General features: G+C 36.7%; 418 protein-coding genes, 2 tRNA genes and 1 pseudogene. 168 read left to right on the top strand and 253 right to left on the bottom strand.

The genetic code is table 11. The features are described from left to right. The first annotated feature begins 294 nt into the window (after positions 1–294). The 7 genes and pseudogenes from HCX49_RS07155 to HCX49_RS07130 all read left to right on the top strand — a co-directional run bounded on the left by HCX49_RS07155 (position 295) and on the right by HCX49_RS07130 (position 4,850). The gene (locus HCX49_RS07155) at positions 295–846 is read left to right on the top strand and encodes a sigma-70 family RNA polymerase sigma factor (protein WP_132768323.1); all 552 of its coding nucleotides are present in this window, start codon (positions 295–297) and stop codon (positions 844–846) included. Between the two features lie 9 nt (positions 847–855). Further along, a complete protein-coding gene (locus HCX49_RS07150; RefSeq protein ID WP_031288290.1) occupies positions 856–1,128 on the top strand; it encodes a hypothetical protein in 273 nt (90 codons plus the stop codon). A 76-nt stretch (positions 1,129–1,204) separates the two neighbouring features. After that, a complete protein-coding gene (locus HCX49_RS07145; RefSeq protein WP_132839737.1) occupies positions 1,205–1,654 on the top strand; it encodes a DUF417 family protein in 450 nt (149 codons plus the stop codon). Positions 1,655–1,665: 11 nt separating this feature from the next. After that, a pseudogene (gene msrA, locus HCX49_RS25805) lies at positions 1,666–2,241 on the top strand (peptide-methionine (S)-S-oxide reductase MsrA); the annotation flags it as partial. A gap of 60 nt (positions 2,242–2,301) precedes the next feature. Then, positions 2,302–2,772: a peptide-methionine (R)-S-oxide reductase MsrB gene (gene msrB, locus HCX49_RS25800; RefSeq protein ID WP_262708415.1), complete on the top strand. Its 471-nt coding sequence runs from the start codon at positions 2,302–2,304 to the stop codon at positions 2,770–2,772. Positions 2,773–3,260: 488 nt separating this feature from the next. After that, entirely contained in the window at positions 3,261–3,698 is a 438-nt protein-coding gene (locus HCX49_RS07135; RefSeq protein WP_168126623.1) for a nuclear transport factor 2 family protein, read from the top strand. Between the two features lie 207 nt (positions 3,699–3,905). Beyond that, positions 3,906–4,850, top strand: coding sequence for an aldo/keto reductase (locus tag HCX49_RS07130; RefSeq protein ID WP_132839742.1), 945 nt, complete (start codon positions 3,906–3,908; stop codon positions 4,848–4,850). Positions 4,851–5,184: 334 nt separating this feature from the next. On the opposite strand, the gene HCX49_RS07125 is transcribed toward HCX49_RS07130, so the two are convergent. Beyond that, positions 5,185–5,949 carry a response regulator transcription factor gene (locus tag HCX49_RS07125; RefSeq protein ID WP_168126622.1) on the bottom strand — a complete coding sequence of 255 codons (765 nt, stop codon included), beginning with the start codon at positions 5,947–5,949 and terminating at the stop codon, positions 5,185–5,187. A 95-nt stretch (positions 5,950–6,044) separates the two neighbouring features. Between HCX49_RS07125 and HCX49_RS07120 the strand changes: the two genes are divergently transcribed. From HCX49_RS07120 to HCX49_RS07065, 12 genes are all read left to right on the top strand, one after another. Beyond that, positions 6,045–6,695 carry a DUF1349 domain-containing protein gene (locus tag HCX49_RS07120; protein ID WP_132839746.1) on the top strand — a complete coding sequence of 217 codons (651 nt, stop codon included), beginning with the start codon at positions 6,045–6,047 and terminating at the stop codon, positions 6,693–6,695. A 573-nt stretch (positions 6,696–7,268) separates the two neighbouring features. Next, on the top strand, positions 7,269–10,325 hold the full coding sequence (locus tag HCX49_RS07115; protein ID WP_168126621.1) for a SusC/RagA family TonB-linked outer membrane protein: 3,057 nt from the start codon (positions 7,269–7,271) through the stop codon (positions 10,323–10,325). Positions 10,326–10,336: 11 nt separating this feature from the next. Beyond that, positions 10,337–11,803 (top strand): RagB/SusD family nutrient uptake outer membrane protein, encoded by a 1,467-nt coding sequence (locus HCX49_RS07110; protein ID WP_168126620.1) that lies wholly within the window; start codon positions 10,337–10,339, stop codon positions 11,801–11,803. Positions 11,804–11,835: 32 nt separating this feature from the next. Further along, a complete protein-coding gene (locus HCX49_RS07105) occupies positions 11,836–13,428 on the top strand; it encodes an arylsulfatase (RefSeq protein WP_168126619.1) in 1,593 nt (530 codons plus the stop codon). Between the two features lie 21 nt (positions 13,429–13,449). Continuing rightward, positions 13,450–15,075: an arylsulfatase gene (locus HCX49_RS07100; RefSeq protein WP_168126618.1), complete on the top strand. Its 1,626-nt coding sequence runs from the start codon at positions 13,450–13,452 to the stop codon at positions 15,073–15,075. A gap of 71 nt (positions 15,076–15,146) precedes the next feature. Beyond that, a complete protein-coding gene (locus HCX49_RS07095) occupies positions 15,147–15,887 on the top strand; it encodes a thioredoxin domain-containing protein (RefSeq protein ID WP_168126616.1) in 741 nt (246 codons plus the stop codon). Between the two features lie 456 nt (positions 15,888–16,343). Then, the gene (locus tag HCX49_RS07090) at positions 16,344–16,946 is read left to right on the top strand and encodes an RNA polymerase sigma factor (RefSeq protein ID WP_132768299.1); all 603 of its coding nucleotides are present in this window, start codon (positions 16,344–16,346) and stop codon (positions 16,944–16,946) included. 370 nt (positions 16,947–17,316) lie between these two features. After that, positions 17,317–18,372 (top strand): FecR family protein, encoded by a 1,056-nt coding sequence (locus HCX49_RS07085; protein WP_168126614.1) that lies wholly within the window; start codon positions 17,317–17,319, stop codon positions 18,370–18,372. A gap of 73 nt (positions 18,373–18,445) precedes the next feature. Then, on the top strand, positions 18,446–21,538 hold the full coding sequence (locus HCX49_RS07080) for a SusC/RagA family TonB-linked outer membrane protein (RefSeq protein ID WP_206368287.1): 3,093 nt from the start codon (positions 18,446–18,448) through the stop codon (positions 21,536–21,538). 11 nt (positions 21,539–21,549) lie between these two features. Then, positions 21,550–23,127, top strand: a complete 1,578-nt coding sequence (locus tag HCX49_RS07075) for a RagB/SusD family nutrient uptake outer membrane protein (protein ID WP_168126613.1) — start codon at positions 21,550–21,552, stop codon at positions 23,125–23,127. Between the two features lie 93 nt (positions 23,128–23,220). After that, positions 23,221–25,146 (top strand): alkaline phosphatase, encoded by a 1,926-nt coding sequence (locus tag HCX49_RS07070; RefSeq protein WP_206368285.1) that lies wholly within the window; start codon positions 23,221–23,223, stop codon positions 25,144–25,146. A gap of 510 nt (positions 25,147–25,656) precedes the next feature. Further along, positions 25,657–25,803, top strand: a complete 147-nt coding sequence (locus HCX49_RS07065) for a hypothetical protein (protein WP_168126611.1) — start codon at positions 25,657–25,659, stop codon at positions 25,801–25,803. 198 nt (positions 25,804–26,001) lie between these two features. Here HCX49_RS07065 and lon read toward each other — a convergent pair whose 3' ends face one another. Continuing rightward, positions 26,002–28,470, bottom strand: coding sequence for an endopeptidase La (gene lon, locus HCX49_RS07060; protein WP_021190219.1), 2,469 nt, complete (start codon positions 28,468–28,470; stop codon positions 26,002–26,004). Positions 28,471–28,820: 350 nt separating this feature from the next. On the opposite strand from lon, the gene HCX49_RS07055 reads away from it, so the two are divergent. Next, positions 28,821–29,477 carry a tetratricopeptide repeat protein gene (locus HCX49_RS07055; RefSeq protein ID WP_232789279.1) on the top strand — a complete coding sequence of 219 codons (657 nt, stop codon included), beginning with the start codon at positions 28,821–28,823 and terminating at the stop codon, positions 29,475–29,477. 83 nt (positions 29,478–29,560) lie between these two features. Here the strand turns inward: HCX49_RS07055 and HCX49_RS07050 are convergent, their stop codons facing one another. Together HCX49_RS07050 and gpmI are read right to left on the bottom strand one after the other, a co-directional pair. Then, positions 29,561–30,121, bottom strand: coding sequence for a hypothetical protein (locus HCX49_RS07050; protein ID WP_132839758.1), 561 nt, complete (start codon positions 30,119–30,121; stop codon positions 29,561–29,563). 1 nt (position 30,122) lies between these two features. Next, the gene (gene gpmI, locus HCX49_RS07045; protein ID WP_132768288.1) at positions 30,123–31,655 is read right to left on the bottom strand and encodes a 2,3-bisphosphoglycerate-independent phosphoglycerate mutase; all 1,533 of its coding nucleotides are present in this window, start codon (positions 31,653–31,655) and stop codon (positions 30,123–30,125) included. Between the two features lie 246 nt (positions 31,656–31,901). Between gpmI and HCX49_RS07040 the strand changes: the two genes are divergently transcribed. The 6 genes from HCX49_RS07040 (at position 31,902) to HCX49_RS07015 (ending at position 35,891) form a co-directional block, all read left to right on the top strand. After that, on the top strand, positions 31,902–32,303 hold the full coding sequence (locus HCX49_RS07040; protein WP_168126609.1) for a DUF4783 domain-containing protein: 402 nt from the start codon (positions 31,902–31,904) through the stop codon (positions 32,301–32,303). A 67-nt stretch (positions 32,304–32,370) separates the two neighbouring features. Further along, positions 32,371–33,225: a carboxylating nicotinate-nucleotide diphosphorylase gene (gene nadC, locus HCX49_RS07035; RefSeq protein WP_168126608.1), complete on the top strand. Its 855-nt coding sequence runs from the start codon at positions 32,371–32,373 to the stop codon at positions 33,223–33,225. Positions 33,226–33,241: 16 nt separating this feature from the next. After that, entirely contained in the window at positions 33,242–33,889 is a 648-nt protein-coding gene (gene plsY, locus HCX49_RS07030; RefSeq protein WP_132768282.1) for a glycerol-3-phosphate 1-O-acyltransferase PlsY, read from the top strand. A 51-nt stretch (positions 33,890–33,940) separates the two neighbouring features. After that, the gene (locus HCX49_RS07025) at positions 33,941–34,735 is read left to right on the top strand and encodes a M48 family metallopeptidase (RefSeq protein WP_132839761.1); all 795 of its coding nucleotides are present in this window, start codon (positions 33,941–33,943) and stop codon (positions 34,733–34,735) included. A 135-nt stretch (positions 34,736–34,870) separates the two neighbouring features. Beyond that, positions 34,871–35,521: a DUF937 domain-containing protein gene (locus HCX49_RS07020; RefSeq protein WP_237682734.1), complete on the top strand. Its 651-nt coding sequence runs from the start codon at positions 34,871–34,873 to the stop codon at positions 35,519–35,521. Positions 35,522–35,585: 64 nt separating this feature from the next. Then, the gene (locus HCX49_RS07015; RefSeq protein WP_021190213.1) at positions 35,586–35,891 is read left to right on the top strand and encodes a hypothetical protein; all 306 of its coding nucleotides are present in this window, start codon (positions 35,586–35,588) and stop codon (positions 35,889–35,891) included. Between the two features lie 90 nt (positions 35,892–35,981). Here the strand turns inward: HCX49_RS07015 and HCX49_RS07010 are convergent, their stop codons facing one another. Both HCX49_RS07010 and HCX49_RS07005 read right to left on the bottom strand, forming a co-directional pair. Then, positions 35,982–39,020 carry an AAA family ATPase gene (locus HCX49_RS07010; protein ID WP_168126606.1) on the bottom strand — a complete coding sequence of 1,013 codons (3,039 nt, stop codon included), beginning with the start codon at positions 39,018–39,020 and terminating at the stop codon, positions 35,982–35,984. A gap of 5 nt (positions 39,021–39,025) precedes the next feature. Then, on the bottom strand, positions 39,026–40,255 hold the full coding sequence (locus tag HCX49_RS07005; protein ID WP_168126604.1) for an exonuclease SbcCD subunit D: 1,230 nt from the start codon (positions 40,253–40,255) through the stop codon (positions 39,026–39,028). Positions 40,256–40,420: 165 nt separating this feature from the next. On the opposite strand from HCX49_RS07005, the gene HCX49_RS07000 reads away from it, so the two are divergent. Both HCX49_RS07000 and HCX49_RS06995 read left to right on the top strand, forming a co-directional pair. After that, on the top strand, positions 40,421–41,101 hold the full coding sequence (locus tag HCX49_RS07000) for a prolyl oligopeptidase family serine peptidase (RefSeq protein WP_168126603.1): 681 nt from the start codon (positions 40,421–40,423) through the stop codon (positions 41,099–41,101). 323 nt (positions 41,102–41,424) lie between these two features. Then, positions 41,425–44,676: a carboxypeptidase regulatory-like domain-containing protein gene (locus HCX49_RS06995; RefSeq protein WP_168126602.1), complete on the top strand. Its 3,252-nt coding sequence runs from the start codon at positions 41,425–41,427 to the stop codon at positions 44,674–44,676. Positions 44,677–45,154: 478 nt separating this feature from the next. On the opposite strand, the gene lgt is transcribed toward HCX49_RS06995, so the two are convergent. Next, positions 45,155–45,979 carry a prolipoprotein diacylglyceryl transferase gene (gene lgt, locus HCX49_RS06990; protein ID WP_168126601.1) on the bottom strand — a complete coding sequence of 275 codons (825 nt, stop codon included), beginning with the start codon at positions 45,977–45,979 and terminating at the stop codon, positions 45,155–45,157. Positions 45,980–46,168: 189 nt separating this feature from the next. Between lgt and HCX49_RS06985 the strand changes: the two genes are divergently transcribed. The 3 genes from HCX49_RS06985 to HCX49_RS06975 all read left to right on the top strand — a co-directional run bounded on the left by HCX49_RS06985 (position 46,169) and on the right by HCX49_RS06975 (position 49,302). Beyond that, positions 46,169–47,284, top strand: coding sequence for a M42 family metallopeptidase (locus HCX49_RS06985; protein WP_021188226.1), 1,116 nt, complete (start codon positions 46,169–46,171; stop codon positions 47,282–47,284). Positions 47,285–47,321: 37 nt separating this feature from the next. After that, complete coding sequence (locus HCX49_RS06980; protein ID WP_021188225.1) at positions 47,322–47,651, top strand: DUF3467 domain-containing protein; 330 nt, start codon at positions 47,322–47,324, stop codon at positions 47,649–47,651. A 142-nt stretch (positions 47,652–47,793) separates the two neighbouring features. After that, positions 47,794–49,302 carry a carbon-nitrogen hydrolase family protein gene (locus HCX49_RS06975; RefSeq protein WP_168126599.1) on the top strand — a complete coding sequence of 503 codons (1,509 nt, stop codon included), beginning with the start codon at positions 47,794–47,796 and terminating at the stop codon, positions 49,300–49,302. A gap of 61 nt (positions 49,303–49,363) precedes the next feature. On the opposite strand, the gene HCX49_RS06970 is transcribed toward HCX49_RS06975, so the two are convergent. Further along, positions 49,364–49,813, bottom strand: a complete 450-nt coding sequence (locus HCX49_RS06970) for a cold-shock protein (RefSeq protein ID WP_021188224.1) — start codon at positions 49,811–49,813, stop codon at positions 49,364–49,366. Positions 49,814–50,027: 214 nt separating this feature from the next. After that, positions 50,028–50,594: a YqgE/AlgH family protein gene (locus tag HCX49_RS06965; protein ID WP_021188223.1), complete on the bottom strand. Its 567-nt coding sequence runs from the start codon at positions 50,592–50,594 to the stop codon at positions 50,028–50,030. A gap of 129 nt (positions 50,595–50,723) precedes the next feature. Here HCX49_RS06965 and pdxH point away from each other — a divergent pair, with 129 nt between their 5' ends. From pdxH to ruvB, 5 genes are all read left to right on the top strand, one after another. Next, positions 50,724–51,377, top strand: a complete 654-nt coding sequence (gene pdxH, locus HCX49_RS06960) for a pyridoxamine 5'-phosphate oxidase (protein WP_021188222.1) — start codon at positions 50,724–50,726, stop codon at positions 51,375–51,377. Positions 51,378–51,380: 3 nt separating this feature from the next. Beyond that, positions 51,381–51,872: an NADH-quinone oxidoreductase subunit C gene (locus HCX49_RS06955; RefSeq protein ID WP_168126598.1), complete on the top strand. Its 492-nt coding sequence runs from the start codon at positions 51,381–51,383 to the stop codon at positions 51,870–51,872. A 24-nt stretch (positions 51,873–51,896) separates the two neighbouring features. Next, entirely contained in the window at positions 51,897–53,093 is a 1,197-nt protein-coding gene (locus HCX49_RS06950) for an NADH-quinone oxidoreductase subunit D (RefSeq protein WP_132768242.1), read from the top strand. Between the two features lie 239 nt (positions 53,094–53,332). Next, complete coding sequence (locus HCX49_RS06945; RefSeq protein WP_132768240.1) at positions 53,333–54,058, top strand: polyprenol monophosphomannose synthase; 726 nt, start codon at positions 53,333–53,335, stop codon at positions 54,056–54,058. Positions 54,059–54,079: 21 nt separating this feature from the next. Next, positions 54,080–55,102, top strand: coding sequence for a Holliday junction branch migration DNA helicase RuvB (gene ruvB, locus HCX49_RS06940; protein ID WP_021188218.1), 1,023 nt, complete (start codon positions 54,080–54,082; stop codon positions 55,100–55,102). Between the two features lie 107 nt (positions 55,103–55,209). Here the strand turns inward: ruvB and HCX49_RS06935 are convergent, their stop codons facing one another. From HCX49_RS06935 to HCX49_RS06925, 3 genes are all read right to left on the bottom strand, one after another. Further along, entirely contained in the window at positions 55,210–55,761 is a 552-nt protein-coding gene (locus HCX49_RS06935) for a hypothetical protein (protein ID WP_132839775.1), read from the bottom strand. Positions 55,762–55,764: 3 nt separating this feature from the next. After that, entirely contained in the window at positions 55,765–58,251 is a 2,487-nt protein-coding gene (locus HCX49_RS06930) for a S9 family peptidase (protein ID WP_168126597.1), read from the bottom strand. Positions 58,252–58,341: 90 nt separating this feature from the next. Then, positions 58,342–59,760: an ATP-dependent RecD-like DNA helicase gene (locus HCX49_RS06925; protein WP_168127054.1), complete on the bottom strand. Its 1,419-nt coding sequence runs from the start codon at positions 59,758–59,760 to the stop codon at positions 58,342–58,344. Positions 59,761–59,853: 93 nt separating this feature from the next. Here HCX49_RS06925 and HCX49_RS06920 point away from each other — a divergent pair, with 93 nt between their 5' ends. Genes HCX49_RS06920 through coaD form a run of 3 tightly spaced genes read left to right on the top strand, consistent with a single transcriptional unit; the run spans position 59,854 to position 61,649 of the window. Continuing rightward, positions 59,854–60,651: a DUF3822 family protein gene (locus HCX49_RS06920; protein ID WP_021188213.1), complete on the top strand. Its 798-nt coding sequence runs from the start codon at positions 59,854–59,856 to the stop codon at positions 60,649–60,651. Further along, positions 60,642–61,175 carry a 16S rRNA (guanine(966)-N(2))-methyltransferase RsmD gene (gene rsmD, locus HCX49_RS06915; RefSeq protein WP_021188212.1) on the top strand — a complete coding sequence of 178 codons (534 nt, stop codon included), beginning with the start codon at positions 60,642–60,644 and terminating at the stop codon, positions 61,173–61,175. Before HCX49_RS06920 ends, rsmD begins: the two co-directional genes overlap by 10 nt. A 3-nt stretch (positions 61,176–61,178) precedes the next feature. Beyond that, entirely contained in the window at positions 61,179–61,649 is a 471-nt protein-coding gene (coaD, locus tag HCX49_RS06910) for a pantetheine-phosphate adenylyltransferase (protein ID WP_132768230.1), read from the top strand. Positions 61,650–61,918: 269 nt separating this feature from the next. Here coaD and HCX49_RS06905 read toward each other — a convergent pair whose 3' ends face one another. Continuing rightward, complete coding sequence (locus HCX49_RS06905; protein ID WP_021188210.1) at positions 61,919–62,167, bottom strand: hypothetical protein; 249 nt, start codon at positions 62,165–62,167, stop codon at positions 61,919–61,921. 85 nt (positions 62,168–62,252) lie between these two features. Then, positions 62,253–63,584 (bottom strand): NADP-specific glutamate dehydrogenase, encoded by a 1,332-nt coding sequence (gene gdhA / locus HCX49_RS06900; RefSeq protein ID WP_021188209.1) that lies wholly within the window; start codon positions 63,582–63,584, stop codon positions 62,253–62,255. 168 nt (positions 63,585–63,752) lie between these two features. Here gdhA and HCX49_RS25795 point away from each other — a divergent pair, with 168 nt between their 5' ends. From HCX49_RS25795 to HCX49_RS06890, 3 genes are all read left to right on the top strand, one after another. Further along, positions 63,753–64,064 (top strand): DUF6660 family protein, encoded by a 312-nt coding sequence (locus tag HCX49_RS25795; RefSeq protein ID WP_410528498.1) that lies wholly within the window; start codon positions 63,753–63,755, stop codon positions 64,062–64,064. An 85-nt stretch (positions 64,065–64,149) separates the two neighbouring features. After that, positions 64,150–68,472, top strand: coding sequence for a CusA/CzcA family heavy metal efflux RND transporter (locus HCX49_RS06895; RefSeq protein ID WP_132768228.1), 4,323 nt, complete (start codon positions 64,150–64,152; stop codon positions 68,470–68,472). 5 nt (positions 68,473–68,477) lie between these two features. Next, positions 68,478–69,716, top strand: coding sequence for an efflux RND transporter periplasmic adaptor subunit (locus HCX49_RS06890; RefSeq protein ID WP_168126596.1), 1,239 nt, complete (start codon positions 68,478–68,480; stop codon positions 69,714–69,716). Between the two features lie 66 nt (positions 69,717–69,782). Here the strand turns inward: HCX49_RS06890 and HCX49_RS06885 are convergent, their stop codons facing one another. Together HCX49_RS06885 and HCX49_RS06880 are read right to left on the bottom strand one after the other, a co-directional pair. Next, the gene (locus HCX49_RS06885; RefSeq protein WP_168126595.1) at positions 69,783–70,124 is read right to left on the bottom strand and encodes a HopJ type III effector protein; all 342 of its coding nucleotides are present in this window, start codon (positions 70,122–70,124) and stop codon (positions 69,783–69,785) included. Between the two features lie 40 nt (positions 70,125–70,164). Next, on the bottom strand, positions 70,165–70,695 hold the full coding sequence (locus HCX49_RS06880; protein ID WP_168126594.1) for a YceI family protein: 531 nt from the start codon (positions 70,693–70,695) through the stop codon (positions 70,165–70,167). 916 nt (positions 70,696–71,611) lie between these two features. Between HCX49_RS06880 and HCX49_RS06875 the strand changes: the two genes are divergently transcribed. The 3 genes from HCX49_RS06875 (at position 71,612) to HCX49_RS06865 (ending at position 77,792) form a co-directional block, all read left to right on the top strand. After that, positions 71,612–71,989, top strand: coding sequence for a hypothetical protein (locus tag HCX49_RS06875; protein WP_132839778.1), 378 nt, complete (start codon positions 71,612–71,614; stop codon positions 71,987–71,989). A gap of 125 nt (positions 71,990–72,114) precedes the next feature. Next, positions 72,115–73,209, top strand: a complete 1,095-nt coding sequence (locus tag HCX49_RS06870) for an efflux RND transporter periplasmic adaptor subunit (protein ID WP_237682733.1) — start codon at positions 72,115–72,117, stop codon at positions 73,207–73,209. 23 nt (positions 73,210–73,232) lie between these two features. Further along, entirely contained in the window at positions 73,233–77,792 is a 4,560-nt protein-coding gene (locus HCX49_RS06865) for an efflux RND transporter permease subunit (RefSeq protein WP_168126593.1), read from the top strand. A 99-nt stretch (positions 77,793–77,891) separates the two neighbouring features. Here the strand turns inward: HCX49_RS06865 and HCX49_RS06860 are convergent, their stop codons facing one another. The 6 genes from HCX49_RS06860 to HCX49_RS06835 are packed head-to-tail and all read right to left on the bottom strand — an operon-like array spanning position 77,892 to position 84,232. After that, entirely contained in the window at positions 77,892–79,136 is a 1,245-nt protein-coding gene (locus HCX49_RS06860; protein ID WP_168126592.1) for a sulfate adenylyltransferase subunit 1, read from the bottom strand. 44 nt (positions 79,137–79,180) lie between these two features. Then, positions 79,181–80,071, bottom strand: coding sequence for a sulfate adenylyltransferase subunit CysD (gene cysD / locus HCX49_RS06855; RefSeq protein ID WP_132768218.1), 891 nt, complete (start codon positions 80,069–80,071; stop codon positions 79,181–79,183). Between the two features lie 11 nt (positions 80,072–80,082). Next, positions 80,083–80,784, bottom strand: coding sequence for a phosphoadenylyl-sulfate reductase (locus HCX49_RS06850; protein WP_021188202.1), 702 nt, complete (start codon positions 80,782–80,784; stop codon positions 80,083–80,085). Continuing rightward, the gene (locus HCX49_RS06845) at positions 80,774–81,355 is read right to left on the bottom strand and encodes a bifunctional precorrin-2 dehydrogenase/sirohydrochlorin ferrochelatase (RefSeq protein WP_132768216.1); all 582 of its coding nucleotides are present in this window, start codon (positions 81,353–81,355) and stop codon (positions 80,774–80,776) included. The genes HCX49_RS06850 and HCX49_RS06845 overlap by 11 nt, the downstream gene beginning before the upstream one ends. After that, complete coding sequence (gene cobA / locus HCX49_RS06840; protein ID WP_168126591.1) at positions 81,356–82,114, bottom strand: uroporphyrinogen-III C-methyltransferase; 759 nt, start codon at positions 82,112–82,114, stop codon at positions 81,356–81,358. A 15-nt stretch (positions 82,115–82,129) separates the two neighbouring features. Next, the gene (locus HCX49_RS06835) at positions 82,130–84,232 is read right to left on the bottom strand and encodes a HEPN domain-containing protein (RefSeq protein WP_168126590.1); all 2,103 of its coding nucleotides are present in this window, start codon (positions 84,230–84,232) and stop codon (positions 82,130–82,132) included. Positions 84,233–84,377: 145 nt separating this feature from the next. Here HCX49_RS06835 and HCX49_RS06830 point away from each other — a divergent pair, with 145 nt between their 5' ends. The 6 genes from HCX49_RS06830 (at position 84,378) to HCX49_RS06805 (ending at position 89,540) form a co-directional block, all read left to right on the top strand. After that, on the top strand, positions 84,378–85,349 hold the full coding sequence (locus tag HCX49_RS06830) for a PstS family phosphate ABC transporter substrate-binding protein (protein WP_168126589.1): 972 nt from the start codon (positions 84,378–84,380) through the stop codon (positions 85,347–85,349). A 1-nt stretch (position 85,350) separates the two neighbouring features. Next, complete coding sequence (gene pstC, locus HCX49_RS06825; RefSeq protein WP_021188200.1) at positions 85,351–86,247, top strand: phosphate ABC transporter permease subunit PstC; 897 nt, start codon at positions 85,351–85,353, stop codon at positions 86,245–86,247. Continuing rightward, positions 86,240–87,094, top strand: coding sequence for a PstA family ABC transporter permease (locus HCX49_RS06820; protein ID WP_132768208.1), 855 nt, complete (start codon positions 86,240–86,242; stop codon positions 87,092–87,094). Before pstC ends, HCX49_RS06820 begins: the two co-directional genes overlap by 8 nt. After that, positions 87,049–87,858: a phosphate ABC transporter ATP-binding protein gene (locus HCX49_RS06815; protein WP_132768206.1), complete on the top strand. Its 810-nt coding sequence runs from the start codon at positions 87,049–87,051 to the stop codon at positions 87,856–87,858. Before HCX49_RS06820 ends, HCX49_RS06815 begins: the two co-directional genes overlap by 46 nt. Positions 87,859–87,931: 73 nt before the next feature. Beyond that, positions 87,932–89,167, top strand: coding sequence for a PQQ-dependent sugar dehydrogenase (locus HCX49_RS06810; protein WP_168126588.1), 1,236 nt, complete (start codon positions 87,932–87,934; stop codon positions 89,165–89,167). 82 nt (positions 89,168–89,249) lie between these two features. Next, positions 89,250–89,540 (top strand): hypothetical protein, encoded by a 291-nt coding sequence (locus tag HCX49_RS06805; protein WP_132768202.1) that lies wholly within the window; start codon positions 89,250–89,252, stop codon positions 89,538–89,540. Here HCX49_RS06805 and HCX49_RS06800 read toward each other — a convergent pair. The 5 genes from HCX49_RS06800 to HCX49_RS06780 form a co-directional block, all read right to left on the bottom strand. Next, a complete protein-coding gene (locus tag HCX49_RS06800) occupies positions 89,537–89,980 on the bottom strand; it encodes a GNAT family N-acetyltransferase (RefSeq protein WP_021188195.1) in 444 nt (147 codons plus the stop codon). The genes HCX49_RS06805 and HCX49_RS06800 overlap by 4 nt on opposite strands. After that, entirely contained in the window at positions 89,971–90,351 is a 381-nt protein-coding gene (locus tag HCX49_RS06795) for a diacylglycerol kinase family protein (RefSeq protein WP_021188194.1), read from the bottom strand. The genes HCX49_RS06800 and HCX49_RS06795 overlap by 10 nt, the downstream gene beginning before the upstream one ends. A gap of 73 nt (positions 90,352–90,424) precedes the next feature. Then, positions 90,425–91,150, bottom strand: coding sequence for a bacillithiol biosynthesis deacetylase BshB1 (bshB1, locus tag HCX49_RS06790; RefSeq protein WP_168127053.1), 726 nt, complete (start codon positions 91,148–91,150; stop codon positions 90,425–90,427). A 67-nt stretch (positions 91,151–91,217) separates the two neighbouring features. Continuing rightward, positions 91,218–91,712, bottom strand: a complete 495-nt coding sequence (locus HCX49_RS06785; RefSeq protein ID WP_021188193.1) for a glutathione peroxidase — start codon at positions 91,710–91,712, stop codon at positions 91,218–91,220. A 13-nt stretch (positions 91,713–91,725) separates the two neighbouring features. Beyond that, on the bottom strand, positions 91,726–92,364 hold the full coding sequence (locus tag HCX49_RS06780) for a DUF4294 domain-containing protein (protein WP_231576973.1): 639 nt from the start codon (positions 92,362–92,364) through the stop codon (positions 91,726–91,728). A 149-nt stretch (positions 92,365–92,513) separates the two neighbouring features. Here HCX49_RS06780 and HCX49_RS06775 point away from each other — a divergent pair, with 149 nt between their 5' ends. From HCX49_RS06775 to HCX49_RS06745, 7 genes are all read left to right on the top strand, one after another. Then, complete coding sequence (locus HCX49_RS06775; RefSeq protein ID WP_132768198.1) at positions 92,514–94,730, top strand: RelA/SpoT family protein; 2,217 nt, start codon at positions 92,514–92,516, stop codon at positions 94,728–94,730. An 83-nt stretch (positions 94,731–94,813) separates the two neighbouring features. Next, the gene (locus HCX49_RS06770) at positions 94,814–95,302 is read left to right on the top strand and encodes a Fur family transcriptional regulator (protein WP_021190674.1); all 489 of its coding nucleotides are present in this window, start codon (positions 94,814–94,816) and stop codon (positions 95,300–95,302) included. A gap of 126 nt (positions 95,303–95,428) precedes the next feature. Continuing rightward, positions 95,429–96,706 carry an adenylosuccinate synthase gene (locus HCX49_RS06765; protein WP_132768196.1) on the top strand — a complete coding sequence of 426 codons (1,278 nt, stop codon included), beginning with the start codon at positions 95,429–95,431 and terminating at the stop codon, positions 96,704–96,706. A 3-nt stretch (positions 96,707–96,709) separates the two neighbouring features. After that, on the top strand, positions 96,710–97,996 hold the full coding sequence (locus HCX49_RS06760) for an anthranilate synthase component I family protein (protein ID WP_168126587.1): 1,287 nt from the start codon (positions 96,710–96,712) through the stop codon (positions 97,994–97,996). Between the two features lie 66 nt (positions 97,997–98,062). Further along, entirely contained in the window at positions 98,063–98,719 is a 657-nt protein-coding gene (locus HCX49_RS06755; RefSeq protein ID WP_132768192.1) for a TatD family hydrolase, read from the top strand. Between the two features lie 3 nt (positions 98,720–98,722). Then, entirely contained in the window at positions 98,723–99,448 is a 726-nt protein-coding gene (locus HCX49_RS06750) for a ThiF family adenylyltransferase (RefSeq protein WP_132768190.1), read from the top strand. 54 nt (positions 99,449–99,502) lie between these two features. After that, positions 99,503–99,742, top strand: coding sequence for a hypothetical protein (locus HCX49_RS06745; protein ID WP_168126586.1), 240 nt, complete (start codon positions 99,503–99,505; stop codon positions 99,740–99,742). Between the two features lie 943 nt (positions 99,743–100,685). On the opposite strand, the gene HCX49_RS25535 is transcribed toward HCX49_RS06745, so the two are convergent. Next, on the bottom strand, positions 100,686–100,895 hold the full coding sequence (locus HCX49_RS25535; protein WP_231577848.1) for a hypothetical protein: 210 nt from the start codon (positions 100,893–100,895) through the stop codon (positions 100,686–100,688). A 293-nt stretch (positions 100,896–101,188) separates the two neighbouring features. Between HCX49_RS25535 and HCX49_RS06735 the strand changes: the two genes are divergently transcribed. Then, a complete protein-coding gene (locus tag HCX49_RS06735; protein WP_168126585.1) occupies positions 101,189–104,308 on the top strand; it encodes a heavy metal translocating P-type ATPase in 3,120 nt (1,039 codons plus the stop codon). An 84-nt stretch (positions 104,309–104,392) separates the two neighbouring features. Next, positions 104,393–104,692: a hypothetical protein gene (locus tag HCX49_RS06730; protein ID WP_168126584.1), complete on the top strand. Its 300-nt coding sequence runs from the start codon at positions 104,393–104,395 to the stop codon at positions 104,690–104,692. A 166-nt stretch (positions 104,693–104,858) separates the two neighbouring features. Here the strand turns inward: HCX49_RS06730 and HCX49_RS06725 are convergent, their stop codons facing one another. Next, positions 104,859–106,217 carry a hypothetical protein gene (locus HCX49_RS06725; RefSeq protein WP_168126583.1) on the bottom strand — a complete coding sequence of 453 codons (1,359 nt, stop codon included), beginning with the start codon at positions 106,215–106,217 and terminating at the stop codon, positions 104,859–104,861. Positions 106,218–106,386: 169 nt separating this feature from the next. Here HCX49_RS06725 and HCX49_RS06720 point away from each other — a divergent pair, with 169 nt between their 5' ends. Then, complete coding sequence (locus tag HCX49_RS06720; RefSeq protein ID WP_021192051.1) at positions 106,387–106,677, top strand: DUF1049 domain-containing protein; 291 nt, start codon at positions 106,387–106,389, stop codon at positions 106,675–106,677. 139 nt (positions 106,678–106,816) lie between these two features. Further along, positions 106,817–106,889, top strand: a tRNA-Lys gene (locus HCX49_RS06715). A gap of 98 nt (positions 106,890–106,987) precedes the next feature. Here HCX49_RS06715 and HCX49_RS06710 read toward each other — a convergent pair. The 8 genes from HCX49_RS06710 to HCX49_RS06675 all read right to left on the bottom strand — a co-directional run bounded on the left by HCX49_RS06710 (position 106,988) and on the right by HCX49_RS06675 (position 115,125). Continuing rightward, a complete protein-coding gene (locus tag HCX49_RS06710; protein WP_237682732.1) occupies positions 106,988–107,737 on the bottom strand; it encodes a LytR/AlgR family response regulator transcription factor in 750 nt (249 codons plus the stop codon). A gap of 1 nt (position 107,738) precedes the next feature. After that, positions 107,739–109,334, bottom strand: a complete 1,596-nt coding sequence (locus tag HCX49_RS06705; protein ID WP_168126582.1) for a sensor histidine kinase — start codon at positions 109,332–109,334, stop codon at positions 107,739–107,741. Positions 109,335–109,687: 353 nt separating this feature from the next. After that, complete coding sequence (locus HCX49_RS06700) at positions 109,688–110,746, bottom strand: ankyrin repeat domain-containing protein (RefSeq protein WP_168126581.1); 1,059 nt, start codon at positions 110,744–110,746, stop codon at positions 109,688–109,690. A 326-nt stretch (positions 110,747–111,072) separates the two neighbouring features. Next, on the bottom strand, positions 111,073–111,981 hold the full coding sequence (locus HCX49_RS06695) for an NAD(P)/FAD-dependent oxidoreductase (RefSeq protein ID WP_237682731.1): 909 nt from the start codon (positions 111,979–111,981) through the stop codon (positions 111,073–111,075). 320 nt (positions 111,982–112,301) lie between these two features. Beyond that, entirely contained in the window at positions 112,302–112,898 is a 597-nt protein-coding gene (locus tag HCX49_RS06690; protein WP_168126579.1) for a short chain dehydrogenase, read from the bottom strand. Between the two features lie 83 nt (positions 112,899–112,981). Beyond that, positions 112,982–113,833, bottom strand: coding sequence for an AraC family transcriptional regulator (locus HCX49_RS06685; RefSeq protein WP_168126578.1), 852 nt, complete (start codon positions 113,831–113,833; stop codon positions 112,982–112,984). A gap of 190 nt (positions 113,834–114,023) precedes the next feature. Then, the gene (locus tag HCX49_RS06680; protein WP_168126577.1) at positions 114,024–114,551 is read right to left on the bottom strand and encodes a hypothetical protein; all 528 of its coding nucleotides are present in this window, start codon (positions 114,549–114,551) and stop codon (positions 114,024–114,026) included. Between the two features lie 121 nt (positions 114,552–114,672). Then, a complete protein-coding gene (locus HCX49_RS06675) occupies positions 114,673–115,125 on the bottom strand; it encodes a hypothetical protein (RefSeq protein ID WP_168126576.1) in 453 nt (150 codons plus the stop codon). A 413-nt stretch (positions 115,126–115,538) separates the two neighbouring features. Here HCX49_RS06675 and HCX49_RS06670 point away from each other — a divergent pair, with 413 nt between their 5' ends. Next, positions 115,539–116,042, top strand: a complete 504-nt coding sequence (locus HCX49_RS06670) for a hypothetical protein (RefSeq protein ID WP_168126575.1) — start codon at positions 115,539–115,541, stop codon at positions 116,040–116,042. Positions 116,043–116,277: 235 nt separating this feature from the next. Here HCX49_RS06670 and mgtA read toward each other — a convergent pair whose 3' ends face one another. The 8 genes from mgtA to HCX49_RS06630 form a co-directional block, all read right to left on the bottom strand. Then, positions 116,278–118,989 (bottom strand): magnesium-translocating P-type ATPase, encoded by a 2,712-nt coding sequence (gene mgtA / locus HCX49_RS06665; protein ID WP_168126574.1) that lies wholly within the window; start codon positions 118,987–118,989, stop codon positions 116,278–116,280. Positions 118,990–119,120: 131 nt separating this feature from the next. Next, positions 119,121–119,822 (bottom strand): MgtC/SapB family protein, encoded by a 702-nt coding sequence (locus HCX49_RS06660; RefSeq protein ID WP_132839825.1) that lies wholly within the window; start codon positions 119,820–119,822, stop codon positions 119,121–119,123. 741 nt (positions 119,823–120,563) lie between these two features. Then, positions 120,564–120,878 carry a hypothetical protein gene (locus HCX49_RS06655; RefSeq protein WP_168126573.1) on the bottom strand — a complete coding sequence of 105 codons (315 nt, stop codon included), beginning with the start codon at positions 120,876–120,878 and terminating at the stop codon, positions 120,564–120,566. A 323-nt stretch (positions 120,879–121,201) separates the two neighbouring features. Further along, positions 121,202–121,630, bottom strand: a complete 429-nt coding sequence (locus HCX49_RS06650; protein WP_168126572.1) for a putative quinol monooxygenase — start codon at positions 121,628–121,630, stop codon at positions 121,202–121,204. Continuing rightward, positions 121,627–122,046 carry a cupin domain-containing protein gene (locus tag HCX49_RS06645; protein ID WP_168126571.1) on the bottom strand — a complete coding sequence of 140 codons (420 nt, stop codon included), beginning with the start codon at positions 122,044–122,046 and terminating at the stop codon, positions 121,627–121,629. The genes HCX49_RS06650 and HCX49_RS06645 overlap by 4 nt, the downstream gene beginning before the upstream one ends. 282 nt (positions 122,047–122,328) lie before the next feature. After that, a complete protein-coding gene (locus HCX49_RS06640) occupies positions 122,329–122,802 on the bottom strand; it encodes a hypothetical protein (RefSeq protein ID WP_168126570.1) in 474 nt (157 codons plus the stop codon). Positions 122,803–122,919: 117 nt separating this feature from the next. After that, positions 122,920–123,366: a GNAT family N-acetyltransferase gene (locus tag HCX49_RS06635; RefSeq protein ID WP_132839832.1), complete on the bottom strand. Its 447-nt coding sequence runs from the start codon at positions 123,364–123,366 to the stop codon at positions 122,920–122,922. A gap of 58 nt (positions 123,367–123,424) precedes the next feature. Continuing rightward, entirely contained in the window at positions 123,425–123,862 is a 438-nt protein-coding gene (locus HCX49_RS06630; RefSeq protein WP_132839833.1) for a GNAT family N-acetyltransferase, read from the bottom strand. 184 nt (positions 123,863–124,046) lie between these two features. On the opposite strand from HCX49_RS06630, the gene HCX49_RS06625 reads away from it, so the two are divergent. After that, a complete protein-coding gene (locus HCX49_RS06625) occupies positions 124,047–124,847 on the top strand; it encodes a helix-turn-helix domain-containing protein (RefSeq protein ID WP_168126569.1) in 801 nt (266 codons plus the stop codon). 187 nt (positions 124,848–125,034) lie between these two features. Beyond that, a complete protein-coding gene (locus HCX49_RS06620) occupies positions 125,035–125,436 on the top strand; it encodes a RidA family protein (protein ID WP_206368277.1) in 402 nt (133 codons plus the stop codon). A gap of 285 nt (positions 125,437–125,721) precedes the next feature. Here the strand turns inward: HCX49_RS06620 and HCX49_RS06615 are convergent, their stop codons facing one another. Beyond that, the gene (locus HCX49_RS06615) at positions 125,722–126,615 is read right to left on the bottom strand and encodes a hypothetical protein (RefSeq protein ID WP_168126567.1); all 894 of its coding nucleotides are present in this window, start codon (positions 126,613–126,615) and stop codon (positions 125,722–125,724) included. A gap of 509 nt (positions 126,616–127,124) precedes the next feature. On the opposite strand from HCX49_RS06615, the gene HCX49_RS06610 reads away from it, so the two are divergent. From HCX49_RS06610 to HCX49_RS06600, 3 genes are all read left to right on the top strand, one after another. Further along, positions 127,125–127,748, top strand: a complete 624-nt coding sequence (locus HCX49_RS06610; RefSeq protein ID WP_168126566.1) for a zinc-ribbon domain-containing protein — start codon at positions 127,125–127,127, stop codon at positions 127,746–127,748. 95 nt (positions 127,749–127,843) lie between these two features. Next, the gene (locus HCX49_RS06605) at positions 127,844–128,617 is read left to right on the top strand and encodes a hypothetical protein (protein WP_168126565.1); all 774 of its coding nucleotides are present in this window, start codon (positions 127,844–127,846) and stop codon (positions 128,615–128,617) included. 390 nt (positions 128,618–129,007) lie between these two features. Continuing rightward, the gene (locus HCX49_RS06600; RefSeq protein ID WP_021188532.1) at positions 129,008–130,066 is read left to right on the top strand and encodes a class I fructose-bisphosphate aldolase; all 1,059 of its coding nucleotides are present in this window, start codon (positions 129,008–129,010) and stop codon (positions 130,064–130,066) included. 85 nt (positions 130,067–130,151) lie between these two features. Here the strand turns inward: HCX49_RS06600 and HCX49_RS06595 are convergent, their stop codons facing one another. Beyond that, on the bottom strand, positions 130,152–130,781 hold the full coding sequence (locus HCX49_RS06595; protein ID WP_168126564.1) for an NAD(P)-dependent oxidoreductase: 630 nt from the start codon (positions 130,779–130,781) through the stop codon (positions 130,152–130,154). Between the two features lie 293 nt (positions 130,782–131,074). Here HCX49_RS06595 and HCX49_RS06590 point away from each other — a divergent pair, with 293 nt between their 5' ends. Beyond that, a complete protein-coding gene (locus HCX49_RS06590) occupies positions 131,075–132,652 on the top strand; it encodes a Na+/H+ antiporter (protein WP_132839844.1) in 1,578 nt (525 codons plus the stop codon). Between the two features lie 114 nt (positions 132,653–132,766). On the opposite strand, the gene HCX49_RS06585 is transcribed toward HCX49_RS06590, so the two are convergent. Further along, positions 132,767–133,357: a hypothetical protein gene (locus HCX49_RS06585; protein WP_168126563.1), complete on the bottom strand. Its 591-nt coding sequence runs from the start codon at positions 133,355–133,357 to the stop codon at positions 132,767–132,769. Positions 133,358–133,872: 515 nt separating this feature from the next. On the opposite strand from HCX49_RS06585, the gene HCX49_RS06580 reads away from it, so the two are divergent. Beyond that, entirely contained in the window at positions 133,873–134,385 is a 513-nt protein-coding gene (locus HCX49_RS06580; protein ID WP_410528502.1) for a DUF6896 domain-containing protein, read from the top strand. A 157-nt stretch (positions 134,386–134,542) separates the two neighbouring features. Here HCX49_RS06580 and HCX49_RS06575 read toward each other — a convergent pair whose 3' ends face one another. Both HCX49_RS06575 and HCX49_RS06570 read right to left on the bottom strand, forming a co-directional pair. Beyond that, positions 134,543–135,232 (bottom strand): hypothetical protein, encoded by a 690-nt coding sequence (locus HCX49_RS06575; protein ID WP_168126561.1) that lies wholly within the window; start codon positions 135,230–135,232, stop codon positions 134,543–134,545. Between the two features lie 22 nt (positions 135,233–135,254). After that, entirely contained in the window at positions 135,255–136,046 is a 792-nt protein-coding gene (locus tag HCX49_RS06570) for a ZIP family metal transporter (protein ID WP_132768145.1), read from the bottom strand. Positions 136,047–136,200: 154 nt separating this feature from the next. Here HCX49_RS06570 and folE point away from each other — a divergent pair, with 154 nt between their 5' ends. Next, positions 136,201–136,875 (top strand): GTP cyclohydrolase I FolE, encoded by a 675-nt coding sequence (folE, locus tag HCX49_RS06565; protein WP_206368275.1) that lies wholly within the window; start codon positions 136,201–136,203, stop codon positions 136,873–136,875. 170 nt (positions 136,876–137,045) lie between these two features. Then, positions 137,046–137,321, top strand: coding sequence for a hypothetical protein (locus tag HCX49_RS06560; protein ID WP_132768144.1), 276 nt, complete (start codon positions 137,046–137,048; stop codon positions 137,319–137,321). A gap of 1,015 nt (positions 137,322–138,336) precedes the next feature. On the opposite strand, the gene HCX49_RS06550 is transcribed toward HCX49_RS06560, so the two are convergent. Both HCX49_RS06550 and HCX49_RS06545 read right to left on the bottom strand, forming a co-directional pair. Continuing rightward, a complete protein-coding gene (locus tag HCX49_RS06550) occupies positions 138,337–139,101 on the bottom strand; it encodes an NADAR family protein (RefSeq protein ID WP_021188541.1) in 765 nt (254 codons plus the stop codon). Between the two features lie 568 nt (positions 139,102–139,669). Next, entirely contained in the window at positions 139,670–139,855 is a 186-nt protein-coding gene (locus HCX49_RS06545) for a hypothetical protein (RefSeq protein ID WP_021188542.1), read from the bottom strand. A gap of 53 nt (positions 139,856–139,908) precedes the next feature. Here HCX49_RS06545 and HCX49_RS06540 point away from each other — a divergent pair, with 53 nt between their 5' ends. Next, entirely contained in the window at positions 139,909–140,502 is a 594-nt protein-coding gene (locus HCX49_RS06540; RefSeq protein WP_168126560.1) for a TetR/AcrR family transcriptional regulator, read from the top strand. 45 nt (positions 140,503–140,547) lie between these two features. Then, the gene (ubiE, locus tag HCX49_RS06535; RefSeq protein WP_168126559.1) at positions 140,548–141,279 is read left to right on the top strand and encodes a bifunctional demethylmenaquinone methyltransferase/2-methoxy-6-polyprenyl-1,4-benzoquinol methylase UbiE; all 732 of its coding nucleotides are present in this window, start codon (positions 140,548–140,550) and stop codon (positions 141,277–141,279) included. 104 nt (positions 141,280–141,383) lie between these two features. On the opposite strand, the gene HCX49_RS06530 is transcribed toward ubiE, so the two are convergent. Continuing rightward, positions 141,384–142,484 carry a hypothetical protein gene (locus tag HCX49_RS06530; protein ID WP_168126558.1) on the bottom strand — a complete coding sequence of 367 codons (1,101 nt, stop codon included), beginning with the start codon at positions 142,482–142,484 and terminating at the stop codon, positions 141,384–141,386. A gap of 57 nt (positions 142,485–142,541) precedes the next feature. Next, on the bottom strand, positions 142,542–143,183 hold the full coding sequence (locus HCX49_RS06525; RefSeq protein ID WP_168126557.1) for a DUF4272 domain-containing protein: 642 nt from the start codon (positions 143,181–143,183) through the stop codon (positions 142,542–142,544). Between the two features lie 212 nt (positions 143,184–143,395). Between HCX49_RS06525 and HCX49_RS06520 the strand changes: the two genes are divergently transcribed. After that, positions 143,396–143,731, top strand: a complete 336-nt coding sequence (locus tag HCX49_RS06520; RefSeq protein ID WP_021188547.1) for a hypothetical protein — start codon at positions 143,396–143,398, stop codon at positions 143,729–143,731. Between the two features lie 264 nt (positions 143,732–143,995). Then, positions 143,996–144,682 carry a hypothetical protein gene (locus tag HCX49_RS06515; protein ID WP_168126556.1) on the top strand — a complete coding sequence of 229 codons (687 nt, stop codon included), beginning with the start codon at positions 143,996–143,998 and terminating at the stop codon, positions 144,680–144,682. A gap of 48 nt (positions 144,683–144,730) precedes the next feature. On the opposite strand, the gene HCX49_RS06510 is transcribed toward HCX49_RS06515, so the two are convergent. The 6 genes from HCX49_RS06510 to HCX49_RS06485 all read right to left on the bottom strand — a co-directional run bounded on the left by HCX49_RS06510 (position 144,731) and on the right by HCX49_RS06485 (position 152,099). After that, the gene (locus HCX49_RS06510; protein WP_168126555.1) at positions 144,731–145,282 is read right to left on the bottom strand and encodes a dihydrofolate reductase family protein; all 552 of its coding nucleotides are present in this window, start codon (positions 145,280–145,282) and stop codon (positions 144,731–144,733) included. Between the two features lie 187 nt (positions 145,283–145,469). Then, the gene (locus HCX49_RS06505) at positions 145,470–145,913 is read right to left on the bottom strand and encodes a hypothetical protein (RefSeq protein ID WP_237682730.1); all 444 of its coding nucleotides are present in this window, start codon (positions 145,911–145,913) and stop codon (positions 145,470–145,472) included. Positions 145,914–145,926: 13 nt separating this feature from the next. After that, positions 145,927–147,024, bottom strand: a complete 1,098-nt coding sequence (locus HCX49_RS06500; RefSeq protein ID WP_168126554.1) for an efflux RND transporter periplasmic adaptor subunit — start codon at positions 147,022–147,024, stop codon at positions 145,927–145,929. Between the two features lie 13 nt (positions 147,025–147,037). Continuing rightward, on the bottom strand, positions 147,038–150,181 hold the full coding sequence (locus HCX49_RS06495; RefSeq protein WP_168126553.1) for an efflux RND transporter permease subunit: 3,144 nt from the start codon (positions 150,179–150,181) through the stop codon (positions 147,038–147,040). A gap of 13 nt (positions 150,182–150,194) precedes the next feature. After that, positions 150,195–151,589 (bottom strand): TolC family protein, encoded by a 1,395-nt coding sequence (locus tag HCX49_RS06490; protein WP_168126552.1) that lies wholly within the window; start codon positions 151,587–151,589, stop codon positions 150,195–150,197. An 87-nt stretch (positions 151,590–151,676) separates the two neighbouring features. After that, positions 151,677–152,099, bottom strand: coding sequence for an HYC_CC_PP family protein (locus tag HCX49_RS06485; RefSeq protein WP_132839901.1), 423 nt, complete (start codon positions 152,097–152,099; stop codon positions 151,677–151,679). A gap of 479 nt (positions 152,100–152,578) precedes the next feature. Here HCX49_RS06485 and HCX49_RS06480 point away from each other — a divergent pair, with 479 nt between their 5' ends. The 5 genes from HCX49_RS06480 to HCX49_RS06460 all read left to right on the top strand — a co-directional run bounded on the left by HCX49_RS06480 (position 152,579) and on the right by HCX49_RS06460 (position 157,216). Next, complete coding sequence (locus tag HCX49_RS06480) at positions 152,579–154,165, top strand: ABC-F family ATP-binding cassette domain-containing protein (RefSeq protein WP_168126551.1); 1,587 nt, start codon at positions 152,579–152,581, stop codon at positions 154,163–154,165. A gap of 385 nt (positions 154,166–154,550) precedes the next feature. Beyond that, positions 154,551–155,438: a pirin family protein gene (locus HCX49_RS06475; RefSeq protein ID WP_021188553.1), complete on the top strand. Its 888-nt coding sequence runs from the start codon at positions 154,551–154,553 to the stop codon at positions 155,436–155,438. Between the two features lie 5 nt (positions 155,439–155,443). Then, positions 155,444–155,839, top strand: a complete 396-nt coding sequence (locus tag HCX49_RS06470) for an OsmC family protein (protein WP_021188554.1) — start codon at positions 155,444–155,446, stop codon at positions 155,837–155,839. A gap of 108 nt (positions 155,840–155,947) precedes the next feature. Next, positions 155,948–156,799: a TraB/GumN family protein gene (locus tag HCX49_RS06465; protein ID WP_168126550.1), complete on the top strand. Its 852-nt coding sequence runs from the start codon at positions 155,948–155,950 to the stop codon at positions 156,797–156,799. 3 nt (positions 156,800–156,802) lie between these two features. Next, positions 156,803–157,216 carry a DUF1801 domain-containing protein gene (locus HCX49_RS06460; protein ID WP_168126549.1) on the top strand — a complete coding sequence of 138 codons (414 nt, stop codon included), beginning with the start codon at positions 156,803–156,805 and terminating at the stop codon, positions 157,214–157,216. 171 nt (positions 157,217–157,387) lie between these two features. On the opposite strand, the gene HCX49_RS06455 is transcribed toward HCX49_RS06460, so the two are convergent. Together HCX49_RS06455 and HCX49_RS06450 are read right to left on the bottom strand one after the other, a co-directional pair. Then, on the bottom strand, positions 157,388–159,007 hold the full coding sequence (locus tag HCX49_RS06455; RefSeq protein ID WP_021188556.1) for an NADP-dependent glyceraldehyde-3-phosphate dehydrogenase: 1,620 nt from the start codon (positions 159,005–159,007) through the stop codon (positions 157,388–157,390). 239 nt (positions 159,008–159,246) lie between these two features. Continuing rightward, complete coding sequence (locus tag HCX49_RS06450; protein ID WP_168126548.1) at positions 159,247–160,035, bottom strand: carbon-nitrogen hydrolase family protein; 789 nt, start codon at positions 160,033–160,035, stop codon at positions 159,247–159,249. Between the two features lie 245 nt (positions 160,036–160,280). On the opposite strand from HCX49_RS06450, the gene HCX49_RS06445 reads away from it, so the two are divergent. Both HCX49_RS06445 and HCX49_RS06440 read left to right on the top strand, forming a co-directional pair. Further along, entirely contained in the window at positions 160,281–162,032 is a 1,752-nt protein-coding gene (locus HCX49_RS06445) for an ABC transporter ATP-binding protein (RefSeq protein WP_206368273.1), read from the top strand. 103 nt (positions 162,033–162,135) lie between these two features. Next, positions 162,136–163,866 (top strand): ABC transporter ATP-binding protein, encoded by a 1,731-nt coding sequence (locus HCX49_RS06440; protein ID WP_168126547.1) that lies wholly within the window; start codon positions 162,136–162,138, stop codon positions 163,864–163,866. Positions 163,867–163,934: 68 nt separating this feature from the next. Here HCX49_RS06440 and HCX49_RS06435 read toward each other — a convergent pair whose 3' ends face one another. The 8 genes from HCX49_RS06435 to HCX49_RS06400 all read right to left on the bottom strand — a co-directional run bounded on the left by HCX49_RS06435 (position 163,935) and on the right by HCX49_RS06400 (position 177,510). Continuing rightward, on the bottom strand, positions 163,935–164,603 hold the full coding sequence (locus HCX49_RS06435; protein WP_132839912.1) for a DUF3823 domain-containing protein: 669 nt from the start codon (positions 164,601–164,603) through the stop codon (positions 163,935–163,937). 16 nt (positions 164,604–164,619) lie between these two features. Then, positions 164,620–166,449 carry a RagB/SusD family nutrient uptake outer membrane protein gene (locus tag HCX49_RS06430; protein ID WP_168126546.1) on the bottom strand — a complete coding sequence of 610 codons (1,830 nt, stop codon included), beginning with the start codon at positions 166,447–166,449 and terminating at the stop codon, positions 164,620–164,622. A gap of 28 nt (positions 166,450–166,477) precedes the next feature. Continuing rightward, complete coding sequence (locus HCX49_RS06425; protein ID WP_168126545.1) at positions 166,478–169,642, bottom strand: SusC/RagA family TonB-linked outer membrane protein; 3,165 nt, start codon at positions 169,640–169,642, stop codon at positions 166,478–166,480. A 100-nt stretch (positions 169,643–169,742) separates the two neighbouring features. Further along, a complete protein-coding gene (locus HCX49_RS06420) occupies positions 169,743–171,266 on the bottom strand; it encodes an MFS transporter (RefSeq protein ID WP_168126544.1) in 1,524 nt (507 codons plus the stop codon). Then, a complete protein-coding gene (locus tag HCX49_RS06415) occupies positions 171,263–172,126 on the bottom strand; it encodes a sugar phosphate isomerase/epimerase family protein (RefSeq protein ID WP_021190339.1) in 864 nt (287 codons plus the stop codon). The genes HCX49_RS06420 and HCX49_RS06415 overlap by 4 nt, the downstream gene beginning before the upstream one ends. 10 nt (positions 172,127–172,136) lie before the next feature. Continuing rightward, complete coding sequence (locus HCX49_RS06410; protein ID WP_206368270.1) at positions 172,137–173,246, bottom strand: Gfo/Idh/MocA family protein; 1,110 nt, start codon at positions 173,244–173,246, stop codon at positions 172,137–172,139. A gap of 20 nt (positions 173,247–173,266) precedes the next feature. After that, entirely contained in the window at positions 173,267–174,004 is a 738-nt protein-coding gene (locus HCX49_RS06405) for a ThuA domain-containing protein (RefSeq protein WP_168126543.1), read from the bottom strand. A 14-nt stretch (positions 174,005–174,018) separates the two neighbouring features. Further along, a complete protein-coding gene (locus HCX49_RS06400) occupies positions 174,019–177,510 on the bottom strand; it encodes a PVC-type heme-binding CxxCH protein (RefSeq protein WP_168126542.1) in 3,492 nt (1,163 codons plus the stop codon). Positions 177,511–177,653: 143 nt separating this feature from the next. On the opposite strand from HCX49_RS06400, the gene HCX49_RS06395 reads away from it, so the two are divergent. Beyond that, entirely contained in the window at positions 177,654–178,532 is an 879-nt protein-coding gene (locus tag HCX49_RS06395) for an AraC family transcriptional regulator (RefSeq protein ID WP_132768095.1), read from the top strand. Between the two features lie 218 nt (positions 178,533–178,750). On the opposite strand, the gene HCX49_RS06390 is transcribed toward HCX49_RS06395, so the two are convergent. Further along, entirely contained in the window at positions 178,751–179,677 is a 927-nt protein-coding gene (locus HCX49_RS06390) for a DsbA family protein (protein ID WP_132768093.1), read from the bottom strand. Between the two features lie 159 nt (positions 179,678–179,836). Further along, positions 179,837–180,514 (bottom strand): YceI family protein, encoded by a 678-nt coding sequence (locus tag HCX49_RS06385; RefSeq protein ID WP_021190332.1) that lies wholly within the window; start codon positions 180,512–180,514, stop codon positions 179,837–179,839. A 153-nt stretch (positions 180,515–180,667) separates the two neighbouring features. On the opposite strand from HCX49_RS06385, the gene HCX49_RS06380 reads away from it, so the two are divergent. Next, positions 180,668–181,057, top strand: a complete 390-nt coding sequence (locus HCX49_RS06380) for a winged helix-turn-helix transcriptional regulator (RefSeq protein ID WP_168126541.1) — start codon at positions 180,668–180,670, stop codon at positions 181,055–181,057. On the opposite strand, the gene HCX49_RS06375 is transcribed toward HCX49_RS06380, so the two are convergent. The 3 genes from HCX49_RS06375 to HCX49_RS06365 form a co-directional block, all read right to left on the bottom strand. Next, positions 181,054–181,986 (bottom strand): hypothetical protein, encoded by a 933-nt coding sequence (locus HCX49_RS06375; RefSeq protein WP_168126540.1) that lies wholly within the window; start codon positions 181,984–181,986, stop codon positions 181,054–181,056. The two genes, HCX49_RS06380 and HCX49_RS06375, sit on opposite strands and share 4 nt — an antisense overlap. A gap of 504 nt (positions 181,987–182,490) precedes the next feature. Beyond that, positions 182,491–182,871, bottom strand: a complete 381-nt coding sequence (locus HCX49_RS06370; RefSeq protein WP_021190329.1) for a DUF1634 domain-containing protein — start codon at positions 182,869–182,871, stop codon at positions 182,491–182,493. Next, positions 182,871–183,707, bottom strand: a complete 837-nt coding sequence (locus tag HCX49_RS06365; protein ID WP_031288480.1) for a sulfite exporter TauE/SafE family protein — start codon at positions 183,705–183,707, stop codon at positions 182,871–182,873. The genes HCX49_RS06370 and HCX49_RS06365 overlap by 1 nt, the downstream gene beginning before the upstream one ends. A gap of 273 nt (positions 183,708–183,980) precedes the next feature. Between HCX49_RS06365 and HCX49_RS06360 the strand changes: the two genes are divergently transcribed. After that, positions 183,981–184,790, top strand: coding sequence for a GNAT family N-acetyltransferase (locus tag HCX49_RS06360; protein ID WP_168126539.1), 810 nt, complete (start codon positions 183,981–183,983; stop codon positions 184,788–184,790). Between the two features lie 77 nt (positions 184,791–184,867). On the opposite strand, the gene HCX49_RS06355 is transcribed toward HCX49_RS06360, so the two are convergent. Continuing rightward, the gene (locus HCX49_RS06355; RefSeq protein ID WP_021190325.1) at positions 184,868–185,248 is read right to left on the bottom strand and encodes a DoxX family membrane protein; all 381 of its coding nucleotides are present in this window, start codon (positions 185,246–185,248) and stop codon (positions 184,868–184,870) included. Positions 185,249–185,538: 290 nt separating this feature from the next. Between HCX49_RS06355 and HCX49_RS06350 the strand changes: the two genes are divergently transcribed. Then, complete coding sequence (locus tag HCX49_RS06350) at positions 185,539–185,913, top strand: DUF6713 family protein (protein WP_168126538.1); 375 nt, start codon at positions 185,539–185,541, stop codon at positions 185,911–185,913. A gap of 505 nt (positions 185,914–186,418) precedes the next feature. Here the strand turns inward: HCX49_RS06350 and HCX49_RS06345 are convergent. Further along, the gene (locus tag HCX49_RS06345) at positions 186,419–187,585 is read right to left on the bottom strand and encodes an MFS transporter (RefSeq protein WP_168126537.1); all 1,167 of its coding nucleotides are present in this window, start codon (positions 187,583–187,585) and stop codon (positions 186,419–186,421) included. 214 nt (positions 187,586–187,799) lie between these two features. On the opposite strand from HCX49_RS06345, the gene HCX49_RS06340 reads away from it, so the two are divergent. Further along, positions 187,800–189,179: an arginine decarboxylase gene (locus tag HCX49_RS06340; protein WP_168126536.1), complete on the top strand. Its 1,380-nt coding sequence runs from the start codon at positions 187,800–187,802 to the stop codon at positions 189,177–189,179. Between the two features lie 106 nt (positions 189,180–189,285). Here the strand turns inward: HCX49_RS06340 and HCX49_RS06335 are convergent, their stop codons facing one another. Beyond that, complete coding sequence (locus HCX49_RS06335; RefSeq protein ID WP_132768082.1) at positions 189,286–189,798, bottom strand: GNAT family N-acetyltransferase; 513 nt, start codon at positions 189,796–189,798, stop codon at positions 189,286–189,288. 228 nt (positions 189,799–190,026) lie between these two features. On the opposite strand from HCX49_RS06335, the gene HCX49_RS06330 reads away from it, so the two are divergent. The 3 genes from HCX49_RS06330 (at position 190,027) to HCX49_RS06320 (ending at position 192,037) form a co-directional block, all read left to right on the top strand. Further along, positions 190,027–190,272, top strand: coding sequence for a hypothetical protein (locus tag HCX49_RS06330; protein WP_168126535.1), 246 nt, complete (start codon positions 190,027–190,029; stop codon positions 190,270–190,272). Between the two features lie 200 nt (positions 190,273–190,472). Continuing rightward, positions 190,473–191,057 (top strand): hypothetical protein, encoded by a 585-nt coding sequence (locus HCX49_RS06325; protein WP_168126534.1) that lies wholly within the window; start codon positions 190,473–190,475, stop codon positions 191,055–191,057. A gap of 479 nt (positions 191,058–191,536) precedes the next feature. Continuing rightward, a complete protein-coding gene (locus HCX49_RS06320; protein ID WP_168126533.1) occupies positions 191,537–192,037 on the top strand; it encodes an RNA polymerase sigma factor in 501 nt (166 codons plus the stop codon). Positions 192,038–192,156: 119 nt separating this feature from the next. Here HCX49_RS06320 and HCX49_RS06315 read toward each other — a convergent pair whose 3' ends face one another. Then, a complete protein-coding gene (locus HCX49_RS06315; RefSeq protein ID WP_168126532.1) occupies positions 192,157–192,702 on the bottom strand; it encodes a DUF4142 domain-containing protein in 546 nt (181 codons plus the stop codon). Positions 192,703–192,753: 51 nt separating this feature from the next. Beyond that, positions 192,754–193,014 (bottom strand): hypothetical protein, encoded by a 261-nt coding sequence (locus HCX49_RS06310; RefSeq protein WP_021190315.1) that lies wholly within the window; start codon positions 193,012–193,014, stop codon positions 192,754–192,756. Between the two features lie 391 nt (positions 193,015–193,405). Between HCX49_RS06310 and HCX49_RS06305 the strand changes: the two genes are divergently transcribed. From HCX49_RS06305 to HCX49_RS06285, 5 genes are all read left to right on the top strand, one after another. Further along, positions 193,406–193,918 carry an RNA polymerase sigma factor gene (locus tag HCX49_RS06305; protein WP_021190313.1) on the top strand — a complete coding sequence of 171 codons (513 nt, stop codon included), beginning with the start codon at positions 193,406–193,408 and terminating at the stop codon, positions 193,916–193,918. Between the two features lie 119 nt (positions 193,919–194,037). Then, positions 194,038–194,268, top strand: coding sequence for a hypothetical protein (locus HCX49_RS06300; RefSeq protein ID WP_021190312.1), 231 nt, complete (start codon positions 194,038–194,040; stop codon positions 194,266–194,268). A 143-nt stretch (positions 194,269–194,411) separates the two neighbouring features. Further along, positions 194,412–194,672, top strand: coding sequence for a hypothetical protein (locus HCX49_RS06295; RefSeq protein WP_168126531.1), 261 nt, complete (start codon positions 194,412–194,414; stop codon positions 194,670–194,672). Between the two features lie 95 nt (positions 194,673–194,767). Further along, positions 194,768–195,274, top strand: a complete 507-nt coding sequence (locus HCX49_RS06290; RefSeq protein ID WP_021190311.1) for a pyridoxamine 5'-phosphate oxidase family protein — start codon at positions 194,768–194,770, stop codon at positions 195,272–195,274. 44 nt (positions 195,275–195,318) lie between these two features. Beyond that, positions 195,319–195,783 carry a hypothetical protein gene (locus tag HCX49_RS06285; protein WP_021190310.1) on the top strand — a complete coding sequence of 155 codons (465 nt, stop codon included), beginning with the start codon at positions 195,319–195,321 and terminating at the stop codon, positions 195,781–195,783. A gap of 72 nt (positions 195,784–195,855) precedes the next feature. Here HCX49_RS06285 and HCX49_RS06280 read toward each other — a convergent pair whose 3' ends face one another. The 5 genes from HCX49_RS06280 to HCX49_RS06260 all read right to left on the bottom strand — a co-directional run bounded on the left by HCX49_RS06280 (position 195,856) and on the right by HCX49_RS06260 (position 198,774). Then, the gene (locus tag HCX49_RS06280) at positions 195,856–196,740 is read right to left on the bottom strand and encodes an SDR family oxidoreductase (protein ID WP_168126530.1); all 885 of its coding nucleotides are present in this window, start codon (positions 196,738–196,740) and stop codon (positions 195,856–195,858) included. A gap of 212 nt (positions 196,741–196,952) precedes the next feature. After that, entirely contained in the window at positions 196,953–197,117 is a 165-nt protein-coding gene (locus HCX49_RS06275; protein WP_165905828.1) for a hypothetical protein, read from the bottom strand. 11 nt (positions 197,118–197,128) lie between these two features. Beyond that, entirely contained in the window at positions 197,129–197,350 is a 222-nt protein-coding gene (locus HCX49_RS06270; protein ID WP_132768062.1) for a hypothetical protein, read from the bottom strand. A 150-nt stretch (positions 197,351–197,500) separates the two neighbouring features. After that, positions 197,501–198,157: a response regulator gene (locus tag HCX49_RS06265; protein WP_021190107.1), complete on the bottom strand. Its 657-nt coding sequence runs from the start codon at positions 198,155–198,157 to the stop codon at positions 197,501–197,503. A 2-nt stretch (positions 198,158–198,159) separates the two neighbouring features. Next, complete coding sequence (locus tag HCX49_RS06260) at positions 198,160–198,774, bottom strand: hypothetical protein (protein WP_021190108.1); 615 nt, start codon at positions 198,772–198,774, stop codon at positions 198,160–198,162. A gap of 368 nt (positions 198,775–199,142) precedes the next feature. On the opposite strand from HCX49_RS06260, the gene HCX49_RS06255 reads away from it, so the two are divergent. Next, positions 199,143–201,323 (top strand): ATP-binding protein, encoded by a 2,181-nt coding sequence (locus tag HCX49_RS06255; RefSeq protein WP_132768060.1) that lies wholly within the window; start codon positions 199,143–199,145, stop codon positions 201,321–201,323. Positions 201,324–201,331: 8 nt separating this feature from the next. Here HCX49_RS06255 and HCX49_RS06250 read toward each other — a convergent pair whose 3' ends face one another. Then, positions 201,332–201,835 carry a CinA family protein gene (locus HCX49_RS06250; protein WP_132768058.1) on the bottom strand — a complete coding sequence of 168 codons (504 nt, stop codon included), beginning with the start codon at positions 201,833–201,835 and terminating at the stop codon, positions 201,332–201,334. A gap of 671 nt (positions 201,836–202,506) precedes the next feature. Between HCX49_RS06250 and HCX49_RS06245 the strand changes: the two genes are divergently transcribed. Then, the gene (locus HCX49_RS06245; protein WP_168126529.1) at positions 202,507–204,771 is read left to right on the top strand and encodes a bifunctional alpha,alpha-trehalose-phosphate synthase (UDP-forming)/trehalose-phosphatase; all 2,265 of its coding nucleotides are present in this window, start codon (positions 202,507–202,509) and stop codon (positions 204,769–204,771) included. Next, on the top strand, positions 204,749–206,542 hold the full coding sequence (locus HCX49_RS06240) for a glycoside hydrolase family 15 protein (RefSeq protein WP_168126528.1): 1,794 nt from the start codon (positions 204,749–204,751) through the stop codon (positions 206,540–206,542). Before HCX49_RS06245 ends, HCX49_RS06240 begins: the two co-directional genes overlap by 23 nt. A gap of 114 nt (positions 206,543–206,656) precedes the next feature. Here the strand turns inward: HCX49_RS06240 and HCX49_RS06235 are convergent, their stop codons facing one another. From HCX49_RS06235 to HCX49_RS06220, 4 genes are all read right to left on the bottom strand, one after another. Further along, a complete protein-coding gene (locus tag HCX49_RS06235; protein ID WP_021191769.1) occupies positions 206,657–207,109 on the bottom strand; it encodes a nuclear transport factor 2 family protein in 453 nt (150 codons plus the stop codon). Between the two features lie 87 nt (positions 207,110–207,196). Continuing rightward, on the bottom strand, positions 207,197–209,419 hold the full coding sequence (locus HCX49_RS06230; protein WP_168126527.1) for a xanthine dehydrogenase family protein molybdopterin-binding subunit: 2,223 nt from the start codon (positions 209,417–209,419) through the stop codon (positions 207,197–207,199). A gap of 31 nt (positions 209,420–209,450) precedes the next feature. Continuing rightward, on the bottom strand, positions 209,451–210,092 hold the full coding sequence (locus tag HCX49_RS06225) for a hypothetical protein (protein WP_237682729.1): 642 nt from the start codon (positions 210,090–210,092) through the stop codon (positions 209,451–209,453). A 40-nt stretch (positions 210,093–210,132) separates the two neighbouring features. Beyond that, a complete protein-coding gene (locus HCX49_RS06220) occupies positions 210,133–210,591 on the bottom strand; it encodes a (2Fe-2S)-binding protein (RefSeq protein ID WP_132768046.1) in 459 nt (152 codons plus the stop codon). Between the two features lie 268 nt (positions 210,592–210,859). On the opposite strand from HCX49_RS06220, the gene HCX49_RS06215 reads away from it, so the two are divergent. Next, on the top strand, positions 210,860–211,996 hold the full coding sequence (locus HCX49_RS06215) for a cysteine desulfurase family protein (protein ID WP_168126526.1): 1,137 nt from the start codon (positions 210,860–210,862) through the stop codon (positions 211,994–211,996). A 10-nt stretch (positions 211,997–212,006) separates the two neighbouring features. On the opposite strand, the gene moaCB is transcribed toward HCX49_RS06215, so the two are convergent. From moaCB to xth, 13 genes are all read right to left on the bottom strand, one after another. Beyond that, positions 212,007–212,921, bottom strand: coding sequence for a bifunctional molybdenum cofactor biosynthesis protein MoaC/MoaB (gene moaCB / locus HCX49_RS06210; protein WP_237682728.1), 915 nt, complete (start codon positions 212,919–212,921; stop codon positions 212,007–212,009). Position 212,922: 1 nt separating this feature from the next. Beyond that, on the bottom strand, positions 212,923–213,351 hold the full coding sequence (locus HCX49_RS06205) for a molybdenum cofactor biosynthesis protein MoaE (RefSeq protein WP_168126525.1): 429 nt from the start codon (positions 213,349–213,351) through the stop codon (positions 212,923–212,925). After that, positions 213,352–214,449 carry a HesA/MoeB/ThiF family protein gene (locus HCX49_RS06200; protein ID WP_168126524.1) on the bottom strand — a complete coding sequence of 366 codons (1,098 nt, stop codon included), beginning with the start codon at positions 214,447–214,449 and terminating at the stop codon, positions 213,352–213,354. Between the two features lies 1 nt (position 214,450). Continuing rightward, a complete protein-coding gene (locus HCX49_RS06195) occupies positions 214,451–214,681 on the bottom strand; it encodes a MoaD/ThiS family protein (RefSeq protein WP_168126523.1) in 231 nt (76 codons plus the stop codon). Positions 214,682–214,798: 117 nt separating this feature from the next. After that, positions 214,799–215,533: a sulfite exporter TauE/SafE family protein gene (locus tag HCX49_RS06190; protein WP_168126522.1), complete on the bottom strand. Its 735-nt coding sequence runs from the start codon at positions 215,531–215,533 to the stop codon at positions 214,799–214,801. Positions 215,534–215,539: 6 nt separating this feature from the next. Next, a complete protein-coding gene (glp, locus tag HCX49_RS06185) occupies positions 215,540–217,303 on the bottom strand; it encodes a gephyrin-like molybdotransferase Glp (RefSeq protein WP_206368268.1) in 1,764 nt (587 codons plus the stop codon). Continuing rightward, complete coding sequence (gene moaA / locus HCX49_RS06175) at positions 217,303–218,283, bottom strand: GTP 3',8-cyclase MoaA (RefSeq protein ID WP_168126521.1); 981 nt, start codon at positions 218,281–218,283, stop codon at positions 217,303–217,305. Before moaA ends, glp begins: the two co-directional genes overlap by 1 nt. Before the next feature lie 8 nt (positions 218,284–218,291). Continuing rightward, positions 218,292–219,422: an XdhC family protein gene (locus tag HCX49_RS06170; protein WP_168126520.1), complete on the bottom strand. Its 1,131-nt coding sequence runs from the start codon at positions 219,420–219,422 to the stop codon at positions 218,292–218,294. Between the two features lie 71 nt (positions 219,423–219,493). After that, a complete protein-coding gene (locus HCX49_RS06165) occupies positions 219,494–221,701 on the bottom strand; it encodes a xanthine dehydrogenase family protein molybdopterin-binding subunit (protein ID WP_168126519.1) in 2,208 nt (735 codons plus the stop codon). Between the two features lie 61 nt (positions 221,702–221,762). Further along, complete coding sequence (locus HCX49_RS06160) at positions 221,763–222,740, bottom strand: FAD binding domain-containing protein (RefSeq protein WP_168126518.1); 978 nt, start codon at positions 222,738–222,740, stop codon at positions 221,763–221,765. Further along, positions 222,737–223,330 carry a (2Fe-2S)-binding protein gene (locus HCX49_RS06155; RefSeq protein WP_168126517.1) on the bottom strand — a complete coding sequence of 198 codons (594 nt, stop codon included), beginning with the start codon at positions 223,328–223,330 and terminating at the stop codon, positions 222,737–222,739. Before HCX49_RS06155 ends, HCX49_RS06160 begins: the two co-directional genes overlap by 4 nt. Positions 223,331–223,619: 289 nt before the next feature. Next, on the bottom strand, positions 223,620–224,054 hold the full coding sequence (locus HCX49_RS06150; RefSeq protein ID WP_168126516.1) for a tetratricopeptide repeat protein: 435 nt from the start codon (positions 224,052–224,054) through the stop codon (positions 223,620–223,622). Position 224,055: 1 nt separating this feature from the next. After that, positions 224,056–224,832, bottom strand: a complete 777-nt coding sequence (xth, locus tag HCX49_RS06145) for an exodeoxyribonuclease III (RefSeq protein WP_206368266.1) — start codon at positions 224,830–224,832, stop codon at positions 224,056–224,058. A 253-nt stretch (positions 224,833–225,085) separates the two neighbouring features. Here xth and HCX49_RS06140 point away from each other — a divergent pair, with 253 nt between their 5' ends. Continuing rightward, positions 225,086–225,595 carry a DinB family protein gene (locus HCX49_RS06140; protein ID WP_132768021.1) on the top strand — a complete coding sequence of 170 codons (510 nt, stop codon included), beginning with the start codon at positions 225,086–225,088 and terminating at the stop codon, positions 225,593–225,595. 111 nt (positions 225,596–225,706) lie between these two features. Next, entirely contained in the window at positions 225,707–226,183 is a 477-nt protein-coding gene (locus HCX49_RS06135) for a PA2169 family four-helix-bundle protein (RefSeq protein ID WP_021191750.1), read from the top strand. A 171-nt stretch (positions 226,184–226,354) separates the two neighbouring features. On the opposite strand, the gene HCX49_RS06130 is transcribed toward HCX49_RS06135, so the two are convergent. Beyond that, positions 226,355–227,212, bottom strand: a complete 858-nt coding sequence (locus tag HCX49_RS06130; protein ID WP_237682727.1) for a bestrophin family protein — start codon at positions 227,210–227,212, stop codon at positions 226,355–226,357. A 410-nt stretch (positions 227,213–227,622) separates the two neighbouring features. Here HCX49_RS06130 and HCX49_RS06125 point away from each other — a divergent pair, with 410 nt between their 5' ends. Then, positions 227,623–227,853, top strand: a complete 231-nt coding sequence (locus tag HCX49_RS06125) for a hypothetical protein (protein ID WP_132768020.1) — start codon at positions 227,623–227,625, stop codon at positions 227,851–227,853. A gap of 247 nt (positions 227,854–228,100) precedes the next feature. On the opposite strand, the gene HCX49_RS06120 is transcribed toward HCX49_RS06125, so the two are convergent. The 3 genes from HCX49_RS06120 to HCX49_RS06110 all read right to left on the bottom strand — a co-directional run bounded on the left by HCX49_RS06120 (position 228,101) and on the right by HCX49_RS06110 (position 230,660). Continuing rightward, positions 228,101–228,568 (bottom strand): PA2169 family four-helix-bundle protein, encoded by a 468-nt coding sequence (locus tag HCX49_RS06120; protein ID WP_132768018.1) that lies wholly within the window; start codon positions 228,566–228,568, stop codon positions 228,101–228,103. 168 nt (positions 228,569–228,736) lie between these two features. After that, positions 228,737–230,356, bottom strand: a complete 1,620-nt coding sequence (locus HCX49_RS06115; protein ID WP_168126515.1) for a fimbrillin family protein — start codon at positions 230,354–230,356, stop codon at positions 228,737–228,739. Positions 230,357–230,495: 139 nt separating this feature from the next. Then, positions 230,496–230,660 carry a hypothetical protein gene (locus HCX49_RS06110; RefSeq protein ID WP_165905827.1) on the bottom strand — a complete coding sequence of 55 codons (165 nt, stop codon included), beginning with the start codon at positions 230,658–230,660 and terminating at the stop codon, positions 230,496–230,498. 457 nt (positions 230,661–231,117) lie between these two features. Here HCX49_RS06110 and HCX49_RS06105 point away from each other — a divergent pair, with 457 nt between their 5' ends. Continuing rightward, positions 231,118–231,591, top strand: coding sequence for an ankyrin repeat domain-containing protein (locus HCX49_RS06105; RefSeq protein ID WP_168126514.1), 474 nt, complete (start codon positions 231,118–231,120; stop codon positions 231,589–231,591). An 80-nt stretch (positions 231,592–231,671) separates the two neighbouring features. Here the strand turns inward: HCX49_RS06105 and HCX49_RS06100 are convergent, their stop codons facing one another. The 7 genes from HCX49_RS06100 to HCX49_RS06070 form a co-directional block, all read right to left on the bottom strand. Next, a complete protein-coding gene (locus tag HCX49_RS06100) occupies positions 231,672–233,861 on the bottom strand; it encodes a catalase (protein ID WP_410528501.1) in 2,190 nt (729 codons plus the stop codon). A gap of 22 nt (positions 233,862–233,883) precedes the next feature. Continuing rightward, positions 233,884–234,432: a ferritin-like domain-containing protein gene (locus HCX49_RS06095; RefSeq protein ID WP_021191746.1), complete on the bottom strand. Its 549-nt coding sequence runs from the start codon at positions 234,430–234,432 to the stop codon at positions 233,884–233,886. Between the two features lie 10 nt (positions 234,433–234,442). Beyond that, entirely contained in the window at positions 234,443–234,910 is a 468-nt protein-coding gene (locus HCX49_RS06090) for a ferritin-like domain-containing protein (RefSeq protein WP_021191745.1), read from the bottom strand. Positions 234,911–235,163: 253 nt separating this feature from the next. Next, positions 235,164–236,699, bottom strand: coding sequence for an FAD-dependent oxidoreductase (locus HCX49_RS06085; RefSeq protein WP_168126512.1), 1,536 nt, complete (start codon positions 236,697–236,699; stop codon positions 235,164–235,166). 74 nt (positions 236,700–236,773) lie between these two features. Further along, positions 236,774–239,473 carry a DNA ligase D gene (gene ligD, locus HCX49_RS06080; RefSeq protein ID WP_168126511.1) on the bottom strand — a complete coding sequence of 900 codons (2,700 nt, stop codon included), beginning with the start codon at positions 239,471–239,473 and terminating at the stop codon, positions 236,774–236,776. A 32-nt stretch (positions 239,474–239,505) separates the two neighbouring features. Then, on the bottom strand, positions 239,506–239,835 hold the full coding sequence (locus HCX49_RS06075; protein WP_237682726.1) for a hypothetical protein: 330 nt from the start codon (positions 239,833–239,835) through the stop codon (positions 239,506–239,508). A 108-nt stretch (positions 239,836–239,943) separates the two neighbouring features. Continuing rightward, positions 239,944–242,448 (bottom strand): cation-translocating P-type ATPase, encoded by a 2,505-nt coding sequence (locus tag HCX49_RS06070; protein ID WP_168126510.1) that lies wholly within the window; start codon positions 242,446–242,448, stop codon positions 239,944–239,946. A 141-nt stretch (positions 242,449–242,589) separates the two neighbouring features. Here HCX49_RS06070 and HCX49_RS06065 point away from each other — a divergent pair, with 141 nt between their 5' ends. After that, on the top strand, positions 242,590–243,360 hold the full coding sequence (locus tag HCX49_RS06065; protein WP_237682725.1) for a phosphatase PAP2 family protein: 771 nt from the start codon (positions 242,590–242,592) through the stop codon (positions 243,358–243,360). A gap of 83 nt (positions 243,361–243,443) precedes the next feature. Here the strand turns inward: HCX49_RS06065 and HCX49_RS06060 are convergent, their stop codons facing one another. The 27 genes from HCX49_RS06060 to HCX49_RS25665 all read right to left on the bottom strand — a co-directional run bounded on the left by HCX49_RS06060 (position 243,444) and on the right by HCX49_RS25665 (position 266,350). Continuing rightward, positions 243,444–246,683, bottom strand: a complete 3,240-nt coding sequence (locus HCX49_RS06060; RefSeq protein WP_168126509.1) for a response regulator — start codon at positions 246,681–246,683, stop codon at positions 243,444–243,446. Between the two features lie 631 nt (positions 246,684–247,314). Beyond that, positions 247,315–247,635: a MazG-like protein gene (locus tag HCX49_RS06055; protein ID WP_021191740.1), complete on the bottom strand. Its 321-nt coding sequence runs from the start codon at positions 247,633–247,635 to the stop codon at positions 247,315–247,317. A 2-nt stretch (positions 247,636–247,637) separates the two neighbouring features. Beyond that, positions 247,638–247,988, bottom strand: a complete 351-nt coding sequence (locus HCX49_RS06050) for a hypothetical protein (RefSeq protein ID WP_021191739.1) — start codon at positions 247,986–247,988, stop codon at positions 247,638–247,640. Between the two features lie 4 nt (positions 247,989–247,992). Beyond that, on the bottom strand, positions 247,993–248,541 hold the full coding sequence (locus HCX49_RS06045) for a DNA-3-methyladenine glycosylase I (RefSeq protein WP_031289291.1): 549 nt from the start codon (positions 248,539–248,541) through the stop codon (positions 247,993–247,995). Between the two features lie 108 nt (positions 248,542–248,649). Continuing rightward, positions 248,650–249,648 carry a saccharopine dehydrogenase family protein gene (locus tag HCX49_RS06040; protein WP_168126508.1) on the bottom strand — a complete coding sequence of 333 codons (999 nt, stop codon included), beginning with the start codon at positions 249,646–249,648 and terminating at the stop codon, positions 248,650–248,652. Between the two features lie 92 nt (positions 249,649–249,740). Next, the gene (locus HCX49_RS06035; protein WP_168126507.1) at positions 249,741–250,520 is read right to left on the bottom strand and encodes an SDR family oxidoreductase; all 780 of its coding nucleotides are present in this window, start codon (positions 250,518–250,520) and stop codon (positions 249,741–249,743) included. 53 nt (positions 250,521–250,573) lie between these two features. Further along, a complete protein-coding gene (locus HCX49_RS06030; RefSeq protein ID WP_021191734.1) occupies positions 250,574–251,191 on the bottom strand; it encodes a hypothetical protein in 618 nt (205 codons plus the stop codon). A gap of 38 nt (positions 251,192–251,229) precedes the next feature. Further along, positions 251,230–251,808, bottom strand: a complete 579-nt coding sequence (locus HCX49_RS06025) for a TetR/AcrR family transcriptional regulator (protein ID WP_021191733.1) — start codon at positions 251,806–251,808, stop codon at positions 251,230–251,232. 123 nt (positions 251,809–251,931) lie between these two features. Next, complete coding sequence (locus HCX49_RS06020; RefSeq protein WP_021191732.1) at positions 251,932–252,843, bottom strand: helix-turn-helix domain-containing protein; 912 nt, start codon at positions 252,841–252,843, stop codon at positions 251,932–251,934. 80 nt (positions 252,844–252,923) lie between these two features. After that, positions 252,924–253,730 carry an SDR family oxidoreductase gene (locus HCX49_RS06015; protein WP_168126506.1) on the bottom strand — a complete coding sequence of 269 codons (807 nt, stop codon included), beginning with the start codon at positions 253,728–253,730 and terminating at the stop codon, positions 252,924–252,926. 127 nt (positions 253,731–253,857) lie between these two features. Continuing rightward, the gene (locus HCX49_RS06010; protein WP_206368262.1) at positions 253,858–254,574 is read right to left on the bottom strand and encodes a hypothetical protein; all 717 of its coding nucleotides are present in this window, start codon (positions 254,572–254,574) and stop codon (positions 253,858–253,860) included. Positions 254,575–254,701: 127 nt separating this feature from the next. Further along, positions 254,702–255,304, bottom strand: a complete 603-nt coding sequence (locus HCX49_RS06005; protein WP_237682724.1) for a Crp/Fnr family transcriptional regulator — start codon at positions 255,302–255,304, stop codon at positions 254,702–254,704. A 168-nt stretch (positions 255,305–255,472) separates the two neighbouring features. Continuing rightward, complete coding sequence (locus HCX49_RS06000; protein ID WP_132767989.1) at positions 255,473–256,354, bottom strand: alpha/beta fold hydrolase; 882 nt, start codon at positions 256,352–256,354, stop codon at positions 255,473–255,475. A 73-nt stretch (positions 256,355–256,427) separates the two neighbouring features. Beyond that, complete coding sequence (egtB, locus tag HCX49_RS05995) at positions 256,428–257,606, bottom strand: ergothioneine biosynthesis protein EgtB (RefSeq protein WP_168126505.1); 1,179 nt, start codon at positions 257,604–257,606, stop codon at positions 256,428–256,430. 19 nt (positions 257,607–257,625) lie between these two features. Next, positions 257,626–258,618: an L-histidine N(alpha)-methyltransferase gene (gene egtD, locus HCX49_RS05990; RefSeq protein ID WP_132767985.1), complete on the bottom strand. Its 993-nt coding sequence runs from the start codon at positions 258,616–258,618 to the stop codon at positions 257,626–257,628. 20 nt (positions 258,619–258,638) lie between these two features. Then, the gene (locus HCX49_RS05985) at positions 258,639–259,601 is read right to left on the bottom strand and encodes a zinc-binding alcohol dehydrogenase family protein (protein WP_168126504.1); all 963 of its coding nucleotides are present in this window, start codon (positions 259,599–259,601) and stop codon (positions 258,639–258,641) included. A gap of 10 nt (positions 259,602–259,611) precedes the next feature. Further along, positions 259,612–260,010 carry a YybH family protein gene (locus HCX49_RS05980; protein WP_168126503.1) on the bottom strand — a complete coding sequence of 133 codons (399 nt, stop codon included), beginning with the start codon at positions 260,008–260,010 and terminating at the stop codon, positions 259,612–259,614. A 43-nt stretch (positions 260,011–260,053) separates the two neighbouring features. After that, positions 260,054–260,275, bottom strand: coding sequence for a tautomerase family protein (locus HCX49_RS05975; protein ID WP_168126502.1), 222 nt, complete (start codon positions 260,273–260,275; stop codon positions 260,054–260,056). 385 nt (positions 260,276–260,660) lie between these two features. Continuing rightward, complete coding sequence (locus tag HCX49_RS05970; protein ID WP_168126501.1) at positions 260,661–260,885, bottom strand: hypothetical protein; 225 nt, start codon at positions 260,883–260,885, stop codon at positions 260,661–260,663. A 113-nt stretch (positions 260,886–260,998) separates the two neighbouring features. Beyond that, complete coding sequence (locus tag HCX49_RS05965; protein ID WP_168126500.1) at positions 260,999–261,403, bottom strand: DUF5675 family protein; 405 nt, start codon at positions 261,401–261,403, stop codon at positions 260,999–261,001. Then, entirely contained in the window at positions 261,400–261,933 is a 534-nt protein-coding gene (locus HCX49_RS05960) for a DUF6266 family protein (protein WP_168126499.1), read from the bottom strand. The genes HCX49_RS05965 and HCX49_RS05960 overlap by 4 nt, the downstream gene beginning before the upstream one ends. Positions 261,934–261,991: 58 nt before the next feature. Then, a complete protein-coding gene (locus HCX49_RS05955) occupies positions 261,992–262,636 on the bottom strand; it encodes a DUF6266 family protein (protein WP_168126498.1) in 645 nt (214 codons plus the stop codon). 467 nt (positions 262,637–263,103) lie between these two features. After that, entirely contained in the window at positions 263,104–263,421 is a 318-nt protein-coding gene (locus tag HCX49_RS05950) for a hypothetical protein (protein ID WP_168126497.1), read from the bottom strand. A gap of 33 nt (positions 263,422–263,454) precedes the next feature. Continuing rightward, positions 263,455–264,168 (bottom strand): LytR/AlgR family response regulator transcription factor, encoded by a 714-nt coding sequence (locus HCX49_RS05945; protein WP_168126496.1) that lies wholly within the window; start codon positions 264,166–264,168, stop codon positions 263,455–263,457. 4 nt (positions 264,169–264,172) lie between these two features. Then, a complete protein-coding gene (locus tag HCX49_RS05940) occupies positions 264,173–265,180 on the bottom strand; it encodes a hypothetical protein (RefSeq protein ID WP_168126495.1) in 1,008 nt (335 codons plus the stop codon). Between the two features lie 30 nt (positions 265,181–265,210). Beyond that, a complete protein-coding gene (locus HCX49_RS05935; RefSeq protein WP_168126494.1) occupies positions 265,211–266,140 on the bottom strand; it encodes a hypothetical protein in 930 nt (309 codons plus the stop codon). A gap of 84 nt (positions 266,141–266,224) precedes the next feature. Next, a complete protein-coding gene (locus HCX49_RS25665) occupies positions 266,225–266,350 on the bottom strand; it encodes a hypothetical protein (RefSeq protein WP_262887324.1) in 126 nt (41 codons plus the stop codon). A 322-nt stretch (positions 266,351–266,672) separates the two neighbouring features. Here HCX49_RS25665 and HCX49_RS05930 point away from each other — a divergent pair, with 322 nt between their 5' ends. From HCX49_RS05930 to HCX49_RS05920, 3 genes are all read left to right on the top strand, one after another. After that, positions 266,673–267,215: a hypothetical protein gene (locus tag HCX49_RS05930; RefSeq protein ID WP_168126493.1), complete on the top strand. Its 543-nt coding sequence runs from the start codon at positions 266,673–266,675 to the stop codon at positions 267,213–267,215. A gap of 332 nt (positions 267,216–267,547) precedes the next feature. Next, positions 267,548–268,054 carry a MauE/DoxX family redox-associated membrane protein gene (locus HCX49_RS05925; protein WP_168126492.1) on the top strand — a complete coding sequence of 169 codons (507 nt, stop codon included), beginning with the start codon at positions 267,548–267,550 and terminating at the stop codon, positions 268,052–268,054. 10 nt (positions 268,055–268,064) lie between these two features. After that, positions 268,065–268,361 carry a hypothetical protein gene (locus HCX49_RS05920; protein WP_168126491.1) on the top strand — a complete coding sequence of 99 codons (297 nt, stop codon included), beginning with the start codon at positions 268,065–268,067 and terminating at the stop codon, positions 268,359–268,361. Positions 268,362–268,414: 53 nt separating this feature from the next. Here HCX49_RS05920 and HCX49_RS05915 read toward each other — a convergent pair whose 3' ends face one another. The 3 genes from HCX49_RS05915 to HCX49_RS05905 are packed head-to-tail and all read right to left on the bottom strand — an operon-like array spanning position 268,415 to position 274,783. Beyond that, a complete protein-coding gene (locus HCX49_RS05915; protein ID WP_168126490.1) occupies positions 268,415–269,881 on the bottom strand; it encodes a TlpA family protein disulfide reductase in 1,467 nt (488 codons plus the stop codon). 5 nt (positions 269,882–269,886) lie between these two features. Further along, positions 269,887–271,230 carry a RagB/SusD family nutrient uptake outer membrane protein gene (locus HCX49_RS05910; protein WP_168126489.1) on the bottom strand — a complete coding sequence of 448 codons (1,344 nt, stop codon included), beginning with the start codon at positions 271,228–271,230 and terminating at the stop codon, positions 269,887–269,889. 16 nt (positions 271,231–271,246) lie between these two features. Next, complete coding sequence (locus HCX49_RS05905) at positions 271,247–274,783, bottom strand: SusC/RagA family TonB-linked outer membrane protein (RefSeq protein ID WP_168126488.1); 3,537 nt, start codon at positions 274,781–274,783, stop codon at positions 271,247–271,249. 969 nt (positions 274,784–275,752) lie between these two features. On the opposite strand from HCX49_RS05905, the gene HCX49_RS05900 reads away from it, so the two are divergent. The 6 genes from HCX49_RS05900 (at position 275,753) to HCX49_RS05875 (ending at position 279,230) form a co-directional block, all read left to right on the top strand. After that, entirely contained in the window at positions 275,753–276,154 is a 402-nt protein-coding gene (locus tag HCX49_RS05900) for an XRE family transcriptional regulator (protein WP_168126487.1), read from the top strand. A 215-nt stretch (positions 276,155–276,369) separates the two neighbouring features. Further along, positions 276,370–277,188 carry a hypothetical protein gene (locus HCX49_RS05895; protein WP_168126486.1) on the top strand — a complete coding sequence of 273 codons (819 nt, stop codon included), beginning with the start codon at positions 276,370–276,372 and terminating at the stop codon, positions 277,186–277,188. A gap of 199 nt (positions 277,189–277,387) precedes the next feature. Continuing rightward, on the top strand, positions 277,388–277,795 hold the full coding sequence (locus tag HCX49_RS25360) for a recombinase family protein (protein WP_206368260.1): 408 nt from the start codon (positions 277,388–277,390) through the stop codon (positions 277,793–277,795). Positions 277,796–277,906: 111 nt separating this feature from the next. Further along, positions 277,907–278,146: a hypothetical protein gene (locus tag HCX49_RS05885; RefSeq protein WP_168126485.1), complete on the top strand. Its 240-nt coding sequence runs from the start codon at positions 277,907–277,909 to the stop codon at positions 278,144–278,146. A 13-nt stretch (positions 278,147–278,159) separates the two neighbouring features. Then, positions 278,160–278,756: a hypothetical protein gene (locus HCX49_RS05880; RefSeq protein WP_168126484.1), complete on the top strand. Its 597-nt coding sequence runs from the start codon at positions 278,160–278,162 to the stop codon at positions 278,754–278,756. Between the two features lie 315 nt (positions 278,757–279,071). Next, entirely contained in the window at positions 279,072–279,230 is a 159-nt protein-coding gene (locus HCX49_RS05875) for a hypothetical protein (RefSeq protein WP_168126483.1), read from the top strand. 354 nt (positions 279,231–279,584) lie between these two features. On the opposite strand, the gene HCX49_RS05870 is transcribed toward HCX49_RS05875, so the two are convergent. The 6 genes from HCX49_RS05870 to HCX49_RS05845 all read right to left on the bottom strand — a co-directional run bounded on the left by HCX49_RS05870 (position 279,585) and on the right by HCX49_RS05845 (position 292,821). After that, positions 279,585–282,680 carry a S41 family peptidase gene (locus HCX49_RS05870; protein WP_168126482.1) on the bottom strand — a complete coding sequence of 1,032 codons (3,096 nt, stop codon included), beginning with the start codon at positions 282,678–282,680 and terminating at the stop codon, positions 279,585–279,587. Between the two features lie 20 nt (positions 282,681–282,700). Beyond that, complete coding sequence (locus tag HCX49_RS05865) at positions 282,701–284,101, bottom strand: T9SS type A sorting domain-containing protein (protein WP_168126481.1); 1,401 nt, start codon at positions 284,099–284,101, stop codon at positions 282,701–282,703. Positions 284,102–284,442: 341 nt separating this feature from the next. Next, entirely contained in the window at positions 284,443–285,327 is an 885-nt protein-coding gene (locus HCX49_RS05860; RefSeq protein ID WP_168126480.1) for a hypothetical protein, read from the bottom strand. Then, positions 285,324–288,005: an N-6 DNA methylase gene (locus tag HCX49_RS05855; protein WP_168126479.1), complete on the bottom strand. Its 2,682-nt coding sequence runs from the start codon at positions 288,003–288,005 to the stop codon at positions 285,324–285,326. The genes HCX49_RS05860 and HCX49_RS05855 overlap by 4 nt, the downstream gene beginning before the upstream one ends. Positions 288,006–288,151: 146 nt before the next feature. Continuing rightward, on the bottom strand, positions 288,152–288,982 hold the full coding sequence (locus HCX49_RS05850) for a hypothetical protein (RefSeq protein WP_168126478.1): 831 nt from the start codon (positions 288,980–288,982) through the stop codon (positions 288,152–288,154). Next, positions 288,976–292,821: an ATP-binding protein gene (locus tag HCX49_RS05845; RefSeq protein WP_168126477.1), complete on the bottom strand. Its 3,846-nt coding sequence runs from the start codon at positions 292,819–292,821 to the stop codon at positions 288,976–288,978. The genes HCX49_RS05850 and HCX49_RS05845 overlap by 7 nt, the downstream gene beginning before the upstream one ends. A gap of 494 nt (positions 292,822–293,315) precedes the next feature. Between HCX49_RS05845 and HCX49_RS05840 the strand changes: the two genes are divergently transcribed. Next, entirely contained in the window at positions 293,316–294,329 is a 1,014-nt protein-coding gene (locus HCX49_RS05840; RefSeq protein ID WP_021190536.1) for a phosphotransferase, read from the top strand. Positions 294,330–294,544: 215 nt separating this feature from the next. On the opposite strand, the gene HCX49_RS05835 is transcribed toward HCX49_RS05840, so the two are convergent. The 4 genes from HCX49_RS05835 to HCX49_RS05820 form a co-directional block, all read right to left on the bottom strand. Further along, complete coding sequence (locus tag HCX49_RS05835; protein WP_168126476.1) at positions 294,545–294,952, bottom strand: Mov34/MPN/PAD-1 family protein; 408 nt, start codon at positions 294,950–294,952, stop codon at positions 294,545–294,547. A 389-nt stretch (positions 294,953–295,341) separates the two neighbouring features. Next, the gene (locus HCX49_RS05830) at positions 295,342–296,067 is read right to left on the bottom strand and encodes a hypothetical protein (RefSeq protein WP_168126475.1); all 726 of its coding nucleotides are present in this window, start codon (positions 296,065–296,067) and stop codon (positions 295,342–295,344) included. 18 nt (positions 296,068–296,085) lie between these two features. Further along, entirely contained in the window at positions 296,086–296,886 is an 801-nt protein-coding gene (locus HCX49_RS05825) for an SOS response-associated peptidase (RefSeq protein WP_168126474.1), read from the bottom strand. A gap of 69 nt (positions 296,887–296,955) precedes the next feature. Then, on the bottom strand, positions 296,956–297,429 hold the full coding sequence (locus HCX49_RS05820; RefSeq protein WP_168126473.1) for a hypothetical protein: 474 nt from the start codon (positions 297,427–297,429) through the stop codon (positions 296,956–296,958). A gap of 707 nt (positions 297,430–298,136) precedes the next feature. Between HCX49_RS05820 and HCX49_RS05815 the strand changes: the two genes are divergently transcribed. Continuing rightward, positions 298,137–298,706: a DUF6088 family protein gene (locus HCX49_RS05815; protein ID WP_132767928.1), complete on the top strand. Its 570-nt coding sequence runs from the start codon at positions 298,137–298,139 to the stop codon at positions 298,704–298,706. A gap of 4 nt (positions 298,707–298,710) precedes the next feature. Then, the gene (locus tag HCX49_RS05810; RefSeq protein ID WP_168126472.1) at positions 298,711–299,655 is read left to right on the top strand and encodes a nucleotidyl transferase AbiEii/AbiGii toxin family protein; all 945 of its coding nucleotides are present in this window, start codon (positions 298,711–298,713) and stop codon (positions 299,653–299,655) included. 160 nt (positions 299,656–299,815) lie between these two features. Here the strand turns inward: HCX49_RS05810 and HCX49_RS05805 are convergent, their stop codons facing one another. Then, positions 299,816–302,752: a DNA polymerase III subunit alpha gene (locus HCX49_RS05805; protein WP_168126471.1), complete on the bottom strand. Its 2,937-nt coding sequence runs from the start codon at positions 302,750–302,752 to the stop codon at positions 299,816–299,818. After that, entirely contained in the window at positions 302,742–303,920 is a 1,179-nt protein-coding gene (gene dinB, locus HCX49_RS05800) for a DNA polymerase IV (protein WP_037526430.1), read from the bottom strand. Before dinB ends, HCX49_RS05805 begins: the two co-directional genes overlap by 11 nt. 416 nt (positions 303,921–304,336) lie before the next feature. On the opposite strand from dinB, the gene HCX49_RS05795 reads away from it, so the two are divergent. Together HCX49_RS05795 and HCX49_RS05790 are read left to right on the top strand one after the other, a co-directional pair. After that, entirely contained in the window at positions 304,337–305,800 is a 1,464-nt protein-coding gene (locus HCX49_RS05795) for an FAD-binding oxidoreductase (protein WP_168126470.1), read from the top strand. 477 nt (positions 305,801–306,277) lie between these two features. Next, entirely contained in the window at positions 306,278–306,736 is a 459-nt protein-coding gene (locus HCX49_RS05790; RefSeq protein WP_021191454.1) for a DinB family protein, read from the top strand. Between the two features lie 80 nt (positions 306,737–306,816). Here the strand turns inward: HCX49_RS05790 and HCX49_RS05785 are convergent, their stop codons facing one another. The 8 genes from HCX49_RS05785 to HCX49_RS05760 form a co-directional block, all read right to left on the bottom strand. Next, positions 306,817–307,161, bottom strand: a complete 345-nt coding sequence (locus tag HCX49_RS05785; protein WP_168126469.1) for a hypothetical protein — start codon at positions 307,159–307,161, stop codon at positions 306,817–306,819. After that, positions 307,085–307,303 (bottom strand): heavy metal-binding domain-containing protein, encoded by a 219-nt coding sequence (locus HCX49_RS25790; RefSeq protein WP_168127041.1) that lies wholly within the window; start codon positions 307,301–307,303, stop codon positions 307,085–307,087. The genes HCX49_RS05785 and HCX49_RS25790 overlap by 77 nt, the downstream gene beginning before the upstream one ends. Beyond that, complete coding sequence (locus tag HCX49_RS05775; RefSeq protein ID WP_132767916.1) at positions 307,231–307,440, bottom strand: hypothetical protein; 210 nt, start codon at positions 307,438–307,440, stop codon at positions 307,231–307,233. Before HCX49_RS05775 ends, HCX49_RS25790 begins: the two co-directional genes overlap by 73 nt. Positions 307,441–307,483: 43 nt before the next feature. Beyond that, positions 307,484–308,248, bottom strand: coding sequence for an Rpn family recombination-promoting nuclease/putative transposase (locus HCX49_RS05770; RefSeq protein WP_317166825.1), 765 nt, complete (start codon positions 308,246–308,248; stop codon positions 307,484–307,486). A gap of 13 nt (positions 308,249–308,261) precedes the next feature. Next, on the bottom strand, positions 308,262–308,387 hold the full coding sequence (locus HCX49_RS25530; protein ID WP_021187954.1) for a hypothetical protein: 126 nt from the start codon (positions 308,385–308,387) through the stop codon (positions 308,262–308,264). A gap of 525 nt (positions 308,388–308,912) precedes the next feature. Continuing rightward, positions 308,913–309,182: an amino acid--tRNA ligase-related protein gene (locus tag HCX49_RS25710; RefSeq protein ID WP_317166824.1), complete on the bottom strand. Its 270-nt coding sequence runs from the start codon at positions 309,180–309,182 to the stop codon at positions 308,913–308,915. 17 nt (positions 309,183–309,199) lie between these two features. Further along, positions 309,200–310,408, bottom strand: a complete 1,209-nt coding sequence (gene lysS, locus HCX49_RS05765; RefSeq protein WP_317166812.1) for a lysine--tRNA ligase — start codon at positions 310,406–310,408, stop codon at positions 309,200–309,202. Positions 310,409–310,554: 146 nt separating this feature from the next. Continuing rightward, complete coding sequence (locus HCX49_RS05760; protein WP_168126467.1) at positions 310,555–311,445, bottom strand: helix-turn-helix domain-containing protein; 891 nt, start codon at positions 311,443–311,445, stop codon at positions 310,555–310,557. 835 nt (positions 311,446–312,280) lie between these two features. Between HCX49_RS05760 and HCX49_RS05755 the strand changes: the two genes are divergently transcribed. Both HCX49_RS05755 and HCX49_RS05750 read left to right on the top strand, forming a co-directional pair. Then, on the top strand, positions 312,281–313,138 hold the full coding sequence (locus tag HCX49_RS05755; protein WP_168126466.1) for a hypothetical protein: 858 nt from the start codon (positions 312,281–312,283) through the stop codon (positions 313,136–313,138). 186 nt (positions 313,139–313,324) lie between these two features. Next, complete coding sequence (locus tag HCX49_RS05750; RefSeq protein WP_168126465.1) at positions 313,325–314,932, top strand: TlpA family protein disulfide reductase; 1,608 nt, start codon at positions 313,325–313,327, stop codon at positions 314,930–314,932. Positions 314,933–315,104: 172 nt separating this feature from the next. Here HCX49_RS05750 and HCX49_RS05745 read toward each other — a convergent pair whose 3' ends face one another. Together HCX49_RS05745 and HCX49_RS05740 are read right to left on the bottom strand one after the other, a co-directional pair. Beyond that, positions 315,105–315,344 (bottom strand): hypothetical protein, encoded by a 240-nt coding sequence (locus tag HCX49_RS05745; RefSeq protein WP_168126464.1) that lies wholly within the window; start codon positions 315,342–315,344, stop codon positions 315,105–315,107. 29 nt (positions 315,345–315,373) lie between these two features. Further along, positions 315,374–315,607, bottom strand: a complete 234-nt coding sequence (locus HCX49_RS05740) for a hypothetical protein (RefSeq protein ID WP_168126463.1) — start codon at positions 315,605–315,607, stop codon at positions 315,374–315,376. 343 nt (positions 315,608–315,950) lie between these two features. On the opposite strand from HCX49_RS05740, the gene HCX49_RS05735 reads away from it, so the two are divergent. Continuing rightward, on the top strand, positions 315,951–316,451 hold the full coding sequence (locus tag HCX49_RS05735; protein WP_168126462.1) for a GNAT family N-acetyltransferase: 501 nt from the start codon (positions 315,951–315,953) through the stop codon (positions 316,449–316,451). A gap of 35 nt (positions 316,452–316,486) precedes the next feature. Here the strand turns inward: HCX49_RS05735 and HCX49_RS05730 are convergent, their stop codons facing one another. The 4 genes from HCX49_RS05730 to HCX49_RS05720 all read right to left on the bottom strand — a co-directional run bounded on the left by HCX49_RS05730 (position 316,487) and on the right by HCX49_RS05720 (position 320,983). After that, positions 316,487–316,936, bottom strand: a complete 450-nt coding sequence (locus HCX49_RS05730) for a heavy metal-binding domain-containing protein (protein ID WP_168126461.1) — start codon at positions 316,934–316,936, stop codon at positions 316,487–316,489. Positions 316,937–317,239: 303 nt separating this feature from the next. Further along, positions 317,240–318,829 carry a hypothetical protein gene (locus HCX49_RS05725; protein WP_168126460.1) on the bottom strand — a complete coding sequence of 530 codons (1,590 nt, stop codon included), beginning with the start codon at positions 318,827–318,829 and terminating at the stop codon, positions 317,240–317,242. 47 nt (positions 318,830–318,876) lie between these two features. Then, the gene (locus HCX49_RS25660) at positions 318,877–319,002 is read right to left on the bottom strand and encodes a hypothetical protein (protein WP_262887323.1); all 126 of its coding nucleotides are present in this window, start codon (positions 319,000–319,002) and stop codon (positions 318,877–318,879) included. 199 nt (positions 319,003–319,201) lie between these two features. Beyond that, positions 319,202–320,983 (bottom strand): hypothetical protein, encoded by a 1,782-nt coding sequence (locus HCX49_RS05720; protein WP_168126459.1) that lies wholly within the window; start codon positions 320,981–320,983, stop codon positions 319,202–319,204. Between the two features lie 560 nt (positions 320,984–321,543). On the opposite strand from HCX49_RS05720, the gene HCX49_RS05715 reads away from it, so the two are divergent. Then, positions 321,544–322,398, top strand: a complete 855-nt coding sequence (locus HCX49_RS05715) for a TraB/GumN family protein (RefSeq protein ID WP_168126458.1) — start codon at positions 321,544–321,546, stop codon at positions 322,396–322,398. A 366-nt stretch (positions 322,399–322,764) separates the two neighbouring features. Here HCX49_RS05715 and HCX49_RS05710 read toward each other — a convergent pair whose 3' ends face one another. The 6 genes from HCX49_RS05710 to HCX49_RS05680 all read right to left on the bottom strand — a co-directional run bounded on the left by HCX49_RS05710 (position 322,765) and on the right by HCX49_RS05680 (position 327,033). Continuing rightward, the gene (locus HCX49_RS05710; RefSeq protein ID WP_168126457.1) at positions 322,765–323,400 is read right to left on the bottom strand and encodes a hypothetical protein; all 636 of its coding nucleotides are present in this window, start codon (positions 323,398–323,400) and stop codon (positions 322,765–322,767) included. Between the two features lie 206 nt (positions 323,401–323,606). Further along, positions 323,607–323,816, bottom strand: coding sequence for a hypothetical protein (locus HCX49_RS05700; RefSeq protein ID WP_168126456.1), 210 nt, complete (start codon positions 323,814–323,816; stop codon positions 323,607–323,609). Positions 323,817–324,181: 365 nt separating this feature from the next. After that, positions 324,182–324,364 carry a hypothetical protein gene (locus HCX49_RS05695; protein WP_168126455.1) on the bottom strand — a complete coding sequence of 61 codons (183 nt, stop codon included), beginning with the start codon at positions 324,362–324,364 and terminating at the stop codon, positions 324,182–324,184. A 52-nt stretch (positions 324,365–324,416) separates the two neighbouring features. After that, on the bottom strand, positions 324,417–324,929 hold the full coding sequence (locus tag HCX49_RS05690) for a hypothetical protein (RefSeq protein ID WP_168126454.1): 513 nt from the start codon (positions 324,927–324,929) through the stop codon (positions 324,417–324,419). 421 nt (positions 324,930–325,350) lie between these two features. Continuing rightward, a complete protein-coding gene (locus HCX49_RS05685) occupies positions 325,351–326,007 on the bottom strand; it encodes a response regulator transcription factor (RefSeq protein ID WP_168126453.1) in 657 nt (218 codons plus the stop codon). A gap of 342 nt (positions 326,008–326,349) precedes the next feature. Further along, entirely contained in the window at positions 326,350–327,033 is a 684-nt protein-coding gene (locus HCX49_RS05680) for a DUF6766 family protein (protein ID WP_132767886.1), read from the bottom strand. Positions 327,034–327,448: 415 nt separating this feature from the next. Here HCX49_RS05680 and HCX49_RS05675 point away from each other — a divergent pair, with 415 nt between their 5' ends. Together HCX49_RS05675 and HCX49_RS05670 are read left to right on the top strand one after the other, a co-directional pair. Next, on the top strand, positions 327,449–327,949 hold the full coding sequence (locus HCX49_RS05675; RefSeq protein WP_168126452.1) for an RNA polymerase sigma factor: 501 nt from the start codon (positions 327,449–327,451) through the stop codon (positions 327,947–327,949). A 96-nt stretch (positions 327,950–328,045) separates the two neighbouring features. Next, entirely contained in the window at positions 328,046–328,267 is a 222-nt protein-coding gene (locus tag HCX49_RS05670; RefSeq protein ID WP_132767882.1) for a hypothetical protein, read from the top strand. A gap of 259 nt (positions 328,268–328,526) precedes the next feature. Here HCX49_RS05670 and HCX49_RS05665 read toward each other — a convergent pair whose 3' ends face one another. Together HCX49_RS05665 and HCX49_RS05660 are read right to left on the bottom strand one after the other, a co-directional pair. Beyond that, on the bottom strand, positions 328,527–329,048 hold the full coding sequence (locus HCX49_RS05665; protein WP_132767880.1) for a ferritin-like domain-containing protein: 522 nt from the start codon (positions 329,046–329,048) through the stop codon (positions 328,527–328,529). A 305-nt stretch (positions 329,049–329,353) separates the two neighbouring features. After that, positions 329,354–329,731, bottom strand: coding sequence for a hypothetical protein (locus HCX49_RS05660; RefSeq protein ID WP_168126451.1), 378 nt, complete (start codon positions 329,729–329,731; stop codon positions 329,354–329,356). 443 nt (positions 329,732–330,174) lie between these two features. Here HCX49_RS05660 and HCX49_RS05655 point away from each other — a divergent pair, with 443 nt between their 5' ends. Next, positions 330,175–331,359 carry a glycosyltransferase gene (locus HCX49_RS05655; RefSeq protein ID WP_168126450.1) on the top strand — a complete coding sequence of 395 codons (1,185 nt, stop codon included), beginning with the start codon at positions 330,175–330,177 and terminating at the stop codon, positions 331,357–331,359. Here HCX49_RS05655 and HCX49_RS05650 read toward each other — a convergent pair. From HCX49_RS05650 to HCX49_RS05625, 6 genes are all read right to left on the bottom strand, one after another. Continuing rightward, the gene (locus tag HCX49_RS05650; protein WP_168126449.1) at positions 331,329–331,913 is read right to left on the bottom strand and encodes a class I SAM-dependent DNA methyltransferase; all 585 of its coding nucleotides are present in this window, start codon (positions 331,911–331,913) and stop codon (positions 331,329–331,331) included. The genes HCX49_RS05655 and HCX49_RS05650 overlap by 31 nt on opposite strands. Beyond that, positions 331,910–332,638: a PIG-L deacetylase family protein gene (locus tag HCX49_RS05645; RefSeq protein ID WP_168126448.1), complete on the bottom strand. Its 729-nt coding sequence runs from the start codon at positions 332,636–332,638 to the stop codon at positions 331,910–331,912. Before HCX49_RS05645 ends, HCX49_RS05650 begins: the two co-directional genes overlap by 4 nt. Continuing rightward, positions 332,638–333,804, bottom strand: a complete 1,167-nt coding sequence (locus HCX49_RS05640; protein WP_168126447.1) for an acyl-CoA dehydrogenase family protein — start codon at positions 333,802–333,804, stop codon at positions 332,638–332,640. The genes HCX49_RS05645 and HCX49_RS05640 overlap by 1 nt, the downstream gene beginning before the upstream one ends. 83 nt (positions 333,805–333,887) lie before the next feature. Next, positions 333,888–335,105: an amine oxidase gene (locus HCX49_RS05635; RefSeq protein WP_168126446.1), complete on the bottom strand. Its 1,218-nt coding sequence runs from the start codon at positions 335,103–335,105 to the stop codon at positions 333,888–333,890. Continuing rightward, positions 335,095–336,198 (bottom strand): UDP-galactopyranose mutase, encoded by a 1,104-nt coding sequence (gene glf, locus HCX49_RS05630; RefSeq protein WP_168126445.1) that lies wholly within the window; start codon positions 336,196–336,198, stop codon positions 335,095–335,097. Before glf ends, HCX49_RS05635 begins: the two co-directional genes overlap by 11 nt. Beyond that, positions 336,191–337,318 carry a glycosyltransferase family 1 protein gene (locus HCX49_RS05625; RefSeq protein WP_168126444.1) on the bottom strand — a complete coding sequence of 376 codons (1,128 nt, stop codon included), beginning with the start codon at positions 337,316–337,318 and terminating at the stop codon, positions 336,191–336,193. The genes glf and HCX49_RS05625 overlap by 8 nt, the downstream gene beginning before the upstream one ends. An 874-nt stretch (positions 337,319–338,192) precedes the next feature. Between HCX49_RS05625 and HCX49_RS05620 the strand changes: the two genes are divergently transcribed. Next, the gene (locus HCX49_RS05620; protein WP_168127040.1) at positions 338,193–339,197 is read left to right on the top strand and encodes an SDR family oxidoreductase; all 1,005 of its coding nucleotides are present in this window, start codon (positions 338,193–338,195) and stop codon (positions 339,195–339,197) included. Between the two features lie 87 nt (positions 339,198–339,284). After that, on the top strand, positions 339,285–340,442 hold the full coding sequence (locus HCX49_RS05615; RefSeq protein ID WP_021189592.1) for a zinc-dependent alcohol dehydrogenase: 1,158 nt from the start codon (positions 339,285–339,287) through the stop codon (positions 340,440–340,442). Between the two features lie 247 nt (positions 340,443–340,689). Here HCX49_RS05615 and HCX49_RS05610 read toward each other — a convergent pair whose 3' ends face one another. The 5 genes from HCX49_RS05610 to HCX49_RS05590 form a co-directional block, all read right to left on the bottom strand. Next, entirely contained in the window at positions 340,690–341,415 is a 726-nt protein-coding gene (locus HCX49_RS05610; RefSeq protein WP_021189593.1) for a hypothetical protein, read from the bottom strand. A 133-nt stretch (positions 341,416–341,548) separates the two neighbouring features. Further along, positions 341,549–342,634: an ATP-binding protein gene (locus HCX49_RS05605; protein ID WP_021189594.1), complete on the bottom strand. Its 1,086-nt coding sequence runs from the start codon at positions 342,632–342,634 to the stop codon at positions 341,549–341,551. Positions 342,635–343,063: 429 nt separating this feature from the next. Then, complete coding sequence (locus tag HCX49_RS05600; protein WP_206368258.1) at positions 343,064–343,363, bottom strand: hypothetical protein; 300 nt, start codon at positions 343,361–343,363, stop codon at positions 343,064–343,066. A gap of 160 nt (positions 343,364–343,523) precedes the next feature. Further along, positions 343,524–343,820 carry a hypothetical protein gene (locus HCX49_RS05595; protein WP_021189596.1) on the bottom strand — a complete coding sequence of 99 codons (297 nt, stop codon included), beginning with the start codon at positions 343,818–343,820 and terminating at the stop codon, positions 343,524–343,526. 257 nt (positions 343,821–344,077) lie between these two features. Beyond that, on the bottom strand, positions 344,078–344,260 hold the full coding sequence (locus HCX49_RS05590) for a hypothetical protein (RefSeq protein ID WP_156169766.1): 183 nt from the start codon (positions 344,258–344,260) through the stop codon (positions 344,078–344,080). Between the two features lie 90 nt (positions 344,261–344,350). Between HCX49_RS05590 and HCX49_RS05585 the strand changes: the two genes are divergently transcribed. Next, positions 344,351–346,327, top strand: coding sequence for an ATP-binding protein (locus HCX49_RS05585; protein ID WP_168126442.1), 1,977 nt, complete (start codon positions 344,351–344,353; stop codon positions 346,325–346,327). Positions 346,328–346,408: 81 nt separating this feature from the next. Here the strand turns inward: HCX49_RS05585 and HCX49_RS25785 are convergent, their stop codons facing one another. Together HCX49_RS25785 and HCX49_RS05575 are read right to left on the bottom strand one after the other, a co-directional pair. Continuing rightward, the gene (locus HCX49_RS25785) at positions 346,409–346,564 is read right to left on the bottom strand and encodes a heavy metal-binding domain-containing protein (protein WP_021189598.1); all 156 of its coding nucleotides are present in this window, start codon (positions 346,562–346,564) and stop codon (positions 346,409–346,411) included. Positions 346,565–346,681: 117 nt separating this feature from the next. Beyond that, a complete protein-coding gene (locus HCX49_RS05575; protein WP_168126441.1) occupies positions 346,682–348,943 on the bottom strand; it encodes an inorganic phosphate transporter in 2,262 nt (753 codons plus the stop codon). Between the two features lie 602 nt (positions 348,944–349,545). Here HCX49_RS05575 and HCX49_RS05570 point away from each other — a divergent pair. The 3 genes from HCX49_RS05570 to HCX49_RS05555 all read left to right on the top strand — a co-directional run bounded on the left by HCX49_RS05570 (position 349,546) and on the right by HCX49_RS05555 (position 354,353). Next, the gene (locus HCX49_RS05570; protein WP_168126440.1) at positions 349,546–350,880 is read left to right on the top strand and encodes a mechanosensitive ion channel family protein; all 1,335 of its coding nucleotides are present in this window, start codon (positions 349,546–349,548) and stop codon (positions 350,878–350,880) included. Positions 350,881–351,145: 265 nt separating this feature from the next. Beyond that, positions 351,146–353,167: a BCCT family transporter gene (locus HCX49_RS05565; RefSeq protein ID WP_168126439.1), complete on the top strand. Its 2,022-nt coding sequence runs from the start codon at positions 351,146–351,148 to the stop codon at positions 353,165–353,167. Between the two features lie 550 nt (positions 353,168–353,717). Then, positions 353,718–354,353, top strand: a complete 636-nt coding sequence (locus HCX49_RS05555; RefSeq protein WP_021189199.1) for an MgtC/SapB family protein — start codon at positions 353,718–353,720, stop codon at positions 354,351–354,353. 303 nt (positions 354,354–354,656) lie between these two features. On the opposite strand, the gene HCX49_RS05550 is transcribed toward HCX49_RS05555, so the two are convergent. Together HCX49_RS05550 and HCX49_RS05545 are read right to left on the bottom strand one after the other, a co-directional pair. Then, complete coding sequence (locus tag HCX49_RS05550) at positions 354,657–355,172, bottom strand: GNAT family N-acetyltransferase (protein ID WP_237682722.1); 516 nt, start codon at positions 355,170–355,172, stop codon at positions 354,657–354,659. Continuing rightward, complete coding sequence (locus HCX49_RS05545; protein ID WP_168126438.1) at positions 355,165–356,376, bottom strand: MFS transporter; 1,212 nt, start codon at positions 356,374–356,376, stop codon at positions 355,165–355,167. The genes HCX49_RS05550 and HCX49_RS05545 overlap by 8 nt, the downstream gene beginning before the upstream one ends. A gap of 125 nt (positions 356,377–356,501) precedes the next feature. On the opposite strand from HCX49_RS05545, the gene HCX49_RS05540 reads away from it, so the two are divergent. Further along, a complete protein-coding gene (locus HCX49_RS05540) occupies positions 356,502–357,389 on the top strand; it encodes a LysR family transcriptional regulator (protein ID WP_168126437.1) in 888 nt (295 codons plus the stop codon). A 98-nt stretch (positions 357,390–357,487) separates the two neighbouring features. On the opposite strand, the gene HCX49_RS05535 is transcribed toward HCX49_RS05540, so the two are convergent. Further along, entirely contained in the window at positions 357,488–358,093 is a 606-nt protein-coding gene (locus HCX49_RS05535; RefSeq protein ID WP_237682721.1) for a nitroreductase family protein, read from the bottom strand. A gap of 140 nt (positions 358,094–358,233) precedes the next feature. On the opposite strand from HCX49_RS05535, the gene HCX49_RS05530 reads away from it, so the two are divergent. Continuing rightward, a complete protein-coding gene (locus HCX49_RS05530) occupies positions 358,234–358,539 on the top strand; it encodes a winged helix-turn-helix transcriptional regulator (protein ID WP_206368256.1) in 306 nt (101 codons plus the stop codon). 120 nt (positions 358,540–358,659) lie between these two features. On the opposite strand, the gene HCX49_RS05525 is transcribed toward HCX49_RS05530, so the two are convergent. After that, positions 358,660–359,748: a glutaminyl-peptide cyclotransferase gene (locus HCX49_RS05525; RefSeq protein ID WP_168126435.1), complete on the bottom strand. Its 1,089-nt coding sequence runs from the start codon at positions 359,746–359,748 to the stop codon at positions 358,660–358,662. A gap of 198 nt (positions 359,749–359,946) precedes the next feature. Further along, positions 359,947–360,672 carry a hypothetical protein gene (locus tag HCX49_RS05520; RefSeq protein ID WP_168126434.1) on the bottom strand — a complete coding sequence of 242 codons (726 nt, stop codon included), beginning with the start codon at positions 360,670–360,672 and terminating at the stop codon, positions 359,947–359,949. Positions 360,673–361,178: 506 nt separating this feature from the next. On the opposite strand from HCX49_RS05520, the gene HCX49_RS05515 reads away from it, so the two are divergent. The 4 genes from HCX49_RS05515 to HCX49_RS05500 all read left to right on the top strand — a co-directional run bounded on the left by HCX49_RS05515 (position 361,179) and on the right by HCX49_RS05500 (position 366,425). Then, positions 361,179–363,542: a TonB-dependent receptor gene (locus HCX49_RS05515; protein ID WP_168126433.1), complete on the top strand. Its 2,364-nt coding sequence runs from the start codon at positions 361,179–361,181 to the stop codon at positions 363,540–363,542. Between the two features lie 71 nt (positions 363,543–363,613). After that, positions 363,614–364,651 carry a histidine kinase gene (locus HCX49_RS05510; protein ID WP_168126432.1) on the top strand — a complete coding sequence of 346 codons (1,038 nt, stop codon included), beginning with the start codon at positions 363,614–363,616 and terminating at the stop codon, positions 364,649–364,651. Then, positions 364,651–365,712 carry a sensor histidine kinase gene (locus HCX49_RS05505; protein ID WP_168126431.1) on the top strand — a complete coding sequence of 354 codons (1,062 nt, stop codon included), beginning with the start codon at positions 364,651–364,653 and terminating at the stop codon, positions 365,710–365,712. The genes HCX49_RS05510 and HCX49_RS05505 overlap by 1 nt, the downstream gene beginning before the upstream one ends. Continuing rightward, the gene (locus HCX49_RS05500; RefSeq protein ID WP_168126430.1) at positions 365,709–366,425 is read left to right on the top strand and encodes a LytR/AlgR family response regulator transcription factor; all 717 of its coding nucleotides are present in this window, start codon (positions 365,709–365,711) and stop codon (positions 366,423–366,425) included. The genes HCX49_RS05505 and HCX49_RS05500 overlap by 4 nt, the downstream gene beginning before the upstream one ends. An 11-nt stretch (positions 366,426–366,436) precedes the next feature. Here HCX49_RS05500 and HCX49_RS05495 read toward each other — a convergent pair whose 3' ends face one another. The 10 genes from HCX49_RS05495 to HCX49_RS05450 all read right to left on the bottom strand — a co-directional run bounded on the left by HCX49_RS05495 (position 366,437) and on the right by HCX49_RS05450 (position 373,687). After that, the gene (locus HCX49_RS05495) at positions 366,437–366,922 is read right to left on the bottom strand and encodes a GNAT family N-acetyltransferase (RefSeq protein WP_168126429.1); all 486 of its coding nucleotides are present in this window, start codon (positions 366,920–366,922) and stop codon (positions 366,437–366,439) included. Positions 366,923–366,936: 14 nt separating this feature from the next. Further along, positions 366,937–367,344 carry a GNAT family N-acetyltransferase gene (locus tag HCX49_RS05490; RefSeq protein ID WP_168126428.1) on the bottom strand — a complete coding sequence of 136 codons (408 nt, stop codon included), beginning with the start codon at positions 367,342–367,344 and terminating at the stop codon, positions 366,937–366,939. A 23-nt stretch (positions 367,345–367,367) separates the two neighbouring features. Beyond that, positions 367,368–367,703 carry an antibiotic biosynthesis monooxygenase family protein gene (locus HCX49_RS05485; RefSeq protein ID WP_168126427.1) on the bottom strand — a complete coding sequence of 112 codons (336 nt, stop codon included), beginning with the start codon at positions 367,701–367,703 and terminating at the stop codon, positions 367,368–367,370. Between the two features lie 371 nt (positions 367,704–368,074). Next, positions 368,075–368,788 (bottom strand): DUF4397 domain-containing protein, encoded by a 714-nt coding sequence (locus HCX49_RS05480; protein WP_168126426.1) that lies wholly within the window; start codon positions 368,786–368,788, stop codon positions 368,075–368,077. 125 nt (positions 368,789–368,913) lie between these two features. Then, a complete protein-coding gene (locus HCX49_RS05475; protein ID WP_168126425.1) occupies positions 368,914–369,141 on the bottom strand; it encodes a hypothetical protein in 228 nt (75 codons plus the stop codon). Positions 369,142–369,255: 114 nt separating this feature from the next. Then, positions 369,256–370,629, bottom strand: coding sequence for a sensor histidine kinase (locus HCX49_RS05470; protein WP_168126424.1), 1,374 nt, complete (start codon positions 370,627–370,629; stop codon positions 369,256–369,258). After that, the gene (locus tag HCX49_RS05465) at positions 370,626–371,312 is read right to left on the bottom strand and encodes a response regulator transcription factor (protein WP_168126423.1); all 687 of its coding nucleotides are present in this window, start codon (positions 371,310–371,312) and stop codon (positions 370,626–370,628) included. The genes HCX49_RS05470 and HCX49_RS05465 overlap by 4 nt, the downstream gene beginning before the upstream one ends. Positions 371,313–371,435: 123 nt before the next feature. After that, positions 371,436–371,912 (bottom strand): hypothetical protein, encoded by a 477-nt coding sequence (locus tag HCX49_RS05460; protein WP_237682720.1) that lies wholly within the window; start codon positions 371,910–371,912, stop codon positions 371,436–371,438. Positions 371,913–371,941: 29 nt separating this feature from the next. Continuing rightward, positions 371,942–372,352: a Dabb family protein gene (locus HCX49_RS05455; RefSeq protein WP_132767836.1), complete on the bottom strand. Its 411-nt coding sequence runs from the start codon at positions 372,350–372,352 to the stop codon at positions 371,942–371,944. Positions 372,353–372,361: 9 nt separating this feature from the next. Continuing rightward, entirely contained in the window at positions 372,362–373,687 is a 1,326-nt protein-coding gene (locus HCX49_RS05450; protein ID WP_168126422.1) for a hypothetical protein, read from the bottom strand. A gap of 595 nt (positions 373,688–374,282) precedes the next feature. Here HCX49_RS05450 and HCX49_RS05445 point away from each other — a divergent pair. Beyond that, complete coding sequence (locus HCX49_RS05445; RefSeq protein ID WP_168126421.1) at positions 374,283–375,020, top strand: hypothetical protein; 738 nt, start codon at positions 374,283–374,285, stop codon at positions 375,018–375,020. Between the two features lie 161 nt (positions 375,021–375,181). Here the strand turns inward: HCX49_RS05445 and HCX49_RS05440 are convergent, their stop codons facing one another. The 7 genes from HCX49_RS05440 to HCX49_RS05410 all read right to left on the bottom strand — a co-directional run bounded on the left by HCX49_RS05440 (position 375,182) and on the right by HCX49_RS05410 (position 382,401). Continuing rightward, on the bottom strand, positions 375,182–376,288 hold the full coding sequence (locus HCX49_RS05440) for a serine hydrolase domain-containing protein (protein ID WP_132767830.1): 1,107 nt from the start codon (positions 376,286–376,288) through the stop codon (positions 375,182–375,184). A gap of 195 nt (positions 376,289–376,483) precedes the next feature. Further along, positions 376,484–376,927, bottom strand: a complete 444-nt coding sequence (locus tag HCX49_RS05435) for a hypothetical protein (protein ID WP_132767828.1) — start codon at positions 376,925–376,927, stop codon at positions 376,484–376,486. An 843-nt stretch (positions 376,928–377,770) separates the two neighbouring features. After that, on the bottom strand, positions 377,771–378,670 hold the full coding sequence (gene bla / locus HCX49_RS05430; RefSeq protein ID WP_168126420.1) for a class A beta-lactamase, subclass A2: 900 nt from the start codon (positions 378,668–378,670) through the stop codon (positions 377,771–377,773). Between the two features lie 53 nt (positions 378,671–378,723). Then, positions 378,724–379,218 (bottom strand): GNAT family N-acetyltransferase, encoded by a 495-nt coding sequence (locus tag HCX49_RS05425; RefSeq protein WP_132767824.1) that lies wholly within the window; start codon positions 379,216–379,218, stop codon positions 378,724–378,726. Positions 379,219–379,395: 177 nt separating this feature from the next. Beyond that, on the bottom strand, positions 379,396–380,334 hold the full coding sequence (locus tag HCX49_RS05420) for a ketopantoate reductase family protein (protein WP_168126419.1): 939 nt from the start codon (positions 380,332–380,334) through the stop codon (positions 379,396–379,398). A 162-nt stretch (positions 380,335–380,496) separates the two neighbouring features. Continuing rightward, positions 380,497–380,895 carry a hypothetical protein gene (locus HCX49_RS05415; protein WP_132767820.1) on the bottom strand — a complete coding sequence of 133 codons (399 nt, stop codon included), beginning with the start codon at positions 380,893–380,895 and terminating at the stop codon, positions 380,497–380,499. Between the two features lie 276 nt (positions 380,896–381,171). Beyond that, positions 381,172–382,401 (bottom strand): hypothetical protein, encoded by a 1,230-nt coding sequence (locus HCX49_RS05410; protein ID WP_168126418.1) that lies wholly within the window; start codon positions 382,399–382,401, stop codon positions 381,172–381,174. 328 nt (positions 382,402–382,729) lie between these two features. Here HCX49_RS05410 and HCX49_RS05405 point away from each other — a divergent pair, with 328 nt between their 5' ends. Further along, on the top strand, positions 382,730–383,569 hold the full coding sequence (locus tag HCX49_RS05405; RefSeq protein WP_206368254.1) for a dienelactone hydrolase family protein: 840 nt from the start codon (positions 382,730–382,732) through the stop codon (positions 383,567–383,569). 137 nt (positions 383,570–383,706) lie between these two features. Here the strand turns inward: HCX49_RS05405 and HCX49_RS05400 are convergent, their stop codons facing one another. Beyond that, positions 383,707–386,391: a PAS domain-containing protein gene (locus tag HCX49_RS05400; protein WP_168126417.1), complete on the bottom strand. Its 2,685-nt coding sequence runs from the start codon at positions 386,389–386,391 to the stop codon at positions 383,707–383,709. 429 nt (positions 386,392–386,820) lie between these two features. On the opposite strand from HCX49_RS05400, the gene HCX49_RS05395 reads away from it, so the two are divergent. After that, on the top strand, positions 386,821–388,986 hold the full coding sequence (locus tag HCX49_RS05395; protein WP_168126416.1) for an ATP-binding protein: 2,166 nt from the start codon (positions 386,821–386,823) through the stop codon (positions 388,984–388,986). Positions 388,987–389,037: 51 nt separating this feature from the next. On the opposite strand, the gene HCX49_RS05390 is transcribed toward HCX49_RS05395, so the two are convergent. Further along, positions 389,038–390,120 (bottom strand): NAD(P)H-dependent flavin oxidoreductase, encoded by a 1,083-nt coding sequence (locus HCX49_RS05390; RefSeq protein WP_168126415.1) that lies wholly within the window; start codon positions 390,118–390,120, stop codon positions 389,038–389,040. 69 nt (positions 390,121–390,189) lie between these two features. Next, on the bottom strand, positions 390,190–391,629 hold the full coding sequence (locus HCX49_RS05385) for an SDR family oxidoreductase (protein WP_168126414.1): 1,440 nt from the start codon (positions 391,627–391,629) through the stop codon (positions 390,190–390,192). Positions 391,630–392,221: 592 nt separating this feature from the next. Between HCX49_RS05385 and HCX49_RS05380 the strand changes: the two genes are divergently transcribed. After that, positions 392,222–392,416, top strand: a complete 195-nt coding sequence (locus HCX49_RS05380; RefSeq protein ID WP_021188372.1) for a cold-shock protein — start codon at positions 392,222–392,224, stop codon at positions 392,414–392,416. A gap of 246 nt (positions 392,417–392,662) precedes the next feature. Here HCX49_RS05380 and HCX49_RS05375 read toward each other — a convergent pair whose 3' ends face one another. The 3 genes from HCX49_RS05375 to HCX49_RS05365 all read right to left on the bottom strand — a co-directional run bounded on the left by HCX49_RS05375 (position 392,663) and on the right by HCX49_RS05365 (position 393,639). Next, entirely contained in the window at positions 392,663–392,863 is a 201-nt protein-coding gene (locus HCX49_RS05375) for a hypothetical protein (protein WP_132767806.1), read from the bottom strand. A gap of 36 nt (positions 392,864–392,899) precedes the next feature. Continuing rightward, positions 392,900–393,052: a lmo0937 family membrane protein gene (locus HCX49_RS05370; RefSeq protein WP_021188375.1), complete on the bottom strand. Its 153-nt coding sequence runs from the start codon at positions 393,050–393,052 to the stop codon at positions 392,900–392,902. A gap of 65 nt (positions 393,053–393,117) precedes the next feature. Then, positions 393,118–393,639: a ferritin-like domain-containing protein gene (locus HCX49_RS05365; protein WP_206368252.1), complete on the bottom strand. Its 522-nt coding sequence runs from the start codon at positions 393,637–393,639 to the stop codon at positions 393,118–393,120. Positions 393,640–393,896: 257 nt separating this feature from the next. Between HCX49_RS05365 and HCX49_RS05360 the strand changes: the two genes are divergently transcribed. Both HCX49_RS05360 and HCX49_RS05355 read left to right on the top strand, forming a co-directional pair. Next, positions 393,897–394,376, top strand: a complete 480-nt coding sequence (locus HCX49_RS05360; RefSeq protein WP_132840216.1) for a hypothetical protein — start codon at positions 393,897–393,899, stop codon at positions 394,374–394,376. Between the two features lie 57 nt (positions 394,377–394,433). Next, positions 394,434–394,649, top strand: coding sequence for a hypothetical protein (locus HCX49_RS05355; RefSeq protein WP_168126413.1), 216 nt, complete (start codon positions 394,434–394,436; stop codon positions 394,647–394,649). Positions 394,650–394,754: 105 nt separating this feature from the next. Here the strand turns inward: HCX49_RS05355 and HCX49_RS05350 are convergent, their stop codons facing one another. After that, positions 394,755–395,624 (bottom strand): DMT family transporter, encoded by an 870-nt coding sequence (locus HCX49_RS05350; protein WP_168126412.1) that lies wholly within the window; start codon positions 395,622–395,624, stop codon positions 394,755–394,757. Positions 395,625–395,862: 238 nt separating this feature from the next. On the opposite strand from HCX49_RS05350, the gene HCX49_RS05345 reads away from it, so the two are divergent. Beyond that, positions 395,863–396,585 (top strand): MBL fold metallo-hydrolase, encoded by a 723-nt coding sequence (locus HCX49_RS05345; RefSeq protein ID WP_132767800.1) that lies wholly within the window; start codon positions 395,863–395,865, stop codon positions 396,583–396,585. A gap of 29 nt (positions 396,586–396,614) precedes the next feature. Here the strand turns inward: HCX49_RS05345 and HCX49_RS05340 are convergent, their stop codons facing one another. Then, positions 396,615–397,391 carry a tryptophan-rich sensory protein gene (locus HCX49_RS05340; protein ID WP_168126411.1) on the bottom strand — a complete coding sequence of 259 codons (777 nt, stop codon included), beginning with the start codon at positions 397,389–397,391 and terminating at the stop codon, positions 396,615–396,617. Between the two features lie 589 nt (positions 397,392–397,980). On the opposite strand from HCX49_RS05340, the gene HCX49_RS05335 reads away from it, so the two are divergent. From HCX49_RS05335 to HCX49_RS05325, 3 genes are all read left to right on the top strand, one after another. Continuing rightward, the gene (locus tag HCX49_RS05335) at positions 397,981–398,241 is read left to right on the top strand and encodes a SemiSWEET transporter (protein WP_206368250.1); all 261 of its coding nucleotides are present in this window, start codon (positions 397,981–397,983) and stop codon (positions 398,239–398,241) included. A gap of 259 nt (positions 398,242–398,500) precedes the next feature. Beyond that, positions 398,501–398,686: a hypothetical protein gene (locus HCX49_RS05330; RefSeq protein WP_021188383.1), complete on the top strand. Its 186-nt coding sequence runs from the start codon at positions 398,501–398,503 to the stop codon at positions 398,684–398,686. A 99-nt stretch (positions 398,687–398,785) separates the two neighbouring features. Continuing rightward, the gene (locus tag HCX49_RS05325; protein ID WP_132767796.1) at positions 398,786–400,672 is read left to right on the top strand and encodes a PAS domain S-box protein; all 1,887 of its coding nucleotides are present in this window, start codon (positions 398,786–398,788) and stop codon (positions 400,670–400,672) included. A gap of 33 nt (positions 400,673–400,705) precedes the next feature. On the opposite strand, the gene HCX49_RS05320 is transcribed toward HCX49_RS05325, so the two are convergent. Beyond that, the gene (locus HCX49_RS05320) at positions 400,706–401,284 is read right to left on the bottom strand and encodes a hypothetical protein (protein WP_168126410.1); all 579 of its coding nucleotides are present in this window, start codon (positions 401,282–401,284) and stop codon (positions 400,706–400,708) included. Positions 401,285–401,697: 413 nt separating this feature from the next. On the opposite strand from HCX49_RS05320, the gene HCX49_RS05315 reads away from it, so the two are divergent. Next, on the top strand, positions 401,698–401,910 hold the full coding sequence (locus HCX49_RS05315; protein WP_021188388.1) for a hypothetical protein: 213 nt from the start codon (positions 401,698–401,700) through the stop codon (positions 401,908–401,910). Positions 401,911–402,016: 106 nt separating this feature from the next. Here HCX49_RS05315 and HCX49_RS05310 read toward each other — a convergent pair whose 3' ends face one another. Then, positions 402,017–402,214 (bottom strand): hypothetical protein, encoded by a 198-nt coding sequence (locus HCX49_RS05310; protein WP_168126409.1) that lies wholly within the window; start codon positions 402,212–402,214, stop codon positions 402,017–402,019. A 296-nt stretch (positions 402,215–402,510) separates the two neighbouring features. Between HCX49_RS05310 and HCX49_RS05305 the strand changes: the two genes are divergently transcribed. Continuing rightward, positions 402,511–402,759 carry a Rho termination factor N-terminal domain-containing protein gene (locus HCX49_RS05305; RefSeq protein WP_132767791.1) on the top strand — a complete coding sequence of 83 codons (249 nt, stop codon included), beginning with the start codon at positions 402,511–402,513 and terminating at the stop codon, positions 402,757–402,759. A 94-nt stretch (positions 402,760–402,853) separates the two neighbouring features. Next, a complete protein-coding gene (locus HCX49_RS05300; protein ID WP_132767789.1) occupies positions 402,854–403,897 on the top strand; it encodes a DNA topoisomerase IB in 1,044 nt (347 codons plus the stop codon). Between the two features lie 108 nt (positions 403,898–404,005). Here the strand turns inward: HCX49_RS05300 and HCX49_RS05295 are convergent, their stop codons facing one another. The 3 genes from HCX49_RS05295 to HCX49_RS05285 all read right to left on the bottom strand — a co-directional run bounded on the left by HCX49_RS05295 (position 404,006) and on the right by HCX49_RS05285 (position 405,542). Then, the gene (locus HCX49_RS05295) at positions 404,006–404,479 is read right to left on the bottom strand and encodes a ferritin-like domain-containing protein (RefSeq protein ID WP_021188392.1); all 474 of its coding nucleotides are present in this window, start codon (positions 404,477–404,479) and stop codon (positions 404,006–404,008) included. Positions 404,480–404,648: 169 nt separating this feature from the next. Further along, on the bottom strand, positions 404,649–405,317 hold the full coding sequence (locus tag HCX49_RS05290) for a DUF421 domain-containing protein (RefSeq protein ID WP_232789261.1): 669 nt from the start codon (positions 405,315–405,317) through the stop codon (positions 404,649–404,651). A gap of 21 nt (positions 405,318–405,338) precedes the next feature. Further along, the gene (locus HCX49_RS05285; protein ID WP_031287256.1) at positions 405,339–405,542 is read right to left on the bottom strand and encodes a hypothetical protein; all 204 of its coding nucleotides are present in this window, start codon (positions 405,540–405,542) and stop codon (positions 405,339–405,341) included. A 250-nt stretch (positions 405,543–405,792) separates the two neighbouring features. Between HCX49_RS05285 and HCX49_RS05280 the strand changes: the two genes are divergently transcribed. Together HCX49_RS05280 and HCX49_RS05275 are read left to right on the top strand one after the other, a co-directional pair. Continuing rightward, positions 405,793–406,287 (top strand): hypothetical protein, encoded by a 495-nt coding sequence (locus HCX49_RS05280; protein ID WP_132767783.1) that lies wholly within the window; start codon positions 405,793–405,795, stop codon positions 406,285–406,287. A 96-nt stretch (positions 406,288–406,383) separates the two neighbouring features. Continuing rightward, positions 406,384–406,995, top strand: coding sequence for a hypothetical protein (locus tag HCX49_RS05275; protein WP_021188397.1), 612 nt, complete (start codon positions 406,384–406,386; stop codon positions 406,993–406,995). 172 nt (positions 406,996–407,167) lie between these two features. Here the strand turns inward: HCX49_RS05275 and HCX49_RS05270 are convergent, their stop codons facing one another. After that, positions 407,168–407,881, bottom strand: a complete 714-nt coding sequence (locus HCX49_RS05270; protein WP_132767781.1) for an HAD family hydrolase — start codon at positions 407,879–407,881, stop codon at positions 407,168–407,170. A gap of 621 nt (positions 407,882–408,502) precedes the next feature. Here HCX49_RS05270 and HCX49_RS05265 point away from each other — a divergent pair. The 5 genes from HCX49_RS05265 (at position 408,503) to bglX (ending at position 420,063) form a co-directional block, all read left to right on the top strand. Then, positions 408,503–411,388 carry a transcriptional regulator gene (locus HCX49_RS05265; RefSeq protein ID WP_168126408.1) on the top strand — a complete coding sequence of 962 codons (2,886 nt, stop codon included), beginning with the start codon at positions 408,503–408,505 and terminating at the stop codon, positions 411,386–411,388. Between the two features lie 359 nt (positions 411,389–411,747). After that, positions 411,748–414,861 carry a SusC/RagA family TonB-linked outer membrane protein gene (locus HCX49_RS05260; RefSeq protein ID WP_132767777.1) on the top strand — a complete coding sequence of 1,038 codons (3,114 nt, stop codon included), beginning with the start codon at positions 411,748–411,750 and terminating at the stop codon, positions 414,859–414,861. A gap of 19 nt (positions 414,862–414,880) precedes the next feature. Further along, a complete protein-coding gene (locus HCX49_RS05255) occupies positions 414,881–416,308 on the top strand; it encodes a RagB/SusD family nutrient uptake outer membrane protein (protein ID WP_021188399.1) in 1,428 nt (475 codons plus the stop codon). An 86-nt stretch (positions 416,309–416,394) separates the two neighbouring features. Further along, positions 416,395–417,741 (top strand): glucoamylase family protein, encoded by a 1,347-nt coding sequence (locus tag HCX49_RS05250; RefSeq protein WP_021188400.1) that lies wholly within the window; start codon positions 416,395–416,397, stop codon positions 417,739–417,741. A 33-nt stretch (positions 417,742–417,774) separates the two neighbouring features. Then, a complete protein-coding gene (gene bglX / locus HCX49_RS05245) occupies positions 417,775–420,063 on the top strand; it encodes a beta-glucosidase BglX (RefSeq protein ID WP_132767773.1) in 2,289 nt (762 codons plus the stop codon). Between the two features lie 139 nt (positions 420,064–420,202). On the opposite strand, the gene HCX49_RS05240 is transcribed toward bglX, so the two are convergent. The 10 genes from HCX49_RS05240 to HCX49_RS05195 form a co-directional block, all read right to left on the bottom strand. Next, positions 420,203–420,889: a hypothetical protein gene (locus HCX49_RS05240; RefSeq protein ID WP_132767771.1), complete on the bottom strand. Its 687-nt coding sequence runs from the start codon at positions 420,887–420,889 to the stop codon at positions 420,203–420,205. Positions 420,890–421,132: 243 nt separating this feature from the next. Further along, a tRNA-His gene (locus HCX49_RS05235) sits at positions 421,133–421,206 on the bottom strand. 115 nt (positions 421,207–421,321) lie between these two features. Beyond that, positions 421,322–423,211 carry a molecular chaperone HtpG gene (gene htpG, locus HCX49_RS05230; protein WP_132767769.1) on the bottom strand — a complete coding sequence of 630 codons (1,890 nt, stop codon included), beginning with the start codon at positions 423,209–423,211 and terminating at the stop codon, positions 421,322–421,324. Between the two features lie 129 nt (positions 423,212–423,340). Next, positions 423,341–424,201: an energy transducer TonB gene (locus tag HCX49_RS05225; RefSeq protein WP_165905818.1), complete on the bottom strand. Its 861-nt coding sequence runs from the start codon at positions 424,199–424,201 to the stop codon at positions 423,341–423,343. Between the two features lie 4 nt (positions 424,202–424,205). Next, complete coding sequence (locus HCX49_RS05220; RefSeq protein ID WP_132767765.1) at positions 424,206–425,330, bottom strand: DUF2891 domain-containing protein; 1,125 nt, start codon at positions 425,328–425,330, stop codon at positions 424,206–424,208. 86 nt (positions 425,331–425,416) lie between these two features. Beyond that, on the bottom strand, positions 425,417–426,919 hold the full coding sequence (locus tag HCX49_RS05215; RefSeq protein ID WP_168126407.1) for an alpha-L-fucosidase: 1,503 nt from the start codon (positions 426,917–426,919) through the stop codon (positions 425,417–425,419). Positions 426,920–426,929: 10 nt separating this feature from the next. After that, complete coding sequence (locus HCX49_RS05210; RefSeq protein WP_168126406.1) at positions 426,930–428,555, bottom strand: beta-N-acetylhexosaminidase; 1,626 nt, start codon at positions 428,553–428,555, stop codon at positions 426,930–426,932. Positions 428,556–428,732: 177 nt separating this feature from the next. Continuing rightward, positions 428,733–429,434 (bottom strand): SIR2 family NAD-dependent protein deacylase, encoded by a 702-nt coding sequence (locus HCX49_RS05205; protein ID WP_168126405.1) that lies wholly within the window; start codon positions 429,432–429,434, stop codon positions 428,733–428,735. Positions 429,435–429,448: 14 nt separating this feature from the next. Next, positions 429,449–429,895 (bottom strand): hypothetical protein, encoded by a 447-nt coding sequence (locus HCX49_RS05200; RefSeq protein WP_156169724.1) that lies wholly within the window; start codon positions 429,893–429,895, stop codon positions 429,449–429,451. 42 nt (positions 429,896–429,937) lie between these two features. Continuing rightward, positions 429,938–431,779: an alpha-L-fucosidase gene (locus tag HCX49_RS05195; RefSeq protein WP_168126404.1), complete on the bottom strand. Its 1,842-nt coding sequence runs from the start codon at positions 431,777–431,779 to the stop codon at positions 429,938–429,940. Between the two features lie 107 nt (positions 431,780–431,886). Here HCX49_RS05195 and rnhA point away from each other — a divergent pair, with 107 nt between their 5' ends. Next, a complete protein-coding gene (gene rnhA, locus HCX49_RS05190) occupies positions 431,887–432,390 on the top strand; it encodes a ribonuclease HI (protein ID WP_021190302.1) in 504 nt (167 codons plus the stop codon). Positions 432,391–432,461: 71 nt separating this feature from the next. Here the strand turns inward: rnhA and trxB are convergent, their stop codons facing one another. From trxB to HCX49_RS05160, 6 genes are all read right to left on the bottom strand, one after another. Continuing rightward, a complete protein-coding gene (gene trxB / locus HCX49_RS05185; RefSeq protein ID WP_021190301.1) occupies positions 432,462–433,412 on the bottom strand; it encodes a thioredoxin-disulfide reductase in 951 nt (316 codons plus the stop codon). Positions 433,413–433,459: 47 nt separating this feature from the next. Continuing rightward, the gene (locus tag HCX49_RS05180) at positions 433,460–434,410 is read right to left on the bottom strand and encodes a 3'-5' exonuclease (protein WP_021190300.1); all 951 of its coding nucleotides are present in this window, start codon (positions 434,408–434,410) and stop codon (positions 433,460–433,462) included. Between the two features lie 92 nt (positions 434,411–434,502). Beyond that, positions 434,503–435,807 (bottom strand): M16 family metallopeptidase, encoded by a 1,305-nt coding sequence (locus HCX49_RS05175; RefSeq protein ID WP_168126403.1) that lies wholly within the window; start codon positions 435,805–435,807, stop codon positions 434,503–434,505. Further along, positions 435,797–437,050 (bottom strand): M16 family metallopeptidase, encoded by a 1,254-nt coding sequence (locus HCX49_RS05170; RefSeq protein WP_153197844.1) that lies wholly within the window; start codon positions 437,048–437,050, stop codon positions 435,797–435,799. The genes HCX49_RS05175 and HCX49_RS05170 overlap by 11 nt, the downstream gene beginning before the upstream one ends. A 19-nt stretch (positions 437,051–437,069) precedes the next feature. Beyond that, the gene (gene hemF, locus HCX49_RS05165) at positions 437,070–437,969 is read right to left on the bottom strand and encodes an oxygen-dependent coproporphyrinogen oxidase (protein WP_168126402.1); all 900 of its coding nucleotides are present in this window, start codon (positions 437,967–437,969) and stop codon (positions 437,070–437,072) included. A gap of 6 nt (positions 437,970–437,975) precedes the next feature. After that, positions 437,976–438,980: an NAD(P)H-dependent glycerol-3-phosphate dehydrogenase gene (locus HCX49_RS05160; RefSeq protein WP_168126401.1), complete on the bottom strand. Its 1,005-nt coding sequence runs from the start codon at positions 438,978–438,980 to the stop codon at positions 437,976–437,978. Positions 438,981–439,294: 314 nt separating this feature from the next. On the opposite strand from HCX49_RS05160, the gene HCX49_RS05155 reads away from it, so the two are divergent. Further along, positions 439,295–439,612: a hypothetical protein gene (locus tag HCX49_RS05155; RefSeq protein ID WP_156169723.1), complete on the top strand. Its 318-nt coding sequence runs from the start codon at positions 439,295–439,297 to the stop codon at positions 439,610–439,612. A gap of 331 nt (positions 439,613–439,943) precedes the next feature. Next, positions 439,944–440,168, top strand: a complete 225-nt coding sequence (locus HCX49_RS05150) for a DUF1456 family protein (RefSeq protein WP_232789260.1) — start codon at positions 439,944–439,946, stop codon at positions 440,166–440,168. Between the two features lie 81 nt (positions 440,169–440,249). On the opposite strand, the gene HCX49_RS05145 is transcribed toward HCX49_RS05150, so the two are convergent. Beyond that, positions 440,250–440,738, bottom strand: coding sequence for a hypothetical protein (locus tag HCX49_RS05145; protein WP_168126400.1), 489 nt, complete (start codon positions 440,736–440,738; stop codon positions 440,250–440,252). A gap of 404 nt (positions 440,739–441,142) precedes the next feature. On the opposite strand from HCX49_RS05145, the gene HCX49_RS05140 reads away from it, so the two are divergent. The 3 genes from HCX49_RS05140 to HCX49_RS05130 all read left to right on the top strand — a co-directional run bounded on the left by HCX49_RS05140 (position 441,143) and on the right by HCX49_RS05130 (position 443,750). Beyond that, positions 441,143–442,123: a helix-turn-helix transcriptional regulator gene (locus HCX49_RS05140; protein WP_021190293.1), complete on the top strand. Its 981-nt coding sequence runs from the start codon at positions 441,143–441,145 to the stop codon at positions 442,121–442,123. After that, on the top strand, positions 442,123–443,151 hold the full coding sequence (locus HCX49_RS05135; protein WP_168126399.1) for a helix-turn-helix transcriptional regulator: 1,029 nt from the start codon (positions 442,123–442,125) through the stop codon (positions 443,149–443,151). The genes HCX49_RS05140 and HCX49_RS05135 overlap by 1 nt, the downstream gene beginning before the upstream one ends. A gap of 365 nt (positions 443,152–443,516) precedes the next feature. Next, complete coding sequence (locus HCX49_RS05130; protein ID WP_021189922.1) at positions 443,517–443,750, top strand: TIGR04139 family peptide modification target; 234 nt, start codon at positions 443,517–443,519, stop codon at positions 443,748–443,750. Positions 443,751–444,034: 284 nt separating this feature from the next. Here the strand turns inward: HCX49_RS05130 and HCX49_RS05125 are convergent, their stop codons facing one another. From HCX49_RS05125 to HCX49_RS05105, 5 genes are all read right to left on the bottom strand, one after another. After that, complete coding sequence (locus tag HCX49_RS05125; RefSeq protein ID WP_168126398.1) at positions 444,035–444,586, bottom strand: hypothetical protein; 552 nt, start codon at positions 444,584–444,586, stop codon at positions 444,035–444,037. 156 nt (positions 444,587–444,742) lie between these two features. Beyond that, positions 444,743–445,267 (bottom strand): hypothetical protein, encoded by a 525-nt coding sequence (locus HCX49_RS05120; protein ID WP_132767736.1) that lies wholly within the window; start codon positions 445,265–445,267, stop codon positions 444,743–444,745. Between the two features lie 279 nt (positions 445,268–445,546). After that, entirely contained in the window at positions 445,547–447,013 is a 1,467-nt protein-coding gene (locus HCX49_RS05115) for a sigma 54-interacting transcriptional regulator (protein ID WP_168126397.1), read from the bottom strand. A gap of 59 nt (positions 447,014–447,072) precedes the next feature. Further along, positions 447,073–448,194, bottom strand: coding sequence for a vWA domain-containing protein (locus HCX49_RS05110; protein ID WP_168126396.1), 1,122 nt, complete (start codon positions 448,192–448,194; stop codon positions 447,073–447,075). 952 nt (positions 448,195–449,146) lie between these two features. Then, the gene (locus HCX49_RS05105; protein ID WP_168126395.1) at positions 449,147–449,641 is read right to left on the bottom strand and encodes a hypothetical protein; all 495 of its coding nucleotides are present in this window, start codon (positions 449,639–449,641) and stop codon (positions 449,147–449,149) included. Positions 449,642–449,861: 220 nt separating this feature from the next. On the opposite strand from HCX49_RS05105, the gene HCX49_RS05100 reads away from it, so the two are divergent. The 4 genes from HCX49_RS05100 (at position 449,862) to HCX49_RS05085 (ending at position 453,551) form a co-directional block, all read left to right on the top strand. Continuing rightward, positions 449,862–450,476: an MCP four helix bundle domain-containing protein gene (locus HCX49_RS05100; protein ID WP_168126394.1), complete on the top strand. Its 615-nt coding sequence runs from the start codon at positions 449,862–449,864 to the stop codon at positions 450,474–450,476. 72 nt (positions 450,477–450,548) lie between these two features. Beyond that, the gene (locus tag HCX49_RS05095; RefSeq protein WP_168126393.1) at positions 450,549–451,571 is read left to right on the top strand and encodes a hypothetical protein; all 1,023 of its coding nucleotides are present in this window, start codon (positions 450,549–450,551) and stop codon (positions 451,569–451,571) included. A 138-nt stretch (positions 451,572–451,709) separates the two neighbouring features. Then, on the top strand, positions 451,710–452,402 hold the full coding sequence (locus HCX49_RS05090) for a DUF1080 domain-containing protein (protein ID WP_168126392.1): 693 nt from the start codon (positions 451,710–451,712) through the stop codon (positions 452,400–452,402). A gap of 309 nt (positions 452,403–452,711) precedes the next feature. Continuing rightward, a complete protein-coding gene (locus HCX49_RS05085; RefSeq protein WP_168126391.1) occupies positions 452,712–453,551 on the top strand; it encodes a DUF5694 domain-containing protein in 840 nt (279 codons plus the stop codon). A 443-nt stretch (positions 453,552–453,994) separates the two neighbouring features. Here HCX49_RS05085 and HCX49_RS05080 read toward each other — a convergent pair whose 3' ends face one another. From HCX49_RS05080 to HCX49_RS05065, 4 genes are read right to left on the bottom strand one after another with little or no spacing between them, the layout of a single operon-like run. Next, a complete protein-coding gene (locus HCX49_RS05080) occupies positions 453,995–455,524 on the bottom strand; it encodes a sulfatase (protein WP_168126390.1) in 1,530 nt (509 codons plus the stop codon). Then, on the bottom strand, positions 455,521–455,904 hold the full coding sequence (locus HCX49_RS05075) for a BACON domain-containing protein (RefSeq protein ID WP_168126389.1): 384 nt from the start codon (positions 455,902–455,904) through the stop codon (positions 455,521–455,523). Before HCX49_RS05075 ends, HCX49_RS05080 begins: the two co-directional genes overlap by 4 nt. A 10-nt stretch (positions 455,905–455,914) precedes the next feature. Next, positions 455,915–457,741, bottom strand: coding sequence for a RagB/SusD family nutrient uptake outer membrane protein (locus HCX49_RS05070; RefSeq protein ID WP_168126388.1), 1,827 nt, complete (start codon positions 457,739–457,741; stop codon positions 455,915–455,917). A 10-nt stretch (positions 457,742–457,751) separates the two neighbouring features. Next, positions 457,752–461,246: a SusC/RagA family TonB-linked outer membrane protein gene (locus HCX49_RS05065; protein WP_168126387.1), complete on the bottom strand. Its 3,495-nt coding sequence runs from the start codon at positions 461,244–461,246 to the stop codon at positions 457,752–457,754. Positions 461,247–461,373: the final 127 nt, after the last annotated feature.

Here is a 461,373-nt window from a genome sequence, read left to right as displayed (position 1 = left end):
GCTATACACGATTTCTCATTCTTTTTAATTAGCATAAGTTTCAATATATTAGATCTTTTTTTTAATGTTAGGTTAGTCCTATCTGTAAATATAATATATTATTTGTTGATAATCAATTCGTTCTATATCTTTTTTTCTAACAAGATAAATTGTCTGAACTAAAATGAAAAGTATATTTAAACATCCTTTTATCTAGCATTAACCTACCCAATCTGCTTACATCGTCCGGTTAATGTTGATAGAAGTCAGAAGTTTATTCTTTAACTTTATAAACCAGTATATTTGAATTGCAGCATGAATGAAAAGATAGAGACAATTAATAGGTGGATTGACCAATACAGTCTGCCCTTATTAAAAAGAGCAATGTATTTAGTGTCTGATAAAGAAGATGCCGAGGATTTGGTACAAGATGTTTTTATAAATGCCTTTGAGTCATATACTAACTTCAAGGGTAATAGTAGTCCCTTAACTTGGCTCATGCGTATCTTAAAGAATAAAGTTGCTGATTTCTATCGTAAAAAGTACCGTCATAACGATCAGATCAGTTTGGATTATTTTTTTGATGAATCAGGATCATGGAAAAGTGATGATATACTATATGAGTGGAACGAAGAACAAAATCTGCTGGATGACAAAGAGTTCCATATTGCTTTGGAGGAGTGTTTAGAAGGTCTTCCTTTAAAGTGGAAAATCCCTGTAAAGCTTTATTATCTCGAAGAAAAAAAGGCAGCTATAGTTTGTCAGGAAACCGGAATTACAACGACTAACCTTTGGAAAATACTTCAGAGAAGTCGTTTACAATTACGGGCCTGTTTGGAAAATAATTGGTTTAATACTCAAAATTAAAACATTACTATGTTAAAAAGAACCATACACTTTTTACTGCTCTCTTGTTCTGAGACGACTTTGTTAATTGAACTGCAAAATGCTGACGAATTATCATTAATTCAAAGACTAAGATTAAAGGGACATCTTTCTATTTGTAAATGGTGCCGCGCTTATGAGAGAAAGTTTATTTTTATGGATACACTTTTGCGCAACAATCTGAATAAAGGGCATAATCAGGTTATTCATGAAAATGATATACAGGAGTTTAAAAGTAAAATAAAAAGTAAAATTAAAACTTAATCTTTTTTGTCAGGATTTGAAAGTATCAGCGACTATTGATGTAAAGAAACATCACTGAACTTTAAAATCAATCAAAATGCATGCAAAAAACAAAAATAATGATCCAAATATAGGGTCTTCGTTAGGTTACTATATTTCGTTTGGAGGAGCAGTTCTTATTTTACTTTGGATAGGAATATTTAAGTTTACACCTACGGAGGCAAATGCGATTAAACCACTGATAGAAAATCATCCACTATCGGCTTGGATGTATACCATATTGAGTGTGCAAACCGTATCGAATATAGTTGGTGTAGTGGAAATTTTGGTAGCAATTTTACTGATTCTGACATTAAAATTTGACGAACTGAAAAAATATGCAGGATTTGCAATGTGCGTCATATTCCTGATGACATTGAGTTACTTATTCACCACACCAAATATGTGGAAGATTATAGATGGCGTACCCTATACAGATTTTTTTATACTTAAAGATCTGATGTATCTAGGATTTGGTATGCATTTGGTAAGTTATAAGACAGTTTAAAACATAAAACAATGAAAAATACATTAATAATATTGATATGTTCTATTGGAGTTGTCACATTGATGGCAATGGGTTTTGCTTTAAAGAAAAAGACAATAGAGCCACTAAATAAAATACCAACCGACATGAATCGTAAAACAAAAGAAATTTATTTTGCAGGAGGATGCTTTTGGGGTACAGAGCATTTTTTTAAACAAGTAAGAGGTGTTACTGCTACAGAAGTAGGATATGCGAATGGAACAGTTGTAAAACCAACTTATGAGGCAGTTTCTAAAGGTGTAACAGGAGCTGCAGAAACCGTTAAAGTTGTCTATGACCCCGAAGAAATTGATTTAGAACTGTTAATTGACTTGTTTTTCAAAACGATCGATCCAACACTTTTAAATCAACAAGGGAATGATATAGGAACCCAATACCGGACAGGTATTTTTTTCTCCAATAAAGAAGATGAAAGTTTAGTACATCAAAAAATTGAGGAATTAGGAAGGGCTTATCCGCAAAAGAAAATAGTGGTAGAATTTGGACCTGTAAAGAGTTTTTATGATGCAGAAACATATCATCAAGATTATTTGGACAAGAATCCTGGAGGCTATTGTCATATAGGGGCAGATTTATTTGAATTAGCAAAGAAGGCAAACCCTGTCAAAGTGGGGGAATATAAAAAAAAGGATAAAGAAACCTTAAAAAAAGAACTTACGGATATCCAGTACAATGTAACGCAAAAAAACGCTACCGAAAGAGCTTTTGATAATGAGTACTGGAATGAATTTAGAGAAGGGATCTATGTTGATGTGACTACAGGCGAACCATTGTTTATATCTTCAGATAAGTTTGAGTCGGATTGTGGATGGCCAAGTTTTTCAAAACCGATTAGTGAGAAAATAGTGAAGGAACTATCGGATAATTCATACGGAATGGAACGTACTGAGGTGCGCAGTAAGACAGGCGATGCACATTTAGGACATATTTTTAATGATGGTCCAGCAGATAAAGGAGGTTTAAGATATTGTATCAATAGTGCATCTATCAAATTTATTCCTAAAGATGAAATGGCTACGAAAGGTTATGCTAAGTATATCGCATTGTTAGAGAAAAAAGATCAGAAGTCAATTAAATAACATGTTGTTAGGTAGTTCTTTATTTTATAATCATTTTCGAATTATCAGGATGGAAATTTATACATAAGATAATCCGTACATGATAAAGTTATTTATATAAGTGTTATCATTAAATAGGCGATGTGTTAAAATTATTATAGACAATCTCAGAGAGAGTAAGATATTTTAAAGATGAACTTACTCTCTTTTTTTATCTATTTATTTTTCCCTCGAACCGCTTAAAATATCTATTCATATACATTTAACAGGGCCGTAATTTATAACATGCATTCACGCGACGTCATTTACTTTAATAATGATGGATTGTCTATTCACCTTCAGTATACTGTTTTTTAGCGAGTTTAATATATTGTTAATCTAAATGTAATAAACAATATACGTTGTTTGTCTTAATTTTGAATCAGAAAGTTAAAGGAAATTATTAAGGGAAAAATTATCCAAAAATCTACTCATTTAAAGCACAACAAACGAGTACTAAAAAATAAAACATGATGACAACGTTAGTAAAAACATTCGCAGCGGTAGCATTAGTAACTTTAGGTAGCATTACTATGGCGGCAGATAAACCAGAAAAAAGTATGATTAATCTTTCTACAGCTAACTTAGCAATTGGTCAATATATAGAAATCATTACCGAAGGACAATCAATAGGATTAGAGCAGTTGTTTGCAAGCGATTTTAATCAGAAAGTCCAAGGGACACATGCAAAAACAAATAGTCGATCAGAACTTATTAACTTCTTTAAAAAGCAAAAAGGAGAGCGATTAAACTGTAAGACTACCGCACAGATTTTAGAAACCTCCAAAGACTACGCTATTGCCAAAGTGATCATGCAATTCGATAGCTTTACCAAGATTGACATTGTAACTTTAATCAATGATAAGGGGACTTGGAAAATAACGGACTCCGTCACCTCATATAAATAGAAAATTTCACTGAAAAATATAGGTTTTATATCAGGCCATATCGTTAGATATGGCTTTTTCTATTAGACATACATTTCTATAATATTACTCTTTTTGTTCTAAGATATTATAACTTTATTAGAACTAAAGAGTCAACATCTTGACAAACTGATGAATTTATTAAAATGTGAATAAGTTATTTTTACTGAAATATTTATTTGAATAAACATGAAAAAAGTAACAATTAAAAATACAGATTTAGAAATTGCTCCGATCAATTTTGGAGGTAATGTTTTTGGATGGACTTTAGATGAAAAAGAATCATTTGATATTTTAGACGCGTTTGTAGATGAAGGTTTTAATTTTGTGGATACTGCAGATACATATTCTTGGTGGGTGAATGGAGTAGGAGGCCAGTCTGAGACTATCATTGGAAAATGGATGAAGCTACGTAATAACAGAGAAAATATTGTCATTGCAACAAAAGTGGGATCTGAAACAAAAGAACATCCTGTTGATATCAGTAAAAAACATATCTTGAAATCCGTTGATGAATCTTTACAGCGTTTAGGTACAGACCATATCGATCTGTATTATACGCATTTTGATGATCAAATAACACCAATTGAGGAAACATTATCTGCGTATGACGAAATTATTAAGGCTGGTAAAGTTCGTTATATTGCAGCTTCTAATCTATCCCCTAAGCGATTGATAGAATCTTTTGATGTTGCTGAGAAGAACAATTTTCCGAAATATGTAGCGCTTCAACCACATTATAATTTGATGGAACGCACTACTTTTGAAAAGGATTACGCACCTTTAGTTGAAAAATATGATTTAAGTACTTTTTCATACTGGTCATTAGCCGCCGGATTTCTAACAGGAAAATATAGAAATGAATCAGATCTTAACAAGAGTGCGCGTGGTGAAGGAGTGCGGAAATATTTAAATGCTGAGGGATTAAATGTGCTGTCAGCTCTTGATAAAATAGCATTGAAATATCATACACAACCAGCAACAATAGCCTTAGCGTGGCTACTGGCCAATCCATTAATTACAGCACCAATAGTAAGCGCAACGAGTAATAATCAATTGAAAACGCTATTTGATGCTCCTAAAATCACTTTAGATCAGGAAGATTTAGCATTATTGAATGAGGTCAGTAAATAATTGAGATTTTGGTACTAATGGTAAGAATATTATTTATAATGGTATAAATTACGGATGTTTAAAAAGTAAAGGATCTGTCTAATTATTTTTTAAGTAGCTTTATGATAATACACTGTGCTGCTCAATACATAAATATGAAGACCATACTACTTATACTGCTCATTATAGTCGCTTTATTGATGATTTACTTTGGAATTAGAGGAAATCTATTACCCCCCATATTAACTGGATTAGGATTTATTATTATAGCAATCTTATTTAAAATCGGCGTCAAGAAATAATTTGACGCCGATTTTAAATTATATCGATTGGGAAAATAGGTGATCTATATCAACTATTTAAACAAGTTTAAAGAAGATGCGATCCGGCATGCTTCAATTGAATTCGTAACTCGAAGTTTTTCAAGAATATTTTGTCGGTGTCGATTGACAGTATTAATACTGATGGAGAGGTCATCAGCAATTTCTTTACTGCGTCTGCCAATTTTTATTAAACTAAGAATTTCTATCTCTCGCTTGGATAATAAATTGCTATTTTCCTGTTTTTCAGGTTGAATAATTTGCCCTGTAACACTGTTCACAATAAAGCCCTCGTAAGACTCTGTGTTATCGGACAAATGAGCAAAATTGTATAAACATAGGGCTAACCAAATACTGCCATTAGGTGAATTCTGAACATAATACATGCGATGGGATATCCATATATACTGACCTTCCTGATTGTACATCCTGATCTTACTAATGACATGAAAATTGTGACGGTCAGTAAGAGGTATATGTTTTATAAAATGAAAATATTGCAATTCAAGGATATGCTTCCGTAGTAGATCATCAGGGTGAATAAGCTTGAAAATTGCATCTTCCCATATGGAATCAATCTCTGAATCATGATCTGATAATCCTAGTGTTTGGGCAAGCCCCCCGTTGTAGATATAGCTTTTGTCATTTTTAAGATCACTCAAAACCGCTATCGCATTTTCAATATGAGCATAAAATTGTGCAATATATTGACATTGCTGAAGCAGTTTGTGAGGATTTGGCTCTTGCTCAAATACTTGCTCTAAAAGCTTTTCGTTAAGAACTCCTGCAATGTTATTCATATCTTAAAAAATGGTTATTTATCAGTATTGATAATCTTTAAACACTCGTATACCTTTGCTAAAGTAAAAAATTATAAGATTATTTGAATACAGAGATGAAGAAATTAATACTACTTATGATGACTGTCCTTTGCCAACAGTTGACAATGGCACAAAATCTAACGAAAATGCAGTGGTTTAATGAACCGGCAAAGTGGGAGGTAAAAGACCAAACGCTGAGTATGTTCGTAACACCCCAGAGTGATTATTGGCGTATATCGCATTATGGATTTACTGTTGACGATGCTCCATTTTATTATGGAACTTATGGTGGTGAGTTTGAGACAAAAGTAAAAATTTCTGCTGACTATAAAGCGAGATTTGATCAGATGGGATTGATGCTTCGTATTGATAAAGAAAATTATATTAAAGCAGGAATCGAGTTTGTTGATGGAAAATACAATTTAAGTACTGTCGTGACACACCGCACCAGTGATTGGAGTATCATCAGTCTAGAAAAAGCCATTCCATACGTATGGATAAAAGCTGTAAGGAGGTTGGATGCTGTAGAGATATTTTACTCTTTTGATGATAAAAATTATACTTTAATGCGTAATGCCTATTTACAAGATAATACACCTGTTATGGTGGGCTTAATGGCGGCATGTCCTGATGGTAATGGTTTTAATGCAACATTTGAGCATTTCGAAGTGAAACATCTTGCTGATCAAAGACGCTTAGAATGGTTAAAAAATCATGCAAACTAAATGGTACATGTTCATGCACCAATAAAAAAAATAGAAGTACCCCTGTATTTTTAGTGAAAATTTAATAACTGAATCGGATAATAGCTACAGATTAGCTTTATCCGATTTTTCATTTCCTTTTTTGATGTTAATGCATTGGTATTGTTGCCAATATAAAAATTTGTTTGACAGATAATATGATTAATAAACGATGCTATATGGTGCTTTAGTTCAGGTTTTAAAAATAATTACATTAAATCTACTTAGTTAGTAGACTTTATTAAATTTATTTTTATATTTGCCTTATCGTTACTCAATTGGCGTTGGCAAACGAAACCGAAATTAATATTCATTATTTAACAAAGTTTATGAAAAACAACCTTACTAACCCATCTGCAAGAGCAGTCTCCGTGACTGATTATGTTTCCTTTAATTTACCTTCCTACTGGATGCAAATGTGCATCTAATTTCAAAAAATCTTCTTTAAAAAAATAGGGGAAGCTTTAACGCTCCCCCAAGTTTGGATATAATGAACCACAAGTCTTCAATTGGCGTTGGCACTTGTAAGTATTCACTATTAAACACCGTAAAACTATGAAAAAATTAGGAGTACTTCGGTATTCTATACTTATTTTGTTCTTAATACACAGCCTGAATTCGCTGTATGCTCAAATAGAACCTAAACCGATAATAAATGCCTCCTTAGTTGGTACAGTTATCGATGCTTCCAGTAAAGAACCCATTGAAGGTGTCACTGTGCAATTGGAAGCAGTAACACATAGTGTAAAAACAGATGGAAATGGGCGGTTTCAATTTGTCACAGGTCAAAAACTCCCTTTTACGCTGATTGTATCTTTTGTCGGGTATGAAAAGAAAAAGATTGTTATCAATACATCACCTACTGTAATTGAATTAAGCCCTACTACGGAAGATCTTGATGAAGTCGTAGTGGTAGGCTATGGTACGCAGAAACGCCGCGATTTGACGGGATCAGTTGCTTCCTTAAATGAGTCTTTATTGAAACAGAATGTATCATCGCTAGATCAGACTTTGAAAGGTGGTATATCAGGGGTGCAGGTTACGCAAACTTCTGGGCAGCCGGGCGGTGGTGTCAGTATCCGTATTCGTGGAGGCGCATCTATTCAGGGGGGAAATGAACCCTTATATGTTATTGATGGTTTTCCCATATATAATCAAACAGAGAGTACTGGAGTAGGTAGTGGAACTCCTGTCAATCCCATGTCGAGCATCAATCCAAGTGATGTCGAAAGTATTGAAGTTTTAAAAGATGCTGCTGCAACAGCAATCTACGGTTCTCGTGGTGCTAACGGCGTAATATTGGTGACAACTAAGAAAGGTAAAGCAGGTCGTGTACAACTGAGCTATGATGGTAGTATAGGACAACAGCAGGTGTTAAAAAAAATAGATGTCCTAACAGCTCCAGATTTTGCTATTCTTCGCAATGAGGCCTTATATGATGCCTATCCGAATCTGGGAAAATTTCAGTACCTCACACAAGACAAAATCGATCAATTAGGTTCAGGAACAAATTGGCAAAAAGAAGCTTTCCAAAATGCACAGATAACGAATCATCAATTATCTTTATCAGGTGGAGCTGAACAGGTGCAATATTTTATTGGAGCCAATTATTTTGACCAAGATGGAGTAATTAAAAATACAGATTTTAAGCGTTTAGGTTTCCGTTCCAATATCAATGCTAATCCTTTTAAGCGCTTAAATGTTGGCGCTAATTTTTCAATTAACAGAACAACATCTCAAATTGCACCATCAGGAATTGTCAATGCATTATTGATAATGCCTCCAACCGCAACCATATATGATGCCGATGGATCTTACACATTAAGAAATCCGTTTGAAAACATTTTTGCAAATCCTATTGCAACATTAAAAGAAACCACCAATACATCAAACGCATTACGCATTTTGGGAACTTCATTTGCTCAATATGATATTATAGAAGGGCTTCAAGCGAAAGTGCTATTAGGTGTAGATTTAAACAATAGGACCGATAAATTTTATTTGCCTTCTTACATCTACGAGGGGGCAGGTAACAATGGAAAAGCAAATTTAGGTAATCTAGATTCATATTCATGGCTGAATGAAAATACGTTAAACTATACCACTTCTTTTCAAGATCATCATTTAAATGCTTTAGTTGGATTTACGCAACAGGAAGCGAAGAATGAGACCTTCAACGCGGGAGCTGAAAATTTCGTAACGGATGATCTTTTGTATAACAGTCTGCAAAGTGGATCAACCCTTGTCCGTCCAAATTCCGATGCTTATTCTTGGATACTGCATTCTTATCTGGCTCGTGTAAATTATAATTATGCCAATAAATATTATTTATCAGCCAGTATCAGGCGCGACGGTAGCTCTAGATTTGGAGCTGATAATAAATGGGGAAATTTTCCTTCATTAGCTTTTTCATGGAGAGCTAGCAACGAAAGCTTTTTTAAAGAAACGTTCAGTGCGGTCAATGATTTAAAAATCCGAGCTAGTTTTGGAACTACGGGCAACCAGGAGATCGGTCAGTATCAGTCGCTTTCGACATTATATAACTTAAATTATTTATTTGGCAATAAAATAGTAACCGGTTTTGCTTCGCAACGTATACCAAATAAAAATTTAGGTTGGGAAACGACCTATCAGTATGATGGAGGATTTGATATTGCGCTATTTAACAGCAAACTACAGTTTACCTTAGACTACTACTACAAAAAAACCACCGATTTATTACTTAATGTTGAAATTCCATGGACATCAGGTTATGCATCTTCTTTACAGAATTTTGGTTCAGTTTCCAACAAAGGATTTGAATTTGGCTTGAAAACCAGGAACCTAAATGGAAAATTTGTCTGGAATACAGATGTGAACTTTTCATTCAATCGAAATCAAGTATTAACCATTGGTACAGGAGCACAATCTTATATTTCTGGAAATTATATCATTAAAGTTGGTGAACCTCTCGGAACTTTTTATGGCACACAGATCGATGGAATTTTACAAAAAGGAGAGGAATCAACTAAAGGTTTATTTACTGGAAATGCCATACCAAAAGCTGGGGATCGTCTTTACAAAGATATCGACGGTGACGGTAAATTTACAACAGCAAATGACCGTGGCATCATTGGAAATGCACAACCAGATTTTATTTTTGGACTAACCAATACGCTTTCTTATCGCGGCTTTGATCTTACTTTTTTAATACAAGGAACAGTTGGCAATGAGTTACTTAATATCAATCGTCAAAACTTGGAAATGTTTACGGGACAACAAAATGCATCAACAGATGCTTTAGACAGATGGACTGAAACAAATGCCAGTCAAAGCTATCCTAGAGCGAAATTAGATCCTGCTCCAATTTTTTCAGATCAGTTTGTTGAGAATGGTTCATTTGTCAGATTAAAGTCTTTTCAATTTGGCTATACCATTCCTAAACATGTATTAAATGCTACTCGAATATCCAATGTGAACGTATACCTATCTGGACAAAATTTACTTACCTGGAGTAAGTACAAAGGTTTTGATCCTGAAGTGACATCAGGTAGTAACGTACAGATAGGGACAGATTCTGGAATTTATCCAGCTTCACGCTCCCTCACAGTAGGTCTTTCTTTAACATTTTAATCCAGAGGTACATGAAAATTACAAATATATTATTCGCATCCACATTATTGATTGGAATCGTATCATGCTCAAAATTAGATGAGAAACCGGAAAGTCTACTGGTTTCTGAGCAATTTTATCTGAATGAAAATCAAGCTGTTTCTGCTGTTAACGGAACATATCGCAAACTATATGAAAGCGGACAGTCCATCTATAATAGTCTTTTTCAAATTGGAGTAGAAATGGCTACTGATGATTATGAAGCTGGACCAAGAGCGCGGAATGCACATGTACGTGCGATCAGTAACTTGACACACGATGCATCGAATGACCGTATGGAACAATTGTGGAAACAAAGTTACGACGCTATAAATGCTTCAAATCAAAATATTGAATACATCGCTTTGATATCACCTGAAAAGATTAATGACGCAATCCGTAAGCGTTTAATTAATGAAGCCAAGTTTTTAAGAGCACTGCATTATTTTAATTTAGTTCGTTGGTTTGGTCCCGTTCCTTTAGTTCTAAAACCTGTAACATCACTTAGCACGGAAGAGCTTTATGTGACCAAGGCTTCTGAAAAAGAAGTCTATAACCAAATTATTGCAGATCTTAAAGATGCAGAAAATCTACCCAATTATAAATCTTACGGTGACAACGATAAAGGAAGAGCTTCATCAGGAGCTGCCAAAAGTATACTGGCAAAGGTATATTTAACACAACAAGATTGGTCAAATGCAAAATTAAAAGCACAGGATGTAATTGATAAAGAGGGATATGATTTGTTTCCCGAATTTACGGATGTATTCAATATCGATAAGAAAAACGGTATTGAACATATTTTCTCTGCACAATTCAAAGGGAACAGTGGATATCAGGGAAATTCGCTTGCTAGTAGATCTGCACCTGCGGATATTCCGGGTATTAATGGTGACTATGCGGATGCTTGGCATGCTGAAGGTGGTTTATATGGTACTTTTTCTAAACAGGATAAACGTTTAAATACCACATTTACTACAGGGATGATTTCTCCGGTCGATGGTAAGTATTATGCACTTGCAAAACCTCAATTTAATAAATATTATGATGAGAGTGTAGTAGGCAACCAAAGTCAATCTTCTAAAAATTTACCCATTATTCGTTATGCTGAAGTATTGCTCATATTGGCAGAAGCTGAAAATGAGCTCAATGGATCAACTTCACTAGCACAGACTTTTCTAAATAAAGTTAGAGTGCGTGCAGCAACAGGTGATATCGAAAAAAATTTTAGTAAAGATGATTTTAGAGAAGCAGTATTTGAAGAGAGAAGGAAGGAGTTAACTTTTGAATATCAAAGGTGGTTTGACTTAGCGCGCAGAGGGGCAACCTATTATGTTGCAAAACTAAAGGCCGCAGGTAAAACCAATGCGGCTCCAAGACATATTCATTTTCCCACGCCACAACGCGAACTGAATTTAAATCCAAATCTTAAACAGCATCCAGATTGGGTTAATAATTAAAATCAATTCACATTCATTAAAAATTTCACATAATGAAAAGAAACTATTATTTATTGACGCTCTTAATGACTTTAAGCAGCCTCGCTGGATGGTCCCAGGACAAACGTCCAAATGTGATCTTGATCTTGGTCGATGATCTCGGTTTTTCAGATATTGAACCATATGGTGCATCTGATATCCATACGCCAAATCTAACAGAATTGGCATCTCAAGGAACTCGTTTTCAAGAATTTTATAACAACTCGATCTGTGCTCCAACAAGAGCATCTTTATTGACAGGGCAATATGCCCATAAGGCAGGACTAGGTTATTTCAATGTAAACCTTGGACTTCCTGCATATCAAGGTTTCTTGAATAAAGAATCGCCAACGTTGGCAGAAGTCTTAAAAAAGGCAGGTTATTCCACTATTATATCAGGCAAATGGCATGTTGGGGACGATTACGATCAGTGGCCGGCACAACGAGGATTTGAAAGGTCGTTCAATTTTGTAGGAGGGGCGTCTAATTTTTATGAAATCAGCGATTCTACTCAAGCGACAGTGCCTTTGTACAAGAATAATAAACCCTTCTATTTACCTAAAGATCGATATCTGACCGATGAAATTACCGATCAGGCAATTGGATTTTTGAAAGAGCAACATCAAGATAAAAAGCCATTCTTTCTATACCTAGCCTTTAATGCACCACACTGGCCTCTACAGGCACCAGAAGAAGAAACGCAAAAGTATCAGGAGACTTATACTATTGGCTGGGACAGTTTACGCACAAAACGATATGAAAACGCTATTAAACAAGGCGTATTCCCTGCGAAGCAGAAAATAAGTGCTAAAGATACATTAACGCAAGAATGGAATAAATTAACCTATGATGAAAAACAATACTGGAAAAGAAGACAACAAGTATTTGCAGGTATGATTGATCGTGTGGATCAAAGTATCGGTAAGATTCGTCAGACCCTAAAAGAGTTAAAAGTTGATGACAATACAATCATTATATTTTTGTCTGACAATGGTGCACAAGGTGGTGATCGAGCCCGTATTTATACAAGCAGAAACACGGGTACTGTTGGTTCTGCAGGATCTTATGATGTGCAAAATAGCAATTGGTCACAAACGGGAAATTCACCATTAAGAAGTTACAAGGATAACCCATACGAGGGCGGTATTGGCGCTCCTTTTATTGTTTGGTACCCTAAGGAAGTAAAAGCCAACACCATTAAAAGAGGAACTGGACATCTAATTGATATTGCTCCAACATTATATGATTATGCCCAAGCAAAGTACCCAAATACGAATTATGGGACCGCTACCAATACACTTCCCGGAGTCAGCCTTAGAAAACTGTTAAATACTGATCTGGCACAGGTGGAGCGTAATCAAGCTTTATTTTGGGAACGTGCCGGCAATCGAGCTGTCCGTTTCGGAAAATGGAAACTGGTGTCTACCTATCGTAACGGGAATAATGTAGAGTTATATGACATCGATACAGATAGAGGAGAGAATCATAATGTCGCGTCTCAGAATCCTCAAGTTGTAAAACAGCTTGAAGAACTGTATCGAAAATGGGCAAAGGAAAACGACGTTGTCAATTATGACCGAATCAAAGGACAATCCTCATTTCGCTAACATTTAAAATCAAACATTACCATGAAAAAAATATTTTCCATATTATATTTAACTGCAAGCCTAACGACACTTGGTGTAGCACAGCAAAAAAAGCCTAACATCGTGCTAATCTTAGCCGATGATTTGGGTTATTCAGATCTTGGTGCATACGGAGGTGAGATTGAAACCCCCAACTTAGATCGGCTTGCATCAGAAGGATTGCGGTTACGCGAGTTCTATAATAATTCCATTTGTGCACCCACTCGTGCGTCTTTATTGACAGGGCAGTATCAGCATAAAGCTGGAGTAGGCTATTTTTCTAATGACCTCGGATTACCTGCTTATCAAGGATATATTAATCAAGAATCACTAACCCTTGCTGAAGTATTGAAGGAAAACGGTTATAACACCATCACATCCGGCAAATGGCATGTATCTGGCAAAGGGACGAGCCTTCCTTGGCAGCGTGGTTTTGATCTCGTATTTCCAAAGGATGAAAAGAGTTCTGATTCAGGTGCGCCGGGTTTTAAAGGTGAAACAGATGCACAAGGATATCCACTTCCTGAAAACTATGCTACCAATGTAATCAATCAACATGCTTTATCATTTTTGGATCAAGTAAAAGATGATAAAAAACCCTTTTTCCTCTATTTAGCTCATACAGCTCCACACTGGCCTTTAATAGCGCTACCTCAGGATATTGCAAAATATAAGGGGAAATACGATAAAGGCTGGGAAGCAATTCGTCAAGAAAGATTTAAACGTCAGAAGGAGTTAGGTTTAATTACACCTGATACCAAATTATCAATACGTGATGAAGATATTTACGATTGGGACCGACTATCTTTTGATCAACGTCAATTGTGGGCAAAGAAAATGGAAATTTATGCCGCTATGGTCGACCGCTTAGATCAGAGTATTGGTCACCTTATCCAGAAATTGAAAGACAATAATCAACTGGATAATACACTCATTGTTTTTTTATCCGACAATGGAGCTCCGGCTGAAGATTTAGTGAAGTGGCATCATGGTGCAAGAATAAACTCAGGGCCTGTAGGCACTACAGGTTCGTATGAATCACAGAGTAAAAACTGGTCATATGCTTCCAACACACCTTATAAAGCATTTAAAGATTACACATATGAAGGTGGTATTAATACACCATTTATAGCTTGGTTTCCTAATCGAATACAGGCAAATACCATTAAAAATGGGACGGGACATATTATTGATTTAGCACCAACATTCTACGCTTTAGCAGGAGCGACATATCCAAAAATATACAAGGGTTTAAAAACCAATGATTTAAAAGGTAAAAATCTGTTGCCTGTTATTTTTGATGATAAGAATAAAATTGACAGACCTGAAGGACTTTTCTGGGAACGTGCCGGTAATCGCGCGGCTCGAATAGGCAAATGGAAGTTGATCTCAACTTGGCCCTCTTATAAATGGGAATTGTATAATTTAGAAAACGACCCTACTGAAATAAATGATGTTGCTAGCCAAAATCATGATGTGGTATCCCAATTATCTCAAGCATATTTCAAATGGGCTAAAAATAACGGTGTTGTTGATTTCGCCGAACTTGAGGATCGTGAACCGGTATCTATGAAAGAATTTAGAAAAAGTAAGACACAAGAAATAGCAGCACCCGCTTTCCGTTTCTAGTGAATTATCTTTTCTAAAAAATGAACTCGTAACAATTTAAGAAAATTCGACATTTATATCGTGTTTAACAAATGAAAAAACAGATTACATTAATCCTAATTTTATTGGTCATCACAGTGTTTGATGGCAAAGGACAAAACCAATCATCTCCGATAGAGAAGGAGAAGATAGAACAAAAAGATTTTCGCGTAAAAGCGGCGTTATTTCATGAAAAAATAAGCGAACAGGATAAGCCTCAGATTTTAGATGCTCGCAGTGCTGAAGAATATGAACAGGCACATTTACCACAAGCTCGTCAGATCGATCCTGCCGTTAAAGGTTATGAACAGCAATTGGGTAGATTAATCAAAAGTCAACCAGTCTTTATCTATTCTATCCAAACCGGGCGATCTACAAAAATCGCTAATTTACTCGCAGAACGTGGATTTACAAAGATCTATGTTTTGGCACCTGGTATTTCAGCTTGGATCGGAGCAGGATATCCAGTAGAGGTAGCAACTGTAAATAAAAATAGAATTTTATTGGCTGATTTTAAAACAGCATTGAAATCTCAGGAATATGTTCTCGTTGACTTCGGATCAAACTATTGCCCGCCTTGTAAAAAAGTAATACCAGTATTAGATTCAATCAACAGCAAGGCGGAAAATAATATCAAAACAATTTTAGTAGAAATCGATGCAAATCCTGAAATAATTAAAGATTTTAAAATAACTTCCATACCAACATTAATTCTTTATAAGAATGGTGAACCTATATGGAAAAAAACAGGTATTCCCTCCGTTGCAGAAATTGTAGCTGCAAGTGTCAAGTAGTGGTCTTGACCTGCTATAAGCATTATGATTTTAATAGCTAATCTGTATAGTACAGGTTAGCTATTTTTGTATACTAGTTCTGTCTTGTTTTCCAAAATCAGGTTTTAGTGACTTAAATTCCCATGTATTCATAGTATATGTAAATTTCCCTTTCTCCATCTGCCTTACACCTATTGCAATTCGCTTCTCTCAGATAGTGATGAAATATAATTTCAGAATGATAGCATTACCCTTGTTCAAGTCATCCATTTAACTGCATAAATCTTATTTTGTAATGTAGATCATTTTTGTATATTTACGATAAGTAACCAATTATTTAATTACCAGAAACAACCTATATTCTTAACAATTTGATAACCTCCTAAAAGGATTAAGCTGTTTGTTTTTTAAATAAATTTGCCCGTGGTTTTCAAACCACAAAACCACAGATGTAGAAGATAAAACATATCAATTAACATGAATAAAACGGTAACAGAAATTGAAGAAATCGTAGCAATGTCGAGGGGAGACGTAAAGGCTTTCAATGCATTGTATGCGCGGTATCATAAACCTGTACATGCAAATATTCTAAAATTAATCGATAATCGTGAATTAGCGACCGAAGTGTTGCAAGATGTTTTTTTATCGCTTTGGCAGAATCGATTTAAGATACAGGTAGATCGTCCTGTTGGAGGCTGGTTATTTGTTGTTAGTTATAATAAATCGCTGAATGTTCTACGCAGTAAGTTGAAAGAATCAGTTGCGTATATTGCCAATTATCCCGAAGAAATTTATGCCGAGGAAGATAGCAGTATTCAAGAAGAAATTTTCAATAAGCAAATGGAAATCTTGGAAGAAGCCGTTGCCGTATTACCAAAAAGAAAACGGGAAGTATTTAAATTGTGTCGTTATGAGGGGCGCACAAAAGAAGATGTAGCTGATCTTTTAGGACTTAGCCCACAATCGGTAGCAGATTATCTCAAACAATCGAACAAAGCCATTAGAGAATATGTCGCTAAGCAATACCCTGCCTATGCAGAAAGATCATTACTCATCGTCTTTCTTCTCGCGAATCTTTAATTTTTTTTATCCACTCCTTATTGCCTTATCTCCGGAACATTCTGATCAGAATCATAGTAGACCGCTTCATAACTTTACAAAAGGCTTTTTTACAAAAAAAAATAATCCTTTGTACCTCCGTAAAATTCGAATTATTATTTCTTTTTAAATACGTTGGGTGATTCATCTCTCCCAAAGATTATTTGTCTTTTTTTGATAAGTATAAAAGGAAGAGTATTGCGTTTACATTAAGGCTCAAATATAATCTTTCTCATATGTGATCATGTCTTTAGTATTAAGCGATGTATCCACATGTTTAATTGATGTTTTATTAATAATTTCTTAACAACAAAAGCATCCCCTTTGGAAATTTCCTGTGTATTTACTATTGATGAAGCAACAGATTCTTAATTTAATTACTCGTTTTTGGGAAGGAAAACTTTCTAAAAAGGATCAGCATAAACTATTGTCCGACTTAGAAGATTCCAAAAACCCTCTAATGGAGGAACTTCGGAATGATTTTGCAACAGTACATGAAAACGAAAAATTGGCAACAGAAGAAGAGTATCAACAGATGTTATTCGGTATTCATGAAAAAATGGGAGTGATCAAAGCATTACCTAATCGACGTCGTTTAAAAATAGGCTGGTCTATTGCCGCTTCCATTTTATTGGCTATGGGAATATTTGGGTATCACTTTGTCCAAACAAATTTGCCTGTTCCCAGTACAACAGTACAAATACCAGAACCACTCATATATGAACTTGCCAACAGCAGTACAGATACGCTTACCTATAAAATGAAAGATGGATCTCGGATTATTTTATCCCCTAATAGTAATATTTATTACACAAAAGAATATGGAAACATCGATAGAAAACTGACACTAATTGGAGAAGCGAGATTTAATGTCGCCCATGATGCGCAACGACCATTTATTGTATCCGCCAACGGTTATACAACAACGGCACTTGGTACTGAATTTACAGTCGATAGTTATACTAAAAGTAAATTATCGGTTAGGTTAATATCTGGAAAAATAGTTGTGAAATCAACGAATCGCAGTCCATTTGAAATGAAAGATCAGGTGCTCAAGCCTGGACAACAGTTATTGATTGATGATCATTTTAAAACAGCTTTATTAGTTGATCGACAAGAAAAAGCGAACAATCTAAAATTAGCGGACAACGTGAAATCAGACGAACATAAACAAGAGGGTGGCCTGCAGTTTGATCAGACGCCACTTCCACAGGTGTTTTCAAAGATTGAAAAACTAAAGGGTGTAATCATTAATCTAGAAGAGGTATCTCTTGAAGGACTATCCTTTACTGGGAAATTTGAAGAACATTATCCACTGGATGTTATGCTATCCATTATTTGTCAGATGAATGAACTTACCTATACCCATAGCAATAACAGTATAATCATTAAAAATAAAAAGCAATAAAAGAAGTAAATAATACCGTTTAAATTTTAGTTCATGCGGTACAAACCACCTACAAATTAAAAGACTAAATGAAATGAAAAGAAACCCGATGAAGTTAAGAGCATTATTGACAATGCTATCGATCTCCGTTGCTCTGCAATCTTATGCCCAGTCCAATGGGCAAATAAGAGGTACCATTATGGATAATAATGGTGTTGTCAAAACAGGAGCGACGGTTGTACTTTTAGATACGAAAGGACAAGTTGTCACGAGTATATCGACAGATCAAAAAGGTGTATTTGTATTTAAAGAATTAAATGAAGATGCGAAGTATAAGATCAAGGTTTCCATGATTGGGTACGAATCTTACCTTGAAGATCTTAAAGGTATAAAGAGTGGTGATAGTAACTCAATTTTGATTACATTGAAAGAGCAACTTTCAGCTCTTGATGAGGTGGTTGTCATTGGTTACGGTCAGCAAAAAAGAGGAGATTTAACAACTGCTGTAAGCTCTTTACCTAATGTCGCAGAAAATGTTGCTCGTCCATTAACTAACGTGGCAGATCTGATGCAAGGAAATGTTGCAGGAGTAACGGTGATGTCTGCAGGTGGCGATCCTTCGGCAATGCCTAAAGTGATGATTAGAGGAATGGGGACACTAAACGCCGAATCGCCACTTTATGTAGTCGATGGAGCACCCTATTATGGCGGACCTATCAATCCAAATGATATTGAAAGCATGGATATCTTGAAAGATGCAGCTTCTGCAGCTATCTATGGAGCTCAGGCATCATCTGGAGTTATCGTGATCACAACTAAAAGCGGTAAAGCTGGAGCGCCCAAACTAAGTGTCGATCTGTATCGAGGTTGGCAAAATGCGAGTAATCTACCGACTGCTTTGAACGCGACACAATACGCCCAGGCCTATAATGATGCAGCGAAAAGAGATGGAGTGAATCCTGCCGATGGTCATAATGCGACATTAAATCCTTGGGGACAGGAAACCCGTACCAATTGGATGAATGAAATCTTCAGAACGGGGAATATTTTAAATGCAAATGCGCAGGTGTCTGGTGGATCAGAACGATCCAGGTATAATTCTTCATTTGGTTATCACGATAAGGAAGGTTTATTGCTGAATACAGGTTACAAACGTTTTGCTTATCGTTTGAAATCCGAATTTGATTTTTTTGATCGATTGACATTAGGACAAAATTTTTATGTCAACCATACTACCGCTCGAGGTACAAATACATCTAGCAGTTATAGCGGATCGATCATCAATGCAATTTATATGAATCCTGCAGCACCTGTATATGATGAGAAAGGATTATTTCACGGTACTGTTCCCTTTAATTTATCGCAATTTTCATCTGCATATGGTGATACTTATAATCCAGTAGCTTTACTTCTACGTCCAACAGTTAACAATCCGACACTTAACCTCAATGGTAATGTTTTTGCCAAAGTGGATTTATGGGATGGTCTAACCTTCAAATCTAATTTTGTTTTGGATATAAATCGGTATTCTTTAAAAAGATTTGATCCCAAAATACCAGAAATTGGAAGATCAAATGGCAACAATTATTTGACGCAAGAAGAAGCTCGTACAGATCGTTGGATTTGGGATCAGCAATTGAATTATACGAAACGTTTTGGTGATCACCAGATTGACGCTGTAGCAGTATACTCTGCTCAGAAAACAAAGTATGAACAATACTACATTCAGGGAATGGGATTTGAACGGGAAGACGATTGGTATCAATATATCGAGAATGCACAATCTATACCAGGAATTCCAACAAGTGATGTCTGGGAAGATGCACTAACATCTGCTATTGCTCGTGTTAATTACAATTATGCAGGACGGTATTATTTAGGAGCAAGTATCCGGCAGGATCGCAGTTCACGCTTACCAATAAATAATCGATCGGATGTATTTACATCAATTTCGGGAGCCTGGAAAATTTCTTCAGAATCATTTTTTAAAAGTGACTTTATTAATGATTTAAAAATACGCGCTTCTTGGGGTCAGATCGGGAACATTCAAACTGTTGATAAATACGCATATAACTTACCTTTGAATAGCGGTACTGTCACACCTTTAGGGTCGGAAGGTATTTTGGTACGCCATTTTGCAATGATCAAACAAGGTAATCCTAATCTCATCTGGGAGACTTCCGAATCATGGGATATCGGTCTGGATATGACTTTATTTCATCAGTTAAGTTTTACAGCAGATTATTATCGGAAAAAGACCATCGGAATGATCAATGAAATTCTTCCAGATCCACACTCAGGTATGCAGAGAGGCCCTACAATTAATACAGGTGACGTGATGAACAAGGGATTTGAATTTAGCGGAAAATATAATCATCAATTTGGAGATTGGAGACTTGGTTTAAATGCTAATATTGCCTTCAATCGTAATGAGGTATTACATCTGAATGGAGTTAATAGCGAATTTATTGAAAATCCAGGAGAAGTTAGGGGTATATTGTCTCCATATCGGTCCACGCCAGGACAAGCCTTATATTCTTACTATTTGATTCCGAATACCGGAATATTTAATTCCGAAGCAGAAGTACAGGCGCATAGCCTAAATGGTAAGCTTATTCAACCCTTTGCACGTCCTGGTGATTTAAAATTCGAAGATACAAATGGTGACGGTAAAATCAGTTTTGATGATCGTGTATATATGGGTAGTGCGATTCCTAAGTTCACCTATGGTTTTGCCCTTAATTTAGATTATAAAAACTTTGATCTAAATGTATTAACCTATGGAATTTCAGGAGCAAAAATTTTTAACGGATATAAATTCACAGCCTATAACGCGGGCTTACAGGGTTATAATCTGGATAATCGTGTCCTAAATGCCTGGACGCCGGATAATCTAAATAGTAATATTCCAGCACTTTCTTCTAAAGATCCAAATGCTAATTACGGAACGATATCAGATTGGTACCTTGAAAGTGGCGATTATTTTCGTATAAAAAACATTACTGTTGGCTATAACTTACCTAAGTTTTTGAATAAACTGCAATCTAGGATTTATTTTTCTGCGGAAAACCCGTTCACCTTTACTTCTTATTCTGGTATAGATCCAGAGGTCGGCAGTATTGGATTAGATGTAGCAAATTATCCTTTAGCCAAGACATACACGATAGGATTAAATGTTAATTTTTAAGAATGAAAATCATGAAAACACCATCCATAAAAAAATACAAATACATTACAATAGCATTACTAGGATTGAGCATAGGTATACAGGGCTGTAGTAAGAGTTTTACTGATCTGACTCCAAAAGGATCAATTACCAATGAAAACTTCTGGAAGACAGAAGCAGATGCGATATTTGCCAGTAATGGTCTTTATGAACATTTCAATGACGATAATATGTTCGGAAGAGGTTTGTTTTGGTTTATCAACGCATCGGACGATATGGTCACTGGACGTACAGATGCAGGATCAGCAGCAGTGCGTAATTTTACTGCTACAGGTGCTGAAAGCCGCATTAATAGTATGTACAAGAAATTTTATCAGATCATACAACGTGCAAATACCATTATCACTAAAGTGCCAGCTATGAGTATTAGCGATAACGTAAAAAAGCATGTGTTAGGACAAGCGTATTTCATGCGAGGTTATGCCTATTTTTATTTGTCACAATATTATGGAGATCAACGTGCCGGTGTTCCGATCGTTACAGATGCAAATATGAATGAAATTAAATTTGTACGACCGACGCATGTAAAAGAGAATTTAGCGCAGATTGAAGGGGATCTTTTAAAGGCAGCAGAGCTATTGCCACTTGTCAACACATATGGAGCAGGTGATTTAGGAAGAGCGCATAAGGACGCTGCTTATGCCTATTTAGCCAAAACAAATTTGCAATGGGCAAGATATGACGAGAGTAAATGGACGCAAGTTGTTAAGTACTGCGATATGGTGACCAACTCAGGATCAGGTCGTAAATTAATTAATACAGGAAAACCAGAAACAGATTTTGCAAGCGTCTTTTACATCGAAAACAATTTTTCATCTGAATATATCTTTTCTGTAGTTTCTAATAAAATTCAGGGTTCCATATTGCCGGCTGTATTATTTGAAAATACAGGTTATGGACTTTATAATGGTTGGGGATATTTTCACCCCACTTTAGAATTGTATAACGCTTTCGAATCAGGTGACAATCGTAAAAAGGCAACCATACTTGAATTTAACGATACATTTACGTTATTCGGATTGGATCGGAAATATTATTCGTCTAATTCTCAAACTGGTTTTCAGTTCAAAAAGTATATGCAACCTTTCCGTTTTCCAAAGGATCAACATTTAAATCCAAGTGGAGATTATCCGACTTCTGATCTAAATATTCCTTTAATCCGTTATGCAGATATTCTTTTGATGAAAGCCGAAGCGCAGATTAAACAAGGGAAATCTGGAGATGTGGAGATTAATTTGGTACGTAACCGCGCAGGGCTCCCTGCAATAAGTGGCGCAACAATGGTTAATTTAAAAAGAGAGCGTCGTTCAGAGTTTGCTGCAGAATATACCGATAGGCATAGTGACTTGGTTCGTTGGGGTGATGCCCAAGCGGCCTATGCACGACCAGCAACCGGAAGGCAACATATTGCTAAAACTGATCCAACTTCTAGCTACACCATAGTACAAGTTTGGCCTGCCCGAACTTTTAATCCTACTATTCATCATGTATGGCCAATTCCGCCATCAGATTTGAGTAATTCTGGGATCAGTCAAAATGAGGGATGGTAAAATTATCCTACAAATAACTTAAATCACAAAGACGGCAGGCTAGAAAGATGCGAAAGAGCGATCAGGTTTGTCGTTTTTTGTCCAATAGAAAGAATGAAAATGAAATTTGCTAAGTTATTATTAATACTGCCATTAGTTGGGATAATGGTCAGACTTGATGCGCAGGAAACACCTACAGCTGTTAATCGTTTTGATAAACTCATGTATAGTACGCATCAACAGCACCATGCACTTCGGGTCCGTGGCCATAGTCATAATGATTATGAACAGGATATTCCCATGTTACGTGCTTATTATGCGGGAATGGAATCCATTGAAGCAGACCTATTTCTACGAGATGATACCTTATATGTTGCGCATGAGGCTAAAGATATCAAAGCAGGACGAACCTTGGAAAATCTATATATAAAGCCTTTGGCAAACTTATTTAAACAAAATAAGCAACATCCCTTTGCTGACAGCAGTAAAAACTTACAGCTGGTTTTAGATCTGAAAGAAGATTTTCAGATTATGATGCCAAAATTAGTAAACCTGTTAGCACCTTATCGTTACCTAGTAGATCCCAAACAAAATAAATATGCTATTCAAATTGTCATCAGTGGCAATATGCCGTCACCTGCTCTCTTTAAAAACTATCCAGACTACATATCCTTTGACGGTAGATTTGAAAACACATACACCAGCCAGCAACTGCAACGGGTAGCTATGATGAGCGATAATTTACGAACCTATACACAATGGAACGGGAAGGGGGTGCCAACGAAGCAAGAGCAAATGAAAATTGAACAGCAAGGAGCAAAGGCACGAAAATGGGGTAAACCATTTCGTCTCTGGGGTGCACCTGAGAGTGTCAATACGTGGATAGTATTAGAAAAAATGGGCGTTACCTGGTTAAATACAGATCATCCTGATGTGCTAAAAGCTTATTTAAATGATTTGGAGAGTTCACGTTTTACGGCAAATAAACCATCCGCTGTTTATCAACCTAATTTTGCAAAAGATGGGAGTAAGGGTACAGTTAGAAATGTGATTCTGTTAATAGGAGACGGTATGGGATTAGGTCATATTCAAGCTGCTATGGTTGCCAACCGTGGTCAGTTGTATATGGCTCAGATGAAACATGTAGGGTTCTCTTTAACAGCATCAGCCAGTCCAGGTAATACAGATTCAGGAGCTGGGGGATCAGCAATTGCTACCGGGCATAAATCATATAACGGTTCGATAAGCGTAGACACATCTGGTAATAGGTTACTGCGATTACCTGAACTATTAGCAAGAGTTGGAAAGGTTAGCGGAATACTATCCACAGGGGATGCCTCGGATGCGACTCCCGCAGCATTTTATGCGTCAAATATAGACCGAAATGCATCCATTGCAATTACAGAAGCGCTCATCGAAAATAAGGATGTTAAAATATTGGCAGGTGAACTACCTGGACCTTATCGGGAGAAAGAAAGAAAAGATGAATTGGAAAAAAAATTAAATCAAGCCGGATATCAAGTTGTTGATAACCTAACCGGATTAAAAAACGCCAAATCAGAGAAAACAGTAGCTTATTTTAATGAACAAGATATGGTAGCTGTCAAAGATGGTAGAGGTACTATTTTAAAAGAATTGCTCGCAACGAGCATCAGTAAACTTCATGGAATGGGAAGTGGATTCTTTATTATGGCCGAGGGGGCTCAGATTGATTATGGTGGCCATGCGCGAGATTTAAACTATGTGGTAACAGAAACTTTGGATTTTGATCAGGCAGTCGGCGAAGCACTTCGTTATGCTGATCAGAATGGTGAGACACTTGTGGTGGTAACAGCAGACCATGAAACTGGCGCATTATCTTTATTAGATGCTGATGTAAAAACAGGCAGTATACAAGCCAGCTTTGCGTCTAATGATCACAGTGCGATGATGGTGCCTGTAATGGCATATGGCCCCGGAGCTCAAAACTTTTTGGGGTATTATCAGAATACCGAACTTTTCAAAAAAATTGCTCAAGTCTTAGGCGCAATACAGCAGTAGTTGAATTATCAAAAATAAGCTTGTATATAATAAACTGGGCATTTCATTCTTATTAAATGCCCGGTTTATTATCTAACAAAATCTGATACTAGTGTAAATTTTTTAAAAATTATCTCTTCATTATGATACCTTCACCATAAGCGTATATTCTTGAGCATTTATCTACATCTTCTGATGATTGTAGAAATAAGATTCCCCCTAAAGAATACAATTTTGCACATCCACCTTCATGTATAGGTGCTGTAAATCATTAAAAATCATATTATATAATAGCTGTTTTTAGTTGTCAATTAAACTTTTGGGTATTAAAGAAGTCAAAACTAATATTTAACAGCACTTATTATAGCCTTGAAAATAAGTGGTATCATTTCGAGTATTTACAATTTGTAAGTGTTAAGTGTAATCCTTACAAAAGAACAGCAGGAACACTCATAATTACTAATAAACAGTATTAAGGATAGTTTGGCTCGATATTTGAATGATATGAAGTAATCAAAACAATATATATATATGATAAAAAGAGAAAGAACAAGAAAATCAAAAATTGAACAAAACCCATACATGTATTACATGACTAACTGGGGTTTTATGGAAACGGAAATCAAAGAAGATCGTCCCGTAACATTGAAAAAAGAAAATGACAAGCTTGAGAAATAATTCTCAACGCTTTTAAAATCACAAATTAGACACTTGCTTTTCCTAACGGGAAGCATTTTGTGTTTATAGACCTTTCCAATCTTTTATTTAATTATTTCAGGTATGTCGACGTCTAGTCAGAGTTGCTCATGTGTCTACATGTAAAAGCCGCTATAAAAATTTATTTATAGCGGCTTTTAATTTTTAGAAAAATTTTGACTATTTCTTTGGCTCTAATCCTTTAGTCAGATCTTTTGCGTGCTTGACTTTTTTATCCAATAATCCGAGCGCAATGACATCAGCCATTTCCGTCACATAGTGAAACTTCATATCTTTGATATAACTCTCTTTGATCTCTTCAATATCTTTTTGATTAGATTTACATAAAATAATCTCTTTGATATTCGCTCGCTTAGCTGCCAAAATCTTCTCCTTAATACCGCCAACAGGAAGAACTTTTCCACGTAAAGTAATCTCACCTGTCATTGCTAAGTTTTCTTTAACCTTACGCTGTGTAAATAGGGAAGTTAATGCCGTCAACATGGTTACACCTGCCGAAGGCCCGTCTTTTGGTGTAGCTCCTGCTGGAACGTGAATATGTACATCCCAATGATCGAAAACGCGGTAATCAATGTCAAATTCTTCAGCATGCGAACGTAGATAAGCCATTGCAATGGAAGCTGATTCCTTCATCACGTCGCCCAAGTTACCTGTTAAGCTCATTTTTCCTTTACCTGGGCTCAAACTTGACTCTATAAACAATATATCGCCACCGACAGAAGTCCAGGCTAACCCTGTAACAACACCAGCAACTTCATTATTTTCATAACTATCTTTATCAAAAATAGGAGCACCTAAAATCTCTACAAGATCCTTATCATTAATATTGACATTGTATTCTTTTTCCATAACAATGCGAGTTGCAATACCACGGACAGTAGAACCTATTTTTTTCTCTAAACCACGTACACCAGATTCGCGCGTATATTCTTCAATTATTTTCTCAATAATTTTAGATTTCAACGAAATATCCTTTGCTGTTAATCCATGTGCTTCACGCTGTTTCGGAATAAGGTGTTTCTTGGCAATTTCAATTTTTTCTTCGATCGTATAACCATTAACTTCAATAATCTCCATACGATCCAAGAGAGCTGGTTGTATATTATTTAAGGAGTTAGCTGTAGCGATAAACATGACCTTAGATAAATCGTACTCCATCTCAACATAATGATCATAGAAACTCGTATTTTGCTCCGGATCTAAAACTTCTAATAGGGCAGAAGATGGATCTCCTTTAAAGTCAGCACTCATCTTATCAATTTCATCCAATACAAATACAGGGTTCGCTGCACCTGCTTTTTTCAAAGATTGAATGATACGACCTGGCATTGCACCAATATACGTCTTTCGGTGACCCCTGATTTCTGCTTCATCACGCACACCACCTAAGGCCATTCTAGTATACTTACGGCCTAATGCTTTTGCAATAGATTTCCCTAATGATGTTTTACCGACTCCCGGAGGGCCTACTAAACATAAAATAGGAGCCTTCATATTGTTTTTCAATTTCAATACGGCCAAATACTCAATAATACGCTGCTTAACTTTATCCAACCCATAATGGTCTTTATCCAGTACTTTTTGTGCTCTATTCAGGTCAAAATTATCTTTTGTAAACTCATTCCAAGGAAGGTCAAGTAATAATTCTAAATAATTGATCTGAACAGAATAATCTGCGGCAGCAGGATTGATCCGTGCTAATTTTTCAATTTCTTTATCGAAATGCTTAGCAACAACTTCATTCCATTTTTTCTTTGATGCTCTTTTTTTCAATTCGATAATCTCTAAATCGGGAGTGTTTCCGCCCAATTCTTCTTGAATCGTCTTTAACTGTTGATTTAAGAAATAATCGCGTTGTTGTTTATCTAAATCTATTCTTACTTTATTTTGAATCTGGTTTTTAAGTTCTAAAATTTGAATTTCAGAAGTTAATAACTCTAATAATAGGCGAGCTTTCTCATCAGCATTTAATAATTCCAATAACTGTTGTTTCTGAATTAAATCAACATTGATATTAGAAGAAATAAAGTTAATAAGGAAAGTCGGACTCTCGATATTCTTAATGGCAATACCTGCCTCGCTTGGTAGGTTCGGCGATAGTTGAATAATTTGAAGAGCCATCTCTTTTAAAGTCGCTATTAAGGCTTTAAATTCCTTAGTCGACTTCGGTTTCTCTTCCTTATATTTCTCAACGTTAGCTTTTAGATAAGGTTCGGTCTGAACAGCTTCAAGCAATTTAAAACGTTGCTTACCTTGTAAAATCACCGTTGTATTACCATCAGGCATCTGTAAAACTTTGATGATATGTGCTACAGTTCCGACTTGATAAAGCTCATCAATAGTAGGATCTTCCATAGACATATCCTTTTGAGCTACAACACCTATTGTTTTATCTCCTTGGTAAGCGTCTTTAACTAATTTGATGGATTTATCCCGACCCACAGTAATTGGAATAACTACTCCAGGAAATAAAACTGTATTGCGTAAAGACAAAATCGATAGTGACTCCGGAATCTCTGCATTGCGCATGTCATCTTCATCTTGTTGACTTAATAATGGAAAGAATTCGGTATCTTCAGATATAATGGGAATCGCCTGATTGAAATCAAATGTTTCGAATTTGCTCATATTATGTTAAGGTATATTAATATTTTTATGTCAGTTTATGACAACATGTCGTAATTCTGATAAAAAGTTATTTTAAATTTGTGAATGTAGGGTATTGCAAGTAAGATGCCAACCTATTATTTGAAAACGAATGGTCCATTAATGCAGTGCTTTAAGAAAAAAAGACAGTCTGACATGTGAATTTTGTCACATTATTCAATTTATTATTGTGTAAATAGGCATAATAATTGTAATATTGAATACGCATTTAGCGTTGTATGTTGAAGTCAAGTAAAACGAAATTTCAACAATACAAACTAAGCGGTTGAATATGAATTAAATACTTTAAATTGAAACGTAATTAAATAAATATGACTCTTAAATCGATTAAATTAGGCTTATTTACTGGTGCATTTGCCTTGATGTCACTTTCATCTTTTGCACAGACAGCAAAACAGGAAGAGCATTCGAATCCAAATGTTCGTTTAGGTCAAAAAGCACTATTGGATGGTGACTTCAAAAAAGCAGCAATTTACTTAGAAAAGTCTTTGCCAGTGGAAAGTAAAGATCCAGATGTATTATATATGTTAGGTTACTCTCAATTTCAGAATGGCGAATTTAAAAAGGCAGCAGAGTCTTTCGGAAAAGTAGTTGCTTTGGACAGTAAAAATGCAAACGGTTACTATTTTAAAGGAAAAGCAAATAATAATTTAGCGACTCAAACATCTACAAAATTGAGCAGTTCTGCTCGTGAAGCATTATTAAAATCTGCGATCGAAGATTATTCTAAAGCGATTGCATTAAATGCAAGTGATGTAAAGCTTTATCAAAATAGAGCGCTAGCTTTCCGTGACTATGGTATTTTAGTTGGAACTTCCGGAGTTGCGAATTACAATAAAGCAGTTGCAACTGATGCTTATAACAACGCAGTAAAAGATTTTGAAAAAGTTTTAACTTTTGATGCTTCTCGTAAAGACATTCAAACAGAAATCAAAAAAGCTAAAATTTACAGAGATAACTTGAAGTAATCTTTCAAAAACAAAAAAACACCATATCTCGATATGGTGTTTTTTTTTGTAATTACTTGAGATGTAGGAGAGGTTTCTAAATTTTAGTGATTCAGAAACTTTCCTATAATTTTATAATGACTTTTTCCCAATATCAGAATATCCTGATTTTTTTCAATTTGATAAATAGAGTCAACATCATACGTCAGTTTTTCTTCACTTGAATATAAGCTATTGTCTACTTTTCTTTCAATGACAACCTGTCTAATCTTACCTTTTAAATCATGCTCCACAGCGAGATACTGAATCGCTAATCCGGGATCTTTGGCCTGATAAATTGTTTTACAATCTTCTTCTCTAAAATTATACAAACTGGCATCAGCATTTTTTGTAATATCAGCAGCTATAAATCCACTGAGTTCATTTTGCCAGTTTGGGATCTTCAAAGATTTCACTTCCTCATCGGAGTCTTTAATGACCGTTTTTTCAACCGTTGGATTCAATTTTGTTAACTTTTCAATTTCAGAATTAAAAAATGAATCCAGAGAAAGAGTTGATCCTTTTACTTGCTTTTGCACCGTTTTGTCGTTTTGACAGGACGATAGTAGGAGCGCACCCCCTATAATTAATAAAGAGAGTGCGTTACCTATACGTTTATTTTTCATATTAGTCTTGAATCAATACCTCGCCATCCATTTCGGCAGGGATCTCAACTTTTAGTAATTTCAATACAGTAGGCGCTATATCACCCAATTTACCATCCTTAATGCTTTTATAATCCTTATCGATCAAAATACATGGAACAAGGTTTGTTGTATGAGCAGTGTTAACTGATCCATCAGCATTGACCATAAATTCGGAATTACCATGATCTGCAATGATGATAAATGAATATCCGTATTGTAAACCCTTTTCAACAACTTGTTTAGTACAATTGTCTACTGTTTCAACCGCTTTTACTACCGCGTCAAATACACCCGTATGTCCGACCATATCTGGGTTTGCAAAATTCAGACAGATAAAATCTGGTTGCGCTTCTTCAATATCTTTTATAATAGCATCAGTAATGCCTTGTGCAGACATTTCTGGCTGTAAATCGTAAGTCGCAACTTTAGGAGAGGGTACCAACAAACGGTGTTCTCCATCAAACTCCTGTTCACGGCCTCCAGAAAAGAAAAATGTGACATGTGGATATTTTTCAGTTTCTGCGATACGTACCTGTGTTTTATGATGAGCCGCTAAAACTTCACCTAAAGTATTATTTAAATTGTCTTTATGGAAGATGACTTTAACATTTTTAAATGTCTCGTCATATGACGTCATCGTAATATAATAAAGATCCAATGGTTTTAGGTCGTACTCTGGAAACGCCTTTTGCGTTAAAGCAATAGTAATCTCGCGTCCTCGGTCTGTTCGGAAATTAAAACAGATTACGACATCTCCATCTTGAATTGTGGCAACAGGTTGATTTGCAGCATTAGTCAAAACAAGCGGTTGCACAAATTCATCTGTAATGTTTTGATTATATGATTCTTGTATAGCGTGTTGTAAATCTTTAGTTTCAGTCCCACTACCATGTACCATCAAATCATACGCAAGTTTTACACGCTCCCATCGGTTGTCGCGGTCCATTGCATAATAACGACCGATTGCTGACGCAAGAGTACCGACAGACTGAGGTAGGAAATCTTGCAATTCTTTCACATAGTTTAATCCAGAATTTGGATCTGTATCGCGTCCGTCAAGAAAAGCATGTATAAATACCTGATCTGAAGTTAAACCAGCATGTTTTGCAGCATCACATAGACCACGTAAATGACTTGTATGTGCATGAACGCCACCGTCGGACAATAAACCGATAAAATGAACCTTCTTATTATTTGCTAAAGCATATTTAAAGGAGTCTTGAATAGTGATGTCCGTATTAAAAATACCATCACGAACAGCTTTATGAATGCGGCCTAATTCTTGATAAACCACACGTCCTGCGCCCAAATTCATATGTCCAACTTCAGAGTTACCCATTTGACCTTCAGGTAAACCAACAGCTTCACCAGAAGCTACTAGTTTTGAATTGGGGTAGTTCGCCTTCAAATAATCCAAGTAAGGAGTATTTGCCGCAAATGCTGCGTCAGATTGATCTTCTTTTCCGTATCCTAATCCGTCTAGGATTAATAGTGCTACTTTTTTTTCCATAATTATATAAGCAAATATAATTTAAAACAACTGATAATTCAAGATTATGAGGAATGTAATGAAGAATTAAAGTTTGTTTAATGTAAAATTTATATAAATTTGGCATTGTTTATGTGAATCATCTACCAAATCACAAAGCTAGTCTTTAACACAATAACTATTGGGTAAGTTCTTGAACTACACAGAGTTTAATTTCTATAATTAATGAAAAAGATCCTATTTTTTATAAGTCTTTTTATGTGTATAACTATGCGCATATCAGCGAATAATATTGACAAGAACAACTTACCAATGAATGAATCTTCTTTATTTATTTCTGATATTAACGATGCTTTAATGCTGCAATTGAAAGCAGGGAATGCCAAAAATATAGCACGGTATTTTGCGACAAATGTAACGTTATCAATCTTAAGTGAGGATGGTCAATATTCTAAATTTCAGGCTGAAATGTTGTTAGAGTCATTTTTCTCTAAAAACAAACCAGGTGCAGTAAAATTAATACAGAAAATTACAAATAAAACCAATTACAGTTATTACGTATATCAACTTACCAGTAATAAAAATCTGTTTCGAGTTTTTGTGAAGATAAGTTCGGCAAAATCTACACAAACTATAGAAGAATTTAGAGTTGAAAAACAGGCTTCTAAATAATAATTCCAAATTATTTTCTTGAATAAAATTTAAATTTCCATCTTCGCTACATATTTTGTGAGGACTCATGATGGAAAAAAAAGAATATATTAAAAAATTCGTTCAACAGGCAATTTTAGAAGATGTCGGAGATGGTGATCATACAACACTTTCAACGATTCCTAAAGACAAAGCTGGAGAGGCTAAATTAATTGTTAAAGAAGAAGGTATACTTGCTGGGGTAGAGATTGCATTAGAAATTATCAATCAAATAGATCCTACACTTGCTCATGAAGTGCTAATTCATGATGGAGCGAGTGTAAAAATTGGTGATATAGCCTTAATCCTGAAAGGAAAAATCCATAGTATCCTAATTGCCGAACGCTTGATCTTAAACGTGATGCAACGCATGAGCGGGATTGCGACAACCACAAGCCGATATGCGAAATTATTAGCCGGAACAAAAACGAAAATATTAGATACGCGCAAAACAACTCCCTTGTTACGTTTGTTAGAGAAAGAAGCGGTAAAGATCGGAGGGGGAACCAATCATCGTTTTGGCTTGTATGACATGATTTTAATTAAAGATAATCATGTTGATTACAGTGGAGGTGTCACGCAGGCTTTAACTCGCGCAAATGCCTACAGAGACACCTTAAATAAGCATATTGAGATTGAAATTGAGGTTAGAAATTTTGAGGAGCTAGCTGAAGTTATTACCTTTGGCAAGGTCGACCGCATCATGTTAGACAATTTTAGTCCCTCAGATGTGAAGAAAGCTGTCGATATTATTGCAGAAAGATTTGTCACTGAGGCTTCTGGAGGAATTACAGAAGACACACTTCAAGCATATGCAGCAGCCGGAGTAGATTTTATCTCGGTTGGAGCATTGACGCATTCTGTAAAAAGTTTGGATTTAAGCTTAAAGGCCAAATTAGTTTAGGATTTAACAATAATTAATGATTTCTATTTATTTAGTAAGTGCAGTAGTACTAGCTTATTTATTTGGTTCAATCCCAACTGCGGTATGGTTTGGACAGGCATTTTATGGCGTTGACGTTAGAGAGTATGGAAGTGGTAATGCCGGTGCAACCAACACCTTTCGCGTTTTGGGCCCAAAAGCAGGTGCTGTGGTGATGTTCGTCGATATCTTTAAAGGGTTCACGTCTACAAATCTAGCTTATTTAATAGAAGCGGGGCAAAGTACCAGTAATGTCCAATTTGTTAACTATCAATTGGCACTTGGTGTTATTGCTGTTTTAGGACATCTATTTCCTGTCTTTGCTGGCTTTAGAGGAGGCAAGGGAGTGGCAACACTCTTTGGCATGATCCTCGCAATTCATGCTCCCGCCGCATTACTTTGCGTTACGGTCTTTATTGTAATCTTGTTGACAACACATTATGTATCATTAAGTTCAATAATGGCAGGTTTTACCTTTCCTTTTAGCATAGCCTTCTTATTTAAAACATCTATTCCTTCAGTTCTATTATATGGCATCGCGATCTGCGCATTGATATTGATTACCCATCAAAAGAATATCGAACGCCTCTTAAAGGGACACGAATCTAAAGTTTATCTTTTCAAGAATAAAAAGAAGAAAATTTAGGCATAGGAATTGCGTTGGGTACAATCTAATGCAGTGTTTAACATTTAAAATATGAAAAAGGTTTTTAAATATACAAGTATGTTCCTGATTGGAGCTACTTTAGCATCCTGCTCGACTGTGCCGATTACTGGACGTAAGCAGTTGAGTTTGGTGAGTGATAGTGAAATTCAGGAACAAGCGGCGTCTTCTTACAAACAATTTTTAAATTCCTCAAAAACAAAAGTAATTACAGGTACAAGTCAGGCAACTTTAGTTAAAAAAGTTGGTAATAAACTGGCGATAGCCGTTAATCAATACCTTACGCAGCAAGGTATAGCAAATCAATTTAATTTCAGTTGGGAGTTTAATTTGGTGCAAAGCGATGAAGTCAATGCATGGTGTATGCCCGGTGGAAAAGTAGCTATATACACAGGTATTCTTCCAGTTACGCAGAATGAAACTGGATTAGCGACAGTAATGGGACATGAAATTGCCCATGCAATAGCACGTCACTCTATGGAGCAGATGTCTCGTCAATATGCTACACAAGCAATTGGTAGTGTTATTGGGGTTGCAACTGCAGGGAGTAGTTATGCCGGGATTATCAATAACGCATACGGTATCGGCGGTCAATTAACGTCATTGAAATACTCGCGTGGGAATGAATCTGAAGCAGATCGTATGGGTTTAGTGATTATGGCAATGGCGGGCTACAATCCTGCTGAAGCTGTTAAATTTTGGGAACGCATGGCAAGTGGCGGGTCTAAAGGGAATCCTGAATTTTTAAGTACTCACCCTAGTGATGCAAGACGTATCAGCGATATTCAAAAATTGCTTCCAGAAGCTTTAAAGTATTATAAAAGATAGTTTCTATATTATATAGAAAAAAAGAGGTTTAATAACCTCTTTTTTTGTGGCTAATCAGCTCGGGTTAATCCAATTCATTGGCTTAATTATTGTTTTGAATTTCTAAACGCAATTAAAACAGATGAAATTATGGGAATGACAGATTTAATCACAGGTGGCCTTGGTAATCAAATGGCTGCAGGATTGTCCAAAAAGCTGGGAATTGACAGCACCAAAGCAACTTGGATATTAGCAATAGCGGTTCCTTTGATCGCGGGAGCAATTAAATATAATCAAAGTAAGGACGACACCAGTCAGGCTAAAGGTTTTGCTGATGCATTAGATACAAAACATAACGGTGAAATATTGGATCATGTCGATGAGGTAATCGAACAGGGACCTACAGAAGACGGCAACAAGATCGTGCAGCACATCTTTGGCAGTAAGACTGAATATGTTGCTTCTGGATTAGCGGAGAAAAGTGGATTTAGTTCGGCTCAGGTTACAGGAGTACTGGCTACCCTGGCACCTATTGTTATGGGTTATTTGGGTAAGGAAAAAGCAAATGCAGCGCAAAATGGAACGAGTAATCCTTTAGGTGATCTTCTGGGAGGCTTTTTAGGTGGCAATACGGGTTCTGGAGGAGGATTAGGGAGTATAATCGGGAATATATTCGGTGCTGATAAAAATGAACCAACAGTCGCAACTACTTCAGGAGGATTGACAGACAAGATCTCCGACTTTTTTGATAAGAATAAAGATGGTAGTGCCATAGATGATATTGTTGGTATGTTTACCAAAAAATAACCAGATGATAAAAAACACTTTGCTGTTCCAATTGTTATTTTATTAAAGATCAAGATACAAGATTATGGAAGATAGAAATAAATATGACTCAGCTACTGTTGCCCTAGAGAAGTTGAAAGAAGCGGGGTATACAATAGATTATAACATTGAATTGGATTCTTTGATTGCAAATCCATCTAATTATAAGATTGATTATATTTATCGATATGAAGGAGATTCGAATCCGGATGACGAAAACACAGTTTATGGAATCACGGAGAAAAACGGTTCAAATAAAGGTGTTTTTGTCATTGGAAATTTATCCTTTGTGGAAGGTGATATAAGAGATGTGATAATAAACCTCGAAATTGCCCATAAAGAGAGCATTTAATGCTGTAAAATAGAAAGAGAGGTGTTGACCTCTCTTTCTATTTATAAAGTATCACAGCGCTTTACAAGTAATGTGTTCTTGTTCTAGCGCTCAAAAGTCATGTAGAATCAGGCTTCCTAAATCCTCATCTTTCACAATTTTAACTGAAACAGGGATGCGCTCCTGTAATTCATCAACATGAGAGATAATTCCTACAATACGATTTTCTTTATGAAGGGCATTTAAAGTTTCAAAAATTAAATTGACAGATTCAGTATCTTGAGTTCCAAATCCTTCATCAATGAAAAAGAAATTCTTTTCATTCTGATTGAGACTACGCGTGCTCTCCGCTAGTGCTAGAGCCAAACATAAAGATGCCTGAAAAAATTGCCCGCCCGATAAAGTCCTTACAGATCGTGATTTACCACCATTTAAATGATCCATTACTTCAAAATCATTTTCACTATTGATGATTAGTTTCAGATGACCTCGAGTTAGTCTTTCAAAACGATGATTGGCGATATGACATAGGTCCTCTAAGTATTGAGTTGAAATGTAATCAACAAAACCATTTCCCTTAAAGAGATTTGATAAAATACTTAAATTCTTATTCCGAAGTGCCAATTTATCGAAAGCAATTTGCAATTCTACTTTCTCAGCGTATCGCTTTTTTGAAATTAGAATTTGATCTTTGAGAGATTGCAATTGACCTATCAGCATTTCTTTGGCTTCTTTTGCCAATTGCAGATCTTGGCTGATTTTTGTAATCTGGGAAATATCAACAGCTTCCTGATTTATTTTCTGCTCTAACTGTACCAGATTGGCCTTAACAATAGCAAAATGCTCTTCAAATCGTTTGATACGTAATTCTTCTTTTTCAAGATCATATTGCTGTTTTAATATTTCTTTTACAGCGTCAAGAGACACGAAATCATGCTGCTGCAACAGTTCTTCAAGCAGCTTCTGCTGCAATGTTATCTTAGATTGCTTATTCTTTAATTGCGTCTCTAACGTATTGCTTGTTGTAGAAAGTGATGCTATAGAAATATTGAATTGATTAATTTCATTTAGCAACCTGCTGTATTCCTGCTCTATATGGTCTATTGATTGAAGTGATTGTGTAATCAATATTTCAATTTCAGATATTTCAAACTGTTCGAATTCCGATAATTTTAATCGTTTAATCAGTTGTTCATGAATACTTGATCGTCCTTCAAGTGTTGATTTAGTAAGAGCAATACTATTCAAACCATTACTGTATTTTTCCTTTTTAATCTTTAGATCATCTAATTCCTTTTGAATTGCTGCTAAAGTCGATTCTGCTAGTGTACAGGCCTGTTCAATGGATTCAGCCTGCAATTTCCATTGATCGAAACTTGTACGATCATTGTGCTGAAAGTTAGTCCACGTGAATTGAGTCAGGTGATGATTAAATTCTATCGTTAGCGTATTCAACTTTTCGACACTTTTATCTATATCCCTTTGCAATGTTATCAGGTTTGCATCTAGTTGGATGAATCGTTGTTGACGCTGTTGAATTTGCAGTATTGTTTCTTGCAGATGAGTTTTCTCAGATTTAAGTTTAACCAATTGCTCAGAAACATCCTCTGTTTGCATAATATGTGGATGGTGCTCTGAACCACATAAAGGACAGGCTTCTCCAGCAGTCAAAGCATGAGAAAAGTTAGCTAACTGCTGTTTTACCTGAATTTTATTTTCATCCGACTGAATTCTTTCCAGTAAAATAGATGCACTCTTCTCATCTTGAGTAAGTTTCTCTCGCCAGGATGTAGGAGTGAGGCTTTCCTTTTCGAATTGAAGTATGATATCCTGATAATCCTTTTGCTTAATTTTTAAATCTGCTTCTAAATCATGTTGCGTTTTAATATATTGCTCTTGTTTTGAATACCAATCATTTATAGTCATTAATAAACTACTTGCAACACGGCTTGCTTTAAGATTGGTAATTTCTTGCTGTTTTTCCTGAACTAACGTTTGTTTATTTAAAATCTGCTGGTCAACACCTTGCAGCACAATCTGTCCATTAGCTAATCGTTCAGCTTCTTTTTTGATATCAACTTGCAGTTTTAAAATATGAACAATATTTCTCATATCCTCAACAGCAATTCTTTTATTATCGAGTTGATTAAAATCCTGCTCTACTATTTTATAGGCACTATTTGCTGTTAACAGTGCTGTATGGACTGCATTTAATTGATGTTTCGTTCGAGCAAAATCTTGTGTTAGCTGGAACTCCTCTGTCTGTAGATCTGCGAGATTATCAAGCGCATGCTTAAAAATACGATCAACTTTTTGAAATAACAGAATCTGTTTCTTTAAATTTTCAATTGTACCTTGTTCGGCACTTAATTGAGTAAAAGCTTGTTTCTGTATAGCTATTTCTTTATGGATCTGTTGAACTTCCAATAATTTTTGATGTTGTTGATCTAATTGTTGATGTGTATTTGTGACTTCTTGGAGCTTCAATTGTTCATTCTCCAATTGTAAAAGCAATTCAGCTATACTTTCCTCTGTGTAATCCTCTAAAGTTTGTACTGCGCCAGAAATATTTTGGAGTTTCAGTTCTGTTTCCTTACTTAGAGAAGCGACTTTATAAAATAGGTCATAATGATCTAAATTAAAAAGTTCCTTCATCATGCCCGAGCGTTCAGCTCCCTTAAGCTCAAGAAACTCTTTAAATTGCCCCTGAGGTACAATAACTGTACGGTTGAAGTTTTTGTAAGATATGCCTAATATAGTTTCAGCATCGGTACTTTCAAGTGGTATTTTTTCATCACTTTCAAAAACATAAGCTTTTCGTACAGGTGTCGTAACTTTTTCAAACTGCTTGCTATTTCTTCGCCAAGATGCTTCAAACGCATACTTTTTGTTTTCTTTTCCAATAAAATGAAACTCAATCCGCAACTGATTGGAATTTAAGTTCATCATATTGTAGGCTCTATTGTTGCTGTTTAAGCGGTTTGTGTTTGCAAATAAGGCAAAAGTAATGGCTTCCAGAATCGTTGATTTTCCAGAACCAACTTTTCCAAAAATCCCGAAAAGACCGGCCGCTGTCAAAGCAGTAAAATCTATTTCTTGTTTTGATTGATAGGAATATAACCCTTCTATGGATAGATATAATGGCAACATAATCGTTAATTCTCCTTTTCAGTTTGAGTACCCAGAACTTCGTTAAATAGCGCTATCAATTCCTCCGATGGAGATTGGTCATTATTTCGATATCGGAAGTAATCAGAGAAATTTTCGTTAATACTTTTACTTCTTCTGGATATGGGTTCGTTTTGATAGGTAGCACTACTGTTTACTTCAGGAATGATATAGATAATACCCGGGTGGCTATCTTCAATACGTTTCTTTTCACCTTGTGTTAAAGATGTTTCTGAAACAAGTGTTAGTTCAACTAAACAATCTTGATTCACTGTAAGCCAATCAATAGCATCTGTAACAGAATGGAATTTTTTTCGTATTAATTTTTTTCCAGATTGGATGTTGATCGCTTTATAGACCGCCTCTTTGTGTGGCTCCAGCGTTACAATCACCACTTTTTTATCTTGCCTTGCTTCGGAAAAAGAATAGCAAAGTGGACTACTCGAATAGATAACTGGTGCACGATGTCCCCCCACTTCTTGGTAGCGATGCAGGTGACCTAAAGCTGTATATTGAATTTGAGGAGGAATACATTCCGTATAAACAGTATCTGCAAAACCAATACGCAAAGGTTTTTCGCCGTCTGGCTCCTCTAATACAGGACCTCCCTTTTTATTCATGTATAAATGTGAAACCAAAATATTAGCGCCTCGATCATCGCAGTATAAATCGGCCAGCGAACTCCATTTTTTACTTAAAACTTCATTGAGCCCGATCTGTTCATCTTCACCAAGATATTCTTTGAGTCGATGTTCGTTAGCAAAGGCAGTTATAATGAGACGAATTGGGAAATCATGACCTGGAAGCTTGATTTCAAGAAAACCGATATCTCCTTTAGTGATTTCAAATCCGCCCTCAACCTGATAAGGATTAAATTTCATGTTGGGTTTACCCGCGAAAATAATTCCGCAATCTCTCGCAAGGCTATCAGGAGCATCTACACGATCCGGTGAATCGTGATTCCCGGCAATGGCAATGACAGGTCTGGAACCATTTTTCGTTAAGCGTTTAAGTGTTTTATAAAGGAGCTCAATAGCTTCGACAGGTGGATTGAACGCATCGAACAGATCTCCAGCGACAATAACAAGATCAACTTGTTCTTGATCTGCTATCTGAACAATTTCATCCAGTACTTCTTTTTGTTCATCAAATCTGGAGAAATAATCCAATCGTTTACCCAAATGCCAATCGGCTGTATGTAAAATTTTTAGCGACATGTTTTACTTGTGAAAACTTAAAATTACCTCGAATTTTCTATAAAAAAGAAGTTAATTAATATTAATATCTATTTTGCTGATTCAGAATAAAATGTATTTTTGTTTCTTATGCATACGATAAACAATTCTCATAAACGTAATTTTTGGCTTTTAGGTATTATTTTCATGCTAATCTGTAGCATCTGGAATAATGAAGTATATGCCCAACTACAGGCGATTAAAGGGGAGACGACCTATCCTTTTTTATTGAATTTACCAGAAGAAGAACAGATCGATAATCTACCAGGCGATAAACAGCCCGTTTTGATATTTCTCCACGGAAGGAGTCTGTCGGGTACAAATCTTGATCGTGTTAAACGATATGGCGTACTTTATGCGATGAATAAAGGTCAGGAAGTTCCTGGTATCGTAATCGCTCCACAGTCACGAGGCGGATGGGATCCTGATAAAGTTATTGAGATTGTGGATTATGCTATCGAACATTATAACGCCGACCCGGATCGGGTATATATCTGCGGAATGAGTATGGGCGGATACGGCACAATGGATGTAGCAGGTAAATATCCAGATCGTATCGCAGCGGCAGTAGCTATATGTGGAGGTGGAAGTGTTAAGTATGCCGACAACCTAAGTCAGGTACCACTTTGGGTACAACATGGAAATCGTGATCGTGCTGTACCCATGTCAGAATCAAAAAAAATAGTCAATGCAATTAAGAAAGCAGATCCTGAAGCTGATGTAACGTTGACTATAATTCCAGGTGGTACACATGGGAGTGTGGAACGTCTTTTTCATCAAGATGAAATTTACGAATGGCTGTTCAAGCATACGAGGAAGGGATCCTAAACACCTAACTTGTTTTTTTGTTTTATTTAGAGATTAATATTACAAAACAGGTAAACTTTCAAAATTATTTTGCTCCAAAATGATCCATTATGACAATCGATTGCATTGTCTTTTTTGCAATTATTGAATGCATCAATTATAATAATTATAAAAACGAATGTTAATTTTTGTTAAAATTCTCAATTTATCAATTATTACTTATTTAAATAAAAAAGCATCCAATTGAAGACTCTTGTTATGAGTAGGTTAAGTTTTTGTTAAGTGCTTTCAATGTTAAATTCTCTTTATACTTTTGAGGCATATTTATAACAAAAATTTTCTTTATGAAAAGACCTTTACTCTTTTTTGCACTTGTATTAGCAAGTTATGGCACTATTCACGCTCAAGTAACAACAAGTAGCATGACTGGTTTAGTAACACAATCTGGTGGTCAAATTACTTCTGGAGCCACCATTAAAGCAGTCCATGTACCATCAGGAACAGCGTACACTGGATCTTCAAATTCAGCCGGTCGTTTTAATCTTCCTGCAATGCGTGTAGGAGGTCCTTACAAGGTAGAAATTACCTATGTAGGACAACAACCGATCGTTTATAATGATGTTTATATTCAATTGGGACAACCGTACATTATTAACGGTAAATTTGGTTCAGGCGAAACTATGCTTGATGAAGTTGCTGTTACAAGGACTAAAGGATCAAAAAACTTAAAAACTGGTGCCGAAACGTCTATTTCTAGAAAACAGTTAGAAAATTTACCTACTGTTTCACGCTCAATTGAAGATTTTACAAGATTGACACCACAAGCTGATGTAAAAGGACAATCGGTATCCATTGGTGGTATGAATAATAGGTTCAATCAGTTCACTATCGATGGAGCAGTTACGAATGATGTTTTTGGACTTAACTCAAATGGATTAAATGGAGGAGGAAGTGGTACCAATCCGATCTCTTTAGATGCCATTGAGCAGATGTCTGTTCAGGTGGCACCATTTGATGTTCGCTCAAGCGGATTTGCAGGGGGAGGAATTTCAGCGGTTACTAAGTCTGGAACCAATCAATTTCAAGGTTCAGTTTACCATTATTTTAGAAATCAAAGCTTAACAGGGAAAACTCCAAATGCTTTGCTAAAAGATAATGAAAAGGGGACAAGATTAGCTGATTTTTCTGAGAAAACTTATGGAGTACGTCTTGGAGGACCAATAGTTAGAGACAAATTATTCTTCTTTGTGAACTACGAGCATACAAAAAGCAAAACTCCAGAAAATTTTCAAGTTGGTTCAACCGGATCGAATTTACTAGAAGCCGATGCGCAACGTATTTATGATATTGCTCGGAATAAATATGGTTATGATGCAGGTTCTTTTACAGACCTAGTAGATGAAAATAAGTCCAATAAAATAATGACACGTTTGGACTGGAATATTGATGAAAAAAACAAACTTTCATTAAGATACAACTACGTAGACGGTACAGATGTTGGCAATACTCGAACAGCTACATCATTGACATTTGGTAATGGTGCTATATTAAAAGATTTTAAATCTAATGCCCTTACTTTAGAGTTAAGTAGCCGCATCAGTAATTCTTTAGCAAATAGTTTTATTGCAGGTTATTCACGAGTGAGAGATGCGAGAAGTTATAAGAATCCCTTATTTCCGAATGTTCGCATAAATGTCCCTAGACAAATTGATGTAAATGGAAAACCTACAACAGTAACAGGTAATTACTATTTGGGTACAGATCCATTTAGTAATATCAACCAATTGGATCAGGATGTCTACACATTATCTAATAATTTGACTTGGTATAAAGGACTTCACACTTTTACATTTGGTACACATAATGAATTCTACAAGATGTATAATGCTTATACAGGAAATTCGAATGGAGCATTTGTTTTCAGTGATTCTAAAGTAGGAGATGTAAATCCTGCAACAGGAAAACCTTATACAGCAATTGAGAATTTTGAACGTGGCATGGCCAATAGCATGCAATTCAGCTATAGTAATACTGATGATCCTCGCCAGGGTGCCAAATTCAATGCAGTTCAATTGGGATTCTATGTTCAAGATGAATTTCAAATGCAGGATAATTTAAAAATTACTGCAGGTGTACGTGTAGATATTCCAATTTATTTGGATAAACCATTGGAAAATACCGATTTTAACAACTCTATCCTAGCTAAGCAGTACGATGTTCAAACCAACCGCATGCCACGTCCTGCCTTGATGTTTTCTCCTAGAATAGGTTTTAACTGGGATGTGAATAGAGATCGCTCTACCATAGTACGTGGAGGAATGGGAATATTTACCTCTCGCGTTCCATTTGTATGGGCAGCAGGTGCCTTTACGCAAAGTGGAGCATTACTAGGTGGTAATAATCTTGGTAACGGTACCGATGCTAATGTTCCGTTTATTAGCGATGTCAATAAATTGCCTAAATATCAAGGAACTGTTACTCCATCCGGAAATATCACGGTACTTGACCGTAATTTAAAATTACCGCAGATTGCCCGCTTCTCAGGAGGAATAGATCAGGTGTTACCATATGGAATTAAGGGAACATTAGAATTTATATACTCGAAGAATTTAAGTGCATTTAATTTTAGGGATTTAAATTTAGAGAGACCAATTGGAACATTAGAAGGAGCGGATAACCGCCTCGTGTATGATGCCAATAATAATAACCGTCGTGTATTAGATAACTACAGTGAAGTTATCTATGTGAATAATGTCAATAAGGGCTATTCTTGGTCTACTACTGCGTCATTATCGAAAAGTTTCTTGTTCGGCTTAGATGCATCAGTAGCATATACCTATACAGCAGCGAAGGATTTAATTTCCGGAACTTCCTCTCAGAATCAATCAAATTGGTACCGGGTTGCTTCAGTAAATGGTTCAAATAATGTGACTCTTGCACACAATCCATTCAGTACAGGAAGTCGCGTGATAGGCTTTTTATCGTTCTCGAAAGAATATCTAAAACATCTAGGAACATCAGTATCTTTGGTTTATACAGGACAGTCAGGAGCTAGATTTTCTTATTTAGCAGGGGGTAATTTAACAGGTTACGCATCTTCTACAAGTAATCAGTTTAACTTAATGTATATCCCTAAAAATCAATCTGAGATCACGTTTGTTCAAAATGGAGATCAAACTCCACAGCAACAATGGGATGCGTTCAATGGCTTTATTGAATCAAATGATTATTTAAAATCCAGGAGAGGTCAATATGCCGAGAGAAATGCAGCTAGAACACCTTTCTCGCATAAATTTGATTTAAAGATCGTTCAAGACTTATTTACCAATATTGGTAATACAAAAAATAAATTACAGCTATCAGTTGATATCATGAATGTTGGGAACTTATTAAATAATGATTGGGGACAACAGTATACTGGATCTACCAGCTTCTGGGATAATAGCTTTGTACCAATTACATTCGCTGGATATGAGGGGACCACTAAGAAACCTACGTATAGATTAGCGAACGTTAATGGTAATGTACCTTATTATGTTCAAGATCTTTCTTCTAGATGGTCTGCTCAAGTTGGTATTCGTTATATCTTTAACTAATATAGGATCAAATTCTAAATAGCTTGAACTATATTTAACCATAAAAATCCTTATCTGTTTACTCAGATGGGGATTTTTTTTAGTATTATAACAATATTATTAAAACAGGTTGATTTCATTCTAGCCGATCTTTTGTTTGCTTTTAAATGTAAATTACAGCCCCTGTTATTATTAAATTAAAGTCTCCTTTTGGTTTTATTAAAGCATTTAAATCAGTAATGACATATTTTAGCCAGAAAATAGAGGGGATAGATCGTGTTTTACCTCGATGATGTCTCTAAAATGTAACAAGCATTTGTCAACGAATATAGTAGTAGAACAGTTTAACGCACTAGTACTATCAAACGATGGCTATAGTATATTTTAGACACGTTAAATTTTAGAAAAGAAGCAATCACAAAAGGTATACCATTCACATAAAAAAAGCTTAGCACATCCTATGCTAAGCTTTTTTATATCAATCTTAAAGATCCTCTAATTAACGTTTTACTTCTTTAGGCTTTCTAAACATAAAATAAAGTCCACCTAATATAAAAGGAATACTTAGAAGCTGTCCCATATTCAAAGCCATTCCTTGTTCAAATGCTTCCTGGTCAATTTTGAAACTTTCGAGGTAAAGTCGAGCAGAAAAAAGTAAGACAAAAAAGAGTCCCATTAATGCACCAGGTTTTTGCAACTTTTTATTTTTGAATAAATAAACAATAATAAAGAAGATGATGATATAGGCAATAGCTTCATAAAGTTGTCCTGGGTGACGAGGCACTTGATCTACATGATCAAAAACAATCGCCCATGGCTTATCGGTAGGCGTACCAATAATCTCCGAATTGAAAAAGTTACCCAAACGGATGAAGGCTCCTGCAATTGGTACAACCACTACCAGGCGGTCTGCCAGCCAAAGAAAGTTTGTTTTCGTTTTTCTGCAGAATAAGTATAATGCGACCAATATACCAATTGCGCCACCATGACTCGCTAAACCTGCAAATCCGGTCATTTGAAATTGACCATTTACAAATTTAAATGGTAACACCATTTCCCATAAATGATCTTTATAATAATCAAATTCATAAAATAGACAATGTCCTAATCTGGCGCCAATTAAAGTTCCTAGAAAGATATAAATACTCAATTGATCCAATAATTCTTGACTCTTATTTTCATTTCTGAATATTTTAAGCATGATCATATACGATACCGCAAATGCCGCTAACCAGCATAAAGCATAGTAACGAAGACCAAAAGTGCCAATTTTAAATATTTCAGGATCTAAATTCCAATGTATGACGCTGAATAAATTCTCCATATTGTCTATTAATTTTTTTACAAGCGTAAATATAATGTTTAAAATCATTTTCAGCTCATGATTGCATCGGAATAAAGCTAAAAAAGCAAGAAAAGTGCCCAATATGTGCACAGATGAAATAAATTCAATTTTTACTTTTGTGGTTACTATAATTTTTCATAATTTGACATCGGAAATAAAATTAGGAGCATGGCAGACAAGAAGAAGAAAGAAAATAAACATATTTCAATAGTAACAAAGGACTCGATTTCTTTTTTTGAAAAATATATTAATAATCCTTCACCAACTGGATTTGAATGGGAGGGACAGCGCTTATGGTTAGATTATTTAAAGCCATATGTGGACGAAACATTCACAGATAACTATGGTACTGCTGTAGGAGTTATCAACCCAGAAGCTGACTATAAAGTTGTTATAGAAGCACATGCTGATGAGATCTCCTGGTTCGTTAACTATATCACGAAGGATGGTTTAATTTATGTGATTCGCAATGGTGGTTCCGACCACCAGATCGCACCATCTAAAAAAGTGAATATCCATACTGATAAAGGTATTGTAAAGGCGGTATTCGGTTGGCCAGCAATTCATACACGTTCCGGAGAGAAAGAAGAAGCACCTACATTAAAAAATATCTTTTTAGATTGTGGTTGTATTTCCAAAGACGAAGTAGAAGCTTTAGGTATTCATGTAGGTTGTGTTATTACTTATGAAGATGAGTTCAGCATCCTCAACGATCGCTATTATGTAGGTCGTGCTATGGACAACCGTGCTGGTGGTTTTATGATAGCTGAAGTAGCGCGTTTACTCAAAGAAAATAAAAAGAAATTACCATTTGGTTTATATATCGTAAACTCTGTTCAAGAGGAAATCGGTCTACGTGGAGCTGAAATGATTGCACAGCGTATCAAACCAAATGTTGCGATCGTTACAGATGTGACACATGATACTCAGACTCCAATGATTAACAAGATTACACAGGGTGATTTATCATCTGGAGGAGGACCTGTATTATCTTATGCTCCGGCAGTTCAGATTAATTTAAACAAATTATTGGTTCAGGTAGCAGAAAAAAATGCAATTCCTTTCCAACGTCAAGCATCATCACGTTCTACAGGTACCGATACCGATGCATTTGCATACAGTAATGGAGGTGTGCCATCTGCATTGATTTCATTACCTTTACGCTACATGCATACTACTGTAGAGATGGTGCACAAAGAAGATGTCGACAATGTCATCCGCCTGATCTATGAAACATTATTGAATATTGAAGCAGGACAGGACTTTAGAACTTTTAGCAAATAATAAGAATAACATATATTAAATACTTATAATAAATTTTATGGAAAATAATCAAAATCAAAACGAATTGAGTATCGAGTTGACAGAAGAAGTAGCAGAAGGAATCTACTCAAATCTAGCGATCATTACACATTCAAACACAGAGTTTGTGATTGACTTCGTACGTGTAATGCCAGGTGTGCCGAAAGCTAAAGTGAAATCTAGAATCGTTTTGACACCAGAACATGCTAAACGTTTGTTAGGTGCATTACAAGATAATGTTATTCGCTTTGACGCTATTGCTGCTGGAAACCAAACTGCTGATGCGGAAGTAATCGGTGGTGATCCAACTGTTGCGTTCCCATTTGGTGGAACAACTGGTCAAGCGTAATTTTTCGCATTGTAAAATGCAATAAATAAGCTTCTACAAAAGAGCTAAAGCCGTAGGTTTTAGCTCTTTTTCTTTTATATCGCATGAACTGTGCTTTTAGGCTTGAATTTTGTTTAAATTTAGATAACTAAAATTATATTATATGGATATTCAAGTCAGGAACTTGACGAAGAAAGATTATGTTGATTTGAGAAGGTCAATGACCGAAGCTTACCAAGGAGTAGGAGATGTCTGGACAAGAGAAAATATTGTCGATTTAATTGATATGTTTCCTGAAGGACAATTATGTGTAGAAATCGACGGTCATGTTGTAGCTTGCGCACTTTCCATCATTTTAAACTCAAAAAAAAGTAATATATACGATAGTTATTATGAAATTATTGATGACGGAAAATTTTCAAAACATACCAGCGATGGCGACACACTCTATGGTATAGAAGTCTTTGTACATCCAGATCATCGTGCATTAAGATTAGGAAGGCGCTTATATGATGCACGTAAAGAACTGTGTGAGCAGATGAATTTAAAATCTATCGTAGCAGGAGGAAGGATCCCCAATTATCACAATTATTCAGATAAAATGAGTCCAAGGACATATATTGAAAAAGTGAAACGTAAAGAAATTTTCGATCCAACGTTAACCTTTCAATTGTCCAATGATTTTCATGTCAAAAAGATATTGAAGCATTACCTTCCCGAAGATTCAGAATCGATGGAGTTTGCAACCCTATTGGAGTGGAATAATATCTATTACGAATCAGAAACACGTTCTATTTCTACCACCAAACAAACCATTCGATTAGGTTTAGTACAGTGGCAAATGCGTTTATTTGACAATATTGATGCCTTTTTTGATCAAATTGAATTCTTTGTTGATACCGTGAGCGATTATGGAACAGATTTTATTATGTTTCCAGAATTTTTCAATTCACCATTAATGAGTCCGTATAATGAATTGCCTGAAAGGTTGGCAATGGAAAAACTAGCAGAGAAGACATCAGAAATTATTGATAAAATCCAACAATTTGCTGTTTCCTATAATGTCAATATCATTGCTGGCTCCATGCCCATTATGGAAAATAAGAAACTATATAATATATCTTACCTCTGTCACCGGAACGGTAAACTGGATTCATTTAAAAAGATTCACATTACTTCCAATGAAAGTAAATATTATGGAATGACCGGAGGTAATGAAGTGAAAGTATTTGATACAGATTGTGGGAAAGTAGGTTTACTGATTTGTTATGATGTTGAGTTTCCAGAATTGAGCCGTATTCTAGCCGATCAAGGAATGCAGATCTTATTTGTACCCTTTATGACAGACACACAGAATGGCTACATCCGTGTTAGAACCTGTGCACAGGCTCGCGCAATTGAGAATGAATGTTATGTGGCTATTGCCGGATCTGTAGGAAATTTACCTCGGGTCAATAATATGGATATACAATATTCACAATCGGCCGTATTTACACCTTCGGATTTTGCCTTTCCAAATAATGCGATAAAAGCAGAGGCTACGCCAAACACCGAGATGGTGCTAATTGCAGATGTCGATTTATATGCACTTCGTGACCTGCATGAATATGGAACCGTCAAGGTGATGAAGGATCGACGAAAGGATCTTTATGAAGTAAAATTGTTAAAATAACGATATTAAAAAAGGGATTTAATGAATTAAATCCCTTTTTTAATATCGTTAACCTTGAATGTTATTTTTGCAATTTAACATTTACGGCATTCATACCTTTCAATCCTTTTTCAGTTTCAAAAGTTACTTTGTCGTTTTCTTTAACAGCATCAATCAGACCATTAACGTGGAAAAATATTTTATCCTGAGTCTTGAGATCACGAATGAAACCAAAACCTTTGTCTGTATTGTAAAAATTCACAATACCAGATTTGATTAAATCCTCAGGGTTTGCTTCATATTTAGCAGTTGATATCGCGATATCTTCTACGTTAATTTTTGTTTTTTTTGTTGGATCAGGAGGAGTAGAAGTTATATTTCCATATTCATCGACATAAACAAACATTTCTTCTAAACTTTTACCTTTATCGGTATTGTTTTTTCGTTCTTCTTTCTTTTGTTCCTTATCTTGTTTCTTTTTTAACTTTTTCTTCTCTTTTTCTTTTTTGCTAAAACTTTCTGAACTACTCATTTATTTATTTAAAATTAATATTAAACCATATTAAACTACTCAATTTATAGCAGTTTAAGTAAACAAAAGTCAGCGCATTAAATAAATTCAAAGGTGAAAGCCATATCTCGAATTAAGATAAAATTGATATGTTTTAAAACGTAAGGACTCTGCTTAATGACACAAATATACTAAAAAATAGTGAATATTATATATTATTCATAAAAATTACAATTTAATTTAGACTAGGAGACTGTGGAAAATTAACCACATGAGCATACTTGGGCCCCAGGCTCATAACAGACTGTTTCCAAAGTAGTTCTGTGTCTTTTTCAAACACCAATCCCGTTGAAAACTTGTTCTGTACAGCCCAGCTATTTTCCTTAATTTCTTTATCTAACTGCTCTGGTTGCCAGCCCGAATACCCTAAGAAAAACTTGACTTCATCTTCTTTTATCTTATGATCATTAATAAGTGAAAATAGCAATTCTGGATCTCCGCCGAAATAGATATTTTCACGAATTTCGTCACCACTTAACAATAAGTCAAATCTTGAGTGGATAAAAAATACCTCGTTTTGTGCTACAGGTCCACCAATATGTAGTGGAAATGTGCAATTCGCTATTTTTTCAACCAAATCACCAATACAGCCAACAACCTTATGATTTAGAATAAATCCTAAAGTACCTTCTTTTTCATTATGATTACACAATAAAATCACAGATCTTTCGAAGTGCGGGTCGAGCATAAAAGGTTCAGATATTAATAAACAGCCAGCCTTTGGGTCAAGTTCGTTAAACATTGCGATACATATTAGACTTATTATACAATAAAATTAATGCCAAAGTCATTTTGCAGATTAATTTATACTAGATTAGTCGATAAAAATAAGTGAATTTAGTATGTTTGTGACATACAAAAAATCAAAGTCATGGCAATCGAACATAAAGATATTGCCGCTATTCGACAAGATTATGCATTAGGTAATCTGTGTGAAAGCGAAGTAAGCAATGATCCTTTAGTGCAATTTGAAAGATGGTTTAACGAAGCTGTTCATAGTGAGGTTCTTGAACCCAATGCAATGGTCTTATCAACCGTAGGAGAGTTTTCCCTACCTTCTTCCAGAATTGTTTTGCTTAAAGATCTTAAAGAGAACGGTTTTAGTTTTTTTACAAATTTTAATAGCCGTAAAGGAACAGAAATGGATGCTAATCCTCATGTTGCCGTACTATTTTTCTGGCCAGAATTGCAACGTCAGGTACGCATTGAAGGATTGATAGAAAAATTACCAGTAGAAGACTCTGATGAATATTTTCAGTCAAGACCAAAAGGAAGCCGTATTGGCGCTATTGCTTCACCTCAAAGTGATACCATTCCAAACCGTACTTTTTTAGAAGAAAGAGTGGCAGGTCTAACAGAAGAATTTAAAGACCAGGAGCAAGTACCTCGTCCCGAATTTTGGGGAGGATACTTAATTAAACCACTATATATGGAGTTCTGGCAAGGGCGTTCAAGCCGCCTGCATGATCGGATTGCTTTTCAGAAAGTTTCAGATTCATGGAAAATAACCCGTTTAGCACCATAGTATATGAATATACAGGAAATTTCAAAATCAATAATTGCGCAGTTCGGGGAAGAGGCTATCGAAAAGATTGAGGAATCGGGTTTGCAGTCTGCTTTATTTGTTAATATATCATTTCTAGAACAAATCTGTTACTACCTGAGGGATCAAGAAGGCTTCTATTTTGATTTTTTAAATAATATTGCGGCAGTTGATTTAGGTGATGCTGGATTTTTGGTAACTTATCATATGACCTCTATACCATACCAACATACTTTGGTGTTAAAAGTTGCCGTTGCTAATGATCGTGATTTACAGCAATTACCCGAAGTACCATCATTAGCCGCAGTGTGGAAAACTGCAGATTGGCATGAAAGGGAAGCTTTTGATCTCATGGGTATATTTTTCACGAATCATCCTGATCTTAGACGTATTCTACTCCCTGATGACTGGGAAGGATACCCCTTAAGAAAGGATTATCAAGACCCTGAAAGTTATCATGGCATAGCAATTAAATAAAATAAGAACTGGATAACCAAAAATATGTCGCATACGAAGTATACTGCAGCTTTAGAAAAATACCAACAACATTTAGATAGCATTGGCTCTCAAGAAATGATTATTAATATGGGCCCGCAACATCCATCTACCCATGGCGTGCTTCGGCTTCAATTGATTACAGATGGAGAGCTTGTAAAAGAAGTCATTCCACATTTAGGCTATTTGCATCGCTGTTTTGATAAACATGCGGAATCAATGAATTATGGTAAAAGTATTCCATTTACAGATCGTCTGGATTATTTATCATCGATGAATAATAGCCATGCATTTGTAATGGGGGTAGAGCGCATGCTCGGTATCGACGATAAAATACCAAAAAGAGTTGAATATATACGTGTTCTGGTCTGCGAATTAAATAGAATAGCATCGCACTTAATTGGTATCGGTACCTATGGAATTGATATAGGTGCATTTACGCCGTTTATGTGGTGTTTTAGAGATCGGGAGCATATCATGAATATGCTTGAATGGGTATCCGGTTCACGCATGCTCTATAATTACATTTGGGTTGGAGGCTTATTTTACGATTTACCGGTAGGTTTTGAAGAAAGGTGTGCTGAATTTGTAACTTATTTTAAACCAAAATTGGTCGAACTCGATGAACTGTTGACCGAGAACCAGATTTTCATATCCCGAACAGCAAATATTGGTGTGTTGCCTGCAGATGTCGCGATCAATTATGGTGTTTCTGGTCCGATGTTAAGAGCTTCAGGAATCAAATGGGATCTGAGAAGAATTGACGGTTATTCTGTTTATCCAGAAATTGATTTCGAAATCCCTGTTGGAAAAGGAGAGATGGGAGCGCTCGGAGATTGCTGGGACCGATACAAAATCCGGGTCGATGAAGTAAAAGAATCTGTTAAGATTATCGAACAATGTTTGGAAAGACTATTAAAAGAATTTCCGCGTACAGATACATTTGACCCACGAGCACTTGTACCTAAAAAGGTGAATTTAAAAGCACAGGACTATTATGTAAGAGCAGAAAATCCGAAAGGTGAATTAGGATTTTACTTTGTAACACAAGAAAAGACAGACATTCCTAAGCGTGTGAAAGCAAGAGGTCCGAGTTTTAACAATCTTTCCGTTTTACCTGAATTAGGAAAAGGAACCTTAATTGCGGATCTGATCGCTATATTGGGTTCTATGGACATCGTATTAGGCGAAGTCGATCGCTAATCGCTGTATTTGTAATTTTTGTGTTATCAAGACGCATCAACCCGCAAATTAGTTTGGTTTACCATTCCTTTATCCTATATTTGTAGTCTCATAATTTAAGTTTATAATTGGTTAATAAAAGTCTGCTATTGCAAAATAGTGGACTTTTTTATTTTGCAGAACACCTCATTATACCAATTAAACGCACGTCAAAATCCCAATAAAATTAGTAACTTTACCACACACAAAATGTTTTTAAAGTGGCCGATAGTTTAGTTATCATACCTACATATAACGAGAAAGAGAATATTGAAAAAATAATTCGCAAAGTATGCTCACTCTCAGTACCTTTTCATATTTTAATCGTTGATGATGGTTCTCCAGATGGGACTGCACAAATCGTAAAATCGCTTGAAGCGGAATTCAGAGGACGTTTGTTCATTGAGGAACGCAAAGGGAAATTAGGACTTGGCACTGCTTATATCCATGGTTTTAAATGGGCATTAGCACGAGAATATGAGTTTATTTTTGAAATGGACGCAGATTTTAGCCATAATCCAGAAGATCTAATTCGTTTAAGACAAAGTTGCTTAGATGGTGCAGATATGAGTATCGGATCTCGTTATATCAAAGGGGTCAATGTCGTTAATTGGCCGATGAATAGGGTTTTGATGTCCTATTTCGCATCTGTTTATGTACGGTTTATCACCGGAATCAATATCCAAGATGCTACAGCCGGTTTTGTGTGTTTTAGACGGAAAGTTCTTGAGCGTATACCGCTTGATAAAATTCGATTTGTGGGCTATGCCTTTCAGATAGAAATGAAATTTACGGCGATACAATATAAGTTTAATGTGGTCGAAGTACCGATTATTTTTACAGACCGGACAGAAGGTACTTCAAAAATGAGTACCAGTATTTTTAAAGAAGCTTTTTTTGGTGTTATTCAACTAAAGATTTCAAGTTGGACGCGAAAGTATAATTAAATTGAAGAAAGGAAAGCGTAAATGAATGAACACTTAGATCCAAATGCGGAAAACTTAAGTCATACAGACAGAGACATTGAACGTGTATTGCGACCTCAGGCTTTTGAGGACTTTACGGGACAGGAGAAAATTTTAGAGAATCTTAATATTTTTGTTAAGGCTGCAAAATTAAGAGGCGAGTCTTTGGATCATGTATTACTTCATGGCCCCCCAGGATTGGGTAAAACGACACTTTCCAATATTATCGCCAATGAGATGGGCGTAGGTATTAAAATTACTTCAGGACCCGTTCTGGATAAACCCGGTGACCTGGCGGGATTACTGACCAATCTGGAAGAGGGTGACGTCTTGTTTATAGATGAAATCCACCGGTTAAGCCCGATTGTTGAAGAATACCTCTATTCAGCAATGGAAGACTTCAAGATCGATATCATGTTGGAGACCGGACCAAATGCACGATCTGTGCAAATATCGCTTAACCCATTCACCTTAATTGGAGCAACAACACGTTCAGGACTATTAACATCTCCATTACGTGCGCGATTTGGGATTAATGCGCGATTACAATATTACGACGTTAAGTTATTGACCACCATAGTACTGAGATCTGCAGATATCCTAAAAACACCCATTACAGATGAAGGTGCCTATGAAATTGCAAGAAGAAGCAGAGGAACACCGCGTATAGCCAATGCCCTGTTGAGAAGAACACGGGATTTTGCACAAATAAAAGGAACAGGTTCTATTGAGCGAGAGATAGCAAAATATGCACTTAATGCCCTAAACGTGGATGAAAATGGTTTGGATGAAATGGATAATCGTATTCTGACCACCATCATAGATAAATTCAAAGGAGGTCCTGTTGGTTTAAAAACCATTGCTACTGCCGTAGGAGAAGATGAAGGTACAATTGAAGAAGTTTATGAACCTTTTCTTATTCAAGAAGGTTATTTAATGCGAACTTCGAGAGGGAGAGAATGTACTGAAGCTGCTTTTAGACACCTAGGGCGAGCATATTCACATAAAGGTAATACACTATTTTAGTGCTAGAGTTATCTGAAAAATAGTAATTAAATGCTATGATGATGGTGGACATCTCTTAAATCTTGAAGATAAGAGAGCGAAAGCAAGTCATAGCATTTTAGTTTAACCTATTTGATGTACTTTTTCAAAATTTTCAAACTCCTGCTTTTAATCGCTGGAGTAGGGTTTATTCTCAATAAATATTCGACCTGTGCATAAAGTTCTTCTTTAACCCACGCATATTTTTTACTCATTTGATCTAAAATATCCATGCAATTTGCAGCTACAGCAACCGGACAACTTGGATCAGTTAACCATTTGAAAGAGACGTCAATTATGCAATCATATTCTTCATCAGACAAGCGGATATGATTTACTTTTGGAGAGGTGATGTATATTAATACTTTGCTATAACTTCTAGCGCAGCTCCAATTATTTAAATCTGTCAGATTTTTAATCAGCATTTGGTAGTTACTCTTGTCAAGCAAGGCTTTATCTTTTAAAACAATGGTCTCGAACATCCAGGCGCTTCTAAAGGCAAGTTGCTTATCCGCTTCATATGTAGACAGCGCCAAAAGATCAAGTAAAGATAATCCTTGTAAAATATCCAAAGAAAAATCCGCTACCTGATACTGAGTATAGATAGCGGAAAAAATTTCTAATTTTTGTTTTGTAATCATTGATTATCTACTCAACGGTATTTCTCTATTCATTTCAGTCATATTGACTTCTTCAATTTTTGAATCACCGATTAGGTATTCTGCAAAATAGTCACCCATTTTCCAGAAAAAATATTCTGTCATATCACCAAATCCGTGACGTTGACCAGGTAAAAGCAAGAAGTCAAAACGCTTATTTGCTTTGATTAAAGCGTTCACCATTCTAATAGAATTAGCCGGGTGTACATTATTATCAATATCACCAGTTGCAATCAGAAGCTTACCTTTAAGATTTTTTGCTAAGTCTGTATTTTTATCGATCTGATAAGCAAATGTAGTATCGCCTTTGGCACTAATTTTCTCCGTTACACCATGATGTCTTTCACTCCACCATCTGTTGTAGATGTTATTTTCATGATTTCCAGCACCAGAAACAGCTACTTTGAAGAAATCAGGATATACCAACATTGCTGCAGTTGACATAAATCCACCACCCGAATGTCCTGTAATTCCAACACGGTTGATATCAATAAACTTGTAGCGGTCTGCCAATTGTTCAGCAGCGGCCTTTTTATCTTCCAATCCATAATCCCTTAAGTTACCATAGCCAAATGTATGGTACCATTGTGATCGAGCAGGATGACCACCACGGTTACCCACTGTAATGACAATCATGCCAAATTGTGCTAATCGGTCAATTCTATCCATGCTTCTACCAAAAGACTGATTTACAGCCTCCATTTGTGGTCCAGGATAGATATATTCCACAATGGGATAAGTTCTGGTGCTATCAAAATCAAATGGTTTATACATAACACCATATAGATCAGTAATACCGTCACCAGCTTTTACTTTAAATGGTTGCGGAAACTTATAACCAGCAGCAAAAAGTAAAGATAGATCCGCCTTTTCTAAGGTCATTAATTTCTTACCATTTGTATGGTATAAAGCGATTTCTGGAATCGTATTTACCCTAGAAAAATTATTAACAAAGTAACGAGAACTTTCACTGACATCAACCTGATGATCAAAGTTTCCTGGGTTTAATAATTTTAGATTTCCACCATTAAAGCCCACACTGTAGTGATGTAAATAATACGGATCTTCATTTTTTTCTCGACCATTAGCCGTGAAATACAACGTTCTTGTTGCCATATCAGATCCTGTAATTTCTTCACAATTGAAAGATCCACTTGTCAACTGCTGTTTCAAATTACCTTGATTATCATACAGGTAAAAATGTCCCCAGCCATCACGTTGTGACCAATGGATAAACTCAGCACCATTATTAATTAATAAAGGCTTTTTGATATCCTGATAAACGTTAGATCTCTCTTCAACTAACACTTTAATTGAGCCGTCTATATTAACCTTAACCAAATCGATACGTTTCAAATCACGGCTAGAACGTGCGATGTAAAATGCCTCATTTGACCCTAACCAGTAATTGATAAAATAATCACCCTTGTAGCTATTTTTATCTGTGGTTTTAGACCAATTACTTATCGTTTGATTTTTAAAAGCATCAACTTTTATCTGTTTGTAAGTTTTATCAGAAGCCTTGAAGATGAACATTTGAGTTTCCGTAGAATCTACTTCACCTGGCATCTGGTATTTATAGGTCTCTAAAGTAGGACGTTTACTTCCTACGTTATTAATCACCCATAACGGGTTTAAACTTCTGTTATCTTTACGTGTAATAACAAAATGCTTACCATCAGGAGACCAGTTCATCCATACACGCTTGCGCTTCACAAGATCTTCATCTTTCTTATCGTCGCCTGTAGTGGTGCTATATTCATCACCCGCCCAAGCATAATATTGTACGCCATCTTTAGTGATCTGATGTTCTACAATTGTTGAATCTTTTTCATTCTTAACCGCTTTTTCATAATTGGCGCGATCCATCCAGTACAAATTAAAGTCCTTAGCAAAGTAGACGGTATTGGTATCAGGAGAGAAGGTTGCCCATGATAGAGGCTGTTTCTCTTTTGATTTATCGCTTAGCTCAATGACTTTCTGTGTTGCCAGATCATATTCCAGATAGAAAAGCTTCTTTTTTATCGTGTCAGTTTTCACTTTCAGCTTCTCAATCTCTTCTTTGGACTTTACTGTATCTTTCGTACTGGCAACCTCAAATCTGATTTTCTTCTCATCTTTTGTAAATCTTAAATTCTGAAGAGACAGATGTTGAGCATCAAATGGATTTTTCACAATCTTAGTAATTTGTGCCGCTAATTTTTCATTATCGAAAAGTGTTTCTTTTTTATTGGCAGCAGGATCCACTAGGTACCAGTTTTTTCCTTGAGGTGTAGTGAAATCGTACCAGAAGCGATCAGAAAAGTTTATCCAATTTGGTTTAACCGTAGTAGAAAAAATCATTTTCTTAAGCCTATCTGGCGAAAATTTTGACGCTAACAGGTAGTTTGCTTTAGGTGGTGAGGTTGATTCTTGGGCTGTAGCATAAAAACATGATAGCAACAGTCCTAAGAATAAGTAAATCTTATTCATTCTTTAGTTTTATGTGAAATTTATAAATCAAAAGTATTAAGTAATCACATGAGAAAGAAGCAAGTCTTGTAAAATTTTAGTTAAAGAGCCCTAAGAGTAGAACTTTTCATTAAAATTGACTAAAAAGAGCTCTTCTGTAGCCCGGGTAATTCCAGTATATAGCCACCTTAAAAACTCGGTAGTCAACATTTCATCTGTCAAATAGCCTTGGTCGACAAAAACAGCTGGCCATTGTCCACCCTGAGCCTTGTGACAGGTAATCGCAAAAGCAAATTTTATCTGTAACGCATTATAATAGGGATCTTTCTTAATCGCTTCCAGTCGATCCTGTTTTAAGAAAATATCTTCGTAATCCAGCGCCACTGCCTCGTACAGTTTTTTCTGTTCCTCATAAGGAAGATTAGGGCTGTCTGTATAGAGACTATCCAGAATAACACGGCAGGTTATTGGTTCTTGATTTTGAGTATCCATAAATTCAAGAGTAATATCCGCAAACCGAAATCCATGTTGCTCATGCACGTTGCTTACTTTTCTTATTTTCGCCATATCACCATTAGCAATAAAGCCATTTTCAATCCCATTATCTTGAAGCCAAAAATAATTATTGCGTACGACCATGATATGATCCCCACCTGTAATCTCCTCGTTTCGAAATAGAATCTGGTTACGGATATGCTGATTGTATAAGTTAGCAGACTTATTGGAACGACAGATTATCATTGTATTTTCGATTCCGAACTTATCATATGCATAATTAATTCCCTCAATTAAACGTTCACCTGTCATTCGGTAAATATCTTTAAATCCATTTGTTATGAATTTAGGGAAAGGGTAGGTGCCTTCCAGCTCTTCAAGATTTATTTCCTGACGGATCTTTGTCGCATTAAAAAGAATTCCAGAACTTTTCTGTTGCCGAACAACATCTGTCAATTCGAAGGTATAAGGGTGAAAATAAAATTCATGCTCTAAATAAGCCGGATTAAGAGCAGGGCTTTCCCACAGACCCACCGGCGGTAGCTGGGCGGTATCACCCACAAACATGATCGAACAGTTTTTACCGCTTCGTACATATTTCACAAGATCGTCCAATAAGCTTTTCGAAAACATGTTGACGCTTTCATTCGATATCATGGAAGATTCATCGATAATAAATAATGTATCTTCATGCAGGTTTTCAGCTAAAGTGAAATCCAGCTGAAAAGAAACCGCATTTTTCTTACGGTATATTTTCTTGTGGATGGTCAGTGCAGGTCTACCCGAATAGAAACTCATTACTTTTGCTGCTCGACCCGTAGGAGCAAGCAAGACCGCTTTCTTCTTGATATAAGGAAGGGTTTTCACGAGAGCGGAAATGATCGTTGTTTTACCTGTTCCGGCATAGCCCTTTAATACAAAACAATCTTGCGTATGAAAAGAACTCAGAAATTGAGCTAACAGTTCAAAAACAGAATTTTGTTGCGGAGTCGCTGTCCAAGGAAAGCGTTGGATCAATAAATCTTTAATAAGCACCATCAAAGTTATCTAAAAGGTTTGTCTTATCGTTTAGAAAAGTTAATTTTGTTAGGTTGTACAATTTAATAATTGAATTTGGAAAGCATAAATATGAATTATATATCGGAGAAGTTTAATATCCATTTTTTGCCAGAATACACCTTATCTGCGAAAGCGGGTTTTAGCAAAGATGTAATTGCAGTTACAGACAAGCAGTTAAATCTGAATCTGTTGCTAGAATATGACGCCGAAAACCCAAAATTGGATGCTACTCAAATCCTAAGTTTACCTTTTCGATATGTTAAGGTGGTCATTCCTCATCAAAGTTTAACATTCATTCCTAAGGAGGTTTTTCAAGAAGATCGATTAAGCGAATATGCACCATACTTGGTAGAACATGTTCCCAATCATATTCACACCTATGAAATGAAAAATTTGGGAATTGTTGCCGTGTTTGAATACGATCTCATCTTATATAATAGATGGAAAGCGCTTTTCCCTGATGCAGAAATTTTCCCTGAGTTCTGCATTATATTAGATCAGGCGCAAGATCTTGTTCCAATTAGAGGTTCCGTTTTAGGTGTACATTTTGTATCCGATCATTTGGTAGATTTATACTTGTTTCAAAATGGGCAATTCATGTTGTATAATTCTTTTGATGTGCATTTTGCAGATGATTTAAATTACTACATTTTAAATATTATACAACAATTTTCACTAACTGATCAAGTTTCTAAAGTATTGGTATCAGGCGAAATACCTAATGATACCTATCGTAAATGTTTAGAAAGATATTCGACAACCATAGCGCACTTAGAATCTAAAAGTAAGGCTCATATCAATAAGGATATCGAAGGAATCAATTTTAAAAAATATAATACATTATTTGACGCGATACTATGCGAATAATAGGAGGGCAATATGGTGGTATACGTCTTAATCCACCCACAAACTTACCAGTAAGACCAACTACAGACATCGCAAAAGAGGCTTTGTTTAATATTCTACAAAACCGACTGGATTTTGATGAACTGAATTGTTTAGATTTATTTGCAGGTACTGGTAATATCAGTTTTGAATTAGCTTCTCGATACGCAGCTTCAGTTGAATCAGTAGACCTGCATTTTAAATGCGTTCAATATATTACGGATACAGCAAAGAAAATGAACATATCCACTATAAAAGCTAAAAAAGCAGATGTATTCAAGTATATTCAAACAGCCAAAGGTAAGTTTGATTTTATCTTTGCTGATCCACCATATGATATTCCAAAACTGCCGCAGCTGGCACACCTTATTTTAGATAGCGGACTTTTGGATAAAGAAGGCTTATTGATTATTGAACATCCTTCCACCCGGGAAATGGATCCACATCCAAATTTTATTGAAAAACGGAAGTATGGATATTCATCATTTTCATTTTATACTATTTAAATTATGAAGATTGCTGTTTTTGCAGGATCCTTTGATCCTTTTACATTAGCACATCAAGACTTAGTGGAGCGTGCTTTACCTCTTTTTGATAAGATTTATATCGCAGTTGGAGTAAATAGTGCCAAACAGGGCTTATTAACTGTAGAAGACAAGTTATATACGATTCAGGCTGTTTTCAAAGATCATCCGGCAATTGAAATCGTTTCATTTGAAGGGTTAACGATTAATTTCTGTAAAAAGGTCGGCGCTAATTTCTTGCTAAGAGGACTTCGCAATACTGCTGACTTTGAATTTGAAAATAGCATTGCACAAAACAATTTATTGTTAGCTCCGCAGATCGAAACCTATTTCTTGATGAGCAGGAGTGGACTTGCCCATATCTCTTCGACTATCGTTCGGGATGTCTGGAAAAATAAGGGCTCCATTGCTCAAATGGTTCCGCCCGAAATAGATGATTTTTTGAAAAATAAATAGCTAACGTACAAAAAAAGGATATCCAGTCGGATATCCTTTTTTTTTGTTAAAAGCACTTATTTATTAAACCAAATTATATTTTGTATACTTATGTAGCTCTTTGTTTTACAATGCTTTACACAGCTTACATATACTCGAGGTACAACTAAATTAGCTATGTTGTAGAAAATACAGAAATACGCATACCTTATGACCAAATTTAATTTTGTTTTAGATGTTATCAATTTCTAATGAATTGATAATAAGTATTTTGTATCAAATTTATTAACCTATGAATCATATCGATCAAAGGCAACAATAAAGGATTTTCGCATGATACTGAAGTGGTTTAACACTTCCGCGATAAAGGTTTCATCCAGTAATTCGAAGACACCATTCACACCGCCTACGATATCGGTTTCTGCAATCTTATATGACTGTTCCAATGTCCCTTGTTCAAACTTAATGATGAACTTTTGATTCATACCAAAGATGGATATCTTACAATCAGGATGTGGTAATTCTGCTAATATTCTCATGTTGCTATTTTTTACAAAGTAAATAAAAAAACGGTTAATCCCACTTAGGGATTAACCGTTTATATGGAAAAAATACAACGTTAAATTAAACGATGCCTTGTTCAGTCATTGCTCGGGCAACTTTCAGGAATCCCCCAATATTTGCACCTTTTAAATAATTGATGTAATTTTTGTCATGACCATATTTAACACAAGTTTTGTGAATATTAACCATGATATCTTTTAGTTTACAATCGACTTCTTCTTTAGTCCATTGTTGGCGAATAGAATTTTGCGACATTTCTAAGCCAGATACAGCTACACCGCCTGCATTAGCAGCTTTCCCTGGTGCAAAACTAATTTTCGCATCGTGGAAGACTTTGATAGCTTCTGCTGTTGAAGGCATATTAGCACCTTCAGCTACACATTGACAGCCATTAGCAATTAATGTTAACGCATCCTCTTTTGTTAGCTCATTTTGAGTAGCACAAGGTAGCGCAATATCACATTTAAACGCCCAAGGCTTTTTGTCTGTAAAATACTTTGCATTCGGATATTTAACCACATATTGATCTAAATCACGTCCGATAGTTCCGATGTACGCTAATTTTTCAGAAGTAATTCCTTCTTCATCATAGATTGTTCCTTGACTATTTGATAGCGTAATTACCGTAGCACCTAATTGGATTGATTTCTCAGCAGCGTAATACGCTACATTTCCAGCACCTGAAATAGCAACGATTTTGTCTTTTAAATCCTGATTATTGAAATCATAGATGCATTCAACAAAATAAAGTAAACCATAACCAGTAGCCTCCGGTCTCGTGTAAGATCCACCCCAAGAACTTCCTTTGCCTGTTAATACGCCTGTAAATGCATTTTGCAATCTTTTATACTGGCCAAATAAATAACCAATTTCTCGTGTTCCAACGCCGATATCTCCAGCTGGTACATCTGTATCCGGACCGATATGTCTAAACAGCTCGGTCATAAAGCTTTGACAGAAACGCATGATTTCAGCATCTGACTTTCCTTTCGGATTAAAATCTGCACCGCCTTTACCGCCACCTATAGGTAAACCTGTTAAACTATTTTTGAACACCTGTTCAAAAGCTAAAAATTTTAAGATACTTAAGTTGACAGAAGGAGCAAAACGTAATCCACCTTTATATGGACCTATAGAACTACTCATCTGCACGCGGTAACCTCTATTGATTTCAACCTCGTTCTTGTCATTTAACCAAGCAACGCGAAAAGAAATAACGCGCTCAGGTTCAACTAATCTTTCTAAAATTTTCAGCTTAAGTAATTCTGGATGACTTTTAGAAATAAATGGAATTAAATCCTCTGTAACTTCTTGTACAGCTTGTAGAAATTCTGGTTCATTCGGATTGCGTTTCTCAACGTAATTTATGAATTCGTTAAAAGTGTTTGACATGTATTATAGTAAATTTTCCCTTTTGAATTGCTAATATATAAAAATTAATCTTATTTCATTACATTTTTTTTATAAAAACTTACAGTTATGTGTGAAAATTAAAAATAGCCGTTTAATTTCATATTCTTGATTAATTTATTATTTTTGTAGTAGATTCAATCGATAAATTTGAAGATATTCGTCTATATATTATGCTTATACTTCATCGGGTTAACGATGGTTCCTTGTGCAGACCAAGTGCAGGAGGCCGCGGCTATACACATAACCGGAACGCAAGATAAGGGTCATTCTGATGAACATCAGGACTATTGCTCACCTTTTTGCATCTGCTCTTGTTGTTCTACTGTATTGAATATCGAACAAACAAATACCATTTCCTTTATTATAGTATTACTAGAATCAAAACGAAAAATTGCGTACGAAACCAATTTATATTCGTTTGATTACTCTAGTATTTGGCAACCGCCCCAGCTCGCATAATTTTACGATAAAGTCTTAGTTGACTACTTTTCATTCGCTTATCTTCATGATGAGCATTTTGTATAGCTATTTTAAGTAAAATATTATGTTGAACGCAATCATCAGGTTCAGTATCCGTAATAAAATTATTATCGGACTCTTTACACTGATATGGATCATCTGGGGACTATGGAGTGCATTGCACATTCCCATAGATGCTAACCCAGATATTACCAATAATCAAGTACAAATAATCACAAGCTCTCCGGCCTTAGCAACGCAAGAGGTGGAGCAATTCGTCACATATCCGATCGAACAAAAATTAACAAATCTACCGGATCTGGTAGAATTACGTTCGATATCCAGATTTGGACTTTCAGTTGTTACCGCAGTTTTTGACGATGATGTCAATATTTATTTTGCAAGGCAATTGATCAGCGAAAAACTGCAGGAAGCAAAGGAAAATATACCGGAAGGTCTCGGAAGTCCAGAATTAGCGCCGATTAGTACGGGGCTTGGTGAAATTTATCAGTATGTTATTCATCCTGCAAAAGGGGCTGAATCAAAGTATACTGCCACAGATCTCAGAACAATGCAAGACTGGATTATCGCCAGACAACTATATGGAACGCCCGGTGTTGCTGAAGTCAATAGTTTTGGTGGAAAACTAAAACAGTATGAAGTTGCTGTTAATCCTTATAAATTAAAAGCTACCGGTGTCGGAATCAATGAAATATTTGCGGCCCTGGAAGAAAATAATCAAAACACAGGTGGCGCATATATAGATAAAAAACCCAGTGCTTATTTTATACGGGGTATTGGTCTTTTGACATCCATGGAAGATATCGGCAATGTTGCCGTAAAAAATAAAAATGGCTTCCCTATTTATATTAGGGATGTCGCAGAAGTGCGTGAAGGTGCTGCAGTACGCTATGGTGCACTGACTTATAATGGAGAAAAAGAAGCCGTAGGCGGCATTGTTATGATGCTAAAAGGCCAGAACTCCGCAGAAGTAGTCGCAGCAGTAAAGGAAAAACTCGAAAGAATTAAACAATCTCTACCTCAAGATGTTGTAGTTGAAGCTTTTTCAGACCGAACAGATCTGGTTAATCGTGCTATTGGAACGGTTGAGAAAAATTTGATTGAAGGTGCCCTGATCGTCATTTTTGTTTTAGTCATTTTTCTAGGAAACCTGAGAGCAGGCTTAATTGTAGCTTCGGCAATTCCATTATCAATGTTGTTTGCATTAGGAATGATGCGTTTATTTGGTGTAAGTGCCAACCTCATGAGTCTGGGCGCTATCGATTTCGGTTTAATTGTCGATGGCTCCTTAATTGTCGTGGAGGCAACTATGCATCATCTGGGGCTTAGAAAAAGTAAGCATGTCCTGAATCAGGCTGAGATGGATGAGGAAGTATACCAATCATCTTCAAAAATCAGAAATAGTGCCGCATTTGGTGAAATTATTATCCTCATTGTCTATATACCCATATTAACACTGGTAGGGGTCGAAGGGAAAATGTTTGGCCCTATGGCGCAAACCGTTAGCTTTGCCATTATAGGAGCGCTATTATTATCACTCACCTATATACCGATGATGAGTGCACTGTTTTTATCCAAAAAGCCTCACCACAAAATTACTTTCGCCGATAAGATGATGGCCAAATTGCAACAATGGTATGCACCATTAGTTCAAAAGGCTGTCCGCATAAGAAGAACACTATTATTATTAACAGTAGCACTCTTAGGTTTTTCCGGCTTCCTATTTAGTAAAATGGGTAGTGAATTTATACCGCAATTACAAGAAGGAGATTATGCATTTCATTGTATTTTACCACAAGGATCTTCACTCTCACAGAGTATAGAAACATCCATGCAGGCTGCGAAAATTATTAAAAAATTTCCCGAAGTAAAAATTGTTGTAGGCAAAACAGGTAGTGCCGAAATCCCGACAGATCCAATGCCACCCGAGGCAACAGATATGATTATCACCTTGAAACCAATGTCAGAATGGAAATCCGGGGATACATATACGGGACTAGCAGAGCGCATGCTTGATTCACTTTCCGTCATTCCAGGTGTATTCTTTGAAGCATCGCAGCCTATTCAGATGCGATTTAATGAATTGATGACAGGTGTGAGACAGGACGTTGCCATAAAAATATTTGGTGAAAATATAGACTCACTTGCAACGATTGCAAGTCGTGTAGGTCAAGTTGTACAAAGTGTTGAAGGAGCTTCAGCACCACAGATTGAACGTACAACAGGGCTACCACAGATCTCGATTGTTTACAACAGAACACAGTTAGCCCTGCACAACGTAACAGTCAAGGACTTAAATAAAGTTATTGCTATGTCTTTCGCTGGCACAAGCACAGGATCGATATATGAGAATGAAAGGAAATTCGACCTTGTTGTTCGTTTAGATAGCGCATATAAAACGTCAATGGCCGATGTTGAAAACCTACCAGTCTTAACTGGGGATGGAGATCAGATTCCATTGAGCCAACTGGCAACCATTAGTATAAAAGATGGCCCTGCACAGATCAGCAGAGAATCAGGGAAGAGACTTGTCGTGATCGGATTTAATATAAAAGAACGCGATGTTACTTCAGTAGTAAATGAGATTCAGGAAAAACTAACAAAGATGGATGTGATGCCAACAGGTTACTACTATACTTTCGGCGGGACATTTGAAAATCTAAATGCAGCTTCTAAAAGATTAGCACTGGCAGTCCCGGGCGCATTGTTGCTTATCTTTATATTACTTTACCTGACTTTTAGGTCAATTAAAGAATCCTTACTAATTTTCACAGCCATACCTATGAGTGCAATAGGTGGAGTATTTGCACTATTAATCCGCGATATGCCTTTTAGTATTTCCGCAGGTGTAGGGTTTATAGCATTATTTGGAGTAGCTGTACTGAATGGTATTGTTTTAATTTCCACATTTAATCAATTGGAGAAGGAAGGAATTTCCGATGTATTTGAGCGGGTATGGGAAGGGACAAAAATTCGACTCAGACCAGTGTTGATGACGGCGACAGTGGCTTCATTAGGGTTTTTACCAATGGCTCTAAGTACGGGAGCTGGAGCAGAAGTACAAAAACCGTTGGCAACAGTTGTCATAGGAGGTTTGTTGTCTGCAACATTTTTGACACTTTTTGTATTACCTTGTTTATATGTCTTATTTTTTAATACTAAGAAAATGAAAATAGGGAAATCGACAATCATAACATCATTAGTGCTGGCTTTCTTATCACTTTCTACAATAAGTTTAGCGCAAGAAAATCCAAAAAGGATTCAATTGGAAGAAGCTATAGCACAAGCTTTGGACGCCAATCTCAATTTTAAAAACACGGCATTAGAACTTGAAAAATCACAGATTGACCAACAGAAATCTTTCGATGGCAAAACAGGAATTTTTGTAGAGAATGAAGATTTCTCCCCTTTAGAGCCAAATGGATTATGGAAAGTTGGGTTAAGTCAAGATTTCGCCTGGCCAGGGTTTTATAAGGCTAGAAAAGAATTTTTAAAAAAGAATGCCCAAATGGTTTTGGAGCAAAGAGAAGATGCGAAAAAACAACTGATAAGGGATGTATCTTTAAATTACTATCAGCTTATTTATCTAGAAGCTAGACAAGCTTTCTTTCTACAGCTGGACAGTACCCATCAAAAATTATTTGAATCCGCAAAACTTCGGGTAAAAACAGGGGAAGCCGCCGGTTTGGAGCAGATGGCGGCAGAAACAAAATGGCAAGAAAATAAAACCATTATGCTACAAAATGAGCAGGATTTAGCCATTGCCGCGCAAAACTTCAGCGTTTTATTAAATAACAACAACTTGATTTTACCGATCAAGAGTGCGCTGCAAAAAATAAGTGCTTTTCAATTGCCAGATTCAATAGGTGATCATCCTTTGCTTAAAATACAGCAGAAATCAATAGAGATGGCTGAAGCAAATACCAAAATGGAGCAAAAAACCAAGTTGCCAGATTTTTCTGGTAGAGCTTTCTCCCAAAAACTTTGGGGACAACGGAATCCTGTTACCGGTATATCATTAACGATGAATATGCCTTTATTCTCTAATAAATATTACCATAATAAAGTTAAAATAGCTGAATTGGAGACGGCAATAGAAAGACAAGAATTGGAGCAGCTGAAAATAAGCCTTACAGCGCAACAAGGTAATGCAAAGAAGGAAATCACCAAAAATGAGAAGCAATTGCAGTTTTATGAACAATCAGGATTAAAGCAATCCGAGGGCATTATGAAAGCTGCCAATTTAGCCTATCAAAGTGGTGAAATCAGTTACGCAGATCTTATCCAATTTCTATCACAGTCCATTGATATAAAAATAAATTACCTAACAGCTTTGAATGCGTACAATCAAAGTGTGATTCAATATCAATATTACCATTCAAATTAAGTATCATGAAACTAAAGTTTTTAATTCGATATAGTTTATTTTTTGCTAGTAGCGTAGTCGCTCTAGGATGTCAAACCAATACTTCAACTGAAAAACAGCAAACAGAAGAGAAAGGGGAGCAAGAGCATGAGGAAGAGGTGCTTACATTGACAGCAGCCCAAGAAAAGCAGGTAGGATTAACCTATACAAATTTATCCTATCAGATGCTAAGTAATGGCTTAGTACTCAATGGTGTGCTTGATGTGCCGAATGATAAAAAAGCCTACGTGACATCTGTATATGGTGGAGTCTTGGAAGAACTTTACGCTAGACCAGGAGATTTTGTTAAGAAAGGACAGATTTTAGGAAAAGTGCTCAATCCAGATCTGATTAAAATGCAAGAGCAATTACAACTGATTAACAATCAGATTTCATTAACTCAGATTGAAGTCAACCGTCAGAAGGAATTGGTAGAAGGAAACGCCGCACCTTTAAAAAAGCTACAGCAAGTTGAGGTCGAACTGGCCAATTTGAAAGCTCAAAAGAACAGTTTGTCACGACAGCTGTCATCCGGAGGAGGGTCTTTGCACATTTCTTCACAAATTACGATTAAGGCGCCAATCTCGGGAGTGGTGGCTTCGATTCAAGGATTGATTGGAACGCGTATCGAGGCGTCTTCGCCAATTTTAGAAATTGTCAATAATGATGCATTGCATGTGGATATGTATGTATATGAAAAAGATTTCTCAAAAGTGAAAAAAGGGCAAAAAATTCTATTTTCTCCTGTTAATAACGCTAATGCTTCATATGAAGCAAAAATAGATCAGCTCGGACAGGCTTTTGAAAAAGAGACCAATGCAATCGCAGTTCATGCCCAGGTTTTAGGCAACAAAGAAGGACTTATTAATGGCATGCAGGTTCAAGGTACAGTTGTTATTGGAGATGAAAAATCACTTGCTGTTCCCACAGATTGTATTGTAAGTGCCGAAGGTAAAGATTACATTTTCATATTAAAGGAAGACCATAAAGCACATGGATCAGAACCAAAAGAAGCTGATACCCATAGTCACGAAGATCATGCGGACCACAACCATGGAGAAGTAGGTAACGAATATGAAAGAGTTCCGGTTGTTAAAGGAGTTTCCTCAAGAGGATATACCGCAATTACTCCTATAAAAGAATTAGATGAACATACGAAGATTGTTCAAAAAGGGGCATTCTTTTTATTAGCCAAAATGACTAATTCCGGAGAACATTCGCATTAATCAATGACAAGTTCCAAGTTTTATTGCTTAAAAAAAGCCGTTATGAAAATAACGGCTTTTTTATTATCAGGCCTCTAATTTCAGTGTTAAAACAACACCGCTAAACGATACGCCATCCCAGCCACTAATCATAAATTGACGTATGTTTTGATGATTATCACCATCAGGATCATTTAAAACAGCCTCATAATGTTCCGCAAATAGGGCAAGAGTCTGATCTTTATCTAAATTGTTTAAATTAGCAAAAGCAAGAATCTTTGCACTGCCTTGATTTTCCGTCTCTTGATTTACTTGATTTCCATTCGTAAATGCAGTAGGGGTGTGCTCATAACGAGCTGCTATGTAGTTCAAAACATCTGAAAAAATAATTTCTTTATTCGCCAGTTTTGCCAAAAGTTCGTGTGCCATTTTGATACAGTATTTAATTTACACACGCAAAATAATAAATTTATTGCTCTTTATTGAGTAACAATTGAATTGAAATATCAATATCTTCATCAATCAAGAGACTATTGGCCTCTAAAACTGAATTATATTTCATATCAAATTCCCATCGGCTCACTTTTCCGGCCACCTCAAATGAAATTTTTTCCTGACCTTGTGGATCAATTATTTTACCATTATATTCCACTTGTAGCTCCACCAATTTTGTATGACCATGCATGGTTAAATGGCCTTCCAATCTAAATTTCTCACCCTTAATCTTTTTAAAACTAGTGGATTTAAATGAAATTGTCGGGTATTGTGCTGTATCAAAGAAATCAGCACTTTTCAAATGTTTATCTCTTTCTTCCACATTTGTATTGATACTGTTTGCATCAATATTAAATTGTATAGAGGCTTCTTTAAAATGCTCACCCCATTCAGCGAAACCGTTAAAAGTGTTAAAACTTCCTCTAATAGAGGCTATTACCAAATAAGTAATACGAAATTGTACCGAGGAGTGGGCAGAGTCTATAATCCATTTTGATTTTTTCATACGATTTACACATTTACAGATACATTGATGATCTAATTTACAAAATAAAAGCATGATATTCAATAGCATATAACGGTATTATGAATCGAAAAGAATCAATCTGATAGCAGTAGAGAAATGAAATTTAAAACAATCGACATCGATATACCTAGCTGTCATAGATGAATCAAAATCCCGTATAAAACCATTCTTCAAAAGATTCTGAAGATTATAAATTGTACTGTAGTAGCTTGATATAGCGCAGTAATAATTTGTTAAAAAACACCTAGATGAACTTAAATACGATGTTGCGAAATAGTCATTTTTGGTAAACAAATTTTAGATATAAATGTATGCAGGGGATGATCATATAATTTCTATTTAACATAATATAAATTATATGACTTAATAATATGCTCATTTACAAGGGCTCCATATAATGGCGGTAGTTTCATTTATACGTGGAAATATTTTATTTACAAGACCCTTATTCATGTGATATAACCACCAAAGGCTTATTGTGCTAAAGAATCAATCAATATTGATCTATATGACTTAATCAAAATACCACCTGCATATTACTGTTCATCTTATGTGGCTAACTTCAATACAATTCAAACAAGATGAACTCTAAATAAAACTGTTCACAAATTTCCTGTCGAAATGGATCGATCAATAATCGAAATGAAAAATGTGAATTTCATTAAATTTTTAAATTCGGACATTTTACAAAAAACAGCGAAATTATATTCTAAAAAACCATCTCTGAGATTTTGATTATCTGGACAATTGTCCGTTCATTTTTTTTTATTAAAATCTCAGCGATTAGGAATTTTGATAAAATACAGCTACATCAAATATTAAGACAATGTTTTTCTTTTGTAATATTTATGTGGTTGTTCCAGCATAACTATTTGATTTTATATATTTGTTTTTTATGTGGATTAAAATATTTCACTTCTTGGCATTATTTGGTTACTTGAACATCCTTTTTTATCAGGCTGGCGTCAATACCAATACGCGTGCATCAAATATTTCCACACAATATTTTACCGGAGATTCATTACTTGAATTTGTTCTTGACGATGTGTTGGATATTCCCATTGAAGTTCCTGAAAAAGATTCTGAAGTTCAGTTTGACGATTATCGTATTTTCAATTTTAATCCTCAGATTTTATCCGTTTTTATTTTCGTTCTGGGACTTGTTTATTCTGCATTATCAATTTTAAAACAGAAAAAGCACCCGCTTTACAGTAAGAAAAATGCCTGCTTATCAGGTTACTATCAGTATCTCTACCGATACAGTTTATTCTAGTTTACCCCCTGCCCTATTTTTTAATTTTAAATTAGATTTTAAGAGTCTAATTTTCTAATAATCAATATTTTATATTGATTTATTCTATTCGTTAACATTTTATTTTTTATATGAAAACACGTTCCATGTCTTGGTATGCATTGTCATGCCTAGCGATTTTATCTGCCTGCACAGCCAAAAGCAATGATAAACAGGTAAGTACAGCTCCTAAAAAAGTACCTGTATCCAATTTAGTTGTTATGGATACCACAATTTACAAAGACTATATTGCTGATATCCAATCAGTCAAAAATATTGAACTTCGATCACGTTTAAGTGGCTTTTTAGAACACATCTATGTGGATGAAGGTGCTGCAGTAAAGAAAGGTCAAGTATTGTTCAGACTCAGTGATGAAGAATATAAAGCCGATTATGCGCGCGCAAAAGCCAACTTTAATGCAGCACTTACAGATGTCAAAAAAGTGGTTCTTGAGTTAGAACGTACAAAAGATCTAGCCGCGAAAAACATCGTAAGTAAAACAGAAGTCGAATTACTTAAATTACAATATACAGCTGCGGAGTCAAAGGTCGAAGAAGCAAGATCGATCATGCAACAAGCTAAAACGCAGTTGAATTTCACATTAGTACGGGCTCCTTTTGATGGTAAGATTGATCGTATTCCCCTAAAAGAAGGATCACTCTTAGAGCAAGGTTCTTTACTAACGACCGTTTCCTCACTTAACGAAGTAAATGTATACTTTGACATTTCTGAAAATGAGTACTTAAGTATTGTATCTGACTCATCGTTTAACAAAGACTCTTTTAACAAAGATGTAAAACTGATCCTCGCTGACGGTAATCCGTACCCATATCCTGGAAAGGCATCCATTGTTGAGAGTGAATTTGAGAAGAATACAGGATCAATATCTTTACGGGCTAGGTTTTCAAATCCGCAGGGCATGTTAAAGCATGGTGCTTCAGGTAAAATCTCTGTTCCAATACAGACCGGCGATACCAAATTTGTACATCAAAAATCTGTTTTTGAAATTCAGGATAAAACTTACGTCTATATCTTAAATAAAGATAAAACTGTTTCGATGAAATCTTTTGAAGCTGGCCAACGTGTCGGGCATTACTATATCGTGAATGGAGGTTTGTCTGATACAGATCAGATCGTATACGAAGGTGTACAATCCTTGAAGGATGGTATGAAGGTGGAAGTAATCCCTGTTAAGTTATAAAAACTTTGTTTTAAAAATATTTTATGTTTGATGTTTATATAAAAAGGCCTATCCTATCGTTGGTAATTTCATTATTTATAACGTTACTAGGATTATTGGCCTTATTTACACTACCTGTTACCCAGTTTCCAGATATTGTACCTCCGTCGGTCGTTGTTACCGCAAATTACACAGGAGCAAATGCGGAAGTCAGTACCAATGCTGTTGCCATTCCGCTGGAACGTGCGATCAATGGTGTTGCAGGTATGACCTCGATGAATACCGTTTCCACTAACAATGGAACAACACTCATTCAAGTCGTTTTTAAAGTTGGAATTGATCCCGATATTGCCGCAGTAAATGTGCAGAATCGGGTAACAACAGTATTAGATGAGCTTCCCGAGGAAGTGACACGCGCAGGTGTTACCACAGAAAAAGAGGTAAACAGTATGTTGATGTATCTCAATCTGTATACTGAAGATGAAACTGCTGATGAACGCTTTATTTACAATTTTACAGATATCAATGTTTTAAAGGAACTCAAGCGTATTGAAGGCGTTGGTTTTGCTCAGATTATGGGTATGCGTGATTACGCGATGCGTGTTTGGGTTAAACCTGATCGGTTAGCGGCTTACAACATCTCAACCGACGAACTAATTGCTTCCCTTCGTAAACAAAATATCGAAGCTGCCCCTGGTCAAACGGGTATAAGCTCGGATAAAATGGTCAATATGCAACAGTATGTACTTCGTTATCCGGGAAAATTCTCGGAACCGGAAGAATATGCCAATGTACCTATTCGGGCAAATGCAGATGGTTCTATTATCCGTATAAAAGACGTTGCTGAGATCGAATTCGGCTCATTAGATTACGAAATGGTTTCTAAAACTGACGGTAGACCTTCGGCTTCCATCATGTTAAAGCAATTGCCGGGATCCAATGCACAAGATGTTATCAAACGTGTTAAAGATAGAATGGCGGAATTACAAAAAGCCACATTCCCGGCAGGTATGAAATATACAATGGGTTATGATGTTTCCCGCTTTTTAGATGCATCGATATCCAGTGTTATCAAAACCCTGCTTGAAGCATTCTTATTGGTGTTTATTGTCGTATTTATATTCTTACAGAATTTTAGAGCGACATTGATCCCGATCTTAGCTGTTCCGGTGAGTTTGATCGGTTCACTATTCTGTATGCAGATGCTCGGATTCTCCATCAACTTATTGACACTATTTGCACTCGTATTAGCGATCGGAATTGTAATTGACAATGGTATTGTCGTCGTCGAGGCCGTATTTGCCAAAATGGAAGAGGAAAATCTTCCACCTATGGAAGCTACGTTAGCGGCAATGAAAGAAGTGGGTACTGCTGTAATTGCGATCACTTTGGTCATGTCAGCCGTATTTATACCCGTGGCCTTCCTTGATGGACCCGTCGGTATTTTTTATCGGCAGTTTTCGCTCACATTGGCCTCAGCTATTATTATCTCCGGCATCAATGCCCTGACATTAACACCCGCACTTTGTGCGATCATGTTAAAAAATCCACACGATCAGAAAGAGAAAAATAACTGGATGACACGTTTCTTTAAAAAATTCAATCAAGCTTACGATAAATTAGCTGGAAAATACCGTGGATTTTTATCGAAAACCGTAAGCCGTCGCGGACTTACAGTACTTGTTCTGGTATTATCTTTTGTAGCAACTTGGGGAACAAGTGCGATCCTACCATCCGGTTTTATTCCCACAGAAGATCAAGGTATGGTCTATGTCAGTGTCACAACACCTCCAGGAGCCACAGTTGATAGAACAGAGAAAGCGTTAGATGAAGTAGATCGTATATCAAGAAGTTTAGAGTCCGTAGAAACGGTATCAACACTTGCCGGATATAGTATTTTGACAGAAGTATCAGGTTCATCATACGGTATGGGAATGATCAATTTAAAAGCTTGGGAAGACCGTGTGCAGACAGTTGATGATGTGATGAATGAACTCAAAGAAAAAACAGCACATATCGCAGATGCACAGATCGAGTTCTTCCCTCCGCCTACCGTTCCCGGTTTTGGTAATGCCGCAGGTTTTGAGGTTCGTTTACTGGATAAAACAGGAACTGAAGATCTCAATAAAACGGCTGTTGTATTGGAAGAATTCATGAATAAACTAAACGCTAGCGAAGCTATAGAAAGCGTTTCTTCAGGATTTGACGTTAACTTTCCGCAGTATATGTTGGAAATTGACTACGATTTAGCGGCCAAGAAAGGAATATCTGTTGATAATGCAATGAATACATTGCAAACACTTATGGGTAGCTTCTACGCCACCAATTTCATTCGTTATGGACAGATGTATAAAGTAATGGTGCAAGCAGACGCACATTATCGGAAACAGCCCGAAGATGTTTTAAATCTTTTTGTGAAAACCGATAATGGCGAAATGGTTCCTTACTCAGCCTTTATTACCATGAAGCGCGTATTTGGACCGGAACAGATTACACGCTATAACATGTTTACAAGCGCCATGATCAATGGGCAGCCGGCATCTGGATTCAGTACCGGACAAGCAATTGAAACCATCCAGGAGATTGCGAAGAGCTTACCGCAAGGCTATAGTATTGAATGGTCAGGTATGACTAAAGAGCAGATTGCTTCTGGCGATCAGACTATTTACATTTTCGCCTTAGTACTATTGTTTGTTTACTTACTATTGGCTGCGCAGTATGAAAGTTTCTTCTTGCCCTTACCTGTTATCTTATGTATTCCCGCCGGTATGTTCGGAGCGTTTCTATTCTTAAAGTTATTGGGATTAGAAAACAACATTTATGCACAGGTGGCACTCGTCATGCTGATTGGGCTTTTAGGAAAAAATGCCATTTTGATTGTCGAATATGCAGTACTCAAAAACAAACAGGGTATGTCCATTGTGGAGGCCGCGATCGACGGTGCGATAGCACGTCTAAGACCAATTTTAATGACATCATTTGCCTTTGTGGCGGGACTTATTCCATTGATGTTCTCCTCTGGAGCAAGTGCTATCGGTAACAGAACAATTGGTACCGCTTCCGTTGGAGGTATGTTGATCGGAACCATAATCGGTGTTTTGATTATACCTGCACTTTATGTTCTCTGTTCAAAAAAAACAACAAAAGTTAAGAAGAAGAAATTAGCAACAGTAGTTTCTGTTGTGCTTGCTGTTATTTTAATATCGAGCTGTTCTGTTCCTAAAAAGCTGACACCGATGCAAGCGACAGCATTGCCCGAAAAATTTTCACCGGCAAATGTGCAAACCGATAGTTCGATAGGTCAGATTTCTTGGAGAAAAGTATTTGAAGATAAAAAACTGATTGCCCTTGTGGATTCAGCATTACTGTATAACTATGATTTACAGATGGCGATAAAGCGTATAGAGATTGCTCAAGCAAGCTTCAAACAGAAAAAAGCTGCGCTATTTCCAAAAGTAAATGCTGAAGTTGGCGCAGGTTTGACAAAGTATGGCTTTTATACAGAAGAAGGCATTGGTAACTACGATAGTAACTTTTCAGAAAACTTAAAATCAGACGAAAAGATTCCATCACCAGCTATTCCAGATTATTTTGTAGGACTGCGCAGTTCTTGGGAAATCGATGTATGGGGCAAATTAAAAAATCTGAGACAGTCATCGTACGAGAATTATCTATCACAGCTTGAAGCAAAGCAATTGATTGCGACCGAATTGGTGACCAATATTGGTTCTGCCTACTATCAGCTCATCAGTCTGGATAATCAGTTAGCAGTCTTTGAAAGAAATCTAAAACTGCAGGAAAAAGCCTTAGCTATTATTGAAGTACAAAAAGAAGCGGGTCGAGCGACCGAATTAGCTGTTCAGCAGTTTAAAGCTATTCTAGCAAACTCCAAGTCAGATCGTGCTAAGACAAAGCAAGAAATCAGTATTCTCGAAAATCACATCAATTTCCTTATTGGACGTGTGAATCAGCCTATTGAACGTACTGCAATTCAGCTGGAAGAAGTACATCTGTTTGATAAATTGGCTTCTGGAGATCCCGCATTAATGCTTGCATTGAGACCAGATATCCGCGAAGCCTCTCATCAGATGGTTTCGGCCATGCATGAAGTTCATGCTGCGAAAGCTGCTTTTTTACCCGCAGTAGTCTTATCTCCTTTTATCGGCTTAAATTCATTTAGCTTCGATAAACTGATTGACATCAATAAATCGGCAACTTACGGTTTATTCGGTGGCATTACAGCTCCGATTTTTAATCAAAGAGAATTAAAGACGCAGTATGAACAGTACAAAGGAAATTATGGTATTTCATTCTTGAATTACGAGAAGATTGTTTTACAGGCTTATAACGAAGTATCCAATGCCTTGCTGACAGAAGATCATATTATTGAACGCTTTCAGCACAAAAATGAACAAGTCGTTGCTTTAGAATCATCCGTAAATTCCGCTCATGATTTATTTTTGGCAGGCCGTATCAATTATTTAGAGATCATCACCAGTCAAAGAGAATCCCTTGCTGCTCAAATTGAGCAGGTCAATATTCTAGAAGAAAAGATCTTAAATCAATTAGTGTTATACAAAGCCTTAGGTGGAGGTTGGAAATAAGAATAAAAAAATGTTAATGATAAAAGGGTGGCCTTATTGGCCACCCTTTTTCATGTTAATTAAAAAGTAATTTACTTGACTTTCTATCCCCCTCGCCTGCTAAGCAACGCTTTCAATCATAACAGCCGCAACTGTTAAGTTAGTGCGCGGGTCAATGATAATACCCCTGCCGGTTGCCTGGTGATCCTGGTAAAGATCAAACGAGATATCTTCAGCGGCCTTAATCTGTACACGGCCTATATCATTAAGAGCTATCCCTTCACCATACTTATATTCCTGGTTGTTGATATCCACTTTATGAATGATTTCATTTATTTTCACTTTTGTCGTTCTACCGAAATTCTGAAACAAATAAATTTGATTCGTATCCAGAGCCTTGTTGTCAAACCAGCAGATATTCGCTTCAAAATTACGTTCCACCAGACCCAAATTTTGAGCCGTTACAATGGTATCACCACGGCTGATATCAACATGATCTGCAAGATGGACAATAACCGACTGGCCATCTTCCGCTTCCTGCAGATCTACTCCAGCCAGTTCAATACTTTTGATGCTACTTTTAATAGAAGAAGGTAAAATTAGCACATCATCTCCTACTTTTAGACCATGACCAACAACACGTCCAGCATATCCCCTGTAGTCATGTAACTCCTCAGTCTGTGGCCTTACCACCCATTGTACCGGTAAACGCCAAGCTTGCTGATCTGCCTCTTTAAATTCTATCGTCTCAAGATAAGACAATAAAGAAGGTCCCTCATACCAAGTCAAATGTTCCGAAGGATGCACAATATTGTCACCTTTTAGTGCAGAAACCGGCATAAAATCAACATCAGTCAATTTTAAACGTTCCGCTAAGGTCTGATAATCAGCTTTAATGTTTTCAAACACTTCCTGGCTATAATCCACCATATCCATTTTATTGATACACACTAAAACTTTTTTAAGTTCAAGTAGTTTTGCTAAAAAAGAATGACGTTTTGTTTGCTCAATAACCCCTTTACGCGCATCGACCAATATAATGATGAGATCAGAGTTAGAAGCCCCTGTTATCATATTGCGTGTGTACTGTATGTGTCCCGGTGCATCAGCAATGATAAATTTGCGGTGCTCTGTTTGAAAGTATTTATAAGCAACATCGATCGTAATTCCCTGTTCACGTTCAGCTTTCAATCCGTCGGTCAAAATTGCTAGATCCACAGTCCCATCATTATTTTTTCGGTTAGCCTTTTTTATCGCTTCCAGTTGATCGTCCAGTATCGAATCTGTATCATATAATAAACGGCCGATCAATGTGCTTTTACCATCATCAACAGAACCAGCCGTTATAAATTTTAAAATTTTCATTTTCTAGATTTTTGTATTAGTCACCAAAACTTATTGCATTGCCCTTAGAAGTATCCCTGTTTTTTTCGGTCTTCCATTGCCGCTTCAGAAACTTTATCATCCATACGGGCACCACGCTCACTTACTGTAGAGGCTTTTATTTCTGCAATGATATCATCTAAGGCAGTAGCCTGCGAGTCCACAGCTGCAGTACAGGTCATATCACCGACTGTTCTAAATCGGACCGATTTTGTTTCCACAACATCCTCTTCATCGATGTTTAAGAAAGACGCAGCTGCCATTAATTGGCCATTCCGGGTGATCACTTCACGCTCGTGACTGAAGTAAATACTTGGAAGTTTAATATTCTCCCGTTTGATGTAATTCCAAACATCCAGTTCCGTCCAGTTTGATATTGGAAATACGCGGACATTTTCGCCCTTATTGATTTTTCCGTTAAAGATATTCCATAATTCAGGACGTTGGCGCTTCGGATCCCACTGTCCAAATTCATCACGAACAGAGAATACACGTTCTTTAGCCCTTGCTTTCTCCTCATCACGACGTGCCCCGCCAATACAGGCGTCAAAACCATTTTCAGCAATTGTATCCAGTAAAGTCACCGTCTGTAAAGCATTTCTGCTGGCATTTTTCCCCTTTTGCTCAACAACTTTACCAGCATCGATACTATCTTGCACATGTCCTACGATCAGTTTTTCACCGATCTGTTCTACTAACCAATCGCGGTATGCAATGGTTTCCGGAAAATTGTGACCTGTATCAATATGCACCAGTGGAAAAGGAAATTTACCCGGTCTAAATGCTTTTAATGCCAAATGAACCAAAGTAATAGAATCTTTTCCACCAGAAAATAAGAGCGCAGGATTTTCAAATTGCCCGGCCACTTCACGTAATATATAGATTGATTCTGCTTCTAGTTGATCTAAATAATCCATTTAATCTTGCTTTATTTTGTTGTCACATGTAATCCACACTCTTTTTTACTCTGATCTTCCCACCACCATCGGCCGGCGCGAAAATCTTCACCCTCCTGAACAGCCCGGGTACAGGGCTCACATCCGATGCTCGGAAAGCCCTTATCGTGCAGTATATTGTAAGGTATACGCTCGCTTTTAATATAATTGGTAACCATCTCAAAAGTCCAGTCAAATAGCGGATGAATTTTGATAATATTATTCCCCTCATCATACTCAATATACTCCATATCGTGACGATTCGCCGATTGCTCCGCTCTAATTCCTGTTATCCAAATTTTGGCACCTCGCAAAGCCCGCTGTAAAGGCTCTATTTTGCGTATGTAGCAACAAGATTTTCTATTTTCAACAGACTCATAAAATGAGTTCGGCCCCTTTTCAGAAACAAATTCCTGAACCTTTTCGGTATTCGGGTAGTACGTATCAATTTTTAGCGCATAGCGCTCAGCAGTTCTGCTCCATAACGAATAAGTCTCCTTAAAAAGTCTTCCCGTATCCAAAGTAAAAACCCTGATATTCACTTTGCTCTTTCCTATCCAATCTGTAATAATCTGATCTTCGATACCGAAAGATGTCGAAAATACAACCTGATCAGGATATTGTTCAGTAATAACCTGAAGCAGATCCGCTCCCTGTTTTCCTGATAAAAGTTCTTTAATTCCACTAATTTCCATCTCTCTCAATTAATGATTTTGTATGTTTATTCAGCGCCGTGACTTTTGACTGAAAATCACCTTTTAATTGATTCCGCAATTGGCTCATCAATTCCAATGTTTCATCAATCTCCTCAGGAAGCATTTCCTGTAAAAACTCCTTTACTCTTTTTGCAATTGTCGGGGATTTACCGTTCGTTGAAATCGCAATTTTCAAATTACCTTTTTTAACGATCGATCCAAGATAGAAGTCACATAGTTCCGGTTTATCTGCCGCATTTAGCAAAATATGTTTTGAACTCGCTAACGCTCTTATTTGATCATTAAGTTCATGATTGTTTGTTGCCAGCATCACGAGATGTTTTTCATCAAGATCCGATTCCACAAAATCACGCTCTTCAAAAACGATATGCTTATATTGCGTCATGATGATTTTAAATTCATGACATATTTTAGTCGCAATTACTGTTATATGCGCTTTATCATTATTCTGAATGATTGCTTGAAATTTCTCTAACCCGATCGGTCCACCTCCCACTAATAAAATGTGAATCTGATCTGGCTTGACAAAAATTGGAAATAGCGTATTCATTTAAACAGTTGCGTATTTTTCAATAATATGTTTAAAATTCGGATGCTTAGAAACAACTTCGCCCAAAACAATAATAGCCGGTACACCAATGCGTTTTTCCTGAGTTTCGTCCAGTATATCTTCAATCGTACCGATAATAATTTTTTCATTTGGCATAGAGCCATTTTGAATCAATGCAATAGGCAGATTTTCTTTACCATGCTGTTTGTATAATGCGACTATTTCTGTTAGCTTACCAAATCCCATCAGCACGATTACTGTTGCATTTGTTTTAACAGCTGCATACAAGTCCTCTGAGAGTTTCCCTTCAGTTGTAGATCCAGTTATCACCCAAAAACTTTCACTGATACCGCGATAAGTTAAAGGAATCTTTTGGAGGCCCGTTAATCCGATACTAGAGGAAATACCCGGAATAACCGCTGTTTCGATATCATATTGATTAATAAAATCAAGTTCTTCACCACCACGTCCAAATACAAATGGATCTCCGCCTTTTAATCGCACCACATGACCATGAGTCAGCGCATAATCGACCAGTAACTGGTTGATCTGATCCTGTGAAGTAGAAAGCTGTTCCGCTCTTTTCCCAACATATACCTTCGTGCAGTTTGCACTGGCAAAATCCAATAAACTCTCATCCACTAAAGCATCGTATAAAATTACATCCGCTGCCTTTATCGCTTTTATACCTTTTAAGCTGATCAATTCAGGATCACCAGGACCCGCTCCGACCAAAGTTACTTTTGGTTTAATATTCATCTTCTATCCTCCTCATTAATTAACTTTCACCGCATTTCTATACTCATACACAGCGTTAAAGAATGTATTCAAGCTCTCAAGGTAGTTTTCAGCAAACTCTGGAGTAGGCTCATTCTTATTTATTTGCAAAACCAGTTCTGGGAACGTAGTTTCCAATTCAAAAATATGTTGTTCCACAAATTGCGCTTGGAACTCCTGGATCACAGCATGCTGTGAACTCACATTAACACCTTTATCCAATAATAATGCTTTAGCACAACCTATAAAAGTACTGTAGGTATGATAAATAGCATCCGCATACTTTTTCTCCTCAAGAGCAGAAACCGCCCAAGCTCTTTTTTCTTCAGCTTCAAAGATCAAAGTAGCAACAAGGTCAATCATGACACCCGCACACTCACCCACACCGATCGCTGTTTCAAAAGTCTCCTGATGACCCCAATCAATATATTCATCATCAGATAGTGTTGTTAGATCAGCAAGAGGTTTCAATAAGGTGTAGAAATAGTTTTTAGTCTGACGGTCATAGTAAGCATGAAAATTTTCACCTTCCTGAACATTCTTTTTATAATCCGTTAAAACCAGGTCAACCACGTGCAGCACTCTTTTGGTAGGTACTTTGATAATTCTTTCGGCCACACGACCTACACCATCACCAACAGTACCACCACCGATCATGACCTGTGCAGCAGGAACGACTTTACCGTTTGCTTTTACAGAACTTCCATGAAAACCCAGATGCGCCAATCCATGCTGTCCACAAGAGTTCATACAGCCTGAAATTTTGATCTTCAGTTCACGGTTGTAAACAAAATCTGCGTAAAAATCACGAATGTATGACTCAATAACCCGTGCCATCTCTGTACTGTTTGAAATGCCCAGATTACATGTATCCGTACCTGGGCAGGTCGTCACATCAGACGTGCTTTCAAATCCAGGAGAAGCCAACTCAAGCTTCGTCAATAATTTAAAAATATGAGGAAGCGTTTTCTCGGTAGCATACTTAAGCAACAATCCCTGATTCTGAGTGAAACGAATTTCGTCGGCAACCAGACCTTCCAGTCCAGCAACCAAAACTCGTGCTTTTTCAGTTGGAAGATCGCCCGTAGATATTTTAGCAAATACACCATAAAAACCTTGCTGCTTTTGCTCAAAAGTATTTGTTGACTTCCAGATCAGGTAATCCGGATCTAAATCCAAAGATAAACTTTCCACGACATCCGTATTCGGTGGAGTCGGTTGCGTGATCGTATCGCGGTTGATCTGAAAAGATTTTACATGATTAGCAACGCGTTCTTCAGCAATTAATCTTAACACTTCATCAATACCCAATTTTTGGATCAGGTATTTAAAGCGTGCTTTATTTCTATTATTACGCTCGCCATAGCGGTCAAATACACGTAAAGAAGATTCAACAAACGGAATCAACTGATCTTCATGTAAAAATTCATGTACCAAGTGCGCTAGAAAAGGTTGAGAACCCAATCCACCACCTAACAGAACTTTAAAACCACGTTCTTCTTTACCATCAATAAGCTGTATTTTAGGAATAAAGCCAAGATCATGGATATATGAAAAAGCAGTATCATCATCTGATGAAGAAAATGACATCTTAAATTTACGACCCATTTCCGCACAGATCGGGTTTCTTAAGCAAAATTCGAAAACGGCCTGCGCATACGGAGAAACATCAAAAGGTTCTTGTGGATCTATTCCGGCTGTAGGTGATGCCGTTACGTTACGCACAGTATTACCACAGGCTTCACGTAAAGTAATATCATCCTCTGCCAATTTGGCCCATAACTCTGGTGTGCGATCTAAACTAACAAAGTGTATCTGAATATCCTGACGGGTCGTGATATGCAGATTGCGAATCGCATATTCATCCGATACATCAGATATTTTAATCACTTGTTTGAAAGTTGCTTTTCCGAAAGGTAATTTAATACGCACCATTTGCACTCCAGGTTGACGTTGACCGTAAACCCCTCTTGCAAGGCGCAATGAACGAAATTTTTCATCCGTAATTTTCCCTTCCTGAAAAAGTCTAATTTTCTTTTCTAAATCAATAATCTCTTGCTCAACCACAGGGTTTTCAAGCTCTGTACGGAAACTTTGCATATGCTGAAATTCTATTTATTGGTCTGTATTCTCTTCTATTTGGTTCAAAAGTAGAAAAAAAAACTATATAATCTATAAAATCTATTAAATTAATATATATTTGTCAAAAATATTATTGTAGACCAATCCTATAGAGATAGATAAAATGAAAAAAAACAACCGTAATATACTTATATTAAGCTTATTGTTGTTGCTTACGAATAACGCGTGTGCTCCTAAAATAGAGAATGGCTATACAAAAGAAAGAGGATTTGAAGGTAATATTTCCTTATCTGGAGCGTTTGCACTCTATCCTTTAGTAGTCTTATGGAGTGAAGAGTTTAAAAAGGAACATCCACATGTGCGTTTTAATATTTCAGCTGGCGGAGCAGGCAAAGGAATTGCAGATGCATTGACCGGTATGGTCGACATCGGACTTATTTCCCGCGATCTTCATCCACAGGAAATAGCAAAAGGCGCCTTTCCTATCCATGTTGCTAAAGATGCTGTGATCTGTACCATTAATGCTGAAAATCCAAATTATACCTTACTTAAAGAACGTGGTTTGACCCATGCGGAACTCAAAAATATCTTTATCAATAAAAAATATAAAACCTGGAACGAGATCGACGCGCGATTTTCAAAAGATCCGGTGATCGTGTACACTCGTGCTGATGCCGCCGGTGCCGCCGAAACTTGGGCCAATTTCTTTAAAAGTAAGCAGGAGGATTTAAAAGGCGTAGGAATCTTTGGTGATCCAGGAATTGCACAGGCAATTAAAGACGATAAAAATGCCATAGGATTTAACAACATCAATTACGTCTATGACTTAAAAACAAAAAAAGTAATGGATAAAATTGATGTCTTGCCAATCGATCTAAATGCAGATGGGCAGATCAGTGAAAACGAAGATTTTTATAGTACCATAGATGATTTAACGGATGCTGTCAGTAACAACCATTACCCTAGCCCACCAGCCAGAGATCTTTCGTTTATCACAAAAGGGAAGCCTGATAATTTGCTCGTTAAAGAATTCATTTCATTTGTGCTAAAGAAAAAATCGCAGAGTTATTTATTGGAAAATGGATATGTACCATTAACAGAGTCGTTAATTAATAAAGAACTGATTAAACTGTAATATGCTAAAAACAAGGTTATTAAAAAATGCAATCGCAAAACAGGTCAGTTTTGTTTTGTTGCTCATTTCACTTTCAGTGGTCATTATAATCGGTATCGGACTGACTTTTAAATCAGTACCCTTATTTGAATCGTTTAACATTCTTGAACTATTGACAAATCATGTGTGGGCACCTATGAAAGGAAGTTTTGGTTTCCTACCCTTTATTATGGGCACACTCAGTGTCACATTGGTTGCGCTATTGATTTCATGCCCACTTTGTATCTTAACCTCTATTTACTTAACAGAGTATGCGTCAGACACCTTGAAAAATGTCATATTACCGCTTATCAATGTTCTGGCAGCCATTCCTCCTGTGTTATACGGGGTTTGGGGTGTATTATTTATCGTACCTGCAATACAATCTTATATTGCGCCCATTTTTGCGGTTTCTACTTCGGGTTACACTGTTTTGGCTGGAGGAATCGTACTCGCAGTGATGATTTTCCCGATCATGATCAGTATTATGGTCGAGGTTTTAAAAACGGTGCCGGCAGAACTTAAAGCAGCATCACTGTCTTTGGGCGCTACCAAATGGGAAACTGCCCAAAAAGTCATACTTAGAAGAGCAAAACCTGGTATAATAGCCGCAATTGTATTGGCGATCTCCAGAGCATTCGGCGAAACAATTGCAGTTTTGATGGTCTGCGGTAATGTTCCTAAAATACCGACATCCATATTTGATGCTGGTTATCCTATTCCCGCACTCATTGCAAACAATTTTGGGGAAATGATGTCAATACCATTATACGATTCGGCACTGATGTTTTCAGCCTTACTCCTTTTCGTTATTATTTTCGGATTCAATCTCATTTCACGCATCATATTAAACAGATTGGAGGGCAAGCATAATGGATAATCTTAAAACAAGACTTTTTAAAGAGAAAGTTGCAAAAGGTTTTATGCATCTTTCCGGAATGTTGGTCACCGGTTCACTTTTTTTTATAATCGGCACCATCCTATATAAAGGGTTACCTTATCTATCTTGGGAAATGGTGAGTCAATTACCAAAGGGTGGCTTTTACATGGGTAAAGAAGGTGGTATTTTAAATGCGATATTAGGATCTCTTTACCTTGCAGGTGTAGCAACTATATTGGCAACCTTAATCGGTGTGCCGATCGCCTTATATTTAAATATATACATCAAAACATCATCGAGACTAGCGCAGTACTCGAAATTAATGTTTGATATCCTGTACGGAATTCCTTCTATCGTATACGGAGCTGTAGGATTTACCATCATGGTTTATTTTGGCATCCGCGCATCCCTTTTAGGTGGAATTATTACCATTACACTGCTAACAATACCAATTGTGGTGCGAACAGTCGATGAAATCATCAAAACAGTTCCCACAGACTTAAAACATGTTACTTTATCTTTAGGTGCGACCAAATGGGAAGTCGCAAAAGTTTTTATTTTACACATTAAACAAGGAATATTTACAGCAATCTTACTTGCATTTGGAAGATCTATCGGAGATGTTGCCGGAGTTTTGTTAACAACAGGATTTAGCGACAATTTACCCCGTTATATTGACGAACCCGCCGCAACATTGCCATTAGCGATCTTCTTCCAGTTGAGCAGTCCTATTCCAGAAGTTCAAGGCCGTGCTTACGCATCAGCACTTATCTTAACTTTTATTATTCTAATTATTGTCATATGCACGCACATCCTATCATCGAAACAGAACAAACACAAATTGTAAGACCGGCTATTCAACCGCATATTCAGATACAGGATTTGAATATTCATATTGACGGTCATCATATTTTGAAAAACATCAATCTGTCGTTGCCTAATAACAGCATTACCTCGATCATCGGTCCTTCTGGTTGTGGGAAAACGACGTTACTGAAAACCTTAAACCGACTTATTGATGATACGAAAGGAGTTCAGGTTTCAGGCTCTGTATTTGTCAATGGCGAAGATATATATGCCCCAAATGCCGAAGTAACACATATTCGAAAAAAAATGGGCTTACTTTCTCAAAAACCATTTCCGTTGCCGATGTCGATATATGACAATGTCGCTTATGGCCCTCGCATCCATGGGACAAGAGGAAAAAAGGAATTAAATGAGATCGTAGAAACACAGTTGAAGAATGTCGGACTTTGGGAAGAAGTGAAAGATCGGCTGGATCAATCCGCGACACGACTTTCCATTGGGCAGCAGCAGCGCCTATGCCTGGCACGTGGGCTGGCCGTCAAGCCTGAGATTATATTAGGCGATGAATCAACCTCTGCATTAGATCCAATATCGACGCAGACGATCGAAAATCTACTTATTGAACTCAAGAAAGATTATACCATTGTGTTGGTTACGCATATTCTGAGACAAGCACGCCGTGTTTCTGATTATATCATTTTTGTTTATGGCGGCGAAATTCTTGAATTTGGAAAAACAGAAGAAGTACTGTTAAATCCCAAACATGAAATTACACGTCAGTATGTAAAAGGCTTTATTTCATGATAAAACGCTTTGCATGTAATTTTTAAATAAATTATTTATATTTTTATATGATATGAAACAATTCAATTTGTCTATGAAAAGTAAATTAGCCACAATCCTGATTAGTTCTTTCGCATTATATTCTTGTTCTAACGGTACTACAGGTGCTGAAACGAACAATAATACAGTAGATAGTATATATCCTGCTGTAGAAACGAATGCGGCAAATACAAAATATAAACCTGCCTTTGAAGGCCAGACCCGTATCGCCGGTGTAAAAACCACTACACCATTTGAAGGAGTTGTACTCAATACAACATTGAAGTCTCCTTGGGGAATTGCGTCTTTGCCGGACGGACGTTTACTCATTACCGAAAAAGAAGGAACCTTTAGAATAGCAACTGCTGACGGTAAAGTTTCTGAACCGATAACAGGTCTACCTAAAGTGGATACAAATGGTCAAGGTGGTTTATTGGGACTAACGATAGATCCTAATTTTGAAACAAACCGAATGATCTATTTTGTTTTTTCTGAGCCAAGTGCTGAAGGAAACCTAACAGCCGTCGGTAAAGGAAAATTAGCCGCAGATGAGAAGACAGTTGAAAATGTCGCAGTTATTTACCGCGCTACACCAAAGTACAAAGGTAAACTACATTATGGTGGGCGTATCCTATTTGATAAATCAGGCAATTTAATTGTAAGTACGGGTGAACGTTCAGATTTAGCCACCAGACCTCAGGCACAAGATCTAAAATCAGGATTAGGCAAGATTGTTAGAATAACAACAGATGGCGCTCCAGCAGCGGGTAATCCGTTTGCAGGGAAAGCAGATGTAAGACCAGAAATTTACAGTTATGGACATAGAAATGTTCAAGGATTGGCACTTCATCCTGAAACGGGCGATTTATGGGAGACAGAATTTGGTCCTCGCGGTGGAGATGAACTAAACCGTATCGAGCCTGGCAAAAACTACGGCTGGCCAATCATTACTTACGGTTTAGAATACAGTGGTGAAAAAATTGGAGAACCTATCCAACAAAAAGAAGGATTAGAGCAACCGGTTTATTACTGGGATCCCGTATTATCACCTAGCGGTATTACATTCTATACAGGAGATGCCATTCCTGAATGGAAAAACAATCTATTCATCAGTGGACTAAGCAGTACGCATATTGCCCGTCTAGTTATTAAAGATAATAAAGTCGTAGGCGAAGAAAGGTTATTAGCAAAAGAAGGACAACGCTTCAGAGATATCACACAAGGTAAAGATGGAGCGCTTTATGCCATTACAGATTTAGGACGTCTTTACAAAATTGACAAAAAGAAATAACAATTTCGATTGTAAAAAACAGCTAAAGGTAACCAGAAAGGTTACCTTTTTTTATGTATGTGTATTAATAAAAAAAGATTGTATGACAAAACACGTTCTAATCAGAATAGTCGCATTGATCATTCTTTTATTTATGGCCATTCCCATCGGTTTGTCCCAGTTAGATCCAAATAGACGTTGCGGTACAGCCGATAGCTTAGCTATAATTTTTTATATGGGAATCTTTTTGCTGCTATGGATTATCTATTTAATAGTAGAATCTGTTTTCTTATACCGTAAAAACGAAATTCCAAAATTCAGATTCAATATTATTGCCGCTCTAATTATCCCTCTTTTTATATTGATCTCTTTTTTATTTAATTTACTTGATTAAGAGAGCAATTCCATACTGTATAAGTCAAAATCTTTCGCCCAATAATCTTTTACAATCTGGTTTAAAACAAAGCCATTTTTCTGATAAAATAGATAAGTACGTTGCGAAGTACGGACAATGATGCGGTCGATCGTTTTCAGCTCTTTTAAAATTGCTATACGGTGTTCCAGCAACTTTTTGCCATATCCCTTACCCTGTTCTGCAGGAAGGACCATATCCCAACAGATTACAGCCCTATGCTCTTCCAGCTCAACGGTAATGCCACTGCATGCCACCACTCTATTGTCTACTTCAAGAACAAAAAACTGCTGCATCTCGAAATCCAGATAATACTTCAAATCCTCTTTTTCATCCTGAGCAAAGTAAGCTGGAATATTTTCTTGCATAATATTGAGTACGACATCCCGATCCCGTAGCTCGTAAGCCCTAATTAAAACCATATCGCCATTATTTTTGGAACAAAAATGAACATTGCTATAACCACAGAAACGATCGCTGCTGTTAATACTGCGGCAGCTGCTAGATCTTTCGCTTTTTTTACAAAATCATTCTTTTCCTGACAAACCAGATCCGCAAGATTTTCAATAGCGGAATTAATTATTTCAAGCGCAAAAACAGCACCAATACAGAGTAAGATGATCATCCATTCAATCGCAGCGATATCAAAGTAAATTCCAGCAACAATGGTCACAATAGTTGCCGCTACATGAATACGCGCATTATGTTCTTCTATCAACAGTATTTTGAAACCATTGAATGCATATGCAAAACTTTTTATTCGATCCTGTAGCGAGAATTGTTGATTTTTCATGTAATATATGCTGTAAAAGCAAAAGCCGTTTCTTAATATAATAAAGAAACGGCTTTTATTTGATTATTTTAAATTAAATCAGATGAAATATATCATCAACACCTAATATTTTCTTTGCCGTAAACCCTTCAGCATATTTTACCTGTATCGATCTACCAAATTCTCGCGCCCTTGCAGCTGTAGATTCCATAAAATCGGGATTCGAAATATAGGTCTGCGGTTCGTCGAGATTCGTTTCTTCGCCTGTATAAAACTGTGTTTTATACGCTAATATTGATTTTTCCTTAATCGTATAATAATCCGTAATATCCAGTACAATATCAGGTTTAATATAATAATCCTGAATCATCTGCAGCACCAATCTAGGACGGTGAGCTTCTTGTAAAATTCCGTCTGCTATCGTTTCTATTTTCCTTAGACCTGCCAAAAAGCATGCTTCATTCACCATGTGACCTGCTCTACCATGATCAGGATGGCGGTCAGTAATGGCATTTGTGATTATAATTTCTGGTTGATATTTACGGATCGCCTGAATGACAGCAAGCTTATCTTCTTCACTATTATTGAAAAAACCATCACGTAGCGCTAAGTTATCTCTTACCGTTAAGCCCAATATTGCAGCTGCATCGTTTGCTTCACGATCTCTGGTTTCAGCAGTACCGCGAGTACCAAGTTCCCCTCTCGTAAGATCTACAATACCTACTTTTTTACCCGCAGCAACATATTTTGCTATTGTACCTCCGGCCCCTAATTCTGCATCATCCGGATGCACAGTAATTACTAATAAATCAAGTTTTATCATGCGAGTCTATTTTCAATGTTTAACCAACTAAATATAGACAAAAGTAGTAAACATTTCGTTCTTTCTACCCTTCAGATAATAATTGCTCAACACGTTTTTTGATTCTAGACGCCGTTGGTGAGGTTGTTGAGTAAAAATAGTCGACTACCTCTCCATTTTTATTGATCAGATATTTGTGAAAATTCCATAGTGGTTTACTCGAAACATGTCCATTTTCCTCCTTTTGAGCCAGATAACGATACAAGGGCGAGGCATATTCGCCAATCACATGCGTACGTTTAAAAACAGAAAAATGAACTTGTTGGTTAATTTTACAAAAAGTCTCTAACGTATAACCAGTTAGTGGTTCCTGTTTTCCAAAATTATTAGATGGGAAAGCAAGAATTTCAAAACCATCATTTTTATAGGTCTGGTAAAGTTTTTCTAAGGATTTAAATTGGCTCGTAAACAGGCATTGGCTGGCCGTATTTACAATGAGCAATACTTTTCCCTTATAGTCAGCTAATGATTTTTCTTGACCATTGAACTGTAGGGCTTTAAAATCATAAACTGTCTTCATAAATTAATAATTTTTAAAAATACTGTGGATCTCTTCTCGTTTTTTGAAATTCTCTAATGATATTTTCTATTTCAAAATCTTCTCTCGGATCGTAAGTACTTTTTAGGTTATGTCCAAATATTTTAGCTACCCCTTGGTATAAAAAAGCAGATAACCCACCTTTCATCTGTTTCACCATTTCATAGCTCGAATGTCCTGTTTGTCGGTCTATAAGTTTAATGAGAATTTTCCCCTGTGTAATACTCATATTTTTAATTTCCCTATTAAACATCGACTTCACTTCATTCTCACATGTTTCAATCAGCTTTTTCTGTTCTTTTTTATCAGAAACCAATGCAAGTTCCCGGTCTAACTGATCATATCTTTTTTGAGCAAAAATAGCATAAGGCAATACCCTTAACACATTTCGTCTTAGCCTTAGGTACTGTTTTTTAGCATCTTCCGAAGTCCATATTCTTGGTTTTGATATTTTGACCTCTGGAATTAAGAACCAAGGAAGCCGCTCGCCACTCTCTAATGTGGTCATATTATACTCTTCAATTACTTGTTGCTGCCCCTCCCCGTAGAGCGGTACTGTCAGTGCTTGAGACATCCCCAAAAAAGGGATAAAAGCAAGTAAAGATAGTATCCAGCGTAAGTTTATTCTGATCATTACAATTTAAAAATTGTCTTTTTTTGTCAATAGTATTAAAAAATTATTACATTTAATAAAAATAAATCGGGTTTACTATTTATTCCTTTAAATTAACAATAACTAATTTAAGAAATGTATTTTTAAAATCATAATGCAACTGCAAGTTTATGAAAGATTATGTGATTGATATAGAAGCAGAAAATAAAGAAATACGTAAAAGATACCGAGCATTACTACGCGCATGTAAACCAACGATGCAACGAGGTGACAAGCAGATGATCAGAAAAGCATTTGATCTCGCATTAGAAAGTCACAAAGAAATGCGTCGAAAATCTGGCGAACCTTATATTTTCCACCCGATTGCCGTAGCTCAGATTGCTGCAGAAGAAATTGGTTTAGGTACAACTTCAATAGTTTGTGCCCTCTTACACGATGTGGTTGAAGATACCAACATTACACTCGATGAGATCGAGCAGATGTTTGGTAAAAAAGTGCGTCGTATTATTGATGGACTGACAAAAATTTCAGGAATTTTTGATCCGAACAGTTCCATGCAGGCAGAAAATTTCCGTAAGATGTTATTAACATTGGCAGATGATGTCCGTGTTATTTTGATCAAACTAGCGGATCGCCTGCATAACATGCGTACCATGGAATTTATGGCACGTGATAAGCAATTGAAAATCGCTTCAGAAACCAGTTATTTATATGCGCCATTGGCACATAGACTGGGTTTATATGCGATCAAGTCTGAACTGGAAGACTTATCCATGAAGTTCACAGATCCCGACACCTACAAGTTTATCGCTCGAAAACTTAACGAAAAAAAGGCGGAAAGAGAGAAATTTATCTCCGACTTTATTCAGCCTGTGCAAGAAATATTACAGGAACAAGGTATAACGGCGCAAATTTTCGGCAGACCCAAATCCATTCATTCCATCTGGACCAAGATGCGTAAAAAATCGATTCCTTTCGAAGAGGTTTACGATTTATTTGCGATCCGTATTGTCATCGATACCGATGATGAGCGTGAAAAAACAGAGTGTTGGAAAGTGTATTCTATTGTAACCGACCTGTACCGACCAAACCCCGACCGTCTAAGAGATTGGGTATCATCACCTAAAGGTAATGGTTATGAATCTCTGCATACCACGGTTATGGGACCTCGCGGTCAATGGGTTGAAGTTCAGATCAGAACCAGCCGCATGAATGAAATTGCGGAGAAAGGTTTTGCGGCACACTGGAAATATAAAGAATCCAATTCGGACAGTGGATTAGACCAGTGGATCAAAAAAATTAGAGATGTATTGAGCAATCCGGAACAGAATGCACTGGACTTTGTGGACGACTTTAAAATGAATTTGTTCTCCGATGAGATCTTTATTTTCACGCCAAAAGGAGCCCTTATTCAACTGCCACATGAAGCCACTGCATTAGATTTTGCCTTTGAAATCCACTCGGATATCGGAGCAACCTGTATCGGTGCAAAAGTCAACCATAAATTAGTGCCTTTAAGTCATGTTTTGCAAAATGGTGATCAAGTAGAGATCATAACATCGAGCAAACAAACACCAAAAGAAGACTGGTTGAATTTTGTCGTGACAGCAAAAGCAAAATCCAAAATCCGTTCTTCACTGAAAGAAGAAAGACGTCGTGTGGCGGAAGATGGTAAAGAAATTCTGGAGCGTAAGCTGAAAACGTTAAAGATTACCTATAACACTGATAATATTAATAAAATTGCGAATTTCCTTAAATTTCCAAGTTCGCAGGATCTGTTTTATAATGTAGCCAAAGGACTCGTTGATATTAAACAATTGCGGGAATTTGTGGCGCACGAAAAAAACAACGATGCGACACTGAGTACCCAAAACACCCAATTTAATACACATATTGGTGGTTTAGTAGAGAAATTCAGTAAAAAAGATCAGGATACCCTCTTGTTAGGCGATGATTTGCAGAAAATCGATTACACCCTTGCTCCTTGTTGTAACCCAATACCTGGAGATGATGTATTTGGATTTTTAACTGTAAACGATGGTATAAAAATACACCGTACCAGCTGTCCAAATGCATCCAAATTAATGGCGAACTACGGTTACCGCATTATGAAGGCTAAATGGACATCCCAAACAGATGTATCTTTCTTGACCGGATTACGTATTGTCGGTATCGATGATGTTGGTTTGGTCAATAAGATCACCACCGTCATATCTCAGGAGTTTAAAGTTAATATTCGCTCCTTAAGTATTACCAGTAACGAAGGAATTTTTGAAGGGCATATTATGGTCTTTGTAAATGATACAGAACAATTGGAAAATCTAATGAAAACGCTTAAACAAGTGCGCGGCATTACCACTGTTTCACGATATGAATCTGAGAGTTAAACATCAGCTGAATATCACATTTTTTTAATACTACAATAATTGAATCAAAATTGGTAAATTTGTAAAGAATCTTATTGATTAATATGAACGCAGCTGAAAATTACGCAACAGTAAAAAAGATCTTTGAAGCTTACTTAGAAAATAAAAATCTAAGAAAAACTCCAGAGCGTTATGCTATTTTAGAAGAAATTTATTCCCGTACAGATCACTTTGATGTAGAATCATTGTACATCCATATGAAGAATAAAAAATACCGAGTTAGCCGTGCCACTGTATACAACACGTTAGAATTGTTGGTATCCTGTGACTTAGTTACTAAACATCAATTTGGGCGCAATATGGCTCAATTTGAAAAATCCTATGGCTTTAAACAACACGATCACGTCATTTGTATTGAATGTAATATCGTGGTGGAATTTTGTGACCCACGTATCAACCAGATTCAAAGCTTAATGGGTGATTTATTAAAATTCGATATCAAACATCACTCGTTAAATCTGTATGGTGTTTGTAATGATTGCCAACAAAAAATCGCTGCCTCAAAAGCAAAAGAAGAGGTTATTTCAAATTAATCTCAGGATTGGCGAAATATAATAGTACATTTGTTCAGAAAATGATTTGCTCATTTTTCTGAACATTTTGTTTTTAGATAATTCAAAAAATTAACATAAATTCTTAATCACAATACTTTAAAAGCTATGCAAGTTGATGTGCTTTTGGGCTTACAATGGGGAGACGAAGGTAAAGGTAAAATCGTTGATGTATTTTGTCCACAATACGATTTAATTGCTCGTTTCCAAGGCGGCCCTAACGCCGGACACACATTGGAGTTTGATAACAAAAAATTCGTTTTAAACACGATCCCTTCGGGTATCTTCAATGAAGGAACTCTTAACCTAATCGGAAATGGTGTTGTTATCGACCCGATTATCTTAAAGAGAGAACTAGACAATTTGAAAACTGCTGGATTTGATCCAGTAGGTAAAGGAAATTTAGTGTTAGCTCGTAAAGCGCATTTAATCCTTCCTACTCACCAGTTACTAGATGCTGCTTCAGAATCTAAAATGGGTGACGGTAAAATTGGTTCTACCTTAAAAGGTATTGGTCCTACCTATATGGATAAAACAGGTCGTAATGGCCTACGTGTGGGTGATACTACATTGCCAGATTTCAAAGAGCGTTACGAAAAATTGAGAGAAAAACACCTTTCTATTTTATCACACTACGGTGAAATCCCTGATTTCTCTGAAAAAGAAGAAGCTTTCTTAGCTGCTATCGAATTCATTAAAACTATTCCACATGTTGATTCAGAACATTTAGTGAATCAATATTTAAAGGATGGTAAAAAAGTATTGGCGGAAGGTGCTCAAGGTACTTTGTTAGATGTTGACTTTGGTTCTTATCCATTTGTTACATCTTCAAATACAACTACAGCGGGCGCATGTACCGGTTTAGGTATTGCTCCAAATAAAATTGGTGCAGTATATGGTATCTTCAAAGCTTATGCTACTCGCGTAGGTGGAGGCCCATTCCCCACTGAATTACATGATGAAGTAGGTGAAAACTTACGTAAATTAGGTCATGAATTTGGAGCAACAACAGGTCGCGCACGTCGTACTGGTTGGATTGATATTCCTGCTTTAAAATATGCCATCATGTTAAACGGTGTTACCGAATTGATCATGATGAAAGCTGATGTGTTGGATACTTTCGAAAAAATCAAAGTTTGTACACATTACAAACATGAAGGAAAAGTAATCGATTACATGCCATATGAGATTATCACGAACGAGGCTGAGCCTATTCTTGAAGAAATCGACGGCTGGAATCAAGATCTGACTGGTATCACGCAACAAAGTGAAATCCCTGCAGCATTACAAAATTACATTACGTATCTAGAGAAAGCATTAGAAGTGCCTATCACGTTCCTATCTGTTGGTCCAGATCGTAAACAAACATTAAAATTGACTAAATAGTTAATGCGGGTCGAAGACAATTTTGTTATAGATTCAACGAATAATTTTCATCAAAAAGCGCTGCAATGGGCAGCGCAATTTGATGAAGTAGCTTATCTCCATTCCAATGGACATAGCGATCAGTGGAGTGCATTTTACTGCTTAATTGCAGTAAAAGCAACTTCCTCTTATACCTCGACTTCCGGTAATACACTTCAGGATGTTCAAAAATTTATAGACACATATCCAGATACTTATATTCCTGGTTTTTTTTCGTACGATCTGAAAAATGAAATCGAAGAACTGGAAACACATCATGATGATCCTTTAGGATTTCCATTAGCCTATTTCTTTGTTCCTGCAGTTACGATCAAAACAATTGGAAATACCGTTTGGATAACAGCTGAAAATCCTGCTCAAATCTATCAAACCATTTTAGATTTTACATGGCAGACCGCTTCTGTGGGTTTTGATGGCCAGATACAGACCAGATGGTCTAAGGCTGAATACATGCTTGCATTTAATAAAATGCAAGATCATATCCAAAGAGGAGATATTTACGAAGTCAACCTCTGCCAGGAGTTTTATGCTGACCAGGTCAACTTAAATCCCGTAGCGGCATTTGAAAAATTGAACAGCATCTCCCCTACGCCGTTTGCGGCATTTTTTAAATTCAACAAGAATTACATCCTTTCCGCATCTCCAGAAAGATTTCTGGCGAAAAGGAATCAACAGCTCATTTCCCAACCTATAAAAGGAACTGCAAAGCGAGGAAAAACTGCTGAAGAAGATCAAAAGATCGTCCAAGGCATGTTAAACTCTACGAAAGAAATTGCTGAAAATGTGATGATTGTAGATTTAGTTCGCAATGATCTCACGAAAAGCGCAGTACCAAAATCTGTCAAAGCAGATCGTCTATTCGAAATTCAGACATTTAAACTCGTTCATCAGATGATTTCGACCATTACCTGTGAAATCGATGAAAAAGTAGCGGATGTTGAAGTTATTAAAAATACCTTCCCTGCTGGTTCAATGACCGGCGCTCCTAAAATTGCTGCCATGCAGATCTGTGATCAAGTTGAAGCAACAAGACGCTCGTTATATGCAGGATCCATCGGTTATTTCGGTCCTGAAGGTGATTTTGATTTCAATGTTGTGATCCGGACCATTTTATACAATGCACAAAGTAAATACCTGTCCTTTCAGACAGGCGGTGCTATTACCGTTCAGGCAAATGCTGAAGACGAATATCAAGAATGCTTGTTAAAAGCAAATGGTATGTTGCAAGTTCTTGATACACATATTCAATAAATATCTATATCTTTAGTAGATAAAATTCTCAAACATCATTTTTTTTTCTGAAATTTGCGCCTGATTATGACACAGATATACATTGATATCCATACCCATCAGCATCACTCGTCAGAGACTGAACGCTTTGACGTATTTAATCTTATACTGAATGCTGATCCAGATGATCATTATTTACCGCCAGTAACTGCGGGGTTACACCCATGGCACATCAGTGAAAGTGACCCTTTTAAAGGCATATCGATCCTGCAAGAATTGCTTCGTGATCATGAAATTCTAGCTGTCGGGGAATGTGGTATGGATAAAGTAATATCTGTGCCCCTAAATGTGCAGCAAGACGTTTTTCAAAAACAAGTTAGCTTAGCAAAAGAATACGGTAAGCCATTGATCATTCATTGCGTCCGTGCTTTTGACGAAGTACAGCAAGTTTTAAAAAGTGAAAATTTCACAGGTCACATCATTTTTCATGGATTTAATAAGAATCGAGAACTTGCTGAGCAATTGCTTAAAAAAGGATATTACCTTTCGTTTGGTTCATCAATTCTCACGGGAAAGTTAGATGAAACGCTTGTAGCGACTCCTCTTGAACAGCTTTTTTTGGAAACGGATGATGCGCATGCCGATATCAGAGAATTGTACGCTTATGCAGCACAATTGAAAAAGATATCGATAAATGAATTAAAAGAAAACATAATAAGAAACTATCAACTTGTATTTGAGTAAAATATGAAAGACTTAACTTGGCTATCGCGTACAGAGGCATTAGTGGGGCGTGAAGCTTTAGAAAAATTGGCAAATTCTCATGTCATGGTTTTGGGATTGGGAGGCGTAGGATCGTTTGCAGCGGAATTTATCTGCCGTGGCGGTGTTGGCAAAATGACCATCATTGATGGCGACACTGTAGATCCTTCTAATAGAAACAGACAGCTACCAGCATTGGCAACCAACCATGGTCAATCTAAAGCACAGATTATGCGCGATCGGTTGTTATCTATAAATCCTGAACTGGATTTGACTATTGTTGAAGATTTCGTTCTTCCTGAAAAGATTTCCGATCTATTGGATCTTAATCCTGACTATGCAGTGGAAGCAATTGATAGTATCACGCCAAAATTATTTTTTATCCGTCAGGCTCTAGAGCGTAAAGTTCGTTTTGTAAGTTCTATGGGAGCTGGAGGAAAAATGGATCCTACAAAAATAGAAATTGCAGATATCGGAGAAACCTATAATTGTAAACTTGCTCATCATATCCGTAAAAAGTTATATAAACATGGGATAAGAAGTGGTTTTAAAGCAGTATTTTCTACAGAATTGCCAGATAAAGCATCCCTGTTGTATACCGATGGCAGTAACTATAAGAAATCTGCATACGGAACGATGTCTTATCTGCCAGCTGCATTTGGAGGAGCAATTGCTTCCGTTGCATTAAGAGATTTAATCGCTAAAAATTAATGATATTCTCGTCAATATATCGCATTATATTGACGAGAATATGTAGTTTTGGCTATGGAAAAACTTATAAAATTAGTTGAAAAGAATAAGCTTGCTAATCAACCGGTTGATGAATTTTCAATGGTTATCGATGATAAGCAGGTGGTACACGGTGCAATTTTTGTTATAAAAATTGAAAAGAAAACCTTTAAACTTTTCATTCCAGAACCGCACTACAAAACCATTATTGAGGGAGAAACAAAACCTTTGATCAAAACGGTCCTCAAACATCCTGAGGTTATGCTGTTTATGTAATTTTCTAACAATCCTATTATTTTCAAAGGCATTTAAACATTACTTTTTTCTGCAATAAGATTCTGAGGCATATATCCTTCAAATTACTGTTGCAATCTATTGATCAATATATCAATAGAACAGCACATTCTGAAAATTAACCGCTTTATATTGAAGCTAATTTTAAGCGATTTAAAGAGTTCTGTTAGACCAATCTAGCAAAGATTTGTGCTGGTGGATTAAATTGCTTAAATCTCTTGTTTTCAACTAATCTGATCTATTGTAAAGACATAGTGATGGCGATCTGTTGTATGTTTTAATAATAGATTAGGAATGATCGACTTTTTTTTGAGAGATGTTCGGGATTTCTTTGAGATTGCGAGCAGACTGGTTCGTATTTTGTTCGCCATTTGTTCGACTTGTTTTCGTCTTATGGCCGAAGCCGAGTCGAAGAACAGTCGAAGCGCACCCGAATCAATCCCGAAGTTGTTCCCTATCATTATCGAGCCGTTGTGCAAGCATTCTCGAGAAGACTAAGGACTTTTACGGACTTCTTTGGACTTTTAGCTTATACATTCTTCGTAATAAAGCATAAAATTTATACATCACTAAAAAAAAGATCAAGTTATCTACGGCAAGAACTTTTCTCCGCAAATTCGAGTTTTATTTGACTGCCCTTCGGGTCTGCTTCGCCCCTTCCTCGGGTAGTTTATACTAATCCTCTACTATGCCTATACTCCGCCTCTACTGTTTATGTAGAGGAAAGGTAGACAAACAGTATACAAACAGTAGAGGCACAATAGACAATTCCCGAAGCCTTTCCGAAGAAAGGGCGAATAAGTTACGAAACATTACCTAACGATACCGGAAGAAATTTCGCATTCTATTACCCTTATAAATGGTGGCTGCAGTGCAATAATTTACGGTTAAAAACCGAATTAGCATTGACTGTCATGTCATACCGCTATATCAGATTAAACACAAGTAATATAGAAGCAGCAAACAGAACAAATAAGCCTGTTAAGAAGATGATATCGGCAATATTTTCCAGTCTTTTAACTTCCCTTAGATCACCTCTTTTCATCGCAATAAAGGAAATAATACAGCTGGACATAAATATGAAAATAGCAATAGCGGCACATTCATCAATTAAACTTCCCTCTGTGAGTTTCATCGTTTTTATTGTCGTTAAGACCAGAAAACAAATTCCCAGTAAATTGGCTGAAGTATTTAAAATATGAGAAGTCCGACCCGAGCTGTCTCTTTTATCTCTGTTATGATTTGAATCCATGGTCTATTTTCATTTACAAACAAAGTAATAATTTCTTTGTTCTTTTACTGATAGCTAAATATCCATTTAAAGGATATTTCTTGCTTAATTAAAATCTTATAATTTAAACCTCAAATGTTACAGCATTAATTTTTGTCTAAAGAGGGATATTTGTATAGGTTAATTTAAAGCAGATTATGAATCAAAAATATCAAATATCCGGCATGACTTGCAATGGATGTCGCACAAATGTCGAAGATAAGCTAAATGAGATACCAGGTGTAAAAGCTACTGTTACATTAGCTCCACCTGAAGTCATTATTGATAGTGAAGATCGTGTTGATGTAGATGAATGCAATAAAGCACTTTCAGAAATTGGTGATTACCACATTGTGCAAAACAATAGTCATCACAACGGAAAGACCTCAGTCTATCATAAAGCAGATGATCAATCGAAAAAAAGTGCAGTAGCTGTTTCAGGCAAATACATTTGCCCCATGTTCTGTGAGGGTCAGGATAAAACGTACGATTTACCGGGCTCCTGTCCTGTCTGTGGTATGCATTTAGTACCCGCAGAATCATTATCGGAAAATAAACATACACAGGATGAAAGTGCAAACGCCTCTTGCTGTTCATCAAAAAATAACGGAGAACAGATAAACCAAACGGTGGACAAGTCATCAGGTAAATATATCTGTCCTATGTTCTGTGAAGGTCATGATAAAACGTACGAGCAAGAAGGTTCCTGCCCCATATGTGGGATGCATTTAGTACCTGTTGAGTCATTATTGGAAAATAAACACACACAGGATGAAAGTGCGAACGCCTCTTGCTGTTCATCAAAAAATAAAGATGAACAGACAGTCCAAACTGCAGGCGCACCATCAGGTAAATATATCTGTCCTATGTTTTGTGAAGGTCATGATAAAACTTACGACCAAAAAGGTTCCTGCCCTGTTTGTGGTATGTTTCTCGTTCCAGTTGAATCTTTAGCTGATAAAGCAGATAAGCATCACCATGATATTAAATCCACAGGCTTTTCTTCGCATGAAAAAGTGGGCACTCCAAAGGTCACGGCCAGTTCAACGGGTAAATATTATTGTCCTATGATGTGTGAGGGCGAGAAACTGTATGATAAACCAGGATCCTGTCCAGTCTGTGGTATGAACTTAGAGAAAATGCCAGAAAAGAAAGCAGCTTTAACTTACAGCTGTCCGATGCATCCAGAAGTTCAAAGTGACAAACCGGGTTCTTGTCCCATCTGTGGTATGGATTTAGTAGCAAATGCCAACACAGAGGAAGATGATCACACATATCAAACACTGAAAAAGAAATTTTGGGTAGCGCTGTTATTCACCGTTCCCTTATTTATATTATCAATGGGTGAAATGATTCCTGGCAACCCGATCGGGCAAGTCATCACACCAAAGATGTCAGGCTGGATCCAGTTATTTTTAACCATTCCAGTTGTTTTTTATGCCACTTGGATGTTTTTTGAGCGTGCTTGGACCTCTTTCAAAACTTGGAACTTAAATATGTTCAGCTTGATAGGTCTAGGTGCCGGAGCAGGATTTTTATACAGCGTAGTGGCTTTATTCTTTCCATCCCTATTTCCGGATGCATTATTAGGTCATCATGGTCAGGTTGCACTATATTTTGAGTCTGTTGCCGTTATCTTAACGCTGGTACTATTGGGACAACTAATGGAAGCGAAAGCACATTCAAGAACGAATTCAGCTATTAAAGAACTTATAAAACTTTCTCCTGCAGAAGCTAATCTAGTTGAAAATGGAGTGGAAAAGAAAATTTCGGTCGCAGACATCCAGTTAGAACAAATTTTACGCGTTAAACCAGGAGAAAAGATTCCTGTAGACGGAGAAATAACTTCTGGACATAGCTCGATTGACGAATCCATGCTAACGGGGGAACCGGTTCCTGTCGATAAAAATGAAGGTGATAAAGTGAGTGCTGGAACGATTAACGGTAATCAGTCATTCTTAATGAAAGCCAACCGTGTCGGTGATGATACACTATTGGCACAAATTATAGAAATGGTCAATAGTGCAAGCCGAAGTAAAGCACCAATACAGAAGTTAACCGATCGTGTATCCCGCATATTCGTTCCTATAGTAATTGCCATCGCTATTTTAACATTTGTCGTCTGGATGATCTATGGAGTAGAATCTAAACTGGCCTTTGCCTTAGCCAATGCTTTGGCGGTTCTTATCGTAGCCTGTCCATGTGCTCTGGGGCTTGCAACACCGATGTCGGTCATGGTGGGAATCGGTAAAGGTGCAAAAAATGGTATCTTGATAAAGAATGCGGAAGCGCTCGAAAAGCTAGATAAAGTGAATGTACTGGTGACAGATAAAACCGGAACCATAACCGAAGGAAGGCCGAGTTTGGAAGTGGTATTCAGTACATCAGACAGTACCGTTGATGAATTGTTGATCTTGGCAGCTTCAGTGAATGCCAATAGCTCCCACCCTTTAGCCGAAGCGGTAGTGAAGAAAGCAAAGGAGTCAAAACTAACATTAAAAGAGACAGATCGTTTTGATACCATAAACGGTAAAGGTGTTATTGGTTATATTGCCAATGATAAAGTGCTTCTTGGAAATGAATCGTTGTTATTGGACGATGGTATTGCGATCAGCGAAAGCGTTAAAGAACAAGTTGCTGTAGAACAGGAAAAAGGCCGTACAGTATCTTACTTAGCTAAAGGAACAACACTGTTAGGTTATCTCGTTATTGCCGATAAAATAAAAGATACGGCAAAACAGGCTATCCATTACCTGATGGATCATGGTGTTGATGTGATTATGTTAACAGGTGACAATGCCAAAACAGCCAAAGCTGTAGCGGATGAACTGGGTATTAAACACTTTAAAGCACAAGCGCTACCAGAAGATAAGTTGATGGAGATTAAAAAGCTGCAACAGGAAAATAAAGTAGTCGCAATGACTGGTGACGGTATCAATGATGCTCCAGCATTAGCACAGGCAGATATAGGTATTGCAATGGGTACAGGTACTGATGTGGCTATCGAGAGTGCTGAAGTAACCTTATTGAAAGGCGACTTAATGGGTGTTGCCAAAGCTAAAATACTGAGTCATAAACTAGTGCGCAATATTAAACAGAACCTACTCTTTGCCTTCCTTTATAATGTTTTAGGCATTCCGATTGCAGCAGGTATTTTATACCCTACTTTTGGTATCTTGTTATCGCCAATGCTTGCTGCCGCAGCAATGAGCCTAAGCTCAGTATCCGTTATCCTCAATTCATTACGATTGAATGCGGTCAATATCGATGCGAAATAAATTTTAATAAAAACATATAGCTGTCCATCACAGCTGAAAAAATAGCCTCTTAAAAAAGAGGCTATTTTTCTAAATTAAATGATCATGTACGAAGAACCTCATAGTAACTATAAAAAAGTATTGGCCTATCTGTTAGCTACGCTACTGATCTTCGCTTTACTGAGTTGGCTTTCTTATCACAATGGTATGGCCTATGATGGTTTAACTACAATAGGATTTCCGTTAACGTACTACAGTGAAGGTGCAGGACAAAGTCTGCTTACAGGTCAAATGCAGCATTTCAGTAACTATTCCTTAATGGCGTTTGCCATAGATCTGGCTTTCTCCTTGCTCACTTACGCAGCAGTTCGCTTCCTATTTAAGAAATTAAAAAAAAGATTATAAATAGTAGCATTTAAGTTCTATCGGATCTTTTTTGGTACATTATGGAGAGGTTCAAAATTTCCGGATAAATTTCTGTTGATACTATAGTCTCTGCTTTAATCCCCATTCAGAATTTCCATTTTTTTAATCCGATAAGAGCATTATCATCGTCAAATTTTGACAAAAACTAATTATACAAAGCTATTAGTGTACCACATGAAGTCCATATGCTACATAAAAGTCCAAATATTAGGCAGTATAACAGGATATCCATTTCCTTCCGTAATTTGATCCAAAATACAACAACAAACATAAGCGGGCACACAACTATAGAAATAAATAAAAATGATGCTAATATCACAAAAATATCTTCATTGAAATCCATGAGCAAAATCCTTATTCCAATGTAGGATAGCCAGACAAATATTGGCGATATAAGACATATTAACCATTTCCAAACTAATTTTAGTTCAAGTTCTTGAGGAAATGTATTACGGTAATTCTTGATTAAAAATCGGATCATGAAAATGATAATCAAAATCATAATACTGATCTGAACATATGTATTTCGGATAGTATCTGCTCTGGTATTAATATGAGTCTTAGCAACCAATTTACCATGATCAAACTGCTTGACACTTGTCCGTTCTCCATTTACAAATGTTTGTACGACGACGTTATCGCTATCGCCGGAAGTAAAAGTCCAAGTTGAGTCTTCTACCCCCATTTTGTAAAATCCTTCAATGATTAATTTATCATTTACTTTTCTACTAAATTTACCATCGAGGCGACCTCCATTAAATCTTAAAAAATCCTCACCCTCCGCTGTATTAATAATCAGAGTAGTTATTTTTCCGTAAGGAATTACAGTGGTGCTATCTGCTAGCCTAGCTACAACATTTTTATCTAGATCTTCAAGTGAATGATTCTTGTTATAATCATCGTTTCTAATGGGCCGATTAATATACCAATGATTGACCTTAACGACAAGTAGAGAATCCTTTGGGTAAAATTCAAATTCATGATATAAATTTAAATCGGGAACTGTAGCTGATTTTAAGAGAACATATTGTGGCTGATCAAAAGATTGGACATACCTTTGCTGACTGGTTGCGCAGAAAGCGAAAATTGTAATACCTGCGACAATCAAAGTGCTTAATCTTGCTATTAAGGAATCAGCAATCAATATGATAGAATCATTTTTTATGTAAAACCAGGCTACAAACAGCATTGGCAACGCAATTAGATCGCTCAGGTCGACCGTTCGTTGGATGTTAAATAAGATATTCAACAGTTCTATAAATCCTGAGGCAAGTTCACTTTTCCAAAAGACAAACAATATTCCGGTAAAGATAAAGATCCATAATTTATGACGGGGAAAGATCGTTGACCAAAAAATAGGAAAAATAAATAACCCACAGAAATCAGAAAGTTTTCCGGTAAACGTATTGTGGAAAGTTGCTTTCATATAAAAATCATTGGCGATCAATAGTACGAGGCAGAAGATAAAAAGCGGTGACAATAACTTTTTTAGACGGTCATACATGCTTATAGAAGTTTATTTATATATTAATACAAGTTAATTAATTTAGTAACCGTGTGCAATATTCATTCTAGTCTTCAGAACGTTATCAAGACGAATAATAGATCCTGCACCTTTAAGAATATAAAGTATCAATGACAATGATTATTTTTGGTAAATAAAAACGCGAAAAATGAATTTCAAAACGATCATACTTTTAATTTTAGTCGTCATTATTACGATTTTTTTTATGCAGAACACTGCTCCGGTAGAATTTTGGTTTTTTGGTAAGCACATCTTCGCATTATCATCAATTATAGCGATCACTCTTTTTATCGGGATCATCATTGGGGGTATTTTGTTGAGACCTAAGAAAAGAAAGACAGAAGTGATTCAAGTAAATCCAGCTAACCCATCAGAAATTGAACAATCTTCAGTTCCAAATTCAACTTTAAGTAATGAAGATAGGGATTATATTTCTTAATTTTAAAAAATTAATTCCCTATAAATGAAAGGACAAGAAAGGACTTTGTAATTAAATAGTCGTTTTATTTGCACTGTATGCTAGTTTTTTCTACCTTTGCATCAATCCAAACAACGAAGGAAACTTCAAAAAAGAGTAAGATTCCGTAGCTCAGCTGGTAGAGCAATACACTTTTAATGTATGGGTCCTGGGTTCGAATCCCAGCGGGATCACAAAGGAAAAGCTAATCGCAAGATTAGCTTTTCTTGTTTAAAAATATTAGGATTCGAACATCAGCATTGGTATGGGTTCGGGGATAGCTATCTAACATTTAAAACTGTTGCAAGGCTTGTTTTACAATATCCTTGTTGGGCTTAGAAATAGGTATTTTATCTCCAGATATTAAGAGTAGAATACCTCCATCTTCTTTTAGCCAACTTTTTACATATTTCGGGTTTACTAAATGGCTTTGGTGAGTTCTCAAAAAACCGTTGGGTCGTAACAAATCTGAATACTCTTTAAGTGATTTAGAAACCAATATCTTTTCACCATTCGAAAGGAAGAAGTGGGTATATGTGTTATCTGCTTCGCAACGTATAATTTCTGATAGTGAAACATACCTTATTTCGCTTTGCATCGGTAAGGCAATTTTGCTTATGGTCGGTTCTGGCTTTTTAAGCTGTTGCAATAAAAAATCGAGTTGCGAGGTTTGTATTTGCCTTGTAAATTTGCGCTCGGCTTTTTTTACCGCATGCATTAACTCTTCAATATCAATCGGTTTTAAAAGATAGTCCAAGGCAGCAAATTTTATCGCTTCTATTCCATATTGGTCATAAGCAGTAACAAAAATAACATCGAAATTACGCATTGGAAGTAGTTTTAGCACATCAAAACCTGTCTTATCACCCATTTGAATATCCAAAAACACTAAGTCTGGCACATATTTTTCAATAACATCAACTGCATCACGTACACTTTGTGCTGTTGCAATTATGGTTATCTGCGGACAATGCTTTTCTAGCAAAATCCTTAGGTTTTCTAGGTTAGAATTTTCATCATCTATTAAAATTGCTCTCATCATATTATAGCCAATCAGTTAATGTTAAGCTTATTTTAGTACCGTTAGAATTTGATTGTATAGCTAAGGTAAAGTGATTTTCTTTATAAACACTATTCAATAGTGTTATTCGACGATTAGTCAACAGCAACCCTAATCCATTATTCTTATTTTTTGTGTCAAAACCATTCCCATTATCAGTAATATGTAACACCAAATTGTTCGCTTGCTTAATAAATTCAATCACAATTTTTCCTTCGCTAGCTTTTTGCGATATGCCATGCTTCACCGCATTTTCGACAAAAGGTTGTAGCAACATACTGGGAATTTCAGTGTTATCTAAATCCAAGTCTTCGGAGTGATTAATTTCGTACTTAAAGCCGAATCGCAATTGCTCCATTTGTAAGTAATCATCTAATAATTTTTTTTCTTGAGATAAACTAATCAGTTCTTTATCATCAAGTACATTACGAGTTAACCGAGCAAATTTAGATAGATATTTATTGGCATTGTCGATATCGTTTTTGTTCATTAAATTTTGAATACCAGAAAGTGCATTAAATAGAAAATGAGGATTTAATTGAGACCGAATTAAGCTAATTTGAAGCTTCGCCTTATCTTTTTGCTGTTCATTTTCAGCCAGCATTTTCTTATTTCTTTTTTTGTTAAAGTAAAGGATAATAAGAACTGCTAATCCAATAGAAAATAAAACGACTAACGTATATGTTAAAAGTTCTTTTTTGCTATAGTTCTCTTGATCTAATGTTATGGAAAGAGTATATCTACTTGTGTATTTGTCGATATCTTTTGATGCTGAAGTACCCCACTTGATCAATGGTTGAATACTAATTTCGTAATCTCCAGATTTTTTGAAAATGTTTTTGTTCATCTTAACATAAGGTGAAAGTTTATGTTCATCGACATAGCCCCCATATTGCCATGAAACTGACTCAAAGATTGTTTTATTTGTTTGCTTATCTTTTATGGAGATAGAGTAAACATAATCAATATCAGATCTGTCTTTAACAATAGTAAGTTCATCGTCTTTCTCTGTAAAAACAATAACTGTTGTTTGTTTTGGATCGACTATATAACTGTAGTCAACTCCTTGATCAATTTCGAACCGCTTTGCAATAACCTTTATTTTAGCTTTTGGAATAGGCTTTCCGTAAAAAACAGACTTGTCTATATCTAGAGGCTTTTCGATGCTGTAGACTAAGGTTGTAATGGTTTTTCCGTTAATAGGAAAAACACCAAGTGTTGTCGATCTGAATGATTCGTCTGCCCTATCGATATCTCTAAGTTGCGGTAGGTCTATTGGCTTATTTACAACTATTGGTTTATCATCGGCTAAAATGCTATACCGATAATTCTGTACATGGTCTTTTTTTCTGAAATAGATTTGGATACTTACATTGCTGATTTCAGGTAAATAATTAAAGTAAGTGTTAGGTTGATTCGCGAAGGTATTATCATAATAGAAATTTTCTGCAGTACTATCAAGACACATAAGAAGCTTGCCTCCAGCAGCGTAGGTGTGTGAAAAATTAATGCCTTTTTGTGCATTTACTGTAGATAGCGTAATAATAAGGCTGAGAAGTGTGAAGATGATCCGTTTCATAATATTAAGTTTAATTTGTCTCAAACTTATTGCAATAGTAATAAAACTAAAACCATAAAACAGCAAAGGCAGTGTTTGAAATAGTAAATGTAGTATTCTATACAGAATTTAAAACTTTTATCTTTAAAAAACAAGTATTATTAAAAGTTAAATTTTTAATATTTCACCATAAATCGCTATTACTACAATATTCAGGTTGTTAATTATTTCGCAATTTATTCCCCATTTCAATTTGATTCTATCGCAATAAAACTTGCATTAGATAGTAAATAAGAAAAGCTAATCTTTCGATTGGCCTCTCTTATTTAAATAGAATGAAATGTCGTAAGAAACGTCGACTATAGTGATTTAATTTATCTCTTGTAATTTGGCTTATTAAGCAAAATTGGTGTCGGATTTAGACGTACCCAGTTCGTTGCAAGTTCACATAGGCAATTAAGATCATCAGCAAATCCAGTATTACGAATATCTTTGATATAAGTCTTTGCCTCTTCAAGTTCAGCAACAGATAAAGCGTGCTCAGAAGTTAAGTGCAGGTAAAATGCATCCAACATTTTTTTGAAATCAATGTTCCAGTTTCCACCCCCATTTCGGTATATTTCATCACGTACTTTTCCTGCAATTCGGACAACCTCCCCTTGTACTGTATCAGCATTTCCCTTTGATGGCACCAATAAGTTCCACAATTGTTCAAATTGTTTTTCCCAGCTTGTTCCATTTACAATTATTGGTGATACACCATCATGCATAATACGTTTCTTGACAGGTATAACTTGATATATTTCATAAAGATTACTTAGTGCATGGTCTGTCTCATGTAGATAGTCTTTATTAAAATTTTTCCGATGAAATTCAAAACCTTCTCCTATTCGAATAATTTCATCCTTCATTTTTTGAGTGATTTCGGATTCACTTTGCAGTAATATTCGCGATATTTCCACCAAATGTATAATGTCAATGTTGTTTGCACTACTTAAAGCTCGCTCGAGGGGTGTTTGTTTATATGAATTTAGCGCTTTGGTATCTGCACCATAGGCTACAAGTTGTTTTACAGATGAAACATTAAAACTACTTCCAGCTGCAAAATGTAGGGGTGTGTCCCCATAGCTATCCACTGCCTTGATATTTGCACCCAATTCTAAGAAGACAGCTAACTTGCCACTTCGCATCATCGCATGTTGATGCAGTGCCGTACGTCCATAACTATCGATAGCTTCGATGTCCGCTCCGCTTTGCAACAACCAGCGAACAAGTTCATCCGGAACATTAAAAAAACTAAGAGCTGTTGCTTTTCCATAACCACCTCTTGCATCGAATTCACACGTATCAAATACTTTTTTAAGATTGTCTATATTATTTTCAGTAATTAATTCACTGAAGTTTTTTGGAAGTGTTTTTTTCTTTTTTGCCATTATTTATCGGTTTCGGATTCAATAAAAATTATTGCCAATGTTTTGGACCCTTACGAAATTCGGTATTACAATTTCATTAATCCAAATTTAATACAAAAGTTTCATAGTGTTAGTCTCATTCAATGACTTTGATCTAACGCCAGTATCACAAATTCTAATGTGAGCAGCTTCACATATCCTTGATGCCGACAAAATATGTTGATCTCAATAAACGCAGAAAGATTAGTATTTCAGATTCAGTAAAAAACGGTCATTAGATATGAAGCGTCTTGGTAATCCATTCAGTCCATACTACTGACTAGCAAAGCAAAAGCTCGTATTATTATTTAAATACGTTCTTCGATAAGCTCTTTATTTGCAGTCATTCCTGTCAATGTTCCCATTGCTACTGCGTTAGCGACTGTTCGCATTCGTGTCGCTGTATCGCCACAAGCATACACACCGTTTATGGTAGTTTTTTGAAAAGAATCAATTTTCAGGTAACCGTCTTCGGTTAATTCACATCCCAGTTGTTCAGCAATGCTACAATTTTGCTCAAAAGGCAGTTTTGTATAAATTGCATTTACCATTTGCTTTGAACCATCTTTAAAGATGATGGTTTTGACTTTTCCGTTTTGGTGCTCAAATTTCTCGATTTCTATTTCTACTATTTCAATAGCATGCTTTTCAAGTAGATTTTTTTGTTCGTCAGTCAGTGTTGCTATTCCATTGGTAAAAAGGGTTAACTTTTTTGTCCAATTTGATATCAGTTTTGAAAAATCTAAGCCAAAATCACCATTCCCAAGTATACCAGTTGTTTCATTTCTCACTTCGTAACCATGACAATAAGGACAATGCAGGACAGAAATTCCCCAGCATTCGGAAAAGCCAGGGATTTCGGGCATTATATCTTTTATTCCTGCAGCAAAAACTAAATTAGATGTTGTGAATTTGTTGCCAGATTCGGTTTCAATTTCAAACCCTTTTTCGATTTTCATACCTTTTGTGGCAAAACCACTATAGAATGTAATGGTATCGTACATCAATACCTGTTGTTTTGCTATTAAAGAAATTTCTAATGGGGTTTTTCCGTCTTGTGTTAAAAAGTTGTGCGAATACGGTGTCTGCCTATTACAAGGCTCACCACTGTCGATTATCAATACATTTCTTAAAGCTCTTCCAAGCGCCATTGCCGCGGCAAGTCCAGAATAGCTGCCTCCTATAATAATTACATCAAATTGATTTTCGTTTTTCATTATTTTTCTATCTACAAAAGAGTTAAAAGTAAGAGGCAGGAGAAATACGGACGTCAAAACCCCACCTTGCTTCATAAAAGTTCTCCGGTTAAAATTTGTCATTGTTATTTATACTCTTCAATACATAATGTATAAAAGGCAAACCCAAAAAGACCATCCAAGGAACCAATATTACGGTTAAGATGAGTGTCCTCACATACAATGGGAGCTCCGCTAAAAAGCTTCCAAATAATACGTAGAAAAGCGTTATCGAAGGATAAATTACTAACCATATTTTAATCGATTGGATCATCTTACTTTTGTTATTCATTTCAATTATTTTAAGGTTTGATAATGTTTCCTGTTCCAGCGCCAAATAAACTTTTTCTGAAAAGATATTCTAACTGTTTCATCGTTGTTGGAATTTCTCCTGGGAAATAAGGAAAATAATGGGGTGAATTTTCAATGACTGAAGGACTGACTGCATTGATACGAATGCCATTTTGCAACTCAATAGCTGCGGCTTTCACAAAACTTTCTACAGCTCCGTTTACTGCTGACGCATTTGCAAAATTAATTTGAGGTTCGTGTGTTAGCGCACCTGTGATCAAGGTAAACGAACCTTTAGGATTAATGTAATGCTGGCCGATTAGTACCAAATTGATTTGTCCCATCATTTTACCTTCAATTCCTTTTTTGAAATTTTGGTCGTTCAAATTTTTCCATGGACCGACAAATGTCTCTCCAGCGGTAGTAACCAACGCATCAAAGGGGCCTATCTTTTCAAACATTGCTTCGATAGACTGGGTGGATGTCGTATCGACTTGGATCTCTTTAGCTGATCGACTGGTTCTTATTAATTCATGGCCTTCACCTTCTAGCACATCAGCTAAATAAGTACCCATAGTACCTGAAGCACCTACAATTACAATTCTCATATTTCATCTTGTTTTTAAATTCTTTTCAAAATTACTTGATGATAAAGCTTGTTTTGTAGGACAAACGTGTAATCCAGTGGTACTTATTTAAAGTTTTTGCGAAATGCTTCTGGCGAATAGTTGGTATTCTTTTTAAAAAAACGGATAAAATAAGAAGGATCTTCAAAACCTAAATCGAATGCAATTTGATTTATCTGATTAGTGGTCGCTAATAAATTTCTTTTTGCCTCAAGCACAATTTGTTCATTAATGAGTTGTGAGCACGATTTACCAATAGTTTCCTTGGTTATTTTATTGAGTTGGAATGTGGTAAGATGCATCAATTCTGCATATTTCGTTACTTGCTTATAGTTTACAATGTTCTTCTGTAATAATTCCAAAAACTCTTCTAACTGGTTTTGAGAATATTCATTACCATTCTTTGTAATTTCTTTAGGACTACTACTCTGTCTGACAAGTTCAATAAAAAGTATTTCAAGACTTGCTTTTATAACATCCTTGTAATGCTCCCGTTTACCTATATACTCTTCAGAAATAAAAGCTAGTTGTGCTAAAATTCGACCAAATCTCTCGACAGAAAGTGGGCAGTAATTTTTATGACTTACTTTTCGTAAAACAAAATTAATCGGTTCTTCTTTTGGTGTATAAAAATCACGGTTAAATTGCATCAAATAGCCTTTACTACCTTTTTTTAAAATGAGTTCATGCACCTGCCCAGGTCGCATGAAAAAAACAGCATAATTGTCAACAGGATAGTTTGTAAAATCAATACGATGTTCACCCGTTCCCTTTTCTAAAAATAAAACAAAAAAGAAATCGTGCCTATGAAGATCTTGTACCAAATCTTTTTCAGAAAGCATACCTTCAATCTCCCGAATAGCAAATCCCTCTGAAAAATCGGGTTCTGTAATTTGTCTTATGCTTATTTCTTTCATTTATTATATATTCAATAATTTTGCTCTAATGATAATGCCAATTACGGCCAACTAACGTTTGTGAAAGACTATTTTTGTTCTTCGGTATTACTTTCTGGAGTTGATTCACCCCGTTTTTTGAAATCTTTTCTTTCTTAATGTCAGTTTAGATAACTGATATTACTTCTTGATCTGTTATGGTATCAAAACTCTATTTCTGAACTACCGTCTCTGTAGAACCAAAAAAGGAATATAAGAGAAGGGAAGCCGCTCTTTTTGCTTTACTGTTTACAGGAACAATTTTTAGACTCAATTCCATATTTTTTAATATACCATCCGGTCCCCAAGTGATATCCTTACCAGAACCATTTGAAATTGTACCGTCTTCTTTAATGACGAGTGAAACTTTCCCGTCATTGGACAGTAACTCATTACCTTTTAAATGGACCAATGGCTCTCCTGTGTCGGACTTCAATTCTCCTGCTGCCGTAATAGTACCGATAAACTCTTTACCCACATAGCACTTTCCATCCTTATCCATACTTAATACAGCTTCAGCAGAACCGCCATCGCTATCCAGTATCTGAAATGCCTCTAAAATTATGACCGGTTTATTTTCTTGTTTTTGTTCGACTTGAACGGTAACGACTGAATCTGCATATGGATACTTAGCAAGGTTATTTTGGCCTGTCCAAGATAATAAGTAGAGAAACGTTCCGCTTAACAATAGTGTTCCCATGACGAATAATTTATAATTAATAAGTTAGTATTCCTTAGTTTATTGTAGTGTTCACGTCGTGAACTTTATATTCATTTGGCCTGATCATGTTTTACTCTATCTATCTAGATGTACAGTTTTTTCAATCTAATTCCACTTTTAAGATTGATTTGATCTTTTGCTTCTCAAAAGTAAGCTCATAAAAGAACTTCTTCTCCTCATTCAGGCTTTGAAAAAAATCTTCGGAAGATTGCATCGATTCCGTATAATATTTAAAATCATCAGACAGTTCCTGACTTTGTTCTATTGCAGAGATACAATCCAAGTCATAGATAAATTTTTCACGTTCATTCTTACCATCGGCATCACTAATAGATGCAATGCCAGTATGAACAGTAGCACAATTAAACAGCAATACCCTCCTATTTTTCTCATTTTTCAACCGAATGTTCGTGGCAAATAAAACACGGTCTATTCCGACCGTCTTTTCACAGTCGCAATTGTGGTCCTTTGCAATATAAGTAGCCTCTATTTTAGCACTATGACTACAAGAGAAAAGTACATATACTGTCATCAAAAGCATTATTGGTTTCATGCTATCCTTTTAAATAATTATTAAGGTATATCAACTGAAAATTCTGATTGTGCATGTTTAATGCATTAAATGTAAAATACTACTTTCTATTATTTAAGTCATGATGTAAAAACAAACTTCTAAAATGAACTTAGTCGAATATTTGTGTATTTACAAAAGACGATCGTATAATAAATAGTTTATTTACTATTTACTGATGAAATCATTGCCAAAGCTATGCCAAATAATCAAGGAATTGTAGGTATTGTCAATTCTATCAATCACAGTAAGTTAAAAAACGGTGAAATGTGAGAAGTCCTATCAGCTGCATTCAAGAGATTGATCCATCCCTATCGTGAACATAAATCAACGAATATATTTATTTGAAAAATTACCACAAGCGGGATAATTCAGTGTCTTTATCTATTTTAATCTTGAATATAAAGTTAATTACACCAATTTTAATCCTAGTTGCAACTTTTTGCTTAATAGCAAGCTGTAAAAAAAACCGTAATTGTGATAATATCTTAAACCAAGCACCTCCTCGACGTATTGACTTTACCTTCACAGATAAGGAAAGTGGTTCCAACCTCATCTTGACAGATGCTTTTGGCGAAAAGAATATAAGTGTCAGTGTTGGAGAAACTGGCATACCATTTTATGACTGGCGTATCATTAAAGGTTCAGAAAATTCCCCAATGAATGGATTTATGGAGATTATATTCTTCAACGATACCCCTGGAGACCATAGTTTTAAGATCCAGATTCAAGGAAAAGAAACGATCATCCTCTCATACACCATTTTAAAGGAAAAAAGTGAAGAATCCTGTCGCCTTTTTTCTTATCCTATAACAGGACTTAAAATTTTAAATTATAGCTGGGATATATATAAGCAGAATGGAAGTATAGTACCACTTGTTTTAGTTGTAAAAATGTGATCATTTTAAAAAGATCTTCTATTTATTTTTTACGATAATGCTAAAGCGAAACAATTGAAGTGGAAATGAGGAATAATATCGCTTCTTTAAAACGCTAAGACGTATGTATACATGACGTCTTAGCGACTAGCTTTTCAAATGATCCCTGAGTCCGATTAAGTCCCATAGATAGGAAGCAATACAACATTGATAAATAAATTCTTAAACGGATTAAGTTCATTTGGCTATTTCGTTATCATAGCCATTGATTGAATTTTTTGATATACCATGTTTTAACAAATTGTGTAAGTGTGCAGTAAGAAGCTAGTATGGCTATAAGCCAAGGAAAATAACTCAGTGGCAATTGTTGCATATATAATGCACCTGCAAAAGGTGAAAACGGAATTAATACCCCGATAACCATAATCAGAGAAGTTAACGCCACTACAGGCGCAGTAGCCCAACTTTGGATAAATGGAATTTTTCGGGTGCGAATCATGTGAACAATCAATGTCTGTGAAAGTAGTCCTTCAATAAACCAGCCGCTCTGAAATAGACTTTGGTGTTCTGGACTATTCGCTTTAAAAACAAAGAACATAACTGCAAATAGCGCATAATCGAAGATGGAGCTAATTGGGCCAATATAAAGCATAAATCTTTTAATGCCTGAAGCATCCCATTTTTTAGGTTTCTCAATGAAATCTTCATCCATTCTATCCCATGGAATAGATACCTGTGATACATCATATAGTAAATTTTGCACTAATATTTGCACCGGTAGCATCGGTAGAAATGGCAGAAAAGCACTGGCGCCCAACATGCTGAACATATTTCCGAAATTGCTACTCGCAGTCATTTTGATATATTTGATGATGTTTCCAAAAGTTCTCCTCCCATAAATTACTCCTTTTCTCAAAACCATCAAGTCTTTTTCGAGCAAAATTATATCAGCACTTTCTTTAGCAATATCCACAGCTGTATCGACACTGATTCCTACATCGGCATCTCTAAGTGCGGCTGCGTCATTAATACCATCACCCATAAAACCAACTGTATGACCTTTTTCTTTAAGTATTTTAACAACCCGAGATTTTTGAACCGGGCTTAATTTTGCCAGAATAGAAACCTCTCCAATCTGTTCCTTTAATTCCATATCAGTCATTTTTTCAACTTCAGCCCCCAAAAGTACCTGATCAAAAGGAATACCTACATCTTGGCATATCTTCTTGGTGACAATCTCGTTATCACCTGTCAATACTTTAATATTCACACCTAACTTCTGTAATGCTTCAATTGCTGCTTTAGCGGAAGGTTTAGCAGGATCAAGAAAACCGATAAATCCAGTGAGCGTCATATTTTGCTCATCTTCTAAGGAATAATTCAGTGCTCTGTCATCAAATTCACGTATAGCAACCAGTAAAACTCGCAACCCTGCTTCATTTAGTTTATTTGAAGTTCTTAAAATCATCTTCCGCATCGCTTCATCCATAGGCATTACCTGATCTGATTGAATATGTAGCTGTTTATCATCTCCCGGATCAAAGGCGTGACTGCACAAATTAAGCATTTCTTCTACCGCTCCTTTACAGATGAGCAGATGTTTACCATTTCGTTGTTTTAACACAACAGACATTCTACGTCTTTGGAAATCAAAAGGAATTTCATCGACTTTTAAAAAATGCTCTTCCACTTTCAGGTAGTCATGTAATTCCACATGTTCGAGGACAGCAACATCGAGCAGGTTTTTAAGGCCTGTTTGATGAAAACTATTCAGATAAGCCCATTTGAGTACCTCTTCATCTTCCTGTCCGAAAATATTCAAGTGTCTTTCCAAAACGATTTTGTCCATAGTCAGCGTACCCGTTTTATCTGTACACAGCACATCCATCGCTCCTATATTCTGGATGGCATTGAGCCTTTTGATAATCACTTTGTGCTTACTCATATTCACTGCCCCTTTTGCAAGATTTGCAGTTACGATCATGGGTAGCATTTCTGGGGTCAGACCTACGGCAACGGCAATTGCAAAAAGCAGTGCATCCCACCAGTTTCCTTTAACGAATCCATTGATCATGAAGATCAAGGGCACCATGACGACCATAAAACTGATCAAAAGGTAGCTCACTTTATTAACCCCGATATCAAAATTTGTTTCGGCACGTTTACCCACAATAACTTTACTGAGTGTGCCAAAATAAGTTTGATTTCCTGTATTGACGACAACTGCTGTCGCGTAACCACTTACCACATTGGTTCCCATAAAGCAGATGTTATCCAGCTCTACCAGTGGTTTCTCTTCAGCGTCCCGAACAGCCAAACTTCTCTTTTCTACGGGCAGAGACTCTCCTGTCAGCATAGATTGACTTACAAAGAGATCTTTAGATTTTACGATACGGCAGTCTGCTGGAATCATATCTCCCGCAGAGAGCAAAATAACATCGCCAGGCACTAATTTCTTAATATCAAGCTCTTCCTTTTCAGTCATATTCCTTAAAACTGTCGCGGTAGTTTTTACCATACTTTTAAGTTGCTCAGCGGCCCGATTACTCCTGTATTCTTGAAAGAACCTGAGTAGAGAGCTTACCATCACCATAATACCGACCATTACAACCGTTTTATAATCGGTCTCCCCGGGACTGGCCAACCATACATCCAATATAAAGGAGATCGTGGCAATAATAAGAAGTATGCCAATAAAGGGGTTGATAAATGCCTGAAATAGTTGCTTTATCCATGTAGGCGCTTGTTCATGGTGCAACTCGTTAAAGCCAAATCTACTTAACCTCTCTTTGGCTTGTATAGAAGATAAACCGCCGATATGGCTTTCCAGCATGGCGAAATAAAAATCCTGATCCGATCTTGAAACATTTTGCAGCTTGGTCGCAGCAGCCTCATCACTACCTTTTGACATAATTTTTCTTCTGTCAGTAATCGTTTTATCTTTTAAGCGCTCTTTTACGTTAATCATGATATTAAATAGATATTGTTAGTTATACAATTGGAAATGAAGCGATATCACCCCAATCATTATCAGATATTTTAAATAATTATTAGTTTTTGGATATTGGTCCTTGGGTTATTAATCTATCTACGATGGGGCTAAAGATCATTCTCCATACCAGCTTTATTCCAGCTAACTTCAGAAACTTCATGTTCAATCGTTAATCGTCCCGCAATCCGCTCCATAATCGCATCTTCATTGCTATTTGCCAGTATTTCAGCCATTATTATTGCTCTGCTTGCGTCTCCATCATCAGTACTTTTTAGCGATCTTAACAACAGTTTTTCATCACTTCCAGTGAACTGAAGTAACAATACCCTCAAATGATTCTCCACATCTTGTCTGCATTTTATAATTAAGAGATACGCGACTGGATTATCAGCACTATTTACAGGTATACGGCTTAACTTTGTACCTAAAGGACGCATCAGCACGTGCGTAATGATCAGAAAGACGGTAAAGATGGTGGCTTCAGAAAGAAATCCCAATCCGCAGGATGCTCCTATGGAAGCTGAGCACCACAGGGTAGCTGCTGTATTTAGTCCCCTTACGTTCACACCGTCTTTCATTATTACTCCTGCACCAAGAAATCCGATGCCACTTACGACGTAAGATATTACTCTACCAGAAGCATCTCCGCCAACTTTCACCCCAAGTGAAACGAACATGCAGGCGCCAAGACATACCAACATATTGGTTCTTAGTCCGGCCATCCGCTGTCTCCATTGACGTTCAGTGCCGATCGCTGCACCAAGTGCAAATGCGATAGATAATCTTAAAATAAATTCAAATAGTGTCATTGGCCCTCCTATTTTTAGTGTGTGTGAGGCTATACCTGACCGTATATAACAGTGAGGATGATAATCTTAAAAAGAGGTACCTGAAAGGGTAATTTTGCTTGTCACAGATGCGATCCACTATAGCGACCACCATCATTGGTCTTATAACTGAAGCGATTGAGCAGTCATACACGACAAGATCGTGTGTATATTTTTTAAATAGTTTTGAAAAATGAAACATAACGTTGTTTTTGGCCTGCAATCGGCATAAAACAAGGTTATGATGATTCGCGGGCAATTAAATAATTATCTCTTGTCTCTTTGAATGGGGGCCTGAGTCCATATTGTTTTTGTTTAAATGTGTTGCAAATATAAAATGCATACCGCTAACACGCCATTAGAGGATCAACAGAAATTTATTAGAAATTTATTAGAATTTGGAGAGAAGATAAATGTGAAATTTCACTGATCAGCGTAGGACCACTATGTACAGCACGGGTTATCGAGTCACGATTTAGTACAACGATTTTTGAGCAGGCGATAAAATTTCCGTTCTAGGTTTAAAATCTTTTATAGTCATGCCTATGATAGGGAGTCATCGCATTAGGAATATCTACTTCAATAATACCTATTAATCATGAAGTGAAAACAAGATGGTGAATAGCTTAGATTTAAATTTGACAAGCTTTTTTAAGTTCCCAAAAATAGAAATTACTCATCCATATTGTAAATTTTTGCAAATGGGCTAAATGCACAAAGGTATCACTTCCGGGAAAATACCTGTTTATCCCAGATTGATATTTTCTGTATACCGGTAGACTTGGTCCGGTATATCAGTTTATTGTTTTCTATCGTAATTTCACTGTAAGGTGCATGGTGATCCTTATCCTCGGGCATGACCAATGTGTCTTTCTTGATATATGCCTTATAGACATCGCCATGCTCTCGGCTTTGGTATTTACGGGTCCAGTCGATGATCGTTACAAATTGGTCATTATCAAAAGTTATCTGCAGGCATCTAGTCGTTTTTCTGTCAATCCATGTTCCACCATATTGTTTTTGGAGCTGTGTTATCATGACAGATTTTTGGCTATAGCCGTTTGATGGGTATAAAAACCAAATGATTAGAAAAAGAAAGATCTTGTTAAAGGCTAGCATAACGTTAAATATAAGAATTTCCGTTTAAACCTTTAGAAAGTAGGATGACAGAACCTGACTGCGGCGCCGACATCGATCTAAAAGTATCATGCTCACCGCTGTCATGTTCCGATTATAGTGTTTTACACTAATCACGCAGAACTAAATTCATTAAGTATTAAGCTGTCAATTCAAATCTTCAGCTATCTTAAAGTTTGATCATAAAAATACAAAGTTGATGTCATTCCACAGTTTGCTACTCTCTATTTTTTGAATATATCAGACATTGTTTCCTTGTCTAATACAGACATGTCAAGTAGTTTCAATGATTTTACCATGGTAAGCGTAGTCGTTTTATACTTTTGAAAATGTGGCGTTTTCAGATGTTGCTGGTAAGCCTCGTCGTTGGCGTAAATTTCCAAAATACGGATCTGTGATCGATCAGCTTTAATGTACATCGGAAAAATGGCTATTACACCTGGTTCTAATTTTACAGAGGCAGCTGCTTCTTCTTTTAAAATAGCACAGTATGCATCAAAATCTTTCGGATACACTTCAATTTCTGAAATTCGCACCAATTGTTTATTGCTATTAATCGTAGTATCCTGAACTGAGCTTTGTGCAAATATGATTTGACTACTTATTAGCATCACCAGGATTGTCAAAAATGGTAATTTGAATATATTTTTCATCTTTGTATTTGTTTGTTGGCAATAGCATATTCTTCCTCTGAAACAGCCTGTAACCAGGTCACATTTTCTTCATCTTTATAATTGGTGATCGCAATGTGGATCATGCCACTTACTGCAGATGCGCCATGCCAATGCTCCACATCTTCAGGAATATTGATGATATCCCCTTTTTTAATCAACTGGGCGACTTGACCTTTTTCTTGATAAATGCCTGTACCATCGGTGATAATCAATACCTGACCTCTTGGATGTGTATGCCAGTTTGTCCTTGCTCCTGATTCAAAAGTAACATTGCCGAGGGCAAAATCATTATTTTCATCTTTTTCTTGCAACAGATTTAGAAATGCATTTCCTGTAAAATATCCATTGGTTATTTGATTTCCCTTTTCAAATATTTCATTTTTTATTTGTTCCATATCCTTCTATTTATTGGTGTTACATGAAAATTGCATTCGGTAGTCATGACTACAGGTATAACCTTCTCTAAGAGTAATTGTTTTTAACTCAGGTCTTTGACAATCTATTTATTTACATCCAGTACAAAAATCCTCATTTAATAGAAAATATATGGTATATAAATCACGGAATCTCTTACCAATTTTACTGATTTATCATTAAGACTATGTCAAATTAGCCCTATTCAATCCAGTATTAATTAAGTATCAATTGAAATAAAATTACTTGATCAGTTACAGACATTAAATAACGAGACAAGCATAAAAAAAAATAAAAACTAAAAATATAGATCCTACCGTCAAGCAGTTATACTTACGTCTATCGTTCTTTGTACACTTTTCTAATTTAGCAAAATGTGCTAAATATTTATTGCCCCTAAAAACTAACAGATAACAAGCTGTAATTGATGCAATTACAGGTCCGAACATCACAAATATTGATACTTGAACTCTAAATAACATTAATAAAGAAAAGAAAAATAGCCCTAAGACACCGCATAAAAAACCGCCAGCAGCTTGAATACTTAGTCCAGATTGCTTATCTCCCCATATGCGATTAATTTGATCATAAATATCTATTCCCAATTCTTGATAACGCCTCTTTTGAAAAGGAAGTTTATGAATAAGATTTATAGGATTAAATCTTTCCGTAACTAAATGTAGTTTATAAATCATTCTGTACAAAACAAAATGCACAATATTAAAATAATTCTCCATATTATCTACCACATTCTATTTTAAATTTCTATTTACCAACACTTCAACTTTTTTTTTAAGAAGTCACCCTATTATGTCAAAAATTACAAATCAGCTAATTAAATATAGACCATATTACTAATCAGAATTTAAGGTTTTCCAAGCTTCAAATGTCATTTCGAATTTGATCTCACCTTTTCCATGCATACCCACCTCCTTCCAACCCGCAGTTTTGTAAAATATTGAAGCTCTTGTACCGGGTGCAGTTCCCAGCCAAACAGTTTGCTTTGTTTTATCGAAATACCAATTCAGCATAACATCGTGCAGTTGTTTTCCAATGCCCTGTTTTTCATAGTCTGGATGTACAAACAATGCCCAAATATTATAGTCAACTAGATCAACAATTGAAAAGCCAACGATCCTCTGATCAATTTCACATATCCAGCCTCTCCCTCTTCTTATTAAAAAATCTTCACAGTCCTCATCACTTACCAGATTAGGATCTGAAAGCATATTTTCCTTGACGGCATTTCTCACAACTTGTATCTGCGGGATATCTCCGACTCTTGCTACTCTAAATTTCATTTTAATTTTTAATGAGTGGTTATTATTGCATTTCTCTAGGAATTGTGTTCAAGTTAGCTTATTTGTATATCGTAAATTTATTATGAGACAGGTTAAATCCAAGATTTTCATATATGGCAATATTCTCAATTCGCTTTTTGTTTGTGGTTACTTCAATACTTTTCAGGTTATTTTGATCAGCAATCTCCATAATTTCATGAATCAATTTTCGCCCTATACCTTTGTTTCTGAAATTCTGTGTTACGTAGAATTCTTGAATTTCGCCGACCAGTCCACTATGATGTAACAGATACTGCGTATGGAAAGTTATAAATCCCATTTTCCCATCTAAATTTTCAGCAATCAAATAATAATAATTTGGGTTTTTAATATTGTTATTGAATATCTCTTCAATAATTTCTTTATCTAAGATTTCATTTGCAAGTGCACACAAGCAATCGTAAACAAAGTTAAAATCTGTGCTTTTGATTCTTCTAATAAGTGTAGATAATTCCATAAATTTTTATTGCAAAAAGTATAATTCAATTTATTTGATTAAAAATGATAATTATAAACGAAAACTCCTAAATAAACTGGAACATAAGACTCTATAGAAGCTTTGAAAAGATGCTGGATCATAAGAAAAGGATCTCCGTATTTTTCAGCATTTTTTGTATTTTTAACTTTTAAAAGTAAAACAAATGCATTATCAAGAGTTCCTTCCAGAAACGTCTTTACAAGACTACATCCGATATTTTTGGGTATTGGAAGACGACACAGATAATTTTAGCATTAAGTCATTTAAGATCATCCCAGATGGCATACCTACATTGATCTTTCAAGAAAAGCCAAACCTATTTTTTGATATGAATGCTCAGGCAGCACCCCAGTTGTATATACAGGGGCAGTCAACTAAGTTTACAGAGCATCGGGTTATAGGTAATTTTAGGATTATTGGAGTTTATTTACAACCAACAGCTTTAAAGACTATTTTTAATGTAGATGCTTTCGAATTTAATGATCAAAAAGTTCCTCTAGAAGATATTTTAACAGAACCAATTCTTGAACAACTTATTAATGCAGTCTGTTTAAAGCAAAAGATTACAATTATCTCAAACTTTTTATTAAAACAAATAAGCAAAGTAGAGCGCAATACTGAGAAATCTACAATCGCATCCTTATTTCTTCAAAAAGGAAAAACGCTTAAAGAAACCCAAAAAGAAATGAATTTGTCGGAACGCTCGCTCGAGAGGTTAATAAAACAATATGTGGGTATGCCTCCAAAAATGTTTTCAAGAATTATGCGTTTTCAATCTGGTCTAAACATCTTACGACAAGCTGATTTTAACAATCTTACAGAAATCGCATATCAAAACGAGTACTTTGATCAATCTCATTATATTAGAGAGTTCAAAGGATTTACTGGAACCACCCCTGAAAGATTCATGCTTAATGCAAACGAAAAATTGCTAAATTTTCCTTTATGGGATGCTTCTAAATGATCAAATCCATCCTCTAATATGCTTTCTTTACCAATCTGAATCATTTTTATGTAGAACTGTCGGTTTTATCCAATTCTACAATAAATATCACCTATACTTTTGTACTCGAAATAGCTAAGATCTTCCATAACATAGATTTGCATCACTATTTTACAAAATTTATAGTTTTTATTTAAAAAAAATGAGCATGAACAACACGCAAAAAGTAGCTAGGTTAAACCCTAAAAATGTTCCGGCACCTGTCGGGAACTATTCACATGTTACGATCATTCCTAAAAATTCCAATCTATATACTTTTTCTGGTCAGATAGGTATTGATAGTAATGGATCCATTCCTTCTTCTATAAATGAACAAGTGGCATATACATTTCTAAATATAGGCCAGCTCCTAGATAGCCAAAATTTATCTTCTGATGACGTTATAAAAGTCAACATCTGGGCTACGGAAGACATTGATTGGAATTTTCTAAATGCAAAATGGGAAGAGTTATTCGGGAAAGTCTATCCCTCGATGACTATTGCTTATGTAAAGGGACTAGGACTCGAGGAACTTAAAATTGAAATTGAAATCTGGGCTGCTCAACAATAACAATTCGAAGCTGAGGTTATTCTTACTACTTAAATTAAAGAACTTCTGATATTTTTTAAGCTGGAGGTTCTTTAATTTATTTAAGAGTCCCACAAATCTGTTGATTGCGATAAGAATACCACAGAAAGTCTGTTTTATAGTCACATGAGCGATCCATATTTTCAAAACCAGATATTTGCCAATGTAATTTAACAAGATTTCGATTGACATACGTTGGATTCGATCGTTTAATAGTAAATATTGAAACTCTCGCTGAAAATAACCATTCTGTTTTTAAGGAAATTTCTACTTATAATATATTTTTCTGATCAGCTTCTCTTTGATTTCAGGTTCGCAATTGTAATCAATATTTTCGAGGAGTTTTGGTTCCTCTGTTTTAACTAGACTTTTTTTGTTATCCACTTTTTTACTTGTTGCGACTTTCTTCTTTGCGGGACAATAGGTTTGTTTAATGCGTTCTATCCAATTGCCATTTTGATCATACTGATACAAATACTCATATTCGCCACCGATTTCAAAATATTCTCCTTTTTGCACATAATCCCATTCTTTACGTTTTTCGTATATAAGCAGATCTTTGTTATTATACTTATATTGATAATTTGATAAACGGTTTGCTTGATCATACGAGCTTATTTGTCTTTCATTTTTAGAAATTTCCAGAATGACTTTTTTACGGAGGAAAGTGTTGTTCTCATTCAGTACTTCATTAATTTTCTGACCTTTTTCATTATAGCTGTAATAAAAATCGAGAAAATTACTTGAACATGAACGACTAACTTGTTTATGAGCCACTAGATTTAAACTGTCCGTATATTGATACTGAATAACGCAGGTGTCGTTTTTAAATTCGTCAATTTCAAGTGTTTTTTCTAATCGGTTCTTGCTGTCATAGAAATTTTGATTCGTGTGATATAATGCACCTATTTTATTGTAGTATTTTTCCGCTGTAATATTGTTATTGTCATCATAAAATTCAACAAAACTATTTCGTAAACTTTCTTTAATCTCTTTCTTATAATTTACTGGGATCGGCCCTCCCATCAAAGAAAGATTTCTTTCGGACATATAATCATTAGTAACAATGAAGTCTATTTTCGTATGTTCTTGAGTTTGTCCCAAACACAAGGTCTGGAACAACAAAACAACTACAACCAGTAATACGTTTTTACTTTTCATAAGCCTAAATAAATCATTGATAACGATGTCTATATACAATAAGTATTGATGTAATTTACTGTAAAATTGCACTTTCCATTTTTTTCTTTCGCATCCATACTCTTACAGCGCATATATTTTGCCAAAGTATACAACCTGATCAGTACATACAAGTAGACTTTGGTTCGTAAAACGCAATTTTCGAAGTAGCTTCTATTTACTAAAATACTGTTATTAAGTTAGTTTAAGGGAATAAACTGACTTATTACACGAATTGTAAAACATGTTTCGCGAATTGTAAATCTACTATTTGGTTTTGATTATTACATGTATTTTTATTACTGCTAACAGCAAAGATGCACTTTAGATAACTGCTTTAAAACTTATTACTAGTATAACTATGCCCAAATGCAGAAAATATCAACAATAATGCACTAGTGGACTATATAATAAAAACTAAAAGTCGTACGAAACTGTTAAAAGAACTAAAGAATAGAATCCTGAAAAATTAAACCTAATAAAATCAAGCTATGATCATATTTGGAACAAGAGCAAAGATCTTAAATTCAAAAGAAATGCTGTCTTACGACTGTGAGAACTGTAATAGCAAAGGGACTGTTACTTTTTTATTTTTAGCCCGCTATTTTCATATTTTTTGGATTCCTATTTTTCCAACTTCAAAAAAAGGAATGAGCCAATGCAGTCATTGCAAACAAGTTCTATATGCAAATGAAATGAGTCCAAAAATGAAGCAAGACTATTTCATGGCATCTGCCAAAGCAAAAAGACCGATTACACATTATTTTGGATTATTTGTTATAGGATTGTTATGCTGCATGATCATCTTTACTGTTTATCAAAATTCGGTTAATGAAACTGAATATTTGGCAAATTCAAAAGTTGATGATTTATACAAAATAGAAAAAAATGATACCTATACGCTGTATAAGGTTTATGAAGTAAAAGGCGATACTTTGATTTTTAAAACACATAGTATGTCAACGAAAAAGTATTCTGGACTTTCCGACTTGCTAAAGAAATATAAAAATGATTATGCAGACGCAACAATAAAATTTACTAAAGATCAAATAAAGTCAATGCAACATGATACAAATAGTGAATTTGGTAAGATTTATAGTATCAAGAGGGATTAAATAACGGCTAAATAAAATTATCGTTAACTCACGATCGATCTCTAAGCATAACTAAATGAAGCAATGACAGTATTTTAATGATTCCCAAAGTATAAATGAAAAATCTCACAACTCTTTTAGTTTTAATGATTCCTATTTGTCTTTATTCACAAGAAAAAGTAATACTATCTCACACCATTAAGATGTACAATGAAATTGAGATAAGTTTAGAACTTGAAAATAAGCCCAACGACAGATTTCACCTGATTAAAATAGATACGCTTACTGCGACCTATAATAAGGGACAAATATTGCACAATAATATATTTGAAAATTCTTTCAGACGAGCTAATGTTGTAGCAAGGTTCGAACTTGAGGAAAATAAAAAATATCATAAAATTGATATTAAAGGCACGATCATATACTTCAAGCCATCAGAAAATAAAAAATCGTATTTCAGTTTGGGTAAACTGAAAGGTTTAGAAAAAAACATCAATTTAATAGATAAAAGTGTATTAAAAGCAAATCCAACTGTTTATTTTTCAATTGTAGATTCTGCCAACATACAAAAAGCATTTCCAGATTTTAGGTATAAAACCAATAATGGGGAAGATTATAAAAGCATTGATTTCAAGTCTTATGACTTAATGTATGCGTATCGATCTACTAAAAATCAAGATTTAATAATAGCTGTTAATGAAGACTTAGACCACGGTTACAATAACCTCACTTTGACAGATAAGCGGACAAATATGAAATATAAGCTGATTAAATTGAAAAAAAATATGTCAACAACCGAAAAAGAGGAAATAAAAATTGAACTGATGATCGAAAATGAAAATTCGATTGAGCGGATACCATTTGATTTCAAAAATGCGGATTTGAAATAGAAAACCGATCAGCCGATTTTAAATAGCTAGAAGTGCTTGGCTTGAGCTATACCTCTACTTTCTTTTAACCTGAGATCTCAAGCAACTATCTTATATATATTCATCATGTCATTTGTAATGTATTGGAAAGCATGATGATGTTCGATTTCCCCAATCGTCCTCCATACCCTTTGAATCAAAAACTTCTGCACTGAATTTTTTTATAAGAATTCTTATTCCGAATGCAATCCTGCACAAGATGTCTTTTTAATTAAGACTGTAAATTAACCTTCAAATAATATGTTAAAAACTAGGGACTATCGAAATCATTAGTTAACTTTAATTGTAATAACAGTTTAAATCACTGCATATTATCACAATGTACTTTATTTATAATAATATCATCACGTTATGAATTATAAAAATATTTTATTAGAATTAGGTGCCGAAGGCGAAAATCTACTAGGCTTTAATACACCAAAAATTTTGAAGGAACAACTTCACCTTCCCTCCCCAAAATTTATCGATGAGATTTTCCTGCAAAGCAACCGCAATCCTCAGGTACTTAGAAATCTTGCGGCACTCTACAAACATGGACATCTGGCTAATACCGGATATTTATCAATATTGCCAATTGATCAAGGGATAGAACATACTGCTGGTGCTTCCTTTTCTCCGAACCCTTTGTATTTTGATCCAGAAAATATCATCAAGCTTGCTATCGAAGGAGGTTGTAATGCTGTTGCAACAACTTTTGGGAATCTTGCTATAATGGCTAGAAAATATGCACATAAAATTCCATTTATCGTTAAAATAAATCATAATGAATTGCTTACTTATCCTACAAAGTATGATCAAATTATGTTTGGGAGTATAAAAGATGCTTGGAACTTAGGAGCAACTGCAATAGGTGCTACGATTTACTTTGGTTCAGAAAATTCAAACAGGCAAATTGTAGAAGTTGCCGAAGCCTTTGAAAGAGCTCATGAGTTAGGAATGCCCTGCATTTTATGGTGCTATACCCGTAATAATAGTTTTACTAAGGATAACGTTAATTATGAAGTTGCGGCAGATATTACAGGTCAAGCCAATCATTTAGGTGTAACCATACAGGCTGATATCATTAAGCAAAAACTTCCGGAAAATAACGGCGGATTCACTACCATTAATTTTGCCAAAAGCAATCCTAAAATGTACACGGATTTATCATCCATGCATCCTATTGACCTTTGCCGTTATCAAGTAGCAAATTGCTATATGGGCAGAATTGGTCTTATTAATTCAGGAGGTGAGTCAAAAGGTGAACGCGATCTTCCTGAGGCTATTAGAACAGCGATTATAAACAAACGAGCCGGAGGCACAGGGCTAATATTGGGTAGAAAAGCTTTTCAACGTCCGCTCAAAGATGGCATAGAAATTCTTAGAGCGATACAAGATATTTACCTGGATGAAACCATTTCAATCGCATAATGTATATCAGATAGGAAACAGTGCTGTTATGATACATTACAGCTTTGTTTCCTATTTAATATATATACCTAAAATTATTCCAAGCTTAATAAGCAAGCGTAAAACGTTGTTTGATATGTGCGGGTCTTTCCAGCTCATCGAGCAAAGCTACTGCGAAATCGGCTGTAGAAATCTTACTTTCTCCTTTATCATTAAATAACACTTGATCTTTCCCTAAGCGAAAAACACCTGTACGCGGGCCGGGCTCGATCACCATGGCTGGGCTCAAGACGGACCAATCCAGGTCGGTCACCTGCTTGATAACATCAAATGCGTCACGTGTAGCAGTAGCACCGCCCTTCCATTCAGCGGGAAATTCTGGGGTATCTAACAATTGTACTCCGGGTTTTACTTCGAGGCTTCCGGCACCGCTAACAGCTAATAATCGCGTAATACCTGCTTTTTTCGTAGCATTAATAATAGCTGTGATAGCCTTTACATAGGTCGATGAGTCATTTGCGCTGTAAGCACTGATAACAGCTTCGTTTCCTTTCAAAAGGCTGATCAACTCCTCTTCTTTTATAACATCTCCTTTTTTGATGTTAAGACGTGGTTCGGAAACCGTTACTTTTTCTGGATTTCGGACAATAGCGGTTATGTCATGACCTCTACTCAGTGCTTCATTTAAAATAGCTGATCCGATAAATCCGGATGCTCCGATGATGGCAACTTTCATAATGATATTTTTTTGTCGTGAAATAAGTAATACAGCTCGACCTTACTGTTTGTTTTAATTGTTTAAAAATACCATAGTTGGTAATGAAGGCCGGAACTGCTTAATCTGTACGGAATAAAAATTATAGTAACAACCTTTTTCACCGCAAACTATTAGATGCTGGATACATATGGAAATTGGTAAATCGCATCACACATTATTTCTATGATAACATTTACAACTCATTTAAATTGTAAATAGGTTGTAAATGTTGCTAAAAATTTAATATATATTTATGTAACTAAAATTTACACATGCTAGAAAATTTCGAATTTTATCTTTTTTTGGTGCTACTTATCACCATGCTGATCATGTTGGCGAAAAAGATTCAGGTCGCGTATCCTGTTTTGCTTGTATTAGCTGGTCTTTCCATAAGTTTTATTCCGGGAGTACCCCCAATAAAAATAGAACCAGAGTTAATATTTATCATTTTTTTACCGCCGTTGCTGTATGAAGCCGCTTGGTCAACCTCATGGAAAGAGCTATGGCGATGGCGCAGAATTATTTTCAGTTTCGCTTTCGTAGTCGTTTTTTTTACGGCATTATCGGTAGCGGTCTTCGCTAATTATTTCATCCCCGGATTTTCTTTAGCTTTAGGTTTTTTATTGGGCGGAATCGTTTCACCACCTGATGCAGTAAGTGCTGGAGCAATTTTAAAATTTGTAAAGGTGCCTAAAAGATTGGCGTCAATCCTCGAAGGCGAAAGTTTGCTGAATGATGCTTCTTCTTTAATCATTTTCAGGTTTGCGATGATTGCTGCCGCAACCGGGCAATTTGTATGGTACGAAGCGGCGGGAAGTTTTGTATGGATGTGCATTGGTGGCGTAGGCATCGGGCTTGCACTTGCGTACATCTTTCTGAAAATGCATAAAATACTTCCGACAGATTCTAATACTGATATTTTGCTCACTTTTATCGCCCCTTTCTCGATGTATTTGGCGGCGGAAGAACTGCATGCGTCGGGAGTTTTGGCGGTGGTAAGTGGCGGATTATTCCTATCTTATCGTAGTCATGATTTTTTGAGCAGTGCATCTAGAATACGTACTGTAACAGTTTGGGAAAGTTTTTGCTTTTTGTTAAATGGAATTGTTTTCATGCTCATTGGTTTAGATTTACCTGAAATTGTTTCTGGTTTGGGAGATACTGATATTTATACAGCAATCGGTTATGGAATAGCTGTTACTGTAGTGCTGGTTCTTGTTAGAATTTTCTCCGGTTATGCGGCGGTGATAACGACTTTAATTATGAGAAATTACATTACCGTTGCTGATGCCAAATCTCCTGGCTGGAAAACTCCTTTAATCATTGGCTGGACCGGAATGAGAGGTGTTGTTTCATTGGCCGCGGCACTTTCAATTCCCCTGACTTTAGCGGACGGAACTCCTTTCCCTCAAAGAAATCTCATACTTTTCATCACATTTGTCGTCATTCTTTTAACATTACTTGTCCAGGGACTTACACTTCCTTTCTTATTAAGGAAATTCCCTCAAATAGACCAAGATTTTACTCGAAGTGAAAAGGAAGTCGATTATGAAATTCAGAACAACCTCGCTCAAGTGGCAGTGGATAAAATTCGTAAAGATTATGCTCACAAAATAGACAGTTTTCCAACATTGAAAGATCAATTGCAAAAATATGAAAATCAATTGAGCAGTTCTGAAATCATCATTAATTTTGCTGAATATCGAAGTATTTATATTGACATAATCGAAACGCAAAGAACATGGCTTATCAATAAAAACCGCGAGGAGCTTCTGTTAGATGAAGAAATTATCAGAAAACATCTGCGATTACTCGATCTTCAAGAAGAAAGATTGAATATGAAAAGTTAGTTATTTGACCATAATTCCAGTGTCGAAACAACATGATTAATCATAACGTTTTTGATTCATAAGCTTAGCATGTGTTATCTTGCATATGCTAAGCTACTGATGTAAAGCTAAATATTAAAAAGATTTTACCGTGCGATAAGTCTTAAATGCTGTATAAATCCGTGTTTCTTTTAACTTCTTGTTTTTATAAATTTCAATCTTTTCTTTTTCGCCTGTTTTCTTATTGAAATAGGTTATTTTAGTAAGTTGCCAGTCCTTAGCAAATTGTTCTAATTTGAAATTTCTGCCGTCTTCCTGATAATGTACACTATTCAGACGTCCATTCTTTTTATAAAAATATCTTTTTGTGTTATAGAAATTCCCATCGTATGTTATTCCTTCATAAATATACTGTGCTGTATATTTTCCCTCCTGCACTAACTGTTGTTTATCGTTATAAATGAAATAATACATTTCATCTTGAGGATTACGCAATTCATAACGTAGCCCTAATCGAGCGTTTCGATCAGGATATCGCTGTATTAATTCTTCCGACCTAAAAACTGCTGTGTCATTTTGCGAAACCCAAAGTGTATCAATTTCCTGCAAACCGCTTCTGCGGTGTATTTTGTTGATGATTTTATTATCAGAGTCCGAATACTTGTGCCACCCGTTACATCCGGTACCCCCCATACCCATAACTAAAAGAAAGAATATCGTTTTCATAAATTGCCCGTTTAGATTTTCACCTGTTTTAATGCTTTAAAACTGTTCGTAGAAAAAGTTGTCTTAACTTTTCCATTCTAGTATGATCATTGATTCTGACACCAGCGTAAGCGATAAAGTTTCCTTGTACAATTCTAATCAAATTATAACAGTTTCTAAAAAAGGAATTTTACTAGATCTTCTTTAAACTGTCATTGCTGATGTAAAATTTTAAAATAGATACCCTCCTATCTTTCTTCCAGCTTAAGGTATTTCTGTCATAACTTTACTACTTTTATACTTAACAAATAATGTTAGATAAACTTCTATTACATACCAATTTAAAATCGTTACCAATGAATAGATTAATAGATATAATTACGATAAATTCGCTTGCCGAAATTCCTGATCTTGAAACAATTCGTGCCATTCCCAGAGAAAGAAAACTAATGCTTATCTTCGGGTAAAGTGTTCAAAATGAAAGAGAAACCACAGGGCACGACCTAAAAAAAGAACTTCAAGGTTTTCAGGTTGGAATACACATTTCTGAACCTAAGATAAATATTGCGAAACTTATCGCTGATAAGGATATTGAAGACCATCAAGATTTCTTTGAGCAATGTGCAAAGGATTACAGGAAGTTGGGTGAAGAGTTGATACTCAAACTAGTGGGTAAACTCAAGGTGAAATTAAATCGAGATTTTCCATTGGATACTTTTGATGAATATAAATGGGATGAAAGGCAAATAGGAAAACTTGACGATTGGAGATACGACATTCATGGGATTCATTGTGGATTTGAAAACAGCAAAACAGGTCAAATTATAGAAGTTTCTCTTAACGTCCCGAATGAATTTGGTGGCTTAGACCCCTACTTCTTTTCACAATTTATTAGAACAACAGTAAAGTACAGACCACTGCCTATTGATATTTTTGAGAATTTCGCTGATGGTTCAAGAATAATCGACAAAATGCTTTTACTTGGAAAATTTGAAAAAATAAGTCTAAATATGGATAATTGCTATGCCATTGTCTTGACTGATCGCTAATATATTGCAGTCAATATAAAGATTTAAACAAACTTTTCTATTGACTACAAATTTCACAGCTTAAGACTTTAGCCATTACAAACTATCTTAGGGCATTGGTAAATATTACTAAATCAAGTAACCTCCTAAAAATGAGTATGAAAAATTATGAGCGTTGTTATTTTATAAAATCTCCTTTTGTTTCAAATAGTCTCCCCTCTTGATCTTCTACGATGAAGATAACATCATATTTCCCATTTTTAAAGTCTTTTAGGTCCAAATGCTCATGAAAGGTATGTTGTAGAGCGCCGATCATCGCTCCTGTATTATAAGTATAGGTTTTGGAAGATGAACCCCATTTAAGCTGAACCTTTACGCTTTTAATCTTTTTGGAGGCAGTAATTTCTGATTCTAGATGCAAATTATCTTTCTTTGCATTAAGACCGACATCAATTTTCGACGCAAATGGCATCGAACTATCTACCTTTAGATTGATCTCAGCTTCTTCCTCCGCAATTTCTCCTACTTCCGAAACTGCTTTGATATATAATTTATAAATTCCGACTGCTAAATACACTGGAATAGGTATAACCCCGCTTAAATGATATTGATTATGTTGTTTGACATCGGTAGTATAATCCTTCACATAGGACCAATCTGTCTTTTTTATTGGTTCAAATGTCACTGTCAGCAATTTAATTCCTTCAGGAAAGTAAATATTTGTTTTAAAATGGAGATCTTGGCCTATAAACGCATTAACCTCATTACCTGTTTTTCCGACTTTAATCGTACTTATGCCAGTTTGAGAATTATTGCATCCAATTAGGAAGATGAGGATCATCAAGAGAATAGATAATTTGTAATTCATTGTATTCATTCTTTAGTTTTTTTTAATGTTCGTGATGTGATTCATGATTATGGTGATCATGTTCAGAATGGCTATGATCATGTCCGCCAATGATTAAACTGCTCAGTGATAATACTATTCCCAACAATACTGCAATCATCTTCTTTTTATTGAAAACATGGTGGTCTGCAGATCCGGACTCAAAAAGAATTGTAGTGGAAACATGAAGGAATATACCGATCACTACAGCCATAATTTTATCAAAATATTGTGCAAGATCACCCACAGCATGCTGACTGATAAACTGACTGGTCAAAAAACCTGCTGGAGTCATCATAGCAAATACGAAAATAGCAATCAGTAATGTTCTTTTTGAAACTTGAGAGGCCAGAAGTAAAGATCCCAATGCAAATGCTGCTGGAATATGATGGATCGCGATACCAAAAACAAGATGTTGACGCTGTGCACTAACCAAAGGCATACCTTCTAAAAAAGCATGGACACATAAACTCAACATAATAGCTATTGGAAAAGAATTGATATTTTCCTTCTTCATATGTATATGTCCATGCTCCACTCCTTGGGAGAAATGTTCTAACAAAAGCTGGAACAGGAAACCGCCAAGTATATACAGTCCAATGGTTTCCATATGCTCCGACGCATCTGCATACACGTGCGGAATAAGATGAAGTATCGTCAGTCCAAAAAGATAGGCACCACTGAAGGAAAGAATCAATTTTAAAAATGTTGAACGATCCCGTTTGACTGATAAAACAGAAATTCCACTTATAAATGGAGATAAAAAAAGTATAGAAACAATAAGTATAGCATTCATTTATTATAATAATTAAAAATGTCAATTGGATTATCAATGTTCAAATATAGATAAGATAATTCACAAAAGCAATTTAGTTGCATTTGAAGAATTTAGATTTATATTTGTTAAATATTTAATAGCACTTCGAATTATTATAACAACAGTATAAATCATGATGAATTCATTATCACAAACAGAAACAATCTCCAATACAGAGGATATCGGAGATCAACATGCCATGACTTCTATCGAAACGCCTTTACGACCGGATGCATTTCTCAGAACTGATGAAGAGAAAATGAATCGCATTTCCGAGCTTTTTCAACAAATATTATGGGAACTTGGATTAGATCTACATGATGACAGTTTAAGTGGCACGCCCTACAGGTTCGCCAAAATGTACATAAAGGAATTGTTCTATGGTCTCAATCCTTTAAATAAGCCAAAGCTTTCTACATTCGTCAATAAATATGATTATAATAAAATATTGATTGAAAAGAATATCCGAGTAAATTCAACCTGTGAACACCATTTTTTGCCCATTGTAGGACTTGCACACATCGGTTACCTTGCAAAGAATAAGGTAATCGGTCTCTCTAAAATTAATCGTGTGGTCGATTATTATGCACACAGACCTCAGGTGCAGGAAAGATTAACCTTGCAGATATATAATGAATTGAAATCTGCTTTACAGACCGATGATATCATTGTGGTGATCCATGCCGAGCATCTTTGTGTATCTGCCCGCGGTATTAAGGACAGTACAAGTAGTACAACTTCCATTGAATATGGTGGCATTTTCTCTTCAGAGACAAAGAGAAATGAGTTTTTAAACCTATTAAAATAGATCATAACATCTATTATGTTTAAATACTAAAGAGCTATATAGTTATTCTTACTGACCGCTAAAAAATAATGGTTTACCGATTTTCTTCCTTCATCCACCTATTTCCACTAAGCTTTGAAACGCAATAGCGCTACTTTTGAATCATAAACAAATACATAAACAGATTTATCATGAAAACTAAAACAATCTTCGACATCAATAGCAAAACAATCACAAATGGTTTTCAAAAAGCATTTGATTCGCTAAAAAATTCTAAATTAAAAGTTTCTTCTAGTACTGGAAAAGTGTACTTGAGCATTTCATTGCTCTTTGCAATAATTATCGGAATTATATTTCCGGTTGCACTTATCGTACTATTAGCATTTACGATATTTTCGAAACTTACGATTTCGATTGAACAAGAGGTTAAAGAAGCGGATAATAATAAAATCATTGAATTGAAATAATTTATAGACTAACAGTTATGCTTGACTGCCTATAGTTTGCTCACGATATCAGGAAGCATATTTAATGTGACCTGTTCATTCAAAGAAAGGACAATGAAATATGCTTTTAAAGCGAAAAAATCCATGTAATGTACATGGATTTTTTTTCTTCATACGTAGTATGTTACTTATCCATTTATTTTCGAATAAATGACAGTAGCCAAAAATTGTCCGTTGTAGAACTCATTTTCCTTAAAATATCCTTCTTTAATAAAATTACATTTCTCTAATACTTTGGCAGGCCACATTTTCGGGATCTATTACTGCTTCAATTGAATGTAGTTTCATTTCGCTAAAACCATAGTTAACTATTGTAGTCTTAAACAATCAATGTGGTTGAGAGCTGAACTTTATTTGATGAAAGTAATAGTCTAGAATTGCCAACATCAGAAAATACATTCCTCCGTAAGCATAAAGATAATTGGTCGAATCCATATTAAAAAAGAAGGATACAAAAAAGAGCAAGCAAAAGCTGATCACCATCAGAACAATGTTTTTCTGCAATAAAACTTTGATAGATTGGCCAAATAAGTACTTGACTTTAATGGGCTCTACAAGGGTTGATAGGAACGGTAGTGCAAGTTCGTATCCCCTTCTATGATGTAGGAACGAAACTGGGAAAATCAAAAAACCAAGTATAACAATCAATAAAATAACTGCAGTAATATGCTGATTTTTAACTATTTTTTTATCTAGAAAAAGACAGGTTACGATTCCTAATACTGTGTAAAATAATAAAAATGGTGTCAGTAATATTTCTTTCGTTTTAAGTAGCGGAAGCAGATTTCCGCTATATAAAATCTGTTTAAAATACAAAGCACTTATCATTAAATTAATGAAGATAGTAATCCAGATTTTATATTTACTCATTTCTAAATTGATTTTTAATTACCGCAGCTATCTTCTCCTTGAATCCTAGTTCCTTTATTAACTTAATTATCTATTTTCCTTAAAGTGGAATTCGCATCATAATTACTTAATCATAAAAGCTTTGCCATTCATATGGGCATGTGTTCGTCATTTTAAAAATCATTTTCTCTCTGTCATCAAGTCCATTATAATATTCTGAAAATTGGGTTAGATAGTCCTCTCCTTTTCCCATACTCCAAAACATATCATTACTGTCCATATTAGGGAATTTCTTCCACGGTGGTTGAATGGAATTCTCAAGTGGCTTGAAATGTCCAAATTGTTTAAAAAAATCACGCACATACATTAATGCAAAACCTAAGAGATTTTCTCCACGCCAATTATAAATATTTTCAATATCATCGTTATCTACAGCAATACCAATTCCCCAAATTACATCAACCGGACTTGCTTCTACCAAAATTCTATTTTCTGTTTGCAAAAGATAATTTGCTAATCTGGGATGTTGATTGAATTTATGTATATTTCCCAGTTTTACAATTTCAAATTTATGCTCATTCCAGATTTGTTGATCATAGCCTAGGATTTGTCTGCCTAGTTCTTTTGCTTCTCCAGGTTTTTCACAATTTATGATCTTATCAAAAAGATTATCATCACCGAACAGTAGAGCTTTGTGAGCCATCATCCAGTGTTCAGAAGTTTTATAATTAACACTGTCAACCTTAAAAGGGCAATCAAACCATTGGCTAAAACAAGATTTACTTACCACATCTTTATGTCTATTTTCATGTCCCCAAAAGAAAATATATTTCAAGGTCTCACCACTTTCAAATCTTTCAATTAACCAATCTATATCGTATTTTATCTTCATTTTGATGCTATCTAGTCTATCCAATTGATATTGAGATTTTTAAATTTTATTATGCCGTATCTTAGAGTGTGTTCAATTTAGATAATATCTAACATTAATTCCCAAAAAACATTTATTTTTTCTGTTTCAAGAAAGGGTGAAATATTCCAAATTAGATTATGTCCTTTCGTGTTAATCAAGAATCTTATGGATAATCGTTAGCTAAATTTACTTTTCAAATAATTTTGATGACAGAAATAATAAAAGCATCCACCTGCGAAGTAACACAGGGTATCTATTGGATCACTGACATTGTAATTGGTGTATTGAGGCATGATATATTCAAATACAATGGAAACGAAAAACGCTAATACGAGTATCTGATATATTGGATAATAATGGGGTGCGCTGTATAAAGTTAAAAGGAGATTGCCAATGCAAAATGCGATATATGCGATTAATGGAACAAAGACAAAATCTGTCAACCAGTTATTTAAAACCGGGATTGGCTGTCCTGTCTGCCTGCAATATCGAATAAGAATCCACGATAGACCATAAAACAGCAAGAATGGGTCAGATAAGTATTGCTTTAATGTGCAAAAGAAATTGCGATCAAGGTAGCGACTATTCCACATGTCATCAAGGTTAAAAACATATACCATCCCATAACTTTACTGGCTCTTTTCAAAGTACTATCTGTGGTATTAAAACCAAAAATAGTTTCTCGAATATCTTTAAGATTTCTTATGAACCAGTTCTCTTTTTGCGTTTTCATACACAAAAGTAAAAAATATATTCAAAATTAGAACAAAAGTTCTAATTTTGAATATGAATACAAAAGAACGCATTCTTGAAATTTCATTACAGGTCTTTAATACCAGAGGTCTTCGTAATACCAGTACCCGCCACATCGCCACAGAAATAGGTATCAGTGCAGGGAATTTACATTATCACTTCAAACATACGGAGGATATCATACAAGCCTTATTTGACCGTCTGATTAAAGAATCAGATGTGCTAATGGCATCTCTTGAAAACTATGTAGAAGGTGTTGACATGGAATTAGTATTTACTATTTTCAAAGATTTTTATAATCTGCTCACTCGTTATCAGTTTATATTCATAAACTTTGTTGAAATCTCCTTATGGATTCCTTCAATCCGCGAATCATATGCCGCAATAGTGATTAAACGAAAAAAGGAAACCAAACGTTTCTTTAACCTGATGGTTCAAAAGAAAGTGTTAAGAAATGATATTCCTGAAGAAGTGTGGGATTATCTGATCAACAATATTTTTATTGTGGTTGACTTTTGGCCCTCACATAACTTGATTAATGAAAAACTTGAAGGTCTCCAAGCGTATGAATCCTATGTCAGTTCCATCAAGGCTTTAATGTATCCCTATTTCACACATCCACAGTAACTAATAATAATTCAACTTAAATTGGATCGGCATCATTTAAAAAATATGAACGCGAAAATTACACCTTATTTAGACTCGACAGAAGGAAAAAGTAAACAGGTTGAACACATGTTTGATACCATCTCCGAAAAGTATGATCTCCTAAACAATATTATCACCTTTAGGATGGATAAAAGTTGGCGACGTAAAGTTTTTAAAATAGTTTCAGAATGTCATCCCCGTCACATACTTGACGTCGCAACCGGGACCGGCGATATGGCAATTCTTTTAGGAAGGACGCAAGCTGAAAATATAATCGGTGTTGATATCTCTAAAGGAATGCTTAAGATCGCAAATGAAAAAATTAGTGCCAATAAATTAGACGGACGCATTCACACTGAAGTGCAGCATGCTGAATCTCTATCTTTTGCTGATTGTTCTTTTGATATAGTCAATATCAGCTACGGTGTAAGGAATTTTGAAAACCTTGAAAAAGGACTTGGAGAAATGTACAGAGTAATGCAGTCTGACGGAACGATTGTTATTTTAGAAACTTCGGTTCCCTCAAATAAATTAATAAAATTTGGATACCTCCTGTATACGGAACACCTCATGCCAAGGATAGCCCGAATCTTTTCCAAAGATAAAAATGCATATGCTTACCTATCCAAATCGGCTATAAACTTCCCTTCTGGAGATAAATTCTTGAGCATACTGGAAGAATCCGGCTTTGTTAAAGTAAAAGCCTATCCACAACTTTTTGGTGCTGCCACCATTTATGTTGGTAAAAAGCAATAATAAAAAGCGGGCTTCCTGCTGAAATGAAGATCAGGTGCACAATTCAACAGGAAGCCCACTTATGGGATTATATTTCGCGACTGGAACAAAAACTAATATTTCACTTACGTTTGTTGGTGAAAAGCTACGACAAGAGAACAATCTGTACAAATTTCAACATAAAGTGTTCCTTCTGAACCGTTCATGATTTGATCCCAAGAAAGAGCCGCTAGTAATTTCATTTTCTTTTGACAGTCAGGACAGTTTTCATATTGCCAATCCTGCACCCATTCTGCGTTCCCTCCTATTATTGATACATCATCATTTCCGCATGCGAAATATACAGGTTTTTTTGAAATTGATAGAGCCAGTTTGTTTGTTGTCAATTCTTTAAAATCTGCTAACGACAAATAGTTTTCTTCTGTATACGGTTCTACGATCTCAAAAGTGCTCGCTCCATCAATTTGGTAACGAACTATTGTCTTTTCACACATACTTGCACAATTCGGACATATTGGAATTTTTACAAGCCCTGGTAATCCAAGAAATGATAGCCGTTCTTCGTTTCCATTTAGGGTTAAAATATCGACCGTTTGACAATTACAGATCTGACAATTCTCATTTTTTGGCACAGCTACTTTGACTGCATTATCTTCATGTTGTTCACCTTCTAAAAGTGAATAACACGTTTCATAATTAAGTTGAACCTTGTTTCCTGCTTGATCAAAAGTCCATCCGCCCAATGCGGCATAAAATGAAGGATCTACATACAGATTTTTACGCCAAGGCAGTGGATTTTTCTCCAGTTCATGGAAAGTCTTTCTTACTTTTTCACCACCTACCACGGCAAGACAACTTAATATATGGCCTGCATATGCACAATCAGGTGTACAGATTAATGCGATTAATTGATCTTGGATTTCATCTGATGCATTTCTATATAAGGTTGGCGGATAAAAGATCTTTTTTTGAAATGCTGCGTCAGCAATTTTACTTGTATCAATATCCTGATAAGCCAGTAATCCAGAGAAATCTTTATAGACTTCTTCCCATTTGTCAATGGTTTCAATTTTTGCAATAATATTTTCAACCGTTTCAAGAATCTGGCCCCTGCTCATCGATTCATAATGTTCTCGCAACTTTTTGTTTTTGCAAGAATAGCACAGTCCCTCAAAATATTTTTCTCTGTCACATTCAGGACATGGTATAGCTGCTCTCTGTGTCATTTATTTCAATCTTATTTTTAAAGTGATTTGGAAAAAGCCGGAACTAAATATTGGATTTTACGTTCCCATTTCAACATTTTCCCAGTCATTTTCACGGTTGAATGCCCATTCCAAAGATTTCCGTCGCTCATAAATCAGTCCTTCATTTAACTTAGCTTGACGGCCGTTTAGTCTTTCATCTACACAATACCAATGCAATCTATAATAGTAATCCAGCATCGTATATAGCTCGATCTCTGTACGTACTTTTGACAAACGCTCAAGCTTAAAATTCGTTTCACCATGTTGTAAATTAGGTAACAGGGAGACCATATGATCACCGACATAGTCCTCTGCTTCTAGACGCTCAATCATACCAGTTGCCCACATTAAAGCCCATAAACTTTCTAAATACCAATTCAGGCTATTAATTTCGATATCCGTTAGCTCATCATTATCTTTTTCTAAGATTTCTTTTTCAGCATCTGAAAGAAATACTAGAAGATTTTGGTTTTCAAGCCATTCCTTAATAACATAAACTGGAGCCTCAAAAGCAATGTTTATGAGCGCATTCATAACCGACATTCTGCCTTTTATTTCATCCAATGTCCGAAAAGAAGATGTCTCTAAAATGGGAAGCCAATCATTAACACGATAACCTTTATCTTTAATTATTTTATCGTTTTCTAATTTTATCTGATGTTTTTTTTCTTCTGTCATTTTATATTGTCAATTATAATAGTAAATATAGTTTGATAATGATCAAGGCATGGAAGTCATTTCTCTTCTCAAACGAAAATACAGATTAAGATAGTATCTGCAAACACGATAAAGAAGAGAATATGCGTTAAATTATGATTGTAATTAATTACATATTGCTTTCATGAGCGCTTATTGGTAGCTTTATAAGGAAAACAAAACAATCATTATCAATGAAGCAGATGCCACTAACAATTGATATACTAAACTACGGTCTAGAACTTTCAATGGATTTTGGTGAAAACTGGTTACAACCGATCAATGAAAGATTGTCAACTGTATTTCCGAATTTAAGTGCACAAAAACTGGAAGAGTGTCATTTAATTTGTAAGGCCGTGAATAAAATGGGAAATCGCTATGTACAAGAAAACCCAGTTCATTCAGGGACAGAGATTACATTTATTGCTTTTGAAGCTTTTGAAAAGTTTATGTTAAATAAGTATCATTGGGTATCTGCAAAAAATTTAAAACGCCTTTACAGTCAAAGTTGTTATTACGCTTATAAATAAAAACATCATGTAATAATGCAAACACCCTTTACGAATCGAATATTAGCATTAATGATGAGACCCCTATTTATTATGATGAGCAGTATGGCTTTACCTCAGTAAATTATCATAGTTAATGATGTTTTCTATTCATTAGGGTAACATTCTTCTTATTTCGAGTTATTCTATTTGGATAATGTAAAGAAGTTTAGAGAATACTAAATGCTATTATACAAGTTAAAAAGTTTTAAAATAAAAAAGATAAATAAATTTACAACAGCATTGATGGAAAATAAAACCAAGTTTGAAACTTTTGATCAATTGGTCTTTTTAACCGAATTATATCAAAATGATGATAGCTTTAATAAAACAGCATCCTTATTGATCAATGCATTAAATGATTGGCCTAATGCTCACTCATTAAAAATCTCGGAATTTATACAAGAGTTTGAAAGTTATTTTGGTAAGCCTATTACAATAGATAAAATCCGAAAGAATGCTATCGGTTCCACATCTCTCGATGCTTGGAGATGTGAAGCTGGAAGTTCATTAATAGAAATGATTGAACATGCAGAAGTACTTTATAATCGATCTGATTTTTCTTATATCATCGAACAAATAATCATTTATTACCAAAATAAAATTAAAATGATTGATTTTGTTGCTGAATTAACTTATAGAACTCTGGAAGAAGGAGGTCGATCAACTCCAGCTTTTTCAAAATATAGACCACAAGTAAAATTTGATTTTGACGACATGCAAACATCCGGAGAACAGACTTTTATTAATAAGACAGTTGTATATCCTGGGGAGGAAGTTAAAGCTACCCTTAGAATTATTGGACAAGAATATTTCAGTGGCAGGTTGGAAGAAGGAATGTTTTTTGAATTTCGTGAAGGAAGCAGGATAATTGGTACGGGAAAAATTGTAAAAATAATGAATGATAAATTGAGGAAAACTATAAATTTCTGATCGATTCAAATAGAGAAATATTGAATAATACGAATTAATAAAATACAATTACCCCCTTAGCGGTTCATAGTAAAGGATGATCGCACCGCTACTAAAAATCTTCGTTTTGTAGAGCTTCAATAAAGTTCGATCATGCATTTCCTCAAACAGTGACAAGCCCTTACCTGCGATAAGCGGATGCACACAAAACTGGTATTCATCAATCAGATCCCATTTCATGAGTTGATTAATCATACTCCTGCTGCCCAGTAAAATATCTTTCTCAGAATTTTCTTTCAGTGCTAAAACTTCCTTTTCAATATCCTGAGTTGCTAATCTTGCGGTATCCCAATCCGTATCTTTCAGTTTATTCGAAAAGACTATTTTTGGAATCTGATCTATTGCTATGGCAAAGTCATTCATCGATTTTTCTTCTGAAGGATCTTTTAAAAACGTCTGCCAATATTTCATAAGCTCAAATGTAATTCTACCATATAGAATGACCTCTGAATCCTTTAATAAATCCGTATAATGCTGATGAACTTCTTCGTCCGGTTGTATGGCCGTATGATCAAAAACACCATCAAGTGTCATATTGATCGCTGCAATTACTTTCTTCATTACCGCTCTTATTTTATATAAATGCCCGTTTTCTGAAATACCAGTATGAAAATACAAATTTTGAATGGTAAAATCTCACTTTGTCCATAAGTAAGATAGCTTTTCACATAAAATCGTCCAAAATACAGATCTAAAAAAGGTGCTCTTCAAGTCAATGAAAAGCACCTTTTATCCTTCTTTCTACTTCCTATTGCGAAGCTTTTAGAAACGCATCGTAGTTATCTTTGCTTTCGAAGTATGCGACTTCATCCTGATCTCCGATCAACACGATGTAGGCCGTTGCTTTATCTACCTTCTTTAAAGTGTGAGGATCGACCGCTATTCTGACCTTGGCATCATTTGGAATACGCTCTTTACACATCTCGCAACAACCGTAATATAGCTTACCCTCGAACGGAACTTCCAGTTGCTGTTTGCCCATATAGGCATCATTAACCATACAGACCAGATTATTGGGTACCTGATCTCCCTTTTTAGGAGTTGAAGTTCCTGCAGGAGCTAGAACCGGAACATGCTTTTGAGCCGGTGTACCACTAATCGCAGCCGCTTCTTTCGGTGCTTCATTCGTGCAGGATACCAGTACGATGGCGGCTATTGCCACCATCGCTATTGTGTTGAATTGTTTTATCATGATTTTAAATATTTTATTTATTTGGAATTGCTGAACCATCTTGAATCTCTTCATTGCCCATCTTAAGGATCACCGTATCTTCTGCCAATTCGCCCAATACTTCGACCATCTCAGGCATCACACGTCCTTTGCTTACCGCAATCTTTCTTGCTTTCCCACCTTCAACGGCAATGACATACATCCCCATATTACTGTCTACAACGGCAGATTTTGGGACAAAGAAAGTCGCTTCACTATTTTGTAAAGGAATTTGTGTTTCGGCTATCATAAAAGGTTTCAAAGCATTATTGGTATTGATAAAATCTGCCTCAACTTTCTCCGATCGCAAGTTTAAATCAAGACTACCCGATTTACGGCTTATCTTCGCAAAATATTTATGTTGCGGTTGCGATCTCACATAAAACTGAATGGTATCCCCCAGTTTTATAAAAGGAGTATTTGCTTCTGGTATGGAAAGATTCAAACGCAATTTCTGATTATTCTGAACCACTAAAAACGGTGATTTACCCATTGGTCCCACATAAGCACCCAAATCAACACTTCTATCCGTTATGATACCACTGAAAGGTGCGCGGATCACTAAATAATCGTCAATATTTTTGATTTCATGATACGCTGATTCTGCGGCGGCCAATTGTGCCTGATCCGATAATTTCCGGGCAGTGATCTGATCCATTGCATCGCGCGCGATAGCGCCCGCAGTCTGATTGGCTCTAACCATGCGATCATAAGTAGCCAGCGTTGATACATAAACAGCTTGCTGGGCCTTAAATTTCGCTTTAGCAGTTGCTACCTGCGACTGGATCTCAGTAGCCTCTAACGTCATCAAGATCTGTCCTTCAGAAACGCGATCACCGATGTCTACATGGATATTTTTAACGTAACTGTTTACTTTAGCAAACAATTCTGTGCTCTGATCAGGTTGCAATTCACCCGCTAGTTTCAGGATAACCAAAGGATTAATTTTCTTCACAGGAACGGTTTCGAAAGGATTCATCATCATCATACCCCCCATTTCCTTTTTCTGCTCTTCTTTATTTTCTTTTTTAGATTCAGCGCAGCCCGTGAAAATAAATGCCGATACAAGTGTTATATAAATTAAGTTTTTCATTTTTTTCTGTTTTCTAATTGTTAAAATGTACACTGTTTTCATCTTCAGGATCTAGAGAAGGTGATTGAACTTTAGTTTTACCCAATACCCAAGCAAAAACCAAGGGTAAAATGATGAGTACGGAAAAAGTAGAAGCTACCAGTCCACCGATAATCGCTCTACCTAAGGGTGACACTTGATCTCCACCTTCGCCAAATCCAATTGCCATCGGCAACATACCGGCTGTCATCGCCAAAGTGGTCATAATGATCGGACGGATACGCAGTCCCGTTGCTGTAATAGCAGATAGCATGGCATTTTTATTTTCTAACCGCAATGTCTCCGCATTACTGATCAATAGTACAGCGTTGGCAATTGAAACACCTACTGCCATAATAATCCCCATATAAGATTGCATATTGATAGTCGATCCGGTCAATTTCAGTAAAACCAAAGAACCAAATACCACGAAAGGGACTGTGGTTAAAATGGTCAGTGAAACCTTGAAGGATTGAAAATTAGCTGTCAGCATCAAAAAGATAACCACGATTGCAATCAATAATCCGCTCGCTAAGCTATTCATGGTATCGTCTAAAACTGGAGCCATACCCGCTACTTGTATATTCACACCTTTTGGCAGTTCTCCTAAAGAATCAATTGCAGCCTGTACATCTTTTTTAGCTCGGCCAAGATCAGTCTGATGTACATTGGCTGTTACAGTTGTGTAACCCATTGTTCCCAAATTATAACTTTCGCCCAATGTTTTAACAGGTGTTATGGTTGCGACATCGCCAAGTACAGGTCTGTCCGCATTTTTAGATAATGGAATGTTCGCCAGTTCATCTTGGCTGTTTAAAATATTTTGAGGCATTTGTACCTGCACGTCATAAGCAATCCCCATCATACCGCCTACCCACATATTTTTACTTGTATAACGTGAAGAAGCAGTACTGGCGACCAAAGACTTCGAAATATCCTGCGCATCTAAGCCTAACTGTGCGGCTCTATTTCTGTCAATATTAATTTCCAGAGCTGGGTAATTCATGGATTGTGGTATTTTGACATCACGTAAGTAATCCAATTCTTTAAGCTTCTCCATCAATTTATTGGCAGACATCGCATTCATCTTCTTCATCATACCCGAAATACGGATCTCAATAGCGGTATTCGCACCTTGACTTAATATTTTTTCGGTTAATTCGATTGGTTCGAAAGAAAGCTTAAGTTCTGGCATCGTTTTTTTGAGATGCGCTCTTATTTCATCTTTTAAGAGATCCGAATTCCCTTTAAAATCTTTTAGCGCTACCTGAAGTAATGCTTCATGTGGACCCGCATTATAAAGATAAATGGGACTTACCGCAAATGAGGATGGATGTAAGCCGACGTAGGCAGAGGAAATCGCAATTTTATCTTTCCCGATCAAAGTACCCAATTGATGCAATACGGCCTTTACCTTTTCTTCCGTTTTTTCAATTCGCGTTCCTTCAGGCGCAGTTATCCGCACCTGGAATTGGCTCGAATTGACGTTCGGAAGAACATCTTTTCCTGTAAACTGATACATAACAGCAACTAGGGCTAGGATCAGCACCAAACTGATCGAGACAATGATCTTCTTACTCGCCATTAATCGTTCCAACAGATTCGAGTAGCGAACTTTAAATCTATCGAAAGCTGTTTCTTTATGCACTTCACCCGCTACATGATTGTTTTTCATCATCCAATTGGCCATGATCGGCACAAAAGTCTGAGACATCAGGTAAGAAGTGATCATAGAAAATCCAATTGAAAGAGCCAGTGGCATAAACAGTGATCCCGGTATCCCCGTCATCACCAATGCAGGTGCAAATACGGCGAGAATACAAAGTAAGATCAATAATTTAGGGAAAGCGATCTCCATACAGGCATCCCAGATGGCCCTTGCTTTTGTTTTTCCCATTGCAAAGTGCTGATGGATATTTTCGATCGTGACCGTACTTTCATCCACCAGAATACCGATGGCTAGCGCTAATCCCGACAAACTCATGATGTTGATGGTTTGTCCAAATAATTTAAGAAAAAGCACACCTGAAATAATGGAAATCGGAATTGTTAAAATCACGATAATTGCGGCACGCATATCTCTTAAAAATAGGATCACCATTAAACCCGTTAGCAATGCTCCCAGGACCCCTTCTACAATCAGACTTTTTACAGCATTGATCACATAGACTGACTGATCAAATTCATAAGAAATCTTCACATCATCAGGGAGGTTTTTTTGAATATTAGGAATGACCTTTTTAAGGTTCTGTACGACATCATAAGTTGACGCTTTTCCTGATTTGGCTACATTGATATATACCGAACGCTTGCCATCAATCAAGGCATAGCCAGCTGTAATATCTGCACCATCTTTAACAGTTGCAACATCTCTTAAATATACATTATCAACCTGTCCTTTGAATAATGGAATATCGCCAAACTCTTCGACCGTCTTTAAGGTATTGTTGGTCGGTGTCAAGTAGTTGATATCGTCTATATACACGTTTCCTGAAGGTGATGTGATGTTCTGACGACTGATGATTTCCACAATCTGCTCTGGCGAAAGCTGGTGTACACGGAGTTTATTGGGATCAATATTAATTTCAATTGTCCGTGGACTACCGCCAAATGGTGGCGCTGTTGTTAACCCCGGAATGGCAATCAAGAAAGGCCGTGCTGTAAAATTGGCAATATCCTGCAGCTGATTATTCGTTTTGGATTCACTGCGGAAAACCAATTGACCCACCGGTTGTGATGAAGCATCAAACCGAATGATAAAAGGTGGCGGAGCACCATGCGGTAAGAATACCTGCGAGCGATTGGAGAGGGCTGTCAGCTGCGCAATAGCCTCTCCCATCTCAGTACCCTCATAAAAATTGACTTTCATCAATGTCAATCCCTGTGTATTTTTCGTCTCAATACTTTTTATTCCATTCGTAAAAAGCATCATATTGACATACATCTTGGTAAAGTAACCCTCCATCTGTTGTGGCGTATAGCCGTTAAACGAGTGAGCTACATAAACCACCGGTAAGTTCATCTCAGGTAAAATATCTACCTGTATATCTTTTGCTGCCCGTATTCCGAAGAATAAAAGGCCCAATACCATAACCATGATGGAAATTGGTTTGCGAAGTGCAAATCTGATTAAATTCATTTTCGAAGAAAAATTAGTGTTGAGTCGCTTTAAGTAAAATCGAAATATCTCCTTGTGCAGATGCTAATAGCAGCATCGCCTGCCAAACATTGTTTTGGGCAATTTCATAATCGACCTCAGCCCTATTGAGGCTGTACAATGCCTGTGTGAAATCAACCAATGTTGTAAGACCATTCTCATACAATGCTGTATGTTGACGATGGGCTAACTGTGAAGCGGTGAGCTGTACTTTTGTTTCTTCAAGATTATCGACTGCATTTTGAAACTGTACTTTCGCTAAATTGGTTTGCGCATTCAGTTCTTTCTCCAATAAAGTATAATCTTGCTTTAAGGATTGGGATTGAAACTTTTGCTCCTTTATTTTACTGTCAAACCGAAAGATATTTGTCAAATTCCAACTCAATGTACCTCCAAAAAGGTAATTGCTACGCTGAATTCCTGCACCTTTAAAATAGGAAGATGAATATGCGGTGTTATCCTGGACATAGTTCCAATCAAAACCTGAACCACGTCCCTGCACCACACCGAAAATATTGATGTTGGGCATTTTATGGCTGTGGATAAATTTTTCAGATTGCGCACTTTCATCAATCTTGCGTTGCTGCAATTCTAATAAAGGATGCCTCGCTACTTTACTTTGAATTTGATCCCATAACATAATAGGTACACTGGTATTGAATACATTGTCCAGTTCATACGTTTGAAAATCATCGTCCAACAAAACGGCAAGCTGTTTTGAATAGGCCAGTTCTTTATCGTAAGATTTGATTTCTAACGATCTCGCATGAGAGACCTCTGCTTTCGCAAGCGAAACATCAACTTCTGGAATTAAGCCACTTGTTGCCCGACTGTAGGTCATATCAAAAAACACCTGGGCACGTTCTGTATTTTTACCCTGAACAAATTTAATACGTTGGCTCGCCAATAGATTAAGATAGGACGCCGCAACTTTGACCTGATGTTCAAATATGATCTGATCGACATCAGCAGTTGCAGTCTGCTCCTTTGTACGGGCAAGTGCCACTTGATTTGTTTTTTTGCCAAAGGTGAATACATTCCAATTGACGTTGGCAAAATACAGAGACCCAAAAGCAGCATTCCAATTTTGTTCAGCCAAAGGCATTGAAGTTGCCGCAGAAGCTAAACCTCCATGAGCATACATGGGCCCGTTTTGTGCATTGATCGTTCCATAACTTTGCTGTGCACCCAAGGTCACATCGGGAAGAAATTGTTTGTTTTGAAAAATAGTATTCTGTTCAGCAGACTGAACAAGAGTTCTTTTTGATTTTATTTTATCATGCTGGTCAACTGCACGTTGCAATGCATCAGATAAGTTTAGTACTTGTCCAAAACCCGATGAGTTAAGAGCAAGTATAAAGCCTACTGACGCCATGAATTTAAGATTCATAGACGAAAGTTTAAAAAGTTATATAAAGAATGAGTACCGATTCCTCTTCATTGGGAATGGTAAATGTCAAATTCAATACATGACTTTCTATATTCTATAGATGCAATGGAAGATATAGAGGGGATTTGTCCGGGGAAGTATTCTGTCGGACAGGTAATTAGGATTATTAGAGACATTAGTGATCGATAGTTTATCGAAAACAGCACCTAATGTTCGGTTGGGAATAACATCTCCCCAAATTTTTAGCGAAAAATCAAAGCCAGCTTGTTTACTTGAAGCTTTATCGGTCTTAAAGATCTGCGTTTCTACTTTGCAACAGTTCTTCTTTTTCTTCTCCAGTCCTTTTTCCTTAGAAGCACAGATGGCACAAGGCGTATTGGTATTATGATTGATATTCGTTAAGGTTACTTCTTTCGTTGCGGTTCCCATACAAAAATGCGCATATTGAGCAAAGCCCGAGGACAAGATCAGGTAAACGAATGAGAGGAATATGACGAATAGTTTTTTCATAATACTTGGTGCAAAGCTAGCGCAATAGGCAACTTAGATTTTTATAACATTATGGGTAAATCTTGTAAAACTTTATGAAATTTGCACCGAGCTTCACCCTAATAAAGTGCCGTTACGTGATTATACCCTAGAAATGTACCACTTAATAAGATATCTTAACTTTTTCTTTTATGAGGAATATGACTTGCCGTAAAACAGCAATAAGAATACTTATTTAGCTGTAAAGTAAGCACTAGTATAAAATAGAAAAGCCGATGACCCGAAGTGAAATCATCCGACTGGAGATTACAAATCTGTCAATTTTGTCGTGCAAAAAATAAACAGTCACAAAAATTTGTTTTCATATCCGCACAAAATTATCTAGATTTGCATCAGTAACTAAAAAGCAACATATCCATGTAATAAATAATTTCTTTTTGCAAAAAATTAATGTGACGCATACTCCATGCGCACGATCGTTCATGCTAAAAAAAGAAATTATGCTTATTTTACAAAACATTTCATATATACATCAGAATAAAGATGTGCTGTTTCAGGACATCAGTCTAAGTTTGCAGGACAATAAAAAAGTTGCTTTGATCGGAAACAATGGTGTCGGAAAATCCACACTGTTAAAGATCATTGCGGGTGAATTAACCGCCGCTCATGGCCAAAAAAGTATTGATGGCACCTTATATTACGTGCCGCAGCTATTCGGTCAGTACAATCATTTAACGGTAGCGCAGGCATTAAAAATCGATCATAAGTTAAGTGCACTTCATGCCATACTTTCAGGAATTGTAACAGAAGAAAATCTAACTGTACTCGATGATGATTGGAACATTGAAGATCGATGCCAGGAGGCATTGTCTTACTGGAAATTAACGGATCTCGCTTTGGACCAAAAGCTAGACAGCCTGAGCGGTGGCCAGAAAACGAAAGTTTTTCTAGCAGGGATCAGTATTCACCAGCCCAAACTGATTTTACTCGATGAGCCAAGCAATCAGCTAGACGCCATGAGCCGTAAGCTGCTGTATCAATTCATCCGTTCTTCATCCAGCACGATGATTATCGTAAGTCACGACCGATCTTTGCTCAATCAACTCGATTCCATGTACGAATTGACCTCTTCTGGATTGATTTACTATGCCGGTAATTATGATTTCTATCTGGAAGAAAAGAAGATGAAACAAGAGGCCTTGCATCATGACATCAAACATGTCGAAAAAGAAATCAGAAAAACAAAGATCAAGGCGCGCGAGACCATAGAGCGGCAACAAAAATTAGATGCTAGAGGGAAGAATAAACAGCAGAAAGAGGGCGTTTCCCGAATCATGATGAATACCTTGCGCAATAATGCTGAAAAAAGCACCGCTAAAATAAAAGATACGCATCATGAAAAAAGTGCGGGTCTATCCCAGGAGTTGCAGAGCTTAAGAAAGGGAATTCCAGATATTGACAAAATAAAGTTTGGTCTAACGGACTCCAATTTACACGCAGGCAAAAAACTCTTTACCGTAAAGAAGCTGAATGGCAATTTTAATGGAAAGCCGCTTTGGAATACAAATTTAGATTTTGAAATCTCAAGTACAGAACGTATTGCTTTAAAAGGAGAAAATGGATCTGGGAAAACAACTCTTATTCAGATTTTGCTCAATAAGATCCATGATTACCAAGGTGAAGTGTATCGTGCAGCACATAAATCAGTGTACATTGATCAAGATTATTCCATGATCAACAATGATCTGACCATATATGATCAGGTACAGTTATTTAATGACACTAGCTTACAGGAACATGAGATCAAAATCAGATTAAATCGATTTTTATTTGGTAAAGACAGCTGGGATAAGCGATGCAATACCCTGAGCGGTGGAGAAAAAATGAGGCTATGCCTATGTTGCTTAACAATTCAGAATCTAGCACCAGATCTCATCATTATGGATGAACCGACTAATAACTTAGATATACAGAATATTGAAATATTGACTACCGCTTTAAAAACTTACCAGGGTACCATACTGGTCGTATCTCATGATGAGTACTTTTTACAGGAGATAAATATCGACCGAACAATCATGCTCTAGTTTATTTGGCATTATAAAAATTGGCTTTTCGACTCCACCTCAGACCTATTGTAAGTGGAGTCGAAAAGTTATCTTTTTCCTAAAGTAACGTATGATTACTGTACCACCACGCTTCATACAAAAATCTGGCATTGTTCTTTTATAGGCGGCATATCATGGATAAACTTCCTGAATTTTAAATAAATTGCTGGTTGCCGTCATTTTCTTAATCTAGATCAATAATATAAATAAAACAAGTACTTATCTTTAGCAGAAGAACGAGGCGTTCTCTGGCATGTGTTTATCAGTATCCCTAGCGATAACCTATTGAATATGGTTTTGCTGACACCAAAACTAAAATACATGACAACTGTTTCATACAATAAGATTTTAAAATAACATAGCTATGTCTAACATTGGTATTATTATAGAAGAACGGGCCGCAGATATCGGCAATTTTATGGTTGGTCGTTTATTGCCTTTTCGTCAAAAGCGAATGGTTGGGCCTTTTACTTTTATTGATCATATGGGCCCTGCGGCATTAAATGAATATGAAAACCTCGATGTCGGTCCACATCCTCATATTGGCTTATCAACCCTAACCTATCTCTTTGAAGGAGCAATTATGCACCGCGATAGTCTTGGTACCGAAATGGAGATAAAACCCGGAGCTGTAAACTGGATGACTGCGGGTAAAGGCGTAACCCATTCTGAGCGTACTCCCGAATACTTAAGACATACCGATAAAGTGTTACATGGCCTTCAGATCTGGGTAGCATTACCAAAAGAACTTGAAGAGTGCGAACCATCTTTTGAACATACCAATGCCGAAGATTTACCGCATTGGGAAGATGAAAATGGGGTCAGCTATACCTTAATTGCGGGTGAAGCCTTTGGAAAAAAATCACCTGTATCCGTATACAGCAAACTATACTTCATCGAAATTAAATCTAAAAACAAGGCAAAGATCAGCATCGGCAACGATTTATACGGCGAATCAGGTCTTTATATTTTAGATGGTACCATTACAGATAGCGGAACAACATTTGAATCTAAACATTTATTGGTCGCTAAAGATGCTAAATTATGTGAATTTGAAATCGGTGAAAATTCAAAAATCTATATTTTCGGAGGAGAACCTTTACCCGAGGAACGCTATATTTTATGGAATTTTGTGAGCTCCTCCAAAGAAAGATTAGAACAAGCAAAGCAAGACTGGATCAACAATAGATTTCCAGAAGTTCCGAATGAAACAGGAAATATCCCACTTCCAGAATTTTATTTAAACAAATAAACATCATGAATAGCGCTAAAGCTACTATCGGTATAGATAAATATAAAACAACAGTAACTGCAGGAAAAAACAGCATTATTGTAGACGAACCAGAAGAAAAAGGTGGTCTTGACCTCGGATTTCATCCGCAGCAGTTATTAGCGGCATCTTTGGCATCCTGTACAGCCATTACCTTAAAAATGTATACTGACCGAAAGGAATGGGATATTGGCCCTATCGATGTAGAAGTTGATATTGAACAGTCAGAAGATAAAAAAGAAACGAAATTTATCAGAAAAATTAGCTACAAAGGCAATCTTGATGATAAGCAGAAGGGGCGCATTGAAGCGATCGCCAACGCCTGCCCCATTCATAAAATACTCCTTTCACAAGTAACCGTCGAGACGCGAGTGATAGCGTAAAAAAATACCTCAAAAAGCTTTATAATTTAATTTATAAAGCTTTTTTGCTATCACGCTGTAACATTTTATGCTTTTCACATACTTATAGTGTATTAAAAACTTATTTATATGAAAAAAATATGCCTTATGGCTATCATAGCCTTTATCGTAGCCACCTTTACTGTTCACGCACAAGATAATACCGTGCTATGGAAAATATCAGGAAATGGATTAAAGAAAGACTCTTATTTATTGGGTACGATGCACATTATGTGTGAGGACGATTATATATTAAAAGATAAAGTTAAAAACCTAATCCCACTGGTAGATGTTGTGACTTTCGAAGTAAATCTTGCATCAGAAGAAAACAAAGCACTTATTCCTGAAATGATGAAGCCCGACACTAGTTTTCTGAAAGGATTAAGTCAGGGTGAACTATTAAAAATTGACAGCATTCTGATTTCACAGGGCCTATCCGTTAAAATGTTAGAGATGATGTCACCTGCTGTCTTTGTTTCTGTCTTGAGTTTAAAATCAATGAATTGCTCCGACCCTAGAAATGTAAAAACCATGGAGGCGGACATTCAGACATTAGCGGCGTCAGCGAATAAAAAAATAGATGATTTAGAAACACTGAAATTTCAGATCGACATGTTAAACAGCATGTTTAAGGCATCCGATTTACTAAAATACCTTGAAAAAATTGATGAAATGCCAGCTGTATCGAATAAGATGGTCACTGCCTACAAGGCCGAAAATTTAAAAGATTTGGAAACAGTAATTTATGACAGCAGTTATATGTCCAAAGAAGAACAAGCTGATTTCTTGACTAAGCGCAACAACAATTGGATCAACAAAATGCCCGCTAAAATGACGGAATCTTCACATCTATTTGCGGTCGGTGCAGGACATCTGGTTGGCAATGAAGGTTTATTGAAACTCTTAACTGCGAAAGGTTATAAGCTCACTCCTATCTTATAAAATATGGCGAAGAACAAAACAGTGCCCACAGATGAATCTGTTACGCAATTTATTGAACAGATACCTGACCAACAGAAAAGGGTCGACAGTTATAAGCTGATCGAAATTATGGAAGAGATTACAGCACAGCCCGCAACTTTGTGGGGACCAAGTATCATTGGTTTTGGCAGCTATCATTACAAATATGCCAGTGGCCATGAAGGTGATGCGCCTTTGGTCGGTTTTTCTCCAAGAAAACCTGCGATATCATTGTATCTCTATACCTGTGATGATGAACAAAAATACGATCTTGAGCAACTCGGGAAATATAAAATGAGCAAATCCTGTATATATGTCAAACGGCTTTCAGATATTGATGAAGCTATTCTCAGAAAGATTGTACAGGATGGTGTAGCAGCAGTAAAAAAAGAAATATAGTTAACAGTAAAAGGCGAAAGATAATCTTTCGCCTTTTTGATAGTTACCGTTGTGATACCAAGCTATTTTCATACAAGTCTGTACTTAAATTTGCAAAGGAGACGTCCCGATTTATGACAATAATACACCGCTATGCTTATCCCGATCGGGATGAGCATAGCGGTCATATCGTTAAAATATATACTTGGTGCTTAAGAAATTAGATCTATTTTCACTCACAATATCATTTAACAAATCTTTGTTGTGCTCTGTATTTTTAGTAGCAACTAATGATCGGATAGAAAAAGATCTTAGCGCATCGACAACAGACAACGTTCCTTCAGCACTATCTTTTCTTCCTGTAAATGGAAAAATATCCGGTCCACGTTGACATTGGCAATTGATATTTACACGACTTACCTGATTGACCAAAGGATCGATCAAAGAAGAAATAACAGCCGCATTATTACTAAATATACTCACCTGCTGTCCGTGAGAGGATCCGATTAAATATTCAATTGGTTCTTCCAGATCATCAAAAGGAACAACAGGAACAACTGGACCAAATTGTTCTTCACGGTATAATTTCATCTGCTCATTGACAGGATAAACAATAGCCGGATAAACAAATGACTCCAATACTTCACCACCATTCGGGTTGATCACTTTCGCTCCGAACTGCTTTGCATCTTCAATACACTCTGTTAAATAAGCTGGCTTATTCACTTCAGGAAGCGGTGTAAGTGCTACTCCACTCTCCCAAGGCATACCATACTTCAGTCGTGACACTTCTTCAGTCAGTTTTTTCAAAAATTCCTGAGCTAGACTACGGTGCACATATACGATTTTAATCGCAGTGCATCGTTGACCGTTAAAAGATAACGCACCCAATACTGTTTCTTTGACTGCAAGGTCTAAATCAGCATCACGGGTTACTATAGCCGCATTTTTGGCATCTAATCCTAGAATTGCACGCAGACGGTTCACTTTAGGATGAAGCTTTTTTAGCTCATCAGCAACTCTGCTTGATCCGATCAAAGTCAGCACATTGATCTTGCCAGATTGCATCAGTTGCGGTACGATTTTATTTCCTCTACCATAAATGGTATTGACAACTCCTTTAGGAAAACTAGAACGGAAAGCCTCTAACAACGGATAGTGTAAAAGAGTACCATGCTTAGGTGGTTTGAATAATAACGTATTACCCATGATCAAAGCGGGGATCAACGTTGTAAAAGTTTCGTTCAGCGGGTAATTAAAAGGTCCCATGCAAAGTACCACACCAAGTGGCGATCTTCTCACTTGGGCAATAATTCCTTGCTCGATTTGAAAGCGGGATGAATCGCGGTCAATATCCTTTAAAGCGTCGATAGTGGCATAGATATATTCTACGGTACGATCAAATTCCTTTACAGAATCTGCATACGACTTACCGATTTCCCACATAATCAATTTAACAACAGTATCCTTTTGCTCTAACATTTTATGTGTAAAACGCTCAACACAGGCAATTCTGTTGGCAACACTCATCGTCGGCCATTCGCCACGTCCGTTGTCAAAAGCATTTACAGCAGCATCTAATGCTTCCATCGATTCCTTAACTGTACATACCGGGTAGCTACCGATGCGCTTTCGCTGAAGTCCGTCTTTTGTCTGTATACAAATAGGCGAAAACACTTCGTTCACCTCTCCTGCCCAAGGAAGTAACGCTCCATTTGAAAGGAAAACACGTTGATCCAATTGTTCAGCTAGATTAAATTCTGACGGAATATCCGCTTCAGAATAAAAAATGCTCTTTAGGTCTAAGTTCATTTTTCTTTTTTAATTTACTTTATTTTAATGAAAAAGGTTAGTGGTAATGTTTGGAAAAACAGATTACTTTGATAAAAAAAATATATATTCCCTTATTACTCTATCATAAAGGTATACAATTAATTTAAATTTTGCTAATATAATTGTGTATTTATTACACTATCTATAACAAAGTTGATTTTTTTGAATTAAATCAGCATTTCAGATACCAATAAAATTGAAAGACAGTACTTAATCTTTTATAAATATAAATTGCTTTTGAATCTTTTAGCTAACATTCCTGAACCTTTGGCTGGATCGATATCAACAATTAAAACCCCCGCTTCTCCATACTGCTGATGCTTAACACAGGAACCATCCGGTGCAATTACAGCTGAAGCAGACTCTTGATAAGTGGAGGCATAATTGACACTGGCAAAGTAAATGGTATTTTCCTGGGCACGCATCATCATGGCCTTTTCATAATAGGGATTCTCCTTCGCTCCGAATGTATGATAGTGTTGACCTGTTTCATTACTGCCTGTTAGATGCGGATGAAACACGATATGAGCCCCATTGCATGCACTCCATCGCACAGATTCGGGGTAACGAAAACCTTCATGACAGATCGTTATTCCAAATTTTAATCCGTTTATTTCGAAAACCTTACGCGCTACTCCTGCTGTCCACAGTTCATCTTCGCTTGGATCAAGCTGATTTTTGGTCTGATAACCTAAAAGCTCACCCGTACCCGATATGACATAAGCCAAATTATAAATACAATCGGCAATATATCCGTCCATTGGCAATACAAGCGCAATCTTATGCGATTTTGCAATGAATTTTGCTTTTTCCAAAGCCATCTCTAATGCTTCAGGAGTACGGCTTTCAATAGCATAACCCATACCTGGATAGCCCGGTATAAATGATTCAGGGAAACAGATGATTTCCGCACCTCCACGTGCGGCATCGCCTGCGAATTTTTCGAGCAGTTGAAGGCCATGATCTATTGAACTAGGGAAAGGTGGTGATGCAAGTGCTATTTTCATAATCGTTGCTAATGGAAGATAATAGTTAACATGCTGAAGGTAATAAATATTCAGTAACAAAGGCTTACATAAATATAAAAAAAAATAAACCCTGATCGATTTATTACGTAAGAAAAACTTCTCCCTTTCAAGGACTTTTTACTCCCTTTAACAGACTTCCCGGATTAGCTTAACACACTATATTTGCCCAAACAGTAATATTATGTAGAACTATTCTTAATAATAGTTACCATAACACGAATCAAATGAAAGAAGAAAAAAATAAAAAAAGCGGTATCGCCCGTCTGCTTGAGATAGCCGGCCGAAAAAAGGGTTTATTATTTGTCTCAGGATTTCTATCCGTCATGCATGCCCTACTGAGCTTAGTGCCCTATGTGCTTGTTTTTTATATTATCCGTGAACTCACGAAGGAAAACATCAATTTCAGCTTAGTCAATACCTATATCATCTATGCTATTTTAGCGGCAATAATCAGTATGCTTGTATTTTTTCTATCAGGCGTATTATCCCATATCGCAGCGTACAATATATTATTTGAACTGCGTAAATTTATCACCGCTCAGGTCGGCAAACTACCCATGGGTTATCTCAATAACCGTAATTCAGGAACATTAAAAAAAATACTTTCTGATGATGTTGAACGCATTGAAAATTTTATCGCCCATCAAATACCCGATTTTGTAAAAGGTATCGCCTTACCCATCATTACTATTGTCTATCTTTTTTTTCAGGACTGGCGTCTGGCTGCAATCAGCTGTGTTCCACTTTTAGTTTTAGCCGTCATGTTGCCAAAAATGTACAGTGGAAGGAATAAAAAACTGATTCAGGATTATCATCAATCCTTAGAAGAAATGAATGCCGGTATTGTAGAATATGTCAGAGCTATGCCTGTCATGAAAATATTCGGTCAGTCTGCAGAAACATTTGATAAGTACGGCAACACCGTAAAACGGTTCAATAAATTTGTGGGCGAATGGGTTAAAAGCAGTACGCCCGGTTTCGCTATATTTATGAGTTTCACGAGCAATGCGATGTTACCGGTATTAGCTCTCGGACTCTATCTCTATTTTCAGAATGGTGTAACTCTTGCCACACTTCTCTTGTTCCTGATCTTAGGGACAGGATACATTAAGCCTTTATTTGCCCTCAATAATATGGGTATACAAATATCCATCATCAATCGTGGTGTTGAACAGATCGATGAACTGCTGTATACAGAACATTTACTTGAAAATGCAGCTGTACAGCACCCTATCGACTACTCCATTACATTTGAACATGTAAGTTTTGCTTATCAAGACAAAAACTGGGGACTTCAAAATATTAATTTTACAGTACCTGAAAAAACAATAACAGCTTTGGTCGGCCCTTCGGGGGCAGGAAAAAGTACCATCGGACAATTGCTCGCCCGCTTTTGGGATGTCACCAAGGGTGAAATACGTATCGGCGGTATTGATGTCAGAGATTATCCTACAGAACAGCTCATGCGTCTGGTTTCATTCGTATTTCAGGATAGCTTTATGTTTCAGGACTCTATGTATGAAAACATCTGTATGGGTATGAAAAAAAGCCGTGAAGAGGTTGAAGATGCGGCCAAAGCGGCGCAGATACACGATTTAATTTTGAGCTTACCCAACGGATACGATACCTTATTCGGACAGTCCGGTGTACACTTAAGTGGCGGTGAGCAACAGCGTTTTCAATTAGCCAGAGCTATTCTTAAAGATGCGCCTATCTTAATTTTAGATGAAGCAACAGCATTCGCTGATCCCGAAAACGAAATCAAAATACAACAAGCATTTAGTCAGTTGATCAAAGATAAGACGGTATTAATCATTGCGCACCGATTGAGTACAATTACAGATGCGGACCAAATATTAGTTTTTGACCATGGTGAATTAATCGATAATGGAAAACATGATGAATTACTGGAAAACAGCGCCTTGTATGGACGCATGTGGAATGCCCATACCAGAGCAAAGGAATTTGTGATCTAGTGCACATGGGTCATTTTGCCTCATAAAATTCCGCCTCCTCGTTCACATGATAAGGGCGATCATTCATTCAATTTATTACAGCATACAATAGAAATCAGTAAACATGATAAAGAACCTAAAATACGTTACCGCTTTTAACAGAAAAGATACGCGTAAAATCATACTTTGGGAAATACTCCATAGCCTGTTCATTGCCGCTCCTTCAGCAATTTTACTGGTCATCATATGGGAATTGTTTTCTCCTCAACCCGATGTACATAAAATATGGATGGTAGTAGGTCTTATGGCTGTCATGCTGGTCGTGCAATTTTTTATTGCATCGCAGTCGATGGTCAGATCCAACTTATGGGTCTATGACCTGTCCACAAAACTTCGTATTGCCTTAGGAAATCGTATCCAGAAATTTTCCCTTGGTTTCTTCAAACAACGTGATCCAGGGGAAATTGCATCCATTGTACTACAGGATGTATCAAATTTTGAAGGTATTTTTGGGCATAGCGTTGGAAACCTGGCTTCTGCTATTTTTGGAACCACGGTGCTTTCTATTTTCCTATTTATCTATGATTGGAGATTAGGTCTTTGTCTCTTAGCAGCATTGCCACTCATTTATCCCTTTTTATATTTGGCCAATTATTTCGTCAGCAAATTAGGGAAAAAACAAATAGCGGCCCGGAATACTGTTGAAGCAAAATTTTTAGAATACGTACAGGGCATACGACATTTAAAGTCTTATGGATTAACCGGTGAGAAGCATAAGGGATTGGAAAATTCATTTGAAGATCTGAGAAAAAAAAGTATCCGTATGGAGGCTATTCCCGGTCCGTTTGTTGTCACAGCAGGCATTGTTTTCGAGATCGGTTTTATTTTGATGGTCGCTTTAGGATTATACTATTTATCCAACAATACCATCACCATTCCCGTATTAATTACGTTCCTCATTATGGGCTATAACTTATACAACCCGCTTAAAGTTGTCATGGTCGATTATCTGGTACTTCGATACATGAATGAAAGTCTCAACCGTATTGTTGCTATTATGGAAACACCTACCATGGAAACGGGAGAAGAAGGTGTCCCCAATCGATATGATGTCGTATTCGACAATGTTAGTTTTGGTTATCAAAATAAGTTAACCGTTCAGAATCTGAGTTTTACTGTTCCTGAAAAATCAATGCTCGCTTTGGTAGGCCATTCTGGTTCTGGAAAATCAACAATTGCCTCGCTCATTGCCCGTTTTTGGGATGTAAATACCGGCGTCATTAAAATCGGCGGCATGGACATTCGCGATATTCATCAAGATCAGTATTATACACTCATCAGCGAAGTATTTCAAGATGTATATCTCTTTGACGACACTGTTTATAACAACATCAAAATTGGTAAACCAGACGCACCCCTTGAAGAAATTATTGATGCGGCCGATAAAGCACAGATACTGGATTTCGTATGGGAATTTCCGAAAGGGATGGATACCATGGTGGGTGAAGGTGGCAGTAAACTTTCAGGAGGTCAAAAACAGCGCATCAGCATCGCCCGTGCATTATTGAAAAATGCACCGATTATACTACTGGATGAAGCCACAGCAAGTCTCGATCCTGAAAATGAAATTTATATCCAGCATGCCATACAGGAACTCGTAAAAGCTAAAACCGTAATTGTAATTGCACATAAATTGGCTACCATTAAAAATGCAGACCAGATCATTGTATTGAATAATGGCGGTATTGCAGAAAAAGGAACACATGAAGCATTAGTACAACAGGATGGTATTTACAGAAAAATGTGGGAAATACAGCAGAAATCAAATGGATGGAAAGTGAATAAGGATAGCTAAGCTGAAGAATTTAGGAAAAAAAAGACCTCATGAATCATGAGGTCTTTAACACAATTTCACTGCATCAACTATTTAATTTTTATTATTTCTGAATAGACAGCTTGATCTCCAGCATTTGCCCGAACACCTACTCTGGCAAAAAGAGGTCCGCTTCCACTCACTTCTTTTAACTGGCTGAGATCTTCTGATAAACTGATCTCAGTTTTACCATCTTGATAATCCTTTCGGAAAATATTTGTGGCATCATCGACAAAGGCCGTACGGCTAACCAGCAGCATATAATAATTGACACTTGCATTGTCAAAAACCTTGTTGATTGTAAAACTGCTTGATAGCTTTTGGTTGGCATCTAAGGATAACTTGACATTCTCAATGGTGTAATAAGGAGTCACTTCATAATTGACAGTCGTGCTCCCTTTCAATTCAAATCGAACGGTATCGGTACTGTTTAACCAAGGGCCATTATTATTAGTGGCGATTAGTTTATACTTGCCATCAAAAATTTTAGACTTGAAACTTCCGTCTTGGCCTACGTAAACCTGAACTGGAGCATTGAGTTCAAATCCTTCTTGGTAAAGCTGTAATTTAACAACCTCACCTGTCCCTCTGACCCCAATCGGCTTTCCTTTATAGCTAACCTGCCCACTTATTGTCGAAGTAGGTTGGTCATAATTATCTTTACCACAAGCAGAAAACAGTAATGACAGTACAGTCATAATAATCAATATATTTTTCATATTCTTTGATTTAGTTTTATTGATACGGATTTCTAACCATTTTAGGATTATTATTAATCCAGTCCTGATTGATGAAATTATAATAATTCTTCATTTGGAAGAATCGCGGATTCGGTGAATTTGTAAACGGTTGTTTATCAAAAACCCATTTGCCATGATTAACATTTCCCGGAGCTACAACTTTATAGGGAAACAAAGCATACTGTATAGCATCCGGATTTTGCGTAGATCCATTCCATATTTTATCGGCCAATCTCCATCGTTTTAAATCCCAGTACCGATGATCTTCAAATGCAAATTCGACTCTTCTTTCCTGCACGATATCTGCTAGAGACATCGTATTTAATGCCTTTAACCCTGCTCTAGATCTGATCTGATTAAGATAGCCTAGTGCTTTACCCATATTGTTTAATTCAAAAGCCGCTTCACTGGCGATCATGACGGCCTCAGCAAATCTAAACCGCGTGAACCACATTTCACTATTACGGCCTCTTGTTGAAGCTCCGGGATTTTCATCTAAAAATTTCCGGAAAAAGAAGCCTGATTTATTGACATATTGCAAGTTTGAGGTAATTGGCCCATTTGCCGCAGTAATCAGACCATTAGCATCACTTGTTCCAGGCTGGCCGATTTTAGTTACGTAAGACCCGCCCTGCAATATCTTCTGACCAGCTTGCAAAGTAACCACCTCGCCCTTAAAAACCGATCCAGGCAAAATAATAGAACCACTTAGTCTTGGATCTTTATCCTGGAAAATAGCTAAAGGATTATCATAGAAGATATAATTACCGTTCGCATCTTTATTTTTTAAAACCCCATTTCGATCATTGATATATTCAAAATCTTCAACTAAATTTAAAATCGGGCCTGCATATGCACGGTCAATATCTTCCGCCAGCGATGGTGCAATATTATTCTTGGTAAATTCTACCGTTTGTCCCGGATATTTATAATCTCTGGCCCATATCACTTCCACATTGTTCTCTTTGAGATTAATCGCTTCGTAAAAATTCCGGCTTAGATCATCCGGTTTCTTCAGGCTGAGCTGATATTTACCGCCATTGATCACCTGCTCTGCCGCATCAAGTGCTAATTCGTAAAACTTCTGAGCCTCAGACGCCGCGATACCAACTTCACCATTTGTTGTTTTAATCGGATTGGGCATCTTATTGTTATAATTCGCCAATGATCCGGCATATACAGCAGCCCTTGCTTTTAACATTAATGCTCCCCATTTATTTATTCGACCCGCATTTATCGTCGGACTGTCACCCAAGTTGGCATGGATCTCATCGATTTCCTTAATGATATAGCTATAGATCTCCGACTCTGTTGATCGCGCATATTGCAGTGCTGTAATGTCATCTCCAGGGGTATATTCAAAAACCTCATCCCCCACGATCGGCATACCGCCCATCCCGCGGGCCATATTAAAATAAACCCAGGCTCTTAAAAAGCGTGCTTCCGCTTCATAACTCAATTTCTTAGTCATACTGAGCGCATTTGTACTCCGCAATCCAGCTAAAAACTGATTGATACTCCGGATGAGCGTATAGTCATACACCCGCCATAAATCATCGCCATAGTTTTGGATATTATCAGGACCGCCATCAGATTTACCCGCTTCATCCAAAATCGTATAGCTGTACGAATCTGCTGTATTTTGTCCCCAGTGAACACGTCCATAAAAATTAGCCAGAACAGAATTGATCATGATTTCATCACTAAAAACCTGTTCATCACTGATGATCTTATCCGGGTCCTGGTCAAGTATATTATTGCAGCCGGTAGATAGTAAACCGATCAGCGCGATCCATATAATTTTATTACTGAATAACTTTTTCATATTTATCATTTTAAATTAACAGCCTTAATTAAAAAGTCAGGTTTAAACCAAAATTATAGATCCGCGTTGTCGGATAGACCAGACCACTTGTTGCGTTGATCTCCGGATCCACACCTTTTACATTAGATAAGGTCAAAAGATTCTGTCCCGAAAAATAGACCCTTGCTCTTTTGATACTCGCTTTTTTCAGGAAACTCTCCGGAAGGGAATATCCAAACTCAAGATTTCTAAGTTTGATGTATTTTACATTATGCTTCCAAAAATCACTGTTCCAATAATTACTGTGCGATGTATTGCCGATCAGTAACATGGGGTATTTCCCAGGTATCAGTTCACTGTTTGCATCATATATATCGGAAAGTCTCCAGGTGTCTTCCATGTAGTATTGTGCATTATTACCCCCATCATGAAATGGATTTCTTTGCTCATTGTCCTGGTACCAAGAATTCAGACCACCGCCAGTTAAGTCAAAGGCTAAATCAAAGTTTTTATAGCCGAATGAAAAATTAAAACCAAAATTCAAAATCGGTGTCGCGTCTTCACGGTATCCAATAGGACGCTCATCCAGTCCATTGATAACGCCGTCACCGTTTTGATCTACATATTTGATATCTCCTGGTCTTAAAGTTTTATTCCCCTGTCTATCATTATCAACTGTCCAGTTTGCGATCTCTTCCCAACTTTGGAACTGACCTGCTGATTCCAGTCCCCAGTTGATGTAACCGAAACGCTCATTGATTGAATTTCTGTACACATTCCAGGAGTTACTAAATCTCGGTTTATACTGGTTCCAATCGTAAAATCTAGAGTAAGTTGCATTCGCCGCGACACTGTAACTCAATTCACCGATACGGTCTGACCACTTGATCATCCCTTCAACACCTTTATGCATATCTGAATTTAAGTTTTCGTTGGGTAAACTAAAACCTACTTCCGATGGTAGTAAAATATCATATCTCGAAGCTGGTAATCCAGTTCTCATGCGTCTGAAATAATCAAAACTTCCTGTCAGTTTAGAATTGACAATCGCAAAATCTAGCCCGATATCCAATATTTTCGCTCTGATCCAAGAAAGTGTCCTTACCGGTAAACCCCTAGGCTGTGAACCGATGATATATTTACCATCGATAACAGATCCACCGGATTTATAATTGTAACCGGACAGGTAATCAAATGCACTATAACCAGATACGGCATCATCCCCCAGCAAACCATAAGATGCACGCAGTTTAAAATCATTGATTTTACTCAAAATGGAATTATCTTTCCAAAAACTCTCAGCAGAGGCTCTCCAACCTAATGAGGCCGAAGGAAAAAATCCCCAACGCTGTCCTGGAGGAAACTTCCAGGAACCATCGTATCGACCCGAAACTTCAATCAGATACTTACTGTCATAATCGTAATTAATACGGGCCAGATAACCTAATCGACCTTCTGTCCTATTTCCATCATCGTTATAGGTGTCCATGGTTTCATAATCGATCAAGTTCAACGAGTTGGCTGTCGGAATGGAATGTACCCATGTCGTTGGCGTATGACGGACAATCGTTTCAAAACCTCCTACTACATTGATATTATGTTTATCAATTAATTTGGTATAAGCCAGCTGGAAATTAGACGTAAGTTCTTCAACATGACCCATTCTTCTTTCGCGCCATGGATTGTTATTTTCAAAAATCACCGGATAAGTATCATTGGCTTCATCGTATCCATACAATTTGTAGGTATATTCATGGTTATCCAGCTTTTGATTTGCATAATAGTACCCCACCAAAGCCTTTGCTTTCAATCCGTCTATGATATCATATTCTGCATTGAAATTTAGTTGGGCAACACGCCAGGTATCCGTATATTTTCCAGATAGATCATAATTTAACCAGGCGAAATTCGTACCTGGATCGGTAGAAGTTAAGGTCGGATAATTGGGATTGTCATTGGCAAATGGTCTGGCAGTTGGCAAATTACGATAGGTAGCAAAAATTGGCAACCAATAATCGTCACCACCGGGAACTCCAGGATTCGTACGGTTTTCGTAACGTGCATTAAGGGAAGCGCCCACTTTAAGTTTTTTGGAAATCTGCGCATCCACATTCATCTGTACATTGGTCCGTTTAAAACCGCCATAATTAACAATCATGGATTCTTGGTTCATATGACCTGCACTGAAGTAATAATTAATATTATCGGAGCCTCCAGAAGCATTGACCGAATAATACTGTTGTGGTGAAGTCTTCCAGATATAATCATACCAGTCAAATGGAACATAGCCTTTTTCTGTACCCGCTTTCCATTTTTCGAGATCTGTGCGCGAATATTTATAATCTTTGATTCCCTGCACAGTTTCCGATTGGATATAGTTCTCGATGTAAGTGACTGCATCTGCAGCTTTAGGAAAGGTAGATAAATTCTGAAATCCGTAATTAGCGATTAGATTGACTGTATTAGCGGAATTTCTTTTTCCTCTTTTTGTTGTGACCACAATAACCCCATTGGCCGCTCGTACACCATAAATAGAGGCCGATGCATCTTTTAGTACAGAAACGCTTTCGATATCATTAAAGTCAAGGTTATTGAACTGACCAGCATCTTTTTGAACACCGTCAATGACATATAATGGATCGCCCATATTACGGATCTGTAAAGCTGTACCAGCGCCAGGACGGCCATCCGACTGCCGTGAGTTTAATCCCGGGATCTTACCGACCAAAGCTCCTGAAGTTGTTGAAGCAGTGGATCGTTTGATATCATTGGATCCTAATGTTGAAATCGCAGATGTCAATGATTCCTTTTTTTGCGTTAGTCCAAAACCCGTTACGACAACTTCGTCAATGTATTCAGGTGCACTGGATACTAAAGTGATATCCAGGTTCTGGGAAGAAGCATTGAGCTGGACCTCTTTCGTTTCATATCCTTTATGACTGATCACTAATGTTGCATTAGTCGGATTCATGTTTAATGAAAACACCCCCGTATTGTTGGTCGATGTTCCAGCGGTAGTTCCCTTGACTAAAACTGTCGCGCCTTGCAAGGGAGTGCCATCCGAACTTTTGACCGAGCCTTTTACGTCTTTATTTTGTGCATATGCTAGGTTTATGGAACATATACTCGAGAGTATAATAAAATAAGGCGCATAGTCTGTTTTTAGATTAAAGACCTTCAAAAGGAATTTAATCTTAAAGAAAAACTTAATCATAATTTTAAATTTATTTTGGTTATAAAGTTTAAGTGTTTTTGCAAATAGGTGAATGCAAAAACACTTTAAATAGTCTTTCAATTATAAGATGCATATTTAATTAAATGATATCTATTGGTTTGTACCCTCCTTTCTTGTTAAAATAAATAATTAATAATATAAAAAAGACAAATAAACCGCTCGGCAGTAAGGAAACAGTGGATAGCGCCGCTTTCTTGGCTTTATTTTCCATCTGCTCCACAACTTGCTGACTGGCTTCGTCTAACGTTGACAAGTGTGAATAATCAATCGTTTTATAGTCCCCGAATATGCTCGATCTCGTGCCTGTCACCAGTTTTTCATGGTAATGTGTCTGCTGAATATGGTCATACTCAGCTAGTTTTTTATCAATATTACTATCCTGTATAAAACCCAGAAAAACAGCGCCGATAATTCCTACCCCGAGCTGCCCTACTGCGCTCGTAATATTTAAAGCTAAGGCGCCACCTTTAGGAAATTGTTCGGAAACAACTCCCAGCATCGTACCCCATAGGTAGGTTTTTCCAAAAGCATATAGAACAGCTGCCAGTAAAATATAAATCCCGGAAGAAACGGATAATAACTGCAGACCGACAGCAGAGACGAGCGCACTTATGGATAAGAGCGCCAGGGGTGACAGAAATTTAACAACTGTACCGCTGTACATCCGTAAAACAGTCATGATCACCGCTGTAAATACAAGCACCCAACCTCCTTGAAAACCCATTTTTTTCATTTCTGGCGTCATTAGATCGGTAATCCAGCTATCGGTACCAAGCTCCATGGTAGCCAAAGGAACCATCGCCAGTAGCAACAGCACAAAGAGGCTCTTCCCCCACGACCGCACGAAATAACCAAATATGGATACAATGGCGATACTGAGCACAATATTGAATTTATAATCCCAGCTAAATAAACTGCCCAGCTGAAAAACACATAATACAACGATAATCAGCGCTCCTAAAACACCAACTTCTTTTAACATGTCCAAATAGCCAACTCCGGCTTTGACCCGTTCGTTTACTGGAAACTTTTGGTTGATGATCAATGCGCCGTACGCGACTGCAGGAATCAAAATAAAACCTATGACGATTCGCCAATTGATATCCAGTGCTAAAAGGCCAATGCCTAACAGACCCGATATCGCAATGCCCATAGGCCAACCGGCATGTAAAATATTCAGCCACTTGGTTTTTTCTTTCGGATACAGCGATGCGACAACGGGGTTGATCACAGCTTCGGCAGCACCATTTCCTAATGCGAAGAAAAAGGTTCCTGCATACAACATCCAGTAACCAGTAGCAAAAATAGTCAGCACGATCGAAATCAAATGGCAGATAAAAGCAAAGATCATGGACTTTTTGTAGCCGATCCGGTCAATAATTAAGCTAAAGGCAACGATACTCAGTGCAAATGGCCAGAAACTAACACCAAAGATTTCGCCCTGCTGTGTTTTACTCAAATCAAACATAACTGCCCATGTGGGCATAAGAAAGGATCTGAAAACAAAACCAAAGGCAGATGCCACCAGTACAATAAAGCAACCCCAAAAAAGGGTACTTTTAGCATGATTGTCTGGCTGGATTATATCTTGTGTAGCGGTCATAATTGTAATGGATTATTTTTGAAAATTTCTGTGTAAAAGTTCGCTCCATCCCGGGCTAAAATATCTGAACTTTCTGCTAATGGACGCCAGATACTTGCCGCACGGGCCAGTTCTTTGGAAGGCGATCCGAAGGTTTCTAAAATGACACTTCCCTGATACCCGATTTCATTTAATGCATCGCGTATTCCGGACCAGTCTACCTGTCCCGTTCCCGGTGTTCCGCGATCATTTTCATTACCCTGAACATGAGCAAGTTTATCCCCTAAAAGATGGATTGATTTTAAAATGCTTTTCTCTTCAATATTAGCATGAAATGTATCGAGCAAGATCTTTAAGTGAGGATCATCAATCTGATTGATCAATTCCAGAGCCTGCTCGACTGTATTGATCATATCTGTCTCAAAGCGGTTTAGTGGCTCTAATGCCAATACAATACCTTGTTCTTTTGCATACTGCGTTGCTTCAAGCAGATTTTCTAAACAGAAATTCCGTTCTAATTCCTTCTGTTCTTTTGAAACTAATCGTGTTTTTCCAACAGCAGCATAAAGCGGTCCTCCAAAAATTGGACTTTCTAATTCATTAGCGATTTGTATACAATCTTTAATGTAAGAAAGACCAATTTTACGGTATGCGCTATGTTCACTTGAAATGTCTCTTTCTGTACCAAATGCACCGCTCACAGATAAATCTAAACCAATACGCTGCGCCACTTTCTTCAGTTGCTTCACATCAATTGATGCTACATCTTCGACAGCAATCTCCATGACATCATAGCCATAATCCTTTGCTTTATAAAGAATATCAATATGATCTGCTGTGTAAGGTGATACCCATACAAAAGAGCTTATTCCTATTTTCATAGCTTTACATTTAATCAAATGAAGGGATTGCGATTCTGACTCCACCCTGCATCGCCGATTCATGGGCACAGATACCAGCACAGGTATAATTTGCCGCTAAGGCCGCATCAACGGCAGAATCTCTTCCCTCCACAATAGCTGCAACAAACTCTTGAACTAAATGTGGATGAGAACCCCCATGACCTGCTCCCTGTAAAAATGAAACATGATTTGGATCATCTATTCTTTCCCTTTTAGTAAAGTCTGCAATCTCCGGAATCAATAAATCGTCTGTATCCGGCGCCTCCATGCGTACGGCATTTTCACCACCGTCGAATATAACATGTTGCTCATCCTGTAACTGCTCCCATTCAAAAGACATTTTATCACCATACACATCGTAACTTTCGCGGTACTGTCTCACAACATCAAATAATGATCTTGTCGCCTCGGCGACCACATTAGAATCTTTCAGCTTAAAGGTGGCTGTTTCCACTGCAAACGGTGAATTATACCGGGCAGCAAGATCAGCACTTAGTTGACCTGAACCGTGGCAAACCACAGATTCCGCTATGGTATTATTGATACGTAATAATGGCGAAATGGCATGTGTCCCATTCAGCATCGGTGGATAACCTTTCCAGTATTCAGCCCAGCCCTCCATACTCATATCCTGAATATGTGAACCGCGAACAAACTGTATTTTTCCTAATTTCCCCGTATCAGCAAGTTTCAGTCCGTACAGAAACTCACGGGTATATAAGGCTGTCTCCATCATCATATAAACTTTATTGACTCTTTTCTTCGCTTCAACGATAGCCTGACAGTCCGCCACGGTCATGGCCATCGGTATGGTACATGCGGTATGTTTATGCGCATTTAATGATGCCAATGTCATTTTTGCGTGCTCCGGCACAGGTGTCACCACATGGATGGCGTCGACATCACCTCTTTTAATGACCTCGTTAAAATCTGTAAATAGTAAATCATCGTCTAGATTGAACTTTTCTTTTAATTCTCGCAGTGTTTCAGGATTTCTGGTACAAACACCGACAGATTTAATATGGGGATGCTTTTGATAAATGGGAATAAATTCTTTTCCAAAACCCATTCCTACGATAACGACAGTGATTTTTTTCATTTTGATTATTTTATGTTGATTTAAATATTTAATGCCCAATGGATTGCATTGATTAAAATTTTGCGATAGTCTTTATTCAGATGACTGTGCTCATCATGCCCCAATGTAATTCCTACTATTCTTGATTTATCATGATTGACCGTGAATACAGCCGGGTATACTTTAGCCGTTTCTAAAGACTGACCGATGACCAGTACATCAATCCCTTTACCGGCAGCATCCGGTTGGTGGCGATACAGTTCGTCTTTGAATGTAAATTCTGGAGAAATGCCTTGACTGATCGGATGCGCCGTATTCACCACCAGGTTTTTGAATTCTTGGAAGTTTTCATGGCTATTACTTCCTCCACCTACATATTCCAAATTGTACTGAGGCCAGTCTTGCCAATTGTACCAAACTGCAGCATGCAGAAGCACTAGCGGTTTACCCTGTGCAATAAACTTTTCAATCGCCAGTTGTGAAGCTTTTGGGATCGGTTGATTATTGGTCAACACCAAAAGATCTGTCGTTTTTAAATAAAAGCGTATTGAATCCGTATTGTCTGTATAGGTCGCATGTACACCTTCAATGGTATTGATCAGCTGTGTATCCTCGATTTTGTACCAGCGATTAAAATCATGCGATCCACCACCACCGACAACCAGTATATTCTTCTTTTTTTGCGCATGAGGCAATGAATGTACACTTGCTTTGGCACATAAAGTTCCTATACTACTTACTACTATAGTAAGTAATAGCATTACCATTCTATTTTTCATATGTTTCGTTTATATTATTCCACAACTTTCATTATTCCGTTCATTCCTCTCCAATGTCCCGGGAATGTACAGATAAACGGATATTCACCTTTTTCTTTAGGGGCTTGAAATTTAAGCGTATAGCTTTGCCCCGGATTTACCAATTTGGTATGAAACAGCACTTCACTGACTTCAGGAACATAGTCTTTTTCAGCTGCCGAAGACGCTTGCAACATGGCATCTGCCGCTTTACCGACGATCTCTGTTGTACCAGGTTTGATGATCACTAAATTATGGGGCATTGCATCCGGATTTTCCATGATCAAAGTAATCTGCCTTCCTGCTTTCACCGTAATGGACCGTTTATCATACTGCATAATATCTTTTACCGCTTTGATCACAATGACTTCAGCAGGTGCCTCGTTTTGATTCACTTCCACAGGACTTGCGCGCTGCATATGGTGATGCGCATGCTCCCCATTCAATTGAAGCTTTACTTTGATCTCACTGATATTTCCGATAAATTCAGATCCATGCTCGTACTTGGTCAGCGCAACAGATTCATCCAGATCTTCTCCCGACCGCAGATATGCACGCAGTGGTTTATTGAACGGCTTGACCTCTTTGATGTTACCGACCAATTTGTTGTTGATATAAAGACTAGATCCTTGGTTTGCTGTTATGCTCGCATTAACTTTAAATCCATTTCCGATTCCGTCTGTAGCTGCTATACGCTGTATTTCACCATTATTATATACGTCCCAATATATTTTATTACCCTGCATGTATAAAGCAAAGCCATTTTTTGCATCACCTTGCCCAATAATTAATCCTTTGAAAGCATCCTGATCACGGCGTAATACTGCTGTTTCAATCGTGATATTCTTATCAGCCACATTTGGTGAAAACTGAACACGGTTTTTTCTACCAAGTGTATAAATTTCTTCACCTAGCGCTTGGTTTACAGCTTGTTGATAAGTATTTGTTGAAGACTGATCAGCAACCATCGACATATGACTATGGTTGGTCTGAATCGCCGCAAATAAAGCTGGAGATAACCACCTGTCCTTTGCATTGACAGGATCATTGATTGCCGCCTTTAATACAGGAGCAACTGCGGCAAAAGGAGCGGAATCTGCAATTTTAACAAAAGCGGCAAGCCTAGTATTGAGATTCTCATCTTTAAAAATATTAGACTGTGCTATTTGATCAAAAGATTTAGCATTTAAATCCAGTACCTGAACAGCAGCTTTTCGCACACCGGCAGATGGATGCGATAATGCGGCTAATAATGCATCATTCACTTCTTTCTTTGTTAGAAGACCCAAACCTTTTAAAGTCCAGATAGCATGTATAGCAGGTGCATTCAATCCAATTTCATCTACCGATTTATTGTTGATTATTTTAATCAAATCTTGTTCAACATCCGCATTTTTCCGCTCTACTAAAAGCCGCTGTGCATGGGTTCTCCAAAATTTGTTTTTACTATTTAAAGCTTCGATAAGTCCTTTGGGATTATCTTTTGAAAGTTTGAAACTTTCATTATGCTTGCCATTTTTATATAAAACGCGATATACACGGCCATGCTTTTTGTCTCTCAGATTACTTTCAAATGCATTTCCGGGCCCTCCAACCTGATCCTTAAAAGGAAGGACTTTCTCTGATGGCGCTTGCGCCGGGACAAAAACATTATGCTGAATGATAAAATTGTACCAATCCAAAACCCACACAGCACCATCTGGTCCTACCTCAGCATGCACAGGTCCAAACCACTCATCAGAACTTGCCAGTAAATTCCAGCCGTCTCTTTCTTTAAAACCTGCACCATCTTTTTCAATAATTGCGTTATGTAATAATCTTACCGTAGGTTCAGCTACAAAGGCCACACTGTTCCAATAAGACTGTGGAAAATCCCGTGCGGTATACATCTGATGGCCTGCCGCTGATGTAAATCCGCCGACAACATCCACCTGTCTTAAGTTTGGTGTTAAAGCATGAACCTCATAATGCCCGTCAATTTTTTGGATTGAATTGATTGGATTAGCGCCAGGAATATTGTCAACACGTCGCTGTAGATACTTCTCCGGCATCGAATAGAAAGCAGAATGGGTGTTATTTGCCGTGGATACAAAGACATTATTATCTTCCGAAATACCAAGACCCCAAGTATTATTGCTGGTTGTAGCTAAATACTCCAGATCCGAACCATCTGGATTAAGTCGGTATAAACCTTGAGAGAAAATATGCTTTTCACCGTTAACAATACCATTGTAACCTGCATATCCGTTAACACCCCAGATTTTGTTGTCAAATCCGTATTGCAGATTTGATGGACCGGCATGCGTATCTCCTTTGCTCCAACCGGTCATAATGATTTCTTCATGATCGGCCACATCATCACCATCGGTATCTTTTAAGAAAACAAAATTGGGAGCCATGGCCACTATAACACCATCATTGGCAAAAGTTAAACTTGTTGCAATATTTAAGCCCTTAGCAAATTCCGTAAATTTATCAGCAACACCATCGCCGTCGGTATCTTCACAGATGACGATGCGATCATTTCCTTTACCTTTCACCTCCTCAAAACTATTTGGATAATCAACAGCTTCAATGACCCATAATCTGCCTTTTTCATCCCAGCTCATCGCAATCGGATTGGTAATATTGGGCTCCGCGGCAAAAAGTTTTAATTCAAAATCCACAGGTTTCTGTATCAGTTTCATCGACTGTTCTGGACTAAGCGGATCCTGCACTTTAGGAACATCATAACGTGCTGTAAAATCGGATATGGAATCGGGATATATGCTTACATTCGGAATAGCCAATTTATTCACCATACTTTGAACCTGCTCTCCAAGTGACCACCAGACCGCACTGCTGACCGTTCTTAGAAACTGATGATTTTTCCAGGTATCATCATGCTTACCTAACGCGTGATATAAAAAACGACCGCCGTTTTCCTCACTATACCAGATGTAGTTTTGTTTTGAACCATCTATCGCAGCGCTACCGATAACAGTTTGATCTGTTTTTTTCTTGAATATGTATTTTTCATTGTTAACCTGAATGGTGTTAATGGATGAATCCAGTACATGTTTGGCGTTTTCTATTGTAACAATTGCTTGCCCATCACCCGCGTCGGTAAAACCACCTTGTACCAAGTTGGTATACCATTCGGAATTCTGAAATGAATTAGCAGACGAGTTCAAGGCCACAACCCCTTTTCCTTCTTTCAGGAATTTCTTTAATGCCTGCTCCTTTTCTTCACTGAGCTCTTTTTCATTCACCAATAAGACAACCCCATCAAACTTATTTAAATAATCAAATGCTAAACTTGCTAAGGTGTCGGTATAGGTTAGATTGATGCCCGATTTAAAAAGTTCGACCGATAACCAGGTCGCTTGATTAGAAGATTGCTTATTTCCAGCACCAATAAATAGTACCTCTGCCCTTCTCGGTTCATCAGCTCTACAAGAGGTCAAAAACACTAAAAATAAAAGTAAAACTCTTAAAATATTATTCATGATTTAGTTGAAATTTGGATTTATCTATAATTGTTATAAGCAAATATAGAGATATGAAGTAGCTTGGAACTTAGCTTTTTTATCAAGTTTCAGACATATTGTATCATTTTTAACTATATTTACCCCAATAAACTGAAATCATAATGCTAGATAAGAGAGTTATTTCAAAATCGCTTATTCCAGAGAATAAAACTTTTTCGATAAAACAAATCAATGAACCTCATTTTGATCCAACCTTTCATGCACATCCGGAATTTCAACTTTCGTACGTAATAAAAGGGGAAGGAAACAGAATTGTAGGCAATAGTTTGCAACCGTTTCATGCAAACGATATGGTATTTATTGGTCCCAATCTACCCCATGTCTGGAAAAATCATTTGTCTTATTTTAAAAAGGACAGTCAGCTCGATACGTCGGTTATAGTGATCTACTTTCATAACAATTTCTTTGCTGAAGAAATCTACGGTAAGGAAGAATTTTTCAGGCTCAAAAAGTTCTTTCTCACCAGCAATCTCGGGGTCGAAATAACGGGGGAAACTAGAGATATTATTGGAGGGATGATGTTTGAATTATTACATAAGGATGGGTTGGAAAGCGTAATTCTCCTATTGAAAATATTGGACACTTTAGTGCTGTCCACAGACTGTCGTTACATCAATGAGTTTGATGAAGCCATAAATTATAAACAGGCCGAAACCGAGCGGATACACAAGGTCTATGACTACGTGATTAAAAACTTTGATCAGCAGATCCGTCTGGAGAAAGTTGCAGAAATTGCAAATATGACCAGTACCTCTTTTAGCAGATACTTTAAGACACGCCTCAACAAATCATTTTCGGACTTTTTGAAGGAAATAAGAGTAAACTACGCCTGCAAACTATTAAAAGACGATAGTATTTCCATAGAAACAGTCAGCTACGAATGCGGCTATCCTTCAGTAACCAACTTCAATAAGCAGTTTAAGAGTGTCATAGGCCTGCAGCCACGGCAGTATCGGGATAATTTTCTAAACCTCATTTAAGCCCTTTTTATATAAACAGGTTTTTATGCACTAAAATCCTGCCTATATAAAAACATCGTACGTTATCTTAATTGGTGCAGTCTGCTAGCAGGTTATACCTGCGACTGTACGATCCCAATCCGATCAAATAGTTCCGTTCTTCGACATCCACAGCACAAGTATTAGCTTAAAACGCTATATCACGCCATACACAACGTAGTACCTTGTTCTGAGAATGACTACGAGATGTTCAGATGCCAGATAGCACCATTTTTTGTTGTGCTTTTTTGCAACAGTTTATTTGCGATAAGTTCGTTCAACAGTTCCTCACTTGCTGATCTTGGCGTATCTGTCAGCACAGCATATTCCTTAGCAGTCAGCGAATTGTATGTAGAAAAAATACTTTTCCAGTCCTGACGATAAGTTCCTTTTATAGCTGTCGGATTTAATTTTAAAATTGCGGCTTCATAAAAAGCATAAGGTTTCGCGCCATACACCATCTCGCGATTTCCATGCATATCCTCAAAATAAAGTGTTGGAAAACCTCTTACACCGTATGTTCTCGCCAATTTAAGGTCTTCTTCAAATTGAACAGGCGCTGATTTTTGATAGTCTGACAATAATTGAACTTCATCTAACCCGACCATTTTTGCCGCCGCAGCTATGTATTCCCATTTAGTGATGTTTTTCTTCTGTAAAAAAACCATTTCTCGCAATGTTCTTAAAAACAGAATAGCTTGATCATTATCCTGCAATTGTGCTGCTTTAAAAGCAATAGAAGGCGGATAAGAAGAGTCTAAAGGATCTTCGAACCAGATATCACCATCAATCGGCATATCATAATAAATACTCACCTCGTCCCAATGCCCGGCGACATCACTAGGTTTGCTAATTCCCCCACTGTTATAGTTCCAGTCGGGCAGTAAACCGCCCATATGATAGTGCATGGATAAGCAATCACCATATTCAAGTTTTAGTTTACGCAATTGTGGTTCAATTCCCCAACAGGAAGAACATATGGGATCTGTGAAATAAATGACTTTAAGGGGTTTATCTGTTTGTTCAAGAGGGTGTACTGCTGCTGATTCATACGCTAAAACTGGCATTTCACAGCTACCTATTTCAGGATCGCACAAAAGTGGATTATGGTTAGACTCGTTCTTCATGTTCGGTTTATTTGGTTTATGTAGTCAAATTTCATGCAATATCGAAACAGCATAAGATACCGCTAAGCCCTGAAAAGGTCCGACCTATTGACCGCGCAGTATAGCTACTTCGCAGTAAAAAAAACACGCTTTAATTTTTTAAAGCGTGTTTTTATAAAATTATTTTTTTGCAGCGATATTCAGCTCCATATCTACTTCTTGAGAGATCATCCAGTCTTTAGGATCACCTTCAGTACCGTACGCTAATCCCCAGTCTTGTCTGTTGATTGTGAATTTAGATTGTACATTAATTTCATTATCCGTTACGCTAACTTTTGCTGGAAAAGTAACATTCACAGTCTTATCTTTGATTGTTAAGTTACCGCTGATAATGTTTGTTGCATCCGCAATGACACTTTTGTCTTTAGCAGCATCAAAAGCTGTAACTGCTGTAATTTCGAATTTAGCTGTTGGATATTTTTCCACTTCAAAGAAATCACCCGTTTTTAAGTGACCATCTAAATCAGCTGCAGTTTTACCACCTGATTTTGCAGGATCAACCGCACTCTTGTCTGTTGTCACTGAATTCATATCGATAACAAATGATCCACCTGTGATCGCTCCTGCTTCTACAGATACAGTACCTTCACTTTTCAATGTACCAAATCTTGGATCAAATCCACCTTTGTGATATGCTTTCCATTTGATTGAACTTACTGCTGTATCAACTGCAAAAGTTGCACCTTTTTGTTCGGCAACTTGTTGCTCTGTTCCTGTTTGAGCTTTATCACCATTTGAACCACCACATGAAGCTAAGATGACAGAAGCGAATACTGCTAAGATTGCTATTTTTTTCATTTTTAAATTATTAATTATATAAATCTTGTGCAAAAATAACATAGGATTAGTATACAAATGCTATTGGTTTCCTTTTTGAAACTACTTTCCTATAGGAAACCAATAATCGTTTCCGTAATTTTACATCGTAATTTTGTATTGTAATAAAAGATCATGAAGAAAAATCCAACCATAAACAATAGATCAGGATGTAAAGCCCGGATTATTGCGATCACAGATACTATGGAAATCTTATCCGGAAAATGGAAATTTCATATTTTGGGAACGTTGATGGAAGGCGGAAAGATGCGATTCATGGACCTGTTGCGTGAAGTAGATGGTATTGCTGCCAAGATGCTCTCGAAGGAATTACAGGACATGGAAATGAATCACCTTATCAGCCGTACGGTTATGAATACAAAACCCATTACCGTTGAATATGAAGTGACCGAATACGGCCGCACCTTAGAACCTATTATCGACGAAATTGCAAAATGGGGTGAAGCGTATAGAAACGCAATGTTTAAAAAACAAAATGAAAATGTCCCTGTTGAGGAAAATTAAAAAATCTTTGTAATTGGCAATAGCGGTACTTTTTGCTTCCAGGTGCCCGATACATCAAATAAATGCCCAGAAGATTGATTTTTAATCGTAAACGTATATTGGCATTCCCGTGTAAGGTATCTGATCTCTCCCTTGACCTGAATATTTGAATACGGCTGTACTAATAACGTTTGTTTGCTTCCAGAATTTATATAAGGTTCAAAAAATTTCCCTTCTTTATAAGGTACTTGTTTCGACCAGTATGTTGCCCCGTCTTTTAAGATTTCACCCATGAATATAAGTGAATCCTGAGCATTTATCCATTTAAAAGCGTCTTCATCAGTACTACTGAACTCGGACATGTAGTTAACGTCTTTAAAGATGGCAAGCGTTTCCATATTTTTTGCCGCGGAGGTATTGTTAGAAAGCGTTATGGTATAACAGCCTTCATCACTTGTAAACTCTTTCCGGCTTCCAGGTACTTCTATGATTTCTTTCTTCACAATCTCATAACCAGCACCTCTGCTCTGTGTAAAAGAAAGTTCATCTTCCGTTCCATTAGCCGCTATTCCGATTACAAACTTCCTGGGTTCTGCGTTGAAATTCTCTTTTAATGTTAGATTAAGCAGATTACTACTTGCTATTTTCTCCAATTTCAACCAGCCACCTGCCACCTCAACAGTACCTGCAGCATTTAAGACAACTGGATTATCATTTACATCTTGAAGTATTTCTCCTGAAAGCGCATCTTTAACATAGGCTACAGACCACTCTTTAGCGTTGATTTCAATACCATTGTCCACAAAACCTGTATTGACCTGAATACTCTTATAGTCTGGACTAAATAATGCTGTTTTTTGCCCCATATCTTCTTTATCACAGGCGCTCATCGAAAAAATAAGGACAGCGGCCAAGCAGGTAGTCAAGAATTTAGAATAGTTTAGCATCATCGGAGTTACAAAATAATAGGTAAATACACATTATAAAAATACTGTTAGCAATTTAGCATTATTTTAAGCAATAATCGACTGTTAATGAAAACTTTTTGTTATAAAATTGTAATGAATAGCGCACAATAAAGCGATAAATCGTACATGCGTCAGGTATAAATAACCGAGCTGAAATCTAAATACGTAAATGATGCTAAAAAAATACGCTTCTTCGTATCATGACAAGAAAATGGCATATGCTTTGAAAATAATCCCATAGTTATATCTAGTAAGCACTAAAAAATTATCAATCATGAAAAAGCAAGATGGAAACTTGAAAAAATTAGGATTAAAAAAAGGATATTACTTATTACTTATGGCAATTTTGGATATGCCTATAGAAGAAAAAATAAAAAAGGCTAGAAAATAGACAATTAAGTACCCTTTATATAGAAGAGTTCTCCCTTTTGGAGAACTTTTCATTTTATATTTTAAAAAAATTCATTTCAGAATTTTTCAAAGTTGTTAATGTCCGAATCCGAAATACATACTAAAGGCAATTATGATCAGCACTAGCGTCGTGATGAAGACATATAGTTTATCACCCTCGATGATAAAGCTGACCAATGAAAGTAATAATCGGATCAATGGGGTACAAAAAAGAATGATGATCGCTAAAAATATAATCGAACGTCCTTGCATGTTGATGACTCCACTGAAAACATCCGATACGACTTCAATAATACTTCGATCATTTTCTGTAAATCGGGCATAATCAGCCTGTTCATTCGCATGGTTATAAAGAAAGATCAATCCGCCGATGGTACTGATCGCCAATACTGTTCTTACGCCGTATTTTAAGACATCTCCAATAATTCTTTGTATCGTTTTATCTGTAATCTGCATTAGAATTTTCCTTTAATACCGTTATAAATCATGTTAAAAGCCAAGAAGAAAATAATAAAAGCAAAAAATACTCTTAATTTCTTTGGATCTGTCGCCATCAATATCTTGGAACCGATCATCGAGCCTATTAGGACACCAATCATGACCGGAAGACAGATATCAGGGACAACATACCCTTTCTGAAGATAAATCACGCAACTTGCTAGAGCAGTCACGCCCATCATAAAATTACTCGTGGTGGTCGACACCTTAAAGGGTATGCGCATAATGGTATCCATGGCGATTACTTTAAAAGCCCCCGATCCTATTCCAAGCATACCCGAAAGTACTCCGGCAAGTCCCATCATACTAAATCCACCGATGACATTTTTTGTGCCATAAGACACCTCTGTGCCCTTTACTACAGGATAGGTGGAAGGCAGCTTGAGGCTGATCGCCAGCTTACTGGACTGCTCTACGATATGTTCTTCTTTTTTCCGGAGCGAGTTTGCCGCAGAAAAGATTAAAGCTAGACCAAATAATACGGCAATAAGCGAACTGGGAGCCGATGTTGCGATAAGTGCACCGACAACAGCACCTGCAGTAGTCGCAATCTCTAAAAACATACCGAGCCGCATATTTGCGATCCCTTCCTTAACATATGCGGCGGCAGATCCCGAAGATGTCGCAATTACCGAAACTAAAGCAGCTCCTATCGCATAATGGATATCTACTCCAAGCAGAATAGTCAACAAAGGTATTACTACAATTCCACCACCAAGTCCGGAAAGCGAACCAATGATACCTGCACATATGGCTCCAAGGAGCATAATGAGTGTAAACGTTAAAACAGTCATATTTGCAAAATTTAAATGCAGGAAAGCCACCTGGACTTTCTTGCCTAAAGAGCCAAAGGTAGAGAATATATTATTCTTGAACGAAATCTGTTCGCTATTCTAATCGTTCTTTAATATGAAGAAATCCAGCCCTAATCTGAAATTGCGAGTTATACCTAACACGCTCATCCTATTTTTATAGATCAAACCGTCATCAAAAAACACCGCTGCTTTTTGAAATAAATTTAAAGTATTACATTCGTTTAATTAAAACCGCAAAAATTGTAAACGCAAATGAGCAATTTAAGTTTCGAACCGATCGTATCAAGTGATTTCGCACAGCTTGTTAACTTACAACCTGAGGGCTGGCATGATATAATACCCAAATTTGAATATTATGTCAATCAAAAATACTGTATCCCCATCAAACTACTTGAAAATCAAGAAATCGTAGCTATAGGATCGGTTATCGTTCATCAAGATGTTGCTTGGCTGGGACATATTATTGTTCATCCCGATTCTCGAAAACAAGGTTATGGAAAGCTGATGACACAACAGCTCATCGCAACGGCAAAAGCGGAGAATTGTACGAGTATTCAATTGATCGCAACAGATCTGGGAGCAACAGTATACGAAAGTATCGGTTTCATCGCAGATACCGAATATCTCTTTTTTAAGGATGTCACTATTCCTGTACGCCAAGTCGCTAATCCGCATATCAGCAGCTACAATGCGATCTATAAAGATCAAATGCTGGCATTGGATAGTTTGGTATCTGGAGAAAATAGAGCCTGGGAGCTCGAAGATCATTTAGCGTCTTCTTACCTCTATGTCATCGATGGTTCCCTTGCAGGATATTACTTACCGACCTTCGGCGAAGGTTTAATCATAGCTATTCATCCAACTGCAGGTAAGGAACTTACGGAATTTCACTTACAAACAAAGACAACTGTGGTCGTACCGAAAGAGAATATAGCCGCACAAGCCTTTTTACAGGAGCATCAGTATCAACCTTATGCCAGCGCTAAACGCATGTATATCGGTCGAGAGATAGCGGTCAAATTTGAACATATATATAACCGTATTGCTGGAAATATCGGTTAATCAAGCTTGCTGAAGAGCTATTTGTGCCTTTTGATCGGGATATCAACATATCAAGACACAAATAGACTCTTATTTTACTACTTGCGGAGCATAGGAAGATACTTATGCCAGTTTTCGATGATAACCCAAAGAACAATTGCAGCCAGAACAAGCGCAATTGGTAAACCTGATGGCGCGGTAGTGATGTTCGATAACAAAATACCGGTCAGAATTGGCGTTAGAATAACTGCTCCCAGCGCTCGCGTTGTACTAAAGATCAATAATAAACCGCCTATGATCTCTCCGAACGCCACCAGTGGCATTAACCAGCCGATTTCCATAAATGCCTTTCCTGCGTTGATCATTTTCTCAGGCATATCCTTGGGCATAGGCATGTAATGAAAAAATTTATCCAAACCGGCATTGATAAACATTAAGCCTGTCAATAAGCATAATACGAAAAGAATTTTGTTTTTCATGGTGATTGAATTTAAGTTATAATTTCAGATTATAAAAACAGCATGATCCCATTATTGTTCTATCGGATGTTCATTTTTTTTGATGACAGGATTAAAAAAATTAGACTTTAGCGTTAATCTTTTTAGGGAACTTATTATCTATCTATGTCGTATTAAATTGAATATAAAAGGAATTACCACTACAACATAAACAATCTGTTTACAACAGCTAGCAGGATTATACTTTTACTACTCTAAAATGCTCTCATATTAAAGTAAGCCCTTATATTTGATAAGCTTATTTTTCATAAATGGATAAGCACAACTTAATAGATAATATGATCGCACATTCTTTTTTTTATCTCGCACTTGTACTTTTTTTTATGCACGAAATGGATGCCGTACGTTGTAAGGAGTGGCGTATTTTCCCCGGGTTAGCACTGCTAAAGGAAAGTTGGGGATATGCTGTATTTATGCTGGCTCATATCCCACTTTTTTTATTCATTGTATGGGGACTTACGCAACCCTCAGAAAATTTCATCATAGGATTTGATATTTTTACGATCTTACATCTTGCATTGCACCTCCTCTATCTCAGACATCAAAAAAATGAGTTTAAAGATTGGATATCTTGGACAATAATTACTGGAATAGCAGTTTTTGGTACGCTCGATTTGCTACTTTAGAAAGGGTACTCATTCATCAAGAATAAGTAAAAGTAAAACACATAAACTACTTTAAATTAGCGCCATAAATATTTAATATAATTTCAAATGAATGTTCAAAAAGCATGTCAGCGCTTATCCATACTGTTCTTAACGGGTACCAAATAAAGAATCGCTATAGAATTGGATTCTATAGCGATTTGAGGGGTTCTTTTCTATAATGGTTTTGGTAATATCGTTTTTTTATAGATTCTGTGCCTGCGCACTATAAATCATTATAAAGCAAACATAAACAATTTTTCTTATCATAAGGAAATTTAAAATAAAATTTTACATTAATTATCGCATCTTTAAGAAAATACACCCACACACGCCATATTGAATCGGATTATTTAAATTTTAACGGGTTCATATCAGATGCATCGGCAAACTTTTCGGACCTGTTGTAGTGGAATCGATCTTTTAAATAAAACAACCCCTCAAATTATCTCTGAAGGGTTGCCTTGTGTAACAGATACACCGTATTTTAAAGTTTATTTTTACTCGATAACCAAACAATGCCTAAAGCTATAGCACTCCAGATCAGCATTTGCGAGAGTGCAAAATCCCACCCTCCTAACGACCAGCTTAGTAGTCCGAAGAAGGTACCTGTTCCGGCACCTATGAAATAAGTGGTCATATACACCGTATTCAGGCGGCTATGCGCTTGTTCATCCAACGAATAGATCCGGGTAAAATTTGTAATCTGAGTGGCCTGAACACCGATGTCCAAGAAAAATATAGCAATGATCAAAACCCAGATCGAATGTGGGAAAAACCACATCACCAAAATGCTCAAAAATAACATCCCTACGGTAAGATATAAGTTTTTAAACACTTGGCCTTTATCCGCAATTTTCCCAAAATAAGGTGCAACTAGCGCACCTCCTATAGCGATAAGACCAAATAGGCCAATGGTAGATGCAGGATAATGAAATGGCTCTTCACTCAGATGAAAGGTTAACGTAGTCCAAAAAGAGCAAAACACCCCAAAAGTGAAAGATCCCAGTAAAGAAGCCTGTCGAAGTATTTTGTACTGCCCTATCAGTGAAATCGTTGATTTCAGTAAGCCAAAGTAACTCCCCTTAAATTTAGCAGGCATCTCGGGTAAAAGGAAGAAAAGTAATAAACTGCTTATGGATACCAAAATTGCTGAACAGAGAAATACACTTTGCCAACCCCATAGATCAGTCAAAGCGCCGCTCAATAAACGTGAACCCAAAATTCCACATAGTATACCACTAAATACAATACCGACATTTTTACCCCGGTTTTCTTTACCCAAAGCTGCCGACATAGGAAGAATTATCTGTGCAGGTGTAGAACAAACACCGATAATAAAACTAAGGACAAGTAATAACGTAAAATTAGTAGTATTCGCAAGTATAAGAAGCATCACGATAAGAGTGAGACAAATGCTTAAAATCAGTTTTTTACGATTTAATTTATCACCTAAGGGTAGTAAGAAGAACATCCCTAATCCGTAACCCAGCTGAGCAAGCACCGCAATTTTACCCACGGCATTTTCAGATTTCCCTAAGCTTTCAGCAATATTCCTTAAAATAGGCTGACTATAATAGACATTAGCAACAATAGTTCCTGCTGAAAAAGACATGATAGGAATAATCCATTTATTCTGTTTGTTTATTGACATTTCAAATTATATAACAGCAGGCAAACTTAAGGAGCTTAATTGGAAAAAACATAAACATTTGGAAATATTTTTGACACATTGAGTTAAAAAAGAGATTCGGCGGCAACATAAAAAACAAACCCTAGAAAGTACTATTTATTATACATTTATTACCTTAAGTGACGCTTAGATTTGTGATATATTCGCATTATTTTTTAAAAACAGGTATTTGTGAATGAAAGAAAAACTATTGATCCATCAGGAGGTTAATCTGCCTAATGCATTCGATATAAAAGATTTTAAATTATTTTATAGAGACATAGATCTATTCAGACTATCCAAGAAACAGGGTACGCCTTTACGATTCACCTATCTTCCTTCCATTCTGGAGAAGATCGATGAAATGAAGTCAAATTTTAATAAGGCTATTAGAAAAACATCTTACCAGGGAACTTATACGTACTATTACTGTACAAAGAGTTCACATTTCCAGCATATCATCAAAAAAGCCTTGCAAGCGGATATTGGTATTGAGATTTCCTCCGCTTACGATATTGATTTAATACAGTCGCTTATTGAAGATGGACATGTGAAAAAGGGAACTAAAATTATATGCAATGGTTATAAGACTTCCGATTATCAACGGGGCATTATGTCGCTGATCAAACAGAACCACTGTGCAGTTACCCCGATGGTCGATAGTCCTAGCGAGTTAATCTATTATTGCAACAACATAAACAGCAATACAAGCCTGAATGTCGGTATTCGAGTCAATCTTAGTTTTTTAAGCGCTTATCCCAAAGAATCCAGATTTGGGATATCTCCGGAAGATATTATCACCTGCTACCAGCGCGATATTAAACATAACCAGCAGATTACCTTGACCACTTTGCATTTTTTTAATGAAAATGGACTGTCTTCTGATGATCAATATTGGGACGTTCTCGAAGCGATCGTTCGCTTCTATTGCCAATTAAAAAGATTAAATCCTCATTTAACTACACTCGACATCGGCGGAGGTATGCCTTTTCAGAGTACTGCAAATGACAATTTTGACATTCCATATTTAGTGAGACGTATCGTTTCAACGATTTTAGGCATCTGTCAGCAAGAGTGTGTGCCAGAACCCGATATCGTGACCGAATTTGGTAAATACACCGTCGCTGAAGCAACCACAACTATTTTCAAAATACAGGAGAAAAAACAGGGTGAAAAGATAAATTGGGGGATTATTGACGGTTCATTTATTACCCATCTCCCGGATACATGGGCCATACAGCAAGAATATCCGGTATTTGCCGTGAATAATCTCCAGGAAGAAAATAGACCTTTTATCCTAGGGGGCTTAACATGCGATAGTGCAGATGTCTATCCTAATGTCAAGGAACATAAAACCGTTATGCTGCCTCACTCAGATCAGGAACAGTTTGTCGCATTTATGCATACAGGCGCATATCAGGAAGCATTAAGTGGATTCGGAGGTGTCAATCATTGCTTGATTCCATCTCCAAAACATATTATTATTGATCAGGGCGACAACGATGAACTTGAATTTACAACATTTTCAGAAAAACAGACGAGCGATCAGCTCCTGCAAATTTTAGGATATCGCTAATTGACAATTACAATTTTTCATTTTAACTAGGGTATTGAAAGAAGAATCGATCAATACCCTTATATAAATAGTAGTAAAGCGTGTTTAAGACAGCGCTTAGCTCGTACTATTTTAATAAATTCGTTAATTCATATTCAATCTCATCATCGTGATCGGCAGTTTTTATAAAGTTTAAACGTTCTAATAGTTTTATCGCTTGCAAATTTCCCTTCGTTGTCACTGCCCATATACGACCTAATCTGAGGCTTTTTTGACCAAATGTAATTGCCAGCCGCATCGCATGAGACATGTATCCTTTTCCACGGAACGGAGATAACAAGACACAACCCAGTTCCCCCTCCCCACTTTCCAACCCCCGGTAGTAACCGCACGTGCCAACCACTTGTCCACTAAGCCGGTCAATTATACACCAGTGAAATGAATTTCCATTCAGGATATCTTGATCAATCTTTGTTTGCATAGCAAATGCCATCGCGATGTCCGAAGCCTGGATGCCGTCATAAAAAGATATTGCAGCAAGAGCTGGAATATCCGTTGCTTCAACTTTTCTCAATAGGATCCTTTCATCCGAAAGCTCCGCGTAATTATCGTTTCCAATTTGTGGACTTGTAGTTGTCATAAAAAACATTTTATTGTCGCTTGTAGCACTTGAAATGAATAATCAAAGTATTGGAACCTAATCATCCATCATAGCCCTAGCCTTTCCTTAGGTACCGAAGATAAACAGAAATATATCAAATCACCTATCTTCATTTTATTGCAGCTATTTTTTACCTTTTTAAAGTCGTAATGACACAACAATTTAGCAATGTCATTTGTTAATCAATTATAGAGCTAAAAAAGCATCATGATGATGAATCTACAAGAAAACGCAACGAATAAAAGACTAGGTCTTATTATTGCAACAATTTTGGGAAATGCGAATCAATCTTTCGCAAACGTAAACACAACAACATTACGAAACAGAGGTCCCGAGGATGACGACGAACTGGAGGAAGATGAAGAACTCTATGATGACGATTTCGAGGAACCCGATCCTTTAGAAGAAATACCTGATGAGGATGAACTTGAACAGGAAGATGACTTCCTTTAAAAAATTGCCTTTATTGTGCTGGTATTGAGCACATGTACATAAAAAAGAATGCAAGATGACCTTGCATTCTTTTTTTATGCCATTACCCTTTTCTCGCAAATCACCTGCGTACTTCTCCAATATTTCAGGTATTTAACGAACCAACTATTTCATTCTGAAAGCTGTTCTTCTTACAAATCACATCATAAAAAATTAGAACTATGGACTTAAATAAAACAACAGCAACAAAAAGACTAGGTCTTATTATTGCAGCAATTCTTACCAATACCGATCCGAACAGATCTGCTAACAATGAAAACGATCTTCGCGAGCAAAAGCAGGCAGAAAATCCATCCTCCAATCCTGATCCGGAGTTAGAGGATCCAAATTTTGTACCGGACGAAGCAGATGATCAAGGTTCAGGACTGAATGAAGACGCTTTAGAGGATGAGGATCGTGATGATCGCAGAGATCGTGATGATTTAATTGACCCCATCGATCCATTAAATCAGCGTCCTGATGAAAGTGACATTGATCCCGATGATGAAGATCCGTTGGAACTTCCTGAGCAAGATGAAGATGAACTGGAAGAAATAGAACCTGACGATGAGTTGCCGGTTGAGGAAAAAGATGATCTTGGACAAGATACACCGAGCGAATTTCCAGAAGAAGACCAAGATGAATTTTTGGAAGAAAGAGATTTCTCTGATCAAAATAATAATGAAAATAAAGACTTCGATCATAATGATCAGGATCTTGAAGCAGAAGGACTTGAAACGGAAGATAATCGAGGCAATTTCTTGTAATCGCTAAATCAGTCGATGATCAAGGTGCTATCTTGATAATTGTCAATCCATTCGATGAAAACTTTAAGTACACATTTTTTACCATGTAGGTTGTCATATCCTTATGTCTTGATCTACATGGTAAAATCGAATCACAAGCTATATAAATGTACAACCACCGACCATATATGCCTGACCAGCTAGTCGGTAGAACCAAAGGTCGATACCACAATAGAGATCGCTCTTTACCCACATGGAGAGACTCTGACTTTTATAAGTATTAAATACCTTTTCTATAAATCTGACCTATTTCTTACAAAGTTCTTAAAATGGATGATATCTAGGTAAAAATGCTAACCATCCCCTTTTTTATCAGAAGACACTTCTTGCACTTTATACGTATTATTACATTTCATACCCTTTACCTTACTTATTATCAAACTATTATCTTAAATTTAACGTTATAAAAGGATCAAGTTGGTGTTAAGAAGGAGGTCCAGATGGGAAATGTAAATTTAAATGTCTTGTTCCAGGAAAAAAGACAATTACTGAGTCATTTTGCAAGTCAATTTACATCAGATTATGACGAAAAAGAAGATCTGATACAAGAAACGTATTTAAGGGCATTAAAATCCATAAATGAATTTATAAATGATCCTAAATTGGTGACCTGGCTGTATGTCATCATGAAAAATGTTTACATCAATCAATATCGAAAAGAAAAGCGAAAAAATGTGATCTATGATTACTTTTTACACGCTGATTCCAGTGCATATATAAGTACTAATTTATCAGAAAACAAAATGATTAACGAAGATATCCAAAAAGCAATTGATAGCCTCTCCACCGAAAATGCAGAGATTTTCCGTTTGCATTTAGATGGTTATAAGTATCATGAAATTGCAGAACTGCTTAAAGTTCCAGAAGGCACCATCAAGTCACGCATTCATTTGACGCGTAAAGCGCTGCAGCAAAAGTTGAAGATGTATGATCATGCATAAGATTGGGTAAAGAGGGAAAACCTTTTGCCAAAAAAATCACGTTAAGGAAAGCATAAATACCTTCTTAACGTGATCTAAATATGACTTAAGCTTATTATAAAATTTAATTCTTTTCTTCACTATCCCCCCTTAGTATACGGCGGAATAGTCGAAGCTGTTTCAGTTGCTCCATTTGCCACTAATACACGGGCTTGATCCAAGTGTGCTTTTAAAGAAGGCAAGGTACCAATGATCCAGTTTTTAAGAGCGGTATCTTTGATCTGCTCATTGCTGCTTGCTTTTTCAAATAAATCGATTGCCTGCTGATGGGAGGCAATCGCCTCATCTTTAAAAGCTTGATCGAAGCTAGTACTGTCACTCCCTTTTACCATATCCCACTTCTTTTGATGATCGGCATCTAAGCCATCCGTCAATGTGAAGCCAAGTGTACTTGACATCTTTTGCAAATCGCCGATTAATTTTTGATGATCATCGATCAACATGCTTGCATAGTTTTTAACCGCATCATTCTTTGATCTCTCACTGGCTAGCTTGGCAACAGCAATTTCATATTGATTGGACATATAAGCTTTCGTTATAAATTCCTGTTCAGCATTTTGCTGTTTAAAGGCTAACAGGGCAATAATTCCTAGAAAGATACCCCATAATTTTAAATTTCTGATCATGATTTTAATATGAATGTTAGTGATTTATCTTCATCTATAATAAAATATACCTTATGCATTTTTATTATCCTGCTGATCGTGTCCCTGAGTTTTCACGATCTTATTGTAAATTCCAAACAGCAGAAACGGTGCTACCCATTGCCCGACAAATAGTGCACTATGTTTGTGCCCGACACATTTTAAAGCTGCTGCGCCGATCATGGCCGTGATGGCTGCACATAAGAATACTTTTGAAGGCAATTGAGCGGTTTTTTCCTCGATCTCCTTGGTCATCTCTCCTTCTTGAAGGTTTTTGTTTTCTAAATTTTCCATCTGACTCCTTTTTTAATTAAGTAATACGTTATGATCTTTTAAATAAAGAATCAATCCAAGCAGGTAAAAGTTCAATTCATATTACTTTAAGGGTATTTCACACCGAGACAACAGGTGTTTTCACCTATAAATGACTGATTTTATGTGTTATACCGCGTATGTGGTAAATGCGCAATCGCTTTGAACAAACACCCCTTTCATTATGGATACGAACGGGCAGGGAAAATCTTTAATTATCAAAAATATGATCTATGGCAGAAATGATGCAGATTTTGAACGTACGGATCACACTGGTACTTATACCTAGCCCCATAAAACCATTAGTTATACCCGCGTAAAGGCTAAACTTTTAATGCCAAATGACCGTTAAATTAGTAACACTTTTAAATTAATGGAGGAAAATATGGAGCATGCAAATTTAAATGTCTTATTCCAGGAAAAAAGACAACAACTGAATCATTTCGCTAGCCAATTTACCAATGATTACGATGAAAAAGAGGATTTGGTACAGGAAACGTTTATTCGGGCGTTAAAATCAGTTCATAATTTCATCAATGATCCAAAATTAATGACCTGGTTGTATGTGATTATGAAAAATATCTATATCAACCAGTATAGAAGAGAAAAACGTAAGCATTTAATCTATGAAGAATATATTCATACAGACTATTTCAATACCGTATCAAAAAACTTAAATGAAGACAAAATGATACAGGATGATATCCAAAAAGCTCTGGCAAGCGTATCGGCCGATAATGCAGAAATATTTAAGCTTTATCTCGATGGTTATAAATATCACGAGATTGCCGAAGCCTATAATCTACCTGAAGGAACGGTTAAATCGCGAATTCACCAGACGAGAAAGACCTTGCAACAGAAACTCAAAATGTATCAGCTATCCTGATTCCATTGCAAGTCCAGCGGAAATAACTTAAATAAATAGTCATAAAAATAATCGGTTACCTTATTTATACGGGCGATCGATCAAAATAGATCATATTTTTTTAACATAACTATTCAATCATGAAAAATACGTCAATTATTTTAGGAGCTTTTATAAGTCTGGCTTTGGTCACAGGATGTGGCAATGCCAATAATGATAATAAAGACGCTGATAAAAAGTATTCAGACACGATCGATGATCAGGGAAATCCCATTTATCCAGATAGCGTCAATCAGGACTCCACCACGGTCAACTACCGGGATACAACTTCCAATATACCAAGTGGTACAGTCCCTCCTACTTCAAAATAGGATGATTACTGAAAATGAAATAAGTTCATAAAAACAGCCGGCTGTACAGTCAAAAAAATGTGTTTTTAAGTTTAAAACAAACTTTTACCCATCACCGGTTGTTTTATGAATGAAGCGCAATAGTTAACAATAAAGATTCAATCATGAAAAACTCACAATTAAAAGAAGAATTTGAACAAGTAAACGAAAGCAGTGGCACTTCCCCACATCGGTACGGTAAAGAAGCTTTTAAAAAAGAGAAGAAAGCAAAATGTAATAAAAATCTCTTCTGGTTAGGTGGTGCAATTGTAGCCCTTATTATATGGAAATGCTGCGAATCAAAAAATAAAAAAAGTGGACTGCTGTCGATGTTGGATGGTGATAATAGTTCCTGCCCGACCGACTTATTAAAATCCAGAAGATAACGAGTTCGAGATTAAGCTGTATTTCCTTATTGCAAGTTTAGTTACCGCAAAAGATATCCAAACATCATTTTAAACAAACATTTAACGCCATTAACATGAGTCAAGAGAATATTATAAACAGAGAAGAAGCTCGACAAAAAATCAAAGAGCTTGCCGAAGGCATCAATTATTGTTTTTTCTGTACCGATCTGAAACAGCCACCATTCGAATCCACTCCGATGAGTGTTCAAGAAGTGGATGATCAGGGCAATATCTGGTTTCTTGCATCAAAAGAAAGCGATAAATACAAAAATATTAATCAGGACAAACAAGTGCAGCTGTATTTTTCAGATCCTTCTTCCATGGAGTACCTCGCTTTATACGGAAGTGCGGAAGCCGTCGATGATCAGCAAAGAATTGACAAATACTGGAACAAATTTGTAGAAGGTTGGTTTGAAAAAGGCCGTGAAGACCCCAATATCATTTTATTTAAGATCGTTCCTGAAAAGGCACATTACTGGGATACCAAACATCATAAACTTGTTTCCTATGCCGTCACACTGATTAATGCCATAGGTGGCGATCTGGGTGATCAAGGAAGAGAAGGTGACATCCTGGTATAACTGGTAGTATTAAAAAATTAGAAATTCACAAAAACACATATATTATGAGAAAAGTAGCATTATTGACAATGGCGTTATCTGCCGCTACGCTATACGCATGTAACAACACACCACAGGAAAAAGCAGAAAAAGCAATGGAGCAGACAGAAGAGAAAGCAATGGATGCTGCCACTGATGCTGAAAAAGCTTCTGATAAAGCAGCGAATATTGATATGGAAAAAACAGTCTATTCCAATATGGCAGCGGCAAATGCCGCAGTAGCTAAAATTGCGATGCCTGCATTATCAAATAGTAAAGCAAAAGAATTGGCTTCAGACTTAGGTAAGTCAATTGTAGATCGCATCAATGCGAAAACAAACGATGATATTGTTGAAGCCGAAAAAGATATCATTGAGGACAGAACTGATGTGGAGAAAGCATTCTTAGAAAAGAAAATCTCTGCTCAAGATAAAGATCATATTTTAAAATATGGTGATGACTGTCTAGCTGCCGCACGCGGAGCTGTGTAGTCTTCCGGTCAAATAAAAAAAAGCTAGCATTTTATAAATGCTAGCTTTTTTTGTTTTTACAAATGCATCATACTAGATGGTGACACGTCCTCCGGTAGCCGGTATTGTCGCTCCCGAAATATAAGAAGCCGCGGCTGACGCTAAAAATACATAAATAGGTGCCAGCTCTGCAGGCTGGCCAGGTCGGCCGATCGGTGTATTGGCTCCAAATTTTTCATGATCAGGAATGGTGCTCGGAATCAGTGGTGTCCACACCGGTCCGGGTGCAACAGCATTGACCCGGATATCTGAACCGTCCTCAAAAAATTGCTGGGCAAGGCTTGCAGTATAATTTTGGATCGCCGCTTTTGTCGCTGCATAGGGCAACAAAGATGGATTAGGATCATAAGCATTGACAGAAGTCGTATTGATCACACTCCCACCTTTGGGAAGATGTGGCTTGGCATGTTTGGTCAAATAAAACATCCCGCTCACATTTGTTTCAAATGTCTTATTCCATTCTTCGGCAGAGATATCGGTCACAGACTGATAACTCATCTGATAGGCCGCATTGTTAATTAAAATATCCAGTCTTCCAAATTCCTTGATCGTATGCTTAATAGCGGACTCACAAAAAGATTCTTCCCGTATATCTCCTTGAATCAGTAGTGCTTTTCTTCCAGCCTTTTCAATCCAGCTCGCTGTATCTGCAGCATCTTCACTTTCGACCTCATCCAGATAGATAATTGCGATATCAGCACCTTCCCTAGCCATGGCTATGGCAACCGCTTTGCCGATACCTGAATCTCCGCCGGTGATTAAACAGACCTGCCCGGTTAGCAAATTATTTCCAATATATGATTTCTCTCCATGGTCGGGCACGGGATCCATTTTCTTGGATACGCCCGGCACAGGCTGATCCTGTTTCTTAAATGGCGGTTGCGGATACGCAGGATGTTTTGATGTCGTAACTTTCATAAGAATAATTTTTAGTGAACTTGTTAATCTTCCCAATACAAGAGATTAAAGCAGGTAGGTATAACTTCTTATATTGGGTTATAAGAATCGTATTGTGCGCGTGCAAAAAGCAAGCATTCCACAATCAGCACTGTGCTTTACCTGATCTTTAGGTTGGCGCTAACAACCTAAAGATTTAAAACAATGCCGATGTGGAATGCCTGATGTCAAAATTATCGTTGCCACATATAAAGGAAGACAATGATCATGACAATTACTGCAATCCAAATTGCCCATGGGATCGTTTTGGCAGCAGGTTTATCACCCTGTTCTTCATGTGCTTCCTTTGGGACTTCTTCCTCTGAGAAATTAGTCTTGTTATCAAAATTGTTTTCCATGATTTCTTAAGTTATTTAATAGAATCACTTTTTGTAGAATCTATTTTAATCGTATCGCCCTGCAAAGTCATTTCCTGCTGTTCGCTTAAATTGTAGCGTGTTTCATCACCTGCAGAGGGAGCAATTGTACTACTATTACCTTCACTGTTGTTACTTTTTGAGTCATTCTGACATGAACCCATTATACCTAAAACTATAATTCCCGATAATGCCGCTAATTTGAAGTTTTTCATAGTGTTATAAATTGATGTATACATAAATAACGACTGTATCAGGGTGATTGTTTGCTCAATATCACGATATACGCATTAAAACAAAGAAGCACAGGTATTAATACCTGTGCTCCCTTTCATTTATTATTATTGTTAAACTTCTTTGTTCCATTATTGCATTAAACCTGTTCTAATCGCATATTTAATCAGCGCAGCGGTATTTTTCACACCGGTTTTTTCCAGTAAATTTTGTCTATGCCCTTCTACAGTACGTTTGCTTAAAAATAGTTTATCAGCGATCTGCATATTCGTAAATCCCTCACCAATGAGCTCCAGTACTTCCATCTCTCTTTCCGAAAGCCCCATCTTCTCCATGATTTGTTCAATGTTTAAGAAAGCAGTTGGTGACTTCTGTAAAGTATCGAGCATGATACCTCCAATCTCTTCACAGATAAACTGTCCACCATTGGCAACATGTCTAATGGCATACAGCATTTCCTCGTATCCTACATTTTTGACGAGATAGCCATTCGCACCATTCTTAAAAGCTTGCAGTACATGCTGTAAACTATTCAACATGGAGAGAACAATTATTTTTACAGACGGGTACTGCGATTTCACTTTCAATATGAGTTCCAGCCCATCCATATCTGCCATATTAATATCGGTTATCAGAACATCTGGAATATTCCCTTTGCTCATAATTTCCAATACCTCATTACCATTCGTTCCCTGATCAATAACTTCCAGATCAGATTGCGATTCCAATAATAGTTTCACTCCATTGAGGACAACTAGATGATCTTCAGCTATAACAATTTTAACCATATTTAATTTAGTTTTACAATAACTACTATCTTATTCTCTTGATTGTCACTTGCAAATGTTAGTGATCCTTCAAGCAGATTAACGCGGTTTTGCAGTTTTTTAATTTTTTTACTATTGCTTTGTTTAAGTTTATCTATATAATTATTGTTAAGTCCATATACTTCAAGATATAAATCATGATCATCGGCATATAGATGAATCCCTAAAAATGGTAGTTCATCTGTTACAATTGCCGAGACAACATACCTGACCATATGAAAGATGAGCAACTGACAGCTAAAATCCAAGTCGTTCACTTGCTTATCCACAGCAATATCGTTATTTGGATTGCTAACCAGAAAATGATCTTCCAAGGCTCTTTTCAATCCAAAGTCACGTAAAACACCATTTAACAAAATGTTTGATAAATGCTGTACTTTACTGATCGTGTCGGTGACCATATTTTTGGTATTATCCAACTCAACCGAGTTACCATGCTCCATCGCATAGCGTTGCAAATTCAAGCGTATTGCATATAGATCCTGGGCAATATTTTCCCTCAGAACCTGTCCATACTTCAAATTCCGCTTCTCATATTCCTTGATTACTATTTTATAAAATTCCTCCCGTTTGTTCATACTCTGATGTCATGAAATAAGGTTATTTGCATAACACTTAAAGATGCAGATAGCTTTAAGCAAAGATCGCACCGTTACTACAAAAATTAATACTTAATTACAATACGTATATATACGCTGAAAACTGATTCTAAGATTTATGTAACATAAAGAATTCATTTTCAATTAAAAATGTGTATGAATGTTCAAACAAAAAAAATCAAATAAAAAATTGATTAAAATAAAAAAAAGAGTTTTTCCTATTTTAATCCTTATATTTAGGAAACATTTAATTTTTTTTTAAGAATTAATAATTCAATACTGCCTCCACTGATGGAAGTAATTCATTTTTTTTATTAAATTTAGCATGCTCCAACGCAATTAATAAAATGGAAAACAACGTGCCTTTACCCATTAACTTTATTCAACAATTTGGTAGTCTCATTGTCCTTGATTTTGATTTTCATATCACAGGAGTAAGCGAAAATGTTCTTCATACGGTCAATCAAACAGAACATAATCTCATTTTAGGATCTAAATTTGATCTCTATTTTGCTGATTTATTTGGAAAACATTTTGTAAAAATATGTCAGGTATTGGAAAATATACGGGATAAAAAATATCCGAGACAGATCTTGCCCCTCAAATTACCCAATAAAAGAATCTATCTCAAATTAAGTTTACACGATGATCATTTGTTTATCGAATGGGAGGAGCAGTATAAAAAATATACTTCGGCAAAAAAAATAAATGAGTTTAGTTTCCTTTTAGACACCATAAAACCCAACAACTGGGATCTGGTCTGCCACGCTATTAACCGGATCCTTCATTATGACCATGTATTTGTCGTTCAGGTGCAGGAAACGGGCTATAGCCAGGTCATTGCAGAAGATACGTTAGACGGGAAAGCATATTACAGGAATATGGAATTCTCGAAAAGCTTTATGCCGAAAGAGGTTTTCCCCTATTACAGCATGTGTTCATACCGCTATAGTCCCAATCTACGGGATAACCAGCAACAGTTCTATTCCATTGATCCAAAGATCAATCTACTGGAGAGTCAGTTGGCTCCAGTTCCTGAACTGCACCGGCTCTTCCTATCGGAAAAGGAAGTTACAAGTGCCCTGTTTTTTTCTATACATGTAGGTGGACAGTTTTGGGGGCTTTTAATTGGGCATCATCACAAAGAAAAGAATATCGATCTGCAGCAACGAAAGCTCTGTACTTTTATGATCCAAAATGCCACCAGTAAATATGAAAACTACATCAATCAGGATCTGTTGGAGCGAGGCAAACTTCTAAAAGACGTGGAAGTCAATCTGAAAATTGATTTGTTAAAATACAAGACGGCCAATTGTGCCCTTGTGCAACATATGGGTACCATCATGGACATGGTCAATGCAGACGGTCTGGCCATATTTAATCAGGGTGATGTTTATTTTCACGGGATCTGTCCGAATAAAGGACAGCTATATGAGATCATAACCTTTATTCAGACCCACTCCGAAAAAGCCTTATTTAAGGATAATAATTTTAGAGAAAGCCATGGGGAAAAGATTAAAGGACAATTACCTTTTGCAGGGCTTATGTATCTTAAGATAGGGCTTTTGAGTGATCAGGTCCTGATTTGGTTCCGAAAAGAAACCGTGAGCAATGTAATGGAGATGCATGTCACTCCGGAAACAGATGGCAACGATGGGATTAAACAGATAGACCTCACTGAAAGTGTTAATTACGATATCGCTACCCCTTGGAACGATGTCGAAATCAGTTTTGTACTACGCCTAAATCAAATTTTAAAGGAATCCATTGTTGGAAAATTAAAAGACAAACAACAATGGAGTGAACAGCTGTTAGCACTCAACAATGAATTGGAGATGTTAACCTTTACACTTTCCCACGATTTAAAAAATCCATTATCCATTCTCAAAATGGGGATCCAATTTTTACAGAACAGTAAACAGTCTCTCAATCCCGCAGCACTGCAAAAATGGTACAGCAATCTGATCGCCAGCACGGAAAGTATTGAAAGTATCATCAACAATGTCGTGTTACTTTCCCAACGTAAAACCGGAACCTTCACGAAAGATCCGATTCCGATGGCATACACATTGGATCAGATCTATAAAGAAAGTATTATCCTGCACAATCCCGCTTTAGCAACGGTTGATTACGGTAAATTGCTTCCGGTATGGGGTGAGAAAAGTGCTTTGTATCAGATCTTCAGTAATATCATCGGCAATGCGATCAAGTACAGTCCTGGCACCGCCGGCGTAAAGCTTCACATTGACAGCTATTTTGAAGATGAGCAGGTCTGTTATAAGATAAAAGATCAGGGTATCGGTATTCCCAAAGAAAACCTGCACAGCATATTTGAGATTTTTAAAAGGGGAAAAAATGTGGATCACATCGAAGGAACAGGTGTTGGTCTTTCCTTAGTGAAGCGTATTATGGAAAGATTAGGGGGAACCATCAAAATAGATTCTGAAGAAGAAAAAGGAACGACCGTTTACCTCTACTTCCCTATTGTTGAAGAATTCCCACCCAGTATGCTTTTAGATGATCTGTAAAAAAATTGCTAATCATCCAGATCAAGGGTGAACCGGTACAGTTCATGGATAATATGGTTGACTGCGGTGATATAAATCTGGGCAGCATCGCAGTCTACACAGTGCAGTGTTTTTCGCATATGGATACCACTAAAGCATATGGCTATAAAGATATCGCCCACCTCAGCTTGATGTTCAGTGGATGAATCCGGAAAAGCCATCCCGGTTATCGCCACATAAACATCGGCCTCCACTAATTTTTTAAGCCCCTCCAGCATTTCAAACGTGACTTCCGATGACTCTGGAGTAAAGTAAGAAATGCTATGATCATCCACCTGCAACAAAGATTTTTTGACACTTGTCGCATAGCTCGTTACTCCTCCTAGGAAATAAGATCCAGAGTCCGTCTGCATACTCAGCACACTGCCGAGAAAACCACCCGTCATACTTTCTCCTATAAAGACCTTGAGCTGGTTATCTTTTAAAAACTGACCAACTTTGTCTAATGTTGTCGTATCAATATATTCCATCATATATGTTAATTGTTAGTGGTGATGAAGTGAAAACTTTATTTACAAACAACTTGGACACCCCAATAGTTCATTATAGACATTTCCAGATAGGATAATATTTATTTTAATAGCAGAGATCCGCACTATTTCAGGGGGTATAAATACCCAATTTTGGCAACCAGCACGCAAATAATACTGACATTTCCAAAGACGTTTCACTGCCTAAGGTCCTTTAGGAGCAAGACTATATTGCTAATACACTATCAGTCACATCCCTATAGATAAAATGACTATACAACAGGTATAAATACCCGCTATATTAAAGATGGCTTTTATTAAACTTTTAAACGCTTTTTTGGCTGGAAATTCGCTTGTATACAGCTGTGATTTAAAGCAATCCGTATAAAGCCTCTCCAGGCGCACGAGATCGCAAAATACTATAGAACATCATATATTTATGAACACATCAACACTATTCAAAACACTAAAAACAGATGACTTGCCTCCCTGTCCAAGGCCAGTCTACAAAAAGATATGGGCATTGAACCTGCAGCATGGAACAAAAATGTGCAGTAGTCCAGGCTTTATCCAAATAATAAACACCCCATTGTAGCACAAAACTTAAATAATAATTAGCGCGTTAAAAACCGACGACCTACACATTACAAGATCGTCCAAAATCTGAGAAAACCATGTATAAGAAAAGAACAATTATCGTTTCCAATAGATTACCCATACGTATTGAACGTAAAGACAATGAACTTCAGTTTATCCCAAGTGAAGGTGGACTGGCAACAGGTTTAGGTTCCGTTTACAAGAGCGATGAAAACATATGGATTGGTTGGCCCGGAATTATTCCCTTAAATACACAAGAAGAAGAGATCATTACCCAAGGATTGGCCGAACACAATCTTATTCCAGTCTTTTTGACCGAAGAGGAATTAAAAGGATACTACGAAGGATTTTCGAATGAAGTCTTATGGCCCGTTTTTCATTATAGACCATCTTATGCTGTATACCGCACGCCGGACTGGGAAATGTACCAGCAGGTAAACGCCAAGTTTTCACAGGTTGTGGATCAGCAAAATGTGCAGGAAAAAGATGAAGTCTGGATTCATGATTATCAATTAATGCTCCTGCCGCAATTAGTCAGAAAATCGTATCCTACTATTGCAATCGGTTTTTTCCAACATATCCCCTTTCCAAATGATGAGGTATTTAGAAGCATCCCTTGGCGCAATGAGCTCCTAAACGGACTGCTTGGTGCCGATCTAATCGGATTCCATACCTTCAATGATACCCAGCACTTTTTGAATTCCTGTGCACATATTCTTGGCCTAAATGTTCAGAACAATTGCCTGCATACAGATGGAAGAAGTATTTTTACCGAGGTCTACCCGATGGGTATCGATTTTGATAAATTCTCGAAGCTCGCCAATAGCGAGCCCATTCAGACACGGGCGCAAGCAATAAAAGATTATTATAAAGATCAGAAAATAATACTCAGCATCGATCGCCTTGATTACAGCAAAGGCATCATTGAACGCTTGCTCGCCTACGAAAATTTATTGGTTAAATATCCAGAGTTAAAAGGACAGGTAGTTCTTTATATGATCGTAGTTCCTTCACGGGATCATGTTGCGCAGTACAAACAATTACTGGACGAAATAGACCGAACTGTAGGCCATATCAATGCTGTTTTTGGTAACAATGAATGGACCCCAATCGCCTATTTCTACAATTCGTTTCCAATGGAAGAGTTATCTGCGCTGTATGTTTCTGCTGATATCTGTTTGATCACTTCGCTACGAGACGGTATGAACCTGGTGTGTAAAGAATATATCGCCAGTAAGGAAAATACCGATGGAGTGCTGATCTTAAGCGAATTGGCCGGTGCTGCAAAAGAATTGACACAGGCCATCCATATTAATCCCAATGCAACAGATCAGGTTACCGAAGCTATTTATAAAGCTTTACAGATGCCCGTTTCTGAACAGCGTATGCGACTCAATGACAGCATTGAAATTGTCAAGAAATTTAATGTCAGACACTGGGTACGCTTATTCTTCAGCAGACTTCGTGAAATCAAGTTATTCCAGCAGAATGAAATGGCCAGAAGGATCAATGAGCAGACCAAGCTAGCCATACTCGATCAATATAACCGTGCAACCAGAAGGTTATTCTTTCTCGACTACGATGGCACCCTGATCGGTTTTCAAAACGATGCCGCTGCGGCAATTCCAACGGAATCACTTTACGACACCTTAAATCTGCTGCAGGAAAATGATGCCAGTCAAGTCGTGATCATTAGTGGCAGACCACATGAGACACTCGACAGCTGGTTTTCCGATAGACAGTATTATCTGGTCGCAGAACATGGCGCATGGAGTAATTATCCGACGCACAAATGGCAAAGCGGTGCAATCTTATCTACGCGATGGAAAATCCCGGTGAAACATATCATGACCAAATTTGCCAACAATACAGCTGGTTGTGTGATTGAAGAAAAGTCATATTCTTTAGCTTGGCATTACCGTAAAGCACAGCCCGGACTTGGACAGCTTCGCGCGCTGGAACTGGTGGAGAGCTTACGCTATTTAGTACAGCAGCATGGCTTGCAGTTATTAATGGGCGATAAAGTGATTGAAGTCAAAAACAGCGAGCTCAATAAAGGTAAAGCAGCAATGGAAATCGTCAACAGCTATAATCCCGATTTCATCTTTGCGATCGGCGATGATGCGACCGACGAAGATATGTTCTTAGAACTCCCTGCGGATGCGATTACCATTAAGGTGGGCAATAAAAAGTCCGCTGCGCAGTTTTATGTAGATACACAGCAAGAAGCCGTTCAGCTGATCGAATACTTTGCTTACAATAGAGTAAAACAACAGCAGATCAACGGAACAGATTCAGAAATTAAAAAAATTGAAACTTATGACCAAAACACCGAAGCATAAATATAACAGTGGCATCATCGGCAATTGTTCCTACATTGCCCATGTCAATATCACCGGAAATATTACCTGGCTATGTTGGCCGACCTTTGAAGATTCATTTGTGTTCGGTAGTTTATTAGACCAGGAGAATGGAGGTGAATTTTCGATCCTGCCCACTTCAGAAATCACGAATACCGATCAGCAGTACATTGAAAACACCAATATTTTATGTACGACGTTGACAACCGAAGAAGGCAGTTATCGGATCACCGATTTTGCCCCACGTTTTGAGCAGTACGAGCGCTATTACAAACCACTGATGTTGGTCCGTAAGGTAGAACCCATTTCGGGACGACCAAAGATCCGTGTTCGCTGTACACCTAAGTATCAATACGGAAAACAGGGATTCACGAAAAACCGCGGCAGCAACCATATCCAATTTGAACAGGAGGACATCAGAATGCGCTTGGCAACAAATATGCCTGTAAGCCATTTTTTCGATGATATTCCGCATGTACTGAGCAGTACTGTTTATTTGGTGATGACATTCGGAAGCCCATTTGAGGCTCCGATAGAACGAACCGCAGAAGATTTTTTAAGCAGAACTAAAAGTTATTGGCACCGCTGGGTAAAAAATGCTTCCATCGCCCCATTCTGCCAGAAAGAAGTCATTCGTTCTGCGCTGGTTCTTAAACTTCATCAGTATGAGGATACAGGTGCTTTGATTGCGGCCAGCACGACAAGTCTTCCCGAACATCCGGGAAGTGGCCGTAACTGGGATTATCGCTACTGCTGGTTGCGGGATAGCTACTATGTACTGACTGCCCTGAGCCACATCGGGCAGTTTGAAGAGATGGAGAAATACGCTTCCTACATTGCTAATATTACACAGACGGATCGCGGACGCCTGCAGCCGCTCTACGGTATCATGGGGCAGCATCAGTTAACAGAAACCACGCTCGACCATCTCGAAGGATACTTAGGAAATAAGCCCGTACGCTTGGGTAATCAGGCTTTTGAACACATTCAGAATGATGTGTACGGACAGGCGCTACTTGCCTTGCTCCCTATGTTTACCGATCACCGCTTTAGTCATCAGAATACCGGTTTGGCCAAATCCTGGACCAACTATATTCTGAAGAAAATTGAAAGCACCATCGATGAGTTCGATGCGGGGATCTGGGAATTCCGGAATTTTGAAAACAGACACTGCTATTCCAATCTGTTTCAATGGGCCGGTGCGACAGCAGCTTTAAAAATTGCCGAGCAGTACGGTTTTGAAGAAATCAAAATTAAAGCTCAAGAACTACGGGAGCGCGCCAGTGTACATATTGAAAGCTGCTACGATGAAGAGCGTGGCGTGTATACCACGGCAACTAAAAACCCCAATTTAGATGCCTCTACCCTACAGCTGATCATGATGAATTATTTGGATCCGGCCAGTGATAAGGCAAAACGCCACCTCGAAGCTTTGGAAGAAGAGCTGAAAGGAGAAAATGGACTGTTTTACCGTTATCTGCATAAAGACGATTTTGGAAAACCGAAATCAACATTTCTGGTATGTGCCTTCTGGTATGTGGAAGCACTGGCCTGTGTAGGACGTTTGGAAGAAGCGCAAGAGGTATTTAAGCAGTTGATTGGTTACGGCAATCACCTCAAATTATTCAGTGAAGATGTCGATGAACAAGACGGCAGTCAATGGGGCAATTTCCCACAGGCTTACAGTCATGTGGGTCTGGTCAATGCGGCAAACCGCATAGCGGTTAAACTGGATCACCCTGCATTCTTGTAATCTATAATGAAATGATTAGAAAAATGGCATAATAGAAAAAGAGATTTACGCTCAATTTCTATTATGCCATTTTATATTGTAAAACTTATTGCTGTATAAAATTTAAGTTCTTATTTAATGTTCGATTTTATGCGTATCACGCACACTGCTAAACGTCATGGCCAGCATCTTCCAATCTTTCTTTTGCTTTTTGTAAACCTCCGTTACCGTAAACTCCGTTACTGCATCATTTCCACGCACATCAGCTGTTAAGGTAATTCTATTCCAAACAATTGCAACATCATCTACGATCTCGACCGCTACATCATGAATAGCGGCTTTCTTATACCAGATTCGACCGGTTTTTATAATGTCGAGTTCTTCATTCTTCTTCCATGTTCCGCTCATATGAACAAACTTTGACTTATCATCGAATAATGCTGCGAGTTTATCGACATTCTTATCAGCCATCCACTGCCACTTCAATTTCGACAGTTCCTTCACTTCTTCTACTGCATTCATTTTTTGTGCAAAAGACAACTGCACTGTCAAGACAAATAAGAGTAATCCAAAAATAGCTTTTTTCATTTTTTATTGTTTTTATATTAAAACTGATGTTCTTTAAGTTTCATAAATACGATCAATCCTCCAATTAGACGAAAGGCTAATAGAGAATTAACCATGCGCTCCGTGAGCTAAGTATTGTTTCATAAAAGGTTGGTTATAGTATCGTTTACCAGTATGGTGAAAAAGAGCATTGGCAACAGCACCGAACATCGGCGGAAATACCGGCTCTCCCATTCCTGTGGGGTTTTCCTGATTTTGCACAAAATGAACTTCGATATGTTTTGGACACTCATTCATACGAATGATCCGATAAGTATTGAAGTTGCTTTTCTGGGGTACTCCATCTGCGAACAATTGTTCTCCGTATAGTGCATTTCCAATACCGTCAATCACCGCACCTTCCGCCATATTGACGGCTGCATCCTGATTTACCACAATACCACAATCGACGCTTGCAATCGCCTGTACAACATAGGGTTCATTATTCTTAACGCCTATATCGACCAAAGCCGCTGCATAGGTATTATGGCAAAAATAAGCGGCAACTCCTCTTCCCGTGCCTTCGGGTTTTTTAAGCAAACTGGCTTTCTCCTTCAACAATTGCAGGACACCTGCGTACCGTGATGCATCATAATCATTACGTTGTCCAACAGGACGTTCTTTCGCCCTTTTAAGTAATTCCAGACGAAAATCGATCGGATCTTTTTTCATTTCAACAGCCAGTTCATCCAAAAATGACTGCTCAGCGCTAGCCATAAAATTGGATCGCGGTGCACGAAAAGCTCCGATCGTAATATCGGAATCAACCGCCCAGGATTCGGCAAGGTAATTGTCAACAGCTCCCGCCGGAAATCTATTTTCATGTAGCGGAGATTCCGGTATTCCCCCAGCCTTGACATGAAATCCGATCAACTGATTATTGTTATCTAAAGCAGCCCGATATGTTGCACTGTAAGTAGGTCTATAAATACCATAGGTCGCTTCATCTTCACGGGTATACATCAATTTCACAGGAGCATTTAATTTCTGAGAGATCACGGCGGCCTCCACCAGATGATGTCCATAAGCCCTGAGTCCAAAACCGCCACCCATACGGGCGAGTTTAATCTTTATCTTTTCTTTAGGCAACCCTAATCGGGCCACCAAGGTTGTTGTGATGACCTCCGGTGCCTGGATAGGCGCATATAATTCCGCTTGATCTGCCGTTACATGAGCAAAACAGGAAACGGGCTCCATGGTATTGTGAACCAAAAATGGTGCTGTATACGTTCGCTCAATGATGCGGGCAGCATTTTTAAATGCAGCATCTGGATCTCCATCCTTACGTTTAACTTCCCCTGGAATCTTTGCATATCGATCCATATCTGCATAATGACCAGCTGTACTCTCCAGTTGAAGTGTGTCTTTATTCTTCCTTTTTGAGGCCGTTTGCAGTTCCAATTGCAGTTTTTTCTTTGCCTGCATCACTTCCCAGGTAGAAGTACCCACAACTACAGCTAAGCTGCCGAAACTCATCGTATCAAAATAATTGCGCGTATAGTCCTTTGCTAGCGGTTCAATCAGAAAAACATCCTTTATCCCCGGCATTTGACGTACTGCAGTATCATCAAACGCTGTGATCTCCTGCCCAAAGGCTGGTGGATGTACAATCATAGCAATCAGCATACCCTCCTGCTTATAGTCGCTGGTAAATAAAGGTTTACCCGTTACAATATTATCCAGTTCTACATTTTGCTTTGACGAACCTATTATTTTAAAATCAGCCACGTCTTTTAACTTCACATCTTTTGGTACCGGTATTCGGGCTGCCTGAGAGGCAATTTCACCGTAAGTTATTTTTTGATCACTTTTTTTGTGGAAAATGACACCCGCTTCTGTATGCATTTCGTTTAGCGGTACAGCCCATTTTTCAGAAGCTGCTATTAAGAGCATCTGCCGCGCCGTAGCTCCTGCTGTGCGTAACACGGGCCAAGCCTGCCGAACGGACTGACTACCGCCAGTGAACTGACGTCCATATCTTTCTGGAAAAAAATCAGCCTGCTGCACCGTTACTTTCTCCCAGGCTACATCCAGTTCCTCTGCGAGGATCATCGGAAGAGATGTCTTTACATTCTGTCCAAATTCAGGATTGGGATTAAATAACAGGATATCGCCATTAGGGTAAATTTTAATATAGCTGTTTAATTCAATTAATGTATCAGCTGCTGGTCCCGGCTCACTTGCCATCGCTCCAGCACCCGGCCAGTTGAAATGTAAAATCATTCCGCCACCGGCTAAAAGCGCGGCTTTTAAAAAAGATCTTCTGCCTAGCGTCGTTTTATCTGTTGTCATCGCTTATTTCTTTGATTTTTTGAAAAAATAATTACTTCGTGGGAGCATAAGCACCTGTTGTCAACCAGGTAATCCAAGCTTCTTTAAAAGCAGCATGACTAATCGGAGGCAGTGTTCTTCCTTCTCCGGGCTCCCAGCCCCATTTTACCAATCCATCATCCGCATGGGCTAGCAATGCTTTCAGATCTTTATTTCCATTTTGCTTACGGTCTACCAACTGCTTAGCCAGCTCATGTGCGCTTTTTCCTTCAAAGACCATTTTCATGTCTGCAGGTGGAAGATGCCAATTCGGACTTCCCGGAGGGGTTTTCAGTCCTACTGTATTTTCATCCTGATGGCAGTTATTACATTTCATTGTCAGCATACCTTTTCCTTCAGGCCCACGTTTCGGAAACATCGCATGCAACTTGCGCTCATCACCCTGAAGCGGAATATCACCGCTTGGATGGCAATTCACACATCGGGGACTCTGTAGCACAGCATATACTTTTTTAAACGCTTCAACAGACTGTATGCTATCTTTTTTCACATGGATATCCGGTTCTAGTGTATTTTCAGATCTGGAATCAATTGTAAAAGCAGAAACCAGAACCGTTAAAAACAGACCGATGGCACTCAAAGTCAATGCAAGCTTATAAGTCCCTTTGCTTTTTATATTATTTAATATTTTCATGAGCTATTTTTTAGCAGATTACACATCTATACATAACCATTTATTTCTTTTGCAATGATGCAGCATGATGTATGGCCTGACGAATTCGCGAATAAGTTCCACAACGGCAGATGTTTCCGGTCATGGCATCATCAATATCCTGATCTGTTGGATTCGGCCGTTCACGTAATAAAACAGCAGCCGACATGATTTGACCGGCATGACAGTACCCACATTGGGGCACATCCACATCTTTCCAGGCAACTTGCAATGGATGGTCACCTTTTTCAGAAAGACCCTCAATCGTAATCACCTCTTTGCCAACTGCACGTTTCATTTTTGTAACACAGGATCTTACCGCTTCACCGTCCATATGGACCACACAAGCACCGCATTGTGCTACTCCGCAGCCATATTTTGTTCCAGTCAAACCGACGACATCACGTAAAAACCACAGCAGTGGCATCTCTTTATCAATAACGACCTCGTATTCCTTTTTGTTAATGCGAATGGTTTCCATAATTGTGTATGTTAGTTGTTATATAACAGTCTGTATTCATCATTTGTTTATTTTGGGCTTATCCTCTTTCTTTCAGATGCTTTGGCTCTCCACTTTCAAAAGCCATCACATCATGATCTTAGTCTTAAAAATATGTATTTTTCACCTATACATTATCGAGCACAGCACAAAACAGTAATATTGGTAGAAGAATCCGTAAATGGGGTTGTTGATTACAAGCAAAACGATGCTTTTTGGACCCATCCTCTCAAATTAATTCAGTACATTTATGGCTATGCAGTCATCAATCGTATACCTCGACTATAATGCCACTACACCCGTTGATGATCGGGTATTAGAACGGATGTTGCCCTTTTTCAAGCAGCAGTACGCCAATCCCAGCAGTCCCCATCTTTTTGCATTGCAGGCTCAGGAAGAGATTGATTTTGCTCAGCAAGATCTTGCCCATTTAATTAATTGCCGTGCAAGCGAACTGACTTTTACGTCAGGAGCCACAGAAGCGATCAATATGGCGATAAAGGGTCTGACCTATGGTCACCGTAAACATATCATTTGTGCATCCACAGAACACAATGCAGTACTTGAATGTTGTCGTTACATGGAAACTAAGGGATATGCTGTCACCTATCTGCCTGTAGATAAAGATGGCATCATCGATTTAAAAACGCTGGAGGATAGCATTACAACAGATACGGCGCTTGTTTGTGTCATGCTTGTGAACAATGAGACAGGTGTTATGCAAGATATACCATCAATTGCCACCCTAACCCATCAGGCGGGAGCATGGTTCCTGTGCGATGCGACACAGGCTGTCGGCAAGATTCCGATTGATGTAAAGCAGATGCAAATCGATTTTATGCCGATTTCAGCACATAAGTTTTACGGTCCTAAAGGTATTGGCGCGTTATATACCAATCCTGCTATTGGTTCACTGGAACCCTTGCTGCATGGAGGTCGGCAACAGCAAGGTATGCGAAGTGGCACACTCAACGTCCCGGGTATTGTAGCACTTGGAACTGCCGCTGCCATCGCAAAGCAGGAGATGGCAAATCAGAATAAACTTATTTTAACGTTACGCGATGCCTTGGAAAAATCCATTTTGGAAATCGATGAGACTTTTGTGAACGGCCACTTGGACAAACGTATATTCAATACCACAAATATCAGTTTGCGCGGTCTCCATTCCCAAGAAATGATACTAGCCCTGGGCAATATCGCTGTTTCCAGTGGCTCAGCCTGTTCATCCGTAACAAACAGACCTTCTCCGGTATTGCGGGCTATGGGACTAAAGAATGAAGATAATCTCAGTGCAATACGGTTTAGTTTAGGCCGGTTTACAACTGACCATGACATCGATTATACCTTGGATAGGATCAAGAAAATTGTGACCAAACTTCGTGGATAGCGCTAAAAAGCTATCCATGTCCCTGATTATCCTGAATAGGAAAAACATGCAGTATCTGTGGAAATAAAGCTTTCACACTTTCTTTCACCCCATTTGTTGACCCTGGCAAGGTCAAGACCAGCATTCGGTCTGCAAAACCTGCAACCGCTCTGGAAAGCATAGCAGTTTTTACAAATTGCTGTCCATACTGTCTTGCGATTTCCATTACACCCGGCAATTTCTTGGTTAAATAAGGCTCCACAGCCTCTGGCGTAACATCCCGATCAGACACTCCAGTCCCACCCGTATAGATCAGCATATCGACCCCTAATTCCCTGGAAACCGTCAATTGATGTTGAATAGCATCAATTTCATCTGGCACAACCTCAAATCGTACGACGTCTATACCGTAATCTTCCAGTAACTCTTGCAATACAAATCCCGAACGGTCCTGTTTTTCACCTGAATAGACCGAATCACTGCAAACAACAACTGCAGCCTTGATCTTCCTGTTTTCTAACAGATGCGCGTGGTCACTTTTTCCGCCCGACTTGTGCAATAAACGAATCGAGCCGATTTCAACATGTTTATCGATCGGTTTTAACATATCATACAGCACCAGTGCGGCGACAGAAGCACCATGCATCGCTTCGACTTCTACACCGGTTTTATAGATCGTGTGCACAGTTACCGAAATCTTAATTGTAAGTTCTTCAATCTCAAAATCTATTGCCGCATATTCAATCGGCAACGGATGGCAGTCCGGGATGATATCGCTTGTTTTTTTTATGGCAAGCAACGTAGCCGCACGGGCAAACTCATAAACATTACCCTTTGGAACCTGACCATTTTTGATAGCATCTACCGTTCGGCCATGTGAAGTAACCACAGATGCAGTTGCTACCGCTTTACGCAACGTAGCGGATTTATGTGTAATATCGACCATCTTAATTATTTTTTTTCCACTGATGTGTATCGTCCTCAAATAGTTCTTTTCCCCAGATCGGAAGTTCCTTTTTAATCTGCTCCACAATCTCATGACAAGCCTGTTGCGCATCTGCACGGTGTTTAGAAGATACGAATACAAAAAGGCACAGCTGTCCAGTAGGCACCGTCCCTAAACTATGGTACACATGCATACATATCAGCTTATACTTGGCAAACATTGCCTCTCTGATGGTATCCATTTTTTCTAAAGCCATCTGTTCGTAAGCTGTATATTCAATTGCGGCAACAGACTTTCCATCTACCACATCGGCTCTGATCTGTCCCAAGAATAACTCATGGGCACCGATAGCTGTTTTACTGCTATGTGCTGCAATACTCTTCGCGATCTGATCTGGCGAAATGGCTCCCTGCACAAATATATTTTTCATTTATTCTGCTTTATTAGTACTTAAATATGAAATAATGCCACCCGCCAAGTGACTTACCCTCTTTGCGGGACCGAAATGCGCTTTCAGCTTTCCCGCGGCATGTAAACTGCGTTTTCCGCTTTGACATACCACAATAATATGTGTGGCCTTTAATTCATCCAAATGGTCAAACAGTATTGACAAAGGGATCTCCTGTGTTGCGATCGCAAATGACGGTTCCTCATAGGATTCCCGGATATCAACCAGACTGACGTTCTTATCCTGCAGATAAGATGCAATTTCATACGGATATATCAAGCTGATATCCTGTTCCAAATGTCGGTCCTGCTCAGTGGCCTCCCTCTTTTCTGTAGCATAAACTTTAGCCCTTTCAGAATTCGGAGTGATCGATAAGATCATGGACTGATAGGTCAAAACATTAAAAGTCATTAACTTATTGACCAAGGGCTCTCCAATACCCGTTATTAACTTCAACACTTCGGTGGCTTGCATCAGTCCGATGATCCCAGGCAAAACACCCAATACACCATTTTCTGAGCAGTTTGGAGCCTCTTCAGCACTCGGGATTTGTGGAAATAGATCGCGGTAATGACAGACAGTTCCATCATCATCAGCGACATTAAAGATTGCTATCTGCCCTTCGTATTGATAGATCGCCGCAAAAACAAGCGGTTTTTCTAAGCGCGTACAACAATCGTTTATAATATAACGTACCGCAAAATTATCCGTACAGTCAACAACGATATCATACTGTGAAACAATAGCATTAGCATTGCTATCATCAAGCAAAACAGGATGTCCAACGATTGTGATAGACGGATTATTCTCGCTTAGCTTCCGCACAGCAACTGCGCACTTTAACTGCCCAAGATCTGCGGTGCTATATAGGGTCTGGCGTTGCAGATTACTCAGTTCTATCGTATCAAAATCAACGATACCGATACGCCCTACACCTGCCGCAGTCAGATACTGCAGTACCGGACAGCCTAACCCTCCAGCTCCGACAACAAGTACCTGAGCCGCGGTAAGCTTTTCCTGCGCCTCATAACCAAAACCTGGTAAACTGTAATGCCGCTCATATCGTGGATCCCAATGCATATTACCCTCCCGAAAATGGTGGCAGAAGTGCTACCGTATCTGATTCCTGTAACAGAACCGCCTCTTTTGTAATCTTTCCATTCACTGCAAGCGCCATTTTACGGTTCTCGAGTAAAGGAAACTGCTGGATCAAACTTGTTAACAAATTTTCCGTATCCACTGCTTCCATAAAGAACTCTTTCTCTATAATTTCTACAAGCGGTCCAAATGCAAGTACTTTAATCTTATTCATCTCTTATTCAAATTAAGCATTCTTTTTATCTGATGAGACATCCCATAGGGATCATGCTCGTCAAAAGTCAAGACATATCTATCCAATTCTGATCACTATTGCTTTCTTACCGCGCAGCTATGCCGAAGTAAAGAGCAATTTATAGGCGGCAACGAGTAACACTGTTGCCAGTACATATTTTAAAACATCCTGATTAAACTTTTTAGAACCTAAATAAGCACCCAAAAGCCCACCACTGAATGCTACCACAATATATAAAATCATATTGGAAGTCAACGTAATACCCTGCGTCAACATTCCTCCCAGTCCAGCCAAAGAATTGACAAAAATAAATGCGGCACTGATTGCCGCCGTTTGCTTCTGGTTGGTCCATAGCAACAAGATCAAAATAGGTGAAAGGATTATGCCTCCACCTATACCGATCATTCCGGACAGAAGCCCTATGAAAGCACCCAACAATATCGAAATCCATTTTACTGGAGGTACCAGACGATCGTCTTCCACATTCTTAAAAAAGAAAAATCGAACGATCGGCAGCAACAGTAAAATTCCTAATATTTTTTTATAAAGATGATCATCGATCGATAACATACCGCCCAGAAAAGCAAAAGGTATAGATGCCAGCGCTATGGGTATAAAAATCTCTTTCTTAAAATGATTTCCGCGGTAATACTGAATAAAGGCAGTCAAGGAAACAAATAAATTTAAAAACAGCGCTGTAGGTTTCATTTCTTGCGGCGCCACGCCATAAAGAGCCATTAAAGCCAGGTAACCGCTCGCTCCGCCATGCCCAACAGAGGCATATAAAAAAGCAACAATAAATAAAATAATAAAAAAAAATTCGGTATCCATAGATTTTTAAAGCAATACGATTACTTGGACTTCTTCACCTGCCACAATACCAGTAGATTCTTCCGGTATCACGAGCAGGCAATTGGCCTGGGCATAAGATTGTAGACGATAAGATTCCTGCGCATGCAGGGGCAATACCCTACCGTCCATTAAATGAGCTTTTATAAAATGTGTTAATCCACTGTTTTTTGGATAATCAACGGTAGTCACGGCTTTGCTGTAGCAAACGGAATCAGCTCGTTGCATCATCCGGTCAATAGCCGGTAAAACATACAGGTAGAAACAGGTTAGCGCTGAAGAAGGATTTCCTGGCAATCCGAAAACCACTGTTTCATCCTTAGTTCCAAAAAACAATGGTTTTCCTGGTTTCTGTTTCACTTTATGAAAATGAGGCCGCACCGACTGCGCCAGAGCACTTTGCACCACAAAATCATAATCACCCACACTCACGCCTCCCACCAGCAGCACCAGATCCGAAGCTAACAATGCCTGTCCCAAGATCTTTTCCAATGCGGCAGGATCATCTGTAGCGTGAAAAACCTGAACCGTTTCGATACCTGCTTTTTGAAGTGCAGCACGTAGTTGAATCGAGTTTGAGTCGTATACCTGTCCAAAGAAAAGTGGCTGACCCAATTCCTTCAGTTCATCACCTGTCACAATGATGGCTACTTTTGGCGGTTCAAAAATCAGCAGCTTCTCACAGCCGATACCTGCTAAAAAACCCAGTGCAGCAGGCGTCAATACAGTTCCCTGTGCAAGGGCCAATGTGCCTTTTGTGGCTTCGCTACCTTTTTCACGGACATGCATGCCAAGAGTTAATTGCTCATCAGCAACCGTGATCCAATCTCCTTCGCGATATACCCGTTCCTGCATGACCACGGTATCTGCCGCCGTTGGTATGGGTGCACCCGTAAAGACGCGCATCGCCTGTCCGGACAATAGCGTTACATCCGACTGTTTTCCAGCACGCATTTCGCCCACAATTTCCAATCGGTTATTGTGGTCCTCAAATTTCAACGCATAGCCATCCATCGAAGACTGCCTAAAACCAGGAATATCATATTTTGATATAATCTGCTCTGCAACAGTATATCCTAAAGACTCAGATAAAGTTTTTATTCCAGTGCGAACAAAATGGGCATGTTTTTTAATGATCGCTTTTGCTTCCGATACTGAAACCATTTCCTGTATTAAATATCTTAAATCAGCAGGTTCATCAATGTCGACTGATCCCTTATCAAAAGCAACTGCAACAACATCATCAGGATATGCGGCTATGATTTTTTTAGCACCCTGATCTCCCTGCAACTGCTGTAATAATGGAAAATAAAAGTTACTGAACAGCACCGGCACGCCCAAGGTATCCGCATAGGCCGATGCAATAATCCCTTTCTGACTTTCCAACTGATTTTCATGCAATTGCATAAAATGATGAGCCTCAAGAAAGGGCTGATCACATACTGAAAAGATGCACCGAGTTAACAATGGATGATCGTTTAATAACGCCTCTATTCCTTTCCTGATAGACGAGGCCATTCCTGTAGACCAATCATCATTGTAACAGATCTTTAGATCATGGTCAACAAGTATTCCTGCAACGGCCTCGGCATCAGCGCCCACCACTACGATCACACAAGCAGGGTCACTCGACAGCGCCTGTTCTACAGCATGTTGAACTAATGGCTTATGCTGATAATCCAGAAGTTGTTTTGCAGTCCCTAAGCGTGAGGAACTACCCGCTGCTAATATTATTATACCTGTATCCTGCATTATCCTCCAATAGTTATCATACTTCTATTTTGTAATTTATCCGCATCTATTTGCGTAAAATCAGTGGCTAATTGGCCCCCTAGAGCAAAAGCCTTTGCCTGGATATTCGCTTGAATCAACGGTAATATAGGCTGTCCCAGCCGATGGGCGGTAAGTAAGTCCGTTTCATGAGTAGAAAAGAGACAATTTTTCAATTTACCATCTGCCGTTAAACGGATCCGGTTGCAGCCTGCACAAAAAGGTTCGCTCATGGTACTGATGACGGCGAATGATCCGCGGTGGCCTGCGATATGAAAATGTTTTGCTGTATCGTGTATACTCCCCACCTGTTCGTGGATGGTATAACTTTTTTGGATCACATCTTTTATTTCCCGTAAAGTAAACACCTGGTTATTGGTCCATTTATTACCAGAAAAAGGCATAAATTCAATAAAACGAACCTCTAATGGCCATTTTTCAGTAAGCGCGACAAAATCAGTGATTTCATTATCGTTCAGCCCTTTCATTACCACCACATTCAATTTACAGGTTATGCCGGACGCTAACAATAGGCCAATATTTGACCAAACACGGTCAAAAAGATTTCTACCTGTTATCTTATGGAATTTTTCGGCATTTAAGGTATCTAGACTGATGTTGATACTGCTAAAATTGGCCGCTTTGATCATGGGCATTAAAGCATCCACCCTTACCCCATTGGTGGTACAGGTCAGTTCTACCGGTAAAGTGGCCAGTCCTGCTAAAATCAGAGCTGCATCTTTACGTACAAAAGGCTCCCCACCGGTTAAGCGTATTTTCGTAATTCCCTGCGATACAAAAGTCTTAGCGATCGCTAAGATTTCATCGGGCTGCATCAGTTTGGCATGTGCCGCAAAGGCATATTCCTCTTCGGGCATACAGTAAAAACAGCGCAGATTGCAATTGTCCGTAAGCGATATACGGAGATAAGTATGTTGACGGCCAAATTTATCGAATAGCATAATAATGATTAAAGGATTGGAATATTCTCGTGCATCTTAGCTGCGAGGTCACGAAGAGATGCAGCAGATCGGCTGTGTAAAAAAGATTTGACCTCCGCAATAATCGAGAGTGCTATCTCTGCCGAAGTTTCAGCTCCGATATCAAGACCGACAGGGCCATGCATTTTTGCCAGCTGAGCTTCTTCTATGATGCAACCATCTTCTTGTAATGTGTTAAGCAAACGTTGAAACCTTTTTTTAGGTCCTAATAAGCCAATATAAGAAACAGATGTCTGTAGTAAATGCTTGAGAACATCTTTGTCATAATTAAAATTGTGCGACATTAAAACCACTGCGGTATAGGCATCGATATCGATCTGATGCAGAAACTCACTGGCAGCTGCAGTGATCACTTGTTTTGCTGCAGGAAAACGATCAACTGCTGTGTGACTGGCCCTACCATCAACAATGCTTACTTCCCAGCCAAGCATAGCCGCCATCGCAGCTACCGGTTGTGCATCATTTCCTGCCCCCACAATGACCATATGAATTGGCGGAATATGGTATTCCAATAATAGCTCATAATCCACATTTTTATATTCTAAAACCGTTCGCATCGTGGCCTTACTTCTGCTTACCTGCTCCATATAAGCAAGCATATCTTCACCTGCAATAAGCGGATTGGTTCTTAAAACGGTTTCATTTTCCAGTCGTATACCACATGTACCGGGCTGCTCAGCATAGCGATCCAATGAGCAGATCGTGACCACAAGTGCTGGTACCCGTTTATCGGTTGTTTTTTTTAATAAGGCAATCGGATTTTGAGGATCGCTCGGGTCAATATATTCAAATAGTAGATGTACAATACCATTACAGCCCAATTGTATACCGAGGGTTGCATCGGCTTCATTTGTGGTATCATAAGTTACCAATTTATTAGTTTGCTGCTGGAGCGCTAGCATCGCCCTGCGGAGTGCATCACCTTCGAGACATCCCCCACTGATCGCTCCAGTCATCTCTCCATATTCAGATACCAGCATGCGTGCACCTGGCATCCGGTAGGATGAACCCTCTACCTTAACAACGGTAGCCAGCACCGTTTTATAACCCTGCGATTCAGCGGTATCGTATGCGGCAATTATGGTTTTTAATTCACTCATCAAACAAAATTCAATAACTCGTTAAACACTTATTTTACAAAAATTTAAACAACATCAATTAAGGTGTTTGATTAACTTAATATTTTATCTGGAGTAATGGGTAAACTGCGTAATCTTTTGCCCGTAGCATTATAAATGGCATTCGCAATTGCAGCGGCCGTTCCAATAATTCCCACCTCACCTAAACCTTTAGCCCCAGTCGGGTTGATAAAAGGATCTGATTTACCGATAAAACTGACATCAATTATTGGTGCATCGGCATTAACCGGAAAATGATAGCCTGCCAGATCATCAGCAATAGCTCCACCGATCCGCGTATCCAGCAGGCGCTCTTCCATAAGTGCCATTCCGATGCCGCCGACAGCTGCACCTGACATCTGGTTGGCTGCCGCTTTTTCATTCACAATTTTACCTCCATCGGCCACACAGACCATTTTTGTCACCATGACCTTTCCCGTTTTCACATTGACCCTTACTTGGCAAAAATGAGCAGCAGAAGAGCAAAAAGCATATTTCTTACGCTCTTCACCGGGACCTGAGGTCGCTTCTACCACTAATTCATCTAAGTTATTTTGCTTCCACAAGGTATCCAAAGGAATAGTTGCAGTTGTATCATTTTTCAAAGACAAACCAGTTTCAGACAGCACTAAGACATCTTCCTGTACATCCTTGAACCTTTGGTCTTGTTTAGCGGCATAGGCTAACAGCTTTTCTTTCAGCAGACGGACTGCTTCCACAACAGCCCCGCTTACAGAAGACATTCCAGTACTTCCACCTTGGCTGGGCGCTGGAGGGAGATTTGAATGACCAAGTTCGATTGTTATTTTATTTTTCGGAATCCCGGTTATCTCATGGGCAATATTTTTCATACCCGTCCCTGTTCCTGTACCGATATCGGTCATTGCAGTCTGAATGATCAGACTTCCATCTTTTTTCATTTTTATGGCGGCACTCGTTTTATTTCTTCCGGCATTCCACATTCCCACAGACATCCCGTAGCCAATATGCCAGTCGCCTTCCTGCATGCTATTAGGTTGTGGATTCCGCTTTTCCCAACCGATACGCTGGGCACCTAAGTTCATACAATCTACTAAATAATTTGATGACCAGGGTAATTTAGAATCCGGATGATGCGTTACAGCAATATTTTTTGCTCGGATCGCTACGGGATCTATATTCAATTTATAGCTCAATTCATCGATGGCACATTCAACTGCAAAATCTCCCGTACAATCACCGGGACCACGCATCCAGGTCGCTGCATTGATATTTAACGGCACTAGTGCATCCTCAGTCTTAAGATGTTCAAAATCATAAATCAGACGCGTTATCCGTGTGATCTGATCTGAAAACCGTTCATATAACGATGTTTCATTACGGGCCTGATGATGGATACCCATAAATTTCCCCTGATCATCTGCTCCAAGCTTAATTTTCTGCCAGGAAGCAGGACGATAACCGGTACCGATAAACATCTGCGGTCTTGTCAGCATTAATTTCACGGGACGTCCCACCTGTTTGGCTGCCATAACGGTAGCCAGTACATGTGGCCACACCCGAAGACCAGATCCAAAACCACCGCCGACAAATTCGCTCATGACCTCCACTTGTTCCTTTTTCAGATTAAATAAAGGTGCGATCACCTGTTGTACATTATTCACTCCCTGTGTCTTGTCGTAAAGTTTGAGATGATCGGTACCAGTCCATGCAGCGATCGTGGCATGCATTTCCATGGGGTGATGTACCTCCGTTTTAATTTCATATTCGGCCTCCACCACATGAGGTGCATCTTGCCAGCTCTCGAGATTTCCGCGTTCTTTACCCGCTTCGTGCAGTGGGATCTGTGCGTAGGTAGAGTCAAAATCAACATTAAATTTTGTCTTTTCATACTGCACCTCTACCAGCGATGCCGCATAAGTGGCATCCTCAAGTGTCTCCGCCATAACCAATACAACCGGCTGTCCCTTAAAATAAATGGTGTCTGTATGAAATACAGGAAGACCAAAACGCGATTCTTTAATCAACGCCTCCGTCGCAAAACCAGGAACAGCAGGTTTTTCCAGATGGGATACAAAACCAAGTACAGATTTTACTTGTTTTGCTTTGGACAGATCAATATTTTTAATTTTACCACTAGGTACAGTACTTCCTACCAAAACAGCATAGCACATCTTATCCACCGCATATTCCGCTGCATATTTTCCTTTCCCGATCACTTTATCCCGTGCTTCGACGCGCCCTTCAGGTATGGTTATATTTTGTTGATTCAAGTCTTTCATTTTACATTATTTTGTAAAAACCCATTCATTTTTATTAAAAAACGTTATTCCTTGCTACAGATTAAGCCAGCAGGCATTGTGCCAGTGCAGATTCCACAGCACCTTTCAGCATGCCTACTTTAAAACCATTTTGTGCCAAGGGATGCGCATCCGCGACAATCATGGCGGCGGCCTCGCTAAATACAGCAGCAGTGGCATTTTTACCGATCAAGAACTCTTCAGCTTCCAGCCAGCGCCAAGGTTTATGTGCTACACCACCAGAGGCCAGCCGCGCTTCAACAATGCGGTCACCGTCCAAGTGCAGTGCAGCGGCTACCGAAACCAGAGCAAAGGCATAAGAAGCCCGGTCTCTGATCTTAAGATAAGCACAATGTTTCGCAAATGGATTTTCTAAAATTTTAATAAATGAAATTAAAGCATGATCCGGTAAATTATTGTCCAGATGAGGATCATTTCCCGGAAGACGATGAAACTCCTGAAAAGGTATAACATTCTCTTTTTGATCTTTTGTGATCACGTGTACTTCAGCATCCAATGCAACAAATGCGACACAGAGATCAGATGGATGTACAGCAACACAATCTTTACTATAACCAATTATGGCGCTCATCCTATTTTCTCCAGCATATGCACTGCATCCGGTACCCGGCTCACGCTTATTGCAGTCGGTCGTGGTATCGTAGAAATATGGACAACGGGTACGTTGTAAGATATTACCTCCTGTAGAAGCCATATTTCGGATCTGCGGAGAAGCTCCAGCTAAAACAGCTTTTGCAAGCAGCGGAAAATCTTTCAAGACCTTCGGATCGGTCGCAATTTCAGTATTGCGAACCATAGCACCGATATGAATATTTTTGTCATGTGTATCTATTGTACGAATAAGCGCATCATTAATGTCTACAACAGTATCCGGAAGATGCACGTTCTTTTTCATCAAATCGACCAGATTTGTTCCGCCCGCGATATACTGCACATGATCTTTTTTATGAGAAAGTGCAGTTTTGGTATTGGTTACTCTTATAAATTCGAAAGGTTTCATGATTGCGCTACTTTTTGAATAGATTCAACAATACCGTTATAAGCTCCACAGCGGCAAAGATTGCCACTCATAAATTCTTTAATTTCCTCAACGGAATGCGTATGGCCCTCTTTTACACAGGCAATAGCCGACATAATTTGCCCGGGTGTACAATAGCCACATTGAAAACCATCACATGCAATAAAAGCCTCCTGCATCGGATGCAGTTGTTCACCATCGGCAATACCTTCAATCGTGGTTACTTCTTTTCCAACCGTAGAGGCAGAAAGAGTCAGGCAGCTTAAAACCCTTACGCCATCCACATGGACCGTACAGGCGCCACATTGACCGTGATCGCAACCTTTCTTTGTACCGGTAAGACCGAGGTTTTCACGCAAAAGATCCAGCAAGGTAGTTCTTGTATCCGAATCAAGCGTGTAAGCCTTTTTATTAACCTGTAACGTCAAAGGAACTGTGCGCTTGGCAGGAACAATAAATTGTTTCACCTGTAGGTAGGTCGCTTTTAAAGAAGCCGGAAGTGTCGCCAGTAAAGTAAGGGCGCCAGTGGTCTTTAAAAAAAATCTTCTGCTGAAATTACTGTTTTTCTTCATAATTGGAATATTTTTTTGTCCTTACCATTGAACAGTAAAGACAAATTAAGTAGCCAAAGCATAACTTTAGAACAAATTAAAGCAGTTAAAAGTTTTCATATGCCTATATTAAACGGCGACCGTTACACATAACTAAAAAATATTGTTCTACCTATTTCAAATTTCATGAATAACCCGCAATTAATAGGTACATATATTACTGTTTTTGCTACCAATATTACTGATCCTAAGCTGAGGACTTTTTTAAGATCCCATGTAATAATAATACTAAGTGGCTAGGTTAATTTTTTTAGCGAACTTTCTTTTTTTTATGAGGATCATTTTCTGGTTTTATTTTCCGCTCCAAGTTCGCTAAACGTTTACGCCAGCGCATTATCTGCGGTTCTTCGAAAATAGGAAAACCATTATCATCGAAGAGACCCAATGCTTTAGCTAAATTGTGACTAAGAGCTGCAGATGTACTATTTTCACTTTTCCAAGCTAAAAGATCCTGCCGCACATCCTTCTCATAAGCTTGAAGTGCCTTTTTTATAATAGCGATTTCCATCTTATATTTTTTTTGGCGATGGTATACAATCATGAGTCTATTATATGCCTGCACATGTAATGGATCTTTTCCAATTATTGCCCTATAGCTTTTTATAGCGCCATTAGAATCACCATCTATTTCTTGCTGTTTACCTATTTTCATGAGCTCATTAAGAGAAATACGAATAGCTTTCATACTATTGCTCTTTTAAACATATCCAGACCGGTGCGTGGTCGCTTGTTTTCTCCCAGCTTCTTACATGCCGGTCGATTCCGCCTTCTAAAAGTCTATCTTCCAATAAGGGACTAAGTAAAATATGATCCAAACGAAGACCGGCATTGCGGCTGTAAGCATGCCGCAGGTAGTCCCAGAAGGTATATACCTTCTGATCCGGAAATAATTTCCGGATAGTATCCAGCCATCCTTGAGCTATAAGATGCTGAAATGCCTTCCTGACTTCAATTCTGAACAAAGCATTATCGATGTATTTTTCCGGTTTATATGTATCCATCTCCGTCGGAATGATATTAAAATCTCCAATAAGGATGACGGGAATCTCCATCGCTAACAAGGTCTTAGTACGCTTGGTTAGCCGTTTTATCCAGTTCATTTTATAGTCGAACTTTGGTCCCGGATAGGGATTCCCATTAGGCAGGTACAAGCAGCAGATCACGAGCTGATTGACAATAACCTCTAGGTATCGGCTATGGGTATCGTCTTCATCTCCAGGCAATACGCGTGAGACTTCTGTGATATCGTATTTAGAAAGCACAGCAACACCGTTCCAGCTTTTTTCACCATGCCATATTGCCTTGTAACCAGCGTCGGTAATAGCCTGTATAGGAAAACGCTCCTGTGGAGCCTTTAATTCCTGCAGACAAACGACATCAGGAGATTCCTCCTTTAACCATCGAAGCAATACAGGTAGACGGCCATTAATACCATTGATATTATAGGTTGCTATTTTAATCATGACTTAGCATATATCATTATGATCACTTCACATTAAAACAAACACCGCTCACCAAAGTTTGACCGACAACGGTATTGAAATAAAAACATTATTATCCCGGTTAGAGAACAAAAGTGGACTATCTAGTGTACTCTTTAATATCAAGGCTTTAAAAGGAGCCTACATAAGATGAATACTGATATTTGCTAGAGGGTCGAGATCCGATGCAGGTAGGGTAATAACAGTTAGTATTTCACCACTTAAAACGAAAATCATGGAAAAAGTACTGATAACTAATATGATGCAGCAATTGCGAGATATCGAAAGTGCTGATCTATGGATCGATGAAAATTTCGAAAAGAAGCTTGCTGAAGTAAATGAAATGACAGCGTTCGAGCGTCCGCTTCCGGACATGCACAGCATCGCCGAATTGATGTCGCATTTGATAGAATGGCGAAAGGAAGTCCTCAGCCGTCTCCAAGGAAATCCCCGTGGACTTGAAATGACCGATACCGCAAATTGGCGAACCAATACAGAACTTGCCAAAAAAGAATGGAAAAATATGCTTCTGGAATTTCACGGCACACAACAAAGCATCATCTACTTTCTGGAAGGCAAAGACGATGTATTTCTATCGACACCCTACCCTTATGCAGATCCTGCATTTCCACACGATTACCAATATTTAGTAACAGGACTTATCCATCATGATCTATACCATCTCGGACAGATGGGCATAACGATTAAATTCTTAAAAATGCGCGAAATCAATCAGATGGCATAATCATCTTTCAGCTTCATGGCATGTTTTACCCTTTAACATTCACCATAAGTTTAAATAATGAACTAACATTCTTTTAGATTGTTTATTAAATAAACATGAAGAGCATATACGATGGAAAATTTATTGCAGGAACAGGCCTATCTGTTAAATAATTTAGTAGAGGCCAATAATGACCGAATTGCGGGTTATACCAAATATATTGAACTGTTACCAAAAGATACGCACAACGATATTGATAAGTACCTTAGGCAATACCGGGATCAGTCTGAACAATTTATTACAGACCTCAAACCCTTCGTTTATGAGGCAAGCGAATTTCCACAGCTAAGCACAACTATATCGAGCAAATTACGCAACATGTGGCTGGATCTGAAGAATAGTTTTGTTGAGAATACGATCCAGAGCATCTTAAATGACTGCGAAAAAAGAGAAGACATCTACAAGCGTGTGTATCATCACACTTTAGAAGAAAAAGAAGTGCTGACATTAGAAGCAGAACATCTCATTCGGCATCAGGCGATACTGCAGCTTCAGGCTCATGATCATATTAAAAGCCTGCGGGACAAAAATTTAGCGGATTGTCCGTAATTACGGCATTGATTCTTTAAGATGATTTGGAAAGGTGGCAATGCGCGAAAAAAAGCAAGCACCAATCGATGCTTGCTTTTATATCCCTATTTCTTTCAATACGTGAATTGATCTTCCTAACTCCGTATCCTAGGAACTGTTTTCCTGATCTTCGAACTCCTATTCCCACCACTACAGTATAAAAAATGTCTTTGGCTTCAAGGGCTCAGGAATATGCTCTTCTCCAAGCAATTGTTTGATATTGATTTCAATATTACGGGATATCGCGGTTACGGGCACATCACTTTGTCGATTGCGAAAAGGATCCTGTAGATTATAGGCCGTCTTATCTGCCAGGAAGAACAATGCTGCGATCAGCACCAATAGCGGAATTTCGAAAATCGGGCTGACATCCTGTATAGCTATCGATAAGGTAATCAGAAAGAGATAGATCGCTCCGTGAAGAAAAAGGCGGTAAGTAACCGGAAATACGGTATTATTGATCCGTTCAGCCCGACCCATCGCATCCACCAGCCTGACTAAGGTTTGATCCAACTGAACACGGAAAAAATCAGGAATTGCCTGCTTTTCGGACAGATCCTTGATAGCAAGCGCCTGCAACTGGGTAATTGCCAAGGGCACATTGCGATGCTGTTGCAATAGATCAAGTTCATCCTGCGTCAACTCCAATGGTCTTGCTAACGGGTTGAGGTCGCGAAGTGAATCCCCTAATGCATAGCACCAGGCAATCTGCTTATAAGCAATATCCTTTATCACCCCTGCATATTCAGGAGCGAGATAGCTCTGCATCTGGATGACAAGCGACCGGGAGTCATTAACAATAGCGCCCCATACTTTGCGTGCTTCCCACCATCTTTCGTACGACTGGCTCATTTTAAAAGACAATAAAACCGATATGGCGGTACCTAAAAATGCAGGAACCCCCAAGGGCATATTCGGAAGCTTATCGTGTAAAATATAAGTCAATCCATTAAAAATTAAGCCGATAATGGCCACCAAAGCCACTTCCCTTTTAACTTTGTTAAACATATAACGAAAGGGAATTTTAGAAGAGTTTAAGATCATAATAGCTTAACAAACTTTATTTATATCTGTTTCCGCCAAGGCTATTTTGTTTTGAATTTTGTAGCGATCTGTGTACAAGTATTTCAAAGAATATCATTAATATTTCAAAAAAGAGTGTTTTCATACTAAATCAGTATTTTGATGGTTCACTCTTGGTACCATTATTTAAAATCTCGCATCAACCCAACATAATTTACGTAAGTTAAGCAGTCCTAAACAATTCAACAGCACACTGATTTGATTTTTCGAAGAGATTCTACAACACTTACTTCTACTATTTAATTAAAATAAAATCAACTTTCCTATATGGTTAATTGTTATAGACCTAGATAACAACGATATTTTAGTAAAATCTCATAAAAAAAAGGAGGACTATGCCTTGGTACAATGATGACTATCCGCCAACTTATAAAAATTTGCCTACTCATATCCGTATTAGAGCCATTGAAATGGCCGATACATTGCTACAGGAAGGTGTTCCTGAAGATACTGCTATTGCGATCGGGCTGAAATTAGCCAAAGAGCATTTTGCAAAAATTCAAGAAGACGATGGTATTGCGAAGTTAGGGGCCATGGACCACATGCCAATCGATTCTAAAAAATAAGTAGGCGGTTTCAAATATTAAAAATAATAAAAGGCTGCGTATGAAAATACTACAGCCTTTTATCCTATTAACCACTTTAATGAACACGGTGATGAACCGTATTATAAAATTAAGAATAAAAATATACGTTAACAAAACAAAGATTGTAATACCAGTATATAAAATAAAATTACCGATTAAATACCTACTTCGACAGGACCTTATATTTTAAATGATAACATTCATTTTTATAAATTAGTTAAAACTTTTACAATGTTACTTCATCACGTAGCATTTTAATGGCATCATGTGCTTCCAGCTGTTTATCCAACTGCTTTAAAAGTATATTTTTCACCTCGATAGATAATTGATCATTATCCTCTTGAAGAATTTTTTTGTACGTGTCCTTAAACGCATCCTCTCCTTTTTCACAACTTTCCAATAAACTTTTTCTGTCATTACCTGCAATCGTTACTTTTACGCTCATCCACATTCTGAACAGTTTACCGCTCAGCATAGTGGCATCGGTCGGTTGTTCACCTTCCAAAACCACAAAAGGTTTCAGCTCTTCAATAAAATGTTGCGATTGCAAGACATACTTTGCAAATAATTGCTGTAAGCTATCTAAACTTAGTGTATGCGAAAGATCTAATGCTGTTTTATAACCTTCCACCCGATCATTATTAATTTTAATCAGGTCATTGATAATTTCTGGGTTGTTCAAATGATTTTCCATAATACATTGAGTTACTTTATAAATATTTATACAAGAAAAACAACCCATCGTAACAGGAGTTCACCGTTACTTTGATTTTCAAGTATTAACACAAAAATTCCGTATATACCACGATTTCAAAAATAATTACGCCGATAGAAAATTAAAACACCTCTTCCGATTGATCAATTACGACACTCTTACACAACGAATTGGAAATCCTGCTGGATAGTTAATGTTGTGATATGTTATACCACCACCTTGTGTAAATCTTGAAATCGTAATTGATCTTGAATTGAGTCGATCACCATTTAACATGATAATGTACGTTTCTAAATCACCTCCATCACCAATATACGGAAATGGTAAAGTCCAATAATTGGAATTCTTCTCTGGTAGCGGTCTGTAAGGTGTAATATTAAATCGCAGAGTATTATCAGGATAAGGGGAAGCCGTACCGCTGGCAGCAAATTCATAATAATTTAAACCACTTTGTGAATCATTCAGAAAAGGAAAATTATTAATATACCCAATAGGTGCTATGGAACTTTTTACTTCCTCCTGTGAGGGCATTTTCCATGTACCTTGGGGATAAACATTTAAACATGGATCACCTTGATCAATCAGTTCCTGAGGCTTCCAGCTTGATTTCACTGCAGTAGATTGATGAGTATGCAAAAATCGGTATGGGTTATGCGCATTTTCATGTACGTAAAGGTTTTGCCTTGCCCAGCGTAAGCCATTTTTTGTTATTGGTGATTCTAAAATATTGAATAGGCAATAATAGCTCTTACCCTCTTCAATCAGGGCAATTTCTTGTTGGAAAGTAAAAGGAGTAGCAAGGAGATTCTCATCGAAATTACGTATTGTGCCATTATCCAAACGTATACTTAAACCATTAATTTGCACATCAACCTTAAGATCTTCATTACCCTGCATCACTGGAACGTAAAAGTAAGCTAATTTTCTATCCTGAAAACCGCTTTCAATATCAATAAAGTCTCTGGTTTGGAGAGTTGACAAGTTGTGGTTGATATCGCGTGGCACAAGGATCCCGGTTTTTATATCCAGCGCTCCGTTATTAATTGTTCCAGCAGAACCGGCGCCTATTTTTACTCCCGCTGTCAAGGCTGTCATATCAGCAAATAATCCCATAGCATTAATTTCCACGGCCAGTCGTGCAAATTTATGACTAAATGTAATTGGTAGTGCAATTTGGGCATTCTCGGTATCTGGTACCGTAAATTCTCCCGAAGCGTACAGCACATCTTTATTCTCAGGGAGCGTAACAATACTGTTTGCTCCTGTTATATTTGGAATTTCCTCTGTATTATTATAGGATAGCGCATGCCAGGTGTAGCTTGTACCTCGGGACACCTGGAGTTGTCCCGGAGTTCCAAAACGAAGAGCCGCGGAGCTGACAAAGCCACCATCATCCTTTTTGAAGAGGTAGAGCCGATAAGTTATTCCGCTAGCAGGAACATCCGCTTGAGGACCTGTCAATGTTGCTTTATTTGAAACTCCTTTTTGTTTTACGAATTGTCGTTGTAGTATTTCATCACGCATGCTCACCTGTACATCAAATGCGTTATGCTGTATTATTTTAGAAACTTGGGTCTTCGCCGTTAATTTGGCTTTATTTTTCTGTCCTAGACCTGTGGAACTTTGGACCTCCTTAATACCGGTTACAGTAACCACCAGCATGGTTTCGTTTACTGTGACAGGAGCTTCGTTATTACCTTCTTTTGAACATGAGGCAAAGATACTTATACCTAAAAAAATCAAGAGGTAATGGGTCGTTTTTTTCATAATTTGGAAATGGTTTTGTTTTGAGGAACATAAGATTTATATTATATTACTGTATGTTTTGCTATTAAAAACAAAACATATACACAATGTCCCCTCATTATTTAGAAATCCGTGCGTCACGTTTTATAACCTGGTGCAATTATAAATCTTGATTTTGAGTGCCTCCGATTTCTGATTCCCAATTATTAATAATAGGCTCTTCAGGTGCGTTTAATAGAGATCCCGCGGCTATCCCCTGCTCCAACTCTACTTGTAATACCTGTATAGTTGGTACAACATAAACATTGTTTTTTCGTTTTTTCATGTGATTCAATTAGTGAATTGTTAAATAGTTACTTATAATGGTTTATTTAAAATTTTAAATTTACTTTATTTTTGAAAGTTTTTACAATATTTATTTAAACACGTATAAATCCCTTCATCCGATCCCAACTCCTAAAATATATAAAGTGATCATTGCTTTACGCACCTCCTTTGATTATTTTAATAATCTGTGCTTTTCGTATGAAATACCGTTATTTAATTTTTATGGCAACTAAAACAGATATAGTTTGTTATTGATATGGAGAAATTTTGTACTTCTTGTTAATCAGGAATCCACTATACATAAGTATGTTAGGCTAGCCTTTTTCATTGTAAGCTATCAGCATCAGTAATAGCTTGCGAAGAGAAAATAAAGGATTTTGGGATGATGGCACTAAATTTCTGTAGGAAGCAGGACGTTAAACTTAAATAAAAGGACAGACTTAAATAAAAATTATATGATACATGATGCGCACATTATTATTCATGCCGCACGGGTAGGCAACATAGAAGTACTAGAAGAACTGATTCGTCAGAAAGTAGATCTTAACAGTAGAGATGATAAAGGTTATACGCCACTTATCATTGCCTGTTATAATAACCAATATGAAGCCGCGCAATTATTATTAAACGCAGGCGCACATGTTAATGCACAGGATAACGGCGGAAATAGTGCACTGATGGGCGTGGCATTTAAAGGTTATAAGAATATTGCCGAACTACTGATCAATCATGGAGCAAATCTCGATCTACAACATGGAAATGGTGGCACTGCACTTATGTTTGCTGCCATGTTTGGAAGAAATGAAATGCTGCAGCTTCTATTGGAGCGCGGTGCTAATAAAAGTATTCTGGACACCAGAGGCTTGTCGGTAGAAGATCTGGCTGCGCAACAAGGGAATGAAATTGCGTTGTCCATCTTACAAAATTAAAACCTCATGACTTTTTTTAAAATAAAAATACCCGGCACTCCACAGTACCGGGTATTTTTTATTAACAATATACGGAATGATTATGCAGGTATCAATCGTGGTTTTTCACGGTTCCAAAAGCGATGCTGTGCTATTGCTTGCATAAATAACGGCCCTAGTGCAGCTCCATCTTCTGCAACGACCACACCTTCCGCCAGAACAGATTCCTCAGAAAAATCTTCCGGCAGTTTCTTAAAGAAATAAGTTGCCTCGAGTACCTGTAGCGCCTGTTCATCAGCTGCAATGGCTTTACAATGCTTAAATGCTTCATTCAAAAAATGAACGGCATTTGCTTCAGCTTCCAGCGTTGCCACACTATTCGTACCTCCGGGTACATAAACAGCATCGTACAGCACAGATGCCGCAGTCAAAAAGCTTTCATCGACCGGTACAGGAGTATCATCGGAAGCAACGACCATCCCTTGTTTAGGAGCTATAATATGAACAACACCTCCGGCAGCAACAATACTTTCTTTGACCGACAATAACGATTCAGCGTCCACCCCATCAGCGACTAGGAAAGCAATCTTTCTGCTCTTGATACTATCCTTCACCGTATTTTCCATGCTTAATGCCAGTGACTTTTTCACTTCACCATCCACCTGTATCGGCTTATAGTCGTCCGGATTTCCATCTGCCGGTATACTACGGTTAACAGGTTTTTCCAATACTTCGGGCACTTTAAGCCCTAATTGGAAAGCCACGGCAGCGGCCAATCCCTTATCAACCAGTGACAGGATGCCGACCATTCTTTCACGAACAGCTACCGTTTTAACCTTACCGAGTTCAAAACTGAAAGCATCGATGATGTGATTTTTTTCCGGCTCTGACTGACTGTAAAAGAACAACCTAGCTTGGCTAAAATGATCCAAGAAACTTTTACTTCTGCTTCTCACCTTTTTCGCATCGATGCGTTCCTCATAAGATGTAAAGCCACCATCGGCTTCTTTCACTTGTTTCGGATCATTATTCCCCAAAGCATTAGGTCCATAACTCACCTTGCCTCTATTGATCGTTTGCCGCATAAAACCATCCCTTTGGTTGTTATGAACAGCAACGATAGGGCGGTTTATCGGAATTTCATGAAAATTTGGTCCACCTAACCGGATCAATTGGGTATCGGTATAGGAAAAAAGCCGGCCCTGCAACAAAGGATCGTTTGTAAAGTCTATTCCTGGCACAACATTGCCGACGTGAAACGCCACCTGCTCCGTTTCGGCAAAGAAATTATCCGGATTACGATTCAACGTCATCTTACCGATCCGTTGTACAGGAACCTGTTCCTCAGGGATGATCTTGGTCGGATCTAGCAGATCAATACCAAACTTAAATTCATCTTTTTCAGACACAATTTGTACACCTAATTCCCATTCTGGAAACGCACCACTTTCAATTGCTTCCCAAAGATCCCTTCTATGGAAATCAGGATCTTTGCCGGAGATATTCTGCGCTTCATCCCAAGCTACAGCATGTACACCCAATAAAGGCTTCCAGTGGAATTTAACAAAATGTGCTTCACCTTTAACATTGATAAAACGGAAAGTATGCACACCAAAACCTTCCATCATCCGATAACTGCGCGGTATAGCCCGATCGCTCATCAACCACATGATCATGTGGGTAGATTCGGGCATTACTGAAATAAAGTCCCAAAATGTATCATGCGCTGATGCCGCTTGTGGAATTTCATTATCTGGTTCAGGTTTTACCGCGTGTACTAGGTCTGGAAATTTCATCGCATCCTGGATAAAAAATACAGGCATATTGTTGCCGACAAGATCGAAATTTCCTTCTTGTGTATAGAATTTAACCGCAAATCCGCGCACATCTCTCGCCAGATCGGTAGATCCTTTAGAGCCAGCTACTGTTGAAAAACGAACAAATACAGGAGTTTCAATTTCAGTGTCATTTAAAAACCCAGCTTTGGTGACACTTTCCAACGGTTCATATAATTTAAATACGCCGTGAGCTCCAGAGCCCCGGGCATGAACAACACGCTCAGGGATACGTTCATGATCGAAATGTGTGAGCTTTTCTCTAAAAATAAAATCTTCCAGCAGCGTAGCGCCACGATCTCCGGCGCGAAGCGAATTCTGATCATCATTAATGGCTAAGCCATGATCGGTAGTCATCATTTTTCCTGTGGCATCAGTAGTATGTGGAGCTAAAGATTTAATCTTATCATTTTCTGCAGTAACGTCAGACTGGTCTAGAATATCTTTTTCTTTCATCATTATGGATTTAAATAATTCATTATTCTTCCGCTGCATTATAGTTAACCCCATCTTCAGCGACTTCTGTCAATAAAGTATCTGCTGCCTTCTCTTCTGCAAGCGTTTCTTCAAGTAAAGTGGCAACATCTTTTAGTCCCAAGGTAATGGACAACTGCAGTAAACCTCCGTAACTAGCAATTTCGTAATGTTCTACTTTTTGAGAGGCCAGTATGATACCAACATCCCGCGTTGCAGATCCGGGCTCTGTACTTTCTATGATACCCTCTCCTTCTTTAGCTAAACCTTCCATTGCATCACATTTTTTAGCAATTGGCACTTTGCCCATTAGCTGGAATATTTGCTCCAGGCGTGTCACATGCCCTTCAGTTTCGTTCAAATGATTGCTAATGGCTTCAACTAAAGCTGGAGAAGTTGCTGCTTTAATCATTTTTGGCAACGTTTTGACCAAATGGTTTTCTGCCCAATACAGATCCATGATTCCATCCATAAAAAGTTCATGTAGTGCTGGCTCTGCAGTAATAGATGATTGCGTTTTAAATTTCGGGGTTGTTCCAGTTTCATTTTTCATAATATTTTATTTATTTAGTGGCATTATCGCGTAGAATTTTGATTTCTTCATGCGCTTCAGATTGTCGACTCAATTGGTCTAAAAGGATATTGCACACAACAGTGGACAATTCATTGACATGCTCATCAAGCGTATTGTTGTATGTTTCTTTAAAAGCATCTTCACCTTTTTCGCAACTCTCAAGCAAACTTTTTCTATCGTTTCCGACAATAGCTCCTTTCACACTCATCCACATTCTAAAAAGCTTACCACTTAACATGGTCTCCTCCGTGGGTTGCTCACCTTCAAGAAACACATAGGGTGTAAGCTCTTCAATAAAGCGTTCAGATTGCATGATATAATTTGCAAACATATGAGGGAGCGGATCGAGACCTAAGCCGTGGGCAAGATCTAAGGCAGTTTTATAACCTTCAATTCGATCATTATTTATTTTTATGAGGTCATTGATGATGTCGGGGTTGTTTAAATTATTTTCCATAACGACTGTTTTAATTGAGGTTTTAATTACAATGGAAGAACATTCGATGAATGGGTTCGTTCACGAAAATTTACATTTTGGGTATTTACACAGACATTACGTAAAAACCACGTGCAGACAGCATACTGATAACCGAAATCTGCTAAAGCGCTTCCTCAACAATTATTGAGCATAATAAAAAAGGTCACAGCACCTTGTGCCGTGACCAACTTTATGTGCGGCATTCCTCAATAAACCGCAACGTGAAAATTCATTATGCATCTTTCTTTAAGTCATAAACAGATAGACCAGCTGTAGCAGGGCCTGTCAGTAAGTCTCCATTTGGTGCGTAGCGAGCTCCATGGCAAGGGCAATCCCAGCTTTTTTCAGTGTTATTCCATTGCACAATGCAACCAGCATGCTTACATACAGGATCTAAGGCAAATAATGTTCCTTCATCATCTTTATATACCCCTAAGGTGTGTTTATCATAATCGATAATTTTCCCTTCTCCCTTAGCAAGATCAGCTAAGCCATCAATTTTATCAATGGCAAGGCGATCGATGATCAGATGTTTAGCAACATCAAAGTTTTCCGAAATAAAATTCGAAAACCCAGCAATGGGCTTAACCCTCCCCGGCGAAAACAGTTGTTCATATTCACTGGTACCATTTATAATAAGATCAGTAATAATTTTAGCAGATAATGTTCCGAAAATCATTCCATTACCACTATATCCAGTTGCTACAAACTGCTGTTTTGATTTCTTTCCAGGAAAATAACCAATGTAAGGAAGCCCATCCGTGCTTTCGTAATACTGAGAAGACCATTTATACAGCACAGCCCTTACAGCATAATGCTTTCTTACAAATGCTTCCAATTTTACAAAATTGAATTCGGGATTAGGATGTTGACCGGTTTTATGGTCTTGTCCGCCAACCAATAAGATCGTTTGGTCTTGATAAGTAGCTTTCCTAAAATAATGAAAAGGTTCCTGCATATCGTAAATGAGATCATCGGGATATTGATTCTCATCTTTCAATTGAAATCCCATGACATAACTTCGATAAGGAGCAAGTTTAAACGTTAAGAGATTGATCCCCGGCGGCGTATGGGTAGCATAAACCACAGCATCTGCATAGTAGTGATGATCGTCGCCAACAGTTATTTTTTGTCTATTATTCTCTTCTTTAACTTCATTAACTGCTACCCCTTCTTGAATAACGCCACCAGCATTTTCGTATTGGGATAAAAGCACTTTCAGATATTCCAAAGGATGGAAACGTCCCTGCTTCTCAAACTTTATGGCTTTTGTCATATCCATCGGTCCAGGAATATCAGTGACATAGGTCGCCTGTAAACCTACCTCCAGAATGGCGTCATATATTTTTTTCAATTCTTTCTCTTCATCTTCATTAGTAGCATACATATAGCCATTGCAATGCTCCAGGTCACATGAAATGTTAAACTGTTGCACGTGATTGGAAATTATTGTCAAGGCTTCTTTTGCCGCACTGGCTGCTAAGGTGGCATTTTCTTTACCAAAGTTGGAAATCAGATCATAGTAAGGCGTATCAAGAACAGTGTTCAGGTGTGCCGAAGTACCCGAAGTTGTTCCGAATCCTATGGTTTTAGCTTCTAAGATTAAACAGTTTTTACCCGCATTTTGCAGCATTAACCCCGTAGTAATTCCGGTTATACCCGCACCGATAATGACTACATCATAATCGTGTTGTGCTACTGTGTCTTTATGATCATTCAATTGACTTGTATCTTGCCAATAGCTTAAATTAGATCCGTCTCTTTTCATGGATTCTTTCTTTTAATGTACATGATAACCGATTATTTTACTGGTGAAAAACAGTAACTACCGGTGCTATTTACCTATTCTGCTGAGTATTTATCAATTACTTTTTTGAGATCGATTCCTTTACCAAGTACAGGTTTAAAAATGTCACCTACACTTTCCAGTCTTTCAATCGCATTAAATATGGTAAAATCACTCATCTTAAGACCTTTTTTTACCTCTTCCCAATATAAAGGCATCGAAACAGTCGCTCCTGGCTTAGGTCTTACTGAGTATACCGAGGCAATAGTTGCATGCGGTCTGTTCTGTAGAAAATCCAGGTACATCCGTCCTTTCCTATTTTTTACTGTACGTTCTAGACTCGTAAAATTTGGAAGTTCCCGATTGATCAAGGTTACGACAACGCGTGCAAATTCTTTGGATTGTTCGTAGGTATACTTATTATTCAAGGGAATATAGATGTGAAGACCCGTAGATCCACTAGTCTTACAATAGCTTGGCACACCCATATCATCCAGCAATTGCTTGGTAACTTGGGCAGTCTCAATAACCTGATTAAATGAATTTTGGTCAGGATCAAGATCAATAATGCAGAACGTCGGATTGTCTGGTTTTTTAACGGTGCTATTCCAGGGATTCATTTCAATACAGCCCAGGTTGGCCATATACAGTAAGGTCGCTTCATCTTTCCCGACAAGGTACAGTTTGTCCTTTTGATCTGTCTCACTTTTATATAGGTAAGTTTCAGCCCATTCGGGTGCGCTGTCTGCCACATTCTTAAAATAGAAACCTTCTCCTTTTATACCATCAGGGAAGCGGTTCATGCTCTGAGGCCGATCTTTGAGATAGGGCAATATATAAGGCGCGATCTGGTAATAGTAATTGATGAGATCGCGCTTGGTAATTTTCTCATCTGGCCAAAAAATCTTATCCAGATTCGTAAACTTCAGATCTTGTTTATTGACCTTTTTGACCTGCGTTTTTTCTGTCGGATTTAATAAAGTTTTTCGTTTCATCTTACCTTGGGCAACAATAATATTTTTCTTTGAATCATTTACAATCTTCTTGGTAGATTCCTCTTTTTCCAGAACAATACTTTTTGGATCTTTATCCTCCCGCAATCCTATAAATGAAGGATGACGCATCACGCCATCTGTCGTCATTTCGGTAAAACTAACCTCACAGATTAGTTTTGGTTTTAGCCAGGTGACATTTGCATGTGGCGGGTCAGGTCGGAATCTAGAGGCTTTATTGACATCAGGTTCTGTACTGAATGGAGATTTATCAGCAGTTACTTGATTAAACTTTTCCAGCATCTCTTTTTGCAGCTTGTCACTGAAACCAGTCCCCACCTTACCGGTGTAAACCAGTTTTTTCCCTTCATATACGCCCACTAGAATGCTGCTGAATACTTTACTTGAACCATCGTTTTTTGTAAAGCCTCCAATAACAACTTCCTGCCGCTTATTTGCTTTAATTTTTAACCAGTCCTTTGTTCGAGCATGTACATGGTAAGCACTATCTTTACGTTTTGCCATAATCCCTTCCAGCCCCATTTCTCTTGCAGTTTCTAAAAACTTGATCCCTGAAGTATAAAATGGCGTACTCAACTTAATGGTTTCGCTCGTTGATAAAATTTCATGAAGTATTGCTTTGCGATCAGTTAAAGTTAATTTGGTCAGGTCCTTTCCTTTATACCATAAAATATCGAATACATAATAGAGTAAATCTCCATCCGCCTCACTACGCCAGTTCTGCAGTGCACCGAAATTGGCATGCCCGTTCTCACCCACAACAACAATTTCACCATCCAAAATAGCTTCCAGCTTCATCGCTTTTAGCTCTTCATAGATGGGGTAAAATTTCTCGTTAAAACTCTTATCATTACGAGATTTAATTTCAGTTGTTTTATTGCCATTTAAAAAAGAAACAGCTCTGTAACCGTCCCATTTCACTTCATAAAGCCACTCATCGTCATCAAAAGGTTGATCAGTCAGTGTGGCCAGCATAGGCTCGACATGCTCATAGAAATCTTTTTTAGGCGTTTTTTTTAGAAGCATCGCTAGGTCGATATCATCACCCTCAGTTTCATCCGAAGTCGAAAGTTTTTCTTCGATACTTGCGGAAGCTTTTTTCTTGCCAGCAGGCTTATCTTTGGAACTACTTTTCTGAGTTGTCTTTTGTCCATAAACACGATCCGGGGACTTTTCCATCTGAGCGATGCTCTTTTTAGAAATAACAGATTTATCCTTTAGGGTGATATCTTTATCACTCGCATATTTATCATCCAGCTTCATCAGCAACCAGCTATTTTCAGCCTTACCATAAGCCTTGACCAAGGCAAATTCGCCCTTCAGCTTGTTGCCGTTAAGCTTAAATTTAAGTTTACCGGCTTTTAGCTGTTTTAAAAGCTCTTTTTCCTGTTTTTTGACATCGCCACCTACAGAATCAGCAGGTTCATAAGTTCCTTCATCCCAAACAATGACTGTTCCACCACCGTATTGTCCCTTGGGAATCACGCCTTCAAAATTCCGGTAATCAAAAGGATGATCCTCGACCATCATGGCCAGTCGTTTAATATCAGCATCGAGCGATGGCCCCTTTGGTACAGCCCAACTCTTAAGAACACCATCCATTTCTAGGCGGAAATCATAATGCAGATGGGAAGCAGCATGCTTTTGTACCACAAATCTTAATTCTTTACCAGAAGACTTACCGCCAAAAGGTTCTGGCGTATTCTTTTGAGATCGTTTTTCACGATATTTATCTAAAGTCATAATTCATGAGTTATACGTTGAAAAAGAAACCACTAAGTAGCCTTACCTTTATGTTCCCAATGATCTTTGACGGTATTGCCCTCATCGTCGATTTTTAGTCTTCTGGCATATCGGTCTCCGATAATATTTCCGTTAGAATTCTTCTTCCCTATAAAAAGCATAATTGGCCTCCCTTCATCATCCGTTTTAAACATCAGATCGTACCGTCCGAATTTCTGCTCCATCATTGTTAATGGGGCATACTGTTTTACTAAAATTTTTAAAATTGGCTCTTTTAATGACATACCGTAATTATAAAATAAGTACCAGGTTCCATATTGATCTAAGAACACACCTATTACGCGTATAGTTCTAATGATCATGAAATCGGGTATTTTATCATAATAACGGGCATAAACCACTGCTCCATTTCCAGTAAATTGTGAAATGGAGCGGTGGGATCTTAAAAACTATTTTTAAAGGACGTATTACTATTCATTTTTTGTACGTTTACACCATTTGTAAAGATCCATCCAGAGCGTACTAACTGCTGCTATCGACAAGCAAAACATCAATTGCTTAAATCCCAGATCCGTCATGCTAAAGAAATCGGAAACAGGTTTAACATACAGCATCATCAACATAAACAGTAAAGTAATGCCGGTAATGTAATAGATAAGACGATTCTTATACGTAATGGTCTCGTATATATAGTAGTAAAAAGAACGGTTCATAAAACTCAGAAGGATATTAGCAAAGATTAATGTCGTAAAGACCATACTCCTAACCGTTTTCTCGTCTCCTCCCTGTCTCACGGTATATTGATAGATAAAAAGAACACCTGCAGAAATCACCAGACCCTGAACCACACTGATCATCAGTTCTTTCCAATTTAAAAAAGTCTCCGATATAGGACGTGGTTTACGCTGCATGGCATTTTTTTCCATGGGCTCATTTTCATAGACAATCGAACAGGTAGGCCCCATTACCAGCTCCAAGAATATAACATGTATGGGCGTGAAAATCTGCGGATATACCCAACCCAAAAAGAGCGGTAGTGATACCGTCAGAATAATGGGAATATGAATAGAAATAATGTATTGAATCGCTTTCTTAATATTGGCATAGATGCGTCTACCTGCTGCAATTGCAAGCACCAATTTAGAAAAATCATCTTCAATAAGAACGACCGTTGCGGCTACCTTCGCTATTTCAGTTCCTTTATGCCCCATGGCTACACCGATATGTGCCGCTTTCAGTGCCGGAGCATCATTTACGCCATCACCTAACATGGCTACGACTTCACCTTGGCGCTTAAGCGATTTCACCACGGCCAGCTTAGCCTCCGGATACATGCGAGCAAAGAGGGTAATTTCTTGTACCTTTTTGTCCAGCTGTTCCTCAGAAAGCACAATCAATTCTTTACCTTCGATATGGGCAGATGCATTTTTTATACCAGCCTGTGCTGCGATAGAACCGGCCGTATTGGAGTTGTCTCCGGTAATCATTTTAACTTTGATCCCGGCTTCATAGATTTGCTGGAATACCTTTTCTATCCCTTTCTTAGGCGGATCGTAAAAAACAACAAAGCCGACAAAATCAAACGGAAAATCCTGCTGTTTTTCGGGAAATTCATCGCTTCCATAAGTGGCAGATGCAACTCCCAGTACCCGATAACCTTTCTGGCCAAACTGATCAACCAATACCCGCAATGATTCTTTTTTTTCATCCGCAAGCCGGCTCACTTCGAGAATAGCTTCGGGTGCGCCTTTTGCGGCAATAATACGCTCACCCTTATTATTTCTAAATAGATGCGTCATCATTGGCGGTTTTCCTTCCAAAGGATACTCATGAAATAATTCAAACAGTGCACGCCGATCATTTTTTTCAGTCTCCTCGTAAAGGCGATGGAGTTCTTTCTCCATAGGATCGAAAGGTACAGGTTCGCTGGCCCACATAGCTGTCTGTATCACACTTGCAATTTCGGGCATATGGTAATCCTGCTCATTAGCCGTAAGCTGACCGGTCTCGCTGTAAACAGCAACCAGATGCATCGTATTTTCGGTTATCGTGCCTGTTTTATCCGTGCAGATAACTGTGGTGCTCCCCAAGGTTTCAACAATGCTCGATTTTTTAATAATAACACCGTCCCGCATGAGTCTCCATGCTCCCAGAGCCATAAAAGTCGTAAAAGCCACAGGAATCTCTTCAGGAAGAATCGACATAGCCAAAGTAAGACCATTTAAAAGACTGTCAACAAAACTTTTGGTCTGAAAATAATTGGCCATACATACCAATGAAAATACCACTAGTCCAACAAGTGCCATCTTTTTCACAAAGCGCTCAATCTGTAACTGTAAAGGTGATTTTTCATTGGTAATTAAAGCAATCGAGTGCCCTATCTTTCCCAACTTCGTCTGCTCGCCTATTTCCTGCACCTCAAAAACAGCCAGCCCCGACACCGTGATTGTTCCGCTATACACCTTATTGTCTGTACTATCCACTTCCTTGAAAACCGAAAGGCTTTCACCGGTAAGAGAAGATTCATTTACAGAAAAATCATTACTGTGCACAATACGGCCATCGGCATTGATAATCTGGCCTTCTTCAGTAATACATAAGTCGCCGACAGCTATTTCATGAGTTTTGATCGCAACGATCTGACCATCCCGAATCACTTTGCTTAATGGCTCATTTAACTTTTCAAGAGCCTGCATCGCATTGCGGCTTCGGGAATCCTGATAAAAAGAAATGCCCGATACAAAAATCACCGCACCAAACATAAAATAAGCTTCGGCATAGTTCCCGACAACTAAATAAATGACAGAAATCATGATCAATAAGATCAACATCGGTTCTTTAACGATGTTGATCAGTAAGCGCCATGTACCGTTGTTACGTTTAGTTTTTAGATCATTATAGCCATACTTTTCAACAGACTGCTTAACTTGATTTTCATTAAGCCCTTTCAGATCTTTAGGAATAGGATAACCCATAGCGGTATCAGTTAGATATTCAGAAAGTTAACACATTTATTTCAAAGAAAACATAATTAAAAAATAATAGTTTTTAGAAGAATAATTTCATTTCCTTTTTATACCTTCATTACCAATATATCCATTATTAATGACAGTACAATGCGTAGATTCTTTTCATACCTGATGTTGTTTTTCTTCCTCGTATTTTTTCTACTGGAAAGCCAAGCACAGCAAATAAGCTCCACTTATTCTGATAGCACTATCACTAAAAGATCTTTTATTAAGCGAATTCCCTATAAAGAACTCATTGTACCAGTAGGCCTGATGAGTTATGGGCTCATTGCTTTAGAAAGCCATTTTTTGATCGGCCAAAATAAAGATCTCCGAGATGAGCTGCGAGAAAATATTGATCGCAAATTTTCTGTAGATGATTTTAGTCAGTATGCAGGCACAGCAAGTATCTTTGCTCTCGATGCTTTTGGTATCAGAGCAAAACATAATCTCAAACAGCGTCTTTTCACTGCTGCAGTTTCCAATGCCATTATGACGGCAACGGTCATATCCATTAAAAATACGGGTAACGTATGGCGACCGGATAGCTCCGCCAACAATTCTTTTCCTTCAGGACATACCGCTACAGCATTTGTGGGAGCAGAACTGCTCTGGCAGGAATACAAGGATCGATCTATTTGGTATGGTGTGGCAGGATATGCTGTCGCTGCAGGAACAGGATTCTTTCGCATGTACAATAATAAACACTGGCTCTCTGATGTCGCTATGGGAGCCGGAATAGGTATCCTAAGTACTAAAATTGCCTACTGGATGCTTCCTCTAATTGACCACAACAAGCAGAGTCAAAGTGTTACTTATATGTTTATTCCCGGTTACAATGGCAAACAGCTAACCATAGCAGGAAATATTCGCTTTTAAGTATTTCCTGCCTTCAAACAAGGGTAACCCTAGGTATTCTAGACTTACTTAACTAAATATATCCCTTTTAATTCTTTAACGAACTATTCCCAATGAAGCCATTTGGTCAATACGGCACGTAATGTCTGTTCAACTATAGGTTTAACAACAAAATCATCCATTCCTGCCGCTAGACATTTTTCTTTTTCTCGTAGTACATTTCCTGCTGTTAAAGCAATAATAGGTGTTCTAGCTCCTACTTCTTCCTTACGGATTACTTCAGTTACTTCATAGCCGTTCATAGCAGGCATCTGAATATCCATCAGAACCAGATCAGGATGCATTTCCTTAAAGATTGCAAGCCCCTGTCTTCCATCTTTAGCTTCCAGAACTTCGATTTCCGGTATGATGTTCCGGATCAAGATAGTTGCAAGACGTATGTTAAATTCATTATCTTCAACAATAAGAATTTTAAGGCCTTCTCCATTGCGCGAATCCTGAGAAACGGGAATAATATCTTTTTCAGTCTCCTGAGCTTCTATCTTTGAAAGAACAGTATACAGATCATCAAGTTTTACCGGATTTTCAAGCCAATGCCGGATACCTAAGGATGCGCAGATGCTGCTCATATTTCCCTCGCTAGAATCAAAGATCGGTATCACAGCGTGATTATTGTCGATACTAAATAATTTTTCTTTCATCTTTTTGATGGTTTCCATACCGTTCATTATTGGCAGGTCATTGTCAATAATAATAGCATCGTACTGATTTCCCTTCATTAACAATTGTAACGCTTCAAAACCATTCGCCGCTTCGGAAACTTTAATATGCTGCAATTTTAACATCTGTGCTAAAAGCGTTCTGCTAGCAGCACCATTGATCACGATCAATACCTCTCGAATAGTTTGCAGATTTAACCATTCGCGTACCTCACCATCATCATAGCGCACGCTAAGATCAAAATAAAAACGGCTCCCAACAAGATATGTGCTTTCAAGCTTTAGCCCGCTACCCATCATCTTCAGCAGTTTATTGGAAATAGTTAGTCCCAGGCCCGTACCACCGTATCGTTTCGTGGTCGAGGCATCTTCTTGAGAAAAGGCATCGAATATTTTCTCCTGTTTTTCTGCTTTTATACCAATGCCCGTATCCCGGACACTGAAGCGCAAGCTGGTCAGATCATCCTGCCTACATAAGAAATCGACACGTAGCTCAATTTCACCTTTCTCCGTAAATTTCTTAGCATTGCTCAGTAGGTTCATTAATACCTGCTTAACACGAAGGGAATCGACCCAGATATATTGCGGTACGTCCTTCGAGATATTTAAATGAAATTCAACGTTTTTACCCTGTCCCTGAATGTTCAAAAAAGTAGTTACTTGGGTGAGCACTTCGTAAAGATCACATTTATCAATATCCAGCTCCAGCTTCCCGGCTTCAATTTTTGAAAAATCGAGAATATCATTAATGATACTCAACAGTAAAGTAGCGGACTGATCTACAATTGACAGGTATTCTCGTTGGGTATCATCGAGCGTGGTTCTGGTCATCAAGTCTGTAAAACCGATAATTCCATTGAGAGGTGTCCTGATCTCATGGCTCATATTTGCTAAAAATTCAGATTTCGCAATACTACCCTGTTCAGCAAGAACTTTTGCTTTTTCCAATTCTTCACGTTGATGTATAATCTTGCTGATATCGGTCGCTATACCCAGATAACCGATAATATTTTCTTCAACATCATGAATGGCAGTAACCGCAAGCGAAACATATAATAATTGTCCATCTTTTCTTACGTAAGTCCACTCTCTCTGCTCGGCACCATAGAGCTCAGGTTTTTCAACAAAAACGCGAAATCCTGCTATTGGATGTCCCAATTCCATAGTCAGTTCATTCTCACGTATCCGAATCTCATCCTGTAAATGGAAAAGTGAAGGTGTAAATTTGCCGATAATCTCCACACTGCTGTAACCAAGAAGATTTTCTGCACCTTTATTAAACAGGGTGATCAATCCGTGATTATCTGTCGCAATAATACCTACAGCAGATGTCGCTTGCAGAACATCCTCCAGTAACTTTTTAGATTTTAAAGATTCAGCTTCAATACGCTTACGTTTGTCAATATCTTGAAAAGTACCATATAAACGAATACATTGACCATTATCAAACTCCGCATTTCCAAGTGCCCGTACCCACAGTTCTTCACCTGTAAACGTGACGATCTCCATCTCCAGGTCCCATGAAATCCCCTTAGTAATAGCCTCATCAATAGCTTGGCTTATTTTTGTTCGACTGTCACCCTCCTTATAAAAATCTAATCCTTGAGCGATATCAGGTTGATAATTAGGTGGAACACCATGAATTTCCTTTGTTATATCAGACCAGGTCAGATGCTTTTCAAGCAGATTATACTCCCACCCACCTATTCGGGCCACTCTTCCTGTCCGCGTTAACATCGCCTGAGTATTTTTTAAATCTTTCTCAAGAAAATGCTGTTCTGTGATATCAACAGCATTACCGATGACATACGGTTTTTTATCACCATTCGGTTGCAGAATGTTATTGAATAACCAGATACGTAATTCACCCGACTTTGTTTTAGTGCGCATCTCTCCTTTTGCCGTACCGGTTTTAACAAGCTGGTTGAGGTATGCATCTAAATTTTTATGTCCTTTAGTAGGAATAATATCATAAAGAGACAGTTTTTCAATTTCAGCTCTAGTATAACCTAAGATAGATGCACTCGCATTATTAACTTTAAGCAGATTACCTTCCAGATCATGCGTACACATCAGACTTTGGGAATTATCAAAAAATGCTTTTAATTCCCGTTCGCTTTCTTTATATCTTTCTTTTTCTTTTCGATTGATAATCAGGGACACGACCTCATCACGAAGCAGCGACAGCACCTGTTTTTGATCTGAACTTAAGTCTTTAGGCTCCGTGTCTATAACACAAAGCGTTCCCAGAGCAAAACCGTCTGGATCAACCAAAGGAAATCCTAAATAATACCGGATGTAGGGATCCGAGGTAACAAGCTCATTATTTTTGAATCGTTCATCTTGTTGAGCATCTGGAACCTCCATAAAATTACGATCTTTAATGGCATACTGGCAGAATGCCAAGCTTCGGGAAGTTTCTCTGACATCAAGGCCAACCCGGGATTTAAACCATTGCCGGTTCTCATCAATTAAGGAGATCAGTGAGATAGGAACACCACACACAAGCGAAGCTATCTTGGTAATACGGTCAAAATCTTCTTCGGGTTGCGTATCTAATATTTCGTAATTATATAGTGCATCTAATCGCTCCGACTCATTTGTTTTTACTGGTCCCTTATTCATAACTTCAATATCAAGTATTATCAATAATTTTAAGACTTCAGGTTTTTATAACTGCATATTAAGTCATAAGTAACTGTCTAACAGTCTGATTTTTCTTCAAAAGAAGTAGCAGGCACGACAATTTTTTAAAAATGTTATAATGACTTTTAAAGATAATGAATTCTACGCAGATATTAATTTAAAAATAATTTATATTATGCACTCAACCACATTATAACGATAATTAAAATACTAATATTTATGTAGTATTTCCAATTTTTTTTTTCGATTACCTTTTAGGCTAGCATACATATATATAGTACAATGATATTACACTGTATGTAAATCATTGTTAATAAATACTAATGAACATATACCGAGTCAGAGGAGTAAAAAAAGAAAGGATATTTCTCATACCGTCGCTTCTTTTAAATTCATGTTATTTAAAGCTATTTAGTTATCGTCCTTAATCGAAATACGAACAACATAACTAGAAACAAAGACGACAATCTGATATCATGAAAATGCTAGTTATGATATCAAAAAGGAGACTCCTGACAGAATCTCCTTTTCAAATTTAATATCCAGCATTGTCTCCAGTAAACGTAACCCCAGCGCGACATACCATTAATTCACGAATTAAAAGACAGCTTTATTTCAATAGTGTTTCTGTTTTAGTCAGAAAATTCTGAATAGCATCTTTTATATTGATACCGGATCTTTCTGCTAATACGATCAACCACCAAATATTTTCACCAAGTTTATGCTCCAGTTCAGGTTCCGAACCAATTTTGGGCCAGCGTTTCTGTTGCGACATAATGTTCCGACCGATCAGTCCAGCGTCGGTTAAGTAAGCTAAAGCATCTTCTTCCCAAGTCCATTCGCTTCCATGATGCATCATCTCCAGCTCGTGGTACTTTTTCCTGATTTCTATTGAGCGACGAATGATTTCGTCAAAATTATCTTTCTCCATGATTATATATTTTTATATTGCAACAAATCTGCCTTCACAAACAGTATTTTACCATTTTTAAATTTGATATCAAATGATCCCCCGATTTTGCCTTCTGGAAAATCACCTGTAAATCGTACCTCCAGATATACATGCTCTTGTCCCATTTCCATTAAATTCATTTCTTCTATCTGCGTATTATACCCAATAAAGTATTTATCAAAATATACCTTAATACCATCATATTTCTCAAATTTTATTCCTAAAGACACATCATCTAAGATCGCTTCAGGTAAATAAAATGAGAGATATTTTTCAGTATTGAATGAATTGCTCGCAGCAATCCATGCAGTAATAAACTGTTTTATATCCATTTGTTTATTTTTTAACCCATACAGGTGTAATTGTTAAGATTTTCTTATAAATTGGACATGTTTCAGTATGTGCACCATGTAAATAACCGATGCTCATTAAAAACTCATTTACAATTTCACCGCCAGTAAAACGGAATGTTTTCTTAAAAAGTTTTACCCATTCTTCTTTAGTATTTAAATAATGGAGTTCTAGCCATTTTTCAAAACTGCCATATTCCTGTTGCAGTATTACAATAGTTTTTGCATTCTCAATAGCAGCATTCACCTTCAATTTATTGCGGATAATTCCTGGATCGTTTAAAAGGCGTTGCTGTTCTTTTTCTGAATAGGATGCTACTTTTTTTAAATCAAAATTATCATACGCCTTACGAAAATTGTCCTCTTTTTTTAAGATCGTTTCCCAGCTCAGCCCTGCTTGATTAATTTCCATAATCAAACGCCCGAAAAGCTCATTGTCATCATGTATAGGAAAACCGTAATAATGATCATGATACTTTTGATGAAGACTTCGTCGAGGCTCTATCATCGTTGAAATATACTCGCAATAACTCATAACGTAATATTTAAAATTTATACTGATACAAAGATGATTACATCTAAGTGCTTAAAATTCGCCTAAATGGTGGTTTTCGTTGCCATATTTACAATTTCTAGTATAATACTAAGCTAGGTCAATTAACTTAAGGTCGGGAATATCATTTAAAATATATTCTCCATAGGCAGAACCTGGTGATTGGTAACCAATTTTGAAATCATCACTTAATATACGATTTGCGACTGCTATCACAGAAAGTGGTGTAAGTTCATAACCCGATGGAGTATCAAGATATGCTTTCACTACTTCACCGTCTCTTCCTATAATCTCTGCCGTTATTCCATTTCGTCCTGCTGCTCGTTCTTCTTTTGTTGGACCGTCCGGAAGATTTTCAGATGTTAACTCCGGTAAATCCATAGCAGGTAGTTTTAAAGAGAAATATTCTTCGATATTGGGAATACCTGTAGTTTTATAACTCAGGATAATTCCTCCCAAAGAAGTCGGTATACATGCTACATCTTCATCGCCAAATGAAAATATCCTAGATCTAGGATCTGGATTCTTAATAATTACACCGTTTTTACGAACTAATATACCCAAATCTGCAATGTTTTTGCTACTTAAAATTGACCCTTTGGAGAATCCACCATAGTGACGAAAACCGACACTCAAGTATTCGGGCTCGATTACTAATTTAGATAAATGGGCAACAATCGCATCATAGCTTACAAAAAAACCTGCCCCGGATATGAGTTGGATTCCTGCTGCTTTAGCTCTGTCATCAAACGACTCTGCCAAAAGATAAGATTCTAATTCCGCACTGATATCCAAATAGTGGACAGCAGCTTTCAAGCATGCTTCCATTGCTTGTCTGGCTGTGGAGGCATATGGTCCAGCAGCATTGATCAAGACCTGTTTATCAGCCAACGCAATCTGCCAGGAGCTCTTATCATGTACTTCAAAAACATGGTATCCAACATTTAGTTCATTCGATAAAGAACGAATTTTGCTCTTGTCACGTCCAGCTATTTCAAAATCAATATTTAATTCTCTTGCTCTAGCTGCAATGATTTTACCAGTATATCCTGTAGCTCCATAAAGGAGCATTTTTTTCTTTTGGGTCATGTCTAATTCTTTTAAAATATTATTATGAAAACGAAATACAGGGAAAGATTACGCTAGATCATTTCTACTATATTTCATACTTTTAATGCTGATTATACAACTGGAAACGTACCCCCATCGACCAAGATATTTGCTCCGGTAATGTAACCAGCACCGTCTGATACCAAAAAATCAACCGTATGAGCAATTTCTTCAGGTTCTGCCAATCTGTTCATAGGTACCCCACCAAGGCCAGCCATTACCTGTTGTTCTGCTTCCGTTTTGGTTTTTCCTATAGAACTTGCGTAGCTTTCCAAAAAAGATTCCATAGCTTCTGTCCTGACCATTCCAGGAGAAACCGTATTTACCCGGATACCTTCTTTGGAAACTTCGTTAGCAAGCGTTTTACTATAAGCATTTAAAGCGGACTTCATCACTCCGTAGGAAAAATTGGATTCGTACAAAGGAATCTTTCCGTTTATTGAAGAAATATGAATAACAACACCAGATTTCTTTTCCATCATCTGAGACACAATAACTTTATCTAGTCTTATAGCGGCCATCAGATTGAGCTCGATATCTCTATTCCAATCTTCATCACTAAGCATCTTAAAGCCTCCAGCTGGAGACGAAGTACCTCCAACATTATTAATCAAGATATCCGGTATACCATATTCCGCTATTATTTTGGATGATAGCGCAGCTATATCGCTATTATTTGTTAAGTCTGCAGCTATAAAATGATGTTTAATGTCTGTATCGGGTGATTTCCTTGCTGTAACAACAACTAATGCACCATTAGAAGCCAACTTGTCTGCAATGGCTTTTCCAATACCTTTTGTTCCTCCGGTTACTAAAGCTACTTTACCAGATAGTGTTTCTGTTTTTTTCATGATTGATTATTTATTAATATTGAAACATTTGTTTCAGATATGAGTAAAAAAAATTATGCTTGTTTTATCACAGGATCACGCAGAATAGTCTGTAGGTGTTGTTGGCTCTGTCCTTGTTCAAAATTTGTTAGATGAATTTCATGATGCATCCCTGATTTTTTTAAACCTTCATCCGAAGCAAATTGCTGAAGCACGGGTAGTGTTTGCAGTTCTTCGGCAAAAGGACCTAAATGAAGAATCTGGACGCATGTTCCAGCGGTATAGTTAAAAAGTTCAAAATCCTCGACCATAAAGATATCTTTTCTATTGCGTGCTATTTCAACAATATTTTCCGCAGTAATATAATCTGTGATTCGAATAGCAATACGATAATGAAGTAAGCTTAGATCAAGAGTAGTATAGAAATTTCCAATATTTACATCTGCCCTCTCTTCTTCATCAAACCAGTAAAATATTTCCACTATACGGCTAGTAAATGAACAGGCTGTTAAATCATATTTGAGCTCTAATGCATGAACAAATTCTTTGATTGCCTGTTTTTTTTGATAAAAGACAGCGGTACCGGGACTTCCCTGTCCTCGAACTGAAACGTAGCTAGCCTGCCCTATTTCCACTATTTCAGGCTTTTCAGATGCCGTAAAATAAGTACTGTATTCTTTTGATATATTCATAATTGTAAAACAATTGTTTCAGATTAAAACAAATAAAATCATTGACTTATTTGTTTGATTAAAAATGTTGCCATATTTTTGATTCGTGTTTTGTCCTTATGGATAATAAATGATTCATGCCAACCGCTAAAATGATTTATAATATAATCCGTTAGCATTGCGGCATCTTGGTGTATCCTGATTTCTCCGCTATCAATTGCCTTTTTGACTAAGTTGTATAAAAGATTATAAGTAAAATCATTATCCGCTTTTATAACTTTCTGTACCTGCTCATCATGCGTAGCAACTTCAAAAGTTGTTTTAATCGCCAAACAGCTATTCGGATCATTTGTTATCGCATACACTGAAGATTGAATAAATTTTTCAATTGCCTTCAGCGGTGATTTGATAATTTCTAACTGCTTTACTGCAGCTTTCATTCTAGATTCTGTATAATGTTTAATACTTCTTACAAAAAGTTCGTGTTTGTCACCGATAGTATTATAAAGACTACTACTATTGATACCCATCGCTTCAGTTAGATCTCTCATCGTAGTACCATTATACCCTTTTTTCCAAAAGACATCCATTGCCTTGGATACTGCTAACTGCTCATCAAATTCAATATTTCTTGCCATAATAGATTACAAAGATAATTATTTTCTGAAACATTCATTTCAGAAATTGTCTAATTATTATCATTTTGACAATCTTAGATTTTCTATTCTGTAGCTTTTCTCTATTTTTCAGTATTTATACGCTCAATTCTGTAAGCTTTTCTTATATGCAGAAGGAGAATAAGTGGTTTTCTTTTTAAAAAGCTTATTGAAGGACTGTGGTTGTTCAAAACCTAAACGATAGGCAATTTCAGCTATGGTTAACGCGTCTTTTGCCAGATATTCTTTTGCTTTTTCTATCACTTTTTCATGGATAAATTGTTGCGTGTTTAATCCGATCAGGTTTCGCAACAGATCACTCAGGTAGCGCGGGCTAACATTCATTTTCTGTGCTATATCTTTAACTGATGGTAATCCTGTAATCACTGACCTGTCCTCATTAAAGTAGTCTTGCAACTGCAATTCTAATCGACTTAGAATATCATTGTTAATTACTTTTCTCGTCAGAAACTGACGATCATAGAAACGATTGGCATAATTGAGCAATAATTCAATCTGAGAAATAATAACATCTTGACTGAATTTATCAATACGTTCATTCAGTTCATCTTGTATAAATGAATAAATGTCAAGAATCGTTACCTTCTCTTTTTCAGATAGATATAATGCTTCAGCAGCTGCGTAGCTAAAATATCCATACTGTTTAATATTCGAATTTAGCGCATAGTGGGTTAATAAATCCGGATGAAAATGCAGGGTCATACCTTCATAATTAGCTTCTTCATCTTGCATCTTCAATAATTGTCCAGGAGCGATGAAAGACATACCTCCTTCTTCAAAATCGTAGTAGCCTTGACCGTACTTCAGTTTTCCAGAAAAACTGGTTTTGAATGAGATTTTATAAAAGTTCAGAATAATACCCTGTTCGAAATCCTTTGGATCAAACTGTGCATCACCATAGTTCATGATACTGACAAGAGGATGCGAAGGAACCGGTTGGCCCATGGCTTTATGTAACTGAGATAAAGAATTAAATACGACCGGCAGTTTTTTCATAAGACAAATTTAAGAAATTTATAAAAGTAAATCCTGTCCCAGTCCAAGGTATTGCTGAAACAGGAAAATACAGAACCTGTTTAAAATATGAACTGGGAACGGATCTTTTCGAACTGACCCTCAGGCGTTAAATCAAGTCGCTCGTTATAAAGTTGGATCGCATCATCCCCAGCAATATAGCGCATCTGATCCTTCTCATCAATCGCCGCCTCATAGATCACCTCAGCAACAGCTGTTGCTTTTGAGTAATTTGCAACCTGATCTTCACTATAGCCTTCACTTACTTTCGATATTAATTCACTATATGCAGTATGCATCGCACCATGCAAAGATCTTCCTGCAAAGTCGGTTTGCATGCCCCCCGGAGCAACTACTTTTACTTTAATTCCAAACTGCGCCAATTCATATGCCAATCCCTCTGAAAATCCGTCAACTGCAAATTTAGTAGCATTGTAAATGGAACAGGTAGGATATCCTAATAAACCAAACGTACTGGTCACATTAATAAATGTGCCTCTTTTTCTTTCTCTAAAAAACGTAACAAAGGCTTTTGTTACGTGAATTACACCACCTAAGTTCGTCTGGATCTGCGTCTGGATCTGCTCATCTGTAAAAGCTTCTAATGGGCCGATGAGCCCATATCCGGCATTGTTCAAGACCACATCAATTTCATGGATTTTCAAGACCTCTGAGATAGTTTTTTTAATTTTTACCATATCCATAACGTCCAATTGCACGACAAATACATTCGGAAGTTCCGTTAATTCTTTTTCTTCTTCAGGTTTTCGCATCGTTGCAATTACCTTCCATCCATTCTTCTGAAATAATTTAGCAGCTGCTTTTCCTAATCCCGACGAAGCTCCCGTAATAAAAATTGTTTTTTGCATGGTCTTTTGTTTTAATTGTACCATACAAAATTGAACATTCCGTAATATCTTAAATGCGCCAAAAATCATAAATTGTTAGCCAAAATGACATCTTAGCATGTACGGTTTCATTTATGGGACATTTTATTTATCTGGAAGTAACTTTCAGATTCCTGAAAAATCCTTCAGTGCCTATATCGACAAAAAGCCCTAAAGATCCGGATTGATCAGCACCCATTTTTAGATCGCTTACAATTAAGTATGGTTGCTTCGAGCCATTAATAAATAATTTGGCTTGATTACCATTTACCTCAATCTTTAGTTTTATCCATTTATCAAGCGCTATTGGCGCATAAGATTCATATTGTCCCGGAGCGGTTGCTCTGGAATGTGTGAACTTAAAATTAGGATAAGAAAAATACTGAATGGTGCGGTTTCTTCTCAGCTGGTCGTCTGCTGTACTATTGGTAGGGCGTACGTAAATGCTTTCAAATTTTGAATCATCTTTATTGATACGGAAAGCAAGACCTATGAAACCTCTGGCGTGTGCTGGTGCATCAGGAAGCAAACGTGACAGCACATCCACCTCGATCACGCCATTTTTAAAATTGAAATCATTGATCTTAACATAAGTTGCTTCATCATCTTCTTTGACTGCGGCAGACTTCACTACCCGTACAGCTTTTTTACCGTTAATTTGTGTAATCGACATTGACGTCTGTACAGCAGTTAAACGATCCTCATCTAGCTTAATCTGCTGTGCCGTAGCTTTAGTCATCGAAAATACTGTAAAAACTAATATAAGCACAAATACCATGCGCTTAACAATAGGAGTTTTAATCTGCTGTGTTCTATTCTTTATCATATTTGAAACGTTGTTTTCGTTACGACAATGCATTAAGACACAAAATTAAATAGTTCTTACGGATACTACCCATAAACTAGTTTAAGAAATAATCTGAAACGAACTCAGATCTAATATGAAAAGATGACTATTTACCAACACTTTTTTTTCGGATCTTACTTAGAAATTCCGAAGTAATCCCTAAATAAGAAGCAATCTGTGTATTGGGTAAACGATTGATCAGATGTGGATATTGCTTTAAGAACGCCTCATAGCGGTCATCGGCTGTAGAGCTAATATTTTGTAATATCCGATTTTGGTAATCGATCAATTTCCGCTCGGTAATGATTCTAAAATTACGGTCGAATTTATGGTAATTGATATATAAGTAAAGCAGATCTTCATGCTTTATCTGGATGACAGTTGAAGGTTCAATCGCTTCAATATACAATTTGCTGGGTGATTGGTCGTAAAAACTTTGAAAATCCGTTATCCAATCATCCTCAGCTGCAAACTGAAGATTATGCTCCCGGAAATTGGAATCAACGGCAAACATCCGAAAACATCCAGACACAACAAAAGAATAGTGCTGACAGACCTCACCCTCCTGTAATAAATATTGCTTACGCTTGATTACCCTCGATGTAAAAAGTCTTTCAATTTCTTCTTGTTCAGTATTATTAAGATGAAAAAATTGCTTAAAATGATCTATCAATCTAACAAATAGCTGTTCTGTATGTGGCTGTTCCAATTAATTCGCATTTAGTATACGTAAATATATCATTTCTAGATGAACAACCTCCAGCATATTGCACTTACAATCATCTATCTGCTATATATTTTTTTGATAGTATAGTTCAAAGTCCTTGTAGACTGCATCTTTGACGAATCAATAATTTACCAAAATCTCTTTCGGTATTTATTGATTCATAAAAGGGACCATACTTTCCCACACTGCAGGAAAATTGGCAATAAATGCCGGGTGCGGTGCATTGGGTATAATACTTAACTGCGCATGTGGAATCATGTGGTACGCATCTAACACAGTATGAAGTGGTGCGTTCTGATCCTTCTCCCCTGCCATAATCAAAACTGGACAGGAAATCTTTTCGAAAATTGGACTTCCAATAGTTAAACCATTATAATAACGATTAACACTTTTTAGCCATTGTTCCGTTGTGTTGGGATTGGGTCTCAAAGCCAATTGCTGTTTCCAGAATTGCGTGTCCATAGCAGAAAGTCTTTCGAGGGTCATATCAAATGATCTGAATCCCTGTTTCCATTCTCCGGCACCAATCGCAATAAGCTTACTAATTTTTTCAGGATAATGCTTAGCAAAATAGTATCCGGTGTAAGCGCCATCACTAAAACCCAGTACTATTACTTTATCTTCGGTTACTTCCTGAATAACAGCAGCGACATCATCCGCTTTCTGCTCATAACTAGGAATAACCGAACCTGTTTCGGACTTACCATGCCCACGTGTAGCAATAGCAATAACCTGATAATTGCGCGATAAACTATCGATAAACTGACCCATTTCAAGAGCAGATCCAACAATCCCTCCATGTAAAACAACAATGGGTTTACCTTTTCCATAGAGCTCATAATAAATTTTAGCATCTCCAGACTGAACATAATGTCCCGCTACAGCATTATTTCCGTATGTGATCTGACTACTTGTACCTTCACCCTGCATAAAATAACGCATATCGTTTGCAACTTGTGCATAGGATGATCCCAGAAAGCATAGCGAAATGCAAGCTGTCAGAATAATATGTTTTAGAAATTTTCTATTCATTTTAGTTGTATTGTAGTTCCATTATTTAATAAAGTTGATATTATTGCGATCTGTGTATTTAAGCGTAAAAACACTATTTTGCAAGTCTAATTCCCGTAAACTGCCAACGCTGGCTTGCATGGAAAAAATTGCGGTAGGTATTTCGGCTATGCCCTTTGGGTGTCGCAAGAGATGCTCCGCGCAATACCATCTGATTGATCATAAATTTTCCATTGTACTCACCCACTGCACCGGCCTCTTTCTTGAATCCTGGATAAGGAAGATAAGCACTACCGGTCCATTCCCATCGCTGCCCCCAGTTAAAATGTTCTGATGCGATTTCCCATTCTGCTTCTGTAGGCAAACGAAATCCTTTCCAGGCAGCATAGGCAGAAGCCTCATAAAAATTGATATGGCAAACGGCTTCATCCATTTTAACTTCTTCCAGACCATTACAAGTATAGTTCATCCATTTTCCGTCTATAAAATGCCAGTATAAAGGAGCTGCGGTTTCGGTTTGCTTAACCCAGTCCCATCCCTCTGCATGCCAGTATCTAAAATCATGATAACCATTATCTTCCATGAATTCCCGATATTCCGCATTTGTAACAAGTGCACTGGCTATTTCAAAATCATTGAGATATACCTGATGCCGCCCCTTTTCATTGTCAAAACAGAAGCTTTCTTTATAAAATCCTATTTCATAAACTCCAGCATTAATTTTAATCATCGAAGCCGGATCTTGATTGGTTGGGTATAAATTAATTTCCTGACTATATGCTGGAAACAACGGATTATGGCCCAGTATAAATTTTATATCTGTTAACAAAAGTTCCTGATGCTGCTGTTCATGGTTGAGCCCCAATTCCACCAGATCTTCCAAAGCAGCTGTCATACAATCACTTTCTAAAAATAATTGCATCTTGCTGTCTACATAAGTTCTGTACCGGTATATATCTTCAACAGAAGGACGACTCAAATTACCACGATCTGTCCGGATCACTCTGGCACCGATCGTTTCATAGTAACTATTGAATACAAAGTTATACTGAGGATCAAATGGTTTATAATCCGGAAAGTTTGGCTGCAGTATAAAGGTTTCAAAGAACCAGGTTGTATGTCCCAGATGCCACTTCGGTGGACTTACGTCGCCGATGGGCTGTACAACATAATCTTCAATTTGAAGCGGTGTACAAATAGAAACACTATGTTTGCGTACCGCTGAATACCGTGATTTTAGAGTTAATAAACGATCTGTCTTTCGTATTGTCATAATTACAAATGGATTAAAGTTAGATTACTTGCCAAACGGCATCTAAAAACCAATGGTTGTCATCCGTTATTTCACGCATACTTTTAAAACCAGTATCGTGAGCAAGTTGTTTGATTTCAGATGAAGAGAATTTCTGTGAAATTTCCATATGTATCAGCTCATCCCGATAAAATGATAGAGTATGCCCTTCAATTTGGACCATCTGATCATGGAGACTTATCAAAAAACTTCTACAGGCACCTGTCACAGGATCATAGGTTTGATAATGCTGAAATTGCTTTAGATCAAAATCAGCTCCAAGCTCACGATTTATACGCGACAAGAGATTGAGATTAAAAGCAGCAGTAATACCCGCTTTATCATTATAGGCTTCTAATATTGTATGTGGATTTTTCTTCAGGTCAAATCCAATTAAGATAATATCACCTTTAGCAAGCTTTCTATTTAGTTGTTTACAAAATTCATGCGCTTCTGCTAACTCCATATTACCAATATTACTGCCCAGAAAAAGAACAACCTTCTTACGTTTCGAAAGGCGTTGCGCCTCCTCAAGCATATCAAAGTATTCACCTTGTAGACAGGTAATTTTCAGTAAAGGCATTGCTCCTTTTAGCTTATTATCTAAAACCGTTAAGATATTTTTGGAAATATCGATCGGCATATAAGAAAAGTCGGCATTACTATCTATCAGATATTGCAACAGGTAGGATGACTTCGTGGCATCACCGGCACCAAGTTCAATCAGATCAAAAGGTTCTCCATGTGTTGAAATCGCTGCGGCGAGTTCGGCAGTCTTGCTACGGAATACATCCATTTCACATCTCGTCAGATAATATTCTGGCATATCCATGATACGCTGAAACAGCTTATCGCCAAAAGAATCATAAAAATATTTTGATGGAAGCCGTTTAGGATTACCCGTTAAACCCGCGATAATTTCCGCCTGAAACTTTTCTTCGGCGCCTTTACCAGTAACATGATATTTATTTTGTATTGCACTAGATAACTCCATTTTCAAAAATTTTTAAATATTTAGACCAGTACAACTATTTTACCGCCACCTGCGTTACTTTCCATAAAAACATGCGCATCCACAATTTCTTCAAATTGAAAAACTCGTTTAATAACAGGAGCAATCAAACCCTTTTCAATATCATCAACAAACGTCTGAAAATGTTGACCGTCTACGCGAAACTGCCCACTGTCATAAATAGTTAAGTTTACCGTTGCTGGAATAAATTCCATTGGAGCAAAATCGGGTATAGACCATTCTTCAGAAAGCATCCCTGTCATACACACGGTTCCTCCTAGTTTAACGCATTGTAAAGAATCTTTTAAAGTCCCAGCACCAACGAGTTCCAGCACCTTGTCAATTTCAGGTAGACCATTAACTTTCATGGCTAAGTTCCCGTCATCGATCAGGACCAGGTCGGCACCATGATCCAAAAGAAATTTTTCTTTATCAGGATTTCGTGTGGTAGATACCACATGCAGTCCATATGCCTTGGCAAGCTGAGCAGCAAGAAGCCCTACAGAGGAGGTTCCCCCACGGATTAAAAGCGTTTCTCCACTTTGTATTTTAAGCGCAGCGTGTAAAGAACCATAAGCGGTCTGAAACATTTCTGGAAGTGCCCCAAGTAATTGCCATGGAAGCTTACTTTCAAATGGAGTAATAATGGACAACGGCAAAACTGCATATGTAGCATAGCTGCCATCAAAATCACGTCCCATACCCCCCATAAATGCCGCCACCTGTTGCCCCCTCCTTAATTGGCCGGAAGGATCATGTTCAACCTCTCCTACACATTCAATTCCTAACACACGTGGTAATAAAACATCGGGAGAGAGTCCTTTCCGCGTCATCAATTCAGAGCGGTTCAATCCAAAAGCCTTCACCTTTATTAAAACATGACCAGGATTTACCCCAGGTAAGGGTTGATCCACCTGTTTTAAATTTTCGGCAGCACCGGTCTGATATAAAACAATTGCCTTCATCCTGTGCGAACTATATAGTGAGGCTTGGACTATTATTAAAAATATAACGGTATATTTTCCAGCTATTTTCTTCTTTTCGCAAAACAAATAAATCACGGGTCTGTTTCATCACAGCATCATTCGTAGCGCTTTGTTTCTTACTGGTTTTTGCTGTCACCGATACAAATGCAAAATTTTCTTCCACCTCAATTTTTTCAATGGTGTATTCAATCTTAAAATCAGTTTTCCTAAGAAAATTTGATGATTTTTCGGGAGATAGGTCTTGTTTCGTTAATGTTTTAAAACCCTCGGGCATGAACAGCCCCTCTTCAGAATAGAACGCCGCAATTGATGCTGTCTGTGCATCATTGATTGCAAGGGCATATCCCTTTAATACTTCGGCGATTTGGTTTTCTATTTGGTTTTCCATAGCGGATATATTTATATTTAAACTCTAATAATACCGGATATGATTAATATCCGGGTTTTTTGTAAAGATCATCTAGGTGCGGAATTATCTCTTTGTTATAAACCTCCTGCATCCATTTATCTTCAGATACTTCATCAATTCTAATTGATACAGCATCATCTGGTTTTCCTGTAACACTAATGATTACTTTTGTAATCTCTGCGGCAAGTTTTACTTTTTGTTCCTCCGAATCTGCAGGATACATTTTAACAACTACGTGTGGCATATATATTTTCTTTTAAAGTTTTAATAAATCATTTATCAACTGTACTATTAAGATCGAAGCATGTAATATAGGTTCATCTCTCAGCTTCCGATCTACTTCTACAAAAGTGAGAACAAAAAAGAACCTAAACCCATAAACTAGTTTAAGAAATAACCTTAAACTAGTTCAAGAAGTTTTGTGCTTTCTTCATATAATTACAGGAGCAAGCAACAGACAAGCATGCTCCTGTAATTATCATTTCTTCCTCATTCTTCCCAGTAACCGACTGGTCACATAACTGACTACAGTCCCGACAACAGCCATTAAGGCAGTATGTAGCACATCACCAATAGAAAAGCTTGCCCAAATCGAACAGAGTGTCCCGCCTAAAGTACCGATGCGGATATCATTGCCTTTCATCCCTTGCCTCCTTTTCTTTCTCTGATAAGGTCGGCTCTGGTGGAGGCGGCTCCTCCTCTACTTTTTTCTTTTTATCATCCAGCACGGTCTCCACCACACCAAGACCCAGAGCGATATATTTTATAATGTTTAATGCCTTTCCTGGCAATTTAATCGGAGCCAGCAAAACCACTTGCAACGCCGCACTTATTTTTTGAATTATATTTTTCATTTGTTTAATATTAGAAGGTTAGAAAATAGTTAGTAAGTGAGTGAGTTAGTAAATTAGAACTTCGTCACTGGTCACTCCGTCACTATGTTACTTCTTCACTAGTCACTGCGTCACTATTTAATAACCAAGTACACCTCATCCCCTTTGTCCCACATTTCGTAGACTAAAGCCTTCAGTTTCGCCAATGCTTTTCCGCTGAAATCACCTTTACCTTCACCTGTTAAAGTTGTTACCGGAGCGATACACCCTAAGAGTTCCTTTAGCGCATCATTTGCAGCATGAATCAGGATCGCTTCTCGTCCTAATACATGCGGAATACCGATCTGCTCCCCATGTCTTGGGTAACGCCGCTTTTCCAGTTTGTACTGACCTATCGGGATACAGCTTATTCGGGGGATATTGTTACGATCTGGGAGTTCAATGGTATGACAGATGAGCTCACCTTTATAGGTAATAGTTCCATTCGTTCCCTTAGCTCCATGAATCCGTTGGAGCAACAGGATATGTTTTGTTTTCATTTTGTTGAATATCCTAAATATTGAGAACGGGAATATCTGCTTCCCAAACGGTCACTGGCCATGAGATATAGATGTAGGCCGTCGTCCTGAAAACCTTTTGGCAGCTGAACGATTATCTTTCCTTCCTGTCGGTGCCAGATCTGCTGATTCACAAAAGCATAACCTTTGTCCACCTGATAAGCACAAAGTGTAAGACAATCATCTCCAGCACTAAAGTCTGAAGGAAACCAGTTGTGCAGCACTTCGATACGATCGGAAGAACGTTCGATCTGCTCTACCCGAATAGTTGCCAGTGCACCCTCACTTAACATGACCTCTGACGGATCAACCTGAGGTTGACCATCCGTTATCTTTATTGCGGCATGTAGCACATGCCCGAGTGCCAAAGCTGACGTAACCGATTTTTTACGTTTAGCCTTTTCGGCAAAACCTTTTTTGATCACTCCTTTCAGCGGAGTCAAAAAAGCAACAGCCATTTTAAATGCAGTCCTTACGCTCTCCTGCGCAGGACTAACGATTCTTTTTGCCATATTTTAAAATACCTTAGAAAAAAGGGTCAGACCGGATAGGCCTGACCCAGGGTTTTAATTAGTTAAGTAATACCTCTCCCAGATATACACTTTTTGATACTCTTGTTTTAGATCTATTGGCTAAAAACATCCAGGTATGCACGATACCTATCTGGAGGTGTTCTGAAATAATAAAGCTGATCTCCCCACTTGCCCGAGTACTCGGAGCCGGTGAAGACATGAACTCATCTTTTTCAGGATGATATGCCAGCACGAAGACCATATCATCTCCAAAAGTCTCAAAAGTATCGTTGGCAGTCGGATCCCAGGTGAAAGTAAGCTCACCTGCGGCGTGCGCGACGGCCACTGTGCCACCGCCATATAACGTACCATCGGATATACTGACCTTGGAGTAATCCAAGGAATAGGCCGGATACGCACCCGTAATGGCCTGCTTCAGATTAAACTGAAAAGCCGCATTGATCGGAGTTAAACGTTCTGTATTTTTACGGCCAAAACCGATTTTCAAAAACATATTGATGGGAAGAAGAAACCGCATCAATGTTCTGAATTTTTCCTGTTGCATCATCTGCAATTCCGAAGCGGGCTTTGATCTCTTTTTATAAAGTCCCTTTATGTAATTGATACTTTTCCAACTACTTCCTATTACTGAGCCAGCTTTACCTTTAAAACCTCCATTTGCTCCATTTACGATTGTTCCCATATTTTTTTAAATTAAAATCAACCTTGTTTTATACCGGTACTATCGATTGACATAACAAACATAAAACACTAAAAAACAATTACAAATAGATGTGTAATGATAGACCGATCAGTGACCGAACAGCATCGGGTTTTTGACCGATAAGGTGCCGAGCTGAACAAAACTTGAGGCTAAAATGAGTGCAAAATTCACTTAAAAACAGAGACATCAACAGGTAATTAATTCCTAACCAATTCCACCATTTTATCGGCTCGGCCTCGGGTGCGCTTCGAGATTTCATGCATGTCCGCCGATGAAATCCCGAAGCCAGGTCGAAGAAAACTGAAGTAAAAGCAGAAGTTGGTTATAAGAAAATAAGAATCAAATCACTCTGAAAGATGTGTACAATTTTCAAAAAATTCGTCCCTCCAAAAGAGAGGGACGAATTGCAAAATGTAGTTCAGAATAGCAAAAGATCGGGCGATCCTTTACTGCGATCCACGGTAACTATTCCGCAGACGCTCCACATCCACATCGCGGTAATAGCGCTTGTTTCGGGTGCGTTTGGCAACGCAGATATACCCGTCCCGTTGAAGTCGATAAAGGGTTTCTGTCGAAATACCCACGTAAGATTTGACATAGTCCGCATCGCGTAGCAGCACGTTGTCCTCCTCCACCTGCTCCCGGAGATCAAGATATGCCGCAAGCTTACGCTTGGTCGCCAGGAGCTCCAACAAAATTAATTTTTGGGCATAGGAATACCCCGGGCTTATGAGAAAGCCCCTTAAATAGCGATTTTTACGCATAGTTATATATTTAGGTTTATAAAAGTAATCCCATCAATTCATACTGTACAGTCGTTTTAGTCCCACATCACTCACTTTAAGCTGCAGATCCGGTCGGTCCGGCAATACGAACGTTTTATCAACTATCTTTGTTGTAAAATCCGTATTGACAATAAAACCGCGGTGTACCCTTACGAAGGTTCTCTTTGGCACAAGCTGTTCAGCCTGTTCCATCGTAAGGCGGTACTCAAAGTCCTCCTCTGCTTGACGTAAATGAAAGATGACATAATTTTTGATAGACGCAATCGCGACCACATCACTGAATTTAATAAAACGGTCTGTGTTTTTAAATTTGAACCACTGTCCACTCGGTTCTATTTCCAAATCAATCTTAACCGTGATATTTTTCTGCTCCAGGGCGCGCTTAAAGGCAATATATAAATCCGGAAAACTGACAGGTTTGATCAGATAATCTGCAGCAGCTATTTTAATGCCCTTATAACTATATTTTTCTGTTTTGGTGTACAGAATAACTGGCGGTCTTTTATCAACAGGCAAAGTAAGATAAAGGTCCAGTCCAGACATGTCGGGCATTTCAACGTCCAACAATAAGACATCAGGAGGATTGTCAATTATTGCATTAAAACCATCAATGGCTTTCGTATAGCTCTTAACTTCTCCCATCTGCGGAATTCCCCTTAATGCTTTTTCAGCTTTTCTAATATCGAATAAATCATCATCGATAATCATGACATCATATTTGGCCATTCTATTAAGATTTAAAGGTTAGTTTAATAACAAAGTATTTTTGATCATCAAGAGCATATTCCAGTTCAATAAACTGGTTATTCATCTGCTCATACAGCCTGTTAACAAGCTGTAATCCTTTACCTGTGCCATGTTGCAGATCTGCCGAGGCGATACAATTTTTGATCTGGAGCTGCATCCCCTGAGAAACCTTTGTCCAACGGATGACAATCGGTTCAACCGGATCACAGGGACTATAAGCAATGGCATTTTCAATCCAGGTCATCAATGACAGCGTTGGAACAGATCTATTCCACATCGCCTGATCCAGCAATTCATCACCTTCGACAATAAAACTGCGGTCCGTGCTATAAGAAACCAAAAGCATTAAGTAATGCCATTCCTCTTTCAAAGGGACCAGTACTGTAGGCTTAGCTATTTTATCGGTCACATACTGAAAGAAATCCAGGCTTTCGCTCTGAACAGATTTCCGCTGCATGCGGACAATATTGTACAGCCGTCTCATAAAATGACCCGACAGCAATTGGACGTCCGACATGCTGTGCAGCTGTGCCTGTACTTTTTTGGAAAGCGCGTTCGTATAGAAATGTGCCCATGCAAAATAATCGGCAGCCACGATCGCAACAAAAAAAAGTAGACCACCATTAATGCGGGAAAGTAGCTCGGTTCTATGTTCCGGTTTCCAGGCGGTGGTAAATCCTTTGAAAAATAGCGGTACCAGATCATAATAATAGTACTTGACACACCTATACGTTATCCCCACGAACAGTATAAGTAACAACCACCATAAAAACCATAACCTACCCTTTGTAAGCGCCATTCGGTAACAGGTATACATTGTGGAAAAAAATAGCATAAAAGGTAATACATAGAGGGTAAAAGTCAGTGGCGTAAAAAGATGGAGCTTACCGAAATTGACAATTGTCAGTCCCAGCAGTAAGATTACCAGACAGATAGCCATACGCTTCAAAAGACTATGCTGGATTGATGTTAGGTTTGATTGAATATTCATTCTATAAAAAGGTTAACTCAAACATAATAATTAACTGTCGGTAAAACAAGAAGCTACTTCAAAAAATTGTCTGTTCTTTACGTCAAATAAATATTTTTTACGGTTATATTCGAACGGTGCCAGCCAGCTTCCCTTTGCCGTAATACCTTTTTTATCAATAGCGGCCTGCCCATTATACTGATGTATAAAAGCCCAGTTTTCCCAATAAATCCAGCCTTGATTCATCATCTGGTGAAATGCCATCTGTAGAGCAGAAAATGCGCGTATCATCAATTCTTCTGACGATCCGTATGCGGTATCCATAATATTCATAAAAGGTGTTATTTTCCATTGGACAGGGTTATTTGCCCGCTTCATATATGTGCAGTGGACAGGAATTTCGAAACGGCACGCCAGTTTAAAAATATTGGTCCGCCAGTAGAAAAAGTGGCTTCCAAAAGGAACAGCCAGCTTGTGTTCACCGATACCCTCCTCTGCTTTTCCCACCCCTTCATCAGCATCCAGGAACATCAGCACCAAGCGTTTATTTTTAATGGCCCGCAAGATATTTCGGAGTGAATTTGCCTGGTTTGCATCAATACATTCCAATTGGTCTTGTAACAGTCCAGCATCTTCCAGTTCCGATCTGTAATAGTTAAGTTCTCGTTCCAATACAGCCCCGGATACCAATAAAGTGACCTGATAGCCCATTTGCACCAGCAATTTGGGTAACAGGCGGTATGGACCATAGTGAAAAGTGATCAAGATGCCAGTGATATCGACCCGTTCGATGCCGGACTTATTCAATTCACACAGCCTTTTTAAAGGGAATTCACGGTATAGTGTTTCAAAATTATCTCGGTTGTTGATCCATGTGGTATAATGCTCCCATAATATTGAAACCGGTTTGTCCTGAAAAAACTGCTGGACATTTGCCAGCCACATCAACCGGTGTAGATTTTGTTTTTCTTGTATTTTCATATCGTTTATAGCATATGGATAGCATCATTCAAAGAACCAGAGAGAAGACAGCTTCTCTCTGGCTCGGGAAAGTATTTCTCCTAACTAAAATGAAGAAGGCCAGCACTTATCGCTGTCTAAATCAATTAGTGGAGTATCTTCAGTAAAAAGCTCAAAGATTGAACTTCCTTCAAAGACTACCGGCTCGATTTTTTGAATTTCGATTTCCATAATTGTCTATTTCGTTTACGACCTATAACCATCCGGGTCAGGTCAATCCCGTTGCCTTAATGAGGCAGTTATTTCTCCTTTTTGCTGGCCAGCAGAACAAATATGAAATTTGCTTTCTAAATAAAAAATAATTGGGAAATATTGCTTTATCGAGGGATAAAACGATATTTCATCCAAATACCCTCGCTAAATGTTTGGATTCATACCTCCATCAAGGTGATTCGTCCCTACATATGCCTTTATTTCCCAATAATTGATTTTGCAAACATCGTTTAATAAATTGTGGGTCTATTTTATGCTCAATACCAGCCAATACTTAATTATGAAGAAAAGTAAAGAAGAGATTTTAGCCAGTTTTTTAAAAGACATTCATGGAGAATGGATATCTGCTATCCCTGAATTGACGGATGCATTTGCAGAGATCCGCTTTGTGAAGGGCGAGTACCTCACCAATAACTGGGGCGAGCTCTACCTCATTGCAGAAGGTATATTTGGAAAGTATGAAAAGACATGTCCGGTACGGTATGCCATCAGTGGTGAATCGCTGATGATCCCCAACCATAGTCACAATTTTCAGTTTATCGCATTGAGTGACTGTAGCACCTACATGACCACAAGGAAACAGCTATATACGATAAATGCGAAAAACCCAAAGCTTTTCCCGATCTACGCCAGCCTGATGGACAAACAGCAACAGTATCTCGATTATCGGGCAAAACTGCTTTCATTGCCCAATCCCGATAAGTATGATTTTGTATTTGACAAATATCCGGATATACGCCAGTATATTAAACATAAAGAATTAGCCCAGTTTATGGGGATCAGTGAAGAGTTGCTTCGTCGACTTATACGCGAAAGAGAATAGGCATTTTCCCAATAATTTGGGTTTTTATGCCCAATAATTTGGGCATAAAAACCCAAAACATAGTGTCCAAATTCCCAAAATATAACAAAAAATGATCCTGAAATTTGTAATAGCAGATCGGATGAAATAATGAATCGTCCTGTAAAACACGAAAATAATTGTATCCGTACCATTTTTTCCGATCTGCTCACTAAAAAACAAATTTATGAAACAGTACAAGAAAAAATTTGCGCCCTTCCCCAGAGGCGGGTGAGACCCGCAAACAGGAAATCAGTTGACAGGAGTTAACTATTCCGCTACATGGATAGGAGAAACATTCACAACGCAAATAAATGGAACATATCATCAACAACAAGGGCAACAAGATACACCAGGCAACATCCACAAAAAACGGTAGTTTAATCCGTCGGAGTGCACGGTGGATCAAGCCTTGCATACCTGCTTTGATTATTTATGGCTATGCTTTCTTATATTTCTATACAGGAATTGCGAAACTGCAAATTATCGCGGAATTTATCCGGGGAAACAGCAAAATCCCTTACTTAGGGAAATATGCTGAACTGATTGGCTGGGGCATTCCTTCCTTGGAAATCTTGCTGGCTGTACTATTGATCATCCCGATATACAAGATAAAGCGTTTTGCCCTATATGCATCTACCTTTTTGATGGGCATATTCGCACTTTATCTGATCCTAATGGTCGCTTTTGTTGAAAAAAAACTCTGTAATTGCGGAGGTGTGATCGAATCCATGGGCTGGAGAACACATATTATCTTTAATGTGGTCTGGTTTATCGCCGGAATCTATGCCCTAAAAAAAACAAAAATTATAAACAATTAAAACTAAAGGTATGAAAACCTCATTAAAAAATTTCACAAAAGTGCTACTTGGAGTAGCTGTATTAGGCGGTGCGGCATTAACGCAATCATTTACAAAATCATTAACTCCACCAAGCGGAGATTATGTATTGATCGATGGAACTTGGGAACCGAAGTCCAATCATCCATTAGGAGAATGTTTAGACGTCCCATCTGAAACATGTTCTTATGACAAAATTGGTAGTGCTCCAGGATCAATGAATGATGAATTTAGAAATCCTGCAAATTTTCAAAGTGTCGATCAAGGCCAGTTTGACCCTAATGAGTAAAACTTTGATTAAATTTTGATTTAAGGCGCTTGAAATTATCAAGCGCCTTTTTTCTACCGTAATTTTTCAATTAATGCTTTAAATGCAGCATCATTTATTTTATTACCGACTCTTGGAACTTGAGTCTCAACAATACGCATTTCCCTATCTATAATTACTTGTCTTGGATAAGACATTACATTAAAGAATGTTATAAGAGGATGCAAGGATTTCTTACCCATTGTATATAAACTGATGTCAGATTTATCGGTATAATCTCCGTTATTAACGGATTGTCTCCATTGTTCAAAATTTCCATCTATAGAAACGTTAATAAAAATCAGATCTTTTATATTTTGCAATTCAGCTTTTATCGGTTTCATATTTTCATGTAAAACCCGGCAATTTCCACAACCTGTGTACCAGAAATCGAGAATTATAATCTTTCCATAAAAATTAGATAGATGAATAAGATTTCCTGAGGTATCCTGCAATTGAAAATTTGGAATAACTGCTCCATATTCAATATTTTTCAAAAAATTTTGAATTGTCGTTTTGTATTTGATTTCAGAAATCTGGCTCAAGATTTCCTTATGTTTCACACTATTTATTTTAGAATAGTTTCGATAAAAATAACGGTATAACACACGGTCTGCAAATGGTATGTCGATTGGAAAATGAACAAATTCTTGCTCGTATAATTTACCTAACCAATCTTTGTATTTCATTCTTGACATAGAATACAATTGTAGCTCGTTTGCATGAATAATGACATTCTCAGTCACCTCATTCAATCGGGTATTTCGGCGAGAATAAATCTCCAGTAGCGAAGATTTCTCTTCGCTCAATTTCATATATTTGTGGCTCAGTCTATAAAATTTCATGTAAAGATGTTTCAGTATAGTTTGCTCTGTTTTACCGATAACATTAAGTTTTATTAAATCATATACTGATTGGCTTAACAAACCCTTATATAAATCTAAAACATATAATTGGCTATCTCGTTTTGCATAATTATAGCTTAAATTAGATGCTAAAATGTTATAAACATCTGTAGACAGTTTTCCTTGATTTGGTAAGTAGTTCGTATCATTTAAACTCTTGTCCAAAAAGAAAGCTTTTTCTATTTTGGAAAGTTGATATTGTAATTTGAACTTTTCTGAACCCCTGCCGCTAAAAGTCAAGTCATTTATACCATCATCCCAAACAATAATCTGGTCGCCTGGGCATATGAGATAATCAAATAATAAAAGATTTTTGGAATTTCTTCCCTTTTCATCTTTAATTGTAATGTATCGATAAGACATCGTTGAATCAAAGTCAATTGTAAAGCTATCACCTTTCCTAGATGCCTTATTCTTTTGCAAAGGAGTGAAATTAAAAAACTCAAAATTATCTTCAATCCAGTAACAATTAAGTTCCATTAATTCGTTATTTGTCTCTGTTTTTACAGTAACTGTTGCAGACTGTGCAAATAAATTTCCACAACCAAGCATAAGTAAGCCAAAAAATATCCAAAAATTTAAATGTAGCGTTTTCATTATCATTATTTAAATGTTATAATTGATTCTTGTGGGATAATTGGAAATGTATAACGCGAATCATTTGGTGGTAATAAATATTCTTTACCAGCGAGTCTTCTCACCAGTGTCTTAGCATATTTAGGATCTTTATTAAGCCTCCTCAAATCTTCCCAACGGCAACTTCCCGTGAAAACCAATTCCTTTTTTCTTTCTTCTAGAATTCGTTCGAGAACACCTTCTCGAGATTCATTAAGAGGAACTATAAAACTATTATATCGATTGTTACAAAGGATATTCAACTGTTCAGCTCCATCTTGCCCATTGCCAGTTCTCGCAAGACATTCCGATTTTATTAATATCATTTCATTGGTCGATAGACCTGAAAAAAGGCCAACAGTTCCTGTATATCGCCCTTTAAATGATTTTGTACCATCAGGGTTAATTCTAAAAAATGCTGCTTTTCGGAGATCATTATCTTGATAATGAGAAAAGAAAACCTCGTTCACTCTTAGGTTTCCAAAAGACAGTAATGTATAACTAATGGGACTGGCATAAAAAACCACCTCTTTGTTTCCGACATCCATTGTAGGAAACGGTAAAGTAACCGCCGTATTTAAGCTTGAAAAGTTCAGGAGATCTCCTTTATTTTTAAGGTATTCATTCGCATAGCTCAATGCTAGTTCATACTTTTCCATGTTTAAATAAATTTTAGCAAGCATGGCTAACGCAGCAAGTTTGGAAGGTCTAGTTTTTTGCACTGGATCAATAGGCAATAATTCTAAAGAGGATTTTAGATCATCAACAACTTGCTCATAACAAGCCTCTACACTAAAAAACCTATCAGCATGATCAATATCTGATACATGTCGAATTGGGATTAAACAATTCTCATTAGCTCCTTCCTTATATGGGGGAGCATACAGCTGAAGCAGTTGATAATAATGGAAGCCGCGAAAAAATAGAGCTGAACCACGCACATTGTTTTTTTCAGCGCTAGATGATGCCTCATTAGCGGTACCTTCTAATGCTATATTTGCGTATGCTATAGCCCTATATGGCACAGTCCAGTCCCCAGTTCCGACACCAATTGACCCTTCATAAATATCTGACTTCCAGATATAAGCATTGCGCTCAGATGGATTACCACCTGTCAATGCTATATTTTCAAGTAAATGAATGTTATCTGCTGCTATAAGACCAAGCCCCGAGGTTGTGTTCATCACTGTCGTATTATCCAATAATGATTGATAGTCATCCAAACTTTTTAGTATGACATCACTATTTTTTGATTTTACATCCAGCCAGTTATCTATCTTTTTACAAGAATAGCAGAAAAACAGGCAGAAAAAATAAATGAGATATTTCATAATTTGAATTTTTAAATTAGAACTGGATACGAGCACCAAGTGAGTAACTGGTTGGTATTGGATATAAACCGAAATAATCGTTAACATCAGGATCTATACCTACTTTATTCTTACGCCATAAGATTCCAGGGTTGTCTATGTAAGAATAAAAATCTACTGTAAATCGTGAAAATTTCATCTGGTATGACAAGGAAATATCCTGTAAACGAATATGATCACCTGATAAAACTAAGGCTTCCGAATTTTGGTAAAATGTATTACGGCTTGCATTAACAGGATAGACCAATGCAGGCATCGATGTTTCTTTATTTGGATTCTGAGGATCAAATGCCAACATAAAATCTGCATTTGGCATCGAAAGTACCTCGTTTAAATTAGTACTACTACTTTTCTTTCTGATATAGAAACCAGACTTAAGAAGAATATTAGCTGAAAGTGACCACTTTCGGTATGAAAAAGTATTGCGCAATGAACCAAACAACGTAGGCCTACTACTTCCATGATAGTTAACATTATCCATGGTATTACTGGCAATAATACCTACATAATCTTTAGATTCAACTCCATTTAAATAGCCCATAGGATCTCCATTTTCATCCAGTCCAGATGACCGGTAACTATATACGCCATAAAGCGAATTACCCTCTTTAATGTATAGACCATAGCGTGCAGGTCCGTCAACAGCGGACGAATTAGATACCAAATACCTTGTTGGATATTCCTCATCAAAAGAAAGAACCTTATCCTTGATCAAACTTAATAGATATACGGTACTCCAATTAAACTTACCTTTTGTATTTATACTCGCTAATTGTATATCCATCCCCCTATTACGGACCGAAGCAGAATTACCTTTGTAACTATTAAAACCTGAGGAAGGTCGAAGCAAGATCTCCTGTATAAGATCCATTCCATCTTTTTGGAAGAGCTCTATCGAACCCGAAATACGATTTCCTTTGGAAGCAAACTGCATTGATAAGTTAATATTGCGGACTTGCTCCCACCTTAACAATGGATTGGGAGGATTTTGAATGGTAGCTTGTCGAAAACCATTAACTGTGTTCCTATTAAAGCTTGCAATAAGGTAAGCAGATTGATTATATGAATTTCCATTATAACCATACGTAAACCGAAGCTTTAATGTTGGCAACAACGTTGATTTATAAAAATCTTCTTTTGAAATGTCATATAAAAGTCCGACCGACCACAGTGGTACAAATTTATCATTGGTCTTTACTCCATATAAATTAGCACCATCTTTTCGAGCTGAGGCGGATAATGTATACCGTTCTCGAAATTGGTAAGCACCATTAAAGAAATAAGAAACGGAACGGCGAGTCACTTCACTAATATTTCCAACACCATCATCAATCAGCTGTGATCCTAATCCATTCGGATTAATTGGATAGTATTGATTAAAGTTTAGATTGCTTAAAATCGTTCCAGTCTCGTGATCATAGCCATAATACCGACCTGAGTGAGCTGTAATAATTGTCGATTTCATTTCAGCACCCAATAAAGCATTTAATTGATGCTTGTCTGACCATCTTTTATTCATAGCGCTATTAATCCGAAAATTATAAGCTTCTAACCTATCTCGAGTATGATCAAGTATATCCGCATCGGGTATAGGATAAGTAAAATTTGTACCATTCACTTGCGTATAGCGATTGACTAAATTTCTGACATAATAGCTATTCTTATTCTTCAAATCTTCATACTCACTCTGCTGACGTTCATATTGAAAGAGGGAGGCGAATGACAACCAATTCAAAGGAGCATACATTAATTGACCATTTAAAATTGTATGCAACCGCTTAGCATGGGTATCTTTGAGCTCTTTCTCTTCTAATGGGCGAAGTGACCAGTCTTTAAAGCCTTTGCTTTCCATTTCTCGTAGATAGCTGTCTCGATAACCACTTGGTACAATGAACGGAATATCATCCTCACCTGTGTATGCAATATAGGGATAGGGTGAACTGTAGCTGTAACCATATTGTTCTGTCATATTGGTCACTGATACCGATGGAGAAAAAGTTAGATTTTGTAATAACTTAAACTGCGGAGATATATTCATTGTCCATCTTTTTAGACCACTCTTTTGAACGACTTCTCGATTATCATTGTAGCCAACAGAAAAATAATTGCTAAATTTTTCTCCTCCAGAGCGAATTCCAAACGCATATTGGTTCTTCACTGAAGTTTGGTAAAAGTTTTCTAAAGTCTCATTTCGACTATCTATCTTAGCAAACCCTTCTTCTGCAAGCTTAAGTATATTTTCATCTATATCACCCGATCGGTGTTGATCTAACAATTCAACATAAGGACTTACTAAAGGAAAAGTTGTGTTATTGGATAACAAATCATTATAAAAACCTTTATCAAAAAGCTGACGCTCAACAGTTATAAATTCGGCACTAGGAATAAAATTTCGGCTATATTTCAAGTTAGGTTTTGTTCCAATTGTGGTTGAAGTATTAAAGTCAATCTTTGTTTGTTCTCTAAACGCAGCTTTTTTGGTCGTTATCACAATGACACCATTCCCTGAACGTGCACCCCAAATAGAAGCTGCTGCAGCATCACGTAATACCGTTATGCTTTCAATATCATTAGGATTGATTTGATCTAAACTACCTTCAAAAGGAAAATTATCTAGAATAATAAGAGGGTCAGCACTTACATCATTATCTATAGTTGATCGCCCGCGTATAGACACACCAGTCTGCTCATTGGGTGGTAATAAACCTCCTGCTCCACCAGAAGATCGATTAAAGTTAACACCGCTCGTCACTCCTTCCAATCGATCAAGTATATTCGTACTGACTCTCCTATTCAAAAGCTCGTTATCAATCTGCACAAAACTCCCTGTTGCTCGTTCTTTGGGTATCTTCTGGTATCCGGTAGATACTACCTCCACTTCATCAAGTTGGTTATCTTCAGGTATCAATTTTACAGTCATTGATACTCCTGCGGTATAATTGAGTATTTGGCTTTTAAAACCGATGGAAGAGAATCCAATCTTACCTTTTTTATTAGTGACTGTCAGTTGAAATCTTCCATCTTTGGAGGTTTTAACCTGTAAGTTTGCGTCATCGATTCGGACAGATACTCCTTGTAGTGTTAAACCATCAGTGGAAGAAACAACTACACCATTAAGCTCATATTTTACCTGCCCATTCACCCCGCTGTCCTTGCGGGGTGTCTGAGCTGATAAACATAAACTATGAAATACTGCAATGATCATGATACAGGATATCGCAATTACTTTAATAGACTTTAATAAGCACAAGAGCAGATTAAAGACATGTAGCATTGGAGAAAGCAGGATGCATAGCACTAGCTTCCAATGTGTTTTTATATATGAAATCGTAGATCGATCATGCTCTTGTAGAGCGTAATCATTTCTAACGTTTTCACTTTTTAGTATAGAACTTTTCAATGTGTTTATATTTTGGTTTGTTTTAGATTGAAGACCAAAAAATAACGCTGGATTTGGGACAATAAATTTCCTTTGGGGTAGCACATAGCTCTCCTCATTGCAAGTTTTTTGCATGATTCTAAGTTTATACTGAGAGTGAATCAGGAGCTAAAAATTAGGCAATAAGCCCCCTGTTCAACTTTCAATAGTTAAAAAATAAAATGAAAAAAATGCAATTTTAAGTCTTCGTCAACGGTTATAATATGGTATTCAGGATTGCATTATATGGGTTAAACAATAAGAACCGACTTTACTCTATTAGCGTATTACGATAAAAAAGTAACAACAATAATTTGCTTTACTGCTAGAAAAGTGTAATTTTAAGGTGCTATACTTTAAATTACTGGCTAATTCTAGTTCGATTACACAAGCAATTGTTTACCAATAGAATAAAAGTCGGAAACATAAACCATTTTTGGATGGTAATTAGCTTATATTGACTTCTAAAGAACTAGGTATTTTTAATTATTAATTTGGTGTATACCCCGTACTTAATTATTAATTACCTCGACCTTTTGATTTGGCATACGCTACTCCTCGCCTATTTTGGCTTTATGTTTAAATTTTAGCAGCTTATTGAGGCGCACAAAACTTGTTCTTTAAAATTTGTGATTGGATGAACCGATGACCGTGATTCTGAATCAGGTCTAATGTGGTTCTTTGACTGGTTTTGAATTGTATCATCATAATCTTAAAAGGTTATGTGAACAATATTGATCTCGAAGAAAACTCACCTCAAAAAACAAGGGGTGATTCACACTTTAGGCCCGAGGGTGACTAGCCCTTTGTCTAAGTCTACGCGAGACTCTTGACTCAACCTCCTAAAGCTAACGTGAACCACCCACATGCTTTTATATAAAGAATTACAAATGTAATAAACTTTTTTGAGCATGGGGCGATTGCACGGTTCTCTCGAAGGAATTAGTCGTTTCGGGTCGAGATACATCGTTCACAGAGGCAAATGCCTATGTTTTTTTAATCGCTTAATCAAAAATACAAATAACTATTTAAAGTACCAAACATATGGTACATAAAAAATTTAATATGCAACAAATATTTGAAACAAGTGCGATCTTTAGAATAGAATATGAGCTTATCATAAACATCCAAGATTTTAGAGAAAAACGTGGATGGTCACAAAGGGTTCTAAGTGCGAAAATGGGCTTAGCTGAAGCATTTGTAGGTAAATGTGAATCTTTAGATCAACCTGAAAAATATAACTTAAGACATTTAGGAATTCTAAAAGAAGTTTTCGGTTTCAAAAGTTTAGATGAATTTTTCCCAGATGGAATTCCTGAAGATGAGCAAATCATTGTATGGTATAAAAAAGAACCAAAGAAGAAGGCTGACGGCACCGATTCTAAGCTAATGGATAATGTGGTTGTAGAAATAGTTGTTGTCGACGGTAAAACAAAAGCAGAGGTTAATAAAGAGAATAATAGATAATTTTTTATGATATACTTCCTTTGTGACACTAATATCTGGATTTATCAACCGAACAGTCAAAACCCTCTTTCTAAGAATAAGGATGAAGGTCATACTGAAAAACTCTATAGAGATATAACCAAATTAATGCATGATAGTAAGATTAAAATAATAAAAACATGCATTATGGTATATTTGAGTGTTTGCCGTAAATTTAATTCCTAAAATCTTAAAAGATGAAATACCTATTTTTAATTTTATTTAGTTTATCAATTAATCCGCTATTTAGTCAAAATTCTGATAAGACTAAATTATATATAATAGGTACAGTACATGAAAGTTCGAATATTCTAAATCCTGAAATGCTTTTCGAACTTTTAGATGAAATAAAACCTGATATTCTATTACAAGAAAACGATAGTGAACAAATAGCGGCATATTTTGAAGACGTAAAGCCAAATTCAAATGAACAAAATGCATCCATAAAATATTTGGAAAAATATCCCAAGACATTAAATCTACCATTTGAATTCGAAGGAAGAAATGCTTACAGAAAATCTAATGGAATGACTCCGACTGACAATTTAACAATTAAGCTTATCGATAGTCTATACAACAAAAATTTATTGAATTTGGAAAACACCAAAATTTATAAAGAATACTTAGATGCAAATAAATCGCTGATAGCATTTTCTAAAAAAGGATTTAAGGCTTTAAATTCTATTGAATTTGATTCAATAAATAGGTACCGTCAGAACATCCAACACCATTCGTTAACTAAAATCACTGACTCTGAAACTATTTTCTCAAAACGTTTCGTTACAAAACCCGATGGACAAAGGATTTCATTGCGAGAAGGTTATAAACTTTGGTGTAATTTCTGGGATTTAAGAAATAATTCTATGGCAATAAATATTATAAGAACAGCTTACCAGCATAAAGGAAAGAAAATAGTAATATTAACTGGGGTCCAACATAAATATTATATTAAAGAATTACTTGAAAAGTATCACGACGGGAATTACGAAATTGTCGACTATTTTAGAAGAAACTAGGATTCAAAGAAAGTACATTCAAATTTTACATCTACAAAAAAGGGATTCTCTCGTGCAGGACAAATGGAACCTATGTGGATCTATAAAGGTAATAATCAAATGACAGACATCCATAAAAAATTATTAGTGTGTAATGAAGTTTCAATGTATTTAAGAAGAATAATGTGGAAAGCAAAAAGCAAATAAAAAAATCACCAATATGGACATCACTCTTTCTGAAATGAGAGACATTGGACCGGAAGAAAATATTAACCTGTACCGAGCTAACCAATGGAGTTCTGCTGATAAACCTATAGAGCTTTGTAATGCTTTAAGTAACTCTCACTCGTTGATTACTGCATGGGACAATGAACGGTTGATAGGTTTAGGAAATGCTATTTCCGATGGTGTTGATACTTCAACTATTAATGGTAGACTATTCCTTAACCTTATGGCTTCATTAGCAGAATATGAAAGGGAACTAATAAGAGAAAGGACAAATGCAGGTTTGCAATCCGCAAGAGCAGGCGGTAGACCTAAAGGATTTACAAAAGAAAAAGTGGCTAAATTATTAGTAATGCGTTCTATCTATAAAGATTTAACTAAAACCCCCAGAAAAAATTTATAAAGGACTTGGACTGACCAGAGCAACTTTTTACAGATACGCTAAAATCCTTGATAACCACACAAACGAAGAAATTAAAGAAATGCAAATCAAATAATCTCAGAAAACTATAACATGGCACAAAATATAAATAATCAACTTGACAAACTTAATGAACAAATTGCTGAAGGAATTTCTAAGCTTATAAGAAGTCTGGATAGTGTTAATCAACGTGTAGATGCACTAAATAATCTTACAATTAAGCCAAATATCCAAGCTTTAAAGCTTCTAAAAAGTAAAGCTCTTTTAAATCAAGATTTTGAAACTTGTGAGGCTTTAAACATATATGCACAGACTCAGAATATAGAAATATAAATCTCACAATACGATGGCAAAATTATTTTTAATCCTGCTTTTACTCCCTTTATCTATTTATGCACAAATTTTTAACAATATAAAGATGGAATCTTCGTATGGGGCTCAAAATAACGAATTAAAGGATTTAATGACTTTTAATCAAATCGAACAATACAATGTTTCTTTTATAGGTGAGCAGATTAGAGGAAAACACTTTAAAATACTATCAAAAGAGATTTGGGATGGAAAAATTAAAAAGGTGGATACGTTAATCAATACATCGAATTTAAATGGCGTAGGTACTATCGATACTGACACTTTAAGATTTAAAATAATAGGACAGAAATATTTACAAAATAAGCTTAAGGTTTTCTTCCGTTTTGAAAAATTTGGTGTTCAAAGATTATATAATGCTACAAAATCAGATAATTATTCTCTAGGAGATTTTAGTGGACAATTCACAATTGTTCCAGGGCAGTTTTTTCCAATATTCAATTATATTCTTCCTTATGAAGAAAATGGAATGCTAAAATGGTGTGAGGTTGAAAAGAGTGGTTTTGATCCATACTCCTGGGGCAAAAAATTTAACATTAAGCATTATCTCATTTTTGAAATGATTTTCGATTAAATACAATGTAATTGATAATGATGTAAGATTACCCAACTAATATATAATCTCCTAAACTATTAATCTTGAACAAGCCGATGGAAATAAGTGACCTAAATTTATGTGACGCTTGTAAAGCACTTCTGGGAAAGAGTAGACATACTCCCTTGCATAGAAATTTAATACAAACTAACTTTAAAGAAGTAAAATCCCAATTTGGAAATGTTTATGAATATTATTATACCTGCAATGTTTGCTCTAAAAATTGGTTGCGCGAAACTGGGAGTTATGGCGAGGGATGGATATAAAATTAATTAATCTCAAAAAACGATCATTATGGACGAGGATGAAAAAGTACAACAATTATTAAACTATGTAAATCACATAGCTGACCTTTTGGAAGTTGATGATGATAAAGTTCTATATGCTTTGTCAAATGGTATAGATGATTCTAGGCTTGATTACATTTTCGAGGAAGCTTTACAAAAAGTTTAAGTGGGAAAACAGAGTATCAAAAAAATTATAATTGCGCAGCTGTAGATCTTCCGTGAAACAACAGTGACGAACATAACAACTAAATCTCAAAAACGACGCATATGATGAAATCAAAAAGTATAAAAACTTAGTCCTCCGGAAATACTGAACATGGTGTCTATTGTGATGGAACTTATTATGACGAAGCATCTGTAAAAGATACTCCAACAGTAAAAATTGAGAAATCTGGCAACATGATTCTGTGGGATCAGATCCCCATTTAAATTCAATGGAAAAAGATCTTGCCGATGAACCGAATGAGGCTTAAAAACTGTTTGCATAGTCATGGGATTGTCGACTTCAATCCTCTTCGTTCTAGTTTATAGATTTAATATTGTGCTCTTTTGCTAAGCTGATCGCTTTTTCTAACATAGGATCTCTTCCTGATAGAATATCGTTAAGAGTATAATCGATATAATAATCTGGTTTTACCCCAATCAAATGATGTTGCGTTCCGTCTGAATTTAAGACCTTGACTCCGGAAAAAGTTACAGATGTATTTCCTATTAAATCAAGATTATTAATAGTGCCATTCGCCCCAGAAGTCGGGGTGCCAATAATTTCACCAATCTGCCCATACTTCATAAGATCGAGGAAAGATTCTGGTGCACTTTGTGTAGAAGCGTCTGCCAAAAAGAAAAATTGTGCTTTAGGTCCTCTATTTTCCGGTATATAGGTATCGTTATCTGAAACAAATTCTTTTTTATCGGGTGATAAGATCTGTAAACCGTACATACTGTTAGCTACACCTGTGTCACGTAATAATTTTGAGATCATAGAACTTTCCAACATCTGCATTGAAATATACCCCCTTAAATCAAAAATTACAGTTTTACTTCGGTCGTCAATAAAACGGAGTAGCGTATCGGTATAACCACTTTGGGTATAATCAAAATAATAAATATTTGAATCGACTAAACGATTATTTCGATTCTGAACAAATGTACTTCCCTGAAATATATTTTGTTCTTGAAATGTTCGCCTTTTGACAATCTCATATACGCTATTATTTTTGTGATTTCTCAGCTTGAGCGTTACATCACTCCCTTCTTTTCCACTCAGAACAAAAAATGAAGTGCGTAACATACGATTGGCTTCTGAGCCAGATGTTCTATTTTTAAATTTGGCAGTGACCTCTTCTATGGGTTTATTGTCCACAGCGATTACTTCATCACCAATGGACACCTTAGATGCTAAAGCTTTATCATGTATTTTTTTAATGTAAAAGTTTCCTTCCAAGGGCATTACCGTGAGGGGGGCTATCCATTTATATGCTGACTCAATTGTATCCATTGAAAAGAAGATGTGTGAATCTTTATACTGCGCCAACATCTGCCAAATCGTATCATAATAATCCTCACTGCTGGAAACATTTAACATTTTGCTCAAGGTATTTCTCAACAACTGGTCTTGTTCTTGGTCTGTGAATGTGTTGTAGACATAAGCTATACGAAACACATTCCAGATCCGGATGACATTAGCAAGGCGGGCCCAACGATTATCAATGGCTTTAGAATCATTTCTACTTTGAAAACTACTTTTAACATAAGGATAGGTATCCATAGTGGTTTTTGGATAGGTATGTTCATCATCACCATATACCGCTAACGCAAAAGATGCTGTGACATTTTTTGATAGCGCGAAATGCAAGGTATCTCCTATTTGATTTTGTGCTTCAAATAATGGAGAATCATTTCCACTGATTTTCATTTGGCGCATAAAAGTTAATGAATCTGTTTGCCGGCCATCATCAAAACTAGTCAACGCGATCTTTTTGCCATCGATCATAAAAGATGCTATTTGAACACTAATTCTTTTATCCAAATCCATTAATGCATGAATAGCAATACGACTTTGATCGGCAGGAATAGTAAACTGCAACTCAAAAGTGGAATCAGAACTTGAAAGAGGCCTTACATGCAAAGTTTTCCAATTTTTCATCAAGGCCATCTTAATCTGCTGATCTGTAACCTGATATTGAATATCAATCGTTACCTTTCTATCTTTACCATTGGAAGGAACTTCTACATTTAATATAGGCACTTCAAATAGATCAATGTCTGACATTTCGGATCTTCGATTAAGTCGGATGCTTTTAAATCCCCTCTGAGTTCCTGAGAGAAGATCTAAATTGGTCCTTCCGTAAGTTTCTGACATCCCATTCTGTATATTATAAATTACGTTCAGATTGGGATTACAACTTAAACCAGGCAAATCTGGCTGGTTGATGACGTGTAGGGCTAAGCCCACTCCTGCCGTACCCGGACAGACTTGCGGCTGACCGTTGGTCATGTATATCCTGCCATCTCCACCGATACGCATGGAACCAAGAGCGCCAATATTCAATGGACAGAATGTGATATTCCATTGAACCGCCGGGTTTGATAAAATCAGTGTTTTGCTGTTACCTATTGCGCTTAAATCCGATAATGATAAATCAAATTGATATAGGTTCTGTTCGGTTTGCGAAAGCGGCTGATTGGGCTGCGTCCTGGGCAAATTAGTCTGCACATAAAGCTTACTGTTGTCAGGAGAGAATGCAACACCGTAATTGAAGTTTCCTTCATCAAAAATTCTCGCATTTTTAAGCCTACCGCTGCATTTATCAAAGTCATATAATTCAATTCCACCTTGCTCGTTCAGGTGGTCCACCTTTGGAAATGCTGTCGCCAATGTTTGCCCATTTGGTGAGGCTACAAATTCGACTTGCGTCTGGTATGCACTTAATGGCATCAATCCAATTTCTGAAACAACCGGAACTGTCTGCAAGCCATTTACGTCAATTTTATAGCTCAGGTATTGATTATTAATATGATGCCGTACAATCAGCCAAATGCCATCGCATCCCTGTACTGTGGTCATCCGTGACCCGATCACAGTATTATAATTGCTAAGCAGGATATTATGATGGCCGGAGACAATATTACCTGTTCCACCATTCAGGCTCATATCAAACAATGAGTATAATAAACCTTTGTTCCGTGTATAAAATATGTAATACTGATTGGAATTTCCGGGATGTGGCACAATAGACGGAATCTTATTATATGCACCATCAACTGGATCATATAGAAAGTTTGAGCCGTTGATCGGATTCTCATTTCGGTCAAAAATATTTGGAGCATTTGGATTGGATACGGCATCTATACACTTCACCGTAAATAGTAAATTACCATTTGCATCACATACCGTACTGGAACGATGATAATTGAAAAATACGTTATTTGGATTGGAATCGCGATTGGACTGACCGTTATAGTAGATGGAATCTTTTAACAAGGGCGGGTTAACATTAAAATCCAGGGAGTATCCATGCCCAAAAGTCCAAATGTTATTTTCGCCGGTCTGGGCATTAATAGCATAGCTTAAACCAAACACGGCCACCAATAGCATTATACTATGTTTCATCATGACTAAATAATTTAAAATGGTTATTTTGAAAGTTTCACTAGGGTAACTGTACCAATTGGCTTACTATTAAGGACATCGTAAATATTGAGTAGGTAATTTCCTGTAGCCAATTTTCTCAAATCAATTTCACTGTTTCCTTTTGGAATTTCCAACTTGTAAACAATCCTTCCTGAGAGATCAGAAACTATCAACTGTACTACTATTTCTGTATTCATGAATAGCCGATCGTTGAACGGATTAGGATAGATTTTTATACCAAGTTTTGACAGGTCGCTTATTGATGTATGGTCTGTAACAATGACCTCGTTCGATATGCCTTTGCATCGATTGCTACCCGAAACCTCTAAGCTAAAGTTTCCATTTTGTGAAATCACATATGTGGGGTCGGTAGCGCCCGAAATTGCATTATTGTTTAATAGCCATTGGTAAGAAGAAAAGGTCTGTGATACACTAAGGATATTTCCGTTCCTGTCAATAACCGGATCAGGTGCGGAATTAACAGCAACTGCCATTGAAAAAGTGTCACTCGCTCCGCAAGAATTCAAAGCGATAACTTTTAATTCCCCCGCGTCTGCACCTATTGTAACATTTATCGTATCCGATACACTTGCCCCTGACCAGCCATTAGGTAATATCCATAAATAACTTTCAGCTCCGACTACTGCCGGTACAACAAATTGTTGTTCACTATTTTCGCATACTACCGAATTTCCTAATATTGCTATCGGATTATGTGGGATATCACACATATTGATCCTCAACAGCCATCCATCTTCACTTCCACCAAAAATGGTCTGGTGCGCTCCTGTTGTACTTGCGCCGGTTACACTTGAAGTTTTACCTCCAATAATTAAAGTTTCATCTGATAAGAAATCAATTCCTTGAACTTCATCTGTCACATCACCACCGAGATAAGTTGCCCAAGTCAGGACCCCGTTTGGATCAAATTTAGAAAGTAAACCTTCTGAATTAGAATTATTGAATACAGGAACAATCGCATCTGGAGTTGCTATATTATTGGGACTGACCGTCGTTCCCGTAGCATACAATTTACCATTAAGGAATTTTAAGGCTGTAATTGCATCATTATCAGCACCCCCATAATATGTGCTCCATTGGATCACACCTGCGGCATCTATTTTTCCGATACATGCATCCATCATGCTTCCGATTGCTGTTTGGTGTGCATTTGAAGAAGCAATATTGCCTGTACTATAGGTTACACCTGCAAAGTAGATGGCGTTCGCAGTATCTGTTGCAATGGTGTTTAGTCGTTCATAATCCTGACCTCCGAAGTAGGTACCCCAGATCCTTTGTCCTGTAGCATTTAATTTTGCAATAAAGCCGTCCCGTCCTCCATTGCCAATTTCCAGGTAACTACCGTATTGTGCCGAAGAGAAAGGGGCTACGGGGCAATTCAAACTTCAAGAAAAATATTTATGAATAAGTCCCATATAGGAAGCCTCCCAACCTATCATAAATGTATCAAGGATTTAGAGAAGCTTAATTATGTGGAGTATCATCCATCCTATCATCCAAAATTAGGAAGTAGAATAAAAATAAAGGTATAATCATTAGATTATACCTTTATCGATTCAGATTTATTTACAACCTGGTATGTACTGGTGGATAAAAAATAACTATAATATATCAATTGCAATGATCATATGCCTCTACCAATCAAATACAACATAACTACTAAAAAGCCGTTTAGAAAAGAACTGATAAAACAAATAATTACTTTTTATTACTTCAACATCAACTAATTAATTTTACCAGCTGCCCATCGAAACAAATCATTTAATCCTAAAGCAAGCCCCGAAATGAAAAATATTGATGGGTAATCAGACTCTTTACTGGCATTTTCAGGAGTATGAGAACCGTAAGATGATCCAACTCCATGTACATTCAGAACAAAAAAGTACAGATGCGAAGGAATGTCTTTATTATTATGTAAATAGTAAAAAATATCCTTTACCCTAGATGCCGGAGAACTTATAGTTGGTCCGTGTTTCCCTAAATAAAGATCATAAATTTTATCACCTAAATGCTCTGTGATTCGCCTTAATGAGGCTAGAGTTGAAATTCTATCCGCTATTTCAGTAGCTTGAAATTTCCCCTTATCAAATAACTTAAAAATGACAGCGAAATCTGATTCATCAAAGTGACGGGAACAAAATTTAAAGATGTCTGGAAATTCATATAATAGCTTTCCTAAATCGCTATTATTAAAACCTTTGATGATATAATCTAATAATGCTTCTTCTGATCCTTTATCAAAAATTGGACATTCAATTTTATATTTAGCAATTTTCGTTTTTAGTTCAGCAAAACCAGTATTAATACAAAAAGGAATAATAATATTCTTTTCTGATTTAAGATTTGAAAATCGGCTAAATATGTCAATTAAATTCATCTCATCTTCCTCTCCTTTCTTTTGACCTGGTTCAGAATAAGCTCTTGCGTCAAGAATTACGAAAACATATTTTTTAGGTTTATTTTCTAATTCAATAAACAAATCCTGAACATTATCAACCCATTTTATTAGTACTCTACGTCTCCGTGCGGTAATCATTAAGGATTCCGCATAGGATTTATCATCATCATATAAAATAATATTTATTGCTTCATTTAATATTTTACTCATGGCAAATTGATTAAAAATTTAACTTTGAACTGGGAACTTTCAGTGTCATCTTTAGATGCAATCCGCAGTTCCCCTTTATGGTTTTGAATAATTTTTTTGATGTGAAAACCACCAAATCCAGTACCACGGTATCTGTCGGAGGTAAGACCTGATTTTTGAAATTTAGCAGCATCGAATCCCGGAGAAAACTCACGACCATTGTTTTCAACAATAATCTCATTGTAAAGACTATAAGCCGGTTTATCAGTAAGGGATATATTAATTATATTTTCACCCTTTACTGAAGGACGATCAAATCCATGTTTAATAGCATTTTCTATTAATCTTTTAAATAAAACTTCAATTTGATATTTGTCTGCAATAATCTCACGATCTATCCCAGAAATATTAATAGTGCAATTCGACCCTACGAACTGAGGGAGAATTACATTTGAAATAAATTCTTTCAAAAAGAATTTTTCGGGAAGAAATTGACCCGCCCCAACATTTAAGATCTCTTCAGCTTTATTTAATGTTTCTTGAGATCTTGTTATGGAGTCTTCCATTCTTCTAATTACATTTCTAATAATAAAAGGTTCAATATCTTCAATTTCCTCACCCGGCTCTAAGTTAATTATGATATCATTAAGAGATATGGAAGTACCCAATTCATCTTTTTCTATGAGATAATCTTTCAACGAAGTTAGATCCATACCAATAGTAGATATTGGTTGCTTTAGCTCATGTTTTAAACTAGCAATTAAATTATAAAGATCATCTTGATTTTCCTGGATCTTTTGTGCTGTAATTTCTTGAACTTGCTTACCAAAGAAATTAGTTACAAATTTCCTCTGCTCTTCTATTGGAATGTATTTAATTCTAATTTTCTTGAAATTCTGAGCTGTGAAGTGAACCACGCTTACCCCTCTTCGCATTTGGTTGATTTGTTCAATTACATAATCACTTTGAAGTTGGGTAATTAAATATTCAGGGATAAGATAATTCTCATCTAAACTTATAACTACAATATTTGGATTGCTAAGAACATTTTTATCTGAGCGGAATATGGTAGGCATCAATAGATTACCAACCTTAGAGATGAGCACCGAATTTTTTGGAATAAATGTATATTTCTTAGATGCTAAATGATCTTCTTCTACATAGGATTCAATAGAATCTTCATCAATCTCATTTAAACCTGATCCAGCTACAAGATTATTAACCTGGATTAATGGATACCCAAAAGTTGGATTTATAAGTTTCCTAGAAATTACAATGCTGATAAAAATTGATTTAGCTAAAGACTCTAATTCAATGTAGGTATCATCGAACTCCTGTGATAACATAAACCCTTTTGGACTCAAATCATAATATTGAGATATTAAATCTTCATAATTTACAATAACACCATCCGTAATATTCCCATTACTAATATACGCATTCGAAATTTCTGGAGAAATTTTCTCAAATTCCTCTGTTGTGTATTTGGAGCCATTGAATAAAAAAACTTTATCAATTTTAGTATCATTTAAAATGGACTTTATTATTAAGACTGACGCTGATATACCAATATATTTTTTAAAAGTATTTGCCGGAAGCTCAATAACTCCAGAAAGTAAATTTTCCTGAATCAAGTATTGTCTAAATTCAACATAGTCTGCTTTTCTAGAAAAAAGAACACTATTTGGGACAACGATAAAAGCTAACCCATTTTTGTTTAAACTTAAGAGTACTTTGATAATACTAGTTAGGAAAGAATCTAACCTTAAATTTGAAAATGGTAGTTTAACATTACTGTGCAACGTTTCTTCATTTCTTAAACCAAACGGAGGAACTGTGACTATTAAATCAGCAAATGAAATGCTATTAAATTTCAGAAAGTCATTCTGGTGATAATGAAAATTCCTAACACCATTTACATATAAATTGAGTGCTCCTATGAAGCATGATGGTACATCAATATCTGAAGCAAAAACCTTATCAATTTGTGATTTATTCTTTAAAAAAGTTGAAACTAAAGTACTACCATTTCCAGCAAAGGGATCAAAAATTATTTGTGTATTATGAGGTTTTGCTAAATCTGCGAGTAAATTATTTATTATTTCAGGGGTTGAATTCTCACCAGAATAAGTAGTATTTGAATTAGAATACTCGTTTATTATTGAATTAAATAAAAATCCAAACTCCTCGTAATCATCAATTGATATTGTTCGTAATCGATGAATGTAATCTATAAAATAAGAAATATTATCATTATTCAATCTTTCTAAAATATACTTTGCAAAATTTTTACTTGTATCGTCAAGCCAAGTAAAACTTTCAAAAAGTTCTAAATAAGCATTATAATCTACTTGATAAGGAATGTTTTTTAGAGAGGAAATAAATAAGCCTGTAATACCCAAAATCCTTCTAATATCCTTCCCTGCTTTAATTGGTGAATCATTTACGAAATGGAAAAATTGACTTCTAAGCTGGATAATTGATTTTTTCAATAAGGCAACATTATCATTTTGTACCCTGAAAATATTAGGCTCTCTTAAAGCAACATACAAAACATAATCATGAGTTATAACTCGATTAATATTAGATTTATATAATCCACTTTCATTCACTAACTGCGCTAATTTAGAACTAGAAATAAATTTCTCATCTCTTTTTTCTAAAATCTCAACCAAAACTTCGATTATTGTCATTGCCATTAAAGTTAATGCTTAATATTATTCTTTAACAAAGGTAGAAAATTGATTAACCCAAAAAAGGACTAATTCATGATTCGCATAATAATAATAATTCTTATTGGTAATTTTTCTTAAAATGTTATCGAAAACCATATTTAAGAAAATTCTTATGCTGGAACAAAATTTCCCGTTTTTACTGTTAGAGTAATGGCTTTTAGAAAATCAGGAATAATTAAACTCATATTTTCTAATACTGACTGAGTAAAACCGTCAACCCGTGTATCCAAAGTATTAGGGAAGATTGGCGCAGAGGGTGTTTCAAGCATATATTCAGATCCTACTACAGTTAACCTGCTTTTATAGCCATGGATAAAAGAATTTCTATAACTATTTATGGTAGGCAAATACTTTTCAAAAAAAGTTTTGTGATTATCCAAGCATTGCGAAATTGAATCGTTTGTCCTATAATCCAGCTTAATTAGTAAAGCGAGCGTGGCAATATAATTTTGCATAATAATACTTGGTGGATGTTTACCTTTTAAATGCACCACCACCTTACGAACCAATGTTTCAGCCAAATAGACTAAATTTTCAATTACTGAAGCAATGAACAAAATAAACTCCTGAAACTGCACGTTAATTAATTCCTGATATAAAATCTGGTCATCGACTTCAAAAAGCTGTTTTGTTTTCGCAGTTCCATCACTGAAAATTCTCTGCCTGCTTATTGGTAGATCCCAAGTGTTACCAGTAAGAATATCATGATGAAGGTCATCAAAATACTGATAATAGTTGATTTCACATTTCCTAAATTTAAGGGCAATACCATTCAATCTATTTTCAATTTCTTGAATATCAATTATATAATTGTCATGCATATCAAAATTTAAAGTACGTGTTGCATTGGCAGCAATTTTTTGTGAAACCTCATTTAACAGATCATAAATTTCGGTTCTAAAATTTGATAGTGTAATATTTTTTATAGTTGTTTTTACCATGTTTCATTATCTAAATCTGATGACCTTTCAATTTCACTATTTATTGACTTAAGGGCGGAAATAATTAAAGACCGACTTTCAACATGCATAGGAAGAAGTTTTAATTCTGATTCTAACAAGTCTCTTAAATCTAGATCAACCTGAAATGGCTGACCAGGAGTACCAGTTTTTACTCCAAGTGATGTTAGTGCACTATAAAAGCTATAACCTGCTTGCTTTATAGACTTTAGGTTATCTTCGGCTTCATCAATGTTAATTAAATGAGAATACCCTTTTAAAATCAATTTTACCAATAACGAATTTTTAACCTCGAAAACATCAAGACTCTCTGCAATTCGTTGAAGTTTATTAATGTCATTTGAATAAATATCTAAAAGTGAATTGTAGGTTTCGTAAGTACTATCTGTTACTAAATTTGAAGGTTGAAGGTATTCAAATATATCTTTCCCGTAATACAATTGACCTTTTGAATTATCTTCTTTGAGATACCATTCTAATGCTTTAAAAAACATTCTTTCTTTTAAATCAATCTGATTATTGAAAAGATTCGAATGATCACCATTAGGTAAAAATTCATATCCCATTAAAGTTCTATTTTGCTCTACAAAATTTTTCTTAAAATTGTACCTAGAAATTAAATAGTCAAAAATAATTTCAGAACCATAATCATTAAGAACATTAGTCAAAACCCTTTCAATTTGATGAGATAGACGAAACCTAACTGAATGACCTATGACAAGATCTTTTACCAGTTCAGATGAGGCCATCTTGTTGTCACTTAACCATAAGAAAAACATTTCTGCATCTCTTTGATTGGCGCGGTCCAAATAATCCGAAACAATAGTATAGGCGTTTGGGTATTTGTAAGAAATTATACTTTGTAATCCACTAGCCAGATTGAAGTTATTATCCGGATCTTTTTTGTTATAAATTCTTAAGATAGTTTGAATGTCTTTATCTGAAAGTACTGCACTTCCAGGCACTCTTCTTCCGTAAATGCTAAGTATAAAATTATCTGCTTCAGATTTATTGAGCACTTCCAGTTTATCAATCCTCTCCCAATATGCGGTATTTTCATCCTTTTCAAAATATATTACAGATAAAATACTATCACCAAAGTGATAGTACAAATTGTAATCTTTTTCAAATAATAAGTCATGAAAACTTAAACCGTGTTTAGTAGATTTTTTCACCAACAATTTCAGAAAATCATAAAAGAAATATGGCTGATTTTCCTGCTCTGATAAGAACTCATAAAGTGCTAAAGAAATCTCGTCAAAATTATCTTCCTTTAAAATTTCAGATATCTTGTTTTCAAATTCACTTAACATTTCATTATGACCCTTTAAAGAAATTTCAGAATTTCCAAATAAATGCCCTAGTTCTTCTGCTAAGGATTTTGGCAACATTATTTTTTTTATTCGATCTAATTGTGGAATAAACTTTTCATCTATCTTCCACCTTTCAAACCAATATAGTCTATCAAATATCTCCTTTTGTGCCGCTATCCCAAAATTAATTGTGTGTTGTTCTAAAAAATTTAAAACAGCTTCAATCTCTTCATCATGACGGAATGGTTTTTTATTACGGTCAGTTGCAAAAACAATCCTAGGTACATCTAAAATCTGTTTCAACACTACTTGTTTATGGTGCTTCAAATCTTCATCTTCATAAGCATCAACTAAAGTTTGAAGTACCTTTAATCGAAAATCTTTTACTTTAGCTGTTTCAGGAAGATAATATGTTGTAAAAACAATAGCGTTTGGAGAGTTATTGCTGTTTTCAGTTGAATTAAAATCCAAACTAAGCATCTTATTTAGGATCTCAAGTAAAAAAGGAAAACTTTTGCTGTCATCCTTTTTAGCCAGCTCCATAAACCTATCTATAAAATAATTTTGTACGGATAGCGAGTAACGATCAATTACATCACGTTTGGAAAAACTATAAATGGTTGGTATTTGCTTATCGCCCGTTAATTCATGAAGCTTTATTGATGACTTAAGCACAAATGAGTAATATTCAGGAAGAGCATTTAAATCATAGAGAATGCTCTCAATTTTTTCTAAACTTGTATAACCTGTAGAGAAACCAGAATCCCTAATTTTTTGAAGTTCAATGGCAATAGGATGATCGGCCTTATTCATACATGCTAAATACATTTCGACCGACTTCTTAGCAATTTCAGGTCTAACAAAAACGATTCGTCTTATTGTATTAAAAATGCGATTAATTAAGGCTATTTGACTATAGTAATTTAGATCATCAGCATCCGTCTCAACGAGTATCCAAGAGACGTATTTATTCAGAATTTCGTCCAGAATTTGAGAATCACTATTATCAGCCTCATCTACACTACTCAAATTGAAAATGATATTGTCCAACAATGTATTGAATTGTGAAATATACCCCGATGCATCCTCTTGATTAATGTCTAATAAAAGGATATCACTGTAATAGTCGGGTTTTATACTTTGTTCAAACCTTCCAGATACAAAAGAAAAATCTATTAGCGTTTTTAAGCACAAATTGATCTCCGGAATTTCGATTTTATGGATTGTAGACAACTCTGAAATAATTTCATTGTTGGTATAATTAAATGGCTCAATGAGGGCAATATTCTGTAATAGCCTTTTTAGTTTAAATTTACTAATTTCTGTTTGACTACTTACTATTTTATAAAATTCTTCAAAGTATTTAACCACGTACTTTTTCAAAAAACCACCTTCTCTGATTTTAGAAATCGAAATTCCTTCCTGGATTGCTTTTAAGATTGCAACTATTAAAATAGGTCTGCCATATGATAATTCAATTAACTCATTAATATAATGACGATATTTAGTATTTAAAAGATAAGATTCAAATATCCTTTGAGCTTCTTGTCGTTCAAGGTTTCCTAATTCAATTTTTATCTCATCTTCTAAATCATAATCTTTGATCAGTTGCAAAGATTCGAAAGCCTGAAGCTTTCTAGAAGTTAAGATCAATTTTACACTACCTTCAAAACCATCTGCTAAACGCTTTAGATCACCTATTGTTTCAGAGGTATAAGTGTGAGCATCATCAATTAATATTATTGTTTTTTTATTAGAAGACAGTGCCTTATTTAATGTGTCAACCTGGATATCCTTACTTGCTAAAACAAGTGCTTTCCAATTTTCAAGTTGTCTTACATGATTTTCGAAAAATTCTACTACTAGCCTTGTTTTTCCTATTCCTGCTTCCCCAGAAATTAGAAATAAAGAATTATTAGTACTTAGAAAAGTTTTAAGTTTTTCAATATCCTTTTCTCGGGAAACAAATATATTCGTAAGTGTACCTGGGTCGAACTCATTTAACTTCATTTCCTTACTAAAATAATCACGATATTCCAGTAATTGAGCAGTTTTAAAGCCTTCGTTAAGCCAAAGTTCTAATAATGGATATTGAATATATAAAGAAAATATTTTTGCCCCATCCCAAACTTTAAAGCTAGGAATGTAAGGCAATTCCGAAGTACAAGAAGTAAACAGTTCTTTTAGTTCCTTTAACTCTTGAGGCAGTAATTCAACATTGGTAATTAGTACGAAAATGTTTTCATCTTTTAAGCTCTTTATTTCATTTTTTAGCTCAGCTTTTAATGAATTAAATCCCTGTTTTCTTGCTACCTTATGAAATTTATATTGAAAACGCCATTTTCCGGTTTCTCCACCATATTCACCTTCATATTGACCATCAATTCCCCCATCTCTTCCAGGTGCAGAAAACGGGACAAAATTATTTCCGATCTCAAATGATAACAGAGCATTACAGAATAATGTAAAAACTGAAGGATTAAAATTTGACCAATTGATACTGTTCATTTATAGGCTATAAAGATTTAAAATATTGCAAACTAAATATAGGTAAATTTCAGATATTCAAATACAGAATCATAATAAAAGTTAGACTACTTAATTGATCCTTTGCTTTTTTTGCATTTAAGTTCCCTCATATTATATTTCCAAATTGGTATCCTGAACGATTAAGTAATAATTTGTAACTTTACACAAAATCATTTCGGATGGTTGCTCTTTGATCCAAGATAAAATTTAGAAGTAAACGAATTAGTGGAATTCAATAAAAAATTAGAAATCCAAATTCGTGGCAATGTTTCAAAAACACTTGAATTATTCTTTTCATATGCTGGAAATGCAGGTGGTTCGAATCCCTCCTCCCCCCGACCATTTATAATTTACTTAGATATTAAGCACTAAAATTTAGTAATATTTATTGTCATAACTTTCATATTTACGTATATTGGCGGGGCTAAAAATTAAATAAATAATTACAAATAATTAAATACGCCCAAAATATAATGTCCATTTTTCCAGTTATAGCGTCAACCTTATCAGAGAAGAACTTAGGTGAATTTGTTAAAGATAGATACGATCTTAGTGAAGGATTTCAGTGTACATTATTCCGAACAGGTGTAAATCATACCTATTTTATTTCTGACAAAAAAAATAAGTATGTAATAAGAGTCTATTGTCATGGTTGGAGAACCAAAACTGAAATTCAAGAAGAATTGTGGCTTCTTCAACTGTTGAAAGATAATAGTGTTTCTGTTTCATTCCCTATTCCAGATAAAGACAATAATTTGATACAAGAAATTAATGCACCTGAAGGGCAACGCTACATTGTACTATTCTCATATGCTAAAGGAGAAAAAATGAGATTTATGGATAATGAAACTTGTTTTGAAATGGGATGTCTAATGGCAAGGTTTCACAACATTACTTCAAATAAAAACATAAATAGAGTTAACTATAATTCAGAATTACTTTTAAATAAATCATACGAATTATTAAATCACTATTTCGCTGAGGATTTGAGCGAGATGAAATATCTTAAAAAAATAGGACTGGAAATCTCCAATACATTTAAAGAAATTGAACAATCTGAATTTCAAAAAGGAATAGTTCATCTCGATATTTGGTATGATAATGTAACTGTCAATAATAAAGAAGAAATAACCATTTTTGACTTTGACAATTGCGGTAATGGCTTTTTGATTTTGGACATTGGTTATTTCTTTATCCAACTATTTCACATAGAGATAAATAAAGAAATCTATGAATCAAAAGTTGAAAGTTTTCTTAATGGCTACCAAAAGGTAAGAGAGATTGCGGAAAAAGAAATTAAACTAATTCCAGATGCTGGGGCATCTATTTTTGCTTTTTATCTCGGCGTTCAAGCACAAAGATTTGATTGGTCAAATATTTTTTTGACAGAAAACTATTTGAAAATGTTTGTTGGAAGGATAAAAACCTGGAAAGAATATTATGAATCAAAAGAAACAACTGTGGCTAGCAATGGATATACACTATAATTGCCACAAAAATTCTAAATTAATGGCAATTTTACTGAAGTGTTAATTTAAAAGATTTAACGCAATATTCTAGCCTAAGTTCAAATCCCTCCTGGTTTCGAAAAAATGGTTAAAACCACCTAAGTTTGCATAAACGGCATATGCTATTCGTCAAATTCATATAGTTTCACCAGTTTTTTTCCATTAACTGATATGAAAATAGAAATTGCGAATTTCTATTTTGTCCCCCCAATAATTAATAAAATTGGTTCTGGGCATTCATATTTTCCTGTTTGAGAAATTTGGTGAATTTGATTTACATCTTGCCGACTTGGTTCAGGAGAAGTACCCGGGTGAAAATGCCATTCACCCAAATAGTATTTTCCAACACCCCAATTCTCATCAAGAATTTTACTCAATCCGGAAACACCGCGGGTAAAAGTAAACCGTGCTTTTTTAGAATCTTTTGGAGGTCCAGTGATTAGTGATATATATGCCACAGAATAGTCATTTTGATAATTACCAATTAATATACCTCCAGTTTCATTTTGAGAATTAAAGGACAGTTCTTTGATGTAATTAATGCAATCATCAGTAATATTCACCGTAAATAAGTTATCATCCGAACAATACAATTTATTCACTATCTATAATATTAAGTCCTATAAAATCATTTTGTATGTCGAAAATTTTTTCAATTACGAACATTTTGATTCAAGATAAAAATCCATATTCATGGCACTAATAAAAAAGTACTAAAAAAAGTGTGTTTAAATGGTTGGGGGCCAATTGGTTCGGTTCCCTCCCTTTCCTCATAACAAAAAGAAGCTGTAAGATCTTTAAAGTTTAACAACCATTTCTACTATTGACGTTTAGTAAATAACCATCGGAAGTTTCATTCTACAGAATATCTAAATATAAGTACAGAATTTCATTTTATATAAATTTCAAGATTCTACCACATTGAACTTTAAGAAATCCGGAGCTGGTATATATAGGCGCAATTCATTTTATTAAATTCTCTCATTAAAACTTATGCCATCCTTGGATCAATCCAGAATAGATCACGGAGTTGCAGTAGTTCTTCTATGTCCATCAAGTTATAAACCAGCTCATCCTTTTCTTCTAAAGGAATCGTTATTTGTTGATCCGTTCCAAGTAAAAAAATGGTTAAAATAGCATCCTTGTCATATACCGAAATATCTGATTGTACCATAGTAACATCATGTTTTCTAAACCATTCTCTTGCCTGTTCTTGATCTAAATAGATCAGGGAACGGGTTAGATCTTCAAGATCTCGAATCTCATCGATGACATGGGTGGGATAATTTACGCCAATATAAGCTAAATACAAAAGATGATTGCCAGTACGCAAGGCATAATTGCGAATTAAGACCCGCTTTGGATCGAATGAAAAAACATAATATTCTGGATTGGAGATAAACTTATACTGCTTGCCGTAAAACTGGATTTTATCCTCCAATTCCCCTAAATGATCTATTTCTAGAAATACTTCTCCTAAAAGCTGCCCCTCCTCTATATTGGCTAGTGCATAGTCGATAATTAATAGTGCTTGCTCTTCCATAGGAACAATGCTTCCACTACAATCTAGGTGTAACAAATAATCATCAACATCAGGTACAGTTAACGGATACCATGTTGGGTTTTCGTCGTCAACTGTATTTTTAGATGTTAAAATGTTATAACCGTTACGCTTTAATTCTAATAGTATGACTCTGCTCAGGGGGACGAACTTCATAAGATCTTAATCATATCACTAAAACAAACTTTGTTGCATGGGTCCATCCTGTCCTAAGGGCGGAAGATCTGACCATTGATAGGGTTCGTACCGATGCTTGCCATCTGGCCTGTTGGGATATCCTCTTAAAGTGTAAACGGGATAATAATCCAGTTCCTGATCGGAGATTTCGTAATTGAAAATAGGTATCAGCGCTTCTTTATCTTTGGCGGATAGCCATTGCTGTTCAAGTTCAGGGGTAAGGAATAAGGGCATACGTCTTTTGTTCGGTCCATCGTTATGGATCTGTCCCATAACGGTATTGGCTTCACGGGTAAGCATACCGAAACTTCCTATTTTATGGATCTCTCCCTCTTGATCGACGACCTCGTGCCATTGGTATAAACCTGGGATATAGAAGATTTCCCTTCCTTTCTCTCCAATGAAATAGGGTACTTTCTTTTTCCATCCGTGTACTGTACGATGCTCAAAGGTACCGGATACAGGGATAAGACAACGTTGGTTTTTGAGTCTATGCCAATACGACTTGCTATCGGCAAGAATCCGTTCACTCCGTACATTGATCATATTGCGACGACGGTCTTCCTGTTCTTTGGGGTCTTTGATATAGGTGGGCAATACGCCCCACTCCATTTCGAGTAACCCCAGCTCCTCGCCTTCTTTGTCTTTGTAGATGATGGGATATGCGGGAAAGGTGATGGCCTGCACGTTTTCAAAATAACGGTAGTCGTAATCGAGCTGTTTGCGTTCGTCCCGTAACTTAGGGAATGCTTTCTTGACGATTTCAAGATCGGTATGAAGTGATATGTCCCAGCACATAGTTCTTTATATTGATAGTATGTTTCTTGTTAAACACGGTGATGTATTCATTTGTTTTGCCTGCGGCGATTAACTGATGAGTTCAATAGCCCTGACTTTCTTTTGTGTCTTACCATCGGTAATGATCGCCCACACGCGACCATGTTCGAGGGTAAAGAGGATATCGATCGGATCTTTCCTCTTGAAGGTGGTCTGGTTACGGAGATAACCAACAATCTTGCTTTCGTACATGCGCAACATGCGCTTTTCCCACTTCTCTTCGCGAAAGCGGTTGTTGAAGATGCGATAACCGGAATTGGTTTCCAATAACTGCTGTATGCTATGGGCATCTGCCGGTATCTGTATGGCTTTCCCTTCTTTGGGCCCCAGTTCTGCAGCATGTGCATGTGCTTCTTCGGCTGACCAATATGGCGAAAGGAGAAAACCTGTTCCTTTGAGAACATCGGGCCACTCAAACCGCTGCAGTACAAAATCACGGTAGCCCTGTTCCAGAAATTCCTGAAAGGTACTACGGGTGAGTTGTTCGAATGGATTGTAAAGCATAGCGGTATTGCGTTCTTGATACGAATATAAGAAAATGACGGTTTAGTCTGCGTACAGATTTTTCAATATAAACTTTTGATTAATATCATTTATGGATGACTCAATTGTATCTGGTTTTGAATTTATAAGGTTTAAATAAGATTTTAGAACTGGAGCAACAATGTAGTCTTTCTGGCAACAATACTTTGAAAAAGATCCCAATGGAGCGTATCTGCTACAAAGGTTATCTAATTAGTCAGACAGTGTCTGACCAATTACAAAACATTAATTTTGAAAACGATACATATCAAAAATCTGTGCATCAACAGTTTAATTCTGACCTCATAAAGTTTGAAGAATTGCTTACAAAACTATCATATTCCCATTTCTTGGAATTGATTATAACAAAGTTATCTGTGAAGTTTAATTAATACAAACACTGACGATAGCCCTGTTTCAGAAATTCCTGAAAGGTACCACGGGTGAGTTGTTCAAATGGAATGTATAGCATAACGGTATCGTGTTGTTGATACGAATATAAGGAATATCAATAGAAATTTCACGGCATTTACCGCTATATACTCCGTGGATCTGGCTTAAGGGGCATCTTGGCACAGCGGATCACCCACAATATAGAACACTTGAAAACAACAACTTAAAAACATTTTAAAAATGAAAATATAAATATTTTTGCATGAAATTTGAATTTTATTTCATACATTTGATTCATGTATAAGTTGGATAATTTAAAAAAATCAATACGAAAAGGACAAGTCTATCGTAGAGAGGATTTGGCAAAATCATCAAAATCAATAGATCGTGATCTAGCTATCCTAGTGCAAGAAGGTAGTCTTAAAAAACTAGCTCAAGGCTTATACTATGCTCCTAAAAAAACAGTTTTTGGAGATTCGGTTCCCGAAGAGAAAGATGTCATAAAGAAATATCTGAAAGGTGATGATTTTTTAATAACATCTCCCAATTATTACAATTCAATAGGATTGGGAACAACACAATTGTATAATAGTAAAAGTATATATAATCATAAAAAGCATGAAGATGTCAAACTTGGAAATAAAGTTTATCAGTTTAGACGTAAGTCCAAATTTCCAAAACAGCTTTCATCCGAATACTTAGTTATTGATTTATTAAACAATTTAAAAAGCTTGGAAGAAGACGAGCAAACCCTATTACATAATCTAAAGTCAAGGGTACAGCAATTTAATAAAGAGCTTCTTAAAAAGAATGCAGATAGATATGGCTCTATAAAAGCTAAAAAAATAATAAATGAACTAGTATAGAACTATGTATCTACATCAGCACAAGAACTTCAAAGATCTTATCCTGGCAGAATCTGAAATACGAGCAATTGATCCGATACTGATCGAAAAGGATTATTGGATTATGCACTGCTTATATGGTCTTCAAATACTAGGCTTTCAATTTGAATTAAAAGGCGGTACTTCCCTATCTAAAGCTTATAAAATAATTGATAGATTTTCAGAAGATATTGACATACATATCCACCCCGCTGCTGCTTTGGGAATAAATGAAAATCCGAAAAATACCAATCCAAAAAATGTTGCAAAAAGATTAGCTTTCTATGAAAGCTTAGCCGATCAAATAAAAATAGATGGAATAATAGGCGTTGAAAGGGATACTGTTTTTGATGATACTCAATATTACCGAAGTGGAGGAATTAGGTTAATTTACAATTCCTTTTTTAACGAATTGCCAGGATTAAAACAGGGTATTCTGTTAGAAGTAGGATTTGATAATGTAGCCCCAAATAGTCCTATAGATATATCATCATGGGCATTTGAGAAAGCGGTACAAGCATCGATTGATTTAACAGATAATAGAGCGCTACAAGTTGCATGTTATGATATGTGTTATACTTTTGTAGAAAAACTGCAAACAATAGCGACAAAATTTAGGAATATGCAAAGTTCAGGAGACAACCAAGTGAATTTTATGCGTCAATATTATGATGTTTATCAACTTCTTAATCAACAAGTAGTAATAGATTTCATTGGAACTCCCGAATATTTAGCTCATAAAAAGCGTAGATTCCCTAATTTGGATTTTGCTATTCCAATTGCACAAAATGAAGCTTTTTTATTAGAAGATAGTAAAGTAAAAGAACATCTCAATCAACTGTATATTAAAAGCAATGCACTTTACTACACTGGACAGATTGATTTACAAACTATACTTGATTTATTAAAGATACACCTTGAAAAATTATAATTTTTATTTGTCCATCACAATCGTATGGAGATAAAATAAAGGGTTATCCCTGGTGCAATTTATTTTAATTGTATATCTCTTTCGTATCTACCAACAAACTTTCGAATAAGACACCAGTATTATATGCTGCTCATTCCCATATGTTTTATAGTTTGAACTGCTATATACTCCTTGGATCTGGCTTAAGGGGCATCTTGGCACAGCGGATCACTTCCAGTGACGGACAGCCAAACTCCTGCACGACCTTCCCTTCGATGAGGTAAATGCCGGCTCCTCTTAAAGGATATTGTGCCAACGTGGGCGGAAAATGCACGGTGTCGAAAAACTTGCCTTCGATATCCAGGAAGGTCCCGAATTTCATCAGTTCACCACGCTTTGTCTTCACAAACTTTTCGGCCACAAAATCGCCTACCATACGAACGGTCCGACCGACATGATCCATCAGTTCACGACTCTGCACATCGCCTCGAAAATCACTCCGGGCAAGATCAAACAGGGTACCGCTGACACAAAAACCAATAAGTTCCATCTCATCATAATAGTCCTCCAGGATATGGCTATCCAAAGGTGGCAAAACGGGTTTACGGCTATTGGATTCAAACAGTTCGGCACTTGGACTCGCTTTTGTGTGCTTGTTCAGCAAAAGATGTGCTTCCCAAAGGAGTTCTTTCTTACTGCTACCAAAACTGCGAAATGCACCGATACGGATAAGAATGATCAACTGCTCGAGCCCAGTACCTGTTCGTCTGATAAACTGCTCAAGGTTCTGGTACAGCCCATTACGCGTCCGCTCTTCTATTAACCGTTCAACTTGTTTGGATTCTACGTGCTGCATGCAGTCAAAACCGAGATAGATATCGCGACCATGGATACTGGTCTGATATTCCGACCGGTTGATACAGGGCAGACAGATGGTAGCGCCTGCAACACGGGCTTCGTTGACATAGACTTTGCGGTTATAGAAACCGCCATAATTGTTGAGCACGCTGACCATAAATTCGAGTGGAAAGTAGGTCTTGAGGTAGAGACTCTGATAGCTCTCGACAGCAAAGGAGGCGGAATGGGCTTTATTGAACGAGTATCCTGCGAAACTCTCCATCTGACGCCAGATCTCCCGACTCACTTTTTCGTCATAACCCTTGGCTCTGCAGTTGTCAAAGTACTTCCCCTCGATCTCGATGAGGTGATCTTTACTCCGGTATTTACCGGACATCATGCGACGGAGGACATCGGCATCGGCCATATCCAGCCCACCGTAGGCATTGGCGATCTTCATCACGTCTTCTTGGTAGACCATCACGCCATAGGTTTCTTCCAGCTGCTCTTTGAATACGGGATGCGGATATACCACCTGACTGGGGTCATGGTGCCGCTGGATAAAGGCGGCCATCATCCCGCTGCTCGATACACCGGGTCGAATAATCGAGGATGCGGCAACGAGCGTAAGGTAATCGTCGCAATGCAGTTTGGTGAGCAGCTGCCGCATAGCGGGGCTCTCGATATAGAAACAGCCAATGGTATTGGCCGAGCGCAGCTGCTGGGCGATATGGGGGTCTTCGAAAAAACGTTTAGGCTGACGGGTATCAATCGTGATGCCCTGATTGGCATGCACGATCTCCCGGCAGTCTTTAATATGACCGATACCGCGTTGGGATAGGATATCGAATTTTTCAAATCCGATTTCTTCGGCGACATACATATCAAACTGCATGGTCGGCAGTCCTTTCGGCGGATAATCGAGCGCGCAATAGCTGACCAATGGCTGTTCGGAAATAAGCACTCCAGAGGCGTGGATGGTCCGCTGATTGGGAAAATCGGCCATACGGTTGTAGACGCTCAAGATGGTATTGGTCACTTCATTTTTATTGAGCATATGCTCGGGTTCGTGCACTAGACGGTCAATTTCGGATTTGGGAAGACCATAGACTTTGCCGAGCTCACGCAGGATGCTCCGCGACCGAAAGGTGCTCATGGCTCCCATCAGGGCAGTATAGCCGTGCTGATAGCGGTTGAAAATATAGTCGTACATATCGTCTCGGTCCCGCCAACTAAAGTCAACATCAAAGTCGGGCGGACTTTTACGCTTGGGATTGAGGAAGCGTTCGAAAGGTAGTTTGAGGGCAATGGGATCGACATCAGTAATACCCAAACAGTAAGCAACTGCGGAATTGGCTCCGGAACCGCGACCTACGTAATGGTAATCGCGATGACGGGCATAACGGCAGATATCATCGGTGATGAGAAAGTAACTGGAAAAATTGAGCTGTTCGATGATCTCGAGTTCGCGTGCTATACGTTCCCGGGCTACGGGGTCGTTCTTGGCATAGCGGTGTTCGAATCCATCTCCGGTATATTTGAGGAGCAGCTGTTTATCATTGTAGCGATTTCCGGTAAAAGTGGCCTTGTTCTTCACGCTCTGGAAATCCATCTGAAAGCGGCATTGTGCCAACAGCCGATGGGTGTTGTTCAAGAGCTGTGGCAGATCGGCATAGATTTTCATCAGCCGTGCTTTGGGTACAAAGACTTCATCGACAGGTGCTACTTGTTCGTCCGAGAGCTGTGAGATGAGCAGATTGTGATCAATAGCTCTGAGCTGACGATGAAAGGTATGTTCTGCCGTGCGGAATGTCACCGGGGCAAGTATAACGGCTTTGGAAAGCAACTGCTTATCCATCAGGATGGCCTTGCTCCGCTCCAGCGGACGGATACCGATGTATTCGTAGTCTTTCAGCGCAAAACTGCCCATGCGCTCTAACGGGTAAATGACAAATACTTCCTTGAACTCTGGAGCCTGCAATGGAACTTTTGCGTTCTCGAAATTGAGCTGTGTACGGTAGGCATTGATCTCGCTAAAGCCCCGTTCATTTTGTGCAATGGCGATAAAACAGCAGGTGTCGTCCTGACGGAATTCCATGCCGGCCAATATGTTGAGACCTGCCTGCTGGCCTTTTCGGATAAAGTCTATGGAACCGGTACTGTTGTTGATATCGGTGAGCACGGCAGTATCGTAGCCATTGGCGAGCATGCCTTCCAGTAGTTCGTCGAGACTGAGCGTACCATGGCGTAAGCTGTAATAGCTGTGCAGATTAAGGAGCATGGTCACCTCCTTTCCTTGATGGTGGTTCTGGAGCGCAGATGCCTTTCATCAGGTACTGGCTACCGTAACGCATGCGAATCTTGTCCATGGCCTGCAAGAGATTGACTTCTTCACTGCTGTCATTGAACAGATCGGTCTGATAGGCGCCATAGATGAGATTGGAAAACTTGATTCCGATGAGGCGGATAAGCATGCGCCGGCTGTACAGCTTTTTAAATAGTGCCATTACTTTTTCGGTAATAAGCTTATCCGAGTTGGTGAAGGCTACTTTGACCTGCTGGGTATGGGTATCGAAATTGCTGTAACGGATTTTGAGGGTGATACTACTGGTGAGTTTCTGATCTTTGCGAAGCTCAAATGCAAGGGTATCGACCATACCGATCAGTGTTCGGCGCAGCAGATCCATATCAATGGTATCCTGCTGAAAGGTTGTTTCTTTGCTCATGGATTTCTGCTCCCGAAATGGCAGTACAAGGGAGTCGTCGAGACCGTTTGCTTTTCGCCAGATGGTGACTCCATTCTCCCCCATCACATGTTTCATGGTGAAGGCTTCCATCTGCTGCAGAGTGCCGATCTTGCTGATACCCATATTGCGGAGTAAGGTGTAGGACTTCTCGCCTACCATCGGAATTTTCCGTATGGAAAGTGGTGCCAAAAATCCTTTTTCGGTACCACTGTTGACAAACAGTTCACCGGACGGTTTGGCCTGACCCGTAGCGATCTTGCTGACGGTTTTATTGACGGACAGTCCAAAGCTGATGGGTAATCCTGTTTCTTTTATAATGCGCTGCCGCAATTCCTGCGTCCACTGCCAGCAACCAAAGAAGCGGTCCATACCGGTCACGTCGAGATAATGCTCATCGATACTGGCTTTTTCAACCACAGGTGTCACCTCTTCGATAATCTCGGTGACCATAGAGGAATAATGACTGTACAGGTCATGATCGCCCCTGACAATGATGGCTTCGGGACACATACGCAAGGCCAGCCGCATGGGCATGGCACTGTGTACGCCATACTTCCGAGCTTCGTACGAGCATGATGCCACCACACCCCGATCGGAAGTCCCACCGATAAGCACTGGTTTACCCACCAACCCTACGTTGAGCAAACGCTCTACGGACACAAAAAATGTGTCAAGATCACAATGCACTATATTCCGTTCCATTTCCTAAAAAATCATCTCTATCCCATCTGTTGTTTATACTTTAAAGGTATAAATACTCGATCAAATATACTAACATATTTAGCTAAAATAAGTGTGAAATTTACACATTTTGATAAACAGCTGAATTACAAGACTAAAATATTTAGTCAAACACGATATAAGAAATGATCTTTAAATGGAAAGATTGAGGATGTAGTGACTGACGATAAAACTGTATAAGCTGGTCTTATTTAAGAACTGGTGGCAGTGACGCTTCAATGAAGTAGAATCATTTTAATTTTCATACTTTTAATCCATTAAGTGTCCTTTTGCTCTATGATGCTATAGACAATTACCTTTTCGTAAGCTAAATCTGTAAATAAACGGAAAGGAAAAGTGTTTTATATTGGACTAACACTTTATAATTAAACCAACAAATGAAGAAAAAACATCTTTGGACAATCGGGCTTTTGACAATATTCATATTTTTATCTATTCCAATTTTTCATATTTTAAAAACAAAATGGAATGAAAAGGACCTTATTATTCAAATCCCAAAAGGGTTTACAAATGATGCGAGTCAACTGAACTTAACCAAAGTTGATACCATTATTCAAGTTCCGAATGACAAAAGAGAAATTGAAATTCAACTGAAAGATGTTTTGAAATATGCAAAAGAAAATAATCTAAAAATATCAATTGCTGGTGCTAAACATAGTATGGGAGGCCATACCATGTATCCGAATGGAATTATGCTAAATATGCTCCCCTACAATCAAATGGAGCTTGACACAATAAATAATATTTTGACAATCGGTGCTGGTTCTTTGTGGGAAAATGCTTTAGAATATTTAAATAAATACGATAAATCAATTGCTATAATGCAAGCATTCAGTTCGTTTTCTATTGGTGGTTCAATAAGTGTAAACGGGCATGGCTGGCAAAAAGACTTACCGCCAATTGCTGCAAGTGTAGTCTCATTTACTTTAATGAAAGAAAACGGGGAGATTATCAATTGTAGTAGACAGGAAAACCCGGAACTTTTTAAGTTGGTAATCGGAGGATACGGTTTGTTTGGAATTGTTTTAGACGTAAAGTTAAAAGTGGTAGAAAATGAAGCTTTACAATACAAATACATTCGTTTAAGTCCCGAGAATTATTTAACCTATTACAAAAAATACATTTCGGAAAATCCAAATGTAAATCTAGTTTTTGGCAGACTACGTATTTCTGACAAACATTTTTTAGAAGAAGCAACATTAAACTTTTTTGAAAAGGCTGACGTGGAAATACCTGTTTTACAAAACGGAAAAAGTAAGGAAACGCAAAGATTGGTATTTAGGGGTAGTGTAAACAGCGAATATGGAAAACGACTTCGCTGGGATTTGGAAACAGGAATGAATAAAGTTTCCAAAAATGAAATTTATTCAAGAAACGAACTTTTAAACGACCATGTTTCACTAATTGAAAACAAAGACAGTTCTTCAACCGACTTACTCCAAGAGTATTTTATTCCGGAGAGAAATTTTAATCAATTCATTAGGGATATGAAACCTATTCTAAAAAACTCAAAAATAGATTTACTCAACATAACTATTCGCGGCGTTCATCAAGACAATGACAGTTATTTAAACTATGCTAGAGAAAATGTATTTGGTTTTGTAATCTTGTTCAATCAAAAGAAAACAAATAAACAAGAGGCAGAAATGAAAAAATTGACAAACTTACTTGTGGATATTGCCTTGAAAAACAATGGTACTTATTACTTGCCTTATCGTTTACATATTGACAAGGACAAAATGAGAAAATCTTATCCTAACGCTGACCGTTTTTTTCAACTTAAATTAAAATACGATCCAACTGAATTATTTAACAATAAGTTTTACGAGCATTACAAATAGAACAGCATGCAGTAGCAGTTTTAAGAGGTTCGGAATTAGAAAACCTGTTGTCTCGCTTTGAATTTAAAGTTGCTAGTTTTCGGATTCAGAGGCTCTTTCAACTCATGCTCATAAAGTAGCATTCAAATAGTCAGTTATTTTCTCATGTCTTTTATTGTCGTATTTTTTAAGTATCGTTTATTAGCAAAAGATATGAGCAGATGTCCAAATAAAATATCAATAAATATTAAAATAATGAGTCGCTAATATATTGGCTTTATTCCCACAATCATATCAGGTGTCGTAATCGGAAGACTATTAAGAAAATGATCATCGCGACACCTACTCCACTTGGCTTGATAACACATTTATAATAAAATGATAAGCTATCCATCTTTTTTAAAGTAGTCACTCCCCAAAGTAAATAAGATGTCCGCTCACAAAATGAATTCTTAGAGAAATTATTGCGTATATTTAAATCAAAGTAATTTATTTACAATGTCAAATCCGATTGAACATTTATGGTTATATAATGACTGGGCCAATAAATCAGTCATCAGTACAATAAAATCTCAAGGAAGTATAATTCCTCCCTCCTGTTTACGACTAATGAGTCATATTGTTAATGCACAAATAATCTGGTTAAGTAGATTAAATGGTGAAAAACCATACCTAGGCGTTTGGGATGAACATAGTATTATGGAATGCGAACAATACCATAATTTAGCTTCCGCTGGCTTAGATGAAAAGATCAAAAAACACAACGATTATGACAAACATAGCATTCAATATAAAAACACTAAAAATGATAAATTTGTAAACTCCATTGAAGAGATATTGCTACATACCTTTAATCACGGAACCTATCATAGAGCTCAAATAGCAACAGAGATGAGAAAGAATGGTCTTGAGCCGGTCAGCACAGATTATATTGTCTTTGTCCGAAAGCAACATTAGCATATTCCCTATCGTTTTACCCTCAAAAAGATTGACCTCTGACCTCCTCCAAAAAATAGGACATTTTAAAAGTATAGAATTCAGAGATGAATTACTAATTCTAAATAGGAGGAAAACAGATGAAAAGATCGAAGTTGACCGAAAAATACCTGATCCTCCCCTGTTTCATTCTTCCCTTTGAATAGCAAGGGTAAAAATTCGGTCAATCGGGATGTGGCTATAAACTCGGCTGTAGCATTTTCCATGTTATAGATACCGGTATTGCATTCCCTGATCAAGCTTGCTTTGACTTTGTTCTTAATAACAGATCCATCGATATCTCCACCTACTGATTCTACTTGTATATGTTTAATTTCGTTGAGCAATACAGGTGTACCGATAGCGGTGATCATAAGCGATTGGGATTCCTTTGCCCGAGAGTTCATCAATATTGACGCTGAAGCCTATAACGGCATCTGCCCGGTAGCTACATGCATATTGCTTTAAAGACTCCACTAAGCTCTTATATAGCTCTTGTAGTTTGTTTTCATAATTGCGGAAGCTCCCCCCGAAGAATCCACAAACGATCTGCGAAGCTCACTCTGGATCGCACCCAAAGCATTGGCTCCAATAACAGCTGTTGTTGATATGGGATTTTCTGTGGGGATCGGTTTGATCAAAAAATACGGGAAGCCGTAAGGAAGGTATAAAACACATAAAGCCATTCTTGACAGAATGGCTTTATGTGTTTTATATGACCTATTTGATTTATTTCAGTTTTTCAATCTCGTCGACGGTAAGGCCGGTACCCTCAGCAATTTGTTCTAAAGGTAAACCCATATTTTTAAATTTCAAAGCTGTCTCAATAGCATTTTGATGTTGGCCTTGAGCAATACCTTTTTTTAAACCTTCTTTTAAACCTCGATCATGTCCAAGACGCTGAGCAGTAGAATAGGTATTCTCTGCATCACGCTTATGTTTTAAACTTGCTTCGTATGCCATCTTATCCTCCGGTATTAATTTTGCGACTTCGCCTATGTCAAAGATAAGACCAAATACCCGCTTATCCAAAAAATCAGGTATTTTATCAAGTTTACTCATGTTTTTCAATAGATATAGCCACATATCCATATCTGTCTTTATATCAACCTCATTCTTATTAAAATTTGGTAATACTAAGAGCTTGTAACCAAGCTTTTCATAAAAAACACGACTACTCTGCTTATCGCAAAGAGCAACATCGTAAAAATACTTTCCCGGTTCTGTTTCTCCTAACTCAAATTCTAAGATACCAATAAAATATACTTCGGGAAGTTCGTATGTATTTCCCTTATAGCCCCTGGGTATAAGTTTATTGATAAGCCTGGATGTATAAAAAACGGTCCGATCTTTAAAAAAATCTTGATAAAGCTGTTGCATCTCTATAATGAAATGCTCCCCATCAATACCGGTACAATAGAGATCGAAAATAACCTTACGCTCATTTTCAACATCGCCACCCTGCTCCACTGGCCGATAATGAAGATCCTGAATAACTTTCTCTCCCTCAAACAGCCCATTTAAAAATCAAAATTAAAATCGGCTTATTTTCTTCCCTGCCAAAATAGAATTTAAAGCTCCAGTCGCCACTAAAACCAACATACTTGCCCATGCTACTTTTTGTCTTTTTCATAATAATATGCTTTGCTTAAATAATTAATATTGCTAAGCAAACATCAGGAAAACTAAAATTATTAGCCGGTTATTAAACGTTTGTAGTCGTTTTTAAACGTTTGCTGTCGGCTAGCAAGCAACAAAAGCATTAACATGTTAACCTAGTCTTGCTTTCCGGGCACAAAAAAAGCCATATCTTACGACATGGCTTCTACTTAATATATCGATTAAACTTGCTTACTTATAAGAATTGACCGATTGAGATACTTTCCAGTTACCTTCGTCATTTACCAAAGTCACTAAATCGGTCTTGGTAAAACCTCCAAACTGCATCCACGCGAGCAATGACAATAAAACTTTACGACATAATTCTTGACAGCAAAAAAATAGGTGCAACTGAACTTGAAAATACAGATGCACCAATGGGTGTTGTTTTTAGACGCATAATGTTTGACCATATTGATTCAGGCTATGACTTTTTAAAAACTTATTTCGTGAATAACAATATTGTAATCATTACTGACTATCCAGAAGACAAATTAAATCATGCTTCTGGCCTCATCTGCGGAAATAGTAATACTTCTTGTATGGTCGTTTGGCCGGTAAGTAACATCGTTAGCCTATCCATACCAATACCCATCCCAGATGTGGGAGGCATACCATATTCTAATGCACGTAGAAAATCTTGGTCAATGTACATAGCCTCATCATCTCCTTTTTTCTGAAGCAGAAGTTGTTCTTCAAATCTTAAGCGCTGCTCGATCGGATCGTTTAATTCCGAATAAGCATTACATAATTCTACTCCATTGACGATAAGCTCAAATCTTTCTGTTAAGAGGCATCATCACGATGACTTTTACATAGTGGCGACATTGCTATGGGATAATCAATAATAAAAGTCGGTTGTACGTATTTCTTTTCACTGGTCTTCCCAAAAATTTCATCTATTAGTTTGCCTTTACCCATACTTTCATCTTGTGCTATGCCGAGGGCAATACAAGTACGTCGTAATTCTTCTTCGGTCATATTACGGATATCAACACCCGTATTTTCTTGTATGGCACCAGCCATAGTTACTCGTCGATAAGGTGCTTTAAAATCGATAACAGTATCTCCCACCAGTACCTCAGTTGTACCCAAAACCTCAAGACATATCCTTTCCAATAGCTGCTCTGTGAATGCCATCATCCAGTTGTAATCTTTATAAGGGACATAAATCTCCATGACGGTAAATTCGGGATTATGGGTACGGTCCATACCCTCATTGCGAAAATTACGTGAAAACTCAAATACACCATCAAATCCGCCGACAATCAATCTTTTCAAGTACAATTCATTGGCAATACGCAGATATAAGGGTATATTTAATGCTTCATGATGAGAAATAAATGGCCTTGCGCTTGCACCACCCGGGATGGACTGAAGAACTGGTGTATCAACTTCTACATAACCTTTCGTAATGAAAAACTGGCGCATTGACTGAAAGATTTTCGTTCTTTTAAGAAAAACTTCTTTGACTCCATGGTTAACAATAAGATCAACATAACGTTGACGGTAACGCTGTTCAGGATCAAGAAATGCGTCATATGCAACGCCCTCTTTATGTTTTACAACGGGTAAAGGACGTAGTGATTTTGAAAGAATCTGCAATTGCTTTACATGAATGGAGATCTCACCAGTTTTGGTGCTGAAGACATTTCCCTCAACGCCAACAATATCGCCTAGATCCAATAGTTTTTTGAACACGATGTTATATAAATCTTTATTCTCACCTGTGCAGATATCATCACGGCTGATGTAAAGCTGAATGCGACCGTACGGATCCTGCAGTTCTACAAATGCGGCCTTTCCCATCATACGACGGCTCATGATACGGCCGGCAATAGTGACTTGTTTTACTTCATCTTTTTTAAAACCCTGCTTGATATCGGATGTCGTAGCGTTTATCTTAAATTCTGCGGCTGGATAAGGATTTATCCCCATTTCTCGTAATTGTTCGAGATTCTCACGACGAATTACTTCCTGTTCGTTCAATTCCATATTTTACTTTCATTATGCTATATTTCTCTTCTAATACTGAAGGAATATATAAAACACAAAAATCTCAAATCAATACGGTAATGGGTGTGAATTAACAGTACATTATTGGTAATAATCGAAGGTACGTGAACACTTGGAGTTAAAAATCATAAATTCTGATATGCTTTGGGAGTTTGCCCGGTACGTGCTTTGAAAAATTTACCGAATGTGGATTGGTCGTAAAAATTAAGAGCATCGGATATCTGCTGTACAGATTGCTGTGAGTGTTGGAGCATAATCTTTGCTTCAACCAATAAAGCATCAGCAATCCAATCTTTAGTTCCTTTACCTGTAAGCTGTTTTAATACCGAAGCTAAATACTGGGGTGTGATATATAGCTTATCAGCGTAAAATGATACATGGTGCTGATGGATGACATCTTTTTTCAATAATGTTAAAAAATTATGAAAAATAATATCCTGCCTGGTTAAATTACTTTGGTTTACCTGATGTTCATGATGATTTATCATCATGTTTTCGGCCTCGATTACATATTCCAGCAAGAGTGCATTAATAATATCTTTCTTGAAATGATGTATGGCCGGCATTCGCTGCTCTAGTCTTTCATGACAAGAAGCGAGTACATTAAATTCCTCCTCTGAAAGATGGATAACAGGATCTTTACGGATATTTAAAAAACTAGTTTTTAGCACATCGTTTTTTGACCTGTTCATTGTCTCAAAATATGCCTGTTCTACAAAAATAAGTCGATATCGGGTATCTGGGCTACCTGATATGCTTTGATAGATATGCTCGGGTAGGATAAGAAGAAAATCTTGTTTGGATAAATGATGAATGCTATAATCGAGCTCAATACGCATAGTGCCTTGTTCAACGAGGACGAACATAAAAAAAGATGTTCTTATAGGAAACATGCGAGTAATATGCAAATCACGAATACCTACATCTGCGACCAGAATACTCTCTTCAAAATCGTAAATAGCTTCTTGATTGAAACGAAGAATATCTTTGAAATTTACTATCGATACATTTACCATAATCACATCATTATTACACTACAAATTAATAAAAACATTCGTTATTTACCAACAAATATTAAATGCATTTGTTCGTCTTGTCATACCGTGCTACAATTGTCTTAGGTAAAACACATTAGATTGTTATTCGAAAGGTTCCAGAGATCTGGAAAAGAGAAGATATATTGAGAAGGCCCTCATTGGAGCTAATTCTTGAATAACATGACTGGGTAATAAAAATAGAAAGGTCTCCTAAATTAATGCAAGTGACCTTGTATAACTGACGTAGCGATATTGATTACATCACAGTCTTGTTGTTATAGAAATTTGACTGATGATCAGTTCATAGAATTGCCAAGAAACTAAAAGCTGTAATCACTATTGAATCCGACTTTATAAAATCCTAAATATTATCCAGATGTTAAACGCTTGTTATCGGGTAACACAGTTGAATTACTTTACTATAAAGCGAACTTACAGAATCCTTCCCTGCTTTGATCCAATATTGAACAGGATGAACACGAAAGAATGTTGAGCTACCGGTTATCTTGAAGCGTGTCCATCCTTATTCAATATCCAAAGACAAATAATAGAACTAAATATATCAGCTTTTACATACTATAAATTTTAGTTTTTATCTATTTTTATTTATACCTTCTGAATACCAATGATTTGTTAAATTTATACTATATTAGTTATATAATACTTCCATAAAATATCACCTTAATGAGTTGGGATATTGTGTTATTCAATTCGAAACAGAAAATTAATGTATTTTAAAGAAATTCAGGAGAATCTATTAATCTGTAATGACATCCAAATCATTGTCTATAATCTATAATAACATTTTTTGTATATGAAATATCTCCTATTTTTTTGCACTCTTTTACTGTCATTAAATGTATTATCACAAAACAAAATCGCTAAACGGCATTACAATGAATTCCTTGAAACAAGAATATTTTCCTCTGACAAGAACAGCATTAAAGATGATAATATAACTCATATAGATATAGGATATTCAAATGAAAAAGCATTCTTCACTAAATTATTTACAAAAGAGACCACAATATTTGATAGAAAAAATGGAGATACTTCACAATCTTTTCTGCATATAGAAAATAACTATTATTTTGATCTAAATTTTGAGGGTGATAAATATATCTTAAATCAAAATTATCCGTGGCTGCATTTACCATCTATCAAGGAAATACATCCTCAAAATCTACCTAAAAATGATGAGATAAATTACTTAAGTAAAATCTCCATTTATAGAGATAGCACTATATATTACTTTACTACACATAAAGACTTCTACGGACAGATAATGCCATTATGGGGTTTTCCTGCAAAATATTTGGGCAGTATAGAGGCACGGGAACAGCAGATTGCAAAAGAATTAAGTGTAATCCAATCGGATGCTGTTAATGATTCTATTTGTGTGCTAGAAATAATCATTTTAAAAACTGGAAAGGTTACAGATGTAAAATCAATTGGAGGAAAAAACTCTGAGCTTAACGATATTGCTGAAAGGGCTGTTTTTCTGGACAGGAACAGAGATTTTGGCAAGTATAAACCTAAGTGGAGAGCAGCAATAATGTACAACAGCGGAAGGCCGATGGACACGAAATTAAAAATGTTTATTAAATTAAAAAAAGATGGCAGTGTACAAATTTTACTTCCAAAAACAATGCAAAACTACACAGGAAACTAACTTATCTAAATCCGTGAGTGTACAAGCAACTATGCTCTTTGATCTCTGCATTTTATTTGGACGGTACTGACCGCAAATAACTATTTACTGTATTTCACATATTGGAAAGGGAAATAAAAAAATCGATTTTATATTCTTTTTTTCGTTAAAATTATTTAACTTTATAGCCACCGATAACCTGAAATTATGAAATATTTATTGTGCCTTTTTTTTTCTTTATTCTCTTTGTATTGTGCTACCGCACAAATTTCGCTAAACCAATCTGCTGAACCCGATCCGAACAGCTGGATAATAAAAGAACTAGCAAAGGCTAAAGTAAAAACAAATAAAGTAAGTTATAAGGATAATTTCTTCCAATATGATACCGTAAGACTAATTGGATTTATTGAAGGTTATAATCCTAAATCAGAATTTACCAGTGGCATAATATATAGTAGCAATCAGCTAACTAGGGAAGATTATCCAACAACCGTTCAGATCTTTCCTGATGGTCGTTTTGAAGCGAGCTACCCTGTGACACATCCTGAAATTTCCTATATAAAATATAGAAATGACAGGTTTACATTTTATATTGAACCTGGGCAAACGTTAGCTTTGCGATTCAAAGTTACTCAAGATCAAAACTTAGAATTAATAGGTTTTGAGGGGCCTCTTGCTGTCGAAAACCAGCAATTAAAAGATTTTGATTGGGGAAAGAATCCTCGAGCTTTCTATCAAAATCGGGAAAAGATATTGAAGGAACAACCTATTTCACAAACAAAAATGCAAATTATTTCTGCTTGGGATTCGGTGCAACATGAAGTAGACGTACGTTTTAGGAAATCCGGATTTTTACCCAAATTAAAAAATCTGATCCATACAGATATTGCACTTTACTATGCGACACAATTAATGGATCTCCAAATGTCCAAAAAAAGTCTTTTTAGAGATGATCCTAAAAATTCTTTTCTTAAAGAACCTCTTCCGACCGATTATTTTGATTTTATGACTCGGTTAAACCTAAACGATTTTGCTTTGTTGGTACCAAATGAATTTTCAAGTTTTATCAATCTCTTCGAATTTTCACCACTTTTTCGTACGCAAGAGTATTATAATGCCTTGAATTGTCAGTTTAAAGGCAACCTATACTTGGTGTTGGATTCGGCAAATAAAAAGTTTAATCCGACAATAGCCAATACCTTAGTTACAGAAGTTGCTAAATTGCGTACCTTGAAGTCTAAATTAGATTATGCTACAGACACCATAAAGATTACAAATCTGACAGATGATCTGTTAACAGTATTAACCAATAAAGATTTAAAAAATGAAGCACTTAAATTGGCGGAGCGTGTAAAAATATCCAAAGACGGTTATTTATTACCAAATACTCCTGCTGGTGCACTCTTTACCAAGATGACAGATAAATATCGTGGCAAGGTCGTGGTTGTCGACTTTTGGGCACAATGGTGTGGACCGTGTCGCCAAGGCATAGAATCAATGAAGGAAAAACGGTTAAAACTCAAAGATAATCCGAATTTGGTATTTGTCTTCGTAACGGATAATGTGGGTACACCAGATGTGGATTTTTATAAGAATTATATTGTTGAAAATGATATGTCTGAATCATATAGAGTATCTGCAGATGAGTATATGGCATTGCGCGAACTATTTAAGTTTAACGGTATCCCTAGGTATGTTTTGATGGACCCGGATGGTACAATCAGAAATGATGATTTCCAAATGCATAATTGGAAATCTGAACTCACTAAAAATTATCCACAACTTTTTAATGATCAATTGATGGAGGCAATTTGATGCGCACTTCGATTGCAGCTAGAAATAAAATCCGAAGATAAGTTAAAGAGTTTTTTAGATCATAATTCTGATTCTTGAACACCTGCCTAGTCAATTTTCAGAAGTCAAGCGTCGATGTTCTCTTTTTTTTAAAACTTCTAGAATGAGAAAAAAAATAGCCAATCACCACATATTAATCGACCAATCTCCTCTTGAATAGCTCCAACTCCCCTGCGATGACATCTGGCCATCTAGCAAAACCTTGTCTAATAATCTCTTCCCCATCTGCTATGGTAAATAGCTGAGACATACTAAAGGCAGACTCACGAATGCCTGCAATCTGTCTAAAAGTTAGCTGTCCTCTGCTCTTAGCAGTTTTTACAGCTTCAGGATGATTGAGTATATATTCTTGGTGTATTTGCTTTAAATTCATCTGTATAGTTTTTTAAATTAATAGATCAATCAGAAAACCCGTAAGAATTTCCCTTCTAACACTTCTTCTGGTACGTCCAAAATCTGCTCGATCACGACTGTCGCAGACTCTTCCTTAAATTCACTCATAAACGCCCATAGGTCGTTTACTTTTGTCGGGACAAAATGCTGTATAACATCATCCACACTATTGTCAGACTTTAAGATATTATATCCCTTATGCTTTAAGTCTTTCAAGATCTCGGTTGTCAATGGTACATTCATCGCAATTAGTATTTATCGTTTTCGCCTTCTTCCAACAGGTCTAAATTTCGATCTTAAATTCCTTTACTATAAAGCGAACTTACAGAACCCTACCCTGCTTTAATCCAATTATTGAACAGGATGAACACGCAAGAATGTTGAGCAACCGATTATCTTGAAGCGTGTCCATCCTTATTCAATATCCAAATATAAATAATAAAACTAAATATATTAGCTTTTATTTACTATAAATTTTAGTTTTAATGTATTTTATTTTGTACATCTTGAATACCAATGATTTATTATATTTAAACAATTACTAGTTGATAATAAAAAATAAAGATTTTAAAAATTCAAAATAATTATGCTTACTATTTATACTGCAACTTCAAGTGATTATCCTATTATCCAAAAGATCGCTCATGAAACTTGGCCAGATACTTTCGGCCCTATTTTATCAGAGGAACAGATCAGTTATATGCTTGATATGATGTACAGCACAAATGCATTATCTGAACAGACCACAAATAAGGGCCATCAGTTTCTAATCGTAAAAGATGAAATAAAGCATTTGGGCTATGCTTCTTACGAATTGAATTATAAAGGTTTGTCGAAAACAAAAATTCATAAAATCTACATTCTTCCTGCATCACAGGGAAAAGGTGTCGGAAAATTACTCATGAAAACAATTACAGATATTGCAATGAAAAACAAAAATCATAGTCTTTCTCTAAATGTGAATAGAGATAATTCTGCTATCGATTTTTATAAGGGTATAGGTTTCGAGAAAGTCGGCGAAGAGAATATTGATATTGGTGATGGTTTTATAATGGAGGATTATATTATGGAAAAAAAATTAGTTTAAATTTAGGAGTCTATCGTAATCATATATACTAAAAATTAGTATTTAAATACTCTATCCTCCCCTCTTTCATTCATTGCTTTGAATAGCAAGGGTACAAATTCGGTCAATCGGGATGTGGCTATCAACTCGGCTGTTGCATTGTCCATTGTATAGGTACCGGTATGGCGGTCTATGATCAAGCTTGCTTTGACTTTGTTCTTAATAACAGATCCATCGATATCTCCATCTACTGATTCTACTTGTATATGTTTAATCTGATTGAGCAATACTGGTGCACCGATAGCGGTGACTATAAACGATCCGTGTTCCTTTGCCCGAGGGCTCATCAATATGGCACTGAAGCCTATAACGGCATCTGCCAGATAACTACGTGCATTTTGCTTTAAAGACTCTACTACGCTCTTATAAAGCTCCTGAAGTTTGTTTTCATAATTGCGGGAGTGCCCAACGAAAAAACCTACGCATCCCGCTCCTATTTCACTCAAAGCTGTTCAATTTCGTCGATGGTAAGCTCGCTACCCTCAACAATTTGCCCTAAAGTTAATCACTTTATCATATATAATTTATCTTCACGGAATGACAGAGCCCTGAGGGGTTCCATATAAATAAACCCCAAGCCCTCGTAAAGCTAATTGAGTTTACTGTCCCCTGCTTAAGCAACAGTAAGAATAGGCTCTTGCTGACAAAAACAATAAACTTCATCAGCAAAATATTTGCCCTGAATCTCTATTACACAAGGAGGTATCATGAAAATTTGCCCAGCTATTAAAAAGCTGTATTCAAAATAATCAACAATTGAAGAGGTTTATAATATTCAATAGCATATTTTTACTTTGACACTCCTTGAGATGCTTAATGTGCTTATCAACTAAGTCAGTCTGCTGCAAAATTAGATTTCTTTCAAGCTTAACATGTTCCTCGACGGCTCCCATCTTTTTAGGAGAATTATTGTAAACAGTAATCAGCTCAAATCGCGGATCATGTTCCAATAAAAACAGTTGTTCATCCAGTTCGACATCATATGTGGCCAGAGCCAATAACCAAGCGCTCAGAAGATCTGAATCCTGTGCAAAGACATACTGTTTATCGTCAGAAAAATGTTTGATTTCGAGCATCAACATAGAGATTGGATCATTCGTGTCATAACTAAAATCCAGAATACGGATCACATCACTTTTTGTAATTTCGCCTGCATCGCTAATGGAGATTTCATCCAAGAACTTTCGCATAAGCCTCTGATAAAGTACAGTCAGCTCCTTCGGTTTTTCGATATTTTTTAGTCCTTTGTAATGGTCCAAAGGCCTATATCCAAATAGGTCTTGCACATGATCCATAAAAATTGCCTGACTTTCGTAGGACACCTCCAAATCAGGTAGATCAATAGTAAATTCGGGTTTAATTTTTTTTAGTAGTTCTTTAAAATGATTAAAACCGAGTGGGTTCATATAGGGCTTTTCACTCCACTTGTTATATAGCTCTATCTGAAATTTTAAAGGCGGAACATCTTGGAAAGCAAATCGGCATGCTAAAATAATAACCTTTCCTATTATTTCTTTTTCCTGATTATTCCATTCATATTTATCAACCTGATGATCAATGAGCTCTGCCATCAAGAAAAATTTTGAAGCCTGCACGTTTAAGACATCATTCATTATTTCATAATAGCATTCTTTTACCTTTGCAAGGTGTTTCTGCTTTATACGAACAGCTTTTTTCCTTTGTATATAGGCTTGCTTTTTCAAATTAAAGTCGTCTAAAAGCATTTGTTTAGTGAAATACTTATACTGAGCAATAAAATGTTTCTGGTCTTTTGTAAATAACTCTTGTCGCGCCAATATACCTATAACATCTGATTCAAGATCTAAAAATTCATCATCCTTTTTTATATCACCTGGAGCAGGAGGATCAACGGTAATATCAATACCCATACTGCACAGCAGCAGACATTCTGCCAAATGCTTAAATCTTCTCTCACTGACGAAAGCTTGATGAAATTCATCATATATTTGATCGATCAATACATCTATATCCGCTCCTGCAACAGTAACAAAAAAATCTAGATCAGTGCGTTTACTGGTTGCGATCTCCATAGCCAGTTCCCGTAAAACCGGGTGCTTTTCCGCCAATTCTAAAATTACATGAGGTCTGAAAAACAGGTTAAAATGACTGAATAACCCTTGCTCAAATTCATACTTGACAGTTTCCATATTTTGCCAGAATATCTGGTTATTTTGCTCAAAGAGTAACATGCCTTTATCTTCCTGTACAAACTTAGTTTTTTGACTATTATATACCTGAAAATGAAAGGTTAGTACTGGATCCGAAGGAATTGAATAGAGGGTAATGGGCTTGTTAAGTTCGAACTTAAATGCGCGCATACTCACATCCTTGCTCAAAAAATTATGGCTTGTCAACTGTGCATCATCTACACATGATCAACAGTGTGAAAAATAACATCTGTACTAGTTTCATACATATGAAGACTTAGCTTATCCTGAGGAACGACTGGCTTGTCATTTAGGAATACTTTCAGTAAAGATTTTTCGCTCATATCTAATTAATTAAATGAATTTTATAAAATTTGAAAATTCGCTTTTTCTTACAACGTTGCTTGCTAACTAATTACGATTTAACTGTACAGCTTTGGTGTACGATTAAAAAATATAGGTTAGCTTGCATGTTCACTCTGAACTTAAAAATAAAATCGGAAGAGTGAGGTAAGAAGTTATTTTTATAATATTTACTTTTATTTACTTCTCTTTATATGGATTCTCCGCTGCAACGATCAATGACTCTGCGGTTAGTAAAAAGATGTTTTTTTTCAGAAGGGATTCCATAGTAAAGCCTACATCAACAAGAACTGGTACCATAGCATCGTATATTGCTTTTGTTTCCATCACTTTACGCTCAACAGCTTTAATTTTATCTGGCGATTGAAAATATAAAGGCATTAAATTGCTTATCAGCTCTTCTTCTTTGGAAAAACCTGTATCATACCATTCATCGATGGCTTCCTCAAGTACCGAATGCCACAAACATATTTTATTGAACTTTTGGTTTTCAACATAATCTCCATCATCTGTCAGTTGCTCAATCTCAACCATAAGCAATAGGGAAAGGTCATTTCGTTGATAGGCATGATCAAGAATTCGAATAAGATCGCTCTTTTGGAAGTCGCCTGTATCGGTTATGGTAAGCTCATCTGCCATCCGCTGCATTAGCATGTGGTAAAGTTCAACGACTTTCGGAGGTTTATCCATTTCTCCTTTTTCTGTTATATGCGATAGCGGTGTAAAGCTGCAACTATCTTGTATATATTGATCCAAAATAGCTCTGGATTCCCTGCTTCCATCCAATTTATCCGTTGGGAGATTCATATTCGGGATAAACATATTTAATATTTCCCCAAACTCTTGCATACCCACATCGCCGACATATGTTTGCCCAGTATAATGCGTGTAAAATTGCAGCTGATCGGCACGAGGTGTTTTCAGTTCAAAAGACTGGTCACAGACAGCAATGATCGCTTCTACCAACGTACCTTTCTCTTTCTCGGTTAAATTGAACCTTTTCATCTGCTCCTCCAACTTTACAGCTACCCAGAAATAGCTCTCCGCCAAAAGATCGGCAGAATCTCCCATAACACCATGATAACAGTCCTTAACCTCTTTCATAATGGCGTTACTCTTGGCGCGTTCCTCTTTCAGCGCTAGATATTCTTGCTTGATCGTATAAAAATTCGCTATCAACGCATCTCTAGAATAATAACGGAAAATAGATTCAAACCTTAACTTCTGCTCGTCCATAAATGTATCGTCATCCAAATCTGAGAAAGCACTATTTGAAGTGCGTTTTAAGGCATCTATTGGAAAAGGCTGTACCTCTACTGGCAGCTCCATGGACTTGATTAATAGGCATTCACATAAATGAGTAAAGCGCTGATCGCTTATATGATAGTGCCTAACTTCAAGTAATATAGCGTCAATAAATGCTAGCAGTCCCTCGTCAGCCTTGCCGACATAGAAATCGAGCGCACTTTGTGAAGATCTAGTGACCTCCATTGCCAATTCTGTTAAAAGAGGGATGCGGTATGACATCTCTAAAAAGTGGCTAGGCCGGAAATGTAAACTACAATAATCTGCCTCATATAGCGATAGTTCATAAGACAGGATTCGATCATTCTGCCATAATAAACAATATTGCAGTTCATTAATCAGTCTCCCGTCTTGCCCATTGACAAATTTCATCTTGTTGTTTCCAGACACCTGTATATGAAATGTAACAACGGGCTGTGCTGGAACAGCATATATTGCTTGTTCATGTTCCATAAAGCAGGATGACTTTTGCAGCGTGGCATTTTTTCCGAAAACGTAATGGCTTTTAATCGTAGAGTTGCCAACAATATATTCCTTGAAATTCAAGTCGGGATCTTGGTTTTGGAAACTAGAATCTTTCCCAGACTCTGGAACCTCTGGCTTATCGTTGAAAAAAACTTGTAAGATTGAATCTTGGCTATATGACTGTTGGTTCATAATGTTATTTTAAATAAAATAATATTTATCAGCTGATATAAAACCTTTAAGATAACAAAATTAATTCACTATAAAGAAATTAAAATAAATAAATTTTACGTTCAGTAAATTTCAATTTTAAATCTTATAGTAGCTTACCATAGAAAAACTAGAAGATAGGGCAATGTATTTTATTTTGAAAGAAGTGGATTGAGCAAATAATCGGAAAAACTGTGCAAGATCATCCCGCATGTTTTGAGGGAGCAGGTAGAAAATAAGATTTCTTCTGTATTCTATTTCTACGGAGGTGGAGCATACACTTCACAGAAAACGGAGGACAATCAAAAGCTTTCTTTCAAAACAGAGAATCAGTAAAAGATAAGTACTTGTTAAACAGGAAAAAAAATGTACTTTTAGATTCTAACAAGGGAAAAATCCTCCTAAACAAGTTTTATTGATACAAGCAATTGTGCTTCATTATACCAATAATTATAGTCCGAGTAAAGGTTTGCAGAAAGAGAGTCTCCAAGCACATTAATATAATATTAATTATAAACGAAATGACAATAAAAAACTATTCCATGATTTTAATACTGCTGAGTGCTTTTTCTTATGCACAAGCACAGGATACAAATAATAATTCGCTGGTTTGGGAAATATCAAAAGATGGTGTTGAAAATAGTTCTTACATAGTATTAACAACTTCTGGCATTTGTGATATTCCTGCTAAAGTTCTTAATAAGGCTTCTGGGCTATCTCGGGAAATCAAAGTATATTATACTGAAAATGCTCTGGGTAATAAAAAATATGACAATTTGAGCGAGGGGTTTCTTATGTTAAAAAAAGGTGAACCATCTATACAAAAATTACTTTCTGCTGATGACTACCTAAAATTGAAAAATAGGATGTCAGAGCAGCATATGGATGAAAAAGTTTTAAATAGATTAAAGCCATTATTAATCTACAATCTTTTAATGAAAAAAGTCTCTCCTGAATGTAATACTCCAAGTGTTGTGCAACAGATTTTTAGAAGATATGCAGACGAACATGGAATTCCAACAAAAGAATTACTTGACATCAACGAGACTTTTGGCTATTTAAATTCCTTTGGTACAGATTTTTATATCGCTGAAATAATAGAGTTATTAAATAATCAGCCTAAAATCTCAGAAGAAATAAAAGAAAAAGCACATCTTTATGAAATTGAAAATCTAGAATCCCTTAAGCAACTGTTTGCTAAAAGTAGTTTTTTAAGCTCAAAAAATAAGAATGCAACAATTGCACAAAATCACATTAAAAAAATATCGAAATTAATTTCAGAAATAAAAGATGGTGGAGCATTGTTTTCCTTAGAATTGACAAATGCGATGGACAATAAAAATAATATATTTGATGAATTGAAGAGTAAAGGATTTACGATTACAATTGTAAATTAGGAAAACTTTTCATGAATTGAATCTAATTATAATAAGTGAGTGTACCAGCAACTGTGCCATTGGTTTCTCTTTAAAAGTTTAAATCCAGCTTTAGTCTATCACCAAATTTAATATATATTTTTGATATGGTCAGTCCCAATTGTGCATTGGCATTGTCCATTTTTCAGAGATTTCCTTTATTATCAGGAACATCAACTTCAAAGAGCCTGCTTAAAACTGAATGTGCCTTAGCGTTTGTAATTTCACGCGCTTGAGGTTCATTCCTTCGATCGGATTACATAATAAACTAATCCTCATGAGTTAAAATCTCTTCGTTTAATTCCTTCGCAAATTTATCTGCTTCCGAAAAAGTAATGTTATCCACTTTTATATTATCTGTCGATTTATCTGATAAAACGATGAAATATACGTACTCATCTGGTCATTTGAATCAGGCATATTAGCCAAAAGATAAAGGTGTAAATCTTCTCCTACAGTTTTAAGCTCATCAATCTGGCCTGCCCAACGACGTACCTTATTCTTAATTGTATCTTCTTTTTGAAGATCAAAGTTTACAGACTCAAAAAAATTGATATGACCATTTTTCCAGGTATGTTCAAATGGTATCTCATCATATTTGGTCTTTACAGTACGGGAGCTTAAAAAAGTAGAAATGTTAAATTCATCAAAATAATATTTAAACATTTTTGTCCATACTTCCTTATCGGATTTAATATCTTGATCAACTTCTATCCAACCCACTGTTAACATTCGTCCAACTAAATAATCTAGGAGATGATCTATCGATATATCTAAAGAATTACGTGTTTCTGAAAACAAAAGAGCACTATCATCTCGCACAAAAGCTCTTCTAGTTATTTCATCAACAGATTTGAAAAAATGAAGTCGCATTATATCATGATCAATCGTTCGTTTTATCTTACTCAAGCTACCATTAATAGTATTTAACTGTTTGATTACGTAACGCGTATTAGCGTGATCAAATAATTGATCTATAGACATGAAAACAATTACAGATATTGCAATGAAAAACAAAAATCACAGTCTTTCTTTAAATGTGAATAGAGATAATTCTGCTATCGATTTTTATAGGGGTATAGGTTTTAAGAAAGTCGGCGAAGAGAACATTGATATTGGTGATGGTTTTATAATGGAGGATTCTATTATGGAAAAAAAATTAGTATTTAAATACTCGATCCTCCACTCTTTCATTCATTGCTTTGAATAGCAAGGGTACAAATTAGGTCAATCGGGATGTGGCTATAAACTCGGCTGTCGCATTGTCCATGGTAAAGATACCGGTAGGGCGCTCTATCATCAAGCTTAATAACAGATCCATCGATATCTCCACCTACTGATTCTACTTGTATATGTTTAATCTGATTGAGCAATACTGGTGTATCGATAGCGGTGATCATAAACTATCGGTTTTCCTTTGCCTGAGAGCTCATCAATATTGGCGCTGAAGCCTATAACGGCATCTTTCCGGTAGTTACGGGTATTTTGTTTTAAAGACGCTACTACGCTCTTATAAAGCTCCTGAAGTTTGTTTTTATAATTGCGGGAGAGCGCAACGAAAAATCCCAAAGGAATCTGCTAAGTAAACTACAAAGCTGGCTCCTGATTGCACTCAAAGCATTGGCTCCACTAACAGCTGTTGCTGAAATGGGATTTTGTGGTGATCGGTTTGATTAAAAAATACGGGAAGCCGTAAGGATGGTATTAAACGTATACAGCCATTCTGTTAAGAATGGCTGTATACGTTTTTTATATGATCTGAGTTTTATTTCAGTTTTTCGATCTCTTCAATGGTAAGACCTGTACCTTTTGCAATATCTGCAATAGGCAAGCCCATTTTCTTGAATTCTAAAGCAATGGCAATAGATTCTTCTCGCTTGCCTTTTTCAATTCCAGACTGAATTCCTTTTTCTCTTTCTTGTCGTTTGATTGTTTCTATTACACCCATTTCATATGTAAATGATTTGTTTTTTATTGGCCATCTGGAGTATCTATACAATTTAATTATAAAATAGTGGCTGTATGGAGAGTTGGATTGTGCCTCCTGTCACTTGATAAATGTATTGATCAAAGTTACTATTTATTTCTTTATCTCGTATAAAAAGAAAACTCTTTAAAAAAACTAAAAAGCTGATTATAGGATCTTTACTATACTTATTGGTCTCGATAAGCCTTCGTGCGATTGTACTACGTTGCTCAGCGAGCTCCTGTTCTGGAACCTTATCTTCATCTAAAGCTTTCTGACATGCCAAGACAATATACGCAAATATATTGTCCATATCGAGTAGCTCTGATTCGTCATGATCAAAAATTTGATAGCTCAAATACTGAAAGCGTAAAGACGTACGGAAAACTGCAAAATGGTATTCATCAGTACATGGCTGTGACCGCCCTCCAGTAAAAACAGCAATGGTCTCCACAGGAACTCGGTAACGATCTAATAGCCTGTAAAAATATTGAAAGATACGATGTGAGAAATCCGAATCATGTCCGCCTTCGATTTCGGTATTCACTAAAATCCACTTCTCGCTTCCGTCTTTTAATTAAACCTTGACCAGAAGATCTGCCACACGCTTCCCTTTTTTACGCTCTCGATAGGGAACGATCCCCAACAATTCTTTATCGTCTGAGCGCTTACTACAAAAAATCAGTCAGCGCATCCAGACCATTTCGTTATTATTAGATAAGAAGAGCGATAAAATACTGATCTATAATTTAATCCATGAATCCCAGCGCTTACTAACCAAGAATCGCGCTCCTGGATTCGACACACAGATAGATGAATTTAAAAACTTACTTCATACACAAAAGGCCAAAGCTAATCACATATTTAAAGATCCTTAAATAAACATAAGCTCTGAATGGCATATTTATATATAAAGGAGAGGCTCCTACAGCAAGGTAGTTAATAGAAATAAATGAAACTTCAGTCGTCTAAGCAATAAGCCCGCTGTTCACGGCGTATTTAATCAGAGAGGCGGTATTTTTAAGAGCGGTCTTTTCAAGTAAACGTTGTCTATGTCCCTCTACGGTACGTTTGCTCAGAAAAAGTTTATCTGCAATTTCGATATTGCTATATCCTTCTCCGATGAGATGTAATATTTCAATTTCTCTTTCTGTCAGTCCACTTTCTGTTATAATTTGCTTTGACTCTTGATATGTAGCAGGATATTTCTGAAGATTAGAAAGGATTGATAATGTCATTTCAGCACATACATATTGTAAACCTTTCATGATTTGCCTAATGCAAAAAAACAATTCGTCAAAATCTACATTTTTCGTTAAATACCCATTCGCTCCTAAATTGAAAGCTTTCATAATATTTGAAATATCATCTTCCATACTAAGAATAATGATTTTTAGACTTGGATACAAATCCTTTACCCGAGCGACCAGTTCCAAGCCGTCCATACCTGGCATCTTCAAATCTGTAATAAGTAGATCTGGTAAATTTTTTGTTTCCAAAATCTCTAATACAGCATGACCATCCTTCCCTTCTCCTACAACTGTCATATCCTGTTGAGATTCTATTAATAATTTCATACCGGTCAGTACAACATCGTGATCATCAGCTAAAATAATGTTAATCATCTTAATCTTCTTTAGTAAAAAAATATAAGATTGGCACACTGAAGAGTTAAATCATCACCGAATAACAGCGTACAGCACTCTTATTTGTAATAATAATATTACAAATGAAAAGCCGTAATGTTTGTTGTTTGCTGATAATTGGTAGAGCTGTATAAAAAGCAACATTCTCAAGATAGTTAATGGCGTCCCTTTAAAATTAAGTTAAACGAGGCGCCTACGGAGATAGCTCCTTTCCTTGGATGAGGTAGATGACTGTGCCTCTTAAAGGATGTTGAACCAAAATGGGTGGAAAATGTACGGTCTTACCAAAAGAAACCATGTCCAGCTTTAATATATAGTTCCTTATTTACCTGTTTCCAGATGCCCGGCATCCACGGGCTTGGATTCAGGAGAACCTTTTTGACGGAGAAAAATAGTTAAAATTACAATTGATGCCACAGATAGAAATTCACTTTGCCAGTTTTGAAATGTTTCAAACCAAAAAAGAGGTTCTTTCAAAAAATCGCTTAAAGTTTTCTCGGGTTCATTTTTAAGGATTTGCTCTTGATTATAATCCATAAAACTGCCGTATAGATGTCCTGCCCAACTGAGAAGAAATAGCAAGACAAAAGCAATAGACAGGGAATTTTGGTAAATCGACAATCTCCAGCCGCCGCGTTTTACAGCATAGGGAGCATCCGGCTTTGAGGGGTCCGGGTCTCGGTCTACTTCTTCGGGTTTTTCGATATCTTTTGACTCGGCGGAACCAATCTGCCTGAGCGAAATGGTAAGTATAACATATAAGGCCATCTGTAGAAATTCGCTTTGGAAATTTTCAAAAGTTGCCGAAAAAAAATGCCCACTAGTTAGATAGGTGGTCAACGCTATGGATGGTGCTCCCAGCTCAACTAGTTCCTGATTATGTTCCTGCCAACCAAAATAAACTTGTGCCCCTATCGCGATAACAAACAGCGCTATAAATACAATAGACAAACTGTTGCGATACATAAAGGTTTTTTTTTGATTTTTGTTTTGTAAACTTTCCATCTTACTCTTTTTACTAAATGTGATAGGTATATTGTTTAAATTTCTAACCAAAGAATCCCTTATCTCGTATAAAAGTTCATTAATTATAATTTTAAAGTATTTTTTACATAAGAACCTGTTTTTAAACATGTAAAGTATTAATTTTATGTGTTACACCAACTATGTGTTAAATGCGTATTTAGTAAAAACAAACACCTATTTTCATTTTCTCTTTCAAATGCTTTAAAAAAGATCAACCAATTCAAAAACCACTTTGGAATTGAAATGATACACATTTTTTGACGTAAAACCATCAACCGTATTTTATACACATTGTGCTATTTTTTTCCCCTCACGATTATCGAGCTTAAACCATTATAGCTTATTAGACGTTATTTTAATATCAATTAAGTAATATATTAATAAGGTAAATTATATGGAAAATGTAAATTTAAATGTCTTGTTCCAAGAAAAAAGACAACAGCTGAACCACTTTGCCAGTCAGTTTACATCCGATTATGATGAAAAGGAAGATCTGGTTCAGGAAACCTTTATCCGGGCGTTAAAATCAATTCATAAATTTATCAATGATCCTAAATTAATGACATGGCTCTATGTCATTATGAAAAATATCTACATCAATCAATACCGCCGCGAAAAGCGCAAAAGTGCTATCTACGATGAGTACGTTCATACCGATTATTTCGATAGTATTGCAATCAATCAAACAGAAAACAAGACCATACAAGATGATATAAACAGGGCCACCGAATGTTTATCGCAGGAAAATGCAGACATCTTTCGATTATATCTGGAAGGCTACAAATATCAGGAAATAGCGGAAACTTATGATCTTCCTGAAGGAACGGTTAAATCGCGCATCCATGTCATTAGAAAAACGTTAAAGCAAAAATTGAAAATGTATGAGATCAATTGATACGAGGTTGCTGACAAAGCATCGTTAGGATCAAAATCTGTACAGTAAGTTATAACTCGATAAAATAATAATAAGGTTTCACTAAACAATTTAATCATGAAAAAAATGAAATTTATTTTGGTTGCTCTAATGGGTATAAATTTAGTATCAGCCTGTGGTAATAGTACAAATAATAAAGATCAAAATAATATGGATAGTTTGCCTTCGGATACAGGCTTGCATCCGGATACCAGCATGCAAGATACGAGTAGCACCATTGAGTACCGAGATTCAAATTCGGCGGAATCATCAAATGGTGTCCTCCCAACCACTCGATAAGGAAACATCAATCCTCTGGTAAGAAAACGGCTCTCTTGCTCTACTAAACTTAGGTTATTACGTAGTTTGTATATTTTAATCTCCAAGACAATGTTATCACCATTAGTGCTTGGAGATTTTTTTAAACGTATGTGTAGGTGATAAAGATTTCAATCTTAAGGGAAATTGAACAAATTGTTTAACTTTTGGTGGTTAAAAATAAAAAAAGCTGGCTACATAGAACCAGCTTTTTTATTTAAAAATTTTATCCGTCAAACTTTTACTGAGCAGCTTCTACATTGGCTTCGTCCATCGCAATTTCGGTTAGGAGAACATCTGTTTCTTTCTCTTCGGCAAGTGTAGCAGCCAAAAGTTCTTCTGCTTCCGAGTGTTCCATCAGTTTGGCATAAGTAACCAAGCAACCGTAACTTGCAATTTCGTAATGCTCAACTTTCTGAGCTGCACAAATCAAGGCCGCGTCCAACACCTCGGGACTGTCCTGGAATTCTTCCATAATTTCCTCAGCCTCGTTTAAGAGACCTTCCATTGCTTTGCATTTTTTACCCCTCGCGGTCAGATTTAAACTGGAAAATACTGATTTTAACCTTTCTATCTGGCCTTCGGTCTGCTTATAGTGTGTTTTAAAAGCTTCCTTCAGTGTATCGCTATGTGCTCCTTCCGATAATTTTTTCAGTCCTTTTAGCAATTGTCTTTCAGCACCTAGGATATCTTTTAATTCATCGACAAATAACTCATGTAAATGTGCATTTGGCATTTCGTTAGATTTGTTTTGTCTAGCCATAATCTTATAGTTTAATTTAACATTTAGATACAGTAAGAACCGCTTGAATCTGGTTATAGTTTAGCCGATGATTAATATTGGGTATAAAATTCAAATGTCAGGTAAAAACTACGGTCCTCGATAAGGACGATTGGAAGATAATTCTGCGATCGCTACTCAGCAGATCTGATCCTGGAATGTCAAAAGATGACTCCTCCCCGGCAATGTCGTATATTTCAAACTGGACCAGAAGATCTGCTACATACCTCCCCTTTAGACGCTCATGATAGGGAAAGATCTCCAAGAATAATCTGCTGACTATTTAATCACTTTTTTGCAAATTCTCTAAATTTACGCTGGTTCCAGCGTCTTATGAAAACCTTATCGTTTTCAAATCTGTAAAAATAGGTATCTCTAAATCTTTCGTACGGCCTAATTAACGTAAAACAATCCCCTTCTGGTAGCGATATAATCTCATGAATCGTCTCTGCTGAAACGAAATGTGAACTTCCTTCTTGCCTATGATGTATTGAAAAAGTATAAGTTCCGTCTTCGTGAATTTCATAAATCTTTTCCACATAACTGCCCTTTAAAATATGCGTGGTAAAACTAAATGGATGGTCGTGTATATGTTCGTTTTCATCTTTTTCACTGAAATGGTGTATGACAGCATCGAATGGCAAACCTTTTAAATGATGTTTCATAAAAACAGCATTCATCTTTTCTCGTTTGATTTTAATATTAATCATGCTAATAAATTTTTCAGTACGGTAATCAGACCTTATTGATAGAATTTTTATTTTCGGTAATCGCACATGTTAAAGTAAAGAGAGTCCGAGAATAAATTTTACATTTTCTTTTACTTTATCATGTATAAAAATAATGAAAAAAGAGGTTAAAACTGTGAGTTTTTGTTTTTATTTTATAACCTAATATCATCTTCAATGACATAATATTTAATAGGTTATATACTTTATTTTCGTGCTACATTATTACAAAATGGCATTAGAATTGTAATAAATTAACATGGAAATAATTGTATCTCCGAGGTTTGAATGATGGTACAAGCAACTTTTAAAGTAACTGTGTAAACCTTTATATTTAAACCATTTGTAAGTTACCACTGCACCTAAATAATAACTATAATATGAACAATTTCTCTCCAAATAAAAACGACATTTTATTCTCGCAATTAGAGATTTTGCCGTCCATACAAAGCTCTATAGTAATCCCAGTCAAAAACGAGGAAACGTACATTGTAAAAACACTCAATTCCTTTGCACAACAAGTTAATATTTTAGGGGAACCACTGCCGGTAGATCAATTTGAAATCTTGATCTTGGCCAATAATTGTTCTGATAATTCAGTTGCATATATTAAAGATTTTCAAACCAAACATCCAGATCTGAACATTTATCTAGAAGAGATAACATTACCATCCGCACAAGCTAATATTGGCTATGTACGTAGAAAACTTATGGAATGTGCCTATTTAAGACTAGCTAAAAATGGTGGTGGTATCATCCTGACCACTGATGGCGACACAATAGTAGCTCAAGATTGGATTGCTCAAACCTATTGGGAAATTGAAAATGGAGCAGAGTGTGTGGGTGGGAGAATTTTACTAGCTGATGATGAGCTGGAGGGGCTTGATGAATATACGCGTTTGCACCATTTTAAAGACGAAAAATATCACCTTTTGATTGCGGAACTGGAAGCTAGAATTATCAATTCATCTTTTGACCCTTTACCGAGACATCATCAACATTTCAACGGTAGTTTTGCTATTACCACCGATTGCTATTATAGATCTGGAGGAGTTCCTGTCGTAAACCAACTTGAGGACTGTGCTTTTTTTGAACGTCTAGAAAGTGTTGATGCTAAAATTCGGCATAGTTGGAAAGTGAAAGTTTACACTTCTGCAAGATGCATAGGTCGAACAGAAATAGGCCTTTCCTACCAATTGAATGAATGGAAAAACTTGGGAAAGCAGGTCGACGAATATTTTGTGGAATCTTGTCCGTCTATTATCAATAGGCTCACAATAAAGAAAAACCTCATGATCTTGTGGGAAATAAAAGAACGCCCCGACTTCGATTTCTATCAAGAGGTAGGAAAAATAGCTCTGGAAATGGCCTTGAATGACGAAATGTATGAGACTTTTAAAAATTCGAGATATTTTGGAGAATGGTATGAAAAAATAATCAAATCAAAGCAAGTCAATGGTCAAGAGGAATTTCCTGCTGTATATATTGATAAAGCAATTAAAGATTTAATGATCAAACTTAAAGAATACGCTCATCATAATTTACCCCAAACATCTATCCTATAACTTTCTGCCCTAGTGGAGAAAATATTTTCCATTTTATGCTGCATCAATTTTTGAAAAGTATCATGTACTTGATCACCTGTTTGAGGATAATCGTGAACTTCCGGAAGCCAATGTACTAAAACTACATGACCGCCAGACGGTAGTCTGGCATACAAACAGCCTATAGCAGATTGCCAATCTGTTTCTGTTAAATAATAAGCTACTTCCGAGATCATGATTAAATTAAATTGTTGCTCAGGCAATTCCTTTGGAAAACTTGCTTTTTTAAAAGTAATATTACTTATTTTTTCACATCGTCTGGCTGCAATATCTAATGCTTTTTGTGAAACATCGATAGCCAACAAATTGGTACTATGCTGCGCTAGAAGCATGGTGAGAACTCCAATAGAACAACCAACTTCTAAAACACTTTCATAATGTTTATTCGGCAAAGCTGCTATTGTAGACACATATTTTGCGGCCTCATATTCGCTGGTTTCAAAATCCCATGGATCTTCATTACTCTCATAGACAGCATTGAAATAGTCAGAAGTTAAAGATTGTTTTTGATTCATTGTTTGGTTATATAAAAAGTCTCATACGGTACATTAAATTGACTAAGCATTTCCTTCGCAAGACGAAATCCCCCCGGATCGTCACTGATCAAATCAGTAATTTGAGAACGATGTTGCGCAATAGCTTCTTGTTTCTTAGCAAGTACAGTGGTAATATCTAAACACAAAGCCATTGACTCGTCACTGGTAGGCCTATCTGCTGCTTTTCCTAATTCTTGAAGCCAAATCGGATATTCATAAATTGTAATACCTGGAGTTGTTGCAGCGCTTAATATTTGAAAGGCAGCCTTATGGTCAGGATGTGGATCTCGACGCCAAGGAACGAAGATAGTTTGAGGCTGCAGCATGTCCAGCATGGTAGATATATTTTCTACCGCTTTCTCAAATTCATCATCATTTCTTGAAGGTACATTTCTATCTGTGTATCTGCAGAAAAAAATATTTTCTGCAGATACACCAAGAATGCCAGCGGCATTGACCAGTTCTTTCTCACGTAGATCTCTCAATTTATCCGCTGGATATTCTTTACTATTCGGATGTGACAAAGTCCCATCGCTCAACAAGACGATATAAACAGTCTGACCATATTTTCGCAAAAGTGAAATAACTCCCCCACAGCCCAGACTCTCATCATCGGCGTGCGGAGCAACTATGAGTGTTGTTCCAAAACCTATAACACAATGTTCCGACGAAATTTGGATATTATCAAAATTGAAGTGTAACATTAACTTTTTGTTTTATTAAAGCTTAGATCCCAGATTTTGCCAGAAGAAATATTGGAGTGTAAAAGACATTTACCTACATCTGCCAATACGGCATCGGGTGCGGGTTGCCTCAAATAGGTGCTGAGATCACGAATGATCCTTCCGAAATGATATGGTTTATTAAGCCCCCTCGCCCCCACGCATTTTTGACAAAGATTTATTACTTCAGTACAGATCTGTTCAATAGCAGTGCGCATCATATTGGCATAAATTATAAAATGTTCCCCCTCTTTTATAGTGGGCTTTTGCATATAATGATCCATTCTTGTAGCGGCAGCATTTAGCCATAGATTTCCTGATTCTACTTCGATCGCCATTTGACCTAAGCGCATATTTTGAAAAGGGTCTTGTATCCTATTTAAGGCTTTAAGATAATTTCTTGTTTCATCCAAAAGTTGCTCAGCTGCACCAAGCTGAACTGCAGCGAAGCGTACTGCCCCACTGCTAAAGCTAGGTTGCAAATAATAGTCTCCTGCTGATCCCAATAGATTTATTTTTGTAATATGGGCTTTGACAAACGTCATTTTAAAACTTCTGCTCGCTTTCATTCCCATTGGATTCCACCAGCTGGGGTCACTTATTACATTTGCTTCATCTAATGGAACCACACACATTTGCCAGGATCCATCTTTTTTAGCGGCTGTCACGATTGGTCGGGTTACATAATCACTACCTGTCGCAAAAGTTTTAGAACCATCTAAATGATAACTACCATTTTTCTTTTTTGATAAGAAAGTACCAACCTCTGATTGAGTATTCCAGACACCGAAGAGTTTACCTTGCGACGCATCAGCTGCAAAAAGCTTTTTTTGTTTTTCACTGCCAAATTGATTGATTAAGAGCTGTGCATTGAAGTGTCCTTCTAATATTCTCCCCATAACTAAATTGCCTTTGCCAATATATTTCAGAATTTTTAGCAATTCCAAATTAGTCCCTGACCTTAAACCTACATTATGACCACCATATTTTTTTGGAACACATGCTGTTAAAAGTTCAGTATCTTTTATTTTTGCCAAAGTTTGTTCCGCAAAGCAACTCACTGAGTCAGTTTCTGCAGCTTCAGAAAGTGATGATTTCCCTATAATTTGAGCGGAAATCACCAATTTTTCTAATTTAGATTTATTCATTTTTTCTAAAATTTACCTCACTGCTTACTAATTTCATATAAAATATGATGAAAATAACTTATGTTTTAAGTATAACTGGTTTATCAACCTACACTTAATCCACTATTCCGATAATAAAAATTATCAGTTATGCTCTGAATTGCATTAATGTGTTTCTTAAATTTTGAAATAGCAATGATACTAGCTATATCAGATACTCTTTCCAAAGAATTTGTATTAAAGATATCGTAGAGACCACTGTGATGCCATTCATCTAAATTATCCCAATCTGGTCGGTCGACAACCGGATATATACAGCATCCAAAAAGAGGAATCTTTGATTTAATTATAGATATGCACTGCTTTGTTATTGACTCAATCCATTTGGCTCGATCTTCTTTAGGATGACTAGTTTCAGATATGATGACTGGCCTTCTATAGCGTTGAAAAACACTTTCAATTAAAGAATGTAGTGTGCGATAATAAGGATGAGCCGGTTCTTCTCCCCATGGTAAGAATTCATGCGTCTCATTGATCCACTGGTTATTATAATAATAATTAACGCCAATAATATCCAGGTATTCAGGCTTACCTCTTAACTCCGGACACATCGCGCCAGAGAGAATATCATGAACTTGAAACTGCTCGATATGCTTTTTTTCAGCTTCGACAAGTGACAAAATATTCGCAGGATCGGAGGTTACAATGCTTATTAAAGGTTCCGTGACCAATATTCTCATGGATGGATCAACTTCTTTCATCATTTCTATTCCTTCTATATAAGCCTTCATTAGCGAATATTTAACCTCCCACCCCTGCCCGACACAGTAAGGAGACGTTCCCCTGACATCACCTCCAAGCCAAGAAAGAAAACTTACTTCATTTATTGGAGTCACTATTAATGGTCCATTGGGAACCAAACTCCGATATTTGGTAACAAATGCACGGCATAAATGGCTAAATCTCCTAGCGAACATGGGATGAAGTGGCGTCAGATCATCAGGAAAACCAAAATGACAGATGTCCCAGATTATTTGAATATTTTTACGTTGCGATACGTGGATAATTTGCTCTACTACTGACCAATCGTACTGGTATGGCTGAGTTTCAACATGACTCCATCTAATTCCTTCACGAACCGTTTGGATACCAAGTCCGTTTAACTGATCGAAGTCTTCTTCCAAATAGATATCGTGCCCTGAAGCGTGGAAAAGATCTACTCTGTTTCCAAATGCATTAAGGTGATCGGCACACTCAAATCCACCCATCAGAAAACTTTTAAAAGGATTCTGATGGGTGCCTGAAAAATCATTAATTAACATATATTTCCTGATTCTTAATTTTGCGATATAGTGCAAGCGACTGTGCTACTACTTGATCCATATTATAATACTTATAAGTCGCTAAACGGCCTGTGAAATATACATTAGGATGTTCTTCCGAAAGCTTTTTATATTGATTATAAACATCCTGATTCTGCTTTCTCGGAATAGGATAATATGGGTCTCCGTCGGCAGTAGGATATTCATATACAATTGTAGTTTTCGGATTCTTTTGTCCTGTTAGATATTTAAACTCCGTAATGCGCGTATAAAGATTAGAAGTTGGATAATTGATTGTCCCAGTTTCCTGATATATTTCCTGATTAAAAGTTTCAAATTTAAAATCAATGGAACGATATGGCAATTTACCATAACAATAATCAAAGTACGAATCTATCGGACCTGTATAGATCATTGTTCTAAAAGGTATGACATCAATAATATCTTTATAATCCGTTTGAAGCATAATGCTAATATTTTTATGTGATAGCATTTTTTTAAACATTTCTGTATAACCGTGTTTAGGCATAGCTTGAAAGTTATCTGTAAAATAACGATCATCTTTATTGGTTCGGGTTGGTACCCGGGCAGTCACTGAAGCATCCAGTTCAGATGGATCAAGATCCCACTGTTTCTTTGTGTATCCTTTAAAAAATTTCTCATATAATTCTTTTCCAACGGCATTCAAGACAACATCTTCGGAAGAGAGAATAGGATTTCTTTTTTCAGCTTTTGATGCTAAAAAAGAAGTAACTTCATCTGAAGTCAGATTTTTACCGTAAAGCTCATTAATAGTGGTCAGGTTAATGGGAATAGGAACCAATAAACCATCTACACTGCCTAATACTCTGTGCTCATAAGGCCGCCATTCGGTAAATCTACTTAGATATCGAAAAACATCCTCAGAATTAGTGTGAAAAATATGAGGACCATATTTATGAATTAGGATACCGTCTTCGTTGTAATAATCATAGGCATTCCCTGCAATATGATCCCGTTTATCCACAATTAATATTTTTTTTCCTTCTGCTGCAAGACGCTCTGCTAAAACTGCGCCGGCAAATCCGCAACCTACTATTAAAAAATCATACATGATCGATCTCCTTTTGTACTGTTGAAATGTGGTTATTATTCATTTTTACTTTATTAATAAGTGCATTCATTTTATTAAAGGTGTGATCCCAAGAATCATTCTCTAAAAAATGATCAACCATTTTCAACCATTGATCTTTTTCAGTGCTAGCAAATATTCTTTCTGCCACTGAAATAAAGTCATTGGGGCTATCTATAATCTGAACTAAACCTGCACTACCATAAGGGTGCACAACGTCTTTTATTGCAGTTGATATGACTGGTCTACCAGCAGCTAGATATTCAGGTGTTTTTGTGGGACTTATAAATTCTGTGGATTCATTTAAAGCAAATAATATAAGAGCGATATCCCAATGGGCAATGTAAGATGGTAATTCTGCATAATTTTTTGGACCTAAATAATGTATATTGGAGGCCCTAGGTAAATCATCTGGATTAATCTTTACAACAGGCCCTATAATTACAAATTGCCAGTCTGGACGTTGCGCCGAAACTGTACGTAGTAATTCAATGTCAAACCTTTCGTCTACAACACCAAAAAATCCTAGTCTCGGAAAGCCAATAGACTTTTGGTCTTCAGGATCATTCTGAACACTTCTTGCCTGTACAAAATGTTCTTTGTCAATACTGCTTGGCATCGCATGAATATTATGATGTCTGTTTTTCTTTGCCTGGTACAGTGTATGTCCTCCTGTAAAAACTACATCTGCTTTACTGAACAACTCATTTTCCAGCTCTAACAATTGTGGTGGAGCAAATCTGAACGCGGATAGCTCATCCATCGAATCATAAATAATAATATCCGGTGTAAGATTCCGGGTAAACTGAAGGGCCATTGGGGTATAATACCAGCAGCTGTAATGTTTAATTTTATATTCTTCTAAAAGTTGATTGATTAGAATTTGGATTCTATAATTAGTAGTTGGATCATGACTAGTAATCATGAGTTCTACAATACAAACATTATCCTGGACATTAACGCTGTACATATCGGTATGTCCGATTCTGGGTTCTTCAAAATAAAATACCCGATAAGTGTTAGCAAATCTGGATAAAAGATGTTGGGGCCGCTGGTAAACAAAATTCCAGGACAGATGACTAAAACATAATAAGTTATGCATGGTAATGTAATTTAATTGTTAGTGATTTTATTAATCTAATTAATTATAATATAGCTAAAAACGAAACATTATAATAAACTAGATACAGTCCATTATTTGATATTAATTTCAATAAATATCAGTTAAACTTGTGCTCAAATGATTTGCTGGGATAATAGCCAGCGTACTAGGTTGCGAAATTGTTGGTTATAGAACTGTTTCAAAAGATAATAACCATAATAGATCCTCCTTTTACAATGAAATAATAACGTTCCTTGCAGATCTTACTCTGCAATAGGTTTAGCTATGAACTATTGACTTTCATATGATCTACCTGTGGTGTTACTCCGGAGCTGATTTTTTTTGTTTAATCATCTGTTATGATTTAAAATTTTGTTAATGGTTTTTGCAAGAACTGTTTTAGCAGCTCTAAATCATTTTGCTATAAGGACAAACGATGATGGAAAAAAGTTCAGCTGTAATTACTGAAATTTTTAGTTTAAAAAAATACATTTACATTCTTAAAGATCGCATAATCGAAATATTTTACTTCCGAGATCGTTAGATTTAAACGACCATTTCGAAAGCGTCATTATGTATAAGCTAATATCGAAATATGAGTAGGACCAATTAAATGTTAATTTCTGGGGAATATATTTTTTTAAAATCTATAGTTTTGATATCACCTAATTCCTTCAATAAGGGTATATAAATCGCTAAAACCAGTATTTAACCTGACAACTTTCAAGTGTTTCCGCATGTTTATTTTATGATAGAATAAAAAAACTTGATTGGATGGTAAAGCTGCAAATTAAAATGCGTTTATACGACGATCTTCATTACTGTGTTGAACGTCAGAAACATCCAGAAATTATTAATAAAATCTAATGCTATGATGATGGAAGAAAACAAAATCAGTAGACGGAAAATAATCGGCAGTATCGGAGCTGGAATTGCTACATTAGCAGTTACACCTTTAGTGGGAAACGCGGGTGCGTCAAATGTCCAAAAACTTGAATATGCTATGGAAGATCCGAGAATGAAGTTTCCCAAACCTCCATTTAAAGAACAATCTCAGCCATGGCCAGGACTTGCTAGCCAAATGAATCCTAGACCAGACCATGGCGAAACGTCTTATCAAGGTTCAGGTAGACTAAAAGGACGTAAAGCATTGATCACAGGTGGCGACTCCGGAATGGGCAGAGCTGCTGCCATTGCCTACGCACGGGAAGGTGCAGACGTAGCCATTAATTATTTACCTGCTGAAGAAGCTGATGCCAAAGAGGTGATTGCGCTGATTAAAAAAGAAGGCCGCAAAGCATTGGCAATTCCTGGTGATCTGCGCGATGAAAATTTTTGTAAAAAATTGGTTAAAGACGCTGTAGATGGACTTGGTGGGCTTGATATTCTTGTCAACAATGCAGGTCGACAACAAACTAGACCATCTATTCTTGACATCAGTTCGGATGATTTTGATGCTACAATGAAAACCAATGTTTATGCTCCTTTCTGGCTTACTAAAGCAGCTCTACCCCATCTAAAGCCAGGATCTTCTATTATTGCTACCACTTCTGTGCAAGCGACAGACCCTTCTCCAGATTTATTCGATTATGCACAAACGAAGGCTGCCAATACAAGTTTTGTACGCTCATTGGCAAAACAGCTTGGACCTAAAGGAATCCGTGTTAACGGTGTAGCTCCAGGTCCAATATGGACCGCCTTGCAAGTAAGCGGCGGCGCAACAATGGAAAAACTTGTCAATTTCGGTGGTGACACACCACTTGAACGACCTGGTCAACCTGCAGAATTGGCATCAATATATGTACAGCTTGCAGCCAATGATGCCAGTTATGCCACAGGACAGATTTATGGATCTGCTGGTGGCGGAGGTCAACCATAATTCAGCATTCTGCTCGCAAATATGGGTAGAGAAAGATAGTGGCAATAAAATACAAAATTTGATTAATAAACTCTAAAGTATAAATATATGAGAGCAGCAGTATTCCATAAACCAGGTGATATTCGAGTCGACAATGTCCCTGATCCAAAAATTCTTGATCCCAGAGATGTTATTCTCAAAGTCACATCAACGGCGATATGCGGTTCGGATTTACATATTCTGAGCGGTGCAGTTCCTCAAAAAGAACCTCTCATCATGGGCCATGAATTCATGGGGATAGTCGAGGAAGTTGGATCTGCAATTACGAACCTTAAACGTGGTGATCGTGTTGTTGTGCCTTTTCCGATTTCGTGTGGACAGTGTTTCTTCTGTCAACATGAGGCTTCTCCTGCATGTGAAAACTCAAATTTTAAACACTACGGTCCTAATGGCGATTTGATGGACCAGAAAGGTGGGGCATTATTTGGCTACACCGATCTATATGGTGGTTATTCCGGCGGCCAGGCAGAGTATGTGCGTGTTCCTTACGCTGATATTAGTCCACGTAAAATTCCAGATCATCTCAGCGATGAACAAGCTCTTTTCCTAACGGATATTTTTCCTACAGGGTGGTCATCAATTGACTGGGCCGCACTTAAGGGCGGGGAAACAGTAGCTATCTTCGGATCTGGCCCTGTTGGACTAATGGCACAGAAGGCAGCATGGCTTAATGGTGCAGCACGTGTTATAGCTATCGATCCGTTAAATTATAGGCTTCAAAAAGCCAAAGCTGTTAACAACGTTGAAATACTTAATCCTAATGAAGTCGATGTCGTAGAAGCAATACGGGCAATGACTGAAGGAAGAGGGGCCGATGTATGTGTAGATGCAGTTGGATTTGAACCAGAACGTACTTTTATGGATAAAGTTAAAGCAACCGTCAATTTTGAAATGGGCTCGATGAAGGTACTCGATCTCTGCTTTGAGGCGGTAAGAAGAATGGGAACCGTATCAATCATGGGCGTGTATGGCTCGACTTACGATAACTTCCCCCTCCACCGGGTCTTTGATAAGGGCATCACCATAAAGCAGGGTCAGGCTCCTGTACTGAATTATATTGACAAACTTATTGGCCTGGTTAATGATGGCAAGGTTGTACTTGATGATATTATTACACATAGCCTATCACTGGATGATGCAGCATATGGTTATAAAATTTTTGATAAAAAAGAAGAAGATTGTGTAAAGGTGGTACTTAAACCTTAACTATATTTCTTAAATATGGTTATAAAAAAGATGGTCAGTATTTCAAGGGCAATGAAAAACTATCTTCAAAAAAAGGGCTTATGAATTTTTATAATCATAAGCCCTTTTCGTTTTTAATTCAATTTCCCTGAATGGAAATGAAACTAAAGCGAGATGTTTTAAATTTAGATATGTAACAATATATACCCATAATAGAACCCTTAATGAACTGGACTAACTGAGACAAAAATACTAAAATTATGATCCGTTAATTTATGCGCGGATCTATCCAAAATAGATCACGGAGTTGAAGTAGATCTTCTATGTGCATCAAATTATAAATCAGTTCGTCTTTGTCTTCTAAAGGAATCTTTATTTGTTGCTCCGTTCCAAGTAAAAATATAGTTAAAATAGCATCCTTTTCGAATATCGAAATATCTGATTGTACCATAGTAACATCATGTTTTCTAAACCATTCTCTTGCCTGTTCTTGATCTAAACAGATCAGGGAACGGGTTAGATCTTCAAGATCTCGAATCTCATCGATGACATGGGTGGGATAATTTACGCCAATATAAGCTAAATACAAAAGATGATTGCCAGTACGCAAGGCATAATTGCGAATTAAGACCCGCTTTGGATCGAATGAAAAAACATAATATTCTGGATCTGAGATAAACTGATACTTCTTGCCATAAAACTGGATCTTATCCTCCAATTCCCCTAAATTGTCTATTTCTATAAATACTTCTCCCTGAAGCTGACCTTCATGTATATTGTCTAGTGCATCTTCAATTACTAATAGCACTTGCCCCTCCTCAGGAACAATACTTCCACTACAGTCTAGCTGTAACAAATAATCATCAACATCAGGTACAGTTAACGGATACCACGTTGGGTTTTCGTCGTCAACTGTATTTTTAGATGTTAAAATATTATAACCGTTACGTTTTAATTCTAATAGTATGACTCTGCTCAGGGGTACAAATTTCATAAGATTTTACTTATATAACTAAAACAAACTTTGCTGCATAGGGCCATCCTGTCTAAGGGTGGCACATCTGACTATTGATAGGGTTGATACCGATGATTTCACAGAAAAAGCCTACACTTATAAATCTTAAAAATTATTGAGTACTGTCTAATTTTAAATAAACTTTAAATTCTGACCCAACACCAGGTGTACTTGTTATAGTAATTTTACCACCTGCATTTTTAACAATAGTATTGACTAAATATAACCCTACTCCCGTACCCTCGACAGAAGCACATATTCTTTTAAATTTTTCAAAAACAGTTAATAAATCTTCGTTGCACATACCTATTCCGTTATCTGTAACACTGATAACCATAAATCCATCTTCTTCAAAGGTGTAAATCGCTATTTCAGGTTTACGATCTACCGGTGTATATTTAATCGCATTGCTCAATAGATTATATAACACACTACGAAGTTTACGTCTCACAAAATTGATCTCTGTGATTTCAAATCGATGAACTATTTTAGCATTAGATTCTAAAATCTGTGGCGCTAATGCTAACATGACATCATCCAATATATGAGGTAAATCGACTAGTTCCGTTGCCGATTGATATTTTTGTTTTCCCCAGTGACTTTCAGTGAAATCTGAAAGTACTCTTTTTATATTGGATAGTCCGCATTCTAGATTAGCAAGCATCTTTAAGAATTTGGTGCTCTTTTTTTCTGGAAGTACTTTAAAGTATTCACATGTGAGCATTAAACCTGCTAAAGGGCTTTTAATATCATGAGCGAGCTGGTCTAATAACAATTCATGTTCTAAAATCAGCTTTTCATGCTCTTTTAAATCTCTAATTCGTGCCGTGATGTCTACAAAAGTGATAATCACACCATTTGTCTTACCTTCCCGAAAGGTAATATAGGGTAATATATTCATCTGGTACCAGCGCAAATCTGTGGTCTGGATTTCCTTCTCCAGCATTTTTCCCGTAGCAATAACGGAGTGAATATTATTGATTATGTTAGGATATTTAAAATTATCCTGGATATCTGCTATTGGCATTCCGATAAATTCTTCTTTAAGCACGAAATGCTTCATCGCAGGAGGTGTAAACTTACGTAACAGGAGATCTGCATCCACAAAAAGCTGTGGTATAATCGTATTTCTGAAATAATTTTCGAGTTCGTCATTAAGCTGACTCAGCTCTTTTAACTGTTCAGTTTTTGAATTCATGTTCTTATATATCTAATAATAAATATACTTTTCGGTCTAGGTTGGGATCAAGTATAAACAAATATAAACGAAAAATGTTGTCAAAAATTATAAACGGTTATTAAAAGAAATATTTTAATTAGTTTTATGAATTAAAATATGAATTTAACCGGGCAATTCTACTATTAAAACTTTAAAATTGCAAGTTGAGGTCGAAACGATTTACAAAATTTGGCAATTGGCAAGGTCATGCTAGATAATAGTAAACCAATTGTTCACCACTTCATAAAATTCGAACAGATGATGATAGGGAAATTAGTATGTATCATATAAGGGTTTTGAACTGTTGGTATCATGATATATCTCTTCCGTGTAAAAGTAAGAGATATATCATGAAATCTCATCTTTGTAAAGTGACGTTCTATTTTAATGAGATTTATATAAAACAAATTATTCCGTTTCTTGCGAATTGGATAGATAAGAGTTCATTTCTAAAACTCCCAAATACTTACAATAATGTGATAACATTTCTTTATCCACTTTAGTGGTTTGAATGTTGCTATTCGAAAGGAATGCTAACGTATTGCTGATATCAAAATTAAGTACATGATGATGAATCTCAATGATAGATTTATCATCATGTACTTTGAAAGCAAATAAACTTAAAAATGGATAGAGTGGACTATCTTCATCCGACTCCCACAAAGAAAGCCATTCCTTATGGGGTACTGCTTCCAATTCTATACCCAATTCATCTTGAAGAATTTCAAAAAAATCAACAACTGTAATATTGTCTTCGGATTTAGGACTTACATGATAAATATTGCCAATAGCTTCGATATTTTTCGATATATGCGCGACAGATCTTGCTATAAAATTTATCAGTAAAAATAATATTTTGAGCGTTTTTTCATACCAGATGTTCTAAATACATAATGTATAAAAATACCACAACTAAAATGACAACTGTACTAATACTACACAATCCATAACCGACTCTACCTTTTACAAAATGATTAAGCCCATTAATAATTAGAAAAGAAACATAAATTAAAATTAGGCAAACCGGTAAAAATTTCTCCAAGTTTAGCGACATACCATTGTTGCCACTCTCTCCTTTAGCAAACATTCCTATTGCAAAAAAAACCATAGGTGCTGCACCAATTAAAAGTCTTACAAATAAATGCTTGATTAATTTTTTTCTCATTTGCTTTTTAACGTATAACTTACCACTAAAATACAATTAGTTTAATCAATTTTTTCAGAAGATATCTATTCGCATGATGTACTTGATTATTCGATAGAAGAAATCTTTCATTTGCTAAAGGGTGATAAATAGAATTGCTAGCAATTGATCTAAAGGTTGACGAATACATTTATCTACCATTCTACATCAAGAAAAAATAATTATGCACCAACAAATATCTCCATATCCGCCACGAATAATCATCTTTCCAAATTGCTTCATTGCTCATCTGTACTTGCTATAGCTTGACCTTTGTCCAGGAAATCGAAATAACGGAAGAGCGCGGCTTGACTATCTATAAATACTTGATCCTCCACTATTTCATTCATCTCTTTGAATAACTGGGGTACAAATTCGGACAGTTGAGATATGGATATAAATTCGGCTGTAGTATTCTCCATTTGTATCCATAAAGGCATAGGTCGTTAGACTAAAATCATATTTTAAAACCATTATATATAAATGAATTATCTTTCATATTTTTGTTTGTAATGAATTCCAAAGAAAGTCCAAATATGATTCCCTTTAGCTCTGATTTAGTTATTCAGGCACTGGCTTCCTCGCCCTCACCTACAGCTATTTATAGCAGTGAGAATATGATCATCCGTTTTGCTAATGAAGGAATGCTGGAGGTTTGGGGCAAAGACGCTTCTGTGATAGGCAAACCCTTGATTGAGGCAATTCCTGAATTGGAAGGACAGCCTTTTTTAGAGCTGCTGCAAGAGGTTTGGCGTACTGGGAAAACATATTCTGTTTCTTCGGCTCCTGCAAAGTTAATAAAGAACGGAAAGGAGGCGCTTGATTATTTCGATTACGAATATAGAGCACTTATTGATGAAAACAATAAAACTTGGTGTATACTGAATACGGCACTGGAGGTGACCTCTCGCCGTGAGTTTTTAGAGCAGATCAAACATAAAGAAGAAAAAGAACAGGCGCTCAACGAAGAAATGGCTGCGACCCTCGAAGAATTGACATCAACCAACGAAGAGCTCAACAGGTATATCAAGCAACTGGCCGACAGCAGGGAATACATTCGTACAATTATAGAACAGGCACCTGTCGGAATCGCCATGTTAAAAGGGCCTGAACATCATATTGAAATCGCCAATCCTGCGATTCTTAAGATATGGGGACGAGGAGAGTCGGAAGTCATTGGATATCCGCACGAAAGTGCCCGCCCGGAAATGCGGGGACAGCCTGTTAACAATTGGCTTAAACACGTATATCAAAGTGGTGAGCCTAAAATAAACACTGAATTTACAGTAAAACTGCTTGATAAAGCCGGATTGAGAGAGGCGATCGTTAATTCCATCTATCAGCCTATATTTTCTCATGACGGCAGTATTTCAGGTGTTTTGGTCATTCTTGAAGAAATTACCCAGCAGGTAATGCTGCGTAAAAAGAATGAAAAGGATCAACAGATGCTGAACCTAGCAGTAGATGCGGGCGAGCTCGCGACCTTCTACTACCAAACTGAAACAAATCTCTTTTCCGGAAATACGCTTCTTAAGAAATGGTTTGGACTTTCATCGGACGAAAACATGGCTCTCTCTCTGGCCATCGCAGTTATTTTACCGGAAGATCGGGATCGCGTGTCGCTGGCCATCGAGCACGTGTTAAGTAAAGATTCTGATGGTCATTATTTCATAGAATATCGGATTCAAAATAATGTTGATAAAAAAATTAGACTGCTGCAGGCCAACGGAAGAGTGTTCTATGATAGTAAAGGTAATCCACTCAGCTTAAATGGTACTTTGAGGGATATTACCGAACAAAAAAAAGAGGAACAGCGAAAAGATGATTTCATTGGAATGGTGAGCCATGAACTTAAAACACCCCTTACCTCTCTTAAGGCTTATCTGCAGATACTGCAACGAATGGACTTACCTACAAAAGATCCTATGTCGCAAAATATGCTGGGGAAATCGGTAAAGCAAGTACAATATATGAACTCCATGATTAATGGGTTTCTTAACGTATCCAGGCTTGATTCGGGTCAGCTGCATCTGATCAAAACTGTTTTTGATTTTCAATCACTGTTTGCCGAAATTGAAGATGAAGTGCTATCGACGATCAAAACGCATCATTTTCTATTTAAAGGACCTGGAAAAATAATGATACATGCCGATCGTGAAAAAATAGCGCAGGTACTCCATAACCTTATTGGAAATGCGGTCAAATATTCGCCTCTCAGATCGACGATCAGAGTAGATTATGCTGCCATCGATAACAGTTTAAAAGTAAATGTTCAAGATCTTGGAAAAGGGATTGCTGAGAAAGATCAGCAACGGATATTCGAACGCTATTATCGTGTGAAGGAAACGAGTGGTGGGGTGATATCGGGGTTCGGTATTGGACTTTATCTTTGTAGAGAAATTATCGAACTGCATGATGGAACCATTCAGGTTCAGAGTGTAAAAGATGAAGGAAGTATATTCTCCTTTACCTTACCATTCAACCCATAACGCTGTCTGAACTGCTGATAGTTTTGCTAGTCAATAGCTATCTGCATTTTGCTTTAAAAACTCCACTACGCTCTTATATAGCTACTGAAGTTTGTTTTCATAATTGCGGGAGCGCCCACCGAAGAGGTTTACAAAGCTAGCTTCGCTCCCACTCAAAGGATTGGCTCCACTAACAGCTGTTGCTGAAATCGGATCAAAATAACGCAGGACTTCTCTCCCATCGATGGTATTAAACAAAAAAAACCATCCTTGACCTCACTATCGTCACAGTAGATTACAGCAAATTGTAAAAAAATAATTGTTAAAAAAAAGAAAAGCCCGAAGGAACCTCGGGCTTTTGATAACTAACTGATGTTAGTTTTGTTTTTTATTGTTCATTTTGAACTCTTCAAACTCCTTGAATAACCGTAAGAGTTTAAATGTAGAGCTGATCAGCTCGTTTGTCTCTAACAGGATTGAGAAGTAAAGTTTACTGTTCTTAGGACTATTTTCTGTTGTCCGGATATGGTCAATCTGCTTGTCCAAAAGATCGTTAATAACCTTCTGAAGCTGATCGCGCTGTTTCATGGTTGAATCAAGCTTTAAGAAGTCACGGCGCTTATACAAACTATATACTTCGGCGTACCAATTACCCAACTCATCGGCAACTAATCTCAGATCATTCCCCTGATATTCCTTAAGCAGTTTATGGTTGTTATCGACGTGATTGTGTGCATTGCCAGCAATTACATAAAGATTCTCGACGATATCCTGCAGATAGCCTAAGGAAATAATGTAGAATCTGCTTCCTTTAACGGAAGTGTCATCCAGATTGCGAATAAAGTTATAAAGGTTGTCGTTGGTCGAATCCAGATCACGCAAGAATTTCTTAATCAATTTCTTGTTCATCGAAAGCGTCGTCAAATCGTTCTTGATAAGACCGTCTACAATCTCTTTATAGAAGATATTGGACTTGGCAAAAACTTCACTGATCTGATTGGCACTAGCGTCAGAAACCTGCTGTAAGGTATGGATATCTTCTCTACCAAGTTTCAATTTACGCTCTGCCTGTGCTGCGACTTTCTTTTTATGGCTTTTAGCGTTAAATACTAAGAGAATGGCCAAGAATATAAGTGCACCAACAAAGGTAATAATCCCTCCTATTTTAAGTAAATAAGCGATGATAAACGCACCCGCAAAAGCAGTAGCAGCAGTAAGAAACCAGCCTCCGATGACATGGAATACACCAGAGACACGGTATACTGCACTTTCTCTATCCCAAGCTCTGTCGGCAAAAGCAGTTCCCATCGCAACCATAAATGTGACGTAGGTTGTTGACAAAGGAAGTTTCATCGATGTTCCTAAAGCAATAAGACTGCTGGCCACCATTAGGTTGACAGAAGCGCGCACCATGTCAAACATTGGCTCCTCCTCCTTATTTTTTTTCCCTAAGGAAGTATTTTCGAAACGGCTATCTAAACGAGATCGTAAGGTTCGTGGCATCAGATAACTAATTGCTCCTCCAATATTTACAAAGCCGCGTACTATCCAACGTGATAAGGTGTTAGGCTCAAATTTTTCGGAACCACCGTCTTGACTGCTTAAACTCATTTCCGTTTCAATAACGGTTTTGGCTTTTTTAGATGTCCATAAGGTAATCATCATGATACCACCTGCGATAAATAATATCCAAGCTGGGGCAACAATATCCGCCGAAGCTAATTCTGACATCATATATGTGTCCGGATTGCCACCAGATGCCTGGAAGAAACCGATGGCCTGAATGGCTGCTACGGGTACTCCGATAAAGTTAACCAGATCGTTTCCTGCAAAGGATAAAGCTAAAGCGAATGTACCAACACCGATAATGACCTTAAGGATGTTCACTTTTAACCTGATAAGTATAAAACTAAAGACCGTAAACAGCACAAAGCTTCCCAATATCAAATGCAGCTCGTGCGTGTTAATCCACTCCTTCGTCGCTTTATCGATAAAAGAAACGGTCTTCATTCCTTTAATCAGGATAAAATAACTTATGGATGCTAAGGCGATACCTCCAAATATAACTCCGAAAGATTTAATCTTACGTTCGTACTGAAAGGTGAATATGAGTCGAGAAAGGTATTGTACCGCCATACCTACAGTGAAGGACAGGACCACGGATAAGAGGATGCTGATGACAATCTCGGAGGCCTTCTCTGTATTAATATATTGCGAAAGCGTCGACCAATCACCTGAGGTACTTACTATTTTATAGAGTCCTAGACAGACCGCAGCCCCTAGGAGCTCAAAGACGATGGATACTGTTGTAGAGGTCGGGAGTCCGAAATAGTTAAATACATCAAGGAGTATGATGTCTGTAATCATGACGGCGAGGAAGATAACTATAACATCATTAAAACTGAACATACCAGGAACGTAAATTCCACTTCGTGCAATCTCCATCATTCCACTTGAGAAAACCGCCCCAGACAATATACCCGCACTAGCGAGAATCATGATCAGGCGGAAAGAAATAGCTTTGGAGCCAATAGCCGAATTTAAGAAATTGACAGCATCATTGGTTACGCCGACCATGAGGTCGATAATCCCTAAAGTGATCAGCGTAATAATTACGAGATATAAATAATTGTCCATAGTTATTATTTTTGCAAAGGTATGAACAAAAGGTGAGCCATATATTAAGTTAATGTTAAGTGTTGCTTTTGTTAATATTGAATAGGATTAACTATCCACTTATGCTAAAGTATTTTGTTTTCAGGTATTTATTTTAATAATAGAATAGCACAATGTTTCATCACTGTCTTTTCAACTACACTTGAATAATCCGGCTATTTCAACGAATTATTATACTGCTTTAGATCATGCTCCATATCATATAATTCAGCTCAGTTTTAGCTGCAGAAATCCCTTCAATGATCGTTTTCTTTTCGCCTTCCGAATAGGTTGAAAAATATGCAAAAACACCGGGCTCATCCAATAAGTAAAGCGAAAATTGCTTGGGACATCGATGGCATAATTATCCTTCTAGAGGTCTATCTATACATGATCTCCCTCCTGCTTATTAATCAATTTCTTAATTTTTACTTTTACAGGTAAAAAAAGCTGCCCAGATCTCTTAGATAGGAGATTGTAATGTACGAATTCAAAATCAATCACTTTTTAGATCTAAAAATGAGAACTCTGTAGAAGAGATCAAAAAACCATCTATTTATTTTTTTGTAGATTTGTTTGTTAATATGCAGAAATCAAATAGTATTAACATTACCGGACAAACAACAAGTTCAATCTACCAGTGGACATTTAACCTTGCTGAGACAATAGGAGTACACGATAAAACAGCACATATTCTAAGTGCCACTTTTCTCATTATTGTATCTTTTATCTTCTTGCTGTTCTTAGATTATTTTCTACGTTTCTTTTTCAATTCAATCGTTACCAAGTTTATTAAAAAAAGTAAAACTAATTGGGATGATAAATTATTTCAAAATAAGGTCCAGATTCACTTAAGCCGTTTTATATTGATAGCAATTGCACAGCAGTTTCTACCCAACATATTTATCGGCTTTCCTTCTTTTATAGACGTACTAACAAAACTGCTTGGTATTTTGATGATCTTCGCTATTTATGGTGTGGCTAATGCACTGTTAAAGACTGCAAGAGATATACTTCGTTCATCTAAAGGTTTTGTAGATAAACCTGTTGACAGTTATATTCAGGTGTTACAGATATTTTTGATATTTGTTGTTGGAACTCTTATTGTTTCTGTACTTACAGGAAATTCTCCTTGGTCATTTCTTGTTTCACTAGGAGCTGCCTCTGCTATTTTGATGCTGGTATTTAAAGATACCATTCTTGGTTTTGTAGCAAGTATACAGGTCTCTGCTAATGATTCGGTACGTGTTGGAGATTGGATAGAAATGCCTAAATATGGTGTTGATGGCGATATACTCCAAATAAATCTAAACAATGTACGCGTGCAGAACTGGGACAAGACAATTGTTACCATCCCGACATATACCTTGCTGAGCGATTCCTTCAAAAACTATAGAGGTATGCAGGAAAGCGGAGGAAGAAGAATTAAAAGATCCATTTATATCAAAATATCCACCATTAGGTATCTCAGCGATGAAGAAATTCAGGAACTTAAAAAGATTGTACTTTTAACACCTTTTATTGAAAAAAGAGAAAGAGAAATAAAAGAATATAATACAAAAAACAAAATTGACCCCAAAGTTCTTGTAAACGGGAGAAGAATGACAAATATTGGATTATTCAGGGCCTATATTAAAGCCTATGCAATACAAAATCCAGACATTCACCAGGAATTAACCCTATTAGTGCGTCAGTTGGCGCCAAATGAATATGGACTTCCTTTGGAACTGTATATGTTTACTAAAGGAACACAATGGTCATTTTTTGAGGATACGATGTCCGATATTTTTGATCATTTATTTGCAGCTATTAAATCTTTTGACTTAGAAGTCTTTGAACTGCCTGCATCTGATGATGTTCGGATGCATTTAAATCAAAAACATGTGCCATCAATTTCAAAGCCCCAGAACATACGGTAGCATTTCTTTAATCTGGAGCTAAAAAATATTCAATTCATTAGTGCAACCTATTTCTAAAAGATTTTGCCATAGCAAAAGATCTACTTATAAAATTCTGAAAAGAATGAAAACTTATTTGGAGTGATTCCGTTGTAGTATTATGGGTTTTTAATATGAAGAAAATACCCCACTGACATCATGCAATATTAACAACAAAAACAGACCACAACATTATTTTATTTCAACTACATAAGCTTAATACGTTGAATCTTAAAATCAAACTTTAATGAAATTAACTAATCTCTTAAAGCTAAAGAGCACCTTTGTGCCTGGTATTATTTTACCCAGTCTCATCTTTATACTTGGTATTACTTTTTTATCAAGCTTTTTCCCGGTGAGAGCAAATTACTACCTGAATATTCTAAAAACTTTCTTGTTTCAAAATATGAACTGGCTCTATGTCATGGTTGTAACTATTTTTGTGCTCTTCCTACTTTTTTTAATATTTAGCAAATATGGAAGCATAAGATTAGGTGCCAATGATACGAAACCTGAGTTCTCCTTTTTCTCATGGATATCTATGTTATTTGCAGCCGGTATGGGTATTGGATTAATGTACTTCAGTGTCGCAGAACCGATGTCCCACTACACAGATCCCTCGGTAGCCGGACTAACGTCCGCTTCACGTGCTAAAGACGCTCAATTATACACGTTTTTCCATTGGGGTATACATGCCTGGGCAATATATGGCGTCGTAGGACTTTCACTCGCTTATTTCACGTATCGGTATAAACTACCCTTATCATTAAGAAGTTGTTTTTATCCAATACTAAAAGACAAAATACAAGGTCGCGCTGGCGATATTGTTGACATGTTTGCTTTGTGCAGCACTTTCTTTGGTATTACAACCACATTGGGTTTTGGTGTAGTGCAGCTCACTGCCGGCTTAGTACATCTGGGAATAATTCCAGAAAGTAATTTTATGTATCAGGTTATCATCGTCATCGTAATCATGACCATCGCCATTCTGTCGGCTACATCTGGAGTTACGAAAGGTGTTAAAATATTAAGTCAAATAAACATAATAGCGGCATTGGTTCTGATGTTATTTGTCCTTATTTTAGGTCCGACTACTTTTTTATTGGGAACATTTTCTGAAGGTTTAGGTGAATATATTAATGCCTTCTTTCATCTCACATTTAATACCCATGCACATGAACCCGAGCGTCAGCAATGGTTCTTCAATTGGACTATACTCTATTGGGCCTGGTGGATATCCTGGTCTCCATATGTAGGTCTATTTATTGCTAAAATATCCAAAGGAAGGACAATTAGGGAGTTTATCAGTGCTGTGCTCATTATACCTTCAGTATTTAATTTTATGTGGATGACTATATTTGGCAATAGTGCCATATGGATGGATCAACACCAGGCTAATGGTGCTCTTAGCGCTATAGTTGCTAATACTGATGTACTTCTTTTCAAATTTTTTGAATTCTTCCCGCTACAACAGATAACAAACATATTTTCCATTTTTATAATTTTCATTTTCTTTGTGACATCAGCCGATTCGGGCATTTATGTGATGAACAGTATTTCTTCAAACAATGCCGCAAAATCGCCTAAATGGCAGTATATTTTCTGGGGGGTGTTACTGGCCATACTTGCTTTAGTACTTCTAAATGCCGGCGGGCTAAAATCTTTGCAAACAATGACTTTGATCACAGCCCTCCCCTTTTCTATCATTATGTTATTGTTTTGCTACTGTCTCATGAAAGCACTCACCATCGATACTGAATATCATGCGCGTGAATTTTCGCACTCCACAAACAATTGGTCCGGTGAATACTGGAAAGAGCGCTTAGGACGTATTCTATCCTACAAAGACCGAAATACAATAGATGCATACTTAAAAAATACCGTGTTTCCCGCTTTCCAAGAACTCGCTGAAGAATTTGGTTCTAAAGGGATTATCGCTACTGTAAATTTAAAATCTGAAAGCCCGTCATCTGTTGAAATCGAAATCAAGCACGATGCTATGACTGATTTTCGATATGGCGTAAAAAGTCAACTCGAAAAAATATCAGACTTTTTACGTGAAGAAGAAAATGCGCCCGATATCGGTACAATGAAAACACATGTACCCATGACTTATTTTGGTGACGAACGCGAGGGTTATGACATTCAGTATTTTACGAAAAACGAAATTATTAGTGATGTGCTGAAACAGTATGAACGTTTTTTGTCCCTATCATCAGATGAGAAAAATGCGATATTCATAGGGAGTAATTTAAAAGATCAAGGTTAATATGTACAATGCAATTTGATAAAAAACTAATAGCTTTAGGAAAGCTAACTATCTATTATTTTAATCCGAATGCTATTGATAAAAATAATTCAAGTTTTAATTACCTCGAATTCGGGGTAATTGGACAAGAAGCCGGAACAAATAGATTTATTATGTCTGTAAGTCAATGGATAGAAAGAACACAGGCTAGATGAATGGTTGTAAAGATCGGACGACATGGTGGGACAAGTTCAGTGACCTACCAATAAATATTCAGACTCAAAACATTATCAGCTGCCTTTTAAAAACATATCATAGAATATAATTTTCAACTGATTTAGTTATATTCGTGAACTATATATTTCAAATAATTTCATCATTATACAGAAATGAAATGGGTCGCAGTTTTTACGACTTGTACTCATATTGACCGAAATGTCTCTGAACAAATACGGGCTTGATTCCTGGACATCTCTGTCAATAGGTTTGCAAAATAGCTAATTGCTTTTGCAACCTTAACACACTCAGTCAAAACAGTTAAAAGAAGCAACAAATATAAGAGAATTTACGAATGGATTTTACAGTAGAAATTAAAGACATGGTAGCAATGGTTATTTCTATCATATGTGGAGGAGCCATTGGCTTTGAGCGGGAATACAAGAATAAGTCTGCCGGCTTTCGAACAATAATTTTAATTTCACTGGGCTCAACCATTTTCACTATAGTTTCGCAGCATGGTGCAGGTACTGATGACCGAATTTCGGCAAATATTATTACAGGTATTGGATTTATTGGGGCTGGTGTAATTTTTAAAGATAAAATTTCTATTCGTGGCTTGACGACTGCTGCTGTGATCTGGACTTCTGCAGCAATCGGCATGACAGCAGGGATAGGTTATCATGCGCTTGCACTATGCCTTACTTTAATTACTCTTGGGGTATTATTAATGGTTACCAGGGTGGAAAGACTGGTTGCTCAACTACAAAAAGAACAGCTCTTGAGTGTAACCTTTCGTAATCCTGACTTTGATCAGATCCCACAATTGGAAAATATTTTAAATACAAAAGGTCTTACTGTAGAACGGATGGAAATTGTAAAAGAAAACGATCATTTAATGGTAAATTTCAAAGTATCAGGTAAAAAAAGATACTTATTGGAAATGAGCGAAACACTTGCTAACCGGTCAGAGATCTTAAGCTTCACTTAATCCCACAAATAGTTGATCGTTAATGTTAACGCTAGATGGGTTCAAATATTTATCCCTTTGCAAGGTTTGTCACAGATAACGAGTTAAAAATGAATCGACTGCTATTACTTTTTTTTATAACGTTTGCAAGTCACTTATCAATTTCACAAATGTAAACCAAATGGATTAATGTTTTTTGGGAAGTATACACTGATCAGTGCAGTCAATTCCTTTGAAACTTGGCTTCCATGATAAATTTTTCAAATATGATGCAATAGTCGCAAACCTCGGAATGCTATAATTACGAAAACAATTTAATCTACCTTATCTTAAAATTTTCTCAAAGGCTTTTCTTGGACTTCCTCTGAATGTAACTTCACCACAATAGTGATAACACATTTTTTGCAATATCCAGAGCATGCCCGTATTATCAAAATTAGTATCAACCTTGACGCTATAAATATTGTGTTTAAGTGCAAAATCTTCGATATGCTGTAAAATCCTCTGCGCCAATCCTTGACCAAGATACTTTTCGGAAATTGCAACTCTATGGTAAACCACAAAATCACCATTAGTCAACCAAGCTCCTTTTATATTAGCATAGGCTGGTTCATCATTGATCAAAATAGCACAATAACCAGTGATGATATCATCATCCACCAATACGTAACCAACACTATTCTTAATATCATTTTCAATAACAGATAGATTGGGATAGCCATCTTGCCATTGCGTACTCCCATCCTCTTTTCGTCTCTTGATCGCTTTTTCTAAAATTTTCCAAATTTGAACAGCATCTCCTGCTGTAGCCTGTCTAAAAGAATATTTCATATTATTCATGGATTGAAATTAATTTATACTGTTCTATTGCTTGTTTGATTAGTGCAATTAAAAAAATATTGACGATTGCCATAAAACTGATTACACATAAAAAAAATATCATACCAAATCGCTGAATAAGATATCCTCCTAGGAAAGGAGCTGTTGCTTGTGCTAGTAGCGGCATCCTGGCAAGTCTTCCAACAATCAAGGCATAATTGTCCCGCCCATAAACCGACAATGGCAAGGTTCCTCTCAAAACTGAACGCATCCCGTTTCCTATGCCAAAAACTATTACTCCTGGTATTGCAAGTATTGGTGAGGCAAAAATCAATACCATACCCAAAAAAATGATTGTGGTAGAAATAAAGGACATTTCAATAGCGGTCCTTTTTCCAATAATCAACTCCATAACTCGTGCCATGGCTTGGCTTGGTCCTAAAAAAGAAATTACGATTAACACCATTGACATCTCGGTCTTGCCGTGTAGTAATATTTCAATTAGGTGTATGATAATGGTAGTGGTTATGACCGCACCAAGAGTAAAATTTGCTGATAATAAATAATACAATTTAGAACGGAAGAGCTCGACTGAGGATTCCAAGGTCTCATCCTTTAATATGCTTTTGTTTCCTGCTTTATTTTTGAAAACACGCATATGAATCGGAAATATAGTAATGATCAACAATATGGCATATATATAGCAGGTATTCCTCCATCCAAAACTATCTAAAATATAGCTGGTAAATAACCAAGAAACAGAAGGTGCTAAACTGGATACCAGAGTGATCCAAACGATTGACTTTGCTACGTTGAAACTGTATCTTTTACCAATTGCAGCAAACAATGCATCATATAAACCCATTGCCATTGCTGTACCGATAATCACCCATCCTGAAGCAAACATTAGAAAATTACTTGAACTGCCGATGATGATCAAACCCATCGCCATCACTAAGCCCGAAAAAAGTAATACTGCATTACGATCAGTCTGCTGTATTGTCCTACCCACTAAAGGCAACAGCAAACCTGACACCAAAAGGGCTAGTGAGAGGCAGCCATAAACTTGCTGATAAGACCAGCTCATTTCCGCTATAATGTCCTTCGCTAAGACTGACAATAAAAAATACGAACCTCCCCAAAGTATGATTTGCGCGATGCCCAAATTCAGAACTTTAAAAAAGTCCAACTTTCCGCTTTCTATAGACTGAGGTGCTGGTTTCATATAATGACAAATCTCCGCTCTTTTTTCAAATCGGCAAAACGTTTTTATTCGATAGCATCGATCGGTTTTTTCGATAGGTTAATAATACTTTTTATACCTTTGAAAAAGCAAATCACACAAGTAAAATGGAACTTAGACAACTTAAATATTTTCTTAAAGCACAAGAATTACTGAGTTTTACGGAAGCAGCAAAGCGCTTAAATATCAGCCAAAGTACATTATCACAGCAAATAAAGCAACTGGAGACGGAATTGGATGTGTCTCTTTTTAACCGTATCGGTAAGCAGATAACGCTAACAGAACCTGGGCGATTATTTACTGAATATGCTGAACAGAGTGTCAGAAAAGCCGAAGATGGAAAATTGATGCTTCAGGATTTAAAAAAGATGAAAGTGGGCACTGTAACCATAGGTGTTGCTTATGGTCTTAAGGATTTCTTTGTAGAAACTTTAATAGGCTTTACAGAGAAATTTCCTCAAATAAAAATTAAAGTTATCTATGAGCCATCCCACAGTTTGTATGAGAAGCTTCAACAAGCACAGGTAGATTTTGTTCTGGCTCTTCATGAAACCGAAATGGTCCCCTATTTTACCTATAAGAGTTTATTCAGTTGTCCAATGGTACTGGCGGCATTAGCTGGTACGGAAGTATCCTATAAAACTAATATTTCACTTGAAGAGATTTGCAAACTTCCTCTGGTTATTGCAACAATGGGGTATGATATGACTCATACCGTTCACAGGGCTTTTTCAGCAAAAGGGCTAAGTCCAAAATTTACGATTGAAGTCAATGATATCCCCACAGCTATTCGACTTGTCAACTCCGGAAATTGGTACAGTATCTTCATTAAAACAAGTGTTCTGGGGACTACTTTAGCTTCTGTTGCGATTCAGGGTGATGGTTTGATGAGATATGCAAAGATTATTTCATTAAAAGGTACTTATGAAACGGAAGCTATCAAAGAATTAAAAAAAATGTTAACCTTATCTTCTAAAACTTTAAAACTATCATGATAAAAGCACCCTTTACAAATGAACAACCTAAAAATGAACAGATGTAAAAGGTGCTAACGCCATTTTGAAAACCAAACTAAAGGTATTTATTCATCTTTTTAGATGGATTGCACCACTTCGTCCAATTCAAAACGTGATTTTGGTAAAATAGTTGGGTGAGCCCAATCAGTTTTATCGGCATAACCTACCGTAACAGCGAATAGCGGAGAAAAACCGTCTTGTGCTAAAATCCCTTTATAGGCACTGCGGTCAATACCTTCCATCGGCGTAGCATCCAATCCCATACTGATACACGCACTCAAAAAGTAGCCCAAGGAAAGATAGACCTGATTTTCCATCCATGATTTTGTGGCTATATCACCATTCGACTTTACAATTGGTTCGTAAAAAGCCGTCCGCCAAAGTTCAGGCAAAATGGAAATATTGCGTTGCTCAAAATGTTCAATATCGTCCATTACACTGAACACAACTAAAAGACCAACATCGTTAATCGAATTTTCGTTCATATATGATTTGGAAGCCAGTTCCCTTTTTACGACTTCGTTTGTAACAAATGTAAATTTCCAAGGTTGGCTGTTAATGGAAGACGGACTTAACCGTACTATCTCTTTCAGTTCCTCAATTTGCTCTACCGAAACTTTTTTCACATTATCATACTTTTTGGTTGCGTATCTACGTTTCGCAAGGTCTAAAAAACTCATCATTTTTACATTTAGATTAAACTATACTTTTTAATGTTGCAAAACTAAGTATAGTGTTTTACCTTTGCAATAACGGTCAAAATTGATAGTAACAGATGTATAATATAGACGATAAGCAATACCCTTGCAATACCAGCCTCACAATGAGGTATATAGGTGGAAAATGGAAAGCAACAATACTCATTCATTTAATCGAAAAAAAACGATATAGCGAATTGAGAAAAGCGTGTTATGTTATAACCGAAAGAACGTTGAGTCTGCAACTAAAAGAAATGGAAGCAGACGGATTGATTACCAGAACCGTTTATACCAACAAGCCACCTCTAAAAGTGGAATACGAACTGACTGATTTTGGCAAAACACTTATTCCCTTACTCCATTCTATAGCTGAGTGGGGAAATGAAGCCGCAAAAACGAATAAGAAAATAACCATAGTAGAATATAAGTAGCCATCAAAATTGAACTATGGTACATCAAGAAAAACGGAAAAGAAAAACTATGCTCTATTAAGAGTATAGTTTTTCTTTTCATAGCTTAAATATACTTTAGAAACTCAATTAGTATATAAGCTAATTCACAATCTTAATTTCAAATATTTTATCCCAATTCTTTCCTGTTATAAAGAACGTATCCGATTTTTTATTATATGCAATACCATTCAGTACATCTAGATCAATGTGCTGAGTTACTTTTTCACGTAGTTCTGAAAGATCCAGCACTGATTCAACGGTCCCGGTTTTTGGATCAATAATGCCAACCACGTTGGTCATAAAGAAATTTGCATATATCTTACCTTTTACCCACTCCATTTCATTTGTACCTGTAACTAGACCTTCATCTGATGCTACATTGATTTCGTTGCTTCTATTAAAATTACTCGGATCAATGGTATATATCTTTTCTGACCCATCTGTCATATAAAGCTTTGTCCCATCATTAGTCAGGCCCCACCCTTCCATATTTTGAAAATATGGGAACCGCCCAATTCTTTTTAAGTTATTAACATTATATACATAAGCTTCATTATTTTTATAAGTCAATTGATATAGTTTATTATTTAGCACGGTAGCACCTTCACCAAAAATAGTTTCATCCAGTTCCGTTATTTTAAGTATTTCTCCTGTTTTGGGATTTACGATTCGTACACTTGAGACACCATGTTTATCACTTACAGTCGTACCGTTGCCAGTACTCTCAACTAAATTATCTTTATAAAACTCAAGGCCCTGGGTAAATGCTTTAATATCGTGAGGATAAGTATTTATAACTTGATAGCTAAGCTTATTGGGTGCTTTTTCAGGTAAGATCTCGAAGTTGACAGCTATATCTTCGATTTCGTCTTTTCTGTACACCTTAGCTTTTAAAACCTGTTTTCCAAACTTTTCGTTTTTTAAACTATATCGAACAATATCATTTACTAACCCGGTTGATAAAGGTTTATCATTAATGGAATATTGAACAGAATCAATCGGAACTCCTTCTAATGCTTCAAGCTGAATATTCAGTTCTTCGGTTAGAGCATATTTTGCTTTAATATTCACAAAACTAATTTTATTTTCCTCATGTTTATTCGTTATTGCAGGTGTTTTGTTGTTGTTACCCCCACATCCATAAAGTACACTTGAACAAAAAATCATAAGAACAGCATTTAATCTCATATACAACTTATTTTACAAGTCCTAAATATATCAATAAATGTTTCATAAAGTACCATTATTAAAGTCATACTTAAAAGCAAACAAATCAATGAGAAAAAAAACAACTTTTTATATAAAATTGGAAGTAAAAAATTTGGAAAGAAATATTTTTGCTGGAAGACATTTAATGCAATAATTCCTAAACAAAATAATGAACGATTAATGTAATCGCGAATCTATCCAAAATAGATCACGGAGTTGCAACAGGTCTTCTATATGCATCAGATTATAAACCAGCTCATCTTTATCTTCTAAAGGAATCGTTATTTGTTGATCCTTTTTAAGTAAAAAAACGGTTAAAATAGCATCCTTGTCATATATCGAGATATCTGATTGCACCATAGTAATCTCATATGTCTTAAACCAATCTCTAGCCTGGTCTTGATCTAAGCAGATCAAAGAAAGGGTAAGATCCTCAAGATTTTGGATTTCATCGAGAAGATGATTGTTATAATTTAAGCTGATATAAGCTAAATACAGGAGATGGTTGCCTGTTCGCAAGGCATAATTACGTACGAGAACCCGCTTCGGATCGAATGCAAAATCGTAATATTCCCGATCGGAAATACACGTATATCGCTTGCCATAAAAATTAATTTTGTCCTGTAATTCTTGTAAATGATTTACTTCAATAAATACTTCGCCCTGAAGCTGCACTTCATCTATATGATTAAGGGTATCTTCAATAACTAATAGAGCGGACTCTTGCATTGGACCAATGCTCCCCTTACAGTCCAGGCTTAACAGATAGTCATTAACATCTGCGACAGTTAACGGATACCATGTTGGGTTTTTGTCTTCAACTGCATTTTTGGATGTCAAAATATTATAACCGCTCCGTTTTAAATCTAAAAGTATAGGCTGGCTCAAGGGTACAAACTTCATAAAATCTCATTGATATAATTAAAACAAACTTTGCTGCAGCAGTCCTTCATGTCTTAAGGACGGCAGATTTCACGAGTGATAGCGTTTGTACCGATACTTTCCATCAGACATGTTGACATATCCTCCTAAATTGTAAACGAGACAGACGTGAAAGGTAATCGTTTGCAAATTTTCAAAATATCGACAGTCATAATCGAGCTGTTTACTTTCGTCCCGTATCTCGGGCAATGCCTTCTTGACGAACTCAATGTCGATACGGAGTGATATACCTCAGTACATAGTTGTTTTAATTGATAATATATTTATTATTAAACAAACTAAAGTATTCATTTGTTTTTTTCAGCAGCTACTAACCTGATGAGCTCATGCGTCCTGCTTTAATTCCGATAAGACTACATGATCGACACCAAAAGTGTACTTGTATCAAAATAAGGCTAGTTTATCTCATAATCAAAATTGATGTGCTAACAAAAAATACTTTTGTCAAAATCAATTCTACATAGAAAATGACAAAAAAACAAGCTAATTCAATTTTCGCAGCACTGCTGCTCATCATCTGCTTATTCGCCAACAGCATGTTGTATGCCCAAAATAAGAAATTACATCAAACAATATCAGGATTTGTGTATGATTCAGCGTCAGGTCAAGCACTACAAGATGTGTCAATTGTAATTATGGGATCATACCCGATATCAACTAAGACAAATATGGACGGAAAGTTCATTTTAGAAAATATTCCAATTGGAAGATATGAATTAAGGATATCGTTCACGGGCTACGAAAGTCAGATTATCAAGGAAGTTCTTGTCGGATCAGTTCATCAGGTATATATCGAAGTTCCAATGTATGAAAATGCTATTACATTGCAGGAAGTTGAGTCAAAACCTAAAACACTCCATGCAAAACCAATTAATCCATTTACAGTTGTTGGAGGAAACACGTTCAGTCCGGAACAAGCTAGCCGTTTTGCTGGTGGCATGGACGACCCTGCTAGATTAGTCAGTAGCAATGCCGGCGTGACCACTTCTAGTATGTCAAGTAATGGGCTTTCCATTCGGGGCAATGCACCGAGCTTATTGCAATGGCGGCTCGAAGGTGTTGAGATCCCAAGTCCTAATCATTTTTCGGATATCAATGGACTCGGTGGAGGTCTTTTATGTGCGGTGAGCAACAATGTGATTGGAAATTCAGATTTCTTGATCGGATCATTTCCCGCCGAATATAATAATGCCATATCTGGAGTATTTGATATCAAAATGAGAAAAGGTAATAGAAAACTGTATCACCATAGCTTTCAGCTTGGTCTGCTAGGTATTGATGTCGCTTCCGAGGGTCCTATCAGTAAATCCAGCAATGCTACTTACATTATCAATTATCGGTACTCTACTACTGGACTATTAGAGAAAATAAGAAAAGACGAGAATATTGGCGGAAAACTCGGTTATCAAGATTTGAACTTCAATCTAAATTTTCCAACCAAAAAATCGGGCGTATTCTCCATATGGGGGTTAGGTCTGGTCGATAATGTTGCGCCAATTTTAGATCAATCGACCAATAGAAAATACTTAGATGATGGTGTATTATCTGCTGCTGAACAGAAAGCCGGAGCAACAGGCCTATCGCACCATTATTTTTTAAAAAACAACAAAACTTCTTTAAAAAGTACATTTGCCACCACCTATTCAAGCAATCATATTCATGAAGATTTTTATGACATAGAAAACCATAAAAGTCCTAAAACTGATTTGACGTACAATACGACAAACCTGATCTTCAGTTCAACATTACAACACAAATTCCATCCCAATCATATCAACAAAACCGGGGTGACGTTGACCAATATCCATCATAATATACATGTAGATCACACTCCTTATTATGGACAACAATTGATCAATTTTGCTCATTCAAATAGCCATACAAATATGATTTCAGCCTATTCCAATTCAAAAATAAAAATCAGCAACGATTTCACCGTTGTAGGCGGATTTAATGTACAACACTTCATACTCAATAAAAATACGGTTGCAGAACCTCGAGTTGGTGTAAATTGGGATGCACTACCAGGACGTTCTATTTCAGCAGCATATGGTTTACATAGCAGAATAGAAAGACCTGATGTTTATTTTTTTAAAAATAATGAAGAAGAACTTATAAATCGCAATTTAGCATTTCTTAAAAGCCATCAGTTCACTGTGGGTTATAACCAAGAACTTACATCTGATTTGTATTTAAAGATAGAACTCTATTTTCAATTACTTTATGATGTTCCGATCGCACCGATAGGAAATTATTCCATTCTAAACAGGACTGATTTTTATACGACACAATCACTTATAAGCAAAGGAAAAGGTAAAAACTTAGGCGTTGATCTTACACTTTCGAAATCCTTTAAAAAAGGATATTATTACCTACTGACAACCTCATTGTTTGATTCTAAATACAAAGCTGCAGATGATAAATGGTACAACACCCGCTTTAACCGTAATTATGTATTCAATTTTTTAGTAGGAAAAGAATGGATTTTTGGAAGCAATATACTAGGGGTCAATTTTAAGGCGAGCAAATTGGGAGGGCAAAGATATTCCCCAGTAGATGAAGCAGCAACATTATTACATCCGGATAAAGAAGTTCAGTATGACGAAAACCGCATGTTTGAAAAACAACTTCGCTCTATGTTTATAGGTGATTTGACACTAAGCTATAAAATGAACCGTGGTCGCTTTTCACATACTTTTGCCATAAAAAGCGTAAATGCTACAAAGCAAAAAGAATTTATAAAACATAAATTTAATATCATGACGCAAACCATAGAGCCCTATTTTGCAGCCAATTCACTCTTTAATGTGAGTTATAGGATAGACTTATAATAACAAGGTCATCCTGTAAAAATTGTTAAACAATAGATTTTAATGTATCTTAAACCACAGCTTATAAAACAATGAATGATATTGAGAAAAAACACTTATTAAGCTCTTTTGTATTCGATAAAAAGTATCAGGTTTGGCGACACGTGCTCTTCATTACCTTTGCCGCTGTGATCACATTTAATCAGGTTCTCATTTCCTATCAGGATTGCCAAATAATGTTAGGAAATCATATTTATTTGATTGGCGGATCATCATTAATGACTTACCTAATCGTCATGTATTTTAATTATTTCTATCTTACGCCCAAATTTCTATTAAGAGATCGCATATTGTGCTATTTGATCCTCACCATTATATGTGTGTTATCCTTACCAGTATTATCGCTATGGATAGAGTACGGGATCCGCAATTGGGCAAACTTAAACCATAGAATAATAGATTATTCAAGTCCCCTAATACTGGTCGATATCCTCTCCACTTCTGTGATAACGCTAATCTGTTTTTGTGGGATTTCCTTAATTTTGCTTTACCGGACGTGGTCTTCTGCAAACCAGCACGTGAGCATGTTAGAAATAGAGCATCTTACTTCTGAACTGAATAAACTCAAGGGGCAAATCACACCAGAATTTCTATCGAGAGCATTGCATCATGCTTCATTATGGACAATAAAAGATCCAGGAACAACAAATGATATCCTCCTCACGTTAAGCGAATTATTGCGCTACCAGCTTTATGACGCACAACAGGAAAAGACTTTAATAAACTCGGAACTCCTTTATGTTACTAAATTTATATCACTTGAAAAGCTTTGTAGACCTACTTTAGAATCTCAACTTCAAATTGAAAAGCAACATATGTATCACCAGATATCTCCCATGTTACTCTTGACATTAGTTCAAAGTTTCATCAAAGAGAGTAATACATTGGCAATAAGCTCAAGTATAGAAAATAACGTGCTCACATTTGTATGCAAATCGCATTCCATCACAGAAACACTTGAGAATCAATTCACATTGATACGAAAGAGACTTGATCTGACGTATAGCGACCAGTATACACTACGCTTAGAAATAGGATGTGTTACACTTAAATTAGCATTGTCCCAATAATGAAAAATTTATTAAATACAAATTCGCTAACCAGATTACTGATTGAACCTGAATATAGTCTCCTGAGGACTTTACTATTGCAATCTGCCATCCTTGCCATTTCGATTGGTATATTTTTCGATGCACCTGATAAGCTTAACCTATCCACAGATCGCATTTTAGGTTGGTTCAGTTATCATTTATTTCTGAATTGTCTCGTATATGTAAATAAAAATTTACTATTTCCAAGATTTTTGGCTAAAAATAAAATGGCAGATTACCTTATTTCTGTCGTTATTTTTACCGTATTTGCTTTGTGCATCATGGTTATCCTGCAGGAGCTTTTTTATGATATTGCCGTTACTCGACAACAGCCATCGCCAATAGCCATATTTTTCAGTATTACCTCCTCTTTGTTTGCTATCGTACTTTTTTTAACTGGAATATCGGCCCTTCAATTGTTCAAACAGTGGCTGATCAATAATCATCGTATCCATGAATTACAGTTGGCAACATCTCGTATTCAACAGCACTTTCTAAAAAGCCAGATAAATCCACACTTTCTCTTTAACATGATCAATAATGCCAATATTCTAGTAGATGATGACCCGATCACAGCATCCATGATCCTAAAAAAATTGGAAGATATACTTCAGTATCAATTCAGTGAGACTAAAAACGCACTAGTTCCGTTATTGAACGATATTAAATTTTTAGAAGACTATCTGGAATTAGAAAAGTTGAGACGTGATCAATGCGATTTTAGCTTGAAAAGAGAAGGAAATTTTGATAGTATAACCGTACCACCATTGTTATTCGTGCATTTTGTGGAAAATGCCGTAAAACATAGCTCCGATCGTAAAGGATCGTATGTCAATATGGAGTTTAAAGTAGTGAACCGGAAGCTTTACTTCTTTTGCGAAAATTCCAAACCGACTACCCCATCAAAACGGGTTATTGGTGGATTGGGATTGGAAAATATTAAACGCCGTTTAGCATTACTTTACCATAAAAAGCACCAGCTGCATATTGCAGATACAGATCAAAGATATACAGTTACCTTATACCTAGATTTACAATGAGATACATTATAGTTGACGACGAACCAATTGCACGAAATGGTATCAAGAAAATGGTTGATCTGATTCCACAATTGGAATTATTAGGAAGTTTTAATAGTGCGGAGACCGCTTCCGAATTCTTAGTGCATACCCCTGTCGATCTGATATTTCTCGATATTCGCATGTCGGGAATCAACGGCCTGGAGTTTGCGCGCAGTATACCTAAACTAACGCTTATTATCTTTACTACGGCCTATTCTCAATATGCAGTAGACAGCTATGAAGTTGACGCTATAGATTATTTAGTAAAGCCTATAAATTCTCTGAAATTAAAAAAAGCAGTGGATAAAGCCATTAATTATCATACATTATTAATGACAGAGGATAAAAAAAACTTAGATCAAATTCAAGATGATTATATCATTGTCAAATCGGACCGTAGATATTTCAAGATAAAGCACCATGATATATTATTTATTGAAGGACTTAAAGATTATGTTATTATTCAGCTGGAAAATGAAAGAATCATTACAAGAATGATTGTCAGGCAGATTCATGAAATATTGCCACAACAGCTTTTCCTCAGAATCAACAGGTCTTTTATCGTCAATAAATCACACATCAACTCATTTGACAATAATGATGTATTTATCAAAGATTATGAGATAGGTATCGGCAGTGCTTACAAAAATAGTTTTTTTGAGTGCATGCTGAGGTTAGATTTAAGAAAATAGAAAAACTGTTATTATTCTTTGAACAGTTGCACCATATTGTCCGGTGTAATTGTCCAGCGAATCCATTTATTGTCAGGGTTTGCTCCAATGCTTTGATAGAATTTTTGGGCATCAACATTACTTCCGAGTACAAACCAGTTGAATTTTTTATATCCATGTTTCATGGCATATTGTGCAAGACCACTAAGCAATTTTCGACCTACACTTTTTCCTCTGTGATTGGTATCAACGTACAGCCATTTGAGCATCAATGAAGGTTTGTGGTTATGCATAAAAGGAATGTTATAGTGAACTGCTATGCCTATGAGCTGGTTCTTCTCTCCTTGTGCAACGATTGCCCCAAACTCGGGTCTGTCACCAAAACCACGTTTCAACAGGTCATTTTCCGTAAGACTAAAATCGGTGTCCCCCTCAAAAACAACTATTGCCTCCATTAATCTTAATACTTCGGGGATGTCCGCCTTTTGCATTTCCCTAATTATTACAGACTTTTCCATTATCCTTTGACAACTTATTTTAAATCCTCAACATTATCCAATACGTAGCATTGTTCCCATTGGGTCATACCAATTTTAGGATAATAACCCACAGCCTTTGGTGCTGCTAATAAAATAAGTTTTGCTTTTGGGCTATGTTCTTTTGTAAGACGTATTAATTCTTTTCCGATTCCCATCTTTTGATAGTTCTCATCGATTGCTAAGTCTGAGAGATAGGTGCAGTAAACAAAATCAGTCAAAGACCTTGCTACACCTATCAATTTTCCAGAATCTCTTGCGGTGGCAATAAGATTTGCATACTTAAGCATTCCTGCTATTCTCTCAGGCTCATCGACTGGTCGTCTATCTCCTAGTGTGGAATTTATTAATACTTCTTTAAATTCCTCTGCTCCGACTGTTTCTTCAATTTGGTATGTTAGCATTTTCAGATTTTTTTATGGTTACGTTAAAAAATATTATCTGCAGGAGCTTCGTCTCGTGGAGTCATACCGTAATCCCTAATTACTGCTGCTACACGTAACCTGTAGTCGTCGAACACCGAACTTCTTCCTGATTGCTGTGCGTTTCTATGATTCGTCAGGTTACGCCACTCTCTAACACTCTCTTCATTTTCCCAAAATGAAAGTGAGAGAATTTTTTTAGGATCAACAAGACTTTGAAACCGTTCTATGGAGATAAATCCCGAAATATGATCTAATTCTGGCCTTAGTGCCTTTGCGATGTTCAGGTACTCTTCTTTTTTTCCCTCTTTGGGAATTACCTCAAATATTACTGCTATCATAGCTTATTTTTTTAATTAAATTACAAATAGCTGCAATCTTTGGGAGCAGCTACTTCACATACATATCATAAATGAGCAATAAATCATTTATTCGATAAAGGTTGAATAATCTGAATACTTTATCTAGCCAACAACGCATGTATTTGGATTGCCAAATCAATTGCTTCATTCCTTCCGATGTAAATTTATCTTAAAAAAAGACTTTCTTTATCATCCAGTTTGAATAAAGCGGATAGTCCAGATGCTTTTATCCGGCATATGATTTAAACGAGGCGTATATGAAGCTCTTATAATTTTATACTCTAAAAATAAAGCCCTTATGGTTAAATAAGGGCTTTGTTTGCTTTTAAAATAGATGAGATTAAATTTGACTAATTTGCATGTTGCTCTACTAATCCTAAATATACGGATTGACTGTCCTGAGCTGGATCACCGACCAGAATAAAAGAATAATAGTGATTTTCAGCTAATTTCATTTGCTCACGTGTTGCGAGCGTCTTACCTGCTTTATTTTTAGCAACTACTGTGAAAGTGCCACTTTTTTGTGCGATAAAACCTTCATTTGCAGTCACAGATTGCTGTGTTTCTTTAGCACGGTCGGTCCATGCTGCAGGCGCTGCTTGATCTCCGATGTGAAGCGTTACTTGATCACTACCTTCAGAGAAATTAAAAAAGCGTAATCCAGATTCTGTTTTTTTGATCTCTTTGTTGACGCGGTCTGTCGTAATTGCCTGTACTGGCTTTAATTTACTTCCGTAAAGAAAAGAACTATAAATGGTACTGTCTTTAACCACAATCGTACTATCGATCAAATTACCTTCTCCAGCAGTAACGGTTATTTTGCGTGATCCCGGATATAGGGCTACTTTACTCTGCGATTTATATAACAGCGGAAAATTAGGATTTTGAAGGATATTTCGGTCTGCATAATACAGTACAGCCTTTGCTCCACTATATCCATTTACCATCGTAAATAAAGCTGCTGGTACAGGTTGATGATCGTCCTTATCTTTGCTGCAACTGGTCACAAAAATTCCTGCAGTAACAACAGTTATTAAACTTAGTAATCTTAAGTATTTTTTCATAATATGTTAACTTAAATCTTATATTTAAAAAATACACATTGCGCTAGTGTTATCATAATAAACGGGGGTGCAACAGCTAGTGCTACATATTGTATAAAAAAATTGCGTGATTACGGTATGACGGATTATTTTCGCATATGTTTTATTGGGGCATCTTTAAAGTATCGTTTTCCATCTTTTGCACCATCCCAGACATTAGTGATACTGTGAATTTTAACAGGAGCTTCTTTTTCAAGGCGAATTAATTTTCTACAAACTTTTCTAAAAGTTCTATTCCATCTTCTCTTATCTTGTTTCTCTGTCTTTGCGTTTGTAATTCCAAATATTTTCGTTTTCCGTACTGATCTTGACATAATTTTACAAATTAAAACAAATGTGTTAATATCATCTCTTGAGACCGAATTGGATATGGTTTACCTTAGTAAGGTTTGAATAAAATTGTCGATAACGTTTATCCTTCCCACAAATTAAGAAATTCTATTAAATTGTACCGTAAATGTAGAACCCTGACCAAGTTCGGATTGCACCTGTAATTGACCTTTATGCATATCAATAATCCGCTGAACAATAGAAAGTCCAATACCATGTCCATGCTGACCTGGCGAAGATGCTGATTGGTAAAAAAGTTCGAAAATATGTGGTAAGTCTTCTGACGAAATGCCTCTTCCCTTATCACAAACCTGTACAATAGCTATCCCTTCATGGTATATAATATCTACTAGACAGTGTTTATCTGAACTGTATTTACAGGCATTTTCGATTAAATTAGCAAAAGCTACTTTAAGTAAATAGGCATTTCCCATGACCAAAATTTCTTCTTGATCCTCTGCATTATGCAACAGGTCATAATTAAAAGATATGCTAACACGGTAATCTTTATCTTTATCCTGGACCATAAATTTTGATTCTACAAGAATTTCATCCAGTCTCAAAGAACTAAAGCTAACTTGTGAACTATCATAATTGGCACGGGCAAAGTCCAATAAGGAACTGGATAATATTGTTGCTTCCTTAGCATCTAATAAAGCGGTATCAATAGAATGCTGGTAATCTGCTAAGGTTGTATTTAGCTCTTTTGCGAGTTCGAGTTCTGCAATCATAGCTGATAAGGGAGTACGAAACTCATGGGATATAATGGAAACAAAATGCCTTTGGTTGTTAAATGACTTTTCTAATCGATTGAATGTTCCATTAAAGGTATCAATTAATTCAGAGAGCTCATCCTTTGCTTTTCGATAATATACCCTTTTACTAAGATTATGTTCGGAGACATCCCGTATTTCATTAATGATATGTTTGATGGGTTTTAAAATGTACTGGGCAAAGAAAAAAGAGGTTATAAATATAAAAATAATGGCAACAAAATAAATACTGATGAGGAGCTGCTTCAAACGTTGCATATGGGCATAACCTGTCTGGTCGTATGCATGTCCAATCAGATAGTATTGTTTACCCTGAAAAGGATAATGCATCCCCATAAAGAGCTCATCGCCCTGATTCCAGGTCATAAAAATTTTATTCCGAATCTTTTCTAATATGGCACGCTCATAATGCTGTTCGCCAACATCAACAAAAAGCTCTTTAAATTGATTGTCAAAAACTGTTATCTGCGCTTCATTTATCTTTTTTTTATTTTGTTCATGAATCTGACGCAGTTGCGTTTCACTGACTTTGGCATCAAAAATAAATTCAGCACGCCAGGTAATTTTATACCGCAAACGGTCTATAAATTCTTCCTCTCTATTTTTTTCAGAAAAGAAATAGATACTGTAGGCGAAAAGAAATAGTATCGCCGCAGAGAATAACGTTAATACTAAGGAAGTACGAGAAGCTATTTTCATTCTTTATTTGATAAGATAAAACCATGCCCCGATTTGTTATGAATGAGTTTAGTAATAAAGTCTTTATCAATTTTTTTCCTGAGATAATTGATATAAACATCAATGTAATTGGTTCCGGTATCAAAATTCTTTCCCCATACATTTCTAGCAATCTCATCACGCCTCAATAACGTTTCTTGATGCCGCATAAAAAATACAAGTAAGTCAAATTCTTTTGGAGTCAATTTAATATCGATGTGATCGCGACTCACATTTTTACTTCTCAAATTCAGTGTTAAAGAATCATAGTTTAAAGATTCATTATTTTCCCAACTGCCAAACTCTTTATTTCTTTTTAAAACAGCTGCAATACGGGCATATAATTCGCGAAGATCAAAAGGTTTTACCATATAATCATCTGCACCTGCATCAAATCCTGCAATTTTTTCATCGATTTGACCTAGGGCTGTCAACATGATAATCGGGATTTTAGGATAAGTGCATTTCATACGTTTGCTCAATTCTATACCACTCATACGAGGAAGCATGATATCAATAATAAGAAGATCGTAATCTAACAACTTTATTTGTTTTAAAGCTGATTCAGCATCAAGCGCAATATTTACCTGATAGTTTTGACTCTCTAATCCTTTTTGCAATACCGAACACACCCGTTGATTGTCTTCTACAACTAATACCCTCATATTAACAAATGTAGATACTTTTTAAATAAAATAAATCTTGAAATCTCAGATAAATAGTGACATACAATTGCTTTCCTTGATGTACCTAACAGCAAGGAAAGCAAAAGTTAATGATTCATTTGATTAGTGATCTGAGACAAACAGATCGTCAGCTCCATCTTGTATTGGTATATATAAACGTTCCCAGCTTTTCGAGTGTACCATTTCCCAACTATGGCCTTTACCTTTTAAATCTTCAGCAAGTAAGATAACACCTGGCTTGATCAAAAATGTAGAGCCGTCACTCACCTTAAAGCGAATATTGCCTTTTAATGTTACGACGTATTGACGTCTTGGAGCTGGATGTGCATTTTTCTCCCAATCTTCGGTCTTATTGCTCGACCAAAAAGTGGTTGTACTCGCGTGCCTCAAGGTTGGAATATAGCCTTTTTCAAAAGTACAAGTTCCATCTGCATTATTGATTAATCGAATAGCAGGCATTTTACCTTCACCTTCTTCAACTTTTACCGATTTGATGTTTCGATGATTTTCCTTAGCATGTAAAGATGGAGCAATAAATGCTAAACAGAAAAATAGTACTGTTTTCGAGATAATTTTCATTTTTATTAATTTTAAGATCTATTATTTTTTTACAAATTTTCAAATACAGTGTCATGAACCATCATACGGTCAAAATAGGGCTTGTACTTAGCCACCAAAGCAAGATGTTGTGGTAATTTGCCGTACGCTTCCAGCTCCTCGAGACTATCAAATTCCATAGCTGCATTATAGGTAAAGCTATTATCTAAAACCGTACGTGGACTTGAAGCAGCTGGTTTGCCGTAACGCACATTTTTGACATATGGCAATTTTTTAAGTCCTTCAAAAAATTCTTTAAATTCTTCAACTTGCGTTACTGAAAGCTCAGGTTTTAACCAAAAAAGTAAATAATGAAAAAACACAGGTTTCTTTTTTTTATGATCAGCAGCTAATAAGGTAGAACTTGTAACGCCTAAGACGCCAACTGTTCCTAATGTTTGTATGAAATTTTTCCTTTTCATGTTATATATTTAATTAAAATCAATTCGATATTTAAGAATAAATGCCCATTTATGATCTGTTACCAAACTTTCGTTTACCGCATTCGAATTATAAATTGGTCTATTTTGTGCATCAAAAGTCAAGCGACTACTACTTCCGTGAAATAATAGCGATATCCCGGCATCGTATATTGCACTATTATCTTTTAAAGCATTGTAGTTTGCAAATTGTACGGAGACTGCTGGCTGTAGTTGCAGGTTGTGATTATTGCGACTGAAATAAGGTAATGTACCTCCTATTTGGGCATAAAATGTATTACCCGTTCCCGCAGTAGGTAATGCATTTCCGGATCCATTTAAACTTGCATTCGCTGCAACTATTCCCGTAGCTGGATTATTTGTTCCAGAGAACCGGATATAATTAGGGCCATAGTCATTGTGCATGGCCATAGCATATGCACTGATAGAAGTTCCTTTTTCCTTATTAACAGGAGCATCATAGAAGACATCAAGAGCAACACTTTTCATATCATCATTTTGTATTGCTTTATCAGCATCTAAATGCCATAATGCATTGTGCATATATTCAAAACCTCCACCTACGCTTAACACCTTTTTCTTTCCTACATATGTTCCTGCATTAAAAGGTGTTTCATTATTTTCCTTGTCAAAAAAGGCATATCTAAAATAGCCGGATACATCTTTGCGGGCTTCATTTTTACTGAATTTAGCAACATTCAATGCTGGATCTGCAGTCGTAGCGGTATAGGGATCAGCAAGGACTAAGCGATAATCAAATCGTCCCAATTGACCTTTAATATAAGCACTCATCTCACGAACAGTCATATCGGTAATGCCGGTGTTTGATGTAGCATATAGAGGTAGATCATAGAGCAAAGTTGCTTGCGGGCCTGTTGTAAAACGGGATAGTCCTCTCCAGGTCGAACGTCCGGCACCTATTGCAAGCTTTGGACTAAAGCTATATTCTGCATACGCATCAAGTAAATCCATATAGGTGTTATTTTTACTGTTCACATTAACATTTGTAGGCCCCATCTGTAATACGAAATATAAATTTTCAGTTGGTTTATACGTCATCTTGGCACGAATGCGACGAAGGGACAAATCGGACACACTACCTACCTGCTCATTATTAACAAGACTGCCTGGATTTAATTGTGTGTAACGTGCCCAAAGTTCTGCATAGCCACTGAAGCTAACATAACGGGTATGCTCCTTATTTAGATAGTGTATGAGTTTTGGGTTTCCAAAATCATTTGTCTGCGCATTACTTGTATGTATACCAGTTAGACCTACGGTCAACAACAACGACGCTAATAGCGGCTTTTTATTCATGATAATCTGTCTTTAATTTGATTCTTTTGTTAAGACAAATTTAGTTTGGAATATAGAGGCAAATAATTAGAAATCTATTAGAAATATGAATTAATAAGGTGCTTTAAATAGGCATTGCAAAGATTTATGTATTCAGATAAATCTTTATTTAGGTTTTTTACAAAAAACGAATAATACACTTTGAGAAAAAAACGTTAAATTTTAATGAAATTGAAAAAAAATTTAATCGTCGAGCTCCTTGATTTTTTAGTAGATCTGTACACAAATCTATTAGGACTTTCATAAAATGAATAGGGAAACGCTAAGATGATTAAAGAATTGCTTTCAGGCCTTACGTATTGAACAAAAGTAAAGTGATGCTACTCGCTGCATTAAGGGTTACAAATTTTAGATGATTTGGTGATATATACTATATTTGCACTTATACCATTGGATAGTAGCATGATAGAAATGGGTCAAATAATCCTAATTTTGGTAAAGGGATTCACGAGTAGACATGCTCACTAAATGCTTAAAGATGATAAAAATTTGTTTACTAAAATTAATGTTCCTACTAAATATGGTAGCGTATGGACAAATGAAAAATACATTTGAAATGAAAAACAGCTTTTTATTTAATGAATTTTGGTCATGGTCTAAAGGCCCACTCTTTAAAAACTTTTATTTTGCTGATGATGGAAGTTTTGTCTACAACAATGGATATTCTGGTGGTATATGGTCTGTAAATACCAGTGAAGGAACGTACACCTACGATCCCTATATAAAAGAAATTAGGCTGCGTGTAAACAAGAAGTATAGCAGCGGACTAACTGTCTCTAAAGAAGAAACTCCGAGCAAATTAACGTTGAAAGACTTTAACGATACCAGAGTAGCGGTATTATTTGGAAATGATCGCTTGAATGTAATCGAAATGGGAAGAACCGTTGGGTTAACAACAGACCAATACTGGTTCAAAGGTCCGAATTCATCGCATGATTTAATTCAGTTTACAACATTTGGCCAAGCTACTATAATACAGGAAACAGATGTTAAAAGAACGTATTTCTGCCATTACCATATTTATGATCATCTTTTGCTTTTGGAAATTAACAGCATGACTACAGAAGAAGATGGTAAAGAAAAGAAAATTAAAACGTTTGCACCTGCATCTAAGACTTTCCTAAAGATCGATATTCATAAAGAACTTGTAAGGGTCGAGAAAATGGACTTAACAAAAGTTATTGACGGAACACGTAACTGGCAATTTCGCAATCAGAAATTTCATATAGAAAATATGGTCTTAACAGAAAATGAAATACTATTGGAGGAATTCAACAGGGTTGTTAAGCAGTAAAAAAATGAGCACTTCCTTAGTACTTTGGGTAATTTCAATATTGGATAGCATAACGCTTCTCTATAATTTTGATGAATACTCAAGGAATACCAATCCTACCCCAAGCCTCCTTGTTTTAAAACTGTTGAGATAGGTGAATTTTAGAAAGAAAGTAGCCCACCTTAATATTCATCAGATAGGCGTACAAACTCTTCACTCCAATTGGTGCCTACTTTGTGTCCCAGTCTAACGATAACCAAGTTTTTTTGTGGATTCACATAAATATATTGTCCAAGGATACCCCGCGCCATAAAATCGCCATTCTGTGTAGGCAACCACCATTGGTACTGATAGTTTTTAGAGCTTCCACCGGTACTGTCAACTCGTGTAGATTCCTTCACCCAATCTGCGGGAACCAACTGCTTTCCTTCCCAATTCCCCTGATGAAGGTACAACCGTCCCAATTTTGCAAAATCACGTGCCCGCGCATTCAGGCAACAAAAGGTTTTCTCTATACCGTCTTTCTTTTGATCGATACTCCAGGAGGCAGCATACTCCATCCCTACTGGTTGCCATATCTTTTCTTGCAGATAATCAGTAATTGATTTTCCTGCTAATGCATGGTCCAGCACCAACCCTAAAATCTGGGTATTACCACTCGCATAGGCAAAGCGGGTTCCGGGCTCTGCTTCCAGCTTTAGATTCTCGGTACTCTTGCGCAAACCAAGGCCATAATAAAATGTGGCGACTTCTCCAAAAGGATTGTAGTAACCTTCATTAAATTTAAGACCTGAAGTCATTTGTAACAAATGCTCTATCGTCACCTTATCAAATCCATTTTTTGCCATTTCAGGGACATATTTACTTACCGGATCTTGAACAGAACTGATAAGCCCGTCGTCAATGGCACAACCGATGAGCATCGAAGTAACGGACTTAGCCATAGAAAACGAAGGCACAATTGAAGCGGTATCATAGTCATCAAAATAACGTTCATAAAGAATACTATCATTGCGGATAACCAAAAAAGCGACAGATTTTGTCTGATCTAAAAAATTATCAAACGAAAGCTCTACCTCTTCATATATTCTATTGCTCGGAACCGATTCCTTACTTGCAGTATAGAAAGTAAAAGGCTTTGTAGAAGCTTGTAGCTCCCGGGTGGGAAAAATTTTGTAATCATCAATGTCTGCAAAATTATACCATATGAAACGACCAAATTTACAACTTGACAACATGGTCAGCATACAAATTGCCATAAAAATGAATACAAATTGATTTCTGTTCATATAGAAGGAATTTAAAGGCGAAAACAGTTAATTATCTAATATACAACTTACTTACTAAAGACCAAATCGTATTGAAACTTATTTAAAAAAGACTTCAGTTAAAAATTTATTTGGCCAACAAAGGAAAAGGATTAGCTCATTTTTGTCCATCAAAGCTTCAATTTTTAACGTCGGATATTTAGTATCCAAACGAATTTAAAGCTTTAGCTTTGCTTCAATCTGCAGATTTCTCTTTTCAATTTCCTCTAACATATGCATGATTTCGATAACAAAGGGATGACTAACAATTGAAATAACAGGTTTTTGGCCTAACTCATTAATACAATAGAAATCCAATAGCTGCAACAAACTTCGAATTGTACCGACAGTGCCCTGCCAATAATAAAAGTTTTCTTTTTTATGATTGATATTGCTTAATACCACATCTTTATTTATAATCAGTGATAAAGGCTTACCAATATTATCTTGTACGTAACTAATTAATAATTCCCCTTCTTCATTTTTATCTGCCGCCAAAAATAAACCAATTGCCTTACGTCTTTCTTTATTTAGAAATATACACATCGAAAGCTGAAGTTGATCTACTAACTTTTTAGTATAAAATGATCCTAAGATTAAATCACAATTATTATCCATCATCAAAAAACAACTTTGTAATCCTGTTCATTATAATGTAACAACCACAAAAATAAAGCTTTAAATTAATAATGCAATAGAATACTCTCAAATAAGGGAAAATTAATGTTTAAAAAGTTCATGATTATGATGTTTTCATATATAGAAACAACTGGATTTATTGGAATCCGTAGTTTTAGCTACGTCTCAAAAGAGTGGAAATATGAATTTTAAAAAATACAAATCGTTTTATAGTGAAATTGTAATAACGACTATTAAATTTGATTTTCTTAACTTTTACCGATGGAAACGAAAATGGTCTCCAGCATTTCAGAATTCAATAATGAACTTAAATTGCAAGGTTTTGTAGCATTTCAAATTGATGATGACCGTAATGCTAAGCGTTTATACGGCCACAAGTAGAACAAGATATTACCGAAAGACTTTCTGGTGGTGCCACATAACATTTGACCGCATATTAAAATAATCAATTAAAAACTGCTTTAAATGCCTCTGACCAACTATTAAAGAAAACTCGATGAATGAAGGAAATAGATTGATGTAATTCTTTCAAATTTTTTCAAACTATTTTAGGCAACAGGTGTTCTTTTTATAAGAAACAATAACAAACATACTTTCCCAAAAAAGTGTAAAATGATAAATGACGGTAGTACAGTAATAAATCCAATTGACCCATAATCTTTTGGATGACGAAACAAAAAAGAGGAAACGATAAGAAACACAAAAATTACTGTGCAGTTAAACGCCAAGATAAAGGGTCTAATGAAAATTAGACCCTTTTGATGTTTATGAAGGGCATATACTTTTCATTAAAGATAGCCATTACTAAAAAAATTATGGTTCTCCTTATGGATTTGATGCATAGTAATCCCAGATCTCCTTCGAAATTGCTGCAATTACATTTATGCCTCTTTGTTGGGGCGCCTTAAAATCAGAGACAAATACTGCTATTGCGAGATGTTGACCATTGGGTAATGTGATAATACCGATGTCATTAAATGCAGCCATTATCCCCTCTTTGTTAACTCCTGACGCACCCGTTTTATGAATTAATTCAGCTGTTGGTGGTAGAAGAACTGTAATTCTTTTGCCCCAATCAGGCAATTCTCTCATTATCTGGATAAGAAAATCGTTGCTCGTTTTTGAGAGTAATTGCTGGTTATATAAGAGCTGCAGCAATTTAATCGCTCCTGCAGGTTTGCACCAATTTTTATATTGTAACGCCCAATCTTTTTCCATCTCTCCTTCGGTATAGACGATCGAGATATCTTTTACACCTGCATGATGGAGATATTGATTTACCGCAACTGGGCCACCAGCGACTTTTGTATATAGAAAATCACAGGCATTGTTATCACTCTTTGAAACGGCATAAGTTAACAGATCAGCTAAAGTGACATCAAGATCCTGATTAGGGAAATCTTTTACCATCGGACTCCATGTGTTGGTATCCAAAGATGCTTTCGGCATATGAAATTTATCACTGAGTTTCAGTTCGCCCTTATCTACCTTATCTAGAATAGCAAAAGCAAGCGGAAACTTGAAAACACTCATCATTGGATACTCATGGTTCCCGTTTATGATGAAACCACTTTTAAAATCCATTCCCTGTACCCCTACTCCGATATTTCCTCCAGTAGTATCTATAATGTGTTTTATCCTTTCTTGAAGTTGCTGAATAGACTTCTTTTGTTGACCGAGCATCAGCTGTGGAATAAACAATAGTACAACTAAAATGTACTTCATATTTTTGAAATTGACCATAAAAGTAAAAGTATAAAAAACGAATAAATGTTGGTTTAGTATGTGTGAAAATTTTTAAGGATAAACTTTTCAGCAAACTTACTGTCTTCCACCCCCTTAAAATAACAAACAAAACCATTCTTCTCAAGTAATTTTCTTGATGCCTGATTCTCTGGATCGATAATGGCAATCACATCCATGCCTGGGAATGAATTATTAGCTTTATGGACGAGCCGTTGTAGAATTGCTGATCCATAACCCATTCGCCAAAATTCTCTCTTAAGAACATATCCTATTTCAAGAATTGCAGCATCGTATTTATAGCATTCCAATGAACAATTTCCTATAAATTCGTTTTTCTGATTAACTACCTTAAAAAATCCTAAACTTTCCTCTACAGCATTGATTTCAAGCATTGCGTCAAACTGTAATCTAGCCTCGATTTCCTCCCACTCGATTCCAGTTATGTATCTCATTGTCTCCAAATCACTGACCAGTCTTTTGAAATAATCAAAATCTGCTGCTACATATTTGACTAAGGTTATCTGCATATTTTATATTTCTAAAATGAAACTCCGCGCATGTGGCTTTTCTACTTTAACTTTCATAAAACTTATCGACGCGTGTTGTAGGGACTGATCTTATTAGATAGCGGGCCACATATAATGACCCGCTGCTTATATACTATATTAATTTTTGAATTGATATAAATTAAATATCTTCGAAAATTAACGATCAGACATTGTCTTTTGTTGAAGGTCATCATACATACACTGATAGACTATTGTTGGAAGATTATTCTTCGTGGATTCAGAAATGACATAATGTGTTAGCGATGCCAGCTCTGTTTGTGGTTTTTTATTGATATAGTCTGTATGCATAGATGATGTCGCATCATAGGGCATCTGTTCCATTTTATATAACGTTTCATTCACAATATCTTTTGAAACCACAATCCCTTTTCGTAGTGCTAAGGCTTCAACTTCTTGAATAAGCCTAATAACAGCATGCCTTTTTTCTGGATCTTCTATAACTTGACCAATCGAGCAATCGTAATAAGAGGTAGCCGTCGCCATAGAAGATATAAATATGAACTTATCCCATATTATTTTTTCTATTTTATCTGAATAATTCACATGGATATCGGCTTTTTGAACAAGATCATGTAACCTTTCTAGCCGTACATCATGTTCTCCATCTAATCCAAAATTCATGGTACCCCATTTCCCCGTTACTTCAATAACTCCGGGCGCTTTCAAACGAGATACAATATAGGCGCAACCATCGACAACTAAATTATTTGGATAGTATTTCTTAATACGCTCTTTACTGTCGACGCCATTCTGCAGTGGTATAAAAACTGTGCTTGGGCCCACACATGTATGTAACGAACTCACTGTCTCTTCAAGATCATACGATTTGGTGCATAGGAATATATAATCCATCGTATTGAACTCTTCCACCTGATCCGAAGCTTTATAAGGTTTGATTGTAAAGGTCTCTTTTTCCAAAACAACAGTTAATCCCTGTTGCTGTATTTCGTTAAGGTGATTTCCACGTGCCAAAAAATTAATATAAATATCGCTGTTTTCATACTTTCGTGCTAACATGGCACCGAAATACCCGCCTACTCCGCCTAATCCCACAATTAATATATGCTGTTCCATTGTTTGTTTAACTATGTTTATCAATAAAAATAATCAAAAGTGAATATAAACTAAGTTTTGTCAATTTTATAAATAAAATCAAAGTATAGAAAAAGAGCTTATGAATTGTAAATTTCATAAGCTCTTTTCTATTCATTTCTATTTTAGTATTGATCTCTTTAACTATTTATAATAGTTTATCAAAAAGACCCCATAGCCTTCATTATCCAGAACCAACTCTCCATCTTTTAAGATACTACCATCTTTACCTAGAATTGACATCTGATATTTCGCTCCGGGTATTCCGCCGTCGATGGATACGGAAAAGCCTGCTCCCCCCACAGCATCTATCAATGTTACTGTCTTTTGCCAAGGAACGCTAACAATCTCTTCATAGTTATCTGGAATATTGTAAGGATCTGTAATTGTAGGGGTATATTGAACTTGTGCCGTTGTGGCAGGTCCCTTTAAAGTGTAAGTGATCTGATAGCTTGATGAATCTGAATCAGATTCTTTTGAACAACTGCCGCAAATAAAACTAACGACACACACCATCAAAAATATTTTAATAGCTCTTTCCATATAAAGTTTTCTCTTTTAAACCAAATATCATACCAACGGAGCCATATATGTATTTTTATAATTAACCCGGAGATGGTAAGTTATCTGCATGAAACGCTATCAAAGCAATTTCTCTAGGAATAAAGATATACTGATTAATGAAGGTAATGCCGTACTTGTTGATATCATTACCCATACATTTCCTCTAAACTATAGGACACTTCCATATAATGCCAAAAGAAAGGAGATATTTTTATTGTATGTATTCTTTAGAGTCGTTTATTACTTAGGAAGGGGTTACATTTTGGTCAAGGATTTTTTTTCCTTATCATACCTATATTCATAACTCTTCTCTTCATCAGATGGTTGTCCTCTAAATAAATTCTTATTTCCCCAGTTGGGAGTTAATTTTAAAAAACTTGGTGCGATGATCCAGTTTCCATCCAAACCAATAATTCCAAATAATTCGGTCTTTTTATCCTGTGCGACAGCGCAAGCACATCTTTCATAAAAGGTTTCAGGCACTCCATCAGACTGGTCAACGGAATTACGCAAATAGTGCTTTCTGTCTAATTGTGTTTTATCCCAAAATACGATAGATGCTTTCTTAAAATCAGAAACAAAATATTCAGTTAGAAACAAAGAGTTCTCCTTGCGCTGTAAGTCTGCAATAATCTGCTCATATGAAAACTTATTATAGGCTTCTGCACATGTAATTTTATCATTCTCAAGTTGTGTTATGGCATTTTTAATAGCTGCTATATAAGGTCCGAGGTACTCACTTTTATAAGCAGCTCCGTTTCCAGACATCACTTTTGACAATTTGTGACCCTGTGCATTTTCTGCTTCAATTTTTATGACATGCCGCATTGATTCAGGAACTTTGACGCGTACATATCCATTGCCATAGTGTACGATTTCGATTTGCCCTGCAGAGGTCTGTATGGTTTGTCCTGCTGTACTAATTTCATAAATAATTTCCTTGCTTAAATTGGTCTCCATACTATAATCAAAGCTTTTGATTGGTTTTGTGCCTTTAAGTACCAACGTTTGATGACCAAATTGCGGGGAAATTATTTTATCAACCGAAATGTCTTCGCCCCCTTCGATTGTTCCATCTAAAAAGTATATTTTTTTTACTTTAAAAATTGCATCCGGGATGTTATCTACGAAATCTAAAGTAAAATTATATCCATCTCCAAGGATATTGGATATATTAAATCGATCAAACCGGACTTCAATTAATGTATTAGGATATACATATTTTGTTATTGGCGGATATCCTTTGGGAAAAAAATAGCTTTCCTCTATCTTGCTATCATTTTGCGTCAGATCTTGCAGATCACTAAAATTAGCCCGTAAATCTCGGAGATCCGAGGGTTCATATTTATCGGCATGCAAGAAGTTATCAAGCAACAGTAGATTATCATTGAGCATATCAAGACATTCCTGCTTGGATTGACCATTTGAACAATTACTGCTGGTTAGAAAAAAAAGTATAATAATTATTTGATATATTCTTTTCATATTTATCTTTCTAAATTTTTAATGATCTAAACTATTGGTAATTTATTGTTACTGGCTCAGATATAATCCTTAACAGGGACTAAATTAATGTATGAAATGATAAAACAAGAAGATATTTACAATACGTTTTATCCCTTTTACGATTTGATCAGGTTTACTTGTTTACACTTCACGCTCATTGCACTCCAATTCCCATAATCCTTTTGAAGGAGTATGTCTTTTGATCGTAACCAACCATCGTGAAGTTGATTAAACTGCTCGTAAACAAAATCTCATGGAGTGAGATTAATAAAAAAATGTAATTTAGTCAACCGAACTAGAAAACGAAATGTATAACAACAGAATCCAACTGCAAATCATCTTTTTTTTCAGTGTAATGATTTGCAATTTTTCCCATGCGCAAACACATTTATATAACGAAATGTCTATTGATAGCACCAGGTTTACAGAGACTAGAAATATACTGAGCGCATTACCCGTAGATATATTTCAAAAAAAAGTATTTACAAATGAAAGTACTAAAATCCCCTATCGATTCCTTTTTCCGAAGAACTTTACTACAACTAAAAAATATCCGCTTGTAATTACATTTCATAATTCTTCAAGACAAGGCAATGATAACGAAAATCAATTGGAACATTTAGCTCGAACTTGGGTAAGGGATGATATCTTTGACAAATTTAATTGCTTTGTATTAGCACCTCAATTTGAACAGCGTTCCTCTACCTATTCGCAGAATGCGGAAGGGATGTTGACAGCTAGTCCATCAAAAGATGCTATTCAAATTTTGACTCTGATTAAAAAACTAGAAAAGGGACATCCCAATATTGACTTGAATCGAATTTATCTAATTGGCTATTCTATGGGCGCATCAACAGCTCAAAATTTGATCAACCTAGCCCCTGAAAAATTTGCCGCAATAGTTTCTATAGCCGCTGTTCCTGACTTATCAAACCTTGATAAACTAAAGCATAAGGATATTTGGCTAATTCATGGAGAAAAAGACACAAGTAATCCATACAGCGGAAGCGAAGTATTATACAAAAAATTAGATGGTAATGCCAAGCTTGTCTTCACAACGTTTAAAAATCTCGATCATAACAACATTGTAATCCCTTATTTACTAACAGATGAACTTCAGAAATGGCTATTTAGTAAACAGCTATAGATTTCAGGAAATTGATTCGATTTCATTGCACTGTGCATAGCTCCTGTCATTGTTCTGTTGAATACCTTCTGTTTTTAAATCCTTAATGAAAAATTATTGTCGATAGCTGTTTGGAAGATCGTAAAAGATCTTTTTTATCAATTTTGATATATATTCAGTTCAAAAAAGAATTTAGAACCTTTTCCTAATTCACTTTCTGCCCAGATCTTGCCCCCATGGCGCTCAATAATTTCCATGCTTAGATATAACCCAATACCGAATCCAGAAACAGTCGTATCGCCCACTCGGTAATATCTCTCAAAAAGCCTTGATAAATCTTCTTGTTTTATGCCGATGCCCTGGTCAGATACCATAACCCGTGCCCTTGTACCAATTTGCTCAACAGTTACCCAAATATCACTAGCTGCTGGTGAATACTTGACTGCATTTCCGATCAGATTGTTAAATACCTGTGCTATTTTCTGCCGATCGGCATAAACTGGAATTTCTTCGTCACTAAATTTGGATGTGATTTTATTATTCGGAAATAGAATACGATATTCATCACAGGTTTCCTTAAATAATCCACGAAGATCAAATGTTGATTTTTCTATGTGCATTTTTCCAGATTCCAGACGTGATACGTTTAAGAAACCATTTGTCAAGGAGGTCATTAGCCGGACTTGTTTTAATGAACGCTCTAGCGCATGCTCCGCGAATGCTAAACCATCATCTTGTTTTAGTTTTAACTGTAAAATCTGCAAATAGCCATTTAGGGATGTAAGCGGTGTTTTTAATTCATGGGATACCATCCCTATAAAATCATTTTTACGTTGCTCTTCTTCTTTGATTGACTGAATATCTGTTGTAGAACCGACCCACATGATTAACTCTCCCTGAGCATCAAGCACAGGAGAAGCAACGTTAATATGCCAGATATACTGACCATCTTTATTTTTAAACCGCATCTCCGAAATAAATGGAACTCCAGTTTTGGATGCTTGTAAGAGCCCTTGTTGAAAATTCTCTACTTCATCCGGGTGTATCATCTGAAAATAACCAAAATCACGGAGGTCTTCGAAACTCAACCCTGAAAAATCAAGCCATCCCTGATTGAAAAAAGTTACTTCTCCGTTTGGAAGTGCATTGGATATTTTAACAGGAACAAGATCAGATAACTTGCGAAAATGCTGCTCGCTGATCTCTAATGCTTTTCGTGAATTTACCTGCTCGGTTACATCAACTGCTACAATTACAATATCAGAAACGTTATCATGCTGATCAAAAATAGGCTGGTAGACGACATTAAAAAATAATTGTTTTAATGTCCCTCCATGTTCAAGCAATGCTGGTATTTCATTAGCATAGAATGGTTCTCTTGTTGCAAATACATCATCCAATATTTCAAGAAAAGGCTGACCATCAAGTTCAGGTAATGCCGACGCTAATGGAAGACCCACAATTTCTCTGGTCTTACCCCAGACTTCAAGTATTTTTTCATTAGCGGTCTCCACGATCAGTGTTTTACCCTGAAGCACGCCAATTGCCACGGGTGCCTCCTGAATGAGAAACTTAAATCTGGATTCACTTTGGGCAAGCAGTTCGTTTGTTTCCGCAAGCTCATTTGCATATTGCTCCAACAGCTTTCTTGCGTGAACACGATCCGTAATTTCGAAAGACATCACCAGCACACCATTTCTATTTCCATCTAGATCTGACAATGGTTGATAGGTATAATCCACGTAGGTTTCTCTCATGGTACCATCAGCGTTTGTGAAAATAACCGGACTTTCCTTTACATCGATCACCTGGCCTGTTTTCATGACCTGACGAAGCTGGCTTGCAAAAGGCTGGTCAGCAAGATCAGGAAGGATTTCAAGGAAGGGTTTACCGACAACTTCCTCTCTTGTTTTCTTCCAATAAGCAAGATTGGAGTCATTGATCATTTCTACGACAAGATCAAACCCGCGGATCACGACTACCGAAGCGGGAAGCATATCCAGTATCTGCAACATGTTGTTACTTTCCTGTTGCGCTTTTCTTCTGCTATGAACGAACGCGGTCACTTCGAAAGCAAAATTAAAAACCCCGTCTACTTGTCCGTTAGAATCAAACCGGGGAACATAACTAAAATCGAAATAACGGTCTGTTGTCGGTCCATCTTCTTCTTTTGAAATAGCGACTAAGCGATCACGAAAAGAAACAGGAAGACCTGTTTTAAAGACATCGGTTAAAGCTTGTGCAATATCGGTATCAACAATTTCGGGAAGAGATTCGAAAAACGGGCGGCCAACAAGTGAGCGACCTGGCAACATGGCTTGATAATTGGGATTTACAAATTCTATTAATAGATTCTCGCCAGTCATGACACTAATCCCAACAGGTGCCTGAAGGAAATAATCGTGCAGACGGTCACGATCTATTTTCATTGCGGTATTTAAAGCAGTATCTTTTTCACGTTCCATGACCTCTTTCGTATTTTCCTGAACCCATATCGCTACCTTATGGACTTTACCGTCAAGATCTACCATCGGTGCATAAACAAATGTTACATAAATAGGCTCCTGCTTATCGTTGCGAATAAGAATCATTGGCACCTGATCGGCATGATAGGCCTTATTATTAGAAACAACATGACATAAAATATCCTCAAATTGCTCCCTCACTTCTGAAAATGTTTCCCAATAAGATTTACCGATTAAATCCTCTTCCCTTCTACCTGCGATCTGGAGAAACTTCTCATTGGCTAATTCGGCAATAAAACCATCCGAATTGAGGATACAAATTCCAATTGGTGCAGTGTCTACTAAGGCTTTTAGTAGATGGTTATCATTAAAATTCATTCATTACAAAATAAAATACGAAAGTAGCTGATTGTCGCGTAGGTAGATGTATCAAAAACTTGCTATTATGCTATAGTAAAGTCCAAAAGCCTGCCCTTCTTAGGCAAATAATATAAACGGTCAATGTCAAAAAAACTGCTATGCTATGTTCTGCTGGTCAAAAATATCATGAATATCTTTATTGTAGAACTATAAATAAAAAATTAATGAAATATACGTATTTATACCTTTACCGCACGTTTTAATTCGTATTATAGCATTACGAGCAGGGTGACGCTTAAAATGATTTCATTTTTATTTCTTAAATTTACTCTCTGTTTCTGATTGAAATAATATTCTGAAAGAATAAGCTTGTAAAAAAATCTAATTCCTCCTCGATATTACATCAAAATAACAATAATATATTATTGAACGTTTTTAATAGCTCTTATGGAATTTTTAGATTGTGAAGATGAGAAAATTACACTATGTGGTCTGATCCAGGATCTCGGTTTTCTATTTGTATTCAATAACAATAAAAGATGCATAGCTGCTAGTGAGAATGTTACTTTACTGTCTAATACTCCTTTAGAAAAATATTTAGATCTTAATATCGATATCATTCTAGCTGCTTTAACGGGCAATGACAAATTAGTCTTTGAAACCGTAGAAGATAGTTTCAATACCTCTATTTTTTACAGATTTACAGAAAAAATAATCATCAATAATGAAAATTATGATTTAAGTATTTATCGCTATAATGATCATACCTATGTGGAAGCGGAGATTTGCAATAAAAATCTGTTAAAACCTAATCGATTGTATTATTATGCTAAATATTTAGAAGAGAATAAAACAGATATCTGGAAATCGCTTACGAATATCATACGCCAGATTATTAATTATGACCGGGTAATGGTCTATCAATTTTTGGAAGACAGCAGTGGGAAGGTTATTGCAGAATCAAAATCGGAAAACATACATTCACTGTTAGGCTATCGCTATCCTGAATTTGATATACCCAAGCAGGCCCGCGAATTGTACACCATCTTTCTTGCCAGACATACTGCAGATATAGATGGAGCTACACATAAAATCATCAGTAATGATCGCGCGGATATCGATTTAACAAAAACAAGCATTAGAGCGCTATCTCCCATCCATCTCCAATATTTAAGAAATTCTAAAGTTAGCGCTAGTGCAAGCTTCTCTATTATAAAAGATGGCAAATTATGGGGACTGGTTACCTGTCAGAATAATACACCGCTACATGTGGATCTTGCCCAGAGGCATCTTTGTACTTTTTTGACCCAATTTGCTACGAATCATCATATTTCTAATTTATTAAAAAAAGATATAGAATTGCAGAATACAATGCATATTCTAGAGAAAGATCTAAAAGGTGATCTTTTAATAAACAGAGATACACATGATGTTCTTGAAAGGTTTGGCGAGAAGATCATGCACATCATGAATGCTGATGGACTGTATTTAAAATATGCTAAAAATGAAAAATCTTTCGGCATAATTCCCGACAGAAATCAGTTGCAGGAAATCCATAATTTCATAAAAAATGACATTGGAATAATTTCCAGCAATCAATATAAATTCAGCAGTGGTATAAACCAACTTCCGGGCGTGATGGCTGCAGAGATATTACCACAATCAGATTGGAAAATATACCTGTTCCGCAAAGAGCGCTTAATAGAAGAGATATGGGCTGGAAAACCTGAAAAGTATCTTCAGTACGATGCAACAAAAAAAATAAGCTTTCCTTCTCCAAGAACTTCTTTTGATGCATGGAAACAAATAACCGGCAATACATCCTCACCATGGCTTAAGATCGAGATATCATTCTTAGAGCGCATTGTTTTCCTTATTCAACAAGCAATTGCCAAAAGGAATGCCGAAATAGAACAACTTAACAAAGATCTTGTCCGTTCTAATAATGCGCTCGATACTTTCAGCTATACTCTGACACACGACCTTAAAAATCCGTTGTCATCCATCAAACTGGGAGCACAGATGTTATTGATGAAAAATGATATTCCAAGGGAGCTTTTACTTAAACTGGCGAACAATATATTAGATGCATCAGCGCTTATTACCGAAATGATCGATAAGGTTCATGAATTATCTAAATCGAATTCGGTTGCATTAAACCTTGAAATCTTGGATCCAAAAAGCAATATCATTTCCATTACTGAGATTGCGAAAAATCAATACGGTGTTGATGGTCTGGATTTTAAAATGGGTGAAATTATTCCTATAAGAGGCGAGCGAACTCTGATCTATCAACTTTTTTTAAATATTATCGGAAATGCGGTTAAGTACAGCAGCAAGCAAGAAAATCCAAAAGTTGAAGTATACAGTACACAATCTGGAACGATGGTAACCTACTTTATTGTAGATAACGGTATTGGAATGGATCTTCAGAAAGAAAATAATATTTTTGATATCTTTCAAAGACTTTCAAACTCCTCAGGATATGATGGTTCTGGAATCGGACTTTCTATTGTAAAAAGAATTATTGATCGATTAGGAGCGGATATTCGAGTTGAAAGTGCTGTAGGAAAAGGAACAACATTTGAGATTATATTTGAGAATGCTGAATAATGTATTCTTCTGTCTTGATCTTTAAGGAACACGATCAGAAATCGTAGCTCCTTATTTTCTATCCTCTTTAATGCTATACAAATTCTCCACTTCTGTGATCAGCTTTTTAATAATTTCAGCTGTAGATTTCCCACTATACCCATTATTAGATTGACCTGTCCAAATACTAACAAACTGGCTATTATTGTTCGCTTTTGCGACTCTTCTCAGTTCGCCGGTTAACTTATTCTGATAAGGATAAGGCAATATATGTCCTTCATCTACTAGATTTGTAAAAACATTTTTGATACCTCGTGCATAACGTCCCGAAAAACTTTTAGTAAGCGCAATAGCTGTTTCATCGACATCCCTTAAACGCTGTTTTTCAAATTGTTCTAACGCACTTTCTGAAGATCCCAAGAGGAGGCTTCCGAGTTGAAATCCTTGTGCTCCCAGGAGTTGCGTAGCCAGTAAGGTCTTGGCATTGTAGATACCGCCTGCATAAATAATCGGTATATTGACGCTATCATAAACTTGAGGTAACAAAGATAAACCTCCTATGGCAGGTATGTCATCGCGACTAAAACTACCCCGATGTCCGCCAGCCTCAAGTCCCTGCACACAAACAATATCAACTCCAGATTTTTCTAAAATAACCGCTTCACTAACAGATGTACAGGTTCCCAGAAGCAGGGTGCCATTATTTTTTAACTTATAAATACTTGGTTCGTCAAGATTACCAAAAGTGAAACTTACAAACCTACATTTTTCCGCAATAAGAGCATCAATTTGGTCATGATAGCTATTGATCTGTATTTCTTCAATGCTGGGCAGATGAACATCGAGATGGTGTTCACGTGCAATATTTTCAATAAAATCTTTGGTTTCAGTATATTTTTCTCTTAACGTATCCGTCAGTTCAGGTATATCATTTACAAAAATATTCACCGCAAAGTTATTTTTTGTCAACTGCTTTGTTGCGCGAATATGTTCAATACATTTTTCAGCAGGCAGGTCGCCCAGGGCAAGAGTACCTAAGCAATCTGCATTAGTCGCCGCAGCTACCATTGCTGGAGTTGTAACACCAAACATTGGTGCTTGTATAATGGGATACTCAACGTCTAATAGTTTGGTTATATTATTTTTCCAGTTCATGATATGGGGTGTTAAATTCCAGCTTTACATCTTATTTAAGAAGTTCATAAACAAATATAAAGCATAATTTTACATCTTTTTAGTCGTTTTTTTTGCTATGTTTTGCATCATACCCTTAAAAATCAAAGCATGGAAAGGCAAAACAGAGTACCAGTACAATCTACCGGATATACCCAGTGGCCGGAATGTTGCTGTTTGGGTAAACGTATCATCTTGATCAATCTTAAATTCTAACCAGGCCTCTCCTGGCAATTTCATTTCGGCATATAACAGTAGTCTACGTTCTTTTTTATCTGCAAGAATTACTCTCCAAAAATCAATGACACTGCCTGTAGACAACGTATCTGAATTTGTTCTTCCTCTTTGTAAACCAACCCCGCCAACCAGTTTATCCAAAAATCCACGAATACCCCATAACCAATCTGCATAATACCATCCTGTTTTCCCTCCTATTGACCAAATATTACGCAAGGCAAGATCCACATCATCCAATTTCATTGATCTGACATCTTTAAAACACCCGTCTTGCGGAACTTCAATAAGTTTAACAAAGCTGTTGGGATACCTTTCTATATTCAGTGCATCTCGCCAGCTCGATATGACTTGATTTTGTTCGATCTTACCAAAGGCCAATTCAATAGCTTGTTCATAACGCATAGGTTTTACATTAATTTTTTCCTGTAGATCATTAGGTTTTGCTATTACATCTACCCGCATACTCTCAACTAAACTACTGGCTAATGGAAACGAAGTAGAGGTAACAAAATATAGCCAATAAGAAGATAACTTGGGTGTCATGACAGGAACGGTAATGATCCAGCGTTTAAGTTTTCGCACTTGTGCGAAACGGAGTAGCATGTCCTTATATGTCATTACATCAGGCCCACCGATATCATAGGTTCTATTAAAGGTAAATTCCTTCATAAGCACTCCTTCTAAAAATGAGAGGACATCACGAATGCCAATTGGCTGGCACCTTGTTTTTAACCATTTCGGAGCAATCATAACCGGTAGCTTCTCGACCAAGTCTCTTATGATCTCGAAACTCGCACTACCCGACCCTACGATAATTCCAGCTCTTAAAGTAGTTAAAGCATAATGGTGCGATTGTAAACGTTCTTCAACATTTAAACGTGATTGCAGGTGTTTTGAAAGCTCTTTGCTATTAACAATACCACTTAAAAAAATAACTTGTTTAATATTTGTTTGTTCGATACTTGCTTTAAAATTAGCAGCTACAGTAAGTTCGGCCTCTGTAAAATCGTTTTCTGAGGATGACATCGAATGCATCAGATAGTAAGCGACATCAATATCCTGCGGAATTTGATCCAAAAAATCATTCTTCAAAAAGTCGACCTCTATCAGTTCAAAATCAAAACCTTCATATTTGCTCCTATCAAAGCGATTCACATCACGAACACAGCATACAACTTGATGTTTTTTGTCAAGCAAGACTGGAAGTAAGCGTTGAGCAATATAACCCGTGGCTCCTGTCAATAGTATTTTCATCAGTAAAGATTTTCATTAAGAAACATATAATCCACCACTTCGTAATAGAATTATCTTCAAGCGTCCTGTGATCGTTCAAGAGTCAGCCCGTTAAATACAACGTCAATAAGTATTATCCATGCCCCATGTACATGATAGATCTTGTACTGGACATCTAAAACATGGAGTAATGTACGTTCACATTTCCATTCCGCCAAGTAAAGATAATAACAATTTGTATCGGTAAAAGTAAGTCTTCTGCTATTTAATTTATGTATTTTTCAATTTTACCTTAAATAAAAACTGATAACTTTTGAAAAAATAATTTGATTATAGTTTATTTATATTTATATTTGAGATAGTATCGGGCATTGTAGTGGTTATTTAGTCCCAGTAAGTACCTTACGTGATCATTCACCACATCACTTACCGATTTTTGTTATTCATAAAAAGTGCGCAGTACTCTGTAGAGCTTGATTCCAATCAACCTTTACTAATACATACATCCTTTTCTTGCTAGCAGATCGATCGACTTCCGCAAGTTATCAAGTTATATCTTATGACATGAAGGGTGGCACAGAATTAAATAATTTTTAATAAAAACTATAATATAATGCAAGAAGGAACAGTAAAATTCTTTAACGTTACCAAAGGTTTCGGTTTTATTACACCATCAAATGGTGGTCAAGATGTATTTGTACATTCAACAGGTTTACTAGATGACATCCGTGAAAACGAGCGTGTTACTTATGAAGTAGAAAACGGTCAAAAAGGTGTTAACGCATTCAATGTACGCGTAGCAAGATAAAAGAATTGGGGAATTATATTGTAATTCTCTCTATTTCTGATGTAGTGATTAGCAATTATGCTAATTAACTACATTTTTTACAATAACCACTCCCACCCACAAATAGTATGGTGCATATCTCATATGCTTATCCTGCGAAACCTCTACAAACTCATAAAAAACTGTATTCAATTGGCCCTCAATCATCTAGCGGCAATGCACATTTATGATAGAAACCTGAGCATAAGCAACTTAAAGCCAATGCTACTATTCTTTATTTAAAAGATTCTCCATTTCTAAAACCGCTATTTTTCTATTTTCATGATATCGCTCAACTTCAACATTTACGATTAAGCCATCCACTATAACCGGGCTTCTGATTTCAACAATTTTTGAATCATCATGTAATATCCAAGCTAAAAATTGTCTACCATTATTTAACTCCTTGTAAATATCGGGTTTTCTCATAGCACTAAAAATCTAAAATTCAGCTATAAAGGGGGATTAAACACCCCCTCGGATAACACGCAATAAAATAACGATGATGGCAATCACTAATAGAATATGAATAATCCCACCAGTAAAAAATCCTCCAAAAAAACTGATCGCCCAAATAATTATCAAAATTACGGCGATTGTGTATAATATATTTCCCATAGTAAAGTAATATTAGATTTAAAATAAAGAAGCCGGTAGTATATACCGGCCTGTTCTTGATCAATTTATTTTGCTGCTCCGAGATTAGCTTCGCTCATTGCAATTTCAGTCAATAATACATCTGTATCCTTTTCCTCCGCTAATGTAGCCGCTAACAGTTCTTCTGCTTCACTGTGTTCCATCAATTTCGCATAAGTAACAAGACAACCATAGGTTGCAATCTCGTAATGCTCCACCTTTTGTGCAGCGGCGATCAAAGCAGCATCCAGTACTTCAGGGCTATCCTGGAATTCTTCCAAAATTTCATCAGCCTCGTTTAATAGGCCTTCCATCGCTTTACATTTTTTACCACGAGCGGTCATATCCAGACTCGAGAATACCGCTTTTAATCTTTCAATCTGCCCTTCTGTCTGTTTATAGTGCGTTTTAAATGCTTCTTTTAAACTATCACTATGAGCTCCGTCTGCTAACTTTTTTAAACCTTTAAGCAGTTGCTTTTCCGCACCCAGAATATCTTTCAACTCATCTACAAATAATTCATGTAAGTGCGCATTTGGCATTTCGCCATCTTTGTTTTTTTTAGCCATGATCTTAAGTTTTAATTTAAACTACACTAATAACTTATGGGACAGATAATAGTTCATTACGAAATATAGAACGCGTATAAAAAAGAAGATATTAGGTAAAAATCTCGTTATAAAAAATTTAATACTTCGTCTTCAAATGACTTTTGAAAGCGAAGTATTATTAAGAATAATAATATATAAGAAAAATTGATAAGAAAAAAGCAAACCACTTCTTGTCCTATTTGTTTTATAGATGACAATTATAAAATAATACATATATGGAAGAGGAAAAAATGAATTTGGAAGGTCGACTTATCAACTATCAGGAGTATTATGAGGCTCTAGAACAACCTAAAACTTTTAGCTTTGATTATAGTCCGCAGCGATTAATTATTAAAAATTACACATTACGAAATAAGGATAAATCTCTTTACGCTAAATTCCTCAATACTTTTTTTCCTGATAAGGAAGAGGAAGAGCTCTTAAATTATGATAAGGAGTTATTATATCTCAAAAGATTCGGAAAGGATGAATTGGCGAGATGGCTGATCGATTATAATGTACGCCTATTGCAATCGGATATTAATTCGACAGATAAAGATGCCATTTTTAAGGTTGTTGCAATCCCTGCTGAAGATGATGTAGATAACTACTTAGCAAAGGATCACCTGATACTCCATCATATATTACCGCTTGATGTATTAGAATTCCCATATCCGGTGTGGATAAACATTAAATTGCCACATACAGGATCATAAGCAACTTCATGTTGGAAAAGTCTTTTTATTATTCTAGTAAACTTAAAAATTATAGCGATGTTGTATATTTTAAACGAAGACACTTACGACCTTACTCCTACATTTAGTGAAAATCTGCTGATAGATGGAGCTAATGTGGTGAAAACAACTTTTATTAATTCTAAAAATGAAAAATATTTTATGATTTGTTCCGCTGATGTAGCAGATGCATTTTTTGATGACAACAACGTTGAACTTGATATTTCAGATGCCATCAAAAGAATACAGGAATAAGTTGTTGCCTTTACCGAGCTGAATAGCCCGACACACAAAAGGTTACAAAATAATCTAAAACACAACAATAGAGCCGATTACATCAATTGCAATCGGCTCTTACCTTTAGACCTGCTTTGGTTTTGAAAATACACTCTGTAAGATAACAGATAACATAACAAAAGCACAACCTAAATAAAACGAAGTATTGACCTCTTTACCCTCATTAAAAAATATAAATGCTAAGATTATGGAATAAATAGGTTCTAAATTGAAGCTTAAATTAACCGTAAAGGCAGGTATTACCCGTAAAACTTCCGCAAACAGGACATACAACGTGACGGTACAAAAAGCGGCTAGCAATAATAGGTAGAGTAGATCTGTTGTAGAAGGAAGCAACGTTGTCACTGGAAAAAAATAGAGATAAAATGGTAATAGTATTCCCAAACCGATTGTCCCTCCTACCATTTGATAGTAATTGATGACGATGCTATCATGCTTTTTTACCAACCGCTCATTAAATACAGTATACAATGCTGCAAATGCGGCTGATATAACTCCAAGCCATATCCCAAGCTGATAAGATGAATCAAAATGAAATATTAAACTGATGCCTAATAAAGTTAGGCAACTTAATAAAAGCTGTGGGACTGAAAAAGGTTTTTTGTTGATCAGAGGTTCGAAAATTGCTGTAAATAAGCTTGTCAAACAGTAACAGACCACTCCGATTGATATGTTTGCATATTTTATACTGGCATAGAAAAATATCCAATGGATGGTAATCAACATGCCTACAGAACTTACAGTAAGTTTTTCGGGCATCGACTGCTTGATATCTTTTTTAAGGAACTTTAAAACAAAGAACAATATAATTGCTGATAAAAGTACTCGGTACCACACTAATAAACCCTCGTTTAAGGATATTAATTTACCAAAAACTCCCGTAAAACCGGCTAATATAACAGCAATGTGTAAGCGTAAATATGATTTTTTCATGAAAATGAGCGTATTTCTTTTTTATAGTTAATATCTAAATTTTTGACATACTGATGAACACGGCTTATCAGCCGAAAGTATGTCAATCTATTTTAATAGGACATTACGCTATTGGAGGAGGAAGGCTACTTTTTCTATTCATGATTGATTCAAAAATAACTTTTTTTTATTAAACATAAGCAAGATATAGTATTTTTCTGCTTGCTAATATCCCTGAATAAAAGTATTTTGCTGTTATATGAAAATTCATGTATTAAAAGATGGTGACTTCTGCGTCGACAAAAACAAGGTATTTACTCCTTTGGAAGAATTAGCAAGCGCGACAGGCCTTAAAATGGCTGTCCAGCCTTTTCTAATTGAGGTTGAGGATCATGTTGTTTTGCTGGATGCAGGGCTAGGGAGATATCATAAAGGATCTCCCGTAATACTTAATAACCTACTAGCCCTCGGTTTCAATCCCTCATGTATTACAACTATTTTATTGTCACATCTCCATAAAGACCATATTGCTGGCTTAGTCAATACACAAGGAAATGAATGGTTTCTGAATTTTCCTGATGCAAAGATTTATATACAGAAAAGAGAATATCTTTTTGCTAAAAGTAAGACCAATAATCCCTCTTTTGATTTTGACATTTTGGATTTTATTACCGAAAATGGCACCATTGTTTGGATGGACGATGATAGAGGTGTTATATGCTCAGAAATTTCTTTTGAAGTGACAGGCGGCCATACGCCCTTTCATCAGGTGTTTTTAATTCGCGACAAAGAAAGCATTGCCTTCTACGGTGCTGATAACCTCCCAACAGCAGGCTATTTAAAATATCCAATTGCATTTAAGAGCGATTTCGATGGTAAGAAAGCCATGGAGCAACGTACTGAATGGGAAAAACTTGCAAAAGCGCAGCATTGGAAAGTGCTTCTGTATCACGACATGAAAAGAGCTATCTTAGAGTTCTAAAATTTAAGCTGACCATTTAATCCTGCTGTTTAAATTTCATTTCCAAAGCCGCGAAAGTTTTTGATGCCATGAATCAAGCAACTTGTAGCAATAACTGCTGCAGTACCCATGCTAACAAGGAAGATAGCTGTTCCGTTATCTCTATTGGCAACCGCTACAGCTATTAATGCCCATACTCCTACTAAAGCATATTCGCGCATATTACGCTTCCAGGTCATAAAAACATTAACAATACCCGCTACAATTACCATGATCATTGTCCAGTATAACGGTGAAATATTCCATCCATTCCAATCGATTTTAACGAGATAAGCGGCTATGTTTGCGATTAATGCAACCGATATCCACCCTGCATATAGCGAGAATGGCCACCAAACGAATGCGACAATACGAAATGGAGGATTAGTCAGTGCTACGTTAACATTCACAACAATCTTCAATAACGTTAGCAGTAACAAAATCATCAATAATACAGAAATTCCGATATAATCTGTCAACCAAGCAATAACCCATATACTATTTAACAGGCATGAAACCGTAAACCATGCTCCTACCCGATCTATAATTTGGCTCTCTTTCTTTGCTTTCAATATGAAAAATGAATACGTAACAAAACCGATCAAAAGCAAATAAATCAGTCCCCAGATAGAGAAAGCAAACGACGCGGGAGTAAAAAAGTTATGATAGTCATCGGAAACAGTTTTCATTGTTCTGCCATTTATGAAACCGGTATTTGATAAGTAATTAATAACGATCGTAGTTAATAAAGCCACAAGATTAGTAATCGCAAGGGTAATATTTTTCATAGTATGTTGATTATAATTCAATAACAATCAAACAACGTAGTCGTTTGCCATTCATATGTTAAAATTTACACCTCATGGGATCAAAGCTTCTTTTGCCAATTTATTTCAACTTCATCGAACTTTTTTGATCCTAAAAAGGTTCTAAAGTGATAAAAGAAATATAATTAAGATGGGATCAAATGAATTTGTATTCAAATTTTCGATGAATTCGAGACTTTGCCTAGTGCAGAAAGATAGCGTAAGCAATTCTAGTCAATTGTATAATTCTCACTGAGAAGCATGAATTTTATTTTAAGTAAAACATAACTTTTACACGTTGCTCTACCTGGTAAATCTTTTTGAAAACCATCATATTTCTATAGCAAGATAGTTTCGCCAAAAAAATAGGGTCACAGCCTGTTCAAAGCTGAGACCCTTTTATATACCAAATTAATAGCACGGTGATGAACCGAATATCAAAATTAATAACTATTACTTCTTATTTTCAACAATGCGTCCTAAAACCCGTATTTAATTTAAACATACGGTACAAATACGAAAGCGAACATAAAGAAAATGGATATTCACGCACTTTATAAAAATAAAAATTATGATCCTAGAAAATTTAATCGGAATCACTGCCGGAATTTTAACATCAATATCCATGTTGCCTCAGCTTTTAAAAGTGATTAAGGAAAAAACCGTTGAAGACCTTTCTTTGCCCATGATCATTATTCTGATAACGGGCTTATCCTTATGGGTGTGGTATGGAATAATAAAGAATGAATTACCGATTATTATTTCAAACGCTTTTGCTGTCCTAGTCAATTTGTTTTTACTGAGTTATTACCTGAGATTTAAGGACAAATAAGTATAGCAACTAGGATCTTCTCTCCTTATTACCTATTTACTTTTTTACTAATCTCTAAAACTCGAACCTTTTGCTTTATCAGTTGTTGTATAAGAAATGCATCAAAACCAATACGAAACAAAAACCATGACTAGCAACCAAAAGACAGCAACCGAATAAGGGTAATCTTAATTGCTATCCATAACAGTTTACTATTCTGGGTGGAAGTATGATGTTGGTAAGATAAAATTTCAAAAAAAATCACTTATAATAAAAAAAGATGAATGTAAAACGAATTTTCGGAACGATACTGACGCTATTAGGTGTTGTAGGAATGATTTATACGGGCTATGAATTGGTTAATAAGAGTACGGCTTATACGACGCTCATCGTAGTCGGAATTATTGGACTAATCTTTTTCTTCTCTGGAATAGGCTTGGTTAAAAACACCAAGGACGAAGCGTAATGCAATTCCAAAAACTTCCTTAATTGCTAATTTATATGACTATTAGTACATAATTGTGCAGTTATTCTTTATCTTTAAATACAAAAAGAGACGTACAGCATGAATAAGATTGATATATCTGATAATTTAGCAATTCTGGAAAAGGAAAATAATGAACTTAGAAATCGCGTTGCTGAACTCTCCGACTTTATTGAAAATGGTTCTGTCCCATTACATTGGGTGGATGAGAGCGGGATTATTATTTGGGCAAACCAAGCAGAATTAGATCTACTGGGTTATGACAAAGAAGAATATATTGGCCATCCGATCAGTGATTTCCATAAGGATGCAGCAGTAATCGAAGAAATTCTTAACCGCCTTACCGCCAAAGAAACCATACGGGATTTTCCTGCAAGATTGAAATGTAAAAATGGTTCTATTAAGTATGTTGTAATCAGTTCAAATGTACTTTTCAAAGATGGAAAGTTTATACATTCGCGCTGTTTTACAAAAGATGTAACGCCGCTGGTTGAAGAAGAAAAAAGGAAAAACAAGCTCATGACTTTACTGGAAGAGAGTGAAGAACGACTTAGACTGGCCATTGAGGCCACTGATCTAGGCACTTGGGACTGGGATTTTGAAGAAAACAAACTCTATATTTCTAAACAAGCCGAAAAAATTCTTGGGCTACACCTCAATGACCTTAACTACCACCACATTTTAGAGCTCCTTCACCCAGAGGATCAAAATAACGTTAACTTTATAATACAAAAGCTAAAAGAAAGCAGTTCCAATTCACACTTTGATTTTCTATGCCGGGTATTAAAGAGCGATAAAAATAGTACCATATGGATACGCGTTCAAGGAGCTACCTATATGGATAATACAAATAAGATGCATAGAATTATTGGTTCGGTACTTGATATTACTGAACTTAAAAATTCGGAAACTAAAAATGCTGAACTGGCGGCAATTGTTAATTCTTCCAATGACGCCATTGTCAGTAAAACTTTAGAAGGCATCGTAACAAGCTGGAACGCTGCAGCAGAAGAATTATTTGGGTTTAAAGCTGGTGAAATAATCGGTCAGCCTATTTTGAAGTTAATTCCTGAAAACCGCAAAAGTGAAGAGGATCATATCCTTGCGAAATTACGAGCTGGTCAATCATTAAAACACTTTGAGACTATTCGTATCTCTAAAACGGGACAGCTGCTGGACGTATCTCTAACCATATCACCCATCAGGGATAGTGCTGGTCAAATAATAGGAGTTTCAAAAATTGCTAGGGATATTTCTGAAAAAAAACAGGAAGAAAGGAGGAAAAATGATTTTATCTCCATGGTGAGCCATGAACTGAAAACTCCGCTTACCTCCATTTTATTATTTACTCAGATCATGCAGAAAAATTACCAGGACAATAAAAATGATCTGGGTAAACAGATGAGTAACAAAATTGAAACCCAATCTAAAAAAATGATTGCCATGATACGGGATTTCCTCAGCCTCGCCAGGATTGAAGAAGATCAATTGCAAATAAATAAAGAGTCCATAACACTTCTATCTTTATTTGAGGAAGTGCGAGAGGAAGCGCAATTGATGATATCTAAGCATAAAATTAAGTTTGCCTGCGCAGAACCAATTACAATCTTTGCAGATCATGATAAAATAGCACAGGTCTTTACCAATTTGATTTCAAATGCAATAAAATATTCACCTGCCGGTGGTACCATCACGATTGGTTGTGAGAAAAAAGACGGGAAAGTCAAATTGTTTGTTAGTGACGAAGGTATCGGAATTGCTAAAGAAGATCAAGAAAAGTTATTTAACCGTTTCTACAGAGTTGATAATGATGAAATTGCACACATATCAGGGTTCGGCATCGGGCTTTACATTGTTTCTGAGATCCTGCGTTATCATGATTCAGCAATTGAAGTAGAAAGCGAGAAAGGATCTGGAACGACCTTCTACTTTTCACTTGATGAGATCGGTGATCCAATCCCTAGCTAGGAATAAACATAAATAGAAACGTCCAATTAGTCATTAAATTATCCTGGGATCTATCCAGAAAATATCACGTAATAACACGAGTTCTTGCGGGTTAATTAGATTATAGATCATTTCCTCTGTATCATCTAAAATTCCCCAATGATGGTCATGCTCTTTCACAGCAAGTACTTTCAGAATAGCATCTTCGTCGCATATCCAAATATCTGATTCCATAACGGTTACATGATGCTTTTTAAACCATTTTTCAGCTTGATTTGCATCCAGACACATTAGCGTTTCGGTCAGTTCTTCTATATCCCGCCTTTCATAAGTCACATGCTCCTGATAGTACATCGCTAGGTATTTAAAATAAATGTCGTGGTCACCCGTACGTAAGGCATGATTCCGGATCAGTAGCCGTTGTGGATCGAATGAAAAATCGTAAATTTCTGGATTGGCTGTGAAATGATAACGAAGATCATATAGTCTACATTTCTGCTGCAAACGTTGCGAATGATCATCTTCTACAAATACTTCTCCACCAAATTTATTATCATCTATGTGTTTTAAAATCTGATCTATTACGAGAATGGTCGGCTTTTTTAGATAAGTATTACTTCCATTAAAATTCATTTGTAGAAGATATTCGTGTACATTGTGAACCCGGAGAGGTTGCCATGTCGAGTTAGATAAATCAAGAGAATTATAGGACGTCAATAAGTTATATCCTCTGCACTTGAGATCTAGAAGTAAGGGTCGGGATAAGGAAGTGAATCGCATAACATGTAGGAGATTAGGTAAATAAAAAATTTTACTTCATAGTAGTTTGTTGTTATTATAGAACAAATCTGTAATTCAAGTTGTTTGCTTTTTTATTCGGTTTTTGAAGAAAATTTATAATTTCTTTTTATCTGGAATATAAGAATCAACTTTATAAGCGCTTATGTGTTATACAATTACAGTTCACAAAAGATTTTAGTGAGTCACCGATTTTATGGAACTCATTGCTTTGATATTGTTTATTTAACTACTAGAAAGGAGAATTTATGCCCTGGTACAACAATGATTATCCACCGTCCTATAAAAACCAGCCCGTTGAAATTCGTGATAAAGCTGTAGAAATTGCGAATGCGCTATTAAAAGAAGGCGCCAGTGAAGGAACGGCTATTGCAATAGGACTAAAGCTTGCGCGAGAACATTTTGCAAAAAAGGAGGCTGATAATAATATCGCAAAACTTATGGATGATCACGATACGTGATCATCTACCAGCTTCACTCTAATTTATATCAATAATTTGAAATTTACCTAAATGGTTCATTAATATGATAATAATCACAATACGATGCATTCTTAATGGCAGATTGCTATATAAAGATCGTGTCGCTATTGTAAATTCCATTAATCAGGACTGCAGTAATGAAATTTTTCTTACCCTTGTCTTCTGATTTAAAAAATGAATATGCTCTTAGTCTGATGCGGGTTAGCATAGCAATAAGCAGATTAATCACTAAGCCTAAAAATGACAGGACCGGAATAAATAAAAGTACAATCAGGTTTTTCATATTTAAAAGTTATAACGGAAATACTATTATAAAACAAAGTGAAATAAAAGTGGTTAATAAAATATTTTAAAACAGGTATAATTTGGTAAGAAATCATTGTATGTACGTGAGACTACAAGTCAAAATACCTGATTGATAAAATCATAACTTTCTATCCAGAATAGTAAGAAAATACCTGTTTTTTTCAAATACTACGCATTCGAAGCGTCTTCTTAAACATTGTTCGTTTCAAGCCGTTCTTACTTTGGGAAATCTCAGCTAAGAAGAGAGTAATGTAAACTTTAAAATGTAAAACAATGGCAAAAGATCACGGAAAACAGATTAAAGACGATGCTCAATATGAAGCATTACGCAAGAAAGGAATGAGTAAGGAAAAATCCGCACGAATTGCAAATTCTCCGGATGCCAGCAAGAAAGGCGGAGAAGCTACTGACTTGGATTCGAGGACAAAATCGGATCTACTTGCAGAAGCAAAAAAAATTGGCATAGCCGGTAGGCATTCAATGAAAAAAGATGAACTGATAAAGGCTATTAGGAACCATTAAATTTATTTCAATTAATCAAAATAATTTCTTCCGCATTACATGTGGCGGCGGAATTGAATATTAACAAAACATTTCCTTCACAAATTTGGAGCACATGAAAACATTAACACCTTCATCTCACCCATCTGTCGCTCTAAATCTACGTTACGTTACAGATACGGAACCTGGTTATTGCCGCACATACACAAAAGGCAAATTCACTTATCTATCCAAGAACAAGCCTATCAAAAATAAAAATACTTTAAAGCGGATAGCGTCTCTTGTGATTCCACCAGCATGGGAAAATGTCTGGATATGCAAATTTAAAAATGGTCATATACAGGCAACAGGTATTGATAAGCGTGGTAGGAAGCAATATATTTATCATCTGGACTGGTCAACCATACGGAATGTCAAAAAATTTGATCGTTTACTGGGCTTTGCAAATAAGATGAAACTACTCCGCACGCAATTGCGGAAAGATCTACGGAAAAAGAAATTATCCAAAGAAAAAGTCTGTGCGATTGCAATCTCTACCATGAATGCAACTTACATACGTGCAGGAAACAAATCCTATGAACATAACTACGGCTCATATGGGCTCACCACATTGAAAAACAGACATGTCAAAATTGACAAAAATGAAATCTTTTTTAAATTTAAAGGGAAAAAAGGCGTACTTCAGCAGGTTTATATCAAGGAAGCAAAAATAGCTAAAATGCTTAAAAACGTCAAAGAAATCCCCGGTCAGGAGCTTTTTCAATATTACGATCATGATGGTGCTATTCAACGGCTTGATTCAGGAGATCTGAACCGCTATTTAAAACAAGCGATGCAAGAAGATTATACCTGTAAAGATTTCCGTACATGGGCAGGTTGCACGCTTGCCTTTATGATGATGGCTAATGAGCCTTATGGCGAACTTATTTCTGAACGTAAAAAAGTACTGGTCACCATCCTTGATCATGTCGCTAAACAACTCGGCAATACCAGATCAGTTACAAGGAACTATTATATTCATCCGGAATTGCAGAAACAGTATGTAGATGGTGATTTAAAAAATGAATTATTAAAACTTAAACGGAAAATGGTGCAAAATACAGATGGTGCGACCGAAAAAGCGCTGCTGAAATTTATCAGATCACGTTGTGAAAAATAACCTATTACATTTGATCATCGTGCAAACTATAAAAAAAAGGGGCAATTGCCCCTTTTCCCTGTTAACCTCAATATTGAAATGATTTTTTATACTAAACGCTTGATATAATTAAATCGTATCGGAAATGGTATCTCGTAACAATTTAATCTGGTCGTGCGCAACCAATTGTTTACTTAATTGATTTTCAATTAAGCTGACCACATGGATGGATAAAGCCTCCCGATCTTCTTCAAGGGTCTTCCTATAGGTAGCTTTAAAAGCATCTTCTCCTTTTTCACAGCTTTCCAATAGACTTTTACGATCATTTCCCGAAATATTAACTTTTATATTCATCCAAAGTCTAAAAAGTTTACCGCTCAACATCGTACTGTCTGTAGGTTGTTCACCTTCAAGTGTGACATATGGAGTAAGCTCGGTAATAAACTGTTCTGACTGCAGGATATATTTGGCAAATATACCACCTAGATCATCGATCCGCATACTATGTGCTAGATCTAATGCTTCTCTATATCCAGCTATCCTATCGTTGTTAATTTTTATCAGATCATTGATAATTGCCGGATCATTTGCTCTGTTTTCCATAGCTCTATTTTTTGAAATATAAATTTAAAACTCTTGATTTATCTAGAAAACAACCTCAAGGCAGAAATAGTTTAAATCATAATCATTTCGGGTATTTAGAACATTTGAATCGTATTTATAACCCCTAGGGGAAGTACTGAAGCATGCATGATGGCTTTAAAAGAATAGATTAATTTCGTTTTGTGTTGATTGCTTTACTCCATTCTGTATGTCTACATCGTGGACATTTTGATTCTCTATTATGCAATTGTTCGATAAAACCACAATACATGCAGGCGTGAAAGTCATATAACTGAAATGATTCAACTTTTTTATAATCATCTGGAAATAAAGGCAGACCATACTTCACCTCATCTTCTGGGTAAAATAAAATACTCATCGAACCATCAATTTCTAATAAGGCCATTCTCACTTGACCTAAGTGTTCAACCGACTGATTACGTAGTTCGGAAAAGAATTCCATTTTTGAAAAGTCACCATCATGTTCATGTTTTAAATCAAACATTCCATCCCTCACAACTACCATCGCTTCGCCTTCTAAAATCTTATTGATAAACACCGATTTTGATGATAACCAAGTTATAAATTTATAGATAATGATAACCGAAAATAATACAACAAAGGCATAAATAACGGGTAATTCTTCTTGAAACATGGGATCACCAGCCGCCGATCCGAGACTCAGAATAATCGCCACCTCGAAAAGCGTTAATTGCCTTACACCTTTTTTTCCTGAAAGCCTAAGAATCACCAATATCAGGATAAACATGATGACTGACCGTCCCACAATTTCTAAAAGGAAATCCCATTCCGCGCCTTCCCAAATTATCTTTTTCATTTCAAACATACGTCCTCTGCACTAAGGTTTTACCTGCTCACGAGGAAATGTATCTGGCTCTGGCATATCATTCAATTGATCATTTTGAGGATCAACGCCGGCCTCCCCGTCACCTTCCTGCTTTTTATTTCTCTTATCTACAACTGAGGTAATTGTTTTCTTTTTCTTCGGTTGCTTGTCCTTATCAACAATACCGACTTTTGCATTTTCATTTTTAGTAGCCATAATCGTATTCATTTAGTTTATTGTAATGATATAACGTGGTGCTATGTCAAAAGTTTGTATTTCAATTACCGTAACAAATACCTGAAATTAACGACAGTATACCTGATCAATGCTTCAAAAATATACTTTAAACGTGCATCACGTATCCTTCTACTTATCCTAAAGTATTCTTAAACAAACTTTTAGTCTTTCAGAATTGTTCTTTTGGTGATGACATCATAAATACGTTATAGCTTTAAATCAAATCACTATGGATGAGACTTATGCATATGTACATGAATTGCTGAATCGCCAGATGGCACTTCGAGCAAAAATTGAAGATAGCCCCATTGCAGGTGATATTCAATTTGAGTATGGACATGATTATTATCAGGAAGAAACGAGGTGCATGGGATTGCGCATGATCAGAGATGGATTGGATAAAGAAGGCGAAAAATTAATCTTAGATTTTACAACTGAACACTACCCTGGCAATGAAGAAAACGAAAAGAAATGGATTGGTAAGATGATGCGATACCTTAACGCAATTACTCCAACACTTATTGACAATTTACTTGCAGAGGGTTATACTGCTTTACAGAGTAATGTAGAACTTCCAAATGAGAATGCCATCTTCTATCCTATCTACGATTTAAATACGGACACAAAACGCCTCTTATTTATGGATAGTAATATTTTAATCGATCTGAAGCAGGCAGATGCATATGAAAATTTGCAGGGTTGGGTCTATTATACTTCTACATAATGGAGAAATTACAAAATCAGATAGTTCCTCAACCCAAGTAAATCTATTGATTCACATGAACATAAGTTCATTTTTAATTGTTATTCTATTAAAAAGATGAAGAATATTATTCCAACCCAGAAAGAAGGCAATAAACTTGACTGTTTTGAAACAGTTGAGTTTACAAGCACTGAAATTGCCAGCGAGGCTTTTATTATAGCATCCTACAACCTATTGGCGGTCAATGAATGGCACAAAATTGCAGAACTTCCTGCGGCGGTATTTAAGCTTGTTGACAACAATGGTCTCGAATTGCATCGTCCACTTCAGTTACACGATTACATCAAAATTGATATTCCAGGACCTGGATTACCCCGAACAAAAGGTTATGACTGGGTTAACGTTGTGCATATGGAATCTAAGGAAATGGCCGAATTTAAAATCCTATCAGTCAGTCTAAAGCCATGTCCAGATCCTACTGATCCTGAAAATAAAGAAACAGCACATTTTTTTGAGGGAATAGCGACTTCGACTTTGATTGTTGAGCAAAGAAATAACAGTTTATTGTTTCAGTATGCTGGACGAAATGAGGTTTTAAATACCGAAAATACGCATATCATCGATAATGTCCGAAACTTTATGGTAGGACTTGGTGCGGTTTTGGGGGCATCTTATCCGCAATGGAAGGCCCTTATTAAAGGTTTTGCTAATGATGTTAAAGAAGTGTAATTACAAATCAGATGCTTTGATTTACAAATATTCAAAATACTTCTGCTTGTTTCCTTTTTAAGGATCATACGTTAATCAGGCATATTAAAGACTGCATAATCATTAAAATAAACCCTCGTTATGAATAAAGATGCTGTGATCTTCATTTCTAAAAATCACAGCATCAGTTTTTTTATGATACTGCGGTACTGTTCTTACTATAGTTTTCAATTACAGATAGGATATCCAACAGATCACTAATAACCTGATCCGGATTGGCAGTAGCCAATTGTACAGCGGTATGTGCTCCTGTGGTGATACCTATGCTCAATCCACAGCCTGCATTTTGTCCTTCTTGAATGTCAATCGTTGAATCGCCAATTTTTGCAACTCTTGAAGCATCGGTAATACCCATCTTCGCCATTGCTAATTGAATCATATCTGGTTCTGGTCGATTATGTTCAACATCCGAAGCAGTAATGAGAAGATCAATGTCTTTACCTACTTCCCAATTCAGTTTTTTCAATAATGATTCTGCTGTCAATCGATCATATCCAGTATTAAGTACTCTTAAAATACCCATATCTTTTAACTTTATGAAAAGTGCTGCCGCATTAGTACATGGATAAATGGTTTCCACTTCATAAGCACTTTTAAGCTGCACAAGAAACAATTGAAAAATCTCTGTTGCCAATTGATCATTTTCTAAATCTAAACTATTTTTCAAGATAGTTTTTATAGCTTCCAACTTTTCTTTACCTGCACCATGCTCTAAAACTTCTTCTAAACTAAGATCAAAACCACCAACGCTATTGATTGCATTTCTAAGTGTTTTATAAACGATGTTATCTTCATTAACAGTTGTTCCCGCCATATCAAATACGACCATCTTAATTTTACTTTCCATATCTTTCTATTGTGTTATTATGCTATTATTTATTTTAATCAATCTATATAGGCTGTATGAGGCCTTTATGCCTATTTCGGCTACATTTAAAACTCAATGATAATTAATTTCCACCTTTGTCCTCAAAGCATGTCCGTATTCCTTATTCTCAGTATTTACAGGCGCTATACTGTCAAGAGGATGTAAAACAAACCTTTTAGAAAAGGTTCTAATCTAAAAACAAGTCGATTATAGCCTTTAATTTCCTTCCATACAGTTATGTATGAACTTACATGAGCCCTGTTACACAACAATCTTCCTTCAAATACGATCTCACATTTCTATATGTTTAACAAAACTAAACTTTGTTCATTAAAACTAAACAAAATTTATGTTAAATTTTTATTAATTATTTTTAAACACGATCATGAGTAGCTAAAAGTTTCGAAAACGGTGTGCTTAGATCCTTAAGGAATTGCTGAATAGACATCTTAATACTTTATAATGACTCATACAGCTAAATTTATTGTTAAATTTGTCTAGGGAATAATTCTTTCAATTTCTATTACATAAATACGCTCAGAGACACTTTCGTCTTTTTAGCATGGTAGAATTATTGCTAAGGCAAACATAATTTTGTGCATGAAATTTTTATTTAAAATATTTTTTCTTTTTTTTATAATCTTCGGGATCTTCTTTGGTGAAAGCAAGGCCAATGATATTCAATATCTCGCTAGCCCTTGGGTACAGCAATTTACAAAATCTACTTACAAAGCCGGCAATCAAAACTGGGGCTTGAGTGTCGATCAGAATGGTCTGATTTACGCCGCTAATTCTGATGGTTTATTAGAGTATGATGGCGCATACTGGAATCTCTATCCTCATCCTAATAAAGGTATCGTCCGTGTTGCACAGGTACATCCAGATGGGAAAATCTATACGGGAGGCCAATCAGAATTTGGCTATTGGCTGAAAAATAATAATGGTCGTTTAACCTACCATTCCATAAGTAAGCGCTTACTTAAAGATCTTAATGATGAGATCTGGAAAATAATCATTCAAGACCATCGGATTATCTTCCAATCTTTCTCTACGATCTATATTTATGAAAATGAAAAGATCAAAACTATTACTGAAGATGGAGAGCCTTTTCTATTTGCATTTCAAGCCAATAAGAGAATTTTCGTAGAAAAAATACCGAGTGGACTTCATGAACTAAAAAATAATAAGCTCATTCCTGTTTCGGGTAAAGAGCAGTTAAAGGGACATAACATTTTAAGTATTCTTCCTTTTGATGCAGCGTCATTCTTAATTGGAACAGCTAAAGGCGGATTATTTTTAATGAGCAAATCTGGAGAAATAACGCCCTGGAAAAATGACATCAATGAAGAATTAAAAAATGTACAGATCAACAATGGGATCAAGCTACTCAACCATTATTACGTATTCGGAACGATCTTAAACGGTATCTACATTCTTGATGAAAATGGATCTTTTGTTCAGCATATTAATAAAAGTGTTGGTTTGCAAAATAATACCGTTCTTAGTTTAACAGTAGATAAACAGTCAAATATATGGTCTGGTCTGGACAATGGTATTGACCGCATTGCGATTAATGCTGATCTCTACTATTATTCGGATAACTCAGGAAAACTTGGTACCATCTATTCTGCAAAAATTTACCAAGGATATCTTTATTTAGGGACTAACCAAGGTCTATTTTATACTTCATGGAATCCGAACAAAAAATATCAGTCTATAGACTTTAAGATGATCCATGGCTCTCAGGGCCAAGTATGGAATCTAGAAGTAATCAATAACGTATTGGTATGTGGACATAATACAGGTACCTTTCAAATTCAAGGTACAGCGATGTCCTTACTATCACCAAAAACAGGTGGTTGGGTTATCAAACTGCTTTCCCCTCATGCACCATATGTACTACAGGGAAATTATACAGGTGTGTCCCTATTTAATAGTTTACCTAATGCATTAACTTATCAGACGCAATATCCTAATTTCAGATCTGGCGTACAATTATTAGAAACACAAAGTAAAAATTCGGTTTGGGCGGCAGGTTACAATGAACTGAATCTACTTAAATTTTCAGATGATTTTAGTGTTATTAAACAGATTAAACCCTATGCCCAAAAAAATGGTTTACCCAAATCGGGTTATTTAGGTGTTTACAAATTGGCCGCCATCAATGTTTTTACGACTGATAGTGGGCTATATGTTTATGATGAGCTTATTGATAAATTCACGCCCTATCATCAATTAAACAACAAATTGGGCACATTCTCCAAAGCAAATAAGATCATACCAGCAGGAAATAATAGCTATTGGTTTATTAATAAAACCAGAATTGCTTTAGTCGATTTATTACAAGGAGGGCAAATTCGGGTTGATTCCATCAAATTAGCTTCTCTAGAAGATAATATGATGAAATATTATGAAAATATCTCGGCTCTCAATCCTAATCAATACCTGATCAGTATCGATAATGGCTTCTCTTTGCTCAATTTGGGAAGGGATAATTTTAAACCCACTGATGTGCCGGCTCCCCTCATCAGGAATATTAGATCTCTTTTCTCAACGGACAGTATAGATTTTAATAATGATAAAGAAATAGTTGAGATAAAATACAAAAACAACAGTATACAAGTATCTTATGCGCTACCTTATTACACTGAAACTGCTGTTCAATATCAATTTAAATTAACAAACACGCAGGAGGAATGGTCTGATTGGTCTAAATTACCCTACAAGGAGTTTACGAATCTGGCAGTTGGTCAGTATATATTTACAATTCGTGCAAAACTGCCAAACGGTTTTATCACTAAGGAAACAAAAGTTGAAATCGAAATCCTACCTCCATGGTATAGAACCTGGTATGCTTATTTAGGGTATTTAATATTACTGGTTTTAGCAATAAAAGAAGTCCGTAAATGGTACAACAAAAAGCTAATTAAACATGAGAAACAGGTAAAAAAGGCTTATTTGCTTAAACAAGAGGAACTTTTAAAGCAGGAAGCAATCCGAGCACAGCAACACTTGATCGAAATTAAAAATAAGCAACTGGAACAGGAATTATATAATAAGAATAAGGAACTGACTAATGCTACGATGAATATTGTGCAAAAGAATGAATTATTAAATGCACTGAATCACGAATTATTACAGTTGAAGGATGAAAATGGAAATAAACTGCAACCTGAGCAATTACAAAAAGTGGCCAAGATCCTTAAAAATGCTTATGAAGATAATATGGACTGGCATCTGTTTGAGCAGAGTTTTAATGAAACTCATGAGAATTTCTTTAAAAAGTTAAAGCATCAATTTCCCGAATTAATGCCCAATGATTTAAAACTCTGTGCCTATCTGAGGTTGAACATGAGCAGTAAAGAAATTGCCAGCTTATTAAATATAACGACACGTGGTGTCGAGATTAGACGTTACCGATTACGTAAAAAATTGAATATAACAACTGAACAGAATTTAACTGATTTTTTAATGAATATTAGTTAGAAAAATGCCCTTAATCGTGGAACCCTATCTACGACATGAGATCATGATGTTATTAAAACACACTAAAACACTACATCATTACCTCTCACGCGCTATAGTGTGCTTTAAACACTTAGTATTAAATAAAGTAATATATCACTTACTTTAATAATCTGACTATCAGCAAAGTTATTTCTTTAAATTGAATTTTTACGTTTAGCTCAAATGGTGATGTATTAATGTATAAGTGTTAAATTATACATTTCGCATACTACATCACATCTTTGCTGTATCAAAATTTAATGAAAGGGTTAAATTTTGTTAACAAACATTCAGATTAATTGGAATTGATAAATTAAAATAACACAAAAGTCACACCTATGAGGAAGTTATTTACATTACTATTACTCCCAGCATTTTGCCAATTCAATGTGTCAGTTTATGCACAGAGTGGAAAAGTGATTACTGGAAAAATTACAGCTAAATCTTCAAACGCTGTACTTTCAGGAGTAACCATTGCGGTTAAAGGAACTAGCGTTGCTACGCAATCTGACGCGAATGGAGAATTTAAAATTACAGCAGACCCCAATCAGGTTTTAATTTTCCGCTATATCGGTTATGATGGAAAAGAAGTTGTAATTGGTCAACAGAACAATGTACAAGTCAATCTAGAAGAACAAAATACGGCTTTAGATGAAATCGTGGTTATTGGTTATGGTACAGCTAAGAAAGTCGATCTAACTGGTTCTATAGGCCGTGTTACTTCAAGTGACATTGTAAAACAACCGGCATTGAATGCTGTTCAATCTGTACAGGGCAAGATATCTGGTGTTAACATCATTGCTAATGAAGCTCCGGGTTCTGCTCCAACAGTGATTATCCGCGGTCTAGGAACAGCTTCAGGTGGTCGTAATCCATTGTATATTGTTGATGGATTTCCAGTCGAAAATATCACCAATATCAACTCAGCAGATATCGTTTCTATCGATGTCCTAAAAGATGCTTCATCGGCTTCTATTTATGGTCTGCGTGCCGCAAATGGTGTGATCTTAGTGACAACTAAAAAGGGGAAAGCAGGACGTGCTCAGATTACGTATGATGGTTATGTAGGTGCCAAAGGCATTCTAAACCGTGTTAAAATGGCTGATGCGAATGAATATGTGACCCATTACAATGAAAACTTAGCAGTAGTTGAAAAAAATGGATCTCCTTTAGCATTAAATCAAAAAAACAATACCAATTGGTACGACGAACTTTTACAGACTGGTATAGTGACCAATAACGTCGTTAGCTTATCTGGAGGTTCAGATGCAGTAGATTATTTCTTTAGTTATAACAACTTTACGGAAAAAGGAATTACGGAAGGCTCTCAATATGTACGTAACACGATCCGTAATAATAATACCTACAAATTCTTTGATAATAAATTAAAACTTAGTCAGACTTTAAACATCTCTTTTGCTAACGACCGTAATAAACCGCTAAGTGCTTTTGATGCGGCCTACCGTCAGTCACCCTTAGTTCCTGTTATGTATGAAAACGGACGCTACGGAAGACCTATATACAATAAAACAACCGGAGAGGCTACATATATTCTGGCTGCAGGTCAGCAGGGAGGAAGGTTAAATGATGTGGGCAATCCTGTTTACGAGAACAAAATGCAACAGCAGTATAACAAGAATCTGAGCATCCAAGGTGGACTTCAAGCAGAATACCAGATCACCAGCGACTTAAAATTCACCTCTCGCTTGGGCGTAACAAAATACTTTTCACAAAATAGAGGTTTTAATGATATCAAGGATCGCTACTTAAATACAGATCCTCTCAATACTGCTGCAGAATTTGAAAGATTAAAAGCACAAAACCCGAATTCATTGACCTATGCAAATAATAGCTTAAATATTGCTAAAACAGAAACATTCAGATGGGTATGGGAAAATTTTGTTTCTTACCAAAAAAGTTTCGGTAAGCATAATATAGATGCAACATTAGGAAATTCAAGAGAGAAAGTCGATATCGGAAATATGTCTGATTTGACCGGATATGATGTTCCTACTCAATCACAATACTGGAATATTGACTTAGCAAAAAACAAAGAGAAGCAAATTAGACAAACTTCTTACACACCTACTGCATTAATTTCTTATTTTGCTCGTGCACAGTATAATTACGACTCAAAATACTATTTAACTGCTACTGTACGTCGTGATGGATCTAGTAAATTTAAAGCATCTGGCGAATATTTTGACATCTTTCCTTCCTTTGGAGCGGGTTGGACCGTATCCAATGAGAGCTTTATGCAAGGCTCAGGCATCGATTTCTTAAAAGTAAGGGCAAACTGGGGTAGACTAGGTAACCAAAACATCCCTTTGAACGTTTCTCAGATATTATCATCGCCAGGATCCGATAATTACAATTATGTCTTTGGCCCGAACCAAGATCTTGTTTTTGGAGCAGCATATGGAAGTCCAGCGAGAAATTTAAGATGGGAAGTAACTGAAGAATCAGGATTAGGAGTTGATTTCACCTTATTAAATAACCGTTTAAGTGGTAATGTGGATTATTATAATAAGACCAACACTAATGCTATTTTAGAAGTAAAACCTTTATTGAATTCGCCATTTTCTCAAAAATATTTTGATCATGGCGGAAAAGTATCAAATCAAGGGGTGGAGATTGGTTTAAATTGGACCGATCAAATTAATGAAAACCTATCCTATAGTATTGGTGGTAACTATTCTTACAACAAAAATACTTTAAAGGATGTTAAACCTGCCTATGATGGTACTGAGGGAGGAAGTTTAAATAATGGTCAGCTTACAAAACAGTTAAAAGCTAATCAACCTATTTATGCTTGGTACATGTACGAAGCAGTTGGGGTGTGGCAAAACGAAGCTGAAATTGCAGATGGCGCTGCAACAACCGGAGCAAAACCTGGGTACCTAAAATACAAAGATCAAAATGAAGATGGTGTTATCGACGCAAAAGATAAAACATTCCACGGATCATATCTTCCTTCTTCGACATTTGGTTTAAATCTAAGTGTCAACTATAAAAAATGGGATTTCACAGCTCAAGGTTATGGGGTTGCAGGAAATAAAATTTACAATGGTCTAAAAGGTACCCGTGTTAATGGTGGTGAGAACGTAACTAAAGAAACTTTTGATAACCGCTGGACTGGCGCAGGAACGTCTAATACACATCCTGGAGCAGCTCATGATGCCTTAGCTTCCAGTTACTATTTAGAGTCAGGAGCCTATTTTAGAATCAATAACTTAACATTAGGTTATACCATTCCAAAATTATACAATTCAACTTCTAAAATTAGAATGTACGTAACAGCACAGAACCCTTTTATTTTCACAAAATATACAGGTTTCTCTCCTGAAATAACAGGTGCAAATTCTGGTGTTCCTTCGGAAACTGCGGGAATTGAGCTTTCGGCTTATCCAACAACACGTAATTTTATTTTCGGAGTCAATGTTTCATTCTAACTTTTAAAAATTAAAAATCATGAAATTTAACAAATTACATATAGCCTTAATTTTAACAGCAGGTTTGAGCATGTCTGCCTGTAAAGATTCAGCATTTTTAGATGTTCCTTCTCAAGAAATTGTAGAAGAAGCTGATAAGGAACAAGCGTTCACACCGGAGGGTTATGTGAATGCAATCTACGGTATGTTTACAGACTGGAATTACTCCTTTTCTTATGTTGCGATTACGGATATGCTTTCTGATAATGCCGACAAAGGCTCTTCTCCAACCGATCCAGGAGGTGACAAACAAGAAATCGACAGATTAGAGTATACAAGTTCATCCGGTTCCTTTGGAGCATTATGGTCACATTGGTATAAATCAATCGGACGTGCCACGCAATCTATTGAAGTGACTCAATCATCAACGATAGAAGATGCAACTTATAAAAATAGATTAATCGGTGAAGCTAAGTTTTTACGCGCCTTAAATTATTTTTATTTAGTGCGTGGCTGGGGTGATGTCCCTATCCAAGAGCAGGATTTAATAATTCGTGCGCCTAAAGCTGATGTTTATGCTTATATCATTAAAGATCTAAGAGAGGCTATAGACGCTTTGCCTTTAAAATCTGCTTATGAATCTAAAGATCTGGGTCGTGCTACCAAAGGCGCCGCGCAAGCTTTATTATCAAAAGTATATTTATACAATCAAAATTGGAATGAGGCCTACACGTTAGCGAAAGAAGTGATTAACTCCGGTCAATATGGTTTGGAATCGAAGTACGAAGTTCTTTGGCGCGCAAGTTCTGAGAATGGTACCGAGTCGATCTTTGAATTCCAGGCGCGTGGAGAAGCGATTGCACATGGTGTTCAACAATATTCTGAAGTACAGGGTGCACGTGGTGTTACCGGCTGGGGCTGGGGATTCAACACACCATCTGAGAATTTGTTAAACGCATTTAATGCGGAAAAAGATAATATCCGTCGCGACGCGACCATTATCTTCCGTGGAGAAACTTTGTGGGATGGCCGTGTTGTTGGAACAGGAGTTGAAAATCCAATGTACAATGAGAAAGCATACTCATCGGCAAATGCAGGTGCGGCTGATGGGGATAAAAATGTACGCTATTTACGTTTAGGCGAGGTATATTTGATCTTAGCAGAAGCAGCTAATGAAATGGGCAACACCGGAGAAGCGACAGCTGCTCTTAATACCATTCGTACTCGGGTTAAATTGCCTAATACCACAGCGATCAATCAAGCGGACTTACGCAAAGCAATCTGGAAGGAACGCCGTCTAGAATTAGCTTTTGAGCACGATCGTTGGTTTGATCTAGTTCGTACGAAACAAGCCTCTGAAGCTATGAAAGCGGATGGAAAAACATTCACCGACAAAAACTATTTGTTCCCAATTCCATATGAACAATTAACACAAACACCAGATATGGTGCAAAATCCTGGTTTTTAAGCCAACATCTTAATAAAACATCGAAACTGGGACTTATTAGCACTAAGTCCCAGTTCTTTAATATCCATCGCTCTACTTACTCTACTATGAAATTAAAATTTAATCCCAAGCTTATCTTAGGCTTAATCTTAATTGGTACAAGCATTACTGCGTGTAAAACACCTCAGACCTTGCAAAAGACCAGTATTTCTGATGATTCTTTAATGACTTTGGTACAGAAGCAAACCTTCAACTATTTCTGGGAAGGTGCAGAACCTAATTCGGGAATGGCAAGGGAAAGAATCCATATCGATGGTCAATATCCGTTGAATGATTTTAATGTTGTCACTGTCGGCGGATCCGGATTTGGTATAATGGCTACAATCGTAGCTGCCGAACGTGGTTTTATCTCTGCTGAAGAAGCGACTAAAAGGTTTGATCGCATTGTCGATTTTCTGGCAAAAGCCGATCGTTACCATGGCGCATGGTCACACTGGATCGATGGTCCTACTGGAAAATCGAAGGTTTTTGGAAATCAGGATGATGCTGCCGATATCGTAGAAACTGCTTTTATGGCCCAGGCCTTAATCTGTCTACGTGAGTATTACCAAAATGGAAACGACCAACAAAAACAAGTCGCTGAAAAAGCAGACGCACTTTGGAAAGGTATTGATTGGAATTTCTTTCGCAATGGCAAAGATGTTCTGTACTGGCACTGGAGTCCAACACATGGTTGGGGTATGAATCATGCGATACAGGGTTATGATGAATGCTTGATCAGCTATGTGCTGGGCGCGAGCTCACCGACACATCCAATCCCTGCCTCCACTTATCATAAAGGTTGGGCAAGAAGTGGTGCAATCGTATCCAGTGCTGAGAAGTTTGGAATTCCACTGGTGCTAAAACACAATGCACCTGAAAATGCTGTCGGTCCACTATTCTGGTCTCATTACTCCTACTTAGGTTTAAATCCGAAGGGCTTACAAGATGAATATGCTGATTACTGGAAAGTGAACGTTAATCACACTAAAATTAACATTGAATACGCTAAACAAAATCCTCATCAATTTAAAGGATATGGCGAAAACTCATGGGGATTGACCGCGAGCTATTCTGTAAAGGGATACGATGCTCACCATCCTGATAATGATAAAGGTGTTATTTCTCCTACAGCAGCGCTATCATCAATTCCATATGCTCCTAAAGAGAGTTTGCAAGCGATGCGCTATTTTTATGAACAAAAAGGTGCAGAGCTTTTTGGTAAATATGGATTTTATGATGCTTTTTCAGAAACAGAAAACTGGTATCCACAGCGTTATCTAGCAATTGACCAGGGACCTATTGTTGTCATGATTGAAAATTACAGAACTGGATTGATCTGGAATTTATTTATGCAGGCTCCCGAAGTTAAAGCAGGATTGAAGAACTTAGGTTTTAAAGGTCCGAATCTATAAGCATTTTATTCACATACAAATAACTACTAGAACATGAAACAATGGACTTCCCTATTAGTCGCTGTTGCATTAGTTCCGACTCTGGCATTCACACAGCCGGCGCACAAACAAGATCCCAAAATGGATAAGTTTGTTTCAGAACTGATGAAAAAAATGACAGTTGACGAAAAAATTGGCCAGCTGAATCTAGTTACTGCAGGCGAGGTGACCACAGGTGCCACTGCCAGTACTGGAGTTGAAGCAAAAATTGCTGCTGGTCAAATTGGCGGAATCTTTTCTATGACTACACCTAAAAAAATTCGTGCTGCTCAAGAACTTGCTGTCAACAAAACAAGACTTAAAATACCGATGATCTTCGGTCTAGATGTCATCCATGGTTATAAAACTACTTTTCCAATTCCATTAGGTCTTTCAGCTACGTGGGATATCCCTCTAATCGAAAAAACTGCACGTATCGCAGCCCAAGAGGCTACTGCAGATGGAATCAACTGGACCTTCTCTCCTATGGTCGATATCTCTCGTGATGCCCGTTGGGGAAGAATTTCGGAAGGTTCCGGAGAAGACCCTTACTTAGGCTCACAGATTGCAAGCGCGATGGTTAAAGGTTATCAGGGCAATGACTTAAAAGCAATCAATACCATGATGGCCTGTGTGAAGCACTGGGCTTTGTATGGTGCAGCGGAGTCTGGAAAAGATTACAACACCACAGATATGAGTCTGCACCGCATGTACAATGAATACTTCCCTCCTTACAAAGCGGCTGTAGAAGCTGGTGCAGGTACAGTTATGACATCTTTCAATGATATCAATGGTATCCCGGCAACAGCTAATAAGTGGTTAGTAACTGATGTTCTCCGCAAGGAATGGGGATTCAACGGTATGGTGGTTACAGATTATACCGGTATTGCAGAGCTGATGGATCATGGTTTAGGAGATTTACAACAAGTATCTGCACTTTCGTTAAAAGCAGGCGTGGATATGGATATGATTTCTGAAGGTTTTTTAAATACCTTAAAAAAATCTTTAAAAGAAGGGAAAGTCTCTCAACCTGATATAGACCGCGCATGCCGTTTAGTATTAGAGGCTAAATATAAATTAGGTTTATTTGAGGATCCATACCGTTACTGTAATGAAGATCGTGCTAAAACCGAGTTACTGACGCCTGCAAATCTTAAAGTTGCCCGTGATGCGGCTACTAAATCATTTGTCTTGTTAAAGAATGACAAGCAGCTTCTTCCTTTACAGAAAAAAGGTACAGTTGCTGTAATAGGTCCATTAGCGAATACACGTGCGAACATGGTGGGCACATGGTCAGTAAGCTCTGACTTAGTGAATACCCCTTCTTTGGTTGAGGGTATGCAGTCGGTATTGGGCAACCAAGTGAAGATCGTTACACATTTAGGTTCAAATTTACTTGAAGACCCTGTTTATCAAGAACATGCTACCATGTTTGGACGTACGATCCCTAGAGATAATAGACCTGAGTCGGATATTATTGCTGAAGCGTTACAAACTGCTGCTCAAGCAGATGTGATTGTAGCAGCATTAGGTGAATCTTCGGAGATGTCCGGTGAAAGTTCTAGCCGTACAGAGATTGGTATTCCGGCTATTCAACAACGTCTTTTAGCAGCGCTATTAAAAACAGGAAAACCTGTTGTCTTAGTTTTGTTTGCAGGAAGACCGATGACTTTAACTTGGGAAGATGAACATGTTCCTGCTATCTTAAATGCATGGTTTGGTGGATCTGAAACTGGAGCTGCTGTAGCTGAGGTATTATTTGGAGATGTTAACCCTTCAGGTAAATTAACGGCAACTTTCCCTAGAAATGTTGGTCAGTTACCTATTTATTATGGACATAAAAGTACTGGAAGACCATTAGCAGAAGGTGGTTCTTTCCAAAAATTTAGATCTAACTACATTGATGTGATCAATAGCCCGCTTTATCCATTTGGATATGGTTTGAGTTATACAACATTTGATTATTCAGATCTGAAATTGGATACGTCTTCTTTTAAAGCTGGACAATCCATCCAAGCATCGGTGACGTTGCGTAATACGGGTAAATATGACGGTGAAGAGGTTGTTCAACTTTATATTAAAGATCTGGTTGGTTCAATTACACGTCCTGTTAAAGAATTAAAAGGTTTTCAAAAAGTATTCTTAAAAGCTGGAGAATCTAAAGTCGTAACTTTTACTGTTTCGGAAGAAGATTTAAAATTCTATAATAACGATCTCAAGTTTGTCGCTGAACCGGGAGATTTCACCTTATTTATCGGTAAAAATTCGCAGGATCTTTTAGCTACTAAATTTGAATTAAAATAATATCATTTCCCCTTATATTAGAGGAGTTATCTTTAACCGGATAGCTCCTTTTTTATTTTATTAAGCCTTCATCGATCTTTATTGTTAATCTTATAGGGTAGTAAATGATCTACCATTTCGAACGTTTCGCTCTTCGCTCCTACGCATTGTTGTCAGATCTTTGAAATAAAATTTTCTCCCATTTGATATCACGACTCGGCTGCCAATGTTCAATCGTTTCAGTATATCCAGATTTATAGATCTCTTTCTTCGATATGAGTATTCCTTTACGCGGATCTGCAAAATCAATATCAGTAACCACATTTAAATATTCGTTTAACTTCTCCGGTAAATCATAAAAATTTTGACAATCATTATAAAGAGTAAACTTTCTCATCTTTACATTCACCGGAAATAGTCTATTTAACCACCATTGCTTCTCATTTTTAATAAATTCAGGGAAATCGTTCAGATAAAAGGTATAATAAGCATGATCATCGCCGGGATAATCGAAATAGACGATCTTGTCAATAATAGACCAATTAATGCTATAGGTGCCGTCAACTATGGGCTTATGAATCCAAATTTCTTGTTTTGAATAAGTGATAATATTCCGATGTGCTTCACTAGATCGCTGTTGTTTTTCAGATAAGTGGAAACCAAATATAAAACCATAAATACAGATCGCTGGCAAAAGTACAAACAGGATAATGGTAATCCATCCATAGACCGGTACATTTTCTGGATATTTCACGGCGAAAAATAATAGCAGGATTCCAAGAAGCAGAAAAATACCTAATGGTATGACAAATATCAGTTTTGGATTTTTATTAATGAATTCTTTCATAATATCGGATACTAATCACTTATAATTGCTGGTTGTCGAATTAGTTACTTATTAGAAACGGCTACAATCTTTCGTAATAAAGATAACCATTCTTAATACTAAGTTTCAAATCATAACCTTAAGTATAGCAATGCAAGAATTAAACCACTCGAGTGCATTTACAAACATATCGTTTATATCGGATTTTGAGTATCATAAAAGTTTAAAAAAAGAAAAGGCGAAAGATAAATCTTTCGCCTTTTGGGTAAATGATGGGGCTCGAACCCACGACCCTCGGTACCACAAACCGATGCTCTAACCAACTGAGCTACATCTACCGTGTTTGTGCTACAAAAGTAGAATTTTATTTGATATACTCCAAATGTTTTTAAGCAAAAAATCCTCATTACAACGTATCGTAATGAGGATTAAGCTATTATTTTTTAATTTTTATTAGATCATCTCAACACTGCGTTTCACGAATGATGTTAATGCAGCACCTGTTAACAAACCGCGTGATAATAAAGCCAAGTCAAACGCTTGTTTTGCCAATTGTGCACCTTCTTCTTCAGTACTTGATAAAATGCGTTTTACCAGTGGGTGGTTACCATTTACCGTTACCTTATAGTTATCAGGTAAGTTACCGTAAAAGTTCATACCGCCATTGGTTTTGGCCATATCTTTCATACGACGCATAAATTCATCGATCGTTACTGATACTGGTAATTCTTCTGCAGATAAGGCATCCACTTCAACTTTCATGTCAGGACGGCTGATTGCTTTTTCAAAGATTGATAAGGCTTGTTTAGATTCTTCTTCAGAAATTGACAATTCTTGCTTCTCATCTTTTTGAATCAACTTATCGATGACATCGGCATCTACACGTTTCAACTGTACCTTTTCACCTCCTTTTTGTTCCAAATAAGAAGTGATATGCGTATCCAGAGGTCCGTCTAAAACCAATACATCATAGCCTTTTGTTTTTGCTGTAGCAATAAAGCTATCTTGTTGAGCAGCATCATGGGTATATAAATAAATGATATTTCCATCTTTATCAACTTGAATATCTTTTACTTTTTCGTAATACTCTTTAATTGTGTAGTTCTCTTTATTTGTATTGGTCAATAAACAGAATTCATTTGCTTTTTCAGCAAATTTCTCATCGCTCAACATACCATATTTGATAAATAGACCGATATCATTCCATTTTTCTTCAAAACCTTTACGATCCGTTTTAAAGATTTCCTGCAACTTATCAGCTACTTTTTTAGTGATATAATTGTTGATCTTTTTCACGTTACTATCTGCCTGCAAGAAGCTTCTTGAAACGTTTAACGGGATATCCGGTGAGTCGATTACACCATGTAACAACATTAAAAATTCAGGAACAATATCTTTTACTTCGTCGGTAATGAATACTTGACGTGAGTATAATTTGATTTTATTACGTTGAATTTCTAATTCATTTTTAATTTTCGGGAAGTATAAAATTCCGGTTAAATTAAATGGATAATCAACATTTAAATGGATCCAGAATAATGGTTCGTCCATTGAATATGGATACAACTCTTTATAGAAAGCCAAATAGTCTGCATCTGTCAGTTCAGATGGAGCTTTGGTCCAAGCTGGGCTTGTGTTGTTGATGATGTTATCAACTTCAACAGATTTATATTTTGGTTTTCCTTCTTCATCTTCGCCATCTGGTTCAGAAGTTGTTTTCGTTCCGAAGCGGATATTTACAGGAAGGAAACGCGCATATTTGTCCAAGATCTCCTGTAAACGCGATTGACTTAGGAATTCTGAAGACTCTTCATTAATGTGTAAAATGATATCAGTACCACGTGTCGTACGTGTACCTTCAGAAATTTCATACGAAGTACTACCATCACATGTCCAATGCGCAGCTTCTGCCCCATCTTGGTAAGATAATGTTTCGATTTCAACGTTATCAGCAACCATGAATGCGGAATAGAAACCTAATCCAAATCGACCGATGATTTCATTTGCATCATTTGCTTCTTTGAATTTTTCCATAAATTCAGTTGCACCTGAGAAGGCAACTTGATTGATGTATTTTTTAATCTCGTCAGCTGTCATACCGATACCATTATCCGAAATGGTAATCGTTTTTGCTGCTTCATCAAGTTTTACATCAACTAATAAATCACCCACTTCACCTTGGTATTGACCTAATGAAGCTAAGCGCTTTATTTTTTGAGAAGCATCTACCGCGTTTGAAACTAACTCGCGTAAGAAGATCTCATTATCAGAGTATAAGAATTTTTTAATGACAGGAAAAATGTTTTCCGTGTGGATTGAAATAGATCCTTTTTCTGTGTTCATATATATTTTATATTTAATTGCTAATTGATTTCACAGTTAAACATCAATCTATATTCCAAACAGTCAATTTGAGACAAGATGTCATATTTTAAGTTAAAATGACAATATCAGGGCTGTTCATTGCTTGACTTAATCTTTATTTTTTATTGTCGTCAACAATTCATTTGCATTTTTATCAAATGCTATTGAAATTACTGCATTTGTACAGTTCCAAATAACAGGATTTGCTTCCAATTGGTTCAAATCGGTATCCTGATCTATTTTCCTAAATTTTATAAGCGAAGGTTCTCCATAAAGGAGTATCAATTCTTGCAAAAAACGATTGTAATTAGAGATTATCTCGTCTTTTCCATCATTAGAAAATTTATACATGAGTGCAAACTCATCGACCTTTTTTTCGTCTGAAGCGCGAATTCCAAAAAAATTGGCTGTTAGATCTTTGAATTTATAATTGGGAACAAAAACAGTATGACCTTGATCATGAACGGACAATTTCTTCTGATTTACGAATCCGATGATTTCATCTTTTTTCCACGATAAGGGCATATCAAATATCGTCTTAATAGATTCATTAATCAACGGTGCTTCAGAAGTTTCCATTAAATTTAAACGTATCGGAAGTGTGTAGGCTACTCTGACGGGTTTACCTTTTTGATAACCAGGTTTCCAATTGCCATATTCTTTGATGAGCCGTATTCCTTCCTCCCCCGTACCAAACCCCAGATCTTTTTCAACTTTCATGTCGACTATTGATCCGTCTTTTTCAACCACAAATGAGATCTCCACCAAACCTGAAATTTGATTATCGATCATCTCCTTAGAATAATGAAAATTATCTCCAATATAGCGCATAAATTCATCCATACCTTTAGGTGGTAAAGGATGCTGATCGACAACATCGGCAGCACTCTCCTTCTTATTTAAAGAAATCGGGCTACATGAACTGATCATGCTCAATGCGATTATAATCGAAAAAATAAACTTGATCATAAACTTACTGATGTGTAATAGCATATAATGCAAAAGTTCCTAACCAATGCGAGCCCATATAGTCATCATTGCTGATATTTGGCAACGAGTAAGTGAGGTGGTTATTCGCCTGTTGATGTAAATGATTTAATTCCGGTAATTTTGTCGCGATGCCATTTAGACAAGTTGCACGGCTAAAATTCAGTCCATCTAAATGAACAAGCTTACCATCCGTACGGTCTTTAACAATACCCGGCTCTAACTTAAACTCTTTAACAAACAAATCAGGCATAAAGCCTTTTAGCCATTTTTTATATTCGTCATCATTTAAAACTTTTGTCATCAACAATGCCTCTTCTAAGCAAGGAGAAAGAAAGTCGCTACCACTTGGTTCATATGCGAGCGAGCAGGATTTATCGTTTATAAAAAGGCGCTTTGCATGTTGTGTAATTAAATTTTGAAAAGCTGTATCTTGCGTTACCTTCGCATAATCCATTGATAAGGTAAATCCAAAAGCGGTGTTATCATGCTGTCCCGAACGAATTGGGTAAACGAGTTTAGGCAAGTACCCCTCGTAGCGTTTTACGAGCAGATCTGCCAAAGGTTGCAATGCTGTGGCCCACTGTTTCCCTTCAGCATCATTCCAAGTCAATAATTCAGCCTGTAACTGCAAGAGCCACGCCCATCCATAGGTGCGTTCGAAGCTTGTGTTATTACTGTCTAGAAAGAAAGCAATTTCCTGATCAACATTCGTTTTAGTTATTTTATCGTTCAAGATCAGTCTCACCTGCTTACTTTCACTAAGATTAGGAAATGTTTTCAATATTTTAACGATGGACCAATAACCATGAACGGATGAATGCCAATCAAAACAGCCATAAAAAATGGGATGTAATTGTTTTGGTGATTTTAGATCCTTAGCAGATCCGATGACCTGCCCCAATTTATTTGGATACTCCTGTTCAAGGCAATGTAACGGCAGTGCCAATATCCTTTTTGCTTCAGTAGAATCCAGTACGACCTGTTGATTTTTTCCTTCTGTGCTATTTTCTGTTTCTGTTTGTTGAGAAGTTGTTCCTTGATTTTTGTTGTTATTGTTGCATGACAATAAAACAGTACAAGTAAAAATGGTAACTAATATTTTGAACATTTGCGGTGCATTAATTGATTTTTAAAAGTAATAAAAAAAAGCCAAAATCATTAAATTTTGGCTTTTTTAGACGTTTATAATAGATTTTACATCTTAGCATCCATTAGTTTCTCTGCTTTTCCTTTAGGTGCGCCGGTTTTCATTTTAATGACAAACGCTTGATTCGACTGGAAACTTTTGGGCAATAGCACGTCATAATAGGTGTTTTTATCGAGATCAATACCAAGATCTGAATGACGCACCTCTAACATTTGTCCATTCGCTAATAACGTGGCAGACACAGGAACCTCTGTCGCAGTTTTGGGCACAGATATCCGGACAATATTGTGGACGGGCCTGTTGAAAACTGTGAGGTATAAGTTATCAGCTTTTTTAGTGAAGTATCCTAGTTTAGAAGTGGTCATCCCAGCATGTTTGGCTCCATAAATTGCTTCACCATTTATTTTCATCCATTCACCAAGCTCTTTTGCTATTTTATCTTCCTCAGGATGCATATTTCCTTGGCCATCTGGACCGAAATTTAAAACAAAATTACCACTTAGGGATGCTGAATAGGTCAGCATATCGATAATATCGTCTGTCGTTTTGGTATAAATACCCGACCAATCTTTCATGTATCCCCAGCCGTTTGGTGGAATTGTCATCACACAATCCCAATCACGTCCCTCTAGCCAAGTAATATCTCCCGGCAATTTGCGTTCCCAACCTTGTTCATAATCGCCCAACATCTGACCATTTGAATCAAAATGACGTTTCCCAAATTCATCATTTCGGAAACGGGAGCCGATGATAAGACCAGGGTGCTTTTCCCGAAGTTCTTTTTCAAGATTATAAGTAAAATCATAAGACTTTATCCAAGACTGATCCCAAGTGCCATCAAACCAAAATCCTTTCATCTGTGGATAATTTGTCATCAACTCCAGTAACTGATTTCTAGTATATTTCAAGAATTTATCAAACTTTTTCTTTTCCTCTTCCGTTTTAGGTTCTTTACCCATGTAATCTGGATTGTTCCATTCTAATACAGAGAAATAAAGGTAAACATCGATACCTACTGCAGTATAAGCATCTACTACCTCTTTGACTATATCTTTTTTATAGGGTGTTTTACTGATATTATAAGGGGAATATTTGGTTGGCCACATCGCGAAACCATCGTGGTGCTTTGTCGTAAAAATTACATACTTTGCTCCCATGTCTTTTGCCTGCTTTGCCCAACGCTTTGCGTCAAAATCTTTGGGATTAAATTGTTTGTAAAGATTGTCGTACGTATTCACCCAATCTTTTGGAGCTGATGATCCTCTCCATGAACGGATCCATTCGGATGCTGCTGCACCACCACGGGCACTCACTCCTTCCCATTCATTACCCGGTATTGCATAGAGACCCCAATGTATAAATTGACCTAATCCATAATTGCGGAATGCAACCATTGCCTCATCTGTCCGATTGGCAGGTGACAACGGTCCATACTTAATTTCTTTGATTTCTGTTGATTTAATTTTAGGTCCAGTCCATTGTGCCTGTATTGAATTAACTGTAGCTAACAATGCCACAGCAAGTACAGACTTTTTTAATAAGTTATTCATATTTAGTTGGTTATTCAGGATTATCAATATAAGCACGTTGTGTCTTTTTTATCACCACAGGTTCAGGATGTGCATTCGTAAATGGATCGTAGTAGTATAAATTTGCTTCACGGTACAAGTTCAAATGTTTTTTTAATGATTCTGAAAATTGCACGTAATTTTTATTTGAACTTTTTGTCCATCCGACCTCCGCCAAAGCGGCTAATCGTGGAAAAGTTAAATAGTCCAATCGATTGGTATTGATAACTGTTTCTGTCCATAAATTACCCTGAATGCCTAAGATTTGATTTTTCTCGGTGGTCAACGAAGCGTAATTATCCGGAGAAAAATTATAAACATTTTCCAAAGGATTGTATAGCTTTCCCCATTTTCGTCCATACTTATGTGATTCTTCCTGTACAAAATCAAAATAAAGCGGTAATCTTGGTGTCAGTATTGTTTTATAGCCAGCCTTTAATATTTCTTTTAACTGTTCAGGTTTATCATGTCGCCACCACATGAATATAGTTTTCTCTTTTGATAAATCGGCATCTACCATTTCATCCCAGGCAAGCAAAGTGGCATCCATTGTTTTTAGCGAATCTGCCATGCGACGCATGAAGTAATTTTCTACCGCCTTGTTATCATTGAGATGATGTTTCTGCTTCAAATCCTGCACTTTGGTATCTGAATTCCATGCCTCACTGCCAAATGATACTTCATCTCCCCCTAGATGTATTACCGAAGAAGGAAACAGCGCTTTTGTTTCGCTCAACACCTGAGTTAAAAAAGAATACGTTATATCTTTCGCCGGATGAAAAGTAAAATCTGGGTGTTTATCATTTCCACCACCACTTAATTGGGGATAAGCTCGATTTGCCGCTGTGGCATGGCCGGGCATATCGATTTCAGGAATGACTTCGATGCTCCTTTCTTGTGCATAAGCTACAATCTCTGTAATGTCTGCCTGCGTATAATAGGCCGCGGGAGCATATGGATCAGTCTGGGAGCCAACCCCACCGATCAATGATAGAAGTGGATATTTTTGAATTTCTAACCGCCAAGCAGGCTCATCAGTTAAGTGCCAGTGAAACTTATTGAGCTTATAAAATGCCATCCAATCTAAAATTGATTTCACTTTTTCTTTTCCAAAGAAGTGACGTGATTCATCTAACATAAAACCTCGCCATACATATGCAGGTTTATCTTTGATCTCAAAAATATTTACACTGATTCCCGATGTTGATTTTTTTCCAAAGCTCAATACCTGCAAAAGCGAGCTTACTGCATAAGTAGCTCCTGCAGGAGAGCTTGCATAAATAATTAACGTATTGCTATCTGTCTTAATTTCATATTCCTCAATTTCAAGATTTTCCTTATGAACAAATCGAATGTTTGAAACCGTCTTCTTATCATGATGAACAAGTCCTGTATAACCAAATTTTGATAAAAGCTGCTTCTGCAGATATCGACCTACAGCGTCAAACTCCTTATCTCCAATCTGTATTTTACTACATGAAGGAAAGCAATACAGCCCGTCCCTAATCTGTATAAAATCTGGTTTTGGAATTAGGGATAGCTGTGCTTTCGTAACACTATAGTTAATCGTAAGCAAGACGATAAATGCTGCTGCTTTGCCCAGTTTTTTTGTGATCATAAAATTTTATTAAACCTATCACGACTACGCCTTGATTTTCTCAAGGTGTGGTCAGAAAGAACAACGTATTAATTCGATTTATAAAATTTAAATATATGCTTCTTGCGGATCATCTCAGGGAATATCGAGGATGCAAACGATTGTGCAAACAACGAAAACGTTAGCGTAATGAATTGCTTACAAAGTAGTATATCGCTCTATGAGCTGGGCAACCAGATATGGAACTGCCTCCGATGCAGTACTTTCTATGGTACTGGCTCTTTTGGGTATCCGCGATGTGTTAATTTGTTTATCAACAACATATAAATCGCAGGTCGGAGCTATGACATCGACCAAACCAGCAGCTGGATATACTGCCAAAGAGGTCCCGATAACAATCATTATGTCGGCCTCTCGTGCCATGTAAATGGCGGTCTCCATATTTGGAACTGCCTCACCGAACCATACTATATCAGGTCTTAATTGAGAACCTTTTTCACATAGGTCACCCATTTTGATCTCGTAACCGTCGATTGGATAGATTAACCTTTTATCTTTCGATGAGCAAGCTTGATCTAATCTTCCATGCAAATGAAGCACATGATCAGAACCTGCCCGTTCATGTAATGTATCTACATTTTGCGTCACAATCTGTACATCAAATGATTTCTGCAAAACAACTAAAGCTTGGTGTGCAGCATTCGGTTTAGCCTGCATAGCGACTTGTCGCCTCATGTTATAAAAATCTTGAACAAGTTTGGGATTACGGTACCAGCCATCAATACTAGCAACGTCCTCGACATCATGGCCCTCCCACAAGCCATCGGCATCTCTAAATGTCTTTATACCACTTTCTGCTGAGATACCGGCTCCGGTAAATACGATGATTTTTTTCTTCATATCTTTTTTATCTATTACCAAGTTAATACCGAATCTTGGAAATTTGTTGGCAACTGTAGTTTAATTGAGTCTTTGCTGCTAATGACACTATTGTTGGATGTTAAAAATGCTCTTTCAAAACTCACAAAAATTTTATTCGGTATATGCAATTCTAAGGGAGATTTGGCTTTAAAAACATAACGGTTGTTTTCCAAACTCAGATTCTTATAGATCCGATAAGCCACTACCTTAGCTTTTATTTTTTCGATTCCAGTAAGTTTCTTTATATCAGTTGTATTTTGAGCTTGGCTATCCTCATAATACATGAAATGATCGGAATTTGCGAGATCTCTAATATCCAAGCGTTGCTCTACCACTTCCAGGGCAAGTGAATCGGCACGTTGCTTTTGCGCTTTACTTCCGTTTCCGTTATTACAGGAAATTAGCAGTAGTAAAAATAACAGTGGTAATAAAAATTTCATAGTCATAAAAAAAGAGGCATTTTTAATTGCCTCTTTACAAATTTATAAATTACTTTCAATAGCTCCTACGTGCTCTCGATACAATTCAATTGGTTTATCTAATAAAACAGCAATTATTGTCATGTTTTTATCGATCCGTTCTTTGGGAACATCAATATACACAATACCTGGTGTCGAGCTCCAGTATAATTTATTGAATATATCATGTCCGATCATAGAACCTTCACCTACGATGCGTATACGTGCTATGGTATTCTTAAGCCCCTTTAATGCAATAGGCCCCGTTGGAGTTCCTTCAACGAAAAGATAAAGTGTCTGCTTATCTTTAGATAGTGCACTTAATCCCGCGTAGTGTCCATCAGCAATTCCAGCTTCAGCATCATGTAAGATTTCTGCATTTTTCGTTACCCACTCTTTAATTTCGGCAGCTGTAAATTTTAAGTTTTTATCTAATATATCGCCGTCTGCACTGATCTTGTCTTTAAACAAATTGGATCCTATGGCTGTAGATTTACTAATTGTTGCAATTGCATGCGCTACTTGACTTTGGCCTGCAATTTCATAAGCAGTATAACTCACTTCTTTTCTTTCCAAATCAATAGCTGGCTTCTCATTAAAGGTAATGGCTACAACAGTTACAGCTGGATCGAAATTAGCTGTAGGTAGATTTAATTCCAGTGTATAGTCATCATACTGATAATCTATCTTATCTGGGTTTCCAACAAATTTAACTGAAGCAGGTTTGGTTTTCAGACCTTGTAAAACTAATTTATCTTTTACGTTATCCAAGTAGATGTATAATGTTTTTCCATCTTTAGAAAAAGCATTTTTATCATTCCAAAACCGAGATTGCACTCCTGCACGCGTTCCGTAGATCGCATCTTTATGTTTAGAAGTCCATCTTCCTAATTCTTTCAAGATCTGCACCTGTTCTGTAGGTATTGTCCCATCGGCTTTGGGGCCAATATCCAATAAAAGATTTCCGCCCATTGAAATACAATCTACCAAAGTACGGACGATCATGTTTGGAGTTTTATAATGATGGTCAAAATGCTGATATCCCCAAGAGTCATTCATGGTATAGCAGAGCTCCCAATAGCGTGCTTCAGGTTTTACAACCGGAATACCCTGCTCTGGAGTATCATAGTCACCATGTTGATTCAGTCTGGAATTGATAATGATATTTGGATTATACTTACGCAATTGCGTCAATGTTTCTTTTGCACGCCATTCCTGATCATTGTGTTCCCAATCGCCATCAAACCAAATTAGATCTGGCTTATATGCTTTAGACAATTCTGCTAACTGTCCCTGATAGTAATTAACAAACTTATTCCACCGATTGGCATCATCGCCTACGTTATAACGTTTTTTTATTCTCGTATTGACATCATAATCTGGATGACTCCAATCTGGTAATGAGTAATACAATCCGGTTTTAAGACCTTTCTTCTGAAGTGCCGATACAAAAGGCGTCAGAACATCCTTTTTAGCAGTAGCATCTTTCGCTGTTGTAATTGCATTATTCGATTTGCTATCCCAAAGAGATACACCATCATGATGACGTGTTGTAATGACCGAATACTTTGCTCCGGATTCCTGAATTAATTTTGCCCATTCTTCCGGTTGATATTGGTTGGCTGTAAAACCACCAAGTTGTTTCATGTAATTTTCATGACTGATATAGTTATTGAAAAAAGCCCAAGATTCAGAAACCCCCTTAACCGAATAAATTCCCCAATGGATAAAAATGCCTAATTTTGCATCTTCAAACCATTCCATTTTTTTTACGTCCTCATTCTTGTTTTTAGTTTCTTGTGCAAAAACGTTGTAGCTAGAAAGCGCTAAAAACAACACTGCTAATATTGACTTCTTCCGAATCATAGTTACTTATTGAAATATCAGGTTTTAAAAAGGTGAAAAGTAAGAATTTATTCGTTCAATTCAAACTTAAAGTCGGTTTTTTGGCTTAATAATTTATCTTTGTACTGATGATTGAATTATACACGGATGGTGCTTCGAGCGGTAATCCAGGACCAGGTGGCTACGGTACGATATTAAGGACAGTTTATACGGGTGATAATGAAGCGTATAAAGGTAAACTGATTGAGAAAGAGTTTTCTGGTGGTTATCGTAAGACCACTAATAATCGCATGGAGCTGATGGCGGTAATAGTTGGTCTAGAAGCTTTAAAAAATCTCAACCAAAAGGTTACAGTCTATTCAGATTCCAAATATGTTATAGATTCCATCGACAAGAAATGGGTATATGGTTGGATTCAAAAAGGATTTGCAGGAAAGAAAAATAAAGATCTTTGGATAAGATTGATGCAGGTATACAAACTACATCAGGTTAAATTAGTATGGGTAAAAGGGCATGCTGGCCATCCTTTAAATGAGCGGTGTGACCAGTTGGCTGTAAAAGCTTCGAAAGATCAATCTTCTTGGAAGATTGATTCAGTATATGAAATGGAAGAAGCTAAAGCTCAGCTATAAAATTTTTAAAGAATATGGTATAAAAAAGGCCAGGAATAATTTCCTGGCCTTTTTATGTGATTACGTATTATTTACGCAACATCCTCTTTAGCGGCTAGATAACGCTCTGCTTCTAAAGCAGCCATACAACCAGTTCCTGCAGCTGTAATTGCTTGGCGGTATACATTATCCTGTACATCTCCACAAGCAAATACACCTGGAATATTCGTTGCCGTCGTATTTGGCTGTGTAATTAAATAACCTGTTTCATCCATATCTAAGATACCGTTGAAAAGTTCTGTATTTGGCTTGTGTCCAATAGCAACAAAAAATCCTGTTACATCCAATACTTTTTCAGATTGATCTTTGTTATTTAAAACACGAACACCTGTTACCACTTGACCGTCACCTAAGATTTCCTTGGTTTCCGAATTGTAATGTACTTCGATATTTGGTGTATTCATCACGCGGTGAACCATTGCTTTAGAAGCTCTAAATTCATCACGACGCACCAACATATGTACTTTAGAACATAATTTTGCTAAATAGGTAGCCTCTTCAGCTGCCGTATCACCAGCACCTACAATCGCTACTTCTTGGTTTTTAAAGAAAAAACCGTCACATACTGCACATGCAGATACACCAAAACCATTATACTTTTGTTCGCTATCAAGTCCTAGCCATTTTGCTGTTGCACCTGTAGCGATGATTACTGTATCTGCAGTAACAGTTTTAATTCCGTCGATTTCAACCTGATGTACCGGACCAGAAAAATCAACTTTAGTTGCATATCCGAAACGGACATCAGTACCAAAACGTTCTGCTTGCATACGTAGATCTTCCATCATGATCGGTCCTGTAATCCCCTTTGGGTATCCAGGAAAGTTATCCACTTCTGTTGTCTGCGTCAACTGACCGCCCGGTACCATCCCTGTATAGATAACAGGTTTCATATCAGCACGGGCTGCATAAATCGCTGCTGTATATCCTGCGGGTCCTGAACCAATTATTAAACACTGTAGGTGTTCTATTTCTTGAGACATAATATTATTTTATAAAATATTGTTTTCTAATTAACGAGTACTATGACCTAACCAAATTTATTTTTTAGACTTGCTAACATATCATTTGTGATCGCTGTTGCTTGGCTTTTATTTTCTTGCTTTTGAAATTCTTTTTTAGCTTGCTTCTTATCTTCAGCCGCGTGAATGGGTTCTGTTGATTTTGCTGCTTTTTTAGCTGAGCGATGACGGTTCCAGATTATTTCTAAACATTTCTTAGTATAAAGTGGGAAGTCGCCATTTTGCATCCACGCATAGTAACTTGGTTCTACATCAAAAACCTCTGTAACCGGACGTCCTTTATGTTTACCAAAATTAATGACTTCTACTCCGTCTTCATTGTACACAATCCGTCCTGCAAAATCCACTGGTTTTGTCATATTAGTAAAATCTGACAATGCTTCGACGTCATTTACAACAGGTACAGATTGTTTACCATGCTTATCTTCATACACAGCACCTTCATACTTGGTTAACTGTGCTTTCAAAACTTCATATGTAGCTCTTACGTCTGCTTCTGCACTGTGTGCATTTTCTAGGCTTTCATTGCAATAGAATTTATAAGCAGCTTTCAAAGTACGTTGTTCCATTTGATGAAAAATATTCTGTACGTCAACAAAAACACGATTTTCCAACGAAAAATCAGCTCCTGAACGTAGGAATTCTTCCATCAGCATAGGGATATCAAATTTATTGGAGTTATAACCCGCTAAATCTGCGTCACCAATAAAATCTGCTACTTCTTGACTAATCGCTTGAAATGTTGGCGCGTCTATAATATCTTCGTCATAGATACCATGGAACATGGATGATTCTGCAGGAATAGGCATAAGCGGGTTAATCCGCTTCGTATATACTTGCTCCTCAGCATTAGGCAACACCTTTAATATTGATATTTCAACAATTCTATCTGCTGAGATATTGATTCCTGTAGTCTCTAAATCAAAGAATGCTAAAGGTTTCTTGAGTTTCAATTCCATTACGAATTTTATTTATTAAATTGTTCCATACATCATTGTATACAACAAAAATACAAAGTATGAATGATTTATTATTTATTGTCAGCCTTTAATTACAATTCAGAGACTAATTCTAGGGTTTTCATTTTTCCAACCACAATTTTAATCATCTTACTATAGTCAAAATACTGAATAGCGATTTCCTTTACTTTTTCAGGAGTCATCGCATTGATTTCATTCATATAATGGTCATAGTAAGTCAAATCCATGTTAGCAAGTAGCACATTTTTAAACTTATCTGCATGTGAAAAAATACTCTCTAAAGAACCTAGCATAGATCCTGAGAGGTAATTTTTCACTAAGTCCAATTCCTCTATAGTCGCTAATTCTGTTCTTAAAATTTCAATTTCTTTTTCGATTTCCGTCAATGTCGCATCGGTTACATCTACACCAACCTCTGTCGCAATAGTCAGAAAACCTCCATATTTTAAAGAACCCACAGCTGAACCGATACTGTAAGTATAGCCTTTTTCTTCTCGAATGTTACGCATGAGCCTTGACCCGAAAAAACCGCCCAGTAACGTATTTACAAATTGCAAAGCGGGATAATCCACATGGTTACGATTTATATTCGGCATACCGATACGTATGGCAGATTGCAATGCCTCTGCTCTTTCGTCATAAATCAATTGTCCTGTATCTGCAGTTAAATTCGGTTCGGTCAATGGTACCTCGTCTGTAGCCAGCCATTGATCACCAAAATATAAGCTAAGCTCTTGAAGCAAAGATTCAGATACATTACCGGAAATAATTAAACGACAATTAGATGGAGTAAATTGCTTATGGTATAAATCGATTAAAGCATCTCTAGAAATCAAATCATATTCTTCTAAAGAGGGCGTTTTTCCATAACGGTTTCCCGAACCGAAAACATGATTATAATAGGTTCTTCTCGCTAAATAATCGTTTTTCTGAAGAGAAACCTGAAGCTTTTGCTTATTGTTTCTGAGATAGGTATCCAGTTCCTTCTGCGGTAAAACTGATTCTGTTAAAATCTCCTTGATCAAAGGTAATAACACATTACTATGTTTATTTAATGTGTACAATGTCAGCGAAGTGATATCAAATCCGTATTCTGGCATTAGAAAAGCCCCATAGAAGTCGACTTTATCCGCAATCTCAGCGCTGTTATAGTTTTTTGTTCCTTCCTTTAACAAAGCGCTTAGGGCACTATTTAGTAGCGGATTTTCATCTTCATTGAAGACATTATTAAAAATCCACTCAATGCGTACCAATTCTTGATCAGGCGAATGAAAGACATAAACAGGAATTCCATTGTTGAAAGCAAGTACTTTTGGGCTTTTTAAATGAATATCACCAATCGGTTTGGCTTCAGGTGCTACTGCTCTATTCAGCATTTGCCACCTCCTTTGATTTATAATACAATATAGATGCGTTTTCTTTTCTAAATATTTCGTTTGCCTGTTGCTGTATATGCTCCGATTGAACGGCCAAATACTTGGCTGTTTCATTGTTTAATTCATTGGCGTCACCAAGTAGCTCATAATATGCGAGATTCATGGCTTTATCCAAGATCGACAATTCGGCAAATACATGTGTAGACTCAATCTTATTCTTCACTTTTTCAAGCTCTTCTGCCGGAACAGGTGTAGATTTTAAGATATCCAGTTCTTTCCAGATGGCTTCCTCTGCTTGTTCCAGACTAATGCCGTCTGATGGTTTTCCCTCAATTAAGAATAAATTGGGGTCGATACTTCCCATCACATAGGCATTGATCTCACTGAATAGTTCCTGTTCTTTAACCAAACGACGGTATAGACGAGAAGATGATCCTCGAGACAGTAGATCTGATACTAAGTCCATTGCATGGTAGTTTTCATCCATACGTGCAGGTGCATGAAAAGATATAAACAAACTATCAAGTGGTACATCAGCCTCTACCACTTCCCTACGCTCTGCTATTTGTTTTGGTTCTTGAGGTAAATTTCTCATGTATTTATTTCCTGCAGGAATATCTGCAAACCATTTTTCTACCAGTGTTTTGATCTCCTCAAACTTAACATCACCTGCAATAACCATAATGGCATTCTGTGGTGTATAATGCTTCTGGAAAAATGCTTTTACATCTTCCATTTTTGCATCTTCAATATGTTTAAGTTCTTTTCCGATAGTTGCCCAGCGATACGGATGTACTTGGTAAGCTAAGGGTCTTAATTTCAACCATACATCACCGTAGGGTTGATTGAGGTAACGCTGCTTAAACTCCTCACATACAACACTTCTTTGTGTTTCCAAACTTTGTTCAGAGAAAGAAAGGCTCAGCATACGGTCTGATTCCAGCCACAATGCCGTTTCTAGATTTGAAGAAGGTAGCGTGATGTAGTAATTGGTGATATCGTTACTGGTAAAAGCATTGTTTTCACCGCCCACACGTTGCAAAGGTGTATCATAGTCGGGAATATTGACTGATCCACCAAACATCAAGTGTTCAAATAAATGTGCAAATCCCGTTTGGTCTGGAGATTCATCCCGCGCACCGACATCATACAGTATATTGACACAGGCCATTGCTGTGTTATTGTCTTCATGAACAAGTACGCGAAGACCATTTTCTAGTTCAAATTTCTGATAAGAAACCATTCAGGTTATTTAAATTAATTTATTGTATCCAATTGATATCTTTTCTCAAAAGAGAAAGTGTTTTGGCTTCTTCCGAGCCTTCTTCTGGTTGAAAATCATAGGCCCAATTTGCCTGTGGCGGTAAACTCATTAAAATGGATTCGATACGTCCATTAGTTTCAAGACCAAATTTCGTTCCTGAATCCCAAACAAGATTAAATTCAACATATCTTCCTCTACGGAGGTATTGCCAGTTTTTATGGTGTTCTGTATAGTCTTTATGGCGATTTTTGTTTACCAGCTCGGTATATGTTGGTGCAAATGTACGTCCAAGGTCACATGAGAACTGAAAAATTTCCTCAAATGACAGACCTGTTTTTTCAGGTGTTAGTTTATCATAGAAAACCCCACCTATACCACGTGTTTCTTCACGATGGCGTACATAGAAGTAGTCATCTGCCCATTTTTTGAAATCTTTGTAAAAATCTTGGTGATGGATATCGCATACGTTTTTCAACTGCTGATGAAAAAATTGTGCATCTTCTTCAATAACATAGTGCGGTGTAAGATCAATGCCTCCGCCGAACCACCGAATTTCATCATTCAATTCGAAATAACGGATGTTCATGTGGATAATAGGAACGAATGGATTGTTTGGATGAATAACAATTGATACACCTGTAGCGAAAAATTCATCTTCATCGACACCAAATGATTTCTTGATCATTTCCGGCAATTTTCCATGCACAGCAGAGAAATTCACCCCACCTTTTTCAATGATATTGCCATGCTGCATAATCCTTGTACGGCCACCGCCGCCGCCATCACGTTCCCAAATTTCTTCTTCAAATTTAGCGGTACCATCAAGCTTTTCAAGTGCTTGACATATCTCGTCCTGAATTGTTTTATAAGTTTCAGCGATTTTTAATCTATCGATCATCTTGAATTAACTTAATTTTTCAGCCAGTTGGCTTATGATTGTTGCAGCAGATTTATGCTGGTATAAGATTTGGTGAACGGCTTCACAGATAGGTAAGGCAATCTGATGCTTACGCATATAATGCTGTATACATGCAGAAGCATAATAACCTTCTGCTACCATATTCATCTCAAGCTGGGCAGACTGTACACTATAGCCTTTTCCGATCATCGCTCCAAAAGTTCTGTTTCTACTGAACTGCGAATATGCTGTTACCAAAAGATCGCCTAAATACGCCGATTTATTAATATCGCGAAGAGGATTTGGATCAATGGTCTCGACATACGTTTCCATCTCGCGGATTGCATTTGAGATTAAAACCGCCTGAAAATTATCGCCATAGCCTAACGAATGACATATTCCTCCCGCCAATGCATAAATATTTTTCAATACAGCACCATACTCAATCCCATACACATCGTCCGAAATGATTGTTTTTATATACCGGCATTCCAGTAAAGATGCCACTAAGTTAGCATTTTCTTCAGATTTGGAACCAAAAGTCAAATAAGATAGTTTCTCCAAAGAAACTTCTTCAGCATGACACGGTCCACCGACAACTAAAATATTCTCCAAAGAGACATCGTATACCTCCTGTAAATAATCGCCAATAATCAGATTTTCATCTGGTACGATACCTTTTATGGCAGAAACAATAATTTTTCCTTCCAGATCTGCTTTTGTCACATCCTTTAAGGCTGCTTTCAAGTAAGCGGCAGGTGTATTCAAAATAATAATATTTGACACCTGAATTACTTCTCTTGCATTTGTTGAAATATGATCTGTATCCAGTTTTACTTCAACAGCACTTAAATAACTTGGATTTTTTTTATGCTTTTTGATATAGTCAACATCTTCTTGTTTACGGACCCACCAATGTATATCCTTTTCAACGACGTTGTCACCCAGCATTTTAATCATTGCTGTAGCCCAACTACCACTACCAATAAGCCCTACTCTATTTTTTTGCATTAAATTTTGTTACTAGACAGTTTGAGCAAATATACTTAATTATATAATAATTAACATTCACCTGAACCCTAACTTGGTATATTATGCCTTAAAATACGTTATTTTTGACGAAATTCCAACAGACTCACCAAGACATGTTATTTGGCGATCATGATTACTTATATAAGTATTCATTTAAATCGTAATGTGATAGCTAAATATTATTAAAAGAATAAATGACCAAATTTTAAAGCATACCCGTATGTACCTATATTTGTATTGAAAGACGGACTACACAAATAGTCATATCACTATAACTACTCGCTAATACCAAAATGGAACACATTAACTTTTCAAAAAACTGGAATAATAAATTGGACTGCGAGGCATTTACCACATTACGGATGCCCAATGAACGGTATAAGACTGGGCAAGTATTTGAGATTACATTAAATGAAGAAAGTAAAGGTTGCGCCACTCTTGTGGCAATCAAATACATCAATCTAGAAGATATCACTGAATACATCGCTCGGCTAGACACCGGCTGCTGTGCCGAAGATTGTAAAAACCTTATACGCGATATTTATCCAAGTGCTGATTTTACACAACAACGACTTGCATATCTTTTATTTGTAAAGTCTAAGGATAACTAAAATACTGTGCATAATATTTAAATTAAGGTCTGCCTTACACTTCAGGGCAATTATAGTTACAGTAGTATTGATTATGATTTACTCTTGAATGTTGCTCAATCCATTCATATAGACTTACATATTAGAGATTTCGCACAAGAAATAATTATTATTGGTCGTAAAGAACCGATATTTATGTTAATATAAGCTGTAATTATAATTGTATAATAAGACAAATATATCTAAGTTTGACAGGAATATTCATTTCTAACAGCGTTTTGGCTTGGGCACGAATAATAAAATATAGAAAATTTTAAGGTAACATATTTATAAGATGAGCAATAATGATATCATGAAAAAGCTTCGAGTAGCTTTAAAATTCACGGACGACGACATTATTAATGTATTAGCGTTAGTCGATTTTAGGGCAACGAAAACGGAATTAAGTGCCATATTTCGTAAAGAAGATCATCCAAATTTCAAACCTTGCGGAGACCAGTTACTTCGGAACTTCTTAAATGGATTAATAATCTATAACCGTGGCCCTCGAACTAAAAATAATGACCAGAAGGCATAATATAATCTTAAAATTATAAATAAAAGCAAAAAAGTGTCGAAAGCATAACCTTCCGACACTTTTTTAGAATAAGATTAACGACTATAATCTCTCTAAACCTACTGTTCCATAAATACGCTCCATCACCACTACACCTTCGGGGCTCGTTACTTCAAAGGCATCATTGTCCACTTTTGACCATCCACCTACTACTTTATCTTTGTTATCGTATAACGTTGCACCATAAATTGTAAGTTTACTTCCACCTTTAAAAGTTAATGTCTTAAGATCGAAAGTACTTACTTTTGAACTATCGCCTTTAACCATCAGCGTTGCTTCCCTTACTACATTTATACCTACTTCTCCTTCAGTAACTGCATATTTTATTTTTACCGAAGCAACTTTTGTAAGATCTACCTTTGATCCAGCTGATTTTTCATTGACTGTACTATCTGTAAATACTAATCTTACAGATGTGATTGCATTTGTGGGAGGAGTCAATTCATCAGCATCATTTTTACTACAAGCTGTAATTCCTATTGCTATTGTTAAGACTAATAATAATTGACCGAGCATCTTTCTTGTTTTCATATTCTTTATATTTATATATTAATTTTATTTAAGACAAAATTACATGCAACTCCCAAGAAGCAATACCAGCATACCGTTATAAAATATCAACTGAAGACCAATTTTCACTTAATTTATGATTCTGTCCAAAAACGTATATAAAAATTTAGTCTTTTAACACTCTTTTTTACTGCAACTATTTAAATAATGGTCAAATAATTGCACTAATAATCAGAACTATAGGCTAGTATTTCATTATAAAGCAATATTTCAAGAAGTATAGTGTATCATGTACCAATTTTCATACGTTATAAATCAAGGTTTTTAACCTGAGTACAAACAGAACAACCTAACAAAATTCTAGTCCATGGGATACGACAGCTGTTATAAAATATTTAGTCACATAAAACAGTCATTATTTACATATGAAAGAAATCATTCATGAGTTTGGTATAGAAACTGACTGGGTAGAGCCAATGGCAAAAGCTTTAGGTGGATACATTAGCGGTAACCATATGCTAATTCCGGATACCGTCCATACCGGAACCCGCTATGTGCTATCTGTAAATCCAGACATCACGGTTATGTTTGCAGATGTCCTCTACCACCAAGATATTCACTTTAAGCTCCGCAATACAAATTCAGATTTTATTGGCATCTATTTTAATCTCACTGAAGGGGACTCTTCTCACATCACAAATAATGACGCATTGGCAATGGGAAGATGGAATTACAATCTTGCCATTGTTGAGAGCAGTGTAAACCTCGACTACCGTGTTAAAGCTGGAACCAAGACATACAACTTTTGCATTTTCCTCCGTAAAACACTTCTCAAAGAATATTTAATTGGTTCTGGACATATAAAAAAACTGATCAATCGGGTCTTTGATCAGAATCAAAATACGATATTTCACTATAATATCATGAGCAATAATAGTTTACAATATATTAATGAATTTCGAAATAGCAATATTGCCCCGCTAACCTTTGATTTGTTTCTTAGTGCAACGGTCTATAACTTATTGGGAGAATATCTTGATGAACTGATCAAAAAAGACCTTGTTGTCAGTAAACTTAACGACACTGATTTTACTGCTATCATTTCCTCTCAGGAATTTCTGATCAGTAAGCTTAAAGATTCTTTCCCAGGAATCAAAACAATTGCTGAACATGCTTTGATGTCCGAAACAAAATTTAAAAAATTGTATAAAAAGATCACAGGTCTTACTCCTTATGAATTTTACCTTAATAACAAGCTGGAGTTGGCACGTGATCTACTAGTAAGCGGGAACTATAATATTGGAGAAGTCGCCCACGAACTGCAGTTCCCAACCGCATCCAATTTAACACATCTCTTTAAAAATTACTTTGGCGTTTTACCCAAGGACTACTTAACAAAATTATAATGGAGACATCTGCAAAAAATAGTATTCAATTTTCTCATACGGTAACCATGGATACAGACTGGAGGCAAGATTTTATCGAAAAACTTGGAGCAAAATACCTTAATCAACGGCAATTGGTTTTTCCTGAAAATTTAGCTAACGGCGGCTCTTATCTTATGGAGGTCATTCCTGGCTTGACAGTTCTTGTGGTAGACCTCACCTTTCATCAAAGCATATCCTTTACTAAAGTTGCCTCATCCGGTGATTTCTGCATTGCATACTATGATATCAGTGACCAAATCAGCATCCACAAAGTCAATGATACGAAGAATAAAGTTGGTTATCATTCAAAATTAGGAATGGGGCTTGTTGATGCGGGTTTGAGCAGTACTTATATTCCCCCAATTTCAGAACGAATGTATTCTTTTCGGTTACTGATCTCGAAACAGCTTCTTCATAAACATCTGGGCAATATCGTTCCTGAGTCTATAGTTGAAAAGACTTATGCGAAAAAGAATACCATATATTTCTATAGTCACATGGATAGCCGTACCCGGGTGTTACTTCTAAAACTGAAAGATCGTCAATATGAAGACAGTTCCTACGAACTATTTCTCAAAGGAGCCGCCTTACAGGCTTTTGGAAGTCTTATTGAAAGGTTAAGTGAACAGAAATTTGTAGTAGGTAAGCTGTCTGAATTTGATGTACAACAAGTTGTGAATAGTCAAGTTTACCTTATGGAACAGTTGCTTGAAAAATTTCCAGGTACTGAAAAGCTAGCCGAAATAGCCTGTATGTCTGTGACTAAATATACCCGATTATTCAAAAAAATATATAAATGCAATCCGAATAGCTTCTTTCTATCTGAAAAGTTGTTATTAGCAAAAGAAATGGTAAAAAGTGGTCAGTTCAATACCATATATGAAGTCGCTTATGCTCTGGGCTATTCAAAATCTGACTATTTCTCGGCTATTTATAAAAAGAGATATGGTGTACTTCCAAATGAGGATTTTGTTTCGTTGCGTAATTGCAAGGAAGCGACAGAGTAATGTAGTCGATGGTGTGTCGTAGTACTCTCCCCATGATGAATGACTTTTTCGCCAAGAGACTGACTTAAAGAGTCATTCAAATTCTCCTTTAGCATTTCCTTGATATAAAATAATCACAAGAAGAGCATTGGTAGACCATGAATACCGAAAACCAGCCACTAATCCAATAGTAATTATCGAAAATATAGCTTCTATAACGAATATCCATAAATAAACGACAGTTATAGTTTTAAAACCATCGAATATCAGTATTCGCTTGCTTCACCTGCTGTATATAACGAATTTTAGATTTAATAATTAGCAATTGCAACAAAAGCTCTTAGGTCAGGGTAAGGTAATCGCTAATAAAATCTTAAAATTTAATTATGAAAAAGTTAAGTGGAATGAAGAGCTTCTCTTCACTAGAAAACAATAAGTTAGATGAAAAAGCTTTGGAAATGCTACAAGGGGGCCGTCGTTCTATTGGCGCTTCAGTCGTTTATTCGAACTTCCTGAATGCACAAGGTCAACAAGATATTGATACTTATGATCAATATGGGGCATTTGCTGGCAGAATTTGGGATAACTCTTCAGATTGTTCAGAAGCTAATACGTGGTAATAAACTTAGGGATATATTATCTCAATATTCTATTCTAGAAAAAATCAAATAGAATCAAGAAGAGCATCTCTTCTTTGTAAAACAATCAAATATGTATTCTAACTAAGAATTACATATTTGATTGTTTGATGATTTTTTATAAAATAATAAGTATACCAAAATGCGAAGTCTTCATTTACTACTTATATATGATGACCAAAATATTATTGTAAAAAATAATTCTTTTTCAATGCTATTCTATCTAAAATCACATAAACCGTTATCTTAATAACCTCTCCAAAATGCTATGATGTGGCCCAAGTCAAATCTAGTAAGTTTTTAAGTAAATTTTTAGTTTCACACATCAAAATCGGGCTTTTACGCATATAATTCACATTAGATTCAGGGAATACATGTAAAAGACTGGCGTTAAATTTTATTGGAAACTGGCATTTGTCGTCTGAAGTGCTAATTTCTATAAAATGTCCACAATCTAAGTACGAATCTTTGTCAGCAAGATTGGACAAACTAATATTTAAACTGATATTATCCATACTGATTTCTTCTGGGCAACTATCTGTTTTTAAATACAGAACACTACTATTTATATAGCAATAAGATATTCTTTTGGAAATTCTCAATATTATGGAAATCAGAATAAACAAAAATATGCAAATACAAAATAATGTTAATGAGATAGTCTGAATCATCATTTTTATTGATTCAAAAGAAAAAGGAAATTCCATTACCAATGCAATCGATAAATTTATAAAAGCTATGAGGCATAATAAATTTTGATATTTTTTTAATGAGTTAAAATTCTTTGGAGAAAACACTTCTATTACTGAATCTTCCATTTTTATTAATATTATTCTATAATAAATGATAAAAATTAAATTTGAACGCTGATTTTCTTAATCTTACTTCTCATTTTTTGCCAATGATAATGAACGGCGGATATTAACACTAATTTTTTCAAAAAATAGACTTCAATTTATTCGAAGGAGATCAAGTTAATTTTTAAAATAGTTCTTACTAAATTCACTGATAGAAAGAGTATTTACGGATGTGTTTTGTAAAAAATGTTCTACTCTATATGCCCTTAAGCGATCTTTTTTGGTTAATTTCCACATTAATATATCAAAATTTAATTTCGAGAAATCTATTCTTAGTTTTTCTAATTCTAGTCGATGAACTTGCATATCCATCTCTAAAAATTGATCAAAAAGAAGTAGCCTGTTACACAAAAAGTAGACATTATCTTGTTCCAAAAATATATTTCTTTTAAAAGAAGACAGCAAGGAATCTTTAATTCTCACCCAGAAAGATTCTTCCTTAAGAAAAATTAAATTATCCACTTTTTCGACTTCTAGATTCAATCTATTCATTAGATAAGCAACAATATTTTTGGGTGAAATTTGATTTTTATAAAAATTCCTCAAATTATCAATGGATTCCCATCTACTTCTATCCAAAGACAAATCAATTTGATTTATATAAGCATATAAAAATACAACAAAAGCATAATCTATTTTCATCACTGCATTTCATATAAAGTTTACTATTTCCACCAATTCTTACTAAAAAAAGACTCTATTCTTTTCAGATTTGGAGGAGCGCCTACAATCACTAAAAGTTAAAAATCAGCAAGTCAATATAAGTGACTTGCTGATTTTTAATATTATCAAAATTTAGAATCAAAATTTTACATCATAGCTCGCCCGGTGAAGATAATAAACAGCAAATAAAACAAAGCATATTTTTTCATCATTTACGTAAGTAATGAAAAAAATATATGATTTTCCAGTGCTAGCTTGCTATAGATTGTTTCTCAAATATTCTTGAAACTTATCTTGAAACTGCAAACCGCTACCTACTCTGTATTTACTTAACTTGTTATTGAGCGTAAGTCCCCATAGGATGAATTCGGTCAGAAAATAGAAATCTTCAGGCTTCGTCTGTGGCTGATACTGCTGTATCAAACTGCGGATAGGTGTCACTTCGTCCAATGCATGTTCGTAATCTACATCAGTGAGTTCATCGGATAATTCAATACCCTCCGATTCCGAGAACCAGCGGACAATATCATCGTAGGGATAGCGTTCATTTTCCTTTTCAAACTTCTCAATTTTTGGAAATAAAGTAAGAAATATACTTTTAACGGCATTCTCAATCAACTGAATTGCCACAGTACCGGCTCCCTCCTGCTCACCTTCATATACGAGCTCAACCTTACCGGTTATAGCCGGCACAATACCCATAAAATCGCTCAATCTTATTGCTGTGGCCGGAGCTCCATTTTTGAGCATCCGCAGTTCGGCAGTACTTAATAAGTTTTGAAATGCGGTAATACTCATACGCGCACTGACACCACTTTTTTCATCAACATATTCGCTATTGCGGGCTTCAAAACTGATCTGCTCAATCAATTCACGAGCCAGTTCTGGAACATATATTTGTTCTTTTTGTGCCGCTTCCAAGTTAGCTTCCTGAGCAGTAATGGTTTTCGCAATCGCTACTGTTTCGGGGTAATGTGTTAATATCTGTGATCCTATCCGGTCTTTTAGGGGCGTTACGATACTTCCTCTGTTGGTGTAATCTTCCGGATTTGCAGTGAACACAAACTGGACATCCAACGGCAGACGTAATTTAAATCCGCGGATCTGGATGTCTCCTTCTTGCAATATATTAAAAAGTGCTACCTGAATTCTCGCCTGAAGATCGGGCAGTTCATTGATAACAAATATCGAGCGATTTGCCCGTGGAATCATGCCAAAATGAATCACACGATCGTCTGCATAGCTCAGTCTCAGATTTGCGGCTTTGATCGGATCTACATCGCCGATCAAATCTGCGACAGTTACATCCGGAGTAGCCAGTTTCTCTGCAAAACGATCACTTCTATGAAGCCAATCAATCGGTGTATCATCACCCTTTTCCTTTAATAGTTCTACAGCATAACGCGATATTGGGTTATAGGGATCATCATTAATTTCAGAGCCTTGTACCACAGGTATATATTCATCTAATAGATTAACCATAAGTCTGGCTAGACGTGTCTTTGCTTGCCCACGAAGACCTAGGAAATTGATATTATGTTTGGAGAGGATAGCTCTTTCTAGTTCTGGAATAACGGTGTCCTCGTAGCCGTGTACTCCAGTAAATACGGTTTCGCCGTTGCCTATCTTTGTAATCAGATTCTGACGCAATTCTTCTTTTATCGTTTTAGGTTTATAGCCAGAAGCTTTTAGTGCGCCAAATGTTGTTATCTTCGTGTAATCCATATGTTTTTATAATGAAGCGCAAATGCTGCGCAAAATGTATATCTTATTAACGTAATTGTTTATCGTATTCTCTTTCTACGATTTTCTTCGTAATCCTCAAAAATCATTTCTCCGAGATCTCCAAGTCCTGTATAGTAAGCCTTTCCCTGATTTGAAGCCGTAAATTCGTCAACAAATTCCTGCAGATAGGGATCTGAAGTGATCATGAAGGTTGTAATGGGTATTCCCAGCTTTCTGGCTTGTGCGGCCATACTATAGCACTTGCTGGTGATAAAAGGATCTAAACCCATCGGATTTTTATAGTAACTACCATCGGGCAAGTTTAAACAGCTCGGCTTTCCATCAGTAATCATAAATATCTGCTTGTTAGCATGCCGTTTACGTCTGAGGATCTCCATCGCCAACTTCAAGCCTGCGACCGTATTGGTGTGAAATGGTCCTACTTGCAGATAAGGTAGATCTTTTATCGCTATAGGCCAAGCATCATTACCAAAAACGATGATGTCCAGTGAGTCCTTGGGATAACGTGTCAGGATAAGTTCTGATAAAGCCATGGCCACTTTTTTTGCGGGTGTGATCCGGTCTTCACCGTATAGAATCATACTATGGCTAATATCAATCATCAACACGGTACTCATCTGTGATTTAAACTGGGTGTCTTCGACAACGAGATCATTTTCTGATAAGGCGAACTCTCCTATTCCATGATTAATCTGCGCATTTTTAAGGCTCTCCGTCAAGGCTATTTTCTCAAGGCTGTCCCCATACTGATAGTTTCTGAAATCGCCCATATTTTCATCACTCCGCCCTTGGTGATTGGTTTTATGGTTGCCGGACTTTCCTTTTCGCATCTTTCCAAAAATCTGATCTAAAGCATGCTGCCGTAAGGCTTTTTCCAGCTTTGAGGTAATAGAAGAGCTACCATTGCCGCCTAGTTCCAATTTTTCTCTGATGTATCCTTTATTCTTCAGATCTGCAATGAAATCGTCAACGGTATATGCTGAAGTGGTCAGTTTAAACTCTTTGTCCAATTGCCGCAACCAATCAATAGCTTCATTAAAATCACCGGAGGTGTGTGTAATCAGTTCCTTGAAAATATCAAATAATTTGTCAAAAGGCGTTTGAAACGGCTCGTCATATTGCTTAAAGATAAAACCCTTATTTCGTTTCGTACTGTTCATGGATTCATTTTATTAGCATAAATGAAGCTATTCGCATATTGTAATCGGAATAACTTCTCAGGTTGAATTTACGAAATAAAAATCCTTATAAAGAATTCAAGATTCTTTGTGATATGAAGAATAATTTTTGTGGCAAGAGGGTTTTGAACTAGTCCTTTTTGTTGCAAAGATTAGATCACTTCCATCAACAAATACTATCGAATCTATATTGCCTAGAATAAATCATTCTTAACAATCTGATATCATCTCTCAAAATGTTGAATCATAAATGCAAAAATTAGCTTTATCTCGCCTTTAGCAGCTCGGGGAAAATTATGCGATTCGAATATTCGGTAAACGCGATATATTTAATCGCTATTTATATGATTTTTAAATGACGAGGTATTAAAACTGATAGAATTAAAAAAGCGATAAAAAATATCTGGATAATGCGCAGATTTTATTATTTGTATCACATATTGTTCTGGTTTATTTTCAGTTATTAAAAGATTAATATTTGCATGAAGTTTTAGAAATTCATTTAAATTATTTTTGAATCTTTTATTTAACATCATATAAGTTGAATGATCTATTTTTCTATTTTGGCTTAACAAATAATCTAAACAGGATAATTAATAAAATAATTCTTTTTTGAAAAAAGTATTACTTTAATTATCTTCAAAAGATGGTCTGAACAATAATCTATACTATCAACTAGTACAATAGCATCATCAAGTGTTTGATTATTGTTCTTAAATCTACTTGATCTGTAAAATTCTTCTAAATTTTCATGTGGCATCCACTTTAAAAAAATTATATTCATTAATAAAATCACTTCTATACGAGAGTTTGGACAATATAGTAATCATTTCCTGTTCTGAAATTGGGTTCCTAACTACTTGTTCAATATCTTTCATTTTGCCCATTTTAATAACTATATCAATTATTGGATCGTCACGAACCTATTATATTATCACTTTTTAAGCCATTTTAATTTTTTCTGTTGAAGATTCCCATCACCTTCAATTAAAAGCATTCCACTTTTTTCCAATTTTTCTCTTATCGATGTAATATTAGGTTTTAATTCATTTATTTCTAATAGTAAATATGCATCATTTTGATAAACGAAAGGCAAATTCCCATGATTCTCGTGTTCTAAATAATAAATTACTTTACTTATAGGTTTTCTATTCATGCGTCCAAAATCACTTATAGAGCATTGAAAAATTTTAATAAAATCGGCGGACAAATTATTTCTATTATTTACATAAAAACTTGCGATATATAGCTTTATACCCATTTGAAGTTTTTCATCTGGTATTAATGTATGATCTATATAAAGATTGACCTTTTTAAGATCTTCATTATAAATTATTGATGTATCATCTTTATCCATAAGAATATAAACCTTCTTAAACTCTTGATGAAGAGAAATGAATAATGTAACGATAAATAATAAAATTTTCATTTTTGTATAGTATGAGTTATAATTCAATTTTGACTATTGTCTATAGCATGGTTTAATCCCTAATAAGTGAGTAAACAATGTAGATGTTACTATAATTCTGTTCTACGTCATCTAAATTGCTTCAACGACGAAAACTAAGGATAAAAAACTACTTTTTCCTCTTTAGCTTAATTTTTATTAAATTGCTATTCTTCAGTTTTTTTACCAAAATATACGACCAATGTGGACTTTTACAGTGAAAAATAAAATTAAGGCTGCGATGTTGTTTTTCTCTGTCCTTTGTTTGGTGATGTTGACCAATATTCAAGAGCAACACTTGGTCAAAAGAATTAATGAATCGGTAACTTCTTTATATTCGGATCGCTTAGTGGTGGCTGATTATATTCACAAGCTTTCAAATCGCATGGAGAAATTACTTGTCTTACTATCTGCACCTCAATATTCATCTAAAAACGTTAATTTGGAACTAGATAAAATCAAGCAAATCAATACACTTTATGAAAAAACTGTGCTAACAGATAAAGAAAATGTCAATTTTAATACATTTAAAATCTATATTCAACAAATAGCGCAAAATGTTAATGCCACAGATCATGCTAAAGCTATTGAGATCAGCAAACAAGCACGACAAACTTTAGAAACATTGTCTTCGATTCAATTGGAGGAAGGAAAAGTCAAGCTAGATGAAGTAATCAGTATGACGAGCAGAAGTAGATTAATGTCTTACATCGAAATCGTGATCCTAATTGTTATTGCAATATTAATTCAAATTTTGGTGTTTTCCGCTAAAGTTGAGATGGGTGCAAAAGTTCCAAAAGATCATAACTTAAATTAATTGCTTCCTGTACATTTGAGTAATTATGAATTTTGAACAAAAATTTATAATTTTATTATCATAGCCATAATTATGAATTATATTATTTTACTATTTCTGATATTATTCACATCTTTTTCACAGATCTGCTTTGCGAACAAAAGAGAAGATTTCAACATAGATGGTTCTCACCCAGATACGACATATATCTATTTTAATAATAATGGAGAAATTATCACTTCAAAGAAAGATTCATACTCCTATCAAAAAATAGTTCCTTATGGAAACGATTCATTAAATCTATTTAATATCACAAGCTATTATACTGATACAGATTCTTTAAAATCTAATGGTTACAGTGGTAGGCTTAATAATCCATTTGAATTTGGTCTCAAATATATTGGTGAACTTGTTTCTTATTATCCCAATGGCAATTTAGAAAGTTTAGAAAAGTTTAACGAATATTCAGAGCCAATTGATTCTTCATATTATTATTACCCAAATGGTAAGCTAAAGATGATTATTGTTCATGAGGAAATTGGTAAAAAAATATTTTCTGGAACAACAGATACTCAACCTTTTTACTTATTGTATCTCGATTCCATTGGAAATTATCTTCTTAAAAGGGGAAATGGTTTTTTAAGAATTGAGAATGCGAGAGAAGATTATACAGAAGGTGAATTAAAGAATAATGAAAAAGTGGGAAAATGGAAAGGTAGGAATATGGGAACTTTTTATGAAGAACTTTACCAAGATAATCAATTGGTTCAAGGGAAAAGATTTAAAAAAAATGGAGAAGTTATTATATATTCTCAAGAAAATGTAAGAAGTATGGCTACATATCCAAAAGGAATGGATGTATTTATGAAGTCATTATATAAAAATCTAAGCATACCCCAAGACCTCATAAAGGATGTATCAAGTCAATCTATTTCTGTCACCTTTACTATTGATCGTGGCGGTAATACTAATAATTTTCGAATTTCTGAAAAAGTACCTTTAAAAGTACGAGAGCAAATCGTTAGTGCAATAAAACAAATGGGGAATTGGAACCCCGGACGGTTGCAAGGTATGGAAGTAAATATGGATTATACAGTTCCAATCCGAGTTAAATAAATATTGCTTACGACTATCACATTACCTTGTCAATTTTAATCGTTTAAAAGAGAATCGAATCTAAGTAAAAACTAATATTCCTATGAAAATTATTATGTATGTTTGTTTTAACGATAATCATTCAAACCTAAACCAAATATGAACTTTTATTATTCTGCTCTTTTTATTGTCAGCAGCTTAGCGTTTTCCCTATCTTCGTGTGCGCAATCAAAAAACCTATTTAACGGCAAGGACTTAGCTGGCTGGCATATCGATGTTCCAGAAATGGACAAAAATACGACTGTAAAAAGCCCTTTTCTTGTCAGAGATGGGATGCTGGTAAGTATGGGTAATCCAAATGGCCATATTATAACCGATAAGTCGTATAAAAACTATAGTCTGGATGTCGAATACCGTTTTGCAGGAAAATCAGGAAACTGCGGTGTACTGGTGCATGCCTCTACTCCACGCGCGCTTTATGGAATGTTTCCAAAATCTATTGAAGTACAGATGATGCATGAAAATGCGGGAGACTTTTGGTGTATTGTGGAGGACATTAAAGTACCAAATATGGTTGAGCGTCGAGGTGAACCTGCTGAATGGGGCATTACAGAAGATAAAAAACGTCGGATTTTGAATCTTACCGACAATTCTGAGAAACCTCTTGGTGAATGGAACAGTATGAGGATTGAATGCTTAGACCGGAAGATAAAAGTATGGGTAAATGGTGACCTTGTAAATGAAGGTTACGACTGTACCGCAAACAGTGGTCAGATTGCGCTTCAAGCTGAAGGTGCTGAGGTTGAATTCCGTAAGGTTTTACTAACGCCAATAACGCAACTTTCTAAATAAATGATAATGACAACAAAGCATTCATGCAAGTCTAAGCAATCATGCATTTGCAATAGTTAGTTAGTTGCTATAAAAAAATGAAAATCTAGAAAGCCATTCCTAACGGAATGGCTTTCTAGATTGATGACACTTTGTAGCATTCTGTTCAGATTTACTGTTTACATTCAAAATCGATAGTCTCAGGCGCAACTCTTTCCAGATCCGAAAAGGCTCCATTTACTTTATAAATTATACCCTTTTTTATATTTAACAAGCAAGTGATTTTATATATTTGCAAAAAATCAATAACTTAAATAAATATAAATAAACATGGGCAAAATTAACTTCATCTTATTTTTCTTACTTTTTCAACTCTCATTTGTATCGGCTCAAGAAAAAGTAAAAGTCATATTATTAGGAACTTATCACTTTAATAATCCTGGAAATGATATGATCAAACAAAAAGACAGAAATATATTATCTAAAGAAAGCCAACAAGATTTAGAAGAAATTACGAATAAAATTAAGGCATCTGCTTATAAACCCGATCAAATATTTGTCGAGAGTAATTTTAACAAAAAGAACGAATTGAATGCAAACTACCAATCATATTTAAAAGATCAATATCACAAGTTCACAGATACAATAAAAAGAGAACGGTTAAAAAGATATTATATCGAAGGTGAAACTTTTCAATTAGGTTATAGATTAGCGAAAAAATTAGAACACCAAGAATTATATCCTATTGATAGTATGATAGAAATGAGATTTGATATTTTATTAAAAGAGGTAAATTCAAATCCAGCTTTGAAAGAAGAATTTAGTAAAATTAATGCCTCTTTGTCGGATAACTGCCTAGAAAAAAGCAATCTGAGTGATATATTTATATGTATAAATAAAAAGTCCAACTTGGATAAAAACATTGGTTTTTATATTTCATTTGCTAATAAAGTGATGACTAATAAAGATTATTTAGGGTCCAATCTCGTTACTGACTGGTATAAAAGGAATTTGGTTATGTACGCTAATATTCAGAATCAATTAAAACCTCATACCAAAACTATTCTTGTTCTGGTGGGGAGTGGACATGCTGCTATACTAAGACAGTTTTTTGAGGTCGATAAAAACTTTGAACTTGTTGACTTAACGAAAGTCTTCGATGCTAAGTAAAAACTCTTCCTCCAGAAATAGCGAATAAACTAATTTTATATAAAAAAATGTCATTATTTATTTAAGATAATGGCATTTTTTATTATGTTAAACACGATATTTATTCTATACCTTTAAGTATGCAACCATTCGTTTCCATTTTATGCGACAAATACGGAATTTCTTCCGAATTAGTCTCTCAGCTTCTATTGAAGATGGAGAAGAAATCATTTGGTAAGCATCGACCTACTTCTTGAAGAGAAATGCCTAACATGGTCCATAACAAGTGTATCAATGTAATCTTCGTTTGGCATTTAAATTTTGAACTATTTAACAAGAATATTTATTAAAGAAAGCCGTTTGGAATACCAAACGGCTTTAAAATTGATTTAAATTATACCTTTAAGCTATTTTATATTTGAATATATTTTCGAAATTGTTCAGAATGTACTATAGATACAGTGCTAATCGATATTTATCTTATAGATTGTAGCTGCCTCCGTATCGTCAAAAAGATGAATTTGCTTAACTAGCTTTTTCTTCATCATTTTCACGATGGAATGATAGGCCGGATCATGATAGACATTATGAAGTTCTTGAGAATCTTTTTGTAAATCGAAAAGTTCCCATGTCTCCTGACGTTTATAATATCGGATTAATTTGTAACGGTCATCACGTACTCCAAAATGTGGGTTGACAGCATGTTCTCCATTTTCAAAGTAATGATAGAAAAGATCTTTCCGATGTTCTGTTGATGGGTTTTTGAGCACATGTACAAAAGACTCGCCCTGCATGTCCTTCGGTTTTTTGACTGATGCAAGTTCCAGGAGAGTCGGTGCAATATCGGCATTGACGACCTTTCCATTGATTTCAGTATGGGGTTTTAAAATTGGCGGGTAGCGCATGACCATTGGTGTACGGAAGGACTCTTCATACATCCACCGTTTATCAAACCAACCATGTTCGCCCATATAAAAACCTTGATCGGACAGATAGATGACAACTGTATTTTCCTTTAATTGCTTATTGTCTATGTAGTCCAATACTTTTCCGATGTTCCTATCCATGGATTGTGCTGTATTGAGGTAATCGGTCATATAGCGCTTGAACTTCCACTCGGCTAAAGCTTTTCCGGTCAACTTGGATTGCTTAAGTTCTTCATAAATCGGTCTGTAATAATTGATGTATTTTTCTTGCTGTGCTGGTGTCATTCGTTTGAAATTACCATCCTGCATCATCGCTTCAACAGATTCGAACATCTTTAGATCGTAGCCCATGCGCATATCCTTATCAATAGACATCTCCTGAAGCTTGGCTGGTTTACGGCTTTCGTAATCGTCGTAAAAGGTTTCCGGCAATTTAAAATCGACGCTGTCATAGGTGCCAAAATCTGCAGGATCGGGCATCCAGGTACGATGGGTAGCTTTATGACCGATAACCAAGCAAAAAGGTTGTTCTTGATTTATGGTATCGAGCCACGTTAAAGCTTTATCGGTCACAATATCTGAAACATATCCCTCACTTCGTTTACGTCCCTGTTTACTGATAAAATCTGGATTGAAATATGTGCCTTGATCGACCAGAATGTCAAAATAATTGAATCCTTGTAATTTGTCTCCCAAATGGATTTTACCGACCCAGGCGGTATTGTACCCGACCTGCTGGAGCTGTTTGACAAATAGATCTTGACTAAAATCAAACTCGGAGGTCTCATTATCCTTAAAACCATTTTTATGGCTATACTTTCCGGTCAATAAAGTGGCCCTACTGGGGCCACATATTGAATTATTGACAAAAGCATTTTTAAAAATAGCACCCTCATTGGCGATACGATCTATTTGGGGTGTTTTTCCATATTTTGAGCCATATGCCCCTATGGTTTGATATGCATGGTCATCGGAAATAATGATGACGACATTGGGTTTTTTTTGTCCATAAACATGTCTTCCTGTAGTCAAGGCAAGCGCTAGAATTATAATAAAACTTAATTTCATGATCCCTTTTGTTTAAAATTGATAATTACTTCTTCTTTGGAAGTCGAGTTTATTTTGACCCAGCCCGATCGATCTTGACCTGAATCATTGGCCTTAATCGTCAGTTTCTGTGTGACATTACCAGAGCCGTATTTGCGTTCCATAGTGTACCACTGTACGTTTGCAGGTAAAGTAACCCACCAACCATTGGTGGTCCCCTCAATACTTATGGTATAAGTACTTGCTATTTTCTCTATTTCGTTTGTCACGGTACTGGTCATCTGAAATGGACCAGCGACAGGTTTAGCAGGAAGGTCTTCTTTTTTGCAAGCAACTAACGCGAATAAAATGAGGAGTATAAGGAAACCGATGTTTCCTTTTTTATAAATGAATATCTTCATGATAGTGATTTTACCAGTTTGGGTTTTGTTTCCATTTGCCATTTGTCAATTCAATCATCCGTTGTTGGATGGGAAGTAAGTAATCTCGATCGACTCTAAAGCGATACCCATTTGGCAATACTGCTTTATAAGGATCCATATAGCGCATAGCATCACCAGGATTACCGGACAAAAAGAAATTGACTGTTTTTCCTGCTGGCGCAGTGTCATAGTATAACAGATTGTCTTTGTAAAAACCTGTAGTGTTATTTTCTTGCGCAATATTGCTTCCTGTAAACAGAATTCCCAAAGGTCTTTTGCCAACAAGCAATTGATCTGCCGCTGCCCAACGTAAAATATCTTGTAAACGATGTCCCTCGGCTACGAGCTCGACACGTCTTTCTCTTCTTACTCCCTGTACGAATTTGTCTAGCTGTGCAAATGGGTAGTTTGCTGCAGTATTGTACTCGCGATCGAAATCCATGTCCGGCATATTAACACGGGCACGCAACGGTCGTACCGCTTCAATAATTTTACTCGGATCTTCCTTAAGTTCAGCTATAGCTTCGGCATAGTTGAGTAATACTTCTGCATAACGGAAATAAATGACAGGAGCAGCACTCATGCCATCATCAGATACGGCAGGAAGACTATTGTACTCGACATATTTGTACATCGGGTAACCTGTAGTTGAACGATTGAATCCACTTTGATTGATCGGTGGAAAATTGGCGGCAACAGCATCAGGTCGTAAAGGCGCCTGTGGCACTACTGCTGTTTGTGCTAATCGTGGATCACGAACTGTAGGTTTTAAATCTTGGCTGTATGTTTTTTGCGCTTCGGTCTGTAGTGTACCTACAAAAGGTTTACCATCTGCTGTTAAGTAATCACTCACGAGACTCTGGGTCAAACCGATATCTCCCCCTCCTGTTGATAGATATTTGGAAACACCGTGACCGACATTTTCTGAAGGATTATAGCGTCGATATAATAGAACCTCATTGTTTGTAGAAAGATTTGCCGTATTAAACATATTGCGATAATCATCATTGAATTTTCCAGTGGTATATATTTTCCAGCGATTACCATCTATAATGGTCTTGGCGGCATCACGTGCTTGAGTCAGATAACTCTTAATCTTATCTTCTGTAGCTTCCGTGCTCGCAAATGATGTCCCTTTTAATTTATGGTACCTTTGCCATGTTCCTTCATAAAGACCAACACGTGATTTCAATGCCAGGGCCACATCACGGTGAACACGCATACTCGCATTGGTAGATACAGTAGGTAAAAGATCGACCGAACGGTTCAGGTCGTTGAGGATAGAATCTACGATCATAACACGACTGTCCCTTGCTAATAGCGTAGATTCATCTTCGGAACTCAACAATTGATTGACCCAGGTGACATCGCCATATTTTTTCACCAACTCAAAATAATACCAAGCACGAAAGAAATATGCCTCACCTAGATATTTGTTGATCTCAGTTTGATTTCCTTTTGCATTTTTTGATTGCTTTAGAAAAAAGTTGATTGATCTTATTTGCGTATATTCACTGATACTTGAAGCATTAGCAACCGTTAACTGTCCGCTAAGTCTCGGATCTACACTGGTAAATATCATGTTATCGGTACGTGCGTCATCAAAAGCAGGCCCGATACCACCGGTAAAATTCGGATGACCGGGTAAAGTTTGATAGAACTGATTGACATACAGTTTTAGCTCATTGGTCGAGGATAAACTCCCTGTTGTGGATAATTGATCCAATGGTTCTCGATCCAAAAAATTGCTATTACACCCTGAAAACACAGTGATACTCACTGTAATTAGGCATAAATATAAATTATATAGTTTCATGTTGCTCGGGTTAGAAATTAACGTTTAGACCAAAAGAATACACTTTACTTAAGGGATATATCTTCCCTGTACCTGAACCTCCATTGATGGTTTCTGGGTCAAACATTTTCGCCAATGGACTAAAAGTCAATAAGTTTTCGCCACTAACGAATACATTGATACGCTCGAACTTCCAGCGTTGGATCAGTGATTTAGGGATATTATAACTGATGGTCAGGTTTTTGAGGCGTAAATATGCAGCACTTTGTAAATAACGGGTTGAAGATAGCTGGGTCTTATTGATATAAGAATTAATGGCACCTGCAGGTGCTGCATAAGGATTGGGATAGTAAGCATCGGGATTACTTTCGGAGAAGTAATCTAAATGTTGTTTGAAAACGGTCACTTGCGCTAAAGCACCTGCTCCCCAGAAGTAAGCATCGGCCACTGCTGGACTAAAATCTCTTTTACCAATACCTTGCCAAAGCATATTCATCGATAAATTTTTCCACGTTAATCCACCAGAGATACTATAGCTATACCTTGGGGTGCTGTTTCCGATAATGGAAATGTCGCCCATATCACCTAAGCGATTGGTTCCATTATTGATTTTTCCATCATTGTTGATATCAAGGTACATGACATCTCCAGGGATCCAATCGCGAGCGGACAAAAATGACTGATCCAATTCATTATAAGCATCTGCTTCTGCCTGTGTACGGATTAATTGATTGGCGGTATAGCCCCAGATTTCACCAGATGTCTTGCCCTCGTACCATTGTCCACTTGGATCAAATTTTGTTGGATTTTGATATTTCGTAACCATTGATTTGTAATCTGTGAGGATTAAGCCCAAATTATAGCTCCAGTCTTCGGAAAGCTGATCACACCATTTGACATTAACTTCCCAACCGCGTGTTCTTAAATCAGCATTGTTACTTTTTGCGGGTACTGTACCGAAAAGATCGGCTACATCTCGAGATGGACCGAGCATATCTTTGGTGTTGCGCTGATAGATATCAATTGCACCGGTCAATCTGTATTTGAATGCCGTAAAATCAAGACCAAAATTGGCGCTACGTACAGTTTCCCAGGTGATCAATGGATTGAAAGCACCCGGAGCGTTGATATAACTCTCGCGGCCATTTTGAAAATAATACCTTCCTCCTGCTCCGTTGGCACCTGGTACGATGATGCTCATGTTTTCCGAGTACGCATAGAGTCCTGCTCCAGCCTGATTTCCTAATGATCCGTATGAACCTCGTATTTTCAGCTGATTGACCCAGCTGACTTCATCTTTAAAGAAGGACTCTTCACTGATGTTGTATGCCGCCGATACCGATGGAAAGAAGCCCCAACGATTGTCGGGCGCGAAACGGGAAGAACCATCATAACGGCCATTGACTTCCAAGAGGTATTTTTGGTCGAAATTGTAATTCAAACGCGCAAAGAAACCACGTGTTGCCCAATGATTACGTGCTTCTTTACTTGATTTGGTTCCTGTCGACAGGTCTATACCCGGACGATCGAAGCTAATCAAATCACTAGCGGATGTGTAGATTTCTTTAAACTGATCTAGTTCTTGCTGAAAACCCGCCGTAACATCAAAATTATGGTTGTCTAGCGATAATTTGTAGTTGGTATAGATGTTAGGTGTAAGGTAATTGTTGCTGTTCATTTTACGCTCAAAACTGCCTCCTAATGGAATATTGTATTCAGAACGATTTACAAGATAAGAAGCTCCATCAATGCCATAAATTGTGCCTGGGAGTTTTAAGATATCATTAGCATCATTATCTAACCTATAATTGAGATCGGCAAATATCTTCCAGTTTTTTAAAGGACTTATTTCCAAACCACTTAATATTGCTAGTGTATTGTTTGTCAAATCGTCTTTTGTACCCGACTGTAAATATGGAACCATGGATTGTTCATTCCAATTACCATAAAAATCGTAAGGTGATACATTGGGACGCATACGCGCTAAATTATGGAAGAACATGTCTTCATATCCTGCTAGAGGCGTTTGGTTATTGCTTCTGGTATATTTAACATTGGCTTTTAGTTTTAGCCAAGAGGTCAGATCTGAGGAAACTGAACTGTTGAAATTATAGCGTTTATAGTCGATATCTGCATACCGCAAGATTCCTTCTTCGTTGTAATAACCTGCCGATACGTAAAATTGCGTACCTGCATTGCCTCCACTCATGTTTAGTGTATAATTCTGACGTAGAGCAGTTGGTTTATAATGCAGATTGAACCAGTTGGTGTTAGCAATTCCATTGGCACTGTTTTCCCAGCTTGCATAATTGTTGGTGTTGACTTCTGGAAAAATCGAAAGACTGCTTGGATCATTGATATACTGTTGCAATAGCGCAATCTTGTCTTCCGAATATTGCTTCGTACCCAATGCATTAAAGGTCGCTGCATTGAAGAAGTTGGCAAATTCTACGGAATTAGCCATATCGGGTAATCTAACAGGTGAAGTAATTCCGGTATTGCCGGTAAAACTGATTACTTTTTTTCCAGCTGTACCTTTTTTGGTTGTTACCAATATAACTCCATATGCTGCTCTTGATCCATATATAGCAGATGCCGACGCATCTTTCAGTACTGAAATGTTTTCAATATCGCTTGGATTGATATCTGCAAGTGACATCTCCATTCCGTCTACAAGTACATATGGGCCATCTGTTCCGCTGATGTTTCCAACTCCGCGTACATTGAGATTGAAACTTTGACCAGGCTTAGTATTTCCTCCAACGCTGACATTCAGTCCCGGTACGATCCCTTGTAAGCTTTGTGTTGCATTGACAACGGGCCTGTTTTCAAGTTCACGTCCGCTAATTGCGGAAACGGCACCGGTCAAATTGACGCGCTTTTGTGCTCCATAACCAACGACAACGACTTCTTCAAGTTGAGCAAGATCCTCGGCTAACTGAATAGATTGAAAAGCAGATGAGTACGATACCTCTCTTGATACAAAACCGACACTACTGATTAAGATCGTACTTTGTGTATTTTTAACCGCAATCGTAAATTCTCCTTTTTCATTTGTAAGTGTACTCCTATCAGATCCTTTTTCCTTAATGGATACTCCTGGTAAAGGTTCGCCTTTGCTATCGATGATCTTACCATGAAACCTGGGGTCCTGTACTACGATTGGTGAAATAATAATCCGGCCACCATTGATCTCTTGCATTTTAAGACCTGTTTTTTCTAAAATAGGTTCTAACAATTCATTCCATGGTTTTTTAATTGCATTTACATCGCTGATCACAAATTTGTCAATCTGGTTGTCATTGTAGATAAAACGTAGATCAGTTTGTTTTTCGATCAGCTGTAGTAAAGTTTTAAACTTTATGCTTTTGTTTTTTAAAGTAATGTTGCCTTGCGCAAGTGTCGAATTTGCATAACTGTTGTAGCCCAAAGCTACAATAAGCAACAGCGTAAATTTTACCATGAAGAGCCACTTTAGGTAATAAAGAATTGGCACATGACTGACGACATGTGAATTTTTTTTCATAATTTAGATATTAGAAGTTAGTAATTAAGCACATTACTTTACTAGGGCTTTGTGCTTTTTCATTCATCTTTTAGGGTATATCGTTACGATATACCCTTTTTTGTAAAGGTTTGATTCATAATTTTGG

Source organism: Sphingobacterium sp. B16(2022) (genome assembly GCF_012030425.1).
GTDB classification, from domain to species: Bacteria; Bacteroidota; Bacteroidia; order Sphingobacteriales; family Sphingobacteriaceae; genus Sphingobacterium; species Sphingobacterium anhuiense.
Note: the sequence above shows the minus strand (reverse complement) of the source record. Positions and strands in the feature narration are given on the sequence as shown.

Coding starts and splice junctions, on each gene's coding strand:
- HCX49_RS07155 (WP_132768323.1), top strand. CDS start 295: ATGAATGAAAAGATAGAGACAATTAATAGGTGGATTGACCAATACAGT.
- HCX49_RS07150 (WP_031288290.1), top strand. CDS start 856: ATGTTAAAAAGAACCATACACTTTTTACTGCTCTCTTGTTCTGAGACG.
- HCX49_RS07145 (WP_132839737.1), top strand. CDS start 1,205: ATGCATGCAAAAAACAAAAATAATGATCCAAATATAGGGTCTTCGTTA.
- HCX49_RS07135 (WP_168126623.1), top strand. CDS start 3,261: ATGATGACAACGTTAGTAAAAACATTCGCAGCGGTAGCATTAGTAACT.
- HCX49_RS07130 (WP_132839742.1), top strand. CDS start 3,906: ATGAAAAAAGTAACAATTAAAAATACAGATTTAGAAATTGCTCCGATC.
- HCX49_RS07125 (WP_168126622.1), bottom strand. CDS start 5,949: ATGAATAACATTGCAGGAGTTCTTAACGAAAAGCTTTTAGAGCAAGTA.
- HCX49_RS07120 (WP_132839746.1), top strand. CDS start 6,045: ATGAAGAAATTAATACTACTTATGATGACTGTCCTTTGCCAACAGTTG.
- HCX49_RS07115 (WP_168126621.1), top strand. CDS start 7,269: ATGAAAAAATTAGGAGTACTTCGGTATTCTATACTTATTTTGTTCTTA.
- HCX49_RS07110 (WP_168126620.1), top strand. CDS start 10,337: ATGAAAATTACAAATATATTATTCGCATCCACATTATTGATTGGAATC.
- HCX49_RS07105 (WP_168126619.1), top strand. CDS start 11,836: ATGAAAAGAAACTATTATTTATTGACGCTCTTAATGACTTTAAGCAGC.
- HCX49_RS07100 (WP_168126618.1), top strand. CDS start 13,450: ATGAAAAAAATATTTTCCATATTATATTTAACTGCAAGCCTAACGACA.
- HCX49_RS07095 (WP_168126616.1), top strand. CDS start 15,147: ATGAAAAAACAGATTACATTAATCCTAATTTTATTGGTCATCACAGTG.
- HCX49_RS07090 (WP_132768299.1), top strand. CDS start 16,344: ATGAATAAAACGGTAACAGAAATTGAAGAAATCGTAGCAATGTCGAGG.
- HCX49_RS07085 (WP_168126614.1), top strand. CDS start 17,317: ATGAAGCAACAGATTCTTAATTTAATTACTCGTTTTTGGGAAGGAAAA.
- HCX49_RS07080 (WP_206368287.1), top strand. CDS start 18,446: ATGAAAAGAAACCCGATGAAGTTAAGAGCATTATTGACAATGCTATCG.
- HCX49_RS07075 (WP_168126613.1), top strand. CDS start 21,550: ATGAAAACACCATCCATAAAAAAATACAAATACATTACAATAGCATTA.
- HCX49_RS07070 (WP_206368285.1), top strand. CDS start 23,221: ATGAAAATGAAATTTGCTAAGTTATTATTAATACTGCCATTAGTTGGG.
- HCX49_RS07065 (WP_168126611.1), top strand. CDS start 25,657: ATGATAAAAAGAGAAAGAACAAGAAAATCAAAAATTGAACAAAACCCA.
- lon (WP_021190219.1), bottom strand. CDS start 28,470: ATGAGCAAATTCGAAACATTTGATTTCAATCAGGCGATTCCCATTATA.
- HCX49_RS07055 (WP_232789279.1), top strand. CDS start 28,821: ATGACTCTTAAATCGATTAAATTAGGCTTATTTACTGGTGCATTTGCC.
- HCX49_RS07050 (WP_132839758.1), bottom strand. CDS start 30,121: ATGAAAAATAAACGTATAGGTAACGCACTCTCTTTATTAATTATAGGG.
- HCX49_RS07040 (WP_168126609.1), top strand. CDS start 31,902: ATGCGCATATCAGCGAATAATATTGACAAGAACAACTTACCAATGAAT.
- nadC (WP_168126608.1), top strand. CDS start 32,371: ATGATGGAAAAAAAAGAATATATTAAAAAATTCGTTCAACAGGCAATT.
- plsY (WP_132768282.1), top strand. CDS start 33,242: ATGATTTCTATTTATTTAGTAAGTGCAGTAGTACTAGCTTATTTATTT.
- HCX49_RS07025 (WP_132839761.1), top strand. CDS start 33,941: ATGAAAAAGGTTTTTAAATATACAAGTATGTTCCTGATTGGAGCTACT.
- HCX49_RS07020 (WP_237682734.1), top strand. CDS start 34,871: ATGACAGATTTAATCACAGGTGGCCTTGGTAATCAAATGGCTGCAGGA.
- HCX49_RS07015 (WP_021190213.1), top strand. CDS start 35,586: ATGGAAGATAGAAATAAATATGACTCAGCTACTGTTGCCCTAGAGAAG.
- HCX49_RS07010 (WP_168126606.1), bottom strand. CDS start 39,020: ATGTTGCCATTATATCTATCCATAGAAGGGTTATATTCCTATCAATCA.
- HCX49_RS07005 (WP_168126604.1), bottom strand. CDS start 40,255: ATGTCGCTAAAAATTTTACATACAGCCGATTGGCATTTGGGTAAACGA.
- HCX49_RS07000 (WP_168126603.1), top strand. CDS start 40,421: ATGCTAATCTGTAGCATCTGGAATAATGAAGTATATGCCCAACTACAG.
- HCX49_RS06995 (WP_168126602.1), top strand. CDS start 41,425: ATGAAAAGACCTTTACTCTTTTTTGCACTTGTATTAGCAAGTTATGGC.
- lgt (WP_168126601.1), bottom strand. CDS start 45,979: ATGGAGAATTTATTCAGCGTCATACATTGGAATTTAGATCCTGAAATA.
- HCX49_RS06985 (WP_021188226.1), top strand. CDS start 46,169: ATGGCAGACAAGAAGAAGAAAGAAAATAAACATATTTCAATAGTAACA.
- HCX49_RS06980 (WP_021188225.1), top strand. CDS start 47,322: ATGGAAAATAATCAAAATCAAAACGAATTGAGTATCGAGTTGACAGAA.
- HCX49_RS06975 (WP_168126599.1), top strand. CDS start 47,794: ATGGATATTCAAGTCAGGAACTTGACGAAGAAAGATTATGTTGATTTG.
- HCX49_RS06970 (WP_021188224.1), bottom strand. CDS start 49,813: ATGAGTAGTTCAGAAAGTTTTAGCAAAAAAGAAAAAGAGAAGAAAAAG.
- HCX49_RS06965 (WP_021188223.1), bottom strand. CDS start 50,594: ATGTTTAACGAACTTGACCCAAAGGCTGGCTGTTTATTAATATCTGAA.
- pdxH (WP_021188222.1), top strand. CDS start 50,724: ATGGCAATCGAACATAAAGATATTGCCGCTATTCGACAAGATTATGCA.
- HCX49_RS06955 (WP_168126598.1), top strand. CDS start 51,381: ATGAATATACAGGAAATTTCAAAATCAATAATTGCGCAGTTCGGGGAA.
- HCX49_RS06950 (WP_132768242.1), top strand. CDS start 51,897: ATGTCGCATACGAAGTATACTGCAGCTTTAGAAAAATACCAACAACAT.
- ruvB (WP_021188218.1), top strand. CDS start 54,080: ATGAATGAACACTTAGATCCAAATGCGGAAAACTTAAGTCATACAGAC.
- HCX49_RS06935 (WP_132839775.1), bottom strand. CDS start 55,761: ATGATTACAAAACAAAAATTAGAAATTTTTTCCGCTATCTATACTCAG.
- HCX49_RS06930 (WP_168126597.1), bottom strand. CDS start 58,251: ATGAATAAGATTTACTTATTCTTAGGACTGTTGCTATCATGTTTTTAT.
- HCX49_RS06920 (WP_021188213.1), top strand. CDS start 59,854: ATGAATTATATATCGGAGAAGTTTAATATCCATTTTTTGCCAGAATAC.
- rsmD (WP_021188212.1), top strand. CDS start 60,642: ATGCGAATAATAGGAGGGCAATATGGTGGTATACGTCTTAATCCACCC.
- coaD (WP_132768230.1), top strand. CDS start 61,179: ATGAAGATTGCTGTTTTTGCAGGATCCTTTGATCCTTTTACATTAGCA.
- HCX49_RS06905 (WP_021188210.1), bottom strand. CDS start 62,167: ATGAGAATATTAGCAGAATTACCACATCCTGATTGTAAGATATCCATC.
- gdhA (WP_021188209.1), bottom strand. CDS start 63,584: ATGTCAAACACTTTTAACGAATTCATAAATTACGTTGAGAAACGCAAT.
- HCX49_RS06895 (WP_132768228.1), top strand. CDS start 64,150: ATGTTGAACGCAATCATCAGGTTCAGTATCCGTAATAAAATTATTATC.
- HCX49_RS06890 (WP_168126596.1), top strand. CDS start 68,478: ATGAAACTAAAGTTTTTAATTCGATATAGTTTATTTTTTGCTAGTAGC.
- HCX49_RS06885 (WP_168126595.1), bottom strand. CDS start 70,124: ATGGCACACGAACTTTTGGCAAAACTGGCGAATAAAGAAATTATTTTT.
- HCX49_RS06880 (WP_168126594.1), bottom strand. CDS start 70,695: ATGAAAAAATCAAAATGGATTATAGACTCTGCCCACTCCTCGGTACAA.
- HCX49_RS06875 (WP_132839778.1), top strand. CDS start 71,612: ATGTGGATTAAAATATTTCACTTCTTGGCATTATTTGGTTACTTGAAC.
- HCX49_RS06870 (WP_237682733.1), top strand. CDS start 72,115: ATGTCTTGGTATGCATTGTCATGCCTAGCGATTTTATCTGCCTGCACA.
- HCX49_RS06865 (WP_168126593.1), top strand. CDS start 73,233: ATGTTTGATGTTTATATAAAAAGGCCTATCCTATCGTTGGTAATTTCA.
- HCX49_RS06860 (WP_168126592.1), bottom strand. CDS start 79,136: ATGAAAATTTTAAAATTTATAACGGCTGGTTCTGTTGATGATGGTAAA.
- cysD (WP_132768218.1), bottom strand. CDS start 80,071: ATGGATTATTTAGATCAACTAGAAGCAGAATCAATCTATATATTACGT.
- HCX49_RS06850 (WP_021188202.1), bottom strand. CDS start 80,784: ATGGAAATTAGTGGAATTAAAGAACTTTTATCAGGAAAACAGGGAGCG.
- HCX49_RS06845 (WP_132768216.1), bottom strand. CDS start 81,355: ATGAATACGCTATTTCCAATTTTTGTCAAGCCAGATCAGATTCACATT.
- cobA (WP_168126591.1), bottom strand. CDS start 82,114: ATGAATATTAAACCAAAAGTAACTTTGGTCGGAGCGGGTCCTGGTGAT.
- HCX49_RS06835 (WP_168126590.1), bottom strand. CDS start 84,232: ATGCAAAGTTTCCGTACAGAGCTTGAAAACCCTGTGGTTGAGCAAGAG.
- HCX49_RS06830 (WP_168126589.1), top strand. CDS start 84,378: ATGAAAAAAAACAACCGTAATATACTTATATTAAGCTTATTGTTGTTG.
- pstC (WP_021188200.1), top strand. CDS start 85,351: ATGCTAAAAACAAGGTTATTAAAAAATGCAATCGCAAAACAGGTCAGT.
- HCX49_RS06820 (WP_132768208.1), top strand. CDS start 86,240: ATGGATAATCTTAAAACAAGACTTTTTAAAGAGAAAGTTGCAAAAGGT.
- HCX49_RS06815 (WP_132768206.1), top strand. CDS start 87,049: ATGCACGCACATCCTATCATCGAAACAGAACAAACACAAATTGTAAGA.
- HCX49_RS06810 (WP_168126588.1), top strand. CDS start 87,932: ATGAAAAGTAAATTAGCCACAATCCTGATTAGTTCTTTCGCATTATAT.
- HCX49_RS06805 (WP_132768202.1), top strand. CDS start 89,250: ATGACAAAACACGTTCTAATCAGAATAGTCGCATTGATCATTCTTTTA.
- HCX49_RS06800 (WP_021188195.1), bottom strand. CDS start 89,980: ATGGTTTTAATTAGGGCTTACGAGCTACGGGATCGGGATGTCGTACTC.
- HCX49_RS06795 (WP_021188194.1), bottom strand. CDS start 90,351: ATGAAAAATCAACAATTCTCGCTACAGGATCGAATAAAAAGTTTTGCA.
- HCX49_RS06785 (WP_021188193.1), bottom strand. CDS start 91,712: ATGAAGACAGTTTATGATTTTAAAGCCCTACAGTTCAATGGTCAAGAA.
- HCX49_RS06780 (WP_231576973.1), bottom strand. CDS start 92,364: ATGATCAGAATAAACTTACGCTGGATACTATCTTTACTTGCTTTTATC.
- HCX49_RS06775 (WP_132768198.1), top strand. CDS start 92,514: ATGAAAGATTATGTGATTGATATAGAAGCAGAAAATAAAGAAATACGT.
- HCX49_RS06770 (WP_021190674.1), top strand. CDS start 94,814: ATGAACGCAGCTGAAAATTACGCAACAGTAAAAAAGATCTTTGAAGCT.
- HCX49_RS06765 (WP_132768196.1), top strand. CDS start 95,429: ATGCAAGTTGATGTGCTTTTGGGCTTACAATGGGGAGACGAAGGTAAA.
- HCX49_RS06760 (WP_168126587.1), top strand. CDS start 96,710: ATGCGGGTCGAAGACAATTTTGTTATAGATTCAACGAATAATTTTCAT.
- HCX49_RS06755 (WP_132768192.1), top strand. CDS start 98,063: ATGACACAGATATACATTGATATCCATACCCATCAGCATCACTCGTCA.
- HCX49_RS06750 (WP_132768190.1), top strand. CDS start 98,723: ATGAAAGACTTAACTTGGCTATCGCGTACAGAGGCATTAGTGGGGCGT.
- HCX49_RS06745 (WP_168126586.1), top strand. CDS start 99,503: ATGGAAAAACTTATAAAATTAGTTGAAAAGAATAAGCTTGCTAATCAA.
- HCX49_RS25535 (WP_231577848.1), bottom strand. CDS start 100,895: ATGAAACTCACAGAGGGAAGTTTAATTGATGAATGTGCCGCTATTGCT.
- HCX49_RS06735 (WP_168126585.1), top strand. CDS start 101,189: ATGAATCAAAAATATCAAATATCCGGCATGACTTGCAATGGATGTCGC.
- HCX49_RS06730 (WP_168126584.1), top strand. CDS start 104,393: ATGTACGAAGAACCTCATAGTAACTATAAAAAAGTATTGGCCTATCTG.
- HCX49_RS06725 (WP_168126583.1), bottom strand. CDS start 106,217: ATGTATGACCGTCTAAAAAAGTTATTGTCACCGCTTTTTATCTTCTGC.
- HCX49_RS06720 (WP_021192051.1), top strand. CDS start 106,387: ATGAATTTCAAAACGATCATACTTTTAATTTTAGTCGTCATTATTACG.
- HCX49_RS06710 (WP_237682732.1), bottom strand. CDS start 107,737: ATGATGAGAGCAATTTTAATAGATGATGAAAATTCTAACCTAGAAAAC.
- HCX49_RS06705 (WP_168126582.1), bottom strand. CDS start 109,334: ATGAAACGGATCATCTTCACACTTCTCAGCCTTATTATTACGCTATCT.
- HCX49_RS06700 (WP_168126581.1), bottom strand. CDS start 110,746: ATGGCAAAAAAGAAAAAAACACTTCCAAAAAACTTCAGTGAATTAATT.
- HCX49_RS06695 (WP_237682731.1), bottom strand. CDS start 111,981: ATGAAAAACGAAAATCAATTTGATGTAATTATTATAGGAGGCAGCTAT.
- HCX49_RS06690 (WP_168126579.1), bottom strand. CDS start 112,898: ATGAGAATTGTAATTGTAGGTGCTTCAGGTACTATGGGTACTTATTTA.
- HCX49_RS06685 (WP_168126578.1), bottom strand. CDS start 113,833: ATGAAAGAAATAAGCATAAGACAAATTACAGAACCCGATTTTTCAGAG.
- HCX49_RS06680 (WP_168126577.1), bottom strand. CDS start 114,551: ATGGGAACACTATTGTTAAGCGGAACGTTTCTCTACTTATTATCTTGG.
- HCX49_RS06675 (WP_168126576.1), bottom strand. CDS start 115,125: ATGAAACCAATAATGCTTTTGATGACAGTATATGTACTTTTCTCTTGT.
- mgtA (WP_168126574.1), bottom strand. CDS start 118,989: ATGATTAACGTAAAAGAGCGCTTAAAAGATAAAACGATTACTGACAGA.
- HCX49_RS06660 (WP_132839825.1), bottom strand. CDS start 119,822: ATGACACTATTTGAATTTATTTTAAGATTATCTATCGCATTTGCACTT.
- HCX49_RS06655 (WP_168126573.1), bottom strand. CDS start 120,878: ATGATAACACAGCTCCAAAAACAATATGGTGGAACATGGATTGACAGA.
- HCX49_RS06650 (WP_168126572.1), bottom strand. CDS start 121,630: ATGAAAAATATATTCAAATTACCATTTTTGACAATCCTGGTGATGCTA.
- HCX49_RS06645 (WP_168126571.1), bottom strand. CDS start 122,046: ATGGAACAAATAAAAAATGAAATATTTGAAAAGGGAAATCAAATAACC.
- HCX49_RS06640 (WP_168126570.1), bottom strand. CDS start 122,802: ATGGAGAATTATTTTAATATTGTGCATTTTGTTTTGTACAGAATGATT.
- HCX49_RS06635 (WP_132839832.1), bottom strand. CDS start 123,366: ATGAAATTTAGAGTAGCAAGAGTCGGAGATATCCCGCAGATACAAGTT.
- HCX49_RS06630 (WP_132839833.1), bottom strand. CDS start 123,862: ATGGAATTATCTACACTTATTAGAAGAATCAAAAGCACAGATTTTAAC.
- HCX49_RS06625 (WP_168126569.1), top strand. CDS start 124,047: ATGCATTATCAAGAGTTCCTTCCAGAAACGTCTTTACAAGACTACATC.
- HCX49_RS06620 (WP_206368277.1), top strand. CDS start 125,035: ATGAACAACACGCAAAAAGTAGCTAGGTTAAACCCTAAAAATGTTCCG.
- HCX49_RS06615 (WP_168126567.1), bottom strand. CDS start 126,615: ATGAAAAGTAAAAACGTATTACTGGTTGTAGTTGTTTTGTTGTTCCAG.
- HCX49_RS06610 (WP_168126566.1), top strand. CDS start 127,125: ATGATCATATTTGGAACAAGAGCAAAGATCTTAAATTCAAAAGAAATG.
- HCX49_RS06605 (WP_168126565.1), top strand. CDS start 127,844: ATGAAAAATCTCACAACTCTTTTAGTTTTAATGATTCCTATTTGTCTT.
- HCX49_RS06600 (WP_021188532.1), top strand. CDS start 129,008: ATGAATTATAAAAATATTTTATTAGAATTAGGTGCCGAAGGCGAAAAT.
- HCX49_RS06595 (WP_168126564.1), bottom strand. CDS start 130,781: ATGAAAGTTGCCATCATCGGAGCATCCGGATTTATCGGATCAGCTATT.
- HCX49_RS06590 (WP_132839844.1), top strand. CDS start 131,075: ATGCTAGAAAATTTCGAATTTTATCTTTTTTTGGTGCTACTTATCACC.
- HCX49_RS06585 (WP_168126563.1), bottom strand. CDS start 133,357: ATGAAAACGATATTCTTTCTTTTAGTTATGGGTATGGGGGGTACCGGA.
- HCX49_RS06575 (WP_168126561.1), bottom strand. CDS start 135,232: ATGAATTACAAATTATCTATTCTCTTGATGATCCTCATCTTCCTAATT.
- HCX49_RS06570 (WP_132768145.1), bottom strand. CDS start 136,046: ATGAATGCTATACTTATTGTTTCTATACTTTTTTTATCTCCATTTATA.
- folE (WP_206368275.1), top strand. CDS start 136,201: ATGATGAATTCATTATCACAAACAGAAACAATCTCCAATACAGAGGAT.
- HCX49_RS06560 (WP_132768144.1), top strand. CDS start 137,046: ATGAAAACTAAAACAATCTTCGACATCAATAGCAAAACAATCACAAAT.
- HCX49_RS06550 (WP_021188541.1), bottom strand. CDS start 139,101: ATGAAGATAAAATACGATATAGATTGGTTAATTGAAAGATTTGAAAGT.
- HCX49_RS06545 (WP_021188542.1), bottom strand. CDS start 139,855: ATGAAAACGCAAAAAGAGAACTGGTTCATAAGAAATCTTAAAGATATT.
- HCX49_RS06540 (WP_168126560.1), top strand. CDS start 139,909: ATGAATACAAAAGAACGCATTCTTGAAATTTCATTACAGGTCTTTAAT.
- ubiE (WP_168126559.1), top strand. CDS start 140,548: ATGAACGCGAAAATTACACCTTATTTAGACTCGACAGAAGGAAAAAGT.
- HCX49_RS06530 (WP_168126558.1), bottom strand. CDS start 142,484: ATGACACAGAGAGCAGCTATACCATGTCCTGAATGTGACAGAGAAAAA.
- HCX49_RS06525 (WP_168126557.1), bottom strand. CDS start 143,183: ATGACAGAAGAAAAAAAACATCAGATAAAATTAGAAAACGATAAAATA.
- HCX49_RS06520 (WP_021188547.1), top strand. CDS start 143,396: ATGAAGCAGATGCCACTAACAATTGATATACTAAACTACGGTCTAGAA.
- HCX49_RS06515 (WP_168126556.1), top strand. CDS start 143,996: ATGGAAAATAAAACCAAGTTTGAAACTTTTGATCAATTGGTCTTTTTA.
- HCX49_RS06510 (WP_168126555.1), bottom strand. CDS start 145,282: ATGAAGAAAGTAATTGCAGCGATCAATATGACACTTGATGGTGTTTTT.
- HCX49_RS06505 (WP_237682730.1), bottom strand. CDS start 145,913: ATGATAAAACAATTCAACACAATAGCGATGGTGGCAATAGCCGCCATC.
- HCX49_RS06500 (WP_168126554.1), bottom strand. CDS start 147,024: ATGAAAAACTTAATTTATATAACACTTGTATCGGCATTTATTTTCACG.
- HCX49_RS06495 (WP_168126553.1), bottom strand. CDS start 150,181: ATGAATTTAATCAGATTTGCACTTCGCAAACCAATTTCCATCATGGTT.
- HCX49_RS06490 (WP_168126552.1), bottom strand. CDS start 151,589: ATGAATCTTAAATTCATGGCGTCAGTAGGCTTTATACTTGCTCTTAAC.
- HCX49_RS06485 (WP_132839901.1), bottom strand. CDS start 152,099: ATGAAAAAACTATTCGTCATATTCCTCTCATTCGTTTACCTGATCTTG.
- HCX49_RS06480 (WP_168126551.1), top strand. CDS start 152,579: ATGCTTATTTTACAAAACATTTCATATATACATCAGAATAAAGATGTG.
- HCX49_RS06475 (WP_021188553.1), top strand. CDS start 154,551: ATGTCTAACATTGGTATTATTATAGAAGAACGGGCCGCAGATATCGGC.
- HCX49_RS06470 (WP_021188554.1), top strand. CDS start 155,444: ATGAATAGCGCTAAAGCTACTATCGGTATAGATAAATATAAAACAACA.
- HCX49_RS06465 (WP_168126550.1), top strand. CDS start 155,948: ATGAAAAAAATATGCCTTATGGCTATCATAGCCTTTATCGTAGCCACC.
- HCX49_RS06460 (WP_168126549.1), top strand. CDS start 156,803: ATGGCGAAGAACAAAACAGTGCCCACAGATGAATCTGTTACGCAATTT.
- HCX49_RS06455 (WP_021188556.1), bottom strand. CDS start 159,007: ATGAACTTAGACCTAAAGAGCATTTTTTATTCTGAAGCGGATATTCCG.
- HCX49_RS06450 (WP_168126548.1), bottom strand. CDS start 160,035: ATGAAAATAGCACTTGCATCACCACCTTTCCCTAGTTCAATAGATCAT.
- HCX49_RS06445 (WP_206368273.1), top strand. CDS start 160,281: ATGAAAGAAGAAAAAAATAAAAAAAGCGGTATCGCCCGTCTGCTTGAG.
- HCX49_RS06440 (WP_168126547.1), top strand. CDS start 162,136: ATGATAAAGAACCTAAAATACGTTACCGCTTTTAACAGAAAAGATACG.
- HCX49_RS06435 (WP_132839912.1), bottom strand. CDS start 164,603: ATGAAAAATATATTGATTATTATGACTGTACTGTCATTACTGTTTTCT.
- HCX49_RS06430 (WP_168126546.1), bottom strand. CDS start 166,449: ATGAAAAAGTTATTCAGTAATAAAATTATATGGATCGCGCTGATCGGT.
- HCX49_RS06425 (WP_168126545.1), bottom strand. CDS start 169,642: ATGATTAAGTTTTTCTTTAAGATTAAATTCCTTTTGAAGGTCTTTAAT.
- HCX49_RS06420 (WP_168126544.1), bottom strand. CDS start 171,266: ATGACCGCTACACAAGATATAATCCAGCCAGACAATCATGCTAAAAGT.
- HCX49_RS06415 (WP_021190339.1), bottom strand. CDS start 172,126: ATGAAAATAGGAATAAGCTCTTTTGTATGGGTATCACCTTACACAGCA.
- HCX49_RS06410 (WP_206368270.1), bottom strand. CDS start 173,246: ATGAAAAAAATCACTGTCGTTATCGTAGGAATGGGTTTTGGAAAAGAA.
- HCX49_RS06405 (WP_168126543.1), bottom strand. CDS start 174,004: ATGAAAAATAGAATGGTAATGCTATTACTTACTATAGTAGTAAGTAGT.
- HCX49_RS06400 (WP_168126542.1), bottom strand. CDS start 177,510: ATGAATAATATTTTAAGAGTTTTACTTTTATTTTTAGTGTTTTTGACC.
- HCX49_RS06395 (WP_132768095.1), top strand. CDS start 177,654: ATGCTAGATAAGAGAGTTATTTCAAAATCGCTTATTCCAGAGAATAAA.
- HCX49_RS06390 (WP_132768093.1), bottom strand. CDS start 179,677: ATGAAGAACGAGTCTAACCATAATCCACTTTTGTGCGATCCTGAAATA.
- HCX49_RS06385 (WP_021190332.1), bottom strand. CDS start 180,514: ATGAAAAAAATAGCAATCTTAGCAGTATTCGCTTCTGTCATCTTAGCT.
- HCX49_RS06380 (WP_168126541.1), top strand. CDS start 180,668: ATGAAGAAAAATCCAACCATAAACAATAGATCAGGATGTAAAGCCCGG.
- HCX49_RS06375 (WP_168126540.1), bottom strand. CDS start 181,986: ATGATGCTAAACTATTCTAAATTCTTGACTACCTGCTTGGCCGCTGTC.
- HCX49_RS06370 (WP_021190329.1), bottom strand. CDS start 182,871: ATGCAGATTACAGATAAAACGATACAAAGAATTATTGGAGATGTCTTA.
- HCX49_RS06365 (WP_031288480.1), bottom strand. CDS start 183,707: ATGACTGTTTTAACGTTTACACTCATTATGCTCCTTGGAGCCATATGT.
- HCX49_RS06360 (WP_168126539.1), top strand. CDS start 183,981: ATGAGCAATTTAAGTTTCGAACCGATCGTATCAAGTGATTTCGCACAG.
- HCX49_RS06355 (WP_021190325.1), bottom strand. CDS start 185,248: ATGAAAAACAAAATTCTTTTCGTATTATGCTTATTGACAGGCTTAATG.
- HCX49_RS06350 (WP_168126538.1), top strand. CDS start 185,539: ATGGATAAGCACAACTTAATAGATAATATGATCGCACATTCTTTTTTT.
- HCX49_RS06345 (WP_168126537.1), bottom strand. CDS start 187,585: ATGTCAATAAACAAACAGAATAAATGGATTATTCCTATCATGTCTTTT.
- HCX49_RS06340 (WP_168126536.1), top strand. CDS start 187,800: ATGAAAGAAAAACTATTGATCCATCAGGAGGTTAATCTGCCTAATGCA.
- HCX49_RS06335 (WP_132768082.1), bottom strand. CDS start 189,798: ATGACAACTACAAGTCCACAAATTGGAAACGATAATTACGCGGAGCTT.
- HCX49_RS06330 (WP_168126535.1), top strand. CDS start 190,027: ATGATGATGAATCTACAAGAAAACGCAACGAATAAAAGACTAGGTCTT.
- HCX49_RS06325 (WP_168126534.1), top strand. CDS start 190,473: ATGGACTTAAATAAAACAACAGCAACAAAAAGACTAGGTCTTATTATT.
- HCX49_RS06320 (WP_168126533.1), top strand. CDS start 191,537: ATGGGAAATGTAAATTTAAATGTCTTGTTCCAGGAAAAAAGACAATTA.
- HCX49_RS06315 (WP_168126532.1), bottom strand. CDS start 192,702: ATGATCAGAAATTTAAAATTATGGGGTATCTTTCTAGGAATTATTGCC.
- HCX49_RS06310 (WP_021190315.1), bottom strand. CDS start 193,014: ATGGAAAATTTAGAAAACAAAAACCTTCAAGAAGGAGAGATGACCAAG.
- HCX49_RS06305 (WP_021190313.1), top strand. CDS start 193,406: ATGGAGGAAAATATGGAGCATGCAAATTTAAATGTCTTATTCCAGGAA.
- HCX49_RS06300 (WP_021190312.1), top strand. CDS start 194,038: ATGAAAAATACGTCAATTATTTTAGGAGCTTTTATAAGTCTGGCTTTG.
- HCX49_RS06295 (WP_168126531.1), top strand. CDS start 194,412: ATGAAAAACTCACAATTAAAAGAAGAATTTGAACAAGTAAACGAAAGC.
- HCX49_RS06290 (WP_021190311.1), top strand. CDS start 194,768: ATGAGTCAAGAGAATATTATAAACAGAGAAGAAGCTCGACAAAAAATC.
- HCX49_RS06285 (WP_021190310.1), top strand. CDS start 195,319: ATGAGAAAAGTAGCATTATTGACAATGGCGTTATCTGCCGCTACGCTA.
- HCX49_RS06280 (WP_168126530.1), bottom strand. CDS start 196,740: ATGAAAGTTACGACATCAAAACATCCTGCGTATCCGCAACCGCCATTT.
- HCX49_RS06275 (WP_165905828.1), bottom strand. CDS start 197,117: ATGGAAAACAATTTTGATAACAAGACTAATTTCTCAGAGGAAGAAGTC.
- HCX49_RS06270 (WP_132768062.1), bottom strand. CDS start 197,350: ATGAAAAACTTCAAATTAGCGGCATTATCGGGAATTATAGTTTTAGGT.
- HCX49_RS06265 (WP_021190107.1), bottom strand. CDS start 198,157: ATGGTTAAAATTGTTATAGCTGAAGATCATCTAGTTGTCCTCAATGGA.
- HCX49_RS06260 (WP_021190108.1), bottom strand. CDS start 198,774: ATGAACAAACGGGAGGAATTTTATAAAATAGTAATCAAGGAATATGAG.
- HCX49_RS06255 (WP_132768060.1), top strand. CDS start 199,143: ATGGAAAACAACGTGCCTTTACCCATTAACTTTATTCAACAATTTGGT.
- HCX49_RS06250 (WP_132768058.1), bottom strand. CDS start 201,835: ATGATGGAATATATTGATACGACAACATTAGACAAAGTTGGTCAGTTT.
- HCX49_RS06245 (WP_168126529.1), top strand. CDS start 202,507: ATGTATAAGAAAAGAACAATTATCGTTTCCAATAGATTACCCATACGT.
- HCX49_RS06240 (WP_168126528.1), top strand. CDS start 204,749: ATGACCAAAACACCGAAGCATAAATATAACAGTGGCATCATCGGCAAT.
- HCX49_RS06235 (WP_021191769.1), bottom strand. CDS start 207,109: ATGAAAAAAGCTATTTTTGGATTACTCTTATTTGTCTTGACAGTGCAG.
- HCX49_RS06230 (WP_168126527.1), bottom strand. CDS start 209,419: ATGACAACAGATAAAACGACGCTAGGCAGAAGATCTTTTTTAAAAGCC.
- HCX49_RS06225 (WP_237682729.1), bottom strand. CDS start 210,092: ATGAAAATATTAAATAATATAAAAAGCAAAGGGACTTATAAGCTTGCA.
- HCX49_RS06220 (WP_132768046.1), bottom strand. CDS start 210,591: ATGGAAACCATTCGCATTAACAAAAAGGAATACGAGGTCGTTATTGAT.
- HCX49_RS06215 (WP_168126526.1), top strand. CDS start 210,860: ATGGCTATGCAGTCATCAATCGTATACCTCGACTATAATGCCACTACA.
- moaCB (WP_237682728.1), bottom strand. CDS start 212,921: ATGGTCGATATTACACATAAATCCGCTACGTTGCGTAAAGCGGTAGCA.
- HCX49_RS06205 (WP_168126525.1), bottom strand. CDS start 213,351: ATGAAAAATATATTTGTGCAGGGAGCCATTTCGCCAGATCAGATCGCG.
- HCX49_RS06200 (WP_168126524.1), bottom strand. CDS start 214,449: ATGCATTGGGATCCACGATATGAGCGGCATTACAGTTTACCAGGTTTT.
- HCX49_RS06195 (WP_168126523.1), bottom strand. CDS start 214,681: ATGAATAAGATTAAAGTACTTGCATTTGGACCGCTTGTAGAAATTATA.
- HCX49_RS06190 (WP_168126522.1), bottom strand. CDS start 215,533: ATGGATACCGAATTTTTTTTTATTATTTTATTTATTGTTGCTTTTTTA.
- glp (WP_206368268.1), bottom strand. CDS start 217,303: ATGCAGGATACAGGTATAATAATATTAGCAGCGGGTAGTTCCTCACGC.
- moaA (WP_168126521.1), bottom strand. CDS start 218,283: ATGCTATTCGATAAATTTGGCCGTCAACATACTTATCTCCGTATATCG.
- HCX49_RS06170 (WP_168126520.1), bottom strand. CDS start 219,422: ATGAGTGAATTAAAAACCATAATTGCCGCATACGATACCGCTGAATCG.
- HCX49_RS06165 (WP_168126519.1), bottom strand. CDS start 221,701: ATGAAAGACTTGAATCAACAAAATATAACCATACCTGAAGGGCGCGTC.
- HCX49_RS06160 (WP_168126518.1), bottom strand. CDS start 222,740: ATGAAACCTTTCGAATTTATAAGAGTAACCAATACCAAAACTGCACTT.
- HCX49_RS06155 (WP_168126517.1), bottom strand. CDS start 223,330: ATGAAGAAAAACAGTAATTTCAGCAGAAGATTTTTTTTAAAGACCACT.
- HCX49_RS06150 (WP_168126516.1), bottom strand. CDS start 224,054: ATGAAAGCTATTCGTATTTCTCTTAATGAGCTCATGAAAATAGGTAAA.
- xth (WP_206368266.1), bottom strand. CDS start 224,832: ATGATTAAAATAGCAACCTATAATATCAATGGTATTAATGGCCGTCTA.
- HCX49_RS06140 (WP_132768021.1), top strand. CDS start 225,086: ATGGAAAAAGTACTGATAACTAATATGATGCAGCAATTGCGAGATATC.
- HCX49_RS06135 (WP_021191750.1), top strand. CDS start 225,707: ATGGAAAATTTATTGCAGGAACAGGCCTATCTGTTAAATAATTTAGTA.
- HCX49_RS06130 (WP_237682727.1), bottom strand. CDS start 227,212: ATGTTTAACAAAGTTAAAAGGGAAGTGGCTTTGGTGGCCATTATCGGC.
- HCX49_RS06125 (WP_132768020.1), top strand. CDS start 227,623: ATGCCTTGGTACAATGATGACTATCCGCCAACTTATAAAAATTTGCCT.
- HCX49_RS06120 (WP_132768018.1), bottom strand. CDS start 228,568: ATGGAAAATCATTTGAACAACCCAGAAATTATCAATGACCTGATTAAA.
- HCX49_RS06115 (WP_168126515.1), bottom strand. CDS start 230,356: ATGAAAAAAACGACCCATTACCTCTTGATTTTTTTAGGTATAAGTATC.
- HCX49_RS06110 (WP_165905827.1), bottom strand. CDS start 230,660: ATGAAAAAACGAAAAAACAATGTTTATGTTGTACCAACTATACAGGTA.
- HCX49_RS06105 (WP_168126514.1), top strand. CDS start 231,118: ATGATACATGATGCGCACATTATTATTCATGCCGCACGGGTAGGCAAC.
- HCX49_RS06100 (WP_410528501.1), bottom strand. CDS start 233,861: ATGAAAGAAAAAGATATTCTAGACCAGTCTGACGTTACTGCAGAAAAT.
- HCX49_RS06095 (WP_021191746.1), bottom strand. CDS start 234,432: ATGAAAAATGAAACTGGAACAACCCCGAAATTTAAAACGCAATCATCT.
- HCX49_RS06090 (WP_021191745.1), bottom strand. CDS start 234,910: ATGGAAAATAATTTAAACAACCCCGACATCATCAATGACCTCATAAAA.
- HCX49_RS06085 (WP_168126512.1), bottom strand. CDS start 236,699: ATGAAAAGAGACGGATCTAATTTAAGCTATTGGCAAGATACAAGTCAA.
- ligD (WP_168126511.1), bottom strand. CDS start 239,473: ATGACTTTAGATAAATATCGTGAAAAACGATCTCAAAAGAATACGCCA.
- HCX49_RS06075 (WP_237682726.1), bottom strand. CDS start 239,835: ATGATCATTAGAACTATACGCGTAATAGGTGTGTTCTTAGATCAATAT.
- HCX49_RS06070 (WP_168126510.1), bottom strand. CDS start 242,448: ATGGGTTATCCTATTCCTAAAGATCTGAAAGGGCTTAATGAAAATCAA.
- HCX49_RS06065 (WP_237682725.1), top strand. CDS start 242,590: ATGCGTAGATTCTTTTCATACCTGATGTTGTTTTTCTTCCTCGTATTT.
- HCX49_RS06060 (WP_168126509.1), bottom strand. CDS start 246,683: ATGAATAAGGGACCAGTAAAAACAAATGAGTCGGAGCGATTAGATGCA.
- HCX49_RS06055 (WP_021191740.1), bottom strand. CDS start 247,635: ATGGAGAAAGATAATTTTGACGAAATCATTCGTCGCTCAATAGAAATC.
- HCX49_RS06050 (WP_021191739.1), bottom strand. CDS start 247,988: ATGGATATAAAACAGTTTATTACTGCATGGATTGCTGCGAGCAATTCA.
- HCX49_RS06045 (WP_031289291.1), bottom strand. CDS start 248,541: ATGAGTTATTGCGAGTATATTTCAACGATGATAGAGCCTCGACGAAGT.
- HCX49_RS06040 (WP_168126508.1), bottom strand. CDS start 249,648: ATGACCCAAAAGAAAAAAATGCTCCTTTATGGAGCTACAGGATATACT.
- HCX49_RS06035 (WP_168126507.1), bottom strand. CDS start 250,520: ATGAAAAAAACAGAAACACTATCTGGTAAAGTAGCTTTAGTAACCGGA.
- HCX49_RS06030 (WP_021191734.1), bottom strand. CDS start 251,191: ATGAATATATCAAAAGAATACAGTACTTATTTTACGGCATCTGAAAAG.
- HCX49_RS06025 (WP_021191733.1), bottom strand. CDS start 251,808: ATGGCAAGAAATATTGAATTTGATGAGCAGTTAGCAGTATCCAAGGCA.
- HCX49_RS06020 (WP_021191732.1), bottom strand. CDS start 252,843: ATGAAAAAACTGCCGGTCGTATTTAATTCTTTATCTCAGTTACATAAA.
- HCX49_RS06015 (WP_168126506.1), bottom strand. CDS start 253,730: ATGCAAAAAACAATTTTTATTACGGGAGCTTCGTCGGGATTAGGAAAA.
- HCX49_RS06010 (WP_206368262.1), bottom strand. CDS start 254,574: ATGATAAAGAATAGAACACAGCAGATTAAAACTCCTATTGTTAAGCGC.
- HCX49_RS06000 (WP_132767989.1), bottom strand. CDS start 256,354: ATGAATAGAAAATTTCTAAAACATATTATTCTGACAGCTTGCATTTCG.
- egtB (WP_168126505.1), bottom strand. CDS start 257,606: ATGACAATACGAAAGACAGATCGTTTATTAACTCTAAAATCACGGTAT.
- egtD (WP_132767985.1), bottom strand. CDS start 258,618: ATGGAGTTATCTAGTGCAATACAAAATAAATATCATGTTACTGGTAAA.
- HCX49_RS05985 (WP_168126504.1), bottom strand. CDS start 259,601: ATGAAGGCAATTGTTTTATATCAGACCGGTGCTGCCGAAAATTTAAAA.
- HCX49_RS05980 (WP_168126503.1), bottom strand. CDS start 260,010: ATGGAAAACCAAATAGAAAACCAAATCGCCGAAGTATTAAAGGGATAT.
- HCX49_RS05975 (WP_168126502.1), bottom strand. CDS start 260,275: ATGCCACACGTAGTTGTTAAAATGTATCCTGCAGATTCGGAGGAACAA.
- HCX49_RS05970 (WP_168126501.1), bottom strand. CDS start 260,885: ATGAAAAATATAATTCAAAAAATAAGTGCGGCGTTGCAAGTGGTTTTG.
- HCX49_RS05965 (WP_168126500.1), bottom strand. CDS start 261,403: ATGAAAACAAAACATATCCTGTTGCTCCAACGGATTCATGGAGCTAAG.
- HCX49_RS05960 (WP_168126499.1), bottom strand. CDS start 261,933: ATGGCAAAAAGAATCGTTAGTCCTGCGCAGGAGAGCGTAAGGACTGCA.
- HCX49_RS05955 (WP_168126498.1), bottom strand. CDS start 262,636: ATGGGAACAATCGTAAATGGAGCAAATGGAGGTTTTAAAGGTAAAGCT.
- HCX49_RS05950 (WP_168126497.1), bottom strand. CDS start 263,421: ATGCGTAAAAATCGCTATTTAAGGGGCTTTCTCATAAGCCCGGGGTAT.
- HCX49_RS05945 (WP_168126496.1), bottom strand. CDS start 264,168: ATGGCCAAATATGATGTCATGATTATCGATGATGATTTATTCGATATT.
- HCX49_RS05940 (WP_168126495.1), bottom strand. CDS start 265,180: ATGAATATTCAATCAAACCTAACATCAATCCAGCATAGTCTTTTGAAG.
- HCX49_RS05935 (WP_168126494.1), bottom strand. CDS start 266,140: ATGAAAATACAAGAAAAACAAAATCTACACCGGTTGATGTGGCTGGCA.
- HCX49_RS25665 (WP_262887324.1), bottom strand. CDS start 266,350: ATGGAAATCGAAATTCAAAAAATCGAGCCGGTAGTCTTTGAAGGAAGT.
- HCX49_RS05930 (WP_168126493.1), top strand. CDS start 266,673: ATGAAGAAAAGTAAAGAAGAGATTTTAGCCAGTTTTTTAAAAGACATT.
- HCX49_RS05925 (WP_168126492.1), top strand. CDS start 267,548: ATGGAACATATCATCAACAACAAGGGCAACAAGATACACCAGGCAACA.
- HCX49_RS05920 (WP_168126491.1), top strand. CDS start 268,065: ATGAAAACCTCATTAAAAAATTTCACAAAAGTGCTACTTGGAGTAGCT.
- HCX49_RS05915 (WP_168126490.1), bottom strand. CDS start 269,881: ATGAAAACGCTACATTTAAATTTTTGGATATTTTTTGGCTTACTTATG.
- HCX49_RS05910 (WP_168126489.1), bottom strand. CDS start 271,230: ATGAAATATCTCATTTATTTTTTCTGCCTGTTTTTCTGCTATTCTTGT.
- HCX49_RS05905 (WP_168126488.1), bottom strand. CDS start 274,783: ATGCAAAAAACTTGCAATGAGGAGAGCTATGTGCTACCCCAAAGGAAA.
- HCX49_RS05900 (WP_168126487.1), top strand. CDS start 275,753: ATGCAACAAATATTTGAAACAAGTGCGATCTTTAGAATAGAATATGAG.
- HCX49_RS05895 (WP_168126486.1), top strand. CDS start 276,370: ATGAAATACCTATTTTTAATTTTATTTAGTTTATCAATTAATCCGCTA.
- HCX49_RS25360 (WP_206368260.1), top strand. CDS start 277,388: ATGGACATCACTCTTTCTGAAATGAGAGACATTGGACCGGAAGAAAAT.
- HCX49_RS05885 (WP_168126485.1), top strand. CDS start 277,907: ATGGCACAAAATATAAATAATCAACTTGACAAACTTAATGAACAAATT.
- HCX49_RS05880 (WP_168126484.1), top strand. CDS start 278,160: ATGGCAAAATTATTTTTAATCCTGCTTTTACTCCCTTTATCTATTTAT.
- HCX49_RS05875 (WP_168126483.1), top strand. CDS start 279,072: ATGGACGAGGATGAAAAAGTACAACAATTATTAAACTATGTAAATCAC.
- HCX49_RS05870 (WP_168126482.1), bottom strand. CDS start 282,680: ATGATGAAACATAGTATAATGCTATTGGTGGCCGTGTTTGGTTTAAGC.
- HCX49_RS05860 (WP_168126480.1), bottom strand. CDS start 285,327: ATGAGTAAAATATTAAATGAAGCAATAAATATTATTTTATATGATGAT.
- HCX49_RS05855 (WP_168126479.1), bottom strand. CDS start 288,005: ATGGCAATGACAATAATCGAAGTTTTGGTTGAGATTTTAGAAAAAAGA.
- HCX49_RS05850 (WP_168126478.1), bottom strand. CDS start 288,982: ATGGTAAAAACAACTATAAAAAATATTACACTATCAAATTTTAGAACC.
- HCX49_RS05845 (WP_168126477.1), bottom strand. CDS start 292,821: ATGAACAGTATCAATTGGTCAAATTTTAATCCTTCAGTTTTTACATTA.
- HCX49_RS05840 (WP_021190536.1), top strand. CDS start 293,316: ATGTCCATTTTTCCAGTTATAGCGTCAACCTTATCAGAGAAGAACTTA.
- HCX49_RS05830 (WP_168126475.1), bottom strand. CDS start 296,067: ATGAAGTTCGTCCCCCTGAGCAGAGTCATACTATTAGAATTAAAGCGT.
- HCX49_RS05825 (WP_168126474.1), bottom strand. CDS start 296,886: ATGTGCTGGGACATATCACTTCATACCGATCTTGAAATCGTCAAGAAA.
- HCX49_RS05820 (WP_168126473.1), bottom strand. CDS start 297,429: ATGCTTTACAATCCATTCGAACAACTCACCCGTAGTACCTTTCAGGAA.
- HCX49_RS05815 (WP_132767928.1), top strand. CDS start 298,137: ATGTATAAGTTGGATAATTTAAAAAAATCAATACGAAAAGGACAAGTC.
- HCX49_RS05810 (WP_168126472.1), top strand. CDS start 298,711: ATGTATCTACATCAGCACAAGAACTTCAAAGATCTTATCCTGGCAGAA.
- HCX49_RS05805 (WP_168126471.1), bottom strand. CDS start 302,752: ATGCTCCTTAATCTGCACAGCTATTACAGCTTACGCCATGGTACGCTC.
- dinB (WP_037526430.1), bottom strand. CDS start 303,920: ATGGAACGGAATATAGTGCATTGTGATCTTGACACATTTTTTGTGTCC.
- HCX49_RS05795 (WP_168126470.1), top strand. CDS start 304,337: ATGAAGAAAAAACATCTTTGGACAATCGGGCTTTTGACAATATTCATA.
- HCX49_RS05790 (WP_021191454.1), top strand. CDS start 306,278: ATGTCAAATCCGATTGAACATTTATGGTTATATAATGACTGGGCCAAT.
- HCX49_RS05785 (WP_168126469.1), bottom strand. CDS start 307,161: ATGAACTCTCGGGCAAAGGAATCCCAATCGCTTATGATCACCGCTATC.
- HCX49_RS05775 (WP_132767916.1), bottom strand. CDS start 307,440: ATGGCTTTATGTGTTTTATACCTTCCTTACGGCTTCCCGTATTTTTTG.
- HCX49_RS25530 (WP_021187954.1), bottom strand. CDS start 308,387: ATGAAAAAGACAAAAAGTAGCATGGGCAAGTATGTTGGTTTTAGTGGC.
- lysS (WP_317166812.1), bottom strand. CDS start 310,408: ATGGAATTGAACGAACAGGAAGTAATTCGTCGTGAGAATCTCGAACAA.
- HCX49_RS05760 (WP_168126467.1), bottom strand. CDS start 311,445: ATGGTAAATGTATCGATAGTAAATTTCAAAGATATTCTTCGTTTCAAT.
- HCX49_RS05755 (WP_168126466.1), top strand. CDS start 312,281: ATGAAATATCTCCTATTTTTTTGCACTCTTTTACTGTCATTAAATGTA.
- HCX49_RS05750 (WP_168126465.1), top strand. CDS start 313,325: ATGAAATATTTATTGTGCCTTTTTTTTTCTTTATTCTCTTTGTATTGT.
- HCX49_RS05745 (WP_168126464.1), bottom strand. CDS start 315,344: ATGAATTTAAAGCAAATACACCAAGAATATATACTCAATCATCCTGAA.
- HCX49_RS05740 (WP_168126463.1), bottom strand. CDS start 315,607: ATGAATGTACCATTGACAACCGAGATCTTGAAAGACTTAAAGCATAAG.
- HCX49_RS05735 (WP_168126462.1), top strand. CDS start 315,951: ATGCTTACTATTTATACTGCAACTTCAAGTGATTATCCTATTATCCAA.
- HCX49_RS05725 (WP_168126460.1), bottom strand. CDS start 318,829: ATGCGCGCATTTAAGTTCGAACTTAACAAGCCCATTACCCTCTATTCA.
- HCX49_RS25660 (WP_262887323.1), bottom strand. CDS start 319,002: ATGAGCGAAAAATCTTTACTGAAAGTATTCCTAAATGACAAGCCAGTC.
- HCX49_RS05720 (WP_168126459.1), bottom strand. CDS start 320,983: ATGAACCAACAGTCATATAGCCAAGATTCAATCTTACAAGTTTTTTTC.
- HCX49_RS05715 (WP_168126458.1), top strand. CDS start 321,544: ATGATTTTAATACTGCTGAGTGCTTTTTCTTATGCACAAGCACAGGAT.
- HCX49_RS05710 (WP_168126457.1), bottom strand. CDS start 323,400: ATGTCTATAGATCAATTATTTGATCACGCTAATACGCGTTACGTAATC.
- HCX49_RS05700 (WP_168126456.1), bottom strand. CDS start 323,816: ATGATCACCGCTATCGATACACCAGTATTGCTCAATCAGATTAAACAT.
- HCX49_RS05695 (WP_168126455.1), bottom strand. CDS start 324,364: ATGGGTGTAATAGAAACAATCAAACGACAAGAAAGAGAAAAAGGAATT.
- HCX49_RS05685 (WP_168126453.1), bottom strand. CDS start 326,007: ATGATTAACATTATTTTAGCTGATGATCACGATGTTGTACTGACCGGT.
- HCX49_RS05680 (WP_132767886.1), bottom strand. CDS start 327,033: ATGGAAAGTTTACAAAACAAAAATCAAAAAAAAACCTTTATGTATCGC.
- HCX49_RS05675 (WP_168126452.1), top strand. CDS start 327,449: ATGGAAAATGTAAATTTAAATGTCTTGTTCCAAGAAAAAAGACAACAG.
- HCX49_RS05670 (WP_132767882.1), top strand. CDS start 328,046: ATGAAAAAAATGAAATTTATTTTGGTTGCTCTAATGGGTATAAATTTA.
- HCX49_RS05665 (WP_132767880.1), bottom strand. CDS start 329,048: ATGGCTAGACAAAACAAATCTAACGAAATGCCAAATGCACATTTACAT.
- HCX49_RS05660 (WP_168126451.1), bottom strand. CDS start 329,731: ATGAAACATCATTTAAAAGGTTTGCCATTCGATGCTGTCATACACCAT.
- HCX49_RS05655 (WP_168126450.1), top strand. CDS start 330,175: ATGAACAATTTCTCTCCAAATAAAAACGACATTTTATTCTCGCAATTA.
- HCX49_RS05650 (WP_168126449.1), bottom strand. CDS start 331,913: ATGAATCAAAAACAATCTTTAACTTCTGACTATTTCAATGCTGTCTAT.
- HCX49_RS05645 (WP_168126448.1), bottom strand. CDS start 332,638: ATGTTACACTTCAATTTTGATAATATCCAAATTTCGTCGGAACATTGT.
- HCX49_RS05640 (WP_168126447.1), bottom strand. CDS start 333,804: ATGAATAAATCTAAATTAGAAAAATTGGTGATTTCCGCTCAAATTATA.
- HCX49_RS05635 (WP_168126446.1), bottom strand. CDS start 335,105: ATGTTAATTAATGATTTTTCAGGCACCCATCAGAATCCTTTTAAAAGT.
- glf (WP_168126445.1), bottom strand. CDS start 336,198: ATGTATGATTTTTTAATAGTAGGTTGCGGATTTGCCGGCGCAGTTTTA.
- HCX49_RS05625 (WP_168126444.1), bottom strand. CDS start 337,318: ATGCATAACTTATTATGTTTTAGTCATCTGTCCTGGAATTTTGTTTAC.
- HCX49_RS05620 (WP_168127040.1), top strand. CDS start 338,193: ATGATGGAAGAAAACAAAATCAGTAGACGGAAAATAATCGGCAGTATC.
- HCX49_RS05615 (WP_021189592.1), top strand. CDS start 339,285: ATGAGAGCAGCAGTATTCCATAAACCAGGTGATATTCGAGTCGACAAT.
- HCX49_RS05610 (WP_021189593.1), bottom strand. CDS start 341,415: ATGAAATTTGTACCCCTGAGCAGAGTCATACTATTAGAATTAAAACGT.
- HCX49_RS05605 (WP_021189594.1), bottom strand. CDS start 342,634: ATGAATTCAAAAACTGAACAGTTAAAAGAGCTGAGTCAGCTTAATGAC.
- HCX49_RS05595 (WP_021189596.1), bottom strand. CDS start 343,820: ATGAGAAAAAAATTAATCAAGCATTTATTTGTAAGACTTTTAATTGGT.
- HCX49_RS05590 (WP_156169766.1), bottom strand. CDS start 344,260: ATGGAGAATACTACAGCCGAATTTATATCCATATCTCAACTGTCCGAA.
- HCX49_RS05585 (WP_168126442.1), top strand. CDS start 344,351: ATGAATTCCAAAGAAAGTCCAAATATGATTCCCTTTAGCTCTGATTTA.
- HCX49_RS05575 (WP_168126441.1), bottom strand. CDS start 348,943: ATGGACAATTATTTATATCTCGTAATTATTACGCTGATCACTTTAGGG.
- HCX49_RS05570 (WP_168126440.1), top strand. CDS start 349,546: ATGCAGAAATCAAATAGTATTAACATTACCGGACAAACAACAAGTTCA.
- HCX49_RS05565 (WP_168126439.1), top strand. CDS start 351,146: ATGAAATTAACTAATCTCTTAAAGCTAAAGAGCACCTTTGTGCCTGGT.
- HCX49_RS05555 (WP_021189199.1), top strand. CDS start 353,718: ATGGATTTTACAGTAGAAATTAAAGACATGGTAGCAATGGTTATTTCT.
- HCX49_RS05550 (WP_237682722.1), bottom strand. CDS start 355,172: ATGAATAATATGAAATATTCTTTTAGACAGGCTACAGCAGGAGATGCT.
- HCX49_RS05545 (WP_168126438.1), bottom strand. CDS start 356,376: ATGAAACCAGCACCTCAGTCTATAGAAAGCGGAAAGTTGGACTTTTTT.
- HCX49_RS05540 (WP_168126437.1), top strand. CDS start 356,502: ATGGAACTTAGACAACTTAAATATTTTCTTAAAGCACAAGAATTACTG.
- HCX49_RS05535 (WP_237682721.1), bottom strand. CDS start 358,093: ATGATGAGTTTTTTAGACCTTGCGAAACGTAGATACGCAACCAAAAAG.
- HCX49_RS05530 (WP_206368256.1), top strand. CDS start 358,234: ATGAGGTATATAGGTGGAAAATGGAAAGCAACAATACTCATTCATTTA.
- HCX49_RS05525 (WP_168126435.1), bottom strand. CDS start 359,748: ATGAGATTAAATGCTGTTCTTATGATTTTTTGTTCAAGTGTACTTTAT.
- HCX49_RS05520 (WP_168126434.1), bottom strand. CDS start 360,672: ATGAAGTTTGTACCCTTGAGCCAGCCTATACTTTTAGATTTAAAACGG.
- HCX49_RS05515 (WP_168126433.1), top strand. CDS start 361,179: ATGACAAAAAAACAAGCTAATTCAATTTTCGCAGCACTGCTGCTCATC.
- HCX49_RS05510 (WP_168126432.1), top strand. CDS start 363,614: ATGAATGATATTGAGAAAAAACACTTATTAAGCTCTTTTGTATTCGAT.
- HCX49_RS05505 (WP_168126431.1), top strand. CDS start 364,651: ATGAAAAATTTATTAAATACAAATTCGCTAACCAGATTACTGATTGAA.
- HCX49_RS05500 (WP_168126430.1), top strand. CDS start 365,709: ATGAGATACATTATAGTTGACGACGAACCAATTGCACGAAATGGTATC.
- HCX49_RS05495 (WP_168126429.1), bottom strand. CDS start 366,922: ATGGAAAAGTCTGTAATAATTAGGGAAATGCAAAAGGCGGACATCCCC.
- HCX49_RS05490 (WP_168126428.1), bottom strand. CDS start 367,344: ATGCTAACATACCAAATTGAAGAAACAGTCGGAGCAGAGGAATTTAAA.
- HCX49_RS05485 (WP_168126427.1), bottom strand. CDS start 367,703: ATGATAGCAGTAATATTTGAGGTAATTCCCAAAGAGGGAAAAAAAGAA.
- HCX49_RS05480 (WP_168126426.1), bottom strand. CDS start 368,788: ATGAAAAAATACTTAAGATTACTAAGTTTAATAACTGTTGTTACTGCA.
- HCX49_RS05475 (WP_168126425.1), bottom strand. CDS start 369,141: ATGTCAAGATCAGTACGGAAAACGAAAATATTTGGAATTACAAACGCA.
- HCX49_RS05470 (WP_168126424.1), bottom strand. CDS start 370,629: ATGAAAATAGCTTCTCGTACTTCCTTAGTATTAACGTTATTCTCTGCG.
- HCX49_RS05465 (WP_168126423.1), bottom strand. CDS start 371,312: ATGAGGGTATTAGTTGTAGAAGACAATCAACGGGTGTGTTCGGTATTG.
- HCX49_RS05460 (WP_237682720.1), bottom strand. CDS start 371,912: ATGAAAATTATCTCGAAAACAGTACTATTTTTCTGTTTAGCATTTATT.
- HCX49_RS05455 (WP_132767836.1), bottom strand. CDS start 372,352: ATGAAAAGGAAAAATTTCATACAAACATTAGGAACAGTTGGCGTCTTA.
- HCX49_RS05450 (WP_168126422.1), bottom strand. CDS start 373,687: ATGAATAAAAAGCCGCTATTAGCGTCGTTGTTGTTGACCGTAGGTCTA.
- HCX49_RS05445 (WP_168126421.1), top strand. CDS start 374,283: ATGAAAAACAGCTTTTTATTTAATGAATTTTGGTCATGGTCTAAAGGC.
- HCX49_RS05440 (WP_132767830.1), bottom strand. CDS start 376,288: ATGAACAGAAATCAATTTGTATTCATTTTTATGGCAATTTGTATGCTG.
- HCX49_RS05435 (WP_132767828.1), bottom strand. CDS start 376,927: ATGATGGATAATAATTGTGATTTAATCTTAGGATCATTTTATACTAAA.
- bla (WP_168126420.1), bottom strand. CDS start 378,670: ATGAAGTACATTTTAGTTGTACTATTGTTTATTCCACAGCTGATGCTC.
- HCX49_RS05425 (WP_132767824.1), bottom strand. CDS start 379,218: ATGCAGATAACCTTAGTCAAATATGTAGCAGCAGATTTTGATTATTTC.
- HCX49_RS05420 (WP_168126419.1), bottom strand. CDS start 380,334: ATGGAACAGCATATATTAATTGTGGGATTAGGCGGAGTAGGCGGGTAT.
- HCX49_RS05415 (WP_132767820.1), bottom strand. CDS start 380,895: ATGGAAAGAGCTATTAAAATATTTTTGATGGTGTGTGTCGTTAGTTTT.
- HCX49_RS05410 (WP_168126418.1), bottom strand. CDS start 382,401: ATGAAAAGAATATATCAAATAATTATTATACTTTTTTTTCTAACCAGC.
- HCX49_RS05405 (WP_206368254.1), top strand. CDS start 382,730: ATGTATAACAACAGAATCCAACTGCAAATCATCTTTTTTTTCAGTGTA.
- HCX49_RS05400 (WP_168126417.1), bottom strand. CDS start 386,391: ATGAATTTTAATGATAACCATCTACTAAAAGCCTTAGTAGACACTGCA.
- HCX49_RS05395 (WP_168126416.1), top strand. CDS start 386,821: ATGGAATTTTTAGATTGTGAAGATGAGAAAATTACACTATGTGGTCTG.
- HCX49_RS05390 (WP_168126415.1), bottom strand. CDS start 390,120: ATGAACTGGAAAAATAATATAACCAAACTATTAGACGTTGAGTATCCC.
- HCX49_RS05385 (WP_168126414.1), bottom strand. CDS start 391,629: ATGAAAATACTATTGACAGGAGCCACGGGTTATATTGCTCAACGCTTA.
- HCX49_RS05380 (WP_021188372.1), top strand. CDS start 392,222: ATGCAAGAAGGAACAGTAAAATTCTTTAACGTTACCAAAGGTTTCGGT.
- HCX49_RS05375 (WP_132767806.1), bottom strand. CDS start 392,863: ATGAGAAAACCCGATATTTACAAGGAGTTAAATAATGGTAGACAATTT.
- HCX49_RS05370 (WP_021188375.1), bottom strand. CDS start 393,052: ATGGGAAATATATTATACACAATCGCCGTAATTTTGATAATTATTTGG.
- HCX49_RS05365 (WP_206368252.1), bottom strand. CDS start 393,639: ATGGCTAAAAAAAACAAAGATGGCGAAATGCCAAATGCGCACTTACAT.
- HCX49_RS05360 (WP_132840216.1), top strand. CDS start 393,897: ATGGAAGAGGAAAAAATGAATTTGGAAGGTCGACTTATCAACTATCAG.
- HCX49_RS05355 (WP_168126413.1), top strand. CDS start 394,434: ATGTTGTATATTTTAAACGAAGACACTTACGACCTTACTCCTACATTT.
- HCX49_RS05350 (WP_168126412.1), bottom strand. CDS start 395,624: ATGAAAAAATCATATTTACGCTTACACATTGCTGTTATATTAGCCGGT.
- HCX49_RS05345 (WP_132767800.1), top strand. CDS start 395,863: ATGAAAATTCATGTATTAAAAGATGGTGACTTCTGCGTCGACAAAAAC.
- HCX49_RS05340 (WP_168126411.1), bottom strand. CDS start 397,391: ATGAAAAATATTACCCTTGCGATTACTAATCTTGTGGCTTTATTAACT.
- HCX49_RS05335 (WP_206368250.1), top strand. CDS start 397,981: ATGATCCTAGAAAATTTAATCGGAATCACTGCCGGAATTTTAACATCA.
- HCX49_RS05330 (WP_021188383.1), top strand. CDS start 398,501: ATGAATGTAAAACGAATTTTCGGAACGATACTGACGCTATTAGGTGTT.
- HCX49_RS05325 (WP_132767796.1), top strand. CDS start 398,786: ATGAATAAGATTGATATATCTGATAATTTAGCAATTCTGGAAAAGGAA.
- HCX49_RS05320 (WP_168126410.1), bottom strand. CDS start 401,284: ATGAATTTTAATGGAAGTAATACTTATCTAAAAAAGCCGACCATTCTC.
- HCX49_RS05315 (WP_021188388.1), top strand. CDS start 401,698: ATGCCCTGGTACAACAATGATTATCCACCGTCCTATAAAAACCAGCCC.
- HCX49_RS05310 (WP_168126409.1), bottom strand. CDS start 402,214: ATGAAAAACCTGATTGTACTTTTATTTATTCCGGTCCTGTCATTTTTA.
- HCX49_RS05305 (WP_132767791.1), top strand. CDS start 402,511: ATGGCAAAAGATCACGGAAAACAGATTAAAGACGATGCTCAATATGAA.
- HCX49_RS05300 (WP_132767789.1), top strand. CDS start 402,854: ATGAAAACATTAACACCTTCATCTCACCCATCTGTCGCTCTAAATCTA.
- HCX49_RS05295 (WP_021188392.1), bottom strand. CDS start 404,479: ATGGAAAACAGAGCAAATGATCCGGCAATTATCAATGATCTGATAAAA.
- HCX49_RS05290 (WP_232789261.1), bottom strand. CDS start 405,317: ATGAAAAAGATAATTTGGGAAGGCGCGGAATGGGATTTCCTTTTAGAA.
- HCX49_RS05285 (WP_031287256.1), bottom strand. CDS start 405,542: ATGGCTACTAAAAATGAAAATGCAAAAGTCGGTATTGTTGATAAGGAC.
- HCX49_RS05280 (WP_132767783.1), top strand. CDS start 405,793: ATGGATGAGACTTATGCATATGTACATGAATTGCTGAATCGCCAGATG.
- HCX49_RS05275 (WP_021188397.1), top strand. CDS start 406,384: ATGAAGAATATTATTCCAACCCAGAAAGAAGGCAATAAACTTGACTGT.
- HCX49_RS05270 (WP_132767781.1), bottom strand. CDS start 407,881: ATGGAAAGTAAAATTAAGATGGTCGTATTTGATATGGCGGGAACAACT.
- HCX49_RS05265 (WP_168126408.1), top strand. CDS start 408,503: ATGAAATTTTTATTTAAAATATTTTTTCTTTTTTTTATAATCTTCGGG.
- HCX49_RS05260 (WP_132767777.1), top strand. CDS start 411,748: ATGAGGAAGTTATTTACATTACTATTACTCCCAGCATTTTGCCAATTC.
- HCX49_RS05255 (WP_021188399.1), top strand. CDS start 414,881: ATGAAATTTAACAAATTACATATAGCCTTAATTTTAACAGCAGGTTTG.
- HCX49_RS05250 (WP_021188400.1), top strand. CDS start 416,395: ATGAAATTAAAATTTAATCCCAAGCTTATCTTAGGCTTAATCTTAATT.
- bglX (WP_132767773.1), top strand. CDS start 417,775: ATGAAACAATGGACTTCCCTATTAGTCGCTGTTGCATTAGTTCCGACT.
- HCX49_RS05240 (WP_132767771.1), bottom strand. CDS start 420,889: ATGAAAGAATTCATTAATAAAAATCCAAAACTGATATTTGTCATACCA.
- htpG (WP_132767769.1), bottom strand. CDS start 423,211: ATGAACACAGAAAAAGGATCTATTTCAATCCACACGGAAAACATTTTT.
- HCX49_RS05225 (WP_165905818.1), bottom strand. CDS start 424,201: ATGATCAAGTTTATTTTTTCGATTATAATCGCATTGAGCATGATCAGT.
- HCX49_RS05220 (WP_132767765.1), bottom strand. CDS start 425,330: ATGTTCAAAATATTAGTTACCATTTTTACTTGTACTGTTTTATTGTCA.
- HCX49_RS05215 (WP_168126407.1), bottom strand. CDS start 426,919: ATGAATAACTTATTAAAAAAGTCTGTACTTGCTGTGGCATTGTTAGCT.
- HCX49_RS05210 (WP_168126406.1), bottom strand. CDS start 428,555: ATGATCACAAAAAAACTGGGCAAAGCAGCAGCATTTATCGTCTTGCTT.
- HCX49_RS05205 (WP_168126405.1), bottom strand. CDS start 429,434: ATGAAGAAAAAAATCATCGTATTTACCGGAGCCGGTATCTCAGCAGAA.
- HCX49_RS05200 (WP_156169724.1), bottom strand. CDS start 429,895: ATGAAATTTTTATTACCACTGTTATTTTTACTACTGCTAATTTCCTGT.
- HCX49_RS05195 (WP_168126404.1), bottom strand. CDS start 431,779: ATGATTCGGAAGAAGTCAATATTAGCAGTGTTGTTTTTAGCGCTTTCT.
- rnhA (WP_021190302.1), top strand. CDS start 431,887: ATGATTGAATTATACACGGATGGTGCTTCGAGCGGTAATCCAGGACCA.
- trxB (WP_021190301.1), bottom strand. CDS start 433,412: ATGTCTCAAGAAATAGAACACCTACAGTGTTTAATAATTGGTTCAGGA.
- HCX49_RS05180 (WP_021190300.1), bottom strand. CDS start 434,410: ATGGAATTGAAACTCAAGAAACCTTTAGCATTCTTTGATTTAGAGACT.
- HCX49_RS05175 (WP_168126403.1), bottom strand. CDS start 435,807: ATGCTGAATAGAGCAGTAGCACCTGAAGCCAAACCGATTGGTGATATT.
- HCX49_RS05170 (WP_153197844.1), bottom strand. CDS start 437,050: ATGGTTTCTTATCAGAAATTTGAACTAGAAAATGGTCTTCGCGTACTT.
- hemF (WP_168126402.1), bottom strand. CDS start 437,969: ATGATCGATAGATTAAAAATCGCTGAAACTTATAAAACAATTCAGGAC.
- HCX49_RS05160 (WP_168126401.1), bottom strand. CDS start 438,980: ATGCAAAAAAATAGAGTAGGGCTTATTGGTAGTGGTAGTTGGGCTACA.
- HCX49_RS05155 (WP_156169723.1), top strand. CDS start 439,295: ATGGAACACATTAACTTTTCAAAAAACTGGAATAATAAATTGGACTGC.
- HCX49_RS05150 (WP_232789260.1), top strand. CDS start 439,944: ATGAAAAAGCTTCGAGTAGCTTTAAAATTCACGGACGACGACATTATT.
- HCX49_RS05145 (WP_168126400.1), bottom strand. CDS start 440,738: ATGAAAACAAGAAAGATGCTCGGTCAATTATTATTAGTCTTAACAATA.
- HCX49_RS05140 (WP_021190293.1), top strand. CDS start 441,143: ATGAAAGAAATCATTCATGAGTTTGGTATAGAAACTGACTGGGTAGAG.
- HCX49_RS05135 (WP_168126399.1), top strand. CDS start 442,123: ATGGAGACATCTGCAAAAAATAGTATTCAATTTTCTCATACGGTAACC.
- HCX49_RS05130 (WP_021189922.1), top strand. CDS start 443,517: ATGAAAAAGTTAAGTGGAATGAAGAGCTTCTCTTCACTAGAAAACAAT.
- HCX49_RS05125 (WP_168126398.1), bottom strand. CDS start 444,586: ATGGAAGATTCAGTAATAGAAGTGTTTTCTCCAAAGAATTTTAACTCA.
- HCX49_RS05120 (WP_132767736.1), bottom strand. CDS start 445,267: ATGAAAATAGATTATGCTTTTGTTGTATTTTTATATGCTTATATAAAT.
- HCX49_RS05115 (WP_168126397.1), bottom strand. CDS start 447,013: ATGGATTACACGAAGATAACAACATTTGGCGCACTAAAAGCTTCTGGC.
- HCX49_RS05110 (WP_168126396.1), bottom strand. CDS start 448,194: ATGAACAGTACGAAACGAAATAAGGGTTTTATCTTTAAGCAATATGAC.
- HCX49_RS05105 (WP_168126395.1), bottom strand. CDS start 449,641: ATGAAAATTTTATTATTTATCGTTACATTATTCATTTCTCTTCATCAA.
- HCX49_RS05100 (WP_168126394.1), top strand. CDS start 449,862: ATGTGGACTTTTACAGTGAAAAATAAAATTAAGGCTGCGATGTTGTTT.
- HCX49_RS05095 (WP_168126393.1), top strand. CDS start 450,549: ATGAATTATATTATTTTACTATTTCTGATATTATTCACATCTTTTTCA.
- HCX49_RS05090 (WP_168126392.1), top strand. CDS start 451,710: ATGAACTTTTATTATTCTGCTCTTTTTATTGTCAGCAGCTTAGCGTTT.
- HCX49_RS05085 (WP_168126391.1), top strand. CDS start 452,712: ATGGGCAAAATTAACTTCATCTTATTTTTCTTACTTTTTCAACTCTCA.
- HCX49_RS05080 (WP_168126390.1), bottom strand. CDS start 455,524: ATGAAATTAAGTTTTATTATAATTCTAGCGCTTGCCTTGACTACAGGA.
- HCX49_RS05075 (WP_168126389.1), bottom strand. CDS start 455,904: ATGAAGATATTCATTTATAAAAAAGGAAACATCGGTTTCCTTATACTC.
- HCX49_RS05070 (WP_168126388.1), bottom strand. CDS start 457,741: ATGAAACTATATAATTTATATTTATGCCTAATTACAGTGAGTATCACT.
- HCX49_RS05065 (WP_168126387.1), bottom strand. CDS start 461,246: ATGAAAAAAAATTCACATGTCGTCAGTCATGTGCCAATTCTTTATTAC.